This window comes from Alteribacillus bidgolensis, assembly GCF_002886255.1.
Classification (GTDB): Bacteria; Bacillota; Bacilli; order Bacillales; family Marinococcaceae; genus Alteribacillus; species Alteribacillus bidgolensis.
Window position 1 is genome coordinate 2,013,877 of record NZ_KZ614149.1, and the last position, 461,373, is coordinate 2,475,249.

Consider the following 461,373-nt stretch of genomic DNA (forward strand, 5'->3'; position numbering starts at 1 on the left):
TCATGGAAGCATAATCATCTGGACCATCTACGCTTTTCACTTTGTATTTACGGTAATCTTTTTTAAACGGCTTTCCATCCATAAAGCTGACCATAGCTGCCACCGGATCGGTACCTTGAATATTTGAATTATCAAAGGCTTCAATACGATGAGGGACATCTATTTGAAGCGTTCTGCCAAGGTCCTCTACCGCTTTGATTGTCCGTTCTTCATCTCTTTCTATCAACTCAAACCGTTCTTTTAGAGCTTGTACCGCATTTTTTTCGGCAAGCTGCAACAGTTCCCGCTTTTTGCCTTTTTTCGGCTGAACTACTTTAATTTCAAGTAATTGCTCTGCCATTTCTATATCCAATTGTTCAGGCAGCAGTACTTCTTTTGGTTTTAAATGCTCTTCTTTTAAATAAAATTGACCTAAAAATGTAAGAAAATCTTCTCCTGGAGCTTGATAAAAAGGAAAAATAGATACATCTCTTTCTATTAATTTGCCTTGCCGGACAAAAAATACTTGTACACACATCCAGCCCTTGTCGTAAGCGTACGCGAAAACATCCCTGTTTACCTGATCATTAATAGTCATTTTTTGTTTTTCCATGACTGCATCAATGTCCTGCATTTGATCTCGCATTTCTTTGGCTCGTTCAAAGTTTAATTCTTCTGCAGCTTTCTCCATTTTTTCCTGCAGCTCTTTTTTCACCTCTTGATGACCATTGTTTAGAAAGCGAACCATTTCACCTACGAGTTTTTGATTGGTTTCTTGTGTCACTTCAAATTCGCATGGAGCAAGACATTGTCCAATATGATAATAAAGACAGACACGATCTGGAAGCGTTCGGCACTTTCTAAGCGGGTACAGGCGGTCGAGAAGTTTTTTTGTTTCGTTTGCCGCCCCAGCATTCGGGTAAGGACCAAAATATTTTCCTCCATCTTTTTTCACTTTTCTCGTCGTTATGAGACGAGGGTGGGTTTCATTCGTTATTTTTAAATAAGGGTACGATTTATCATCTTTTAAAATGACGTTATACTTTGGCTCGTGCTTTTTAATAAGGTTCATCTCTAATATTAGAGCCTCTACGTTCGAAGAAGTAATAATATATTCAAAATCACGAATTTGACTGACAAGCTGCTGGGTTTTCCCATCGTGGGAGCCGGTGAAGTAAGAACGAACCCTGTTTTTTAACACTTTTGCTTTGCCGACATAAATAATCGTTCCGTGTTTATCTTTCATCAGATAACAACCAGGCTGTGCAGGCAGCACTGCCAGTTTTTCTTTTAGTTGGCTCAAACCTTACACACCTCACGTTTTCATTCCTATATTGCTTATATCTTCCTTTATCCAGTCTTTAAGCAAAACGGCATGGTTGTATTTTTCATTTTTCGCTGCATACAAAAGCGTGACTTTTTTAGAACTAGCTTGATGGACAAGTTCATCATAAGCTTCTTTCCTTTTTTTATTTGATTGTAATTCCTTTTTATATTTTTCTGCAAACAGTTTAAATTTTTCTTCCTTATGGTTAAACCATTTCCGCAACTCTGTACTTGGAGCCACGTCTTTTATCCATTCATCTAGTGCAGCTTGTGATTTGGAAACCCCGCGCGGCCAAATTCTGTCTACAAACACTCTTTTACCGTCATCATCCGCTTTATTTTCATAAATTCGTTTGATTTTTATCGTCACAAAGAACCTCCTTTTATTCCTTAAGCAACGTAAACATTCTATCCTGCACATTCATTTTTTCATTCTTATGTTGGCCTTAACGTATAAAAAAACTGCTGATCTCACATAGTCAGCAGTTTTTTTATCAGGTTTTAAAGATGCTTATTTAAAAGCTCAACCAATTGTTCTTTTGGCTGGAATCCTACCACTTGCTCTACTACGTCGCCGTCTTTAAAAACAAGCAGGGTAGGGATACTCATTACCCCATATTTTCCAGCTGTTTCTTGGTTTTCATCTACATCAAGCTTTGCAATCTTAATTTGTTCTCCCATTTCGGAGTCAATTTCCTCCAGTACAGGAGCAATCATTTTACAAGGTCCGCACCATGGCGCCCAAAAGTCAGCAAGTACGACACCTTGGGATGTTTCATCAGCAAAATTTTGGTCCGATACATTTACTATGGCCATTTTCAAAAAGTCCTCCTTTAAGCATACATTCAATCATTCATTGCCATTATAGCACTATGATTTATTCGTTGCGAATAAATTGCTTTGATTAATGTACCCTCCTCTGTCTAGGCATAAACATTTGGTATTGTTTTGATGAAAAAGCGTTCCTTTCCGTTATCATATATGTTAATTTCTTTTTGTGCTAATGATGCATATTAAGTATGGAGGGCGAAGAAAAGCGGGAAAGTGCGATCATAAAGAAGAGATAATGGTGAGAAAACGTGGAACAACGGCACATAAGCCCCGTAACACCCTAACATTATAAAAAGAGGGCTGCTTCCACCCTCTTATTAAAACAAAGATATAGAGTTTTTTGCGTTTAAATACCCAGCCCCATATATATTGGGGTTTCTGTCATTCCAATAATCGGCTCCTTCTTTTAATAATTCTTTCACGCGATCCGGTGTAAGTTGGGGTTCATATTCCAATAATAAAGCAACAACTCCTGCACAGATAGGCGCTGCCATAGATGTTCCGGAGAGTGTAAAGTAATTCTCCCCTTCTCTATTTACTTTTTGTGTTTTATCTATCAATGAATTTGGTGCTCGCAATGAAGTAATATGAACACCTGGTGCTAAAATATCCGGCTTTGTTTTTCCGTATATCGTAGGTCCTCTGCTTGAAAAATCAGCTACCTCATCGTCATCTCTTAATTCTGTTTCCTGATCATCCAGAGCTCCAACGGTTAAAATCGTCTCACTGATTCCGGGACTTGCAATTGTCTGCGGTTCAGGTCCTTCATTTCCTGCAGCAGCCACAACGACAATGCCATTTTCCCAAGCTTTATCTACCATTTTTACCATCGGATCCTCTTTTTCACTTTCATACCGCTGGGCGCTGCTTCCTAAAGACATACTAATAATATCAATCGCATTTTCTTGATTTGCATTATAATCAATGCACCATTGAACGCCTTGCATTATAGTTTCCAAGGTTCCCGATCCATTCTTATCAAGTACTTTTACTCCAACGACGTCCGCTTGCGGCGCAGGTCCCCTATATTGTCCAGAAGAAGCAGAGCCATCGCCTGCAACACATCCTGCACAGTGTGTTCCGTGCCCATTATCATCATACGGGTCGGTTTCGTTTCCAATAAAATCAGCAAAGCCTGCAATACGTCCTTCTAGATCAGAATGCGGATAAATTCCAGTATCCACTACTGCCACGGTTGTTCCATTCCCTGTCAGTTCTAAATCTTCTCCGTTTCTTTCTATATTTCTAGCATTAGCAGCTGACACAGCCGTATCTAATAGGGCAGTCACTTTACGATTTAAATAAACTTTTTTAATATGACCGCACGAATGGAGTATTTGCTCGATGACTGCAGGTGTTACATTAGCACTGCAGCAAGACACGATAGGAAATTGTTGTCTTACACCGCATTTTCTTTTTCCATTGATTAGGCGGCAAACTTCACCGTATCCTTTTTGATAATGATCATGGTTAAATTCGATAACGACAGACATTTGTTTTGATTTATTTATATAGAATTCGGCAGCTTTGTGCAGGAAACATGGAATTCGTTTAAATGGTTCGTAAAAATGCAAAATTTCTTCTTTTAACGGTTTATCTAATTGGTTACTGTAGGAGCGTACCATTTGTGTCATTTTATAACCAAACATGATAATCCTTCCTTTCTGCGTTTGGCATGTCATAGATTATGAGAAAGGAAGGGCATTAGAAACGGCAGTTTGTCTACCTTATAGGAAAAGCGCAAGCGCCCTGAAAAAAGGAAGTTCGGCTAAGGCTAAGGAACTTCTACTAAAAACGCACACGTCCTGTGTGCAACGTAGAAGTCACCACGTCCTGTGGAAGTACGTCCTGTGACAACGCCGAACTGACTCCCATCCTGGGAGCCCGCGACAAGTCAATGTTCTCCAGGCAAAAAAGTCGCTTTTTGACTTTTATGACTGGAGGTTATTGAACCTCGAGCGGATGGACGCTGAAGCTGGACATGGAAAACGCCAAACTTTTATACTTTCTTACCTTATTAGAAAAACTCAGCTTGCCGAGTCTTTATGGCAATATACTTTGATCCTTGAGCAAAGTTAAACTTTCCTAAAGTATAAAAAACTATTCGTGTTCAAGTTAGCAGAAAAGAAAAAGCTATCCCTGACTTCTTTTGGGATAGCTTTTATTCGGCAAATACAGTAATTATGTGGTTATTTTTTTAAATTCTTCGGTCAGTTTCGGGATTACATCAAAGAGATCGCCAACAATGCCATAGTCCGCTACTTCAAATATTGGAGCTTCTGGATCTTTATTGATCGCAACGATCACTTTCGAATTGGACATGCCGGCAAGATGCTGAATAGCCCCGGAGATACCAGCCGCAATATATAAATCCGGCGTAACCACTTTCCCTGTCTGGCCTATTTGTAAAGAATAATCGCAATATTCCGCATCACAAGCACCGCGGGAAGCCCCAACTGCAGCTCCTAATACTTCTGCTAGCTCTTCCAGCGGCTTAAATCCTTCTGCACTTTTTACTCCGCGTCCGCCTGCTACAATTATTTTCGCTTCTGACAAGTCGACACCGCCGCTTGTTTTCTTCACAACATCTTTAATCGTAGTGCGAAGATCTTTAATATCTACATTTATCGAAGAAATATCCCCGCTTCTAGAGGAATCCACATCAAGAGGAGTAATATTGTTTGGACGAACCGTTGCGAATACGATGCCTTCTTCTATGGCTTTTTTTTCAAAAGCTTTTCCGGAATAAATAGGGCGGGTAAATACAGCTTTTCCGTTTTCCATTACTACATCAACGGCGTCAGACACAAGACCTGCATCGAGCTTAGCAGCTGCACGAGGAGCAAGGTCTTTCCCGCTTGATGTATGACCGATAATAATACTTTCCGGGCTTTCTAGATCACAAACTTGCAGCAGTGCTTGGGTATAAGCATCGGTTGTATATTGAGCCAGTTCTGGTTTTTCTGCTGTTACCACACGGTCTGCCCCGTAATGAATCATTTTTTCAGCGTGAGATTTCAAGTTCTCCCCAAATAAAGCACCAACTACTTCTCCCCCATCAGCAATCTGCTTTCCAGCAGCAATAACTTCATACGAGACGTTTCGCAAATCACCATCTTTTACTTCCCCTAACACTAATACTTTTTTTGCCATGATAAATCCCCTCCGTTATATGACCTTTGCTTCGTTTTTTAACAAGCTGACAAGCTCATTCACTTGATCATCTACTTCTCCTTCAAGCACTTTTCCTGCTTGTTTTTCAGGCGGAAGGAAACGATCGAGCGTTTTTGTTTTTGCTTCTACGTCTTCTTCCTCCAGATCTAAATCGTCCAGATCGATGGTATCCAGCGGCTTCTTCTTCGCTTTCATAATACCAGGAAGAGACGGATAACGCGGTTCGTTTAAGCCTTGCTGACATGTCAAGAGAACCGGAAGAGTGGTTTCAATTTGTTCAACATCCCCTTCAACATCGCGTTCAATTTTTGCTGTTTGGCCGTCTATTTCTAGATTTGTAATCGTTGTAACCTGATTAATGCCAAGGCCTTCTGCCACCCGAGACGCTACTTGGCCGGCTCCGTCATCCACAGCGACGTTTCCGCCAAGAATAATATCGTATTCCTGGTCTTTCAAATAAGCTGTGAGCGCTTTACTAATAGAATAATGATCTACCTCTTCTTCGATATCTTCCACATCAATAAGGGCTGCTTTATCTGCGCCCATTGCAAGGGCTGTTCTTAATTCTTTTTCCGCTTCTTCATCACCAACTGTCACAACGGTTACTTCACCGCCGTGCTCGTCTCGAAGAACAATAGCTTCTTCAATTGCATATTCATCATATGGGTTAATAATAAATTCTGCGCCTTCTTCGTCAATCACTCCGTCATTAATGACGATTTTTTCTTCGGTATCAAACGTTCTTTTCATAATGACAAAAATATTCATTCCCTGGTCCCTCCTATAGCTTACGTTACTGATTTTTAAATGTCGGTTTTCTCTTCTCTAAAAAAGCATGAATTCCTTCTTTTCCATCATGGGAATCATATGCTTTTCCAAAAAGTTCCGCTTCTTTTTTAACTCCGTCCGAAAAACGAGTTCGTTTAGAATACTGGAGCAGCTCCATTATCATTTTTATAGTCACGCCGCTTTTAGATGCAGCCTTTTCAGCTAATGCGGTCGCTTTTTCTAATACTTCTTCGGCCGGGCATGCTTCATTAACTAATCCCCATTTTTCTGCTTCTGCACCTGTTATAGGTTCTCCAGTAAGAAGCATTTCTGCTGCTTTTGCTCTTCCAACCAAGTCAGGCAGCCTCTGACTGCCGGCAAACCCTGGGATCAATCCAAGATTAATCTCCGGCTGTCCTAACTTAGCATCCTCAGCAGCAATCCGAAGGTGACAAGCCATCGCAAGCTCTAAACCGCCGCCTAGAGCTGCTCCATGAATCGCACAGATCACTGGTTTTGTAAGGGCTTCCAAACGTTCGAACAAAAATTGGCCTTTTCTAGCCAGCTCAGAAAACTCTTCCCCATTTTCAACTTGAGTAAATTCTTTAATGTCAGCTCCTGCCGCAAAAAATTTGCCATCCCCGTGCAAAATGATTACTTTTACTTCGCCATCCGAATCTAACGTATCCAGAGCTTCTTTTAATTCCGTAATCACAGCACGGGACAAGGCGTTTGCTGGAGGGCGTTTAAACGTTAAAATGGCAATACTGCCTTCTTTTTTTATCTGGAAACATTCCATGAAAAGGTGACCTCCTTGTTTTGGCTTACGTTTTAACACCTGCCTTAAATCCGTGTAGAAGCATTTCATAAATAGGTTCTGAGAACGCTTCTAAATCATATTTACAATCTTTCATTACCCAATTTGTCGTTACTTCATCAAGTGTTCCAAAAATCATCTGACGAGCCAGCTTCTCATTAAGATGAGGGGAAAAAGCCTCTTTTTCCTTGCCTCTTATAATGATGCTTTCTATCAGCCATAAATAATCTTTCAGCACTTCATTAATGCGCTGGCGAAGAGCACTGCTGGATTGTCGAAGTTCAAGCTGTGTAACGACCGCATATTCTTGATTAGCAGCTAACTGCTTAAAATGCATAGTCACTAATGTTTTCAGCTGGTCTTCTATCGTTTCAGCTTCCTTAAGCTGCATACGAATTTTTTCAACAAAATAACTCATTTTTTCCTCAAATAAAGAAATAAGGATATCTTCTTTATTATTAAAGTATAAATAAATGGTTCCATCTGCTACCCCGGCATCTTTAGCAATTTTAGAAACTTGAGCATGATGGTAGCCGTTTCTGGCAATTACTCGGACAGCTGCTTCTATAATTTGTTCGTATTTCGGGCCCCTTTTTTTTCCCATCTTTAACTTCCTTTCCTCACACATCTTCAAATCGAATCGGCTCCAATATAGTGAATGACCATTCATTCATAAACTTTGTTCTATTGATTTTAGAAAAATTTTAACCAATTGTCAATAGGCCGAAACCTTTTCAAGATTTTCTAGGAAGGATGCCCAGATGTACGATGTTCTTTTTCCTCTTCTATTAACACTCTTTTTAATATTTTACCTACGCTCGTTTTTGGCAGCTGATTGCGAAATTCATATAAACGAGGTACTTTAAATGAAGCCAGCTGACTGCGGCAATAATCGTCCAGCTGTTTTTCGTTTACTTCTGCCCCTTCTTTTTTTACAATAAATGCTTTAATTGTCTCTCCGCGGTATGGGTCAGGTACGCCTATGACTACCGCTTCCTGTATGTTGTCATGTTCATAAAGCACTTCTTCAATTTCTCTTGGATAAATGTTAAAGCCCCCGGCAATGATCATATCTTTTTTACGATCAGCAATATAAAAATATCCTTCTTGATCCATATACCCCATATCACCAGTCAAAAGCCAGCCATCTTTAAAAGCTGCTGACGTTTCTTCAGGCCGGTTCCAATACCCTTTCATCACTTGCGGACCGCGTACAGCAATTTCCCCTATTTCTTTTTTCGGTGCAAATTGACCATGCTGTGTGAGAATAGCTGCCTCTGTATCCGGCCAAGGAAGTCCTATACTTCCTTCCTTTCGCTGCTCCCAAATTAAATTACAATGGGTTACGGGTGAAGCTTCTGTAAGACCATAACCTTCAACCAGCTTTCCGCCGGTTACTTCTTCAAATTGCTGCTGAATTTCAAGTGGAAGCGGAGCTGAACCGCTAATACAAGCTTCAATAGAAGAAAGATCAAAATCATGTATTTTTTCATTGTTTAAAAGCCCGATATACATAGTTGGCGCCCCTGGGAAAAGCGTAATTTTCTGCTTTTCGATCGTCTTTAATACCTCCTCTGGATCAAACTTAGGGAGGATGACTAATTCAGCAGCATGCATAATGGATAGATTCATAGAAACGGTCATACCATAAACGTGAAAGAAAGGAAGTACAGCAAGCGTCTTTTCTTTTCCTTGCCGCATTTTATACATCCAGCGCAAACATTGGGTTGTGTTTGCGACAAGATTGTAATGAGTCAGCATTACCCCTTTAGCAGGCCCGGTTGTTCCACCAGTGTATTGAAGTAAAGCAAGATCTGATTCTGGGGCTATATCTACTTCAGGAATTACAGACTCTCCATCTTCAATAAGTTTGTGAAAATGATGAGTGGTTTCGTTATAGTCAACTTGAACTTTCATTTCATTGTTTTTTCGCTGAGTAAGCGGATACAAAATATTTTTTGGAAAAGCGAGAGCATCTTTTATACCTGTCACAATAACATGCTCAAGGCTCGTATTTTCCATTGCTTTCATTACACGCGGGTAAAACATGTCAAGACAAACAATCGCTTTTGCTCCTGAGTCAATCAGTTGATGATTAAGCTCCCGTTCTACATACAATGGGTTTGTTTGCACAACAATAGCTCCAGCCATTAACACACCATAGTAACTAATTACAGATTGCGGTGTATTAGGAAGCATTATTGCAACCCGGTCTCCTTTTTCTATTCCTAACTTGATTAATTGATTAGCAAAGGAAGAAGCATCTGTTAATAATTGCTGATAAGACCATTGCTTCCCAAAAAAACTCATTGCATGGTGATCGGCATAATGTGCTGCTGATTCTTTTAGAAAAGCAGGCAAAGGTTTCTTTTCATACGAAATTTCCAAGGGGATCTCTTTTGGATATTGCTCATACCATATGCTTTCTTTGTCTGTTCGCAACTGTTGGACCTCCTCTTTTTCACCTCTCCTTTCTTCAAGTCATTGCTCCTCTCTCTTTCATTGTACTGAATAGTCGCTCATTTTGAAAGTATAAAATCTTCAAACAACTAGAACAAGCAGCCAAAATTCATCAGGAAGTCCTATCCTTTTCTTTTTTTCAACGTTTCTCTTTGCTGTATCAGCACTTCTCCTCTTACTTTAAAGAAGCAGACCACAAGGCTCTGCTTCTTTATGTGATTTACTGCTTTTTAATTTTTAAGCTTTTCTTTTCTTCTTCCACAAGCGTCCTTTTTAAAATTTTGCCAATCATTGTTTTTGGCAGTTCTTTTCGAAATTCATAAAGATGAGGTACTTTAAATGCTGCCAGGTAAGCACGGCAATGCTGTTCTAATTTTTCTGCTGTAACCTTTTTTCCTTCTTTTAACACAATAAAAGCTTTCACGGTTTCGCCTCGATAAGGATCCGGCACCCCAATAACTGCTGCTTCCTGAACAGCAGTATGTTCATACAGCACTTCTTCAATCTCACGAGGATATATATTAAATCCTCCGGCAATAATCATATCTTTTTTTCTGTCTACGATATAAAAATAACCGTCTTCATCCATATAGCCCATATCCCCGGTTAAAAACCAGTCATCTTTAAAAACAGCTGCTGTTTCTTCTGGGCGGTTCCAATAGCCTTTCATTACTTGGGGACCTTTCACTATGATTTCTCCAATCTCTCCTGCCTCAGCTATTTCCCCCGTTTCGGCTGATAAAATAGCAGCTTCCGTATCTGGCCATGGCACACCTATACTTCCCATTTTACGCTTTCCCCAAATCGGTGTAGATATTGCTACGGGGGAGGTTTCTGTCAGCCCATACCCCTCTACAAGCTTTCCATTCGTTAATTTTTCAAACCGTTCTTGTACTTCAAGCGGCAGCGGTGCCGACCCGCTTAAACAAACTTCGATAGAAGACAGGTCATATTTCTGAATACTAGGTTCATTGATCAGTCCGACATACATCGTCGGTGCACCGGGAAAAAGAGACACTTTATGCTTTTGTATCGTTTTTAATACTTGCGCTGGGTCAAATTTTGGCAAAATAATCATTTTAGAGTGATACATAACAGCAAGATTCATTACAACCGTCATGCCATAGACATGAAAAAATGGAAGAGCAGCAAGAACTGTTTCTTCTCCTTTTTTCATCTTGTACATCCACGTTCTGCATTGCAGAGTATTTGCAACTAGATTGTAATGCGTTAACATCACGCCTTTTGCAGGTCCTGTAGTCCCGCCTGTATATTGCAGCAAAGCCAGCTCTTTTTTAGGATAAATGGAATACTCCCAGATTTCACCTTTCTTATTAGCTAACAACTCTTTTAACGGATGAGTATTTTCGTTATAAATTATGTTTACTTTTATACCGGTATTTTTCTTTTGAATAAAAGGGTAAATAACATTTTTCGGAAAAGGAAGATAATCTTTTATGCTGGTAACAATCACATGTTCAAGAAATGTTTCTGAGCGTACTTTTTCAACCTTCGGAAATAGAATATCGAGACAAATCATTACTTTCGCGCCTGAATCATTCATTTGATGCTGGATTTCCCGCTCTACGTATAGAGGGTTCGTCTGAACAACTACTGCTCCTGCCATTAATGCCCCATAGTAGCAGATAACAGATTGCGGTGTATTGGCAAGCATAATGGCAACCCGGTCTCCTTTTTCCACTTCCAGCTGCTGCAGCTGATAAGCCAGCCTTTGAGCTTTTTCATACACTTCCTTATACGTCATATTCTTTCCCATGAAATGAAGAGCTTGTTTATCAGGCTCTGTTTCTGCTGCTTCTTTTAAATAGGATTGCAAAGACCTTTCCTCATATTCAATTGATGAAGGGATTTCGTTTGGATAATGTGAGAGCCATGCCTTTTCCTTTGTCATTGTTATTTCCCCCTTTTCTTTAGAAAAACCGGCTTACCGCCAAGTCCAAAGGCGGAAGTCATAGTTTTGCTTATACTTTAATCCTTTAACGAAGTTAAAAATTCTTAAAGTATAAGAAAACGTGACAGGAGAGAATTTACTTTACGATTTATTCCTATTCTACTTTATGAATCATTTAGCAGTATCATCCCTCTCCTTTTTATGCTTTTCTCCTTATAGCAAAGGTAATTTGCTTAACGTTAGAAAAATTCGGCTTATCGCCGGGTCCTTATGGCGAAAGCCGAAGTTTACTTATACTGTTTACCAATAAAAATTTTATAATTTCCTAACAGTGCAAAAAAAGAAGACGTGAGCCTTATTACAGCTCCGTCTCCTTTTTTGCTTTATTGAAAAAATAACAAATAAACGGCCCCTGAGAGTACAAACAATATACAGCACACAATTAATATTTTTGCTAACCTTTCCAAGCTTTTCTCTCCTTATGATAAAATCCCAGCTCCAATAACAAATGACAAACCAGTAGAAATAATAAAAGAAATTAATCCAACTGCCCTGTTATCGGCTGCAATTTCTTTATCTACTTTAAACATTGGTGTTAAAAACTCAAACATTAAATAACTAAAAACAAGCAGGAAAAAACCATAAGCCCCCCATGTAACCATGGTCAACACCGAATCATTATGTTCAATCGAAAATCGTAATATGTTGGCTACACCGAATAATTTTCCACCCGTAGCAAGAGCCACTGCTATATTGCCATTCTTAATTTCTTCCCAGTTTTTATATGGAGTAATTGTCTCAAAAATAGCCAAAAACAATATAAGAGACAAGACGGCAACACTAAAGTTTGCCGCTGCCTCTACAAACGTATTTTGCATAAATGCATCCATAACCCTCATCCCTTTCGCAGCCGTTTTACCGTGCTCGGGCTATTATTTTAATTGTACGACGGTGTTTCCAAGACCACCTTCATTCATACCGCCGTCTCTCGTTTGATTAACGCTCGGATGCTTTTTCAGCAGTTCCTTAACCCCTTTTCGCAAGGCACCGGTACCTTTTCCGTGTATAATGTGTACTTGAGGATATCCGGCAAGAACTGCATCATCAAGATACTTCTCGACTTGCCGCATAGCATCTTCATAACGCATCCCTCTTAAATCAAGCTCTGGTTTTACGTTCGTGTTTCTAGAAACTGAAGTAACTGGACGTGTCGGCTGCTTGACGGGTTCCGCTTTGACTTTTTCCATATCTTCTGCTTTTACATTCACTTTCATAATCCCAACCTGAACCTGGTATTCTTTATTATTTGCTTTCTCAAGAATTTGGCCTTTCTGCCCAAAGCTTAAAACGCGAACCTCATCCCCGGGCTTAAAGGACTGATCTTTTTTTGCCTGCTTTTTGATCTGTTTTTGCCGTTTCGTAAGTTCTGGTACCGCATCTTCCATCCGCTTTTTCGCATCAATTAATTGGTGTTCTTTGACACGGTGTCCTTCCTTTTGCAGCTCACGCAAATCACCAATTATTTCTTCTGCTTTCGAACGCGCTTTTTTCACTTCTACTTCTGCTTTTTCTTCCGCTTCTTTTAACAGAGCACTTTTCTGGTTATCTAATTCTTGCATGCTTTTATCAAGTTCTTGGTGAAGGGCTTCTGCTTCTGCACGGATTTGTTTGGCCTCTTTCATTTCTTCTTCAGCCTGACGCCGTTTTTCCTCTAAAGAAGTAATCATATTTTCTACTTGACGGTTTTCTGCATTAATCTCAGCTTCAGCTGCATGAATGATGGATTCATCAAGGCCGAGCCGCCGCGAAATAGCAAACGCATTACTACGGCCCGGAACACCGATTAACAAACGATACGTTGGGCTAAGTGTATCAACATTAAATTCAACACTTGCATTCATCACACCTTCTCGATTATAGGCGTAGCCTTTTAATTCGCTGTAGTGTGTCGTTGCCACTAATTTTGCTCCGGTTTGGTAGACATAATCAAGAATGGAAACAGCAAGAGCAGCACCTTCTGTTGGGTCTGTCCCAGCTCCAATTTCATCAAAAAGCACGAGACTTCGATGGTTTACCTTTTTTAATATATCTACAATATTAGTCATATGAGAAGAAAACGTACTTAAATTTTGTTCTATCGATTGTTCATCTCCGATATCTGCAAACACATCTGTGAAAACAGCTGCTTCAGAGTCCTCATCCACAGGCAGAAACAAACCAGACTGGGCCATGAGCGTTAAAAGTCCTGCTGTTTTTAAGGTAACTGTCTTCCCTCCAGTATTTGGACCGGTAATGACTAACGAAGAAAAACTTGTTCCAAGTTCCACATCAATAGGAACAACTTCCTCTTCTGAAAGAAGCGGGTGCCTTGCCTGTTTAAAATCTAAACGGCCCTCTTCATTTAAACGGGGCTGCACTGCTTTCATATCCTTTGCGTAATACGCTTTACAAAAGAGAAAATCCAGTTCTCCTAAATAAACAGAATTTTCGATAAGCTCCTCGGTATGTTCCTGCACGTGAGAAGAAAGCTCTTGTAAGATACGTTCTATTTCCTGGCGCTCTTTTACTCTCGCTTCACGAAGTTTATTGTTGATATTTACCACAGCCTGTGGTTCTATAAAAAGGGTTGCCCCAGAAGCAGACTGGTCATGGACAATACCGCCAAAAGAGGAACGGTACTCTTGTTTTACGGGTATAACGTAACGATCGTTTCGAATCGTTACAATCGAATCTGATAATTTTTTTTGCTGATCAGAAGAACGGGTCAACTGTTCGAGTTTTGAACGCACTTGTGATTCGCTGCTTCGTATTTGCTGGCGGATACTACGCAGTGCAGAACTAGCCGCGTCCATTACTTCTCCATGATCATCGATGCATTGTTTGACTGCTCGTTCTAAATCAGTTAAAGGAACAATATTTTCTACTAATTCCAAAAGCAGCGGCAATTCAATTTCCTCTTCTATCATTGATTCCACAAATGATTTCAGGCGCCGTCCAGCATATATGGTGTCGGCGATCTCCATTAGTTCACCTGCGTTTAACATGCCGCCTATTTGTGCACGTTTTACATGAGCATGGATGCTCTGGATCCCGCCTAGGGGAACTTGTCCTTTTAAACGCAGCACCTTTGTGCCTTCATACGTTCGCTGCTGCTCTTTTTTGGCCGTTTGAAGATCAGTATGAGGCTCTAGCTCCTCAATTTTTTTTCGACCTAAAGAAGAAGCTGCGTGTTCCTTTAACTGCTCTTTCATTTTGTTATATTCTAATACACGTTTTACTCGTGCATTCATTTCTTTCATCCTTTCAAAGAAAAAGCGCTGACGGCTCTACTGGATGATCATTATCATCCTCTTTCTTCCGCTGTATTCTTTCTTTTATTATTGAAAAAAGAAACAAGTGAATCATAGTTCCTTGTATTTATAATTTGATCTTTTGTTAAAAGAGCTTTTCTTGCGATACCTGTACCAATTTCCATATGATCAAGCATTTCAGGATGGTGGGCATCTGTATTAATAGAAACCATCGTATCGTACTCTTTTGCTTTTCTTAACCAATCGGAAGCAAGATCAAGCCGGTTTGGGTTAGCGTTCAACTCAATAGCTGTGTCTGTTTCTGCCGCACGCTTTAAAAGTTTTTCCACATTTACTTTATAACCTTTTCTCCGCCCGATCAATCTTCCGGTTGGATGAGCAATAATGTTAACATATGGACTGTTTAATGCTGCTTCTATGCGTTTCATAATTTTATCTTCTGTTTGAGAAAAAGAAGAATGAATAGAAGCAATCACCACGTCAAGCTTCTGAAGAACTTTTTCTTCTAAGTCGAGCATTGCATCAGGACGAATGTCCATTTCAATGCCAGCTAAAAGCTCGATATCATCAAATTTTGCGTTCACCCTTCTTATTTCATCTATTTGGCGAAGCACCCTTTCTTCATCAAGACCATGGGCTATTTGCAAAAATTTAGAGTGATCCGTAATAGCCATCCATTCATAACCACGCTTGCGCCCTTCTTCAGCCATTTCTTCAATAGATACGGCTCCGTCGCTCCAAGTTGTATGCATATGCAAATCACCGCGTATATCCGTTTTCAAAACCGTATCGTATGGTTGTTTAAAAATGTCGGTTTCATCTCTGCCAAGCCTTGCTTCAGGCGGAATATAGTTTAAGCCGAAATGGCGGTAAAAATCTTCTTCTGTTTCAAATGTAGAAAGCTCTCCTGTTTCTTGGTCTTCCACTCCATATTCACTTACTTTTTCTCCCTGCGCTTTCGCCAGCTGCCGCATCATAACATTGTGTTCCTTTGAGCCAGTAAAATGATGCAGTGTCGTCGCAAATGCTTTTTCTTCTACTAATCTAAAATCTGCTTGAATGGAATATTCAAAATTAAGCTCTACTGATACTTTTGATTGACCATCAGCCATCACTTCAGAGACGATCCCCATTTCGGTCAATTGTTTGCGAACAGCGTCAGAGTCCTCCACAGACAAAATGTAATCAAGGTCCTTTATTGTTTCTTCCATGCGTCGTAAACTACCAGCTCTTGCAAACCGTTTTACTTTACTCAAGCTATTCAGCTCAGCTTCTAGTTTTTTGGCCGCATCGAGCATAAAACTGATCGGCAGACGTTCCGGGCGAGCTCCCGCTTCATTTAATGCTTCTATTATTTTTTCCTCTGTTTTTGCCCCGAAACCAGCAAGCTTTTGTACTTGTTTTTCTTCACATGCTTTTTTTAAAGCAGCAGCATCGGTAACATTTAATTCCTGGTATAGTTTCGCTAGTTTCTTGCCTCCTAAACCTGGAAGTTTTAATAGAGGAACCAAACCAGCAGGCACTTCCTTTTTCAACGTTTCCAACACTTCTGCTTTTCCTGTTTCACGCAATTCTTTAATGATGGCAGCCGTACCTTTTCCAATGCCTGTTAGTTCGGCTGGGTCCCCAATCTCCTTTAAGGAGCGTTCATCCTGCTCTAGCGCTTGTGCTGCTTTGCGATATGCAGATACTTTAAAGGAATTTTCTCCTTTTATTTCCAAGTAAACGGCTATTCGTTCTAATTCTTTAATAAGCTCCTTTTTATTCACATTTCCTACTCCTTCCGTGCACTCCCTTTATTTAAGAGGAGGATATCCAAGAAAAGCGCAAGAACCCTTGTCAGCCTCAACAAGTAAATGTTCTCCAGGCAATAAAGGCGCTCTTACTTCCACAGGATGTGGTGACTTCTGCGTTGCACACAGGACGTGTGCGTTTTTAGCACATGCTAAAATTTTATATTTTCCTATCAGTGGTACGAAAAAACTTCTCCAACAGAGAAGTTTTCACTTACACCCCTTGGCCCCAAAGTTCTTTTAACCAATCGGACAAAAATGGGGTGTGATTTATCATCAAGTTTGCTATCCAGGAATCGCTGATTGCATTTTGTAAAGCCTCAATAGGCATTAATGCAGCGGTAATTAATAAAATAAACAAAATTAAATACGTCTCTACAAATCCAAGCAGGCCGCCAAGCCACCTGTTTATTGTTCTTAAAACCGGTAGATGTGATACAAAATCAAGCATGGAACCAACGATTTGGAGTAATATTTTTGCAGCAATAAACAGTAAGAAAAAGGAAATTCCAGCATAATATACCGTTTCCATATCAAAAGACTCTACCATCATATGAATAATACCGTCTCCATCATTCGACAACCTTGGATAAGGAAGCCACAGCCGCAAATATTCGGCTAGGTCACGATAGAAATAAAAAGCAATAAGTAGTGCTGCAAAAAAACTGATTAAATGTATTAATTGTAAAACAAAGCCTCTTCGAAGTCCTACGAAAAAGCTCCCGATTAAAATCAAAGCTAATAACAGACTAAGCATTTATCCCCGTTCCCCATCTTTTTCATTTCGTTCCTTTTTTTCGTACTGATCTATCTTTTCTTGAAGCTTCATATACTCATCCACAACGTTTAAAGCTGTTAAAACAGCAAGCCTGGTTGTATCCAAGTAAGGATTGTATTTTTTAAATTCCTTCATTTTTTGGTCAAGGTGTTCAGCAACACTTATGACGTGCTCTGGAGATTCATCCCCTTTTATGGTGTATTGCTGGCCATATATTGTAACGGTTGTTCGTTGTTTATCATTTTCTGCATCCACCAGATAAGCCCCTTTCCTCTCCAAAATACCTACCCATTATAATAACAGAATCAAATTAGAATGGAAAACTTTTTAAGACTTCTCTGTTCACATCAAAATCATATGCTTCTCCCTAAATATAATACGTTTTCTGCTTGTTTTCGCTGTTTTTTTACAGCTTCGAACTGACTTACCACATATAATAGGAAGGAGCCATCCCAAGAATATTAGGGTATGGCTCCATGGCATTCTTTCATATTGTTTTTCTCTTATTGACGCAGTACAGCTTGCACTTTTTCAGTGAGCTGGGATAACACTTGATCATGTGTTTTCGTTACTTCTTCATCCGTAAGTGTTCGTTCCGGATCCAAATAAACGAGCGAGAATGCTAAAGATTTTTTGCCAGCTTCTAAATTTTCTCCTTCGTATACGTCAAATAGTGTAACTTGTTTTAACAACGGACCACCGGCTTCTTCAATGACCCGCTGTACATCTCCTGCCGGCACATTTTGGTCGACAACTAGAGCAATATCTCTTGAGATGGAAGGATATCGTGGAAGAACGGCATATGACAATTCTTCTGTTTCGGCTGCCAGTATTGCATCTAAATCTAATTGAAAAATGTATGTTTCTTTAATGTCCCACTCTTTTTCGACTGACGGATGAACTTGCCCTGTAAATCCAACAGACCTGCCATTTAAGACAATATCAGCACTTCGGCCGGGATGAAGCTCTTTTCGAGAAGATGGCACAAATTGAATGTTGTCGAGCACTCCAAGCTCATCAAAAAGACCTTCGAGAATACCTTTCACAACAAAGAAATCTGTTTTTTTCTTCTCTCCCTGCCATAAGTGGATTTCCCACGTGCCTGTAACGGCAGCCGCAAGTACCTTTTTCTCCTCAGGCTGCTGCGTCAACTCTCCAGCTTCACCAATAAATACAGAACCAAGCTCAAACATAGAAGAGTCATTTATTTGCCGGTTTCGATTATACTGTACAGTATCAAGTAAATGAGGAATTAAGCTTGTGCGCATCGTGCTTCGTTCTTCACTCATGGGCATGGAAACCGTAACAGTCCCAGGTACCTCTTTAAGTAAAAATCGGCTTGCTTTTTCTGGACTCGTTAATGAATACGTGATTGCCTCATGCAGGCCGCTTGCTTCAAGATAACGACGGATTTTTCTTCGATTTTTTTGTTCTGGACTAAGAGAGCCTGGCGTGGTCACACCAGCAGGCAGGGTTGTCGGAATGTAATCATAGCCATACAGCCTTGCCACTTCTTCTGCCAGATCTTCTTCAATTTTTAGATCAGGCCGGCGTGTCGGTACTTCTACAGAAATTCGATTTCCTTTTGTTTGAACTGAAAACCGAAGACGGCGGAAAATCGAAAGGATATCTTCTTGGCTTAGATCCATCCCTAATAATTTGTTTAATTGTTCCGGCTCGGTTTCAATAACTCTTTTTTTATCGGATCTAAAATCATTTTCCACTGTACCTTCTAGCACTGTCCCGCCGGCATAACGTTCTAGCAGGTATGCTGCCCGTGCAGAAGCCTCTTCTACTCTTCTGGCATCAATTCCTTTTTCAAAGCGTGTACTCGATTCACTGCGCAGCCCCATGTCTTTTGATGCTTTGCGGACACGGGAAGAATTGAAATAAGCTGATTCAAGCAGAATCGTTGTTGTGTCTTCCTGTACTTCAGAAAAAGCACCACCCATTACGCCGGCCAAAGCTGTCGGTTCTTTTCCGTTTGTTATAACCATATGTTCTGCCGAAAGGGTGCGTATTTCTCCATCAAGCGTTGTAATGGTTTCCTCCTCGTTTGCCCGCCTTACTACCACTTTATTGGATCCAAATCGATCGAGATCAAAAGCGTGCAGCGGCTGTCCATATTCAAGCAGCACATAATTTGTAATATCGACAACATTATTTATGGGGCGTATTCCTGCAGCTGTAAGTCGATTTTGCATCCACAGGGGTGACGGTCCAATTGATATATTTTGAATAATCTTTGCCCCGTAGTACGGATTATCTTCTGGTACATCCACCTGAACAGATACAGCTTCTGCTGCAGATTGCTCAGCCACTGAAAATGTGCAGTCCGGCTGATGTACTTCCCGATCTAAAAGTGCAGCCATTTCATAAGCAATTCCTATCATGCTGAGACAATCTGCCCGGTTTGGGGTAAGGTCCAACTCTAATACGGTATCACGAAGACCAAGCTCTTTTACAGCATCCTCTCCTACTTCTGCACTTTCAGGAAAAACATATATGCCGTCTATAAATTCTTTGGCAACCAGTTTTTGCTCAATGCCCAGTTCTTGTAAAGAGCAAATCATTCCTTCTGAAGGTTCTCCTCTTAATTTTGTTTTTTTAATTTTCATGCCTCCAGGAAGGGCAGCCCCAGGTTTAGCTACTGCCACTTTTTGACCTGCTGCTACGTTTGGCGCACCGCAAATAATTTGAGCCGTTTCTTCTCCTGTATTGACCTGGCAGACATTCAATTTATCTGCATTAGGATGCTGTTCACACGCCTCAACATAACCAACTGACACTTGTTCTATTCCTTCACTTCTCGGATGAAGCACATCTACTTCTACCCCGCCGCGCGTTAATTTTTCTGCTGTTTCTTCCACTGTTAAATCATCTATATCAACGTAATCTTTTAACCACTGATATGAAACAAGCATATTAAATGCCTCCTTAAGCCCGTTTAAATTGTTCTAAAAATCGGATGTCATTAGTGTAGAAGTGACGGATGTCATCAATTCCGTATTTCAGCAGAGCAAAACGCTCTACTCCCATTCCAAACGCAAAGCCGCTGTATTCATTAGAATCAAATCCGCTGAATTCTAAAACGTTCGGATGGACCATGCCGGCGCCTAATACTTCAATCCAGCCGGAATTTTTACATACCCGGCAGCCCGCTCCTCCGCAAATACCACAGGATACATCGACTTCTACTGAAGGTTCCGTAAAAGGAAAAAAGCTTGGACGAAGGCGGATGCTTCGTTCCGGGCCAAAATATTTTTTTACAAATGCTTCGAGAGTTCCTTTTAAGTCACTCATCCGTACATTTTTATCTACATATAACCCTTCTATCTGCATAAATTGATGGGAGTGGGTCGCATCATCATCGTCGCGGCGGTACACTTTACCAGGACAAACAATCTTAACCGGCCCCTGTCCGTTATGTTTTTGCATGGTTCTTGCTTGTACAGGTGAGGTCTGTGTTCGAAGAAGCATATCATGTGTGACATAAAAAGAATCTTGCATATCACGGGCCGGATGATCAGGAGGAAGGTTCAGCGCTTCAAAATTGTAATAATCTGTTTCTACTTCAGGACCTTCAGTTACCTGAAATCCTAACCCAATAAAAATGTCTTCAATTTCTTCTACTACTGCTGTGAGAGGATGACGAGCCCCCCGCTTTATTTCTTTTCCAGGCAGAGTGACATCAATGCTTTCTTCTTTCAGCTTTTCCTCAAGAGCTATTTCTTCGAGCTCCGTTGTTTTAGCTTCTAGACTGCTCTGAATTTCTTCGCGAATTTCATTTGCTTTCTGCCCTACTTTCGGGCGCTCTTCAGCAGACAATTTACCCATTCCGCGCAGAACCTCTGTAATTGGGCCTTTTTTCCCTAAGTATTTCACACGGATATTGTCTAACGCTTTGACGGTGTCTGCATCTTTAATTTCCTGCAGCGCCTCTTTTCCTAGTTCTTGAAGCCGTTCTATCATATGAGTTCCTCCTTGGCTATTTATAACAATCATTTATTCAACTAATACAATTGGCCATGTCTATATAAGAAAAGCGCAAGCGCCCGTGGTTTAAATGACGTTCGGCTAAGTTCCTCACGTCCTGCGACAACGTCGAACTGGCTTGCACAGGATGTGCTGACTTTTGCGCCCGGAACACGATGTTCCCGGTTCTAACAAAAGTTCCTTAAATCTTCTGGGACCTTCGAAAGGCTGGGCGTTGAAGCTAGACATCGAACGCAAAATTTTATACTTTCCTATCTTACTTAGAAAAACTCGACTTGCCGCTAAGTCAAAATGGCAAGTCGTAGTATTGCTTATACTTTGACCCTTAACAAAGTTAAACCTTCCTAAAGTATAAAAAAAACCCCGTCCTCTTGTAAGGGACGAAGGTTCGCGGTACCACCCTTGTTAACTGCATAACGAAAACAGCAGTTCACTTAGTTTCAGATAACGGATTCTCCGGGGCACCTTAACAGTACATAATAAAGTTCTGCGTTCCAGTGCCGGCTCCAGAGTGAATTCGATCAGCCCTTCCATAGGAATGCTTTCAGTCAGCGGCATTCCATCCCTGCATGGCGGTCTCTGATTTACTACTCTCTTTCACAGCCTTTTTATTATGTTATATTTTTAGAAGTCTGAATTAGAAAACCCGGCTTGCCGACTTTTTAAAACGGGACCTCCTCGGCAACAGGGGCAATCGTAGTTTCTGTACGTTAAAAGCCGGCGATTTTTTGTTTATTCATTTCATACTATTTTACAGTTTAAAAAATTTTCGTTTCCTTTGCAAGGAAATTTCTTTGTCTTTTATGAAATCAATGAAAAAGTTTTAAATGATATAACAAGATACCTGCTGCCACAGAGACATTTAAAGACTCGGCATTTCCATAAATCGGAACATAAATATTTTGATCCGTCTGCTCCAGCCATTTTTCCTGCACTCCTGCTCCTTCGTTTCCTACAATAAGAGCGAAACCATTTTGTGCTTCTATTGCCGTATGGGTCGTTCCCTCATTTAAAGAAGTCCCGAAAACAGGAATATTTTTGGTTTGGCATGCTTCTATCCATTTTTCTATATCGCCTTTAATAACAGGGAGATGAAACAAAGAACCTTGTGTCGCTCGTATAACTTTATCATTATAAGGATCAACCGTTCCTTCTCCTAAAATAACAGCAGAAGTACCGACTGCATCTGCAGTTCGTATCATTGTTCCCAGATTCCCCGGATCCTGAACACCGTCAATAAACAAATAACTGCCTCTTTCTTTTATGCTCAAAGGCTTTTCTTGTCTTGGAAGGCTGCAAACTGCCAATATCCCTTGAGGGGTTTCTGTACTGCTCATTTCTTTCATAACTTGCTCTGTGACAAGTGATATTCCCGCTCCTGAATGATTGGAGGGAATATTTTTATTGTCCTCTGCTATGATTGCCTGTACTTCCACGTCATGACGAAGTGCTTCTTCCACAAGATGAAAACCTTCTATTACAAACAAACCTTCTTTTTCTCTTTGTTTTCTTTTTTGAAGCCGTTTTATTCGTTTTACTAAAGGATTTTTCACTGATTCAATTTTTTTCACAAGCTTTCCCTTCCCTTACATTGCTGCTCCTCAACCTGCCGCCAAAGCATATCCAAATTTCACACAGTAAGATACCGGAAAGTATATTTTTTTCCCAGTTTCTCATACTACAGATATCGACATATGTTGATATTTACTATTTTATCACAAATAGGAGGGAACAAGGTTGTCCTTTAATCTGCGCGCAGCCATTTTACAAAATGTTTCAGGTCATAATGAAGATCAGGTTGAAGCCACCATTCAAGATGCCGTTCAAAGCGGAGAAGAAAAAATGCTTCCCGGTCTTGGGGTTTTATTTGAAGTATTTTGGAATCATGCGGATGAACAGGAAAAAGAGCAGGTTATTTCCCAGATAGCAGAAGGATTGAAGTAATCCATCAGATGAAGAAAAGAGCCGTCCTAAGCCAAGGGACGGCTATTTTTTGGGCGTTGCTTTCCTCACTTGTTATTATAAAAAATTGGATCTTCTACGCAAAATCATTCCAAGAAACAGACATAGCAGGAATTTTGTCCAATTCCATGCTTCGAGAATTGGCGGAATAGGAGACTATCTAATCACAACTCTCATCCCTAAACGGTTATTATGAATCGAACGTAATGGATCGAACAGTGTCTGCATCAAGTTTTTTCGTAACTTCTACAATCAGCTGCACCGCATGTTCGAAATCATCACGATGTAAAATAGCAGCATGAGTGTGGATATAACGAGTTGGAACGGTCACAGCAAGGGAAGGCACCCCGTCACCGGATAGATGGATAGATCCAGCATCTGTTCCGCCGCCGCTCATCGCTTCATACTGAAATGGAATGTTATGTTCATCAGCAATGTCTGTTACAAAGTCACGCAGTCCTTTGTGAGACACCATAGACCGGTCAAATACTAATACTTGTGGTCCTTTGCCAATTTCAGCTGTAGCATCATTATCCGAAACTCCCGGAGTATCACCTGCAATACCTACGTCAACGGCAAATCCAATATCAGGAGTAATCTTGTGGGAAGCTGTTTTTGCGCCGCGAAGTCCTACTTCTTCTTGTACAGCTCCTACGCCAAACACTTCATTGGCATGATCTTCATCCTTGAGACGCTTCAATACTTCAATAGCAATTGCACAGCCAATTCGGTTATCCCATGCTTTTGCCATCATCAGCTTTTCATTATTCATAACCGTAAAATCACAAATCGGTACTACTGAATCCCCAGGGCGGACACCAAAACTTTCTGCTTCTTCCTTGCTTGAAGCACCAATATCGATAAACATATCTTTGATTTCAACTGCTTTTTTTCGTTGATCAGCTGGAAGAATATGCGGCGGCTTGGATCCAATCACACCGACAATATTTCCTTTTCTAGTCATTATGTTCACTCGTTGAGCAAGCATGACCTGGCTCCACCAGCCGCCCACTGTTTCGAATTTCAAGAAACCTTTATCATCTATATTGGTAATCATAAAACCAATTTCGTCCAGGTGACCTGCAATCATAATACGCGGTCCGTTAGCTTTTCCAGTCTTTTTCGCAATGAGACTGCCAAGGTGATCATACGTTATCTCATCTGCATAAGAAGAGATATGCTTTTTCATGACTTCGCGGGCTTCTTTTTCGTTACCAGGAATTCCATTTGCATCCGTTAATTCTTTTAACATCTGTACAGTTTGATCCATTTCCGCCACTATTTATTCCTCCTTGGTTTATGTAATTATTTCATTTTTTTTCCTTCTTTTAGTATATAAGTATCTTTTTTTATACTCAAATGTTTTGAATTAATTTTTGGTCTGGGTTAGTATCCTTCTGTTTGTCTTTTATGATTCATTTCATTTTTTTCTAAATAAGCTCGTTCCACTGCATCATTGGAAAATCCGAGCTGCATACCAAGCTGAAGGTATTCTTGAAATAATTCGATGTACGCTTGTTTTTCTGTTTTTTTTGTAAGAGCAGCAGCTGCTTGAAATACTGCCTGAAACTGCCCGCTTAACGATCGGTTATTTTTTTCTTTCTGAAACGGGAATTCTTCCCACCCTTTATCAATACCAATAGAAAGAATAAAATGAAGGCCATCTACATACTCTTCGAGAATCACTGCTTGACTGGAGGCTGGCTTGTGACTCCAATACTTAAAGCAGCGGGTTTCATTGGCTAGCTCGGCTGCTTCTACTTGAAAAGCAAGCACTTTATCCATAAAAATATCTTCTCTTTTCAAGTCATGCTCTTTTAATATTCTTTCATCCAATGTTCGCTGAATCGAAAATAATTGTTTCATTATATATCTTTTCCCTTCTAAGGTTTTTTCTATTAAAATGAAACTAACATAGTTTTTTTTCGTACTTTAGGAAGGTTTAACTTTGTTAAAGGATCAAAGTATAAGAAAAACTAAGTCTTTCGCCATTAAGGACTTGGCGATAAGCCAAGTTTTTCTAATAAATAATGACAGATATTAAGAAATTCGCCGGAATACACAAGGGGAGGAATTTATCGTGGCTCTTTTGATACGAGCACTTATCCTTATTGCATTAATCATATTAATTTATGCTGTTATTAAATACATTTTAAATCCAAAACGCAAGCTTGAATTAGCCCACGAAAAGAATAACTTTTACTTTTTAGATGAAATAAAAAATGTGCGCAAAAATTTTTTAATTACTTACAAAGGCGTCATGTTTGAAGGAGAAAAATATTTAGGAACAACTGAGCAGGCGTTTGATATTGTCTCTGTATCCGTATGGGTAAAAAACAAAGACAAGCTCCAAGGTCTCCAGCGCAAAGATTTTTCATTTCTAGAAAACGAAATCCGACAGCATTACCCCCATGCTTATATAGAATGGAAAAGTCCTATCAAAGAGTTTATCAAGCAAACAGAAAAAGATTAAGATTCGTTTTCAAAATAAACAAAAAGCCTTGCTCTTGAACGTGCTGACGCTAGAGAGACAACAAAAGGTTATATTTTATGAAGAAAAGAACCAGTATTCCATGTAAAAACAAAAGAAAAGGAATACCAATAAAGAAACGTTTATGTTTTGTTTTGTGCCGAAACATATACATGGCTGCAAACATTCCAGCGCTTCCGCCAATTGCCGCTAAACACAAAAGCCTGCGCTCGCTGATACGAAAAGCTCGACGGCGGGCTTTTCGTTTGTCGGCACTCATCGTGATAAAAGCCGCCAAGTTGATAGCTATCACATAATATAATACTATGATTTCCATGCCTCTCCCCTCTCATCATTTCTCTTTTCACCTATGGATAAAAACGAATTTACTGATTTATCTTATCTTGGCTTGCCGCCATTCTTAGGGCGGAAATTTTTCTTATTCTTTTTTACTTTAGCAAAGTGAGACTTTGCTAAAGTAAAAAAGGGTCCAGGAAAGTTGATAGATTCCCAGACCCTTTTATTCTTTATTTCAAGTTTGCTTTTGCTTTTTCAGCAAGCTCTGTGAAACCTTTTTCATCGTTCACGGCAAGATCAGCGAGCATTTTGCGGTTCACGTTAATATCAGCCTGCTTCAATCCGTACATAAGACGGCTGTAAGAAAGACCGTTCATACGAGCAGCCGCATTAATACGTGTAATCCAAAGTTTACGGAAGTCACGCTTACGTTGACGGCGATCCCGGTATGCATATTGCAGAGATTTCATAACTTGCTGACGTGCTGTCTTAAACAAGCTGTGCTTTGAACCCCGGTATCCCTTTGCTAGTTTTAATACTTTATTACGACGACGACGAGTCACATATCCGCCTTTTACTCTTGGCATCGTCTATCCCTCCTTCGATTTCATCAGTTGTTCTAGTTTTATTTGTCGTATGGCATTAAGTTCGCGATGCGTTTTTGATCGGATTTATCTACAATACCTTGTTTGCTGAGACGGCGCTTTTGCTTTTGGGACTTGTTACGGAACAAGTGGCTTGTGAATGCGTGGCTGCGCTTCAACTTGCCAGTACCTGTTTTTCTAAAACGTTTTGCTGCACCGCTATGAGTCTTCATTTTAGGCATAAGTAATTTCCTCCTTGTCACTAGTTAAATTCTATTTGTTGTCTTTCTCCGACTTTGGCGCCAGCATCAAAAACATGCTCCGCCCTTCCATCTTCGGCTTCGTTTCTACAGTAGCCACATCTTCACATTCTTCGGCCATGCGCTCTAGTACTTTTTTGCCGATATCAGAGTGTGTAATCATACGTCCGCGGAAACGAATAGCCGCTTTTACTTTATCACCCTTGTTCAAGAACTTACGAGCATTGCGAAGCTTCGTATTAAAATCATGTTCTTCGATATTAGGGCTTAGGCGCACTTCTTTCACGTTAATTACTTTTTGCTTCTTTCGAGCTTCTTTATCTTTCTTTTGCTGCTCGAAACGGTACTTTCCGTAATCCATAATACGGCAGACCGGCGGCTTCGCATTTGGAGCCACAAGTACTAAATCAAGGTTAGCTTTATCAGCCAAATCCAGCGCTTCGCTTTTCGATTTTACGCCAAGCTGGTCGCCGTTAGCATCGATCAGGCGTACCTCACGCGCACGGATTCCATCATTAACCTTCATATCATTACGAATAATGAGCCACCTCCAAAAATTTTACCAATAAAAGCAGTTAACTGCGCATTAGAAAAACTTGACTTGCCGCCGAGTCCAAATGGCGGAAGCCTTAGTCTTTTCTTATACTTTATACTTTAAGCAAAGTTACTTTTTTAAAGTATAAAAAAGCAGGCACACATACTGCGCCCACACGATGATCGTTTCTCACTATTCATGGAAATCACCATAACCTGCCAACAGCCCAGGGCGTCAGTCAGGTGAGAAGCGGGCGCTTCTGCTTGTTTTGGTTTCGTTTTTCATTACTCATTAACGTTACCATACGCATTAAGTGCTGTCAAACACTGAAAACAACACTTGATTATCGTAACGAAAATCATTAAAACATGCAACCTTTATTTCTGAAAAGCTCCTTGTATTTGCAGCATCCCCATATATCTCTTCCACTTGAAAGGGTGAGCGCTGAAATAGTATCCCTGCATAGAAAAATAAATGAAAAAACTGCCTGCCAGTTCCATACATGGCAAGCAGTTTCATCTATTAATCCAGGCTGCGTGTATCTATTTTTTCTTTTATTTCCTTTACAAAATCAGCTAATGCTGCGGATTTTGAATCATTTTGTCCATAACGGCGCACGTTGACAGCTTCTGCTTCGATTTCCTTGTCTCCGAGTACAAGCATATAAGGAACTTTTTTCATTTGTGCTTCCCGGATTTTATAGCCGATTTTTTCATCACGAGTATCGACTTCCACCCTTACACCCGCTTTACGCAGCTCATCTTCTACTTTACGAGCATAATCGAGATGGGCTTCAGCTGATACTGGAATCACTTTTGCTTGTACAGGAGCAAGCCAAGTCGGGAAAGCACCTTTGTATTCTTCTAGTAAAAATGCGATAAAACGCTCCATGGTCGATACAATACCGCGATGAATAACAACAGGACGGTGTTCCTGCCCATCTTCTCCGATATAAGTGAGATCGAACCGCTCTGGGAGATGGAAGTCTAATTGAACAGTAGATAACGTTTCGTCTTTTCCAAGGGCCGTTTTCACTTGCACGTCTAGCTTCGGACCATAAAAAGCGGCTTCGCCATCAGCTTCTACGTAATCGACTCCCATGTCATCCATTGCTTCTTTCAGCATTGCTTGTGCTTTTTCCCACATTTCATCGTTGTCCACATACTTTTCTTTATCTTCTGGATCACGGTAAGACAGACGGAAATAGTAATCGTCGAGTCCAAAATCTTGATATACATTTTTAATCAGCTCTACCACCCGAATAAATTCAGACTTCAGCTGATCCGGACGAGCAAAGATATGAGCATCATTTAACGTCATTGCACGTACACGTTGAAGTCCGGCAAGAGCACCTGACTTTTCATAACGATGCATCATCCCAAGCTCTGCAATCCGTACGGGGAGATTTCGATAACTATGCAGCTGGTTTTTATACACCATCATATGGTGGGGACAGTTCATCGGCCGAATAACCAATGTTTCATTATCCATTTCCATTGGCGGGAACATATCATCTTGATAATGATCCCAGTGACCGGACGTTTTATACAATTCAGAGCTTCCAAGTACTGGGGTATAGACATGATCATACCCGAGACGTTCTTCGATGTCTACGATATAGCGCTCAATAGTCCGGCGGATCGTAGCCCCTTTCGGAAGCCATAACGGCAGACCCTGTCCAACTTTTTGGTTCACAGAGAAAATCTCGAGCTCTTTGCCAAGTTTACGATGGTCACGTTCTTTTGCCTCTTCGAGCATTTTAAGATGCTCTTCTAGTTCCGATTGTTTAAAGAAGGCTGTTCCGTAAATACGCTGCAGCATTTTATTATTGCTGTCTCCGCGCCAGTAAGCACCGGAAATGCTCATTAATTTAAACTTTTTCAATTTAGAAGTGCTCGGTACATGAACGCCGCGGCATAAATCAAAAAACTCTCCTTGCTCATATATGGAGAGTGTCTCTCCTTCAGGAATGTCGTCAATTAATTCTATTTTCAAGTCGTCCCCGATTTCCTGGTAAATTTCTTTAGCCTTTTCACGGCTGACTTCTTTTCGAACGATTTCATGATTCTCATCGATGATTTTTTTCATTTCTTTTTCTATTTTCGGTAAGTCTTCTGGTGTTAATTGATGAGGCATATCAATATCATAATAAAAACCATGTTCGATAACGGGCCCTACGCCCAGTTTCACATCATCAAATACACGTTTTACTGCCTGTGCCATTAAATGCGCTGTGCTGTGACGCAGAATTTCAAGGCCTTCTTCATTTTTTGAGGTAATGATTTCAATGTTTCCGTCTTTATGAATAGGTGTCTTAAGATCAATCGGCTCACCGTTTAATCTTCCGGCTAAAGCTTGTTTTTTAAGCCCGGGGCTGATGGAGGATGCGATTTCTTCTGTCGTAACACCCTCTTTAAATGACTTGACATTTCCATCTGGAAAAGTGATATTTACGTTATTTGCCACACTAAGTCCCTCCTATTTTGTCGTTATGATGAACGCTTAAAGCCTAATCTAAATAAAAAACGCCCCTTCTCAAAGAAGGGGCGATGAAAGTCCGCGGTTCCACCCTTGTTACACATAAAGATAATCTTATACCTTACCTGTGATCTCAAGACCGGGATAACGACCGGCAGACGTCAGCGCTTAATTAGAAGGCTCCATTATGTATGACGATCTGTCATCACTTTTGAACGAAACTCACCTTTTGTGAGAATCTGTTCAGCACTGCTGCTCCAAGGCGGTAAGAAACAAGACCTTTACAGAAAGCTTTCAGCCAAGACTTTCTTCTCTGTTCTAAAGGAGAATTTGTTTCTCATGTCCTTTTCTAAGCATGTTTCATAACGATAACTTCTTCTGTAGTCATTATAGAGAGACTTTCAAGGAAAATCAACCTTTCAATAAGAAAAGTTCAAGCATTCTGAAAGAAAAAGGCCGGCTAAGATTAAGCAGTTTCTATTACTTCATACAAACAGCAACGGAATCACTGATGCCACCGCTTTTCATCACAAAAAGCTGTTTCAAAGACTGGCAGTTCTGTCAGTCTTTGAAACAGCTGGAGTAGAGTTATTCAAGAATCTTTATATTTACTTTTTTGTTTCCCCACTGCAAGGCTTCGCTGCGATCGGAGAAAAACACATCAATTTTATTTCCTTTTATTGCACCGCCTGTGTCCCCTGCAACCGCTGTACCGTAACCTTCAACGTGAACTTCTGTTCCAAGCGGAATAACGTCCGGGTCAACAGAAATTACTTTTTTATCCGGATTTGCTTTTAAATTAATACCTGTTGCTGTAATTCCAGAACACCCGCTGCAATTAGCTGTATACGCTGTAGAGGAAACCGTCATTTCACTAGCGGTTTTTTGTTCCGATTGCTTCTCTGACGTACTTTCAGAAGAACTAGCAGACACAGAACCGTCTCCTGTAACATCAAGTTCCTGGTTTGGATATATCAAATTTGAAGAAAGATCGTTCCAGCTTTTCAGTTCAGAAACTGAAATATCATGATTTAATGCTATCCGATATAAGGTGTCGCCGCTTTCGACTGTATATGTATTAGAAGCCTCAGCATCATCGATTGATACACCAATAAGTAATGCAACCGCCATTGTTGTTGCTGAAATTAATTTCTTCAAATAAATTCACTCCCTTTTTTATCCTGCATTAGTAAAATTATCATAGTCATATTACAATAGTGTCTCAACGAATTTCCGTTTCGATTACACTATGATTACCATAACGAAATATTTTACATGCACCAAGGTGTTACAATGGATAAATGACATTACCAAATGACGGAAGACGTAGTTTTGCTTATATTTTGATCCTAAGTACTGTCAATGAAGGAGGTTCATCATGGAATACATTGCAGTTTTTGACGTTGGTACATCAGCTATAAAAGGATTACTGATGCAAAAAGACGGCTGCGTTTTCGAAGAGCGTTCTGCAGCCATTCATACATACAAAGGAAAACACGGGGAAAAAGAACAAAACCCCGAAGAATGGTGGACTGGCATGAAGTCTATTACAAGAGGATGGTTCGAGGAAAAGAATATACCTCCTGAGTCGGTGAAAGCTGTCACATTCAGCGGTCAAATGGAAAATGTCATTTTAATTAGAGAAGGAGAAAACACAGAGCGAGCTATTTTATATTCTGATATGAGAGCTGAAGAAGAATCCAGCTGGATTCAGAAACAACGCCCAGATTTACCGGACATTACAGCTAATGCTGTATCGGCCTCGACTCCGCTGGCCAAATTGCTTTGGTTGAATAAAAGAGAAAAAAAACCCGCCGCTGTCGTTTTCAGTGCGAAAGATTATCTCATTTATAAACTTACCGGAGTTATCACAACAGACAGTGTAACCGGTGCAACGACAGGTATGATGGATATCCAAACGAGAACATGGCACCCTGGTATACTGGAATCTTTCGGGATTGATTATTTCACCCTTCCAGCATTATTGTCACCTAATGATCTGGCCGGAAACGTGTTGCCCAGCGGGAATAGCGGTTTTCACGGAAACACTCCCGTTCTTTGCGGAGCAGGGGATGCAGGAGCAAGCACCATGGGAGCAGGAGCGATTCATGATGGTGACAGCTATTTTTACATCGGTACAACGGGCTGGGCTGCAGCTCCAACAAAAAGTCATTCCCCAAAAACCGCTGGTGTTTTCACACTAGCCCATGTGATACATAATATGAATATCTCAATAGCTCCTCTTTTGAATGCAGGCAATGTCTACGAGTGGACGAAAAATACATTTATGCCGGAGAGCTCGTATGAAACATTTGAAAATACTATTTCACAGTCTAAACCAGGTGCGGGCGGTCTTGTCTTTCTGCCTTATATTCATGGAGAAAGGTTCCCGGTTCAAGATAGCAATGCGAAAGGAATATATTTCGGTATCCAAGCGCATACAAGTCAAGCTGATTTTATGAGAGCTTCATTAGAAGGAATCTGTTATTCTTTACGGCATATTGCTGAAACAATAATAGAGGCAAAGGAAGGAAAAATCATTTTAATCGGCGGTGGAGCAAAAAGTAAATCATGGTGCCAAATACTTGCTGACATAACAAATAAAACAGTGAGTGTACCAGAAAATAGTGAATACTTGCCGGCTGTAGGCATAGCATCTACTGCTTTTCTTTATCTTGGCTGGGTGAAAGACGCTGGACAATTTGTTGACAGCTACATAAGTTGCCTTCCAAAAAACATATACCGACCCAATCAAAAGATTAGAAGCGTATATGAAAAAGGTTATAAACAATATGTAAAACTCTACCCAAGTACAAAAGAGATTTAAGGGAAATCGGCTTATCAACAATCTCTAAGTGGCTGTTTTCTAAAAAATAATATCTACTTAACTGGAATAAAAAACAAGCTGATTTTCTTAATACCCGAAAGAAAAAACAGCTTGTTTTTTTCTATTGCAGTGAATTTAGCTTAAGATGAATGTTGACTAGCATTTTTTCTCATGATAATTTTCATCTATATGTTTCATAAGAACAGAAAGGTAATCCATTGCATGGGGATATTGCTTTTGAATATAAATGTTAGAAAATAAAAAGCCTGAACTCAAACAGTTCCAGGCTCACGTATGTATTTTACACACACTTCGCTCATCTCTTCTCTGCTAACTTAAGCGGTATTTCCATACTGTAACTCTGCAGGACTTTAATGCATATAAGAATTTTTCCGCAACTTCTTCTATACTTATCATATCCGTAAAGGCGTTTGTTCCACTTTTTTACTGGAGAATAAAAAACTCCAACGGTCCAGGGTTGGAGTTTTTATCATTTAAGGATTTTATATATAGCTATTTTTTAAATGGTTCTACACGTTTTTATCCGATATATTTTTCAGAGGCCATTCAGACTGAGGATGAATTATTAATTTTTCTTGAAAAATCATTTCAAATGTTTGTACGGTCCCTTCCTCTCCGTCAGCGTATACGTGAAGTTCTTTAGGGGCTAGGCTTACCGCTGGACTAACTGCCATATATTCAAAGGGCAGGCTTTTTTCAAATACTAGCGTAGGTTCTAAATGATGGAGTCTCGTCCATTGATCTACCGGTTTTAAATGCTTATCGAGAAATACAGGTTTTTCTTTCAATAATACATGAAGCACGGAACATAACGAAGCAGTATACTTCAAATAATGACGGCAAGCTTCAATCATCGTTTGGTATTCTTGCTCCCACTTGTATTCATCAATAGCTGCTGACGCCGCTTTCATGAGCAGGTGATGATAATTACCAAGCCGAAATGTCAGCATAGGGTCCCATTGTATGACATCATTGTTTTTTATTTCTTCAGTTAATTCATGATAAACAAAATGCTTTCGTTGTTGTAACAGATTGGTTTCTGGCACCTCCTCTCGTTCCCCTTCAAGAAGAGAGTGGGCAATTTCAGTGATTGCGGGTGCCTCTTCTCTATAAAAAAAGGTCCGTTCAATATGTTCTTTTACCCAATACAGTTCTTTCTCTTCAATCATATAATCACATAGTGAAGAAGCAAGGTAAGGTATTATGCTTTCCTGCCATTGATCTTCTGTACCATCAAACTCCCATAGAACCCTCTCTTTATGTTTGTAGAGTTCACCTGTATATATACCCTTACGCTCCCATTCCTCCTTTTCCTTACTAAACCAATTAAAGATTACTTCGCTATCTGTTTCACATGCAAAACCGATCGAGAACAATCCTTCATTCCCCCCTGCTCACAAGACATGTCTTAATCCGAATTTTCATATAGGAGAGCTCCAGCTTTTGTTAGGCTGGTCCAGTTATACCTTGTTTACAATTGCAATCGTCTGCTCTGTTTTTATACCTATGGAAGAAGGAAGATAAAAATGCCTAAAATCAACGCAGAAATAGGAAAACCTTCCAGATTTCTTTCTAGAAGGTTGTTTTAGATGACATTTTAAACTGTGTATTCGTACTTCAAATGGGCAAACGTTTAAAAGGGCTTTGGCTGGAATTCTGCATGTTTAATAAAGGCTCTTTCGTCTTCAATTAATCCGCAAGCGCCGCATTGAATTTTTCGGGATGGACCATTGTAGCTGATATGAAACGAATCCATATTATCATTAGTGTATTGTTGAACAACTTCACCAGACTGCGGATCCAATTTTACGGGTGTTGCCATTTGTTCAATAATGTTGAAACGTGAACGATTACTTTTACAGTTTGGGCAAAGGTAAGGTTTTGTCAATTAGGACACCTCCAATGGTTATATTGCCCATTTTATTTCTGCTTATTACCATTTTTTAATTAACCTTTATCTATACTCCATCGAAGAAATAAAATTCTAATATGGACTGCTCGTGTTTACAGGGCATCTTCCCCAAACTATCCTATAAAAATTAAGAAAACGCTTATCCTCATGAAACCCTCTAAAGAGAGTCTTCATTAGACAAGCGTTTTTTATTTTTCTTTTGTTTTTTATTAGTTTTGCATCACAAAATCTTTTTCTGCTTTAGATTGTCCGTCAAAGCGCCGCAGAATGTTATATTTTGTATCACGCTGTGCCGGTATCTTGCCAGCCTCACGGATAAGCTGCAATATTTGATTTGTATTGACTTTATGTGTCGTCCCTGCAGCAGATACAACATTTTCTTCCATCATCGTGCTGCCAAAGTCATTACAGCCAAATTCCAGGGAACGTTTACCGGTTTCTGGCCCCATCGTAACCCAAGATGATTGGAAATTAGGTATATTGTCAAGGAATAACCGGGAAATCGCTACATTTCTTAAGTATCCCTCAGGCGAAATAATTTCACCTTTCATGTTTGTATTATCTGGCTGAAAGGTCCAGGATATAAAGGCAAGGAAGCAATTGCTTTCATCCTGAGCATCACGAATTTTTTGTAAATGCAATGCCCGTTCTTCATTCGATTCCGTCAAACCGATTACCATGGTGGCTGTTCCATGCATACCGACCTTTTTCGCTGTTTTCATACAATCGATCCATTGTTCTCCCGTACATTTCAAGCGGCTTACTTTTTTACGTGTTTCTTCTGTTAGAATTTCAGCGCCGCCTCCAGGAAGAGAATCCAAGCCAGCTTCATGCAGCTCCCTTAATACCTCTTCTAAAGAAAGACCGGAAACTTCTACCATCTTGTAAATTTCTGCAGGTGAAAAAGAATGCATCGTCATTCCTGGAAAACGTTTTTTAATTTCTCGAAGCAAATCCGTATAATAGCTAAATGACAGATCAGGATTTGTGCCGCCTTGCATAAGTATTTCTGTTCCGTCTACGTCAGCCGTTTCCTGGATTTTCTCAAAAATTTCTTCGTTAGATAGAACATACCCTTCATCAGAGCCAGGTCGTCTATAAAAAGCACAAAAACGACAATACGTATCACAGAAATTCGTGTAATTAACATTACGGCCGATTACAAAAGTAGTTACGGGGTCTGGGTGCCATTTCTTTGTTATTTCATTTGCTGCTGCTCCCATTTTTTCGATTTCATCACTTTCATACAAACGAACAGCATCTTCCATTGTTAAACGTTCACCATTTAAAGCTTTGGTGAGAATCGGATCTATACTCATTACAAAACCCCCAATTAAAAAAGTGGGAACCCTTCTAAGATTCATCTTGTCTATTACCAGACTGTATCTTACACATGTACTTAATAGGCAAGAACTACGTTTATCCTATCATAATTTTCAAAAGTATTCCCAGTATTAAGTTCGATTTTTACATTTCTCGACGGTTTTTTCCATCGATAAAAATCGATGTCGTTAAGTGCTTAATTCTTTCCATAATACGTTTGGCTTTTAATTGTTCAATCCCGCCCTTTTGGGAATAAGACAAATGCGTTTCGAGCTCATCATAATCATAATTTGAAGAATACAAAGTAGGCAGTTTTTCCATAAGACGATATTGCAAAATAACACCTAAAACATCATCACGAACCCAGGCAGAAGTCGTCTCTGCCCCAATATCGTCCAGTATTAACACTTCTACGTTCTTTACGTTATCTATTTTTTCCTGCACCGAACCATCTGATAAAGCTTGCTTCATTTCTCTAAAAAAGTCAGGTACATATACGATCATAGAAGAAATATCGCGTTCTGCCAATTCATTAGCAATCGCCCCCATCATATAGGTTTTCCCTACGCCAAATTTACCGTAAAGATATAAGCCGTTTGCATCTTCTCCGGGCTCAGCCTGCAAAGCGAATTTCAAGCATTGATTACTGGCTGACAGGCGGCTTGCATGGTCTTGTTCGATATCATCAAAGGTTGCTTCCAATATTTCTTTTGGAATATAAAGGCTTTTAATAAGCGACTGCTGTCTTTTTCGTTCATCAGCCTGTTTTTTTAACCGGCACGGGTGATACGTAATAAGCGGCTGCCCTTTATCGGTTACTAGCTCAGGCTGATATCCCTGCATCATATTAGGACATTCTGCTAAACCAGGACAAGCATCGCAATTTTGTCTTTCCCTTTTATACTCAAAAAATGTCATCATATGCGTTTCCATTTCTTTTGTTGTCCATTCCGGGTGTTCTTTGAGAAATGTTTTAATTTGCGGATACGATAATACTTCTTGTTTTAATTTTTCGTACCTCTTCCGCCAATTATTGTTATCCATAAAACGTTCTAAAGACGACCGGATTGAGTCCATATTAGGTCACCTCATTTTTGCCGGCTGCTTTTACGCAGTCTCAGCATTTCCTCAAACTGCTGTTTTTGTTTTTTAAGACTGGAGTCATTTAATATTTCTTTTTCAGGCTTGTCTGCTTTTTGCGCCCCATTTTCGAGCCATTTTGGGAGCTTATCTTTTCGTACATACGGGCGGTAAGAGCGTGCTTGTCCTGCTGTATTCATTTCTCCGCCGCCTGCAGGCTGCCTCTGCTTTCTCGTCTGGTATTCTTTTTTAGCTAGATCCATGGCTTCTTTTACGGTTTGAATATGTTTACGTGACCAATGTCCGGCTATTTTTTGAACAAGATTTTGATTGAGCTTCATGTTATTCGTTTTTAAAACATAGTCAATTAATACATTTACTACACCAGGCTGAAGCTGATAATCAAAAATCAAAGACTCAACCAGCTTCACATCAGAAAGCGGCACCTTCGCTCCATCCGATATACTTTCTAAAAATGCTAACGGAGAAGTTTGTTCGTAAAAAAGAATCATTTTTTCCTTTTCCGTAACGGGTTCTTTTTCTGACATTGTCCGGTGTTGGGCTGGCTGTGTACGCAAACCTAACGCCGGCGGTTCACTGCCATATTCAAACCGATACCAGTCTTGAACTTTTCGGCGAAGCTCTGCTTCATCTATCAAGTCATCATTAGAAAGAGACTGCTGAACGATTCTGCTCATTTCTAAAGGGTCAAGCCTATATACAAAGGCTAGACGCCGGATAACTGATTTAATTGGTTCATTTAATAGTTTATCCCCTTTGATAAATACGGGAAGATCAGCTTTTAATAGATCAAAGTCGAAGGCACTTTCATTAAAATGGATGTTCTGCTCGTGATAGTCTCCTTCCAATTCTTTGTCTTCTTCGACATTTGATAGATTGTTGCGTGGATTAATTTCTGAGTATTGTAAAGATGAAAAAACATCGTTAAATGCAGCTGTTACTTCGGAATAGGCCCGCGTATCCACTGCTTCGATCAAAAACCGACTGCGCAGTTGAATGTATCGATCTTTTCCTAGTTTATTATACAAAAAAACACTCAGTACATCATTTTGAAAAAATTGGGCAGGAGTCATTGGAGGCTGTAATTCATATATAAAAAATGTCGACTTTTCTTCCTGCCGGCGAAACGTCCTCATTAAGCCGATCCCTTCCAAAATACGTCTTGCATCATAAATATCATCAAGCGGGAGGTTCAGCATTGCCATTAATTCGTGATGTGTTGCTTCCCCGCTCCAAAAACAATCTTTTTCCAGCTTGCTCCATAACATATTATACAAAGAAATAGCTGTTGCTCCTGTTAAAGGCTGATACAACAGCTGCAGGGTTTTATGTTCTCTGTTTCCGAGCTGATCTGCCGTTCGCACAGCATAACGATCAATTGGCAGCAGTTCGGTCCAATGAAGTGACATACCGCCCCCCCTTTCAAAAATAACCAAAAGCTTTTCTTATAGATAGTAAAAACGTGGAAAAAAGAGCTTAGGCCCTTTTCCATAAGCTCCTGTTACTTTTCATTATCTTTACTAATGAGTTCTTTTAATTCATTGATAAATACATTTATATCTTTAAATTGACGATATACAGAGGCAAATCGTACGTAAGCAACATCATCTACCGAAGCAAGCCGCTCCATCACCATTTCACCTATATCTTCGCTTTTTATTTCTGATTTTCCGTCACTGCGCAGTTGTTGTTCAACAGCGTTTACAATTTCTTCCAATTTCTCTAGTGGAACTGGCCTTTTTTCACATGCTCGAATTAAACCGCGCAATATTTTTTCTCTGCTGAACTCTTCTCTGGTTCCTTCTTTTTTTACGACAATCAGAGGAATTTCTTCTACGATCTCAAACGTAGTAAAACGATGGTGACAAGCATCACATTCCCGACGACGCCGAATAGATTTTCCTTCATTGCTTGGTCTTGAATCCAAAACTCTTGTTGCATCAGAGTGGCATGCAGGACAAAGCATTTTATATCATCTCCATTAAAAACTCGGCTTGTCGCCTTTTAAAGGCCCCCTGAAAACACCACGTATGGTGCAGCGGTGCATTCGTACGTCGTCCTGATTGTGAATACCATCATTTTTCTTATACTGTTTATCATAACTTTCGTAACAGTATTAGAAAAACTTGGCTTGCCGCCATGAATAAAGGAAAACACCTAGGCAAAGGTAAACTTTCTTAACGTACAAAAAACCGCGACTTAGAAGCCGGCTTTTACGCTCATATTATATATATTTTCTATCATACCATTTTGGATAACGTCTTGGAAAGGTGGATATTTCTCTCCTAAGAAAAGCATATGTATTAGCGGATTTTAAAGCGTCGACTTGAACGGGACATGCATGATTTATTTCTTTTCACTCGAGCCTCTCGGTACTGTAAAATCATATTTGCTGCCGATCCCTATGGCAGAAGACGTAGCTTTGCTTATACTTTTACCCTTTAACAAATTTAAACTTTCATGAAGCATAAGAAAAACCCGGCTTATGAACGGCCGGGTTGAAAAATATTACATCATTATATTCAATTATGCACTCACCATTGATTTTTTGTGTATTTGTTTCCCTACATAACGTACTAAATCAACTACTCGGCATGAGTAACCCCACTCATTATCATACCAAGCAAGAATTTTCGCTTGCCGGTCGTTCATTACCATGGTAGATAATCCATCAATAATAGAAGAATGTTCGTTGCCGTTAAAATCTACAGATACTAATGGATCATCTGTGTATGCCAAAATTCCTTTTAAATCTGTTTGAGCTGCATTTTTCAATGCTTGGTTAATGCTTTCTGCAGTAACTTCTTTTTCCGTGTCTATCACAAGGTCTACAAGTGATACATTTGGAGTAGGAACTCTTAAGGCCATGCCGTTCATTTTTCCATCGAGATTAGGAAGAACTTTAGAGATCGCCTTGGCCGCTCCAGTGGAAGTCGGGATAATAGATTGACCGCATGCTCTTGCCCTCCGTAAATCTTTATGAGGGTTATCAATATTTTTCTGATCGTTCGTGTAAGAATGAACCGTTGTCATCAAACCGCTTTCAATTCCAAACGAACGATCAAGTACTTTTACTACTGGAGCAAGACAGTTTGTTGTACATGAAGCGTTTGAAATAATATGGTGGTCAGCCGGGATATAATCTTCCTCGTTAACTCCCATAACAATTGTAACGTCTTCATCTTTTCCCGGGGCGGTAATGACTACTTTTTTGGCCCCTGCTTCTATATGAAAAGATGCTTTTTCTTTTGTTTTAAATTTTCCGGTTGCCTCGATAACTACATCCACATCCAAATCTTTCCAGGGAAGGTTTTTTGGATCACGCTCACTAAGCAGATGTATTTTTTTCCCGTCTACATAAAGGGCTTCATCTTTTCCTTCTACTTCTTTATCAAATACACCATGAATGGAATCATATTTTAAAAGATGAGCTAATGTTTCGGCAGGATAGCTGGCATTTACTGCCACAACATCCAAAGAATCATCCGTCAGCGCTTTTCGGAATACCATCCGGCCAATCCGCCCAAATCCGTTTACTGCTACTTTTGCTTTCATACAGAAGAGCCTCCCTGCAATTTATGATATACTAATTAATCCCTTTTATAAAATTAGTATATCACATTAAGGCTTTTTGGTACTATTTATTTTGAAATTTTTTTCGAAAACCTCAATTGCCCTAGTACATTTTTAATTAGAAAAACCGGAACCTTAGTTTTCTTATACTTTGATTCTTTAGTAAAGTTAAACTTTTCTAAGGAATAAAAAAGGCTCCAGACGGTATGTGCACCGAACCAGAGCCTCGTTTTCGTTTTTCATGTAATATTCCAATCTTGCAATATGTTTTCAAGCTGCGTAATGGACGATTCTCTTGTATCATTATTATCAATAATCGCGTCTGCGAATTGCTTTTTCTCCTTTAACGGCATTTGGGAATCGATCCGGTTGTTCGCATCTTCTTCTCCCTCTTGATCTCTTTCCATTAATCTTTTCTTTTGAGTCGTGTCATCTACATATACAAGCAGTACTTTATCGACCATGAATTGAAGATTATTTTCAATCAACAAAGGTAGATCAAACACAATGTTTTTACAGCCTTCTTCTTGAAATCTTTTTTTCTTTTCAATCATACGCTGCCTAATCGCTGGATGCATAATCTGGTTTAATATCTGGCGCTTGGAGTCATCACCAAAAATGGCTTGCCCTAATTTTTTTCTAGCAATCGTTCCATCATGCTCAAGGATTTTTGTTCCAAACTGTTCTAGCACCTTTTCATAGGCAGCTTCACCCGGTTCTACTACCTCTCTAGCAATTTCATCTGCATCTATGACAGGAATGCTGTGTTTTCGAAATTGATCGGCTATTAAACTTTTGCCACTGGCAATACCACCTGTTAAACCAATAATCATTGCCATCTCTCCTCTTTGCAGGGCTAATGAAGAAAGAAGAGCCTGGATCACAAGCTCTCTTCTATTCTCTCTAATGCAAGTTCCATAATCCGAGGCAAATAAGAAGCACGCCTGGTACAAACGATAATTTTTGTACTATTTCAAAGGCTGCTAGCTTCTTACCGCCTTTCATTCCGCCTGCTAAAAACAATGAACACATGAAAGCGACAGCTCCAGCCAATAAAAAAGGGGACAAACCAAGCAGTGATGCTCCGATTCCAGCGCCAAAGGCATCTAATGACAGCGCTGTCCCGAGAAACAGAGCTTCTCTTGGACTGATGCTTCCTGAATGGTCCATATCTGCTTGATCCGGCTGTTTTATAATACTCACTAATTGAGACAACATTCCCCTTTTTTTCCCCGCTTCATCAGATGGTTTTTCTTTCTCTAACGGAGAAGCTTTGTTATCCTTTATAACCTGAATCAGTGCCCAAACACCGATAAGAATTAAAATGCCGCCTCCAATCGTTTCTGTTACAGCCGGGGGCACATACGCTGAAAGCACTGATGCTGCTGTTCCTCCTATTAGTACGGACAGCCCCGAGCATAAACCAATAAATAAAAGAGATTTTACTGGCAGCTCTAAGCCGCGTAATCCATAAGCCAAGCCTGCTCCAAAACTATCTACACTAACTGCAAATGCCAACAAACTTAAAGAAATGAATTCTGTCATAGGAGATGGGCTCCTCCCTGTCTGCGTCTACGACAGTATATGGAAAGGGCCCATTCAGTGTTACTTTCCTTTTAGAGCAACAATTGCCGGCTGACAAGAAGAGCAATAATGCGTCCCCCTGCCGGCCACGACTGTTTTTATAATTTCACTTCCGCAAACCCTACACCCTTCTCCTTGACGGCCATATACATGTAACTCCAATTGAAACAATCCCATTTCTCCATTCCCGTTTACATAAGAACGAACAGAACTTCCACCTTTAAGAACAGCATTACTAATTGTTTCTTCTACTTTTTCGTGTAATGCTGCAATTTTGCTGTTAGATAAAAGAGCTGCTTTTGTATCAGGACGTATACCTGCTTTAAACAAAGCTTCATCCACATAAATATTCCCAAGCCCAGCAACCGCCCGCTGATCTAATAGGACCGTTTTCACATCCCGGCTCGTAGCTTGAAATGTTTCTTTTAAATAATCAGGCGTGAACGTTGGATCCTCAAAAGGCTCAGGACCTAATTGGCTTAATGGCTGAGTACTCATCTCTTCTCCTTTTGGAAATAAATGCATGGTGCCAAATTTCCTTACATCTTTATATCGTAATTCTGTTCCGTCTGAAAAGAAAAAACGGACATGGGTATGTTTATCAGGGGCACTTCCATCTCCCATCTCATACTTTCCTTCCATTCTCAAATGGGAAACTAACACATAATCATTAAGCTGAAATGTCAAAAATTTTCCTCGGCGCCCAATATGCTGAATTTCCTGTCCATGCAGCAGCATATCAAACGCTTCTATGTCATCAGGCTTTTTTATGATTTTAGGCCATGTTACATCTACTTGTTCTACTTTTTTCCCTTTAACTAGTTTTGTTAATGTTCGTCTGACAGTCTCCACTTCCGGAAGTTCCGGCATCGTCACTTTCTCTCCTTACTTTGCATCATACCAAGTTGGCCCGTAAGAAACCTCAGCTTTTAGAGGAACATCAAGCTGCATGGTTTGTTCCATCACTTTCGGTACGAGCTCTTTCATTTTATTTACTTCTTCTTCAGGCACTTCAAAAATTAATTCGTCATGAACTTGAAGCAGTAAACGACTGTGTAAGTTTTCCTTTTCTAATGTGCCGCTGACATCTACCATCGCCTGCTTAATAATATCAGCCGCTGTTCCCTGAATCGGAGTGTTCATTGCCGTACGTTCTGCAAATGAGCGGCGGTTAAAGTTTCTGCTTGTAATTTCCGGCAGATAGCGGCGGCGGTTTAACAAAGTCGTCACATAGCCTTTTTCCCGAGCTTCTTCTTTTATATCTTCCATATATTCTTTGACATTAGGATAACTAGAAAGATACCGGTCAATGAATTCTTGTGCTTCTTTTCTTGTTATACCAAGACTTTGCGATAACCCATAATCCGATATACCGTAAACGATTCCAAAATTTACCGCTTTGGCCGTTCGTCTCATATTGGCTGTAACGTCTTCTTGCTTCACATGAAAAACGTCCATTGCCGTTTTTGTGTGAACGTCCATGTTTTTCTGAAAGGCTTCTAGCAGCCCTTTGTCTCCAGCAATATGAGCTAAAACGCGAAGTTCAATTTGAGAATAATCGGCCGCTAAAATAGACCACCCTTTTTTCGACGGGACAAATGCTTTGCGAATGCGGCGTCCTTCTTCAAGCCGAATGGGGATATTCTGCAGATTCGGCTCGGTAGAACTGAGCCGGCCTGTTTGTGTTATCGCTTGATTAAATATTGTATGAATCTTGCTTGTATCAGGATGAATTACTTTCAAAAGTCCTTCAATGTAAGTGGATTTTAACTTTGCAACTTGCCGGTACAACAAGAGCTTTGGAATAATTTCATGCTGGTCTTCAAGTTTTTCGAGCACATCGGCTGAAGTAGAATAGCCTGTTTTTGTTTTTTTGATAACAGGCAGATTCAGCTTTTCAAACAGTATAGGACCAAGCTGTTTTGGAGAATTAATATTAAATTCCGTTCCTGCCAGCTCATGAATTTCTTTTTGTAATTCATCAAGCTTTGCATCCAATTCTTCTCCCATTTTCTGCAGTTGCTCTTTATCTACTAGTACACCAGACGTTTCCATTTTGCCAAGAATAAGTGAAAGCGGCATTTCTAATTTTGTAAAAAGGTCATATTGTTCATTTTTCTTCAACTCTTCTTCTAATGTGCTTTTTAAAGAAAAAATAGCCTCACCTTTTCGAACCAAGTGATCGGCAAGTGTAATTTCTTCTGGAATCGCTCGTTTTGCTCCTTTTCCATATACAGCATCATCCGAGTGAACGATATGTTTGTTTTTTCTGGCGGCAATATCTGCAACATTGTGAGAAGAGACAGAAGGATCAATTAAGTAAGAAGCAATCAGCATATCATGTGTCACACCAGCAAGTGTAATACCCTTCCAGCCTAAAGCTACAACGCCGCGTTTTGTATCAAACATGTATTTTTCTTTTGAGTCATCTGCTGCCCACTTATGAAAGCTTTCTGATGATAATGCCGTGTCAAGTGGAATATAATATCTGCCTGTTTTATTAACAACTGCAATTCCCCAAATATCGGCATGGTGGTAATTTTCACTTGGAACTTCCACTACTAAAGCAGAAGGACTAGCGAGTATTTCTTCGGTGACATTTTCAACCTTCTCGAAAGGCACATCTTCTAGCTCCTGCTTTTCTTCTTCTGCATCATCAAATTTGCTAAGAAGAGATTGAAACTCCAATTCTTTAAACAGATCTATTACTTTCTTTGTGTCTAAGTCTTGGCACTTTAACGTATCAATCTGCACATGTATAGGTGCGTTTCTAAAAATGACGGCTAATTCCTTACTCATTAAAGCTTGCTCTTTATTTTCTTCAAGCCGTTCTTTCATCTTTTTCCCTGAAATCTGGTCAATCGATTCTAATACGGCTTCTACCGATCCGTGTTCTTTTAATAATTTTAAAGCAGTCTTTTCTCCAATCCCAGGTACTCCAGGAATATTATCAGAGCTGTCACCCATTAGCCCTTTCATGTCCACTATTTGTTTAGGGTTTATTCCATATCTTTCATCTATAGCTTGAATATCATATGTTTCTACATTTGTTATCCCTTTTTTTGTAAGACTTACCTTGGTTTTATCTGAGACCAGCTGCAGTAAATCTTTATCACCTGAATATACTTTTACATCCCAAGCTTTTTCTTCTGCTTGTTTTGACAATGTTCCTATAATATCATCTGCTTCATAATTGGCTAATTCTGTATGGGAAATATTAAAAGCATCAAGCATTTCACGAATCAATGGAAGCTGTTCGGATAACTCAGAAGGGGTCTTCTGTCGTCCAGATTTATATTCATCATATGTTTCATGACGAAAAGTCGTTTTACCTGCATCAAACGCAACGAGCAAATGGGTTGGATCCTCTTCTTCAAGCACTTTTAATAACATTGTTGTAAACCCATATACAGCATTTGTGTAGACGCCTTTATCATTATTTAAAAGCGGCAGAGCAAAAAAAGCCCGATACGCAATACTATTACCATCAATTAAAACCAGCTTGCTCAATGAGAAAGCCCCTCTCTATCTAAATTAATTCGTCATGTTTTCATCCAAATATATTTTATCACAGACACGCATTTATTACTTCCAAAGGATCAACGGTGCTGCACAGGTTTGCCTCCAAATGCTTAGGCAAACGCCATATCCTTGTTTTGTTACCAATTATCCCCACCGGCATTAGAAGAATTTGGCTTATCGCCAAGTCCAAATGGGGGAAGTTGTAGATTTGCTTATAGTTTGATCCTTTAATAATGTTAAGCATTCCTAAAGTACCAAGAAAAAGCAGCCCTTGAATAAGGACTGCTTGCTGCTTTTTAGTCAACATACCCCATTAGGATACGGGCATATGGTGAATCAGATGGAAGAACAATGACAGTTTCATCATCGATTGTCTTTTCGTAGGTTTGCAGCGTCTTATAAAGCTCATAGAATTCTGGATCGCGACTGAATGCATCATTGTATATTTCAGCAGCTTCCCCTTCGCCTTCACCGATTATTTCTTCAGCGTCGGCTTCTGCGCTTGAGATCATTTCAGTTACTTCTTTGTCTGTATTAGCTCGAATACGATTTGCTTCTGCATCCCCTTCTGATAAGTATTCTTGTGCTGTCGATTCCCTTTCTGAAATCATGCGGCGGTAAACAGCTTTTTCATTATCTTCGGGCAGGTCGGTTCTTTTCATTCGAACATCGGTTAAAGCGATGCCGTAATTTCCTTCTTCAAGCAGTTCGTTCACACGGCTGCTTACCATTTCATTAACATCGCCTCTTGCTGAGTCATCTTCATTAATAATTTGTTCAAATTCTAATTGACCTAGCTCTGAGCGGATGACGGAATTAATATAATTGGCCATTATTGATTCGGCATTTTCGATCGTTTTGGCATTCGCAATCATAGCTTGAGGATTTTCTACTCTCCAAACTGCATAGTTATCAACGAGCACTCTTTTTTTATCGAGTGTATTAATTTCAGCGGAAGTGATATCGTAGTTCATTTGATATTTTGGCAGTGAGGCTACTTGTTGAATAAATGGGATCTTTGCACTTATTCCTGGTTGTTCTTCGATCCGGACTACTTCCCCAAATTGAGTGACTACTTTATATTCTCCTTGTTCTACAATGAATACATTCATTAATCCTACAATAAGGAGAAACAATAACACAATGATGATAACCGCTGTGCGAATCCACTTTGTCCAGGAGCCGCCGGACTGTCTTTCACTCATATCAAATACATTATTATCATCTGCCATCCGACTCGCCTCCTTGATCGGTGTTTTCTTCTCCAGATTGGTTATTTTGGCTGTTTTCATCTGCCACAGCTGCTTCTCCGCTATTTTTATCTAATGGGCGGATTGGAAGATAATTTACTGTATCTTGCTGGCTATCAATGATATACATCTCTGTATCAGGCAGAACATCTTCTATCGTTTCTAAAACCAGACGCTGTCTCGTAACTTCTGGATCATTAATGTACTCGTCATATAGAGCATTAAATCGGGCCGTTTCCCCGCGTGCTTGTTCTAAACGTTCCGCTTTTCTGCCTTCTGCTCTTGAAATGACGGCATCTTTTTCCCCTTCAGCTTCATTAATTTCCTGGTTGCGGTACTTTTGGGCTTCATTAATCTTAGTAAGCCGTTCTTCACGAGCGTCTGTGACGGCAGTAAAGGCCTGACGCACGTCTTCTGTCGGAAGTTCTACATCTTGCAGCTTCACATCCATGACAGTGATACCAATTTGGTATCTCTCTACTAATTCCGTTAAAGATTCTAACACGGTTCCTTCAATTTCTGCTCTTTGATCGGTGAGCACATCATCTACCTCGGAGCTTCCGATTACACCGCGCAAAGACGCAGAGGAAGCTTGATATAATATGTTTTCAGGCTCATTCGCATTAAATAAGTATTTTTCCGGCTCTGTAATTCGCCATTGTACAACGAGATCTACGAACAATATGTTTTCATCACCGGTTATCATCTTCGCTTCGTCATTATAATCAGTTACCTCTCCGTCATCGGATGCTTCATACCCAACTCTTAAACTATTAGTAGAAACAGACAGAATCTCTGCTTTTTGAATCGGCCACGGCAGTTTAAATTTAAGGCCTGGCTCAGTAACTGTTTCATCTACCCTTCCAAACGTAATAAGGGCCGCTTGTTCCGATTCATCTACCGTATACCAGCCTGTAAATAGAAATAAAGCTAATATCACAATTCCTATTAGTGAAATAAAGCCCAATATAATTTGTTTTATGTTTAACAAATACTTAACCCCCTTTTTCTTGTCTATCAATCTTTTACGAACGAAGCCCCCAATAGGTTTCGATGGATCAAAAGAAAGAATAAACTTCCTTGTTTATCCATCACCTTGTACTATCGATGCAGCAAGCGCTTTTTTCATTATATTACAAATGAAACGACTTTCCATCCTTTATTCGAAAAACATTGCATCAGAAATAACATAAACCCTCATTTTAAAAAGAACAGAGCTGTCCCACAAGTCAGTTCTTTGCAAACGCAAATGGATATACTCGCTTTCATCCTCAGGGCACAAGTCGACATCTACTTAAACTCTCTTTGGCTCATTCTCGTAGTGTCTTCTTTACACCCGGGGGCGTTGCTTTCCTTGTGAGCAAACCCTTCCCAGCAGGGTCTTTACACTGCCCTTTTTCCCGCAGGACTCTCACATATTCCATTTGCTAGATGATTTAATCTAACCTTTTGAGATAGCCTAGTTCTTTTGCTTTATTGCAGCTCTAATTATTTTCGGCAATAAAATTAAGACGAAAGCCAAGGGGAGGCTTTCGTCTTTCAAAGGGGATGTTTCAGTCTGTCAGCTGATTGAAGGGATGAATCAAAGATCAGCGAAACAGATAATGAAACCGTTCCCTTTAAATAATAATGCCATAACGTTAAGTAGTCATTTAGTTGTTGTTAAGGTTTTGTAAAGGTTGTTTTAATTTGTTCATTCTCTTTTTTGTGGAAACCTAATGATAAAAGTAGCTCCTTTATTTATCTCACTATACACGTTGATTGAAGCATGGTGAGCCTCTACCAGATGCTTTACAATTGCTAACCCAAGACCGGTGCCGCCAGAATTTCTGCTTCTGTCTTTATTTATACGGTAAAACCGCTCGAAAATCCGAGGCAGTTCTTCCTCACTAATACCAATGCCTGTGTCTTTAATGGACACGACGACAGACTCTTTTTCTTTTCTAACATCAACGTGGATACTTCCCTCTTCTGGAGTATAAACGATAGCATTCGTAACAAGGTTAATAATTATTTGTTTAAACCTTGAAGTATCTCCTTCCATATAGATATCATCTGGAACATCAACCAATAGATCCAGCTTTTTATTCTTTGCTTTGGGCCGTAATAATTCTACAACTTCTTCTACCGATTTCGTCACGTTCACCTTTTGCCAGTTTAATTCAAAGTATTCTTTTTCAATTTTGGAAAGCTCTAATAGATCACTGATAAGATCTTGCAGACGGTCGCTTTCCTTCCAGATAATATCTAGAAACTGTTTTCTAGCTCGTTCGTCTTCCATCGCTCCGTCAAGCAGCGTTTCCGTAAACCCTTTTAAAGAAGTCACAGGTGTTTTTAATTCATGAGAAACATTAGCAACAAAGTCTTTACGTATTTGCTCGAGTTTTTTTAATTCCGTGATGTCATGTAAAACGAGAACGATTCCTCGCAGCCTGTCTTTTTCTCCTACAATAGGAGCCCCATACACATCATAATGGCTTACATTTAAGCGTGTATTCAATTGTACTTGATTTTGGACTTTCGCTTCTGTCAAAAATATTTGCTGAATAAGCTGAATAAGCTTCTTGTCTTCAATAACTTGATAATACAATTGCTGCAGCCATTGATCTGTATCCGCATTAAATATATCTTTGCAATATTGGTTAATTAATGATATATCTCCACGATCATTAATGAATATGAGACCACTACCCATATGGTCAATTAATGCTTCTAATCTTTCCTGCTGTGTCTGATACTGTCTTGTAATTTGGTCAAGATTATAAGCAAGAATATTAATGGATCTGGTTAACTGACCCACTTCATCTTTTGTCCCTTCATAAGTTCTTGCTTTAAAGTTTCCTTTGGCTAATTGTTTGGCCACATCGGTAACCTGTCCGATTGGACGTGTCAGCTGGTTAGCAATACGATAGCTTAATGACAAAATAATAATAAAAGCTATCGAAAAACTAACTGCTAGAAACATCCATAGCTTCTGATTTACTTCACCTATTCGCTCCACTGGCATAGCAAGACGCACATATCCATTTTCCTCTTCTCCATATTGAAAAGGATAGGCATAATAAAGCAGCTCTTCTTCCGCTATAGAGCTGTAACGTATAGTTGTGCCTCCTTCTTCATCAGCCTGCTCGATTTCAGGCGATTCTAAATTATTTTCCGCAGCTTGTGATTCTTCTGCGGTTTCTCCAGCAACGTCCCCATCTTCTTGTATAATCGTTACCCTGACATCCAGCCTTTTGGCTAATTCTTCCGCATATTCCTGCCACTCTGATTCTTCTGTATCTTCCAATGTTAAAGCAGCCATAGATGCTTCTTTTCCAAGTCTTTCTTCTAATTGATCCACATAAAAACCTTTCAATAACTGGCCGAGAAGTATTCCTAAGGCAGCTAAAACAAATAATATGGCAATCATTAATCCAAAAACAAGTCTTGTCCGAAATTTCATCATGCAGAAGGCGGCTCCTCAAATTTGTAACCCAGTCCTCTTACCGTTTTAATGTATACCGGTTTTTTTGTATTAGGTTCTATTTTTTCACGCAGATGGCTAATATGTACATCAACTATCCTTGTATCCCCCACAAATTCATAATTCCATACCGCATTTAAAAGCTGGTCTCTTGTCATTACTCTTCCTTTATTATTCGATAAATATAAAAGCAATTCAAATTCTTTTGGCGTAAGTTCTAATTGCTTCTCTTTCACATACACTTCATAGTTATCTGGAAAAATGGTCAAATGTCCTATAACTATTTTTTTATCTGTGTTGATTTCTTCTTGTTGTACAGCAGGAACGTATTCAACTCGTCTTAGAATGGCTTTCACTCTTGCCACTAATTCCCTTGGGCTGAACGGTTTTGTCATATAGTCGTCGGCTCCAAGTTCAAGGCCCAGCACTTTATCAAATTCATCATCTTTTGCAGTCAGCATCAAAATAGGTATACTTAATCTTTCCTGCCGTATCTGTCTGCACACTTCAAGACCATCTTTTTCCGGAAGCATGAGATCAAGTACTACCAAATCATAAGCTGTACCCTTGACTTTTTCCATTGCTTCTTTCCCGTCCATGGCCGTATCTACTTGAAACCCTGACTGCTCCAGATTGTAGGAAAGGAGTGTAATAATCGATTCTTCGTCATCAACAACAAGCAATCTTTGCGGCATAATCTTCCTCCATCTGCCACTGTCCCCCTTCAGTCAGTGACTAAATTATTCAGGTTTCATTGGTATCCCCATGATCCTTTTTTCATCATACTATAACCTTCCATATTCCCTCAAATACAAAAGCAGTTTTTACCAATTTAACGGCTAGTATATTTATTGAATTACAGGATTCCCCTGCTATGGCTTAGAAATGGTATTTCACTCTGAGCAATGGAAGCAAAAAGGCCAGCTGTTTTTTACTATTACAGCTGACCTTTTTTGTTTATTCTTTTGGAAGAGCTTCCATTACACTGCGAACAGACTTTACTGATTTAGCAAATTCAGCTTTTTCCTCGTCAGTCAAATCCAGCTCGATGATTTTCTCTATACCATCTCCGCCTAACACAGTAGGAACACCGACATACAGATCTTCATAACCGTATTCCCCTTCTAAATAAGCAATTGTTGGAAGAACACGTTTTTTATCTTTAAGAATAGCTTCTACCATTTGTGTAAGAGAAGCAGCCGGAGCATAATAAGCGCTGCCGTTTCCTAGCAGACCTACGATTTCACCGCCGCCTTTTCTCGTGCGTTCGACAATCGAATCAATACGGTCTTGAGAGATAAGTTTTGTTAAAGGTACACCGCCTGCATTGGAATAACGGATAAGCGGTACCATATCATCACCATGACCGCCGAGTACAAATCCTTGAATATCTTCTACTGAAAAACCTAACTCCTGCGCAACAAACGTACGGAAACGTGCAGTATCTAGTACACCTGACTGCCCGATTACGCGGTTTTTAGGAAAACCGGATTCTTTATAAACCGTATAAGTCATCGCATCTGCAGGGTTAGTGAGTACGATAATGTAGCAATCCGGAGAATGTTTCACAATCTCATTTGTTACTGACTTCATGATTTTAGCGTTTGTATTAACGAGGTCATCACGGCTCATACCGGGCTTTCTTGCGATTCCAGCAGTAATAACAACGACATCAGAATCAGCAGTATCTTCGTAATTAGAAGTTCCTGTAACGTTCACATCTGCTCCTTCTACAGGAGTTGCTTCGAGCATATCGAGAGCTTTCCCTTTTGTTGGGTCTTCCATGTCAGGGATATCAACTAAAACAACATCGCCAAGTTCTTTTTGTGCGGTCATTAATGCTGTTGTGGCACCGGTAAAACCAGCTCCTATAACAGAGACTTTTCTACGTTTAATTGCCATGATAATTTTTCCTCCTCCGTTATGTTACATGTTTTTAATGAGCTCATCACCAAATTCAGAGCATTTTACTTCTCTTGCTCCATCCATTAAACGAGCAAAGTCATAAGTAACTACTTTGCTTCCAATCGTTTTATCCATGGATTGAAGAACAAGCTCAGCAGCTTCATTCCAGCCTAGGTGGCGAAGTAATAGTTCCCCGGAGAGGATGACAGAGGAAGGATTAACTTTATCCATTCCAGCATATTTTGGTGCTGTACCATGCGTAGCTTCAAAAATAGCGTGGCCGGATTCGTAGTTAATGTTTGCTCCCGGTGCAATACCGATTCCGCCAACTTGAGCGGCAAGCGCATCAGAAACATAGTCACCGTTCAGGTTCATAGTAGCTACCACATCAAACTCTTTCGGACGAGTAAGAATTTGCTGCAAGAAAATGTCTGCAATCGCATCTTTAATGATAATTTTGCCTTCATCTTCTGCTTTTTGCTGTGCTGCATTCGCTGCGTCTTTACCTTCTTTTTCTACGATTTCATCGTATTGGTTCCAAGTAAAGACTTTATCGCCGTATTCACGTTCTGCAAGCTCATAACCCCAAGCTTTAAAAGCACCTTCTGTAAACTTCATGATGTTTCCTTTATGAACCAATGTTACACTCTTACGGCCTTCTTGAAGGGCAAAATCGATAGCGGCACGCACAAGACGTTCTGTACCTTCTTTAGATACAGGCTTAATGCCGATACCGGAAGTTTCAGGGAAACGAATATTGGTTGCTCCCATTTCGTTTTGAAGGAATTCAATTACTTTTTTAGCTTCATCCGTTCCTTCTTTGTATTCTATCCCTGCATAAATGTCTTCTGTGTTTTCACGGAAAATAGCCATGTTAACATCTTCCGGACGTTTAACAGGGGAAGGTACGCCTGTAAAATGACGAACCGGACGAAGGCATGTAAATAAATCGAGTTTTTGACGAAGAGCAACATTCAAAGAACGAATACCTCCGCCAATTGGGGTAGTCAAAGGTCCTTTAATAGCGATTAAGTATTCACGAATTGTTTGAAGAGATTCTTCAGGAAGCCATTCTCCCGTATTGTTGTAGGCTTTTTCCCCTACGAGGATTTCTTTCCAATGAATTTTCTTTTTCCCGTTGTAGGCTTTCTCCACAGCAGCATCTAATACTTTATTCGCTGCAGCCCAAATGTCAGGGCCGATTCCATCTCCTTCAATATAAGGAATGACTGGTTCATCTGGTACATTTAATACTCCATTATTTGTTGTAATCTTTTCTCCATTAGCCATTTACAAAAACCTCCTGCTAAGTGATTTAAAAAGTGAATACGCCGTTTCTGGCTAGAGACGGATACTGCAAAGAACGAATACAAACTTGTCCCGGCAAACATATGCTGATTGGTTGATCGATTTATCTTTCATCCACCGGTATATATTTTTGCTTATCCGGTCCAACATATTCTGCCCGCGGACGAATCAAACGATTATCACTGTACTGCTCAAGAATGTGGGCGAGCCATCCTGATACACGGCTGGTAGCGAAAATAGGTGTGAAAAGATCATGATCAATGCCAAGACTGTGGTATACAGAAGCAGAATAAAAATCTACATTTGGCAGCAGCCCTTTTTCCCCAACTACCATCTCTTCTACTTTTATTGACATATCATACCATTTTGATTCACCAGTGATCTTCGTAAGTTTCTCCGACATGTCACGTAAATGTTTGGCGCGTGGATCACCTTGTTTGTATACCCGGTGACCGAATCCCATAATCTTTTCTTTATTGTCCAGAGCTTTTCTAATGTATCGTTCTACATTCTCGACTTCCCCGATATCAGACAAAGTTGCCATAACTCTTTCGTTTGCACCACCATGTAATGGACCTTTTAGAGCGCCAATCGCAGCGGTAATACCAGAATAAATATCAGATAACGTTGCTACACAGACGCGTGCCGTAAAAGTCGAGGCGTTGAGCTCATGGTCTGCGTGCAGAACGAGAGCTTTATTAAAAGCCGTTTCTGACGTTTCATCCGGTTCTTTTCCATTTAGCATGTACAAAAAGTTCGCAGCAAAACTTAATTCTTTTTTGGGAGCAACAGGTTCTTTTCCTTCACGAATTCGACTGAATCCTGTTACAATTGCAGGAACTTTAGCTTGCAGGCGAACTGCTTTTTGTTTGTTCACTTCTTCATTCATTTCCTCAGCTTGTTCATCGTACAATGCCAGCTGTGATACAGCAGTTCTGAGCGCTGCCATAGGGTGAACATTTTCAATTGGGTATGCTTTCATGTAATCAAAAATTTCTTTTGGCACTTCCATATTAGCTGCTAAATCTTTTGTTATTTCATCAAGTTCACTTCTGTTTGGCAGACGTCCATTCCACAGTAAATAAATGACTTCCTCAAACGATGCATTCTCGGCTAAATCGTCGATATTATAGCCTTGATACGTTAAAACGTCATCAATAATGGAACTCACACTAGAGGATGTTGCCACTACACCTTCAAGACCACGAGTTGTGCTCATACCAACCTCTCCTTTTACCAGAAAATATGATTTTCAAAATGTCCGAAAATCGAAAATGCTTACATTTTCGCGTCAAATCAGCCCGCATATAGAAAACTGCATGATAACCAAGTAGAACGCTCAGTCTGTTACATGCATACTTCTTTGCAGCATCAATCCTGTCAGAAGTGGGTGAAGCGGTACTGTTAACACGTATTTCTTCCGTAAGCTATGTAGGAAGGAATTTTGAAGCCCTTTTCATTATAAACACTTTTTACATTTTTGTGAACTTAGAAATATGATATTATACTTATTCACAAAAATTATATTACTTCTATTATTCAGATAAAACCCTATAGGCTGGAGGAAGAATATACTTTATTCCTCATCCGCCGGCGGATGAAAACATTTCAGCTGCTTTCATAGCCGCATAAGCAATACCCGCTCCAATTAAAGGTCCGACAGCAACTCCGTTAAACAGCGCTACTGCAAGAATGGTCCCAATAACAAGCGCAGCGGTAATATGCGGATCATTTTGAAGCAGCACTACACCGCCTTTTGCAATCAGAGCCACAAATATTCCCGAAGCAAGAGCAATCCAAGCATAATAAGATTTCACTGCTTCACCCAGTTGTTTGAAACCAATCTCACCTGTTACTATCGGCACTAATACAGATATAGTAAGAATCGTGACGGCAATTGGTATTCCTTTCATCTGCAAAAACGGAAATACTTTGTCGCCAAGTCCCACCCATTTAATGAATAATAGAATGAGAACTGCGATTACCAACGACTGGTTTTTACCAAGGACTCCGACCGCAAGCAAAATAAGCATAAAAATGGATGCTTGCGATATCAATTGTAGTCCATCCTTCCACATAGTCTTCGTTAACATCCTACCATAAATCAACACAGTCTGTCATGTAACAACAGACTTACCAGTTACTTCTTCTGAAAATAAATAATGCTGCCGTTTTGAATCAGTTTAGCAAAAATTCTTTCTAATAGTGCTTTTATGATCGCTCTCGTATAAGGGATGAGAAGAAAAAAACCAACAGCATCAGTGATAAATCCTGGTGTTAGTAAAACAGCCCCTCCAACCAGAATACAAATGCCGTCTAAAACAAGTTTGCCTGGAACTTCCCCGTTTTGCATTTGCAGCTGAGCAGTTCTAATTGTATTCAATCCTTCTTTCTTCGCCAGCCATGCTCCTAATATTCCCGTTAAAATAATAAGAAGTATGGTCGGCCAAACCCCTATTGCATTTCCAGAAAGCACCAACAAACCAATTTCTAAAGCAGGAACTATTATTAAAAGCAGCACAAACCATTTACCCACGAATTGTTCCTCCCTTTTGGATCGGTTAGACAAAAGCTGCTCCGATCAAATCGGAACAGCTCCTTTCGTCTTTTTATAGTACGCTTGCGTGTCCGCGGTAAAGATCGCCGCGAGAACCATCCACCGTTATTTCTTCTCCATCTTCAAACAAATCTATCGCTTCTTTCACTCCTACTATTACTGGTATCCCCAAATTCAACCCTACTACGGCAGCATGAGAGGTTAATCCACCTTCTTCTGTAATGACAGCAGCTGCTTTTTCAAAGGCTGGAATCATATCTTTATCCGTGCTGTAAGTAACTAAAATTTTGCCTTCTTCCATTTTTTCATTTGCTTCACTTGCAGAACGAGCAATAACCACTCTGCCGGAAGCTGTTTTGCGGCCGATTCCCTGCCCTTTACCAATGATTTCACCGAGGACGTGTACTTTCATAATGTTGGTGGTTCCTGTTTCACCAACAGGTACACCAGCAGTAATCACCACTAGATCGCCATGGCTGACCAGTCCTGCTTTTAATGATTCTCTAACCGTGCTGTCAAGCATCTCGTCAGTCGTCTTTGCTGGTTTCCCAAGAAGCGGAGTTACCCCCCAAACGAGAGAAAGCTTGCGCAATACCTTTTCGTCGCTCGTTACAGCAACAATTGGAGATTCGGGACGGTATTTAGATACAATTTTTGCAGTATACCCGCTTTCTGTTGCTGTTAGAATAGCTGCTGCATCTAAGTTATAAGCAGTATGAGAAACAGATTGACTAATAGAGTTCGTAATGGATCTGCTGCTTTCCTTTGTGCGCTGGCTTAAGATGTTTTCATATTTTAAGGCAGATTCAGCTTTCATAGCAATATTACTCATTGTCTGTACCGCTTCAACAGGATAATCCCCAGCAGCTGTTTCCCCTGAAAGCATAATGGCATCCGTACCATCAAAAATGGCATTAGCTACATCGCTTGCTTCTGCTCTTGTCGGACGCGGATTGCGCTGCATCGAATCAAGCATTTGTGTAGCTGTGATGACCGGTTTTGCTAATGTGTTGCATTTCTTTATCAAGTTTTTCTGGGCGAGTGGAACTTCTTCCGGCGGAATTTCCACCCCGAGATCTCCCCGTGCTACCATTAAGCCGTCCGATACTTCTAAAATTTCATCTATGTTCTCAATACCTTCCTGGTTTTCTATTTTTGGTATGATTTGAATGTCTTCTGCCTCATGTTTTTCAAGGAGCTCTCTAATTTCTAAAACATCAGAGGTACGCCTCACAAAAGAAGCCGCAATAAAGTCGACTTCCTGCTCAATACCAAACTCAATATCTGCAGCATCTTTTTCCGTAATACCTGGAAGATTTACTTTGACATTGGGCAAATTAACTCCTTTTTTATTTTTAAGTTCTCCGCTGTTCAATACCTTCGTTTTCACATCTTTACCAATAATCTCAAGAACTTCTAGTTCAATTAAACCATCATCTAAAAGAATTTTCTTTCCTGCTTCTAAATCATCGGCAAGACCGGGATACGTCACAGATATTTTTTCAGGGGTCCCTTCTACTTCTTCAGCAGCTATAATTAATTCCTGGCCTCTTTCAAGGTTAATTGCTCCGTTTTTCATCGTTTGAGTTCTTATTTCCGGGCCTTTTGTATCAAGAAGGATAGCAACGTTTTCCCCTAATTCTTTTGCCGTTTCTCGTATAGTATCAATACGTGCTTTGTGTTCATCAAAATCTCCATGCGAAAAATTAAGGCGAGCAACATTCATACCAGCTTGCATTAAACTCTTTAACATTGCAGGAGATTCACTCGCTGGTCCAATCGTACATACAATTTTTGTTTTTCTCATCATTGTCCTCCTCTTCAGTTTTCCCTAGATTATTGTATCATAACTTGTATTTCGTACTAGGATTATATAGAAAGTTCTTGAGAGAGACGATACATATCTCTATCAATTTCATGAGTTTCAGAAAGTGCCTCTGAAATGTTTTTATGAACCACTTTATTGTTTCTTATACCAACCATACAACCTTGCTCTCCATTTAATAAAAGTTCAACCGCATTTGCTCCAAGACGGCTTGCAAGTACGCGGTCATATGCAGTAGGAGATCCGCCGCGCTGAATATGACCTAGCACGGTGACGCGTGTTTCTAAATTGGTTTCTTCTTTAATTCTCTGACTAAACTCAGGGCCGCTGCCAACACCTTCTGCAACAATGATGATACTGTGCTTTTTCCCCCGTTCATGTCCTCTTCTTAACCTGCCGACAATATCTTCCATATGGTGTTCTTCTTCTGGAATAAGGATTGTTTCTGCTCCGTCTGCTAAACCTGACCAAAGTGCAATATCTCCGGCGTTTCTTCCCATGACTTCAATCACGTAAGTCCGCTCATGAGAGGTAGCAGTGTCACGTATTTTGTCAATTGCATCAATGACTGTATTAAGCGCCGTATCAAAACCTATAGTATAGTCCGTTCCTGGGATATCATTATCGATTGTTCCTGGAACACCAATGGTAGGATAACCAAGCTCTGTTAGTTTTTCTGCTCCTCGGAAAGATCCGTCTCCTCCTATTACTACTAGTCCTTGAATGCCTAATGCATTTAAATTTTCTATTGCTTTCTGCCTTCCTTCAGGGGTTTTAAACTCCTCACAGCGAGCTGTATATAATTTCGTGCCGCCCTTGTGAATAATATCACCAACATCTCCAATTTCCAGCTTATCAATTTCGTTATTGATTAAACCTGCATAGCCGTATTTCACACCATATACTTCCACTCCATGATAAATAGCTTTACGGACTACCGCCCGGATTGCTGCATTCATCCCTGGAGAGTCGCCCCCGCTTGTCAGTACTCCAATTTTTTTCATGTTATATTCACTCCTTATTTCATAGTAAAGATCTATTTTTAACTCATTACATTAAACCATTTTCAAAATTAGGTTTGCAAAAAATAATAAAAGCAATTAAGAAAAGCGAAAGCGCCCCTGTTTTAAATGACGTTCGGCTAAGTTCCTCACGTCCTGTGAGAACGCCGAACTGGCTTGTCCTGGATAGGCTGTCTTCTGCGCCCGGAACAGGACGTTCGCGATCTTAGCAGAAGATCCTTCATATTGCGAATCTAGCAAAAGTTCCTTAAACCATCTCGGGCCTCCGAGAGGCTGGGCGCTGAAGCTAGACATCAGAGCGCAAAATTTTATACATTCCTATATTATTAGATAAACTCGGCTTACCGCCGGGTCCTTATGGCGGAAGTCAGTTTCACTTATACTTTGTTCCTTTAACAAAGTTAAAATTTTGTAAAGTATATAAAACAGACCATATGTTAGAAAACTTCTTTATCTTATTTCCGTCCAATGTGAAATTTTCTTACAATTAAAAACACTATTATTAGAAAAACTCGGCTGGCCGCTGAATCCTTATGGCAATATACTTTGATCCTTTAGGAAAGTTAAACTTTCCTAAATTACAAAGAAAAAATGCTTTCCGACACACTCAGAAAGCACTAATTCTCTCGTTCACCAGTGACAACGCTTTCACCGGTTACTTCGCCGATCTGTTTGTATTTTTCGTAACGTTCTGCGATTAATTCGTCAGCAGTTCTTTGACAGAGATTATGTAAGGAACGCTCTAAAACGTCATCCATATAGGAAGCCTGTTTTTCCAAATTTTTATGAGCCCCGCCTTTTACCTCTTTTATCATTTCATCAATAATACCTAATTCTTTTAAGTCCGGGGCAGTGATGCGCATCGTTTGTGCTGCTTGTTTGGCATAGCTTGCATCTTTCCATAGCAAGGCAGCAGCACCTTCAGGGGATATAACAGAATAGGTTGAGTTTTCAAGCATATGGATTTGGTTGCCGACTCCTAGCGCTAAAGCACCTCCGCTTCCCCCTTCTCCGATCACAATGCTTATAATAGGCACACGCAGCCCTGCCATTTCTAACAAATTACGTGCAATTGCTTCGCTTTGTCCGCGTTCTTCTGCTGCTTTCCCAGGGTATGCTCCCTTTGTATCAATGAAACATATTACAGGCCTAGAAAATTTCTCAGCTTGTTTCATCAACCGCAATGCTTTTCTATACCCTTCTGGATGCGGCATGCCGAAATTGCGCCGGATGTTTTCCTTTGTATCTTTTCCGCGCTGGTGGCCGATCACGGTTACTGGTTGTCCTTTATATTTTGCAATTCCGCCGACAATCGCTTCGTCATCTCCGTAAAGCCGGTCCCCATGAAGTTCTAGAAAGTCGGTGAACAGTTGATTAATATAGTCAAATGTTGTGGGACGCTCCCCATGCCTGGCAATTTGAACACGCTGCCACGGCGTGAGATTCCCGTATATATCGTCTTCTAGCTGCTTGAGGCGATCTTCTAAATTAGTAATTTCACCGCTCAAGTCTATGTCTTTTTCTTCTGTAAAAGATTTTAATTCATTTATCTTTTCACGAAGTTCAATTACAGGCTTTTCAAAGGGTAAATAACTATGCAATGCTTGTCACCTCCTTACTTCTCTTTGTAACCATGTATATCTAAAATTGAGCTTAACGTTTCTTTCATCTCTTGTCTAGGTACAACCTTATCGAGTTGTCCATGCTTTAATAAAAACTCAGCTGTTTGAAAATCTTCCGGTAATTCTTGACGAATGGTTTGTTCGATAATTCTGCGTCCCGCAAAACCGATCAGTGCTGCCGGTTCGGCCAAATTGTAATCACCAAGAGAAGCAAAACTTGCTGATACTCCTCCTGTGGTAGGATGCGTCATAACGGATACAAATAATAAACCTGCTTCATCAAGCCTTTTTAGGGCAGCACTTGTTTTTGCCATTTGCATTAGGCTGAGTACACCCTCTTGCATACGCGCTCCTCCTGAAGCAGAAAACATAATAAAAGGACGTTGTTTTGATAACGCTTGTTCGATGGCACGGGTGATTTTTTCTCCTACAGCAGAACCCATGCTTCCCATGCGAAACCTTTGATCCATCACACCAATAACAACAGGACATCCTTCTATATATCCTTCACCTGTAACTACCGCCTCATTCAATTTCGTTTTTTGGCGGTCTTTTTCAAGTTTTTGTTCATACTCAGGAAACGATAAAGGATCTCTAGAAGTAATATCCGTATTGATTTCAACGAACGTCCCCTCTTCAACTAAGGAGTTGATTCGCTCATAAGCAGTCATAGGCAGATGATGACCGCAGCTGATGCAAACCATATCATGTTTTTTTAGTTCTTTCGTATAAACAATGGATTTGCATTCTGGACATTTTGTCATGACGCCATCATTCATTTTGACTGGCTGCTGGCGTTCTGATGGAATCTTCGCGTATTTTCTTTTTTTATTGAAAAAATCCTTTAACACGAGGACACCTTCTTTACTATCTGTACTATGTTAAATAAGAAAAGCGTTTTAAATGACGTTCGCGCTAACTTCCTTACGTCGTGTGAGAACGCCGAACTGGCTTGCCCTGGATGTGCTGACTTTTGCGCCCGGAACACGATGTTCGCGAATCTAGCAAAAGTTCCTTAAACCATCTTGGGCCTCCGAGAGGCTGGGCGCTGAAGCTAGACATCAAAAGCGCAAAATTTTTTATACTTTCTTATCTTATTAGAAAAACTCGGCTTGCCGCCGAGTCCTTATGGCGGAAGTGGTAGTTTCACTTATACTTTGTCAAAAGGCACTTTTTTCAAGGTAATGTTGTAAAGAAAAGCACAATCTCTTTGTAAGATAATCTTCTTTTGGCAGATTGCAATAGTCCTAAATGCAGTATTTCCTCTTTACTATTACGTATACAAGCAAGTGAACAGCTTCTGTACATATATTCATACTTGTTTGTGCAAATGATCCCGACTTTTTTTCTTTTAAAATACTTCTCTTAGAAAAAAAGAGCAGTGATTTTAACAAGCAGGCATTGCCTGCTTGTTAAATGAAATTGCCTTTCCAAATAAAACTGCTCTTACAACTTCTCGAACAGAGGAGTGACCGACTTAATGACGATCGCTCTAATCCGTCCAGACGACAGCTTGCTTCAACTACCAACCTGCCATATTTCTTTGCCCACTATTAGGCAGCGTTTTTTTTTACGTTTCACCGTGATTTTTCCTTGTTATGCTTTATCAATAATAGAAAGCCTTCTTGTCTTTTCCGCTACTTCCTCGGGATTGACCTCTTTACGTGCTACCCCGGTTTCCATGGCTGTGCGGGCTACGGCTGCGGCCACAGCCGGTGCAACTCGTCCATCAAACGGAGCCGGTATTACATAGTCTGGTGTTAGTTCTTTTTGGTCAATTAAATCCGCAATAGCATAAACTGCTGCTTTTTTCATTTCTTCATTAATAATTGTAGCATTAACATCTAATGCCCCGCGGAAGATTCCAGGAAAAGCAAGGACATTATTTACTTGATTCGGAAAGTCCGAGCGGCCTGTTCCTATTACTTTTGCTCCGGCTTCCTTTGCATCTTCAGGCATTATTTCCGGATCAGGATTTGCCATCGCAAAAATGATAGGATCATCATTCATCGTTTGTATCATTTCTTTCGTTAATGCACCTGCTACGGATACCCCAATAAACACATCAGTGTTTTTAATGACATCAGCAAGTTTACCTTCGGCTCTGTCTTTATTCGTAACTTTTGCAATCTCAGCCTTCACATCATTCATGCCGTATGTTCTACCGTCATAAATAGCACCTTTAGAGTCACATAAAATGACATCACGCACGCCTAGACGCTGCAATAACTTTATAATAGCAATTCCTGCAGAACCAGCCCCATTGACCACAATTCGAATTTCAGATAAAGATTTTCCGTTTACTTTTAATGCGTTAATTAAACCGGCAGCTGTTACGATAGCTGTACCGTGCTGATCATCATGGAAGACTGGAATATTTGTTTCTTTTTTTAATCTTTCTTCAATAATAAAGCAATTTGGAGCAGCAATATCTTCTAGGTTAACCCCGCCAAAAGTTGGCTGCATCAATTTTACTGTTTCCACGATTCGATCAACATCTGTAGTGTCTAAGCAAACAGGAAACGCATCCACTCCGGCAAAAGACTTAAATAAAACTGCTTTACCTTCCATGACAGGAAGCGCTGCTTCAGGGCCGATATTTCCTAGACCCAATACTGCTGTACCATCGGAAACAACAGCTACCATGTTTCCTTTCATTGTATACTCAAAAACATTCTGTTTGTCATCGAAAATAGCTTTACAAGGCTCAGCCACTCCCGGGGAATAAGCAAGGCTTAAGTCCTTAGCGTTTCTTACTGGAACTTTTGATTTGGATTCCAGCTTTCCTTGGTTCTCCCGGTGAATATGCAAAGCTTCTTCTCTTGTCGTTGACAAAATCTCCACTCTCCTTCTTCCATGATCCGTGCGGCCTTTTCTTATTGTATGGTTAAAACGAACTGACCACAGCAAAACTTATCTTATTATAACAGATGAGATAGACATGTTCACCCTCTATGCCTTTTTTAACACAACAAATTCTTCTCCCAATATTTGTTTTAATTCCTCTAAGCATGGAGTTGAGCCATCTGTACGAAATCTATCTGCTAATTTAATCACTTTGTTTTCTTGTTCATAAACAAGGCATACTTGTACACCGCCTGGATATTTGCCTAGTATCTGTTTTATTTTTTCTGCAGCTGTTTTCTCATTTTTTTGTTTTTCTATTTTTAAAAACAAAAGATCATCTGACTGTTTCAGTATATCTTCTAAATAAAGCACATGATCAGCGAGCAGTTTTTGTTTCTTGCTTTTTCTGTCCTGCCTGCCGCCAATTAAGATAGGAATCTGCTCTGTCAGCATCTTTCTTATTTTTCGGTAAATGTTTGGGAAAATGACAATCTCCATATCTCCGGTTCCATCTGTAATTGTAAGAAATGCCATACTCTGGCCATTTTTGGTCCTTACCTGTTTCATTTCTTCTACGATTCCTGCAGCCCATACTTTTCGTTGAGAAGCAGGAAGCCTGTCAAATAAAGATACCGGCTGAAATCGTGCAAGTATTTTTTGGTAACGGTCGAGCGGATGGCCGCTTAAATAAAATCCAGTAGCTTCTTTTTCTGCTTCAAAGCATTCATTTTCAGAGAATGGTTTTGTCTGTACGAAACGAAAGTCATATTCTCCTTCAGAAATGAGCCCGCCAAGATCTTTTTGAAATTCAGCAAATTCGATTGCTCTTTCAATAGATGCCAGCATAACTGCACGATTATTAGCAAAATCATCAAGGGCTCCAGCTTTTATTAAAGATTCCAGCGCTCTCCTATTTATCACTTTTGGGTCCATCCTAACAATAAAATCAATCATACCTTGAAAATCTCCATGCTTTCTCTCTTCCAAGATAGAACGTACGAAATGTATATTTACTTGTTTAATAGCAAGCAGCCCAAAATATATATGATTTCTTGCCGCATAAAACCCTGCTTCACTGCGGTGAATAGAAGGTGGATTAACAGTTAATCCCTTTTGTTTCGCTTCTCTTAAATAGGCAGCTGTTTTTGATGGATTGTTCATATTCATCGTTAATAAAGCAGCATAAAAATAAGCTGGATAGTGAGTCTTTAAATAAGCGAGCTGATAGGCAATAAAGCTGTATGCTACTGCATGAGAACGATTGAACCCATAATCGGCAAATCGCACGATCAAATCGTATACTTTAGAAGCTTCGGATGGCGTACATCCCGTCTTTTCTGCACCAGTTACAAATCGGTCACGCTCTGTTTCTAAAATCTTTCTATTTTTTTTACTAACAGCTCGGCGAAGTAAATCGGCTTCACCAAAAGAATACCCGGCCATTTCAGAAGCAATTTGCATGATCTGTTCTTGATACACAATTACTCCATATGTCGGAGCTAAGATGTGTTTTATTCTGTCATGAGGATAGTCCGGAGCAGAATGGCCATGTTTTCTTTTTGCATAGACAGGGATATTCTCCATTGGTCCCGGTCTGTAAAGGGCATTTACAGCAGCAATATCTTCAAATGCTGTTGGTTTAATCTGCTGAAGAGCCTGCCTCATGCCTGTGGACTCCAATTGAAATACGCCGGTCGTATCACCTTCTGCCAGCATAGCATACGTTTTAGAATCATCAGCAGGAAGATCTCGTAAATAAATGGTTGTCCCTTCCTGTTTTTTAATAGTCCGCGTAATTCGCTCAAGCAGACTTAAATTTTTTAAACCAAGAAAATCCATCTTTAACAATCCTATTTCTTCTAGATGATCCATTGGATATTGGGTGAGCAGAAAGTCATCGCCTTTATGCATAAGCGGCACATGCTCTGTTAAAAGGTCTTCACTCATCACTACACCAGCAGCATGAACCGATGTATGCCGAGGAAGGCCTTCGATTTTTGAAGCCAGCTTAAGTATCGAAGCAGCCTGCGGTTCCCTTTGAATTAATTCTTGTAACGATACATCTGCTTTGTACGCTTTTTTTAATGTCATCCCCGGCTCTTGAGGGATAAAAGAAGCCATACGGTCAATTAAGGCTTGAGGCGCTTCCATAATTCTCCCAGCATCTCTTATTGATGCACGCGCCCCAAAAGTACCGAATGTGACGATTTGAGCAACCCGCTGTTTTCCATACTTTTCTACTACATATTTAATGACTTCATCGCGCCGGTAATCTGGAAAATCAATGTCAATGTCAGGCATTGTTACCCGCTCAGGATTTAAAAAACGCTCAAATAATAAATCATGTTCTAAAGGATCTACATCCGTAATTTCCAGCACATAAGATACTAATGATCCTGCAGCAGACCCCCTTCCTGGCCCTACCAGCATTCCTTGATTACGGGCATATCTTACCAAATCAGCAACAATTAAAAAATAATCATTGAACCCCATACGGTCAATAACTTGCAGCTCATAATCCAAACGTTCTGTTATTTTGTCTGTGATTTCATTATAACGGTACGCTGCTCCTTCATCACAAAGCCTTCTTAATTCTTGTTTTGCCGAATGGCCTGTAGGAAGCGGGAATTTAGGCAGCAATGTTTGTTCAAAATCTATCTTCACATTGCATTTGGCTGCAATTTCAGCCGTTTTTAATAAAGAACCTTTTTCACCACCGAAGGCTTCTGTTATTTCATCCGTATATAGAAAATGGCCAGACAGATAGTCCGAACGGGCTTTTATGTTTTTTATTGCTGTCCCTTCTGCAATAGCTTTCAGCGCATAGAGCCCTTCTTTTTCTTCTTCGTCCGCCATGTGAATATTATTTCCCGCTGCAAACGGGACATTTGATTGTAAGGATAATTGCTCCCATACGTTCCATACATTACTTTCGCCATGCACAGGCTGTTTCTCCAAATATACTCGTCCTTTATCAAGAGCTTTGATGTAACGCTCTAACACCTCTGCTGCCTTATTTTGCTCGTCTTGACGAATCAACTCAGCGACTTCACTATCTGCGTACGGAAGCAGAATAAAACAGTCTTTTATCCGTTCTGCAGCCGTTTGGAAATGGATATAGCCCTCTGTTTGTTTGATGGTAGACAGCTTCAGCAAAGCGCGGTACCCTTCATTATTTTCAGCAAGGAGAATGATTGGATAATCCCCCTCTAATTCTAAACCAGTCATCCATAATTCCAGCCCGATAATCGGTTTTATTTCTTTTTCTATACATTGTTTATAAAAAGGAATGACACCGTGCATATTATTTTTATCTGTAATAGCAAGAGCAGACATGTTATCGTCAGCTGCTTTGTTAACAAGAGTACGAATTCTCGCTGTACTTTCAAGCAAGCTGTATTCCGTATGTGTATGTAAATGAACAAACTCCATAGCAGGATCTCCTTTTTGTACTTCTGCGTTCTTTATCCGGTTTTACGCCTTTCTTATAAGTATGAATAGCTTTTCCAAGGAAAACAAGCATATAACACCCCTTCTTTTCTTATATTTAATAAGAGAAAAAGTTGTCCTTGTTAAGAAATGATAAAGGGGGGAACCTCAGTGATAAGTCGAGAATTCGCAGGAACATTGATTATGGACTTTTTTGTAGCATTTGGTGTCATTATAGGCGGCTCCATTATAGGCGGCATGGGCGCTTTATTAATTGGAAAACCCCCGTTGTCTACCATCCACGACCTGGCTGCCAGCTTAAAAATTTGGGCGCTCGTTGCTGCTATTGGAGGAACCTTTGATGCCATCACTTCTCTTGAACGCGGTCTTTTGTCCGGTACTCATGCTGATATTTTTAAAACACTTGCTATGATTTGTGCTGCATTGGGAGGAGCCAATACAGGAACACTTCTTATACAATGGATCACCCAGGAGCAAATCACTCCATGAGAATACCGCCTTATTACCGACGTCCAGGCTGGCAGCGATTTTTTGCCGGCATAATGATGGGAGCACTCGGCGGCTGGGCTTTTTTTCTTTTTCAATTTGGTGCAGTCCATGAAGAACTTGTGATCGAAATCAATAAACAACGCATTCAAATTGAAAACCAGAAAGAGCAGATAGATATATTACGAAGCGAGGAAAAAAAACGAAATGAAGAAAATGAAAAAAAGCTAACCATTCAAGAAACTAATATCAATTTTACAAATGAACAAAAACTCCGCTTAAACGAATTAGCCCTATATGAACTAAAACAACAAGTAGATGATGAAGTAAAATTTCTTAAAAATAAAAACATTGAAAGCGTCGTAGAAGGAAAAGAACTTATTAAAAAAGCAATAGAAAATAAAACATATAAGGTTGGGGACAATGAATACCAGCTTCATATAGAAGAAATGTATATCTATACGAGCTTAGAGCTTCATATAAAAATCAACCTGAGAGGTTCTTAATCAAATAACTATTTTTTGAATTTTTTATAATCAAACAATACAAAGCAAAAAAAATCCGGTATAATATAAAAAAAGTATACCGCTTTTTATATTAAGGCAATCCTTCTTCATACAAGCCATTTACTTTTGAGGAGGTGCTCGTGATGGATTTGACAGGAAAAGAGATGGTAATGAACCGGAAAGAAATGGCTCTTCAAAAAGTAGAAAAAATTAAGGCAGGGTACTCTGCTTTCGCTGAGTCGCATGAAGTAACCGCTATGATTAGAAAAGAACTCGAAAAGCAGGACATTGATGTATATGAAGACAAGACAGACCTCGGTTCCTGGTTTATTCCAACAAACAAAAAAGAGTAGAGTAAGTAAGTCTCTCCAGTTGACCAAACAAGCTCCGGACTGTGTTTATGACATTCCGGAGCTTGTTGCACTGTTAAAAAGTATAGGTAATATTGGCGGCAAGCAAGCCGAATTTTACTAGTAACTTTCACAAAGGGCTTCAAGCTCCTCGATAATATCTTCTGTTTCTTTTTTATTTTGGGCTTTTGCTCCGGCTGCCATAGGATGACCACCGCCATTATGATTGGCGGCCACTTCATTAATCACTGGACCTTTTGAACGAAGTCTTACCCTGTAATTGTTATTTTCTTCATCTTCCACAAAAAATACCCAAGCTTTTAACCCTGCTGTGTCGGAAAAAGAATTAATCACAGCAGAAGATTCATTGACGGTAATCTCATATTCATCTAGCATCTTTTTCGTTATATACATAATGCCCAGTCCGTGTTCGGTCATCTCAAATTCTTGCAGCACGCTGCCCTTGAAACGAACAAGCTTTTCTTGATTCTCATAGAAACGGGTAAACAGTTCTGTTGTATTAAAATCATACTCCAATACTTCTGCAGCAAGCCGCAATGTCTGCGGTGTTGTATTAGAGAATTGAAATCGTCCTGTATCACCGATAATTCCGGCATACAAGAGTCTGGCTGCTTCTTTCGGCAGCTCCCAGTTATGAGATTTTTTCCCTTCTAATACTAATTCTATCATCATTTCACACGTAGAACTGGCCTCGGTTTTTACCCACATCAGATCCCCATACGATTCTACCTCTGGATGATGATCAATTTTAATTGTTGTTTTTCCTCGCTCCCAGCCTTCTCCGTCAATACGCTCGGTATTGGCTGTGTCACATATAATGACCAAACTGCTTTCTATATCGTTTTGCTGTTCCACATTTGCAGACATTTGGGCTAAAAAAGAAAGAGATTCCTCTTCTTCTCCCATTAATACTACTTTTTTATTTGGATAATTGGTTTGAATCAAAGCCCCAAGACCAGCTTGCGAACCAATCGCGTCAGGATCAGGCTTTTCATGACGGTATATATAAATGGTTTGAAAGGCTTCGATCGCTTCAATAATTTTTTGTTTCATCTTACCTTCCTTTCTAATATAGTTCATGAACTTAGATTTTTATAGTATTTGCTTCTATATTCTTTTCCAAGTACAATAAAATAAGCAATTTATTAATACACTTCCCAGGAGGAAAACATGACGCAAATTTTTATTATCATACTTGTTGTAGGACTTGCCATGTATGCTTTTTACAAAATAAAATCAATTCGTTCACAGGCTCCCGCTGAAAAAAGATGGATTCAAACAAAAGCTAACATAAGTCTCGGTGCTTTTATGGCAGGTTTTGGAGCTAACTTATTATATACAAGCCGTGGTACTGTAGATACGATTATAGGCTCTATTTTTTTAGTTCTTGGCGCAGCTAATATTATTCTTGGATACCGCGCTTACAAATTGTATTTGCCTTATGCCATAAAGGAAGCAGAAGAACAGCGTATAAACGCATAATATCCTAATTTAAGCCGTCCCAAAAACACAAGTAAAGGGATGGTTTTTTCTTTAAGTATAATGGAACGTTCCATTACTTTCCGGTTCATATATTAAACGGTCAAGTCTTCTTTTATTTAACGATCAAGCAGCTGGGCCATCAGTAATGCTTTTCCGACGATCTCTCCTTCATGATAGAGTTCCACGTCCACTTTTCCGTGCTTACGGCCGACTTCAAGCAGCTTTCCTTTCATGTCTATTGTACTTTCTATTTGAACTGGTTTTATGAAATAAAGCGTGATGTTTTCGACGACAAGGTCTCCTCGTTTGTATTGTTTCAACAACCTGCTTCCGGTTTCTGTTACTAACGTAGTGAGAACACCATATGAAATCATTCCAAGTTGATTTGTCATTTGAGGAGTCACTTCACATTGATAGTTGTACTCCGAACCTGCTCTCATTTCATGAAAACGACCTGTAACTAAATCATCAAGTGTTTCCCCGACATGGGGCTGGCGCTGTGTCATTTGCAATGCTTTTAACACATCCTGCCGACTGATTACACCGAGAAGATGGCGCTGCTCGTCTATAACAGGAAGTAATTCTATTCCTTCCCATACCATGACATGGGCTACCGAAGCAACCGATGTCCGTTCGTTCACAGTAATAGGGTTTTTAGTCATTACTTTTTCAATTGGTGTTTGCATTTGCGCTCCCAGAACGTCTTTTGCAGCTATCATTCCTTGCACTTTCATTTCCGGATCTATTACCGGATAGCGGCTGTGGCCCGTACGCTGATTCATTTGGTGCCACTTATTAACTGTATTATCTGTCGTCATAAAATACGTATCCTGCAGAGGAATTAAAATGTCATTAACGAGAACGATTTCCTTTTTAATCAGCTGGTCATAAATAGCTCTGTTAATCATAGTGGCTACCGTAAATGTGTCATAACTTGTCGTAATAACAGGAAGCTCCAGTTCATCCGCTAAAGCAATAACATTTTCGTTCGTATCAAAACCGCCAGTAATGAGAACCGCAGCCCCGGCTTCAAGTGCAAGCTTGTGTACTTGGTACCGGTTGCCGACGATTAATAGATTTCCTGCTTCTACATAACGCATCATTGCTTCTAGTTTCATTGCTCCGATAACAAAGCGGTTTAATGTTTTATGCAGGCCATTCCTGCCTCCAAGAACTTGTCCTTCTACGATGTTAACCACTTCAGCATATGTTAGCTTTTCAATGTTATCTTTTTGCTTCTTTTCTATACGAATCGTCCCTACACGTTCTATCGTACTAACTAGTCCCTGGTTTTCTGCTTCTTTTATGGCACGATAAGCTGTTCCTTCACTAACTTGCAGTGCTTTTGCAATTCGCCGTACCGAAATTTTTTCTCCAACTCCAAGTTCTGTAATGTATTGAAGAATTTGTTCATGTTTTGTTGCCATGCCTTTCACCTCACTGCATATGACCTGTACCATTACAATTAAATTTCTGTATTATATCCCATTATACTTTCCCGTTTTCACCATAGCAAGAATGAATGTTTGTTCAACTATATTTTTTCCTGTGAAATCAATGTTGTAAACGCTGTTACTTTGTGAACGGATACACTAGAAAAATAATAAAATAAAAAAGCTGTTCCAAGTCATATTAAATAACTTTGGAACAGCACTCCATTATCAATTTATTGTTATAAGTCGATGAATTCTCCTGCTTTCAGTGCTTTCCCTTTGATAGGCGATATTGCTTCTACAAACGCCTCTGCATCCTGCTTAATCGGCGGGAAAGTGTTGTAATGTATCGGTACGGTATAGCCCGGTTCAACCCACTGAACAGCTTGCTTGGCATCTTCTGGTCCCATTGTGAAGTTATCTCCAATAGGAACGAACAATAAGTCTACATTGTTGCGCTCGCCAATTAACTTCATATCTGAAAACAAACCAGTGTCACCCATGTGATATACTGTCTTGCCTTCTGCTTCGAAGATAATCCCTGCAGGCATTCCAGTATAGACAATTTTTTCATTCTCTTCTTCTGTGTAAGAAGAGCCGTGAAAAGCCTGCGTCAATTTCACACGGCCAAAATCAAAGGTATACCCTCCGCCAATATGCAGCGGATGGGTTTCTACACCTTTCCACCCTAAATAAGTAGCAAGTTCAAACGGTGCTACTACGAGCGAACGATTGCGTTTGGCAATTTCGACGGTATCTCCTACGTGGTCATTATGGCCGTGCGTCAATAAAATAACATCCGGCTTCACCTTGTCCGCGTCGAGGTCACATAATTCGTTACCTGTGATAAAAGGGTCAATTAAAATGTTTTTTCCATTAGTTTCAATGTTAACTACGGAATGTCCGTGATAACTTACTTTCATTCTGTGCCCTCCCTTTGTTTTTCTTAACGGGAATGTTTTTTACATCTGTCCCTCTACTACTTTTCGATCCATATCTTCTTTTTCCTTTTCTTACGTTATAATAAACTTAAAAATTTGTAGAACAACAACGCAAATAATTAAGATATCATATTTTGTAAGTTAGTATAAGGGATATCTTGGGCATCAGCTATGGCTTTATACACAAGGTGGCCGTGGATAGTGTTTACCCCCATAAATAAGGCGTTATCTTCTTTGCATGCTGTTTCAGCTCCTTTGCGGGCTAACGCAAGTGCATATGGTACAGTAACATTCGTTAAAGCTAAAGTGGAGGTGCGCGGAACAGCACCCGGCATGTTCGCAACGGCGTAATGAATAACATCATGTCTTGTATAAACAGGATTATCATGCGTGGTAATGTGATCGGTTGTTTCAAATATACCGCCCTGATCTATCGCCACATCTACAAGTACCGAGCCCGGATCCATGCTCTTTACCATTTCTTCTGTTACGAGCTTTGGTGCTTTTGCTCCTGGAATAAGGACTGCTCCTATGACAAGATCTGACTCCTTTACGGCCTCTGCAACCGTCACTGGATTTGAGATCATCGTATGAATATCTTTTCCGAATATATCATCCAGTTCTCTCAGCCGCGCTGGATTTACATCAAGAATCGTCACATCTGCTCCAAGTCCTGAAGCAATTTTAGCTGCATTCGTTCCAGCAGTTCCTCCTCCAATGACTGCAGTTTTTCCCCGTTTCACCCCCGGCACCCCTGATAATAGAATGCCTTTGCCGCCTTTCGTTTTTTCTAAAAACTGCGCTCCCATTTGAGCAGCCATTCTCCCGGCTACTTCACTCATGGGAGTTAACAAGGGCAGGGAACCATCTGGGAGCTGAACAGTTTCATAAGCAATCGCGGTCACCTTTTTATCCAAAAGGGCTTTTGTCAGATCTGGAAGAGGTGCAAGGTGCAAGTACGTAAACAATATCAACCCTTCCCTAAAATAAACATACTCCTCGGGCACGGGGTCCTTAACTTTAACCACCATATCTTGCGCCCATGCTTCCCGAGGTGTGTCAACCATTATCGCTCCCGCCGATTCAAATTCTATATCAGTAAAACCAGAGCCTGATCCTGCTCCTTTTTCAACATATACCTCATGATGTTGTTCTTTGAACTGCAGAACGCCTCCTGGTGTAAGTGCTACTCGGTTTTCGTTATTTTTAACCTCCTTTGGCACTCCAATCTTCATATCTCATTCTCCTTCCCTCTTCTATTGTTATTCCTTTTATACCCTTTCCTATCCATTTTCATGTAGATTTCACATAGAAAGAAAAAGCCCAGAAGTATTAGTACTCCTCGGCTTCATCATCTTGTTATTCTTTTTCCTCCTGCCATAACCATGTATATAAATCTCCGTTCTCATCCTGCCATCTTACATCTAAACGAGTTAGTCCTTCACATCCGCTGTTTTTAAATGCTTCAGCCAATTCCTTATCCGTAACATCTTTGTTTAAGTTTGCAGTCTGATAAACAGATTCCACTTTATCTTTTGCCTCTTCTCCGTGAAAAGCTCGCCCTTCCATATGGTATTCAAAATCATTTGGACTATTATATTCCCAATGATAAACACCGTCTTCTGTTTCGGCTGTAGCTTTAAAGAGAAAAATTTCACTTAGTGCTTGGGCTTCAGCCATCTGAACGGATAAAGGTAGGCTTAGCATTACAACGAAAAAAGTAAGAGATATCTTCACCGTCATCACCTCATATGTAAGGTGCCAATTATTAGGATATTTTATTCATGATTTATCGTCGTTTATGCAATACGTCTACACCGCCAGTAACTTCAATAACAGAGCCAGTAATCATATCGGAGTCTTCTTCACATAAAAAAGTAATCGTTCTTGCAATATCTTCTCCGGCTGCCGGACGTCCTACAGGTGTATTTTTATCCCGTACGGTCTTGGCAGCTTGGATAGAAGATTCTTTGTAGTCTTCTGTAATAACCCCCGGGCATACCATGTTAACGGTTATTCCATGTTCTGCTTCTTCAATGGAAACCGTTTTTGTTAAAGATACCAATCCTGTTTTAGCTGCAGCATAGGCTGATCGGTAAATCCATGCCGGAGCTTCCTGTGCGCCTTGAAAACCATATGTAACAATTCTGCCAAATTGCTGCGCTCTCATTAGTGGAATGACTTCCTGAAACAAGTAGAACATCGATGATAAATTGCCATTCACCATTTCATTCCATTCATTTGCGGTATAATCCATTAGCTTTTTTCTTTCAAAAATATAAGGGCCGGCATTATTAACAAGAATATCGATTCTCCCGAATGTGCTATGGGCTTTTGCTGTCAGTTTTTTTATATCTTCTGGCTTAGTGACATCTGCTTGCACAAATTGAATGCGATCTTCAGCATCCAGCCATTCTTCTTTCATTTTTTTCATTGCCGCAAGATCGTTTCGATAACTTACTGTTATGGAATATCCTTTATGTAAAAAACGTTCGGATACTTTTTTTCCTAATCCTTTTGTTCCTGCTGTAACAAGTGCATGACGCATGAAAGCTCCTCCTTCAACGATAAGAAAGAAATATACAGCTCTAATAATTTTCAAGTATAAAAAATAAAGTCGGTACAGTATGAACAAATTTCGATATTCATGTGTGTATTTAGTAGAAGTCCCTTTATCTTAAGTTGTTCAGGGCGCTTTCACTTTCTTAAGGCGGCCAGCCGAATTTTTCTGTTACTTCCATCTTACTACGAAAAGTTGCTCTCGTAAAAAATATTAAATGTTTGTCCAAGCACACATTAGGGAAAAATATTAAAAAGAACATGCCGCATTCGCTCATTTTTTACACCTATTTTGTGACGTACAATACATCTAATGTATACCTTTTCATGATATAATAATAATGGAAAGAGCAGTATTTTACAGGGGGGTATGGAAAATGCCAAAGTATCACAATATTCTTGTTGCAGTAGATGGATCGAATGAGGCAAAGCGTGCTTTCAAAAAAGCGGCCGACATTGCTGGTGAAAATAATGCCAAATTGGTAATTGCTCACATCATCGATACCCGTACATTTGCTACAATTGAACAATACGACAGAACGATCGTATCGCGAGCAGAAAAATACGGGCAAGAACTTCTCGATCAATACAAGGGGGAAGCTAATCAAGCTGGGGTTGAAGAAGTTACTACTGTTATAGATTTTGGTTCACCTAAAGTTAAAATTCCTAAAGATATTGCTAAGCGTTATGAAACGGATTTAATCATTACAGGGGCTACTGGGTTAAATGCAGTAGAACGTATGTTGATTGGAAGTGTTTCCGAAGCTATTGCAAGACAAGCTAAATGTGACGTTATGATTGTGCGTTCTTAACGACAAGACTAAGAAACATTAGAACTTTACGGCTGATGCTTATATTACTATTTCAAATAAAAAAGAGCAGACATGGAAGCGATAGCTCCTTACTGCTCTTTTTTTTATACTTTGTTAAACTTTGTTAAAGGATCAAAGATATAAGTAAAACTAACTTCTGCTATTCTAACTTGGAAGTTTTTCTAAAGTCTTACTTTTGTTTTACTTTTTCCTGTCCTAACTCAATGGCTTTTTTCACTTGTGCAAATCCTGTTCCGCCAGCACTGTTTCTTCTTTTCACTACCGTGGAAGGCTTAAGCACTTCATAGATATCTTCTTCAAAAAGATCGCTTGCTTGTTTGTAGTCTTTCATAGATAAATCAAGCAGATAAATATCCTTTTGTATACACAACAGTACCAACTTACCAACTACTTCATGCGCTTCTCTAAACGGCATACCTTTTGATGCTAAATAATCAGCAAGCTCTGTTGCATTGGAGAAATCGGAATGGGTTTCCTTTTCCATTACACCTTTATTCACTTTCATCGTTTCAATCATGCCGGTAAATATTTTCACAGACCCTTTTACGGTTGTGACGGTATCAAACATACCCTCTTTGTCTTCTTGCATATCTTTGTTGTAGGCTAAAGGCAGTCCTTTTAGCAATGTTAAAAGAGAAAACAAATTACCATAGACCCGTCCTATTTTTCCGCGAATTAATTCAGCCATATCAGGGTTTTTCTTTTGCGGCATGATACTGCTTCCGGTCGCAAATGTGTCGTCTAGCTCGATAAATTGAAATTCCTGACTCGACCATAGAATAAATTCTTCAGCAAGACGAGAAAGATGCATCATGATCATAGAAGATGCACTCATAAATTCTAGAATAAAATCACGGTCACTTACCGCATCAAGGCTGTTCTCATAAATGCCGTCAAATTCCAACAGCTCTGCTGTATAATGGCGGTCTATTGGAAAAGTTGTCCCAGCAAGTGCGCCGGCACCGAGCGGGGAAATATTCAGCCGTTTCAAACTATCTTCGAGCCTAGTATAATCACGTTCTAGCATCCAGAAATATGCCATTAAGTGATGAGCAAATGAAACAGGCTGAGCCCGCTGCAAGTGCGTATAACCAGGAATAATTGTTTCAACATGTTGTTCTGCTTGTCCAAGCAGCGCTTCTTGCATTTGTTTAACAAGTTCCATTATTTCATTCGTATGCTTCCTTAAATAAAGATGCATATCGGTAGCAACTTGATCATTTCTGCTGCGGCCTGTGTGCAGCTTTCCTCCAACCGGACCGATTTCATCCGTTAAAAACTTTTCGATATTTAAATGAATATCTTCATTTTGAACAGAGTATTCCAGTTCGTTCTTGTCTGCTTTTTCTAAAAGTGTTTTTAACCCTTGTGTAATTGTTTTTGCTTCTTCATCTGTAATAATATCGCAGGCAGCCAGCATTTTAACATGTGCCAGGCTTCCTGTAATGTCTTCTTCTACCAGCTCTTTATCAAAAGGGATGGATGCCCCAAAGGCATCCACCCATTCTTCCGCGCTTTTAGTAAATCTTCCGCCCCATAGCTTTGTCATACGTTTACACCTTTCTTGTTTACCATGCTGTGTACTTTTGTCGGCAGTCCCCATAGTTCGATAAAGCCAACTGCTGCATTTTGATTGAATTCATCCTCAGGTGTATACGTTGCAAGCTTTTCATTGTAGAGAGAAAGGTCTGATTTTCTTCCTTCTACGATTGCATTTCCTTTGAACAGTTTCACTCTGACAAGACCAGTTACATTTTGCTGTGTTTCTTGTAAAAACGCTTCGAGTGCATTTCTAATTTGGGAGAACCATAGCCCTTCATAGATCACTTCAGACAGCTTTTTCTCTACTACTGGTTTGAAATGAGCTACCTCTTTTGGAAGAGTGAGGTCTTCTAGTTCTTTATGTGCTTTAATTAATGTCATAGCACCCGGGCATTCGTATACCTCTCTTGATTTAATACCAACCATTCTATTTTCTACGTGATCGATTCTGCCAATTCCGTGCTTTCCGGCAACAGCATTAAGCTCCAAAATTAATTCGTCGAGTTCGTAAGCCGTACCATTTAATGCAACAGGTTTTCCTTGTTTAAATTCAATTTCAATAATATCTGCCGCGTCCGGTGTTTTTTCAATCGGATTAGTAAGCTCATATGCTCCTTCAGGAGGAGTAGCCCATGGATCTTCAAGAACACCGCACTCGTTACTTCTGCCCCAGAGGTTTTGGTCTACGGAGTAAGGATTGTCAAGATCGATCGGAATTGGAATCTCATGCTTTTTCGCATACTCAATTTCTTCATCTCTGGACCAGCCCCACTCTCTTACTGGTGCAAGTACTTCGAGATCAGGGTTTAAAGCTTGAATGGATACTTCAAAACGAACTTGGTCATTCCCTTTACCCGTGCAGCCATGTGCGACAGCATCCGCGTTTGTTTGTTCAGCAATTTCAACAAGTTTTTTCGAAATGAGCGGTCTTGAAAGAGCAGATACGAGCGGATATTTTTGTTCATAAAGAGTATGAGCCTGCATAGCCGGTAGAACAAACTCTTCTGCAAACTCTTTTTTAGCATCAATCGTATATGATTGAACTGCACCAACTTGCAGTGCTTTTTCTTTTACAAATTCAAGGTCTTTGCCTTCTCCTACGTCTAACCCTACAGCTACCACATCGTATCCATTATCGCTAAGCCACTGAATTGCAACGGAAGTATCAAGCCCTCCGGAATATGCAAGTACTACTTTTTTATTCGCCATTTATAAATTCCCTCCACCTTCATACATTGAATATTCATACTGAAGTTATTATTTTTATACATTGTTTTGCAAAAATATGAGAGGCCTTTGCCTCACCCTCTAAACAATAAGTAATGTATGTTTCGTTGTTATTAATTACTTTAACAAGGGTTATGACATTTTGCAATACTTATTCATAAAAAAGCATAAAAATTTATTTTTTGTCTTTAAAACAATCCCATATACAAACCGGTTTCTAACATTAATATAGACGTGTGAAATCACAGTGCCTCCCTGTAAAATACTGAAAACATAAGCCTTCAATGTTATACTATATTCATTCAACCAACAGAAATCGAGGATATTTTTAATATTATTATGGTATGAGTGAGGAAGGGGAGAGATGCATATGTCTTGCAAATTTTTAAAAGATCAGCGCCTTGGAATTGAACTTCCCATTCTAGAAAAAGAATGGGAAGCTTATGAATCAGAAATGCAAAACATCATTTTAGAAAAGTGGGAAGAAATCCGCGGCCAGATCCCTGAACGAATTGCTGAGATCGAAGAAGACATTCATTCCAAACAAGCATGTCTTGATATAGAAGAAAATTTTAAAAAATGCTGTCAACTCAATAATGAGATTGCAGAGCTAGCCTCCAAAATTAATGATCTCTGGCTTTGGTATCGAACGCATCCGACGGTATCACATGACATGTTCAGCTAAATAGCGTTTTTCATAGAAAAAACCAGCCCATTCGGAAACTTGCTTTGTTAATTGATAATTACAAGCTGCGCCTGTCACTATCCCAATGATAGGTACTCCGTACATCAGTTTTTTACGGAGAGCCTTTAATAGAAACAACTTGCATGTTTGACGAAGCGGCTGGTGCAGCCAGTCTGCAGCCACAATTTTTTCTTCTCCTTCATAAAACCAAGGAAATTCTTTTTCTTTTCCAGCTTCTTGTTCTAACTCTTGCCATGCTTGTTTCTGCAAGTTTTGCGGAAGAGAAGCTCCGTGAAATACTTTCAAAGCTATCATCATCTCAAATGGATTCCTCAGGTCATATCCGTAACAAAGGGCACTAAGCTGGACTGTTCTTAAGTTGATAAGAAAAACGGCAGGAAGATCACTCGCATTAAGAATAACCCCTCCCATTCCTGTCATTCCCCCTTGTCCGAGTGAGAAAAGGCGTTGTTTTGCCATAAACTGATAATGGATAAAATGAAGCTGGTTTATTGTCAACCTTTTTAAATCCTGAATATCTTTTACATCTTCATCAAAAATACGCGCCTCTAAAATAATGCGTTTTTCCGCTTCTTCATGAAACCGTGAATGAAGAATGAATGACTGAGCATAAAATAAAAAACGGTCTGTCATATTAAGCAAGTATTTTTTTTGTTTTTGTGGCAATGTATTAATTAATTTTTCCAAGGTTTTATCAAACAGGCGTTTATACATATTATGGCTGCTAGACAACTGGTTTTCCCAATGAATGATTTCTTTATATCGTTGTTCTGCCCTGCTTTCCTGGGGCAAAGTCGCCATCTTTATACGTTTCCTCCTTATCTTCTTGGGAATTATTTTCTAAAAATTTTTGTTGAGACAACGTATGAAGCATTTTCAATATTCTTCTTTGTACTGTACCGTATACAGTCTCTTCCGGATAGTTTCCATCCCCGTCTTTTTCGCCAGCTGGCATACCCGTTAAAATTTCAATTCCATCTTTAATCGTTGAGACCGCCCATATGTGAAAGAGATTATTTTCTATTGCTTCAATTACTTCATTTCTCAGCATCAAATGCTTTACATTCTGGTGGGGAATGATCACACCCTGTGTGCCAGTCAGACCTTTTTTACGGCAGACATAGAAAAAACCTTCTATCTTTTCATTCACTCCGCCAATAGACTGTACTTCTCCAAATTGATTTACCGAACCAGTGACTGCAATATCCTGGCGAAGTGGAATTTGACCTAGAGAAGATAATAATGCATAAAGCTCCGTGCTTGAAGCACTGTCGCCATCAACCATGAAATAAGATTGTTCAAACGTTATGCTAGCTGCTAATGGTAAAGGATAATCTTGAGCAAATTCAGCCTGTAAATAGCCGGATAATATATGAAGCCCTTTTGTATGTATGGACCCCGTTAATAATGATTCCCTATCAATATTTACGATCCCTTTCCGCCCCACATAGGTTCTTGCTGTTACTCTAGTAGGATGGCCAAATGAATACTCGCCGGTATGGGATACGACCAGGGCATTTAGCTGGCCAATTGCTCTGCCATCTGTTGAAATCATAATTGTTCCGTCATCTATAGCTTCATATAGCCGCTGTTCGCTGCGATTAGACCTAAAAAATCTTTCCTTTAATGCTTCGCTTATATGCCGATCTTTTATAAAGGATTCATTTTCTTTTTCCGCCCAATAGTTGGCCTCAATTAATATTTCGGTGACTTCATGAAAACGTGTAGACAGTTTCCTTCGATTATTAGCTAATCTTGTACTATAATCGATCACTTTTGCCAATGCTTCTTTTGTTAAGTGGTGCAGCTGTTCTTTTCTGCAAAAGGATGCTACAAATGAAGCGTAATCTAATTGATGTTTTATATTCCTTTCCATGTCTGTATCAAAATCAACTTTCACTTTAAACAGTTTTTTGAAGTCTTCATCTGCTCGATATAAAAGCTGGTATAACGAAGGAGTACCAATTAATATTACTTTTATTTTAAGTGGAATTGCTTCAGGTTTGATAACACTTTTCGTAAAAACTTCCGTGTCTTCATAGGAATTTTCCATACGCAGTTCGCCGGTTCTTAATACTTGCTTTAATGCTTTCCAAGAATAAGGATGGGATAAAACATCTGCAGCATTGAGAATAAGATATCCCCCGTTTGTCAAATGCAGACTCCCCGCTCTCATCATTGAAAAATCAGTTGAAACAGACCCGAACGTATTTTTATAGTCGACTTTCCCAAAGAGATTGGCATATGAAGGATGTATTTCATATATCACTGGCGCTCCTTTGGTTTGACTATGATCAACTAGAACATTTACTTTATATCTTTGCTTTACGTCCTGGGACACTTGAAGAATTGTGTTCAGTTCTTCTTCTTCGCTTTCCTTTTTCGGTAAAAATTGTTTCCAATGCTGGATGACATCCTGTTCTAATTCATTTAAATAATTAAGTACATTAGAAAATTCTTGATAATCTTCCTTCACAGAGGAAATGAAACCATGAATAGATTGATGAACTAATTGTTCTTCTGCTTCTCTTAACTGTTTACGAAGTTTTCTTTTTGCAATCTGCTGGTGACGCAGCACTTCATTTACGTTTCTCGTTAATTCCTTGCTTTTTTTCATAACTTTTTCTCTAATGTCATCTGGGAGCTGGTTAAATGACTCATCACTATGGGCTTCTCCATTTTCGTTTAAGGGAATAGCAACGACCCCTTGCTGACTTCTTTCAATGGTAAACTCCTGCTCCCTTGCCTGTTTTTCAAGATCGCTCCATTTTTTGTTCATCAATTCTTCATGCTGCTGTGCCATTTCCACTTTCTTGCGCTCGAACGGTTTCCCCGTTAGAACTTTTTCAATTTCATCCTCAATATCCTGCACAAGTTCTTCTACATCCTGAGCAAACACACTTCCTGTTCCTGCGGGCATAGAAATCGCTTTTGGTTTATCCGGATTTTGAAAATTGTATGTATAAACCCAATCCGGCGGTGTTTCTTTCGCCATTGCTGTTTCTTTTGTTTTTCTTTTTGCATATGTAGTTTTCCCTGTTCCACTCGGGCCAGTTAAAAACAGGTGATGGCCTTCGTTTCTTACATTCAGTCCAAAATCCATCGCTTTAACGGCACGATGCTGTCCAATGATTCCTTTGTTTTCTTGTTCAATTTCTGCCGTTGTTTCAAACGAAAACATCTCTGGATCACATCGTTCTGCAAGATTGTTTATATTAACTTTTAAATCGGTCCGCATTCCATACCTCCATTCATTATTATTTATGGTTGTTACTAAGTATTCGAGAATAAAGACTAATTTCCTTTTAAAGGAATCAGAAATCTTAACCTGTTCGATTAATTTGGTTATGCGAAAAACTTGGCTTGTGATAATATACATTTTTACATGTTTAGAAAGACTCGGTTTGTCGCCAAGTCCTTATTAGCGAAAGCCTTAGTTTTTCTTATCTTTAATCCTTTAATGAAGTTAAACTTTCTTAAAAAGTATAAAAAAGGCCTATCCTTCTAGCATATTAAGCGTTAGAAGAAAAGGCTTTTATTTATTTTACTAGCCGAGACGCAGGGTGTCCCTGGCAATCATTACTTCTTCATTTGTAGGGACGATAAGAACATTAACCGGAGAACCTTCTTTATTAATAAAAGCTTCTTCTCCCCGAATATCGTTTTTCTTTTCATCAAATTGTACACCCATAAATTCAAGGCCTTTGCATACTTTTTCCCGAATGGTCAAACTGTTTTCGCCTACCCCTGCAGTAAACACTATTGCGTCTAGGCCATTCATGCTTGCTGCATATGCACCTATATACTTATGAATCCTTGTTGTATAAATGTCTAGAGCCGTTTGAGCTTTTTCATCGCCCTCTTTTGCATGTTCTTCAATGTCACGAAGGTCACTTGAAAATTCACTTAATCCTAACATACCGCTTTCTTTATTGAATACAGAAATAATCTCTTCGGCAGTTTGTCCCGTTTTTTCCATTAAAAATGGAATCAGTGCCGGGTCTACATTTCCAGTACGCGTGCCCATCGTTACTCCTGCAAGCGGCGTAAAACCCATAGACGTATCGACAGATTTACCGCCGTCGATCGCTGTAATGCTAGCTCCGTTTCCTATGTGGCAGGAGATAATCTTTAGATCCTTTTGCGGCTGCTCCATTAGTTCTGCTGCACGCTGGCCGACATATTTATGAGAGGTACCATGAAAACCATATTTGCGAATGCCATATTTCTCATAATACTCATAAGGTACACTGTATAAGTATTTTTCTTTTGGCATCGTTTGATGAAATGCCGTGTCAAATACGGCTACAGATGGTACATTTGGAAGAATTTCTTTGAATGCTTTAATGCCGATAATATTGGCAGGGTTATGAAGCGGGGCAAGTTCACTTACTTCTTCAATCCCTTTTAAAACTTCTTCCTCTATTAAAACAGAATCAGAAAACTTTTCTCCCCCGTGAACCACGCGGTGTCCAATTCCGTTGATTTCGTCTAATGATTCGATAATACGGTGTGCAGTGAGACCTTCTAATAACTTTTTAACTGCTGCGGAGTGATCTGGAATCGGCGTTGTTTCACTTACTTTTTCCCCATCTACTTCTATCGTAATTTTAGGACCGTCAAGCCCGATTCTTTCTACGAGACCTTTGGTTATCACTTCTTCTTCAGGCATATTTAGCAGCTGAAATTTTAAAGACGAGCTGCCTGCATTAATAGCCATGATTTTCGCCATGAAAAAATGCTCCTTTTCTATAAATTAACGCTTTTCTCGTTATGTTTTGATTTACCTCCTCTATTTAAACACCCGGCCTTTCCAATTGCAAGCAGACCCTTGGTATATCAGTGAAATTCAATACATTCATTAAATTCAGATATGTAGGCGTTTCCTTCATTTATTGAGATGCAAAAAAACAGCGACCTTTTCTAAGGTACGCTGCTTTGCATACTAAGAAGTAAAACCTTGTTCTTGAAACCATTTATCCATTTGCTGCACCATGTCTAAAAGGGCGTCTTGTTTAGAAAAAGATGGGAGCTCAGCAAGTAAAGCCTGTCCTGGCTGAACGACGTTCGGTCCTTTTTTCTGAAGGAGCCAAATGCTTTTTCCGAATTGTTCCGTTTTAAACATTGAGGAAGGCAGCTGCAAAAGACCAAGTATAACAGCTTCATCTTTAATATACTGATGCAATACAGGTGCTTGTTCACTCTCAAACATAAAGTTAGGGATGAGAAGTACTAGAAATCCGCCTTCTTTTAAATGGGTTATGCTCTTTTCAATCAATAAATGATGAACATAGGAGTGGCCATCCTTGGCCTTTAACGTGAAAGACTCAGCCACTTCGTCTTTTGGATAATAGCCTGCCGGAAGATCGGATACGACCACATCGACTGGCGGAGATGCAAGCTGCTCAATGCTGTCTTGGTGGAAAAGTTCTACGTCATGCTCTTGTAAGTTAGAGAGAACATAAGCAATGTTCAGCAAGGTTTCATCTACTTCTGCACCATAAGCTAGACTTTCTTTTGAGAGTTGATTTAATACAGCACTCAAAAGGTTAGCAGTCCCGGCAGCAGGGTCTAGCAGTGCCAATGATTCTTTTTTAGAAGTTAATTTGTTAACGAGATACCCCATAAACATTGCAACCGCATCAGGCGTCATGGCATGGTGAGGCTGAACCGCTTCTTTCATTCCTTTTATGACTGCAAGCTGAAATGCTTTACGGATTTCTTCTTTTTTCATTTCTTTCGGCAGTTCTTCTGTTATTTTCTTTTCCAGCCGTTTTTTTTCTTCGTCAGGCAGAGATTGTATGACGGCCTGCTGAAAAATATTTTCTCCGCTCTCAGCTAACGCTTCTAAGTATGTCATCTCTGAATGACTTTGAATAGAAACAGCCATGTCATCAATCAAGGCATGCAGCTTTTCTACTTCGGTTACCGGTTGCATGATATATCGCCCTTTCCACGAAATTCTATCTCTTATATTGTTCGAGTTTTCATGTCTTTTCCCTTCGAAAGTATAGCAAAAATAAAAGGACAAGGACAATAAAAACCCCATTCCTATTAAATAAGGAACAGGGCTGACACGTCTTTTTTTATAAATCCTCGATTTATTTAGCCTCTTTCGCTGCATTTACAGCCGCTTCATAGTCCGGGTGATTGGTAGCCTCAGACACATATTCGGTATAGGTTACTTCATCATTGCTGTCTATAACAAAAATGGAGCGTGCTAACAAACGAAGCTCTTCGATTGCCACTCCGTAATTTTTACCGAAGGAAAGGTCGCGGTGGTCGGATAACACTTGAAGGTTATCGATACCTGCTGCTGCACACCATCTTTTTTGCGCAAATGGAAGGTCCACACTGATAGTAATGACTTCCACACCATCGAGGTTTGCTGCTTCTTCATTAAAACGGCGGGTCTGCTGGTCACATACACCAGTATCTACAGATGGCACTACACTGATCAGCCGTACTTTTCCTTTCGTGTCTGCTAACGTTACTTCTGATAAATCGTTAGCAAGTACTTTAAAATCCGGTGCTTTGTCTCCCGGTTTTACTTCCTCTCCTAACAACGTAACAGGGTTCTCTTTAAATGTAATTTCCGCCATGTTTCTTCCTCCTCATTTTTTAAGTATGTACACTTTCAATAGTACGCTTCTATTTCTCACTTTTCAAACAACTAACATTAGTTATTTCACTTACCCTTTTTAGACAAAAATAAAACCCGGCAGAAATACATGTTTTCTGCACGGGTAAATGACAAACATAGATACACCGCTGTATGACAGTATAGGCTCATCAGCTGCAAGGAATAGAAGTTTAACCAAACGAAATACGCTTGTACTAAATAGGAGGAGTTTGCCCTGGCGGATTTTGACCGTTGTTTTGATTATTTTGATTTCCGTTTCCTTTAAGCATATCTTGTATTTTTTCTACCACTTGCGGCGTAAATTCAAGCAATTTTTCGTAAAGATGTGTGCTTTCATCCATGTGTACCATTTTTACGCCTTTCGAATTAACGATAAGAAAAGCAATAGGAGTAATCGATACACCACCACCGCTTCCTCCTCCAAATGGGTGGTCCATCGCTGGATCACTGCTGCCGTTTTTCATAAATTCACTTCCGCCGGCGGCAAAACCGAAACCTACTCTGGTTACCGGCATAATCACACTGCCATCCGGTGTTTCTACCGGATCACCGACTATGGTGTTTACGTCCACCATTTCTTTCAAGTTTTCCATCGCTGTGCGCATCAAGCCCTCAATAGGATGGTCAGTCATCAAGACGCCTCCTTGTTTTTAGTTTCTTCTTTCGTTTTTTGCCATAACTTAAATACGTTACCATTCATATGCTTCATCACACGAATTCCGGCAATGATAGCATGCCCCAGCCGCATAAAAAACATACATGAGAACGTGGTATCGGCTGCCTTCTTTTGAAAATTTGGCTTAATATCCATTTCCGGAGAGCATTTCCACTTAAATACTGCTGAAGCAATGCCGGCTGCCATGCTTTTCACAGACCAAAGCATTCCTGTAAGAAACCCTGTCCAGGCAGCATCCCCTATACCGATTTCACTTTTCCAGTCAAATTCAATAATTTTTATTTTTCCTAGAAAAGAAGTTAATATAGAGCGGAGTCCGTCTATGTGTTTCAGCCATAATTGAAGTATTTCCATTTGATTTTTTAATTCTTCCGGCGTTTCTTTTATATCCTTTTCTTTGTTGTTTCCTGCAGTACTTTTTGATTTTTCTTTAAATACGACAGAAGACGTTTCTTCATCAAAAGACATCACCGGTATTTCAAAGTTTTTGTAAAAAAAATACCACACCGTAATTTTAACGCGAATATCTTGTTTCTTGCTTTTTTGCTCAAACTGAATTGATATTTCGATAGGTGTTACTACGATAAAAACAGCCAGCAATAGCAGCCCGCCTGCAATAATGAGAAACCAAAACATACATCATCCATCCGTCTATTATAATTTAATTACCATTATAACCAATAATTTACACTACCAAACAGAAAAATGCTCCCTTCTTCAGGGACCGTAAAAAATTGCAAGAGATCGTTATCTCCATAAATTTCTTTCCATTGATGCCTGTTGTCCGGCTCCGTTTAATACGATGCTTCCAAACTAAAAAAGCCTTCCCCATAACTTCCTTGTGGGGAAAGGCTCCTTTGGATTATTTTTCGACATGTATAACTCTCGTATCTCCAAACATATCATGAATACCTTGCTTTTCATTTGTAAATCCAACAACAATATAAATAATGTTAGTAATAACAAGGCTTCGATATATGAAACGGCCTACTACTTCACGAAACAATAGATCGGGCCAAGTTAGAGGTGCTGCGTTCTTACGCACTACTTTTAATCCGAAAATCATTTTTCCAAGCGTTTGACCTAACCATTTTGTCATCAATAGAAAATAAACATAAGAAGTGATAGCACTAAGAACTCCTTGCAGCGTTAAAAAGCCGAGTATATTTACCGGTTGACTTTCGAGAAACATTAATGGGCTTAGAAGCAGACCATTTATACTGAATACGATCAGTAAATCAAACAGATACGCCCAAAATCTCATCCAAAAACCGGCATATCGTCTAGGGGGAACAATATCTTTTTCTTCATCTGCTAAAGAAGGTGCCGGTTTCTGCCCATAATCCTCAGAAAGCTCCTCCCTCTGCTGCTCATTATATTCCATGTACTTCTTATCATTCTGATCTTCATTATGATTATTATTATCCATTCCGGGCACCTCCTTAGTCTGTGTATAAATACATGGCGCGCGGCGTTTCTGATTCCATAAGCAGTTCTTTTATTCCTAACAGCTCAGCATCATTTACAATCAAGCTGCGAGCGGAAGTTCCGAGGAATTGGTTCAACGCAAACGCTCCATGATATCGTACGACTTGCGGGTTATTAAGACCTTGGTCTTCTTCCATCAATGTTATAGTGTCTTCAAGCGAACCTAATTCATCGACTAAATCTAATTCCTCTGCCTGCTTACCGGAATACACACGGCCATCGCCTATCTCACGAACTTCTTCTTCAGACATCCCGCGTCCATTTGCAATTACATTTACAAAATCACTGTAAAAATCGTCAACCAGTGATTGAAGTATGTCTTCTTCTTCCTCTGTCATTTCACGATTTCCAGACATAATATCTTTAAACGGTCCGCTTTTAATGGTAGTAAATTCTATCCCTAACTCATCGGCTAATTCTGCATAATTAACGCTTTGCATAATAACGCCAATAGATCCGGTTACTGTCGCAGGGTGTGCAACAATTTTATCGGCCGGAGCTGCTACATAATATCCGCCAGATGCTGCAGTGTTTCCCATGGATACATAAACAGGTTTCCCATTTTCCTCTTGGATTTCCTTCACTTTGTCATGTATTTCCGCACTTTCAACTACACCGCCTCCAGGTGTATTTACGCGCAGGATAATTCCGTTTATATTAGGATTTTCCCCAGCGCTTTCAAGCATTTTCATAAACTGGCGGTGATTATACATACTTTGATTCATAAAAGAAGGAGTATTGCCTGTATCTTGAATGACTCCTTCAATATCAATTACTGCTATTTTTTCTTGCGGCTGTCCTTCTTGCATTATTTCTTCTTCAATTCCATCATTGCTTCCGCCAAACATGTTCTCAAAATTAGCAGATGCCATGTTCGTTACAAATTGGAACCCTATCGATACTGCGAGCAGCAGAGCCGCTATTCCAAGCGCAAGCCACCTTTTCCCGCTCATTTTGCAGTCCTCCTCTATTATTTGTTTTTATTCAAGTTATTGTATTGAAATTCGTCGTCAATCACTGTTCCTTTAACGTTGGTTTTAATAATATCATCTGCGCATATATTGAAAATGTCTTGATCTAAAATAGTAAAGTCGGCAGCATAACCCGGAGCTATTTTTCCCATTTCTTTTTCTTTCCCAATAGATTTCGCACTTCCTGTCGTATAAAGAGATACCGCTTCATAAGGACTTAACTTTTGTTCAGGAAGATAGCCGCTGTGGGTTTCGTTTTGATTTTTTCTAGTTATAGCTGCTTGAATTCCTTCTAACGGATCAACTGGTTCAATTGGAGCATCTGAACTTCCTGCACATTCTACTCCTCTCTCGAGCAGCGTCTTCCAAGCGAATGAATAAGACAATCTGGCTGAACCAAGTCTTTCTTGTACCCAAGGAAAGTCGGACAATACGAACCGCGGCTGTAAATCCAATACGACATCTAATGCTTTTAATCTGTCTATTAAATCAGGAGGAGTAATTTGGGCATGTATAATACGATCCTTTTTGCCTTTAGGAACTGGATGCGCTTCAAGAGCTTCTACAGCATATTCTAATGCTAAATCTCCTATCGTATGGATAGCAGCCGGCATGTTTATATCCCGTGCTTTTTTGACCAGTTCTTTTAAATGTTCCTTGGAATGGATAGCTACACCAGAAGTGTCTGGGGAATCATTATAGGGATGGCGTAAAAGCGCCGTCCTTCCACCAAGCGCCCCATCAGCGAAAATTTTCACTGCTCCAAATGATAGAAAGTCGTTTACAGGACCGTATTCATATCCCAGCTGCCTGAAGTCATCTAATACTTCATGATGGACAAGCAGATTGGCTCTAAATTTCCACTGTTTATCATTGATAACATCTTGAAAGGCTTGAAATGTTCTATGAAAACCGCCGTAATAATTTAAATCCTCCGTATGTCCGCCGGTTAGACCTTTTTCTACCATATGATAAACAGCCGAATCTAATGCTTTTTTCAACTCCTTATCACTTACGGGCGGCTGTACTGCTTTCACTAAATCTGCAGCTTGATCCAACAAGTATCCAGTTTCTTCACCATTGGTATCTCTGACGATAATACCCCCTGATGGGTCAGGTGTATCTTTATGAATCCCTGCTTCGTCCAATGCAATGGAATTCGCAAGAGCAGCATGCCGGCAAATTCTCGTCAGCAAAATAGGATTTTTCGGAGCAATTTCATCTAATTCTGCTTTGTGAAAAATTTTTCTATCTGCAAAATTATTTTCGTTCCACCCTTCTCCAATCAGCCATTGTCCTTCTTTTAGCATGCTGGCTTTTTCTGCTAAAGCGCTTTTCATGGCATCAGCGTCCTTGAATGCAGACAGATCTAATCGCAGCATGGTTTCCCCTAATCCAATCATATGTAAATGACTGTCGGTAAAACCAGGAAACATGACAGCATTTTTTAAGTCGATGCGGCGTTCGATAATGGAATAATTTCTTTCTAAACTCTCTTTTTCTCCTATGGCCACTATTTTCCCTTTTTCAGTATAGACAGCTTCGGTACTATCTTTTTCATGCTCCATCGTATATATTTTTCCGTTAAACCATAGCGTTCCCACCTGTTATAACACCAACTTTCCATAACTGTTTACGAGTAACATCCATAAAAGTTTCACCTTATTAACGTACAATATTTATATTGATGTGTCATCTGTTGCGAAAAATATAGAGATAGTCAACCAAAATAAAAAGAATATAATTTCCTAGATAATCAGAAAAACTCGACTTGCTGCCTAGTCCTTATGGCAGAAGAGTGAGTTTCCCTTATGCTATAATTCTTTAGCAAAGGAACAAAAGCGAAAGGCCCTGAATAGCCGCGACAGGTTCTGGACCTTTCGCGAAGGGTCGTCTGCGGACCGAGTCGAAAGGGAAGAAACCCCGAGCGGCTGGGCGCTTAAACTAGACGCGGCCAAAATGATATGGATGGAAATAGTTACCCACAATTGAAAAAAATATAATTTCTTAGACAGAAAAAAAGTCTCCCGCCATTTACATGATTGGGGGAGACAATGACGTATTATAAGAGATCATCCATTTGTTGATCGGCGCTTTCTTCTTCGCTTCCAATGTTCAAAGTTTCAACTTTTTTCACGGTCTCTTCAATAAACGGCTCAAAATCAAAGGCTTCCTCGAACCTGGCTGCTTTATCTCGACGCGGTTTTGTAACAGAATCAGAAGGCAGAAAGATCGTACAGCAATCTTCATATGGCAGAACGGATGTGGAATACGTGCCTATTTTTTCGGCAACTTCCACTACTTCTTGTTTGTCCATTGTTATTAAAGGTCTTAGAATGGGCATGTTGGTTACTTCATTAATCGTATGCATGCTCTCTAAGGTTTGCGAAGCAACTTGTCCGAGACTTTCACCATTCACAATTGCTTTAGCATTTTGTATATCTGCTATTTTTTCTGTGATACGAAGCATCATGCGCCGCATAATCGTCATAGCATAATTCGATGGAATGTTGGCATGAATAGCTTTTTGAAGTTCTGTGAATGGAACAACGTGCAACCTGATCCGCCCGCCAAAGCTTGTTAATATTTTTGTTAAATCTTCTACTTTTTTTCTTGCTCGTTCATTTGTATAAGGAGGGCTGTGAAAGTGTACTGCCTCTAATTCAGCTCCTCTTTTCATTGCTAAATATCCAGCGACCGGACTGTCAATTCCTCCGGAAAGCATAAGAGTTACTTTCCCGGCTGTACCAACTGGCAGCCCGCCTGAACCTGCCATTCTGCCGCAAGTAATATACGTGCCTTGTTCCCTCACTTCTACCACTACTTCTACATCAGGATGATGCACATCTACGGTTACTTCGTCTGTGTTACGAAGAATATGACCGCCGATATACTGGTTTAAATCTTGAGATCGAACCGGAAACGGTTTATAGGAACGGCGGGCACTAACTTTAAATGTTCCTTTTTTTCCTTCGTGCTGTAAAAAAGCTTGCAGTGCTGCTTCTTTAATTGCTTCTATTTCGTTTTCCGCTTTCATCGCTAAACTAAATGAAGAGATACCAAAAATGTGCCTTAGCTTTTCCATTACAGGATCTGGTTTTTCTTCATTCAATTCAATCATCATCCGTCCGTATGTGCGCCGCACTTTACAGCTGGGATGTTCACGAATAGTAAACTGTATATTTTCTTTCAATTTTTTTTCGAAATCGCTGCGGTTTCTTCCTTTCAAGGCCAGCTCGCCGTAACGAATTAAAATGTGGTCATATTTCATTAGCGTTCCGCTCCCATTACCTTTTTCATTTCTGGTATGATTTCATGAAAAATTTCTAAAAGCTCTGTTATTTCTTCTTCGGCAGTATCAAAAGAAAAACTAGCTCTAATAGCACTTTCAGCCCGTGCTGGACCTAAGCCAGCAGCTTCAACAACAGCACTTGGCTCTTTAAGCTTTGATGAACAGGCCGATTTAGTGGATAAGTGAAAATCTCGTTTCGTAAGTTCCTGGATAATCACTTCAGGTTTTAATCCTGGAAACGACACATTTACAATGTGAGGTGCTGCACCTTGATCAGGTGTATTCACTTCAGCCCCTTCCATCTCCTGTAAACGATGAATCAAATAATCTTTCAATTGACAAAGGCGTTGTTCTTCCGTTGCTAAACGCTGCCTGGATATACGGAGGGCTTTTGCCATAGCTGTAATACCGGGTACATTTTCCGTACCAGCCCGATATGTTTGTTCCTGCGTTCCTCCATGAAACAAAGGGGAAAGAACAGTACCCTCTTTCAAAAATAATACGCCCGTCCCTTTTACACCGTGGAATTTATGCCCGGAAATGGTGCACAAATCCACTTTTGCTGCATGCAGATCCAAAGGTACATGGGCTGCACCTTGAACATGGTCTGTATGAAAATACAGCTTCGGAAACTTTTTTAAGCGTTCCCCTATTTCTTGAATGGGTTGAATCGTTCCAATCTCATTATTCACATGAATAACCGAAACGAGCGTCGTATCATTTCGAACTTCTTTCTCTATGTCTTCTGGACGAACTCTTCCTTCTCGGTCGACTGACACATAAGTCACTTCGAACCCAAATGCCTCTAATTGCGAAAAAGCTTCTTTTACAGATGGATGCTCAACCGTCGTCGTAATTAAGTGTCTGCCCCTATTTCTATGCTCTAAAGCTGTTCCTTTAATGGCAAGATTATTCCCCTCTGTGCCACCGGAAGTAAACACAATCTCTTCTGCTTTTGTTTTTAATAAGGAGGCCACAGATTCTCTTGCTTTATTTAATAACATTTCCGCTTCTACACCTGGTTTGTGCAGCGAAGACGGATTGCCAAAATATGAGGAAGCCGCTTCTTGATAAGCGTGAAGTACTTCCTGCCATGGTTTTGTTGTGGCACTATTGTCTAAGTACACCATATTTCCTGCTCCTTTTCCTCACAGGTTTTTCTACTTTTTCTATTTATTTTGTACAAAAATAACGCATGCTGCTGCTCAAAACGGCCTCTCTTCAACCAAACCGTTCTGTTTAGAAAAACTTGGCTTACCGCCGAATCTAATGGCGGAAGTCGTAGTTTTACTTATACTTTGATCCTTTAGCAAAGTTAAGCTTTTCTAAAGGATAAAACAGGACCGTTCCTTCCCTTTATACCATTTCATTCTGTTCCTGATTTTAGGATGCGACACTATATATTAACACATAATCATATCTTTAGAAAAATCCTGTTTGCCGTGAAATTCCTTATCGAACATGACATCTTTCGCTTATTCTGCTGATCGATTTTCTTTATCCATTTTTAATTAGAAAAACTTCAAGTGTCTATGATTTCAGATTGTTAATATAAAATAGCTTACTTTGATGTTACTTTATTATATTTAACAGTTAAAAAAGCTGGCCTTTATAAAAGGTTCAGCTTTTCATTGTTCGGTTATTCATTTATTATTTCAAGCAGCTCGTCAACGGAAATCGTTCCTTCTTCCGAGGCAATGTGTATCGCCTCGGAGCTATAGTCGTTTCCATTTTGTAAAGCTAGTGAGGTAGAGGGAGAAGCATTGCTGTTCTCATCGGAAGCGCTGTTTTCGTTAACGGCACCTTCGTCCTCCCTATCATTTTCTTCGTGCTTGGATTCATCACTTGAAAAAGAATTATGCTCGGACGGAGTAATGCCCAATTCCTGATCAAGCTCTGCCGCAAGCTCTTCTGTTGATTTTTGTTCAACTGCTGTATCTTCTTTCTCCACATAAAACATAACCCCTGCTGCTCCTAAAATGGTAAAACAAAGAACGATTATAACAGCTACCTTATAGATAGGCTGCATCCATCCTTCCTCCTTCCTGATGCGGCTATTATATCATTTAATGTAGAAGAAGCGAAGGAAATATCGAACTTTCGTATGTAAACAAGAGTTATTTTTAGACAAAAAGACCTAAATAATGATAAAACACTCAGTACCTTCCGCTTATATTCTCTAATGCATTTGGTTCTTTTTGTTCAACTGCTCCTATAGCAGTATGAACGGCCTCGTCATAATATCCTTTTCGAAAATGGACCTCTGCTTGTAAAAGCTTCTCATCAATTGAAAGGGATTGGCTTCGATATTTATTGCCATATTGAATGGCACGTTCAGCAAGACGGGCTTGTTCTAAGGTTGTTCTTAATTCTTGATGGACTTTATTGACAAGATGTTCTGCATCTTCTGCTGCTGCATTAACTCTGCCCATTTCTACTGGTACTTCTTCAAGAGCAGATACGGCAGCTTCTAATCTTTCCTCTGCAGCGTCTACTTCATTTAAAAGAATGGAAGGAATTTTCGGCAGCAGTGAACGCTCTAATTTTATTCTGTCCTGCAGCAATTGACGACGCAATGTTTTCAATGTTTCTAGTGCTTTAAGTTCATCTTTTCGCAGTGTATACAACTGCTCTTTGGAACTTCGAATATCCTTATCTAACGTATATATATCTTGTTTTAACGATTCCAGATTCTCTTTTAATCCGGTAAATGATATCTTGCGATACTCATACATGTCTTTGAAAACCCGCCAATTTTTCAGGGTTCCTTCCATGCCGTTTTCTGCTTTCTTTTGGCGTTTATCTTCTTCATCAGGAATACGGTAACTCATTTTCACTTTTTCTCGTTCTTGCTGAAGTTCATTTAACTGGATTTCGAGACGGTCTATTTCCTCCCGTGCCTCTATTGCTTGAACCTCTACAAAACGGCGTGCTTCTACTTCTTTCTCCAGTGTTTGATAAATATAATCAAAGTAATGGCGAATGTCCTGAACCCGGTCTTGAACTCTCTCTAGTTCTAAATCAGCAACAGCTTTACTTAAGACTGGAAATTCGTTTCGAAATTCCTCTAATATACTATGAAAATCAAAATGATCAAGTTGATAGCCTTTGCTTTCCATTTCTTCCATGCCATATTGTACTTCCTTACATTCCTCAGGCAGTTCTGCTTCCACTTCGACTAACAGGGCAGGGACCGCATTCACTTGTTGTTCCATTTTACGAAGTTTTTCATTTAGATCGTTTAAAATATGATTGGCTTTCATGTAGTTTCCTGCTTCTGTTTCTTGATCAAACACAGCCACCATGTCTTTTAATTCGTTCATATGGTTTTCAAATATACGTGCTGTACTTCCTAAAGAGAGCCAGTTTTGCGAAATATACTGTTGTATGGAAGAAAATCTTTCTTTTATTTCCGTAATCCCGGTCCTATTTTCTTCTTCACTATGTATTAAATTTTCAACTTCATAAAAAATATTAAGAATATGAGAATCAATATTCTTCAACTGAACCCTTGCTGCGTCTAATAGCTCTTTTGATTTTCGGAAACGATATTTATTGGCCCATTCTTCAATATCAAACAGAGCTTCTTCAATATCAGGAAGGTGAGATCCGATAATGTCATCCCACTCCTTACGCCATTCTTCAAATTTTTCCTCGGTTTCCCCTGACATAGTAAGTCCTTTAACTTTAGCTATCTCATCTGCCACGGGCTGATTGGCGATTTTTGTCTTCCATTGTTCAAGACGATCAACTTCTTTATATATCTTTTTTCTAGAAACAGCTCCGTAAATAATTATTACAGCAATTATTAAAGCTGCCGTTAATATCACATATACCATCATGAGCCTTCACTCCAGTTTTACCGCCGCTATATCGCAAAATTTATTAGTAATGGTTTTTTTCGTCACATACATCTAAATTCCTGCTATTTCTGATATACTTTTTTTAAAACTTTTATTTGCAGATAAAGAAATTCAATTATATGATAACATGGAATGTTTTTTTATGTGAAAATTACAGGAAAATTTTTCATTCTTAATTTTAGAGAAAAGCTTGGCTTACCGCCAAGTCCAAATGGCGGAAGTCGTAGTTTTTCTTATACTTTGATCCTTTAACAAAGTTCAACATTTCTAAAGTATAAAAACATAAAGTACTATATGAGAAGGTGATTGTACATTGAAAATTACTAGAGACGGACATATTCATACTCCTTTCTGTCCGCATGGGTCTAAGGATTCATTTAAACAATATATCGAACACTGTATCTCAGAAGGTCTTCAAACGATTACGTTTGCAGAGCATGCTCCGCTTCCCCCTGGATTTGTTGACCCAGTTCCTGATAAAGACAGTGCTATGCCGCATATAAAGCTATCCTCATACCTAGAAAACATTGATAAATTGAAGAAGGAATACCACAATGAAATCGAAATATTCACCGGACTTGAAGTAGATTTTATTGAAGGATTTGAGCATGAAACGAAGGCATTTCTCGAAGAAACAGGTCCAATGCTTGACGATAGCATATTATCTGTTCACTTTCTCTTATATCAAGGAAGCTATACATGCTTAGATTACAGCCCGGAAAGTTTTGAACAATTAGTACGAAAAACAGGTTCTATTGAAAATACCGTCCAACTTTATTTCCAAACGCTGCATCAATCAATTAGAAGTGATTTAGGCCAATATAAACCTAAAAGACTTGGTCATATAACTCTTATTAAAAAATTTCATCAGCGTTTTAAAGGAATAGAAATTGAGAAAGACGCACTCTCTCTTTTGGATGAAGTTCAAAAAAACGGGATGGAACTTGATTATAACGGAGCAGGTACAGCTAAGCCGCTGTGCAGAGAACCTTATCCTCCACCTGCCATTGCTTTAGAAGCAAAAAAAAGAGGCATCCCCTTAATATATGGATCGGATGCACACCAGGAAAAAGAATTAATGCAGGGAATAGAAGCGCTTGCTGCTTTTGAAGATTAAATTATGGATGGACATAATCGGCCTGCTGCTCATTTGCAGCAAAAGCTGCCGGTTCCTGATTTTTCTTCTTTTCTCTTAACAATACTTTAGAGGCCCATTCTCTTAATTCTTTTCGATATACCGTAATAAAATGAGGCTGCTGCGGCTGAAGGTGAAACACTTCTCTGACATACTGGTGATGTAAGTAAGGCATGATCACCATTCCTCTAAATTGCATAATGGTCCAGCTGACAGGAATAGGGGCAAACGTCCCTTCCTGTATTCCTTTTTTCAACACAATAGAATATAAATGCTTTTCTTTCATGAGGTACGTACTAGTTATCTCACGAATCAGAGTGGAATCTAATGTCATTTCACGTAAAACAAAACGTGCACGCAAATGTCGCTGCTGCATATAAGTTAAGCTTCTCTCTGCCATGTACAGCATTTTTTCATAAGCATCTGTATGGGTGACTTTCACGGCTTGTTCCAATTCGCTCATATACCCTTCAAGAAAATCAGTCATTAATGCCTCAAGCAAGCCTTGTTTGCCTCCAAAGTAATAGGAAACAAGCGAAATGTTCACTCCTGTTTTTGCCGCTATTTCTCGAATCGATGTACCATGAAACCCTTTACTCGTAAAAAGAATCGTTGCAGCTTCTAACATTTTTTCCTTGGTGCTTTCGGTGGCGGACAATGCCATCGCCTCCTTTATATACAATGTAGAAACTATCAAGTCACACCATTTAACATAACTCTCTTAATGATATAATTCCTTCTTTCTTCCCGATAACCCTTCAAAAATATCTCGACACTTTCAATGCCTGTTCGGCAAAATGGCATAGCAGACGAAGCTATTTCTATATGATAAACTTGTATTATTCAGATTTATGTCAAAAAGGAGAGAAATCTATTGTTTCAACAGATTGAATATAAAGGTACGTTGCAAGAAGGATATGCTTTATTACTTAAGCAGCTTGAAGCTTTACTTGAAGGAGAAACTGATCAAACAGCTAATTTATCAAATGCGGCGGCTTTGTTAAATCAATTTCTCAGTGAAGTTAATTGGGTAGGTTTTTATTTATATCGTTCCGAAGAAGGGGAACTTGTACTCGGTCCTTTTCAAGGCCTTCCTGCATGTGTGAGAATTCCTATGAATAAGGGCGTATGCGGTACAGCAGCATTTGAGCGCAATACAGTCCGGGTAGCTGATGTGACTGCCTTTTCTGGCCATATTGCATGTGATGGAGCGACTCGGTCTGAAATAGTTGTTCCTCTTATAAAAAATGATCAATTGATTGGTGTATTAGATATTGACAGCCCTGTTCACAATAGATTTTTGGAAGAAGAACAACAGCACCTCGAACAATTTGCTGCTGTTTTAACAAAATATTTATAAGAAATTATTAACGAAGCAGCAACCCCTAAAAGGTTGTAAGGAACGTAGATCTTTTTTCAATATTTTACGAATGTTTAACTTTGTTAAAGGATCAAAGTATAAGTAAAACTTCGGCTTTCGCCATAAGGACTCGGCGATAAGCCGAGCTTTTCTAATATTTGGTGCCAGCTTTTCATTTTTAGCTCGAAAAGATAATCGAAAGGCATCATGTTTTTCAATGAATTGATTTTTCCCCCTCATATTTCAACTTATTATAGAAGCTCACTGGAATCGATATAATACTTTAGCAAAAATACGATTTCTTATGTTAAAATATGTGCGCTAACATTTGACTTTGAGCAATTAAAGTTATATAATGGCCTTTGTGTAAAAGACAGCCAGGACAAACTTGATATGTGCACCCTTTTCATTTTGTTCCTTAAATCTGCGGCTGAGTGATTGGTTTAAGGGGTATTGTGTAACCTCTAGCTGTCGAGGCGAAGATGCATAAAAACAAAATGAGCATGTCAGGGGATTGTCGATGTTGTTCTTTTTCCAATACTTTTATATATAGAGGAGGCTTCTTGTATGGCACGTTATACAGGACCAACTTGGAAAAAATCACGCCGTTTTGGCATTTCCCTTAGCGGTACAGGAAAAGAATTAGAAAAACGCCCTTATGCACCGGGTGAACATGGCCCTACTCAACGGAAAAAGCTTTCCGAGTACGGCTTGCAGCTTCAAGAAAAGCAAAAGCTTCGTTTTATGTACGGTTTGAACGAACGCCAATTCCGCAAGTTGTTCGAGCAAGCAGGTAAAATGTCTGGGGTACACGGCGAAAACTTCATGATTTTGCTTGAGTCCCGTCTTGACAACCTTGTTTACCGTCTCGGTCTTGCACGCACACGCCGTGCTGCTCGCCAGCTCGTAACACACGGTCACGTAACTGTAGATGGGGGTCGTGTTGACATTCCATCTTACCGCGTAAAACCGAACCAAACAATTGGTCTTCGTGAAAAATCCCGCAACCTTTCTGCGGTAAAAGAAGCAGTCGAAGTAAACAACTTCGTGCCTGAGTATTTGACATTCGACGAAGAGAAGCTCGAAGGAACATATAACCGTTTCCCTGAGCGCTCTGAACTGCCTTCTGAAATTACAGAAGCGCTTATCGTTGAGTACTATTCTCGTTAATCTATGCTGTTTGCAGGTTGACACACAAAAATCCCTTGAAATGTTGTTATATCAACGTTTCAGGGTTTTTTTATTTTTATCTAGTTTGCAAAACAATACAAGATAATGCACTAATTTGGGGCCAAAAAATTACTAGCATAAGGCCAAAACCCTTGATATGAATGATTCTTTTTTTAGAGATTGTGTGAACTAAGAAAGAAATCACTTTATATTACTGGATATAAACATTGACGCATCTTGATTCATAAAAATACGATTTCCATAATGGAATGTCTTCATTTCAATTGATTTAAATCCAACTTCGGATAATCTTTTTTTCAGTTCTTCATGCGAAAAACCGTTATGAACTTTCGGGTGATTTATTTTATCGTTTTTGTTAAAATCAATAATAATTAGCTTGCCACCATTATTTAAAATGTTGAACAATTTTTGTAAAATTTTTTTAGTATCCGGAATATGAAGAAGGACTAGTGACATTAAAACTATGTCTGCCTTAAGTTCAGGAGTTTCTTGAGTAAAATCTGAATAAAGTACTTTTGAGTTGGTAATTTCTCTGTGAGAAATTTTAGCTTTCGCAACCTCCAACATTTGTTTGGATGAATCTACCAACAAAATAGAATCTACTAAAATCTGATAATTCTAAACTAATTAGACCAGTACCACTCCCATAGTCTATTAAAGAATTATTTCGTAATTCTGATCTTACTTCCTTAACTAAAACTTTAGCTAATTCAATTCTTTCTTCTGTAACATATCTTTTTGCCATCTGTTCAAAAACGTTATTTTCCATAATCCACTCCCTATTTATTAAAAATTAAAGCTACATAGTTGTCATTATAGCAAAAATCAAAACCTAAAGGCACGCGATTCTCCCCCTCAAGTCCTTTCGTATAGACCCCGGCGGGCGCGGAAAGTCTACATAAACAACCTAGTATATTCCATTCTTATCGAATCAAACGTTAGATGGCCTATGTATAATATTCTCCTCTGCTTATGTCATTTGTTGACTACTTGCCCTTTAGCAACCTTATTGACAACCCCTTGTTCCACTTTGAATATGATTTATTGTATTCCATCCAGAAAATCATTGAGATTTTCTTCAGAAATTACTTTTAAATCATTTTTTCTAAGCAAAGCCGTTGTGACACCTATACCAGCGCTGGTGCTTCTCAGAAAACATAAATAATTCTAATTGCTTTCCTAACTACGATGTTCTCGCTTTGCAGCTTCTTCAAAAATACCTGTTTTTTATTTATCCATATGTCACGCGGACAAAGTATCCGCTATGCAAATCGAGCAATATCCATCCAGCCTTCCAAATCCGCTTATTAGGAGGTTCAGCAGAGGAAATCAACTGTTCGTCCCATCCTGCAAAAGCAATGACTGATCAAACTTTTCGAAGGTGATTTCTTTTCTTATTGGACAGAGAGTCAAAAAACCTGGAACCCAATGAAACGGTCCCAGGCTGTTTTTTTACTTGTATTGAATTAAGAAGTATTTCTTTTTCCCGCGGCGAATGATAGTAAAGGCATCGTCAATTTTGTCCTCTTGACTTATCACTTTGTCTAACTCTTGGCAGCGATCCCCATTAATGTAAACCGCTCCGTTTTTTATATCTTCTCTTGCCTGCCGTTTGGAAGAGGTTATTTTCGCTTCCACTAATAAATCGATTAGACCCTTCTCATCTTCTTCTACGACATGGGCAGGCACATCTTTAAATCCCTGTTTTACTTCTTCAGCAGATAATTCTTTTAAGTCCCCTCCGCCAAATAATGCTTGGGAAATATGCTGTGCCTGACGAAGTGCGTTTTCTCCATGCACAAAGCAGGTTACCTCTTCAGCAAGTCTGCGATGCGCTTTTCGTTCTTCTGGGTGTGTTTCCAGCTCTTTCTCTAACTCCTCTATTTCTGCATCATCTAGAAATGTAAAGTATTTTATAAATTTTATCACATCGCGGTCATCGGTGTTAATTAGAAATTGATAAAATTCGTACGGAGATGTTTTATCAGGATCCAGCCAGACTGCCCCACCTTCTGTCTTTCCAAATTTCGTACCATCTGCTTTTGTTACGAGTGGTATCGTAAATCCGTATGCATCAGGCTGTTCTCCTTCTTCTCCGCCTTTTATCCGGCGAATCAGCTCAAGCCCTGCGGTAATGTTTCCCCATTGGTCACTGCCGCCTATTTGAAGCTGACATCCTTTTTCTTTATTTAAATGATAAAAATCCAAAGACTGCAAAATTTGATAGCTGAATTCTGTAAATGAAATACCGGACTGAATCCGTGATTCCACCGATTCTTTGGCAAGCATATAATTTAAACCAAAATGTTTCCCTACATCTCTTAAAAAGGAAACGACACTCATGTTCCCAATCCAGTCATAGTTGTTTACTACCTCAGCTTTGTCCCCGCCTTCAAAATCAAGGTACTTTTGGAGCTGTCCTTTAATTCGGTCACTATACATCCGTACAACGTCTTCCTCATTTAATGTCCGTTCCGCTTTTTTCCCGCTTGGATCACCAATTAATCCAGTAGCTCCTCCAACAAGGGCAAGCGGCTTATGCCCAGCTAATTGAAAGCGGCGCAGCGTTATGATGGTAAGCAGATGCCCGATGTGAAGACTGTCCCCTGTTGGATCGAAACCGCAATACATTGTTATCTGTTTTTCATTCAACAAATTGTTTAGCCCATCTCTATCTGTTACTTGATTAATTAAGCCTCTGAATTCTAAGTCTTTTAAAATATCCACAATCTTTCTCTCCTTTTTTATGAAATAACAAATGCTAAGAAAAGTTTAGAAATCTAGTCCTAGCAGAAATCAAAAAAATAAAAAACGCCCCTTCCATCTTAAGAAGGGACGATTATATCGCGGTACCACCCTTGTTGAAAGCAAAATACTTTCCACTTGGTTAAAATAACGGAAGTATCCGTCTTTCTTATCATAAAACTTGCATTTATAATAAGAAAGAAGCTCGAGAACGTAATTCGCATAATTCCTATGTACCGGCTTCCAGCAGCCGCCGGCTCTCTGTATACAGGGAGGAATAACGCTACTTCAATCCTTCAACACTTATGTTTATTTAATTCTAGACTATATATCTTTTATCATATTTGCGTTATTGATGTCAACGATTAGGTAGAAAATAAGGAAAACGCATAGGAAGCTCGTTTCGCTTATGCTATAATATCGGTGAAGTTTAGGGGGAATTATACATGCGTGATTTTTTTGAAAAACTAAATATTAAGCTCGATAATGTGAAAAATCATTCCTTTGTAAAAGGAATTAATATCACATCCCAGGTTTTTTGGAATCTTTTATTAATAGCAGCAGTGTTGATGGTAATGCTTGCTCTATTCGTTGGAGGAGCAGGTGCAGGCTATTTCGTATCATTAGTGGAAGATCAAGAAGCATACAGCAAGGAAGAGTTTGAACAAAAAGTCTATAATTATGAAGAGGTCAGTGATATATATTTTGATGATGATCAATATCTCGGAAAAATACCATCTGATCTTGAACGGAAAGAACGATCACTTGATGAAATGTCAGAACACCTTATTCATGCAGTAATATCAACAGAAGATGAATATTTCTTTGAGCATCAAGGGATTGTGCCAAAAGCATTGTTACGTGCTACTTATCAAGAGGTCTCTGGAGCTAGCACACAAAGCGGCGGAAGTACACTCACACAGCAAATTATTAAAAATCAGTTATTAACCAATGAAGTTTCATTTGACCGAAAAGCAAAGGAAATTGCACTGGCTCTGCGAGTGGAAAATTACTTCGAAAAAGAAGAAATTCTAGAGGCCTACCTTAATATTGTCCCATTTGGACGTAATGCCGATGGCAGAAATATAGCAGGAGCACAGTCAGCAGCAGAAGGAATATTTGGAGTCGAGGCCTCGGAATTAAATGTTGCTCAATCTGCTTTTATCGCAGGACTCCCTAAAAATCCTTTTACCTACACACCATTCGAAAATGGCGGAGCGGTGAAAGAGGATTTTGAAGCTGGTATGAACCGTATGCACTTAGTGTTAGATAATATGCTTGAAAATGGCTTTATTTCAGAAGATGAATACAAAGAAGCACTCGAATATGACATTGAAGAAAATTTAACAGACCCTTCCGGAAGTCTTATTGAAGATTACCCATACCTTACGTATGAGGCACAAGACCGCGCAGCTCGTATTATACGAGAAGATCTGCTTGAAGAAGATGACATAGAGGTTGACGAATTAGATGGTGATGAGCGGCAGGAAACCCTTACGCAATACCTTGCTCAGGCTAAAACAGAACTAGCGCACGGCGGTTACAATGTCCATCTTACTATTAAGAAAGACATATATGACGCCATGCAGAAGTCCATTGCTGATTCACAATGGTTTGGACCGGACAGGCAGGGAGAAGACGGCGTAGAACCTGAAGAAGTTGGAGCTATTTTAATCGATAACCAAACCGGTGCGATTTTAAGTTTTGTCGGCGGCCGTGATTTTGAAAGAGAAAACTTAAACCATGCTACACAAGCTTACCGGCAAAACGGTTCAACAATGAAACCGTTATTAGCTTATGGGCCCGCTATAGACCAAGGGGTGGTACAGCCCGGCACCATACTACCTGATGTTCCTAGTACGTATAGCAACGGCAGGGAATACACCAACTATGGAGATCGTTATCAAGGTTTTGTGAGTGTTAGAGAAGCATTAAAGGAATCTAGAAATGTTCCAGCAGTTAAGACCTTTCAAAGGGTAGACCATGAAGCATCTAGACAAGCACTCCAAGACATGGGCTTTCGACGTCTTAAACCTGATGAACCCTACGAATCTGGATCAATTGGCGGTTTAACTTACGGTGCTACAGTTGAACAAAATACAAACGCCTTTACTACTTTTGGAAACGAAGGGAAATACCATGATTCATATTTAATTGAAAAGATTGAAACGAAAAATGGAGAAACCGTCTACCAGCATGAGCCTGATAGTAATAAAGTCTTTTCTCCACAGACTGCTTTTCTAACCATAGATATGCTGCGGGATGTGTTAAAACCAGGAGGAACAGCAGGTGCTCTTCCCGGCATGATGAACTTTGGGGGAGACTGGGCTGGAAAAACCGGTACTTCTAACGAGACAAAAGATTCGTGGTTTGTCGGATTAAATCCTAATGTAACGTTTGGCACCTGGATTGGTTATGACAATCCACAGACGATTGCATCACCATATAAAGGATTGAGTTACGGAGCAAGGACACAGCGAATATGGGCCGGCATGATGAATGCTGCTTTTGATGCAAATCCAGAGGTATTTGGAATTGATGATAATTTTGAACAGCCTGAAGGGATTGTTCGACAGACAATATGCGGTATATCTGGAAAACTTCCTAGTTCTCTTTGTTCAGAAGCAGGACTGACAACAACAGATTACTTTAATGAAAAATTTGTACCAACTGAAACGGACGACAGCTTGAATGGAACACGCTATGTCACGATTAACGGCAAGCGGTATAAAGCTTATGACTCTACTCCATCAGAATTTACACAAACTGGAGTTTCTATTAATGAAGATTACTTTGATGCAGACAATATGAGTGAATATCTGCCTGACGACTGGGACAACATTGTCGCAGATCAGGATGCTCCTAGTAACGGGCGCAATCCTTCTCAAGTTACCGGGCTTTCTTTCAGTAATGGCCAACTCAGTTGGAACCAGCACCCTGACAATGATATTGTAGGATACCGAATTTACTCAAGCGACGGATCAAAAATTAAGGCAGTGGAAGAAAATACCTCTACGTCTACAAGTGTAAACAGCAGCGGTTCGTTTTTCGTTACAGCCGTTGACTCTATGGGCAGGGAATCAACTGAATCTGCACCAGCTTCTGGCGGCGGTGAAGCTGATGATGATTCTAATGTTGATGAAAATGAAAACGAAGACGAGAACAATCAAAGCGAAGACAATGAAAATACTTCTGACAATGAAACTGAGGAAAATAGCGAGAACAATAATCAAAATGATAATAGCGAAGACAAGAATAACGATACTGAAAATGAGAATGGAAACAATGGCGGCGAAAATGAAAACAATAATGAAAATGATGAAAGTAATGGAAATGAGGAATCAGGAGAAGAGTCCGAAGAAAACAATAATAACGATGATGGTTCCGAAGACGATGATTAAAAACCTCGCTCTCTATACTCTTCATTAAAAAAATTGGCTTGCCGCAAAATCTAATTGCGGCAAGCTACTTTAGTATTAAAGGTACACTTTCCTAAATAAATAACCCTGCTTAATGTAATCAGCAGGGTTATCATTAATTATTAATCTTCCATTGTGGAAAGGTCTCCTGTCGGCAAGTCAAGTTCCCAGGCTTTTAGCACACGGCGCATAATCTTACCGCTTCGTGTCTTCGGCAGCTTATCACGGAATTCAATTTCCCGCGGTGCCGCATGAGCTGCCAAACCTTTCTTAACAAAGGTACGAATATCCTCTTTTAGATCTTCCGTAACATCATAGCCATCACGTACAGCTACAAATGCTTTAATAATTTCGCCTCGAACCGGATCTGGTTTTCCAATAACACCAGCTTCAGCTACAGCCGGATGCTCGATAATTTTGCTTTCAACCTCAAATGGCCCAACACGCTCACCAGCTGTCATAATCACGTCATCAATCCGGCCCTGGAACCAAAAATAACCGTCTTCATCCATATAAGCTGAGTCTCCTGACACATACCATCCATCTAATTCAAAATAACTGTTATACTTCTCTTCGTTATTCCAGATTGTTCTCATCATGGATGGCCAGCCTTTACCAATCGCAAGGTTGCCCATTCGGTTTGGAGGAAGTTCCTTCCCTTGATCATCGATAATAGCTGCTTTTACGCCAGGTATTGGTTTACCCATAGATCCAGCTTTAATCGCCATAGAAGGATAGTTACAGATCATCATTGCTCCAGTCTCTGTCATCCACCATGTGTCATGAATGCGTAAATTAAACACTTTTTCACCCCAGCGTACGACTTCCGGGTTAAGCGGCTCCCCTACACTTAAGATGTGACGTAAGCTTGACAAGTCATAGTTTTTCACTACCTCGTCTCCTGCGCTCATTAACATACGAAAAGCAGTAGGGGCACTGTACCAAACAGAAACGTTATAGTTTTGCAGTGTTTCATACCAATCTTGCGGGCTGAAACGTCCGCCTCGTACAACATTTGTGGCACCTGCAAGCCATGGTCCGAAAATACCGTAGGAAGTCCCAGTTACCCAGCCTGGGTCAGCTGTGCACCAATATACATCGTCTTCTTTCAGATCAAGTACCCACTTCGCTGTTTGATAGTGTTGAAGCATTGCATTATGCACATGCAAAACACCTTTAGGTTTACCAGTAGACCCAGAAGTATAATGAAGAATAAGCCCGTCTTCACGGTCTACCCACTCTGGTTCAAAGTCATCACTTGCCTGATCCAAGCGGGAATTAAAGTCTATATACGGACCTTCTTCTTTTACATCCTCTCCTCTAATGAAGACGGTATCTAAATTAGGAAGATCATCCACGGGAACACGCTCTAGTAATTCAGGCGTTGTTACAAGCGCTTTAGCATCACTATCTTCAAGCCTATCCCTGACGGCCCCTTCCATAAAAGCTTCAAATAGCGGGCCAACAATTGCACCTACTTTGATAGCCCCAAGTACAGCAAAATATAACTCAGGTGAACGCGGCATAAATATAAACACACGGTCCCCTTTTTGTATGCCGGATTCTTTCATAATATTAGCAGCTTTATTAGTAAACTTTTTCATTTCAGCAAATGTATATTTCTCATCTCTGTTTGCGTCTCTGTAATATAACGCAATTTGATCTTTTTTTTGAGGAGAGTCCGCATGGCGGTCTATAGCTTCGTGAGCCATATTCACTTTTCCAGTCTCATGCCAGCTGAATACCTTCTCTGTCTCAGACCAGTCAAAGCTTTTGGCCGCTTCTTCATAATTTTTTAAATTATAATCTCCATTTTTAGCTGGAAGCGTTTCCACTTTCATATACCATCTTCCTCTCTGCTATGTATTTTGTGTTCTAATACACATTATAATATATTATGAATTTTTCTTCAATTTTTAATTGCGAGATAGTGACCCTTTTCTCTTTAGGTAGCTATATATATATTTCACCACTGCATCCCTTTCAAACCTCAACCTGAAAATTTATTGGTTGTCCCCAACGATTCCGTTCAATACTGTATAATAGAATTAATTAACTTTAGGTAATATTCAATAAAAGGTGGTACATGGATGATCCATAAGAAGACGTATTATTCTAGGGAACTAAACTTCGAAGGGCGTACGCTCCATATGGAAGGCCCTATTTCAGGAAGAAAAATTCATGAATATGACTTTCATGAAGGGCTTGTCGCCTTCCGTCCCCCAGAAGAACAGAAAAAGGCGTTAATTGGCATTGCAGACCTCCCTGAGGGTCGTATAAACGCTGTTATTGATGAGAACACCATTGTCGGCTATGTTACATTTGTACATCCAGATCCTTTAGAACGGTGGTCCGAAGCAAATATGGAAAATTTGCTAGAACTTGGTGCCATTGAAGTTGCAGATGAATACCGTGGAGCAAAACTAGGTACAAATTTGCTCGAATTTTCCATGCTCGACAATGCTATGGAAGACTACCTCATTATTACAACTGAATATTATTGGCATTGGGATTTAAAGGGCAGCGGCTTGTCTGTCTGGGAGTATCGAAAAGTAATGGAAAAAATGATGAATGCCGGCGGACTTGAATGGATGGCTACTGATGACCCTGAAATTAGTTCTCATCCTGCTAATTGTTTAATGGTTAGGATAGGAGAACGGGTAGATAATGACTCTATCCAGCAATTTGATACCGTCCGTTTTTCAAATCGTTTTATGTATTAACACCTTCAACTTCGTGCACTTATGTACACGTGGATTTGAAAACGCTTAAAGGGGTGAAATACACAATATGCTTGTAGAAGAAATAATGAAACCAGATATTGTAACGATTACAAAACATACAACCATCAAAGAAGCTATGCAGCTGCTTCATAAAAAGAAGATCCGCCACATTCCTGTGGTAGAAGAAGACCGTACAATCGCTGGTATCGTTTCAGATCGGGATATTAGAGATGCCAGTCCTTCCATTTTTCACTTGAAAGAACACGAAGAAGATTTACAGCTTCCCGCTTCAAAAATTATGAAGTCTCCGGTCATTACGGTACAGCGATTGGATTTTGTAGAAGAGGCTGCCGTTATTTTATACGAAAATGATATTAGTGCTCTTCCGGTGGTCACCGAAGGTGAAAAAGTGATAGGAATCTTGACTGAAACAGACGTATTACATACGCTTGTGAAACTAACAGGTGCACACCAGCCTTCCTCCCGTATTGAGGTACAAGTACCCAACATATCCGGACAATTAGCCGATATATCTGCTATCTTTAAAGAAAACAAAGTGAATGTGATAAGCGTACTTGTTTATCCTGACCAAGGCCCTGAAACGAAAATTTTAACCTTCCGAGTGCAAACAATGGATCCTAGACATATCATTCAAAAAATCGAAGCTAAAGGCTATGAAATAATGTGGCCTCGTGTACCGGGGATAAATCAATGAAACAGGAAGCCGTTTTTATTTACTCGGAAGAACAATTAACTTATAAATTCAGTGAAGATCATCCATTTAATCATTTGCGTCTTAACTTAACACATGATCTGCTGCAATCGTCTGGAGCTCTTCAGCATGATGTTATCATTCCGCCGAGAATAGCAGCGGATGAGGAAATTGAACTCATTCATGATACAGCGTACGTTAACGCTATTAAAGCTGCCGGGGAAGGAAAGCTGAGCCGGGGAATTGCCAACAATTACGGGATCGGTACAGAAGACACACCCATTTTTCCGCACATGCACGAAGCAGCAGCATTACTGGTAGGGGGAACGCTTACTGCTGTGGATATGGTAATGGAAGGCAAAAGTAAACATGCTCTCAATCTGGGTGGAGGGCTGCATCATGGCTTCAGAGGAAAAGCATCGGGATTTTGTATTTATAATGACAGCTCGATTGCCATTGAATATATGCGCCGTAAATACGGGGCTCGTGTATTATATATTGATACGGATGCCCATCACGGCGACGGGGTGCAATGGGCTTTTTATGATGACCGGGATGTATGTACACTATCCATTCATGAAACAGGCCGATATTTGTTTCCTGGTACTGGCAACGTGAATGAAAAAGGACAAGGCCAAGGGTTTGGCTTCTCTATCAATATTCCTATCGACGCTTTTACCGAAGATGAATCCTTCCTCGAATGTTATGAAACTGCTTTTCGAGAAGTGATTGATTTTTTTAAGCCTGATGTTATTTTAACTCAAAATGGAGCTGATGCTCATTACTATGACCCTTTAACCCATTTATCTTCGTCTATTAAAACCTATCGGCACATTCCGAAATTAGCGCACCAATTAGCTCATGAATATTGCGATGGAAAATGGATTGCTGTAGGCGGCGGCGGTTATGATATGTGGAGAGTCGTTCCAAGAGCTTGGTCTATGATTTGGCTTGAAATGACAAACCAATCTCACCTTCTTGAAAACGGTATTCCAAAATACTGGCGTGATAAATGGCAAGCGAAGGCTCCTGTTGCATTGCCTGACTCGTGGACAGATCCTTTAGATATGTATCCATCTATTCCAAGACGTTCTGAAATTATGGACAAGAATCGCAAAACACTGGATAAGGCTTTATTTCATATCCGAAATGAAAAAAATTAGAAAAGCCCGGCTTGCCGCCGAGTCCTTATGGCGGAAGTCGAGTTTGACTATACTTTGATCCTTTAACAAAGTTAAACTTTTCTAACGTATAAATAAAACCCGCCTTTTTTGGCGAGTTTTAATTGTTTAAGCTGATATAAAATTTTTCTTATAAATCTCCAGCTGATTCTCTTAACTCCTGCTCAAAATCAGGATCTGAAATGACAATAACAACACGTCTGTTTTCTCGTAAATTTTCTTTTGAATTATTTGGGGCAATAGGCCGCGTTTCTCCATAACCAGTCGCTATAAAGCGATTTTGCTCGAGCGAATGATTATTTACTAAGAATCGAATGACGCTGCTTGCTCTAGCACCAGAGAGCTCCCAGTTAGAAGGATAGCGGTAGGTAGAAATTGGACGGTCATCTGTGTGCCCTTCTACCTTTACTAGGTTAGGAAGAGATTGCAGCAAAGTTCCTACTTTATTTAAAAAAGGCTCCGCTGAACTTAAAATCTGCGCTTCCCCAGATTCAAATAACAGCTGCTCCTGAAGAACTAAAACCACACCCCTGTCATCTCTTGTTGCTGAAATATGTTCGTTTAAATTATTGTCTTCTAAGTAGGATTCTACTTCATGTAAAAGCTGATCGAGGTCCATCTCTTTTTCTGATTGATTACTGTTCAATCCATTAAAAGAATCTGCATCATTTTGAGCTGGTTTTTGGTCCGGATTTTCAAATTCTACCATAGAGGGGAAAGCTTCAAGTAATTCTCTGCTTTGAAAGGATTCCGCAATAGCTTCAAATTTTTTTGCATCAATCACCGACATAGAAAACAACATTACAAAGAAAACAAGAATGAGCAAAATCATATCAGAAAATGTAACCATCCATTTCGGTGATCCTTTTTGAGGCTTTTTTTCTTTACGCCTCATTAGCCAGCTCCTCTGTTTCTTCTAGTTCTTCTTCTCTTCCGCTTTCCCGAACAAATGCACTTAACTTTTCTTCAAGAATTTTAGGGTTTTGACCTGATTGAACACCAATGACTCCCTCAATAACTATTTGTTTTACAAAAACTTCATCATCAGTTTTTTGTTCTAATTTACTAGAAATAGGGAGAAAAATAAGATTGGCTAATATCGTCCCATACAAGGTTGTAATAAGCGCCAAAGCCATATTTGGGCCTAGGGCTGGGTCTTCTAGTTCTTGCAGCATTAGAATAAGCCCTACTAGTGTCCCTACCATCCCCCAGGCTGGTGCATATTCTCCTGCCTTTTCAAATATAAGGCGGCCCTTTTTATGGCGTTCTTCCATGGCAACTATCTCTGCCATCATAATATCCTTAATAATATCCGGCTCAATTCCATCAACCGCCAGTAAAACACCTTTTCTAATAAACCGGTCTTCCACATCATCAAGACTTGCTTCAAGCGCAAGCAGTCCTTCCCGGCGGGCTTTAGTGGAAAGATTTACAAAGGTTTCAATTAATTGATTCAGATTGTGGTTTTCATAACGAAAAACTTCATGTGTCACTTTTGGCAGAGCCTTCATTTCCTGTGAAGAAAAGTTAATTAATAATGCAGCTGCAATCCCTCCAAAAACAATTAGAAAAGATGCAAGCTGGATAAAAAAGACAACCGATCCCATGCCCGCGTTGGTAAATACTGCAAACAGCAAAGTAGATATTCCTATTAGTATTCCTATGGGCGTCAATATATCAAATTTTTTCATACGCAAATCCCTGACTCCCTATATTCAAGATTTTCACATACCAAGCATGCAGGCACGAGCAGGCAATATTCACAGTCTCGGTTTCCATCAATCCAGAGAAAATCGTTTAAAATGAAGTGGAGTCTCTGTACTCCAAGCGATGCGGGAGTTCAACAACTTCATCTTGAACGTCCTCTTTATTCATATATTTTGTTAACAGACGCATGGAGACAGCACCGATATCATACATAGGCTGAACCACAGTGGTCAGAGTCGGACGTACCATAGTTGCAAGGCGTGTATTGTCAAAACCAATGACTTCTACTTCTTCTGGCACCTTAATGCCATCATCTTGCAATCCATGAATAACACCTAGTGCCATCTCATCTGTTCCCGCAAAAATGGCAGTAGGCGGGTTGTCCAGCTTTCTAAGCTCCTGTACAGCTTCAATGCCAGAATCATAAGTATAGTCCCCTACAGCAACCAGCCTTTCATCAAAGCCTTGTCCGTGTTCTTCACAAGCTTTTTTATACCCGCTGAATTTCTGATAGCCATTAACCGGGTCTTCCAATGAACCAGATACCATTCCTACTCTCTTATGACCAGCTTCAAATAACTCTGTTACAGCGTCAAAAGCTGCTTGGTGGTAATCAATGTTTACAGAAGGTATTTCTTTATTTTCATCTAAAGTAGCGGCTAATACAACAGGAACCGGTGAGCGTTTAAATTCTTCTACATGCTCAGAAGTTATCTCGCCTCCCATAAATAAAATGCCGTCCACTTGTTTTTCAAGCAGAGTGTTAATAAGATGAATTTCTTTTTCTTTATTCTGGTCAGAGTTGCTAAGGATAATATTGTACTTGTACATCGTGGCAATATCTTCAATTCCTCGTGCTAATTCTGCAAAAAAGATGCTTGAAATATCCGGGATTATTACTCCGACTGTGGTAGTCTTTTTGCTGGCAAGACCACGAGCCACTGCGTTAGGACGATAACCCAGCCTTTCAATCGCGTCTAGCACCTTTTTTCTGGTTGCTGGCTTAACATTAGGATTTCCGTTTACTACTCTAGAAACCGTAGCCATAGAAACGCCTGCTTCTCGTGCTACATCGTAAATGGTTGTATTCACTCCGAAAGCCTCCTCTTTCTTCCTTTCATTAATTTTCATAATGTAGTGTTATCATATTATAACTATAGGAGGTTCCGCAATTCCTTTCCCTAGTTATATCGGTATGTTCACCAAATTTTACACTATTTTATACTAAATACGACAATTTTTATAACTAATTCTTACGGAAAAAACGCCTTCCTTGTTTCAGGAAGACGCCCTTTCTTATTATAATTTGTATAAACCGGAGTCGCGCAATGACTGCATGAACTCACGGAATTGCGGGATATCCATTTGCTGAGCAGAGTCAGACAATGCTACAGCCGGGTCTGGGTGAACTTCTGCCATCACTGCATCTGCTCCAATGGCAAGCGCTGCTTTCGCTGCTGGAAGCAGCAAGTCACGTCTGCCGGTAGAATGCGTGACATCTGCCATTACTGGAAGATGTGTTTCTTTTTTCAATACTGGAACAGCGGAGATATCCAATGTGTTTCTTGTGGCTTTCTCGAATGTTCGAATACCGCGTTCGCATAACATTACATTTTCGTTACCTTTTGCAAGAATATACTCAGCAGCTTTAATAAATTCGTCAATGGTTGCAGACAAACCTCGTTTCAATAGAACTGGTTTTTTTGCACCACCTGCTTCTCTTAGCAAATCAAAGTTTTGCATATTACGTGCGCCGATTTGAATAACATCGAGATATTCAGACGCTTCTTCTATATCTGCTGGTGTCATTACTTCACTAATGACTACCATATCCAATTCATCTGCTACACGCTTCAAGATCTCTAATCCTTCGATTCCAAGACCTTGGAAATCATATGGAGAAGTACGAGGTTTAAATGCGCCGCCGCGAAGAAGTTTTAAACCTTGCTCTTTCATAGCTGAAGCTACTTCATACACTTGTTCGTAGCTTTCTACAGAACATGGTCCAGCAACTAATCTTTGGGTTCCATCGCCAATTTTTTCTCCTTTAAGGTCAACAATGGTATCTTCTGCTTTTTTCTTCCTAGATACAAGCAGTGCTTTTCGATTATCGTCTTCTTGGAGCTCTAAGCTTGCTTGAAAGATTTGTTTAAATAAATGCTGAAGCGTAGATGTTTCAAACGGCCCTTCGTTATTTTCAGCGATCATATCAAGCATGTTTCTTTCTCTTACCGGATCAAAACGTTTTTGGCCGCTTTTGCTTTTCACCTGACCTATATCCTGAACAAGACGAGCACGCTCGTTTATTAGATCTAATAGTTTCATATTTACATCGTCTAGCTGTTCTCTTAAAGCATCCAATTGTTCATTACTCATTTTCTCCACTCCTTAAGCTTAGTTTCCATTTTTTCTGTTATGTGTTACATTTCTTAGTGATTAGGGACTATTATATACGAAGAATCACTAGATGTCATCCCTTTTCACTTTATTAATTAAACGCTTTTAAGTGCTAAAGTAAAAATAGTTAGTATACCAACAGTTTTGCTGCTTTAGATATTTTATTTTTTTTTTGGAGGGCGATCCATTTTATGAAGGCTGGCGGTGAAAAATTATTCGCGTTGGATATCGGCACCCGTTCGATAACTGGTTTGATTTTAAAGCAGACAGATAAAGGCTATGAATTACTTGACATCGAAACGCGAGAACATAGAGAACGTTCTATGATGGGCGGACAAATACATAATATCGTTGCTGTTGCTAGTGTTATACAAGAAGTAAAAGAAAGCCTCGCAGAAAGACATGGAAAGCTGCAAAAAGTATGTGCCCCTGCAGCCGGCCGGTAATTAAAAACACAGCGAGCAAAAATGGAGATATTGCTTCACAAGCATCAATGGCAGAAAAAGAAATTGTTCCGCTTGAGCTCGGTGCAGTCCAAAAAGCACAACATATTCTAGCTTCTGAAACCCCGGAAGGTCAAAGCTTTCATTATCATTATGTTGGTTATTCATCGTCGCTTACTATCTAGATGACGAGGAAATCGGAAGCTTAATTGATCAGTCAGGGGAAACAGCTTCTGTCGATGTTATTGCAACGTTTCTGCCTAAAGTAGTAGTTGAATCACTATTAAATGCGCTGCAAAGAGCCGATCTTGTACTAGAAGCCTTAACGCTTGAGCCAATAGCTGCGATTAATGTATTGATCCCTCCTTCCATGAGAAGGCTTAATATTGCCTTAGTCGACATAGGTGCAGGCACTTCTGACATTGCCATTACCGATTTAGGCACTGTTACTGCTTATGGGATGGTTCCTGTTGCAGGAGTTGAAGTTACCGAGTCATTAAGTGATCATTTCCTGCTTGACTTTCCCGATGCGGAAATAGTTAAAAAAGAATTAACCACAGAAAAAGAAATTAACATTATCGATATTTTGGGGATGGAAACAACGAATTCTTATGAAGAAGTTTTGCAGCCTAACGCTAAATGGAAAGCCTCCCAAGGCAGTTATGCTTGTTAGGGGCGGCAGCATGACTCCAGAAATTGTTCAACATTTCAGCGAAGCTCTAGGCCTTCCTGAAAACCGTGTCGCTGTTAAAGGAATTGATGCTATTAAAAACCTTTTCTACCACCAAACGAAGCCTGGTCCAGAGCTTGTTACACCTGTGGGAATAGCAATAGCAGCCAAAGAACATCCAGTAGAATACATCCCTGTTAAAGTAAATGAAAAATCTTTAAGATTATTTGACGTTAAAACCTTATCGATTGGAGATGCCATATTAACATCAGGTCTTTCAATTCCAAAATTGCACGGTAAACCTGGGGCTGCCACGGTCGTTACATTAAACAATCAACTAGTCACTGTCCCTGGGACTCGCGGTGAACCACTGGTTTTATTAAAAAATGGAAAAGCAGCTGATTTTAATGACAGTATCTCCTCTAATGATGAAATTATGGCAGAAAAAGGAACAGACGGGGCACCAGTAAACGCAACATTTAAAGAGATGTAGATATAAGCAAGACACCGTTTCAGCAATAGACATTATTAAAAGATGGAGAACCTGCTGCTTTTTCCGACGAACTCGCAGGCGGAGAGCATGTTGAACTTAAACTTGTTTATGCATAAATGAACACTGTGATAAAGGAAATGCAGCTACACTCTAAAGGGACACCTCGGTGCAGCAGAAAAATGAAAATAGGTATCCGTCATTAAAAAATATAATTTCTGGATAATAAGAAAAGCGCAAGCTCCCTTGTCAGCCGACAGGTAAGTGTTCTACAGGCAATAAAGGTGATCTTACTTCCACAGGATGTGCTGACTTTTGTGTTGCGAGCACGATGTTCGCGATCCTAGCAAAAGTTCCTTAAACCGTCTTGGGCCTCCGAGATGCTGAGCGCTGAAGCTAGACATCAAAGCGCAAAATTTTATACTTTCCTATCTAATTAGAAAAACTCAGTTTACCGCCAAGTCGACATGGCAGAAGTCGTAGTTTTGCTTATACTTAAACATTCCTTAAGTACAAAATATTCCGCAGACGTGAATATCTGCGGAATTTTTATTATTTTTCTTATCGGTTGGCTTGCTGCTCTACGGATGTTTGCAATTCTGTGACGTCCTCTTTCACACTTTCAGACATTTCTTCTTCAGCTTCATCTAAATCATTTGAAAGCTCATCAGCTAACTCATCAGCCGTTTTCTCTTCGTTTCCATTTAAGGATTTCACATTAGAGGTTGCTTCTTTCACACGGTCATAGAGCTGAGTAGATTGATCCGAGACATTTCTTGCAAGATCTGAAGATTTTTCTCTAGCCAATGTAGCCCATTCTGACCCTTTTTCATACGCGTTTGTAGTAAATTCACTCGTTTTTTCACGGGCAGATTGGGCACCTTCTGTTAAATCGCCCCTTAGCTCTTTTCCTGATTTTGGAGCCAGCATTAATGCAGAACATGCTCCAATTATTCCGCCAATAAGAGTCCCTATTACAAAATCCTTCGTATTCATATCTGACATGAAACATCACCCTCCTGTAGAATAAGAATTTTCTTTTCGTTTTTCCTCTTTTTCCTGCTTTTTCGTTTGCCATTTTGCATAAAGGTCAATTGCTGCATTACCCCACTGAATGGCTTGAGCTACTTGTTCAGACTGCTGTTTAGATTGGCGGGATACTGTCTCAGACATATCACGAAAAGAGTGGTTAATAGAATCAAGCGAGTCTCCAACATTTTTAAGAGATGCAAACAAACCGTTCAATGATTCGGTTTTATGCTGTACATCTTCTGCTATAATATTGGTTTTTTGAACTAACTGTTCAGATTCTTTTGTAATTCCCTGCATTTGAGTTTCAAAGCGTTCTAGGGTTAATGATACTCTTTCCATGGTACCCGTTGCTGCTTTTAACGTTTTAATCACATAAACGGCAAGCGCTGCTATAGATAATGCTACAATAAATACACTTATGTAGATGATTTCCATTGAACGATTACACCTCCCTATTTGAGTTTACCACTTTTTCTTGATTCTGAAACGTCGATTATTTCCCCCAGCCATATCGCATCTATTTCATATATTTAGTTTTCGATAGGGAACTTCTTAAATCCTTCTTATCCGTTTAGAAAACTTGGTTGATACAGTTCATTACGCAGAAATCAGCAAACCAGAAAAGGCAGCAGCTTCCCTTTTCTATATTTCTCTAGACAGCTGCCGAGTCCTATCTGCGGAAGACGTAGTTTTACTTATACTTTGATCCTTTAACAAAGTTAAACATTCCTAAAGTGCAAAGAAAATCCGTTTCCTGCTTTTCAGATAACAGCAGAAACGGATTATTCAATGCTTTAATCGGTTTTACTTTTTTCGTATGCATCCTGAAACTTTTGTATATCGCCTGCACCCATAAATAGAAGAACTCCATTTTCATGAGAAGTGAGCTGATGAATATCTTCTTCTGAAATAATTGCAGATCCTGGAATTTTATCTTGTAAGTCTTCAATGGTAAGGGAACCTTTTTGTTCCCGAGCAGAACCAAATATATCACACAAATATACGTGATCAGCAGCTTTTAAACTTTCTGCAAACTCATCTAAAAATGTTTGCGTTCTTGAGAAAGTGTGCGGTTGAAACACAGCTACAATTTCCCGGCCGGGATACTTTTGCTGAGCTGATTCCAACGTGGCTCTTATTTCGGTAGGATGATGAGCATAATCATCTACAAGTATCTGCTGTCCAAATTTTTTCTCCGTAAACCTCCGTTTCACCCCTGGAAAGGAAGCGAGCTGTTCTTTCATTACAGAAGCTGGAACTTCTTCATAATGACAGAGTGCAATAACTCCTAAAGCATTTAACACATTGTGCCTTCCATATCCTGGAATAGTGAACGTCCCATACCGATCGCCACGGATCTGTACATCAAATGTTGTGCCGTTTTCATCGTATTGAATATTGTCTGCATTAAAATCATATTTCCCATCAATGCCATAATACATAATGGGAACGGGAGCATTCAAAGTTTGCAAATGTTCATCGTCTCCACAAGCCACAATTCCTTTTTTTACCTTTGTTGCCATTTTTTGAAACGCAGAGACAACATCATCGATATCTTTAAAGTAATCGGGGTGGTCAAAATCTATATTCGTCATGATCGCATAGTCAGGCTCATATTGAAGAAAGTGGCGTCTGTACTCACAAGCTTCAAACACAAAAAAACTGCTGTTTTCTTCACCTTTTCCCGTTCCATCTCCTATTAAGTAGGAGGTAGGTTTGTATGCACCCAAAACATGAGAAAGCAGTCCGGTGGTAGAAGTTTTTCCATGAGAACCTGCAACAGCTATAGATGTAAATTGTTCAAGAAACTGCCCTAGAAAATAAGGGTAGCGCTGTACTGGAATTCCAAGCTCTTGCGCCTCTTTAACTTCTACATTATCTTCACCATAGGCAGCTGAAGCAATTAATGTTTGATCTTTTTTTATGTTGTTTTTTTGAAAAGGATAAATAGGTATTCCTTTATTTTCCAAAGGGATCTGCGTAAAAAAACGCTTTTCCACATCGGAGCCCTGTACTGTCAAATTCATATCATGAAGGATTTGAGCAAGCGCACTCATTCCTGATCCTTTTATGCCTATAAAATGATAGGTTGTCATAATTATGGCCCTCCATCTCATCCTACTGCCCGTTTATTTAAACAGGCTCCAAACACATCGAAGTTTCCTTCTAGGTTTGTTATGTAACTGTGTTTTTTTGCGCTTTTCCTATTATATCAGAAACATTCATCCGCTCCAATAAACGAAATACAACAGCAAACAGTTTGTCATTCTTTTAATATTTCTCATCATCAGTATATGTCATAAGAGAAACTCCATTTTCTTTCATAAATCGCAGGCGCTGGTGTTCCTCTTCCTTTGCTTGAATGGTATCCCGCCAATGCAAGATTATGCTATTATCCTGAGGTAAACGCAATGGAATAACCGGGCTTATTAATCGATTTTCAAACCCGCAGCAAATAGATCGCGTTAGAAAATAAGGTGCAGATATATCCAATGATATACTTGAGTCCTTTAAAATAGTCAGCTTTTTCTTCTCATCTTTTAACCATGTTTTTGCTGTCAGCGCAGATTCTTCTTTCTTTACAAGTTGATAGGGCTCAAGTGAAGCGGTAAGCATGAGGCCGCTTAATTGGACTTTAGCAGAAGACAATTGGTCCGCTTTCTCCTTTACATACATATCGAACAGCCTTGTGCCTATAATCGTGATATAGTCAAAGACAAACCAATCTTCAAAATATTTCTTCCACGGCCAGCTTTCTATCTGCTCTATTGAACATCCTGTCTTTTTTGAAAAAAGATGTTTGGCTCTGACTTTTTCCCGTAAATTTGTGTGATAAGCAAGCCATTCATCATAAGAGTGGAGTAAGTCTTTTAAATCCCTATCAGCTCGTTGTTGTTTACTTTTACGATATTCTTTAAAATCAGGTAGTTCCGGAGCCATATTCAAGACCCCTTTCCGTGCTTTCTTATCATGTTGGTTTTCAAACTTTTTCCAAACGGGGATTTCCCCTGTATTTTCGTCCTGCTTTTGCTTCGTGACGACCGTTTAGTTTTACATTGTCACCAGTAAAACCAATATTTATTTTCAACAAGCTGCTTCCTACACCATACATATCAACAGGCACATTCTGCTCTTCATATTCCTTTATTCTATTCACTGTGAAGCCTCCGCTTGCCATGATTTTCACATGATCGAATCCTTCCTCATCAAGAGAACGCCTTAAAGCAAAAATCAATTCTGGGTTAACGCCACGAGGATCAAATGCTCCCATTACTTCTGGATGACGGCAGAAATAATGGTCGACAATGTTATTAGAAGTATCAAGCCGGACACCCTTTAAATGTTCTCCGAATTCACGGGCAACTTTTAAAGAATCATTAATCACATCATTGTTATAATCAACCAAAGCAATGAGATCATCTTCAGGGTATGTTTCGGTGTACGCTCTTGAGGAAGCAACAATGTCACCTTCAAACAATTGTATTAAAGCATGAGGCATCGTGCCCATACCTCTTTTTCCCCACCATTCACTCATAGCATGGGTTGCTTGGGCTTTGGAACCTCCTATATAAGCAGCATATCCATCTCCTGCCTGCTGTGTAAAATGATCATCTCTGTCACCCATAAAAATTACAGGTTTTTGCTTTCCTGATTGCCTTGCTGCTTTCACCACATTATATACATTTGTAGCGACAGATGTGCGGCGTGCAAAAATGCCATCTATGATCCCTTCTAAAAACCCAAAATCTTGATAAGGTCCCGTAATAGTCAGTACCGTTTCAAATGGCTTTACTTTATCTCCGTCTTCAAGCGAGTAAATTTCTAACTCATCTGGATTTTTTGAAAATGTTTTAATGAGCGCTATCACTTCATCCGTTCCACAAAGAACAGCATGCGACTTTTGAAAAAACTGCATCGTAACAATATCGTTTGATTTATATTTCTCGGCAATTTCTCTCGTTTTCAAAAAATAAACAGCAGAAAACCAGCCTGACCTTACCCGTTCATCAAATTTAAATGTTTTATTTGTTAGTCTTTTTATTTTTCCTTGCATTTTTAATTCGATTTCTTTCATGTCCCTACTCCTTGTTCTTCCTGTTATGTTTATATATTACTTGCCTGCATATCAGAAAAAGCTGCCTCAAAAGAAGGCATGCTTCAAAAGACTGCCTTCCCTAAAGGATGGGCCCTCTTTTCCACACGCGCTCTATACTTTTGAGACAGCCCCGGTGTTTTGCTGCTTTTGTTTCTGTGCGAAGAAGCTAAAATTAAACACATTTCCTAATTAATGGGGCACAGAACTCTTGCCGCGTTCCATAATAACAGCCTCTACGATTTCTTGTACATCTGTTTCGCTAACATCACGCAAACCATCCTGAAGAACAATTGGTACGTTTCGTTCTTCTTTTTTCAACAATGCTAAACCTTGCGGGTACATAAATTCCAATAATACTTCAAGCTGAATCTGTTCCATAAGAGCTCCTCCTTTATTTAAGAAGTCGACTTACGTAAAAATTCAGCCTTTACTGCATATCTTGCTGCATCGGAAGTTATATATATTAGATTGTCAAAAGGCTGGCTTGATGCAATAGATCTGTGTCACTTCCTATCATATAGAACCTTGAAGCGAATGACAAGAAAAAAAGGCTTAAAACTTTAGTCACTATGTTAGTATATTTTCTTCTATTTCGTGATATGACATTAGAACTCGGCGTGGTTTGCTTCCCATCGATTCCGAAATAATCCCTCTGTTTTCCATCATATCAATCAATTTGGCCGCACGATTATACCCTATAGAAAATCTCCGCTGCAAAGACGAAGAAGAAGCACTTCCCTGCTCTGCAATAAATTTACAAGCCTCTGGAAATAATTCATCACCGCTTTCTTCCTGATCGACTTTTTTCATTAAGTCATTTCGATTAAACATGTAAGAAGGTTTTCGTTGTTTTTTTATAAAATCAGTGACAGCGTCTATTTCTTCATCGGTCACAAACGTTCCTTGAACTCTGACCGGCTTTGGCGTGCCATTTTCATGGAAAAGCATATCCCCTTTTCCGATCAGTCTTTCCGCTCCTCCCATATCCAAAATAGTGCGAGAATCTGCCTGAGAAGATACAGCAAACGCTGTCCGGCTCGGGATATTAGCTTTAATTAACCCGGTTATAACGTCTACGGAAGGGCGCTGTGTTGCTAGGAGCAAGTGAATTCCGCAAGCTCTCGCTTTTTGAGCAATGCGGCAGACAGCATCCTCCACGTCCTGAGGTGAAACCATCATTAAATCAGCCAATTCATCGATAATAATAACAATATAAGGCATCTTTAGTTCTGGGCAGCCCTGCTGTACCATACGCTCATTGTATTTTTTAATATCTCTTACTCCTTCATGAGCAAGTTTTTCATACCTTCCTTCCATTTCTGAAACTGCCCATTTTAAACCAGCAGTTGCTTCTTTCGCATCGTTAATAACAGGCGTAACAAGATGAGGAACTTCTTTAAACGAAGCTAGTTCTACCATTTTAGGGTCTATCAGCATGAGCTTTAATTCCTCTGGAGAAGCCTTATAAAGTAAGCTGAGCAGGATGGAGTTAATACATACACTTTTCCCTGAACCCGTGGCACCAGCAATTAATCCATGAGGCATTTTTTGCAGGTCAGCTACAATAGGGGTTCCTGAAATATCAAGCCCCATTGCCACCGTTAAAGGTGATTCACTTCGGGTGAAAACGTCTCTTCGTAAAATTTCTCTTAAAAATACAGGCGTGCTTTCCGAGTTCGGGACTTCAATGCCAATTGCATTTTTTCCAGGAATAGGAGCTTCCATTCTCAAGTCCTTAGCAGCTAAAGCAAGTTTGATGTCATCCGTTAGATTGGTAATTTTATTAACCTTTACTCCAGGTGCAGGCTGTACTTCAAATCTAGTCACGGAAGGTCCTTTTGTTACATCAACTACTTTTGCATTCACATTAAAGTTATGAAGAGTTGCTTCTAATTGATCTCTTTGCGCCTGCAAAGCTTCCCCGCCGTTATCTTCCTTTTTCGGAGGGACATTTAATAAGTGCAGCCCGGGAAATTGGTATAAACCGTTATAGTTGTTCGTTTTTGCTCCTTTTTTATGCTTTTTATATTTATCACTAGGATACATCAAGACATTAAAAGGAATGCTTGGTTTTTGCTTTTTATTCATTTTTTTCTTATTTTCATCTTTTTTATCTGCTTTATCTCTCACGGAATGATTTTCAACACGAGTTTGTTTTGCAGTTTCAGGCTTGCCCTCTTCTTGACCCGGTACAGCCTTTTCATTCTCTTTTGAATATTGGTTAACACTAGAGGGTTTTTCATCTTCAAAAGCTTCACGGCCGCCTTTAATGGAAGACGTTTCCTCCGTGACTAGAACTGGTTCACTGCTGTTTTTTTCTTCCGCTTCCTGTTCTTCTATCCTTTTGTTCTCTATGTCTTCAAAAACCTCTTGTTCATTCTCTTTTGAATAATAGTTAACGTCAGAGGGTTTTTCATCTTCAAAAGCTTCACGGCCGCCTTTAATGGAAGACGTTTCCTCCGTGACTAGAACTGGTTTACTGCTGTTTTTTTCTTCCGCTTCCTGTTCTTCTATCCTTTTGTTCTTTGCGTCTTCAAAAACCTCTTGTTTATCATTATAAAAAGACAAAAAGGCCTCTTCAGAAACAATGACAGGCTCGCTTTTATCTTCATTGGGTTTAGGTTCTGGCTCTTTTCTAATTTGTTCAGATAAAGGCTCAATCGATTCATTTTTCTTTTTCAAATTTTCAGGATGAAGCGGGACTTTTTCAAACCCAAAAACGGGGGAGGGAATATCTTCTGGCGCAAAATCATTTCCTTGGAAATACGTCCGTTCTGTCTGTTGTTTTGTAAATGCTTCACTAGAAGATACTTCTTTTTCTTTTTCCGTATACTTTCTTTTTTCCTCGGTTTCCGTTTTATTATTTGTTTTTTCTGCCTGCCGGCCGAATGACCTGCTTTGATTAGAATGTTTCGTATCCGTTGTTGTAGCAGACACTTCTGATCTGGAAGTAGTCGTTCTTGATGGTCTTTTCTGCTCACGATAGTTTGTCAATTTTGTTTTTTTATCGTCCACATCCATTGGAAAACGAAACTTTCCTTGTTTAGGGTATTGGTGAAATATTTTTGCACCTGATTGTTGATCATGTAAAACGCGCGGTTTGGCTTCTAGTTTTTTTGAAGAATTAGAAGCCGTCGTTTGCTGAGAATAATGTGCTTCTTTTTCCTCGCCGAACATAAAATCTTGTAATCTTTTTATCATTCTTTGAAAGGAACCGGCCATTTTACCATCTCCTTTTTCCATAATTAACCATTATGTAGTTATATCTGTTAGCTGATCCTTATTTTAATTGTAAAGGAGCAGGAAAAAAACCACTAGCCCCTGCCAGTGGTTTTTGTAATATCCTACCTTTGCATCAGCCGGTTCAACGGTGATATTGAAGCAAAAAGTCGCTTCCAGTCTCATAATGATCGTCTAATACGAGAATGCCCTTTTCTTTTGGTGCGTCCGGCAGTACAAGTTCTTTAGCTGAACAAATCATTCCATTAGAAGCAACACCGCGCAGTTTGGATTTTTTTATTTTCATTCCTGTAGGCATTACTGCTCCTGGAAGTGCAACAACTACTTTTTGTCCTTTATCAACATTTGGAGCCCCGCAGACAATTTGATGTGTTTCCTGTCCAGTTTCCACTTGACATACACTTAATTTATCTGCATCAGGATGTTTTTTCTTGTCTTTTACCATCCCCACTACAAAAGAAGGATTTGCCGGAAGCTCTAATGTTTCTTCAAATCCGTTAACTTTCAAGGCTGTTTGTACTATATCAATCAGTTCTCCAGTGACAGGAAGCATCCCGGATTCTTTGATGTTTCCGTACTCTGATACGTTGAAAATATTATAGCCTGCGGTTTCCCTGCTATCTTTATGATAAAGTTTTGCTGCATCACCTTTTCGTTCCACTGCTCGTCTATCTTTATCAATTTCTTTAAGTGAAACGAGGAGTGTATCTCCAATTCCTTGCTTGTTATAAAATACATTCATCGTAGCTCTTATCTCCTTCATCTCATCATTTCCGTTTCATATTCTACCATAACCTCATATTTATTTCTGAGGTTTTTTGCGGGCGAGGATGAAAATCGGCTCTAATTTTTTATTTTCATACAAAAATGGGAGAGCTGTAATAGGAACCCGTCCATTGGAAAAAAAGCGAAAAGCGAGCTGACCGAGAATATCATACCCTTGTTTGTTGCGAATATCTGCAAAAATCAGTACGTCCTGATGCGGTACAGCAACCGCCGTGTCCCCTTCCATTTTTTTATTCATTTCTTCTACGAAATTTTCATTTAAAAGACGGCTCGCATCGTAACCATCGTTTGTGTTTACAAAGTAAAAGATATTGCCAGCAACTTCATCGGTCTTATAGGAAATTTCTACTGCACGAATATTAAAGAGCGCTGTTTCTTTTATCTGATCTATTGTGTATTCTTCTTGCTCGATTGTTTCCTTTTCAAGCATGGTATAGGCTTCGCCCATATCAAGAGCATAATAAATTCGTGTTTCCGCAGTATGTTCCGTGTATAAAAGCTCCTTGCCATCCTTTGTTTCTGTTGGAAAGGAGGTGGAACGAATAACGGGAAATATATTTTTTTCTTTTCCTTTAAGAACCACTGCTCTTTCCATCGCTTCAAACGATCCATTAATATAATGAACAGCATCCTCTAATGCCTGTTCTTTATTTTTCTCATGCTTTGCGAGCAGCTTATTTAAATCTAATTCCACCCCTTTTTTTAAGGCGGTATGATCTACACGTAACATACTTTTTTCTTTATCAAAGGTAAAAGAACGATTTTTACCGGCCAAGCGTTTTTCTAATTTATTTCGAAATTCAGTAATATCCACCGAGCATCCTCCTTCAACTTTCTTCCTGAAAAACGACCATATTAAGCTTGTTATAGTTTAACATGCCTTGAATATTCATAAAAACGTTCTGCCCATATTCGTTCATATCTAAAAATAGTTCATAAGTTTTAATTTTTAGGTTTGAAAGGGTACTATCAATGATGCGTAATTTTATGCCCTAGTCTTTTGTTTCATATGAATTAATACCAATAAAGGATGAGATTACATATGTCATTTTATAAGCGATTAACCTTTCGTTTCATTTTAGGCTCGCATTATTGTTTAACCAGAAAAACATTCGTACTGCCCTTAGTTTAAAGATGATTTCTCTGAAAATGAAACGTCTTCTGCTTCTTCATCAGAAGAACCATCTTTCGTGCCTGTTTCAAAAACAGCTTAAAAAACTCGCCGTCTGGCGAGTTTTTTGTATTTATTGATCTAAATGGATTTTCGTTTCATTTAGAAATTGCTGCACCTCATCGGGTGTTTTCTTCGTTTTACTTACAAAACGATGTATTTCTATTCCTCTATGAAAAGCAATAAAACTTGGGATTCCAAATACATCATATTCTTGACAGACATCTATGAGACGGTCTCTATCAGCATGATAAAATGCAAAATCATTATTTTCTTTTTCAATTTCCGGTAATACCGGCTCTATCACACGACAGTCAGGACACCAGTCAGCAGAAAACATCACAACAGTCCTATCTTGGCTTATTACATCCTCAAACTCTGTCCGTTCCTCAATATTTTCCAACAAGAGAACCTCCTATCCTTGGTCTAACTTCATATCTCCTAGTGTAATCCAATTTCGTTTTCTCATCCACTCAGACAAAAGAAGACTTACAATGGCAGGTCCGATAATATGTAATAGAATAATTCCCCATAAAACATGAGAAGTAAAACCCATTACCGAAAACGTCATAATCTGTCCAACTAACCCGCTCGTTCCCATCCCTGCTCCAGCTGCATTATTTTCTAATAAAAATACCATCGTGGAAAGCGGTGCAAATACAGCCCCAGCTGCTGTAGGCGGGATTAAAATAAGCGGATTCTTAATGATATTAGGAACTTGCAGCATAGATGTACCAATCCCGAGAGCCGCAAGACCTGCTATACCATTTTCTCTGTAGCTGCTCACAGCAAAACCAACCATTTGTGCAGAACAGCCAACTGCTGCAGCACCGGCTGCGATGCCTTCAAGTCCTATCATAATAGCAATGGCGGCACTTGAAATAGGAGCTGTTAATGCAAGCCCCATTAACACAGCTACTACAATGCCCATAATAAAAGGCTGTTGGTCTGTCGCCCACATAATAAGCTCCCCAAACCCAATTAATCCTGTATTAATAACCGGTCCTAGAAAATAAGCAATAGAAAACCCTGAGCCGATGGTGACAAAGGGAGTAACAATAATATCAAGCTTTGTTTCTTTAGAAATGAGTTTTCCAATCTCCACAGATAATAGAGCTGCAATAAATGCTCCTGCTGGTCCTCCGAGCTCAGCTCCCGCCGCGCCGCTTACGATTGCCGAGAAAAGTATAAGCGGAGGTGCTTGTAAACCATAGGCAACAGCTGCTCCAATAGCAGGGCCCATTAAATCCATAGCTAATGTTCCCATCTTCATAAAAAAAGACCATTGCAGCTGTTCTCCTATAGTATTAATAATTAATCCAATAATGAGCGATGAAAACAACCCAAGTGCCATATAGCTTAACGCTGTAACCGTATATGTCTTTACAGATAGCTTTACACCTTTACGTAAAAAAAAGGACTTCATCGTTTACCCCCTATGTAATCGCATGTGATGATTTTCACTTTCTTTCATCATCATACCTCGTTTGCATTTTCATAAGCAAGAATATTATGATTTAATTATTAGATTTTTTACATACAATGTAGAGGAGGAACTAAAATGGAATTAAATGTTTACTTAGCAGGACAAATTCATGATGATTGGCGAGAGGAGATTCGTCAAAAAGCAGAAGAAATGGAGCTGCCTCTTCATTTTACCGCTCCAATGGAAAACCATGATCGTTCCGATAACATCGGAGAAGAAGTTATCGGACAGCAGCCAGATAAGATATTAAAAGATGAAGCGGCTTCTAGTTTAAATAATCTTCGTACCCAAATATTAATGCAAAAAGCAGATGTTGTGATCGCTTTATTCGGAGAAAAATATAAACAATGGAATACAGCTGTGGATGCAGGTACAGCTGTCGCTTTGGGAAAACCGCTCATATTGATTCGTCCGCAGGAACTTCATCATCCCGTAAAAGAAATTGCTAATAAAGCTCAAGTTGTAGTAGAAACAAAAGAACAAGCATTGCAGGCATTATCATATGTATTTGAAACAAAATGATAAGAAAAGCGCAAGTGCCCTGGTCAGCCGCGACAGGTTCTGGAGCTTTCGCGCAGGGTCGCCTGCGGCCCGGAGTCGAAAGGGAAGAAACCCCGAGCGGCTGGGCGCTGAAGCTAGACATCAAAAACGCCAAAATGTATACTTTCTTACCCAATTAAAAAACTACGGTTTCCGCCAAGTCCAAATGGCGAAACCGTAGTTTTTCTTAGATTGCCGGTACCAGCATCCGATCACTTGACAAATAGATAGTTTATCGACTTTTAACTAAGGGACAGACTGCTTTTAAAAAGAGCTAATTCATAAGTCAGTTCTCGGCAAGCCGCAGCTGGAATATACTCGCTTTTACCCTCAGGTCACAAGTAGAGACATCTACTCCAGCTCACTTTGCTCGTTCTCATAGTGTCTTCTTTGCCGCTTACGGCGGTTCAGCTTCCTTGTGAGCAAAACCTTTACTGCGGGGTCTTCACACTGTCGCTTTCTCCGCGCAGGAGTCTCGCATATATTCCAGCTAGATAACCACCATATCCTAACTAACCTTTTGAGAAGCTCCCTTTTGTTAGGACTTATTTAGTTTTTGCGAAAATTTCCATTGTCCATACAATAACCATACAATGTGAGCAAACATATCCGCGCGCGATATGAAACCGTTAGAAAAAATGCCAACCGCACCTTCGTTATGGCTGACTCCTTTCTTATTGGTGTATGCCTCCATCATTGTTTTTAATTCTTCGCCCTTATAAAGACCTTCTGCGACCTCTTCCGGCAAAAGAATCTTAGCACCGGCTGCAGTAAATAGGCGGCCCTTTTCATCAGCAAGTGCTCCCCAGCTGCACAAATATAAACCATCTTCCATTGGCTCAACACCGCCTTCAAGCCCAATTCCAATGACTGCATCCATGGCAAGGGCTGCTTTTGATCTGTGGACTGCTCCTTTTTTAGTTTCTTCCTCAGAAAAAGGCTGATCAGACACAGCAGTGTCCACGCTGTACCCTTTTACAATATACTCTTCCCTTGGGAAAACATTTGCGGCAGCTTGTATTTTTGCGTTGTTTTTTGAGCCTATTGCTATTACTTTTTCCATATTTCTTGCCACTACTTTCTTTAAACACCTTTTCTAATTTGCTCGACCGTACTTGTGTCAGTCGTCTCTACCAGTTTCACGATTAACTCTTTGGCAGCTGCATAGTCATCAATGTGAAGAATGGAAGCCGACGTGTGAATGTACCTCGAACAAACTCCTATCACAGCGGACGGAACACCTGCATTAGCCATGTGAACACGCCCAGCATCGGTACCGCCTTTCGAAACGAAATACTGATAAGGTATATCATTTGTTTCTGCTGTATCAAGTACAAATTCACGCATTCCATGGTGTGTCACCATTGTTCTGTCAAAAATACGAAGCAAGGCTCCTTTACCAAGATGACCAAATGCATCCTTTCCTCCAGTGGCATCATTTGCCGGACTTGCGTCTAATGCATAAAAAATATCTGGATCAATCATTTGAGACGACGTAGCTGCTCCTCTTAACCCGACTTCTTCTTGAACAGTGGCACCAGAATATAAAATATTCGGGTGGTCTTTTCCGTACAGTTCTTTTAAAAGGTCAATAGAGAGACCGACCCCATAACGGTTATCCCATGATTTAGCTAGAATTTTTTTCTTATTTGCCATCGGTGTGAACGGACAAATAGGAACAATTTGCTGACCTGGTTTTATGCCTATATTCTCCGCATCTTTTTTATCATCTGCTCCAATATCTATGTACATTTTTTTTAACGGCATAGGTTTTTTTCGCTGCGCTTCTTCAAGTAAATGCGGTGGTGTGGAACCAATAACACCTACTACAGGTCCATTACCGGTCATAACCTGTACACGCTGAGCAAGCAGTACCTGACTCCACCAACCTCCAAGTGTTTCAAAACGAATAAGTCCTTTTTTATTTATAGACTTCACCATGAAACCAACTTCATCCATATGTCCGGCTACCATTACCTTTGGACCGCTTGATGTTCCCTTCTTGACACCAAAGATGCTGCCTAATTTGTCTTGAACTATGTTATCACTGTATTTTTCCAATTCACTTTTTAGATAGTTTCTGACGTCATGTTCAAATCCAGGGGCTCCCGGAAGCTCTGTTAACGTTTTAAACATTTCCTGGGTTTCTTGATTCATAACAGTCTCCTTTCTTATTCTATTACATATATTTTACCGAAAGCCCCTGTTTATTTCTACTATTTTAAAGATTGTCGTTTGGAAATTTGTTTGTTTTAGGCTATACTTGAGAGAAAGCAAATAGGAAAGGCAGGTATATGTATGAAGGTAAGAGATATCCTTATTGGAGCAGGTATTGGCTTTTTAGCAGGTTATGCACTTAAGGAATATGCTGGCGGAGAACAAATTTCTCCTGAAAAAGCACTAAAAACAGTTAAAGAAAACATTCAGGATCATATTCCTGTCAACGGTTCCTGGATTCATATGACAGCAGAAAATTATAAAAAAGACGACTTGGAGTACAAAGTCTACCGGGGCGGTATTTCAAGCACTAAAGAAGGCGAAACTAAGCAAATGGATTTTATTGTAGATGCAAAAACAGGCACTATCTTAGAACTTTCCTCATAATAACCAGCAAAAAAAGGGCGTGGTATGTTTAAACCTCGGCCCTTTTTAACACTGTTCAGTTTAACGTTGAAACAGTTGGAAAAACTCGGTTTGCCGCCAAGCCTTATGACGGAAGCTGTAGTTTTACTTATACTTTGACCCTTTAGCAAAATTAAATTTTCCTAATAAAAACAAGGCTCTCACCATTAAACGAGGTGAAAGCCTTGTTTTTTCTATCACTTATGAACGTATCGGCCTTTTTAAAAATCCTACTAATAAAGCTGTTACCACTGTACCAATCAAAATGGCAAGCACATACAGCCAAGGACTTCCTCCTTGTATAGCAGGAATAACAAATATCCCTCCGTGAGGTGCTGGCAATCCATTTCCAAATAACATCGCAAATGCTCCAGCAGTAGCAGAACCAGCTATAATCGACGGAATAACCCGGCCTGGATCTGCAGCTGCAAATGGAATAGCGCCTTCTGTTATAAAGAAAGCTCCAAGAAAATAACTTGAAAAACCTGCATCTCTTTCTTCTTTTGTAAATTTCTTTTTAAATAAAGTTGTAGCAAGGGCAATTCCAAGAGGAGGCACCATCCCGCCTGCCATAATAGCAGCGTGCGGAGCGTAATTCCCAGCATCAATCATAGCAATTCCAAAGGTAAAGGCTGCTTTGTTGATAGGACCTCCCATATCAACTGCCATCATACCGCCTAAAATGAGGCCTAAGATAACAATGTTTCCAGTTCCCATGCCATCAAGCCAGTTTTCTAAAAACGTATTAAAAATGCTGATTGGTTCAATAATGACAAAATGCATGAGCATCCCGACGATAAATATGCTCAACACGGGATAAAATAAAATCGTTTTAATGCCGTCTAATACTTTTGGCAGCCCTGCTAATGCTTTTTTAAGCAGGATCACTACATAACCAGCAAGAAAACCGGCGATCAAACCGCCTAAAAATCCTGCTCCCCCTGTCGTGGCCATCAAACCGCCAATCATACCAGGAGCAAAGCCTGGACGGTCTGCAATACTCATAGCGATAAAACCAGCAAGTACAGCTACCATTAAACCAAACGCATTTTCTCCGCCAATAACACTTAACGCTTCTGCAAACGGATGATAGCTTGGATCCTCTGGATTGGCCGCATTAATTCCAAAAAAGAAGGAGATAGCGATTAATACACCGCCGCCGACAACGAATGGCAGCATGTTAGAAACACCATTCATTAAATGTTTATAAAAGCCTTTTCTACCGCTGCTGTCCCCTGAACTTTCCTCTTGGCCTCCGCCAGAAGCTTTGTAAATAGGAGCTTCACCGTTTTTAGCCTGTGTTAACAATTCTTCCGGGCGGCGAATCCCGTCTGTCACCCCTTTTACTAACACTGGTCTACCATCAAAACGGTCCATTTCTACTTTTGTGTCAGAGGCAACAATAATAGCGTCCGCTTTTTCTATCTCTTCGGCGGAAAGACGATTTTTTACTCCGTCAGACCCATTGGTTTCGACTTTAATGGATAAGCCCATTTCTTTTGCTTTGTCTTTTAAAGAATCTGCTGCCATGTACGTATGAGCGATGCCTGTTGGGCAGCCAGTAACAGCAAGAATGCTTGGAGTATCTGTATCTTTTTCTTCCGCTCTGCTTTCTTCTGTTTCTTCTTCTCCTAATTTCTCTTTTTCTTTTTTGTCAATCAATGTAATAATTTCATCTTCTGATTCGGCATGAATCAGGTCACTGCGAAAAGACTCATCCATTAAAAGAGTAGACAGTCTTGACAGTGTCTGCAAATGATCTTCATTTGCACCTTCACTTGCAGCAATCATAAATACAAGATGTGCAGGCTGTCCATCAAGCGATTCATATTCTGCTCCATTTTTTGAACGCCCAAATGCAATCGCTGGTGTTTTTACGGCAGCTGTTTTTGCGTGCGGAATGGCAACCCCTTCCCCAATTCCAGTTGAACTCTGAGCTTCGCGTGCAAGAATAGCTTCTTTAAAATCAGCCTTGTCGTTTAGTCTGCCTGCTGTATCCAATTTTTGAACAAGTTCATCAATGACCCCGTCTTTTGTAGTAGATTCAAGATTTAATACCATCGTGTCTGTTTTTAACAGCTCGGTAATCTTCATCGATTTCACCTCTTAAAAAATATACTGAAAAACACTTATTACTCATTTAAAACTGCTGTTTTAATTTCTTTATTAATTTGTACTACCTCTTCTTTTGTACAAAATGTTTCTGAAAAAGCAGTGGCACTGCCGGCCGATACAGCAAATGCCAAAACTTCGTCTGGATTATTAGACAATAGATGTTTAGCGATAAAACCTGCTACTAAGGAATCTCCAGCGCCAACGGAATTTACAGCTGGACGTTCAGGAGGTTTTGCTTGATATGCTTCATCGCCATGTAAGTAAACAGCACCTTCGCCGGCCATCGAAATAACGGCATGAGAAATGTCAAAGTCATCAAGCAGCTTTTTCCCGTATTGAACTGCTTCTTCTACGCTTGAAATAGAAACGTCATACAGTTCTGCCAGCTCTAAATGATTCGGCTTCACAAAATAGGGGCTTGCTTCTAACGCTTTTGTTAAAGCTTCGCCGCTTGTATCCAGGTAAACCCGAATGCCCTTCTCTTTCAATCTGATCATAAGCCTCTTGTACGTATCAGGTGGAAGCATGGATGGCAGACTTCCTGCCACTACAAGCTGATCTTCATTATCAAGCAGTGCTAATCTGCTTTCTAAGGAGCGTATATCATCTTCAGATATAGAAGGGGAAGCCCCGTTTATTTCAGTCTCTTTTCCGCCTCTAATTTTTACGTTAATACGAGTATCTCCATTAACCCTCACAAAATCCGTATCAATGTTTTCTTGCTTGAGCACATTTTCAATGTAGTCACCGGTAAATCCACCTGTAAACCCTAACGCAGTACTTGAAACCCCTAATCTTTTCAAAACGCGGGACACGTTAATCCCTTTTCCACCCGGATATTTCAACTCATTTTTGGTGCGATTGATGCTGCCTTCTGTAAAATCAGCAACCTCCACTACGTAATCAAGAGCTGGATTCAATGTCAGTGTATAAATCATACATTCACAACCTTTACTTCTGTTTCTTGTTGTAATGTTCGCAGCTGATCAGCTTCTGCCTTACTTGATGTAATAATATAAGCTTTCTCAATAGGAGCGACGCTGGAAAAAGAAACTTCCCCTATCTTAGAATGATCTGCAAGAACATAAGATCTAGACGATAATGTAATAGCTGTTTTCTTTACTGCCGCTTCATCTGGATCGGGAGTCGTAAAACCCTGTTTGGCGTCAATCCCGTTCATTCCAAGAAAGCAGGCATCAAAACGAAACTCTTTCATCGATTCTACTGCTTTGCCGCCAGCTAAAGCCGCTGTATTAGGTTTTGCTTTTCCGCCTGTCACATACGTCTCAATTCCTCGCTCTAAAAGCAGAGGAACATGTTGAATCCCATTCGTTACAACTATTACTTGTTTGCCGGCTAAAAAAGGTATCATTTCTATGGTTGTCGTTCCTGCATCTATGAATAAACAATCTTTTTGTTCAATAAGAGCACTGGCAGCGGCTGCCATCGATTTTTTTTCCGCTTGGTTTACACTCTTTTTTTCAGACATACTTGGTTCTTCTGTTTTACGTTTAGAAAGGGAAGCCCCGCCGTGTAATCGTTTAATATAATTTTGTGATTCTAAATCAGTGAGGTCTCTTCTTATGGTAGATTCAGATGCTCCGGTTGCATTTACTAATTCCTGAACCGTGGCTATTTCCTGCTTTTCGAGAACAGATAGTATAGCTTCTTTCCTTTCTATATTGAGCAAGGATTATGACACCTCCTTCCTTCTTATGGAAAACGCTTACTCGTTTATATCTCTTTCTAGTATATAATCGTATCCGTTCAAAATCAATCACGAATAATCATAATTCCGTTGTATATGATTGGAAACAATCAAGTAATTCTTATGACAAGTGCTATAAAGTGGTAGAAAATTCGACTTGTCAACCATGTAAAGGCAAACACCTTAGAAAAACTCGGCTTGCCGCCGAGTCCTTATGGCGAAAGCCGTAGTTTTGCTTATACTTTGATCCTTTAAAAAAAATTAAACATTCCTAAAGTGTAAAAAAACTGTCCGCAAATGCAGACAGTTTTTGAATCACTATTTTATTATTATAGTGTTCGGTTATCCGTTTTATTTCCTCCTAATTTCAATACCTATACGTTCCTGGGACGTGAGAGTAGTCAACTTTGTTTTTCAACTGCTTTGATCTTTTCTCCTCGGCTGTCATATTTAATGGCACGATATTTATAATCATGGTAAAACGTAAACCAGGCTTCATTGTTATAGCCGATGTCCATATATTTTTGTTTCACTGCAATAGAATCCATTGGGTAGTCATCAAACGCCATCACCCACAGAACGTTTTGATGAGCGTGTGTTCCCATATTATCAGCCATATGAATAACCATGTCATCCCCTTGCTCAATCGTTACCACACTTAAACCGTTACTATGCCCGCCCACTCTAGTCAGCTTGATGCCAGGAGCAGGTTCAAGTTCTTTAGCATAGGTTTCTACTTTATGCTCAGCAGGTTTCCAATTTTGCTCCCAATATGTATTGCGCGACCTAATATTAGGGTGTTTTGTTTCTTCCCATTCTGTTTCAGAAACATAAATGACCGCTTTTTCATAAGCAGGAACTTCTTGGTCGTTTTCCCATTTAACTAACCCGGCCGCGTGGTCAAAATGCATATGAGTCATTAACACTGCGTCTATGTCAGAAGTCGTTAAGCCCAGCTTTTGAAGATCCTCTTCCACATAAGATTCCTCGGTTATTCCATAATTACGCTTTTGTTTATCAGAAAATCGGTTCTTGCCAAGTCCTGCTTCAATTAACATATTTTTTCCATTCCCTTGAATAAGAATGGGATCACTGCGCAATTCAATTTGATTTTTATCATTCACTGGATACTTTTTGGACCACAACGCTTTAGGAACTACCCCAAACATCGCTCCTCCATCAAGATGGGTCACACCGCCTCTAAGCCAAGTTAATGTGTATTCTCCAATTGTTAACTGTTCCATCCTACCCCTCCCATGAATCCGTTTTCACAGTTTCATTGTAGCATAACTGCCGTTGATGCTTAAAAATGTGTATTAAACATAGCAAAAAATCTTTCAACGTAAAAGGAAAGGCTGCTTTCAAAATCGTTTATTTTGCTCGAAAACATGCTTCTAGCCGGAAAATTCTCTGCCCTTTTTCTGAAAACTTTTCTTCATATTCGGTCATCACATTTTCTTCATCATCACTATTGTGAAGATCCAGCGAAATGTTTTTCAATTTCATCCCATATTGCGACATGCTTTCTAATGAATATTCAAAAAGACCTTGATTATCTGTTTTCATATGAATTTCCCCATGCGGATGCAATGCTTGTTCATAGAGTGATAAAAATGATTTGTACGTAAGCCGCCTTTTTTCATGGCGTTTTTTTGGCCAGGGATCTGTAAAGTTGATATATAGTCTATCTATTTCTTCGCTGTTGAAATATTCCAATAAGTCGTTTACATCACCATTAATAAATTTCAGATTTGTTGGCTTTGTTTGTAATACACGTTGAACTCCAGTAACCAAAACGCTCTCAAACTTCTCAATACCAACAAAATTTATATGAGGATATTTCACACTCATGTTATCCAAAAATTTCCCTTTACCTGTTCCAACTTCTACATAAAGAGGATTATCACTGTTAAACAGTTCCTTCCAAGATTTATCTTTTTTAGATGGAGAGGAAATCACATATTGTGGATGATTTGCGATATATTCTTTGGCCCATGGCTTGTGACGGAGTCTCATACCCATCCTCCTATGTATCTTTATTTTTTTCTATCTCTTTTAGTGTCGGCAGACTAGACATAGCTCCCTTTGCTGAAGCTGCCAGCCCTCCTGATAAACTTGCGAACGCTGCTGCCTCTTGCCATTGCTGCAAACTGATGTCTTCTATCTTATCATCATATTTATGCACATGATATAAGAGTCCGGACAAATATGCATCTCCGGCCCCAGTTGTATCCACTGCCTTCACGCTTTCAGCTTCGATATCGACCTGTCCATTTTTTGTTATTATCGTGCTTCCGTGTTCACCTTTAGTGATAACAAGAACAGGTATTTGATATTTATCAAGCGCAGCTGTTCCTTTAGCTTCCTCTGTTTCGCCTGTTAAGAACTCTAATTCGTCCTCTGATATTTTTACTACATCTGCATGACTTATCGTATGTAAGATAGTCTCGCGAGCCTGTTTTTCAGTAGGCCACAATGGAAGACGAACATTTGGATCAAATGTAATACGCAGGCTGTGTTTTTTGGCTAGTTTAATGGCTTTTAATGTTGCAGAACGCGCTGGTTCATTAATAAGAGTAATAGAACCAAAATGAAGAACTTTGGCTTGTTCAAATAACCGCTCATCAATTTCATCAGGATGAAGAAACTGATCAGCGCTTGGATTGATGTAAAAATTAAAACTTCTTTCTCCACTTTTATCGAGCGTAACAAAAACCGCACCGGTCCGAGCTTCGTCAGTTAAATAGAGATGATCCGTTTTCACTCCATACTGCTGAAGCGTTTCATACAAAAACGTGCCTAGTACATCTTCTCCTAATTTCCCTAAAAAGTATGTATTTATTCCAAGCCGTGATAAACCGACAGCTACATTGGCAGGTGCTCCTCCTGGACTCTTTTGATACAAAGTGTTCCATTCATCCATAGGAATAAAATCAATCAATGCTTCTCCTAAACTAATAACCCCATTCTTCATTCGTTTTCCCCCTTGTTCTATGTTTGATATGACATAAGCCCGGCTTACTAGCCGAGCTTGTAACGGAACTTAACATACGACTTTATTCGGCATTCTATGCCATTATTTCTCAAAAGAAGGCATTACCCGGGAAATATCTTGTTATGGAATGTTTTATGAATACGCTAATAATTGTTTTAGCTGATCTATCCATGATTTAATCTGGTCATGCTGCCCTTTTCTCATATGATAGAGAACGCTGTGTAAAGCATGAGAGATTACATACCAATGCATCCTTTTTTCTAAATCAGAAGTCAATGGCAGCCCATAATGATAAAGCCATTTTTCCCAATGTTCTCGGGGTATGTACTCGTACAATAAAAGACCAAGATCAAAAGCAGGGTCTGCCACAGTGGCCCCGTCCCAATCAATCAAATATAATTCGTTATTTGAATTAATCATCCAATTATTATGATTTATATCACAATGACATACAACCATACGAGGCGGAGTCACTTCATGACGGTTCAGCGACAAATAATCAACGGCCTCTTGTAATAAGGAATACGAGGTACCTGATGCTAACAATTGGTTTTGCAGACATTCTGTTATAGTAGTCGGAGTAAGAGGCTCATTACCAATCCTTTTAAACATATCAAGCAGTTCACTTGAACAATGGATCTTACTCAATAGTTGTGCAACGTCTGAACGATCCATATCAGAAGAACCAAGTTCCCGCCCGTGCACCCAACGCTGAGCGGTGATTACATCGCCATTTTCTAAACGTTTTGTCCATAAAAGCTTAGGAACAATCCCTTCTGCAGAAAGCACTGCAAGAAAAGGAGAGGAATTGCGCTTTAAGAACAGCTTTTTTTCTCCTGCCCTTGCAATATAAGCTTCACCCGTTGATCCTCCAGCGGGTTCAACCTTCCAGTCTTCTCCTAATAGCAATTCCAATAGTTTCACCCTCGTTTTTGTAGAATGTTCATAATAGTTCATGACGTAATCCTTTTCCGTTATATTGCCGCAATGGTTTTTTAGCATACTATCTATCTTTACAAAATTGCGGTTATGGTATGATGGATCGTACAGGCCAGCTAAATGGGCTGATATTGTAACGTAGAACTAAGCAGAGCCTGTCAAAAGCGACTCTGCTTTATTTATATAAAATCATGGCACTAATTGGCCTAACCTCTATCCTATTAGAGTGAACCGCTTTTAATGGTATCAAAGAAGCTCTTTCATCGTCAACGATTACTTGATAGATACCAACATCCGGTAATGGAACTGCTGCGGATTGTCTTGAAGCATTTAATATTACATACAAATTGTTTTCTTTTTTGTTTTTGTGGAGTTTAAAAAACAACGTATCTTTTGGGGCCTCAAGCCGCTCAAATCGTTTGCTGATTTCTGCTGCATTCTGAAGACGAAATGCTTCAAAACGTTTACGGATTTGTATTAAACCTTTCACATATTCTATGTTGGAATGAAAAAGTTCCCTTCTTTCCCAATCGATTTGGTTGATCCAGACCGGAGCATTATAACTATTTTCCACTCCAAATTTTGTTCTAAAAAATTCCTGACCCGCATGTAAAAATGGAATACCTTGAGCAGTAAGCACCATTGTTGTTGCTAATCGGTGCATCTTTATTCGTTCCTCTTTTGAGAAATCATCTCTTATCTTTAATTGATCCCAGAGAGTATAATTATCATGACATTCCACATAATTAATAGACTGGGAAGCATCCACGAAAATACCTTCTCTTTGTCTTGAAGACCAATCGATGGACCCTCTCATATAAAAAGCAATGTTATCTAAATTTTCGCAGTCTTGATTTGCATGGATAAATCCGTTACTACCTGACAAGTGACCTTTCACTGCATCTCTAAAGCGGTCATTGAAAAAACCTATCTTTCCACCTAATTGCGAAGCTTGTTCTATTGTGGCTTTTTGATTTTCCTCAAGAGGCGTATGCATATTCCATCCTTCTCCATATAATAAAAGAGATGGTTTTTTTTGATGGAGGACAAAAGCTGCTTCTTTCATTGTATGAACATCATGAATCCCCATTAAATCAAATCGAAAACCATCCACCTCATAATTGTTCAGCCAATGCAGCAAACAATCTATGATATATTTTTTCATCATTGTTCGTTCAGATGCTGTATCGTTTCCCACTCCTGTACCATCAGCTGGAAGATCATCATTTCCATAGCGAAAATAATAACCCGGAACAAGTTTTTCTAACGAAGCATTTTCTCTTACATAAAAATGATTAAATACTACATCCAAAACGACCCTTAATCCTTCACAATGAAGCGTATCTATTAATTGACGGAGTTCAATAATTCTCGATTCAGGCTGACTCTTATTTACTGCATAACTTCCTTCCGGTACAAAATGATGAATGGGATCATATCCCCAATTGTATGCAGGAGAATTCTTTAATTCATCTACACTGCCAAAATCTTGGACAGGAAGAAGCTGAATGTGAGTTACTCCCATTTCTTTTAAATAGGGAATTGTTGTCGAATATCCTTCAGGAGTCTTTCCTTTTTCCGTCCAACCTAAATATTTTCCCTTGTTTCTGACGCCGCTGTATAAATGAGCGGTAAAATCCCGCACATGCACTTCATAAATAATGGCGTCTGTTTTTTGGCCCATAGGAGGCGGTTGGACGGGATTCCTTGCTTTACCATCTAATTTCTCCCAATTTATAACCACTGAATGCTGGCCGTTTAGGGTGGAAGATGAAGCGTATGGATCCAACGACTCCTGCCACATTCCATTGACAAAAACTTTATAAGTGTAACGAAGTCCGTGTTGACAGCCAGTTAATTTTATCCGCCACACTCCTCTTTCCGATCGCTGCATGGGAATGGAATCTTTTGGATTGGTTTTGTCTCGTTCATAAATCATTAGCATTACTTCTTCTGCTGTCGGCGCCCAGACTGCAAAATGAGTTGCATTATTTGTACAAACAGCTCCTAAATCGGTTCCGCTGTAAGCATATAATTTATCAAACAAAGGCGTGCGAACAGCTTTCCCTGATAATAAATGAGCAGATTGTTTGGCAGGACCTCTCACTTCATACCGTTTTCCAGCTAAAAACGGTTCTTCTACTTGAAAGATTAATACCCCGTTAGAAAAAGTGGTGGTAGTGACAATGTCTGTTTCTTTGTCATTTTCTTTTTGGATGATTTTCCACTCGTTCATAGGCGTTGTAACAGGTCCTTTGACTTTAGCAGTATATAAATCTTCCATCCAAGCAACTAGTGTGTTTCCTTTTGGTTCCATCTCCAGCCTCCAGCATCCGAATATTTATGGGTGAACATCTTTTTTTTCTTGCCAAGGAGTGATATAGTTAATTCCGTTGTCCTCTGGGGTTAGAGGATTCCCCCTTACCTACAATACGCCGAGCAATCTCATGGAAGATGCAGCGTGCAATTATATGAAGACTATGTTAAGAAATCGGAGGAAACTAACAATGAAGCGTACAAAAACATTAAATCGGGCAAGACTGCTTATATCTTGTTCTGACCAACCGGGAATAGTCGCAGCCGTATCTGATTTTTTACACCAAAAAGGTGCTAATATCGTTCAATCGGATCAGTATAGTACGGACCCTGAAGGCGGTATGTTCTTTATGCGGATCGAATTTGACCTGTCTTCATTTAATGAACGTTTTTCAACGGTAGAAAAAGAGTTCCCCGCTATCGCAGAACGTTTTGGAATCAGCTGGCGGTTAGAGAGCGAACGAAAAACAAAAAAAATGGCTATGTTTGTATCAAAAGAAGATCATTGTTTACTTGAGCTGCTCTGGCGCTGGCGCTCCGGTGAATTAGATGTAGAAATTCCTGTGGTAATCAGCAACCATGAGGATTTAAGAGACATCGTTGAAAGTTATGGCATTTCATTTCATTATATTCCCGTCTCTAAAGAAACAAAACAAAAAGCAGAATCGGACGCCGCATCTTTGTTAAAAGACTATCATATAGATTTCATTGTGCTGGCACGTTATATGCAAATTCTCTCACCAGATTTTGTAAAATCATTTGAGCATCGAATTATTAATATTCATCACTCCTTTTTGCCTGCTTTTATTGGGGCCAATCCCTATAAAAAAGCATTTGAACGCGGCGTGAAATTAATTGGAGCTACTGCTCACTACGTGACGAATGATTTGGATGAAGGACCAATCATTGAACAAGAAGTTCTTCGTGTCAACCATCGTTACGACACAGACGACTTAAAAATAGCCGGCCGTAATGTAGAGAAAATAGCTTTGGCTAGAGCTGTAGAATGGCATATAAACGACAAAGTCCTCGTTTACAAAAACAAAACGATTGTATTTAACTAGAACCTGTCCAGCTTCAGTGATGAACAGCTTTCATATATTGGATAACAGCCCTGCCCTGCTATTTTGCTTGCAGGGCTATTTTTCTTCATCGTTATCAAACAAATCTTTGCGCCGAAAAGAAGTCGTTACCGTATGCTGCAACAGCAAATCAGCTGTCTCAAGCTGATTTTTTTTTACTGGCGACGGGTGCCTTTTCATTTTCACAAGCCATTCCTCATGGTTTCTTTTATCTACCATTTTTACTTTCATTCCAGTTGCACGGTGATCAATAATAGCTGCTGGAGTTAACACTACTCGATTCAGTTTCATGTTGAGTTTTTTATTTTGTAAAATGTCCCGGGCGATGGCAGTCATGCGGTTCAAAGATATCACGGGACTCACTCGTCTTTTTCGACTTCCGTCTACATACTCATTCCAAAATCTTCCCGAAGATGTTTCAAATACACTAGTTTGTTTTCCCTCTAAAGTGGTAATGAAATAAACCTCTGTCGGGCTGATTAAAATAATATCCATTTCCACAGGAGCTCTGCCAATGGAGAAAACAGGATAGTACAATACCAAATAGTTATCAGGAAATTCACGCAAAAAATAGCGCAGCTTCTGGTCGTATTTATATTTTGGATTCATCCTGGATTCTTCAAAAAGAGATGAGCTTGCCCACTGCAGCTGAGCCTGAAACAGATCCTCATAAAATATTTCTTTTAACTCTTCCATCGATTTTCCTTTATAAAAAGCAGCAAGGTCTTCTCTTTCTTCCTCTCCTATTTCCTCTGGCAATCGATTTTTTCCAGACAAATGCTTTAGCCGATGGAGGGCTGCTGCAAAAAAACCGTTATCAGCTTCCTCAAACCAATTATCGAACTCACCGTGTTCATTTCCTTTTTCTCGCCGATTCACTCGTATCCATTCTTTTTTAATATGGTTCCAGCGTTCTTTTTTTAAACGTGTAAACTGACTTGGATACCTCTGAATATCATGTTGATATCTTGACGTATAATCTTCCACTTTTAGTAAATGGGCCACTTCTTCACCCCTTTTCCAGTTCAAGAGTTTGCTAGAAAAATAGAAGTGCCAGCAATGGAATAATGATGGAGACTATCACTGCACTCAATGTCATTGCCACAGAACTGGCTGCACCTTCTTTTTCACTGTTTTCAAGAGCTTTGGCTGTGCCTATTGCATGAGAGGCACTTCCTATACCTATACCTTTAGCAAGAACATGATTGATTTTGCAGCATTTGAAAAGATAAGGCGCAATCACTACTCCCCCAATACCAGCTACCATTACAAAAACAGCGGCAAGCGGGGGCGGTCCTCCTATTGACGCGGCTACCTCCATAGCGACAGGAGTAGTAACAGATTTAGGCAGCACGGATGCGATAAGTGCTTGCTCAACCCCCGCGAGCCGGGATAAATAATATCCAGATAGCACCCCGGCAAATGCACCAACAGTTACACTAACAAGAAGAGGAAAAAAATATGTTTTTAGCATTTCTCTTTGTTTATATAATGGATAAGCAAGTGCAACCACTGCAGGTCCCAGCAAGTGCTCAATCCATCGGCCGCCCAGCATATATGTTTCATAAGAAATTCCAGTGCTAAGTAAAACCACAATAATAACAACCGTTCCAGTCACAATAGGGAGCGTAATGGGATAAGAAAAGCGCTGATAAAACTTACGTGCGCCAATATAAACCAATACTGTACCTGCTGCAGCCAACACAGCAGCAGCCCAATTAATCATGCTGTTCCCTCCTTCTTGCAAAAAACTGAGCTGTCATTCCAGTAACAGCCATCACAAGCAGCGTGCTGGTGAAAGCAATGGCTACGAGCCATAAACCAGAACCAGAAAATAATTCTAAGTACACAATCGTTCCTGCCGTAACTGGTAAAAATAATAACGGCATATGTGACAGCACCAAACTTGTCCCCATCGCTATCCATTTTGGTTTAATCAGTTTTGTATAAAACAGGCCCAATAACAAAAGCATGCCAATAATACTGCCTGGTATCACTAGATCAAACCATTTTTGAATCCAAACCCCTGCATAATAAAAAAAGTATAATATTATAATGTGCATAATCATTCGAATGAGATCCATTTCTTTGATTTCTCCACTCCTTAGGGAAACAACAGAAAACCTTATCTTTATTTATCGGCTCTCAATGTAAATGTTTCCACTCTTTCGTATTTTGGTAAGCGGTCTAAATGAGTTCTATATATAACAAACTCTTTAGCAGTCCACGAAACGGCTGGTATAGAAGACAACCGTTTTACAGCATGTTGAAATGATTCTTTGCTGTTCCACTTTCTTGCTACCGTAATATGGGGTTTGTATGTCCGTTTTTCTGCTGCAAAGCCAATCGTATCACAATCAATAGAAACGTCTCTTTGTAAGTGATATAATGCATGAGGACCCTCTGCTCCAACCAAAAAAATACGTGGTTCAGCAGGTTTACCAAACCAGCCGGCATTTGTAATATCCAAGGAAAAAGATGGATAGTTTAAGGAAAGGTGTTCCATGTTTTCAGACACTCTCTGAATCTGCCTGTTATTAGCACCACCTAAGAAAAAGAGGGTTATATGATAATCGGCAGGATAGACCCATTTTTTAAAAGGAAGCTTATGTTTGACTTCTTTTTTCCAGGTATCAATATGATCTTTAATCTCCTGCGGCAGAGGCAGTGCAATAAAATAATGAGGGTTAGGTGCCACATTATCCCTTCCTTTTTTGACTTATTATTTCCTTTTACACGTTTACCAATTCCATTTTATCTAATGTTGAAACACTTTGCTAAAAAATTGAATATGTTCTTCTGCCAGTCAAGAAGAGAACTCCAGAAAGAAAACCTCTTCAATGGCAGCATTCGTGCGTCCCGAGCGTTAGATGCAGCCGTTTTGCTTGTACTGTTTACGAATAAATTTTTATCCTTTGCTAACAGTCTAAAAATACGTGTGTTAAGATAAAATTTAAAAAGTGATTTAGGAATAAATAAAGGAAGTGACCATACATGCAAGTAGTAAACAATATGTCAGATCTTGTCGGACAAACGCCATTAGTAAAATTAAATCGTCTTCCTGATCCAAAAGGAGCAGCCGTTTATCTTAAATTAGAATTCCAAAACCCAAGCGGGAGTGTCAAAGATAGAGCAGCCAAGAATATGATTGTTCAAGCGGAAAAAGAAGGCCAGCTCACTCCAGACTCTATCATCATCGAACCAACCTCCGGAAACACGGGAATTGGCCTGGCTATGAACGCATCTGCTCGCGGCTACCGCTCCATCCTAGTCATGCCAGATTCCATGTCAAACGAAAGAATTAATTTACTTAAAGCGTACGGAGCAGAAGTAGAACTTACACCTGGACATAAAAAAATGCCTAGGGCAATTGAACGGGCTCATGAACTTGTAAAAGAAATTCCAAACAGTTTTATGCCGATGCAATTTGAAAATAAAGCAAATCCTGACGCGCACCGCAAGACAACAGCTTTAGAAATTAAAGAAGCAATGGATGAGGTCGGCAAACCGCTTGGTTCGTTTGTTGCAGCCTCAGGAACAGGCGGAACGGTTACCGGAACCGGGGAGGAACTTAAAAAGTATTATCCAAATCTTCCTGTATTTGTAGTAGAGCCATATGGATCTCCTGTACTTTCAGGCGGAAAGCCCGGCCCTCATAAATTGGTGGGCACAAGTCCAGGTTTTATTCCACCTGTATTAAACCAAGATGTCTACAATAAAATTTATAAAATTACAGATGAAGATGCTTATGAAGCAACACACGGCCTGGCAAGAGAAGAAGGGATATTGGTTGGCCCTTCATCTGGTGCAGCTTGCTTTGCGGCAATGGAAGCTGCCAAACACATGTCACAAAGCGAAGCCGTAGTGGCCATTGCTTGTGATACCGGCGAACGTTATTTATCGACCGACCTTTTTGACTTTGAAAGTGAACAATAGAACAAGCCAATACAGTTGTCTCAACAGGCATGGGACGGCTGTTTTAATATGACCAGCTAAGACATACTCTCCTTCATTATCTCATAGAAAAAGGTGAAAACAGTTACATTTCACGTAAAAAATAGCTGCTCCGCATTTGTGATTGTGGGAGATCAGCTTTACCATTTTATTTTTTACAAAAAATTTATTTTTTTTACAATATCAATAGATCATTTACGTTGTCCTTACCGATGGAAGGATCACAGCGCTACAGTCCCTTAAAAATCCTTTATTTTTGGGATAAAAAGAATGTTCTTTTATATATTTTTGTTAAGTTTATTTTCTTCTTTTCTCTTTTTCCTTAACTTTACTCCATTTCAAAATCCTGTGCTTTGCTAATTGTTTGAAATTATTGTACAATACGAATTAATAAATGGGGCCATTGATAGGTTAAAAATTATTATAAGTTGTATCATTTCCACTCTGGCTATTCATACTATTAAATACAGCACCATTCCTTTATACATTTTGAATTGTTTGCTGAATCGTGTACCTGTCAATGTTATTTCATGCAGTCTATACAGATTTAAGCCCCGGGAGTATCGTTTCATAACTATACTCACCTATCAATTATTGCTAAGGAGTGGTTTTTTGAGGACTTCAACCGACCGAATGATCACCCGTGTAAAATCCATTTACCTTTATATTAAAGAGAAAGGAACGGTGACAACAAGGGAACTGGTTGACGAATTCGGAATCACCCAGCGTACGATTCAGCGCGATCTGAACGTCCTGGAATACAATCACCTCGTGCATAGTCCGTCAAGGGGGAAATGGACAATAACTAGGAAAAAAGTAAAAGCATCTTAAAAGAATAATGAACAAAAGACAAAGAGCTGTTCCATATTTGGACAGCTCTTTGATATGTGCAGATTCTGCTATTAAGTAACCCCTTCGTTTTTTGTATATGCTTTTTGAAGCAGCTCTTTTACTTCCTTCTCGGTCATATCTCTATACTCACCAGGTTCAAGTGTTTCATCGAGTGTAAGACTTCCAATAGAAATCCTTTTTAAAAACAACACTTTCTTCCCAACTGCTTCAAACATTCTTTTCACTTGATGAAATTTACCTTCCGTAATCGTTAAAGAAATTTCAGTGGCTGCATGGTCTTTTACTTGTAGATCTGCCGGTTTCGTATGATACCCATCTTCAAGAACCACTCCGTTTGAGAAAGCCGAAATATCTTCTTCTGTCACTTCTTGATTGATAATAGCTTCATACGTTTTCGTAACTCCTTTTTTGGGGGATGTTAACGCATGTGCAAATTTACCGTCATTCGTTAGAAGCAGCAGTCCTTCTGTATCTTTATCTAAACGCCCCACAGGAAAAGGCTCCCGCACCGCATCTTCAAATTCCAAAATATCAAGTACGGTTTCATGCATCTCATCTACCGTTGCTGAAATAACGCCCTGCGGTTTATTCATTAAAAGATAGATAAATTCTCTATATTCCAGTACCTCACCTAAAACGATAACTTCTTCGGCATCTGGGTCTACTTGCGCTGCTCCGCTTTTAACTTTTTTACCGCCAATTTCTACTGCCCCTTGCTTCAAGAGCTTTTTCACTTCTTTTCGACTACCATATCCTGTATTGGCCAATAATTTATCTATTCTCATTTTCTTTGTCCCCTTTACGATGTTCCATTTGCTCGAGCACCTGCCTGGCAAACGCACCGTGTGTACCTTCTAAATGAGCATGAAGAACCCCTGCTGGTATTTGAGCAAATACTGCCTTTTGTATAGGTTTCGACACTCCTGCCTTTTCTAAACGTTCTTCTAGCTGCACCGCAAGCTTCATCGTTTCTTCAACAGCTATCTGGTTTGCTTTTTTCACCATATCCTCTGTACCAACTTCTACGTTAAAGGCATCTCCCAGCCACGACTCTAATGTGGTACGTTCTTTCTTAACGTTGTCAGGAACAACAAATGTCCCTCCGCTTTTATCCCGAACTGCCTGATTGGCATGTCCTGCAAACTTAGCCGGGATGATGTGATGATAAGGCGCTGTTTCTTTAAGTTTGTTTGCATGTAAGCTTGTTGCCGTGTGAAAAAAAACAGTGTTTGGGTGAAATAAATGGGCAAACTTTCTCAAAAAAGTAATACATCCCTCTGGCGGCAAAGCAAGAAATACATTGGTAAATCTATGAAAATGTTCAGGAGAACAGTATTGAATCCGTTCATCTCTCCCTGCAGCTGCATGGACTTTTTCAGCCGTTCGATTGTAAATGTTAAATACTTGCTGCTGCTGATTTAAAGTAATAATCATTTTAACAAGTTTTCCATAACCGGCTACTAGCATGTATTACTGCTCCTTCCAAACACAGCTCTAAAAACTCGGCTTGACGCCAAGTTCAAATGGTTTGAAGCCTTAGTCTTTTCTTATACTTTGATCCTTTAACAAAGTTAAAAATCACGAAGTATAAAAAGGGAAAAACGCTGCCCTTATGGAATGGGACAACGTTCCTTATTCATTAAGCTGCCTCTGTTTTTACTTTTGACCTTTTTTCCATTTTATTTACTCTAGATATATTTGCTAGAATACCAATAGCTGATAGAGATACGAGCAGCGAAGATCCTCCATAACTTACAAATGGGAATGGCAGACCTGTAATCGGCAGCAATCCTGTCGCGGCCCCGGCATTTACCACTGCTTGAGACACCAATTGAAACACGAGACCAAAAGCAAGCAATGTACCAAACGTATGTGTACTGCGTGCCCCGATAAGTACGCCGCGCCAGGCAATAACCGTTAAACAAATCAATACAAATCCAATCCCTATAAAACCAAGTTCTTCTGAGATAACTGCCAAAATAAAATCCGTATGCGGTTCCGGTAAAAAATGCATTTTCTGTACACTTTGTCCTAAACCTACACCTGTTAATCCCCCATGAGCAAAGGCAACATATGCTTGAATGAGCTGATAACCACCGCCAGCTGCTTCTGCCATTTCAAATGGATCTTGAAAAGCAGTTAAGCGTTGTATTCGATATGGTTCACTAATCGCAAAATAGCTGATAACAGCAAAAGAAAGTCCTGCAAGAACGGCAAGGTGCCTTATCTTTGCTCCGGATAGAAACACAATAATTCCCGAAGTCATCAGAATAGCCGCTGCTGTTCCGAGGTCCGGCTGAAGCATAATTAATGAAAATATGAAAACGACCGCAACGAGCGGTGGAATCACACCACTGATAAATTTATTAATATAGGCTTGTTTTTGAGAATATACTTGGGCTAAATAAATAATAACGGCAAGTTTTACAAATTCTGCGGGCTGAATGCTAAATGATCCAAATGCAATCCAGCTTTTTGCCCCATTTACTTCCCGCCCGACCACGAGTACTAACACAAGGATGAGGACGGAACCAAGAAGAAAGACTGGGGATAGTTTTTTCAAATAAGAATACCGAAAATGCATAAAGAATAAAAGCAATATGCTCCCTGTTCCAAACCATATAAGCTGTCTTACAAAAAAATAGGAAGGATTTTCATAAAGATCAATGGCAAGAGGAAAACTTGCACTATAAATCATAATGATTCCAAACATGCTTAGAAATATTGCTGCTCCAATCAACCACCAATCATAATCTTTGTATCGTTTACGTATCATGGTTCCTCCCGGTAAAAGGGGATAATTTCCTTTGTTTCATAGTTGTTACATTATACCATCATCCCCCTCTAGAAAAAAGAGGATATAGAAACGTTTCGTTAATTTGGTTTTTTCAATATAGAAAACCGTTCTCCAAGTACAATACCAGCAAGTCCGCTCTTTACGCTTAAAATGAAGTATAAGCCAGCCCCTGCAATAACACTAAATAACTCTACAAACAAAGCGTTTCTCCATGATGTCAGCGGAAACAACGTTAATGCTCCTTCTTTCACAACGAGTACGGCAGCCGTCATGCATACGGTAAAAAACATTATCAACGCTGTACGTTTCAGGATTTTTCCGTATTGAAAAGCAGCAAATTTTCCAATCGCCCAACCATTAAAAGCTGTAGCAGCGCCAAAACCTGCAATTGTACTAAAACTCCCGCCGATAGGCCCCATAGTATAGAGAAAAGTATAGGCTGTTACCCCCTTTATCGCTAACCCTATCACGAGCGAAAAAACAGCATAGCGCTGGCGGTTTATACCTTGCAAAATCGCAGCAGTAACCGAAAATAGTGAAAATAACACAGCCGCAGGAGCGTAATAACGAAGAACATACCCTCCTATTTTCACATCTTCCAATCCAAACAAAACAGCAAAAGTTGGGTAGGCCAGTATGAATAAGCCAGCGGCTGCAGGGATAGAAAGAAATAAAATCACTTGATACGTCTGGGTAATCTGACGTTGTAATAATGGCTTATCTTGATTAGTAAACGAATTTGTGATCGTCGGAATTAATGTAACAGACATTGCTGTCGCAACAGCTACCGGGATTAATATAAGTTTATGAGCAGATCCTGCAAACGCACCATAAGCTATTTCTGCTTCTCCCTGAGAATACTGGTCACTTGCCATTAAAGCATTGTTAAAAGTGAACAAATCCACCATTTGAAAAAGCGGTATAGCCAAACCAACAAAAGAAAGAGGCAGTGCATAGGAAATCAGTTCTTTGTACATGGAAGGCAGTGTAATATTATAGTCAGCAGTGCTTTCCTCTGCTTCCTTTTGGATCAAGGATTTTCGCTTTTTCCAGTAGAACAGCAGCACCGCTAATGCTCCTAGTCCTCCGATAAAGGCCCCGAATGTCGCAAAACCAATAGCTGTTCCAAGTTCGCCTTCCCATATGTATAAAATTGCAAAGGCCATCGTCAAAATAAAGATAATACGAACAATTTGTTCAACCACTTGGGAGACCGCAGTAGGCCCCATAGATTGAAACCCTTGAAAATAGCCGCGAAATACTGACATTGCCGGAATAAGAAGCAATGCTACACTGACCATCCGAATTGTAAACACTACATCTGTTATCGAGTTTCCATTTAGGTCGTCAGGGTTTGAAATAATCCATCCTGCTATCACTGGTGCGAGGAAAAACAATAGTAAAAACGCAATAAATCCTGTAATCGTCATAAAAAAGAGGCCGGAACGAAACAAACGCTGGCCTGTCCTGAAATCACCTAGCGCGTTATATTTTGACACGAATTTAGAAACCGCCATTGGAACGCCCAATGTGGCTAAACTTAATAAAATTGTGTATGGCTGGTATCCATATTGGTATAAAGCTAACCCTTGCTGTCCCACCATAGCTACAAAAGGGAAAATATATATCATTCCGAGAAATTTAGATAAAAACGTGGAAACCGATAATATCATCGTGCCCCGTAAAAACTTTGAATCAGACATACCTTCATCTCCAATAATCATTACGTCATTCATAAACAGTGATCTGCTTCTAAGAAATTTTACCATATTTCCTAGGATTTAATCTTCTCTTTAAAATCACAAAGAAAAAGAAGGGGCTGTCCTCGTCAAAATACAAACGGAATATACTCGCTTTTACCCTCAGGGCAAAAGTGCGCGCATTCATACCTTAAACAAACCTTTTGAGTCAGCCCCGTCAATTTTTATGCTTCTTTTACACCTTTTATATACATCGTGCGTTGTCTTGGACCATCAAACTCACAGAAATAAATGCCCTGCCATGTTCCGAGTACTATATTCCCATCTTCAATAATTAACGTTTGCTGGGTACCTACTGTACTTGCTTTTAAATGAGAAGCAGAATTACCTTCAGCATGTTTGTATTTGGGGTGTTCCCATGGGTACACTTCATCAAGTCTCATCAGCATATCATGTTTGACGTCTGGATCTGCATTTTCATTCACCGTTATACCTGCCGTTGTATGAGGACAATAAACGATGACAATGCCTTTGTTTATCTCTTTTTCTTTAATAAAAGATTTTACTTCTCTCGTTACATCAATCATTTCGTCTCTTTGATTCGTTTGAACAGTGCGTTTTTGAAGCAAGTTCATTCCTCCTTTATTTTCGGGTTTTATAAAGTTTGATATGATAATTTAAGTTTATCATGCATGATAATGTTTCGTTTTCCCTTAAAAGGAAAACATAAATCATAACGATCTAAAAGATCAATACGTAAGGCAGGGAACAGACGATGAACTATAATGTAATAATCGTAGGCGGGGGACCAGCCGGTCTTATGGCAGCGGTAGCTGCTGCCGAACACGGGGCTAGTGTCCTCATTGTGGATAAAGGAAAAAAACTTGGAAGAAAACTCGCTATTTCTGGAGGAGGGCGCTGCAACGTTACGAATCGAATGGATCAAAAAGAACTGATTGCCCACATTCCAGGGAATGGAAAATTTATGTACAGTCCTTTTTCTATTTTTAACAATGAAGACATTATCACTTTTTTTGAAGGGATGGGTATTGCTTTAAAAGAAGAAGACATGGGCAGAATGTTCCCGGTTAATGATAAAGCTGTTACCGTCGTAAAAACACTATTAAATAAAATGCAGGAATTAGGCGTAGAAACCCGCTTGAACACGAAAGTTTCTTCTCTCTTGTTTGAAGAAAATAAAGTAACGGGGATTATGGTGGAAGACGATGAAAAAATAAACGCCGACGCTGTTATTATCGCAACCGGAGGTAAATCGGTTCCCCATACCGGCAGTACAGGAGACGGATATCCGTGGGCGGAAGCGGCTGGACACAAAATTACAGAATTGTATCCAACAGAAGTGCCGATTACTTCTGCTGAACCTTTTATAAAAGAAAAACGGCTGCAAGGTCTCTCACTGTCTGATGCATCCCTAAGTGTGTATAACCCAAAAGGAAAAAAAATAATTACTCACAGAGGCGGAATGGTATTTACTCACTTTGGCATTTCTGGTCCTATCGTTTTAAGATGCAGTCAATTCGTTGTAAAGGCTATGAAAAAACATAAAACAACATCCATTACGATGGGCCTTCACTTATACCCAGACACTAATTCTGAAACTTTTTTCCAAGAACTGGTTCAGCATAAAAAGAAAGATGGAGCAAAAGCTTGTAAAAATGCATTAAAGCATTTAGCTGCTGAACGCCTTCTTCAGTTCTTTTTAGAAAAAGCAGAGATGGATCCATCCACCTCGCTTCAAGATATACCAAATGATAACCTTCGAAAATTAGCAGACTTATTCACAGATTTTCGGTTTGAAGCAAACGGTACGCTTTCCATTGAAGATGCGTTCGTTACAGGCGGAGGTATATCTGTTAAGGAAATTCACCCTAAAAGGATGGAATCCAAATTTAAATCAAGACTATATTTTTGCGGAGAAATTTTGGACATTCATGCTTATACAGGCGGTTTTAATATAACTTGCGCATTTTCCACGGGTTATACAGCAGGAAAATCAGCGGCAGAAACAGCAGCAGATTAATTTATCCACACTCTGTGCATAACCCACTTGCTTCGTTTGTGGATAACGAACGGCTTTTCCACAGTTATTTAAAACGCTTTCATATAGAATGTGAATAAACGGATGATTTACACACAAGTTTATTCACAAAACTTCGAGTTATCCACAAAATTATACACAAATACACACGTTCGTGTTTCATTGAAAAACAGCCCTTCCTTAAAAAAGGATAGGGCTGTTTGCATTAATTTGCCACTATATTAATCAGTTTGCCGGGAACGGCTATCACTTTTCGAATGGTTTTCCCTTCTATTTCTTCCTGTACTTTATCGTTTTCCTTAGCAATAGCTTCCATCTGCTCTTTATCAGCATCTTTTGGTATCACTGCTTTTGCTCGAACTTTCCCGTTCACTTGAAGTACAATTTCTATTTCATCTTCTATCAGCATGTTTTCATCATACTCTGGCCAAGCTTCATAGGCAATTGTTTCTGTGTGCCCTAAGAGCTCCCAGATTTCTTCTGCTAAATGTGGTGCTACAGGTGACAATAATTTCACAAATCCTTCCATGTATGCACGAGGAAGATTATCCTGCTTGTAGGCTTCGTTAACAAAAACCATCAATTGACTGATTCCTGTGTTAAAACGAAGGTTTGTAAAGTCATCTGTTACACGCTGAACCGTTTGGTGATAGGCACGGGCGAAATCTTTGTTTCCTTCTGAATCGGTAATCGCTGTTGTAAGTTCATTATCTTTAGTATATAAACGCCACACTCTATCTAAGAACCTGCGAGCACCATCCAGACCGTTTTCTGACCATGCTACCGAAGCATCAAGCGGTCCCATAAACATTTCATAAAGACGCAGCGTATCAGCACCATGTGTCTCTAAAATGTCGTCAGGGTTTACTACGTTCCCTTTGGATTTACTCATTTTCTCATTGTTTTCTCCAAGGATCATTCCTTGATTATACAAACGTTGAAATGGCTCTTTTGTTGGTACCACACCAATATCATATAATACTTTGTGCCAGAAACGTGCATACAATAAATGCAAGACAGCGTGTTCGGCACCGCCAATATAAATATCAACCGGAAGCCAGCGTTTAAGTTTTTCTTCATCTGCTAACGCTTCGTTATTATCTGGGTCGATAAAACGCAGGTAATACCAGCAGCTTCCCGCCCATTGCGGCATTGTGTTGGTTTCCCGGCGCCCTTTCATCCCGGTTTCAGGATCCGTCACTTCAAGCCACTCCGCCGCATTGGCAAGTGGAGATTCTCCTGTGCCGGACGGCTTAAATTCATCCATTTCCGGAAGCTCTAACGGCAATTCATTATCAGGTACCGCACTCATTGTCCCGTCTTCCCAATGAATAACAGGAATAGGCTCTCCCCAATAGCGCTGACGGCTGAACAGCCAATCACGAAGGCGGTAGGTAATCTGCTTTTTACCTTTCCCCTCTTTTTCTAATCTTTCAATCATTTTTGTAATAGCTTCTTCTGTGTAAAGACCATTCAAAAATTCAGAGTTTACATGGGGACCGTCTTCTGTATATGCTTCTTCGTTAAGATTTCCGCCTTCCACTACTTCCACAATCGGAAGGTCAAACTGTTTTGCAAATTCATAGTCACGTTCATCATGGCCCGGCACCGCCATAATTGCACCGCTTCCGTAATTTACTAACACATAATCAGCAATCCAAATCGGCAGTTTTTCACCGCTTACAGGATTTACAGCATATGCTCCAGTGAACACCCCTGTTTTTTCTTTTTGAAGCTCTGTCCGCTCGAGGTCACTTTTGGTACCGACTTCTTTTTTATAAGCTTCTACCGCTTCTTTTTGTTCTTTCGTCACAATTTTATCTACTAATTCATGCTCTGGGGCAAATACACAATATGTTGCACCAAACAATGTATCAGGACGGGTTGTAAACACCGTAAAGGTCTCATCTGTGCCTTCAATTCCAAAATGAACATCTGACCCCTCAGAACGGCCAATCCAGTTGCGCTGCATATCTTTTACGCTTTCTGGCCAATCTAGTTCCTCTAGGTCTTCTAGCAAACGGTCTGCATATTCGGTAATTTTTAACATCCATTGTTTCATTGGACGACGTTCAACCGGATGGCCGCCCCGTTCACTTACCCCGTCAATTACTTCTTCATTAGCAAGTACTGTACCAAGCGCAGGACACCAGTTTACAGCCACTTCATCCATATAAGCAAGGCCTTTTTTATACAACTGCAAAAAGATCCATTGCGTCCATTTATAATAGTTTGGATCGGTTGTGTTAATTTCGCGGTCCCAATCATAAGAAAAACCTAATGATTTAATTTGTCTCTTGAACGTTTCGATATTCGCTTGTGTAAATTCCCGGGGATGTTTCCCTGTATCAAGAGCAAATTGTTCGGCTGGCAGACCAAATGCGTCCCACCCCATTGGATGCATCACATTAAAGCCTTGCATACGTTTCATACGGGATAATATATCTGTGGCTGTATACCCTTCTGGGTGGCCGACGTGAAGCCCTGAACCAGAAGGATACGGAAACATGTCAAGTGCATAAAAATCCGGTCCTTCCCCCAGTTTATCTGACGTTTTAAACGTTTTATTCTTTTCCCAGTATTGCTGCCATTTTTTTTCTATGTCTTTATGAGAAAACGCCATTTTATGTTAACCTCCTTCAACTTTATACAAACTAAAAAGCTAGTATCACAAACGAGAAAAAAAACCTCCCATCCCTAGCATGTTTCATTAGGGACGAGAGGTTTTCGAATCCAAATTAGTTCCCGCGGTACCACCCTGATTGACATACTTTTTGAAAAGCATGCCCGCTCTTCATATCCATAACGCGGATGAACGGCAAAAGGTACTCTTTTTTCTCCTTTGCAACTAAAAGGGGAGTTCATGGCCGCCTTTGTCCAGCTTCCACCAACCGCCAGCTCTCTGATACCCAGCAGCACCATTACTAATCCTTCTCTATGTTTTTTACCTATTTATTTCACTAGTTCGAGTCTTTCTGTCAATACTTGATATTTTATGAATTTCCTATTTTTCTGTCAAGACTTTCACAGGCTTTCGCAATAAAAGTTTATTGTTATTTTAGCATTCTTTCCAACGATATGCTGTTCATATAACTCTTTTTTACAAACATTTTGAATCACTGCCATAAAACGGACACGTATGCTACACTCTCCGTTTGGGTTTTTAACGTGTAACATGCTAAAATACGAAGAGTTATTATGATCAAAGGAAGTTATTAAGGAGAGATAGATAATGCTTCAACCAAATCAGGAACCCGTCCCTCTCTTGTGGGGGGAAAAACGGTACCATACATGGAATTACCACCTTCGTGAACATTTCGGTGAAAAAATATTTAAAATTCCTCTTGATGCTGGTTTCGATTGTCCAAATCGTGACGGAAAAGTAGCATCAGGCGGCTGTACGTTTTGTTCGGAACGAGGATCTGGTGATTTTGCCGGTGATCGTAAAGATGATCTTATCACGCAATTTCATACGATTAAAAATAGAATGCATAAAAAATGGAAGAAAGGTAAATATATCGGTTATTTTCAAGCTTTCAGCAACACGTACGCGCCCGTCGAAGAGCTGAGAGAACTGTTTGAAGTCATTCTCGAACAGGAAGATGTTGTTGGGCTTGCGATTGCAACAAGACCGGACTGCCTTCCAGATGATGTCGTTGAATATCTTGCTGAGCTTAATGAGCGGACGTATTTGTGGGTAGAGCTTGGTTTGCAAACCGTGCATGAACGAACTGCCATGATCATTAACCGAGCTCACGATTACGAGTGCTATAAAGAAGGAGTAAACAAACTAAGAAAACACGGAATTCGGGTTTGTTCCCATATTATTAACGGGCTTCCGCTTGAGTCACACAACATGATGAAAGAAACAGCGCAGGAAGTGGCGAAATTGGATGTTCAAGGAATCAAAATTCACCTGTTACATCTGTTGAAACGTACACCAATGGTAAAACAGTATGAAAAAGGAATGGTCGATCTTATGAGCAAAGAAGACTATGTAAAGCTCGTTGTCGACCAGCTTGAAATGCTGCCTCCTGAAATGATTGTCCACCGTTTAACTGGAGACGGCCCTTCTGATTTAATGATCGGACCGATGTGGAGTTTAAATAAATGGGAAGTGCTTAATGCTATTGATGATGAATTGAAAAATAGAAACAGCTGGCAAGGAAAGCACTATGAACCCGTGCCAGCATCGGTAAAATGATCCTGCCAGGCATTCTCCCATTTGTCCGTGAGCTTGTGGACCGCTGCTTAAAAGAGGGTGACATTGCCATTGATGCTACCGCAGGAAATGGCATAGATACCCTCTACCTTGCAAATAAAGTTGGAACAAGCGGAAAAGTGTATAGTTTTGATATTCAAAAAGCAGCAATAGAAAATACGAGCGCTCGTCTTAAAGACCATCAGCTCGAAAACCGTGTTTCATTAATACTAGACAGCCATGAAAATGCTGCATCTTATATCATAGATGAAGAGCATTCCCTCCTGAAAGCAGCTGTTTTTAACCTTGGTTATCTTCCTAGTGGTGATAAAACGATTACTACAAAGGGGGATTCAACCGTCCAAGCCGTTTCTAACCTGATACAAATTATGCCTTCTCGTTCCATGATTATCCTTGTCATTTATCACGGGCATGAAGAAGGGAAAAAAGAAAAACAAACCATTGAAACGTTTGCGAAACAACTCAAACAAACATCCGTTCAAGTGCTGCGTTATGAATTTATAAATCAAATAAACAACCCGCCGTTTATTATAGCAATAGAGAAAAAATAAAAAGAAAAAGCGTCCCTGTAAGAAGCTGTATTCTATTTAACTTTAGAGGGCGGTTCTTTTTCTCTTTTATGACAATCATTCAGTCTTCGCTGCTTCCAATGACAGCATATTTCATATAGAAATAGTTTTTTCCTTGACTTTTTTGCAAACTTTTCAGAAACTATCTATATAAGAGAAAAGGAGTGTATTTAAATGTCTGTACTAGATTCTATTCTTGAATTTAATGAAAACTTTGTAGAAAAAAAAGATTATGAACAATACCAAACGAGCAAATTCCCGGACAAAAAACTTGTCATTTTAACATGTATGGACACCCGGCTTTTGGAGATGCTTCCAAGAGCATTAAACCTTTCCAATGGAGACGCAAAAATCATCAAAAATGCTGGTGCTATGATTTCACATCCATTCGGAAGCATTATGCGAAGCATTATTGTCGCTCTATATGAACTGCAAGCAGAAGAAGTGGCTGTTATAGGCCACTATGGATGCGGAATGACCGGGCTTGAATCCAATTCTATCTTAGATAAAGCAGAAGATAGAGGAATTGACCTTGCAAAAATAGAAGCAGCTTCTTATGCAGGCGTCGATGTAGACAAATGGCTTCATGGGTTTAACGATGTAGAAGATAGTGTAAAAAACAGTGTAGATATTATTAGACGCCACCCTTTATTACCAGCAAATACCCCTGTACACGGCCTTGCAATTTCTCCTGACACCGGAAAATTAACTGTCTTAGATAGAGCGGAATAAAATAGCTGTTTGAAAAACATAATCCATACAAAAGCCGGTTCCAGAATGAAAGTGGAACCGGCTTCATTGCGTTGTTAATTAGGTAAATATAAATTAGGATTCTCCATGCAGCGCTTTCGTTTTTCGTCGGTATACCCAGGAATTTATATAGAAAAAGGCAGTGGGAAGACCGCTGAATCGGATGAAACGATTGGCTGTTGATTTCATAGCAGCGTTCGTTTGAACTTTATCATCCGCTAGGTATATAGCAACAACCCCTTTGCTTATCATATAGTGGAATTTTGAATCAGGAAGAGTTGACACACTTTTAACTGCGTGCTGTTTAAAATGCCGCACTCTTTCCACGAGCTTTTCCTCATTAGGATAATAGGCACAGAAATTCAGTTCATCATCTCGCAGATCTTCTTCTTGATCAATAAAGTAATCCATTAAAATATGAAGACCTTGTGCATAAGGGAAATAAGCACTTTTTATAGATTGAGCCTGCACCTTTGCTATATGGCTTCTCGAAGCATATGCTCCCAGAGTGAAAATTCCGAGGGTAGAACCAGCACATGCACTAAACTCATACCAAGTCATGTCAGGCAGATTATCTTTGTATTTCTCAAACCAATCTTTGAGCAGCGGCTCCCTATCTTCTTTTACAACATGCTTATAGACTTGCAGGTCACGGTAATATCCTGATAATTCTTCCATCTCGGCTTGAGCATTTTCAAATCCTGGAAAAGTATTTAAAGTTTCTTGGCATGTCTCTACAAGTGACTGCAAATAGCCGCCGTCTTCTTTTGCCTGGTGGAATTTATAATAATCGTCTTTGTTCGCAGCTGGATCAAGCGCATGTTTCATTGCTATATGGAGCATACGAAAATTTTCAGGGTCCTGCGATTCACTCCAATCACACAAGCTGTCTAGATAATCACTAATGGTCTGGTATGCAATGATAAACCTAAGAAGCTCCGTGCGCACTTCTGCTCTAGTTAACAATACATACACTCCAGCACCTTCACAATGGAAAGCTTTTTTATTTATACTTCCAAGCGCATGCTCTCGCAGTTCTTTATTCGGTATCTCCTCTGCTCTTTTTTTCCACTCACCAAGTATTTGATGTACTTCAGGTATGACTTCTTTAAAAATTCGATACATAAGCGTCCATGTTTTTGTTGGTACGTTCAAAAGGATCCTCCTCCATTATCTGCAGCGTGCTATAGTCGTTGGTGTATGAAATTCATCATAAAACGAAAAATTTCTTCTCGTTCCGGTTCATTAAGGAGCTCATGATAAAGACCTTTCCATTCTTTCATCGCCCGATCCGATATTTCGAGCCTATTAAACCATCGGTGTGATGCATGCTTATCAACAATATAGTCTTCTCCTGCCTGCATAAGAAGCAGCGGAACATTTGGAAATCGTTCTGCTTCAAGCATACTTACTTTCATAGCTTTAATGGTTTCTTGGTACCATCTGGCTGTAACGACAGAGGTAATTAATTCGTCTTTTTCATATGCCGCACGTACATCCGGATCGCGGGTGATTCGTGCTGCTCGAAGACCTGATTTAGCTGTTAATGTTGGCGTAATTCTATGAAACATTTTAGTGGCGACATCTGCAAATTTATTGGGGTATTCGTATAAGCCTAGACAAGGTGAGGATAAGATAACCCCTTTAACCGGCATATATTTCTCCATTAACGTTCTTATAACGATAAGTCCTCCCAAACTATGGCCGAAAAGAAATACAGGCAGTTCATAAGACGCTGCTTCTTTATACCAGCCATAAACAGCATCTATGTATTGATCAAAGTGATCGATGTGTCCTCGTTTTCCTCTCGTTCTTCCATGTCCTGGTAAGTCACCGCTAATAACATGAAACCTTTGTTTGTTGAGGTACTGAATAACCCAGTCATAACGGCCGTGATGTTCTCCGGCCCCATGAATGATCATTAATGTCCCGCGCGCACGCTCACACATCCAATTTTTCATCATAATTCATAACCTGCCTTTCCCAATAACCAGCCGTCACCCTAAATCTCAAAGAGATTGCTCTATTCATTTTACTACTTTTTTTGCTAAACTTACATTAGGTAACAGGAATTTACTGAAAAATTGGGAGGATATGTCATGATTTATTCATATAAAGGAAAATCGCCAATCATCGCTGACTCCGCATACATCGCAGATTATGTCACAATTACTGGCGATGTGTCCATTGGAGAGGACTCCAGTGTATGGTTTAATTCAGTTATTCGAGGAGATGTCGCACCAACTGTAATAGGAAATCGAGTAAATATACAAGATAACTCTGTTCTTCATCAAAGTCCGAAAAACCCGCTTATACTTGAAGATGACGTCACCGTTGGCCATATGGTTCTTTTACATAGCGCTATTATTAGAAAAAACGCTCTAATCGGGATGGGGACTCACATTCTTGACGGCGCTGAAATAGGAGAAGAAGCATTCATTGGAGCCGGCAGCCTCGTGCCTCCTGGAAAAACAATTCCTCCAAGAACCCTGGCCCTCGGACGCCCCGCAAAAGTCGTCCGCGAACTTAACGAAGAAGACTTCCAAGAAATGCAAAGAGTCCGAAACTCTTACGTAGAAAAGGGAAAATACTATCAAGAAAACTCGTCGATTGGCAAGCCGTAGGGCGCAGGCAGAGACGTAGTTGAACTTATACTCTCTCCTTTTATTCTTTACCTTAAGAAAGTATCAAGAAAACTTACCGATTGGCGAGCCTGAAAGGCGATGACAGAGGTATAGTTGCACTTATACTTTCTTCCTTTATTCTTTATCTTTAGATAAGTATCAAGAAAACTCGTTTATTGGCAAGCCATAGTGCAGAATTTTGCCTTATTTTTTCATTTACAAATGAAATTGTTGAAAAAAAATAAAACCCGCCATTGGCGAGTCTGGAAAAACTCGGCTTGCCTCCTTTCAAAGGAAACCCGTAAATAAAGGAACTTCTGCTAAGTTCATGGACGTCCTGTTCCGGATGCAGAAATCAACACATCCCGTGTAAGTCAACGTAGAAGCCACTACGTCGTGAAAAAGTACGTCCGCCAGCGTTAGTATTTCCTTTACGTTGCATGCCGCAGTTTTGCTGATACACTTATTTTATCATTTCTTAACAGTGCGAAAGACTAGCTTGTCCTTAATGTTTATGCGGAAGATCAAAGACGACAAAATCATCATATGAAACGTCAAAGTTACCTCCAACCGTGCTAAACAAAATAGCCAATGTTAAGATAAAAGCATACAATACTTTTTTCATACTGCATGTCACCTCCCTAACGTTTAACTATGTCGTGGTTCTATTTGAGTATAAAATATGTTGAAAAAACGTGAATTTTGGCTAACACCGCTTTTTGTTTCATTTTTCCGAAACTTTCTACTTCCTTCTTTTGTTATCTTCGATTATGATAATTATAAGCATATACGGGGAGGGGATGAAAAATATGGATTTCTCCAGAGTTGGGAAAAAAATTCAGGAATTAAGAAGATATCATAGTATGACACAATCTGACCTTGCTAAAGGGATATGTACACAGGCTCAAGTCAGCAAGATTGAAAATGGAACGATCATACCTTACTCTAATACCCTTTTTCAAATTTCCGAGCGTCTTGGAGCAGACATGTATTATTTTTTTGAGGAAGCACGATCGGACAGGCCTGATTATGTAGAAGAAGTGTTTGAGCATTTGAAAGAATTAAGGTTCAATCATCAGTACGAAGAAATTCGTTCTATTCTTCAGCATGAAAAAAACAACCCCCTTTTCCAGCACAGTTACTACAAACAATATATGTTATGGCATAAAAGCATCTGCCTCTACCACCTAGATCGGAATACAGAGGAAGCCGTTCAAGTAATTAATGAAGCTTTGTCTGTTGATGATAATCCCTCTTTTACCGAACGTAAAGGGGAAATGATGAATACATTGGCTGTTTTTTATGACTTGGAAAAAGACTATGAAAAAGCTTCCGAAATATGTAAAAAAGCACTTTCTCATTTTCATTCATTAAAAAGAATAAAAAATATTTCTGTTGAACTCCGCTTAATTTACACATTGACAAAATCTTTGACAAATCAAGAGCACTTTGACAGTTCCGTTTTTTGGTGCGAAAAAGGGATAAAACGATGCATTGATACGAATAACATGTATGTATTTGGAGAATTGCTTTATCAAAAAGGGAGAAACTTAATTTTTCTTGGTAAACAAGACGAGGGCACCAAAAGCTGGAGCAAAGCGCTCGCCGTATTTGAAATTACCTCTCAAAAACACCTTGCTGACATCGTTAGAAAGGAATTACAGCAAATCAATGCCAAAGGAACGTTTGAAGATTTAATTTATGAATGAGCCAAGCGAAGTTGCAAAGGACACGAAAAAGAGCCTGCCATTACGCAATGCGCTGACAGGCTCTTTTTTTATTTTGCTTCAGCTGCCCTTTGTTTTAATGCTCCCGCTTTGTCCGTAGATTCCCAAGGAAGTTCAATATCTGTGCGGCCGAAATGACCATAAGCAGCTGTCTTTTTATATATCGGCCGGCGTAGATCGAGCATTTTAATAATGCCTGCCGGACGCAAATCAAAGTTTTCCCGTACTAATTCCGCGAGTACATCTTCACTGACTTTTCCTGTTTTAAACGTTTCAATCGAGATTGATACTGGTTCAGCAACTCCTATCGCATAGGCCAGCTGTACTTCACATTTTTCCGCCAGACCAGCTGCCACAATATTCTTCGCTACATAACGAGCTGCATAAGATGCGGAGCGGTCTACTTTTGTAGGATCTTTACCGGAAAAAGCGCCTCCGCCATGACGAGCGTACCCGCCATACGTATCAACAATAATTTTCCGTCCAGTTAAACCTGCATCTCCCTGTGGACCGCCAATAACAAAACGGCCAGTCGGATTAATAAAATACTTCGTTTCATTATCGAGTAGCTTTTCCGGTACAACCGGTTCAATCACATGTTCTTTCAAATCACGGTCGATTTGTTCTAACGTTACATCTGCATGATGCTGTGTTGAGATCACAATCGTTTCGACCCGTAAAGGCGTTCCATCTTCCCCATATTCCACTGTCACTTGCGTTTTTCCATCCGGGCGCAAGTAAGGAACGATCTCTTTTTTACGTACTTCTGTAAGTCTTCTAGATAGTTTATGAGACAATGAAATAGGTAGAGGCATTAACTCTTCTGTTTCATTATCGGCATAACCAAACATTAAACCTTGGTCGCCTGCCCCAATTGCTTCAATCTCTTCCTCCGTCATCTGCCCTTCTCTGGCTTCAAGAGCCTGATCTACACCTTGGGCAATGTCAGCAGATTGTTCATCAATGGAAGTCAATACGGCGCATGTTTCATAGTCGAAACCATATTTTGCACGAGTATAACCTATATTTTTCAATGTATCTCTTGCAATCCTTGGGATGTCGACATAAGTAGAGGTGGTAATTTCCCCAGCTACCAGCACCAACCCTGTGTTGACTGTGGTTTCGCAAGCCACACGAGCGTTAGGATCCTTTTCTATAATTTCATCTAAAATAGCATCTGATATTTGGTCGCAAATTTTATCAGGATGCCCTTCTGTAACTGACTCTGAGGTAAATAATCTCCGTCCTGCAGTTGCCACGTGTACTGCCTCCTTTACCAAATTTGGTATTACGGCACTCATACCCTGATACTTCTTATAAGACGAGAAGGAGAAAAATCTTGTTTAAAATACAAAAACCCTTTTCCATGGCGAGGAAAAGGGATAGTAAACGTTCACCTTTTTCGCCTCTTATCTTCCAAGACGATATCCGTCTTTCCAGGTTAGCACCTTTGCCCCTTATATTACGGGGATGGTTGCCGGGCTTCACAGGGCCTGTCCCTCCGCCAGCTCGGGATAAGAGTATCCGTTCGCGAAATATCATAACGCAGTTTACTGCTTCTGTCAAATAAATTACCTTTGTATTTTACAAGCTCCTGAAGCACAATCCCCTCCTAACAGCTGGTGGCGGCGCTTTGCTATTTGTTTATAAATAACCTTGCCTGCTCGGTCTGCACCAGGCAAATAGAAGAGAAAAGCGAATCTCTTTCCCGCAGGAAACAGCTGAAAGATTCGTTTTACCGCTGCAAATCCTGTGTATAAATAGGTATCTTCTTCAAGAAGGTGCATCTCCTGCTTCATTCTATCTTCCTTTAAAAACGAATATTCCTCAAATATAGAAGGATCCTCTATGGAACGCCAGGTTAACAATTTATGTTTATCCCATTTTTCTATCTCTTGTTTCGTTTTTTGGCACAAAGTGCATGTTCCATCATAAAAAACAACAAAAGACTTGTTTGTGTTTGTGATTGTCACTGGATCATCTCCTTTACGTTAGTCTCATTTTAACATTATAAAATTTCTATCATCTATCAATTATAATAAATACGGACCAACAAACATTTTGTATAAATCTTTTAACAAAAATCACGAATTAGTATAGACTAAATAAATAAATGTGTTATACTAATTCATAATTAAAATGATAATTATTTATTAATCAGAGAAAGGGTTTTGCCGCCATGACGACGATTAATTTTTCAAACGAGTTAAACGAGCTTCTTCATGGAGGAAATGTTCTTAACGATTTACCAGTATCTAGATTAATTGAAAAGTCCCTGCAGCGTAATGAGGGTGTATTGACTTCTAGCGGGGCTTTAAGCGTAGAAACTGGAAAATATACGGGGCGGTCTCCTAAAGATAAATATATAGTTGACGAACAATCTGTTACGAATTTAATTGATTGGGGTCCTGTAAATCAGCCGATTAGTAAAGAAATTTTTTCCTCCCTTTATAAAAAAGTAATCGAGCATCTTAAAAAGAACAATGAATTGTTTGTAACCCGCGGATTTGCCGGAGCAGATCCAGCGTACAGTCTGCCCATACAAGTTATTAATGAGTATGCTTGGCATAATATTTTCGCAAGACAATTATTCATCCGGCCTGAACAAGAAGAATTAGAAACTCATGATGCTGACTTTACAGTCATTGCTGCTCCAAATTTTAAAGCAGACCCTGCTGAAGACGGAACAAAATCAGAAACGTTTATCATTGTTTCTTTTGAAGAACGAGTCGTTTTGATTGGCGGTACGGAATACGCAGGAGAGATGAAAAAGTCTATTTTTTCAGTAATGAATTTTCTGCTTCCTGAACGGGATGTTCTCCCTATGCACTGCTCAGCAAACGTAGGTACAGAAGGTGATACAGCCCTCTTTTTCGGATTGTCCGGTACAGGGAAAACCACTTTGTCTGCAGATCCTAATCGTAATCTAATTGGTGATGATGAACACGGCTGGTCTAATAACGGGGTATTTAATATTGAAGGCGGCTGCTATGCAAAGTGTGTAAACTTATCTCAGAAAAAAGAACCCCAAATTTGGAACGCTATCCGGTTTGGATCTGTTTTAGAAAATGTATATGTTAATGAAACGACTGGTCATCCAGATTATGACAACACCGACTTAACAGAAAATACAAGAGCGGCTTATCCAATAGAAAACATTCCGAATACGGTGAAGCCTAGCATGGCCGGTCATCCGTCTGCTATCATCTTTTTAACAGCGGATGCATTTGGAGTACTTCCTCCTATCAGCAAATTAACAAAAGAACAAGCAATGTACCATTTTTTAAGCGGATACACAAGTAAACTAGCTGGTACAGAGAGAGGCATCACTCAGCCTGAAGCTACGTTCTCTACTTGCTTTGGTTCTCCGTTTCTGCCGCTTGAAGCATCCCGGTACGCAGAAATGCTTGGAGAGAAGATTCTTCAACATGATGTGAATGTATTTCTCGTTAATACAGGCTGGTCAGGCGGCCCTTACGGAATTGGTAAACGAATGAATCTGCCGTATACTAGAGCAATGATTCAAGCTGCACTGCTTGGAGAGTTAGACGGAGTGGAAACAACAGAGGATCCTATTTTTGGTGTTCATATTCCTCTACACTGCCCAGGAGTTCCAGACGAAGTACTTCAGCCAAAACAAACATGGGAAGATAAAGAGGCTTACCAGCAAAAAGCGAAAGAGTTAGCAGCTAAATTCCAACAAAACTTTCAAAAATTTAAGGAAGCACCAGAGCATATCAAAAAAGCCGGCCCTCGAATTCTTACACCAGAAACCGCTGAATGATATTTTAGAAACACTCGACCCTTATAGAGAATGCTATAACGATGAAAAGGTGTCCCCACATATTTAGGGGCACCTTTTTTATTGGCCAGAGATACGGTGGACTTCTTATGCGTTATTATGTCTCTTTATCCATTGTATCATTTCAGAGATAGCATGCTGCCTGGCTGATGAACTGAAATGGTGGGGCATGCCAGGATAAATATGCTTTTCTACGGGTTTTTTTGAGCCTTTCAAATAAGTCTCCAAAAGGCGGGCATGTTTAACAGAGACGTGCTTGTCTTCTTTTCCATGAATAATAAAGACAGGGGCTTTTATGTGGTGAATCTGGGTTAAGGGAGTACGCCGCTCATATTCACGCGGATGTGTTACCGGATCTCCTCCTGTAACTCGTTTTAACATTCTTCTTAAATCTGGTCTTTCGTTATACGTTAAAGTCATATCCGAAACTCCGCTCCAGCAGACGATAGACGATGCCTTTCTAACCATACCTGTAAACAACGCCATGACGGCTCCTCGTGAAAAACCAATTATATGCAGCGGCTCTCCTTTTGTTTCCTTTAGCTTTGCAAGTTCGTCGAAACCGTTAAATGCATCTTCACGATCATGACCGCAAAAATCTTCTTTCCCTTCTCCTCCTTCATTTCCGCGGTAATAAGGAGCCAAAACGACATATCCATGTTGCGCTAATTCGGCCACCCACTCTTTTTTCACCATTCCTACTTGCTTTAATCCTCCCCGCAAGTATAAGATCCCTGGATAAGTTCGGTCTTTGTCCGGAATTCCCAAACACCCTTTTACGAAATAATTTCCACTTTTATACGTTACTTCAAAAAGACTGATATTGTTGATTTGACTCTGTTTCTTTATTTCCATCGTACTTTTCTCCTTTTTTCTAGGAACGGGATACCTGCCCTGTTCATAAACTATAAAATCAGCCGCCACGTTAGGAGGAATATTATTATGAAGATGAAAGTGCTATCCGCGCTGTTGTGTTTCTTTATATTTATAGGACCATTAACGGCTTGCAGTTTTCAACAGGAGGATTCAGAAACAATTCGTCTTGCTGAAGTAACTCGCTCTATTTTCTACGCTCCGTTATACGTTGCCATGGAAGAAGGCTTTTTTGAAGAAGAAAACCTTAACATAGAGCTTACCACTACTTGGGGAGGGGACAAAACGATGACTTCTTTGTTATCTGATGGCAGTGATGTCGCCCTCGTAGGGGCCGAGACATCGATATACGTAAATTCGCAAGAGCCAGCTGAACCTATTATTAATTTTGCCATGCTCACACAAAGTGATGGAACCTTTTTAATGGCAAGAAACGAAACCGCTGAAACGTTTGATTGGGAAAATTTAAAAGGCAGCACATTTCTCGGGCAGCGTAAAGGCGGGATGCCTCAAATGGCAGGAGAATTCGTTTTAAAAAAGAATAACATTGACCCGCACCGTGACCTGGACCTTATTCAAAATATAGATTTCGCCAACATTGCTAACGCATATGCATCTGGAACTGGAGATTATGTACAATTGTTCGAACCACAAGCAACCATGTTTGAACAAAAAGGACTCGGCCACATTGTTGCTTCTTTCGGTGAAGAATCTGGTGCCGTTCCTTATACCGTATTTATGGCAAAGGAAGGGTATTTAGAGGAAAAAGGGGATACGCTAGAGAGCTTCACGCGTGCAATATATAAAGCACAGCAGTGGATTTATGAGTCTTCTCCAGAAGAAATAGCAGCCGCATTAACACCTTATTTTGATGACACATCAGAAGAAATTATTGCTGATTCAGCTGTTCGTTACCGCGACCAAGAATCTTATGCAACATCCCCTGTCTTAACAGAAGAAGCTTGGGATAACCTTCAAGATATCATGGAAGAGGCAGGTGAACTGCCTGAACGCTCTGATTATGAGAAGTTTGTTGATAACCAATGGGCTGAAAAAGTAATGAATGAGTAAAAAAGGAGCGTTTCCTTGTGCTTTCTTTAACAGATGTTGATAAAGTTTATCTAACAGAACATGAAGCTGTGCAAGCTGTTTCATCTATTAATCTTACAGTAGTAAATGGTGAATTTGTTTCTTTCATTGGACCAAGCGGCTGTGGAAAAACGACAGTACTTTCGATGATTGCCGGATTGTTTAAACCTACATCCGGCAAGATTTTAATGGATAATAAAGAAATCACTGGCCCTACAGAAAAAACTGGTTATATGCTCCAGGAAGACTATTTATTCCCATGGCTGACGATACAAAAAAACATTGAACTCGGACTTATTATTACTAATTTATATAATGAGCAGACAAAAAAAGATGCAATGACCCTTTTAAGCGATTTGGGGCTGGCTGATAAAGCCAATGCTTTTCCATCGGAACTTTCTGGGGGAATGAGACAACGTGCAGCACTTGTACGCATGCTCGCACCTAAACCCTCTCTGCTTTTATTAGACGAACCCTTTTCTGCTCTAGATTATCAAACCAAACTAAAGCTCGAAGATTTAGTTTTTTCCACCTTAAAACAACAAAATAAAACAGCCATTTTAGTCACACATGACCTTAGTGAAGCAATAGCGATGTCCGATCGGATTTTTCTGTTTAGCAGCCGGCCTGGTACAATTTATCGCGTCTTCGATGTTCCTGCTGAATTTAAAGATAAGCTGCCATTAGAAGTCAGAAACGATCCGAATTTTCATCTATTCTTCCAAACAGTATGGAAGGAGCTTGAGAGTTGAAAACCAAAATTCAAACACTTCATAGCCAGTACCTGCAAGAAAAAAGGAAAAACAAACGGCGGGTAATCAGCTGCCAGTTGATTGTCTTGGGACTGCTCTTTCTCAGCTGGGAATTTTTCAGCAGAATCCAATGGCTGGACCCACTTATTTTCAGTATGCCTTCGAAGGTTTGGAATTTAATGGCTGCTAAAATAGCTGACGGTACGTTGTTTACTCATGCTTCGGTTACGCTTTCTGAAACGATTATAGGCTTTATATTAGGTACAGCCGGAGGTACATTGATTGCAGCTGTTCTTTGGTGGTCCCCTTTTCTGTCTAAGGTTTTAGATCCTTACCTGGTTGTATTAAATTCCATGCCAAAAGTAGCTCTTGGTCCCATTATCATAGTTGCTTTTGGACCTGGGATGACTTCTATTATTGCAATGGGGGCACTGCTATCTATCGTTATCACTACACTTGTTGTGTACAATGCATTTCGTCAGGTAGACGAAAATTATAAAAAGGTGCTGCTTACATTTGGCGCTAGCAAAAGACAGCTCTTTCATTATGCTATTTTACCTGCTTGTTATCCAACTATCATATCCACTTTAAAAGTAAACGTAGGGCTTGCGTGGGTAGGAGTTATTGTAGGAGAATTTCTCGTGGCAAAACAGGGGCTTGGATATTTGATCATTTACGGATTTCAAGTCTTTCAATTTCAGCAAGTCATGATGAGTTTAATTGTTATTGCCATTTTAGCAACAGTGATGTATAAAATGATTGAATCGTTGGAAACGATTCTTATGAAACGAATCAGTAAATATTAACAATCATATGAACCCTCGCACCTTCTTTTTGCGAGGGTTAACTGTTTGTGACAAAACCTTCTTCCTCCAAGTACATCATCGTACGCGGCAGTACTTCGTCTTTCATAATAAAGCTATAATCTGTATTGCTTTTAAAATCTTTTGGTAAGGTTTGCAAAACAACAGGTCCTTTTGTTTCCATATAATTCGCTTTTTTTTTGATTTCTTTTATTTCGGCATAATATATATTTTTTATCACAGTTTCTGCTTTTCCGTGCACCTTATATTGACCGACTTGATACAACCGCGCAACCTTCCCTCCTGTCTCTTCCCAAACCTCTCTTATAGCTGCTCTATCTGCCATTTCTCCGGGTTCTACTTTCCCGCCCGGAAATTCTATACCACGGCGCGGGTGAAGCGTAAGAAGCCATTGATTCTGATAGCGGCATACCACCCAAACATGTCCTGGCGTTTCAGAAAAAGGATCTTTTTCAAAAGCAAGTTGAACTTCATTATGGTAATAATCGAGAAAGGTAAATTTCTTCATTACTAATCGTCCTCGTTTTCTTAGAATAACCGTATCATTTTCTACTGTATTGTTTCTTCCCGTTTCACCCGTTATTCAACCTTTTCTTGAAATGAGGATGTTAAAACGTTTAAATGATGAATAATCCAATATTATTTCATGTCTTTATAGATATTTTCTGCCAATTTTTTGGACCATGCCACTTGATCTCCTTTTCGATATATAAACTCATTCAGGAGCTCATCGCCTGAATAATCATCTTGTATAAGCCCGTCTAATATCAAATTGGAGACATCATCTTTGCCGGCAGCCATTTTAGCATCTATCATTAAACTATATGTGTCACTCAATTCTATAAAATCGCGTATTTCCCCGGTCATAAGTGCCGGATCATTATTGGATTCTGTTATTACTACTTCAAAAACTAGTGTTTTATTCCTTATTTGCTCGAGAAATTTTTTTTGATCAGTCGGAATGACTGCTTCTATTAACCAGGTACTTTGGCTTTCTTCACGGTTGATGATAAGCCCTTCTTGTACCGGTACAGGTCGGTGAACTACTTTTTCGTTTTCAAAAAGCAGTACTTGCAGCGATACTAATTGGAATGTCTTCATTATCTTCCCTCTTTTGTTATCATTCTTCTTAACAGGAAAGGCTGTCCCAAAGAAAACTCTTTTGTGACAGCCTTTTGACCTTAGTACATTTTCCTATATTAATGGACCAAAAACCAAGTTTTTACCGTTCTGCCTCTAATACAGCTCTGTTACCTGCCAGCCCTTCCATTTCTTCGCAGTGCCTTTCAGCCATCCATTCAATAAACAATGTTTCCTCCATCGTTAACGAGCGGCCAAGCTTACTTTCGCATTCTTCACGAAGGTCTTCCGTGTAACATCTTTGCATTATAAACAGGGCTCCTTTTTGTACGTACAGAATGTTTAGTTTTTACGAATATACCATTTTACTTACCGCGGCATGTCGTCTTCCAATTGGCTGCAAAACCCATAAACACTTGTACCATACTATTGATTTCTATTCGATATCCCTGCTAAAATTCCTTCTTTTTATTAAGAAATCCGTACTTATATATTATCATAAGCATTTTTTAAACGACGCAGGCCTTCATCAACATTTTCACGAGGACAGGCAACATTAATTCGTGCAAAACCTGCTCCCTCATCTCCAAAGATATGCCCGTCACTTAGCGCGAGCTTCCCTTCTTCTCTCAACCATGATTGCAGCTTAGAGGATTCCATGTTTAAATTTCTCATATCCACCCAGACCAAATATGTTCCTTCAGGTTTAATTACTTTCATTTCTGGAATGTTGGATTCTATATATTCTTTCACATATTGGACGTTTTCTCTAACATATTCCAGCAGCTTTTCAAGCCACGCTTCTCCTTCACGATAAGCTGCTTCGGCAGCCACTGTTGCAAATGGATTGTCTATTTCTACAAACTGCCGCTGCAAATGAGCTTCATATGCTTTTTGAGAAGCTTTCTTTTCAAAAACAACATAAGACAATTGCAATGCAGCAAGGTTAAATGTTTTACTTGGAGCCATGCACGTTATTGTTTCTACATTCCTGTCTGCTGCAACTTTAGCAAAAGGTATATGTTTTCCTTCTAAGACAAGGTCGGCATGAATTTCATCAGATACTACAAAAACGCTGTATTTCTCACACAGCTTGGCGATGCTGTCTAATTCTTCATAAGACCATACTCTTCCTATTGGATTGTGGGGACTGCATAACAATAACATTTTTGCGCCGTCCTGCATTTTTTTCTCTAAATCGTCCAAATCAACCGTAAATCCATTATCAGTTTCTTTCAATGGATTGCGCAATAATTTGCGTTCATTATTATTAATAAGAGCATAAAACGGATAATAAACAGGTGGTTGTATAATGACTCCATCATCTTTATTTGTAAAAGTTTGAATTAAGTGGCTGATCGCTGGTACTACTCCGGGAGTGAAGACCAGCTGGTCGTTGTCGCACTCCCAGTCAAAACGCTTTTGTAGCCAGGCTGTGGTGGCCTCTCTCAAGGATTTCGGTCTTCTATGATAACCGAATATGCCGTGATTGAGTACTTCCTGCATCGCATCTAATACGGGCTGCGGGGCTTGAAAATCCATATCAGCAACCCACATCGGCCATAAGTCGCTCGAACCGTAACGATCTGAAACAAAGTCCCACTTCATAGAATTTGTTTTATTTCTATCAATAACCTTTTCAAAATCCATAACTGCATCCTCCCTGCTGCTTTCAATATATCTTCTTCTATTATTGTAAAAACAATAAAAAGTCTTTTCGTATAAGTTTGCGCTTTTTTTGTGTATTTTTCAAGTTTTTCCTTCTAAGACGTAAAAATGCATCCCGCGTCTTTCATGTTTATCTGGTACACATCAAAATATATCTAATGGCTAAGCTAAATATGTAAAGACTTTATTTGATTTTGAATCAATAAGAGTGATGGCATCACTATTTTTTAACGGTTTCTCCGTTCAACCAAGTTTCACGAATAACAATTTGTATACAAGCTTTTTACAGAACTTTAAATTGGTAACATTTTACAGTTGGCAAAATAAGCTCTAATGTCATTAAAAATCCTTTATAAAAGAGGAGATCCAATAACTCCCCTCACCTCATACATTGTAAATAAGTGCTTATAGTCTAATGCTTTTATATCATCTGTTCATTTCACTAATAACAAAAAAATGTGCGCTAAAAACCACAATTATTCCTATAAGAATATTCTGACGCTGAGGTTGCCAATTAAAACTATTTCGTATACAATAAAAAATAGAAACCAGTAAATTCCTTTTTAACAGAGTCTTATGGCCCATATTAGTGTGTGAAATTAGTACTATTTACATGTATTTGACAAAGACAAAAGTTGAGTAAAGGAGAGCACCTATGCATTACATTAGTGACGGGGTGTTGATGGAAGCATATGAAAAAGCAGTAGAATTAAATTTGGATGGAGAATTTATTGAAATTCTTCGCTCTGAAATGATCCGCCGAGGACTTGCTTTACCATCTTCTGCCCAATATGATTATGTACAAGCAGGTAGATAATGTATTTAACAGTGAAAGCCATTTTTGAAATGTTACAAATAAAAGAAGATGTTCATCGCCTATCTATTCTCCGGACAGCACAGGAGCGTCTATTTAATATGTGAATAAACCCTTAGATGATGCAGCGAACAGACATGAGAAATTTTAGCGATGATTACAAATGGAACTTAGGGGACTCCTAAGTTCTTTTTTTCGTCAAAACATTTATTAACCTAATCTCCTTACAAAAAGGCTTACACCTTCCCCTTTTCGATTTCTCATACTCTCAAACGTATTAACTCCAATATTGATAAACCGAAAAGTCCAATTATCCTTTACAAACTCGACTCTAAAATCTTTTTCTTCTTTCTTTTTCTCTTCCCCTTTCCTGTAAGTCATCACTTAATTGTCTTATATAATATAGAAAAGAAATAATAAATCTAGTAACAAGCATCAATATTATAATTAATTTGGGATCCAAATGATGCTGTTCATTAAAACTCTCTCCCTATACCATAGAAATTGCCTTTTAGGACTCTACCGCTCTTTTTTCTGAATGAGACAAAAGTTAAGAAGAAATTAATCTAATACGATCTAAAACGATCTCAAGCATTATAACGCTTAAAATAATAAATACCTCTGTTTTCTCGAAAACAGTTTCTTTCACAACAATTGTGATAATTAAGTGACAAATTTTATTATAAAACTATCATACTACTAATTTTGATTTTTTTCGATATTTTTTCTCAATTATTTAAATAATTTTTTAAAACTTTATATCTGTTTAAATGGACTACTGAAAATTTAAGCTAAAATTATTGCCAGGCCGTTATATCATTTCTTCATCATCCATTCGTTTTTAAATTCTCCTTCGGCATGTTATAACCCTCAGTAAACATATTGGGTTTTAATGATATTTATATTAAAGGAGGTTTTTTCTTTAATATCCATATGCCGAGGCTGGGTAAAAAGTAAACACGAAATTCTTACAGGGAATTTTGGTCTTTACCTCATGAATAATAAATACAGCCAGGACTTTATCCAAATACATCTGCCAAATTTTAATACCTCCTAAAGGAGATGAAAGTAATCGCAAGAGATAAGTAACAGGATTTGTTAATGCTCCTCAGCATTTTGTATAAAATTTATTATCACCTGCTGCAATGGTTCCGGATCACCCATTAACTTTATTTCATAATTTCTGCGGTAAACTTGAATACCCTTTTCCTCCAGCTCCCAGTGAAATAACGTGATCGAGTAGCTCCGTTAGTTTTTTTTATTAATTATTTTTCTTTTTCTAAGAGTTCAATGATTCTATCAAGCTTTTCCTCAATTTTATTAGAGCTTTTATATTTTAGTTGAATTTATTATCATCCTCCTAATAAAAAGGGTATCAGAATGAACATTACAGCTGAAAAAATAATATCTCCATAATAAAAAGACATATACCCCCAAATCCAAAATGATATAAATTCCTTCACTTTTTTCCATTTTTCATTTTAACATTAATCCCCAAAAACATAAGAATCAAGAATATGGATCGATTGTAGATTAGCGTTGTTCGGTTTAAACCAAACTTTTTTTCTGTAAAAAAAGTACTCATCAATCATTTATTCTACTTGATGAGCACTTCCTCATATCTTGATATCATTTTTATACCAGCTATCTCGAATCCAAGAACAACTAGTTCATCTTACTTATATTAAATCTTTCTATTGTTTTAGCTTAAGTAGATTTATAACTGAGAGCTAACTCGTTTATTTTAAGCAATAACAGCATAATTATTGATTAACCAAAAGTAACGGTACTTTGAAAATCATGACAAACCCTTTTCCTATACTTCCGTTTTACACATCGGAGTTTTCTTTTCTTATATTAAGGGACTTATAAAACTAAAGCCATACTGTTTTGTCTTTAAAGGAAGTTCTTTTTTTCTCTTTTTTGTCTTTCAATTCCTTTTCATCTGGATAACCTAAACAAATCGTTCCAATCACCTTCTTACCTTCAGGGGCCCCTATAAACTCATACGACCGATTATCATGGACAAGTCCTACTCCTCTCGTTCTCCAAACAAATCCAAGGTCTAATTCCTGGGCGGCTAACCACATGGAGTGGATGGCACAGCTCACAGCGTATTCATTGTCCTTTGTATCAGCTTCTGTTGAGGCAATATCAGAAGTCACTATAATCATAACCGGAGTTTTTCTTACAGCTGCCAAAGAACTTTCTACTAATTTCGGTTTCGTCGGAAAACGCTCTTGTAAATACTCATAGGTTACTTCTTCATATCTTTTTTTTGCTTCCCCTTGTATAACAAAGAAACTCCAAGGCTCTCTCATACGATCATTGGGAGCAAGCGTCGCTGCTTTCAGCAATTGTTCTATCTTTTCTTGTTCGATTTCCCGAGGTTCGAAGCTTCGAATAGCTCTTCTAGCTTGCAATGCCTCTATGATACTCATTTCATACCTCTCCTTTTTTTGTACATTATAGATCATCATCTTCTTTTTTTAGCCGTAATGATTTATTCAAGTTTTTTTGAACATTAGAAAACGCGCTGTTTTTCGTAAGTTTATCTCCGTTTTATCGCAGCTGCGCTTTTAAATTGTTTAACTTTCTTGGGCTATTTTAATTTCTGTTTCCTCAGATGTTTCTAACAATAAGCGTGAGTATGGGTGCGTCAGCTGACTAATTTTCCATTCTTCAAAGATATCTATGATTTCCCCTTCATACATTACCGCAACCCGTTGACAAAATTCTTTCAATGTTTCTATATCATGAGTGATGAATAAATAAGCCACATTCTCTTGTGCTTGAATGTACTTTAACCGGTTAAGGATGGATTGCTGAGCCTCTTGATCGATACTTGCAATTGATTCATCGAAAATGATAACGTCGGGCTTGACGGCAAGAGCTCGAGCGATACAAACTCGCTGCTTTTGCCCGCCGCTCAGCTGATAGGGACGTCGATCTAACAGATTTTTATCTATACCGGCCATTTCCATTAGCTGCAAGCATGTTGCTTCCCGTTTTATGTTTTCACCGGGAAAAAAATTAAGAAGCGGCTCTTGGATAATTTCTCGAACGCTCATTTTAGGGTGAAGTGCTGAATGTGAGTCTTGCAGCACAAGCTGCATTCGTTTAAAAACTTCCAAGTCTTTCATTTGTCTAATTGAGCAGCCGTTTAGAAGAATATCACCTTTAGTAACAGGTACTAGGTTCATGATTAGTTTTGCCAGCGTGCTTTTCCCACTGCCGCTTTCCCCGACAACCCCAAGACACTCTCCTTGATTCAATTGAAGTGACACCTGCTTTACTGCCTGAAACCGCCCTGCTTTTTTCCACCATAAGTGCTTTCTTGGCCTAAATGGAAATTCCTTTGTCACTTGAACGAGTTCTAGCAGGCTCATGATGTCACCCCTTCTATACGCATTTCTAGTATACGGTCTGCATACTTCCTCACGCTCTTTTGATCATGAGAAATGAGCAAAACAGTCAGTGAATAGTCGTACTGAAGCTTCTTTATTAGCGACAATACCTTTTCTCTGTTAATAATATCAAGAGAGGTAGTTGGTTCGTCAGCAATAATGACTTTTGGTTCAAGACTCAGCATCATGGCCAGTAGTACCCGCTGTCTCATCCCACCGCTTAATTCAAACGGATAGGTCCGTAAAATATGGGCAGGATCGCTAAATCCCACTTCATGAAGAAAGGTATGGAGCCGTAATAGAATGTCTTTTCGGTTCCATTTTCGTTTTTGGCAGATCGTTTCTGCCATTTGCTTTTTAATTGTGCGGATCGGATTTAAGCCATTCAGCGAATCTTGAATTAAAAGCGCAATCTCATGACGACGAAGCCGTTTCCACTGTCTATCATTAAACGGAACTACGTTTTGCTGCTGATACATAATCTTCCCGCCCGTTACATCTAGCCTTTTTCCGAGCAGACCAACGATCGCCTGTGCTGTTAAGCTTTTTCCGCATCCGCTTGGTCCGGTGAGTGCGACCATCTCACCAGCCTGAATTTGAAATGAAACATCGCGCACCAGTGGTTGAAACTCACCATCTTTGTAATGAGAAATCTCGAGCTGATCTACTTGCAGTAGTGGATGGAGGTGGAACATATTTTAACTACCCCTCTTTCATAACCGGTTCATTAAATCGGTCGCTTATGAGCTGGCAGGCAAGCACAAACATAACGACAACCATTCCTGGAAAAATCATGACGTGAGGTGCTACTTGAAAGTATCCGGTCGCATCCTGCAGCATCACGCCCCACTCCGGAGTCGGCGGCTGCACACCTACGCCTAAAAAAGAAAGCCCTGCAATCAAGAGTACGATTCTGCCTAAATCAAGAGCTGCAAACACCAATACCCTCGACAAAATTTGCGGCAGTATGTACCGAGAAAGAATGCGAATATGAGAATTTCCCGTCATTCTCGCATACAAGATATAGTCTTCCTGTCTCTCTTTTATCACTAAGCTGCGAATAAACCGAACATAGTCTGCCCAGCGTACCATTACAATGGCAATAATCATGTTTATAAAACTAGGCCCAAGCATTCCGACAATCGCAATGGTCAATACAAAATCCGGTATTGCTAACATACCGTCGATCATTCGCATGATAATATGATCCGTATTTCCCCGAATGTATCCCGAAATAAGAGCAATGGGGATACTGATGGCCGCCGTGATAAGTAAGATACAAAAAGCAGATATGACTGTGACGCGGATCCCATATATGATTCGGGAGAGCACACAACGCCCGAGGTGATCGGTGCCAAACGGATAGGTAAGTCCAGGGGATGACAATCGGTTAGACGTATCCACGGCAAGCGGATCATGAGGGGCAATCCAAGGAGCAAACAGGCCTGTTAACAAAATGAAAAGAATCCCTAAAGCTCCTAGCCACAGGCTGCTGCCCTTCAGTTCTGAGATTTTTCGGTGAAACATCTCAAAATCCCCCTCACTACGTTCGCAAACGTGGATCAATAATAAAAAATATTAGATCAACCAGAATATGAATCGAAACAAACAAAATCGAGGCAAAAATCACGTATCCTTGAATAACAGGATAATCTCTGGCATTTATCGCTTCAATGATATAGCTTCCAAGACCCGGCCAGTTAAATATTGTCTCAACGATGATGCTTCCACCTAGCATGAAGGCAAAATTTGTACCGAGCATAGTCACAATCGGCATACTCGCGTGTTTAAACACTTGAAACATCAGAATATGACTTTTCGACAATCCGCGGGCCATTGAAGCTTTGACGAAGTTTTGATTAAACATTTCTAGCATGTTTTTCCGCAAAACCCGGGCGTAAACTGCTCCTATCCCTAGACCGAGCGTCAAAGACGGCAAGACGAGATGTTCCCACTCCCCTCGCCCCATTGTCGGAAACCATCCCTGCTTAACGGAAAAAAAATAAATCATCAATAAAGCAAGCCAGAATGAAGGGACAGCTGCCCCGATAATAGCTAGAACTCTTCCCGTTCGATCAATCCACCCGTTTGAAAAAACAGCTGTTAACACCCCGAGCCCCACTGTAACCGCCAGCATAACCAGCAGTCCCGCTGCCGCTAGTTCAACCGTGGCGGGAAACCTGCTGAGTAACTCTGTGATGACCGGTTCATTTGACACGTAAGAGTCACCCCATTGCCAAGTAAAAACGTTCATAAGCCACTGGCCGTATTGTACCCATAGTGGTGCTGTCAGCCCTAGATCTTCTCTAAGTGCATCTATTGCAGTTTCGGAAACGGGCATATCATTGGCATGGAGTAAAATATAAGCGGGATCACCAGGTGTGAGACGCAGCAAAAGAAACGTAAGCGTTGATACCGTAAACACCACAATTATAAGTTGTAAAAACCGATCTCCTAAAAAGTATATAAGTCTCATTGCACTCAGTCATTACTCCAAGTCAATCAAAGGATGAATGTAATAGTATTCAATAGGGTGTGGGGTAAATTCTTTCACTTCACTTCTAGCCGCAAAGACTGTATCTGGATAGACAATAAACGACTGTGGCAGATCCTCATTTAACTGCTCCTGCATTCTCACAGCCAATTCATTACGCTTATCAACGTCTGTCGTTCGGTTGATTTCCTCAATCATCCTATCCATATCCTCTGATTCGTAGCTGCTCACATTTGATGAGCTCGACGAATGGTAAAAGATATTCTGGAAATATTGGGGGTCACCAGTATGAGTAGTCAACATGCTGTACATGGCGATGTCCCACTTTTCTGAAGAAAGAGCCTCATCAATGTTCTCCACTTGCCTCAAATGGACAGATATACCTTGGTCCAATAGTTCATTTTGTATAATTTCCCCCATAACCGTCAGCTCTGGCCGCTGTGGAAAGGTAAGCATAGTCAATTCAACAGTCTCCCCTTCTTTTTCCCACAAGCCTGATTCGTTTTTATTCCAATCAGATTTTTTCATGATTTCTTCTATGGATTGTGTTTCTTCTTCTGCCACTTCTCCAAATGGCAGAACGTCAGCAAACGGGCTATTGGCCGCTGTTCCTTTCCCCATCATGACTGACTGCACAATATCCTCTTTTGGAATCGAAGCATTGACGGCCTTTCGATGAGACAAATCCTTAAAAAACGGTGACTTCAGGTTATACAGCATCATGTGAGTACGAAGCGATGGCGTGGTTAACACTTCTATATCATCGTCGTTTTCTAATACCGGGAGATTATCTATCGGAATATCGGTGGCTGCATGTACTTCGCCGGATTGCAAGGCCATTAACCGCGTTTCTCCCTCTGAAATAAAACGAATTTCAATTTCGGATAGCAGTGCCTGCTTTCCCCAGTATTCGTCAAATCGCTCGACAATCAGTGACTCATCCTGATGAAACTCTTTTACCTGGAAAGCACCAGTAAGCGACGGAGAGGTAGTATCGTCTTTCATCGTAGAAACATCAGCAATGATGGTGGAGGGGTCAGCTAGATGCGGGATTAAAGCAGCGTTCGGCTCTTTTGTCACCATCTTCAGCGTATTATCATCCACCACTTCGATCGTTTCTAACTGAAGCAAATCGACCGTTTTTTGGTTGATGTCTAACGAGCGTTCCAGGGAAGCCTTCACGTTTTCGGCGTTCATTTTCTTTCCGTTATGGAAGGTGACGTTTTCTTGCAATTCGAAAATCCACGTGTTTTCATCTTCCTGTTCCCAATCTTTTGCCAGCCACGGCGACGGCTCAAGATTTTCATCTAATCGTACAAGGGTTTCAGCAATACCAGCCCTCATGACTTCCCAGCTTTCCCTTCCGTGAGGGTCCAGGTTTGCCGGGCTCCATGTAAACGCCACAGTAAACCTCTCATCATTCGTTGCTGCCTTTTCATTAGAGCCGTTTTTTTCCTCAGAAACAGAATCGTTTTGGCAAGCCGTCATAAACAGAAGGCTAATCACAATAAAAATAAAATTCCATGCATTTTTCATAATTTGCTCCTTTTTAGACCAACAAAAAAAGCATTTCAACCGTCGATAAAGAGGTCAGAAATGCTTGTCATTAATATAGGCACAATTCCGTTGCGGATCACTCGTTTTCCAGCAAACTCAGTGCTTTCGCATCCTAACCACCTCCCTATTGTCCCGTAGGTCTAACAGTGATGTTAAAATAGGCAGGTCTCCTGACTTAGGGCATGTCCTTTCAAACCTTCCCAGGCAGCATACCCAGTGGTGTTTTGAAAGGAATCAGCAGCTGTAGCTGACACCCCATACAGTGGCGGGTCCGTGTCGGATTCTAACCGACTTCCCTTTTAAGTAGATTCAGCGAGTTTCGCTTTCTCCAGCACCTATTTTCTTTCACTATTCAGTTGAAAAACTATAAATCTGAAATTCACCTTAACATAAGAATAGCTTTTCACGTATTTAATGTCAATCTATTCCTCCAATAATCCAAAAGAGTTGTGACGTAAAAATATATAGACATCACCGGCTTTAGCGTCATTCTAATATAGACCCTTACATTCGGAAGTTAGTAGTTCCTATCTCAAAGAACGACTCTCACCTTATCTAGTTTTTCAGCCGTGCGGTATATCCGTTGGCATACCTTTTCTTGCCGAATGGCTTCAGCCTCCGTTCTGCCGGATCCATCTGTGCTTCATACCCTCAGCGCATGAAGGAGTATTGACGAGACGGTTTTAGAAAACAATGTATTCTGGTAAAATTCCTGCTTTTAACGCTAGAAAGTATTTATAAAAGAACTTGTCGCGCGCCCTATTCATGAATAATGGAAGGTTTACCTCATTTCATTCCATTCCTTTTTTTATTCTCCCATTACTGTTAGTATAAATGTAAAGAAAAGCAACAAGTCCAAATAAAATACCTCCTAACAAGAAAAACGGTTCAACAATAATTAATAGTAACGGAACTGGTTCTACTTGCAGCATGCTTTGAATAGCTCCTATACCCCCACGCAGGCCCAATACTACACACGCAATCCATGCTAAAGTGAGCAACAACCAAGATGGAAACTTTCTTCCCCATGCTTGAACAAGTGCAAGAGCAATAAAAGCAGCAATAAAACATAGCACTATTGTCATTAGATTAATCACAAATAACTCTTCACTCATCGTCCTCCCTTCAAATCCTGCAGTGCCCCCTGCAGCCCAGTAAATGTGAACTAATCCGAAAAGAGTCGACCAAGCAAACGCTGCAAATCCAGTAAAAAATAACCATTTTTTTGATTTACTTTGAGGACGACTATCATTATTCTTTTTAATTGTAATAACTCCTTTCATAAACAACATAAAATTTATCAAAAAATGGTATACCACAACTTTTGAAAGTTTCAGAACAATCACAACAGAAATTTCACTTCAATTTTTTATTATTAATCTCTTTTTTTAATCCAAACTTACTTTTAACAGCAAAAAAAGAAGGAGTCTCCTTTAAAAAAACAACAATTCGAAAGTTCCTTTTCCCAATTTATCTTATTCGGAATTCTGTACGCGGAGAATCTCATGGAATTTTTCCTATAACCTGCTTTAACGTCACTACTATAAGAAAGAAGCTAACAATCACTAAAAAGAGCCATGAACTCACCTTTTCTAGATGAACGAGACTCCATGCATCAGTTTGATTTGGATATTCCCAAGCTCCAAAGAATGTTGCTATATTTCCAGCTATCCATATTAGAAAAACTCGACTTACCGCCAAGTCCTTATGGTGGAAGTCGTAGTTTTGCTTATACTTTGATCCTTTAGCAAAATTAAATTTTCCTAAAGAATAAAAAATCCGATGAGCACAAAGGGGCGAGCGGCATACGGTAACGAGTTCCTTCAATTTCGTATGTGAGCCATGATTGCCAAAAGACGAGAATAACAAGTCCAGATAACCACTAACGAAAGTCAATCCAATAATGGTGGTAAAAAAATTCAAATGAATTGCAGCTCCAAGAGGTACAACCACCAAAGGCAAACATGATAGGGCCTGCTCCCAACCAAAACCAACGAGTTGTTTTAAGCTCTCATGATTTAAGCCTCCAAAGTTTTTCTTTATTAATTTTGGGTTTCTTCATCACTTCGGTATTCTAAAATATCACCGGGTTGACATTCTAAAGCTTGACAAATCGCCTCTAAAGTTGATAATCGAATCGCCTTTGCCTTTCCATTTTTCAATATAGACAGGTTAGCCATTGTTATTCCAACTCTCTCCGAAAGTTCTGTTACGCTCATTTTCCTTTTAGCTAACATCACATCAATATTGATTATAATCGCCATTGTTTTCACCTCAGACTATTAAGTCATTTTCTGATTTTATATCAATCGCTTCTTGTAAAAGCCTTTGAAGAACAGCAGCAAAGACAGCTATAACCACCGAAGCAAAAATTGGAATCATTCCGATTATCACAAGACCTGGGGCATCGTCTAACTGTGCAAAGATATAGAAGAAAGGCAAACCTGCCACATACAAACCGCTGATTATGATTGCACAGTATTTTATTTTCTTTAAAGCTCTTACAGAAATATTAGAGAACGCTTTGTTCTTATCAATATAGCTTAGAAGTCGGAACGCCTGATACAACGCAACGAAAAACGGTATCACTGATACATACATAATGATTAAAATGGGATATAGTATATGGGCATAATCTGGATTTATTGGGTTATTCGCTAACCAAGGTAAGCCAAATATACATAAAGCAAGAACTGGAGTTCCAATTAGAAAAACAGCCAATCTTAAAAAGAGTGTTGACCCTTGTTTCATAAAAAGCACCTCACTTAGAATATTTTCAACTTGATTTTATATTTAAATTTATCGTTTTGCAATAAAAAGTTATTGCATTTAATTATATTATTGTTGTAATAGAATTATCCTTTTAAGTTATAGAGCAGTTCTTTGAGGAATGCTTTTTTTCTACTTTAGGAATGTTTAACTTTGTTAAAGGTTCAAAGTATAAGCAAAATACGACTGAATTCTTGTGTGGTCAATGCTACATCTTTTCAGTTTATCTTTATTTGACGCGACAATTTGTTGATAGAAAATCTTTGGGTAGGTATTTTATACCATCCTGAAAAATATTTAAATATTACTTGACAGGAATATTCCTTACATGGAATAATTTATTCAACAACAAGGTGCGACATAGATTAAGTGAAAAACTCGGAGGTGATATTCTTAATATAACAACAAGAAAAATACACATGTTAGGAGAGAATTCACCATGAATGTACAAACATTTAGTGCACTAGCAGAACCCAATCGTCTTGCTATCGTCGATCTTCTTCTTGACGAACCGCTTCCAGTAGGGGAAATTGCGGAGAAGCTAAACCTAAACCAACCCCAAACTTCGAAGCACCTTCGCGTTTTAAGCGAAGCTGGTCTTGTCGAGGTTCAGCCGATAACTAATCGTCGAATATATAAGCTAAGACCAGAACCGTTTCAAGAGTTGGATAAGTGGCTTGACTCCTACCGTCGAGTGTGGGAAGCGCGGATGGATCGGTTGGACGATTATCTCAATGTATTACAAGGAAAAAAACCACTTAATTAATGATTAGATAGTGAAAACCTACGGAAATTTCGCAAAGTTGTTTCTATGAATTGTATGGCGGCTAATAAAAATAAAAACATCAAGTTCAGAGACATAATAGTCTCCTTCCTCTAAGAGTATTCAACTTTGACGATGGTGAAGATAACAACTTTGCTGTACTAGAAAAAATAAATGATAAACGGAGAAAGATTATACAATGGGATGGAGGAGTTAAAATGTCAATCAACGAATTAAAATCTAGAGTAGAGAACGATCAGGTGCTGGTACTGGAGCGTATTTTCGATGCACCGCGCGATCTCGTTTTCAAAATGTTTAAAGAACCTGAGCATCTCAAGCATTGGTGGGGACCTATTGGCTGGGAACTTCCAGTTTGCCACATTGATTTTCGACCGGGCGGTACATGGCATTTCTGTATGAAGTGTATGGACCGGAATCAAGGAGAATATTATGGTATGGAGTCTTGGGGGAAAGTCGTTTACAAGAATATTATCGAGCCAGAGAAGATTATTTACACCGATTACTTCTCGGATGCCGATGGTAATATAGACGAAAATATGCCATCATCTGAGATCACGTTGGAATTCATCGATCTGGGCGGCAAGACGAAACTAGTTAACCGTGCTGAATATGTGTCTGCGGAAGCTCTCAAGACAGTCATGGACATGGGCATGTTACAAGGCATCACCGAAACGTGGAATCGTCTGGAAGAACATTTGAACGAGGTCAAATAAGGTGTAATTCATAATTAAAAAGAGGGTGTTAATGATAGAACAAAAAATTGTCCCGCATCTATGGTTTAATCAGGAAGCAAAAGAAGCTGCACAATTTTATGCATCCATTTTTCCAGATTCAAAAGTCACCAATATCGCAACAATTCACGACACACCATCTGGAGATAGCAATGTCGTTTCTTTTAATCTCGCAGGATATTCATTTATGGCCATAAATGGAGGCCCGTATTTTCAGTTCAACCCCTCGATTTCTTTTTTTGTCAATTTTGATCCTTCTAGAGATGAGAATGCGAGGGAAAATTTAGATCAGCTCTGGGAAAAGCTGGCCCAAGGCGGTACACCACTTATGCTGCTTCAAGAATATCCATTCAGTAAGCGCTACGGATGGATACAGGATAAATATGGCCTGACATGGCAGCTGATCCTCACGAACCCCGATGGTGAAGAACAACCATTTATCATACCTTCATTGATGTATGTTCAAGATGTGTGCGGTAAGGCAGAAGAAGCCAGTGACTTTTATCTTTCTGTTTTCAATAAGTCAAGACGAGGGGAAATCGCACGCTATCCAGCAGACATGGAGCCAGACAAGGAAGGAACTTTGATGTTTACAGATTTTATGCTAGAGAAGCAATGGTTTGCTGCTATGGACAGTGCTCAGTCCCATAACTTCAAATTTAATGAAGCCATTTCACTTTTAGTTCAGTGTGAAAATCAAGCAGAGATTGATTACTACTGGGAAAAGCTTTCCTCAGATCCAAAAGCAGAACAATGTGGCTGGTTGAAAGATCAGTATGGTGTATCTTGGCAAATTTGGCCAAAGGTTATGGGAGAAATGATGGCAAACGGGACAAACGAACAAATGGATCGATTAACAAAAACATTTCTTCAAATGAAAAAATTTGACATAGAAAAATTAAAAGAAGCATATCAAGGTAAGTATTAATTATCTTGATCTGAATTAAAAATGATTGTTTTTAAAGCTGGTTATCGCCAGCATTTTTTATTACACATCATGGTTTAATTACGAAATTGCTTCATTCGTATTATAAGGTCAGCCAGATAAGAAAGATTTCTGGTTGACCATTTTTTATATAGTTTTATTATAACGGTAGCCGGGTAAAACGTAACTGCTCGTGGGGCTTAGATCCCGTCAACGAAACAGTTTGCCCCCTACTTGTAGAAACATAAAAAAATGCCTGACCCCTGCAGGCTAAAACGTTAGCAGATTTGAAGGTCAGGCACTAATGTCTATTCTTTGTTCACTGAAGCATCGTAAATTGTATCGACAGCCTGTTGTAACGTCTCATTGAACTCTTCGTCCGACTGATTGACATTCAAGTCAGCGGTGAGAGCGCGGGAGAAGCTAGCAATGAGGCCATCATTCTTTTTCAATTTTTCATTGGCTTTCTCCCGGGCATAGCCGCCGGATAGGGCGACAACACGAATGACGCGCGGATGTTCGATCAATTCTTTATACAAATTAGCTTTCGTTGGAATAGTCAGTTTGAGCATCACATTTTCTTCCTCAGATAGATCATCCAGATGCTTAAGGATTTCCTCCTTCAGCATTTCTTCTGATTGTTCTTTGCTTTCACTATGAATGTTCACTTCTGGTTCAATGATCGGAATTAGATCGGCAGCAATGATGCGTTTTCCGAAGTCAAATTGCTGATCAACGACAGCCTTGATGCCTTCTTGGTTCAATTCATGGATGACTGAGCGCATTTTGGTACCGAAAATGTTCCGTTCGTTAGCACGGCGCAAGGTTTCATCCAGATCATTGATCGGTTTCATGAGCTGGACGCCATTTTTCTGTTCGGCGAGTCCTTTATCGACCTTCAGAAATGGTACAATTCCTTTATCGGCAAGGTAGTCAGCAGTGTATTGGCCTTCGATATCGCGATCCATTGTCTGTTCGAACAGAATGGCGCCGAGAATGGAGTCGGAACGGAAGGCAGGGGACGTGATAATTCTTGTTCTCATCTCATGGACCAGGTCAAACATTTCATCTTTCCCGGCGTAGGAATCTTCCGGTACACCGTATGCGGCCAATGCTTTCGGCGTACTTCCCCCGCTTTGGTCAAGTGCTGCGATAAATCCTTTTCCGTTTTTCATTTTGTCAAAATGGTTATTGTTCATATATTCCACCCTCTCCTTTTTCTCTTAATCTCTTTATAACAATTATTCCAAACTTCGACCATCTTAACAATACGTTACTCCAAAGTATGAACATTAAATGGACAAAAGGGAACTACTTTCAGGAAAGCGCCCTCGTATGATAAGGTCAACCAGTTTTCTGGTTGACCTACCATGTATGCAAATTCTTTTCGTTTTTACAATTTGTTCTTGTCGTCTTGCGGATATTATTCAGTTTGAATAATGGACGCTTCTTTTTTTATTCTGTTACTCGCCTTCCTTCTAGTAATCGCTCAATCCACTATTGATCTGTGTTCATATCAGTAATAATCACTTTTCTATCTATGACGGCTGCGAATCTGCCTTCTCCAAGGTAAATGGCAGCAAACTCCGCAGTTTCTCCGCCGCCTTCCCCGGCAAAGAACATTAGGTCTCCTCGCTCGAGCTCTTCAACATGAATCTCCTCGCCGCTTTGGCGAAGTGTTTCCATTGTTGCCGGCAGGGTAATACCAGATCCTTCTTCAAAGAGTTGCTGAATAAATTCAGCTGAGGTTCCCTCATAGGCATCGCCATTGTATGCTTCAGCAAGCTGTGCTTCTCTATTTTCTTTTTTTTGAGGCCGTTCATAAGTCCTGGCTTCCTACATATCGCGGTATCCAATATGAGCTTGTGGTAAGATCTATAACGGCTACGCCATAGGACTGAGTGGCAACAATCATTTGATTGTTACCGATATATACAGCAGGGATTAAACTTGACCCTTGAAAAAACATCAAGTCTCCTCTTTCTATTTCATCCCTGGATATTTCGGTACCTTCCTGCCATTGATCCTGTCCATAGCGTGGTAAATCGATATTCAAACCTTCTTTGTATACATATTGAATGAGACTCCCGTGTCAAAACCTTCTTCTGGCGAAGCGCCTCCTAGCTCATACTCCGTACCAAGAAGCTGAGAGGCTTCAAATACCACTTCATTATCATATGAAATGGTTAAATCATCAAAGCGTTTTGCTCCAGTAAAGTGCTCCTTCCAATACTCATTCATATACGAAATCGTTGTTTTTCCTTCTTCTCCTGTGGCATGGATGACGTGGCCATCACCAAGGAAATGGCGGTATGGGAGATTCCTTCCTGACATATTCCGGGAAAATAGAGAACATCTCCGGGTTTGATATGATTATCGAGTTCAATAGAATTTATATCTGTTCCGGCACTTTATCCAATTAAAGGTTAAAAAAATGCAAAAATAAAACGACACAGCTTCTCGATTATACGAAAAACCGCGTCGTTAGACGTGATATGTATGGTGTACCCTTAGAGCACTACCATGTTCGCTTGCTACGTGTCAATTCAACGTAGTATTGCGATGACTTAATTTTGGTGGAGCATAGCGGGCTCGAATCGAAACAGTAAAATTTTCAATTAAAAACTCCCTTATATATCCACAAGACTATATAACATAGTTTTTTATGACCCTATTATATAATCGTATATGCATCACTATACATATCAGTGGGAGGACACCAAAATGGAAACCAAAGAAATTTACTATGATAAACACGAGGGTGGATATTATGTTGTTAAAGAGGATATTTACAGAAAAGAGATAATGACCCTGAAAAAATTTTACCCTTCTCCACCTCATCTCAAATTTGAAGAGGTGGAAGAGATGTTTATTGAACAATTGAATAAAGAACTGTTACCCTCGTTGGAAAGAGAATACCTTCATCAAGTTCTGAAAGATTAAATGAACAGGATAAATACTACTCTGATTAATTAAGTAAGTAGCAGTACAAAGAGAAATACGATAATTCTATTCTAATGGTCGCATCGGTAGCGAAATGACAAAAACGACTTGTTGAATTGGCAAAATCACAATTACAATAAATTTATTAATATTCAATTAAATCATTATTTAATTTATTTGTAAACACTTTTTAAAACCCTCCTGAGAATTATCTCAGAAGGGTTTTTCTTTATATCATATATATTATTTTTCTGTTTTAGATTCTTCACTTTTACTATCGAAGCCCATTAACCAATTAAACAGGCGCATTACAATAACCAAAAACAAGGCATGCACTGTATTTGATAGCAGATCTAATGAATTATGATCTATATAATCAAAGAAAATAAGCACTGCAAGAATAGCTAAAAACATAACAATAAACCATTTGCCGTTTCTTGGTATCAAAATAATCCCTCCCGATTTCCATCATTCCAAGGGTCATCTCCTGCTATATACAGGCAATTCGTATAAATAAAAGCTAACTGCGCGGCAATACTGCCCGTATTACCCTTTACACCAACCTCTATTAATTTTTTAGCGGCAGATTTGTACTTTCCCTTCAAAATATAATTAATTGCAGTAGAGAGAGCTGTAACAGCAGTAATCTCTTTCCAGTTACTTATTATTTTATCTTCTATACACTTCTAACAGCCTCATTACCGGCAGGCCCATAAGGAGTATCTGTACTTGCTGTTTGAAAGCCCATTGTAAGGTTTTTACTTACTTCACAATCACATGCTGTTGAACTTTCTTCCGATTCCTCTATCTCAGCTTTCATATCTTCAATCTCGTCATCCGTAACATCAAGCTCTTCTTGTATTTTATCATAGTCCATACCAATAGGTTCTCCTGATTCGTCTTTTATAACGGCCTCTTCAAACATAAGCTCTAATGCTTCGGCTGATTCTTCGACTTCCTCTTCTTCTACCTGAGCGCTCACACTACTCGAAAAGGAAAATGAAGCTGAAAATACCGTTACAAAAGCTAATACACTACTGATTCACTTTTGCATATAAACTCCCCCAATTATGTATTATTTTCCCCGATAAGAAATAAAGATAAAATAACTTACCCCCTATGTACTGCCAAGCGTTTATTCAATTCACCCCTTTCAATGTTTTGGCTTCTTAAACGCACCAAAATTTTACTCTCCTTAAATGAGTAAAAAATAATAAAAGCGCACCTAAAATTAAATTAGGGACGCTACAATTGAACTAACACTTGTATAAAAATGTGTTGTATATATTTTTAATACACAAAGGACAGCTTGTACACCTGTTCTGTATATTCTTTTGGCAGTACATTAAGCATACTCGCTACATAAAAGTGAAAACCAAAGAAATTTACTATGGAGGCGAACATTACGTTATTAGAAGATATTTACAGGACAGAAGTAATGACACTGAAAGTATTTTATCCTTCTCCACCTCATCTCAAATTTGAAGAGGTCATTGTATTTATTATTTTGTAGTATAGTGCTGGCTTTTCGTTAATTAACAGCTTATTATCTTCAATCACAGACTGCCAGAGATTAATCTCGTCATCAACAGACACATTAGAAACAAAGTGACACTTTTCACACTCTTCATCAAAGCTTAAAAAATTGTAGAACAAGAACCCAATAAAAAAACCTTTGCTGCTTTTATTCTTAGCAGTATTCGACAAACGACTTAATGTCCAATTACTGAATTTGGAGGTGGTTTTAACTTCAAAAAAATTCATATAATTTAGATTTTTTTGATAATACCATTTTTACCAAGTCATCATGAAACTCACAAAAGATATAAAACTGTTTATCTTCCGCAAATTTCTTAATCATATAATAAACTATCTTCAAATCGGTTATAGCTATCAGTGCCAGCTTGTTCTCGTAGTTCTGCTTCTATTAATTTCTTTACCATAAAAACATCCTTTGTTAGTAGATGGGAATAACTAGTGAGTGTTTTCCTTTTATGAAAATAAAAAACGACACTGCTCCTTGTTTAACAAAAAGCAATGTCGTTGGTTATATGTATGGTGGAGCTAGGGGGATTTGAACCCCCGACCTCTACACTGCCAGTGTAGCATTCTCCCGCTGAACTATAGCCCCATCAAAATTGTATGATATATCGATTCTCTAGGATGGGCAGTGCAATCAGCATAGTGGCTCTCCCAGCTGAGCTAATGTCCCGCTTCTCCTAAAAACGACAATTTTTATTATAAGCCTGTTTGTTTATTCTGTCAATATTAAAAAACTAATTCTAAGAGAAGCCAGCCTACAGCTCCTGCTGCCCCTGCTGAAAATGATTCTAATATGTTCACCTTCCGCCACTTTTTTTCTTTTGAATAATCTAATATAATCCACCCTGCAAATACAGCTGCACCAAAAATAATGGCTTCTCCCATTTTTGCATCCCCCTGAACGACATCTATTCTTTCACGTTACCAGAGGAATTTGATTATGACAATAAAACTTCTTCTAATTCTGTATTTAACCGCTCAGCCATGTCGATGGAAGACTGCGGCACTTCCGCATCATGATCAACAGGTTCTGAAAATTGATTAAGTACAGCATTATAAGGTTCCGTTACATTGTCTATATGCTCCTGGTATTTGTGTGTTAATACAAAAGGAGTGCCAACCTGCACAACTACTCCTTTTTGTTCTAACTCCCCGTCAACGGCTGTGAATGGCACACGAAAAAATTGGTATCCATCCTCATTAGAAATTTTATAATCAAAACTTCCATGGTCGTAATCCCAATTTCCCCCAATTTCATATCCAATTGGCTTTAATTTTTTTTCTAGGTCATATAGTACAAATTTATGGTTTTCAATCTTAGAGGGCACCTCAATCATTTTCCCGACTCCTTTTAAAAAAATTTTCTGTTAGTATGTTTCCACTCCTTTTTTATTTCATGCTTCTTCGTAGAAAAATTAGAAAAACCCGGCTTGTGAAAAACACAAAAAAACCCTCAGCATGTTTACTGAGGGTCATTCCTGTTAGGATTGGTTTAATCTGTTTTGCAATGCTTCTTTTCTTTCTTCAAAGCCAGGCTTACCAAGAAGTGCAAACATATTTTTCTTATATGCTTCTACACCAGGCTGATCAAACGGATTAACTCCTAGTAAATATCCGCTGATAGCACAAGCTTTCTCAAAGAAATAGACAAGATAGCCAAAATAATATTCATTTAATTCAGGGATTTGTAAAACTAGATTCGGTACATCTCCATCTGTATGCGCAAGAAGTGTTCCTTCGAATGCTTTCTTATTGACAAAGTCCATTGATTCCCCAGCGAGATAGTTTAAGCCGTCGAGATCGTCTTCCGTTTCTTCAATGGTTACATTCTTACCTGTTTCTTCAATTTGAAGAACGGTTTCAAATAGATGGCGGCGGCCTTCTTGGACATATTGTCCCATGGAGTGTAGATCTGTAGAAAAGTCTACAGAAGCTGGGAACAGCCCTTTTCCATCTTTGCCTTCACTTTCTCCAAATAACTGCTTCCACCACTCGGAAACATAATGAAGCTGAGGCTCATAATTAACCAATAATTCAATGGCTTTTCCTTTTTGATAAAAAATATGACGAAGCGCAGCATATTGATAAGCATGATTTTTATGCAAGTCCTCTTCAAAGAGGTCCTTTCGTGCATCATTTGCTCCTGTCATCATACTAGTTATATCAAGTCCAGCAGCTGCGATCGGCAAAAGTCCCACTGCAGTTAAAACCGAATAGCGGCCGCCTACATCATCCGGGACGACAAATGTTTCATAACCTTGTTCCCCTGCCAGTGTTTTTAAGGCACCTTTTTCTTTATCTGTCGTAGCATAAATACGTTTTGCTGCCTCTTCTTTTCCATATTTTTTTTCTAAATAATTACGGAAAATCCGAAATGCAATCGCAGGTTCTGTCGTCGTACCAGATTTAGAAATAACATTAATCGACACATCTTTGCCCTCTAACATGTCTAATAAATCTTGAATATAGGATTGACTGATTTGGTGTCCGGCAAAATATATTTCAGGTCCGCTGCGACCTTTGCTCCCAAGCTGATTGCGGAAAGAATGACTTAAACTTTCAATTGCTGCCTTCGCCCCTAGATAAGAGCCGCCAATTCCAATAACTAACAAAACATCACTGTCTTTTTGGATTTTTTCTGCAGCTTGTTGAATACGAGAAAACTCATCCTTATCATAGTTTTCCGGAAGATCAACCCAGCCCAAAAAATCATTTCCGGCTCCCGTTTTCTCATGTACTGCTTGATGAGCATTAGCAACAGCACCTTTTAAATGCTCCATCTCCTCTTCTTTTACAAAAGACAATACATTACTGTAATCTAAGGTGATTCCTTTCGCCATTAAAAATCCCCTCCATTTTTAAACGTATATTCTCAATGTAAAGAAGCTGGTATTGCAAATCAAGCACTTTTCTATTTGTAAACGGATACATGAGAAAAATTTTGGTTTCATGCATAATCTTACACAATCTATATCATCATAATGAATACAAACGAGAACAATTGCTGAAAAGCAAATGGTGAAGGGGGGTGAATAGGATGAGCGGATTGCAGCGTACTGCTCTCGTACTGGCTATCATCGGAGCAATTAACTGGGGATTGATTGGCTTTTTTGGCTTTGACTTGATTGCATCTATTTTTGGAAGCCAGGCAGCCGCCTTATCTCGTGTCATTTACTCGTTAGTGGGAATTGCTGGACTCTATTGTATTTCTCTGCTTTTAAAGCCCGACGAAGAATTAGAAAAAAGTCCCGAACCGCAGCGGTAATCAAGCAAGACGAGCAACAGAGAAACTGCCGGAATAAATTTAACTTCTGCCTTCATTTAAAAACATTTACCAAATTAGAAAAACTAGGCTTTCCGCCAAGTCCAAATGGCGGAAGCCGTAGTTTTACTTATACTTTATTACTAAATTAAACTTTCCTAAAATATAATAAAAAGAAGGGGTTATAATGGAAAGTATATTCCATTTATAATCCCTTCTATCTACATGAATTATTTGCGCATTCTTTTGTTTAAATCAGCTTGTATTTCATTGGATTGTTTCAGCCAATCTTTTAGTTTATCTTCAAGCGTATTAAAGCCTTGATTTTTTTGGCTGTTATTTTTGCTGCCGCCTTTAGGGCCGCTTCGCTGGCTGCGCGTTTCATTTCCTTTTCCTTCAGGAGCTGGCTCGGTATCACGAATGGAAAGTGAAATTTTCCCAGACTCTTCATCAATGGACTTAATTTTAACCTTCACTTGATCACCAACAGATAATGCTTCGTTAATATCTTTAACATATCCGTGGGCTACCTCTGATATATGCACAAGTCCTTGTTTGTTGTCATCAAGTGCTACAAATGCTCCGAAGGGCTTAATACCTGTAACTTTACCTTCCACAATACTACCAACTTCATACTGCTTAACCGACATGCAAACATCTCCTAACAATTTATTAGCCAACAAATTGTAACATAAATTTCAGCATTCAGCAATTTCAATACATACGAACGACTTAAAAAAATTACTGTAAACTTGACAATGATGGGATTTATCAGCTAATGTGATTAAATGTCAAATTACAATGGAGAGAGGAGACACCTATGAGTAACACACGAGATCAATGGAAGTCGAAAATAGGTTTTATATTAGCAGCAGCCGGGTCTGCAATTGGGCTTGGAGCTGTATGGAAACTTCCATACGTAGCAGGAACAAGTGGAGGCGGTGCCTTTTTTATTATATTTTTAGCTTTTACATTAATATTAGGGACTTCCCTTTTACTTGCAGAGTTTGTCATTGGAAGAAAAACACAAAAATCGCCCATTCAAGCATATAAAGAGCTGGCCCCTGGGACGCCATGGTACTGGGTCGGAATTCTTGGTATTATTTCTTCTTGCTTAATTTTATCTTTTTATGCTGTGGTCGGCGGGTGGATTCTTACTTATTTTGTTCGCAGCTTAACTGGCGGCATGACAAATCCACCCACCGGTGACTACGGTATGCTGTTTGGTTCCATTATTTCGAACCATTGGGAAGTCGGGATTGCTCACCTTGCCTTTATCATTATAACGATTCTCGTCGTACAAGGAGGCATTCAAAAAGGAATTGAACGAGCCAGCAGTATTATGATGCCTGCACTTTTTGTCATTTTTATTATTTTAGTAATACGTTCTCTTACCCTTGACGGCGCAATGCAAGGTGTCAGATTTTTCTTGCAGCCAGATTTTAGCAAAGTTGGCGGTGACACTATTCTTTTCGCTCTCGGGCAAGCTTTCTTTTCCCTTAGCCTTGGCGTTTCCATTATGGTGACCTACAGCTCTTATCTCGATAAGAAAGAGAGCCTTGTCCGCTCAGCTTCTTCCATTGTCGGTTTAAGCATATTAATTGCCTTTTTATCAGGCTTAGCCATCTTTCCAGGAGTATTTGCTTTTGGCTTAGAACCTAACGAAGGACCTAGTTTAATATTTACCGTTTTACCTGCCGTCTTTAGTGAAATGGCATTTGGCGGTGTGTTCTTATCATTATTTTTGCTTTTATTGTTATTTGCTACCTTAACATCCGCTTTTTCTTTACTTGAGATTGTTGTATCTTCTGCAGCTAGAAATCAGCCAGAGCGCAGAAAGGCAGCGGCATGGATTGGCGGTCTTGGCATTTTTGTACTTGGTATTCCGTCCAACCTGTCTTATGGGGTACTTTCAGAGTGGTTTGTTTTTGGCAACACCTTTTTCGATAATATAGATTTTCTTGTTAGTAATATTTTACTGCCATTGGGTGCTCTTCTTATTTCCTTTTTCGTTCCATTAAAAATGAAGCATCAAGACTTGAAGGAAGAACTGCTTCGCGGATCTGGCCTAGGAGAAGGGTTTTTCCGCAGCTGGATGATTATGATTCGTTATATCACACCTATCGCTATTTTATTTGCATTTCTAGATGTTTTAGGCGTTTGGTAAAAAATTTCAAATTCAGGGATTAAAAAGTAAAAATGTGGGAAAATAATAATATATTCCCCCTCTTTAAAGGCAAAGCATCCATCGCTTTGTCTTTTTTTATTAAAATTATCCTGGGCCCAGAACAGGAAGTTCGCATGTTTTAGCAAAGATCTTTATTATCGTGTGCACTCGAGCGGCTAAGCGCTGAAGCTAGACGTTAATCAATTAAAATGGAGATAGTTATCAAAATTGAAAAATATATAATTTCTTAGAAAACAAAAAACCCGTACCTTATTAGGCACAGGTTATATATCAAAATCTTTATCCATGTTTTTTAAGGAAACGCCCTATCCGTTCTATAGCTGTTTGCAAGGAATCCATCGATGTCGCGTAAGAACAACGTATATGGCCTTCCCCGCCTTCTCCAAAGACATCACCTGGTACAACTGCTACTTTTTCTTCTTTTAAAAGGGCCTCTGCAAATGTTTCTGAACTCATCCCTGTTTGTTCTATGGAAGGAAACGCATAAAAGGCTCCGCCAGGCAAATGACATGGCAGACCAATTTCAGAAAAAGCTTTTACAATAAAATTACGGCGCTGCCTGTAGCTTGTTACCATACGTTCTACTTGTTCTCTTCCGTTCTGCAGTGCTTCTAACGCTCCATACTGAGCAAGAGAAGAAGCACACATCATAGTATATTGATGAATTTTCAACATCGCTTGAGCGAGATCTTGCGGAGCACATACAAAACCTATGCGCCATCCCGTCATCGCAAACGCTTTAGAAAAACCTGAAATGAGAATGGTACGATCTCGCATGGCAGGCAGTTTTGCAAAACTGTAATGTTGGTTGTCGTAACTGAGTTCTGCATAAATTTCATCGGATAACACAAGCAGATTATGTTTTTCAATAACCTCTGCAATCGGCAGCAAATCCTCTTTTGTCATTACAGCTCCCGTTGGATTATTTGGAAAACTCAACATAACAGCTTTTGTATTCGGTGTAATAGCGGCTTCTAATTCTTCTTTCGTGATTTTAAACTTATTCTCTTTTTTTGTTCCAATTGGCACCGGGACACCGCCTGCCAAAGAAACAATCGGTGCATATGCAACAAAACCAGGCTCTATTACGATTACTTCTTCTCCTGGGTTAACCGTTGCCCTTATTGCAATGTCAATCGCTTCACTCGCTCCAACTGTTACAATAATTTCCGATTCAGGGTCGTATGAAGTAGAGAATTGTTTATCTAAATAAGAAGCAATTTCTTCTCTTAATTCTATTACTCCAGAATTCGCTGTATAAGCTGTAAAGCCTCTTTCCATTGATGCAATGCTTGCTTCTCTCACATTCCAAGGCGTAACAAAATCAGGTTCCCCAACGCCAAGTGATATGACATCTTCCATGGTAGAGGCCATATCAAAAAACCGGCGAATCCCTGAAGGACGTATATTTTGAACGGCCTGAGACAATCTTTCTGTTTGTTTGATAGAAGAAATCGTCATGGTGACACCACAATCCTTTTATCATCATCGTCTTCATCACCAAACACAACACCATCATGTTTATATGTTTTTAGCCTAAAATGAGTGGTGGTTGAGATGACCGAATCTAATGCTGAAAGTTTTTCGGATACAAAGCTAGCTATTTCCGACATCGTATTGCCGTCAATGACGACGGATAAATCATAAGCTCCAGAAACTAAATACAGAGCTTTTACTTCCGGAAAACGATAAATTCTTTCCGCCACTTCATCAAAACCGACACCGCGTTGAGGAGTCACCTTCACATCAATCATTGCTGTCACGCCCTCTCGGTCGTTAACCTTGCTCCAATCAACTACCGCTGCGTAGCTTAGTATTATTTTTTCTTTTTCTAATTTATTTATGATTGCCTGGACGTCTTCTTCGGATTTATCTACCATTTTAGCAAGGGTGTGAACATCCATGCGTCCATTTTCTTCTAGTAAACGTAAAATCTCCAGTTTATCTTCCACCTTGATGACTCCTTTCCATTGAAAAACCATTACTCTTCTTTTCATTAAAATAACAAAGTATATATATTTAACGTCTATCTTATCATATTACACTTTACTCTAGGAGTTGTATGGTCAGATTTATAAAAATTTAGAAAAACTCGGCTTGCCGCCGAATTTATGGTGAAAGCCGATGTCAGCTTATTTTTCATTTTGAACAGTGTAAAAAAAGGGAAGAGTATAATGGACAGGAGGGATTAGCTTTGGCAGAAGATCTTCCGCACATTGAAGAAAAAGCAAGTGTCGCGTTGCTAATTATCGATATGATTAACGATATGGAATTTGAGGATAGTGAAAAAATATTTCCACAAGCACTTCGGGCAGCAGAAAATATAGCCAATTTAAAAAAAAGGGCTAAACAGCATGACATCCCCGTTATCTATGTCAATGACAACTATGGCCGCTGGCAGAGTGATTTCAAAGAACTAGTAAACCATTGCAAACAAGATAACGTGAAAGGAAAACCGATAACAGAACTCGTTGAACCTGAGGATGATGATTATTTTGTATTAAAACCCCAATTCTCTGCATTTTTTGCAACACCGCTGGATTTGCTGCTTGATTATTTAGAAGTAAAAACGTTAATCATCACCGGTGTAGCAGGTAATATGTGTATTCAGTTCACAGCTAATGACGCTTACATGAGACACTACAGATTACTAATTCCATCCGACGGTACAGCTTCTAATCAAAAAAAAGATAATGATCAAGCGCTGGATTTGATGAGCAATGTGTTGAAAGCGGATGTATCTTCTTCTTCCACCTATGACTTTATTAAAATAATTAAAGAAGCAAGCAATTATTATTCACAAAAAAGAGGCTGACATATATCAGCCTCGGGGCTGTCCCATAAGTCAGTTCTCAGCAAACGCAACTGGAATACACTCGCTTTCACCCTCAGGGTACAAGTGCGACATCTACTCAAACTCTCTTTGATCGTTCTCGTAGTGTCTTCTTTGCCGCGGGCGACGGCTCAGCCTCCTCGCGATCAAAAAACGCTCACTGCGGGGCCTTTACACTGTCCCTTTTCCCGCAGGAGTCTTGCATATTCTAGTTGCTTAGTTGATTTTCATACCCTAAACTAACCTTTTGGGACAGCCTCGTGTTTTTTATACTTTAGTAAAATTTGTATTTGCTAAAGGATCAAAGAATATTGCCATGTGGATTTGGCGGCAAGCTATTTTAAAAAACTTCTTTTAACGCATTTTTATCTTGTTCTAACCAGTATTTCATCCATTTCTTCGCGCCTTCAAGGTTATGAAGTTTCGCTTGCCCGCACTGTTCTTCATTTGCAGCCGGTACTTCTTCTAGGTCTAAAGAATAATTCATGGTTTTTTCAAGAACATCAATTAATTCTTCAATTTTAGGCTCTCCGTTCATGATTAAATAAAATCCGGTTTGACAACCCATAGGCGAAAGATCAATCACTTCAAAATGGTCGTATTCTTCAGCGAACCGGCGGATATTTAATGCTAACAAGTGCTCTAAAGTATGAATTACCGGAGGTTGAAGATTTTGTTTATTTGGCTGGCAAAAACGAATATCAAATTTATTAACGACACCGTCAGATCCAACTCTTTGAACTCCTGCGTGCCGAACATACGGGGCTTTCACAATGGTATGGTCTAACTCAAAACTTTCTACGCGAGCCATTTTAACACTCCTTTTTTTATAACTCTTAGTATGATCATACAACGAGCGTGCTTCATTTGGCAATGAAGATGTATTTTTATAACTGTTTTTGTGCTAATACCACATTGTCTGTAAAAATGCCATCCACCCTTGCTCCTTGTATTTTCTTAATTTTTTCAGCACTGTTTACAGTCCACACGTTCACTTCGTATCCATGTTTATGCATACGATCGACAAAGGATTTGTTCGCCAAGCGATAATGAGGGCAAATGGCATCTGCTTTCGCTTGTTTTAAACGATTCTCGGGATAAAAGTCTTTCCAGTAAGAAAACTTTTTAGAGGACGAGCTAAATAAGGATTTACCAACAATTAAAGCCGTTTGAAATGTTTCATTCATACTTTTTATTTTTTTAATGACTTCATCTTCAAAAGAAGAAAACAATATATCATGTATCGGATATGAAGCAGGCAGTCTAGATATAACCCGCTCTTCTAATCCATGCTCCTTTAGTTCAAGATTTAGCGGAATGACTCCTTCGCAAAGATGCAGGACTTCTGTTAATAGCGGCGGGCGCCATCCTTCTTTTGCTTCTGTATTCTTTTTCCAGTTTTCATAAGTTATCTCTTTTAGCATGATCCCATTCCAATCTGGGTTATGCGCACATACCAATTTTCCATCCTTTGTTTGTCTTACATCTGTTTCAATCATATCAGCTTGCATGTCAATAGCGTGTTGAAATGCATCTATTGTATTTTCTTTAATACTTTCAGTCGTTGCTCCGCGGTGAGAAATAATTTGTAAACGCGTTGATGATGATAAGCTCATTGCTCCTGCATGCCTCCGTTTGCCGTTCTTTTCTCTTTTTATGTCTTCGTATTCATTATACGTTTCCCTTTTAGGTATTCCAAATTAAGAACATAAAAGTTTCCTCCTTCTAATAGGCCTTTTCAGCGTTCCCTAATTATTTTATACTATTTAGAATATCGAAACATTTAGGATGATGACTTATTTCTACTGAAAACAGAAATTTGCTGATTATGTGGATTGCTAACTTTCTAGTAGCAGCAAGCGCAACCATGGTACTTCCATTTATCTCCTTATATATTGAAACGTTTGGTAATTTCTCCGATGCATACGTCCAGCGCTGGGCTGGCTATATTTTTGGGATCACCTTTTTAGTAGCCTTTTTTGCAGCGCCTTTATGGGGAAAAATTGGGGACCGTTATGGTCGTAAAATCATTTTAATTCTGACTGGGTACGGAATCGCAGTATGTATTTTATGTATGGGATTTGCTCAATCTGTTGAAGGTTTATTTGTCATAAGATTGCTGATGGGTATCGTAACAGGGTTTATTCCTACTGCAACGGCTCTTATTTCTGCTCAAAGTGCCAAAAAAAATGCAGGAGACAAACTCGGAACATTGCAGACAGGTACTGTTTCCGGTGGATTACTTGGTCCAGTTCTTGGGGGTCTGCTTGCAGATACAACCGGTTATTTTCTTACGTTTATCATAACGTCAGGCGTAATTACTGCAGCTGCTACACTTGTATGGATCGGATTAAAAGAAGTCGTTTACACTGATAAAAACGAAACTACTCAAACTTTTTCAAGTAAAGAAATAATATTATTTATCTGTAAACGTCCAGTACTCCTATTGGTTATTGGAATGTCCATGATTATTCAAACAGCCAATTTCAGTATTCAACCTTTACTTGCTCTGTATGTTAACAACCTGCATCATTCTGAAAATATTGCTTTTCTGGCAGGGGTGGCTTTTTCCGTTACAGGGCTTGGAAATTTGGTCGCGACAAGAAAATGGGGTCGTTTCGGCGATCGGGTTGGTCATGAAAAAATAATAGTAGTACTTCTGGTTCTTTCAGCATGTTTCTTTATTCCTCAAGCATTTGTTACTAGTATTTGGCAATTAATTATTCTTCGTTTTTTATTTGGTATGCAGATTGGTGGATTAATTCCTTGTATGACCGCCTATATACGGCAGATCTGTCCGATTTCGATGCAAGGAGAAGTTTTAGGTTATCACATCAGTTTTCGCTTTCTTGGAAATGTCTTTGGTCCCATCATAGGTGGTATAATAGCAGGAATGCTTAATATATCATTTGTTTTTGTCCTTTCGGGAAGCCTTTTTATCATAAGCGCATGTATTTTATGGATTGTACTTCAAAGAGAACGACAATCTTCGCACCACCTAACGAAAGAAGATAACGTAAAACACCATACTACTTTGGATTAAATCTTTACGTTAACCTTAATTAAAAATAAGTTGACATAATTACCCTTTTCCTTTAATATGGTTAGAAAAACCCGACTTGCCGCCAAGTCCTTATGGCGGAAGTCGTAGTTTTACTTATACTTTGATCCAAAGTTAAACTTTTCTAAAGGTATAAAAAAGTATATCCACATAAAAAGGCAGGGATGTTTGTGAAGTTAAAACCTCTTGATATAGTTTCCGCTGCTCTGTTTGCTGCTTTAATGGGAATAGGAGCTAACATTACCGCTTATTTAGTGATTGGCGGCGTGCCCATTACTCTGCAGCCCATTATTGCGATGATAGCAGGTGCTCTTCTTGGCAGCAGATTAGGAGCTTTATCCATGATCATTTACATGCTGATCGGCTTAGTAGGAATACCTGTATTCGCTGAATTTTCAGGAGGATTTCGAGCACTCGTCAGTCCAACATTCGGCTTTATTTTATCTTTTATTTTAACCGCATTTGTAACAGGAAAAATAATAGAAAGAAAGCAGAACCCTTCTATGGCAGTGTTTTTTATAGCTGCATTTACTGGATTAGTTATTAATTATTTGTTAGGTACAAATTATATGTACTATGCGTATCTTTGGATTGCTGAAGCTCCAGATGGCTTTTCCTACTCGATGGTTTGGGCATGGATGATTCTCCCTCTTATCAAAGACATCATTTTCACTGCGTTAGCAGCAGCTTCTGTGCCGAAGCTTCAACGGTTACTAAACAAAAGGTTAAAACCCTTTCAGCGAACTGCTTAAATATTTAGCAAAGTGGAAAAAACTCCGAACAGCAGCGCCTGGTGAGTTCAAAAACGCAATAACTTTACTTTCTTGCCTATTGAAAAAGGAACCCCATTTATCGGGGTTCCTTTTGCACGTTTATTCTCCTTCTAGTTCTTCAATTTCAGATTCTAATTTATCCAGAATCTCTCCTGCTTGATCTCCAGCATTTTCTTTGTAGAAATCACGTTGTGGAATCGCAAGTTCACGGAATGCATCACGCTGTTCTTCCGTTAGTTTAGTAACTTCTGTTGGATTTTCTTCGTTCTCTTCAATTTCAGATAACAATTCGTTGTTAAGGTCATCCTGTAGTTCAAAACCAACATCACGCATTTCTTCTACTGTTTCATCGATGATTTCTTTAATGTCATCTGGCAGATCATTATAGAAAGATGGATTAACTGTTGTCATCGCCACATAAGTATTGTGGTTGGAAATCGTCATATAATCCTGCACTTCATGGAAAGATGCATCAGCAATAAAGAAAATTGGATTTTCTTGCCCATCTACCGTGCCAGTCTGAAGTCCAGAGTAAAGCTCTCCCCAGCTCATTACGGAAGGGTCCGCACCATAAGCTTTATAGGATTTCTGGATCAAAGGAGAATCCTGCGTTCTCATTTTGAAACCTTCAAAATCTGCAGGTTCAGTCAACTCTCTATTACCTGTCCATTGCATCGCACCTTCTGTCCAGAAAGAAAGCGGCTTAATATTGTTTTCTTCATAAAGAGCAGCCAAATCTTCGTTTAGTGCTTCACTTGTATTTAATAATTCATGAGTTACTTCTTGGTCATCTGGCAGCAAAAACTGCAGTGCAAAAATTTGGCCTTCTTCAACCATCGTACCTGTAAAACCTGGGGAAACGATCGCAAATTCAACAGCACCGCTCTGCAGCTGCTCTACTTGGTCTACCTCACTTCCAAGTCCGCCAAATTCATACACATCCATTGTAATCTGCCCGTCTGATTTTTCTTCAAGGCGCTTTGCAAATTCTTCTGCATATTCATATTGAACTTGTCCATCATTTTCTTCCGTTACAAAACGCCATTGGTATGTTTCTCCATTTCCTTCTGCAGATTCCCCGTTATCGGTGTCTCCGCCTCCGTCATCAGATTCTCCTCCGCCGCAAGCAGCCAGCATTAATGATGATAGAAGAGCTGTGCTGACCAGCCATCTAAATTTGTTTTTTTTCATTGTTACATTACCCCCTTAAATTTTCTTAAATCTATCTCAATCCTGCTTAAAGCTGTTTTTTAATTTATAGCAGGAAAAGAGAAATCTGTGGAAACATAATAAGCAGTACACATACTATAATCATCATGACAATAAATGGCGGTGTCCCTCGTATCGTGTCCAAGTATGATCGGTTGAACACCGCACTGGCTGTAAATATATCTACACCAAAAGGCGGTGTCGCTGATCCTAGAGCAGCTTGGAACGTCACAATAACGCCAAGATGAACAGGGTCAATACCAGCCTGCTGTGCTGCAGGTGCAAATATTGGTGTTAAAATTAATATAACAACGATTGGATCTACAAACATGCACCCTATAAAAAAGAATATAGAAACAATAATCAATACATAAATTGGCCCCGGATCTCCCGATAAAAATACTTCTGAGATCATTTGGGGAATCCTTGCAAATTGAATAATATAAGCAAATGCCTGGCCTCCAGCTACGAGAATAAAGACAGCTGAAGTGACAAGACCAGTTGAAAGTGCTATCTTTGGTATTTTTTTAATGCTGAATGATCTGAAAATTACTAGTTCGAGCAATAACGCGTATAAAACGGAAATCCCTGCAGCTTCTGTCGGAGTAAAAAATCCTGTATAAATCCCTCCGATAATAATGACCGGAAACATAAGAGGAAATAGTGCTTTCCATGTAAAACGAAACCGTTCCGACCATGTTGCCTTCTCCGCTAATGGGATGTTAAACAACCGCGCATGTATATATGCGTACACAGCAAAAAACAAAAATATTAATACACCAGGACCGATTCCTGCGATAAACAAGTCTCCAATAGAAGTATTGGATATAATACCGTAAATAATCATCCCGATACTTGGTGGAACTAAAAGCGCCACATCACTTGAATTAATAATAAAAGCGATAGCCGTAGAATCTTTATAACCAACTTTTAAAAGTCTTTCCCGCATTGGCTTCCCGATAGCTACAACTGTACCTTGTGTCGAACCGGAAATAGACCCAAACAATGTACAAGCTGCAGCGGTAGTGATCGCATACCCTCCGCGCAGGTGTCCTACAAATGAACCTACAAAATCAAGCAGCCGATTGGAAGTTCTGCCCACGGACATAATATCTGCTGCAAAAATAAACAGCGGTACAGCTAACAGCGCATAATTTGATATTCCTTCGAGCATCTGCTGTACCATAAAAAATGGTTCTAGATTTGGAAAGTAAATAAGTACAACGACCAATGGCGCCAGAGTTAATGGAATCATCATTGGAAAACCTAAAAGTAAAAAGACAACCATAATAAGTAAGAGCGTTGTCACCATTTGCTTTTCCCCGCCATTCTACAATAGAAATTTTATATTGAACCAGATTGTTCTATATCTTCTTCGTTATCGTAATCTTTTCTTTCAGCTGCAAGATAAACATCTTTATTTTTCACGTTCACCCAGAAATTTCGGAAAAATTGCATCGCTCCTAATACAAATCCTATCGGCGCCCACATGATCATCAAATAATATGGTAAGCGTAATGCCGATGTTACACGATTTGCATCAATGACCGATTGTACATATCCATAAGAATAATAAGCAAAAACAAGCATGATTAACCCTGTTGTTAAGGGTATGAGAAGAGCAAGTGTTTTCCGCAGCTTAAAAGGCACATTATCAAATATGGCTGACATACTAATATGCCGGCCTTTCCGTGCAACGTAACTAATCCCCATGAATGTTGCCATAAATAGTGCCAGCTGGCTGATCTCTTCTGCAAAAGCCCAGCTTCTTCCTGCAAAATTCCGGCTGATGGCATTTCCTGCAACCATTACAGTAATCGTAATAATAGAAAAACTCAAAATAAATTCTTCAAGTCTTCTTAATAGGTTATCTAACCACTTTACCATTTTCATGTTAATCAGCATCCATTCTAACGTTTAGGTGGTTTTTTCATTATACTTATTTTTCGAAAAATATTTAGGAAAGCTCGGCATAGCGCCGTGTTAAGGAAACAGCCTGAAAACGCCGTATCCTTCGGCAGCGGAGGCATTAATACGTCCAGTACACTGACTGCCGTTTCTTATAACATTACATTTTTTTAACATACAGCAACATTTTTCATCATAACCGAAAGGACTTTTACTGTTCAAATTGCATAAACAATCATATCTGTTTAAATTTCACTGATAATGAACTTGAGCATGGAAGAGAACACTATATCTGTAGCATATCTGTAACAATACACCCCCTTGGTAATTATTTCTTTTAGTTCTATTGTACTTCTTTCCAATAAACACATAGTTCTAAAAGAGTAATACAGTAATACATCAAGGAAGGTGTACAGTTTGTCAGCGAAATCGGAAAACGGTAGCTTGTTTTTCTGTGATATAATTAGATTAAAATAAAAAAACAACAATATAGTAATTGTCTAAAATATCCGAAAACTCAGGGTATATATCAGTATAACAGCAGTTGGAAAATTATAAAAGAGGCAGTTCTTCAAAACTAGTATTTGAAATAATAAATAATGAAAAATTTTCTTACTTATATAAAGTATATATATCGAAAGGACGTTCTAATAAATGGAACTATTGAATAATTTCCCTTTGTGGATTGCTCTTATTTCTATCTTATTTGCTCAAGGGATAAAAATTCCTCTTGCCTACATTGCATCAAAAAAATGGGATATCACTCTAGTTACTAGTACAGGTGGTATGCCTAGTTCTCATTCAGCAGCTGTCACTTCCGTTTCAACTGCTATTGGTTTGGACCACGGTTTTGATACTGCACTTTTTGCGATATGTACTGTTTTTGGGGTTATCGTCATGTTTGATGCAACCGGAGTTAGACGTCACGCTGGTTATCACGCTACCGTTTTAAACCAGCTTGTTGTAGATTTTAATAAGTTTGTTACAGAAGCAAAATCATGGCAGCAGAAAGAAGAAACGGAGAAAAGAGAAGAACTGAAGGAACTTCTTGGTCATCAGCCAATCGAAGTATTCTTCGGGGCTCTCTTTGGAATTCTTATTGCTGTTATTGGTCATTTTGTGATGTTTGGATAATGGAGGGAGAAGATTTATGCGGATTGTTTCACTATGTCCAAGTAATACCGAAATCGCTGCTTACCTTGGTCTAACAGAGCAATTGATCGGCGTTGATAACTATTCAGATTGGCCTAACGCTGTAAATGCTTTGCCTCGGCTTGGCCCTGACCTTTCCATTGACATGGATAAAGTAGCAGATCTGCACCCTGATCTGGTCCTTGCCTCATTAAGTGTGCCAGGTATGGAAAAGAATATAGAGAAATTAAAGGAAAAAAATTTACCGTACATTGTATCAAAGCCAAATTCTCTTGATGATGTCCGGCGCGATCTTCTTCTTATTGGAGAAGCTGCCGGAACTTATAAAAAAGCTCAAACAATGGTAAGCAAAATGGATCATATACTTGCTGATTATGAAAGAAAAGCATCAAAGTGCAATCCAGTTAGTCTATATTGGGAGTGGTGGCCTAAACCGGCTTTCAGCCCTGGAGGAGGGAATTGGCTGTCTTCGATAAGCAGATTAGCCGGTGCAAGAAATATATTGGAAGACAGAACGGAAGCAAGCTGCCAAGTAAGCTGGGAAGAGATTAAAAATTTAGAACCTGATCATATTTGTATGGCATGGGTCGGGGTGCAAACGGAAAAAGTCAAACCTGAAATATTGTATAAAAGAGAAGGCTGGTCCTCTATGAAAGCACTAAAAACAAACAATGTACATGTTTTAGAAGAACCTTTGTACTGCCGGCCATCTCCAAGACTGTTGATAGGTTTAAAAAAACTTGCCCACCTCTTACACCCGGGAGTATTTCAAAACCCTAAGAACTTAGATCCCCTTTTAGAAGAAGTGTAATTTTAGAAATCGGCTTGCCGCTAAGTCTAAATGGCGATATACTTAAATCCTTTAATAAAGTTAAACATTCCTAAAGTAAAAAAAGTTGGGCTTTGCTGAACTACCGGTAAAGCTCCTTCTTCGTTTAAAGCCATTAATTCTTCTTCTCGCAGCGTACCATCTCCTTTTTTCAGTACATACACTTTTACGTTGCGTTTCCCCCATTCAGCGTATACGTCTTCTACGGAATCATAATATAAGTCGAGTTTTTTTCCTTTAATTGCTGAGCCGGTATCTGCTACAATGCCATAGCCGTACTCAGGAATATATAATACCGTTCCTATGGGAAAATATGCAGGATCAGCTGCAATAGTAGAGACCTGATCACGTCTTACTTTAACCCCCGAATACGTAATTCCGTAGGCGGGATCTTCTTTTGTTTTTCCCGTAGACTCATAGCCTGCTGTATATCCTGTTGCAGTTACCATTTCTGTCGGTCCTTCAGCTTCAAATAATATTTCTGCTTCTTCATTAAAAGCAGGTTCCGGCCACTCTTCATCTATACCGCGCTTATAGTTGTTCGTTCCTCGCTTCTCAGGGACATCCGAAATCTTTTTATCCTCTATATATTCAGTTTTAATATAATCATAAAAATACCCTGGCAGCTCTTCTGCTTTTACATTTGTTACATAAGATAAGGTGGTGGTCACTGCGACGACGAAAAATAAAGTCATTGACAACCTTCTGTAAAATATTATTTTTTTATCCATTAAAAATCACTCCTCTCACAGAAACAGCATCTCCAAAAAAAGAGAATTTATTCCTGTAAAGAAAAGCGTCCCGTTTTTTCATGGTAGAAAAACTCAGCTTACCGACAAGTCCAAATGGCGGATGTCGTAGTTTTGCTTATACTTTGATCCTTTAACAAAGTTAGACATCCTAAAGTAAAAAAAAGAGCTGCTCTACTACAGAACAACCCTTAAAACATTTGATAGCCGCGTACGCGAAGCATCCTTATTGCAATACCTGCTATTATCGCTCCAACCAAACCGCTTGATAAAATGAGTATATCTACGAGTTTTAACGAGATTAGATCATTACCTAAAGCACTAAAAGATGCTCCCGGCGATAAAATATAATCAAAAAAACGCACATTATCTATTATGGCAATAACAATAAGCGGATAAACAACCGCCATTATCCACGTAGACCGTAATATCATATTTAAAAGAAATCCAATACCGAAAAATAAAAGTAAAAACAACATCATTGAAATAATCAATTGAGGAAGGCTTCCTATGCCGCTCATTCTCTTTCACCCCCAAAACATTGTAAGTGTACAGAAAGATGATTCCATCGTCAACTTTTCACCCTTTTTCATTATACACAATAGATATGGCTAAACTGTGAAGCAACTTTAATTGTATCGAAAATACTTGGTTCATTGCTTTTTCTAATTTTTTTGATAGTATGAAGCAATTTTATAATGCTATTTTGATTATCAAAAACGAACATTATATCGATTGTAGCGGAAGGCGGCGTCTCCTGCGGGATAAGCTTGAGCCGAAGACCCCGCAGGCAGCTTGCTGCCGAGGAGGCATAAGCCAAGCCTGCGGCAAAGAAGACACTACGAGAACGAGTTGGAGTAGATCGCGCTTGTGCCCCGAAGGTGAAAGCGTCCGCCTGAAGCGAAAATCGTACGAAAACGAGGGGTTTTATATAATGTTCGTTTATAATGATGTAGAAATGAATGATGAAATTGATTTATAACAAAAATTTGTCGAAAAACGAAGCGCAAGGTCATTTGTACTTCCTTACGTGGAAATTACATAAATCTTATATTTTAATAACAAGATAATAACGTTAGAAAAACTTGGCTTGCCGCCAAGTCCTTAATGGCGGGAGTCGTAGTTTTGCTTATACTTTTATCCTTTAACAAAGTTAAATATTCCTAAACTACAAAAAAAGGCTCTGCAACATCCAATCATTTGCAGAGCCATGTTCCTTTTTTAAAATGGGTTTTTCCCTTTTTTTAGCGTTAGACCGACTCCGCCCAAAATCCAAAGGTAGCGGTTGTCAATCATTTTCTTCATAAAGTTAGCGGATGTTCCAAAGAGTTTTTTATTACCGACAACGCCGATTGCTTCTTTGCCACCTAGAGAAGCAACAGTCCCTTTAATGTCCGGTTTAAATTCTTTTAACTTATCCTCTTTTATGAGGGCTTTCAAGTTAGCTGCTACAGTTTCAGCTTGCTGCATGGCAATCTGAGCTGTAGGCGGGAAAGGCCGCTCTGTTTCTTCATTAATCATTAAGGAGCAGTCTCCGATAATAAAAATGTTTTCATGTCCTGGAGCGCGCAGATCAGGATCTACTTTCACTCGACCTCTCATGTTCTCAAATCCAGACTTTTCAATAACTGGATTACCTCGAACACCAGTTGCCCAAACTACAGTGGAAGATTTTATTTCTTCGCCGTCTTTTAATATGACGCCGTTTTCTTTCACTTCACTGATAGGAGTATTAATTTTAAATTCTACCCCACGATTTTCAAGAAGGTTCATGGCGTATTCTACCAATTCAGGATCAAACCCTGGTAAAGCAGTAGGAGCAGCTTCGATAACATACATTTTCACCTTGCTTTTTGGAATGTCATATTCCTTACAAAGCTCAGGAACACGTTCACTCAATTCCCCGATAAACTCGATACCAGTAAAGCCGGCACCTGCGACGACAAATGTTAACAGCTCGTCTTTTGGTTCAGGCTCATTATTATATTTTGCGAACATATATTCAATATGGTCCTTCATTTCACGAGCGCCATTTACCGTCCACTTATTAAAGGAATAATCAAACACACCCTCTACGCCGAACGTTTCTGGAACTGCACCAAGAGCAGTGACAAGGTAGTCAAATTCTACTTGTCCGCTGTTTTTCAATGATACTTTGTTCTCTTCTCTGTGGATTTCAACCACTTCATCCTGAATGAAATTAATTTTATTGATATCAATCACATCATCAATTTTCATTCGTGTACGATCATGATGCATTGTTCCTGCTGCTGGTTCATGAAGCCAAGTTGTTTGGTAATGATAATCATGTTTACTAACTAAAGTTACGTTTGCCTCATTGTGTCCTAGCTCTTTCGTAATTTTGGTAGCGGTTACCATCCCACCGTAACCAGCACCTAAAATTAAAATATTTGGTTTAGTAGCCATTGAGATCACATCCATTTTAAAGTATTTATTCACTAATATTTTCCCCGGAACTTTAACGATTACGACAAATTAAATTCACATGTGATTAATTTCACGTATATGAACGTAAGAAAAATCCCTCTCTACGGGATAGTAAAAATGAAAACAGCAAATAAAACATTATAAGATATGAACATGCTGTTTTCCGTTTAATGAATTATACATTTACATTGCAAAAATAGTCACAAATCACATATATTATGATATTTCTTTTTTTTACGTTTTTCAACCTTTTTTTCAAAACTTCTTACATAACATGTTATCTATTTGAAACAATTACTTCTAATTCTCTTCCTTTTAAAAAATGAAGCCATATGCTTATAATAAGGAGGTAGCGTTTTATAAGTTCATATGGAGGTGGACGTGTTGACCCTAAAAAATGAGATATATGATATTACCATTATTGGGGGAGGTCCGACTGGTTTATTTACTGCTTTTTATGGAGGTATGCGGCAGGCGAAAGTGAAAATTATTGAAAGCATGCCTCAACTCGGCGGCCAGCTTTCGGCCCTTTACCCTGAAAAGTATATATACGATGTGGCTGGTTTTCCAAAAGTACGAGCACAAGAACTAGTGGATAACCTCATTGAACAAATGCACACGTTTGAGTCGGACGTCGTACTCGACCAGTCGGTTAATAATGTCATCAAAACAGATGACGACGTCTTTGAACTGCATACAGATAAAGAAATCCACTATTCAAAAACCATTATAATCACAGCAGGCGTAGGTGCATTTCAACCGCGTAAACTGAAAGTAGAAGATGCCGAACCTTATGAAAACACCAACCTTCATTACTTTGTCAATGACTTAAAAGAATTTGCAGGCCAAAAAGTTATGATATGCGGAGGCGGTGATTCAGCTGTAGATTGGGCCAATATGCTTGATCCGATTGCTGATGTAGCGCTAGTGCACCGCCGTGATAAATTTCGGGCTCACGAGCACAGTGTAGAGCAGCTTAAACAATCGAATGTTGATATTATCACTCCTTTCCAAGTAAAAGAACTTATTGGTGACGGAGAAAAAATTAAACAGGTAGCGATTGAAGAAGTCAAAGGAGACGCAGTTAAGACAATAGATGTTGACTCTCTAATCGTTAACTATGGTTTTATTTCCTCTCTTGGTCCAATTAAGGAATGGGGCCTTGATATTGAAAAAAATATGATCCGTGTAAATTCGAAAATGGAAACAAACATTAAGGGGATTTACGCTGCAGGAGATGTTGCAACGTATGATGGAAAAGTTAAGCTCATAGCTACTGGCTTTGGTGAAGCTCCTACAGCAGTTAACAATGCGAAGTCTTATATTGATCCAAGTGCCCGTCTCCAGCCAGGCCACAGCTCCCATATGTTTTAATATTAGAAAAGCAAAACATAAAGGAAAAGAATTTCTTATAAAAATGTCCGCGGACATGCGATGTTCTAATGCCGCCAAGTCCTTTTGGCAATATACTTTAATCCTTTAACAAATTTAAACTTTACTAATGTACAAAAACCCCCTTACCGTTCAACTTTGAACGGTAAGGGGGTTATAATTAACAATCCTCCGGTGTACCAGTGTTTGTCGCCGTCTTGAACGAGCTACCGCATCCGCAAGAAGCGATAGCGTTTGGATTGTCGATCGTAAAGCCGCCGCCCATCATATTTTCTTTGTAATCAATAACCACCCCGTCTAACAGCGGGACACTTTCTTTGTCTACAAGTATTTGCAAACCATTTTTTTCTTGTACATTATCTGTATCTTCTATTTCTGCATCAAAACCCATTCCATAAGATAAACCGCTGCAGCCGCCGCCTTTAACACCGACTCTTAGTTTCAGGTTATCATCGTCTTCTTCTTTCATCATATGCTTCACACGCTCAATAGCAGCGTCTGTAATGTTAATCATTGAAAAACCTCCTTTAAAGTTTATCAATTCGGAGATTGATTTCTTTATGGTAGTATATCGTTTTTCAAAGTACCTTTCAAATGATCTGGTATTTTCTTTGACTTAGGGAATTTACAGAAGGGAAAGATTTCGTGTTCATTCTAAGCATTCTATTGTGTTCCTGATCCACTTTTTTGCTGTAATGCAAGACTAAAGGGTGCTCTAAACCATGGAGTTCAGCAGCTTCCACCATCTTTTGCCGTAACGTTTCTAACTCTTTTTTCTCCATGACAGGGAATACACGTTTTTCCATTCCCTTCCCTCCCCTTTTTAGAGTAAATGGATAAACGATATAATTTTATTTTACCTTATTTACCCTACAAGAAACAATTTTAATCCAATCAATTGAACATTCTTTCATTTATATTTAGGTTTCTTTGGAGAGGTTATTCAGCCAAAATGGATATTAGAACAATCTGCTTGTGGTTTAGTCTCTATGCATATCCCATCGTGTATGCTATTTACCAATAAAACCTTTATTTTCTCTGCTCTTTCCTTATATACACTCCTTCACATATTATCTCGGCCGGCCCTGTCATCCATATGTTCCCGTCCTCTTCCCACCTAATACGAAGATCTCCTCCAAGGAGATGAACGGTTACATCAATATCTTTTTGGGCCCGGCCTGTCAATATAGCTGCTGCCACAGCAGCACAAGCTCCGGTACCGCATGCTTGTGTCACCCCTGAACCTCTCTCCCATACACGAAAATGCATGTTGCCTTCAGCTGCCATTTCTACAAATTCAATGTTTGCTGATTCTGGAAACATGTTGTGCTTTTCAAGAATCGGGCCCACTCTTTCCACCGGAGCAGTTTCGATCTCATCTACAAAAAACACTGCATGAGGGTTTCCCATTGAAAGAGCTGTCATATAATAAGTGGTCCCAGACACCTCTACTGCTTCTTCGATTGTTTTACTATCTGGTTTCCCCTCCATAGGCACGTCTTTTTTTAGTAACCTTGGAGGTCCCATATCTACAGAGATCAGCTTCACTTGTTGTCCATCTTCACTTAACTCTACACTTGCTTTCACTGGGCCGCCAAGCGTTTCTACAGTGAACTCTTTTTTTATCACGAGGTTCTTTTCAAAAGCCAGCTTTGCTACACAGCGCAGGCCGTTGCCGCAATTTTTTGCTTCGGAACCGTCTGCGTTAAAAACCCGCATCTGAATATCTTGATTATTAGATGGTCCTATTAATATCATTCCATCTGAACCAATGCCTGTATTTTTATCTGAAAGCTCTATTGCCAGTTCAGATAAGTCTTCTTCTTTCAATGATTCTTCAAAAAGATTTATATAAATATAACTGTTGCCAAGACCGTGCATTTTAGTGAATTTCATCATTTACTCCCTCGTTTCCTTAACGGCTCTGTTGTCCAAAAATAATCATTATCGGCTTGAACGATTGTCATTTTTGTATGACAACAAGGCATTACAAGCGGCGTTTTTATTTCATCCATCGCATTTTCTAAATCAGCAGGTTTCATATACGTAAGGACATTATCAGCATCACAATAGGGACAGTCTTCAATGTAAATATCATCACCCATTTTTTCATACGGCCATGTATTTTCAAAAGGAATTAATTTCATTATACCCGCTCCCCTTTAGTTATATATTTAAAGCTCCCGCTTGTCTCTATGTAAAGTATTAGAAAAACTCAGCTTGCCACCGAGTCCTATGGTGGAAGGCGTAGTTTCATTATACTTTGATCCTTTAACAAAGTTAAAATCCCTCATTAAAGTAAAAAAAAAGAAAGCTGTTTCCAAAGCGGAGCTTCCAGCTCCATGCTAAAGAAACGGCTCCTTATTTCTAAAACATTGGATTTTCATCCAAATATTTATAAATATTGGAAAGCAGCTCTTCTGAAGATTCCCCTTCTACGACTTCTCCGTTCACTAGGGCGTACATGCTGACAGCACACTGTCCGCAGTTACCGAGACAGCCGTATTCAATAATATCAAGGTTGGGGTCTTTTTCTAATTCTTCTTTTACTTTTTGAGTGCCGCTCGCCAGATTACTTAAGCAAAATTCTATAATCGGCCTCATTATTCTCACCTCTTTAAGGGTCTGCAATTATCCTATCGCTGCAGATACAATAAGTCAACACGTTTTACTCAAGAGGATTTTGACTGCTATTTGCTAGAAAGAATAAACCGTTATTCATGGCAGCAATTCATAATAATTAGATTTTTCTTCAGATTGTTGTAAATTTGCCATAAAATCGTTATAATCTTAAGTGACCGAGGTCATTTTTTACATATTCTTAGCACATTAAATTTTCTCTGTTCTATTGGAGAGATTAAAAGATGAAAAGATCTGAAAAAAAACAGCAAACCAGGGGAAAAATATTAAATGCTGCCGTTTCCCTTTTTCGAGAAAAAGGGTTTGAATCAACCACAGTTCAGGAAATTACAGAAACAGCAGAGGTAGCTAAAGGAACCTTTTTTAATTATTTCCCTACAAAAGAGTCCATTATGGAAACATTAGCGGAAGATCGGCTTCATGAAGTAGATGAATATTTAAGAACATATGGACTCCAAACGATAACATTTATTTCAAAACTTCGAGCGCACTTTAGTTTTTTTCTGGGTGAATATCATTTTAATCCGGAATTAACCCGGCGCATCTGGCAGCATATGGTTGAAAATGACTTCCTTCTTCTTGAAAAGTGGAGAGAACTGCTGGAAATCGGCATACGACGTGAAGAAGTAAAAGCCGATACAGATGCCTCATTATGGGCTAACGTCATTAACAGCCACTTTTATTACACATTAGCTGCTTGCAAGGAAGATACCCGTGAAGCGTTTTTAGATGAGCTTATGTTATTATTGCATACCAGCTTAAAAGGAATTCTTACTAAAAGGGGTAATCGTGCTATGAAAAGATTAGTAATTTTAGGAGGAGGTTATGGAGGCATGCGGATTTTGCAACGGCTGCTTCCTAACGATCTTCCAGATGATATAGAATTAGTGCTTGTTGACAAACTTCCATATCATTGTTTTAAAACGGAGTATTATGCATTAGCTGCAGGAACGGAATCTGATCATGATGTAAGAGTGCCTTTTCCTAAGCATGACCGCCTTTCCCTGCATTTTGGCACCGTGGATTCTATAGACAAAGATAACAAACTTATTCATATGAGAGGAGAAGAACCTCTTTCTTATGACATATTAATCATTGGACTTGGGGCTGAAGATAAATATCATGGTGTACCCGGTGCAGGGGAAAACACGTACAGTATTCAAAGCATGGAAAAAACGAGAAGAACATATGAAACGCTTAATAACCTGCCGGCTCAATCTGTTGTTTCCATTGTCGGCGCTGGGTTAAGTGGTGTTGAAGTGGCAAGTGAACTTAGAGAAAGCCGTTCCGACCTGCATATAAAACTTTTTGACCGCGGCGAAACAATTCTGCCTATGTTTCCAAAACGTCTTAGCAATTATGTACAAAATTGGTTTGTTAAGCATGAAGTAGAAGTAATCAGCAATTCAAACATTACAAAAGTCGAAAAAAATGGATTGTATAACCATGACGATTTTATAGATTCTGATGCGATTATTTGGACGGCAGGTGTACAGCCAAACAAAGTAGTACGCGATCTTGACGTAGAAAAAGATGAAAAAGGACGGGTAGTGTTGACCCCCCATCACCATCTGCCAGATGAGGAGAACACCTTTGTTGTCGGAGATTGTGCCAGCCTCCCTCACGCACCAAGCGCACAGCTTGCCGAAGGGCAGGCGGAGCAAATTGCGATGGTTCTAAAAAAACGCTGGAATAATGAAGCTGTGCCGGAAAAACTTCCAAAAATCAAATTAAAAGGGGTTCTTGGCTCCTTAGGAAAAAAACATGGTTTTGGCGTGATGGGAGATACAGCTGTAACAGGAAGAGTAGCACGGCTGCTTAAAAGCGGCGTGTTATGGATGTATAAACATCACTCTGGTGTTTAAAGAAAGCGTGACTATCTGTTAGTCCCTAACGTGAAAAAAGGCTGCTATCGGTAAATTATTGCTGATGCAGCCCTTCTATTTTTTGATACAGTTTTTTTAAACGAGGATTCCCTTCCGCAGCAATTTCTCCTTCAATCGTCACGAGAGGATACATTAAATCACCAGTAGAAATCTCTTTTGCGATTTGTAGATCTTTGCCTTCTAAATGGGATTTTTCTATATCCACATACATAAAATGAAACGTTTTACTTGGATATTTCCGAGCAAGTGCTGCTTCTAGCCATTCCTTTGTCTCAAGGCTCGAAGGGGCATTAACACAACTAGGACATTTCTTTTCGGCTCCATATATTTTCACTTTAATTGGTTTTTTTTCTCGCATAACCGCTCTCCCCCTTTTTTTCTATCTTACTATTTGATATTCTATAAAAGCAATGACGTTTTCAAATAATACGACCTCTTTGGTTGTCATTAATAAGCGTTTCATAGTAGAATATGGATTAAGCCCTAATGATTATGGAACATATCCGAAAAGGATAATATAATAAGGGGAAAGAAAGAAAGGAGAGATGAAAAGCATGCCAAACACAACAGAAGACATGCACGCTCAAGTTCAGGAAGTTCTCGAAAAGCTGCGTCCGTTTTTGCTGCGTGACGGCGGAGACGTTGAATTAGTTGATGTTGAAGACGGTATTGTTAAAGTTCGTCTTATGGGAGCATGCGGCTCTTGCCCATCTTCCACAATTACATTGAAAGCAGGAATCGAGCGCGCTCTGCTTGAAGAAGTTCCTGGTGTAGTGGAGTTAGAACAAGTATTTTAATGACCATTTACCGTCATTTAAAAAGGGTGCCCCCAGTGTGGGACACCCTTTTTGTTATGACAAAAGTTTATGATGAATAGTGGATACACGAATTTGATTTGCAGCTAGCCCATGACTAGCTGGTTTTTGCGGTAAGTTTTTTATATCGTACGTTGGATCCAAATGGAGCAGGTTTAGCGGTTTGCACTTGAAACTGTGGATAATCCTTTTGAAGTTTTTCGCATACCTCTTCCCCTTTTCCCCTTGGTACAATGCACATAACGGTAGGACCTGCGCCGCTTAAAGCAGCTCCATATGCTCCGTAATCCTGTATGTTCTCCATGATCTCTGCCAATCCTGGTACAAGTTTTTCCCTGTATGGGTGATGGAAAACATCACGCACCATCATTTTCCCTACCAATTCCCAGTTTTCTTTTAAAAGAGCAGCTATCAGGACATTGCTTACAGAACTGCCTTGAACAGCCTTATGATACGGCAAGGACTCCGGCAATATTCCTCTTGCTTTCTTTGTCATTAATTCAGAAGAAGGAACCGCCATCACTAAATCAATATCCGGTACGCCGCAATGAACCATGTCTGTTTCTTCTTCATTGTGTGAGCCGACAATTAAACCGCCGTATAAACAAGGTCCTACATTGTCAGGATGGCCCTCCCACGTGCTGGCAAATCTCATTTTTTCTTCTTTTAGAAGGGAAGCATTGGTTAACTGGTCGGTAAGCTCAATTGCAGCAATTATGGCTGCTGCACTGCTCCCTAGTCCTCTAGCAAGCGGTATATCACTAGTCATTTTGACTTTACAAGCAGGAAGTTCTTTGCCGAGCTGTCTGGCTAATTCCTCTGCAACTTGATATACCAAATTATCTTTTCCTTCAGGGATATCAGCCAGCTCAGGAGAGTCAGAATAAAATCTCCACTCAAAAGCGCGTTCTGCTTCTAATGTTAAATAGCGATTAACCGCAAGACCAATAGAATCAAATCCTGGGCCTAAATTAGCGGAGCTTGCTGGAACCGTAATAACCATTTTTTCATCTCCCACTTGTCACCCCTCCTTTGAGCTGTTCAAGAAAGGCTTCTTCTTCGTTTGGTATGACTGTTGGTTTTACGGTTACCGTATCAATAGCTGTGCTTGGGTCCTTTAATCCGTTACCGGTTAATACACATACAACCTTGGAACCTTTTGGAACTGCTCCGCTTTCTATTTGTTTTTTCAATCCTGCAATAGAAGCGCAAGAAGCTGGTTCGGCAAAAACACCTTCTTTTTGAGCTAGAAACTGATAGGCTTCTAAAATTTCTTCGTCTGTGACCATGCCGATTTGCCCGTTTGACTCATCAGCTGCTTCTACTGCTTTTGACCAGCTGGCTGGATTTCCTATTCGAATAGCTGTAGCCACAGTTTCTGGCTCTTCTATTACTTTATCTTTCACAATAGCAGCGGCACCTTCTGCTTCAAATCCATGCATTTGCGGAAGCCCGGTGCTTTTTTTATCGTTGTACTCTTTAAACCCTTTCCAATAAGCTGTTATATTCCCTGCATTTCCGACCGGTATGGAAAGAACATCCGGAGCTTCTCCGAGGACATCACAAATTTCAAAAGCAGACGTCTTCTGCCCCTCAATTCGATAAGGATTTACGGAGTTAACAAGTGTAATGTTTTCTTTTTTGCTCACAGAGCGGACAATGTCAAGCGCGTTATCAAAATTGCCCTGAATCTCAAACACTTCTGCTCCGTACATCACAGCCTGTGCAAGTTTCCCCAGTGCAATTTTCCCTTCTGGTATAACAACAATACAACGAAGACCTGCTCTAGCTCCATATGCTGCAGCTGCAGCGGAAGTATTACCGGTGGAAGCGCATATGATGGCTTTGCTTCCTTCTTCTTTTGCTTTTGCAACAGCCATTACCATGCCGCGGTCCTTAAAGGAGCCGGTAGGATTTGCGCCTTCTGTTTTCACATAAATTTCTGCTCCCCACTCTTCTGATAAACGCTCAAGCGGTATGAGCGGGGTATTCCCTTCATTTAAAGTCAAAAGCGGTGTCTTATCGTTTACCGGTAAATATTCTTTATAGGTGTGAAGCAATCCCTTCCAGCTGCTCATTACACTTGTCCTCCCTCAACGCGGTAACTGCTTTTAACATCCAGTACTACATCCATATTTTCTAACTCTTTATAAATTCTTTCATACGCAGCTCTATTGGTAGTATGAGTAATAATAACCACTTCAGCCACAGGTTCTTCTTCATCTAACGGCCATTGCAGCAGCTTTTCAAAACTGACATCCTCTTTTGCAAACAAAGATGTCAACGCATCAAATGTGCCTGTTTCATCTCTTACTTGCAAACGCAGAAAGTATTTTGAATCTACTTCTTCATCTGTTTTAAGCTCTTTTATATGGAGCGGAGAATGAATGGTTCTGCCGCTTACTCCTAAACGCAAGTTTTTCACAACGGTGACTAAATCAGATACTACAGCTGTAGCAGTTGGCAGCGAACCTGCACCAGGTCCGTAGAACATCGTTTCTCCTACTGCTTCTCCGTATACATAAACAGCGTTATATTCGTCTTGCACAGCTGCAAGCGGATGACTGTTTGGCAAGAGCATCGGCTGAACCGTCAACTCAACTCGTCCTTCTGTCCGTTTTGCAAGACCAATTAGTTTTAAAGTATAGCCGAGTTGTTTGCAATATTCCATGTCCTCAGTCGTAACTGTTGTAATACCTCGAACAATAACGTCTTCAAGGTCAACATTCATGGAAAAACCAAGCGTAGCCAATATCGCCATCTTACGTGCTGCATCCAGGCCTTCTACATCTGATGTAGGATCACTTTCGGCAAAACCGAGCTCTTGAGCTTCCTTTAGAACCTCTTCATAATCTCTGCCATCTTGTTCCATTTTAGTCAAAATATAATTTGTTGTTCCATTTACAATACCCATCATTTGTGTAATACGGTCAGCAGATAAGCCTTCGCTCACTCCTCGAATAACGGGAATGCCCCCAGCTACACTTGCTTCATAAAACAAGTCACAGCCGTTATCTGCTGCAACTTTCAGCAATTCTGCTCCATATAAAGCCATTAAATCTTTATTGGCTGTCACTACATGTTTTTTATTATTAAGAGCCTGGAGAATATACTCGCGAGCTTGCTGTACGCCCCCCATTACTTCAATAACTACATCAATATCCGGATCATTTAAAACTTCTTCAGCATAAACGGTTAATTGATCCTGGTCAATTTGAGATTCCCGGTATTTATCTTTATCTCTAACAAGCACCTTGCCAATAGTAATACCACATCCGACTTGGTGCTTTAGTTCTTGTTGATGCTCATTCACGATCTGGATAACTCCGCTTCCTACAGTACCCAGACCGAGTAGTCCAATAACCACTCCATGTTCCATACTCTCCACCCCTTGCTGCCTGTTCCGAACTTTTATTGAATAGTACATATCATGGCATAAAAGCCTATAATATGTCAATTGGCATATAGTCTTTGTTTTCATAGAGTAAACAAATGTCTCTGTATAATGGACATTATATAAGGAAATCGACATTATGACAAGAGGATTTCTATAAAGATTTAGAAAAACTCGGCTTGGGTGCCGAGTTTTTAAGTGCCAAAATTTCTAGAGCTTTTGAAAAGAAGATCCATTCAGCCATTCTGGTATTTCTCTGTCTTTTGGCAGCAGTGATGGATTAAAGGAAGATAATTGTTCCATTCTTTTAGCTTCATTTGCCCATAATTGCTGGAGTTTACTTAATGCTTCTTCCGTTTCTCCTGTGTTTTCTCGCAAATAGGTTTGCTCTAATTGTTCCATATAATAATACGGAAATAACAATCGGCCAAATACGAGCTGGCGGCCAAGATGAGTTATTTGATTGGCTTCCTCGTATTCTTTTATAAAATGGCGAATCTCACTTTCACTCCTGTCATTTTCCATTGCATTTCTTATCCATTCAGATACATCTCGTGAAGGATGATCATATAACCAGTCGGACGGCAGTTTAACAGGCGCCCTCTCTTGGTCCAGTGTGATCCACGTAGTTGGTGTAAAACAAAAATGAGCTACACACCCCGGCTCTTCTATACCTTCTGCATTCCAAGACGTTTCTTTCAGCCATTGAATCGCATTTTCTGTACGTCCTATATAATAAGGAAAAGTTTGTAAAAACCATTTATCCATTTGGGAATAGTTTGTTTTTTTTCGTACGTAAGTGTACCAGTTTTCAAGCTGCTCTAATCTCGTTTCCCACCATTCGCACCATCTTTCTAAAAAAGGCTGGGGTATAGAGCGGGGAAATAAATTCATCCCTTTCTTATGAAATTCTGCCAGCGCTTTTCCTTCCTTGTCGGCATTTCTTTTGTTAACCGATGATGGAGCGGGAATATGAAACAACAGCTGTTTCTCACCATCTACAGGAACGGAATAACCTCTCGTATAAGGGGAAACAAATACTGCAATCGTTTCATCTCCGAGCCACCTTAATTGTTCTGCCCATTCTAATTTTTCTTTCCAATCGTCTTGCTGCTGCGCAATATCTGGAACAAGCAAATACAACGAATTTCCGGCACTAAAACCAGTATAGACTCCCGCTTTAAATGATTGATCCATGTATAATCCGTAATGGTCATATACATTGCGTTCCATCATTATTATAACCCCCTGCCATTCTGCTTACCATGATTGTATGAACAATAGCTTCCAGTTAACCCTTTTTCATCGGATAGATTGCCTTCAAACGGATAAACTAAATAACGGAAAAATAGAAAATGAAAGTAGGAAATCAAAGATGGTTTACAAGTATCATCCATTAGAAGAAACGACAAAAACAATGCTGAAAGAACGCGGGGTTAATATAGAAGACATCGCCAAGCTTGTGTACTTTTTGCAAGAAGATTATTTTGATGGACTTAGTCTGGAAACGTGTGCTGAACATGTCTCTGGGGTATTATCTAAACGAGAAGTGCAAAATGCAGTTATTACAGGAATTGAATTAGACAAACTTGCTGAAGCAGGTCAATTATCAGAGCCGCTGCTTGAAATTGTTCAAAATGATGAAGGACTTTACGGGGTCGATGAAATCATTGCTCTATCCATCGTGAATGTCTATGGAAGCATCGGGTTTACCAATTATGGATACGTTGATAAACAAAAACCAGGCATTTTAGAGAAGTTAAATGATAAATTCAGCGGGGAATGTCATACGTTTCTAGATGATATTGTCGGGGCCATTGCTGCTTCTGCTTCAAGCCGGCTCGCACACCGGCTTGACCACAGACAGTGATATAGCAATGACTTTTATATGTTCCACTCTGACAAGGAAGAAATACTGTATGTAGCCGGGATAGATTTTAATGCCGCTTCTTTTGAAGAAGTGACTCCCGTTTCTACATGAATCGTATCCAGGCCGGCTTGAATACCTGCCAGTATATCAGTATCATAATTATCACCAATTAATACTGTATTTTCAGGTGATACACCAAGCATGTTAACCGCTTGATCAATCATAATACGTTCAGGTTTGCCTATAAAAGTTGGCTCTACACCCGTCGATACTGTAATAATAGAAGTAATTGCTCCGTTGCCGGGCATCAAACCTTTTTCTGTAGGTAACGCATTATCTGCATTGGTTGAAACAAAGTGCGCTCCATTTCTTACAGCTAAACATGCCTTTGCAAGCTTATCATAGGTCACTTGACGATCGAGTCCAACAACTACAAAGCCTGGTTCTTCATCGTCTTCCTGAATACCTGCAGAACGTATTTGTTCTTTTAAACCGTCTTCTCCGATAATATAAGCAGTTTGTTTATAGGGGTTAGTCGTTATGTAAGAAGCTGCTGCCATACTGGTGGTTAATACATACTTTTCTTCACATGGAATCCCCATATCCCTTATTCGAACAGCCACTTTTTCCGGAGAGGTTGTGGAATTGTTGGTTACAAATAAATATGGAATCTGTTGGTCGTGCAGTTTTTGGATAAATGCAACTGCTTCAGGTATCGGCTCTTTCCCTTTGTAAATCGTACCATCTAAATCTAACAAATAACCGTTGTATTTTTTCATGCTTGTTATTCCCCCATCTATTTCTCTTCTGGTAAAAATGCAGAAACAGGACCTAGTTCTTTTTCTAAATACGTTCGAATTCTATCCGGAAAATTTTTGACCGCTGCTTCTTGCGCAGAAATCTTATCTCGAAAAACATCATGTTTTATATTTGTATAATGCTGGACTAGGTCTTTACGCAATGTCAATACTTCCTTTAGTCCCTTCGTTTCTTCAGAAGGCACCACTTGTTCATCCTCCAAGATGTCAAGAATATCTTCATAGCTGCCTGGGTCCCGCATAATAAAACCGTCAATCATTTGATTGCCAACATCAATCATTCCTTCAATCCATCCCTGGGCCATTCGCTCTAACGCTAATTGCTCCACTGTCGATGAAGCTTGTTTGGCTTCTGGAAAAGCACTGTATAAATGATCCATATATGTTAATATTTCTTCTATTTTTTTTCGGTCTACAAAATACATTACCGTTATCTCCTTTCATTACTGATTATTGCCCAGTATACCATATGATTCTTTTCTCTCTTCAAGTCGATTATCCATTTACATCAGAAATGTGATAGTATAAATACGGAATTATACATCATATTGTCAAGGATCTATTTTATCTGGAGGGATAAATCAGTGGATAGAGAACTAGCGTTAGAAATTGTACGAGTAACAGAGGCAGCTGGCATCGCCTCCGCTCAATGGCTGGGGCGGGGACAGAAAATAGAAGCGGATGATGCTGCTACAACAGCAATGCGGACCATGTTTGATTCCGTCAGCTGTAAAGGAAAAGTTGTTATAGGAGAAGGAGAAAAAGACGAAGCTCCTATGCTTTATATTGGTGAAGAAGTTGGAAGCGGCAACGGACCTGAAGTAGATATTGCGGTCGATCCACTTGAAGGTACAAATATCGTTGCAAATGGACGAGCAAACGCGATGGCTGTCATTGCCGTTGCTGATCGCGGAACATTGCTTCATGCTCCGGATATGTACATGGAAAAGCTGGCGGTCGGGCCAAAAGCTGCAGGGTTAGTACGGCTTGATGATCCAATTGAAAAAACAATTGATATTGTTGCTAAAATGAATAATAAACGCGTACGCGATCTTACTGTGATTATTCAGGATAGAGAGCGTCACATGGAGCTTGTAGAACGAATTCGTGCAAAAGGCGCCAGAGTAAAATTATTTGGTGACGGAGATGTTGGCGCATCTATCGCTACTGCTCTTCCACAGACAGGTATTGATTTATTTGTCGGTAAAGGCGGTGCTCCTGAAGGTGTCATTTCTGCAGCGGCATTGAAAGCACTTGGCGGAGATATGCAGGCACGTCTTGTACCGCACACAGACGAAGAAGCAGCCCGCTGTAAAGAGATGGGGCTTGAAGATCCTTCTCAAATATTGGCATTGGATGATATGGTAAAAGGGGACGATGCCATCTTTGCTGCTACAGGAGTATCTTCTGGCGAACTTTTAGAAGGCGTTCGTTTTCTTGGCGGTGATTTAACGGAGACAGATTCGATCGTGATGCGTGCAAAAACAAAAACGGTTCGTTATATCACAGCTCACCATCACCTTGATCATAAACCTCACCTTGTCATAGATGAAGAATAAGGAGGCTAATCGTGGAGGAAGAGCGTTTTTATCTTTATGATGATATAGAAGAAACGAAAACACGCTTTGTCAGCTTTATGGGAGAAGAAGAACGGTTTGACCTTGCAATAACAACTACAACCCGGCATTACGGAAAACACTTAGTGCTTGATATGCAATCAAACCGATTTGCTATTATTGGAACCGATGACTTAAAAGAACCAGGAAATTTAGAACAAGCATTTCATCTAACAGAAAACAACGCTGACGAATTACGCGACTTTTTATACGAAGTCATTTAACCTTCAATGCTGTATGATTACCTTGGGAAAGGGAAACATATGACCGAGGGGTGATACTATGGAAGATAAATATAAAAAGCACCGGCAGGCTCACGAGTCATCCAACTCTTATACCGATTTTGCCAACGTTGAAACGAGCAGAAGGTATTTGACTTCAGAGACTCTCCCTGAAGGACCTTATGGATCTCCAGTCAACCGGGAGCTTGGAAAAAATACACCTTGGAAGGAAGGACAACGTCATTACAGTCCATTCAACTATGAATATAAGGCCTTCCACCAAAACATTCCTAGACAATTTCCCGGAGCACACCCGGTGCATGATGATCCAAAAAAACAAGAAGAATATCTTGATACTTCCAAATAAATCGTCTCCCCAATTTATTAAAAAACAAACAGGCATTGTGTTGAAATCATGCCAAAAAATTTAGGTACTTCAAATGGAAAACTCCCTCTGCTGCAGAGGGAGTTTTTTTAAAAGGCAAGGCAGGAACGTATAAAAGCTGGGTGTTTTTCGTGACTAGCTTCATCGCCCAGCCACTCAGGCGCACAAACTAAAATTAACTGAGCCGATTTTCCGCTTTCAAGGAGTTAGCGCTTTTCTTATACAGACTGTCTTACTTTTTTTAACACAAAATATGCACATCCAAAATTGCAATACTCATAAATATAATCTTCCAGTGTTCCAATTTTTGTATCAAAGGATACTTTTTTTCTTGAATCTTCATAAAATCCTCGCAGTCTCAGCTGGTTGTGGCCCCAGTCTCCTACTACGAAATCATATTTATTTAAGACATCGCTATAGCGTTCTTTAAATGTTTCTTCATCCCAGCCATCTCGAACATCTGTGATCAGTTCAAAATGCTGTCCCTGTACTACAATCAAAAGCTGACACCTCACTTTTTCCAAACTCATTGTATCACAAACAGTCCAAACATTGATATCTTTTAGTATTTCCGCGATTTCCCACCATTTTTTCTATGGAAAAACGCCATACTAATCGTACAGCGGACTTTTTATGGAAGGGGGAAAGATAGATGAAAAAATCATTTATGTTTATAACAGTGACAATTCTTGTGCTGCAAGGTTGTGCAGGAATACCAAACGGTGATAATGAAGATCTCGGCGCAGAGTACGGACCTGAGCATCCACTTGATTATGTTTCTGATACAGATAACACAAATCCGGATGCGAATACTAAAGGTAACAATTTCGGCTACAGTAGAAATCAAGCAAATGAACCAAATCTAGATGATAAAATGACGATGCACGACGTTATTGACCGTCAGCGCATTGCAAATGGGATTAGTAACCTGCTCGTCCAGTCACCTGAAGTAGCAGAAGCTGGTGTATTAATTACAAATGAATATGCTCTGGTTGCTTTCCGACCTAATAATGAAGAAGATGAAGACGCCGTAAAGCACGTAAAAATGATGACTGAATCGATGGTGCCTTATTATTATATAACGGTTGTTACCGATAATCCTAACATGATTGAAGATATTGAAGCGTTTAAAGGGATGGATGCTCGATCAGGAGATGGACATACAGCCTTAGAGAAAACAGTTGAGGATATGAGAGAAATGACAAAGCAGCCGAAAACGTCAAAACGAAGGGCAGATAATAATCATATGTAATGTAGTTTGATTATCAAAAATTCCTTGATTGTAAAAATCAAGGAATTTTTGCTGCTTCGATTAAGCTTGTTTATATTTTTTAGCTTCTTCATGTACTTGTGCCTCATTTACTTGTTCATCTGCGTGATAAGAAGAACGAACAAGCGGTCCTGATTCACAATGACTAAACCCTTTTTTCATCGCAATATCTTTTAACTCGGCAAATTCATCCGGCGTATAATACTTCTGGACTTTAAGATGTTTTTTTGTCGGTTGAAGGTATTGGCCAATAGTCATAATGTCTACGTCATGAGTTCTTAAATCATCCATTGTTTCAATAATTTCTTCTTTTGTTTCTCCTAAGCCGATCATAAGGCTTGACTTAGTAGGGATGTCCGGATGCATTTCTTTGGAACGCTGCAAAAAGGTGAGAGTTCTTTCGTATGTAGCTCTTGCTCTAACACGAGGTGTAAGCCTTTTTACTGTTTCAATGTTATGATTTAAAATATTTGGCCGAGCCTCCATTAACGTCTCAAGGTTAGCAGCTATTCCCATCATATCGGACGGAAGCACTTCGATTGTACAATAAGGGTTGCGGCGCCTTACAGCTCTGACAGTTTCGGCAAAAACCGCAGATCCGCCGTCTTTTAAATCGTCTCGTGCAACAGCCGTAATAACCACGTGTTTTAGACCCATCTGCTCTACAGATTCTGCTACACGCTCTGGTTCCTGCCAATCTAATTCATTAGGAAGACCTGTCTTCACCGCACAAAACCGGCATGCACGTGTACAAACATCACCCAAAATCATAAAAGTAGCCGTTTTTCGTTCCGCCCAGCACTCATGAATATTTGGACACTTTGCTTCTTCACATACGGTGTGAAGATTTTTCTCCCGCATCATTTTTTTTAAACCTTTATACGATTCATTGGTGTTCAGCTTAATTTTTAACCATTCTGGTTTTCGAAGGTATTCTTCTGTTTTGGCCAACCCAATCACTCCAATTCATGAATATAAATATATAAGTATGCTTCTTTAACATTTATTTTCCCATATTCTCTATTACTTTAACATGACAGCAGCGTGCGCGCCAAATGTCTTGTTTGTTTCCAATCATTGGCTTAATTAAATATTCCATGCTTAGACAGACTAAAGGGTAGAAATAAACAACAAAGGATCGGGTTGAAATGAAAAAATCGTTATTGCTTTTTTACAGTTTGATCATTTGTTTTTCGTTTTTTCCTTTTCCAGACGAAGGAATTGCAGCGGAAAAATCAGCAGAAGATATCTATAAAGATCGACTTGCATTATATAAAGAAATGGAAGCTGTTACCCAGGTACCCTGGTATTGGCTGGCTGGTGTAGATACTTATGAAAAAGGATTGCGCCGAGCTAGAAATGACCGAGATAAAGCAGATGGGGTCATCAATATTTATTTTTCTCCTAAAGAATGGGCCGGACCGTTAAACCCTAATTTAGAGGCGGAGACCCCTTCTGAAATTGCACTTTTTGATGGTATTGGTTTAGATGGGAATGGCAACGGCAAAGCATCACTTCATGAAGATGCAGATGTATTGTTTACGTTTGCCAATTATCTTTCAGACTATGGGTATGATGATGACAATATTCAAATTGGTCTCTGGGAATATTACCATCGTGATCAGGCTGTCAATATTATTACTGGTCATGCAAGAATATATAAAAAATATAACAGACTCGATTTAGATGATGAACATGCTTTTCCTGTTCCGTTAAACTATAATTACAGCTACCGAAGTACTTGGGGAGATACACGCGGTTGGGGAGGACGCCGTATTCATGAAGGGACAGATATTTTTGCCGGCCACCGTACACCTGTCCGCGCAACCTCTTATGGCATTGTTGAATTGAAAGGCTGGAATAAATTCGGCGGCTGGAGGCTTGGCATCCGTGATTTGTCAAACACGTATCATTATTACGCTCATTTAAGCGGGTTTGAAGATGGAATAAACAAAGGAGATATTGTAGCACCAGGAGATGTCATCGGATATGTAGGAAGTTCAGGTTATGGAAAACCAGGTACACAAGGGAAATTTCCTCCACATTTACATTACGGTATGTATAGAGATAATGGGTACAGCGAATGGTCCTTTGACCCTTATCCTTCTTTAAAATCATGGGAAAAACGAGATCGAAGATAAAGAAAACTAGCGCCAAGCCTTTAGGCGAAGATGATTGCCTAGTTGACGACGTCGATGATTCATCCACGCTAAAATTTTTTCTTTCCTATCAGTGAAATAGAAAACAGCCGGCTTAAATCTACAACTAGAGCCGGCTGCCTTGGTTTTAATTATTATTGTTTTTCGAAACTTTTCTGGCATGCATGATACTTGCTGCCATCCCCCCCCAAATAATGATCATTCCTAAGAGCATCATAAAAATAGCACTTCCTGTCATAATCAGCTCGCCTCCTCTGTATCGTCTCGTTCCTCTTTATTTTTCCAGCGAATAAGCATGAAAATAATTCCCGCAATGAGAGCAAACACGGCAACGGCCCAGCCGCTGTAGTTGATAAAGGCATCTGAATACCCTTCATAGTTTCCTGTTTCCGAGTCAAACTGACGCAATAAATTTTGTTTGAATAAATCAAACATCATATAACCAAGAACGAGTGGTGTAATAACTCCAAGACATACTTTCCACCAGCCGCCTATCCTTATGTCTGAAATACTGTTTGCATGATTTTGGAAATCTCCAAGCTTACGCATAAACCATGCGATAGCAACAACTTCTACCAGACCGATAAGAGCAACCCCGAACTGATTAATAAAGTAGTCTGCTGCATCTAGGAAATATAAGCCGCCGTCTGTTGCGTAAATCAATGAAATAAGCGCAGCTAATCCCCCGCCGATACTAACAGCAGCAGTTCTAGAAATCCCAAATTTTTCTGATATCCCTTTTACATACGTTTCTGAAATAGAAATAAGGGAAGACAACCCGGCTAGTACTAGCGAAGCAAAGAATAAAAATCCAAATAATCCGCTTAACGCTGGAAATTCATTGATAATCTGCGGGAAAACCACGAAGGCAAGTCCAACCCCGCCTGCAACAACTTCCTCTACTCCAACGCCAGCCTGTGAAGCCATAAACCCAAGCGCGGCGAACACTCCAATACCTGCAAGCAATTCAAAGCTGGAGTTACTAAACCCTGTAATAAAAGCATTATTTGTAATATCAGATTTCTTTGGTAAATAACTAGAATACGTAATCATAATCGCAAAAGCGATAGACAAACTGAAGAAAATCTGGCCGTAAGCAGCAACCCATACACCGCCAGAAGTAATCGCCTCAAAATTTGGCTCGAAAAACGATGTGAGACCTTCTGCTGCTCCTGGCAGCGTAATCGCACGAATAACAATAATCAAGAAAATAACAACAAGTGTCGGGATAAAAATACGGTTTGCCAACTCAATACCTTTTTTAACCCCTTTAAATAGTACGCCTAACGTAATAGCCCACACAATAATTAATGGAATAAATACAGAAGGTACGATCGCTCCTATTTGTCCGGGAACGTCTGGGAGCTGTAAATACTCACCGAAAAGAAAAGCTTCGGTATCCGTTCCCCATGTCTGATTAAAAGAAAAAATGCTGTACGATATTGCCCAGGCAATAATGACAGAATAGTAGGTAGAAATAACAAAGGAAACGAATACAGCCCACCATCCGATCCACTCTGCCTTTTTATTCATTCTTGAAAAGCTCAACGGTGCCGATCCTCGATATTTATGACCTATGGTAAATTCTAATATCAAAAGCGGTATCCCGGCTGTGAGCAGGGCGAATAAATATGGAATAAAAAACGCGCCGCCTCCGTTTTCATAAGCTGTGGCAGGAAAACGCCAAATGTTCCCTAGGCCAATTGCGGAACCAACGGCCGCCATGATAAAACCAGCGCGCGTGCCCCATTGTTCTCTCATACTCATGGGTTTATCTCCTTTCGACTACAAAATTAAAAGTGAAAATTCAGAAAATAAATACCTTATTTTAATTATAACAGATATGCTTTTCAAATAATAAAAATCTACTTTTATTTATTCTAAAAATACATCTGTACGCATCTTTCGGCCTCCTTTCCTAAACTATTGTCTGATAATTAATTATTTTATTATAATTATTACTGCCTATTTTGTCAAAATAAAACGTGAAAGGGTCATTCTGTAATAGGTATTTCTTCTGATTCTTGTAGTTCTTCTTCTACTTCTGTCTCTTCATTACCTTCTTCCATAGTATCTTTTAATTCCTGTTCTTGAATAATTGCTGGCGACGGCATATCTCCATCTCCTGCATTGTAGAATTGCGGTACTTCTCCAGATATAAATACCATACCAACCGGGATGGAAGTGGAAACCACAGCGGTATCCGTTGCAAATGGAATAACTACTCTTACATCCACTTCAATGTCAACAGAAATACGCATATAAGTATTATTAATCCCGGATTCAAAAATCGACTCACTCATGGATGATTTCACATCGCCAATTGCGGAAAATTGGACAGGAACTCTAGGTCCAAGCTGTGCCAGCAATGCATTATTTGTTGCCTGCCCAAGAGGGATCACATGTATAATCCCTTGATCTGTAAAGTTTTCCGTTTCCAGCTCCTGTTCGATTTCCTCAGGCAGCCCTAAATCTTCAATCGTTCCTTCTTCGACCATCTTTAGATACTTTTGGGTTCGTAATGTGGCTTCAGATAACACGCGATTATACATTTCTGAATTAAAATTTACGGATGTTACTTGGCCATTGCTGTCTGTTTCAATTTCAATCATATCTTCAATATCAATGGATTCAACAATTTTATTAGAGATTGCATCATTTATAGCCTGCGTTGCAATTTTTTGTGTTTCGGTGTGGGCGATAGCCATTAACGTAGGCCGTATTCCTTTTTCAACCAGCCAAAGTCCTTGAACGGTAAATAACGTAAATAACAGAAGCGAAATGATAAACACATAGCGAAAGGGGAGCGGCCCTTTTGGACGGCTTTTGATTTTGAAGAATCTTCGGTGTTTTTTCATACGAAACCCGTCCTCCTTTGCTTGTTTATATATATGCAAAAAAGAACGGGTTAAGCCCATATATTAATGTTTTCTTTCTAGTGTAATAAACGTATGAGGATAAAGATTTTTTTCATTTGTTTTACCTTGTTTCTTTTCTGTCGTTACCCAATCTTCTCTCCGCCATTCAGGAAAATACGTATCACCTGGAAACGTATCATGAATGATGGTTAAATACATTCGATCAGCAGCAGGCAGAAATTGTTCAAACAACGTTTCCCCGCCAATAACAAAAATTTCTTGTTTGGTAGCTGCAATCCGTTTTGCTTCATCTAACGAATGAACGACTTCACAACCTTCTGCAGTGAAATCTTTCTTGTTCGTTACGATAATATTTTGACGCCTTGGAAGCGGCCTCCCTATGGCTTCATATGTTTTTCTTCCCATAATAATGGGGTGACCGTTCGTTACCTCTTTAAAATGCTTTAAATCAGCAGGCAGATGCCAGGGCATTTTATTTTCATGGCCGATGACCCGATTTTCATCCATAGCTGCAATAAAAGAAATCATACCGACACTTCTCCTTTAATATGAGGATGAGGATCATAATCTTGAAGCTCAAAATCGTCAATCGTGAAATCAAATATAGATTGAACCTCCGGATTGAGTTTCATTTCTGGAAGCTTTCTAGGTGTTCTTGTTAATTGTTTTTGTACTTGTTCGATATGGTTCAAATAAATATGAGCATCCCCAAATGTATGGACAAATTCATGTGCTTTTAGCCCGCACACTTGCGCGACCATTTTCGTTAAAAGCGCATACGATGCAATATTAAACGGCACACCAAGGAATACATCGGCACTGCGCTGGTACAGCTGACAAGAAAGTTTTCCATCATTAACATAAAACTGAAAAAGACAATGACAAGGAGCAAGCGACATATCTTCTATCTCAGCTGCATTCCATGCACTGACAATGAGACGACGGGAATCCGGGTTTGTCTTTATTTCATTAATAACATCACTAATTTGATCCACTGTTTTGCCTGATGCTCCTTCCCAAGAGCGCCACTGCTTCCCGTAAATTGGTCCTAAATCGCCGTCTTTATCAGCCCATTCATTCCAAATTCTTACCTTGTTTTCCTGGAGGTATTGTACGTTTGTGTCGCCTTTCAAGAACCACAGCAGTTCGTGAATAATGGAACGTAAATGTAATTTTTTTGTTGTAAGGACCGGAAACCCTTCTTCTAAATTAAAGCGCATTTGCCAGCCAAACGTGCTGATTGTTCCTGTGCCTGTCCGATCACTTTTCTCTGTACCGTTATTCAATATATGTCTACATAAATTTAAGTATTGTTCCATTCTTTAAGCCGCCTTTCCCGGAATAAATCACAACTTTTATTATATCAGACAACGGTATAGAGAAACACTATTCCTTTCTGCCAAGTCCAAATGACGGAAGTCGTAAGTAAAGTTTTAGAAAGACTCGGCTTGTCCCCAAGTCTTTAATAGCGAAAGCCTTAGTTTTTCTTATACTTTAATCCTATAATGGAGTTAAACTCTTAAAGTATAAAAAAATAAACAGCGGCTGGTTTCTCTTAAACCAACTGCTGCTTATTCAATACACATTTCATTTTACATAAAATATAAAGCTTCTTTACCAGTCATGCCTGCTTTGACGCCTAATGCTTCTGCAGCTTTTGTAACAGATTCCATCGGAGCTTCAAGTAATTCATCAATAGTACGTACTCCCAAAGCTCTTCCAGCTGCTATTTTTCTTTTTGGCCACTTACTGTTTAAGACATCAATATCTAAAGCACCGCACATGATATACCCTTTTTCACCAGATACAATTAAAAGGGTCGTATCAGGCAGCTCGACAATCATAGAAGTATAAAACTGATCATGAAGTACTACCGGTTCCATTTTCATCATTTCCGGTTCCCTCTCTTTCTGTCAGCTTATTACTACTTTATGAAAAAAGAGAGGAAATGGAAGCTTGTTTTACAGTCAAGCATAACGATTTTTTAATATATCTGATAAAACGTCTCTCATCATTTCAGGCATGAAGTATTTTTTCTTGCTGCATTGAGCAAGTCCTGGATAAAGTGGACCAAATGTAAACATATCTACAGTCGCTAATTTATAAATTTTCGTCGCTTCTAATGACTCACCCTGGATCAAAATATTTTTAATGTACGGGGTCGTTTTTGATTCATCAAGTTCTACGGTCATCCCAGCAAAAGCCATTCTTCCCAGTTTTTCCCCTCTAAATCCTAAACCTTTTAAAGGCAGATGAATCATTTTTTCCGTAAAAGCTGCAGCTATCGTTTCCTTTAATACGGAGCCCTTCACGTGAACAAGACAAGGATTAATGGGGTGAGGACAAAGCCGGTGCAAATCCTTACGAGTGACATTGCCAGATTCTAAAGATCCTAACAATAGACCAGAGTTTAACATAGAAATCTCCGCCCCGCACCACTCTTTCAGCCCTTCAGCGAGCAAATCAGCAAATGGGGAGGGCAGTGTCCAGGAGATGGACAGGGGTTCTGGTATAGCTGCAATAGGTTCTTCTAAAATCTTGTCTGCCTTTTCTTCAAGGCGCCCTAACAATCCCTCGGTTTCTTGGGCTGGCTCTTCCTTACTGACATCCTCTGCAGCTCCCTCTTTTTTTATCACTTTCCTCGTATTTTTATCAAATAAAAGTTGCACCTGGCCGACATAATAACTGTTCTTTCCGCACTGAGCAACCAGTGTATCATTTATTAAAATGGACGATTTTAGCAAATGATGTGTATGTGCACCTAAAATGACATCGATTTCTTGAAATTGTTTTGCTATTTCTTCATCTTTCGGATAACCCAAATGCGATAAAAACACGACAATATCAGCGTTCGGTTTCACTTCTGCAAGTAAAGCTGGCAGGATTTCCAGTGGATCTTTTATAACCCATCCGAGCTCTTTATATAATGGGTAGAAAGGAATTGTCATACCGATCAACCCAATTCGAATGCCTTCTTTTGTTTCTATAATGTCAAATGGCTCTGCCCATTCGGGACGGAGGTTTTCTTTATCATAAAATAAATTAGCAAGCAAAACCTTAAACTGAGCATGTTCATACAAAGAATCTAACTCACCTTTGGAAAGAGTAATTCCCTCATTATTTCCAATTGTCACATGGTGGATTCCAGCTTCATTCAACAGTTCTACATTTCCTTTTCCGCGTGTTGCTTCGGTTATAGGATGAACGCGATCAGCGTGATCTCCAATATCTAGAAACAATGCTGTTTCATCTTTCTTTTTATGAAATTGCCTCCGTGTATTTATGTAAGAAACAGCGGACGGCCACTGCTGCAAGTTGCTATGAAGATCATTCGTGTGGTAAATATAAATAGGTATCAATGAAGACAATGATTGCACCGCCTTTTAAAATTCTATCATGTGTTCGTATTACAACCCGGTAAAACCTTGCCACATTAACCTTAAACCAATCACAATTAAAAAAATTCTTAGAATCGTTACAAGGGTATCACTTTTTAATTTACGGTTAATTTCTGCACCAATTTTAGCACCAATCCATGCGCCTGGTATAAGTGCTAATGCATAAAGCCATTCCACATTTCCAAGGGCAATATGTGATATTGAACTGACCAATGCAGATAATAACACCATAAACATGGAAGTAGCTACGGCTATATGGGGAGGAAAACCAAATAACAAAATCATAACCGGCACCATTAATGATCCTCCTCCGATGCCGAACAATCCGGAAAACATACCAACACAAAAAGATATAACAATAGCTACAAAAGGAGTGAATCCATATTCAATTTCCAATCCGGCTTCGGTCTGGTATGTTCTCCTAATCCCTTTTCCTTTTATGGATAATGGCTTTAATTTATTTCGAATAAGCAGAATAAAAGAAACCAAAATAACAAACATACCAAAAAAAATAAGAAAAGGACCTACTTCTAAATCTTTATTTAACCATACGCCAAATAGCGCTCCTGGACCACTCCCAATAAAAAAGATACCTCCAGCCATATAGTCCACTGTTTTTTGTTTCATATATGAAAGCGTAGAAGATAATCCGGTAAAAATCATAATTAAAAGCGAGGTTCCGACTGCCGTCTGCGGTGTAACGTCTGCAAAGAATGGACTTAGTACACTAAATATCATTAAAGCGGGTACAACGATAATTCCTCCGCCTAACCCCATTAAACTCCCAAGCGCACCAGCAGCAAGACCGGTTAAAAACAACACTGCCCAAACCATACTAACCCTCTTTCCCAATGCTTACAACATCCGCTTAAAACTTATTTACAGTTTTTGTTAATATCTATTTTGCGGCTATCTTTCTATTCTACTATGATTCCGTATCATCAAACAACGACAATTGCTGTGGGGCCAGACCTTCATAGGTGATGTCAGCTGCATGTAAAAACGTTTTTGCATTCGATGCGGCATGTCCTCCAGAATTGTTATTGAAAATAAAATATATATTGTTCGTTTCTTTTTCTAAAACTCGCACATGATTTACCCATTCTTCTATTTCGGCTCTTGAATAGTCATATAGATAACGAACACTTCTCCAATTTTGTCCTTGTACTGGTCGTTTCCATGCTTCTTTATTTCTGCCATGAAGCCTAACCAGTGTTTTTTGATGATCTGTTGCCCGTAAAATGACAGGGACTGATCCCTCTTCTACTTGAGGCTCATCACATATGCTGTGAATCCACTGTTCTTTCTCCATAAATTCCAATGTTTTTTCTTTATAGTTGTCTGAGAACCAGGATTGGTGGCGAAATTCTAGTGCACAGGGAAAATCGGCCAGCTTTTCTCTAACATAACGAAGATAATCTACGTTTTCTTTATTACACTCAAACCAGGGTGGAAACTGACACAATATCAAACCTAATTTTCCTGACTCTGTAACCGGTTTTAAAGAAGCTGTGTACGCTGCAAACATCTCTTCTTTTGAAGAAAAAGGAATCTCTCCTCTTTGATGGCCAGTAATGCCTTGGTACGCTTTCACGATAAAAGAAAATCGTTCCGGGGTTTGGGTTACCCATTTTTCATAATTTTTTACAGGCTGCACTGCATAAAAGGCGGAATCCACTTCTACCGTAGGAAAATGACTGCTGTATGTTTCTAATTTTTCCGTCTGGCGAGTTCCAGGAGGGTACAATAACTCATGGTCCCGCCAGCCTGTTAAACCAACGTAAATCATCGGCTGCTCCTCCTTTACGTGAAAAAGCGAACCCAGCTGAGGGGTTCGCTTTAAAGGTAACAATATTGGAGTTTCTGGAAAATTAACCGATCGAACCTTCCATTTCAAAACGGATCAAACGGTTCATTTCCACCGCATATTCCATTGGAAGCTCTTTCGTGAATGGTTCAATAAAGCCCATTACGATCATTTCAGTCGCTTCTTCTTCTGAAACACCGCGGCTCATCAAATAGAAGAGCTGTTCCTCAGAAACTTTAGATACGGTAGCCTCGTGCTCCAGTGTAATGTTATTGTTCATGATTTCGTTGTACGGAATCGTATCAGACGTAGATTCATTATCCATAATCAATGTGTCACATTCGACTTTTGAATAAGAACCTTCTGCTTTACGCCCAAAATGAGAAATACCACGGTACGTTACTTTACCACCATGTTTTGAAATGGATTTAGAAACAATGGTAGATGAGCAGTTTGGCGCAAGATGCATCACTTTTGCCCCGGCATCCTGATGCTGATTTTTCCCTGCGATTGCAATGGAAAGAATAGTACCTTTAGCGCCAGGTCCACGCATAATAACAGAAGGGTATTTCATCGTAAGTTTTGAACCAATGTTGCCGTCTACCCATTCCATCGTTGCACCTTCATCTGCTACTGCACGTTTAGTAACAAGGTTATAAATGTTAGGCGCCCAGTTCTGAATGGTGGTGTAACGGCAGTATGCGTTTTTCTTAACGATAATTTCGACTACCGCACTGTGAAGAGAGTCTGTTGAATAAACCGGTGCAGTACATCCTTCCACATAGTGAACGGAACTATCTTCATCTGCAATGATAAGCGTACGCTCAAATTGTCCCATGTTCTCTGAGTTAATACGGAAATATGCTTGCAGCGGCGTGTCCGTTTTCACACCTTTTGGCACATAGATAAACGAACCGCCAGACCAAACAGCAGAGTTTAATGCAGAGAACTTATTATCAGATGGCGGAATCACTTTTCCAAAATGCTCACGGAAAATGTCTTCATTCTCTTTTAACGCTGTGTCTGTGTCTTTAAACACAATGCCTTGTTTCTCAAGGTCTTCTTGCATGTTGTGATAAACAACTTCAGATTCATACTGAGCAGAAACACCAGCAAGATATTTTTGTTCCGCTTCTGGAATACCTAGTTTATCGAAGGTATTCTTAATTTCTTCCGGTACTTCATCCCAAGATTTCTCAGAACGTTCGGAAGGTTTTACATAGTAAGTGATATCATCAAAAATGAGTCCTGTCAGATCCCCGCCCCACTGCGGCATTGGCATCTTATAAAATTGTTCCAATGACTTGAGACGGAAGTTTAACATCCATTCTGGTTCTTCTTTCATGTTAGAAATTTCTCTAACAACGTTTTCCGTCAAACCACGCTCCGAACGAAAAATAGAAACGTCTTTATCATGAAACCCGTATTGGTATTCACCGATTTCCGGCATTTTCTTAGCCATGCGGGTAACCTCCTTTTAGGAAAATAGAGAGAACGTCTTGAAGATCTCCTTCAAGAATTGTTTCTCTTTTTATTATAGGGCCTCCTTTCTCTAAAAAGAAAGGGGGGTAAGGAACATTTCTTTGGCAGATTATTTATTCCTCTTCGTTGAGTCCTTTTTCCATTGCCTTCCATGCCAGTGTAGCACATTTAATTCGGGCTGGAAACTTTGTTACTCCTTGAAGGGCTTCAATGTCACCTAGGTCGTATTTCTCTTCATACTCTTGACCTTGCATCATACTCGAAAAAATCCCGGCCATTTCCAGGGCTTCCTCAACCGTACGGCCTTTCACAGCATCGGTCATCATGGAAGCGGAAGACAAGCTGATTGAGCAGCCTTCCCCGACAAATTTTGCCTCAGAAATTTTATTGTCTTCTACTTTTAATTGCAATTGAATTCTGTCGCCGCAAGTTGGATTATTCATATTTACATGCAGCGTCTCACCTTCAAGCTCTCCTCGGTTTCTTGGATTTTTATAATGATCCATGATTACTTGACGGTAAAGAGTATCTAGATTGCTATGCAAAGACATCACCAAAATACTCCTTTGTTTTTATTAAGCCTTCTGTTAGGGCATCAATATCTTCGGTTGTATTGTAAATATAAAAACTAGCCCGGGCTGTTGCTGCCACGTTCAGCCATTTCATTAAAGGCTGTGCACAATGGTGGCCGGCCCGCACAGCAATACCTTCTGCATCCAGTACAGTCGCCACATCATGCGGGTGGACATCATCTATATTGAAAGTGATAAGACCAGCTCGTTTCTCCGGTCCATAAATATGAAAACCATCCACTTCTTTTAATTTATTGACTGCATATTCAGCTAGCTTTGTTTCATGGGCTTCAATATTGTCCATTCCTACATCTTCAAGGAAGTCTATGGCAGCGCCAAGGCCAATTGCGCCTGCAATAATCGGCGTTCCGCCTTCAAACTTCCATGGCAGCTCTTTCCACGTAGAATCATACAGGTCGACAAAATCGATCATTTCTCCGCCGAATTCAACAGGCTCCATCTTTTCTAATAGATGTTTTTTTCCATAAAGCACACCTATTCCTGTAGGTCCTCCCATTTTATGGCCGGAGAATGTGTAAAAGTCACAATCGAGTTCTTGCACATCTACTTTCATATGGGGTGCGCCTTGTGCTCCATCTACAAGGACTACAGCACCGTTTTCATGAGCCAGCCGGGTAATATCTTTGATTGGGTTTATTGTCCCCATTACATTAGAAACATGAGTAACTGCTACAATTTTAGTGTTTGATGTAATGGTGTTTTTTATATCTGCTATAGATAAAGATCCGTCTTCTTGCAATGGGATATATTTCAACTCTGCACCGGTGGCTTTAGCCATTTGCTGCCAAGGGATGAGATTACTATGATGTTCCATTGGTGTTATAACAATCTCATCACCTTCTTGCAAGTTGCTTCTTCCATAGCTTTGCGCTACTGTGTTGATTGCCGTTGTTGTTCCTCTTGTAAACACCACTTCCTGCATACTTGAAGCATGAATAAAGGAGCGGACTTTTTCTCGTGCTCCTTCATATTCATCTGTCGCCAAACTGCCAAGTGTATGCACACCTCGGTGTACATTGGAATTATAACGCCGATAATAGTCATCAAGCTTTTCAATAACTTTTGCAGGCTTTTGAGAAGTAGCGGCGCTGTCTAAATAGACGAGCGGGTGGCCATTGACTTCTTGGTGCAAAATAGGAAACTGTTTGCGAATTTCCTGTACATCCATTAATATACTTTCCTTTCAATAACTTCTGACAGACGGTCTTTAACAGCCTGGATAGGAAGTTGATTTACAACAGGGGCTAAAAAGCCATGAATAACCAAACGTTCCGCTTCTGTCTTTGAAAGACCGCGACTCATAAGGTAGAACATTTGCATTGGATCTATACGCCCAACAGAAGCTGCATGCCCAGCTGTTACATCATCTTCATCAATCAAAAGAATGGGGTTGGCGTCGCCGCGTGCTTTTTCGCTCAGCATAAGAACACGTTCTGTTTGTTCACCATTTGCTTTTGTAGCACCATGTTCAATTTTTGTAACACCATTGAATATGGAAGAAGCTTTATCTTTCATTACACCGTGAGTAAGGATCTGTCCATCTGAATGTTTTCCATGATGAATAATGTGCGTCCAGAAATTTTGGCTTTGATTATCGCGGCCAATGGAAACGGATTTGGAGTCAGCATATGAACCATCCCCAGCTAGCACAGTCGTATTGTCAGAAACAGTGTTTCCTTCATTCATCTGCCCAAGAGCCCAATCAATACGACCGTCTTTTTCTATATAACCCCGGCGGTTTACATAGGTAGTCATTCCTTTTTCAAAATGGTCAACTCCGCCGTAGGAAATTTTGGCACCGTTTCCGGCATACACTTCAGATACAATGTTCGCAACTGAACTTTTTTCTTCATCAAAAGAAACGTAGTTCTCAAGATATGTCACTTCACTGTTATCCTCGGCAGCAACGATAACATGGTTAAAAAGAGCCGTTTCTGGGTCTTCCTGCCAATAAATGACTTGTAAAGGTGCTTCCACCTGAACATTTTTCGGCACATACACAAAAGTGCCTCCATTTATTAATGCAACGTGTAAAGCAGTTAATTTATGCTCATCAACATTCACTGCTTTCCCCATGAAATATTGTTTCAATAATTCGCTGTGCTCTTTTGCAGCTGTTTCTATATCACAAAACAGCACGCCTTGTTCTTCTAAACGTTTGCTTACCGAACGATAAACGGGATAGCCGTCACGAAAAACGATTAAGTTTTGCTCTTCTGTGCTTCGATCAATTAATTTTTGAACATCTTCGTGAAGGCTTTCTACATCACTGATGCTTTCTGATGGAGCAGCAGCATGTTTAAACTCTGTAAAGTTCCATGTTTTAATATTTGTCTTTTCCGGCTTTGGAAGCTCGAGCTTATCCGCCAGACGGACAGCAGCAAGTCGTTCCTCTGTAAGCCACTCTGGTTCTCCGCGATTTTGGGAGTACTCTTTTACATATTCTTCATCGTATGTCCACTTTGTATCCACTGACATCATATAACCTCCCTGCTATTACACTTCCTGCTCTTGATCGCCGACTTTTTCGTTTTCAATTCCAAGTTCTTCTTTAATCCAGTCGTAGCCTTCTTCTTCTAATTGCTGTGCCAGCTCTGCTCCACCGGATTTCACGATACGTCCTTGCATCATAACGTGAACTTTGTCGGGTTTGATATAATTCAGCAAACGTTGATAGTGAGTAATAATTAAGCAGCCAAAGTCAGGGTTTCTCATGTCATTAACCCCTTTAGAAACTACTTTAAGTGCGTCAATATCAAGACCGGAGTCTATTTCATCAAGGATAGCAAATTTTGGTTCGAGCATTAACAGCTGCAAAATTTCATTTCTTTTCTTTTCCCCGCCTGAAAACCCTTCGTTAAGATAACGTTGAGAAAAGGATTGATCCATTTCTAACGTGTCCATTTTTTCATCCATTTTTCGAATGAATTTCATTAAAGAAATTTCATCGCCTTCTTCACGTCTTGCATTAATAGCAGAACGCATGAAGTCGGCATTGGTTACTCCGCTGATTTCGCTTGGGTATTGCATTGCAAGAAACATTCCTGCTTTAGCGCGCTCATCTACTTCCATTTCAAGGACATTTTCCCCGTCGAGGTGCACCGAACCTTGTGTGATTTCATATTTCGGGTGGCCCATAATAGCAGATGCCAATGTGGATTTACCAGTACCGTTAGGCCCCATGATGGCGTGGATCTCTCCTGTATTTATTTCTAAATTAAAGTCTTTAATAATTTCTGACCCTTCTATTTCTACGTGAAGATTCTCGATCTTAAGAGTTGAAGCTGCCATGTGAAAATACCTCCATTATCTAATATTAAGGGATTCTATGTAGAATCCTCATGATTCTCAATTTATTCTCATTATTATTTTAAAACAAATCCAATTAAACTTCAAGAAAAGGACCTTTCCTCGAATAGCATGTAATGCCATTATTTTTTCCTATTTCCTCTATAATAATAGTGAAAAAGTAAAAAGAATAAAAGGGGGGACTGCCTAAAGCATTTATCTCTTCAGGTCAGCCCCCCATTATTTTTATCATCACTTTTCGTATTATAGCAGAATTCCATTCATCTTAAAAGAAAAAGAAAACCTGTGAATTTATCTAACAGGTTTTCTTTTCACCTTATTTAATATCTGTTGTGAAATTCAGCAGCAATCTGACAACTGATTTTGTATTCCATTTCTCTTGACTGTTCAACTTCCAATCGTTTTTGCAGGCTGCGGTTATATTCAGCATAACCGAAACCATGGGATTGATGCATAGCTTTTTCCATTTCACCCGTATGAGTGTTATTTAGTGTGTGGATAATAAATCCATCCTTTCTGTGTTTTTAACACATTTATAACTATAGCAAGTAAATTTTCTGACTACAAAATTCTATTGTTGTTATATTTTCTGACAATTAATACTGAGAAAGGATGGACTTTAATACCTTCTTTCATTGATAAAATTTCTCTTAAATTCTCTTCATTCCTCATTAATAGAAATTGTTTTTAATAATAAAGTGATGTCAGCCCGCAGAACACTAAATTGCTTAATCTATGCAGCGAATTAATGGGTCTGTTGTGATCCCTCGAGTTCTTGAATGGCCTCCTGTACCAGCGTTACGGCCTGGCTCATTACAGCACCTCCCCCAAAGGCAGCTGTCACCCCAATGATTTCTAGGATTTCTTTTTCCGTGCACCCTTGGTCTAAACATCCTTTCGTATGATAAATAATACAATATTCATCTTGGGAAAATACACTGACACCAAGAGCAATCATTTGTTTTTCTTTCTGAGAAACGGCTCCTTTAGCAAAACATGCTTCCGTAAACGCATTATACTTGCGAGCTATGTTAGGGATTTTTTCTGTGAAATGTCCAAGCCCCTCTTTATATTCCTGAAGAGCCTGCTGAATCATCGATGATTGCTGATTATCTTGTTGTTCCTGACTCATTTGATTCCCTCCTTTTTATTACTTTTTTAGTATGCAGCAGAAAAAAACTGTCATTCAAAAAGAATTAGAAAAACTCGGCTTGCCGCAAAGTCCAAATGTAAAACTGTCCTCCTATTGTATAAAAAGAAAAAGCCTGAAGATATTAAGTCTCCAGGCTTGTTTACTATTACTCTTCGTTATTTTCTTCATCTTCTTCCGCAGAAGTGTCCTCTTCTGCCGGAACTTCAGCACCTTCTCCTGTTGCAGGTACTACTGCACCGTCATACTCTTCTTCGATAAACTCTGTAACTTCCTTAGAATGAAGCACATCAAGGAGAGTCTCAATTTCTTCTTTATCTTCATCTTCGCTGCGGACAGCAATAATATTAACATAAGGATTATTTTCTTCATCTTCAATAGCAATGGTATCTTCGCGAGGACTTAACCCTGCATCTAAAGCATAGTTTGAGTTAATCAGCACAGCATCTCCTTCTCCGTTTTGGTACGCTTGAGGTAATGTAGCAGCCTCTACATCATCACGGAATTGAAGATCTTTTGGATTTTCCTCAACGTCTTCAATCGTGGCATTAATACCTGCACCTTCTTTAAGGGTAATAAGTCCTTCGTCTTCTAGCATCATAAGAATTCTGCCGTGGTCTGCGACCGAACTGCTCATGATTATTTCTGCTCCTTCAGGAAGATCATCGAGGCTGTCATACTCTTGAGAATAAACACCAATCGGTTCGATATGAACCCCGCCTGCATTTACAAAATCGTAATCATTTTCTTCTACTTGACCCTCAAAATAAGGTATATGCTGGAAATAGTTAGCATCTAATTCTCCCTCAGCGAGCGCTTGATTCGGTACGATGTAATCGTTAAATGTTTCGATTTCTAGATCTATACCTTCTTCGGCTAGCTTGTCCGATGCGAACTCTAAAATTTCTGCATGAGGTACATTTGAAGCTCCAACAACTAATTCAGCATTTTCTTCTTCTGGTGCTGCTTCTTCCTCATTGTTTCCAGTATCACCTGATTCTTGTTCTTCTGAATCTTCCCCGGCGCCGCATGCAGCAAGCAGCAAAATCAGGATAAGTGCAGCTAATAATTGCAGCCAATGTTTCATTGACATTTCCTCCTTTAATTTAACGTTTATCTAATTTATAGGTAATCCAGTCGCCAATCCATTGCAAAATAAATACAATGATAAGAATGGCGATGGTTGCCATAAAAGTTACATCCGGATTACTTCGTTGATATCCTTCTCTAAAAGCCAGGTCTCCAAGACCGCCTGCACCGATCACCCCAGCCATTGCAGTGTAGCTTACTAACGCAATGGAGGTTACTGTTATTCCAGAAATTAAGGCAGGCATTGATTCAGGAAGCAGGACTTTAAAAATAATATGCCATTGATTTGCTCCCATCGATTGAGCTGCTTCAATTACTCCCTTGTCTACTTCACGCAGCCCAATTTCAACCATGCGAGCATAAAAAGGAGCTGCTCCTATAACTAAAGCCGGCAGCGCCGCACTTGGCCCAAGCATTGTTCCAACAATAAAAGTAGTAAAAGGAACCAGTAAAATAATCAGTATAATAAATGGAATAGAACGAAATATATTGACAAGCGCAGCAGCTATTGCATGGATCGTTTTATTCTGCCATAGGTTCCCTTTATCCGTAAGGTAGAGAATTAAACCTAAAAATATACCAATTATAAATGTAGCGGCTACAGCAAGAGCACTCATATAAGCAGTTTCTAATGTAGCTTCCCACATATTTTCCCAATTAACATTAGGAAGCAGCTCTTCCTGGAGGTTATTTATCATGGTTCAGCACCTCCGCTTCTATACGATGGTCTTCTAAAAACAATAGAGCTTTATCAAGGTTCTTCTTTTCTCCTTGCAGCTGCACAAATAAGGTTCCGTAACTGCCATCTCTCGTTTTAGAAACTTTCCCCTGCAATATATTCACGCTGACACCGCACGTTTGGATCAGTTCTGTCATGACGGGCTGCTCTGCATCTTCACCAAGAAACATTAATTTGACTACAGGCCCTATATTTCTATCTTCTAGTAATCCTTCAATTGCTTCCATCGTTTCTTCCGGCTCCGTCACTTGTTTGACAAACTCTTTGGTCATGTCTTGCTTCGGGTGGCGGAAAACATCAAGCACCATCCCTTGTTCAACTACTTTTCCGCCATCCATCACTGCTACGCGATGACAAATTTTACGAATGACATGCATTTCATGTGTAATAAGTACTATTGTAAGTCCTAGTTTTTTATTTATATCCGTTAAAAGATCAAGAATGGAATCTGTCGTTTTTGGATCAAGAGCTGAGGTCGCTTCATCGCACAACAAAACTTTAGGGTTGTTTGCAAGCGCTCTTGCAATGCCTACCCGTTGTTTTTGACCTCCGCTTAACTGAGAAGGATAAGCATCTCCACGCCCATGGAGTCCTACTAGTTCTATAAGTTCCTGTACTCTTTCTATTCTTTTTTTCTTTGGGACGCCTGCTATTTCCAAAGGAAAAGCTATATTTTCCTCTACCGTCCTGGACCAAAGCAGATTAAAATGCTGAAATATCATACTGATTTCTTGTCTTGCTTCTCTTAAAGAGCGTCCGGAAAGCTTTGACATGTTCCAATCAGCCACCGAAACCTGCCCTTGGCTTGGCCGCTCTAGCATATTTAACATGCGGATCAAGGTACTTTTTCCAGCACCGCTGTATCCAATAACCCCAAAGATCTCGCCTTTATTTATCGATAAATTTACGTCATCGACAGCTGTTATGTTTCCGCTTTTTGCTTGAAACACTTTCGATAAACGATTTAAAGTTATCATGCTGTTATCCCTCGTTCCTTTAATTCCGACTAAACTTATCAGAAAACTTCATAAAACGCCCTAGAAAAATCCGCCTTGTCAGCACGGATAGACAACCTTTTATTATTCTCATTAAAACTTTACAGGTCCTTACAAAGCTCGTCAACTGCTGTGCTATTGGTAAAAACTGCACATTGGTCAGTGATATTTTGTTTTTTCCCTTTTTTCATTGAGCGGAAACAAAAAACCTTTCTGCCGATGCACAGAAAGGTGTATATAAGTAATCATCCTTCCTCTCATCACTCAAAGCATATTACACTTTGCAGGATTTGGCACCGTTTTCCATTGTTTAATAAAATACATGGATGGTTGCCGGGTTTCAAAGGGCCAGTCCCTCCACCTCTCATGATAAGAGATTTATTGTATTGTCAGCCAAATGGAATAATAGCATGTGGGACAGGAAGTGTCAATTATTAACTTTGGATTTGAAAAATTTGGCTCACCGCCAAGTCCTATAGCGGAAGACGTAGTATATACTTATACTTTGATCCTTTTTAACAAAGTTAAGGCATTCCTAAGTACTAAAGAGTATCAAAATGAAGGGGGCTGTCCCATAAGTCTGTTCGGCGAAATTTTTTAATTAACTTCAGCTGAAATACACGTAGACTCCCTCCGGAAAAGCAAAGATAAAGGAACTTCTACTAAAACCGCACACGTCCTGTGTGCAACGTAGAAGCCACCACTTCCTGTGGAAGTAAGATCCCGCACTTGTGCCCTAAGGGTGAAAGCGAAGTGTATTTCAGCTGAAAAAACCTTTTGGGACAGCCCCGTTTAACATATTAATAGCATGTAAAATCAGTAATAACATAACATCAATCCACTACGTTTCACTCAACCAGCATCAAGTACATTAAACTGAGCACGAACAAGCCGGTAATATTCCCCGCCTTGCTTCATTAATTCATGGTGGCTGCCTTGTTCCATAATCCGTCCGTGATCTAATACAACAATCTCATCAGCTTCTCTAATCGTAGATAATCGATGGGCAATCATAATTGCTGTCCGCCCTTCTAACAGCTTTTTCAAAGCCGATTGAATGATCTGCTCAGTTTCTGTATCTATAGATGCGGTCGCTTCATCTAAGATTAATATACGAGGATCAGCCAGCAGAGCTCTTGCAAATGAAATAAGCTGCCTCTCCCCAACCGATAAAACATTTCCGCGTTCTTCCACTTCTGTTTCATATCCATTCTTCAATGCCCGTATAAACCCGTCCGCTCCTACATGGTAAGCTGCTTTTTTTACTTCTTCATCAATTGCATTCGGGTGCCCGAAACGTATATTTTCCATAATCGTTCCTGAAAAAATAAACGTATCTTGCAGCACCATGCTTACTTGGGAACGCAAGCTGTCGAGCGTCACGTTACGCAAATCATCACCATCGACTAATACCCTGCCTTTTGTTGGATCATAAAAACGACTGATCAAATTAACAATGGTTGTTTTTCCAGACCCTGTATGGCCTACAAGCGCAAAGGTCTGCCCCGGCTTCATATGCAGATCTATTTTGTGAAGAGCAGTACGTTTTTCATCGTAGCTAAATGCCACACTCTCTAATCGAATATCTCCTTTTATTGCTTTTAACTCTTTAGCATTAGGTTTTTCAGGTACGGAAGGTTTTTCATCCATATATTCAAAGATCCGCTCTGAAGAAGCCATCGCCATTAACAACTGATTATAAATCTGGCCTAGACGAGAAATCGGTTCCCAAAACATGCCTAAAAATGTAGCGAATGCTACAAACTCTCCTATTGTGATGGACTCGGCATTTATAAGATAAATACCATACCATATGAGAATAGCAGTCCCCGCGGCATTGGATAATTCAACGAGCGGGCGAAACATCGCACTCTTTCGCGTCGCCTGCTCCCATGCTTCATAGTTATCCGTATTCAAATCAGTAAAGTAATCCATATTTTCTTTTTCCTGCGTGTAAGACTGTGTTACTCTAATTCCTTGAATGCTTTCGTTTAAATGAGAATTTAACGTGGATTGTTTAAGCCTTACTGTCTGCCAAGACCGTCTTATTTTGCGGCGTAAGTTAGTAGAAATGTAAAACATGATAGGAAGTACAATCATAATCGCAATTGTTAATTCAGGGCTTAGTACAAATAAGATAGAAATAATACCGACAAGCATAACGATATCCATTAATAAGTTAATCACACCGTTTGTAAACAGCTCTTGCAGCGAATTGATATCGTTTGTCACTCTTACGAGAATAGACCCTGCCGACCTTTGATCAAAAAAACGGTGGGAGAGCTTTTGCAAATGATTAAACAAATCCCTCCGCAAGTCATAAATGACATACTGTCCCATTTGATTAATCCATTTGATACGAAACGTATTAGCTACCCAGGCTAAAGCATACATAGAAGCGATAAATATAGTAATGCCCATTAGCAAATTCCAGTCTCCAGGCTGAATCGCTTCATCGATCGTATACCCGATGAGTACAGGAGCAGCGAGCCTTACTGAAGTTGCAGCCAGCATAGCAATCACGGCCATTGGCAGCAGTTTTTTTGAGTAAGGCTTCATATAATGAAGCAGACGTCGGATTTGCTCCCAGTTAAATGCCTTATCAATGATTTGGTCCTGTGAATAGCGAAACCGCCCTTTATCTGCCCGATTAGGAACCGCATTCTTATTTTTCATACTTTTCCTCCTGTTTTAAACCTGCTGCTGCATGACTGTCTCCTTATCTTGAAACTGAATGTCATAAATGGTTTTATAAATACCTTCTTTTTCTAACAGCTCTTCATGTCTTCCTCTTTCTGCAATTTTTCCATTTTCAAGTACTAAAATTTGATCGGCGTGCTTCAAGGACGAAATCCTATGTGCGATAATAAACGTCGTTTTTTCTTTCATCACTTCCTGGAATGCCGCTTGAATTCGATGTTCCGTTTCCATATCAACAGCACTTGTAGCATCATCAAGTACTAAAATGGCGGGATTAATTAATATAGCTCTGGCAATAGATATTCTTTGTTTCTGTCCTCCTGAAAGGCCCACCCCTCTTTCTCCTAATACCGTTTCGTACCCATCTTGAAGCTCCATAATAAACTCATGAGCATGGGCGCGTTTTGCTGCATCAATCACCTCTTCTAAGGAGGCGTCAGGTCTTCCATACGCGATATTGTCGTGGATGGTCGATGAAAATATAAAAGATTCCTGCAGCACAAATCCAACATGAGCTCGCAAATCTTCAAGCTTGTATTGATTTATTGCTCTACCATCAATTAATACCTCTCCCTCGTCCGGTTCATAAAACCTTGATATTAACTGAGTAATGGTTGTTTTCCCAGCCCCTGTCGCTCCAATCAAACCAATCGTTTCACCTGGAGCTGCATGAAAAGTAATATCCTCAAGCGCTTTTTGTGTTTCTCCAGAATAAGTGTGAGTAACGTGATTAAATACTATCTCTCCATAAAGGCAATCCACTGGTTCAGAAAAGGCTGTATTCGTAATATCTTCCTTTTCCTCTAAAACTTCTACTATCCTTTCTCCAGAAGCTTTCGATTGAGAGAAAGTATTAATGATAAACCCAAGATTTATAAGAGGACCGATAATATACCAAATCAAGCTAAAGGACGCAGCCAGCTGACCAAGCTGAAGCTGTCCCTGTATAACAAGATAGCCGCCAAATCCTAATAAAACCACAACGCACACGTTACCGATAAGCTCCATAAACGGAAAAAATTTTGCCCATATCGTAGATGTATATAACGATTTATTTTTATAGTCGGCATTTCTTCCATCAAACCGTCCCATTTCAAAATCTTCTCTTGAGAGGGATTTTACCGTGCTCATGCCGCTGACATTTTCCTGCACCTTCGTGGTAAGAGACGCAAATGATAACCGAATGTTTTTAAAGGCTGGATGGACTTTTTTGTCAAAACGATACACAGCTACGGCTAAAAACGGCATTGCTGCCAACGATACTAACGCAAGCGGCACACTATAATACATCATGACCGCAAAACTGACCGTCACCAAGAGAACAAGATTTAAAAGTTGAGCGCATCCAAAAGAAAGAAAAAAGCGAAAACCTTCTACATCTGCGGTAAGCCGTGACATTAAATCACCGGTTTTAGCATTATCATAAAATCGGAAAGGTAAATATTGAAGTTTCTTATATAATCGACTGCGCAATCGATAGACAGCCCTTATCCCAAATAAATCTCCATAATACTGATGAATATAAGTGGCAGCTGCTTTTAACACAGTAATAACGACAAAACCTCCTGCTAAGTATGGAAGCAGCCCCCAATTTGCAGATAATACTACTTCATCAATCGCAAATTGAAGCACGATTGGGTAAGCCATCGTTAAAATTGTCATAATAATTAAAAAAAAGATTGACCAAATAAATAATCTTTTATCAGGCCAATAAAATTCTTTTAAACTCTTAAACGTATTCAAACGGAACCCTCCCTTACAAATAATTAGTTGATATAATGCAGCAGGCCCCCTTTGAGTGAGTAAGATTACTATAGGTTACAAGCGGCTTACCTGGATAAAAGGGCTGCTAAATATTGGAAAAAAGAGATACAGGAAGGCAGTCACACGAGAATGCTCATTTTGCTAAACATTCAAAAAATTGTAATGTTAGATAGAGGAATAACGCTAAATCATTTCGCTGATAGGCTTGCTCATTTGCTGGCTCGGGATTCCAGGAACTCTTGAATTTATTTCGTTTTCCTAAGTATAATATAATTCAAAAATGAAAAAAAGAAGTCCTTTTTATGTGAATGAATTTCATCATTTATTTCTATATCATTATAAACGAACATTATATAACATTCCCTCGTTATCGTTCGATTTTAGCTTCAGGCGGACGCTTTCACCCTCGGGCAAAGCGCGACATCTCCTCCAACTCACTTTGTTCGTTCTCGATAGTGTCTTCTTTGCCGCTTGCTTGGCTTCAGCCTCCTTGGCAGCAAGCTGCCTGCGGGGTCTTTATCCCGCAAGAGTTGCTGCCTTCCGCTACAATCGATATAATGTTCGTTTTTGATAATCAAAATAGCACTTATGATATTGATTCATGTATATGCGTAATACTAAAGATTTAGAAAAACTCGGTTTTTCGCCGTGTCCTTATGGCGTGAACCGAGTTTCCCTTATATGTTTACCTATTTTTCTAACAGTGCCAAAAAGAACCCGCTTCAAGGGCGGGTTCTATGTAAGTAAATTAATCTTCGCTAACCATTTCTTCATATTCTTCTGCTGACATTAATTCATCTAACTCTTCTTGATCTGTTGGTTCTACAACGATCATCCAAGCTTTTTCATATGGTGACTCGTTAACGAATTCCGGTGAATCATCCAGTTCCTCATTCACTTCAACTACTTTTCCGCTGACAGGAGCATAAAGTTCAGAAACGGTTTTAACGGATTCCACACTGCCAAACGGTTCGTCCGCTTTAACTTCATCGCCTTCTTCTGGCAATTCTACGAATACGATGTCTCCAAGTTCAGACTGAGCAAAATCAGTAATCCCAATTCGTACTTTTTCGCCTTCTTGTTTTACCCATTCATGTTCTTCTGAATACTTAAAGTCCTTCGGTAAATTCATCATATCAGCCTCCATTTTCAAAGTTCATGTTAAATGAGAAAGACAAAACTTTTACTTATTCCATACTTCCTCAAATTGTTCTTCCTTAAACCCGACCGTAACTTTTTCGCCATCTGTAACAATCGGTCTTTTTAACAGCATACCATCAGAAGCAAGGATGTCGAGCAATTCTGATTCATCTGCTGATTTTACTTTGTCTTTCAAACCGAGCTCCCGATACTTTTTACCGCTTGTGTTAAAAAATTTTTTCAATTCAAGCCCGCTTTTATTGTACAGATAAGCTAGTTGTTCTCGGTCTGGCGGGTTTTGGACAATGTCATGTTCATTATAAGGGATATCCTTTTCGTCAAGCCAATTTTTTGCTTTGCGGCATGTTCCGCAGCGAGAATACCCATAATACGTCACTGCCATAGTTTCCTTTCTCCTTTCCTACTCTGCATTCCTTCTCTATTATATCCAAATCTGCCATTTTTCTCGATAAAATTTTGATCCTGCATGCGAAAAAGCTCCGATAAACGGAGCTTTTTCAAATCACTTAGCAGAGAGGAGAATGCCTTTCCGAAGAAAGGGAATATATATTTTTGGAGCTTAGAACGCTCCAAATTGTATAACAATTTTAAACGACATAACGCTCTGCATCCAGTACGCTGCCGGCAATTTGGCGCTTCAATGCAACGATGTTAGTCGGGGTGTGGCGGGTAAGCTTTCGAAGCATAGAGAGCATAGTACGCAGATTATCTCCTTCTTCCATATGCACAAGCGACTCTTTTGCATTAGCTTCCAGCCGGTTCAGTGCTTCTTGACAGAAAACACGAGTCAGTAAAATTTTCATTTCTTCTTTGTCTGCCCCATTTTTATTGATAGCTTTTTCTGTTCGCAGAATGGCAGATTCCATCGAATAAATATCGCTTACGATATCTGCCACGTTCATCAACAGCTCTTGCTCTTCTTCCAGAGATTTTCCATATTTTTGTGCACCGTTTCCAGCCACCATAAGAAATACTTTTTTAGCATTTTTTAATAGATATTTTTCTTTTTCCAGTGGAGCATCTCCAGGCTCTGCGGGCATCATCATCATCAGTTCTTCTTGAAGCCTTTGTGCTTTCTCTAGAAGCGGAAGGTCACCTTTCATCGCTTTTCGCATAATCGTCCCCGGAACGAGCAGGCGGTTAATTTCGTTTGTTCCTTCAAAAATACGATTAATACGAGAATCTCTATAAATGGTTTCTACTTCATATTCAGACATAAATCCGTAGCCGCCGTGAATTTGAACGGCTTCATCTGCTGCGAAATCTAAAGTTTCTGAACCTGCAAATTTATTTAAAGAACATTCAATCGCGTATTCTGCAATAGAAGTAGCTACTTTTCCGCCGTCTTCCTGTTCTTCGTCAGAGAGCTTGCCGAGCTGCTCTTCAAAAAGTCCGCCCGTACGGTAAATGGAGCTTTCTAAAGCATAGGTTTCAGATGCCATCGTTCCTAATTTCTCTTGGATCACTCTAAATTGACCGATTGGCGTTTTAAACTGCTTTCTCTCGTTTGCATAAGCAGAAGCTAACTCAATTGCACGTTTCGCCCCGCCGACACAGCCTACCCCAAGCTTATAACGTCCGACATTTAAAATATTAAAGGCGATCACATGGCCGCGCCCTGCTTCTCCAAGCAGATTTTCTTTTGGAACTTTTACATCCTCTAGAAGCAATGTCCGCGTAGACGACCCTTTAATCCCCATTTTCTTTTCTTCTGGACCAGTTGATACGCCTTCAAATTCACGTTCAACGATAAAGGCTGTAAAATGCTCCCCGTCAATCTTTGCGTATACAATGAAAATGTCAGCAAAAGCAGAGTTTGTAATCCATTGCTTTTCCCCATTTAGAATATAATGAGTACCTTCTTCATTTAAGACAGCCGTAGTTTTAGCTCCTAAAGCATCTGACCCTGAGCTTGGCTCTGTTAACGCGTATGCTGCAATTTTCTCCCCCGTTGCCAGTGCTGGCAAGTATTGTTTCTTCTGTTCTTCGTTTCCGAAAAAGACGATCGGCAGCGACCCAATACCGACATGTGCGCCGTAACTTAATGAAAAAGCGCCAGCACGAGAAAACTTCTCCGTAATAAGCGAGGAGCTGATTTTATCAAGACCAAGACCACTGTACTTTTCGGGAACGTCTGCTCCAAGAAGCCCGAGTTCGCCTGCTTTTTCTAACAGACGCCGTGAAATGTCAAATTGATGATTTTCTATTTTTTCCGCCTCTGGAACGACCTCGCCCACGACAAAGTCTTCGGTTGTTTTTGCAATCATTTTGTGTTCTTCGCTAAAATCTTCCGGCGTAAATACTTGTTTTGGCTTTACTTCCTCTACTAAAAATCCTCCGCCTTTTAAACCAAGATCAACTGTACTGCTCATGTTTTCTACCTCCAATAGTTTATAATATTGGGAGGCTGGGAGGAAAAAGGTGCTGTCCTCCCGGTTCCCCATTTTTCCGAATTTCTTTACAATAATTCAAAAACCCCGGCAGCTCCCATTCCTCCGCCAATACACATCGTTACTACGCCAAATTGTTCATTTCTTCTTTTCATTTCATTCATCAAACTGAGTGTGAGTTTTGTTCCCGTACATCCAAGCGGGTGACCGAGGGCAATCGCTCCGCCGTTCACATTTACTTTGTCATGGTCAAGGTTTAATTCTCTTATAACTTGAAGTGATTGCGACGCAAATGCTTCATTTAACTCAAATAGTCCTATATCCTCTATTTCCAAACCGGCTATCTTCACTGCTTTTGGTATCGCTTCAACTGGGCCGATCCCCATCACTTCGGGTCTGACGCCAGCTACTGCAAAAGAGTGAAATTTTAAAATAGGGGTAAGTCCTTCCGCTTGTGCTTTTTCTTTTTCCATTAACAAGACAGAGGCAGCGCCGTCACTCATTTGTGAAGCATTTCCGGCCGTAACGGATCCTTTTGGGTGAAAAGCAGGTTTTAACTGACTAAGTGTCTCTGTTGTCGTTCCCGGGCGCACCCCTTCATCACAAGTAAATCTCACCTGCTCTTCGTTTACTTTGTTATTATCTCCGACAGAACGCAAGGTCACATTTACAGGGACAATTTCTTCATCAAACTTACCTACTTCCATTGCTTTGGCAGCCCGCCGATGACTTTCTGCTGCAAAAGCATCTTGATCTTCTCTAGAAACACCGAATTCGTTCGCTACTTGTTCAGCCGTATAGCCCATTCCCATATAATATTCTGGTGCTTCGTCTACAAGCGTTGGGTTTGGGGCGATAACATGGCCTCCCATTGGAATAAGACTCATCGACTCTGCCCCGCCAGAAATAATTGCATTGGAATGCCCCAGCATTATACGTTCCGCTCCATACGCAATGCTTTGTAACCCTGAAGAGCAATATCTATTAATGGTGATCGCAGGTACGGTATGAGGCAGACCTGCAAGGGCCGAAATATTTCTCGCCAGATTCATTCCTTGTTCTGCTTCCGGCATGGCACACCCTATAATGACATCTTCGACGATCGTCGGATCTGTATCTCCTGCACGTTTTAATGTCTCTTTCACTGTAAGCGCACCATAATCATCAGGCCTGGCGTTTGCGAGTGTTCCTCTTTTTGCTTTTCCTACCGGTGTTCTTGCTCCGGATACGATAACCGCTTCTTTCACCAGCTATCCCCTCCATTTCTATTTCTGTTAGATTAATTGCGTAATGGTTTGCCTTTCGTTAACATATGCTGCATCCGCTGCTGGGATTTTGGCTCACCAACAAGGCTTAAGAAAGCTTCTCTTTCAAGGTCTAATAAATACTGTTCGTCAACAAGTGTTCCTTTTGGCACCCTGCCGCCTGCAAGCACAAATGCAAGTTTTTCAGCAATTTTCACGTCATGTTCAGAGACCATTCCTCCAAACTGGAGGGTTTTTGCCCCAAGCTTCATTGCTGCATAGCCCGTTTCACCTACTACTGGCACCTTTTTACGCTGCGGTGGAACGTATCCTTTTTCGTATAAATGAATAGCTTGTTGTTTGGCGTAATAAATCGTATGATCTCCATTAACAATAACGTCGTCTCTGTCACTTAAAAATCCGTTATCGCGTGCTTCATCTGCAGAAGTGGAGACTTTAGCCATTGCGATTTTTTCAAACACTTTATTTGCAGCAGCCAATAGTTTTGCACTTTCGTCCTGAGGGAGATTTTCGATATGGCGAAGATACAGTTCTTTATTTCCTCCCCCGCCAGGAATTAAGCCAACTCCAGTTTCGACAAGACCCATATACGTTTCTGATGCAGCCTGAACGCTTGCTGAAGGAAGACAAATTTCAGCTCCTCCGCCAAGAGACATACCATGTGGTGCCGCCACCACAGGACGTTTTGCGTATTTAATATTTGACATAGCTATTTGGAACTGACGGACAACCATGTCGATTTCGATAAAGTTATCATCTTGTGCTTCCATTAAAATCATCATTAAATTGGCGCCAACACAAAAGTTTTTGCCATGGTTTCCGATTACAAGTCCTTTAAAATTTTTCTCTACTTCCTCAATAGACTGGTTAATCATTTGCAAGATATCTAATCCAATTGAATTGTTAGGAGAATGAAACTCAAGGCAAGCTATATCATCACCGATATCGATTAAACTTGCTCCTGCATTTTTTCTTATAACAGCATTATTATTTTTTAACTTTTGCAAGTTAATCTCTTTTTTATTTATATCTTTTTTCCGGTATTCTCCGTTGTGATAATATTCGTCGGGATTTTTATAAAACGTGTGAACACCTTTTTCCAGTATTCCTTTTACCCATGAAGGTACTTTTTCACCTTCTGCTTCCATACGCTCTACCGATGTTTCTACTCCAATGGCATCCCATGTTTCAAATGGCCCCATTTCCCAGCCAAATCCCCACTTAATTGCTTCATCAATAGCTGCAATGTTATTTGCAATCTCACTGCTTTTTTCGGCAGAATACAACAGCACCGGTTTCATAATATTCCAAACAAGCTTTCCTGCTTCGTCGTCTGTATATACAAGCGCTTTCAGTTTATCACTTAACGTTTTTTCTTGTTTTGCCTGCTCTGTAGAGGCTGTTTTTATTCTTTTTCTCGTTTCATATTCAAAGGTCTCAAGATTCAGTTCTAGTATTTCCGTTCCTTTTTCTCCTTTTTGTTTCTTATAAAATCCCTGTCCTGCTTTACTCCCAATCCAGCCTTTGTCTGCCATTTCTTTCATAAAAGCAGGCGGATCAAATACTTCCTTTTCTTCTCCTTCTACTTGGTCATACACATTTTTGGCCACATGAAGGAATGTATCGAGCCCTACGACATCCAGGGTTCGAAAAGTAGCGCTTTTTGGCCGTCCTATAACAGAACCCGTAACAGAATCAATCTCCCCTATGGACCAGCCGCCTTCCATCATCTCGCGTACTGTTACTAATAAACCGTATGTGCCGATTCGGTTTCCAATAAAATTAGGAGTGTCTTTCGCCTCTACCACGCCTTTTCCAAGTGTATCCTCAGAAAACTTTTTCATAAATTCCAGTATTTCTGGATCTGTTTTTTCGTTTGGTATGATTTCAAGCAATTTTAAGTAACGCGGCGGGTTAAAAAAATGAGTTCCTAAAAAGTGGGAGCGAAACTCTTCGGATCGCCCTTGTGCCATAGTATTGATGGAAATGCCGGAAGTATTTGAACTAACAATAGCATGAGGTTGTCGGTACGCTTCCACCTTTTCTAATACTTGCTTTTTCACTTCTACATTTTCCACTACTGCTTCAATAATCCAATCTGCTTCCTGTAATCGATGTAAATCGTCTTCCAAATTTCCCGCTTCAATACGAGAGAGATTAGTTTTCGTTGTTAACGGAGCCGGTTTCTGCTTCTTTAATTGTTTTAAACTCTGCCCGCTTAAGCGGTTGCGCACCTTTTTATCTTCTATGGTAAGGCCTTTTGCTTTTTCTTCATCCGTCCGTTCTTTAGGCACAATATCCAATAGAAGAACCGAAATACCTACATTAGCAAGATGAGCGGCAATACTTGCTCCCATTACCCCGGAACCAAGGACCGCAGCTGTATTTATGCTGCCTTTCATCGTTTTCCTCCTTCTTTAATTTGAATGAATACTCATTCAAATTTGTCTTAAAAAATATAATGAATAATCGTTCAGTTCTATTAATACTATAAAAGATTTTCTCTATTTTGACAATAGAAAAGACAGAAAATTTAAATGAGAAAACTTCGCTTGCCGCCAAATCTTTATGCCTAAGTCGAGTTTTGCTTATACTTTGATCCCTAAAGGAAAATAATCAGTTTCGACTTCTCTCTTATGATATGCATATTGTCTGTTAGAGGTTTACATACTAACTATCGTATATTAAAAAGGAGGAATGTATAAATGGATCAACAGCAGCAGCAAAACCAAAACCAGCAGCAAGTCATGCCTCAGCCCCCCCAGCATGTTACTGTAAAAGACCACTTGTACCTTTCTGACATGCTTAGTTGGAATTTAAATGCAGCAAAAAAAGCTGCTTTTTTTGCCAAACAGTGTACAGATATGGATATTAAGCAGGAGTTAGAAAAAACAGCTCAGATGCATGAACGGCATTATCAGCAGTTAATAACACATCTTCAATCAGGCAACCAGCCCATACAGCCAAATACCAATTAAAGAGGAGGTTTAAAAGATGCCTGGATCAAACAAAATTCAAAACCCCAAAACAGAAGTACCGCAAACTCCCGAAATGAATGATCATGATTTCTTAAATGATATGTTAACAACCGAAAAGTACATGACAGATTCATACAGCACCGCTATGAATGAAGCTAGTCACCAAGATCTTTATAACGATATTTCCATATTTTTTAACGAGACTCAAAATGTCCAGCGTGATTTATTTAATCTAATGTTTGAAAAAGGGTGGTACAGCTTTGAAGCTGCCGATCAGCAAACCATGGATCAAACCTTTCAGCAGTTCAGTGGATATAACAGCCAGCTTCCGACTGGAGGAATGACACAATAATCTACAATTGAATGGAGCTGTCCCAAGCGGGCAGCTCCTTTTTTTTCGATTGAATAAACAAACCCTTGTTCCTTAGGCACAAGAACAAGATGGCGAACGACGTATGTTTCCTATCTAACGAATCCATTTCATAAGTGCTATTTTGATTATCAAAAACGAAATGATATCGATTGTAGCGGAAGGCGCGACTCCTGCGAGATAAGCTTGAGCTGAGGACCCCGCAGGCAGCTTGCTGCCGAGGAGGCTGAAGCCAAGTCCGCGCAAAGAAAATACGAGTACGAACAAAGTGAATTGGAGTAGATGTCGCGCTTTGCCCGAGGGTGAAAGAGTCCGCCTGAAGCGAAAATCGAATGATAACGAGGGGATGTTATATAATGTTCGTTTATAATGATATAGAAATGAATGATGAAATTCATTCTTACAGAATAAAAATTTTTTTAATTCTTTTTCCTCTCTTTTTATGTTTTTAAACCTTTTTTCGAAAGTTTTTTTGAAAAATTTTTTAGGCTTCTATCACTTGTCTTATCTGACTTACAGCATTTATTGGATATTGAAGCTTAAATTTTTTTATTTGTAGAGGTTTATTTAAAATTTTACTTGGGTATCAGACCTAACGACTCGCCATTTTCATTAAAATCTATTTAGTGGAAAAGGAGTGATGGTGTAATGGCAGTCGATAGATACCCTTCCAGACAAGGTCAACAGGCAAAAATTATGGAAAGACAAGACCCTGTAATTCACCGTAACCCCGAATTCGCAGATGGTCCTTTAACGGAACAGGACTTAAAAGGTTTTGAAGAAAATGGCTACTTAATGTTTGAAAAACTTTTTAACGATGACGAAGTAGCTATTATGAAAAGCGAGTTGCGGCGCACGATGGACCTCAATCAAGAAAGAAATGCAGACGACGTGATTAAAGAACCCGGAAGTAATGAAATTCGGTCCGTGTTTGAAATTCACAAAGACAGCGGTTTCTTTCAGGCGTTATCCAAAAACCATCGTATTGTGAAAGCAGCCCAGCAGCTGTTAGGCAGCCAAGTTTATATCACACAGTCCCGAATAAATTTTAAACCAGGCTTTAAAGGTAAGGAGTTTTACTGGCATTCGGACTTTGAGACTTGGCACATAGAAGATGGCATGCCTAATATGCGAGCGGTAAGCTGCTCGATCATTCTAACGGATAACTATGAGTATAATGGCCCGCTCATGTTAATTCCTGGTTCCCAAAAATGGTACGTATCCTGCCCTGGTGAAACACCTGAAGATAATTACAAATCTTCGCTGCAAAAACAAGAAACTGGGGTACCGGATAATGAAAGCATGAAATGGCTTGTGGATCAAGCAAATGGAAGAATTGACCGGGCAACTGGACCTGCCGGCTCTGTATTGTTCTTTGAATGCAATACAATGCACGGATCTGCCGGCAATATTTCACCGTATCCGCGCAGTAACGTTTTCTTTGTATTTAATTCGATTGAAAACAAACTCACTAACCCATATTCCGGCCAGTCTCCGCGTCCAGAATTCCTTGCAAACCGGGAAGATATTAAGCCTATTACACCGAACAAAGACCGTTTACAAACCTTTACTAGTCGAATTGCTAGAAGATAAGTTAGAACAGAGGCTGCCCTTCACATGTCAAGGGCAGCTTTTTTTCGTACCAAATGGCCATTATTAGGTTTTATACGTTCATTGACCGGAAAGAAATGTGAAGACTTAACATTATACGGAAAAACGGCAGCAGTTAAGAAAGGAATAACGACCTATGAGACTTAAAAATTTTTTACCTAGACCTATTCGTAAGTTGTCGAGTATGTCCTACCGGCAAATTTGGTATGAACTTCGTTCTAACCTATGGTTCAGCTCACTCATATATGCAGTTTTTGCTGTAGTTCTTATATTTTTCTCCTATTGGCTCGATTTTACTGCCCAGATAAAACAGTATATGCCGGATATGTTTTTAACGACTTATGAGCTCACCTATATATTAGTAAGCACTTTGATTGCTGGTATCCTTACCTTGAACGCTTTTACATTTAACTCTATTCTAGTTGTCTTAACTAGTTTCTCTGGCCAATTTTCTCCACGAATGCTGTCAAGCTTTATTTCAGACCGCCGCACACAGCATGTAATCGGCATTTTTAATGCTTGTTTTCTTTATGTTCTTATAGCATTCTTTTTAATAAACGAAGAAGAAAACGGTATGTATGTTGCCATTCCGATTTTCACAGTTATTTCAGCCTTTTTAGCTTTATCAAACTTTGTATTTTTCATCAATCATGCTGTTAAATGGATGCAGGTACCTAACCTGACTAACAACATGAAATACGAATCACAGCAAACGATTTTGCGTACCTTATTAAAAGATTTAGAGCCTTACCGAACGAAGGAACCTAATCATACGGAAAAAGAATTAAATGAAAGAGAAGGACATGTTATTGCGGCAAATGCAGCCGGTTTTATTCAAATATTTGATTACAAACATTTAATTAAAGAAGCCAAGAGAGATAAAATCATTTTACGGCTCGAACGCCGGATCGGGGATTTTGTAACAGAAGGTATGCCTATCATCACATATTGGAAAATAGATGATACCGCTGTTAATGAATTTAAGTACAGAAGACTTATATACTTGGGTCCGAAAAAAACAGAAGTACAAGATTTGGAATTTGGCGTAAATAAGCTAACAGAAATCGCAATTAAAGCCATAGGGAATAGTGACCCAAACACAGCGAATAACGTGATATATCAACTAGCAGACTTACTGGTCTCGATTTCGAAAGTTACCCGGTTCACTCCCTATTTAACTGATATAGATAATAAACTCCGGCTTATTATTAAAGAAGAGTCGTTTGATTATTACTTGTACTCTGCCTTTTCCCAAATAAGTGTATATGCTAAAAATGACCCTTTTCTAACGACAAATATATTGGAAGCCATAACGATTCTTTCGCATTCTGTACCTCCAGAGAATCATCTTTGCTGCTGGGAATTTGCAAAAACAGTTGCAAGAGGATATAAGGAAGGCTTCACCTATGCCTACAATGAACAAAGGTTTTATAATAGTTTAAGGGGTATTGCACAAAAAACGGGACACTTGAATAGATATAAAGAGTTTGAACAGGAAATCAAATCAAACATGGTTATAGAAAAATAATAGGCTGCCTCCGCAGTATACAGTGCGGAAGGCAGCCTGTTTTATTCTTCTTGTTTTTCTTGATTCCTGTTGGAAGAATGCTGCGATAATAGCAACCCATAAAGCATCGCAAAAACCATACCGCCAAATCCGATCATTTGAAAAGCTGCACTTTGTGAATTTTGAAATTGAACCGTACCAATAAAAAATAGAAGTACAAAGACAGTCATCATAATAAAAGTCCATAACATCGGCTGTTTCATAAACTCACTCCCATTTTCATGTTATCTTTCCATGATATGTGCGCGCGTCTGAAATAATGCAGAGATTTTTTTGATGTTATGTTGTTTTTCCGTATTTTACTTTTTTAAAACCTGTTTTTATATACTTTTTGTAAATAACCTTCCAGAGAAATTCCATAAATGAACAGCATACCTATGAAAAGGCATGCTGTTAGGTTTTATTCCTTAATATAAAGATTCCCGCTTACCGATTCCAAATGGATGAGCACATCACCTGCTCCTTTTTTTCCTTTCAAGCTTCTATTTCCGCTTTGTTCTATTGTATCTAAGGCTACGTTATTTCTAATATCGCCGCTTACGACAGAAACATCTAAACGAACATCCTCTTCTCCCACTTGAAGATCGACATCACCAGAAGTAACATTCATACGAACTTCGTTTTTTATTTCTTTCCATTGTACATTTATATTGCCTGACGTTACATTGGCTTTAAGTGGTCCGGAATAATCATTCATGTTAATATTTCCAGAGATTGTTTCCACTGCTGCCTTGTCGGTTTGTACATCATTTAGAGTGAGATCACCTGATTTTGCTGAGAGGTCTATTTCTTCTGTTTTCATATTCGCAATATACGTATCACCAGAAGCGATATTTGTCTGTATGGATTTATATCTTTTTTCTTGTTCATTTTCCAAGCGGAAATCACCCGATCCCGCTTTAATGGAAAGGCGGCCTTTAAACGTTTCTGGAATGGTTACAACCCAATTAGAATTTTTACCTAAGGTGAAAAAAGAAAACCAATGTTGTTTTGGCTGAGTAATGGTTAACGCATTATTATCTTGAGAGATTTCCACATCACTGTCTTTATTACGTGCAGAAGTCTCAATGCTTACCGTATCTTTATCATGCGTTTTTATAGTAACATCACTCGATAATGCATGGATCTGTATACTGTCTGCTTCTTGGAGTGTTTCTTCTAAATGTTTAGTAGAACTGCCTAATCCAGGGGCATACTGGTTGACATTTGCAAATAACGATCCGGTTAATATAACAAGCCCTATCAAAACAAGAATCAAACCGGCTAGCCTGCGCATGATTTTTCCCTCTTTTTCATTTCATATTATGAACTTATCACCGTCGAATCAGCTTTTTTTCGTCTTAAATAATTCCTAACTACATACAGCACGATGACAAAACCAGTTATTGTTATAAAAACGGGCAGACCCCCTGTTAAAATAAATGCTCCCGCTAGAATGAAACCTAATCCAGTTCCTATCATCATTTTCGATTGTTCTTTTTTAAGAAGCTTTGCTCCGGCATAAAAACTAATCCCTGCTAAGCAAAGGGTAAGAATAGGAAAAACACGGTCTTCTAGTAGTATAAATAAAACCAGCAGTATCACAGCCCCTGCTGCTATTTTATTCCGCTTCTTATCAAGCATGAGTATTCCTCCTGTTTTCTATCTGATAATCTTATTTTAATGCAGGAGCTTTTGCCACGCACCATAATATGGGAGGATTTTCGATCAGTCTGTAGACGGATAATGTTTTCCAATTTTCCATATTTGATTGAAAGAGATTATCCTAGTATTATTGTATATAGTAGATGTTACACTATTTTTCTGAACATACACATTATTTTTACAAGGCAATTAATCGGAGAGAGGAAGGAAGACAATGGAAAAAAGCAAAAAAGATTTGCGTATACGAAGCAAGGTAATAAGTGAAGGAGTCAACCGCGTTCCGAACCGTTCCATGCTTCGTGCTGTCGGCTTTGAAGACGAAGACTTTAAAAAACCTATGGTGGGAGTAGCAAGTACCTGGAGTGAAGTCACGCCATGTAACATACATATTGATAAGCTTGCTCGTGAAGCAAAAACCGGAGCAGCAGAAAATGGCGGGGCCCCTCTTATTTTTAACACGATCACTGTTTCTGACGGAATTGCAATGGGACACGAAGGAATGAGCTATTCACTTCCGAGCCGTGAAATTATTGCAGACTCCATTGAAACTGTTGTAGGAGCTGAGCGCCTTGACGGATATGTGGCGATTGGCGGCTGTGACAAAACAACACCTGGATGCTTGATGGCAATCGGCCGCATGAATCTGCCCTCTGTCTATATTTATGGCGGAACGATTCAACCGGGAAAACTAAACGGCAACGATATTGATATTGTTTCTTCCTTTGAAGCAGTCGGCCAGCATCAGCAAGGAATGATAGATGATGAAGAACTGCATCAAGTGGAGTGCAATGCGTGTCCGGGAGCAGGTGCATGCGGAGGTATGTACACAGCCAATACGATGGCAGCTGCTGTAGAAGCAATGGGTATGAGTATTCCTGGTTCCTCTTCTACTCCGGCAGTTTATGATTATAAAGAAATAGAAGCAAAAGAAGCAGGAGCTTTAGTAACAGAATTGCTTGAAAAAGAAATCTACCCTCGGGATATTATGACAAAAGAAGCGTTCGAAAACGCTATTACCGTTGTGATGGCTCTCGGCGGCTCGACAAACGCCTTTTTGCATCTTCTTGCTATCGCTCATTCAGCAGACATAGACTTGAGTTATGACGATTTTGAAAGAATTCGCAAAAACGTTCCTCATATTGCTGATTTAAAACCAAGCGGAAAATATGTCATGCAAGACCTTTACTTGGCAGGCGGTGTGCCGGCTGTAATGAAACTATTGCTTGAAGAAGGACTTCTTCACGGAGACTGCCTCACAGTTACCGGGAAAACACTGGCAGAAAACTTAAAAGAAGCACCTAGCCTTAAAGAAGGACAAGACATTATTTATCCGCTCAGCAATCCAATTAAGCCTAACGGGCCTCTTGTTGTACTCAAAGGCAACCTTGCCCCAGAGGGTGCCGTAGCAAAAATGTCCGGCCAAAAAATCAGCAGGTTTGAAGGAACTGCTAAAGTGTATGACAGTGAAGCCACTGCAACAGAAGCGATTACAAACAACGAAATCAAAGAAGGCGACGTACTCGTTATACGCAATGTCGGTCCTAAAGGCGGACCAGGCATGCCGGAAATGCTTTCCGTTACGGCTATGATTGTCGGAAAAGGACTTGGCGGCAAAGTCGCTCTTATTACAGACGGCCGTTTCTCCGGCGGTTCTCACGGCTTTGTTATCGGACACGTAGCGCCTGAAGCTGCTGCAGGCGGACCAATCGGATTGCTTGCAAACGGAGACAAAGTTACGATCGACAGCGAAACGCAGGAAATTAATTTTGAGGTTTCCGATGAAGAACTTGATAAGCGTGCGCGTGAATGGAAAGCTCCTGAACCTAGATACAAAACAGGATCCCTTGCCAAATATGCTAAATTAGTTGCTTCAAGTGCTCGTGGAGCTGTGACAGATCATAATTTAGATTAACAGAGGATGCCCTAATGAATAAAAGCAGCTTAAGCGTTAACCACACGCTAAGCTGCTTTTTTGTTTATAGTTAATGAGAGATGGCTTTTGTCATTTCCGAAACGGACACTAATCCCCCGCCCGAGATTAACGGAAAATTCTTCACCCATACCTGCTACCGTAAATTTGTCAGCGAATAAATAAGCTAGAATCAATGCAGGCAAACTTATGTAAATGAGTTCATACTGCCCTTCTACAATCATGGAAAAATCACCATGCAGCCAAGATGACATATTTTGAATTAAATCATTTTTATAAGCAAAAAATGTCGTGATGGAACTGATATATTTCCAAACATGAGGCCGAACAGCGGTATAAAGATTGTCTAAAATTTTCATAAAAACCAGTGTTCCAAGTAAAGCAAAGACAAAAGAAATGGCAGCTTTTTGCAGCGGCGACGCGCTGGTAAAGATCATTAATGACACAAGAATACCAATCCTTGCTGCATCTAATGTTCCTGCTGTCGTAGGAGACACGAATTTATTGCGGCTTAGCTGCTGCATAATCATACCGCAGATACTCATGCTCATCCCGGCTATTAATATGCTGACAAGCCGGGGAATTCTGCTTGCCCATAATATATGAGCCTGCTCTTCTGTTAGTTTAAACAGATCCATTGGTGATACGTTCTGCACTCCAATAAACAGTGATGCGAAAGATAAAACGAGGAGTACTGCTAAAAGATACCTTTTTCCCATAACTTACCTTTCTTAATCTGTAAAGGAAACAATAAAATTAATTATCATTTTCATTGATAACAATTCTCTTTCTACCACTTTTTATTTATTTGTCAATTATTTCTATACCTCAATACACCCTCCTATATAACCAGCTCTACTCTTCACAGTGAAATTCACGTAACAGCCGGCTCTTTTTTTTCTTCTGAAGAAGGCCGAATGGCTGCAAAGGTAAGTAAAACAGCCGCCACGCTGATTCCTGCCAAAATATAATAAATTAAACCCGGACCATGTTTCATTAATACCGCAATGATAGGAGGACCAGCGGCAACACCTACAAAACGCATACTGCTGTAAAAAGACGTGATCGAACCCCGTTCTTCTTTTTTGATCCCTTCTGTAATCAGGGCATCCAAGCAAGGCAGTGATAACCCTATTCCTATACCAGCTATGGTCAAAAGCAGTGTAAACATAAATAAGCCCATTTCTTCTCTCACAAAAAACAAGGACACCGCCGCCGTTCCATTTCCTACTAAAATAAACCATTTCATTCGAATTTTATCTTCTCCTATCATTTTTCCGCTCGAAAAAGAAGCAATGCATAAAAATAACAATGGAATGGCTAATACGAAACCTTTTACATACCCTTCAATACTGTATTTTTCTTCAAGTAATGAGGAGAAATGAAATAAAATGCCAAACAATACTAACATTAAAATACACCCGATAAAAAACACCGCAAACAACCAGCGACCGTTATGGTGAAACGTTTCTTTGACCCCTTGTACAAACTCTTGAAAGGATGGATTGCTGCGCTCCTCTTCTTTTTCCTTTTTTGGTGTTTTTACTAAAAAAAATACTAAAAGGACTGCTATAAAAGACAATACCGGAATCGCTATAAAAGGCATATACCAAATCACGACTGCCAGCAATGCTCCTAAAATGGGACTTAGCACTTTTCCAAGCGTATTAGCTGTTTCAATAATGCCCAATCCCTGACTCACTTGTTCTTCTTCTTTAAACATATCGCCTACGGTCGGAAGCACCACTGGAAAAGCTCCGGCAGCTCCCACACCTTGTAAAAATCTCCCCATCATAATAACGGCATATGGATTTTCCATCTGCCATGCTGCGTAGGCCGATACAGCTCCGCCCAATGCAACAATGATAAGGCTCGGTATGATCACTTTTTTTCTTCCAATTCTGTCGGACAAATACCCTGAAACGGGAATAAGAACGATAGCTATTAATGAATAAATAGAAATTATTAAGCTTGATTGAAAAGATGTGATGTTAATTTCTTTTTCAATTAATGGCAGCACTGGGATCAACATTGAATTTCCTAATGTCATCATTAATGGAATCGATGCTAATGCGAATAAGTCCCATCTCTTTTTTTCCATTTGGCTCCTCCGATTACTCGCTAGTGTTTTAACTCAAAATGTAAAGGTAGTGTTCGTCTTCTAATATTTTGACTTTGTGTATAGTTATTTACAGAAAACAATCTTTATATTAAGAAAAACTTCGTTAACGATTTTTAACTGATTAACTTATATTATTTTGCTAAGGAAAGAGCTAATGCTTCTACCATTTGGACTTAGCAGCAAATCAAATTTTTCAATCCTGTTCAAAGAAGCCTGAGAAGATTATTCCCAGGCTTTGTTCTTTCTTAAATTGGATCGGAGCGATGCGGCAGCCACTCAGCAAGAAAGTCCGGCAATTCTCCATTAGCTGCCAACGTGGCATGTCCCCCGTTCACCAGCTTAATATTTCACTGTGTTCTTGAAGAGAACGCAAAAAGCGTGCATGTTTTTTTGCTGCGATACCCACGGCTTTTACTATTTTGTGCACAAATTAATAGATTTGCCTCGTTCCTTTTATATGAGGGGTTTTTCACAGGAACGGAAGTATATTTTTGACCGTTTTCTAGCAGACTGATGTATAACAGCCGTTTCTATTAAATGATTTTATGAGTAGCATACAAGCATTCCTTAGAAATACTCGGCTTGTTGCCAAGTAAAGGAAAAAGCCGGCTCCTTTTAAATAGGAACTGGGGCTAAGGAGGGATAAAATGACAGAACAACAACTGGAATATACGTTTGATCTCTTTGGCTATTCAGATTTATACCAAAAGCTTCGTTATCCGATAAAAGTGTCAGGGGAATTTGACAACGTTGATATCGAAGTATTGGAATCCTTTTTAGACTGGTATGTTTTCGATAACACCGATAAGGTATTATTTGATGATTTCATCTATCATTTTCGCGTGTTTAGAAAGATTTATAAAAACAATAATCTTCCTTACAGGCCGTGGTAAAGAATAAAAATGCAAGCCACAAAATGCCTCATTACAAAAAGCTGGAATTCAGAGAACATTTAATGCCTTGAGAATGAAAGAGCTTGGTCGTCCAAGCTCTTTTAATAACCAATTTTAAGAAGTGCCAGCTTCATTTTCTTCATATGCAATTAGAATAATATCTTGTTTTGTCGTTTCTCGCAGTTCGTTTTCTAGCGATCTTAGCCGCTCTAATTGTCCTGGCTCCAAATCAGCTGCTGAATAACCTTCAAATTTTTCATTTTGTGACATATAGCTTCCTCCTTTTAAGCTTTAAGGTACACGTAAATATATGTATTTATTCCTTTCCGAATCACGATTTAAAATTCGCTTTATATGTGCCGCTTCCGCAAATGAAAAAAAGAGTGCCGGTTGTGGCACTCTTTTGCTGGTCCATTATACTTTCTCGACGACATAAGCTTTCTTTTCCCTAAAATATTTTTCTCCGTCTTCGGAGGAATGTTCAAAAAATCCTTCGAATTCATGCGTCACTAAATAATGGCGCTCTGGATCGGTAAATAGTTGGTTATCATTTGTGGATAGGAGTACAGCGTCTGTTGTTGTAACGTAACTGTCGAGATCTTTTGCCTTGTACTGCGTTCCCGGTTTTAACGTATTCAGCCCTGGTTTAGACATCGTATCTCCTCCCTATATGCAATGTTTGTTATGATCATTCCCATATGTATTTTCTGCAAAACCTTCAGATATAAAAAAGAAGGCCAGCTCCGGCTCAGGAATTGCCTCCTATCGTTACAATTGGCAAATTAGATTTTCCTTTTCTTTTCCAATACTATCCGAATTTACTGATTCACTCGCCGTTTGTAACGAAATACTATCCACAAAAGTCTTTTTACTCGCTGCTGATCGTCATATACTCGCCAATGCAGCAGTATGCCGAAAAAAAGAAACCGTCACTCAGACGGTTTTCTTTCATTTAATTGCTGTTCGGCCATTTTTACTAGTTCCCTGACCATTTTCCCACCGATATTGCCGCCGATTTTCCCTGCATCTTTCGCTTTTATTTCCCCATTATAGCCGTGGTTTATTGTAACACCGTGTTCCTCAGCTGTTTCAAACTTCGCATTCTCTGCATTATTGGCATTAGAGACTTTTGCTTTTAGTTGATCTAATTGATTTCTCGATTCAGGAACGAGAATCTTGTTTCTTCTCCCCATATAACATTCCTTCTCTCTTTCAATTGGTTATTTTCGTTTTAGTTTTCTTCCTTCATGTGAGACTAAATTGCCGTTTTCATCTACTTCATCTATTGAACCATCAATCGTGCCTTCCGTGTACGTATCAGATACTTGTTCGTGGGTAGATGCCAATCCCTTTGATGATTGGTCAGTACTTGTATAATCTGAAGGATGATAGGTTTTATCTGCATCTATTTTCGAATGCTGCTGATTATTATTCATTGCAAAAAACTCCTCTTCCTCATTTACGTTTAATATGTGAATCCTGCACTTTTTTTATTCTTTTTTCCCATACGAAAAGCGGCCATAATTCCGGGGCCCTTTTCCATTTAATATTGATCAGAAGGATGGGCGATTTCTTCGGCTTGTCTTACTGCTTCAGCTGAATCCTCCGTTCCAATCGGTCCTTTGCTGCCCATTTTATCCTTTTGCTTCAACCCTTCTTCTACACGATTTCCATAATTTTCATCACATTTGTAAAATAATTCCACCATCTCATCTTGAATATCTTTCCGGCAAGGTTTTAATGTATTGACCAAGTTGGATATTAAATCTTCTCTTTCCCACTCACTTAAGCGCCGGTATGTTTCGCCTGCCTGCTCAAAGTTGTTTGTACGGTCAATCGGTTCCCGTTTTAAATGCCCTTCCACATAAGGTTCGTGTTCTTTGCCTGGATTCTCAGCTTCTTTCAGTCCAGCAATCAACGAAGGTTCGTAATTCACATGCGGATTGTCATGTTCTCCATAATCCGTTCTAAAATCCATTTGTCCACCATGCTGGTTGGTTGCAGGCTTATGTTTAGGTTTATTAATGGGAAGCTGTAAATAGTTACTGCCCACCCGGTATCTTTGTGTATCCGAATAGGAAAAGGTCCGGCCTTGCAGCAGTTTATCATCTGAAAAGTCAAGTCCGTCTACAAGGACACCGGTACCAAATGCGGCTTGTTCTACTTCAGCATGAAAATCATCCGGATTTTTATTTAACACCATTTTTCCAACAGGATGCCATGGAAAGTCGTCTTTGTACCACAGCTTCGTAGGGTCTAACGGATCAAATTCAAGTTCTGGATGTTCATCGTCAGTCATGATTTGTACATACAGTTCCCATTCCGGGTAATCTCCTTTTTCAATCGCTTCAAATAAATCCTGCGTAGCGTGGTTGAAATTTTTGCCCTGTATTTCTTCGGCTTCCTTTTGCGTTAAATTTTTAATGCCCTGTTTGGGTTCCCAATGGTATTTCACGAGAACCGATTCCCCTTGTTCATTAATCCATTTATACGTATTTACGCCAGAACCTTGCATTTCACGATAGTTAGCTGGAATACCCCACGGGGAAAATAAAAAAGTAATCATGTGCATCGCTTCTGGAGATTGAGAAATAAAATCAAAAATACGCTCTCCGTCTTGTATGTTTGTCACCGGATCTGGCTGAAAGGCATGAACAAAATCAGGGAATTTAATAGGATCACGGATAAAAAATATTTTTAAATTGTTTCCCACTAAATCCCAGTTGCCATCTTCTGTGTAAAATTTCACAGCAAATCCTCTTGGATCGCGCAGTGTTTCGGGTGAATGTTTTCCGTGATTCACTGTAGAAAAACGAACAAACACCGGCGTTTGCTTTCCTTTTTCTTGAAAAAGTTTAGCTCTCGTATATTTGGAGATCGGTTCATCTCCCACTTTCCCATATGCTTCAAAATAACCATGCGCTCCTGCTCCGCGTGCGTGAACAATACGTTCCGGTACTTTTTCCCGGTCAAAATGACTGATTTTTTCAAGGAAATCATAGTTTTCCAAAGTAGTTGGGCCGCGGTTGCCTACTGTTCGCGTATTTTGATTATCCGTCACTGGATGCCCCTGCTGGTTCGTTAACGTTTCTTCTTTTTGGTCATACTTGTGTAAACTTTTTTTATTTTTTTGTTCATCCATTATTTTGTCCCCCTTTCTCTATCCATTCTTTCCAATAAAAACTAATATATGTAATTCTTACAAATCCCGATCTTGCTCCTTTTCTGGTTAAATCAGCTACGAGCTAGGAATGTCGCGGTTCATTATATGGAATTTTTTCAAATACTCGCCGATTTTGAGATTTACTCGCCGTTCGTGGACGAATACTAGCCGAAAGTTGCCAAATACTATCCTAACAACAGAAAATACTCGCCAATACAAGCGGAAAAGCCTTCCCGAATGAGATGATGGAAAAATGGAAGATGATAAAGAGCCCATGGTTAGAATTTGTTTGACTGGGAAGACGGATGAGGTCCGTCTTTTTAGAAAGAGAAGATAAATAGTAGTCAATAGACTGTATGTCTCGATATCCCGCACAACTTTTTGCAAATTTGTTCTATAACTTGCTTCTGAAAGCTTTTATTTTATGTATTTTAGTGGTCATTGCGGTTCTTTTTTAATCGATGCACTCGCTTCCTTTATATAATTTCCATTTAATATCCAATACTATCCGAATTTGCTGATTTACTCGCCGATCAGAGCAAAATACTATCCGAAAATATTCATTTACTCGCCGATAATCACCAAATACTCGCCAAACGTTAAACAAAGAATTAGAGCCTCTGCTCCAACCTTTAACAAAGATAAAAGACAATTCACCTACACCGGCAAATTGTCTTTCACGGACAGCATTTAAATTGAATGTATTGCATCCTTAATAGGCTTCGTTCCAGTCACTACCTGAAATTCCTTTCCGATCGTTGTCTCATTTTCAAGACTGGCCACGATGACTTCAGCCACGTCCTCTCTAGGAACTTCACCTCGCTCCACTTCGGACGCTGCCTCCACTTGACCGGTTCCTTTATCATTTGTCAGCCGGCCAGGATGTATAATCGTATAATCCAAGTCCGTCTGCTTCAACCACTCATCCGCATAATGCTTTGCTGCAACGTACGGTGCAAAGGACGAAGAAGCAGCCTGGATGGCTTCACGTCTCGTGTCAAACGAACTAATCATGATAAACCGTTTCACGCCAGCAGCTTTAGCTGCTTCAATGGTTTTTACAGCACCATCCAAATCAATTAAAATGGTTTTGTCTTTCCCTGTGTGCGGCCCTGAACCTGCTGTGAATATAATGGCGTCGACTCCCTCAGCAGCTTTTGCAATGGTTTCGATGTCCTCTTCCAGATCTACCACTACAGTTTCCGCTCCCAGCTTTTCAAAAAAAGAGGCTTGCTCCTGGTTACGAATCATTGCTTTTGCTTTCAGACTGTTACTATCCTGAATAAATGAAACAAGATGTTTTCCAATTTGGCCATTTGCTCCAACAACAAGAACTTTCAATGCCTTCACCCTTTCTAAGTAAACTAAATCAGACTTTAATTATCGTTAACTTTATTGTAAATTGAAAAAAAGAAGATGTCTAAAATTACGGCCGCTTATCCGAATTATTTTTTAAAACCTCTCAATCAGCTAAGAAGAAAATCATCATCAAAGCCAAATACTCCTAATTCATTAACCTCATTCTTTGCATTTTTTTATAATTTGCCATGCAAAAGTGAGAGAATCCGGCGGGAAGTCCTCTATTATGAGTATAACCAGGTGGAGTAACAGCTGTACCAAGTAATTCTTCTAATTCTGAACATTTCATTGTTTTGCTTGGAGAAATGCCTAGATTTATTTTTTATAGAAGGGTCATTTCCAGTCTATTTTTTAAATTATCTCCAGCTCATGTGCTTCTACAGATTTCTTCTCCGTTCTTTTTCTTTTAACAAACTTCTCGTAGAGCTCTTCCTTTTTGTTTTTTTCTAAATTGCTTTGATAAAAATCAATCTTTGTATTCAGCAGGTCTAAGTTTTTGATACGTTTCCAGTTTTTTCATTACATTAACCCTATGGTCAATAAAAATGCCTATTAATTCAACAGTGCCTTCATCACCTAATTCCCATAGCTCTTTATACCTTTTCAAATCTATTAAAGACATTCCCGTTTCTTTTATGTTCAATAAAAATTCTTCCCACAGCTTATTTTCTTCTGTATATTGCCGGATATTATTTTTATCCCGCTTTGGTGTCACTAATTCTTCTTTTTCGTAAAATCTCAGCGTATGCTAGCTTATCCCTATCGTTTTTACCAGCTCCCCTATACGGTATGTCACTCTTTTATACCTCGCTTTATACGATTAATAAGTTTCTTTGTAAGTCTTATCAGCTTACATTTAAACCATACTACTTAGAGTTAACTCTAAGTCAATCAAAACTAGGCAGCTTTCACAGGTATGTAGACGTGGGCGCGGGCAGAACATGTGCACCGCTTTTTCTCTCGGTTCAATGCTGGAGCTGTTTGTTCTTTTAATCAACTGTTGACGTGTTCGAAGGTATACGTTCTTTATGTGAATGTAATAATGTATTTGATAAAAGTCATGTAAAAACAAATAAACTTCCATAATCAGAAGTTTATTTCCTTTTTAGGTCGAATATGTTAGATAGATTGAGTTTATATCGGTGGTTATTAAGAAAACGGAAATGAATGAAAATAAACCTGTTACAGGAAAACACCTTTTATTCTAGAATGTGAATCCCTTATTTATATCTATTATTATGAATTGTAACAACGTCGTGCCGTTACGGCTCTATAAATAGTAAACTGATTATTTGCAGCTTATAATCAATGTGGAGGTAATGTATAAACCTCCTACTTCAATAACTTTGTAAGAAAAAATCGTATATAACCACTATAATTTTTCCAGACAAAGTAGACTGTCAATCACTTCCTGTAATAATCAAATCATCAAAAACGATTCCAATTATTTGCTCTGAAGACACTTCCGTCCCCTTTTTAACGTAGAGAGTTTGGATGGTCCCACTGACCCCTATATTAACTACTTCGGTTTTTCCACACTTATTTCGAATCTTGGCTATTTCTTCCCATTCATATACGTAGTCGTCTGGCTTCACGCACACACTTTCCACTTTCCCATCACATGGACTATGTATGGAAGCACAAGGTCTCGTTTTTTCCATCAATATCCCTCCTTAGAAACCTTTAGTCACGGTGGGATTTCTCTCCTCAAGAGTAGATACTCTTTTAAGTGACTTTAGTACTGAGTAACCGTTGAGCAGCAATAATATTGTAAAAGGTGGTGCTGCCACGATCGCTACTATTTTTTACTTCATCCAGTCCTCCTGCGAGTAAAAAACAATAGTATAACCTTCAAGTATAGCTACCCAGGAAATCTTTAGTTGTTTAGTAGGATTTAGTTTTCTCCATTACTTAACCTGCATAAGACGTTCCTGTCTCTTCTCAAACGCCTGCGTATTAGTATACATCGCGCTGATAACGTTTTTCTTTTTTCATGTTGTTAAGGTATTCTTCTGCTTGTTCAGCACTTATTCCGCCCTCTTTTTCGATAATCTCAAGGAGTGCATTGTGAACGTCTTTGGCCATTTTATTCTTATCACCACAGACGTAAAAATATGCACCGTTTTCCAGCCATTCGAATAATTCTTTGCTGTTTTCAAGCATGCGGTGCTGCACGTACACTTTTTGGCCGATATCACGTGAAAAGGCGAGATCTAATTTTGTGAGCACCCCATCATTTAACCATTGATTCCATTCATTTTTATAAAGGAAATCTGTTTCATAATGCTGCTCACCGAAAAACATCCATGCTTTTCCTCCAGCTTGTTTTACTTCTAGCTCTTGCATAAAGGAACGGAATGGCGCGACACCAGTTCCCGGACCGACCATGATGATCGGTGTTTCACGATCTTCTGGAAGGAAAAAGTGTTTGTTTGGCTGCACGTAAAGGGACACTTTATCCCCTGGCTTCACCCGCTCGGCACAATAAACAGAGCAAACCCCTTTTCGTTCACGTCCGTTTGCTTTATAACGAACCGCACCGATTGTTAAATGAACTTCACCCGGTACCGCGGCAAGACTGCTCGCAATCGAATAAAGACGCGGCCCCTTTTTACGGAGAATGGAAACGACATCTTGCACGGGAACATCTTGTAAATTGTACTCCCGAATCAAATCGAGCAAGTCTCGGCCTACCATATATTCTTTTAATTCCGCTTTATTTTCAGATCCTAAAAGCTCATCAATTTTCTCGCTCTCTACGAGTCTTCCTAACTTTTTCAAAATCGCTTTCGTCACATCGGTAATATCCAATTGTGTTAAAAGCGCTTTCTTAAGAGGATACGTTTCTTCCTCTCTTCCCGCTTTAACCGTCACTTGTTCTTCTGGATCCCAATTCGTTTCTTCCAAAATCATATCGACAAGTTCTGGATCATTTTCTGGATAAATCGCAATCGTGTCCCCTGGTTCATAAGAAAGCCCAGAATCTTCTAAGGTAAGTTCAAGGTGACGGGTTTCTTTGTTTGAACCTGGTCCATTCAAATTAATATTTTCAAGCACTTCTGCTGGAAACGGATTTTGCCTTGAGTACACTGTTTGCCTTTTTTCAGTTTGCAATACTATTCACCTCACAAAAGAAAATGTATACTAGTTTTGTATGATTGCAAATCTAATATCTTCCCTCGATTCGCGCACCGACAGAAGTCGATTAGTTTCATTATATAAGCATGGTCCCTTCACTCAAAAATCCTCTATTGCTTCATCATCTGTAGCTGTATTTTCGAAGCCATTATTTCTTCATTATTAACTAAAATATCTTCTACAATCTTGTCTTTGAAAGCATTTCAGAGATCTTGATATTTTAATGATCGCGATTTCTTAATCACAGTATAATCCATTTCATAGTTTTTGTAAATATCAAATTTTTCGATTATTTACTGAGATTACCTTTTCAATGTATTATCTACATTATCAAAGAAACTCCTAATGTCGATATCAACCACAGAGTGGAGTTGCGCCTAACAACTCCCATCCAAAACGCGAAGTATAGGCCTCTGTCATTAAAGGCGTGAATATTAATGGATAACTATCAAGGTCAAGGGCGGTATATAGCTAGCGTTTTCAACTTGTTCAGTTTTAAAAATTGTGTTATTATCATAATAAAGTTTGAGATCGTGATCATAAATTTTATTGTGATAATATTACTTACGAAATTAACTCGAATAATTAATATATTACACGTTTTATGTTAAATGCGTAATATATAATTTGATTTATCTTTTACTATTGGACGCACAGTCCATTAATGACTTTTTTGGTTTAAACAGGGAGGAAAACTTAATGGCAAGAAGTGAAATACAAATTGAACGAATGTTAAATTATTTTATTGATGCAACAGCCAAACTAATAAATGAAGAAGGAATCAAAAATATCAGTATAAGAAAAATTGCGAAGGAAGCAGGATACACAAGTTCTACTATCTATAATTATTTTTCGGAAGTTTCCCATCTCATATTTTTTGCAGGAATGCGCTTCGTAGAGAGCTACATTGAGGATTTACCTAAATATAGTGCAAGAGCAAAAGATCCATTAGAAAAATATTTATTAGGGTGGGAATGTTTTTGTGACCATTCATTTAGAAAACCTGACTTATATCATGCAATATTTATTGCTGATCTAGGAGAACCTCCGGAGGAACTCTTAAAATATTACTATTCCATGTATCAGTTTGATACTCTTCATCTTCCAGAAGAGTTAGAGGGGATTCTTGCTGAGCAAAATTTAGATGAAAGAAGTAGAGAAGTTCTAGAAAAATATGCAGAAAAAGGTGTATTTAAAAAAGAAGATGTTGAAAAACTTAGTGAAATTACAATCTTCATATGGCAAGGAATGATCACATCTCTACTTAACAATCGAGTAACTTATACACCTGAAGAAGCTTCAAGAAAGACGATGGAATATATACGAGATATAACCTTAAATACGGCAAATATAATAGAGAGTAAGTAATTAATCTTATTGTTATAGAGGTAGAAAACAGTTTTGTTTTTCTACCTCTTTTTAGTACAAAGAGGTAAGGGTAATACTAAAACTAGAATGCGTGTATTTTAATAAAAGAAGCTTTAGTTATGTGCAGGACCTTCCCCTTACAGCGAATAACATAATCAATAGAAGTGCTCATCAACACTGATATCATTATAACGTGAATGACAAGCAAAGCAGCAAAATCGTTTTTAGACTTTGTTAATCCATTTTTCATCTTATAACTCTACTAAATTCCATATAATCAAGGGTCAAATAAATATCCCTTAATAGGATTTTTTCTCCTATTAAGGGATAAATAAATAATATTAACCTTTTACAAATACTGTTTTAATATTTGTGAAAAATTCGATGGCTGCTTGGCCTTGTTCGCGTGAAAGAGAACTAGATTTTTTCATACCACCAAATGGCGCCTGTAATTCTACACCAGCACTTTCTGCATTGATACGAACAAGTCCAGCTTCCATATCGTCAACGAAATCTAGCATGTTTTGAATATTTGATGTAAAGATGGAGGCACTAAGTCCAAATTCAACATCATTGGCAAGATCAATCGCCTGTTCCATGTTATCTACTTTCATGAGGGCAAGAACCGGGCCAAAGATTTCTTCTTGTGCGATCGTCATATCTGTCGTCACACCGTCAAATACAGTTGGCTCCACAAAGCATCCCTTATCAAGACCTTCTGCTGTGATACGATTTCCACCGACGAGAAGCTCTGCCCCTTCATTTTTTCCTTTTTCAATATAGGAAAGGACGGTATTTAGTTGGTTTTCACTAGAACATGGCCCCATCCAAATGCCTTCTTCCAAGCCGTCACCAACTTTGATTTCTTTTACTTTAGCAACTAACTTTTCTTTAAATTCATCATAAACCGTACTGTCTACAATCACACGGCTTGTGGCTGTACATTTTTGCCCTGTTGAACGAAGACCACCGCTAATGGTTGCATCAACAGCAAGGTCAAGGTCAGCATCTTTTGCAACAATAACAGGGTTTTTACCGCCCATTTCTAACTGATATTTAGCACCGCGTGCAAGCGCTCCTTGACCAACTTGCTTTCCTACATTATCTGAACCAGTAAATGTGATACCATTAATATCAGGATGATCTATAATGCCTTGTCCAATAACGCCTCCTGAGCCTGTAACCATATTAATAACACCAGTTGGCAATCCTGCTTTATGGAAGCATTCAATTACTTTTGCTGCTGTAACGGCTGTTTCGGTTGCAGGCTTTAATACAACTGTATTACCATATATAAGCGCCGGGGCCATCTTCCAAATTGGAATCGCAACTGGAAAATTCCACGGTGTAATCACTCCCACAACTCCTAAAGGTGTTCTACTTGTGAACATAAATGCTTCATTATCGGTAGAAGGAATTACATCTCCTGTTTTACGCATCCCTTCTCCAGCATAATATCGAAGAATGGCCACCCCGCGAGCGGTTTCGCCTTTCGCTTCTTGGAAGGTTTTCCCCATTTCTCTTGTCATCGTTTCTGCCACTTCTTCTATTCGTGATTCTAACACATTTGCCACTTTATAAAGGTACTTACCTCTTGCAGGAGCTGATAATTTTCTCCAAGCTGCTTGTGCGTTTTTTGCAGAGGTAACCGCATCATCTAAATCTTCTTTCGTTGATTTTGGCGTATAACCTACGATTTCATTTTTCTGAGCTGGATTAATACTAGCTTGAACTTCATTAGTTGAGGAAGACTGCCATTTCCCGTTTATATAATTCATATATGTTTTGATTTCTGTGTTAACTGTCATTCAAATCAACCCTTTCTGTAATTCCGTTTTAAAACAATATTACATTATTAAAAAAATTTACTTCCTAAGAAAACAATAAAAGGAACAGTCCATATTGCACAAATCGTTGACACAACTGCCGCTTTTACCCCGATTTCTTCATCTTGTGCATAACGTGCTAATAACACTGGCGCGATTGTCATTGTCGGCATTGCAACTTGGATAATAATTACTTGCTTCATCAACAAGGAAAAATTGGTCAACGAAATAAGCACAATGGTTAAAGCTGGGAAGAATATTAATTTAAATAGTATAGGCAATGTTAATTGACGTATTGACATTGCTCCCTTTTGTTCAAGCATCACCTTTATAAGAATTCCAATGTAAAGCATGCCAAGAGGGGTAGCTAAGCTGGCTAACATCCCATTCAATTGTACAAATAATTCTGGAAGTTGAATGTCAAATATGATAACCAATAAAGCCATAACTATTGAAATCGTTGGTGGATTTATTAATTGTTTAAGAGATGCAAGCGAAAACTTATAATCTTTTTGTATTATAGCAATAGCTACTGTAAACAAAATTATACCTAACCCTGTATCAAATGCTGCTGCAAGCAAAGCTCCTTTCGGACCAAATAGGGCTGCACATAAGGGAATCCCAATAAAGCCCGTATTTCCTAACCCAGAAATAAAAGCTATTTTCTTTGCATTACTAGAAGAGTAGTTAAACATTCTTGCAAAAAACAACCCTAATATTAATCCTAATAAACTAATGATGACAGCGAATATAAAAATAATCACCAGCTGAGAAAGCAGCCCATTCTCCACAGTCGTATTAAAAGCACCATCTAAAATAATGCATGGAATCGCTACATTAAGCATAATACTTATAAGCAGCTGCTTTGATTCATCTGTAATTTCATTGGTTTTTGCAATAATATATCCAATTACAGAAATAACCGCCATAATAAACATAGGACCTAAAATAGATAGAAATATCAAGTGAAGCTCTCCTCTTAAGAAGCAAAAGTCACGTTCTTTCTTTACAATTTTTATAAGAACTATCTATAGATCCTAATTAGTTTTTTGTGAATGTAACTTTCACTTCTCCTAAATGTTCAAATACAGCTGTAAATTCATCGCCTGGTACAACATCAATAGTAGTAGCAAGGGCTCCAGAAAGAATTACTTCTCCAGCTTGTAATGATACATCAAACTCTGCTAATTTATTAGCTAGCCATGCAACACCAGCTGCAGGATGCTCCATAGCGTTTTTTCCTATACCTTCTTTCATTAATTGACCATTTTGATATACTTTCATAGAGATATCAGGAAGATTAACTTCATCCACTGAAACAGGTTTATCTCCGAGAACATAAAGACCAGAAGATGCATTATCTGCAACGGTATCTTGCAATTTCACATTCCAATCTTTTATTCTGCTGTCAATTATTTCAAAAGAAGGAAGAACATAATCTGTTGCTTGAAGAACATCTTCAACGGTAACATTCGGACCCTGTAAATCTTTTTTTAACACAAATGCAATTTCAGATTCGACCTTAGGCTGAATGACATCATTAAAGGACACCTCATGGTTATTTTCAACAATCATATTTTCAAATAAATGACCACAATCTGGCGTATCAATACCATACATGACTTGCATGTCACGAGAAGTTAAACCAATTTTTTTACCAACAATTTTAACTCCTTGAGATTGTTTTTCCTGAACCACTTGCAGCTGAACTTCATAAGCTTCGTCTAACGTTAAATCTGGATTCACGTCAGTTAATGGGTTAATCGGTTTTTGACTCTTCTCAGCTTCAATTAAATAATTGGCAAGATCTTTAACTTTTTTAGACACTACTCTAGTCAATAGAGAACCCTCCTCTTATGAATTAATCCTTCGGCTTATTTTGCAATATGACTTTCCCGAATTTTTCTGACCTTTTAAAGTATTCCTGAGCGTCTCGCGCTTTTTCTAATGGAAAAACCTTATCAATAAGAGGTTTAATTTTCTCTTCACGAATTACATCTAACATTTGATCGAATTCTTTCCGAGTACCTAACGTGCACCCTATGATTGAAAGATGTTTTAAATAAACTGTACGAATATCAAGCTGTGTAACCGCCCCACTAGCAGCACCAGATGTTGCTAACCGTCCCCCATTTCTTAATACCTTCAAACAAGTTGAGAATAAAGGATCCCCCACAACATCCAGTACAACATCAACCTTGCCATCCGCAGCCTTTATAACATCATCTGGTAAAGTTGTTGATTTGTAGGATAAAACCTCACTTGCTCCCAGTTCTATCATTTTTTCTTTTAAAGATAAATCTCTTACTAGTGCAATGACATCTGCACCAAATACTTTTGATGCAATTTGAACTGCATAGGAACCAACACCACCAGTAGCCCCTGTAATAAGAATTTTTTCTCCAGGAACAACGTTACTTTTTTCAAGCATATGCCATGCAGTAAAACAACTAACAATAAAAGAAGAGCTTTCAACATAACTAGACAGCGGCATTGCTCTGCACAATTCTTTTGGCCATGTAATATATTCGGCGTAACCACCATCACACTCAGAACTCATTAACGTTATATCATCTGCCATATGTTCTACACCATCAGGGGCTGAAGAAATAAATGGAAATAACACTACTTTTTCTCCCACACATGCTGGATTGATATTTGCACCTACATCTACGATTTGCCCCGCAACATCTGTTCCAGGAATACGAGGAAAAGAAATAGCCTCTCGCTTCCAACCCGCTTTTTCGCTTGATTTCGTATCAGTACCGTAACCACCTTCACGCAATAAAATATCTGAATTATTTAAAGCACAGGCATATATTTTTACTAGTACCTCATTTTCCTTAGGAATGGGTACAGGTACTTTCCGTTCCTCAAGCTTTTCTACTCCTCCATATTCCGTTACAGCTACAGCTTTCATTTTTGATGGAATTGATTGCAACAAACCATTTCTTCCCAATTTTTTCTCTCCTTACTATTTCACTGCTTTGATTCTTCATTTTTTACCCAGATTGTTACCCTATTCATTTGTAAAAAACTTTAGAAAAACTCGGCTTACCGCTAAGTCCAAATGGCAATATACTTTGATCCTTTAACAAGGTTAAACTTTCCTAGAGTATAAAATATTGTCTATAACACTATTGAGTTCTTTTAACACTTTTTAATAGAAATCTAGAACGAGTACGGATGTCCTTACTTAAACATACCTAGAGAGTTATTCTTCCCTGTCAGGATTACCATCAAAAGGTACTGAAGCTACTTTAATAGAGTCGGTTGGACATCCTTCAAAAGCATCCATCATATCTTCCTCGAATTCATCAGGTATGCTGGCTGTTCCTTCATTATTATCTAATATTACAAACGCAAGACCTTCTTCATCGTAATCATAAATATCAGGAGCTGAAGCACCACAAGCACCACAAGCAATACAAGTTTCTTTATCTACGATAGTATATTGAGCCATCTGAGCTCGCTCCTCTCTATTTTCTGTTTTATCCCAGGCCTTTGGAAATAAGATTTAAAAACCTAAGATATTTTTTCTAGAATCGCCGCATATTAATCCATTCGTCACATGAATTCACTCATCAATTTATCAAAATGGTTCGGATGAAGTTCAATGTCTGAATGGGCCAGCGGCTGTTCAGCATATCCATTTGCGAGATCTTGATACGACGGACGTTCTTTGTCTTGATAAATAATACCTTTTACAAGACTTTCATGTTCGATTATTGTTTCCATAGCCATTTCACGGCTGGAAGGATCGTACTCTTCTATTTCATTCAGACTGATTAAATGTTCTTTAAACCAGTCATAGGTGTTTACCTTATTATAGGTAACGCAAGGACTGAACACATTTATAAAAGAGAACCCTTTATGTTTAATTCCTGCTTCAATAATGGCAGTCAAATCTTTTAAATCTTTTGAAAAGCTTTGAGCTACAAATGTTGCTCCACTTGAAACAGCCAATTCCATTGGCGACAGTGTTTTTTCAATTGCTCCGTGCGGTGTCGATTTTGTTACAAATCCAGCAGCAGAACGTGGAGAAGTCTGCCCTTTTGTCAGTCCATAAATCTGATTATCCATTACAATATAAGTGAGATCGATATTACGGCGCATCGCATGGACTGTGTGGCCCATCCCAATTGCGTAGCCGTCACCGTCGCCGCCAGAAGCAATAACAGTCAAATCTCGATTCGCCATCTTGACACCTTGGGCAATTGGCAGTGAACGCCCATGAATACCATGAAGACCATATGATTTAATATAACCTGAAATCCTCCCTGAACAGCCAATTCCAGAAATAACAGCCATATTTTCCGGTGTAAGTCCTGCACTAGCTGCAGCACGTTGGATCGCTGCCTGAACAGAAAAATCACCACATCCAGGACACCAATTAGGCTTTACATCGTTTCTAAAATCTTTAAACGTAATGGTAGACATGTTTCAACAGCTCCTTGCTTGCATTGTAAAGATGAATTGGCTGAAATGGATTACCGTCATATTTTAATAAACTCTTCATTTTATCTGTATATCCAACATTCATCTTTATTAATTTTTCTAGCTGACCAGTGGCATTGTTTTCTACAACAAGCACATTTTCAGCAGCTTCGATAAATGGCAGTACAGCTGTGGCAGGAAACGGATGGATAAGTCTAATGTGCATATGGTTGACTTTTATACCTTCTTCTTCAAGACGACTCATTGCTTCTCCAATTGCTCCAAGTGTTGAATTGAATCCAACTAGCAAAAGTTCAGGTTTTTCATGAGGCGCATATACTGTAATAGGATTTGGAAAACGTTCTGTTAGTTTGTCTAGCTTACGCATACGCTTATCCATTTGCAGCTTCCGATTAGCTGACGCTTCCGAAGGCTTTCCTGTTTCATCATGCTCTACACCTGTCACATGATGAATGCCATTTTTTGTTCCCGGTATTACTCGTGGAGACACTCCATCCTCCGTCAATTCATATCGTTTAAAATACGCTATTTCATCTTCTAGTACAATTTCATCTGTTTTCAGTTTTCCACGGCGAATTTCTATATTATTGAAATCGAATGGCTCAACTGTTTGCTTTCCTAATGAAAGCTGCAAATCAGACAGTAAAATTACTGGGCATTGATACTCTTCAGCGATGTTAAATGCTTCAATTGTATCGTAGAAGGCTTCTTCAGCTGTACTCGGTGCTATCACCACTTTAGGAATCTCACCATGGGTTCCATAAATCATCGCCATTAAATCTGATTGCTCCTGTTTCGTCGGCAAACCAGTAGAAGGACCTCCTCGTTGTGTATCCACAACCACAAGCGGAGTTTCAGTCATTCCTGATAATCCGATTGATTCCATCATTAGAGAAAGTCCGGGACCAGCTGAGGCGGTAAACGAACGGGTACCGGCGTAGTTGGAACCTATTGCCATGGTAGCCGCTGCCATTTCATCCTCTGTTTGAATGACGGTTCCGCCCAATTCCGGCAGCTTATCAATGAGATATTCCATGATCTCAGAAGCCGGTGTTATTGGATAGGCTGCCATAATACGGACTCCTGCTGCGAGCGCTCCGAATGCAATTGCATCATTGCCGATCATAAATAGACGCTGCTGTCCATCTGCCTGAGCTAGTGCTAGTGGAGTCGGAGCATCCCCTAAATGTTCTTCCATAAAAGTATAACCTTGATTGATTGCTTCCATGTTTTTTTGAACGACCGTTTCGCCTTTTTTACCGAACATTTCTTTAACAACATCAGCAAAAACGGCTGGATTGAGATTAATAATGGCACATGTTGCTCCAATAGCGACCATATTTTTCATAAGTGGTGTACCAAGTTCAGCTGCCATTTCAGTGAATGGCACAGAGTAAAATTTCGCTTCTGTATCTTCCGGTTTAACCGGTTTAAATTTTGAATCAGCAATAATAATGCCATCACTATGAAGTTCATAATAATTCAGATCAATTGTTTCCTGATCAAATGCTAATAATATATCAAGGTCATCAGCAATTGTATTAACTCTACTGGTACTCACTCGAACCTTATTGTTTGTATGGCCGCCTTTAATACGAGATGAAAAGTGGCGGTATGCATATAAAAAATAGCATAATCGGTTTAAAGCTTTGGAGAAGATTTCTCCCGTACTCTCAATACCTTCTCCCTGCTGGCCCCCGACTTTCCATGAAAGTTGATGTTTCATCAATTTCACTCCTCATTATATAAGGCCAACTGAAGCCCTAGTAAAAATGTAAATACTTTTGTAAAAAGATCGTGATATAAAAATGATCACGATCTTTTTATATCAATAAAAAAACCTTTTATTTTTATGATACAATACAATTGGTAGTTTCAATTAACGAAACTGTTTTCGGCTCTTTATTAAGATACAAAACAATAGAATTCCCCTCTTGACGTACATCATAAGTCTTTATTTTACACTTTTCTGCATCAAACATAGATTCACCTGTTTTAATATCAAATCCCCATCCATGTAAAGGACAGCGTAAAACCTCATTGTGTTTTCCATATTGATACGTATGAGGATCACTTGGCAGCATCGTTCCATCTACCGAACCATATACCATTGATGCTCCCTGGTGTGGACATTTATTTCGAACAGCATATAACTGACCATTTATATTAAAAATAGCAATTTCTGATCTATCAACTTTTACTAACTGTCGTTCTCCAGGTTTTAAATCCTCTGCTGAACACACATTTACTCTTTTTAATTCATTCACTTTTCTCTCTCCTTTCTACCGATTGAAATCGTAAGTGTTTAAAGCGTTTTCATAGAAAATTTTATGTTTCAACTCTTTCGGAAGAGTACTGAATACCCGGTCTGCTTCATCTCCATCCCAGTGAGGATAATCACTACTGTAAAGAAGCATGTCCTCGGCTCCAGCCATTTGAATAACTTCTAATAAATCTTTAGGACGGAATGGTTCTTCAATGGGCTGCGTAGCTAAACGTACATTGCTTCTAATATATTCGCTTGGTCTATTTTTCAACCATGGTACCTCATCGCGCAGCGCCTTCCAATTCTTATCTAGTCTCCACATTAGACCTGGGAGCCAACCCATTCCATACTCTGCAAAAACGAACTTAAGCTTTGGAAATCTTTCAAATACTCCTTCGCAAACTAAGCTAGCGATATTTCTTTGAGCCATTAACCCTAGGCAAGTATGCCATTCCATATAAGTTGAAGCTGGTCCTACTGCTTGAGAAGGGCTGTTTTCTCCTGATTGCTCTGAATCTGGATGAACTAGCATTGGCAGTCCATATTCTTGTGCAATTTCATAAATAGGATATAAATTTCTTTTACCGAATGGAATACTCGTTGTTTGCAGGTTCACGGCTACAACTCCAGGTTTTTTCCCTATTCTTTCAATTTCCTTTACTGCTGCTACAGGATCAAGTGGGGATACAAGCATAGACATCTTGTACCGGCTATCTTTCTCACACCAATTTTCATACTGCCAATCATTATAAGCAGAGTTAAATCCATTCGCGACGTCTACATTATGGAAAGCTCCCATTGTAGCATTAGCAGAATTTAAAATGGCATATTGTGTATTAGTACGATCAAGTAAATCTTTTGCTACAAATTCTGGATCAGCCCCAGGGATAGAACCATTTGGTGCAAATGCATCCAAACGTAATACGGATAATGGATTAATATATCGGCACTCAGGAAAACGAAACTCTGCAGAAGAAACAACTTTTCCATTAAATGCTTTTTTCTTGAATGGCCCAATATTCAAACGTTTTTGTAAAGACTCGTCACAATAAGGAACAAGTTCTTCAATAGAATCAAAATATGCATGCACATCAGAATCAATAACCAACTGTTTTTCCTTAGTAGAACCTGTAAGATTTTTTTCCATCATTGCCATTTTAAATACACCTCTCTTAATAATCGTTTTTTAATTTTCACTGATCACTAAATTATCTTCTACAATCCCATCTTTGAAAACGCTTTTAAGATCTTGATATTTTAATGATCGCGATTTCTTAACCACAGTGTAATCCATTTTATAGCTTTTGTAAATATCAATAAAAGAAATTTTTCGATTATTTATTTGGGGTACCTTAAAAACTTTAAAATGCCAAACATCTCGTTATATAATTGAAATAAAAGATGTTTGGCATTTTTATCAAGTAAGAATATCTACTTATTTTGCTTGTTTATTCGTGTTCATATTTTTTTCAGTTGAATGGATTGAATAGGATTGAAGCGATTGATTTGCGAGTTTATTCTTTTTTATATCTTTCATAATGGCATAGCTCATAAATACCATAAGAATATAAAAAGGGAATGTAATAGCAATAATGACGTTTTGCATAGCCTCAAGACCGCCACTCATTAGTAAAACTGCAGCTCCGCCAGCAAAAGTAATTCCCCATATCATTTTAATTTCATTAGGCGGATCAGTATCACCATTTGTACTATACATACCTAATGTAAAGGTTACTGAATCTGCAGAGGTAATGAAAAAAGTTGTAATTAATACTACAGCTATAATATTTAATAGAAAACTAGCAGGGAAATAATCCAACAAGGCAAATATAGCTACTGATGTATCGTTATTAACTGCATCCATTAATGAAGTTAATCCTAAGTTATGAATTAGGTGAAGAGCATTTCCTCCAAAGACAGAAAACCAGACGATCCCTATTGCTGTTGGAACAACGAGAACTCCGATGACAAACTCTCTAATGGTTCTGCCTTTCGATATTCTAGCAATAAAGCTTCCAACAAATGGTGTCCAAGCACACATCCATGCCCAATAAAACACAGTCCATGTTTCAGTCCATGTATTTTGAGCAAACGTTTCTAAATGAAGACTTGCAGGAATAATGGTCCCTATATAACTTGCTGTAGAATTGATAAGTTTATTAATAATCTGAACAGATGGTCCTAAAAGAAAGAGTATAGACAATAATAAACAACCAAGAAGCATATTTACATTCGACAAATATTTAATTCCACGATTTAATCCTGTTGATGCTGAAATTAAAAATAGAGCGGTTAAAATTCCTATTAGTGTGATTTGAGTAGAAAAAGTATTAGGAACATCCCATATAAAGTTAAGACCACTGGTCAACTGCATTGATATCATTCCTAAAACAACAGCTGTTCAAGAGCAACCATGAACACTGCATAACTGTCAATGCTCTTACCTAGGGGTCCATAAATTCTGTCTCCTATAATTGGATATAAGATAGAGCTCGGTAATAATGGTAATTTTTTTCTATACAGGAAATATGCAAGACACAATGCGACAATACCATAGATAGCCCAAGCACCTAATCCCCAATGAAAAAAGGAATATTGAATCGCAGCGTCAGCGGATTCGGCCGTTAAACCTTCACCAAAAGGAGGATTTTGGTAATGAGAAACTGGTTCAGCTACGCCCCAGAACACTAAACCGACTCCAATGCCAGCACTAAATAACATCGCAATCCAAGACAGTGTGCTAAATTCTGGTTTATCCGCGTCATCTCCTAATCTGATACCCCCATGCTTTGAGAAAGCTAGGTAAAAGCAGACGACAAGGAATAAGAAGCCGCCTAGAATGAAAACCCAACCAAAATAACTTACGATGCCGCTAACGATATATGAAAATGATTCATTTACAAAATCATTAAAAAAAACTCCAAGTATAATAAATAACAAAGTAGAGGTCATAGAAGTAATAAATACTGCATTTTTTTTCAACAAATAAAATCACTCCATAATAAAAATCAGAAACATCCAAAAAATGAAAAAAATGATCGATTGTACTTCGTTCACTCATTTGTTTGGGACATTTTAAGTAAGGATTGCCGCTTTACTCTTTTCTTTTTTCTCCCATAATACTTTTTACTTTGCAGCGGTGGAACACAGGCATTTAGATCAATGAAAGGTTTTGCATTATTAACGGCTGGTGGTACATCGCAAAAACCAGCTGCAATTAACTTCCCTTTTCCGGAATATGTGGCAATATCACCTACTGCATAAAGGCCTTTGATGTTTTTTGAATGGAGGACAATTGTATTTTCTCTATTTCTAATCCCCACTCTTTAATTGGACCAAATGAGGAAACAAATCCATACTTTACGGTTAGATGGTCAAGATCGATTATTTTTTTGCTTTTCCTTTTTCAAGAACATTGGATTCCATTTTCTCACCATTTCTAATAACTTCTTTTTGTTATATGGTGTTTTTACTTTTACAATGGAATTCATCAATTTTTTAAAACTATGTTCATGAGCTCGACTTTCGGAATTCCCCAATATCAAAGATATATTTTTCTGGATACAATGCTGTCTATTGTCCGCCGAGCTGGGCATAATAATTTTTACTTTCATTTGGATCATTCCACCATAATAACTGTAAATAACCCAACAGGTCCCCACCAATAATGGTGATATAAACTTCTTTATTTGTTTAATGCCTCCTTCATATGGTTATAGATTTTATTATTAAAAATTAAACCAATATAACAGTTGGGCAAAAAAACAATTAAGGTATTATCATAAACTTTTAACCTCCAATTTCGTTTTATTTTTCTGTCAGCGCTTTCAAATTTGAATGGATATATCGAAGTACATATCCATTCATGTTAAAGTTTTAAGTTTAATGAATCACGATTTTATTAAGATCGCGATCATGATAATTGAATAAATTTATATTATCATAGTTGAATATAGTAAACAACTTTTAATTTATGAATTTTTTTAAAAATTTAATTTGTTTAAACAAGTGTATATGTAACAATAGGATAAAACTTTATTAATACAATTTTTTTGATCGACATAACTAGGTTTGTTTTCTTTACGTTGTAAATTGTCAAAACCCTGACGCTACCCCTTTTTATAAAATAGACTTTTATTAAGTAATTACCTTAGCATCCGGGAAAACGTGGATATAACACATTAAGATAATGCAAATAAAGCCTAATTTCTCCTTTAAAATGTCGAGAAATAAGGCTTTTTATATTTCATAATATGATAAGAGCATGTGTTCAAAGAAGAACGGCTCGCCTTTTTTATTAGTTATTCTTATTATTAGCATTAATATTTTTCGATGATAAATCTTCACTTTTTTCCTGCTTTTTCCACGGCGGATCCCCATAGTTGTGTATTTTTTGGTTTAGCTTATGGATTACCATAGGAAGTAACAAAGATAATAAAGCAGAAAAGAAAGCCATGTTGGAGGGTAATCGATCGATTATTTTTTCCCACATCGTCTTCCCTTCTTTCTATTGTTTTTCACTTTTAATAACTGATCCGGAATCCCGAATGTTTGCTTCTGCTTGGACTTTAATTGTACTATTGGAAAAATAGTTTTTTCCATAATCCCAGTCTTGTTTGACCTTTTCCCATGTCCGATAATCCTCTCTTTCAAGATAGCTGCCTAATCCAAGAGCATCAACTTTTAAATCTTCTTGAAAGGTTTTAATCGTTTCAGTTACTTTTCGTTCAATTTCTTTTTCTACAGCGTCTTCCGCTTCGGATTCAATCTTAGGGTTCGAATAATCAAGACGGCTAAAAGACTCTCCTATTTTTCCTTCTGTCTTAATTTTAATTTCAAATTGAATGTTTTCTTTATTCTTCACATCGACTTTTACGGCACTTTTTTCCTCTTTGATTTCATAAACAATTAGGTCATCCTTTACCTTTGTTTTTAAAACCCCTCCTTCATATTTACCGGTTATAAAGTTTAGACCTTCTGTTATATCACTATTAATAAAGTCTACCATTTGATTGTTATGACCATGAAATACGGCTGCCCCTGTCATGTTAATCTTTTGACCTTCTTTCTTTATTTTTGGAACGACAAAACTTGCTTTCTTTACCAAATGCTCATGAATATCACCTAACCGTTTTTCCGGGATCATTTTTGGATTTTGATACATATTTTTATTAACGGAACCAATATACATGATTGGGAGATTTTCAGGTACTGGTTCAAAATCCAACACAGGACCTGCCTCATCTTCTGCAATTATGACGGTTACCCCTCTTCGTACCATACCCTCTCTTATGTAAGGATCGAGAACATTACCGAATGCTTGAGGGGCCTTTGCAACATTTTCTGAAATAATAATTGATTGCAAATGGTTATAGAATGGTATTCGACTTAGTTCTAATGCCAAATTGAGTTCTTGCTCCACCATACTAACGCCTTTGAATGACATATTTTTATACGCTTTCTCTTTTCCACCACCGCTTTGGTCAGAACTTCCTTGAGACATGAAGGCAGGAACTACGATTTGATACGTTCCTTTATACCGGTATTCCCCTCCCATTTCTTCCGATTCCTCATCTGTTTCATCTTTTAAATCAATGGCCACCCCAACTAAAAAACCGCGATCTTCAATTTCCACTCGGTCCCAACAGCCGGCTAAGAAAAGAGGAAGTACTCCAAAAAAAATGAGGTAGAACAAAACTTTACCCATTACCTTTGATCCCCCTTACTTTTGCTAGTAACAATAAAGAGGTTGGAAGTAAAATCCCCACTAGGAAAAAAGAGTACGACATGAATCTTTCCATTGTGGATATTTCTATAAGGTCTTTAGGAAACATAGCTATCAGGTAAACAATAGGCGTTAGAATGAAAATAAACGTTATTTTTTTCACCTGTTTAAACAGCGAACCAGCGGCTATTAACGCCGCATCATACGCTAAGGATGCCGTATTAAAAATGGCCATACTCCAAATCGTAAAAAATAAAGATTCAAAACGTCCTAAAAAGCCTCCTGGCACCTCTGCTGCTTTCGCTAATTCGATTGTAGGATAAATGATTGTTCCCGTAGTTTCTGCTGAGAAAACACCAATGGCCACCGTATAGATGACTAAGTATAACCCTAACGGTATGCATGCACCAATCATCGCATATTTCTGCACCTTTTTTGGTCTGTCCACGAGTGCAATATAAAAGAAAAGAATCTCAAAACCACTTAAAGCAAACAAGCTATCCTCGGCCCCTGATAAATACCCTTTCCAACTGGTGGTAAAAAAAGGAGATAGATTTTTGAAATCAAAATTAACCAAATTCATCCCAGTCACTAGTAAAGCAATGAAAACTATAATGGGTAAAAACAACAAATTTAACCGGATGACACCCACTCGAGAACCTGAAACAGCATAGACTACTACTAGTAGAAATAGTAACGAAATGATCTCTCCCGGAGTCCGTTCAAGCAAATACTGTCTAGCAATGACCGAAACATATCTTACTTCATAGGCTGCCAATAGGAGAAAGTGAACACCCAACAATATCGTGAGCACTACGGCAACAGGTTTTGAACAAATCTTAGAGGCGTATGTAAAAAACGTCTCTTTTGGAAAACGGGCAGCGAGTTTGGCAATGACCGCGGTAAAAAAAACTATACACATGCCCGCCATTATCAGAGAAACCCAGCCGTCAACAAAATTCGTTACTTTTGCCAATGTATTAGGTATGGTAAGGATCACGATTGCAATGGTAAAGGAAGGAATAATGTATATAAAGTCTTTTTCTCCAATTTCCTGATCTCCATATTCAAAAGGTTTCATGATGATGGCCGACCTTTCTTCATCCCGATTCGCTTTTGATCATTTGTCTGCATATATGCAGGGCGTGTTTTCAACATAGTGATCGGACTGCGGAGCACTAGGTCTTTCCAGTCACGAGAAAAACCCGGGGCAAACGGTGTCGTATAAGGAACCCCTATACTTGTTAAATTTACCAGGTGTATATTAATAACTATGTAAACCAAAATCATCCCATAGAGTCCAAAAAGAGCAGCTGCCCCCATTAAAGTAAATCGAAGCATGCGAAAAGCAAGGCCGATACTGTAAAAGGGCAGCGAAAATGAGGAAACAGCTGTAATCGCTACGATAATTACCATAATGGGGCTTACAATACCAGCTGCTACTGCAGCTTCACCAATTACAATACCTCCTACAATGCCAATCGTTTGCCCAATCGGTTTAGGTAAACGAATACCTGCTTCACGAAGCAATTCCATCGTTGTTTCCATTAATAACGCCTCCACAAAAGCAGGGAAAGGAACACCCTCCCTAGATGCAGCAATAGAAAATGCTAATTCAGAGGGAATCATCCCTGGATGATATGTCACAAGGGCAATGTATAGAGCAGGTAAAAAAACGGAAATAAAAGCTCCAAGATATCGCAACATACGAATTAATGAAGCGACCGCCCACCTTGAGTAATAGTCTTCTGGGGACTGTAGTGTCTCTCCAAAGGTCTCGGGGGCGATTAAAGCGAAGGGGGTCCCATCTAATAAGATGGCCACTTTTCCTCGTAAAACATCTTGAACTACTTTATCCGGCCTTTCCGTAGATGCTACTTGGGGAAACGGTGATAAAAAATTATCCTCAATCCATTGCTCAATATAGGCTGTATCTGGGGCATCATCCAAATCAATCGATGCTAGTCTTCGGTTTACTTCCTGAACAATAGCAGGATTTACAATGCCATCGATATAGATTAGCACAAGCTCTCTTTTTGAACGTCTTCCTATTTTATATGATTTAAACCGTAAGTTCGGATCTTTAATATATCGACGAATCCGCACTGTATTGGTCCGCAGATTCTCAATAAATCCTTCCCTCGGTCCCCGAACTAGCACCTCTGTAGACGGCTCTTCAATACTTCGGTTTTCCCATCCTTTACTCCCAATAATCAATACTTGGTCGGTTCCATCTATATATAATGCAGTATCTCCGGAAAGAATGGAATTTGAAACTTCATCTAATGTGAAGACTTTTTTCACTTCACCGACGGAAAGGATTTTGTTATAAAATTGATCGACAATATGAACGGAATTGACTGTTAATTTTTTTTCACTTTCTACGGATTCTATTTGAATATTCTTCATAATTTGTTCATTCAGGACCATTTTGTCAGCTAACCCTTCTATATACACGATGGCACATCGATGGTCCGTATTTCCAATCGTAAATTCCCTAACTATTAAATCACTAGGGCTCTCTAACATCGCTTTAAGGTTATGAAGATTTTTATCAAGATTGGAGAACAATTGAAGAGAAAAATTTTCTTGTTCCTCTGATGCTGACTGTACTGATTGCTTTCTGAGCTTTTTTCGTTTTAAAAAAAAATTAGAAACCAATGTCTTAGCCTCCCCGTTCACTCTTTAAATGGATGGTTCCGGCTGTATCCATATGACTGAATGACCATGCCCTTACTCTGAAAATTTGTGTTCATCATAGAATGTGTCAATTTTAACAGCATTATTCTCAGATTCCGGCCATAATGGAAATTTCTAGGGTTCATATTTTTTACTCTTCTGTCAAAGAAAATCAAGCATGAAAGTCCATCGAGAGTCAATAGAACGGGCAAAAGAATGTTTTCAACATAAATTGTTTACTCTAAGTGGTAGCATCAGGTGGATTTAAAATTTAAGAGTCACTAAATACAATAAAGCCTAATTTCTCTTTTAAAATGTTGAGAAATTAGGCTTTTGTTACTTCTAAAGAGCGTCTTCCGTATTATAAGGTCAGCCAGTTAATTTATATTTTCTGGTTATAGGCTTTATTCTGTAGGTAGCCGGGATAGGACGCTTGCACCCTTGGCTGTCCCTCCTACTTGTAGAAACAGGTTTGAGGCTGGTTGAGACCTAGATCTCGTATAACAAGCGAAACTATGACACTACAAGATAGGGTTAGGGGTTACCGTTGAATTTTAATTTCGGAGAGGTGATTATCCCGCTGATCATGGGACGAAAGTAGATGTGATCCAGAACAACCGTCACAAATACTCGGTATCAGCAATGTGCGACATCCTGCGAATTCCAAGAAGTACTATTATGAAGCTAAAATCCGTGATGACCAGCATGAAGAACTGACTACCCTTATCAGAGATATTTTTAAAGACAGCAGCTTGGACCGATCTAATGATCCCAATCGGTGAGTAAAGAGGTATTTATGGACTAGGATGTCTGCAGGGTCAAAATAAATTATATATTTAATGATAGTTATAATGCAGTTAGAGAATAAATTTAACCCCCCTATTCTGTAAAGATTGGGGGGCCTAGGGGTTTTATCCTAAATGTTTTGCTCGAAATGTTCATGCTCACTCGTTTAATTAATTTCCGTCAGCGATTAGTGGACGGAGATTTTTTAATTGTTCACTTAAATCATCATCCCGATATATAGGAAAATGTTTAACGTGGTCTTTGATGTAAATGTAAATATGAATATCTTTTTCGTTTCCAACAAAATAAATCTTAGTCCCCTGATCATTTACTAAATTGAAAGTCTGTAAACAATGGGTCGGATTGTTGCCTTCATTTATTTTGTGCCTGCAAACACCGCTTATCATATTATGTGTATAACCGTGATCATTTAAATGCCTTAAAATTTCATCGAGCCATGGATCGCATACGATGAAATCATGGGTTTCTACAGGGTGATTGATAAAATTAATATCTAATTCTGTTTGAATGGACACTTTTTGTTTTCCAAATGTAACCGGTGTATAATATGGCAAAATTAAGGAAAATGGAATCACTTTCTCTTCATAGGGGTTAACTGTTACAGCATTTGTAATTTCGATTTCTACAATCGGTTCAGTGACATTACGAAAATCTGTTGTATCATCATCTTCTTTATCAAATTCTGAATCAATATGAATATATATTTTTGATATTTTTTGTTCTGTGTTCCCTCCGAATATATGAACCTCGCCTTTGGTTTCTTTGCCACGCTCAATACTGCTATCTAAAAGCACTGTATTTACTTTTGCAGAGCCAATGCCAATACTCGATAATATTTTTTTAAACATATTTCCTCTCTCCCAATTAACGTCTATGATATCTGGTGTAAAATCCCCTTAATGATTCTATTTTCTATTGTATTTTTATCTTTATTAAATCGTTCTGATTTTTTGGATTTTTTATATTGTACAACAATTTATAGCAAGTATAAAATAAAATATTTCACAAAATGAATGAATCTCATCATTCATTTCTATATCATTTTAAACGAGCATTATATAAAATCCCCTCGTCATCGTTCGATTTTTGCTTCAACTTCATTTTTCTTCCTAGGACAATTTGATAATAATTGGACCAACCGTATGTATATTAGATAATTTTTCATCAACACTCTTATCATATTTCAAGCATCTTCCAAAAGACAGCTTCAGAGTATCCCCGCCTGACCCAAAGTATACACTATGGGTGAAAGATTGGACCGTGTTTTATTGGGCTTGGTTTATAGCTTTGGTGCTTTCATCGCGAGAGTTTCTAAAGGTCGTACTATTCGAGAATTCGTTTTTGGCGTCATTTTGCACCTACTATATTTTGTATTTTATGGTTTACTGTATTTGGAGGAGGAAGTCTGTTTCAAGAAATTGAAGGTATAAACACAGGTTTGAATGAGTTAGCGGCGGAGGAAGCTATGTTTGGAATGTTCTCCTCGCTTCCGTTCGGTACCGTGGCTACAATCCTGGCAGTATTGCTAATTAGCACTTTTTTATTACGTCAGCTGATTCAGCCACCTTCGTTTTGGGAATGCAGACTACAAACGGTAACCTCAATCCCCCCAATGCGGTAAAACTAAGTTGGGATGTTATCTAGCGGCTACAGCCTCTGTCCTTCTCGCATCTGGAGGTCTTGGAGCTTTGCAGACTGCACCTATTGCATCGGCATTCCCTTTCATATTTATTTTATTAATTATGATTGTTTCACTAAGTAAAGCTTTGAGAGAAGATTTCCAAAAGCATAACTATTAATATAAAAAAAGGAGGGATGCTTTTGATTAACATTCCTCCTAACTAGAAAATACCGATTGAATAATGGTCAATATAACTCCTGTTGATCAAAAAACTTATGACAACCACTTCACTCAGAGCACATCGAAAGAGTGGGGTTATAGTATCCATCTTTAATCTTCATTATTAATTTTAGCATCAATTCCATCTATATGTTCAGTATGACTGTTAGAATATTTTGATTTAATTTGTTGTAAGGAAACTCTATATATAGTGAACTGATTGTTTGCAGCTTATAATCAATGTAATGTAATGTATAAACCCTTCTCATTCACTAGTTTTGTAAGCAATAATCGTATATAACCAGAAAGTACAATTCAATCACTTCCTGAAATAATCAGATCATCAAAAACGGTTCCAATTATTTGCTCTGAAAACACCTCTGACCCCTTTTTAACATGGAGATCTTGGATAGTTCCACTGACTCCTATATTAACTACTTCGATTTTTCCATAATAATTTCGAATCTTGGCTATTTCTTCCCATTCATATACGTAGTCGTCTGGCTTCACGCACACACTTTCCACTTTTCCATCACATGGACTAAGTATAGAAGCACAGGGTTTCATTTTTTCCATTACTATCCCTCCTTAGAAACCTTTGAATGATCTTCTTGCTTACTAGTAATATTATGCTTATTGGCTATATTATATCGGCTATGATGAAATCTTTTCTCCTCTAGGGTGAATTCTCTTTTAAGTGACTTTAGAACTGAATAACCGATGAGCAATAATAATATTGTAAAGGGTGCTGCCACCACGATCGATATTGTTCGTACTGCTTCCAATCCTCCTGTGAGTAAAAAGACAATGGCAGAACCCGCAATGATAACTCCCCAGGAAGCCTTTAATAAATTAGTAGGATTCAGCTGCCCGCCATTGCTTAACATGCATAAGACGTAAGTTGCGGAGTCCGCTGATGTAATAAAAAAGACTAAAATGAGGGTAAATGAAATAATGCTAAGTATCGTTCCCATTTGATAAAAATCAAGAAAAGAGAAAAGAGCAATTGTGACATCCTCGTTTATTGCTTGGCTAAGCCCGCTGTTCCCAAGTGTATGAACCTGACTAATGGCTGCCACCCCAATGATAGAAAACCAAATAAAGGTGATCAGTGATGGTACGATTAAGACTCCTGTCATGTACTCTTTAATGGTGCGCCCTCGAGAAATTCTCGCAAAGAATGATCCAACAAAAGGACCCCACGTCATCCACCACGCCCAATAAAAAACCGTCCAATCACTTATCCATTCATTTCCAGACGGATTAAAACTATCAAGTCGAAAGCTTAGATTTACAAGATCACCTAGATAACTTCCGGTAGAACCTATAAATACTTGAAGAATCTGTTTGGAAGGTCCTATAAAAAAGAGGACAAGCATTAAGACCCCTGCGAGAACCATATTTACATTTGATAATATTTTTATACCTTTGTGTAATCCGGATAAAGCAGATATTAAGAATAATAGAGTTGCTGCCACGATAATTCCAATTTGTGAGACAAAGGTATTAGGAATTCCATACATATAGTTCAGGCCGCCTGTGATTTGTAAGGCGCTAAGCCCGAGAGTGCTGGCCACCCCAATTGCTGTAATAAAGACAGCGAGTACATCAATGATCTTCCCTATTGGTGAATAGATCTTGTCTCCTAAAAGTGGATAAAAGATGGAACTAATCGTTGCAGGAAGATCTTTTCTATATTGAAAATAGCCAAGACCTAAGCCAAGAAGAGCGAAGATCGCCCATGGATGAAGGCCCCAATGAAAAAATATATACTTCATAGAAAGCGCAGCGCTTTCTGCACTAGAAGCCTCTCCATATGGTGGATTCGTGTAATGCATAACAGGTTCGGCTACACTCCAAAATAATATCCCTACACCCATGCCGCCACTAAATAACATGGCTATCCAAGAGCGTGTACTGAATTCTGGGCGCTCCGAATCTTTTCCCAGGCGTATTTTTCCATACTTTGAAAACATGAAGTAAAGACAAAACCCTACAAAGGCCGAAGCTGCTAGAAGGTAAAACCAATCAAAATAGGTTAATGCGAGGTTTAAAAGCATATTGGCCGTATTTGAGAGCCATTCCGTCCACAGTACGCCAATGACGATAAACAAGCCACATATAAGTAAAGAAACTCTTAATACATCTTGTTTTTTCAACATTCCTCCTCCTTTATGTGTATGATTCAAATCTTTTGAAGTGGCTGCACCTTCTTCAAAAGAATGGTTGGATCGCTTATTTGCTGCAAATCCATCGCTTGTTGTTTTTGAATGAATTTGCGAGCAGGAATAACATTTTTGGGCTGATTGACCATTAAAGCGCCGTGAATAACCTGGTTGTTATCTGCATAAAAGCAAGAAAATTCACCGTCCTCTGGACTTCCTCTGAAAACGATCGTTGCATCTTGCAGTGGGAGCCCTACAAATTGGAATTGCTGATCGTATTGATTAGACCAAAAGAAGGGAACTGCACGATATGGTTCTGAATGATTGTGAACAATGTTTTTTGCTATGGATTTCCCTTGGTTCATTGCATGGTCCCAATGCGCCACAACAATGGATTTATTTTGGTATGTCCATTCTGCGCAGTCACCTGCTGCGTAGACATGAGGGAGGGTTGTCCTCCCATATTCATCAGTGATATATCCCTTGTTCACCTGTAAGTCCGGGTGAGTAATCGAAGTATTAGGCATTACACCGATCCCAATGACAACGGCGTCACAAGGGACCACTTTTCCTTTTTTGGTTCTAATCTTTTCCACTTTTCTTTCGCCTTCAAAATGGGAGACTGAATCATTGGTCAAAAAAGTTACGTCTTTTCGATCGTGGATATCGTAAAAATATTGTCCTGCCTCTTTTCCGAACAAATGGGACATCGGTAAGTCTCCCATTTCAATGACCGATACCTCTATGCCCTTCTCCCGACAAACGGCTGCTACTTCAAGTCCGATAAAACCCGCCCCAATAATAGCTATACGTTTGATTTTCGTTAAAGAATTTTTTAGCTTTCGTGCATCTGATAGAGACTTTAAATAGTGGATTCCATCTAGGTGATCTCCGTCAACAGAAAGTTTTCGCAGCGATGAACCCGTTGCTAAAATAAGGTTTGAGTATGGAAAAAATCTTCCATCATCCGTTTCTACCTTGCATTCTTCAGCATGAATTTTTTTGGCTTTTACGCCAGACAATAAATTTACAGAAAGTTCCGTATATTCTTCTTTTGAGAATAGAGTAAAATCCTTTTCTTCCTGTGCTCCTGATAAATATTCTTTGGAGAGGGGCGGGCGGTCGTATGGAACCTCCGCCTCGCCTTCTACTAATGTGATGTTTCCCTCAAACCCTTCTTTTCGCAATGATTTTGCTGCATGATGGCCTGCGATTCCTCCACCGATTATTAAGGTTGAATTGTAGTCTAGCATGAAGATGCTCCTTTCATGTTAATCCATACTTGATCATCTTTCACAATAACTTCATATGTTGAAAGAGGTTGGTCTGTTGGTCCTTCAATTACTGTTCCATCTCGAATATCAAAAGAAGCAAAATGAAGGGGGCAATATAAACAGTGGCCATCAAGATCTCCATTCGCAAGCTCTGCATATGCATGAGTGCAAATTCCATCTACTGCATACACTTTCCCATCGACTTTTCCTACGACAATTGTTTTATTTCCTGCATATATTTCTCTAGGTTCATCCTCTTCAATCGAGGATAGCTCATCAACAAAAATGTATTGTGAACTTTCCATCATACAATCAACCTCTTTCATCTAGGAATTAAAAAGGTTCTTCCAACTTTTTGTGTACATAGTGTTTAAACTTAGCTACACGCCAATCTATGGGGGTTAGTATGCCTCCGCTTTCATAAACACGGGATTCGTTCCCTTGCTGGGCCCATTCACATGCTTCCCAATCTTCTTTACTTGTAATATCCCAAATATCTATGGCATCCTGGATTGGTTCCTTATTTTCTAACACCTCAGGCGTAAACAACCAGTACCCCTTAACGATAGTCTTATCCACATCAATTGGCCACATGGCAGCAACAAACACATAGTCAGAAGCCATGCAAATATAAGAATGTGGGAAAAAGTGAAGATAATAAATCTTTGATACATCTTCTTCTTTCAGATTTGGAAAAGGCGGACGGTAGGCCTTGCCATCTAGATTCACCCGCTCAAGTCCAGGTTTGAGCTCCATGGCTCCTACATGCTTTAAGACTTCCGTATCTGGTATGTTTTTATCAATCCATTGCCTAGGACGGTTTGGAGGGGTTACACGACTTAACTCTGGATGAATGTTACCGCAGTGGTAACACTCGGATGCATTTTCCATCAAAAGCTTCCAATTTGCATGAACGGTATACGTTTTCTGGGATCCAATTCTTAGGTTTTTCATGTCATATTTCTCATATATCGACCATGATTCTGGAAGTCGGAAACTTTCTTCTAACGAGGGTGCGTTAGGATCCATGTTAATCCAGATGTACCCATCCCAAATTTCGGTTCTTACAGAATGCAGTTGGACTTTTTCACAAGAGAATTCTTCCGTTTCCCTTGGAATATTAGGAGCACTAAGAAGCTTTCCTGTTTCACCGTCATACATCCAGCTGTGATATGGGCATGTAATGTATCCTTTAGACATATTTCCTGTACCTTCCTCACAAAGACGTGAGCCTCTGTGCATACAAACATTGTAATAGGTTTGGATACTTCCCTCTTGTGTTCTCATACAGATAAGGCTTTCTTTTTCTAATTGGATGGTGAAATAATCTCCTACATTCGGAACCTCTTCTATTCTCCCTGCTAACAACCAGGTTTTCATCCATATTTGTTCAACTTCTTTACGAAAACTATCTTGGTCTGTATACTCATAACCGAGGAATGTCGGTTCAAATTTCGCTTCCTTGGGCCAGCCTCCCTCAATTGTCTTCATGTTAATTCTCCTTTCTCCATCCCACTATAATATTTCAGAAATAGTTTTTGACTGCACAAAGTGTTTGAGATAATCAAGGGAACCTGTCTTTGCTCCCGTTCCAGACATATAGTACCCTCCAAAAGGTTGAACTCCTACGACTGCTCCCGTACATTTGCCATTAAAGAATAAATTTCCGCATACCATATGTCTCCGTGCGTATTCCATATGATCGCGATTTTGTGTGAATAAAGATCCAGTCAGCCCATATTCTGTGTTGTTAAAAACCTCGATTCCTTCTTTAACAGAAGATACCTTACTTATAGCGAGAACAGGATCAAATATTTCCTCCTTCATAATAAGGGAGTCAGCTGGAGCATCGATAAAAATGGTTGGTTCGATAAAATAACCATAACTATCATCAGTGCCTCCTCCGCATGCAAGAACAGACTCTTTCTTTCCGCTCTCTATATACTGGCTAATGTTAGTGAAGGAACTGCGGTCGATCACTGGACCCATATCATTATTATCAACGGGGGATCCTTGCGTTAGTTGTTTCGTTCGAGAGACTATTTTATCAATCAAAGGCTCGTAGATATTTTCATGAATGATGGCACGTGATCCAGCCGAGCATTTTTGCCCCTGAAAGCGAAAAGCAGAAACCACAATCGCTTCAGCTGCTGCTTCAAGGTCGGCTGACTCATCAACCACAATGCCGTCTTTCCCGCCCATTTCAGATATTACCCGCTTAATCCACCGCTGTTCCTGAACTTTTTTATGAGCTGTTTCATCAATATGAACTCCAGCTTCCTTAGATCCTGTAAAGGAGATAAAGTTAACATCACGATGTCCAACCATGAAATCCCCAATCTCTCTAGATGAGCCAGGTACAAAATTTACCACACCATCGGGAAGGTTGATTTCATCCAAAATTTCCATAAATTTTGATCCAATTACCGAAGTAAGAGAAGAAGGTTTTACTAAAACAGTGTTGCCTGTGACAATCGCTGCAGCCGTCATTCCAGTCAAAATGGCAAAGGGAAAATTCCATGGAGGAATAATCACGCCTACCCCGAGCGGTAGATACTCAAGGTTATTATCGATGCCAGGTTGTCTAATTAGATCCCCATCTCTCTCCATCTGCATCGCTTTTCTCCCATAAATCTCTAAGAAATCTATAGCCTCGTTGATATCTCCATCCGATTCTGTCCAATTTTTCCCCGCTTCCATTACGTGCCATGCGATTAATTCAGCCTTACGTTTTCGAAAAACCTCAGCTGCCTTAAACAGGTAATTCGCTCTCTCTCGAAAGGTCTTTGATCTCCAGGATTCAAAGGTATTCCATGCCACTCCTATAGCTTTCTCAATATCCTGTTGAGTAGCTTGACTGGTATAACCCACTACTTGTTCATGATTCGAAGGGTTATAAGATGGAATCTTTTTTTCTGAATAAATTCGATCCTCCCCGATAATGAGCGGGTAATGTTCTGAAAATTGACTCTGAATTTCATAGATTTTTTCCCTTAATAACTTCTCATTTTCAGGCTGTGTCCATTCCACTGTTTGTTCATTTTTAAATTCTGCAACAGCCATATCCTCACCCCTTTAGTGTTTTTTATATAGGAGGAAAGAGGATAAGATGACCTATCCCCTTCATCCATTTTTAAAACATTGCTGGTTTAGACCAAAGTTTTACATTCGTTCCTAGTTCTTTTTCTTTTGCATTCTTATAAACTCGGTAACTATTGGCGGTATCCGTTGCACAAATACCCAACGTTACAAAAAATACTGAATCATCTTCATTCTCACGACAAACTTGATTGTTCAACATTACTTGTCCTAGCTCCGTAATTTCCTCTGGATTCAATCGGCCAGCTTTTGTTAATTCAGAAAGGGGATACTTATCGTCCTTTAAACGCAGCTTATAATCCATACAATATTTATTAAATCCTTCTAGAATGGCTTCGTCCTTGTGATCCCACATAGAAACCCCTGAATGAAACGACCCTTTCTTAATCCATTCTTTTGGAATGTATTCATTCCCAAGATTAACGTTGGTGGCGGTATAAACAATATCCGAAGGCGCAACAGCTTGTTCAATATCATCACAGATCTCAAAATTACAGCCAAGATGCTCCCATTTTGAAGCAAACTGTTGGGCTTTATCTTTATTAATGTCATAAAGCCTAACGGTCTTTATGTTTTTCATTACCTTACTTGTGGCTTCGATATGAGCATTTTGGATAACTCCACAACCGACGAGTCCGATAGATTCAGAGTCAGGACGTGCACAATATTTTGCGCCTAGGGCACTGGAAGCACCTGTCCTTAAAGCGCTTACAATTGTGTCATCCATAACAGCAAAAGGATAGCCAGTATCCTCGTTATACAAAATAATCATTCCATTAGAACGAGGAGTCTGATGATTAATCGGATTCATTGGGTTACTTGGAATACCTTTGACTGCCGCAACTTTCATTTCTTCTGATTGAATAAGAGAGGCATGGACTCCAATCCGCTTTCCTGAATAGTTTCCTTCTTCCCATAAAAGGTGCAAAAGTTCAGGCTCGACTACTTTTCCTTCTGCCATCCACTTATTTACTTTCTCCACGTATTCTAAAATCATATCCATGTCCTTCGCACCAGCTTGAATACATTCTTCTTGGGATAACCATCGGACCAAGACTTCTTGATTTACAGCAGCTTCAGTTGACATCGTTTTGTTTCCTCCTAATTTTATTAAAATTTTCTACAAATTCATAATAATACTAAAAAGGAATAAAATAAACCATAAAAAATAAAAAAGGAGAAATTACTCCTTTTTGTCTAAAAGAAAACGTTATTTGTTATAATAGAGCTAAAGTATTAAAGTAATTTACATTCTAGTATAGAAGGGATGATTTATTTGGGACAGGATTCCGGAAAAACAAATGATTCTATAGACAAGATTCCTTCTTTCTCAGAAGTGCAAGAAGGTTCTCAGCATATTCTTAGGCAATTAATTGATATTCGAAATACTTTACCAAAAAAACAAAAGAAACTGTGTGAGTTTTTAGTCGATAATTATCAATTAATTGGAATACTCACTCTGGAGGATTTAGCCAAAAAGGCTGGAGTTGGGACTACTACTGTGCTGAGATTGATTCGACATATAGGATATGACAGCTATTCAGCTATCAAGAAGGAAATCCAAAACGAGTCTGTCGCTACCCCATCTGCATGGTGGTATTTACAAGAGTCTTTTACCAACAAAGAGCAAAATAAACATAGTTTATCCCAAGTTGGAGAAGAATCGGTGAGGGCTTTAAATAGTACTGTCACGTCTTCCTTCAAGAAAGATTTTGATAAAGCCATCCATCTTTTATTAAATTCTGAAAAAGTTTATATTTTAGGATTGCGGTCAAGCAAGGGATTAGGGGAATATTTTGGCCACCTTCTTGAAGAGTTTTTCCCACGCGTGGTACAACTCAGTCATGATATAGAATTTGTTTTCGACAGAATAGTACGAGCAACTAAAAAAGAGACTTTGATTCTTATTGATAATGCTCCCTTTACAACCATTGGCCTTGAGACCGTAAAACTCTGTCATGAACGTGGGATACCTGTTATTTTAATTACAGATCACTTATCTTCTCCTGCGGCATCTTTTTCTTCTATTACTTTAAAAACTCAGGCCAGCCAAAAACAATACACCGTCGTACCTACTATTTTTCTACTTGAAACCATTATTGTTGAACTAGGGAGAAAAACGTCCAATGAATCTATTGCAAACTTGCGGAGGGTTAGTGAAATATTAGAAGAAAAAAATATTACCCAGCCTTTTACCTTCTATCCATCAGATTAGATAGAAGGTATTTTTTCGGTTTTAAAACGTAAATATGAAACGTTTTTCTGTGAAAATTGTTTAGGAAGGAGCTTTGCTTTTCTTCTTGCCTGGCCCATGATCCAAATAAATAGACAAGAACCTTTTCTGAGGATAATTAGCAACGACTATCTCCCTTAGTTGAGAAAGGATATGGTCTCGAAGGGTTGAATGATCCGGCATAGATATTTCTCCTCTTTTGTTTTTGTTCATTGTGTCATATAGACTAATTGATTTTCCCGCAATCTTTTTCGTATCCTTCTCTTAAAAATATTTGCTTTGAAGTGAAAAAGTTGACTTCATCCTTGTTCCGATAAAAATTGTTATTGTTACTATTACTATGGGCTCTTATTTATTCATAAGTTTCTTAGATGAATTAAATGGCTTGATCGTTTTATGCTGATTGGATGATACATGGGTTTTAATATCTATAATGAAGAAGAAAAAACACAAGCAAGGTTGGGGATGGGAAATAAAATATTCCCTTTTGGAAGACATGAAATAGACAATCTTCCTTATTATGGAATAGTCCCTATTATTGTTTAATAATATCAACTAATTTTTTTAGTCATATCGGTACCGGATCGGTGTTATTCCCTTCTCTTTGAAACTACTTATAAAATAAAATATAATGATCCTCCCATTAATGCTACACCTATAATCCGGTCCATGCTGATAGGATTAACCTTAGCTCCAAACAACCCAAAATGATCTAAAACCATCCCCATAATAACTTGCCCCATTATAGCAGCTACTAAAGCTGTTCCTGTCCCAACCCTGGGAACAGATAAAACCATAATGAAGATATATAAGGCTCCCAATACTCCAATAAACATTTCCCACTTAGGAAGTGTCCATACTACCGAATAATTCCCTTTTCCTAATAGTATGGAAAAGATAAATAAAGCTGCTGCTCCCATGGCATAGGCTAGAAAAGAAGTTTCTATTGTTCCTACCCGTTTTCCGATCTCTCCATTTACCCCTGCCTGAAAAGCCAAGGCAGAACCACCTAGCATACTTAATAAGATGAACAACCATTTCATAATGTTTCCTCCTGAATATAAAAAATCAATCGTGATACAAACGAACATCGCGTATAACATGGTAATATAGATTTGATATCATTAATAATGAATCTTTTAGATGATAGTAATTAATTAAATTGATGAGGAAAAGAGGAGAGGTTTTCGTTGGATCTTAGCGATTTAGAGGTTTTTAAAGCTATTGTCGAAGAAAATAATTTCACAAAAGCAGCAAAAAAGATGAATTACGTTCAATCCAATATAACGACAAGAATAAAACGATTAGAAACTGAACTAAATACGAAATTATTTTATCGCCACTCCCATGGCGTCACGTTAACTCCTTCAGGTGTTACCTTATTAAAATACACAGATCAACTATTCGCGTTAGTTGCAGAAACAAAAAAATCTGTTTCCAACCAGGAGACTGCTTGCGGACCACTATCTATTGGGTCTATTGAATCTACTGCAGCCGTGAGGTTACCTCCGTTGCTGAATAACTTTATGAACCAATTCACGGAAGTCGATTTGTCTTTAAAGACCAGTACTACTGAAAAACTGATCAACGACATATTGGATTACCAACTGGATGGTGCTTTTGTAGCTGGTCCTGTCAACCATCCTGCCCTGTGTGCACAACCGTTTGTCGAAGAAGAGGTGATTTTAGTTTCCGATTCAAATCATGCTGTTTTAGAAACCTTTCAAGATATCAATCAAAGAACACTCCTCACGTTAAAACCAGGTTGCATTTATCGAAAACAGTTAGAAACATGGCTTGAAGCAGAAGGAATTTTCCCTAAAAAAATCATGGAATTTTCTACGCTGGAAGGCCTTTTTGGCTGTTTAAAAGCCGGTTTGGGTGTTTCGCTGTTATCTAAATACTATGTCGACAACCTTCACTATAAAGACAATCTCCAATTCTACTCGATGCCTAAGCAATATGCCAGAGTATCAACTATCTTTATTCATCGAAAAGATGTTTTACGAACTGAAGCTTTCCAAGCATTTTTAAAAGAGTTCAACTTAATATAAATACAAAGAATAAATTAAGGAAAGGGCGCAATCTTTTATTATAGAAATGCGTTAAATTATATTTAAGAACCTGTGGATTTACTACGTTAAAATCCGAGTATAAAAAAGCCTAATTTTTCGATTATAACCCTGATAAATTAGATAATTTTCTTATTCATCTTAAGCAGCAGTAACAAGCGTACCAATTGATTTTTTCGTGGATTGACATCCCATGCCGCCACTTAACCAACAACATCGACATTTCTATAAAGTTAATTTCCAATTCTGATGTATGCAACAGACAACGAAAAACGAAAAACGAAAATCGACGATATTCGACGATATTAATAGTAATAGTTCGGTATTTTAAACAGGTTATATATATACTTGTGTAAAGACACTTAACTTTTAAAATATACATAAATTAAAAGTTGTTTACTATATTCAACTATGATACTATACATTCATTCAATCATTATGATCACGATCTTCATAAAATCGTGATTTATTTCGCTTAAAATTTATGAATTGATATGTATTCCGGGCATATCCATTCATATTTGAAAGCGCTAACAATAAATTGTTTTATTTAAAATAAACAATTTATTCTATTTATCCTTAACCCATCTAGTTAAACATTAAAGCTCAACTGCACCAGTAGATCGAAAGTATGCCCCAGCTCGGTGGACAATTGGCTGCACTGTATCCAGAAAAATATATCTATGATATTGCAGGGTTTCCGAAAGTAAAAGCACAGGATTTAGTAGACAATTTAAAAGAACAAGCTTTTCAATTTAACCCGGAAGTTGTGCTCAAACAATCTGTTATTTAATTTGAAGGAGTGAATTTATTTGTTTAAAAATAATAGCGTTTTCATAACGTCTGTTTCTTTAACGTTTATCTTTATCATGCTTGGTATTTTCTTTACTGATTTGTTAAATAAGGTATTTTCAGCTTCTTTAACTTTTATTCTTAGTTATTTTGGGTGGTTTATTATTTTAGTATGTTTCTTTTTTTTAGCATTTTGTATTTATTTGGCATTTTCAAAATTTGGTGCAATTCGATTAGGTGATGATAATGACAGACCATCTTATAGTACAGTAACTTGGCTTGCTATGCTATTTAGTGCAGGTATTGGTGTTGGTTTGATTTTTTATGGTGTAGCAGAGCCTGTGATGCATTTTGTAGATCCACCACTTGGTCAAGAAACCTCTGCACCTGTTGATGTTGCAATGAAATATACGTTTTTACATTGGGGACTTGGCGCATGGGCCATTTTCGGTTTCGTTGCATTATGCGTAGCATATTTTCAATTTCGAAAAAAGCTTCCTGGCTTAATAAGCTCAACTTTTTATCCTATATTAGGAGACAAAATTTATGGACCTATCGGGAAGAGTATTGATGGTTATTCTGCATTTATGACAGCTTTAAATACTTCTGTTGTTTTAGGAATGACGGCTCTACAGGTAACAAGTGGTCTTAACTTTTTATGGGGAATCCCAAATACGCTAACCACTCAAATTTTAACAATTGGAATCGCGACTGGATTATTTTTAATCTCAGCCTCTACAGGGTTGGACCGTGGAATCAAATATTTATCAAACGTAAACTTTACTTTCTTTTTTTTATTGATGGCCTTGGTACTTTTAATTGGTCCAACGATTAAAATTCTTAATATCTTTATAAACACAACAGGAATGTATATATCAGATCTTATCCCAATGAGTTTGCGCTTAGGAACATCTAACGAAGAGGCAACAAGCTGGATTGAATCATGGACAATCTTTTATTGGGCATGGTGGGTTGCGTGGACTCCTTTTGTTGGAGGATTTATTGCTCGTATTTCAAAAGGAAGAACAATCAAAGAATTTGTTATTGGTGTCTTTATCGTTCCATCTGTTTTAAGCTTTTTATGGTTCTCCATTTTTGGAGGCGGTGCTCTACACATGATTCAAGAATTAAATCATACTGGTTTAGCTGACACCGTTTCTCAAGATGTTACGTTTGCTATGTATGCATTTTTAGATTATTTACCTGGTGGTTCATTACTAAGTGTAATAGCAGCTCTTTTACTAATAACTTTCTTTGTTACATCTGCAGATTCAGCAACTTTTACATTAAGTATGTATTGTAAAAATGGTGTTTTAAATCCTTCTAACAAAATTAAGATGGTTTGGGGAGTTTTAATAGCTATTGGAGCAGTTGCTTTACTTGTAAGTGGAGGGCTTTCCACTGTACAAAGTGTTGCTATTGTAACTACTTTCCCGTTTATCTTCTTTATGGTATTAATGAATGTAACAATTATTAAAGATTTAAAAGGTGAGATAAAGAAACAAGAAGTTAATGATATGAAAACTAAAGCAAGCTAGATTTATAGTCCTGCTAATGAGCGGCGGTCCTGAGGCTATGCAAAATGTAATTATTGCTGTTACATTCCCATTCTATATTCTTATGGTATTTATGAGCTATGCCATTATTAAAGAAAAAAAGATAATAAGTTATCAAATCAAACACTTTACCCCTTAGAAACAACTAAAAAAATTATAAATAAGGATAAGAAAGCAAAATAAGAAAATATTCTTTGATAAAAATGCCAGTCATCTTATATGGAAATAACGAGATGATTGGCATTTTTTGATAACTCAAGTAAATTCTTTCATAAATATACCCTATCTTCTCAACTTCCACTTTATAAAACCTGGTTATTTACACGATGTCTTAATTATATTAACCCGTGGTGCTGCCCTGATGTGGACATTTATTTCGAACAGCATATAACTGACCATTTATATTTAAAATAGCAGTTTCTGATCTATCAGCTTTTACTAACTGTCGTTGTCCAGGTTTTAAATCCTCTGCTGAACACACGTTTACTCTTTTTAATTCACTCACTTTTTCTCTCTCCTTTCTACCGATTGAAATCATAAGTTTTCAAAGCGTTTTCATAGAAAATTTTATGTTTCAACTCTTTCGAAAGAGTACTGAATACCCGATCCGAAAAGTCCATTAGAAAAAGCCTTCTCATCAAGGAAGAAAGACTTTTTCTGTGCACGTAAAGAAAACTTGATTTTCATATGGAGGTCTCGGAACAGGAAAAACATATTTGGCAACGTTACTTTCCTTATATACCATACATATCTTTTTGTTTCTAAAAACTAGAGGTTATCCGATACCATGTTAAATATTAGAATAGATCTAGACCATTATCTTAATTGATTAATTATATAATCTGCCGTACGAATGGCTAATGAAATTGTTGTTAATGTAGGATTAGCGGCTCCGCTAAATGGTAAAACACTATTGTCTGCCACATATAAATTAGGTATTCTATGTATTTGACCATAACGGTTGGTTACAGATGTTAAAGGATCATTCCCCATACGGCAAGTCCCCATTTCATGGTAATCGTCTCCGGGTACCCATAAACATAGGTCAGATTTTTCATTTTTTATAGTCATTGATTCTCCTATACCGGATATCACGTGATTTACCCCGTTCATCATTTTTATTATAATCTCCATATCCTTTTCACTATAGGAAAAATGAACTTTTATTTCTGGTACCCCATATGCATCCACTCTATTTGGATCGAGAGAAATATGGTTTTCAAAACGAGGTTCTACAATACCTAAGGCTTCAATGCCAATTTTAAAATCTTTTAATACAGGTTTCTCTTCATAAGCCGAATACCACATATACCTTTCAAGTTCAGGGCCGTAAACAGTTATTTGATAGGGACGCTTTTTCTTGCGGGGGATAAGAGTAGCGAGTGTTCCTAGCATCTCTGGAAAATCATCTCTGTTAACTTTTGGTGTTGCTACAACTTTTGAATGATTCATTAAATAATGACCGATAGATCTTTCTTTAATACCAGAATTCAAAAGAAGACGAGGAGTTTCCCATGTACTAGCCGATAGGACAATATTCTTTGCTTTTATAACATAAGATTTTTTTTCAGGAGACATCACTCGAATACCTGTTGCTCTTTCATTTTCCCTATAGATTTCGACGGCGCGTGCTCTAACAGCTAAGTCAAATGGCCTTTGATTTAAGGCCATCGCAAGAAACGAAATCGCACTAAAAAACGCGTCAGAATGAACCTGGCCAAATTTTGTTCCTGAAAGATCGACAGCCATCGGCATTTCCATTGCATCAGGGAAACCACTGCTTCTCAGGATTTCGAGCATCTTTGTAGTAATCATTGAATCTTTCGTATACTCTTTCGTAACGTTCATAACTCGTTCAGCAATATTGTAATATGGGAGTAATTCTTTGTAAGTGACAGGGCCCTTTGCCATGTCGATAGGATGTAAACGAGGAGAATTGCCCGACCAGAACAAAGTTCTTCCTCCTAGAGCAAAAACTTCCGTTGCCCCTGGAAAATGGGTAAAGTACTTTCCAAGCGAGTATCCTATGTTTTTGTATAAATCAGTTTTTCTTGTTGCATTCATCGTTGGAACATTAAGTGCATGAGTGGATGTCAGTAGATCTCCTCTTTCAATTATACCTATTCGCTTTTCTTCCCTTTTCCACTGTTCACACAGTCTCCACAAAGTGGCTGGCCCTCCTGCTCCGGTCCCTACTATAATCACGTCATATTCGTTTTTCGCCATTTTTTCTAAAGACGTTAAGGGAATCCAGTGTTTTTGATCAGTTGACGGGGCCAAGGGTTTACAGATAGGAATATTTATCGGTGGCCTTAATTTTACTTTTTGTCCGGTAATGTCATGATCGGGATTTAAAATTTGAGGATTGGCAGCCATAAGTAGGTCTAGATCTAAACGCAGTTTTTTAGCGATACTTCTTAATGTATCACTGTCTTTAGCAATATAACTGTTCATATTATTATCACTTCCATGAGAATAAATGTCTATATATTTTATTCTAGAGTTTTTTTACTTAGTACTGTGGAAGGATTTATGATGACATAAAATCATTAAAGCAAATAACGAGTAACCTTTTTGATATTGGACTGGTTTAAGTGTGCTAACGAAACATTGAAGAGGGAAGACCCAAGAATCACTTTTGAAGTACTTTTGCAGTCACGTTTCCTTCTCCGTAATCTTGGATGAATTATCAGAATTCATCGATCAGTCGATTTGATTATCGTATCCAAAAAATCCAACATCTTAAGATGTTCGAACCAACCACTTATTTGTTTTTATCGAAAGCGTCGTTATGTTTGTTCTTGTGGTAAACAATTTCCCGAATCAAGTCGTGTTGTAGAGCGTTATCAGCGGCATTCGGTGGAGTGGAATCAAGCGATTGGGCTTCGTGTTATTGATGGAAAAAATTTCAAAGATACAGCTCGACAGTTTCATACTTCTTCGAGTTGGATTCTATTTCTACTCCTATGCCCAAAAAAGTAAAAGAATTACCCGAAGTGATCGCCATTGATATAAAGGGGGACACGAATAAGGGGAAATATCAAGTCATCATTGCCAATGGAAAGACCGAAGAACCACACTAGATATTCTTCGAGACCGTTCAGTCAAAACGGTGAAAAACTATCTACAGAAAAGAGGCACCAACGTGGAAAGCGTCGTCATGGATATGAGCTATGCGTTTAAGTCTGCTGTTTTCAGCTCAAAGAAGCCTTTTGATCCTGGTTTGTAGAGGCCAAAAGGTGATGGATCAAAAGATGGGAAGAGTGAAGCAAGGACTCTATGACTTTTATCAGTTGGTGGAAGAGTCGGGGATCAAAGAATTTATAAAAGCGATTGAAACCTTGAAGACCTGGCAGACTGAAATGGATGAATAGCTTTACCTTTGGATATACCAATGACCCTATTGTGATCAAACGCAATGTAACGATATGATCGATTAAGAAAGCGTGTATTATTACATCATCAGATGAAAGTACAACTCATTCAAGTAGGATAAAGCGGCAGGAGCTAATAGCTCCCCACCCCCAATATTTGATTTAGAACAAATATTATTAAACCTAAACATATATAATTGAGCCGAAAAAACGCATTGGTTCTTAGTTGTGAAAACCAATGCGTTTAGCTCGTAAAATTATTGTTTGCACTTTTAATGAAAATTACTATTTATTAATCTTATCTTAAAGTCACATTTTGACGTATATTCAATATCCAGATTATGTATGGTGGAGACGGTGGGAATCGAACCCACGTCCAGAGACATCGCCACTTAAGCTTCTACGAGTGTAGTCACTATATTATGATTCGCCGTTGCATTGGCCTAGTGACGGGCCGCTGCAAGGCTAGTCTGATTGGTCTCTTCTGCCGGCCTCAGACGGCGGCCGGACAGCGTAGCCCACTGATTAGTGAGACCCCGGTCACTCCACATGGGCGATGGAGAGCGGGATCCGCAGGTAACTACTTACGCAGCTACTGCGAGGTTTTCGTTAGATTTGCCAGTTATTATTGGCGCAGGCCTTTTACGAGACTGCCTAGCTCGACTCGCTACTTAAGCTCGACCTATCCCTGTCGAAGCCGTGTCGTCCCCATTTGGAATAGGAAGAGAAATATTCTTTTTTCCCTTTGGACATTTTATTATAACACATTCTCTTCCCTATGCAAACATTTTTTATTCGCCTTTCATTTCACGCCGGATCGCGCGCTCCATATCGCGTTTTGCATCTTTTTGTTTCAGTGCTTCACGCTTGTCATATTTCTTTTTACCTTTAGCAAGCCCGATCAGCACTTTCGCTACACCATTTTTAATGTACACTTTGAGCGGTACAATCGAGTAGCCGGCTTGCTGGCTTTTCCCGATCAATTTATTGATCTCGCGGCGGTGAAGCAGTAGTTTTCGTGTGCGCAAAGGATCATGGTTAAACTGATTGCCTTGCTCATAGTGGCTTATATGCGCATTATGCAAAAACAATTCCCCATGTTCTATTCTTGCAAAACTATCCTTTATATTAACTCGTCCGGCACGGATTGCCTTGATTTCGGTCCCTTTTAGTACGATTCCCGCTTCATGCGTTTCCTCGATAAAATAATCGTGGCGGGCTTTTTTGTTTTGTGCTAGAACTCTTCCTTCCGTTTTTACTGCCATCTCCCGAACACCTTTCTTCCTATGACAGATGACAGAGAATTCTCTCTGTGCTCTGTGAAAAGTCGCTATCATCCTCTTATAGTAGCAAAAGAAGTGAAACAGCGTCAATACACAGCGACTGTCTCGAGGAGAGGACTGCTTGCTTCCTTGTCATTCATATAAGCAGCCGCTCTCCCCATATTACTATTTTTTCTTGCTTTTTTTCTTAGAGACATTTTCATAAAAGGGCTTATTCTTGCGATTTTTATTTTTTCCTTTTTGCCGGCCTTTTTTCGCTTTTGGTCCATTTTCACTCTGTTTACTTCCTTTTTTACCATTGGAGCGTTTTCCGCCTTCGATTACTTTAGGACGGTCTTTTCGGGTACGTTTTTTAGAGCCTTTCATGCCGACAATTTCAAAGTCGATATCATGCTCTTCTACGTTCACGTTGATTACACGGACCTCTACTTCATCACCGATTCTGAAAATATTAGCTGTTCGCTCCCCGATTAATGCATACTGTTTTTCATCGAAATGGTAATAATCATCGGTGAGATAACTAATGTGCACCATGCCTTCAATCGTATTTTCGAGTTCTACGAATAAACCAAAATTGGCTGCTCCGCTTATAAATCCGGTGAATTCTTCTCCGACCTTGTCTTCCATATACTGTGCTTTCTTCAAATCATCTACTTCACGTTCTGCATCTACCGCGCGGCGCTCCATTTCTGAGGCGTGCCGGGTAATGTCTGGAAGCTTTTCTTTCCATTCAGACTGTGTTTTTCCATCCATATTTTTCTTAACTAAATACTCTCGAATCAATCGGTGGACGATTAAATCGGGATAGCGCCGAATGGGGGACGTAAAATGAGTATAAAACTCAGAAGCAAGACCAAAGTGACCGACGTTTTCCGGGTCATATTTTGCTTGCTGCATGGAGCGAAGCAATACCGTATTAATAACTGCTTCTTCCGGCTCGCCTTTTACTTCATCGAGCACTTTTTGCAGAGCGCTTGGATGAACGGTATTGGCGCTTCCTTTCACCACATACCCGAAGTTCGTAACAAATTCTAAAAACCGTTCCAGCTTTTCAGAATCCGGATCTTCGTGAATTCTGTACACAAATGGAACTTTCATCCAGTGAAAATGCTCGGCAACTGTTTCATTTGCTGCAAGCATAAATTCTTCAATAAGCCGCTCCGCTACCGAACGATCAAGCAGTACAATGTCGATCGGATTACCATCTTCATCCACTTTTACGCTGGCTTCTTTAAAGTCAAAATCAATGGCTCCACGGCTGAAGCGTTTCTTTCTTAAGATAGCTGCAAGCTCTTCCATCAGCTCAAAAAATGGAACGAGTTCTTTGTATTTTTCTCGTGTTTCTTCATCGTTTTCTTCTAAAATCAGTCGTACATCCGTATACGTCATTCGTTCATTCGTTCGAATGACGCTTTGGAATATATCGTGGTTCACGACTTCCCCTTTTTCGTTAATTTCCATTTCACAAGAAAGGGTTAAACGATCGACCTTAGGATTCAAGCTGCAAATCCCATTTGAAAGACGGTGAGGAATCATTGGAATAACTCTATCCACTAAATATACACTGGTGCCTCGTTCAAACGCTTCTTCATCAATCGGTGAACCTTCTTCCACATAATAGCTGACATCGGCGATATGAACACCGAGAAGATAATTGCCATTATCGAGTTTTTTCACTTGGACCGCGTCGTCAAGGTCCTTAGCATCGGCCCCGTCAATGGTTACAATGGTTTCTTCACGCAAGTCCCGGCGGTTAGCGATTTCTTCGGGATTAATTTGATCTGGCACACTGTGAGCATGATTGATGGCTTCTTCAGGAAAATCGCCTGGAAGTCCGTGTTTATGAATAATGGATAAAATATCAACACCAGGGTCATTTTTGTGTCCGAGGATATTGACCACTTTTCCTTCTGCACTAAAACGCCCTTCTGGATACTTGGTGATTTCCACGACCACTTTATGGCCGTCGACGGCACCATTTTCTGCATCCTGCGGAATAAAAATGTCATTGGTAATATGTTTATCATCGACTTCAACAAAACCGTAAGAACGATTATCTACATAGGTACCAACAATTTTCGAAGTGCCCCGTTCTAAGATGCGGACGATGGCTCCTTCTGGTTTGGACCCTGATGACTTTCGGTGAACACGGACAAGAACTGTGTCTCGATTCATTGCTCCATTTAAATCACCAGCTGGAACGAATACATCGTCTTCGTCTTTATTTTCGGGCAGTATAAAAGCAAAACCGCGCTGGTGGCTTTGCACCTTCCCTTTTAATAAATTCATTTTTTCCGGAATCCCGTAACGGTTGCTGCGCGTGCGGACAATGTCTCCCTCTTCCTCCAACTCATTAAGGACCTTCATTAATGCTTTTGTTTCTTCTGAACCATTCATGTCCATTTCTTCTTGTATCTCACTAACAGACATAGGTTTTACTGCTTCTTCTTTCATATACTGCAATAATTGCTGCCTTTTTTCTTGGTCCAACTTTTTCATCTCCTTTCACTGCTATATATACTAAATCTTACTTATCTGTTTCCCAATCAAGCTGTTCTAAAAACTGGTAGATATCTTCTTGAAGCTGTTCTCTTTCTTTATCCATCGTAATAACATGACCAGATTCTTCATACCATTTTAATTCTTTCTTATCAGAAGAAATTTCCTCATGAATAATTTCAGCGCTTTTTGGCTGCACCATGTCATCCTGCTCTGCTTGGACAACAAACGCAGGGGCATAAATCATGTCGAGCGAGTCACGCACCTCTTCGATCAAATCATTAACAGACGTGAGTGTATCCAGCGGGAGCTGTCTAAATACTTCCATCTCTTTTTCTATTTGTTCATCATCTTTTTTTTCAAGCTGCTTATACTCTTTTGCGTATTGTAAGACTCCCTTATACAAACGTTCTTTGTTGTCTGATGTGATCATAGGGGCGCACATAGGAACAATCCCCTTTACTTGATAAGTGTAAGCGACTTTTAACGTCATTAAACCACCTAAAGACAAACCAGCAACGGCGATTTCTTCATAGCCGTCATTTTTTAGTTTTTGCCAGGCTCGTTCGACATCCTGCCACCAGTCAAAATGCTCTGTTTCCATCAATTCTTCCGGAGGAACGCCATGACCTTGATAAATAGGGGCATGACACGTATATCCTCTTTTTTGTAAATAGCGCCCTAACATGCGTACATCCGCGGATGAGCCGGTAAATGCATGCAATAACAATACCGCACGTTTTCCTCCCTCAAATGTAAATGGTTTTGGCGGTACAATTTTCATGATACACTTTCCCCTTTCTCTCTCTTCCTATCCATTTATTATTATTTTCAATCAGCACTTTTCCATACTACTTGCTGTGCAGGTGATGCAGAAAGTAAAAATGTCTCCACGTCTTCAATTACTTGCGCGCTGTTTTCTCCATGGCAGAGAAAATGTTTGGATTGTTCATAAAAATGAAGCTGTTTCAAGGGTGTCTCGATTTTTTCATGTAAAAATTCGGCGCTTCTTCTAGGCACTAAACCATCCTGTACTCCTTGGCCAATAAACACAGGCACTTTGATGTCTTTTAAAAACGGGGTCACTGCTTTAACGGCTTTTCGGAATTCTACCACTGCCTGGATCGGTGTGTGAATTTTGTCATTAAAAATCGGATACCATGGATGCTTTTTCATTTCTCCTTTCACGCCTGTTTCAAGCATCACACCCATATCTTTCACGAGCTGTCCAGCTCCAATGTATTGAGCAGCAGCACTTAATAATACTACCCTTGATACAGGGTAACGTGCAGCTATGTAACTGGCGAGCATTCCACCCATTGAAAAACCAATGACAAAGACTTTTTCACAATGGACAAATAATTCGCTTGCTGCAAGATCAGCTTTATATATCCACGTTTTATAAGAAGCTTCCTTTAAATTTTCATGTTGATCATGGCCTGGCAGCACCGGAGTATACACCAGCCACTTATACTCTTGCCTTAGCCGATCTGCCAATGGCTCTAACTCCCAGGGTGATCCTGTAAAACCGTGTAAACATAGACAACCAATCATAGGTCTCCTCTGCCTCTTTTTTCACTGCCTTTTTGTGTCAGTGTTTTTATATTCTTTACCAATATACCCTAAATGCTTGAAAAGAAGCCCAAAAATAATCATATCAAAACACCTTTGGATTTGCTTTTAATAAGAAAAGAAAATCTCGTCAAAATTAAAACTCCCTGCCATTTTGGCAAGGGAGTTGATTATAATGGATTTTGTATGTGAAAATTTAATATCACACACCAGAATAAGCCATAAATCCACCGTCTACTGGAATCGTAACACCATTAACAAACCCGGACATGTTATCATCTACAAGCCATAGTAATGTTCCTAATAGATCTTCTGGTTTCCCAAATCGTTCCATTGGTGTGTGGCTTATAATCTTGTTAGAACGTTCTGTCAACGAACCATCTTCATTTAATAGCAAATTATGATTTTGTGATGTCAAAAAGAAACCGGGCGCAATCGCATTGCATCGAATATTTTCCTTTGCCATATGAACAGCAAGCCATTGGGTGAAGTTATCAATTCCCGCTTTGGCTGAACTGTACGACAATACTTTCGTCATCGGGCTTGGTGCACTCATCGAAGAAATATTAATTACCGAAGCACTGTCTTTATTCAGCATTCCTTTCATAAATACTTGAGTAGAAAGAACGGCACCAATATAGTTTAAATGGAAAACATGCTTCAATCCTTCTTCTGTTAAGTCAAAAAATGTTTTTACATCATCATTTTCAAGATGTTCTTTAAGGAAATACTCCTCTGTTGTCGCTGCGTCAGGGTGATTGCCTCCAGCTCCATTAATTAATATATCATAGGATTCGTAATGTTTTCGTACATACGCTTCTGCCTCTTTAATGCTTTCTTTATCCAACACATCACAAGAAACAGCTAACGCTTCGCCTCCGTCTTTTTCAATTTCATCTGTTACTTTTTGAGCATTTTCAAGCTTTCTGCTGAGTACCGCGACTTTCACTCCTTGTCTTGCTAGCTCTTTCGCCATATCACCGCACAAAACTCCGCCTCCGCCAGTAACAATGGCAACTTTCCCTTTTAAGTTAGAATGAAATGGAAACATTTAAGAACCGCCTTTCTCCATAGTATCCCAAATTCCGTGCATATACATAATACCAAGTGCTCTGTCATACAACCCATATCCTGGACGACATTCTTCACCCCAAAGGTGCCGGCCGTGGTCCGGGCGGATATAGCCTTTATAACCAATATCGTGATAAGCTTGTATCACTTTTACAATATCAACGGACCCATCCTCTGCACGATGAGAGGTTTCAATAAAGTCTCCATTGTCATAACGCCTTACATTTCGAACATGCGCAAAATGAATTCTATCTTTAAAATCATAAATCATCTTAGGAATATCATTATCAGGATGGGCTCCGAGCGCACCGCTGCAAAGCGTCAATCCATTACATTCACTGTCCACCAACGAAACCAGCTTTTGAAGATCATCTTGAGTAGAAACGATTCTTGGCAGGTTAAAAACAGACCAAGGTGGATCGTCCGGGTGAATGGCCATACGAACATCGCATTCCTTACATACAGGTATTACTCGTTCTAGGAAGTAACGTAAATTTTCACGTAAATCTTCCGCTGTCACACCTTTATATTGATTAATTAATGATTGAATGTGCTCCAGCCTCTCTGGCTCCCAACCGGGCATTGTAAATTCTGGGTTTTCCGTAACTTTTCTAATGAGTTCTTCTGGTGTTATATTGTTTATCTTATCGTTTTCATAAAATAAAGCAGTAGAACCATCTTCCATTTCTTTTCTTAAGTCGGTTCTGATCCAGTCAAACACAGGCATGAAGTTGTAGCAAATCACTTTCACTCCTGCTTCTGCCAGATTACGAATAGTTTCCTTATAATTATCTATATATTGATCTCTAGTTGGTAACCCTAGCTTAATATCTTCGTGAATGTTCACACTTTCAACAACATCAATATTTAGTCCTTTTGATTCTATATGCTCCTTTTCTTTCAGAATCTCTGATAGTCCCCATTTTTCTCCAGGCTGTTTATGGTGAAATGCCCAAACAACGCCGGAAACTCCTGGAATTTGGTTAATATGGTTCAATGATACACTATCATTGTTTTCCCCATACCATCTAAAAACCATTTGCATAGTGTTCACCCCAGTGTAAACTATATTTTTATAACAACTTTTCTCACTTTTTCTGGATGATCCTCCATTAATTGAAAAGCCTTTTCTGCATCTTTTAATTCAAATTCATGGCTAACAAGCTCTTTAACATCGAAGCTCTTGGTGTTAAAAAGATCAATAACAACAGGAAAGCGATACGTTTGCAGTCTAGAACCACAAACCGTCAGCTCTTTTTTAGTAATTTCTACTTGTGGAATGGAAGAAGGTGTTCCATCGAACCCAAGTAAAACAACGCAGCCAGCAGTGGACGCTATTTTTACAGATTGTTCAAACGTTTGCGGCGTTCCGACTGCATCAAGGACCACATTGGCTCCCATTCCATTCGTCCAATCTTGAATGGTTTGCTCAACATCTTGTTCTCCTGGGTGAATCCGTACATCCGCTCCCCATTTTTCAGCAAACTGCAAACGTTCCTTATTAAAATCAGAAATAATGACCTTGGCGCCTGCTTCTTTCGCCATTTTTAAGCAGCATAAACCAATTGGACCTGCTCCAATGATAAAAACGATATCATCTTTTTGTACTTGTCCTCGGTATATGGCTTGCGCACCTATGGTAAATGGCTCTATTAACACAATTTCCGACCAGTCCAGATCCGGATTCACCCGATGAAGAGCTTCTTCAGGTACATTTATATATTCCTGGCTGCCGCCATCAAGGTGAACACCATAGACTTTAATACTTTCACACACGTTAGGTCTTCTATTCCGGCAAGCATAACATTCACCACAGTAAGCGATTGGTTCCAAAACTACTTTATCTCCCGCAGCAACGGAAGAAACATCACTTCCTATTTCTTCGACTTCGCCCGCTACTTCATGGCCAATAATACGAGGATACGTAGCAAATGGGTTCTCGCCATGAAGAATATGCATATCTGATCCGCAGATCCCCATTCTTTTTACTTTCACTCTGACTTCTTTACCTTCAGGTTTTTTTGGCTCATTGGTCTCGGTAATGTGTAATTGACCAGGTTCGAGTACTTGGATCGCTTTCATATCATCACTCCTATGAGTCTAATAAATTAGGTAAAAACAGGGTAATCTCAGGTATAAAGCTGACCAATAACAAAACGATTAAACTTACAGCTAAAAATGGCAAAAGGGCAATAGACGCTCGAACCAAAGATACTCTCCCTATATTGGAAGCAACAAATAAACATACCCCTACAGGTGGTGTGGAAAGACCAATCATAAGGTTAAGGACCATCATGACCCCAAACTGAATGGGATCCATTCCTATCTGCGTGGCGACAGGCAGCAATACAGGGAATAAAATGACTAAAGCTGCAATGGTTTCCATGAATGTTCCAATAAATAACAACAGCAAGTTCAACAGCAGTATAACAACGATTGCATTTCCTGAAATAGAAAGAATCGTGTCAGCAACTAACTGTGGAATTTGTTCACTTACAAGGATCCAGCCATATAAGTTTGCAAATCCTACAAGCAGCATTATTCCTGCGGTGCTGACCATTGAATCCACCATAATTTTAGGAATGAGCGTTATTTTCAAATCCCGGTAAATGAACAATCCTACTATTAGAGCATAAACCACTGCAATAATCGCAGCTTCTGTCGGAGTAAAAATGCCGCTTAATATCCCCACTAAAATAACAACGGTCATCATTAGTGCCCAAAAGGCTCCAGGAAATGCTTTTATAATGACAGATAATTTTTGCCGTTCTCCTTTAGGATAGCCTTTTATGACAGATATGATATAGGTGAGAAGCATTAAGCTCAGCCCTAATAAAATGCCTGGAACGGCCCCTGCTAAAAATAAATCACCAATCGATACAGTTGCTAACGTACCAACAATAATCATCGGTAATGAAGGCGGTATGATTGGACCGACCGTAGACGAAGAAGAAGTAACGGCAACAGCAAATGGACCATCATAGCCTTCTCTTTTCATCGCTGGAATCATGACCGACCCGATACTCGCTGTATCCGCCAGAGCCGTACCGGAAATACCAGCAAACCCCATCGAAGAACCGACGTTGGCCAGCCCTAAACCTCCACGAATATGACCAACAATTTTATTCGTAAAGTCGATAATACGGCTCGTAATCCCGCCTGCATTCATCAGATTTCCAGCCAAAATAAATCCCGGGATACATAAGAGAACAAATGAGTTGATACCTTCAAACATTTTTTGAACCATTATATTTAACGGAATATCCATTATAAGAATATAAATTAACGATGAAAGCCCTAAGCTAAAAGCAATTGGCACACCTAAAAATATGAACACAATAAATGAAATAAATAGCATGAAAGCCATCATTGCTCCACCCCTCCTTCCTCTGTCTCCCTACCAGTCATCAGCTTATATACATTCAACAAGCTGTAAATCCCTATAAACGCAAAACTAATGATCATAACTCCATATATATAAGACATCTGTACAGCCAATGTTGCGGAAGTTTTCATGTTTCCAATTAGAGCAAACTCATAAGCATAATAGATTAAGAATATACTAAACGCTCCTAACAAAAGGTAAACGGCACCATCATAATATTTTTTCACTTTGGAAGGCAGAAGATTAACGAATATATCAACTCGCACAAATTCTCGTCTTTCCATTGCCACCGGCGCACCAAAAGCAATGGCAAAAATAAATAAAAACCTTGACAGTTCTTCTGTCCACATAAATGAAATGGGTGTGAATCTTGACGTAATTTGCAGAAGCACAACAACAATCAAGGCTGTGAAAAAAAGCAATGTGAACACTTTATTAAGTTTAGTTAAGAGATTAAAAATCAGCATACCTATTCCCCTCTTGATTTGTCATGTTTTCCTATTAGAAATCTTTCCGTGTCAAAGGTAAGACATTGATTCAATTACGGATTTTTCACGGTGTCCCTGTAGTAAAAGATCAAATTTTCAAGAACCACTTCTCCCTGATCTTTCCAGGGGGGCATCCTGAAAAATCTGCAATGGATATAAACAGAGGGGGAAGGGAAAGTGCGCGTATTCCCACCTTTCCCTCCCAACCTGTACAGCTAAAATCATTCTCCAGCTTCTACAATTCTTTCATATAGATCAAGCTGTTCTTCTGATAAGTTTTCCTCAATTGCAGGTCTCATAGCTTCTGCAAATGCTTCTTGATCAACTTCATCATTAAATGTCATGCCTTCATCTTTCAACAATTGCGTATATTCCTCAGTGTCTTCTTCATAAAGCTCTTGTGCGTAGCTTTGTACTTCTTCTGCTGCTTCCATTACCGCATCCTGCATATCTTCATCTAAAGCATTGAATTGCTCATTACCGACAACAACATATACCCAGCCATAAACGTGTTCGGTTTCATTCACATATTCTTGTACCTCATAAAATCCAGCACTATGAATAAGGTCGACAGGGTTTTCCTGGCCGTCAATTACTCCTTGCTGCAGCCCTGTAAATACCTCACTGAATGCCATAGTTTGCGGGCTTGCACCAGCTTCTGACCATGCATCCATAAAGATTGGAACGTTTGGTACTCGCATTTTGAACCCATTCAAATCTTCCGGAGAGTTAATTGGTTCATTAGAAGTTAAGTTCCGTGGTGCTCTGACATGATAATACAAAGGAGTAAGTCCTACATCATTTTTTACAATGCCCTCAATTTCTTCACCAATTTCTCCTTCAACTACTGTTTGTAGATGGTCTTCACTTGTAATACCATAAGGAATACCCATCATAGCGGTTTCAGGAGCCCAGTTTGCCATGGACTCACCTGTCATCGTCATATCTGCAGTACCTGCTTGAATACTGTCGATAACATCTGTTTCACTACCGAGCTGCTCATTAGGATAGATTTCAATTTGCAACTGACCGTCTGTTTTTTCATCTACTAATTCGGCAAATTTCACCGCCGTTTGATGCCAAGAATGTTCCTCATTTGATAAGTGACCTAGTTTCCAAGTTATTTGCTCACCTGAATCACTTTCTGCATCCTCATTTGATCCTTCAGCTGATTGATCTGTTTCTTCCTCTGAAGTATCTTCTCCACATGCACTCATAACCATTAAAAACATAGCTAACAATGCAAACCAAAGAATCTTTTTCATTGGTCAACATCCCCCTTTTTATTATTTATTGTATTAACGACCAGTCTTAAAGCCGTTACTACCGATGTTGTGTCATAAATAAGTGGTTTATATTTTATTGATTTAAAAAATTAAAAATACTTTGTTCAACGGGTATTCCATTTTTCAAGTATTCTTCTTCTTTTAATTGTTCAGGCTCTCCTGGAACAAGAACCTTATTAAAATTCTTAGCTGGTTCTAACTCGTGCAGCTCATCTATCATGCTATCTATGCCGGTTAAAAACTCGTCTGTATTAATAAACAAACCTGGATCAATAGTGATGATCATATGCCCGAGCTTGCGGTATTTATTGTAATCTCCATACATTGTAGTAATAGATGGCCCAAAAGCTGACCCCGTCAGGACACCTGATAACACATCAACCATAAGAGCGAGACCATATCCTTTTGGTCCTCCAACAGGCAAAAGACTTTTTACTTGCGAAGGGTCTGTAACAGGAACTCCTTCTTGGTCTACTCCCCAATTTTCTGGTATGGATTGGCCTTTCTCCCTGGCATGAAGAACTTTACCAAGGGCTACATTACTTGTAGCCATGTCCAATATAATGGGGCGATGTTTCTTTGCAGGAAATCCATAAGCCAATGGATTAGTACCAAAATAAGATTCAGCGCCGCCGAATGGAACAACTGCTCGATCTGTTTGGGTAACAATCATACTCACCGTATTTTGATTTGCTGCATGTTCTGCAAAATACGAAAGGGCTCCGCAATGGCTGCTGTTAATGATACCCACCATTCCAATTCCATTTTCCTTAGAAAGAGAAATTGCATGGTCCATCGCTTCTTTTGTAATAACATGTCCCATACCATGATCACCGTCAAACAGCGCCCCGGCTCTACCCTTTGATTCAACCTTAAAAGAATTATTAGGCTTTATCCCCCCTTCACTTAATCGTTTAATGTAATGCTCTGTTCTTAAAACTCCATGAGAATGAACACCACGCAAATCTGCATGAACTAAAACATCAGCCACCACTTTTGCGTGGTCTTCTTGAAGGTTTGCAGCGGTTAGTTTATGAATTACGAGTTCTTTCAACTCTTCTGCTTGTACAACCACTTGCGCCATCAAATACCCCTTTCCAGAAGTTTAAGCTACTTCAGTAGTAACCGATTACAAAAAGCGTTTACATTTTAAGTCGAATGACATTCATTTATTGGTTATTTAAGCGGCCAACTCTAAACCGCTTACAAATTTATTTAAAGTAACTGGGAAACTTTTTTATGAGTTCTTTGTAATCTATCGTTACTAAGCTCAAATGCTTTCTAACTACTTTTTCTGCTTGTACCACGTCACGTTCTTTTATAGCTTGTACGATTTCTTCGTGTTGAGAAATAATTGTATCTGTGTTTAGTTTTTCAGATAAACTAAGCAAGCGGACTCTGCTGAAATTGATACTCATCATATTTTGAACAATATTCCAGGTTCTTGACTTATTACATTCTTTAAAAATAATAGAATGAAATTGATCATCTAATCCGTAAAAGTCTTTCATTCTGTTTTCTTCAATACATTCCTTTTGAAGTTTTATCGTGTTATTCAGTTTTTCAATTTCTGCATCAGAAAACAATTCACAGGCTAATTTTGTTACCGCAACCTCTAAGTGTTCCCGCATAAACCTGGTTTCTTCTAAATGATCGAGGTCGATTAATGAAACGGTTGATGTTTTTTGAGGATAAACAGTAATTAAATCTTCTTGGGAAAGCCTCAAAAAAGCTTCTCTAACAGGTGTTCGACTGACTTGTAACAGTTTTGATATTTCATTTTCACTAATAGCCCTGCCAGGTTCAAATTTCAACCCCGTAATTTCTTGTCTGAGTTTTGCGTACACTTCTGTTCGAATAGATTTATTATTTTTATTTGTTAATGTACTAATATTCATGTATGCGCCTCCAAAACTTCTCGCTTTACTTGTATACTAGTATAAAAGAATACAAGTATGTTGACAAGTATTTTTCAAAATTAAATAAAAAAATACTTAAAACCTTTATATAACAGGGGTTCTTTTAGCTTATTGCTTATTAAAGTTAGAAAAACTTGGCTTACCGCTTAGTCCTTATGGTGGAAGTCTTAGCTTTTTCTTATAAGGTCAACCGTCAAAAATTCTATACTTCCTGACGTCACAGAAAAACACAGTACTCCTTTTAAGAATACTGTGCTTTTTTTCATATCATAACCGTTACTTTTCTTATCTCAATCCAGAGAAAAGGGTCTTTGCATTTTGGGTCAGCTTCTCCAAATTTCCTTCTTCTATTGCTTGCTTGTCCATTAAAGAGCCGCCCACGCCAACAGCTACTGCACCGTTATCAATAAATTCCTGGATGTTGCTCGCATTTACTCCGCCGGTCGGGATCATTGGTATGTGCGGGAGCGGTCCTTTTAATTCTTTTAAATAACCAGGTCCGAGCGTGGCAGCAGGAAAGATTTTCACAACATCGGCGCCGGCTTCATACGCAGAAACTACTTCTGTCGGCGTCATGACTCCGGGTATCGAAGTCACACCATAACGTTTGGCTGCTCTTACTACATCACAATTCAAATTCGGAGAAAATATAAAGTCTGCTCCTGTATGAATCGCACGAACAGCAGATGGTTCATCCAGCACGGTTCCGGCCCCTACTAAAGCTCGATCACCGAATTCCTCTTTGACTTGCTGAATTAAATCAGCAGATTCTGGCTTTTCCATCGTAATTTCCATATGTTTGACGCCACCTGCCAGCAAGGCTTCAGCGATATCAAGCATTTTATCCTGTGGCGGACGGCGGATCACAGCGATCACCGGAGAGTTTTGCAAAGATTCTATCGTGTTTCTCATTATCGGTTAACCTCCTCTTGATTAGGGTTTTCAAATGCTTGAAGCATACCTTGTAATTCTTTTTCGCGTGGATACCCTTCTACATCCCCGCCAGCTTGAACAGTAATGGCCCCGACAAGATTGGCGATTTTTAGAGATTCCAGTAGGGAGATCCCTTTGACGAGTCCGCTTACAAAACCTGCAGCAAAGCCATCACCTGCTCCAACAGGATCGACTACCTTTTCTGCTTTGTACCCTTTCACGAACCCGTTTTCTTCTTTTGCTGCATAATAACAGCCCTTTTCGCCAAGCTTTACAATCACAACAGCATTAGGATTTTGCTCCAAATAAAATGCGGCTATTTTTTCTGGATCATCGGTTCCGATTAAAGCTTTACCTTCTTCTTGACCTGGAAGAATATAATCGGCATCTGCTGCGAGTTTATTTAGCACATCGCGCATCTCTTCTTCACTATTCCAGAGCTTTTTACGAATATTCGTATCAAAAATAATAGGCATTTGATTTTTTTTAGCGATTCTGACCGCTTCAAAAGTTAACTCCTTGCATGATTTACTTATTGCTGGTGTGATTCCTGAGAAAAATAAGTATCTGGCAGATGTTAGGTAGTCTTCATCCAAATTGTCTTTTGACATATAGCTTGCTGCAGAATGATGGCGATAATAATACACATTCATTTTATCACCATAGCGTCTTTCTTTGAAAAATAGTCCCGTAGGAGCTGCATCTGTGAAAGAAACGCCGGTAGTATCAACGCCTTCTCCTCTAACGGTACGCTGTATATAATAACCAAATGGGTCATCGCCCAGTTGACTAATCCATCCGCATCGATGACCGAGACGGCTTAACGCAACAGAAAAATTTGATTCCGCTCCACCAATCTGTTTTTGAAACGATGTCGCATAATCAAGGGGCAGAGCTTGATCAGGGTTCATCAAAACCATCGTTTCACCAAATGTGACGACATCTAAACGTTTGGTACTCACACGCCTTCCCTCCATTTTAATTATGATGATATCCAAGGAAACTCGAAATGTCTTTTCCAGCTTTGACAACCAATTCAGCGTAATCTTTCAATTTTTCATCTGAAAGTCTCATTTCTGGCCCGGACATACTGATGCCTGCTACCGGTCTGCCGTTATGATCAAAAATAGGTGCCGCTGCACAGCGAATTCCCTTTTCATGTTCTTCATCGTCGATAGAGTAGCCTTGCTGCTTGATTGTCTTTAATTGCTCTTTCAACTTACCGACCGAATTAACAGTGTGTTCGGTATATGTAGTTAAGTTCATGCTAGCTAATAATGTTTCTGTTTCTTCCTCGGGTAAAAATGCTAGGATTGCTTTTCCAACCCCGGTGCAATGAAGAGGAGCAACTTTTCCGATACTAGAATACATCCGTATCGTTTTCGGGCTTTCCACTTTGTCAATATAAGCAACGTGATCTTGTTCAAATAGAACAAGATGAGCTGTTTCACCTGTACTATCGACAAGTTCTTGTAAAAAAGGGGAGGCCACCTGGCGAATGTCAAGTGAATCTAACACATGCTGTCCTACGTCTATAAATTTAAGGCCTAATGTATACACCCCCGTTATTGGATCCTGCTTCACATATCCTTCTTGCATAAGTGTCGATAGTATGCGGTGAACGGTGCTTTTGGCCACTTCGAGCTGTCTGGAAAGTTCTGAAACACCAAGACCTTGCTTTCTGTTTTTTAAAAGTTCAATACACTGTAACGTCCGCTCTACCGATTGAATGGTTTTATAATTAGAAATCGTCCTCCCCCCTTTTTCTCATGTTCCTAATTAAGGAACATCGTTCCTCATATTGTTATACCTACTATACCTTTTTCACAAAGACAATGTCAATTTTCTTTTAGCAAAATTAGACTCCATTAGTTGGAACTAATACCTTACCATCAACTCATTTGACTGGGCAACATCTTCCCTTGGATACTGATGACTCGGGGTTTCTCGCTTCGCAGGCTCCACAACACTCTCCATTGGTTCCCACAACTCGAGGTTTCCTCCTCCGTGGGTTTTAACAAAAGATCCTCTTTATCGTGTCGCCCGAGCGGCTCGGAGCTGAAGCTAGACACGGGCCAAATAATATGGCAATAGTTTTCACCTCTGAAAAATAAAAAACACAGCAGGAATCTCTCCCGCTGCATTTATAAAAAGTAAGCAAGTAATAACGTAAGAACAAAAAAGATGACAGCAAGTACGACGGTTGCTCGGCTAAGAAAGGCCTCGACACCGCGTGCTTTTTGTTTCCCCATTAATTGCTCGGCTCCGCCGGAAATAGCACCAGACAATCCAGCACTGCGCCCGGATTGTAATAACACGACAGTAATTAAAGCTACCGAGACAATAATTAACAAGACATACAGCAAGGTTTCCAAACATTACACCTCCACGACCGTTTCACATATTGTAAATCTAACACACCCCATACAAATTGGCAATATGAAAAGAAAGGCACTTTAGTAATGGAATAGAAAAAGATATGCATATCCAATTCCAGCTTTTTTAAAGGGCTGTAGCATTCACAGCCTCCATCGTAAAAATCCGCAGCGTACTCTTCTTATAGAGAACGCTGCGGGCTTTTTTTGTTGTGTTGACTCATTCGGCAATAAGCCGAAGTTTTGTTGTTATTTGTTCACATTGTAAAAAGCTTGTTTACCTGGATATACAGAAGTACTGCCAAGTTCATCAGCTATACGGATAAGCTGATTATACTTTGCTACGCGGTCTGTACGCGATGGTGCACCTGTTTTAATCTGCCCGGCGTTAACTGCTACAGCAATGTCTGCAATGGTTGCATCTTCCGTCTCGCCAGAGCGGTGAGAAATAACTGCTGTGTAGCCAGCTCGTTTTGCCATTTCAATCGCATCAAAAGTTTCTGTCAACGTACCGATCTGGTTTACTTTGACGAGAATGGAATTTCCAACGCCTTGTTCAATCCCTTGAGAAAGTTTGTTGGTGTTTGTAACAAAAAGGTCATCCCCTACGAGCTGAACTTTATCACCAATTGTTTCGGTCAGCTTCTTCCAGCCGTCCCAATCGTTTTCATCTAAACCGTCTTCAATAGAAATAATTGGGTATTTTTCACAAAGGTCTTTATAGAAATCAATCATTTCGTCAGCTGTTTTTACAACCCCTTCGCCTTTAAGGTTGTATTTACCGTCTTCATATACTTCAGAAGAAGCGGCGTCCATAGCGAGCTGTACTTCTTCTCCAGGCTTGTATCCTGCTTTTTCAATAGCTTCCACGATGGTTTGGAGTGCTTCTTCATTGGAGCCAAGGTTTGGAGCAAAACCGCCTTCATCGCCTACTGCAGTGTTGTAACCTTTGTCTTTCAATACCTTTTTAAGGTTATGGAATATTTCTGCACCAATGCGGATAGCTTGCGGGAAGTCTTCTGCTCCTACCGGCATAATCATAAATTCTTGAATGTCTACATTGTTATCTGCATGCTCTCCACCGTTTAAAATGTTCATCATTGGAACAGGAAGCGTTTTTGCATTGAAACCGCCTAAGTATTCATAAAGCGGTACACCAAGATCATTTGCTGCTGCGTGGGCTGCTGCCATGGAAACACCTAAAATTGCATTAGCGCCTAGCTTTTCTTTATTATCTGTGCCATCAAGGTCAAGAAGCAGCTCATCAATTCCTGTTTGATCTGTTACATCCATTCCAACTACTTCTGGAGCAATATCTTCATTAATGTGATCAACAGCCTTCAAAACACCTTTCCCCATAAAACGATCGCCGCCATCACGAAGTTCAACTGCTTCGTATTCACCAGTGGAAGCACCACTTGGAACGAGAGCGCGTCCGAAAGCTCCTGTTTCTGTAAATACTTCTACTTCTACTGTTGGATTACCGCGAGAATCCAGGACTTCACGTGCATAAATATCTGTAATCATACTCATAGGTAATAAGCTCCTTTTCTATTTAATTAATGTTTTTCCTGTCATTTCAGCTGGTTTTTTAATTTGAAGAAGATCCACCGCTGTTGGCGAAAGATCAGCAAGAATGCCGCCTTCGCGGAGAGCTGCTCCTTCTTTTGTCACGATAACGGGAACCGGATTAGTCGTATGTGCCGTCATCGGTTCATCCTCAACTGTAACGACCTCGTCTGCATTACCGTGATCGGCTGTAATAATGGCATGTCCGCCTTTTACATGGAGAGTGTCCACCACTTTCCCTAAACATGTATCGACTGCTTCAACCGCTTGAATCGTTGCGTCGAGTTTTCCGGAGTGACCCACCATATCAGGATTAGCAAAATTTAAAACGATAAAATCATGATTTTCTGCCTCAATTTCTTTGACCAGTGCATCGGTTACTTCGTAAGCACTCATTTCAGGCTGTAAATCATAGGTAGCTACTTTTGGAGAATCAATCAAAATCCGTTGTTCTCCTTCAAATTCGTGTTCCTGTCCGCCGCTGAAGAAAAACGTCACATGGGGATATTTTTCAGTTTCTGCTATTCGCAGCTGTTTAAGGCCAGCTTTAGAAACGCTCTCTCCCATTGTGTTTGCTAAATTCTGCGGCGGGTAAGCAACTTCCGCCTGCACCGTATCACTGTACGCTGTCATTGTCACGTAATGAAGGTTTTCAGGGAAACGATCTCCCACTTTAAAACCGTTGAATTCTTTATTAGTAAAAACTTCAGAAAGCTGGATGGCACGATCCGGACGGAAATTAAAGAATACGACTGCATCATTATCTTTAATTGTCGCAACCGGTTCGCCCTCTTCGTCTTTTAATACAGCTGGAATTAAAAACTCATCCCATACTTCTTCGTTATACGAATGCTCAATCGCTTCTTCTGGACTGTTAAATGAGGGGCCTTCTCCATAGACCATCGCCCGGTATGATTTTTCTAACCGTTCCCAGCGGCGGTCGCGATCCATAGAATAATAACGACCATGTAAAGTAGCCAGACGACCTGTACCGCTTTCGTTCATTTTATTTTCCAAATCTTCAATGTACGTTTTTGCAGTAGTAGGCCCTACATCTCTTCCATCTAAAAAGGCATGCACATACACTTTCTCGATTCCTTTTTCTTTCGCTAAATCAAGCAGTGCAAATAAATGCTTAATATGACTGTGTACGCCTCCATCGGAAAGAAGTCCATAAATATGCAGGTTGCTGTCATTTTCCTTTGCGTGTTCGCACGCCCCGGCAAGTGCTTTATTTTCTCGGAAGGTTCCTTCTTCAATTCCTTTATTAATGCGCGTCAAACTTTGATAGACGACGCGGCCGGCACCAATGTTTAAATGGCCTACTTCTGAATTTCCCATTTGGCCTTCTGGAAGCCCGACCGCTTCTCCGCATGCTTGCAGCGTTGTATGGGGATATTTTTCCCAATAACGGTCGAAATTGGGGGTGTTAGCTTGTGTAACGGCATTTCCCTTTTGTTCGTCTCGAAGTGCGTAGCCGTCCAGAATAATTAACGCGACAGGCGATTTACTCATTTTTCCCAGCCTCCGCTAGCTGCAGAAAAGCATCCGGCTTTAAGCTCGCTCCGCCGACAAGCGCACCGTCAATATGTTCTTGCGACATGTATCCATCAATATTTTCAGGCTTCACACTGCCGCCGTATTGAATACGAACCGCTTCAGCTGTTTCTTCATCATACAGTTCTGCTAACACTTTACGTACCGTACCGCATGTTTCGTTTGCGTCTTCTGCCGAAGAAGACTTACCCGTTCCAATCGCCCAAATTGGCTCATAAGCCACAACCACTTGCTTAGCCTGCTCAAAACTTAAACCTTGAAATCCTTTTTCAACCTGCGTACGAACGACTTGCTCTGTTTTGTTGCTTTCTCTTTCTTCTAAGGTTTCGCCGCAGCACATAATTGGCGTGATGCCATGAGTAAACGCAGCATGAAGCTTTTGATTGACTGTCTCGTCTGTTTCATTGAACATTTCCCGACGTTCAGAGTGACCGATAATAGAGTACTTGATGCCCAAGTCTGCAAGAGCAGCTGGACTGATTTCTCCGGTAAACGCCCCGTTTTCTTCAAAGTGCATTGTTTGAGCACCAACTTCTACGTCACTGCCTTCTGCTTTGTCGTTCATTTCTTTTAAAAATAAAGCAGGAGCACAAACTACTGTTTCTACTTCGCTTTTAGCGGGAGTATTCCCTTTAATTTCTTCCATAAAAGAAACTGCTTCACTATGTGTTTTATTCATTTTCCAGTTCCCTGCAATAATTGGTTTTCTCATAACAATTCCCACCTCAATCTTTTATATGCTTAGATACAGATCTTATTTATCATCTAATGTGGCAACTCCAGGAAGAACTTTTCCTTCCATAAATTCAAGAGAAGCGCCGCCTCCTGTAGAAATATGGCTCATTTGTTCAGCAAAGCCGAATTTTTCAACAGCTGCAGCAGAATCTCCTCCACCTATAACGGAATATGTTTCAGAAGCATTAGCAAGTGCTTCTCCAATAGCTTTCGTACCGTTAGCAAAAGCCTCGAGTTCAAATACACCCATTGGCCCGTTCCAAATAACTAGTTTCGACGCGTTAATTACATCTTTACATGCATCCATTGTTTTTGGCCCAATATCAAGCGCTTCCCAATCGGCTGGGATGTTATCAATATTTACAATTTTAGTGTTGGCGTCGCTGCCAAAGTCATCTGCCACTTTAACATCAAGCGGCATGTAAAAATTAACACCCTTGTCTTCCGCTTTTCTCATAAAATCTTTAGCTAAATCTATTTTGTCTTCTTCTAAAAGGGATTTTCCTATTTCATATCCTTTTGCTTTTACGAACGTATAAGCTAGTCCGCCGCCGATAATCAAATTATCTACTTTATCAAGCAGATTATCAATAACACCAATCTTATCTTTTACTTTAGCTCCGCCTATGATAGCAGTGAATGGACGTTCTGGATCGGATAAAGCATTCCCTAATACTTCAAGCTCTTTTTCCATAAGTAATCCGGCAGCAGATGGAAGGTGGCGGGCCACACCTTCTGTAGAAGCGTGAGCACGGTGAGCGGCACCAAACGCATCGTTCACATAAAAGTCTGCCAGGGAAGCGATATTTTCAGATAATTGTGTGTCGTTTTTTTCTTCTCCTGGTTCAAAGCGAAGGTTCTCGAGCAATACTACTTCCCCTTCTGCTAAGTGTGCAGCTTCATGTTTTGCTTCTTCTCCAAATACTTCATCTACTTTTTTGACGTCTTTATGAAGGAGCTCCCCAAGACGAACAGCTACAGGTCCTAGTCGAAGTTCATCCGATACTTTTCCTTTTGGCCGGCCTAGATGGCTTCCAAGGATGATTTTAGCTCCTTGTTCGATTAAATACTCGATTGTAGGAAGGGCTGCACGAATCCGTGTGTCGTCTGTTACTTTTCCTTCACTCATAGGAACGTTAAAATCAACCCGGCAAAATACAGTTTTTCCGTTCAAATTGACGTCGCGAATAGACTTTTTATTCATTAGGATGAACCTCCCTTTTCTTTTCCAATACCTCATTATCCTTTTTAGCAGCACAATATTTCAAGGCTTTTTCTAAAAACGAAGCACATGCATCCGTTGTTTCATTAAAAAGGGGAGTAAGAAATATTACTTCCTTCTCCCCCTGTATTTGTCATCCCCAGGTTTGGTTTTTATTGTTGTTTTGCCATATAAGCAGCAAGGTCTACAACACGATTAGAATATCCAAACTCGTTGTCATACCAGGAAATAACTTTAACCATATTGTCTTCCATTACCATTGTAGAAAGGGCATCAATAGTGGAAGAGTTAGAATTGCCGTTGTAGTCGCCGGAAACGAGAGGTTCTTCGCTGTAACCAAGAATGCCTTTCAATTCGCCTTCCGCCGCTTCTTTTAATGCATTGTTCACATCATCAACGGTTACATTTTCTTCAAGCTCAGCAACTAGGTCTACAAGTGAAACGTTTGGAGTCGGCACGCGCATTGCTCCGCCGTTCAATTTACCTTCAAGTTCAGGAAGTACAAGTGCTACTGCTTTTGCTGCTCCTGTAGAGGTTGGAATAATATTTTCTGCTGCAGCACGAGCACGGCGATAGTCTTTATGCGGCAGGTCAAGAATCTGCTGGTCATTGGTATAGGAGTGTACGGTAGTCATCATTCCACGCTTCAAGCCAAATTTGTCGTTCAATACTTTGGCATAAGGAGCCAGGCAGTTTGTCGTACAAGACGCATTAGAAACAATATCGTGCTTAGACGGATCATACGTATTTTCGTTAACACCCATAACAAATGTTGCGTCTACTTCTTTACCTGGTGCAGAAATAATAACTTTCTTCGCTCCAGCTTCCAAGTGTTTTGCAGCATCGTCACGCTCTACAAAACGACCGGTAGATTCAATTACGAGTTCAACACCAGCATCTCCCCAGCCAATATCGGCAGGATTTCTTTCAGCTGTTACACGAATTTCTTTACCACCGACAACTAAGTTCTCGCCGTTAACAGAAACTTCCTCTTCAAGTTTGCCATGTACAGAATCATACTTCAACAGGTGAGCCAGCATTTCAGCATCTGTTAAGTCGTTAATAGCTACAACCTCTACGTCATCATTTTTCAAAGCTGCACGAAATACGACACGACCGATTCTTCCAAATCCATTAATACCAATTTTAGTTGCCATCACAAAATTCCTCCTAATTATAAAATACTGCTTTTATATATTCCGGCAGAGGTGCCTTTCTTTTAGGTAACGGCCTCTACTGCAGGGTCTTGCTTATTTTTTCATCCAGGGCATTTTTATAGGTCCAATATGGCTTGTGCCGCCCCTTCATCTGTAATGAGAACATCGCTTGGCCGGTGCTTCATGTAAGCGGTAATGGCTTCAGCTTTGGAAGCACCTCCAGCAACAGTTATTACGAACTGCTCATTAGTGAGATCATCAAGCTGAAGACCAACTGTATTTTCTTTGTGAACAATTTGGCCTGCTCGATCAAAATAGTAGCCAAACGCTTCAGCTGCCGCTTCTTTATCTTTTAGCGACCCTAACGTTTCTGCTTTTGTTTTCCGCCTTGCCGCCATCGTCTCTGCTTCCCCGACACCGTGGACGACCATTTTGGCCTGACGTATTATAGAAAGCAGTTCTTTAATTCCTGGTTCTAAAATTAATGACTCTCTTGTTTCATCACTCAATTGATCTGGTACATGTAATAATCTGTATTTCCCATGTGCTTTCTGCGCCATCGTAGAACTAATCGTATTGGATTGAATTTCCACTTTTTCACCAAGACCGCCTCTAGCAGGGACAAAAGATACTTCCTCTAAGTTCGAATCTGGTGACATCATTTCAGCCACAGCAGCTAAGGTCGTTCCTCCTGCGACCGCAACAATATCTTTAGGAGCAAGCTTTTCTTTCATTTGTTGAACGCAAGCTCTCCCCATCTCTTTTTTTACCCATGAATAACGATCACTATTCCCGGATACAATAATTGCTTGATTGACATGAAGCGCTCGGGCAAGACGTTCTTCCAAGTCTTGCAGCCCTGAAACAGATTTCATCACTCCTTCGAGCCCTTCCAGAAGGTCTTCTCCTTCTTCGGTTAACGTCATTCCGCCGCTTCCTACATGAACAAGGCCTTGTTCTTTTAAAAACATAACTTCACTGCGCAAAATACGTTCAGAAACATCTAGACTGGCAGCGAGAGTACGTCTTCCGACAGGCTGCTTTAAGCGAAGGTATTGTAAAATCTGATAACGCTTTTCCATCACTTCAAGAACGTCCGGCTGTAATTTTTTTTGTAATTCAATCAAGTTCCTCATATGTATCCATCACCAGATTTTCTCTTGCGGACATTTTTTGTCCCGCTAAGACATTTTACGTCCCACTTACGGTATAAAAAAAGAAATATTTCTTTTTTCTGTTTTATCATATCAATAAATGATGAGATTAGCAATAATCTGTTCATAATTATTCCCCCTGCATTTATCTTTTAAACATTAGTGAAAAAAATGAGTAGATGTCGCACTTGTGCCCTGATGGTGAAAGCGAAGTGTATTTCAGCTGAAAAAACCTTTGGACAGTCCCTTTCTAATATTTCCAATCAATGCTTGCCGACCAGCCTAAAAACGCTGCGTTCTGTAACAACACGATGTCTATACGTTGAACAGCAGAACACGCAAAAACGCCGGCCGTAAAATCCATCATTTAACGACCGCCGTTTTTCATTTAATGGCTTTAATATCGTTTTCGTTTAGAAGAAGAAGGAATATTAAGCACTCTTCTATACTTTGCGATGGCCCTTCGTGATATAGAAATGTCATGTTCTTCTTTTATATATTCTGCTATTTTTTGATCAGATAAAGGTTTTTGTTTATTTTCTTGTGCTATTAAGTCTTTTATCATCGACTTTATAACAAACGTAGAAGTTTGTTCTCCAGTACTGTTATTCATTCCTGCACTGAAAAAGTATTTTAACTCAAATAAACCGTGCGGTGTCTGTACGTATTTTTGATTTGTTGTTCTTGAAACGGTAGATTCGTGTACGTCCGCTTCTTCTGCTACATCTTTTAATGTGAGCGGCTTAATCGCTGAAGGTCCTTTTTCAAAAAAATCATGCTGAAAGTGAACGATCGCTTCGGTTATATTTCGTATCGTTTGCTGTCGCTGATCAATGCTTTTTAACAGCCATACGAGCTGTTTGTATTTTTTCTTTGCGTATTCTGTGGCTTCTCCTTCTTCCTTGGTTTCTAATAAGTGTCGGTACTGACGGTTCATTCTAATTTTGGGGAGCCCGTCATTATTTAAGCGAACAACGAAACGATCTCCGTCCCGTTCTACATACACATCAGGATACAAATGTCCGGGATGATCTCCTCCGCCAAAGCTTGAACCTGGGTATGGATCGAGCTTCTGTACATCATCATACACCTGTTGGATCTCTTCTAAAGAAGTGTCAAGATTTTTTGCAATTTGTTTCCACTTCCTGGCAGCAAGATCTTCAAGGTGATCTTTAATCAGCATCTCAGCAAAATGATTTCTTGGAGATTGCCTCTCTAGCTGGAGCAATAAACATTCTTTTAACGACCGTGCTCCAATTCCAGCAGGCTCTAAGCTTTGCAGCTTTGAGACATATGCTTCATAGTATTCTTCGGTAATAGGAAACAATGCGGCGGTTTCTTCATAGGTCCCTTCAAGATATCCGCTGTCACTAACATTTCTCGCCATATGTGTTAATACTCGTTTATCATCTTCTGAACCTGGCAAAAATCGAATTTGTTGAATTAAATAATCTGAAATCCTTTCTCTGTCATCTTTGATTCGATCAAAAGGTGAAGATTGCTCTTCTTCTTTTTCTTGTACCTCGGAAGGCTCGTCATGCCACATGACAGGCATATTATAAACAGGTTCATCTTTTAAGGCAGTATTTCGCTCTTCTATTTCCATCATTGGGTTTTCAAGGGCTTGCTCTTCTAAAAATTCCGATAGTTCCAAGGCTGAAAATTGCAATAAGGAGATGGCCTGGCGCAATTCTTGTGTCATGACGAGCTTCATCGTTTGCTGTTGATACAATCCCATTTCTAGATTCACGCCGCTTCCTCCTCTCATTTGTAAGCGTTTACTACATATATTATACCATATGTTAAAGAGCACGTACTTTTTCCTAATACATTTATATAAGAGTAGAAAAAATTTTAATCATGCCATTCCAAATAAAATCCAGTTTTATGGTGTTTTCCTTTTTTCACATAATCAAATAGCATATTAACTTCCCGGGAAGGAGAGATCGTAATTTGTTCATTTTCATTTTTTTCTGTAAATTTTCCTTGTGTTCGTAACGCAGAAGCGATCTCTTCTATTTTGACTGCCACTTCTTCTAAAGAGGTTTTTTCTTCTTTTTCAAACCGCTTATCTTCTCCGAGACGATCCTGGCCAAACATAATACCTGCCTCCTCTATTCATAGAGTCTTCCTTCTATTATATCTTACTTTCGTTATTAATGAAAAAAGGAATTTGGTTTGAAACACGAAAAAAAAGGATAAGATACATGCAGGGTTTATCGGATAGCTTATCGAATTACAGGACAAGGTCAGTTTCATAGGAACACACTGACCTTTTCTGTATAATATGGATCAGCACAAATAAATTAGCTGCTTTTCATTTGATCATTATTGACCATTAAGTTATGATGGAATCAACAGCAAAGATAAGCGCTGGATTCACTATATGATAGGAGGATGTATAAACATGAATCTAATACCTACAGTAATTGAACAGACAAATCGCGGGGAACGCGCCTATGACATTTATTCCCGTCTTTTAAAAGACCGCATTATCATGCTGGGTTCAGGCATTGACGATAATATTGCCAATTCCGTTGTGGCACAGCTTCTTTTCCTGGCTGCTGATGATCCTGAAAAAGACATATCATTGTACATTAACAGTCCTGGCGGCTCCATTACTGCCGGTATGGCTATTTACGATACGATGCAGCATATCAAACCGCAGGTATCTACGATTTGTGTAGGAATGGCAGCTTCTATGGGATCATTCTTACTTACAGCAGGAGAACCTGGGAAACGTTTTGCCCTTCCAAATAGTGAAGTCATGATTCACCAACCGCTTGGCGGAACCCAAGGTCAAGCTTCTGATATTGAAATTCATGCCCGCCGTATTATAGAAATGCGCGAAAAGCTGAACAAAATTCTTTCAGAACGTACAGGTCAGCCGCTTGAAGTTATTGAAAGAGATACAGACCGCGACAACTTCATGTCCGCTGAAGAAGCTAAAAAATACGGCATGGTCGACGAAGTTCTTTATAAGTAACAAATAAGAAAAAGCTCCGGTCCATCAAAAGGAACCGGAGCTTTTCTTATTCTTCTTTTTCTACATAGTCAGTTAAAGCCTGCATGGCCTCTTCTTCATCCGTACCTTCCGTTATAATCTGCAGCGTTCCGCCGTTGCGAACAGCCAGACTCATAACTCCCATAATACTTTTTGCATTTACTTTTTTATCGTCTTTTTGAAGATAAATATTTGACTGGAATCGGTTTGCTTCCTGTACGAATAATGCTGCCGGCCTTGCTTGTAACCCTGTTTTTAATTTTACTTCAACTGTGTTTTCTATCACTCACATCTCCTCCATTTTAGTTTATCAATACTTACGTTTTTTCTAGTTGTACGGTCTCGCCTTTTCGAATTTTTTCTGCTAATTGATCAATTTTTCGAAGGCGGTGATTGACCCCTGATTTACTTACTGGACCATTTGGCACCATTTCTCCAAGCTCTTTTAGGGTAACGTCTTGATGTTTGACACGAAGCTCTGCGATTTCTCTAACTTTATCTGGTAAATGCTGCAGGCCTATTTCATTGTCAACGAGCTGAATATTTTCCACTTGTCTCAATGCTGCACCGACTGTTTTGTTTAAGTTAGCGGTTTCGCAATTGACAAGACGGTTTACCGAATTTCTCATATCCTTCATAATACGGACATCTTCAAAATAAAGTAGAGCCTGATGGGCACCTATGACATTTAGAAATTCTGTTATTTTTTCACTTTCTTTAATGTATAAGATAAACCCTTTTTTTCTTTCTAAACTTTTTGAAGGAAGGTAAAATTCATGTAATAAGTCACGTAATGCTTTATTATGTTCCTCATATAAAGAAAATATTTCTAAATGATAAGACGAGGTTTCTGGATGATTGACCGATCCCCCCGCTAAAAAAGCTCCTCGTAAATACGCACGTTTACAGCAGTTGCTTTTAATAATATCAGGAGAAATCGAACGAATAAAACGATACCCGTCTTTCATAATGCTTAAATCACTTAAAAGCTCCCGTGCTTCTTCTGAGATACGCACTAAGTATACGTTATTTTTTTTTAAACGCATCTTTTTTCTTACCATCAATTCAACAACCGTTCCTCGGTATACCTTTTTTATTAACTTGTATATACGCCGCGCTATTGCTGCATTTTCAGTAGAAACATCTAAAAGCATCTCTTTATTTCCAAAAGATATAGAACCATTCATTCTTATTAATGCAGCCAGTTCAGCTTTCGCACAACAATCATCTGTCTCAAATTGAGTTAACTCTTTTTTTGTCATAGCCGCAAAGGATGACATGGTTGAATCACCGCCCTTTTACTCTTTAGGGCCGTATCTTTTCAGAAGCGGCCTTTCCTGCCTTTTCTTTATAGTTCGGTTAATAAAGACTGAGAAACTTTTACTGCATCGTGGCGTAAAAGATTATCTTTAAATTGCATAAACTCATCTTTAATGACTCTCAAGCCAAGATTGTCTATTTTGTTATCATCACAGTGAACCGGTGCAGCATTCTCCTCTTGGTAACGCTTAATAATAGTTTCCGGGATGCTGCCATTATTAACAAGTACTGTATCAATCAAGCCATTACCCGTGTGCTTGTAAATAGCTTCAACGTGATGAGAAGCGGAGAAATGATCTGTCTCTCCTGCTTGTGTCATTCCGTTGCAGATATAAACTTTTCTTGCTGGCGCTTCACGTATTGCTTTTGTGATACCAGGAACGAGCAAATTGGGGATGACACTCGTATAAAGACTTCCAGGCCCTAAGACAATTAAATCAGCTTTTTGGATCGCTTCTAGACTTTCTGGCAGCGGCTGAATAGTAGAAGGAGATAAAAATACTCTTTTAATATGTTTGCCTGATTTCGGTATACTTGATTCCCCTTTTACAAAGGAACCATCTGTCATTTCAGCATGCAATTCAATGCTTTGATTTGCTGCCGGGAACACTTTTCCTCTAACATTTAACACGGTGCTAAGTTCACTTATCCCTCTAGCAAAATCACCGGTAATCGAAGTCATACCAGCAAGAAGCAAGTTTCCCAAGGAATGTCCGGAAAGGCCATTTCCATTTTCAAAACGGTGCTGAAATAATTGTTCAATCATTGGTTCTACTTCAGCAAGTGCAACTAGAACGTTGCGGACATCCCCAGGAGGAGGAATATTTAATTCTTTACGAAGTATTCCTGAACTGCCGCCATCATCAGCAACTGTTACAATAGCTGTAATATTAACCGGGAAGGTTTTAAGCCCCTTAAGCAGTACAGAAAGTCCTGTCCCTCCGCCGATGACGACAATATTCGGCTTATCCACGATTATATTTCTTTCCTTTCTCTACATCCCGGTGACTTTTATGGGTGGCGTAGTCTCCGGCAAAATAATCTGCAATATACTCAGCCAGGGTTACTGAACGATGCTTGCCGCCTGTACAGCCAATAGCAATAATGAGCTGGCTTTTGCCTTCGCGTTTATATTGAGGAAGCATATACTCTAACATATCAATTAATTTTTTCATAAATTCTTTTGTCTCCGACCATTTTAACACATACGAAGAGACTTCTTCTTCTAATCCTGTTTTTGGCTGAAGGTAGTCAATGTAATGGGGGTTTGGCAAAAAACGGACATCAAAGACAAGATCGGCATCGATCGGCAGACCATATTTAAATCCAAAGGACATAACATTAACAGAAAAAGCATCTTTTTCCGGACCGGTAAAAGATTGAATGATGCGTTCGCGCAGCTGCTTAGGCTTTAAATCGCTCGTATCAATAATCTGCCGGGCTCTGCCTTTTAAATCCTCTAGAATTTCTCGTTCGTGTTGAATCCCTTCAAGCGGTGCTTCTTCCGCAGCAAGCGGATGAGAACGGCGCGTTTCTTTATATCGCCGGACAAGAACATTATCTTTAGCATCTAAAAATAATATATGAGTCCGTAAATTCGTTTTCAATCTTAATTGATCAACCGCTTCAAATAAATGATCAAAAAACTCTCTGCCCCGTAAATCAATAACTAAAGCTACTTTATTCATTTTACCGCCGGAGCTTTCTATTAAATCGATAAACGTGGGAATTAATGCTGGCGGGAGATTGTCAACACAATAATATCCTAAATCTTCAAAGCTTTGCATAGCAACTGTTTTGCCTGCCCCAGACATTCCGGTAATGATCACTACCTGGATATCCTCATTTGGCTGCCCCATCACTGTATCCTCCGTCCCTTCTCTCTATCTTATTCAAATGTTTCGTCATTTTGCAATTCACTTGATATTAATTGATAGGTTGGGCTGTAGCGGAACGTCCCGTATAACACACCGCTGTCTTCTAAAATATGCTGCCAAATCTTCCGGTCTCCTTCTGCCATGGAAAGAGCCTTTACTTGTTGTTTTGGCTGCCAGGAAAGAATTCCTTCGGGTGACTTTTTTAACAAATTTCCTTCCCATTTGTTGGCACCAAAGGTAAACATCATCCATTCGGAAATAACTTTTTCATCTTCTATGATTAAAAAAGTGAAAATCCCTCTAATAACAGGATTTTTCACCGTAATACCTGTTTCTTCCCAAAATTCACGGACAACAGAATCACGTACAGATTCCCCTGCCTCCATTTTACCACCCGGTGCGACCCACCAGTTACGGCTCGGTTTTTGAAGCATAAGAACGTGATCATGATCGGTTAATACACAATTTGTCACACGCTGCATGTTCATCACCTCACATTTACTCTTACTAGTATACTAAAAGAGCGGGGTATTGCTCAATTTTTTACACCTTTACTGATAAAAATATTTAAAAAAGCACTAATGTAAATGTCAAAATATCGCAATTTAAGGCATTAGAAAAACTTGGCTTACCGCCAAGTCCAAAATGGCAATATACTTTGATCCTTTAACAAAGTTAAACATTTATAAATTAAAAAAAAGAGCACAGGCATTTGCCTATGCTGCACCAGGATATATAAAAAGGGGGTCAATTACTGTTTTCATTCTACTCTATATTTATTTCATATTTGTTACAGTAGCGTTAAAATCGATTTAAAATTGTAAGCATCATTTTTTGTTATGCTTCGACTGTATTTTTCAATTCTTCTACATAATGCTGTGCAGTCTGTGCTGCTAGCGATCCGTCACCAGTAGCTGTCACAATTTGACGAAGAGATTTTTCACGGAGGTCTCCGGCTGCAAAAATGCCGGGAATTTTTGTTTCCATTTCTTCGTTTGTAACAATGTACCCTTCTTCATTTAAAATATCCAAGCCTTTAACAGCGTCGTTTAAAGGAAGCATCCCGATATAAATAAATGCACCCTCTGTTTCAAATTCATAATCCTCTCCAGACTTCAAGTCAGTGAGTGTGACACTGCCAACTTTTCCATTGTTTTCGTTGATTTCTTTCACAACTGTGTCCCATTTAAAATCAATTTTATCATTGACGAACGCGCGCTGCTGCAGAATCTTTTGGGCACGGAGCTGATCACGGCGGTGAACTACTGTTACTTTAGAAGCAAAACGCGTCAAGTAAACAGCCTCTTCAACAGCTGAATCTCCGCCGCCGACAACTACAATTTCTTTATTGCGGAAAAATGCGCCGTCACATACCGCACAATAAGATACACCGCGTCCGCCCAATTCTTTTTCGCCTGGTACACCGAGCTGTTTATATTCTGCACCTGTTGCAACGATAACCGAGCGTGTTTTATACTCTTTTCCGCCTGCTCTTACCGTTTTGTACTCTTTTCCGTCTATAATTTCTTTTACATCACCATAAGCGTACTCAGCACCAAATTTTCTCGCATGTTCAAACATTTTATTAGAAAGGTCCGGACCGAGAATATGATCAAATCCCGGATAATTTTCCACATCTTCTGTATTAGCCATTTGTCCGCCTGGTACACCGCGTTCAAGCATAAGTGTATCCATTTCAGCGCGGGACGTATATACAGCAGCTGTCATACCTGCCGGGCCGGCACCTGCTATGATGACATCATAAATTTTTTCTTCTGACATGATGATTCACTCCTCTTTCATATCCATAATATCCCCTGTAAAGCTTTAGCAAATACATTGTGATTTGTCTTATTCATGCCTTATCGTAAATAAGTCGAGCGAATAAGTCCAATATTCTGCTTGGGGAAATAATATTGCAGAAAAACAGCTACAGTTGATGGTACTGATAAGATTCATGGTTCACGTCGCTGGCTGTCAAAAGTCCATGCTGCATCTTTTCTAATAAGACAGAGGCTCCGTGATGATTTCTTATCTGTGCTTGTCTCCACCACTTTTCTGCTTGGCTGTAACGCTTTGTTTGATATGCAGCTACACCGTATTGAAAGAAGAAATTTTCGTCTTCTGGACCAAAGCGCTGTGCAAGCATCCGGAAAAAATAATACGCTTCGTCATATTCTCTTAACCTGCATAATGTTGAAGCAATCCTTTGTAAATGGTCTTTATCTAAAGGCACCGTTCTTTTTAACATCTCTGCTATTTCAGAAGCTTCTTTTTCTCTTCCCATTTCTTTATATAAAACAGCTAACTGACATACTGCTGGTAAATATGCGTTTTCCTTTAACAAGTCTTTCGTGTAAGCTAATGCCTCTTCTGTCTGGCCTTTTAAATGAAGTACGCGGGCGAGCTGACTTTGAGCAGGCCAATAGGACGGATAATCAGTAATAATATTTTCAAGCAGCGTTTCCGCTTCATAATATCTTTCTTCTTCTATCATACGTACGGCTTTTTCATACGTTATAATTAGTTCGTCTCCCGTTTTTGTAAGATCGTCTTCAGAGTCTTCCTCGACGTCTTCTAGCTTTAAAAGCTGAAGCAAATCTTCGGCATCAGCTGCAAAGTCCCCTTCTGGAACAAACCGCAAGTAAAGCTTTGCCGTTTCTCTTGCACGGTCGAACAATCCTTGATAAGCATAATTGTTGGCCAAGAAAAAATAACACTCATACATCGATTCATCTAACTCATCAAGAACATAAAGAAGTAATTCATTTGACTTTTCGTATTCTGCCATGTCCGCGTATATAGCGGCCAGCTGACAATGAAAAACTCCTTGTTCTGGATTTAATTCAACCGCTCGTCGTAAATATTTAACGGCGCGTGTCAGCTCTTTTTTTTGATAAGCCGTGACGCCCCGTTTAAAAAAATATTCACCGTTTTGTATAAAAGGAATCACTTGTCCTTGTTTTTGTTCATTTTGAGTTTTCATAAACTTCCTTCCCCTCCATTAGGAGCACCGTTGCAATATGCCTAGTATATCATCAGACAGAAAGGAAAAAAAGCTGTTCATTTAGGGAATTTCCCCCTTTTTGAACAGCTAAAACAGGCATTATCTTTTACACTCGTAAGTATTTATTAAGGAACAGGAAAGCGAAAGCGGCCGGCATTCAACGTACAGGATGCAGGAAAACCGCCGCTTCCATAAACAACGAGGTGTTTTACACGATTTCCTTTTCCTTTATTTACCGTGGCGTTCTTCAAGGACACCTAATACATGATCAAGCGGTAATTTTTGTTCGCGAAGCAGGACAAAAAGGTGATACAAAAGGTCCGCACTTTCCCATTTCAGCTCCTCAGCATCACGATTTTTAGAAGCAATGATTACTTCACTCGCTTCTTCTCCAACTTTCTTCAAAATTTTATCCACACCTTCGGTAAACAGGTATGTCGTATAAGCCCCTTCCGGCATTTCTGCTTCTCTTGCCGCAATCGTTTGCTCTAATTGGTTTAAAATATCGAAGCGGCCGGCGTTGGCATCTGTTTTTTCATCTTCTAAAAGGGATTGACTAAAACAGCTGTACGTGCCTTTATGACAGGCTGGCCCAAGAGGGGTCACTTTTACCACCAGCGCGTCTTGGTCACAATCGTAGCGGATATCTGTTACTTGCTGCGTGTTCCCAGATGTTTCTCCTTTATGCCAAAGTTCCTGTCTTGAACGGCTGTAAAACCAGGTCTCTTTTGTTTCTATTGTTTTTGTAAGGGATTCTTTGTTCATATAAGCGAGTGTCAGCACTTCTTTATTTACAGCATCTTGAACAATCGCAGGAATAAGCCCTTTTTCATCAAATGAAAGCTCTTCTATATTCATCGCACCAGCACCCCATTCTCTCTTAAATACGTCTTCACTTCTTCAACAGATGTTTCTTTATAATGAAAAATGGAAGCAGCTAATGCAGCATCCGCTTGTGCGTCTTCAAATACATCTACAAAATGTTCTTTAGCTCCTGCTCCTCCTGACGCAATAACAGGAACCGACACGGCTTCATTCACTTTTTCCGTCAAAGCTTGATCAAACCCCGTTTTGGCACCGTCCTGATCCATGCTTGTTAATAGAATTTCCCCGGCACCGAGGCGGACGACTTCTTTGGCCCAGTCGGATACTTCCCAATCGGTCGGGGTGCGCCCGCCGTGTGTATAAATTCTCCAGGATCCGAGCTCTTCTTCATATTTTGCATCAATTGCAACCACAATACATTGTGAACCGAAATAATCCGCGCCTTCCGTAATTAATTCAGGCCGTTTTACCGCAGCTGTATTCAGCGATACTTTATCTGCCCCTGCCCGCAGGATAGTACGCATGTCATCCAAAGAATTGATGCCGCCTCCTACAGTAAATGGAATAGCAAGGGTTCCAGCCACTTCTTTTACAACTTCGACCATTGTTTTCCGTCCTTCATGAGACGCAGAAATATCAAGAAATACTAGTTCATCGGCTCCCTGTTCATCATAAAAAGCAGCCAGTTCTACTGGATCACCAGCGTCGCGAAGGTCAACAAACTGAACCCCTTTGACAACGCGTCCTTCTTTTACATCCAAGCATGGAATAATTCGCTTTGTCAGCATTTATTGATCCACCTCCGTAAGCACCTGTTTGAGGTCGACTTTATCTGTATAAATTGCTTTGCCTACAATAGCACCTGCAACACCTTCATTTCGGTAGTTGGCCAGCTCTTTTAAATCGTCCAGATCACTGACTCCTCCCGATGCAATTACTTTTTTCCCCGTCGCTTTTGCCAGCTCTGCAATGGCTTCAACATTGGGGCCGGATAACATGCCATCTTTTGCAATATCGGTAAAAATAAACGTTTCTGCTCCGTATTCGGCCATTTTCTGCCCAAGTGCAACAGCTGTCACTTCAGATGTTTCCAGCCAGCCGTTCACCGCTACGTAACCATCTCTTGCATCAAGGCCGATTGCAATTTTTTCTTTGTATTTTGCTAGCATTTCTTTTGCAAAGTCAGGGTGCTGTACCGCTACACTTCCTAAAATGACGCGTTCTACCCCATTCTCGAGATAATACGCCACATCTTCTGCCGTTCGGATGCCGCCGCCTACCTGAACGTTAGCAGAAAGTTCTTTAGCTGCTTTTACGACAAACTCATCGTTCACACGTTTTTTTTCTTTGGCTCCGTCTAAATCAACCATATGTATCCAGGAAGCCCCGGCTTTTTCAAAACGCGCGGCCATATCTACTGGAGAATCTCCGTAAACCGTTTCTTTATCATAATCGCCTTGCAAAAGACGAACACATTTTCCGCCGCGGATATCAATGGCTGGGTATATTTTAAATTCACTCATAGTGTCCGGCTCCCTTCTGCGACTACTTTTCCGAAGTTATCTAGCATTTTCATGCCAAGCCGGCTGCTTTTCTCAGGGTGAAATTGGGTTCCCATCACGCGTCCGCGCCCAACAACGGCAGGCACTTCTTGATAGTAATCGCTTGCCGCTACCAAAACATCTTTGTCTGGCGTTTCGATCACGTAGGAATGAACGAAATATACGTGGCCTTCTTCTGTATCTTGCAGCAAGTCATGTTCCGGCTGTTGGAATTCTAGTTTATTCCATCCCATGTGCGGTACTTTATACGCTTCCCCGGTTTCGCTCTTTCCTTTGAAAAGTCTCGCATAGCCAGGCAAAAACCCAAGTCCTTCTGTATCTCCGTTTTCTTCACTGCCTTCAAACAATAACTGCATGCCAAGACAAATGCCAAGAAGCGGTTTTCCATCAGCTGCCCACGTTTTAATAAACTCTTCCTGCTGCTTTTCTTTGAGCAGGGTCATGGCATCTCGAAAAGAACCAACTCCTGGTAAAATCAATCCATCCGCTTTCTCAAGTTCTTCTGGGTCTTCGGATAAGAAATAAGAAAGGTCGAGTCGTTCTAGTGCTTTGCTGACACTGTGCAGATTTCCCATACCGTAGTCAATAATTCCGATCATGCCAACTCATTCCTTTCTTTATTGTTTTTTCTGGTTTTATTTTTGGTTTGGCGGTGCACTGCTGAGATTTGGTAAGGTGCTGTGCTTTGATGTATGCTGTGATGGTTTCAGCACTCTACCTGTTATTTTTTTCAGAACAACCCTGGGTAATTCAGCGCTTAGCTCTGCCCTTGATTCTTTCAGCGCTTCGAAACATTGGAGCGGTACTTCTTCCTAATTTTATCTAAGCTCGCAGTACCCTGCTTAAAGCATTCCCTTCGTAGACGGCACACCTTTTACGCGCTCATCTAATTGCGTTGCCTCATCTAGAGCACGAGCCATTGCTTTAAAGATGGCTTCAATAATATGATGTGTATTGCGGCCATAATGAACAATCACATGAAGGTTCATCCGGGCTTCTAGCGCAAACTTCCATAAAAATTCATGCACCAGTTCCGTGTCAAATGTGCCGACTTTTTGACTTGGAAACTCCGCAATACATTCTAGATGCGGACGATTGCTTAAGTCTACAACCACTTGCGCCAATGTTTCATCCATTGGAACAAATGCGTTGCCGTAGCGGCGGATCCCTTTTTTATCACCGAGTGCATCTTTAAAAACCTGACCTAGGCAAATGCCGATATCCTCGGTCGTATGATGATCATCTACTTCGGTATCTCCTTTGGCGTCAATCGTTACATCAAAATGCCCGTGTTTCGTAAATAAATCGAGCATATGTGTCATAAATGGGACACCGGTGGAAATATTGCTTTGGCCTTCTCCATCAATATTCATACCTAAACGAATCTGCGTTTCTCCCGTATTTCTTTCTATGGAGCTGATACGTTCTGCCATTAGTTCTCCCCCTTTTTTCGAACCTCTATTGAGCGAGCGTGAGCTTCTAATCCTTCTAATCTTGCAATGGCTGCTATGTCTTCAGCATCCCGCTCAAATGCTGTTTGGCTGTAAGAGATGATGCTTGATTTTTTCGTAAAATCATCCACATTTAATGGGCTTGAAAAACGGGCCGTTCCATTGGTTGGCAGGACATGGTTCGGACCGGCAAAATAATCCCCAACCGGTTCGGCGCTTAATGGACCGAGAAAGATAGCTCCGGCATGACGAATTTTACCTAACAATTCGTATGGGTTTTTGGTCATGATTTCTAAGTGTTCAGGGGCGAGCTGGTTTACTGCCTCCACCGCTTCATCAAGTTCAGCCGCAGTATAAATTGCACCATGATCATTAATGGATGCAGAAGCAATTTCTTTTCTTGGCAGTTCAGCAATCTGTTTTTCTACTTCTGTTTGTACGTTTTCTGCGAGCGTTTTAGAGGTAGTAACTAATACAGGAGATGACATTTCATCATGTTCGGCCTGAGACAGAAGATCTGCCGCTACATAATCAGGACGGGCTGTGTTATCCGCTAACACTACAATTTCACTTGGACCGGCAATCATATCAATATCGACCTGCCCAAATACTTCACGTTTTGCAAGAGCGACAAAAATATTGCCCGGACCCGTAATTTTATCGACAGACGGAACGGTTTCTGTGCCATAAGCAAGGGCCGCAACCGCTTGAGCTCCTCCGGCTTTTAAAATGTGAGTAACTCCAAGCTCAGCAGCAGTCACAAGTACAGCAGGAGCAAGCTTGCCTTCGCGATCGGGCGGGGAAGTCATTATAATGTTTCTCACCCCGGCTACCTGTGCTGGAATCACATTCATCATAATCGTAGAAGGGTAGGCAGCCTTGCCTCCTGGAACATAAACGCCGGCAGAATCAAGCGCTGTAATTTTTTGTCCGAGCATCGTACCGTCTTCATTTGTTGTCACCCAGGACTGACGAGTTTGGCGTTCGTGAAAAGATTGAATATTTTTGCTGGCCCGGCGCAGAGATTCAAGCGTTTGCTGATTGATATGGTTATACGCTTCTTTTATCTCTTCTTCAGTAACAAAAAGATTTTCTAAACGGACACCGTCATACATTTCCGTAAGATCTTTCAGGGCTTTATCACCGTTTTGACGAACTTGGTTAATAATAGCGCCTACGGATTCTCTTTGCTTTTCTGTGCTGGTTTCAATGTCTCGAGTGAGACTAACATCCTCTGTTAGTTCTATAATTTTCACGCTTCATCCTCCTCTACCACTCTGGCAAGACGTTCTACTAAATCATCAACACGAGCATCTTTCATACGGTAGCTCACCGGGTTCACAATCAACCTGGAGGTGATGGGTACGATTGTTTCTAATTCTACCAGACCATTTTCTCTTAATGTGCGGCCGGTAGATACAATATCAACGATTCGATCAGCAAGTCCAACGAGAGGAGCAAGTTCAATCGACCCGTTCAGTTTAATAATTTCTACTTGTTCGCCTTGTTCTTTAAAATACTGGGTGGCAAGGTTAGGGTATTTCGATGCTACTTTTGGATTGATATCCGTTTTTTCATAGCCAGGCAGTCCGGCGACAGCAAGGTAGCACTCACTGATATTCAAATCAAGCACTTCATATACGTCGCGCTCCTCTTCAATCATCGTATCTTTCCCCGCCACTCCGAGGTCTGCAACGCCGTGCTCCACATAGGTCGGTACATCCATTGGTTTGGCTAAAATAAAACGAAGATCAGCTTCCGGCGCATCCACAATTAATTTACGAGAATCATCAAATTCCGGCGGAAGCGGAAAATCAGCTTCTCGAAGAAGCTCTGCTGCTTCTTCAAAAATTCGTCCCTTTGGCATTGCTACGGTCAACGGTTCACTCATTGCTGGCGCCTCCTTGCTTCTTTCCAATAAAATAATACACTTCTGCAAAGGCTTCGCTTAGTTCATCTACGTTTTCAACACCTTGTAAGTCTTGCAGTACGACCCTTTTGCCGCTTTCGCGAAGTTTTCCTGCTTCTTCGATTGCTTCTTTCCGGCGTTCTTTACTAAAAAGGATACACGTTTGTTCAGGTAGTTCTTCTGTATCCCCAAGCGCCTCTACGAGTAAATCCAAACGAATGCCAAACCCTGTTGCTTGAGCCGGGCGGTTGAAGTTTTGCAGCAATTCATCATAACGGCCTCCGCTTGATAATGGAAAGCCTAACTTACTTCCATACCCTTCAAACACCACACCTGTGTAATAGCTCATATGCATAACCAGGTTCAAATCAAGCTTAATATGCTCGCTTACCCCATAACTTTCTAGAACATCCCAAAGCTGGTGCAAGTCATTCAATGCTTTTGCCGCTTTTCCATTTTGAACGAGTTCTTCGGCATCCTTTAATTTTTCCTGTCCGCCTCTCAGCTTTAATAAAGAAAGGAGACGTTTTTCATCAATAGAAGAAAGGGGAAGACTCTTTACATGTTGTTTAAAGCCTACATAATTTTTCTCATATAAGTAACGGCGGAGTGTATTTGCTCTTTCTTCGCTTCCTACGACATCAAGAAGCAGAGCATTCACATAGCCGATATGGCCAATCGCTATTTGAAAATTTTGCAGTCCTGCTTTTTTTAATGCTGCTGCCATTAGTGCGATAACTTCTCCGTCTGCACTTGCCGTCCCGTCTCCGACAAGCTCCACTCCCATTTGTTCAAACTCAGCAGGGCGTCCTCCATCTCTTTGCTGGGCACGAAACAGCGGGCTGTGATAAGAGAGACGGAGCGGGAAAGCTTGGTCCTTTAAGCTCGAAGCTGCGACCCGTGCAATAGGTGCTGTCATATCCGGACGGAGCACGAGTGTGTTCCCTTGCTGGTCAAGCAGTTTAAAAAGCTGCTGATCCAATATGGCCGAAGCAGTGCCGACAGTGTCGTAATATTCTAAAGCAGGAGTCTCAATAGGCAGATAACCCCAGCTGTCTGTTTCTTTTTCCATCCGTTCTCTTACTTTATTTTTTGTTTGATAGTAAGCCGGCAGAGTATCTCTCATTCCGACCGGCTTTTCAAACATAAAAGGTTTGCTCATGATTAGAATGCTCCTTCCGTCTGCTTTCCATATAGCTTTTATCATTTATGTATATTTTAAATATTGTTACCGTCACTTTAGTATGCTAATGTACTAATGGGATAAAGAATATATCGTGTAGTTTACATTGCTTTCCATTATCCGTCAATAGGAAGATGAAGGCACTTTGTTGAATCTATGATTTGGTTCATTGAATAGCTTTAAAAAATAGCTGATAAATCAAAGTTACGGCTGAATTTAGAGGATGGTGGTGAAAGTCTGAATCCATTGACTAAATCAACTTCCCGAAAAAAACGGCCGCCATATTCTTCGTGTACTCGGTAGTTCAGCTAGGAACAGCTGCTTGTTGTTTTAAGAAAAGCAGCTGATCTACACGTATAAGAAAAGCGCAAGCGTCCTTGTTTTACATGACGTTCGGACTAAGTTCCTCACGTCATGTAAAGAACGCCGAACTGGCTTGTACTGGATGGGCTTACTTTTGTGCCCGGAACACGATGTTCGCGATTTTAGCAAACGTTCCTTCAACCGCCGCGGGCCTCCGTGAGGCTGGGCGCTGAAGATAGACATCAAAGCGTAACATTTTATACTTTCCTATCTTATTATAAAAACTCGGATTGCCGCCGAGTCCTTATGTTCCTATACTTTAATCCTTTAATAAAATTAAACATTCTTAAAGTATAAATAAAGAAACTTCCCGCAAAAGAGAATTCTCTATGTCGGGAAGGAATCATCTTTATTTTCTTTTTCTCGGATAAGACGAAGCGGATTGCCGCCGACAAAACTTCCCGGCGCCACATCTTTATGTACGACAGAACCAGCAGCCACCACGGCTCCGCTTCCTATCGTGACTCCGGGTAAAATCGTGGCGTTCGCTCCAATTAATACATCATCCCCTATTTCAACGTTTCCGATGCGATACTCTTTGATTAAATATTCGTGAGCTAGTATCGTCGTATTGTAGCCAATCACACTGTTTCGACCGACGCTGATTTTTTCAGGGAACATTATATCGGGCATAACCATCAACGCAAATGCAGTCGTTTCTCCAACCTTCATGTTTAAAAACGTTCGGTACAGCCAATTTTTTATCGGCAAAAATGGAGTGTAACGTGCAGCTTGGATTACAATAAAATTTTTTACCACTTTCCAGAACGGTACCGTTTTGTAAATGTGCCAGAGCGAATTGGCTGATTCTACCGGAAAACGGTCCGTCTGTCTCATGTCGTCTTCACTCCAACGTAGTCAAGCAGATCTGGCATTTTCTTTAACATAATATCTGGGTCAAACGAGCACAGGTAATCTTCTCCTTTTATCGTCCAGGCCACTCCTGCTGTTTTCACGCCAGCGTTTTTTCCGCCAAGAATGTCATATTGACTGTCGCCAACCATCATCGTCTCTTCCGGGCGGGCTCCTAATTCTTTCATCGCTTTATCGAGTGGTTCTGCATCCGGTTTGACTTTATCTACATCATTAAACGTAATAACTGAGGAAAAATACGGCATTAAACCAGAAACCTCAAGTCCCAGGCGCGCTGTATGTTTTCGTTTCGTCGTAACAACCCCGAGATTAACCCCCTGCTCATGCAGTTTTTGGATGGTTTCTGCCACTCCTTCGTATTCTTCAATTAGCTCATCATGGTGGGCCAGATTATGTTTTTGATACATATCAATAAGCTCCTCAGCACGGTCAGGATCAATTTTTCGAAAGCTTTCTGTCAGTGGAAGGCCGATATAGCCGACAATATCTTCTCTCGTATACCGTCCTGGTGCATAGCTGTCCAACGCATGCTGAAAGGAAGCGATAATCAATTCATTCGTATTTACTAGTGTTCCATCAAAATCAAATAATACAGTTTTAATAGTCATACGTTGCCTCCTTACGGGCAAATTCTCTTTTTTCTGATTTGTTCCAAATATAAGCAATCAGTATCGTTAACAGTACAGCCGTTACAAGTCTAATTAGTAATAAAGGAAGAACCGGAATACCTAGCGGAATAAAGATGAGTGTATCTTCTATAACAGCGTGACAGGCAACCAGAAAAATAAAGACAAGATATAAATCCTTTTTCTTCACATTATCTTCTTTTATCGCTTGAATCATAACCCCTGCTCCGAAAGCGAGACCAAAAATAATCCCTGAAGCAAGTGTAGTCGATGTATTTTCACGGATTCCCAGCATCTTTGTAAACGGCGACATCCATTTTGAAAAGACCTGCAGCCAGTTTAAATCTTTCATCACTTGAATAAATACCATAATCGGAATAACGACTAATGCTAATTGCACCACACCCATAATCGCACTCGTTAACCCTTCCCAAACGGCACCTTCCCAACCGTTTACAGTAGACTGTCCTTCTTGAGAAACGAAGCCGTACTGGGCCTGATTCGCCCCGCCCTGCCAGATCCAATGAATCATCAAGGCAGAAAATAAAGCAAGACCAAGCCGCACGGCAAGCACAACAGACATGCGTATGCCTACTTTTACAGCAACCGCAGATTCTACGAATAAATTATGAGAAAAAGACAGCATAACGGCTAAAATAAATACCTCTTTTACTGTTAAATCCATAGATAATATCGCACCGATGGCCGCATATAAATTCAACACGTTCCCTAGAACCAGCGGAATGGCAGCCTCTCCTGGAAGACCAATCCAGCCCATCAGCGGTGCAAGCATGCTCGCCAGCCAATCTAAAAATGGAGTAAACCCGAGTATGGTGATAATTAATGTAATTGGAAAAATAATTTTCCCCAGCGTCCACGTTGTTTTAAGGCCTACTTTCAGTCCTTTTTTCAGCATCTCCATCTCATCTCAAACCTCCATACGCTTTAGAAAAACTCGTCTTGCCGCCGGGTCCTATGCAGAAGACGTAGTCTCACTTATACTTTGGTCCTTTAACAAAGTAAAACATTCCTAAAGTATAAAAAATAGTTCTATCGGTGTAAGACCTTAAAAATATTAGTTTTTAGGGACACAGCCTAAAAAGCGACCCGTTTTGTAGAGCTGCGCATTAGTCCTGGAGGCGTTTTTTTCAAAAGCTGTCTTTTTGTAAATGCGGCGCGATTTTCGTGCACGTGGAAATCCTTAGGGCCACATGTGAACTTGTTTCATCTAAGAACGACAAAGAAAGGTTGTCGCAGGAATGCTTTTATTTCTTTTTTTTGTGTGATTTCCGTTTTTTGTTTTGCCGAATTCCAGAGCCGTCTTCATCTAAATAATGAGCATGAGCAAGCCCTGTTTTTCTGCGGTAAAGCCACAAAGCAATCGAACCAGCAATCAGCAGTAAAGACAACACTTGCGCAGCACGCAGCATGTCTCCTATCATCAAGCTGTCTGTGCGCATTCCTTCTATGAAAAAACGGCCGATAGAATACCAAATAATATAGCTTAAAAACAATTCACCACGACGTAAATTGACACGGCGCAAAAACATCAAAATTACAAAGCCAGCAATATTCCATAACGATTCATATAAAAAGGTAGGGTGGTAATAGACCCCATCAATGTACATTTGATTAATAATGAATTCAGGCAGCTGCAATCCTTCGAGGAAATCCCGTGATACCGGTCCCCCATGCGCTTCCTGATTCATAAAGTTTCCCCAGCGTCCAATCGCTTGACCGAGGATAATACTTGGTGCAGCAATATCAAGAAGTTTCCAAAAAGACATACCTTTTTTTCGTGCAAAGATGACAGTTGTTAATACAGCTCCAATCAATCCTCCATGGATAGCAAGGCCGCCTTCCCAAATAGCTAGAATCTGCCCTGGGTTTTGTGAATAATACTCCCATCTAAAAATCACGTAATAAAGTCTAGCGCAGATAATAGAAATTGGAAGGGCAAAAATGAGCAAATCTGCAAAAGTATCTTTTGGCATGCCGCGTTTTAAGGCTTCTCTGTTTGCAATTATAAAACCTAAGAACGCCCCTAAACCAATAATGATTCCGTACCAATAGACAGTGAGCGGCCCCAGTTCAAAGGCAATCCGATCCATAGGCTGTATTGAATGTATCATGACCGTTTTCTCTCCAATCTAATCTTAAACTTAAAACTCTTCCCGGTCTCCATCTTCAATGACATCAGTAAGACGATCAGAAAACTGCTGAGCGGTATTAATCCCCATACGTTTTAAACGGAAGTTCATAGCTGCTACTTCTACAATAACAGCTAGGTTTCGCCCCGGACGTACAGGAATGGTGTATTTCGGAATTTCCGTATCAATAATTTGCATTTTCGCTTCTTCTATCCCTAAACGATCATACGCTTTATTCTCATCCCATAGTTCCAAATGTATTGTCAATGCTATTCGCTTAAAAGGCCGAACAGCACCTGCACCAAATAGAGTCATTACATCAATGATGCCAAGACCGCGAATTTCAAGGAGGTGCTGAATCAATTCAGGAGGCCGGCCTACTAGAGTATCTCCATGCTGCTGGCGGATTTCAACAGAATCATCTGCAACCAGCCGATGGCCGCGGCGCACCAAATCAAGTGCTGTCTCACTTTTACCAACACCGCTTGCGCCAGTCAAAAGGACTCCTATCCCGTAAATATCAACAAGAACCCCATGGACAGCAGTTGCCTTAGCTAGCTGAGCTTCCAGAAAATTTGTCAGCTGACTGCTTAAACGGGTTGTCGTAACGTCGGCACGCATGATAGGCACTCCCGTTTTTTCTGCACTTTCAATAAGTTCTGGTGGTGCGGTCAACCCACGGGAAATAATTATGCCCGGCGTATCATATGTACATAACTTTTCCATTCGTTCACTTTTTTCCTCATCACTTAACTGCTGAAAAAAAGAAAGTTCCGTGCGTCCGAACAACTGTAAACGTTTTGCTGGATAATAGGTAAAAAACCCGGCCATTTCTATACCCGGACGGGAAATGTCACTTGTTGTAATCGCACGATACACACCATCTTCTCCTGCCAATACTTCTAGATTAAAACGTTCCACTAAATCATTTGCTGTTACTTTTGGCATTCGTTCTACCCTCCAACCATTTCCACAATCAGGCCTTTGCCCGGTTGGAACATCAATATTTTTTACACTTTCACTATTGTAGCATGATTTCTAAAAAATGTGGAAATTTGAGAAAGGAGGCTGCTGGAAAGCATTAGAGAAATAGGCTTATTTTCCTTTTAAATATGAAGAATGCTGCCTCTTGGAAAAGGGCAGCACTCGATTTCATCATTTCCTGCGCAGAGGATCAACAATAAAGTTATTAATAAATATATTTAATATAGCTATGATAATTGCAGCCAGTAATGCCATGCCAAATCCTGAAATATAAAAGGAGTCTCCCATTAATTCAGAGGTGAGCATTAACAAAGCTGCATTAATGATAAAAATGAAAAGTCCGAGGGTAAACACGGTTATCGGCAGTGTAAGAACAACGAGAAGCGGCCGGACCAGCATATTAATAATCGTTAAAATTATGCTTGCCATAACGGCTGCACCAACTCCTTGCAGCTCAAATCCTTGAAAAAAACCTGCCACCACCATAAGCATTACCGCGTTTACGATAAACGGAACAATACAGCCCATTATTCGACGATATCTCCTTCATTTGGCATGATAATAGCTAAGACAATGTAAGCAATGGGCACAGGCAGTCCCCAAGTTATAATAGCTAATAGTACGGTTACGATACGGATTAAAGTTGGATCAACGTTAAAATAATTAGCAATTCCCCCGCACACTCCTGCAAGCATGCGGTTATGCTGGCTGCGTTTTAATTTTTTCATTCTTTTTCCTCCTTAGACATGTTTCGGTTTTATGGAAATAGACCCCGTTTTCGTGCTGGCGTCTAATCGTAAGCGCGGGGAAGCTGCATGATTAGAAGTAAACTGTAATGATTTTTGAATAAAATCTTTTTTCTCTTCTGTAATTTCCATATCGCTTAATGAATAATTGTAATTCCCTACATTGGTCCTTAGCTGTCCGTCAGTACGAATGTGTTCTGGAATCGTAATAAAAATACTTCCGGTGGTGGCAGAAAGGCTGGCTCGTGCATCTTGACTGATAGAGAGCTTACTATCAATCGTGCCGTTAACCGATTCTGCTTCTAAGTCTAGAATGTCAGTATCTAATTCAATCGTTCCATTCATTGTTTTAATATCAGCAATATCAAGCTTTCCGCCGTTTAATTTAATGGGACCATTTACCGTTTCTCCACTGAACCTCATATGATCGGGGTGATCTATGGTCAAACTGCCGTTTACGGCCTTTCCGGAAAAGCTGTCCGCCTTTATTAATTCCCCTTTCAAATGCCCATTAAACGTGTAGAGCTGAACACGTTCATACGTCTTACGAGGTAAATACATCACTGCATTCACTTTCATGGACTTGGTTTTCGTGTAAAAGTTCAGCTGGTTCCCTTCCACCTCAAAAACCGTTTCTTTTAAAAATTCCCGTCGTGCCTCTTCTTGGTTATTTCCTTTATATACTTTGACCTCGCAATTTATTTTTACATCGCTCTCATTCCACGGCTTTAATTCAATCGAACCATTTTCAAGAGATATATCGAGCACTGTTTGTTCCATATTTTTGTGCTGAAAAATATGGTGTACATTTTGGTACGTGCCAAAATTAAAGTCCAGGTCCAATTCTTTTATTTTTTGGATAGCGCTGTCGATGAAATCCGTAAAACTTGTGGTGGCATCTGACTTTTTCTTTTTTTCTCGTTCCCATTCATCAAAGCGCTTGTTGCCTTCATCCCAATTCACATTAGTCGAAAGGCTGTTTGATGTTTCTGGCCCGGAGACAGCCCTGTTCTTTTCTTCAGCTTCAAAAGGCGATTTTCTTTGCTTTTCTAAAGCCTTTTTATCTCCCTGCTCTGACTTCTCTGAGCTATTATCTTGGTTTAAAGCTTTTAATAATTTCGCTCCATCTTCTGGTGATATTTTTTCTTCTTCTACCATTTTTAAAATGAGTTTGCGCTCTTCTTCCATGGTCGATCCCTTCCTTTTTTTAAAACTTAGGGCACATTTATCCATACCGCTGTTCAAAATCGGTATTTTACTAACTATTACGTTAAAGATATCGTTTTCGTTTCAAAAATTCTTCCGACTGAAGACGGATTTGCCCTCCCCCTTCTGTCTGTTTTTCTTCTCCTGCCCGTAAACTTAGTTTGCCGTCATGAATAAAGGAAGCATTTCTAATGTAAAAAAGCTGCCTCACTGCACAGGAGAAATTGCTGGTTTTTCGAGACATTAAACCTACATTTCTTGCGCTTGGAGACAGCTTATGGTTAAGAAGACGTAGTCTCTGCTACTTGCTCAGCTTTTGAAAGCTTCTCTTCCATTCGTTTTCGTTCTCTTTCTATAATCGGGTCTAAATAGTACCCTGTATAAGATTCATTTACTTTTACTATTTCTTCAGGTGCTCCGCTTGCCACAAGTTTCCCGCCTTTGTCACCGCCTTCTGGACCTAAGTCAATGATATAGTCTACCGTTTTAATAACATCCAGATTATGCTCAATAACAAGAACGGTATCGCCATTTTCGACAAGTCTTTGTAAGACCGTCAGCAATCTGTCAATGTCATCTACATGCAATCCAGTTGTCGGCTCATCCAATATATATAACGATTTCCCAGTCGAGCGCCGGTGGAGCTGGCTTGCTAATTTCACCCTCTGTGCTTCTCCTCCAGAAAGGGTAGTCGCCGGCTGGCCAAGCTTAATATAACCCAGTCCTACGTCAAAGAGCGTTTGAATTTTCCGTTTGATTTTCGGGATATTTTCAAAAAATGCAAGAGCTTCTTCTACCGTCATGGCAAGTACTTCGGCAATATTCTTTCCTTTGTACCGTATGTCTAGAGTATCACGATTATACCTTTTTCCATCGCATTCTTCACATGGCACGTATACATCAGGAAGGAAATGCATTTCAATTTTTATAATACCGTCTCCCTTACATGCTTCACAACGTCCGCCTCTCACATTAAAACTGAAACGTCCCTTTTGATAGCCGCGAATTTTTGCTTCATTTGTCATGGCGAATACTTCGCGGATATTATCAAATACCCCGGTATATGTTGCCGGGTTAGAACGCGGTGTCCGTCCGATAGGAGATTGGTCAATATCGATTACTTTTTCAAGCTGGTCAATTCCTTCTATTTTTCTGTGATTCCCTGGCTTTTCTTTTCCACGGTGCAATTTTTGCGACAATGATTTGTATAAAATGTCATTGATTAACGTACTTTTTCCAGAACCTGACACACCTGTAATCGCTGTGAATAGACCGAGCGGAATATCTACATTCGTGTTTTGCAGATTGTTTTCCTTAGCCCCTTTTATTTTAAGCCAGCGATTTTGCGGTTTTCGACGTTCCACAGGAAGGGGGATAAACTTTTTGCCGGATAAATACCGACCGGTTAGAGACTCCTCATCTTCTTTAATTTCATCTGGTGTGCCTTCAGAAGTAATATACCCTCCGTGTACACCTGCCCCCGGGCCAATATCTATAATATGGTCAGCAGCAAGCATCGTATCTTCATCATGTTCTACCACAATCAACGTATTTCCAAGGTCTCTCATTCGTTCAAGTGTACGGATTAAGCGGTTATTATCTCTTTGGTGAAGTCCTATTGACGGCTCATCCAAAATGTATAGAACGCCCATTAATGACGAGCCAATTTGAGTGGCAAGCCTGATCCGCTGTGCCTCTCCGCCGGACAATGTACCAGCTGAGCGGCTCAATGTTAAATAATCAAGTCCAACATTCACTAGAAAGCCGAGCCTCTCTTCAATTTCCCGCAGAATTAAGCGAGCGATGGCGAGTTCCTTTTCAGTCAGCTCCAGGTTTTCAAAAAAAGTTTTTGCATCTTTTACAGATAACTCTGTCGTTTGTCCTATATGAGTACCGGCTATTTTTACAGACAAGCTTTCCTTACGGAGACGGTATCCTTTGCAAGTCGGGCAGGCATTCCGGGCCATATATTGTTCCATTTGTTCGCGAATATAATCAGAAGCTGTTTCGTGGTAACGCCTGGATATATTGCGTAAAACTCCTTCAAAATAAATCTTTCGTTCTTTTACCGTCCCGCGGTCGTTTACGTACCGGAAAGTAACCCTTTCTCTGCCGCTCCCATGCAAAATAATATCCATTTGCTCCTTTGGAAGATCTCTTACTGGCACTTCCATGTCGATTCCAAAATGATGACAAACAGACTGTAAGAGCTGCGGATAATATTGAGAACTGGTCGGCTCCCAGGCGGCAATCGCATGATTTTTCAAGGTTCGGTCCCAATCTGGAATCACAAGCTCTTCGTCTACTTCGAGTTTGCTGCCAAGACCATCGCACGTTGGACAAGCACCGTACGGACTGTTAAACGAAAATAAACGCGGTTCGAGTTCTCCTATAGAAAAACCGCAATATGGACAAGCATGATGCTGGTTAAAGAGAAGTTCTTCTTCCCCAACAACGTCAATTAGTGCTTTTCCGCCGCTTAATTCAAGAGCGGTTTCCAATGAATCGGCCAAACGGGTTTCTACACCATCTTTTATGACGATACGGTCCACGACGGCTTCAATATCATGTTTTTTATTTTTATCCAGGTTAAATTCTTCACTAACCTCCCGCATTTCTCCATCGACACGGACTCGTACAAACCCTCTTTGTTTTAAGTCCTCAAGTACTTTCACATGCTCGCCTTTTCTGCCCGAAACAAGAGGAGAAAGGATCTGCATTTTTGTACGCTCCGGGTAAGAGGTCATACGGTCAACCATTTGTTGAACAGTTTGCGATGATATCTCGACGTTATGCTTCGGACAAATCGGCCGTCCTATTCTTGCAAACAGAAGCCGTAAATAATCATAAATCTCTGTTACCGTACCCACGGTGGAACGCGGATTACGACTGGTTGTCTTTTGGTCGATAGAAATAGCTGGAGAGAGCCCTTCAATCGAATCAACATCTGGTTTATCCATTTGCCCGAGAAACTGCCGGGCATAGGCAGAGAGGGATTCAACATAGCGCCGCTGGCCTTCCGCGTAAATCGTATCAAACGCAAGCGATGATTTACCCGAACCGGACAGACCTGTAAAAACGACCAGCTTATCACGCGGAATCGTTACATCAATATTTTTTAAATTGTGGGAACGAGCACCTTTTATTTGTAAGTTTTCAAGAGCCATAGAGGTCATCCTTCCGCTTTTAATTCAAGTACCATGTCACGAAGCTCTGCAGCCCGTTCAAATTGAAGATCTCTGGCTGCTTGTTTCATTTCTGCTTCTAATTCGTCGATTACTTTTTGACGTTCTTTCTTACTCATTTTCTCAAGCGCAGGCTTGTCGAAGTCCTCCTGTTCCTCTGAAGCAATCGTCGCCTGAATTAAGTCAGGAATGTCTTTTTGGATCGTTTTTGGAGTAATACCGTGTTTCTCATTATAAGCTTTCTGAATTTCGCGGCGGCGGTTGGTTTCACTGATGGCGACATTCATGGAATCTGTTAATTTATCAGCATACATAATGACGTGCCCGTTGGCATTTCTTGCCGCGCGTCCCATCGTCTGAATGAGGGAGCGTTCGGCACGGAGAAAACCTTCTTTATCAGCATCGAGAATAGCAACGAGCGAAACTTCCGGGATATCCAGCCCTTCCCGGAGCAGGTTGATTCCTACGAGTACGTCAAATTCACCGAGTCGAAGCTGGCGTACAATATCAATCCGCTCTAATGTTTTTATATCAGAGTGTAAATATTTTACACGAATCCCCACTTCTTTTAAATAATCTGTTAAATCCTCTGCCATCTTTTTCGTTAATGTGGTGATAAGTATCCGCTCTTTGTTTTCTTTTCTTTCATTTATTTCTCCGATTAAATCATCAATCTGACCTTCAATCGGCCGAACATCAATCGTTGGATCAAGGAGCCCCGTCGGCCGGATGATTTGTTCAACCATTTCAGGTGAATGCTCGAGCTCGTATGGACCAGGGGTTGCTGATACATACACGGCTTGACGGACGTGCTTTTCAAACTCTTCAAATTGCAAAGGCCTGTTGTCCATGGCTGATGGCAGGCGGAAACCATGATCTACAAGCACCCCTTTTCGAGCCCGGTCCCCGTTGTACATGCCCCGCACTTGCGGCAGTGTCACATGAGATTCATCGACAACAATCAAGAAATCTTCCGGAAAGAAATCAAGCAATGTATAAGGAGATTCCCCTGGTTTTCGAAACGTCAGATGCCGGGAATAGTTTTCAATACCCGAACAAAAACCCATTTCTTTCATCATTTCAATGTCATAATTGGTACGCTGTTCGAGACGCTGGGCTTCAAGTTCTCTCCCTTTTTCCCGAAAATGAGCAAGCTGTTCTTCTAATTCTTTTTCAATATTTTTAATCGCCCGGGTCATCTTTTCTTCTCTGGTGACAAAGTGAGAAGCAGGGAAAATAGCTACGTGATTGCGTTCGCCGAGAATTTCACCAGTGAGAGCATCCACTTCCGTTATACGGTCTATCTCATCACCGAAAAACTCCACTCGAATGCAGTGTTCATCTCGAGAAGCCGGAAATATTTCTACGACATCCCCTCGTACGCGGAACGTTCCACGCACAAAATTAATATCATTGCGTTCATATTGGATATCGACGAGCTCACGCAAAACATCGTCTCTTTCCATTTCCATGCCTGACCGAAGAGAAAGAACAAGATCGCGGTACTCTTCTGGCGAACCTAAACCATAAATACAGGAAACACTGGCAACGATAATAACATCGTTACGTTCAAATAAGGAACTCGTCGCAGAGTGGCGCAATTTATCAATTTCATCATTTATACTTGCATCTTTTTCTATATACATATCTGTCTGCGGGATATATGCTTCCGGCTGATAATAGTCATAATAACTGACAAAATATTCAACCGCATTATTAGGAAACAGCTCTTTAAATTCGCTGTAAAGCTGTCCTGCCAATGTTTTATTATGTGCGATGACAAGGGTTGGCTTATTAACTTCTTTTATAACGTTGGACACTGTAAATGTTTTACCTGTTCCTGTGGCACCAAGCAAGGTCTGGTGTTTCTTCCCTTCCTTTATTCCTTGCGTTAATGCTTTAATGGCCTCAGGCTGATCCCCTTCTGGATCATATTTGGAGACTAAATCAAAGGTTTCATTCATGCCCGATCCCTCGCTTCATTTAAATCACTACTCACATCTTTTCAATACCGCTTATACATTATACCACATAACACGTCAATTCAAACGGTTTATTCGAATATATGTTCGTATTTATTTTTTTTAAAAAACGACGGTGCTATTTCCGTCGTTTTAAGGTCCCGTTTTCTGATGTTTCTCTATTCGCCACCCAACAGGAATGGCTGCAGCAAGAGAAGCAGCTGCTATCAGCATTATTCCCAGCCCCATTTCCCACGGCTGAAAAGCTACTGTAATCATAAGAGCAACCAAGACACCGCCAATAAAACTATGGGTAAGACGTACTCCTGCCAGCGTAAGAAAAAACGGGAGTATTACGGCTCCGACTACTGTCACCACAAATATCAGTCCTTTTTTCTGAAACAGAGGCATTTGGTTATGCAGTTTTTCCTCTGTTACGCTTCTTTTGTTATTACTTCTTGTAAATCCCGTTCTTTTACAAGCAGCACCCCAAGTTCATGATGCTCATTATCATAAACAGTGGACTGAGCATGTCTAATCTCGCCTTGGTAATCACATACTTCTACTTTGCAGTAAGCTGAATTTTTTTGCAGAGCGTTATAAAACTCACTTTCATTGTTTACAGCCTGTCCGTTTACTTTCATTATCACTTCACCGGGTTTCAGTCCCATTTTTTCTGCTGGAGATTCAGGGAGCACCCCAAGTATTCTAATGCCTCGCTGCCGCAGTTTGAACAAAGGTGTTTTTGCCCGTTCTTTTCGTTTTATCCAAAAGGTGATCACCTCTCGGGCTGCAACAGCAGCGACAGCCGTATACATAATAAAACCAGGATAATAAAAAGCAGAAACAGCCCCTGCTCCAATTAACAATGCTAATATAACTACAATAAGTCCAGTCTGTTTAACTGCGTTTGACGGCAGCGTGTGATATATAGTGTATTTGGCCCCTATCGCAAACGGTATAAGAAAAAGTGCCAGCCCGCTTTCTCCTATCGATAAAACAGGCCACCATTGGAAAGCTTCTACTGCTCCGCCTGGTACAAATATAAAAGCTGGTATCAACCAAATACGCTGAAGCCGGTGAGCTCCAATCCATTTACCGCGTGAACTTTTTACCACAATAGGAGAGGTATGGTGCTTGCCATTTCTCCATATGAGAAGCCCTTCTGCGATCATAAGTACAGTTAGGAGAACGAGCGCCGGACGGTAGTCCCCTTGTCCTAGTTCCATGAAAAAACTGTCTACCCAGCCATAGCCGCTTTCCAAGCCAGGTAAGAAGAGCGCTAAAACAATAGCCAACCCTATTGTATAGGAAGGAGAGAGCCAGCGTATTCTTCCTAGCAGGATAAACAGAAACATAATCATACCGACAAGCATTAAAAAAGCAAAAGGTATCGTTAAACCTGTTGCAAAAACGAGAACAGATAAGAGAAATCCAGTCAGCAAACCGGGCAAAAGTGGAGCTGTCACATCGAACAAGGCGCTGTACACTCGTGTATGAAACGTAGCCCGCTCTCTTTTCACGCGGAAATAGCCGATCATAAACATCGCAAATGGAATAATATATGTAAGCGGATGAGCAAAAAAACGTCCCAGTCCTTTTATTAATTCCAAGCCAAAAAATTCCATTGGCGGCATCTCCTTTTTAATAGACGGTTCATTTTTTTACAATCTAACAGAGAAATCTGCCCCATGAAAAATGTTATTCCAATGGGGCAAAAGCGCACTGATTACTCCTTAAATTTAAGAGCTTTGGTCACTCACTAATTCCAGTGCTTTTTCTAACTGTTTATCATTCTCGGGATCACGAATCAGTTCAAGAAGTTTCTGATTTAAACGGCTGACGGTTTCTTCATCAATCACACCTGTTTCCTCGATGTCTTCTTGCGCTGCCTGAAAGGATGCAGCGGCTTCTGCTGTTTGCTCATCAAAATAGCCATCCGTACGCCCGGGGTCATGCCCAAGTCCTTTTAGCATCTGCTGTGCAATCTTCACTTGCTCGCCGAAAGATTCTTGCTTTAATTCTTCTTCTGGTGCCAGTACAGCAGAATAGAAGTAATCGGGCTGCTTCACTTCTACTGTCGGTTCCACTCCTTCTTCATTAATCCAGTTGCCGTCAGAAGTGAGCCACTTGAACATAGACAGTTTTAATTCACTGCCGTCTCCAAGCTGCATGGATTGCTGCACTGTGCCTTTTCCATATGTTGTTTCTCCGACCAGCTCATAACCGCCTGCTTCCTTAAGAGCCGCAGCTAATATCTCTGAGGCAGATACACTTCCTTCATCAATAAGACCGACAATAGGATAATCTTTCGTTTCATCTAGTTTGGAAATAGAGCGAACCGTTTCTCCATTTGGATCTTCAATTTGAACAACCGGTTCACCACCAGGGATAATTAAATCCCCTATATCTTCCACACTGTTTAAAAAGCCTCCTGGATTTCCGCGCACATCAATAATTAACCCATCTATACCGTCTTCTTCCAGTTTGGTTAAATGCTCTTCAAATTCTGAGGCAGTATTCTCAGAGAAAGAAGTGAGTTCTAAATGACCAATCGTTTTCCCATTTTGTTCTTTTGTATCAGAACGAACCGTTTCCACAGGAATTTCGTCTCGTTCTACTTCTACCTCAAACGGATCGGAGGACCCTCGCTGAACGGTGAGCGTAACGTTAGAACCTTTTTCTCCGCGGATTTTAAGTACTGTTTCATTAAGAGATGCGCCTTCTGTACTCTCCCCATCGACTTTAAGAATTTGGTCGTTTGGCTGTAAACCAGCTTCTTCGGCCGGAGAATCACGAAACGGCGATACAATCGTAACTCTATCATCTACCATGCTAACCTCTGCTCCAATACCTTCAAAGGAAGACTCGAGCGACTGACTGAACTCTGATGCTGTTTCTTGATCCATGTAGGCTGAGTGAGGATCATCCAGCTCTTTTACCATTCCTTCTAGAGCTCCCTCAAGCAGTTGTTTTTCGTCTACATCTTCTACGTACTGCTCATTAATCATTTGATAGACTTGTTCAATTTTTTCCATACCAGCTTCTGACGCTTCCGATGATTCTTGTGGAATATGTTCGGCTTGATTATCGGCATTCGATGCGGAACGCGGCGTATCTTCTACGGTATCATTGATCGACATTCCCGCAAACACGCCGCCGGCTCCTGCTAGCAGCACAGCACTGGTGACTGCAGCTACCGCTTTTGTTTTCCATTTCATTTTATTTATTCACCCCTGCTCTATTTCTAAGGCACATCTTAGCAGTTTATCATTATATGCAAGAATAGGGGCAGGTAGAATGACTGCTCCGTTATTCATACATTCCGCTTCCTTTTATTCTAGCATGAAAAAAGCACGCAACAAATATAATAATAGATAAAAAGATTTTTAATGGAGCTGTCTTAAAATATCTGCTAAGGAGCTATTCATCTTTTTTTCGATCTGTTCTTTTCTTGATTCATCTCTTTCATTCTCTGTTTCAGCACTTCTCTCTTTCTATTCAGCTCTTCCTGCCGAAATTTCAGTGTTTCTCTTGTTCACGCGCTTTCAACACGAGACGGTACTTTTTTACACTCTGACGTTCTTAAAAAGGGAACTTCCAAATATCAGTAGAAAAAGCTGGAAAAAAGATGCTTCATCCCAATGAACATTGCGAGTAAGAGAATGATTAAGGTAAAGTAAACAGAGAGGAGGAGTGTATAAGCAATGGAAAACATCTATATGGATTACAATGCGAGCACGCCGCTTGCTCCGGAAGTAAAAGAAACAATAACCCGTTTGCTTGATGAAGCCTATGGCAACCCCTCAGCTTCTCACTGGGCTGGCTCACCTGCTAAAACAGCAGTCGAGAAAGCACGTAGACAGGTCGCGAGCTTAATAGGTGCTGCCTCAGAAGAAGTAATTTTTACAAGCGGAGGCACTGAATCTAATAACCACGTACTAAAAGGAATCGTGGAAGCGAACCGCGGGAAAGACTGCCATATCGTTACAACCAAAGCAGAACACCCTGCCATCCTTAAACCATGCCGCTATCTAGAACAGTATGATGTTTCGGTAACGTACGTAGATACCGATACATATGGAAAAATAAACCCTGCTGATATTGACGAAGCCATAACAGAGAAAACAGTGCTTGTTTCTGTTATGCATGCCAATAATGAAACCGGTACTGTTCAGCCGCTTGAACAGATCTCAGCCATTACGAAAAGACACGGCATTCCTTTTCACACAGATGCCTCTCAATCACTTGGAAAAATTCCAGTAAATGTCGACAAGCTAAGTGTTGATTTTCTAACGATTGCTGGTCATAAATTATATGCTCCAAAAGGTATTGGCGCCTTGTATATACGAAACGGCAAGGCGCTCCCTTCCTTTATGCATGGAGCAGGCCATGAACAAGGCAGACGAGCCGGCACCGAAAATGTCATTCTTGCCGGGGCGCTCGGACAAGCTTGTCAGACTGCGCAATACGACAAAAGGATTGAAACCATTCAAGCACTGCGAGACGATTTTTGGGAAAGGCTGCAGGAATCATTTGGGGCTAGAGTACACCTCAACGGACATCCAGAAGAACGTCTGCCTAATACATTAAATGTTAGTTTCATTGGATATACCGGCCAGGAGATCCTTGCCCGAATCCCAGAAGTTGCCGCTTCTACCGGCGCTGCCTGTCACTCGGATACCGTCGAACTTTCCAATGTGCTCCAAGCCATGGGAGTCGATGAGGAAACCGGAAAGGGAGCGATTCGTTTCAGTCTTGGACGTTATTCTGAAGCAAAAGATACACGCACCGTTGTTGAAATGCTAAAAGAAGTTTTAGGATAATGTTGAAAAACAGAAACTGAATGACCCTTAAACCAGGACCTCCGTAAAACCTTACTTTAAGTTCATTACGCGGGACGTCCTGTAACGTGTTTGTTTCGCTCAGGCCGCGTATGGGATCTTTGTACAAATTTATTTTAGGAAATTCATTCCCTATCTAGAAGTACTGGACTTAAACACAATAAAGCCAACCTTTCATGTACTGCTGGGTTGGCTCTTTATTATTATCATTATGTTTTTAAAAAACATTGAAGGTTCATATCGTTGGTACCGCTGGCCATGTTTTTATTTATAACGCCCATTTTCTATCTTTTGTGAAAGAAAGAGTAAACCAATTCGTATGTCCTTCCATTTGAAGTTTCTGATATAACTCCTCTCGAACCCTATCAAATTCATCCACCGTCTGTATGCTTGTATGTTCGCCTAAAACAAAGTCAATCTCAATAAAAATGGTTTTTCCTACCTTAGTCACTCTAGTGAAATCTTCAAAGATATTATATTTTTCTTTTGTCTCTTGCACTGCTTGTGTAATTTGGAGCTGAATTTGAGCTGATGGTGCCATCCACAACAATTCCTTAGCATTTTTTATCAGCATTTGAAAAGGAACTTTCAAAAAATACAATGAAATAATTAACACCATAATGGGATCAACATAGGGGGTTAGAAACGCAAATGTTGTCTGTTTTAATAACAGCGCTATAACAAAACCTATAAGTACAGCTCCGCTTAATATAGTATCCATCAACCATTGAGCAGCCTCTGCTTTTACAAACTCAGAGTTTCCCTGTTTGTTTTTCATAAAGCTGTAAATGACAGCACATAAAACAGTAGCAATCAGTGCATATAAAGCAGCAGAGCCAATGACAACTTCCCGTCCTCCTTTAAAAAGGTCAATAATCGAAGTAGAAAAAGCAAAGAGACACATGGCTATAATTGCACTTGCTTTAAAGATAATAACCAGGGGTTTAATGACATCTTTACCGTATTGAAAACGTTCTTGATCTTCTTTCTTTATAAATGAATAAGCGAAGAGAGACATCAAAGAAAGGCCTAAGCTAATAAAGGAATATAATCCATCAAAGATGATCATTTGTGAATTGGCGGCAATTCCCCACGTAATCCCCATGATAGTAAATAAAAGTCCGCCAAAGACGGATATTTTTAAGATTTTAGAATCGTTATTGTTGTTTGATTGCATAGCTAATCCTTAATTATCAATGTGAATTTATTAAAACTAATCATATCAAACGATGAGAACCCTTTCAAATCAACGTATATTAGAAAAACTCGGCTTGCCGCCGAGTCCTTATGGTGGAAGTCGTAGTTTTCACTTATACTTTAATCCTTTAGCAAAGTTAAAATTTCTTAATGTATTAAAAAAGCACATCCCTTTAAGAACTTGAACAAGGATGTGCTAAAATATTTTATTGTTAAATTTCGTAGGGATTCATAGATTTTTTGTAACTAAAACAATTATTTACTTACCATAAAACATGTAAATAAAAGAAATCCCTGTAAAATCAAGAGAATAACATGGTACCCCTATGCAAATGCCGTTTTTCTGTCCAGTGTGAATCGGTACCTAAAAGAACAATTCCAGCTAAATATGGTCCGATATCGCACAAAACAATAGGCAAAAATCCCACATTGATATGGTGACGTTTTATTACAAAATTATGAAGATGGCTGGCTTTGTTTAGTGGATTAAAACAATTGACTTAATTATTCGCGAGCCATTCCACTAATTGTTTCCAAAAAGTATTATAATGTTTCCATTCTACAAATTCCGGCGGGCCCCAGTGTGGAGCAAAATCGCTGGAAAAAGAAGCTGTACGTCCCTTGCCATAAGAACCCGTCACAAGAAAAGGATTGTTATCTTTTCCGATAGTCATTACTAAATCACTTTCATTCTTGACTGTCACTCGGTTATATCCTAAGAATCCAGGCCATTCTTCCGGAACATCCTTTAATACCAAATGATTGTTATGCACAACTGGTGCTGCTCCTTCAGGAATTTCGACCCGGTCATCTCCGCTTTCTAATTGAACAGGCAATATTTCTTCAATAACTGTTCCTTTGAATTTCGCCTTAGCTTCAATTCCTTGAAAGGAAAGGTAGCCGCCAATCATAGCAAAGCCTCCGCCATCGTTTACATAGTCTTTAACTAGCTGCAAACGGTTTGGTGTACGTTTAGAGTGATTAAACGTTTGAGCGGGCAGCAAAAACGAATTGCTTCCGATATCACTAAAGAGAACCACATCAAATTCCTTTAATGACCCTAAGTCTAAAGGAAACTTTTCATCAATTTCATGAGCGCGTATATAGGTTAAGTCCATACCTGCTTCTTTCATCGCCGACCGAAACCAATGGGCCCCTTCTTCATATTCTGAAGTCGTAAAAGAGTCAAAACCTTTCACATGAATAGTATGTTTTGTCCACGATTCTCCTACTAATAATACGTTCATGTTCATAACGTCTCCTTTTATTTATAATTTTCTAAAATAAATTTTACGTATTTTACTACTTTTTTCATATTTTCAAAGATATTCGTGTCCGGTTCATCTTTAAAAGTATGAATAATCTCTTGATCATTAACGGTAAGCATGAGTGCTTCACAGCCTGCTTTTACAAAGGGATGATGATCGGATCCTGGCGGAGGCGGAATGACTACAGATGAATTCGGAAAAAGTTTTCTTTTTTCCAGATCTGCATAAGCAAGTTTCCGTTCTATGTTAGAAGTAGACCAGCTTTCTAAAACTTCCCCGCGCCCAATTCCATCAATGTTTAACATGCAGCGAGGCATTTCTCTTTTCTCCTTCATGGATTGGACATATGCTTTACTTCCTGATAATAGTAATTCTTCCGAACCAAAAAAGACGATGTTCACATGTACAGGCAGCTGTTCTGGTTTTATCGTTCGAATCAGTTCGAGTAGAACGGCTGTTCCAGAAGCATTATCATAAGCTCCTCTTGTATTGTACATACTATCGTAATGCGCGCCGACCACCACTGCGTCCTTATTTTCACGATTGGATAGAGAAACACTGATGTTTTCCCCATCAAACCTTGGTTCCATTTTCGTTTCCAATGAAAAGGAGACAACAACTTTTTCTCCTTTTCGGAAAGATTCTTCCCATTTCGAATACGTGGATGTTCCTATAATCAAATGCGGGAAAGCCCACTCTTCTAATAAAGTTTGACTGAGTACTTCACCATCCGGCCTCGCCGTAATATATGCTAAAACACTTCCTTCTTTATCTACTACCGCATATCTCGGCCATTTATACATGTCCCATATGTTGGTATAACCGATACGCTGGACGTAACCATGTATATTTTCAGCGGAAGTGCTTCCAACAGCAGGAAAAGATTCTATCGTATCCTTTACGGGATGCAGCTGCTTTAAGCCTGAGAAATAAGTGAGCTGCCAGCTTGTATAAGGAAATTTTTGAGAAGAAGCTTCATATCCTTCCTCGGCAATTGCTGCCTTCAGCCAATTTTTTATCGTTTGTTCATTTTTACTGCCTGCTGGTCTCGGGCTGTGATGTAGGATTTTCAGCCATTGTTCATACATTTTTTCTTTTTTATGCATTAACCTTCAGCTCTTTTAAAAACTTGTTTGGGGTTTTCTATTAACAACTGGTCTATTTCTGTATCAGAAACGCCTAGACGCTTCAACCTCGGTACAAAGTGCTGTAAAATATGAGCAAATCCTCCGCCCCCATAATGTTTTAACAGACTTTTCAGAAAGACATCCTGAGAGAGCAAAATAGAAGACTCATAGCCTTTTTCTAACAGTTTTACAATGGCTTCTGCACTTTGTTGGTCAGATGGTGATTGCCCTTCTGGAAACAAAAGTTCAATTCCAATCATGTCGTACTCTAAAAAGGCTCCCCGATCTGCCAGGGATGTTTGATATTCAATATCGTTTAAGCTTGGATTCATATGATCTAAGATGACTTGTTCAGGATTTGCCCCTTCCTTTTCAATAATATCAAGCACAGAATGGCCATAGCGCTCCCATCCAGGCAGATGAACGGTTAATATTTTCCCCGTTTGTTTTTGAGCTTTTGCTGCACCTCGAAGTACTTTTACCTCTTGATCTGTCATATTGGGCCCTATGCCAATTTCTCCAATAATACCTGCTTTAATGTTTGTTTCCCCTGCACCCTCAAATAGATCTTGATATATACATTCGGCAATTTCTTCTGCTGAGCTTGATGAAATGAAGGAAGGATGGGTATTTTCTAAATAATATCCACATCCCATAATGATAGGAGAATTGGTTTTTACAGCTATATCTTTTAAGCTTTCAGGGTTTCTCCCTATACCTACCGGAGTTACATCTACAATGGATCGGCCCCCGACTTTTTGAAAAACTTTTACTTCTTCTGCTGCAAGGTCCGTATCCAAATAATAGTTATTATCAAAATTGGAATACGGTTCATGCCTTAGTTCGTTTAATATGGTCATGGAGACGTCTGCATAAGCAAAATTATCCGAAATATGCGCTGGTTTTTTCCAAAGGTGGCGCCTATCTACCAAAAGATGCTCATGCATTAAAGTAATTCCTAATTCATCAATATCAACTTCTCCAAGTACCGTTTGAACTGTTTGCATAGTAAAAGCTCCTTACATTCTTTTTTTGCCAAACACCCGAACGTTAATTATAACGGCCATTAGTAAAACGAGCCCTTCCATGATTTGAATAATATATGGTGAAACTTGCATTAAAGTAAGTCCGTTATTGATAACCCCTATCATGGTGACCCCGATAAGAGAACCTAAAATAGTACCGGCTCCGCCAAACAATGCAGTGCCGCCAAGTACAACAGCAGCAATAATATCTAATTCAAACATCATGCCAATGTTAGATGACCCTGATCCTAATCGTGAAGCCAGAATAAGGCCGGCCAGCGCTGCTGCTCCTCCACTAAACATATAGGTTATTAATTTTACGTATTTTGTATTAACACCTGCGCGTCTCACTGCTTCTTCATTTGCGCCAATACCTGTTACATACGTACCATACCGGCTGTTCCTTAAAGCAATCACACCAAAAACCATAATGATGACAGCTAAAATTGCTGGAACAGGAACCCCTAGAAAGGACCCAATACCTATTTTCGTGAGTCCTGCATCACTAGAAATGGCTATAGAATAACCGCCAGTGATGAGAAGTGCCAGCCCTCGTACGTATAACATGGCTGCTAAGGTAACAATTAAAGGAGGAATATTATGATAGGCCACAACGTAACCGTTGATGCATCCCATTGCTATCCCTGCTATTATTACAATCAGTAAAACAAGGGGACTGGCTGTTCCAGCGCTTAATAATACAGCTGTTAAGGCACTGGCCAATGCAAGAATAGAGCCTACAGAAAGATCAATACCCCCGGTCGTAATAACGAAAGTCATCGCTACAGCAACAATTAAATTAGGTGCCAGCTGCATGACTAAGTTCATCATATTGCTATAGCTTAGAAAGGAACCAGTCACAATCGAAAAAAATGCGCAGATCAAAAATAATATTCCGAATATGCTTAATACTTGTTTGTGATCTATCATCCATTGTTTCCATGAATGGGACAATTCCAAGTTTCGAACGTCCGTGGTTATCTGTGCTTTTTCTTCCCTCATACCATACTCACCTCTTGCGGATTACCCATGATTGATTGAACAACAGATTCTAATGTAAATTGGTCAATGCCGCGGTCATCAATACATTTACCTTCATGCAGAACCATCAGCCGGTCGCATACTTCAAAAAGATCTTGTAAACGGTGAGTAATTAAAATGACACTGACCCCTTGTGCTTTTACGGTATTAATTAAATCCAAAACCATTTTTACTTCTTTTACACCTAATGCCGCTGTTGGTTCATCCATAATTAAAACTTTCGGCTGAAAAATCATAGCTCTTGCAATAGCAACAGCCTGCCGCTGTCCGCCCGACATATTCTGAACTTGAAGCTTTGTTGAAGCAATATTTATCCCTAATTTATCTAGTTCATTTCTAGCTTGCTGGTGCAGTTTTTTTTGATCTATTAATCTTCCAGATTTTAAAGGTTCTCTTCCCAAAAACATATTACTGGCTACACTTAGCGTGTCGCATAAAGCTAAATCCTGAAAGACTGTTTCTATTTTTATATTTTTCGCTTCTCGCGGGTTACTAATTCTAGTTGCTTCCCCTTCAAAATAAAACGTTCCTTTATCAGGCATAATAACACCGCTTAAAATTTTCATTAAGGTCGACTTTCCTGCACCGTTGTCCCCTAAAAGGCCTAAGCACTCCCCTTTTTCCAGTTTTAAGTCAACACCTTGGAGGGGCTTAACAGCCCCAAACGATTTTTCGATATCCCGCATTTCTATTTGATAGTCAAAGTCTTTCATTGGAACAGCTCCTTTATTTCAGAAGAATGATTGTGCTTTTTATTCAAAGAGAGAACGGAATTCATCAACATTGTCTTCTGTTACAACGGTTGCAGGAACGTCAATTTGTTCTTCTACTTCTTCCCCTTCCACCAGGGCCAGAGCTGCTTTTATGGCTTCCGATCCATATTCGTCCGGATGTTGTTGTAAAGCTGCTTCTACATATCCATCGTCAATACCCTCAACAACCTGCTCACTCAAATCCCATCCAAATAATTTAAGATTGTCTTGAGCCTGTTGGGAGCGCACCCCAGACACCATTCCTATAAATGCCGGCTCTCCTGTTGCAAAAGCTGCTTGCATATCTGGATTTGCAGTAAATAAGTCTTCCGAAGCAGAAAGAGCTTTCTCTTGAACATTTTCTCCATCTACTGTATTCACCAGTTCTACATTTTCATTTTCAAGAATAGTATCCATGAAACCGTCTTGTCGGTTTATTTGAATAGGAGAGTTTAAAGCAGAAATAGCACCAATTTTCACTTCTTCATCTCCCCATTGTTCTTCTGCATATTCATTAAAGTATTCACCTAATTCAACACTAGACTCGTAATTGTCCACTCCTATCTGCACGTCTACTCCTTCATGCTCAATAACTGAATCAATCGAAATAACAGGGATATCTTCTTCTTCCGCTTTATCTACAATCGGTTTCATCGCTTCTACATCGATGGCATTTATAACTAAGGCATCAACCCCAGCACTAATATAATCTTCCGCTCCATTGTATTGTTCTACTGAATCATTATTTGCGTTAAACACGGTTAAATTAACATCCATTTCTTCCGCTTGACTTTCTGCTCCTTTTACCATTTCAGTAAAAAATAAAGCTTCCTGATTAATTACTGTCATGCCAATAGTGGGAGCTTCTTCATCATCTGTTTCAACAGCCGTTTCTACATCTGGCTGCTCACCGTTTGCTTCTTCTCCGCCATCCCTTTCTCCAGTGTTTTCCACTTCCCCGCAAGCTGTTAGCAAAAATAACATAGAACCAATTAACCCAGCAGAATATTTCCAATGACGTTTCATTATATTGCCCCCTATTCGTTTAATGGAAAAAACTGGTATTTACATTTTAACGATATAAATCTTGAGATTGTCTTTACTTCCGAAAAAGGTTTTACATTTAATGAATCTTAATAATGTAAATAAAATGAATATTCAAATAAATATGATAGTAATTCAGCTTTACCAAATATCTTGTAAACGTGGTTTCACATACTGGCATTGAGGTTAGGCGCTAATGTTTGCCTTTAAATCCGGCCATTTCTTTTTCAAACGGCAGAGATGTTGTTGCCCCGTAACGGGTAACTGATAATGAAGCAGCATACACAGCCTTTTCAACTGCTTTTAACATATTTTTCTCTTGTAGCCAATAGGCGGTTAACGCCCCGCAAAAACAATCTCCAGCTGCTGTTGTATCTACCGCTTTAACTAATGGTGCTTTGAAAAAATAGAATTGCTTTTCACTATAAACAAGTACACCTGCAGCTCCCATAGTGACTACAATTGTCTGCTCGCTGTCTTCTTTAATGATAAGAACAGCTTGCTTAGCTGTTTCTTTATCAAATACGTTGATATCGGCTAATTGAGACGCTTCAATTTCATTAATAATGAGGACATCTACCAATTTACGAATCTCTGCTGAAAATGAAATGACTGGTGCAAGGTTCATAAAAATAGGGACATTTTTTTCTTTTAATAATGTTATAATAGTGGCGATAACATCTGGAGGTACTTCTAATTGTAAGAGCGCTGCATCTGCATTCCCCAATGCTAAAAGTGCATGCTTTGCTTCTTCTTTAGATACCTCCGAATTTGCCAGCAAATTTGTGACTACCATATTTTCGCCTGCTTCATTGATGGTTATCATTGATGTCCCAGTAGATAATGTTTCAGCCACCCTTAATTGGTCAATATCAAGCCCTTCGTTTTTTAATTGTTTTGACAATTTATTGCCGAACGAATCACCCCCTAATTTTCCTATAAAGGAGACTTCTGCTCCCATTCGTTTTGCAGCAATGGCCTGGTTCGCCGCTTTCCCTCCCAAACTTTCTATATATTTTGTGGATGCAATTGTTTCCCCAACTACCGGAAAACGCGGAACTTTAGCTATAAGGTCCATATTAATGGTTCCCATCACTACTAAACGATTACCCATCTAAGGCCGTTTCTCCTTCTCTAGCTTTCTCTACTTCGTCCATAAACAACTTAACTTTATCTTTTGAAACAGGCTCCCACCATTTATTTTCTTTTTTCAATGAACTTCCAACAATACAGCCATCTGCAATGGAGAGGAGCCGATGGGCGTTCTTTATATCCATCCCGCTTCCAATAATGACCGGTAGTTCTGTATGATCTTTTATTCCCAGAATCTCTTCCGATTGGGTTTCGCTTCCTGTTCTTGTTCCCGTGGCAATTAGAACATCACTATCAAAGAAAATAGCATCATGAGTTTGATCGGATAAACTTCTATCCGCTACAATCGAATGACTTCCATGTTTTACATGAACATCCGTGAAAAGCTTAATATTTTCTCCTTTAATAGTGGAACGATAACGCATAGCCTTAGCAGACGCCCCTTCTACAAAGCCTTCATTGGCAATGTAAGCATTCACCCATTGATTAACACGGACAAATGGCAGATCTGCGGCACAAGCAACGGAGAGTCCCTGCACAGCACCATTAGCTAAGCAGTTAATTCCTATGGGCAGTGAAGTATATTGTTTCAGTTTCTCTGCTACTGCTGTCATAGATGTGACCGTTTCATACCCTATATCTTCCGGTTTAGAAAATGGCAGGTCCCATGCATTCTCTATAATAAAACCATCTGCCCCGCCAGCCTCTAATGCTTCTGCATCTTTTACAGCCCATTCATAAACTTCTTTCAGCCCTCCTCCCTTATAATGTGGAGCTCCTGGAAGTGGTTTTAGATGAATCATGCCGATAACAGGCTTGTTTTTCTGGAAAATACTTGTGATATAATTTGGTTTTTTCGGAAAAATTTTATCGCTCAATTCATTTCCTCCCTTTATGGATTATCGTTTTTCTTAAACGGCTCAAATAAGAATTTTAATTCACTAACAGTGCAAAATAGTTTTATATTTGTATTTATCTGCTCGATAAATCATATCCGCCGCTTCAAACAACCGTCCATCCTGAAGCTTTGTAAAACGTTGTAATTTCAAGACCAATGTGTCTGGTTCAACATTTAAATCATTTGCATGTTCCAAAGAAGCAGTGCTTGCTTCCACTGATTCATGAGCTTCTCCTAGAGGAATGTTATATTTTCTCAGCGTTTCGTATAATGATTCTGCTTCAAAGTTATGTTTTTCAAGATTGATCTCTGGATACAAATTCATATTTAAAATCGTCCGGTGGATTCCAATGACGACTCCATTTACTCTTCGCAGCCGGTTAAGGCGATATACTTTTTTTCCTTCATTTAAGGAAAAGGGATTCCATTCTTTTCCCTTTACTGTTTCCCACCCTTCCTTTAAAATCAGTGAGTCTACTACATGCCCTTCATCCTCCATATCCTCTTTAAAACCCGTCAATTTCGGGCGAATCGGCTCTAATTTCGGTTCAGCAACAAAAGTTCCCCGCCCTTGTATTTTATATAAAATACCTTCTGATACGAGTTCGCTTAAAGCTTGCCTTACAGTTGTGCGGCTCACTACATATGTTTGAATGAGACTCATTTCTGTCGGAATTAGATCTCCCGCTGTCCAAATGTTTCTATCGATATTTGTCTTTATAATTTCTTTTAATTGGGCGTAAAGAGGTACAGCATTTTGCCGGTCTATGAATTGATCCCTAATAAAAACCCTCCTCCCATTTTTGAATTTATTTGTAATGTCATTATGATGTTATGACAAATCTTATATTCAAATTTAGACTTTTTTTAATAATCCGTCAATATAAAATAGAGAAATATTCTGTTAGATTAATTCACGCGACTTGGGTAAAACATTACTTATCTAGTATTTGCATGATAATATTCTTATAGTAATTAATTGATTGCAAGTATGCATCAATGGACACAAACTCATTTGGCTGATGTGCCATTTCCACCAGGCCAGGCCCAAACATGATCATTGGGATACGAGAGTCCTGATTAAACACAGAGCCGTCAGTATAATAAGGAACAGTTCTAGTATTCGTGGAATCTGTCCAATTGCAAATATCTTGAACAAATTCATTGTCTGTTGGAGTAAACACAGGCGGACGGTCCAATAAAACGGTCAATGTGACACCTTTCCATTCTTCTACTTGTGTTTGCAGGGCTTTGAATAATGTTTCATGGTCTTCCGGCGGAACGGTTCTTATATCAATTACAGCTTCACAGTAATCAGGTACAACATTGGGCTGATTTCCCCCAGCCATTTGATTAAGAGAATACGTACTCGCTCCTAGAATGTCATGAACCTTTTTTCTTTCTTCCAAGGTTTTATATATGTCACGTAATGCACTATGGAGACGATCAATAGCATTGATTCCGTGTTCTGGCATGGATCCATGCGACGTTTTTCCGAAAGATTCAACCTTTATCCATAACGCACCTTTATGACCAACAGCTATTTCATTATTGGTTGGTTCCCCTATCATGATTCTTTTAACCAATGACCAGTTTAAATCTCCAAGAAGCTTTTTTGCTCCTAAGCAATCAACTTCTTCTCCTGTAGTTAATGCAAGTGCTATTTTCTTATCAGTATGTTGTACCTCTTCTAATACTTGTAATAACGCTAAGTACATAGCTGCTAAGCCACTTTTCATATCAGCAGTACCTCTGCCATACATGTTGCCGTTTATTATCTCTCCATCAAACGGGGGCGTATCCCACATGTCTAAAGAGCCGGTCTGGACCGTATCCATATGCGCGGACAACAGCAAGTCCACTTCTTTTCCTTCCCCCCATTCCAAAAGTAAGTTAGAACGGTTCTCTAATAGCGGTGTTTTTTGTATTTGAAGATTACTATCTAATGCATGGTTTTCTATAAACTCTGCTACCTTGTTCTCGTTGCCTGGTGGATTGGTAGTATCGATTTCTATTAGTTTTTTTAAAAAGTGAACTGTTTCATCCATTTTTACACCTCCACAATATCTCACAACTGACTTTCTTTAACATTTCATTTAATCTTTGATCCCCTTCTTTTGTCTGTTTGATAAGATAAAATGTTGAACAGCTTTCATATTTGGCATGCCTGCCTGTGCCCCCAACTTTTGTACAGATAAAGCAGCAGCAGCGTTAGCAAACGTACAAGCTTTACTGATTGATTTCCCCTTGGATATCGCGACAGCTAAAGCTCCGTTAAAAGTATCTCCTGCCCCTGTTGTGTCCACAACAGGGACTTTATAGCCTTCAATGGTCTTTTCTTCATCATTGACCGTAAACACAACTCCATCTTTTCCCTTTGTGATAACGCATTGTGATTTTCTGCTCTGCTTTTGTGTTTTTGTAAATAGTTGGTCAAATTCATGTTTATTGGGGGTTAATACATCAATATAATTTAATAGAGTTTCGGGTAAAAAGTGAACAGGAGCTGGATTTAAAATCACTTTTGTATTATTTTTCTTGGCAAGTTCTGCAGCTTTTTGGACGCTTTCTAGCGGAATTTCGAGCTGTAACAAAATTATTTCTGATTCTGCAATGACCTTTTCATGCATTTCTACAACAGCAGGTGTTACAGCCTGATTTGCTCCCTGTACAACGATAATTCGATTGTCTTGTTCTGAAAGCAATACAATAGCAATGCCTGTCGGAAAACCTGTAACCGGTTCCAGATTGTCTATAGAAACACCTTGTTGATGCATATGCTCCATTAATTGACGGCCGTACAAATCATTGCCAACACGGCCGATAAAATGCACATCTCCTCCCAATTTAGCGGCAGCTACAGCTTGATTTGCTCCTTTTCCACCTGGTACCATAGTAAAATCTTCCCCAAGTACCGTTTCTCCTTGTTGAGGAACTGTACCTACTTTTGTCATAAGATCCATATTAATGCTTCCTATTACCGTTATACGTGGCCCCATCGACTTCTCTCCCCTTCAAACTTGCAATGTCGAGCTTCTTTTTTTAAGAGTTGCTTTAAAAGGTTTTGGGAATTCTACAGATGCATTTCCTTTTATTAAAGAGAGCAGCAGTTCAGATGCTTTTTTTCCCATTTCATCTATTGGCTGACTTATGGTCGTTAAGGACGGGTGCATCATTTCACTCATGAAAATGTTGTCAAATCCGATTAATTGCAAATCTTCTGGAATTTTTCTTCCTGTCTTAATAGCTGCTTTTATAACTCCAAAAGCCATCACATCGTTTCCTGCAAATATTCCATCTACGTATGGATGATTTTTTAATAAAGAAATAGCTGCTGCTTCTGCTGTTTGCCATTGGTATTCCCCAGGTACAACAAGGTCTTCTTGAAATGAGTCATTCTTTTCTATTTCCTGTTTATATCCTTGATAACGCTGCTTTGCATTAGCAATTGTAAGCGGGCCTTGTATGTGAGCAATATGATGACAGCCAATTTCCTTCAAGTGTGACACAGCTAAACATGCACCGTGAATATTGTCGGAATAAACAGATGGCACTGTATGCTCGAGAGGACGATCCAGCCCGACAAGCGGCAGTTCCCATTCTTTAATATGATCCTGCTCAAGGGTGTTGGTAACAATCATGACACCATCAACATATTTTCTCTTTAATATATCTAAATAATGTGCTTCTTTTTCTGGATTTGCATCACTATTACAAAGGATGACGGTGTAGCCTCGCTTGTTCATAACGTCCTCTACCACACGTGCTAATTCTGGGAAAAACGGATTCATAATATCTGGAATAATTAAACCTATTGTTTTTGATTCTTTTTTAAACAAGCTTCTTGCAACTGCATTTGGTTTATAATTTAATTCTTTAATAGAACGTACTACTTTTTTTTTCGTATCTTCGTTCACATAGCCATTATTATTTAACACCCTTGATACGGTCGCAACCGAAACCTGTGCATGTTTTGCTACATCTTTTATCGTTGTCATACCTAACCTTCCCTGTTACCATCTTAATAATATGCCGCCGAGTCCTTATGGCGAATAAAGTTAAACTAATGTATAAAATGATGTGTAACCCGTTACATGTCATCAATTTAAATTAAATTATAGGACTCATTTTAGTTACTGTCAATAATATTTTGAAAATTTATAAATTTCTATGTAATGTTACCTTTCATACCCCAACAAATATAATAGAGCCAAAAAATGAAAAAAACTGCCCCATAAGCCATTTGATAAACGACTTATAGGACAGTCTGTTTTTTCTAAAAATCTACATATTTACGAGGGTTCACAGAATTTGATTTTGCTCCATTCCAAGGTCCTTCGTGTACTTCGAAGTGAAGGTGAGGTCCTTGAGATGCTCCGGTATTTCCCATGATTCCGATGGTATCTCCTTTAGAAACACTTTCTCCAGAAGAGACACTTGTTGAAGACATATGAGCATACAGGGTTGTAATTTGTTTGCCGTCTATACGGTGAGAAATTAGGACGGTATTACCGTAGCCGTTCATATATTTGGCCTGAACAACGGTTCCATCGGCAGCAGCCACAATCGGAACGTTTGAGCGGCCGCCTTGTCCGATATCCGTACCATGATGCATTCTGCCCCAGCGCGGTCCATACTCGGAAGTGACAGAACCAGTAGCAGGTCTCATCAATTCTCCACTGGCGTTGACTGACGGTACATCATCGCTTGGGCTGGCATTTGAGCTTCCACCGCTTGAGCCGGAAGATGATTTTTGTTGTTCTTTTTGACGTTTTTCATAAGCTTCTAGTTCTTGTTTAGCAGCTTCTTCTTGCTTTTTAAGCAGTGCTTCTTCATCTTCAAGGGAAAGAAGTGCTTCTTCTAACAGTTCCTCTTCTTCTTCAAGGTCGCCTAGAATATCATTTTTATCTTCTCTTTGCCCTTCCAGTTTTTCTTTTAAGTCCTCTAATTCTTCCAAACTATCTTCTAGAGATGCAAGCTCCTTTTCTACTTCTTCTTTTGCTTCTTCTAACTCTTCTTGATCCTTAATGTGCGCTTCTAAAATTTCTCTATCCTGTTCAGCAATAGTATTTAGCGCAGAAACACGGTCAATAAAATCTCCGAAGCTTTTTGCACCCATAAGTACTTCTAAGTAATCAACAGAACCGCCATTTTGGTACATTGCACGAACTCGATCTTTTAATAGTTCATCCCGTTCCGCAATCCGTTTTTCTAGCTCTTTAATGCGCTCCCGAAGCTCATCGATTCGCTCTTCCGTTTCTTCTATTTCCCCTTCTTTTTCCGAGATTTTTTCATTTGTCTCGGTCATTTCCCCATCAAGCTCTCTAATTTCCTTTTCTACTTCTTTTATATCATCCTCAAGTTCTTCCATTTCTTTTTTCGTTTCTCCGGATTCTGCTTCATTGCTGTTTCTTTTTTCTTCTAAATCGCTTAGTTTCTGACGCAGTTCTGAACTGGCATTCGCTGTATTTTCTGCATTGATATATGTAAAGCCTGCAGCAATAATAGCAAATGCTAGTAAACTCCTAACTAATTGTTTCCTCATCCCCAGGTGTCCTCCTCTATATGTTTCCCCTTCCAATACATTTAAACTTTTAAAAATTTACGAACGGAAGTAAGACTTCCCCAAACGCCGACGAGCGCTCCGATCCCAAGTAGAACAAGCGTCACCTGCAAGGTCAGAGGATAAACCGGCAAAAGCTCTGCAAAATTTAACCGCAAACGACCGGCGAAATTATCATAAAGGTAGTGATAGCCTGCCATTACAGCCGCAACTGGCACAATGGCTCCCAGCACACCGAGCAACAGACCTTCAAGAAAGAAAGGCCAGCGGATAAATCCATTCGTGGCGCCTACTAGTTTCATAATCTGAATTTCTTTCTGTCTAGCTACAATTGTAAGCTTAATAGTGTTCGATATCAAGAACATAGCTGTGAACATAAGCCCTAAGACGAGGACAATCCCTATCGTCCTCAATACGTTCGTGACATTAAACAACTGCTCCACAACTTGTTCTCCGTAATCAACCCTGTCTATATGAGGCAGTTTCTCCGCTTCTGAAGCAACTTGCTCAGTTAGCTGCGGTTCATCCGCTTGTATAATAAAGGCATCATTTAAGGGGTTTTCATCACGCAAAGACTCAAAAGCTGCTCTATCTTCTTCGCCAAGACTTTCTATTAACTCATCAAGACCTTCATCTTTTCCTAAGTATGTAATACTTTCTACGTGATCTATTTGGCTAAGCCCTTCTTCTAATTCCTTTTGTTCCTCTTCGGATGCGGTTAAATCAACATACACTCGAACTTCAACATCTTCTTCTACAGTCGACATAAAATGGTTCATGTTTAGAATAAGAATCAAAAAAACACCAACAACCATTAACATAATGGTCACTGCACTAATCGATGCAAAACTCATCCAGCCATTCCGCCCGAGATTTTTCATGCCTTCTTTTCCGTGACGTACAAGAGTTCTACCTTTCATAACCGTAGTCCCCCCTCATCTCATCACGAACAATGCGGCCGGATTCTATCGCGATCACCCGTTTTTTTATCGTGTTTACAATTTCGCGATTATGGGTAGCCATAAGTACAGTTGTCCCTCTGCGATTAATGTTTTCGAGAATATCCATGATCTCCCATGACGTATCTGGATCGAGGTTGCCAGTTGGCTCGTCCGCTATTACTACCCGCGGATTATTTACAATGGCCCGAGCAATGGAAACTCTTTGCTGTTCGCCCCCTGATAATTCATCGGGCAAAAAACGAGCTTTATTTTTAAGCTTAACGATATCAAGCACTTCCATCACACGTTTTCGTAATACATCGCGCTGTTCTTCAATAACTTCAAGCGCAAATGCTACATTTTCAAAAACGGATAGTTTGGGAAGCAGTTTGAAATCCTGAAAAACAACGCCTATATTGCGGCGTAAATACGGAACATGCTTCTCTTTAAGAGTAGTAAGGTCAGCGCCGTTGATTACAATGCTGCCTTGAGATGGCTTTTCTTCCCTGTATATCATCCTTATAAAAGTAGATTTCCCTGCTCCACTAGGGCCTACAACGTAAACGAATTCTCCTTTTTCAATAAAAATGTCGATATTATTCAAAGCGTTCACACCATTTGAATAGGTTTTCGACACATCTATCATTTCTATCATACTCATCACTTCCTGAAGCAAACAATTTCTAAGGGGCAGATGAACAGAGCTGCTTGTCCGCTGCTTGCTGAGTTTTTACATACGAAAAGAGACTTGACAGAATCAAGCATGTTATAAGTCTTGCTGTCATTTAAACAAAATTTGTAGAAAAAAGGAAAGAAACATATTTTTATGTCATCTTCCACCAACACATTATATCATCTTTCAAACTGAAAAAATGCCAAAAAAGTATTACATTTTTATTTCAAAATGAACGAGAAAAAAATAGATTAGGGAAAAATCCTTTGAAATAAGGGGGGTGAGAATAGAAAAGATCTGTAATATGAATAGTGGGAAAGGGAAAATAACTAGGTAAAAAGACTCATTTTAAGATTGATACAGGACCGAGGTAACCCGGCCCCTTCTTCATTATTGCTCTGCAACCCAAGCTGCAACGTTTTCAGCTTCTTCGCCTTCAATAATGTTGGACGGCATACCACCTCCGCCATTTTCAATCATTTCGAGCACTTCTTCCTGAGAATGGCCTCCTGGAAGTTCTGGACCGTTCATGCCTTCTAGATTTTCACCATGGCATTGGGCACAGTTTGCTTGATAGCTTTCTTCAGCAGCTGCTTCATCAAACGTTTCGCCGCCGCCTTCATCCCCGCCAGATTCACCAGTGTCTTCTTCACCGCCGCCACAGGCGCCGAGGATAAGTACAGCACTTCCCGCGACCGCCATCAGAAATTTTTTCATGGTGTCACCCTCCTACAATAAATATAATGATGAACATTCTTCCAATTTCGCTTACTTATTATACCCTACTGCTTCTTTTTTAAAACCCTCACCAAGAACTTCTGCAGCATTGGTAACAACGACGAAAGCTTCGGTATCAACGGATTGAACTAATTGTTTCAATTTAGTGACTTCGTTTCGATTTACTACACACATTAATACCTGCCGCGGATTACTTGTGTATCCTCCGCGCCCATCTAATTTCGTCACTCCGCGATCTATTTTCGTTAAAATTAAATCAAGCACTTCTTTTTCTTGGTCCGTAATGATTAAAGCAATTTTTGCATAACCTACACCCGTTTGAATAATATCAATCGTTTTTCCCGTTACAAATAGACCGATCAAAGCGTATAGAGCGAACTCGAGACTAAATACAAACGCAGACGTTGCGACAATTAGTCCATCCATAACAACCACACAAGCTCCAAGAGAAATGCCTGAATATTTATTTATAATTTGAGCGGCAAGGTCTGTCCCTCCGGTAGAGGCATGAGCGCGAAAAACGAGCCCGAGTCCAATTCCTACACCGATCCCTCCAAATAGAGCACCAAGCAGAGGGTCTTCTACTGCAGGCTGGACGTTTCTTGTTAAGTAAACGATAAACGGAAGAAATAATGTGCCTACTAATGTTTTTCCGCCATATTTCCAGCCGCCTAAAAGAAAAATACCAGTGGCAAACAGAGGAATATTTAACGACCAGAGGGTAACAGCAGGTTCAATGCCAGTTACCTCAAAGATAATAGTTGCAAAGCCGCTTAACCCTCCTGACGCTATACGATTTGGCAGTAAAAATAAATTATAAGATACAGCTACAATGGCAGACCCTAAGAAGATAAGTATTGTATTGATTGCAACCTGAAGGTTTCGCGGCATTGGCTGCCGCCGTCTATCCCATTTCCACAACCCGCATACCTCCTGCTGTCAGAAACATGATGCGTTTATTATAGAAGCTCCTGTTTCAGCAGTTAAAACCGCTGCTTCCCGTAATAGTTTGTACTCCTTAATAAGCTTTTACTAAACCGCCTTCGACAAGCAATGTCTGTCCGGTAACATATGTATTTGCCCCAGAACCAAGAAACACCACCTGCTTTGCAAATTCTTCCGGTGTACCATAACGTCCAGCAGGAATAGATGCTTCTAGTTCTGTTCTTATTTCTTTAAATGATTTGCCAGTACGCTCTGCTTTTTTTTCATCCAGCTTCTTTGTCCGGTCGGTTGCGATTCTTCCAGGTCCTACTGTATTAATCAGCACCCTATCCGGCGCAAGCTCTCTCGCTAAACTTTTAGATAAACCCGCGATTCCCATGCGAAAGGTATTAGAAAGGATTAAATGATCGATCGGCTCTTTTAAAGAGGCTGATGCAATATTCACGATACGCCCTTCGTTCTTTTTCAATTCAGGAAGCGCTCCACGGATAGCACGAATAAAACTAAACAACGTCAACTCAAAGGCTTGCTGCCAATCACTGTCTTTCATATCAATAAATGTCCCAGCAGGAGGACCGCCGGCATTATTTACGAGCACGTCAATACGTCCCATTTTATCTTTTGCTTCTTCCATCAATGCTTCAATATCTTCTGCTTTTGAAACATCGCATGTTTTCCAATAAACCGGACTGTCGCTTTCGGTATGAATTTCTTTTGCCGCTTTTTCTAACGTGTCTTCACTGCGTCCAGAAAGCATTACTTTTGCACCTTCTAATGCAAACTGCCGGGCCGCTGCTTTGCCAAGACCTTTACTAGAAGCTAATACAACAACTGCTTTTCCTCTTAACTCAAGATCCATACGTTAAACCTCCTCCAGTTAGTGAAAGCATTTACAGCTCTATGTAAAAATGGAGCCGGCCCGGTTATGCAGGCCAGACTCTATCGTTCCCCTTTATGCCTTCATACTTGAACGCAAATATTCATCAATAAACGGATCTATATTACCGTCCATCACCGCAGACGTATTACCAATTTCATGATTGGTGCGGTGATCTTTAACCATATTATAAGGATGGAAAACGTAAGAACGGATTTGACTGCCCCAGCCAATCTCTTTTTGTTCTCCTCTAATTTCATTTATTTCTTTTTGCTGTTCTTCTATTTTCATTTGATATAGTTTAGCACTGAGCATTTTCATGGCCCGTTCTCTGTTTTTAATCTGAGAACGCTCGTTTTGGCATGTGACGACAGTATTAGTGGGAAGATGTGTAATCCGAACAGCTGAATCCGTTGTGTTTACGTGCTGCCCGCCGGCACCGCTTGAACGGTACGTATCAATCTTAAGATCTTCTGTGTTTATTTCGACTTCTACATCATCATCCATCTCAGGCATGACTTCGCAAGACACAAATGACGTATGACGGCGCCCGGAAGAGTCAAATGGTGAAATTCTGACAAGTCGGTGAACCCCTTTTTCTGCTTTTAAGTAACCATACGCATTGTGCCCTTTGATAAGAAGGGTCACACTTTTTACGCCCGCTTCATCTCCTGGCAAATAGTCTAATGTTTCGATGGAAAAACCTTTTTGGTCTGCCCAGCGTTTATACATACGCAATAGCATTTCCGCCCAGTCCTGTGATTCGGTACCGCCAGCACCTGGGTGAAGCTCTAAAATAGCGTTGTTTTTGTCATATGGTTCACTTAAGAGCATCTGCAGTTCAAATTCATTTAATTTTTGGTTCAACTCATTCACGCCGTCTTCGAGCTCTTTTTTTAATTCTTCGTCGTCTTCTTCTTTTACGAGCTCATATGAAACTTCTAAGTCGTCATACATAGTTGAGAGCTTTTTAAACCCATTTACACTCTCTTTCAAACCATTTGATTCATCGATGACTTTTTTTGAAAGCTCCGGATTATCCCAAAATCCAGGCTCCGTCATTTTTTCTTCGAGTTCAGCAATGCGTTCTTCTTTTTCAGAAAGGTCAAAGAGACCCCCTAAAGTCTGCTAAGCGCTTAGCCATATTAGAAAGTTCATTCCGTATCTCTGCCATATCCATAGTAGCTCACCTCGTGTAAAGTTAGAGTTTCTTACAGGTATTCGCAAAATGGTTCTGCAAACACCTCGGCCTGCAGATTAACGTCCGTCGTTTTTCTTAAAATACCAGCAGTATTGTGAAAAAAAGAGGAGGGGGCGCTATCCCCCTCGCATTTACGTTTTCTATTGTGCCGCTTCCTGCCGACCGTGGCAATGTTTATATTTTTTGCCGCTTCCGCACGGACAAGGCTGATTTCTTCCTACGTTTTCTGTTTTTCGAATCGGACGTTTTTTTGTGTTCTGACGTTCTGTATTGTTGCCGTGCACGGCTTTTCCTTCTGCTACTTCCTTACGCTCGAGGTTACTTCGCACTTGCGCTTTCATAACATACGTAGCAACTTCTTCTTCGATGGACTCAATCATTGCTTCAAACATATTAAATCCTTCGAATTTGTATTCACGGAGCGGATCATTTTGACCATATGCTCTTAAATGAATGCCCTGCCGGAGCTGGTCCATCTGATCAATATGATTCATCCACTTGCGGTCAACGGCGCGTAGCATAATTACTTTTTCAAATTCGCGCATCATTTCCGGTGTCATTTCTTCTTCTTTTTCATCATACCGAGCGTTGACTTTTTCTAAAACAAACTCTGTTATTTCTTCTGGTTCAAGTCCTGTGATTTCTTTTTCCGTAATGTCTTCTACTGTTAGCACTGTACCTTTCAAGTAATTCACAAGTGCTTCAAGGTCCCAGTCTTCCGGCACTGTATTTTCCGGAGTGTGCAAGGCGACCGCTCGTTCGATTACGGACTTAATCATGTTTTTCACAATTTTGCTGAGGTTATCAGACTCAAGCACTTCCATACGCTGTGCGTAAATGATATCACGCTGTTCACGCATCACATCGTCATACTGAAGGATTTGTTTACGGGCGTCAAAGTTGTGGCCTTCCACCCGTTTTTGAGCTTGCTCTACCGCGCGGCTGACGAGTTTGCTTTCGATCGGCTGATCTTCTTCCATCCCTAAACGCTCCATCATGCCGCGCATATTGTCGGAGCCAAACCGGCGCATCAGTTCATCTTCCATCGACAGATAAAACTGAGAAGCACCTGGGTCGCCCTGACGACCGGAACGACCACGAAGCTGGTTATCAATCCGGCGGCTTTCATGACGCTCTGTCCCGATCACATAAAGACCGCCAAGCTCTGTTACACCATCACCAAGTTTAATGTCGGTTCCACGGCCGGCCATATTGGTGGCAATGGTAACCGCACCTTTTTGCCCGGCATCCTCAATAATTTTTGCTTCGTTTTCATGGTTTTTTGCATTTAATACGTTATGAGGCACCTTCCGTTTTTTCAACATTCTAGAGACAAGTTCCGAGGTGTCCACGCTCACCGTACCAACAAGTACCGGCTGTCCTGACTTGTACAATTCTTCAATTTTTTCAGCTACCGCTTTGAATTTACCTTCTCGGGATTTATAAATCATATCCGGCTTGTCATCACGAATAATCGGTTTATTCGTTGGGATGGCTGTTACGTTCATTCCATAAATATTGCGGAATTCCTCTTCTTCCGTTTTGGCTGTACCTGTCATCCCGGCTAGCTTTTGATACATACGGAAATAGTTCTGGAACGTGATGGATGCAAGTGTCATGCTTTCTTTTTGCACCTGCAAGCCTTCTTTTGCTTCTATTGCCTGGTGCAGACCGTCGCTGTAACGGCGGCCTTTCATCAAACGGCCGGTAAACTGGTCAACGATGACCACTTGTCCTTCATCTATAACATAATCACTGTCTCGATGCATGGTAATGTGAGCTTTTAACGCCTGATTGATATGGTGAATCAACTGTACATGTTTTTGGTCAAACAAGTTTTCGATTTGAAAGGCCTGCTCTGCTTTGTTGACACCTTCTTCTGTAAGCTGTACATTTTTCGTTCTCTCATCATAAGTATAATCCTCGTCCAGCTTAAGGCGGCGAACAAAGGCATCCGCAGCCATATATAATTTGGTAGACTGTTCTACCGACCCTGAAATAATAAGCGGAGTTCGCGCTTCGTCAACTAAAATGGAGTCCACTTCATCGACAACCGCAAAATGAAGCGGGCGCTGTACCATTTTTTCTTTATACAACACCATGTTGTCGCGCAAATAATCAAATCCAAACTCATTATTCGTACCGTACGTAATGTCTGCCAAATAAGCCTCGTGTTTTTCTTCTTTCGTCATTCCTTTTTGGTTCAATCCGACGGTAAGACCTAGAAAACGGTAAAGTTCCCCCATCGTTTCACTGTCACGTCCAGCAAGGTAATCATTCACGGTTACAACGTGAACCCCTTTTCCAGTTATGGCATTGAGATATACTGGCATGGTTGCAACTAAGGTTTTCCCTTCCCCTGTTTTCATCTCGGCAATGTCGCCATCATGAAGAACAATCGCACCCAACAGCTGAACACGGAACGGTGTTAAACCGAGCACACGGGTGGATGCTTCCCGTACAACAGCAAACGCTTCTGGGAGCATTTTTTCTAAAGACTCTCCGTTGGCATAACGTTCTTTAAATTCTTCGGTTTTTGCTTGCAGCCCATCATCGGAAAGTTTTTTCATATCATCAGCGTAATTTTCGATCTCATCTACGGTTTTTTGAAGTTTTTTTACGCTTCGCTGATTCGTATCACCGATTACTTTTTTTAGTAAACCGATCATGACGCTATCATCGTCCTCTCTTTTCCTTCTAACGGAATATATCATCGAAAAGCACAGTTGCTCTCATGCATGATTCATATAGCACTTTTCATAATAGGAAGGTTCTACAATCTAGAGTTTGTCCCTTCCCAGTATATGGAGAATCTTTTCACACTTATTCATCATTTTATCAGTTTCCGTGTATCCTTACAACGGGGAGGAAAGCCGGACAAACGGAAGAGGCTGCCTCTAAAAGAGACAGCCTCGTTCTTTATCTAGATGGCAAATGCCATTCTTATATTCTTTATTCAGGACAGCTTTTATATTGCTGTCAGCATGTACGTGTTAAACGTTTATTATTCCGGCTCAATTAAACCGTAACGTCCATCTCTTCTTCGATAAACTACGTTTGTATCACCATTCACAGCATTGGAAAATACGAAAAAAGTATGTCCTAACATATCCATCTGTAAAATAGCTTCTTCTGTATCCATCGGTTTTAAATTAAAACGCTTTGTACGTACGATTTCATAATCATCGACTTCGCTTTCCGGGAATTCTTGGTTAGAAAATTCTCCGTTAACGAGTTCTTGATTTAAATCTTCAATATTATCTTTAAACATGTATTTTACACTGCCGTCCTGACGGAACTTGCGGTTCACTTTTGTTTTATGCTTGCGGATCTGCCGTTCAAGTTTTTCAACGACAAGATCGATGGCGGCATACATATCTGCGTGTGTTTCTTCTGCTCGAAGTAAGAGCTGAGGCATCGGAACAGTAACCTCAATAATGTGTTCGCTGTTTTGGACCTGCATTTTCACATGCACTTCAGCCACCGGCGTGGTATCAAAATAACGTTCTAGCTTGCTCACTTTCTTTTCCACGTAATTCTTAAGTGCCGGAGTTACCTCTAGGTTTTCACCTCGAATATTGTAATTCATCAAGTAAACTCCTCCTTTCGATTACTACTACATATTCTATATTCACTTTAAGACTCCTTCTTCAAACTGAAAAATCGTCTAAAAAAATCGAAAAAATGAAAAGAAAATGAAAAATTTGTCGAATTAACATTACTTTTGACATGAAAAAGCCCGCTTCATAGCTGAAAACGGACCTTCTTTTATAGAGGGGCCTGCTCCCTGGATGAAGCAGGTTAATATTTTATAGTTTGTTTACATTTGCAGCCTGTGGGCCGCGCGCACCTTCCACAATATCAAACTCAACATCCTGACCTTCTTCAAGCGATTTGAAGCCTTCTGCGTTAATGGCGGAGTAATGAACAAATACATCATCTCCATCTTCTCGCTCGATAAAACCAAAACCTTTTTCATTATTAAACCATTTTACTTTTCCTTGCATGTTCCACATTCCTTTCGAAAGTTATGCGCGGGTATTCCCACTTTTTTACTATAGCAGATGAACAAGTAAGCAGTCAATAAAATTTCAAACTATTTGCACACTTTTATGTGCTAAAAATAATATTACTCCGTAATGAGGTACGGCACCTGAATGTTGTTGTGGTGCTGGGTTTCAGAGCGGTTTTTTTATTGACAAAATGGTCTATCTTTTCTTAGGTAATCGTTCAGACAGTTTCCTTATTCCAGGCCTATGAATCCTTTCTTGGTTACCATTCTTCTCAACAACATTTTCGGGCTCGTACAATCCATAGCAAATTTATGCAGATTGCCTAAATATAAAAATAATGGAGCTGTCCCATACATCAGATTCAGGCATTCGCAACTGGAATAGATTCGCTTTTTGCGGACGGCGGTGCAGCCCCCTCGTGAGCATAAACCGCTCACTGCAGGGGATTTACACTACCCTCTTTCCCGCAAGAGTCTCGCATATTCCAGCTGCTGGATGACCATCATACCCTTAACTAACTTTTGAGACATCTCCATTGTTTTTACTTTAAACGCCCATAGAAATATATTTTGTTTCAAGAAATGGTTCAATTCCTTCACTGCCGCCTTCTCGCCCGATACCGCTTTGCTTCCAGCCTCCAAACGGTGCTTGAGGGGCAGATGGGACGCCGTCATTCCAGCCGACAATACCATATTCCAGTCCTTCCGCTACTTTCATTCCGCGGCTCAAGTTTTCTGTGAAGAAGTAAGACGCTAGACCATACGGAGAAGAATTCGCAAGACGTACGCCTTCTTCGTCACTAGAAATTTTCTGTACTGGTGCAACCGGACCGAACGTTTCTTCTTCCATAATCACCATTTCATGTGTGATGTTTTTCAGCACTGTTGGTTTATAGAAGTAAGCACCGTTTTCTTCAAAGCCTTCCCCGCCGCAGACAAGCTCAGCTCCTTTGTCGAGCGCATCTTTTACGTGACGGTCCACTTTTTCATAGCCGCCCTGGTTAATAAGCGGCCCGATATCGACGCTGTCTTCAAAGCCATCACCGACATTCAGTTGTTCTGCTTCTGTCTTAAATTTCTCGATGAATTCGTCATAAATGCCTTCCTGTACATATATACGGTTGCCGCATACGCACGTTTGCCCGGCATTTCGGAACTTCGAAGCGATCGAACCTTGAACAGCTTTATCTACGTCCGCGTCATCTAATACGATAACTGGGGCATGTCCGCCTAATTCAAGGGACAGCTTTTTAATTTGTTCGGAACCTTGTTTCATTAATAAGCGGCCAACTTCCGTGGACCCTGTGAAGGTAATTTTCCGAACCGCTTCATTTTCCATCAACTCTCCGCCGATTTCAGAAGCTTCCTGCCCGGATACTAAGTTGAATACCCCTTTCGGAAGACCTGCTTCTTCACAGATTTCTGCAAATTTGACTGCCGAAAACGGGGTGTCTTCTCCCGGCTTTAATACGACCGTACATCCAGAAGCAAGAGCCGGTGCTACTTTTCGGGTTATCATGGCTTGCGGAAAGTTCCACGGAGTGATCGCGCCAACAACACCAACAGGCTGCTGAATCACCATCATCCGTTTTTCCGCAGAGCTGGCTGGAACTGTTTTTCCATAGACACGTTTTCCTTCTTCTGCGAACCATTCCAGAAACGAAGCGGCATATTGTACTTCCCCTTTCGCCTCTTGAAGCGGTTTCCCCATTTCTTCGGTAATTAATTCACCGAGCTCATCTTTTTTCTCCATCATTAAACGATACATTTCTTTTAAATAACCTGCGCGTTCCTGAGCAGTCAATGCTGACCAGCTTTTAAAGGCGTCTTCTGCTGCTTCGACTGCCTCTTTCGTCTCTTTTTTCCCACCGTCAGCGGCCGTTCCTATTTTTTCCCCATTTGCAGGGTTAATGACAGGAAAGGTACCTTTTTCTGCTGTTTTCCATTCTCCATTTATATACAATCTAGTGTCCATATTGCTATCTCTCCTTTTTTATACGATTAGAAAAATTCAGTTTGCCACCGATTCCTTATGGCGGAAGTCGTAGTTTTGCTTATACTTTGAGCCTTTAACAAAGTTAAATACTCCTAAAGTATAAGAAAGGCTAAAGCTTCAACGTGCAGGACGAACTTCCACATGACGTGGTAACTTCTACTTTGCACTCTCGTCGTCAAAAACGCTACGTCCTGTGCGTTGACGTGTGCGTTTTTAGTGGAAGTTCCTTTACCCAGGAAGTTTCCTTTATTCATAGCGGTAAGCCAAGTTTTTCTAAAACCTAGGTACACATTTTCATTTTCCTATACCCGAAATGCACGTTATGTATGCTTTAAATTTTTTTATTTATTACAGTAATTCAATGTTTGGCACCTTTATCCCTACAAAAATTTAATTTTCTGTCTGCAAAAATTCAATTTCTGTAAACATATAGACCCCAAAATTAAATTTTCTACACTTTAAATTATTTCAGCTTTATGTACAATGAAAGTAGGACAAAAAAGAAATACATATTTGCTTCATTAACAACGTCCCAGTTCCTTCCTTATTACTTAATCCCCTATACTTCAACAGCGTTCCAGCTCTCCGCTTTCCGCTGCTTGAACCGCCCGCTTCCTTAAAAAGCCGGTTCAAAAACTTTCAGGATCTGATCTTGTTTATCAGATCCTGCTTTCTTATTGTTTCTGCTCATTTCCCGTATATCCTTTTCCCTGCTCTACCCAAGCTACCATACATGTGATACTATTTTAATGATAGCCTTCACACAGAGGAGGATGAACCCATGGCTCAAATCCGTAAGGGACTGCTTCTTATTATGCTGACTGTATTTACCTCAGCGTGTATGTCAGAAGCAGAAACGGATGAAAACGGCAACGTTACCGAACCTCCGGAACCAGAAGAACCGCCAGAGCAAGAAGAATCCATCGATTCTGCTGAAGTCCTCGATAATGCCATAGATAGTATGGAAGATTTAGAGAATTATGCGATAGATACAAATATGAATCAAGACATCCAGTTTAATAAAGAAGGATACTTAAAAAATAAATATCGTTCCCACACCATTGTTAACCTTGACCCTATAGGCTACCATGAATCCTCTACGATTAAAACAACCGAAGAAAATGGTGAAAGTGACACGTCAACCGATGTTGTCGCATTAGAACGTTTTTTTACAGAGGAAGGATATTATATTTTTGATTCAAATGACGGGCGTTGGGTAAAATTCCCTGATGAATTCACCGAAGACATTCAATCCTATGATGAATCCTTTGAAAAACCCGCCCACACCCTTGAATTAATAGAAGCGTATACGGATGAAATTCATATTAGCGAAGGTGATCAGCATTATAGACTCACTTTTTCCGGAGAAAATGAGCAGCTTCAGCAGATTGCTTTGGAAATGATGCGAATGGTCAATACCGACTTTTCCGAAATGATGGAAGATATGATGTATATGACTGAAATGGAAGATCTTGAGTTTGAATTGTTGATCGACAAGGAAACATATTATGCTAAAACACTGCGAATGGATATGAATATGAATATGAACAGTGAAGAAGGAAAGTCTTATAACTCTACTCATACTGTTGTCGCAAGGTATAGTGAGTTTAATGAAGCAAAAGAAGTCTCCATTCCGGACGATGTTCTTGATAATGCGGAAGAAATGGAGCTTGAAGAATTCAGCGGTTTTAATGAAATGGAAGAATTTGATACAATCGAAGGCATAAAAATTGAAGAATTTTATGAGGACGAAGATGAGGAAAATGAAGAGGAAGACGGGGAAGAAATTGAAATTGATTTAAACGAATTTCTTAGTAATGAGGACGCCGAGGACGAATCATAAGGGAAAGCTAGAAATCTAAGAAAATACCACTAACTATTAGAAAAACTGGCTTACAGCCAAATCCCAATGGCGGAAGTCGTAGGTTTACTTATAGTTAGATCCTTCAATCATAAACTCTCCTAAATTATTGGAAAAATGGAGCTTGGGATAATCCCGGCTCTTTTTTCGTTTTATCAAAGAAATAAGGCACATTAAATGGTTGTTATTATTGCCGGTCCTGCCTTTCTGATTCACCTCCCACACTTTGCACTAGCAGCTTCCACCGCTGAAACGCAGGCATTAGATCAGAAGCCACAAAACGAAGACGTTCATTAGAAGTGTCACATGATGATATGGATTTGGCATTCTTCACCTTTTCGTGAAAATGCTGCATTTCCTCTGCCATTTCTACTTTTTCAGCAAACAAATAGCGCATCGTTATATTATCCGAAGAAAAAGGAGCAAATCCTTCCATCATTTGCACGAGCAGCCGATCACCATTTTCGACATGCTCTTCCCGGTAAAAATACGCCACAGAAGAAAGGCCTTCTTCAACTGTATGTAACCATTCTTTGTATCTCTCTAAAAAAACACGTTCCGCTTCGCGTAAGCGCTGAGACATCGTAACTTCTCCTTTCATCACAATGGCAGGTGGTTTGATCTTAGCATGTTTGTGCTTTTTTTGTATAGAAGCTGGACAAGGTCTTTTTGGAGGGTCTGGCACGGGGGCATGAGGCATGCTGTGTTCTTTTTTTTATGAGCTGTTTGTATGATTTATGATCGTATTGGTTCGGGTTTATGGTCGACTTTGTCTTGGATTTGCATATCTTTTTGATTATTGTGTGTTGATTGGAGATAGTTTTGCTCCAATTCCAGTTTTACTGCTGTTTCATTATGGAGGGCTTGGCCCTCGATTGGATGGCGCTGCTTTCTTTGATTTTTGAGCAGCTGCTCCCTATTTATAGCCACTTTGTCCTGAGCTTTGCTGATCTTCTCGGTTTATGTGCTCTCGTTTAAGTTGGATTTGCTCCAGTCCGACTTTTATCACTTACTCCATTATCGACGTTGACCCCAAGGCTGTTTTCTATGATTTATGAGCAGCTTCTCTCTACTTATGATCCACTTTGCCTGAGATTTGCTGACCTTTCCGGTTTATGTGCTCTCATTTAAGATGGATTTTCTCCTGCTTTACTTTTAGCGCTGCTTCCTTTAGCGGATTGACTCTGACCCTCATACTTGATTACTTTCTGAACTCCTCCCATTTATAATTTGCGCTTCTTTTTGCTATGGATTCATTCTTCGTCTATTTTTTATAGGGAACTGACATCAAACATAGAACGAGCGATTTTCTTGCTTTATGAGCAACTTCTTCAAATAAATGCTCCACTTACTTTGAATATGCTTCCCTTTCCGATTTTTGTGATCCATTTTGAGCGTTAATTGTTCCAGCCCTGCCTTTACCGCTCTCTTTGTCAGGACAGGTATTATGATCATCATCTTTTTCATGTAACCATTCACTTCCTTTATTGAGCCAACAAAAAAGCAGCCTAGTTTAAGGCTGCTTTGATTCAATTCTTTTTATCAAAAAACACACCGTCTACGGTAGGGCCGTTGTATGGTCTTTCATAGAGCTTGCTGGATTCCTTCTTTTTCTTTAATTGCTGCATATCTAAGCGCATTGCTCCTTTGGATGCTTCCATCTTCTGCTGGATGTCTGCATTCATCTTAACCATGGCACGGCCTAGTTTTTGTTCGGCCTCATTAAAGTCTGTTTTCTGCGTCATTTCATCCAAAAGCTTCGCGCGCTTTTGCAAATAGTTTTCCAGTTCTTCTACGTAACGATCACGGTCGTCGAGTTCTGTGGGGAGGTCATTGGAAACATGTTCGTGCAAGGCCTTGGTTACAAGAAAAAGTTCTTTGACCAAAGCCATGTTATGCTTGATCTCCTTCCCCAAAGCGCTGCTGCCGATCTAATTTTATCGTTTCTTTCCACGTATCACGAAACTCCTTAACCAACCCGCGTGCTTCCGTAAGCGCCTCTTTATCATTATTAATATTAGCGTCCACTAATCGGCGGTGGATAAAATCGTACAACCGAAACATATTTTGTCCGATTTCGGAATCAGTCTTTAACGTTACCATTAATTCACGGATAATGTCCTGCGCTCGGATAATAAATTTATTTTTGCTTTCCATATCTTTTGCATCCATTGATTTGCCAGCTTTATCGATAAATTTAAGGCATCCGTTATAAAGTAAGAGAGTCAAATCACCACGCGAAACGGTTTGAATAGCATTTTGTTGATAGGCATTGGTCGATGCCGGTTTGGTGTTTTGCGTTTGCAAACCTGAGCTGGCAGGAGCTGCTGTGCCTTCAGCGCTAACTGACGGCGTATACGTCTGTTCTTTATTGGCTGAAGCTGTTTTTTTATAGGCTTCGGCTTGTTTCATATTTTTTTGATAAACAGCTTGCGCATTTTGAAATGCCATAAATATTCAATCCTCCTGTTAATCTGCATTCCATGTTACAGTTTAAAAACGACCTGCGCTTCCGAACACCTGTGTGTAAAAATAACTGGATTGTTCGTTTGCGCGTGCGATTGCTTGTTCCATAGCAGTAAATTGACACCAGTAGCGATCTTCTGTCTCGAAAAGGCGCCGTTCAAAATTAGTAATTTGGTCGTCGATGTTGTTTATATTTCTTCCGAGGGTAAATTGATGGTTTTGTATTTTGCCTTTTAACCCGCCCGCTCGTTCAGCCAATGATTCTATTGCACTGTAAAGCGTGCCGCAAAGTCTTCTAGCTATCCCCTGCTCCCACGAGTGTCCCCATCAGCTGCAAACAGTTCATAGACACTTTCTGCATCGTTTTCAGTCGCTTCACGCAGCTTCGTTTCATCTATCTCCAGTCCCCCCGGAAAGCTGGAAATTGTGCGATCGTTTTTAATTAACCCGCTTTTTGTTTTTCTTCCCAGAGTTCAATTTCCCGGTTCGTCATTGCTTGTTTTTGTTCATCGGTAAGTGGCGGATAATCGCGGTGGCATTCTTCCCCTAATTTTTCGTTAATGGTATCCAGCATATCGTTTTATTCATCGACAAATCCTGTAATAGTATCATAAATAGAATCTGTGTCGACAGAGGAACGAATAGAAACCGTTCCTTCTGATGCTGTAAAGGTCCCTTCAAGGTCATGGTCATACCGTTTACGGTAAATGAATTACTCGTTCGCTCAGTTTCTAAACCATTTAGGGTAAACTTGTCATTTTGTCCGACTTGAAATCCAAGGTATGTAAAATTGCCGTTTTCATCGGTCTGACCGACTACTTTTCCATCTACGGTAATCGATTCATTGGCTGGATTACACCTGTGGTATCCTTTAGTATTCCCTCTTCTAATGTCCAATTAAATTCCGTCTCGTCTCCATTCGGATCCGTAATAAGTAGATTTCCATCTGCATTAGTGCCAGCGCTAGAATGAGTTATTCCTAAGGCACCGGTAAATAATGAACCTTCGAAAACCATCTCTTCTCCATCGGTATTAAAATTTCCGGCTTCTGTGCGGTTGAAAGAAAGTTTACCGGAAAAGTCATCGTAAAAAGCACTAACTTCAATCGAAGAGCGGTTAATGTCCTGCATGAGCTTGTCCATCTATTGGCTGCTTTGAACAAAAAAACGATCTTTTATGGCTTCTCCCTGTTCGTCAAAGGTCGTCAAGCCGCCGCTCATATACTGCTGAGTGTACGTCACCTTAACCGGTCCTTCTGTTTCTGCACCTAATCGAATTTTTCCAGTTTCCGTGTCGACATAAGCCTGATCCGCTGTCAATTCCGCACCGGAATCCGTTATAATATCGAGCGGATGGCCTCCATCTATAGTAATCGTCATTGCATTAGCGTCAATTGCTCCTTTTTTCAGTTGAAAGCTATCTTTCGCTTCCGAGGGCGTAAACGTTTCAGAAGCGTCTTTTGTAAAATATTGAACAGAAATGTCTGAATCAGCGGCGAGCGCTTCGAAAAATACAAAGTCGATTTTGTCATTTTCTGTAGAAAAACTGACGTGTACTTTATTATCTTCTACAGGTGTGTCATCAGTTACTACGTCATACAGCTTGCCATTTACTTTGACCACCATATCTTCTGCAGCCGTATCCAGCAGATTTTCTTTTTCAATAGAAAATGTCTGCTGCCGTTCATCTAACGTGATCGTTTCCTTCTCCACTATCCCTGCTTTCCAGTTATCTGCGCCTTCCCACTCTTGTGATGCCAGACTTTTCGAAGAATCAAAGTCAGAAGAGCCAATGCGGCTGCTGCTCGTTTGTGAAGCGGCTTGAGCAAGCTGCTTCACTTCTTAAATTTGGCAGGAAGCATTTCCAGCTGTGGAAGACGTCTCTGCTGTAATTCGGCTTTCATCAGTGGAGGAAGCAGAACGCGCTCCCATATTCGCCCGACGCATGACCGTGTCAAAAATATTATTTCGAAACTCGTCAAACAAACGGTTTATGCTGCGGTATTCTTCCATTTGCCACTCTAATGTAAGACGTTTCTGCACCATTTTATCCACGGGAACGCGCTCAGCCCTCACCAAATCTTTCACCATTTGATCAATATCCATACCAGACGCCATACCCGAAATCCTCATCGAATGTACGCCTCTTCCCTCTATATTTAATTGTCATTTTTTAATCAAGAAACTTCTTGTAGTTTATATCGGCTTATCAGCGGTTTTATTTAGAAAATAGTTGGAAGATAGACAAGAAAAGCGAAGTGCCCTTGTCAGCCTCGACAGGTAAATGTTCTCCAGGCAATAAAGGCGCTCTTACTTCCACAGGATGTGGTGACTTCTGCGTTGCACACAGGACGTGTGCGTTTTAGCAGAAGGTTCCTAAGGATGTTCGACTAAAAACGCCACGTCCTGTGACAACGTCGAACTGGCTTGCACAGGATGTGCTGACTTTTGCGGTGCGAACACGATGTTCGCGATTTTAGCAAAAGTTCCTTAAACCGCCACGGGCCTCCGAGAGGCTGGGCGCTGAAGCTGAACATGGAAAACGTCCAACTTTCTTTTCTAACTTCTAAGAAAAACTTGGCTTACCGCCAAGTCCAAATGGCGGGCTTATACTTTGATCCGTAAACATTTCTAAAATAAAACAAAAAACTTCTCTCAAGTGAATTCACTCGAGAGAAGCGAAGAGAAGGTATATATTTTATTTTAAAAGGTTTTGAAAATGGGAGGTCGTTTCTTTCACGGCTTCGTCAAGCTGCGGTGTCGTTTCGGTTAAAGGATGTCCAGCGTTAAACGTGTGATTGGCACCCTGAATAAGAGCTAGAGAATGCCTGGAAGACGTTTTCTCCATTTTGTCCGCTCCTTTAACGAGCCACTCGCCATCAGCGTCCCCTTGTACGATACGAACGGGAGCTTTTAACGCTTCTAAATGGGTCAATAAGTGAAAACGATCTTTATTCGTTTCCATATCATCTAAAATATCTGCCTTTAACGGCATGTTTTGATTGGTGCGCTGGTTTGCAATATAACCGACGCCGTTTTCGCGTATATCTTTTTTGAGATCGTCCCCAAAAAAGTCAACATCTGAGACACCATTCCACGTTACCACGGCTTTTGCTTCTTCAGGATGCTCGGCTGCAAACAGAATCGCATTAGCCCCGCCGCGGCTGTGGCCAAGCACTCCGATTTGGTTAAGGTCAAACTGTTTTGAAAAAGGCAGCTTTTCCTCTTTCATGTGCTCAAACAAAACAGCCAAATCTGCTTGTTCTCGCGAATATGTATTCACCGCGAATTTATCAAGCTCATCAAAATCTTTCTCGTTCACTCCGCTATGCGAGAAATTAAAACGAACCGCATAAAAACCAGCGTTCGCTAATTCATCCGCGAGATAAGGAAAGAAATTCCAGTCTTTAAATCCTTTAAAACCGTGGCAGATAATGACCACAGGCTTTTTCGAACGTTCCTTCGGTGCATGAACGTTTCCTCGAAGATGTAAATCATTTTCCATGGAAATAGTGAATGGTTGATTTTCTATGGTACCAGAAGACATACTTATCCCCTCCTAGTCTGCATGTTATCATAAATTTTCTGAATAATGAAATCAGAAGCAGATAAGTGTTTTTTTGAAAAACCATTTTGTGCTTACTTCATAAAAAACCAGGGGTATCCCCCTGGTTTTTTAGGCGTGATATTTTTTTATTGGTCTTGCCGATAAGATATTTTTAGGGAACGAAAACCGTGTTGGGCGTGGCACCATACCAACACTTCTTTTTTATTCATTCGATGTACTGTCACCGTGCGCTGGCTGAGCCTGCCGTCTTTTGCTTCATATATTGATTCGATTGGTCTCCCACTTTCTAATGCTCTTTTTAACACACCTTCCATGGGATCCCTCCATTCTTTACACGAACGTTTGTTCTTTATCAAATGAAGTTGAATTTGATAAAAAACAGGGCACACTCTTATTTAAGAAGCGCACCCTGCTGCAGCCATATTCACTTTTTGTTCTAATCTGTCTTTTGGCGCTGTTTTATATCTTTTTTGCGGCGTAACAGCTGTTGAAATTCTTGTTCTAATACTTCCGAAGGCGTGATACTTAATCGGCTTAATACATCAGCAATCTTCATTTCTACCTTAAGTAATTCATCTTCCAGCGGGTCTTGGTCTTTTATTAGCTCATCATTTAGATAAGCTCGATAAGAACCATCAAATGAAACGATACGATTGCTATTAATGGCAAAAATCCTTGTAGCTGTATTTTCTAGAAAGCGCCTGTCATGCGATACAAACAAAACCGTTCCGGAATAATCGTTAAGAAGAGACTCCAATGCTTCTATTGCCTCGATATCCAAATAATTAGTTGGTTCATCCAGAATAAGTACATTTGCATTGCTGACAAATAACGCAGCAAACGCTGCTTTTACCCGCTCGCCGCCGCTAAGGACACGAACAGGTTTAAACACATCGTCCCGAAAAAAACCTAGGCGGGCAAGTACTGTTCGTATCATCGTTTGATCTTGAACAGAATGACGGCGTACGTTTTCTAAAATGGAATCGTCTCCTTCTAATACATCAAGCATTTGACTGAAATAGCCAAAAGAGACGGACGGAGAAATATGAATTCCATCCGCTTCCTCCAAAATAATGCGTAAAAACGTGGTCTTTCCGCTGCCATTTGGACCAATGAGAGCTACTTTATCGCCAGCGGTAACAGTGAAGTCTGCCCCTTCCCATAACAATTGATTCCCTGCAGTTCCGGATACCTTCTCCCCGCGTATAATAGTGCGATTCTTAAGTGACTCTTCTTGTGCTACTTGCATTTTGATGGACGGAAGTTCTTTTATTTTTTCGACCTTATCCAGCTGTTTGATCCGGGTTTGAATGGATTTGACACCCTGGTTTAACTTCTTCTGTTTTTTCGCAAAATACGGTTTAGCCCCGGTGATTTTCGCCTCAGAACTTGAAGTGTTCATCGGCTTCTTTACCGCTCGCTGTGCCTTCTGTTCTTTCTGCTGCATTGCTTCCTCAAGCTGTTTTTTCTTGTGAATATATTTCTCGTATTCTTTTTCACGATGTTTACGGGCAGCTTGTTTTCGCTGCTCATAATCTGTGTAATTCCCTGAATATACACGAACCTGCCCGTTGTCTATTTCCCATATTTGATTACAAAGAGCATCCAAAAAAGCACGATCATGAGATACCACTACCATAGCTTCCTGGTGCCGCTGTAATCGATGCTCCAATTTTTCCATGTTCTCCATATCCAGATGAGTAGTGGGTTCATCAGCAAGCAGTACCTCAGGCTCTTGTAACAGGGTTTCTCGGTTTATAATTTGGGAAATCTCCCCTCCGCTTTTCTGCCCTATTTGAGGTTTCAGCTGCGGAAGAAGTGCCACAGAAACGTGCTTTGAAACGGTGCCCGAAGCCGCTTCTTTTTCTCCAGCAATTATCTCAAGCAGCGATGTTTTCCCCGAACCGTTACGGCCCACTAGTCCAATGCAGTCTCCTTGGTGAATGCTTATATTACTTATTTCAAATAACGTTCGATCTTTCACATCAATCCGGATGTCTTGCAAGTCGATCAATACCAATTCAATCATCCCCATTTCTTTTTAAGGATGGAGACTATTTGATTGTCCTTTAGCAAAGTTAAACTTTCCCAAAAAATAAAAATAGCCTCCTATTCATAGACATACGTTCAGAATAGGAGGCACACCTATACAATAGGGGTGAATGTGCTTGTTACACCAATCCTATTCCGAACGTTGATGAATGCCATGCATAAGAAACCATTAAATAGAAGGTTTTTGTCATGAGTCATTCATTTGTTCTAAAAAAATAGGATTAGTACTTCATGAGCCTACAATTCACCCTCTTTCATTTTGCTGTATATGGAAGTGCTGGCTGACAAGTCATTAAAATTGACCCCATTCCATATTTTCCAAACCGTTAACCTGTACCTTATTATATGAGATCATTAACGATTTTTTGTTTAACTGCGTACATAAGTAAAAATGAACTGTTTCTCCCGTAAAAAAAGATATGATCCCTAATATTAAAAAATATAAACTATACAACTAATTATTCATTATTACTCCAGCTCTCCTTACGATTCGTTTAGCATACAAACTCCAATCACAATACCAATTATTTAAAATCCCCCTAACTTTTACAATTAATTATTACTAGAGACGAATCAAAGCATATTTGAGAGTTGTCTCTTTTTGACATGAAAATAATATCTAACATGTCAACAGAAAAACACTCGACGATTCCCCTTCTAAATGAATCGGCTGAAGATCATGAACCGTAATGAAGCACATAAAATGTAATGAAACCAGCGGGAGGTGCTTGCATTGATTCATACGGTTAAACCCGGTGAAACACTGACTCAGATATCAAGGGATTACCGCACGCCATTAACTGCAATCATTAGTGCGAACCCAATGATTAATCCAAATGTCATATATCCTGGTCAATCTATTATGATCCCAGGGTTTCCCGACCCCCACACCCTTCCATATCAGATTGAAGTATCCATCAATAATCGCTGGCTGCGGTTACTAAGAGATGGTGTCCTGCAAAAACAGTATCCCATCGCGGTGGGAAGAATACTGTTTGAAACACCTATAGGGAATTTTATCGTCATTAACAAAGCCCCTGATCCTGGAGGACCTTTTGGTACAATGTGGATGAGTTTATCAAAACAGCATTACGGAATCCACGGAACAAATGACCCAAGTTCCATTGGTCAAGCGGTATCAAGAGGATGTATTCGAATGTATAATCAAGACGTGGAGGAACTAGCAAGTATTATACCAATAGGAACACCGGTTTCTATACATCCATAATATTAATAGCTGCATGTGTCGAACAGTTACATGTTAGACTGTCGGGTTTAGAAGTGTATGGAATACTAACGCTGCTTTTGTTTGCCTTTGTAAATAAGGATCAACGCTAAAACAACGATGAATCCAACAAGACAAACGAAAATAAGAATTGTTAAATATCCATCATAGATCCCCTTTTTTGTTTTCGCCACTCTTCAAAACTATAAGTTTAAAAATATTATAATAAATAATATAGAACATCTTACTCCAAACTTAATCTTTCTCTCAAAGCCAAATAGAAGTTGACACGTAATAAATAACCAGGAAGTATAAACTTCATCTTCCGTCTAGTATTTAAATTTCACCTCTTATAAAAGGAGAGAAGCTGTGCAAGCAGATCAAATAAAAACGATCCAAAACATCAGGAAAGTGCTGCATTCGTTTAGGATCGCGTTCTTTTTTGGCAGGTTAAAAAAATGAAAACAAGGAATAAAGACAAAACAGGAAAAAACATAATCCAAACCAAACAACATCACCCACATATACAATACCAGCGCTCTCATAAAGGTTACGTAATAGTTTTTCAGCTAAGAAAATCAGTATTTCCACAAAAGTGATAGCATACATTTTCCAAGTAACCATTTTATTTACGTCCTTATAGGGCTCGTTTTATGACTGAAGAGGATACTATATCCAAAACATATCCGAATAAAAGAAAAATACAAGGTTTGGTAATAAAAAATATAAGAGAAAGTATTACGCCCTGCTCTTTATACATGTTCCCTTCTTACATCATGCCGCCCATACCTGCCATTTGCTGCTGCATTTGCCGAGCCTGCGCGTTGGCTTCTGCCATCGCTTGCTCCATTCGGGTAAATTGATCCCAGTAACGCTCTTCGGTTTTCTGCATCCGGCGTTCGAAGTTACTCATCCGATCATCAAGATTATTCATTTCACGCCCGATTGTAAATTGATCAGGAGAAGGCATAGCGGGACCACCAGCTCGTTCAGATATACTATCCATCGTATGATCAAGAGATTCCCGAACGCGTCGTGCCACCCCTTTTTCTTCATAGGACTCTCCATCTGCTGAAAATAACTGATACACCGCTTCAGAATCTTCCTGAATCGCTTGTTCTAATTCGGTTTCATCTACTTCCAGCTTTCCCCGGTCCATATAATTACTGGATGTCGTAATACCGATTTCGGTTAATTGCGAAAATGCTGCTCCCTCGCCAGTATCTACCTCATCGTACATATTCCGGCGCATCGTATCCAGCCCATTTGTCAATAGGTCATCACGGCGAAGATAGCCGCTTTGTGACCTCTCTTCCCATTGTTCTATTTCGGTTAAATTTTCATTAGAACTTATTGCCTGTTTCGCAGTTGTATTAGAACGGCGGATAATCCCATCAAAAATAGAATCACTAAAAGACTGATACTCCCGATTCATTTCACGGTATCCTTCCATTTCGTACTGCAATCTCAATGCATCTTGTTCCATTTTTACAAGCGGCTGCCGTTCTACCTGCATTAAATCCCGCACCTGCTGATTAATATCCATCCCAGAAGCAAACCCTGTTATTCTATTATCTATTTGCATGTCCGTACCTCCTGTAATAGAAAAAAGAGAGCCACCACTGTCTCTCTTTCTAGTTATCTATTTTTTATATCGGAAGCTTTCTACTACATTTAAAGTAAAAAAGAAAAAACAGCTCCTAAAAGGAACTGCTTGAGGACACTTATACTTTTTCATCGACTAAAATACCTACCTGCTCTAGCATTGACGCGACCATATCTAAAAACTTTTCAGGCGGAATCTCTCTGACCACTTCTTCGGTTTCACGTTCGAGCACCTGAACATAAATACGGTCCAAATCTTCATGCACATTAAATTTCAAATCCGTGTAGCTTGCTTCGAGCATTTTATTCATGCCGTCTGCCTGTTCCTGAAGTTCTTTTGGATCAAGCATGGCGGGCCGGTGATCTTTGGCGGCATGCTTAATTTCCTCTGTCATCGAACGCTCTAATGGCTTACCTTCGTTGACAGAACGAACAGTTTGGATACTGTCCCCATTAGAACCTGATATGGAAAAACCCATTTATCCTATCCTCCATTCCCTATAGGTTTTTACTTATATCGGTTAAACGAGAGAAATATTTAGATTATTATGTATTTTTAATGGAAATCGCCCGTTCCCGTACCATTTTACGAATACGGTTAATCGATACCCCGGTGGCATGACTTGTTTCGATCATTGTCGCCTCATGGGTTCCTTTTACATACTGCCTCACCTTGATATAATCCTCCCGATAGCTCGGAAAACAATCCGCACATAAGCCCGCCCCCATATTAGGCGTCAGTTTTCCGCAATTATCACACCAAACTTTATGATTTCCCTTCATGATCCTAACTCCTTCAAAAGCCTTCCCCGAAACGGAGAAGTGGAGTGCTTCTTAAACAGAAAAATCGACAGAACTGCCTTTGTGCGGTTCAGCCGCTTGTTGAACAGCTTTCGCACCAGAAGAGTCCAGCATTTTGTCCACAAATTCTCCTTGCTTTTCCCCTGTTTCCATCGCTTGCTTCATCACAGACATACTAGTGCTGCTTGACCTGGCCCTGGCTCGAGATTCTGTGCCAGACTAGGCGTTCCTTCTAAGCTAGAGCCTCTATATTGATTACTACTATTATCCGAGCAATTGTAGTACAGATTGTGGTTGTTGGTTTGCTTGAGCAAGCATGGACTGAGAAGCTTGGGAAAGAATGTTTGAACGAGTCATTTCCATCATTTCCGCAGCCATGTCAACGTCACGGATACGAGATTCCGCAGCTGATAAGTTCTCAGAAGAGTTGTCTAAGTTAGAGATCGTGTGTTCTAAACGGTTTTGAGTAGCACCAAGACTGGAACGTTGTGCAGAAACAGTTTCAATTGCATCATTTATTTTAGTGGTAGCAGCGTCAGCAGCTTTTTGAGATGAAATATCAATACCCCCAACATCAAATTCATCACCATCTGTTAAAGATACAGAGAATGTCACAAGAGTGTCTGTACCGTCTAACGATGTAAAGGTTGTACCATTACCCTTAGCAATGGTATTACCACTATCGTCCTTTAACGCACTATCTGCTGAATCATACGTATAAGCCCCAGCTTCTAAACCATCATTAGTGACTGTACCCTCTGCAGTAGCCGTACCAGAATCAATTTTTACAGTACCTGAATTAACGTCTTCATTAAATGTTAATGTATCATCACCAGTTGAAGCTACGAAATTTTTACCAACACCGTCATCACTAGTTGCTACTGTAACACCATCCTTATTAACAAGATCAAATTCGCCTGCAGTATCACTCTCTTGAACTGAATACGTCCCATCAGCAATGTCAGTATTAGTATCACCATTATCTGTTACAGCTGCTGTTTGCTCAATTTTTACATCGCCAGCCATTTCTAAGCTATACCCACGCATATCATCAATAGATAGGCTTAAGTTCTGACCTTCATTAGCACCAATTTGGAATTTTCCTTCAAAACCACCATCTAATAGATTTTGAGTGTTGAATTCTGTATTATCTCCAATTCGGCTTAACTCTTGAGACAACTGGTCCACTTCTTTTTGTAGTTCTTCACGGTCGACAGCTACATTTGTGTCATTGGCAGACTGAACGGAAAGTTCACGCATACGTTGAAGAATAGAGTGTGATTCATCAAGTGCACCTTCTGCAGTTTGAATCATGGAAATACCATCTTGTGCGTTACGGCTTGCTTGATCTAAACCATTAATTTGTGCACGCATCTTCTCAGAGATTGCAAGACCGGCTGCATCGTCCCCAGCTTTGTTAATACGCATACCTGAAGATAGTTTCTCCATTGAAGATTGCATGTTGTTTTGGTTAATACCCATTTGACGATGGGTGTTCAACGCCGGGATATTATTGTTAATAATCATACTAAAAATTCCTCCTTGAATGTATGTTTTACGTTCCGGTCCACGTCCTTGTGGGTGAAACGTTCGTATGTTTTTGGATATACCTGCAATCCTGTCGGCCGCCAGGGTGGTTTATCCTTTACATTTCTAATATCGGAGGATGGAGATGATTTGTTAAGTCTTTTTGCGTATTTCTTTTGGTAGATTTATAGATTTTTCTTTTTTCCTTTGCTTATTAGCTCAGTGGGGACTTTTTTTGAGTTCAGGCGTTCTTTTTTGGTTTCGGGAATCTTTTTGTTTGTCTGTTCCTTTTTGTCTTTTGTTAAAATTGTTGTCTTATCTTTTCAATCTTTTTACATATTTTTACAAAACATTTACTATTCTTTGTTTTTTTCTTGTGTATAATGAGGTCGATGAGTCTTTCTTACTTTTTTCACGAAAAATAAAAAGTGTTCACGGGTACATTTGCGCAGTTCTTCTGCACTTTTGATAAGGAAGGCTTTAAGGTAAGTTAATATTCTTAATGAGGGGGCTTTTTTGTGACAAGTTTTGCTTTTAGCGATAATTACTTGATTTCACCTAATACGATGGCCGTTTCTCCGTTTTTTGAAGAAGGGGGACAAAGCAGAATCTATGAGCGGAATAGAGACATTATGGTTGTTGGGGAGTCGGCGATGAACATTATATCAGAAGGATGTTTGCTTGGGGGAGCAAGTTATGATGGGCGAAGAGATGCAGTGAAATATCGAACGGACTTAAAATGTAAACTTCCTGTTCCCATGAACGTATTAAAGAGAATAGGGGCGATGCCGACCCATTCCCCGCGCACCGAGGAATGTCACTGGCTCTTTCCTTATCACATCAAGTCTATCAACCCTGATCATGATACAAAATTTCACTCGGAAGTTGTATTTCTGGACGGACAAACCTTGCGTGTTAATGTTTCTCCGTATAGTTTAAAGCTGCAGAAAATGAGAGCAACAGAAGCTTTTTCGATCTTTTTTTATGAAGATGCCCGGTAATGGTAAAGCTGATCTGTGTTTTATGTTTACAGATCAGCTTCCAGCTTTTCACTATGAAATCTTAACCCATCCTTCTTCAATCGCTCGTTTTATCGTGTGGGTGCGGTCATTTGCTTTCATTTTTTTCGTCAGATGGCTGACATGGTTGTTTACTGTAGCCACTGCGAGAAAGCATTCTTCTGCGATTTTGCGGTTGCTTTTTCCTTCGAGAATTTTTTCTAATATGCGTACTTCAGCGTCGGACAAAGTATTTCTTGCTTTTTCCATATCCAATTCAAGTTCCTTTGCTGGTTCGAGTACTTCCTGTTTATGAAGGGATCGGTATCTCTGAATCAAGTGAGGCTGGAACATCGGATCAATATAGACAAGAAAGGACTGTGAGCGCTGAAAATGATCCAGCCATTTTTTCCGCTCGCGATCGGCCGCTAGAATAATAGATACTTCTTTATGAATGAGTTCATCTAAAAGGTCCGCTTCCCCGCTTGGCAAATTGATCCCTAAGCGGAAGTAGCAATTGATGTTTTGCAGCTGATCGACCTTGTCGTATACCGTTTCTTTATCACACTGTGCATAATAAATGGTATCTTTTTTTAAACCATCTTCAAACAGTGTGAAAACCTGGGAGGGTTCTGCTGCGATGACCGTTTTGCCAATCGCCTCTCCCGCTTCTTCTAATAGACCATTTCCTTCCATATCCAAAAAAAGCGTGGGAAGTCTGTTCCCTGCATCCTTATGATGAGTTTTTGGCATTATGTATTCCTCCTGAAGTGACCTGAAAGTGTAGTTCTCGTCATAAGCGTTTTCTTCTCTTTACACTTTCACCACGCTACCCTTTATCTCTTTTTCTCTCTATTTATCTCCATAGGGCTACCCTTTATAATTTTAGTTATCTTTCTAAATCTTACCTGTAACTGAAAAAATAGGCAAGGAACAAGAGTACCTCTTGAATATAGTGAATTTTCCGTTCATTTTAATAGACTTAATTCTATAGTCCTAATTATAGAAATTTTGCCCACCAAAGAATTTATTTATTTAGAATATTTTATACTTTTTATAGGTCTTAAGACCAAAAAATAATCATTTGTTTCTTTTTTAATTTTTTTTCATTTGCTGGGACAATTTTTCTAATATGTCCAGGCTACCTGCTCCTACCGCTGCATTATTTTCCTTTTGGATATCGAGATAGATTTCTTTTCGGTGAATATCAATGTGCTTCGGTGCTTCGATCCCAATTTTCACTTGTTCGCCGTCTACTGCGATGATCTTCATTTCAATATCATCGCCGATTTGGATCGATTCATTGGTTTTCCGGGTTAGTACTAACATTAGCGGCCTCCCTTCTCGTTCTCGGCAGTTTGGGCTTGCTGCGGGAAAAGAGAGTGTTTCGTTTGATAGTCCGACTCGGTTAAAACAAATTGCTTGCCCTTGTTCTTGGACGCATTCAGAACGATTGGCGCCTGCAGGTTGGCGGTCGTTTTGTTAAACGGCTCTTCTAGTGTTAATACGGAAAAAATCGCCACATCCTCTTCTTTTTCAATGGCCAGCTGTTCAAGTACGCTATCTGATAATTTGACCTGGTAATCATTGAAAAAATGAAAAGGATTGGCGACCACAAATGCTAATTCCGGATTATTTACGGATTGAAGGATAAAAAAGATGTTGTCATTGCTAAAAGGAAGCAGCACAAATGCTGTTTCTTCTTCAAAAGCTGGCAGTCCTTGCTCAAATTGATAAATCTCTTCTTGCTGTATGTCGACTTCGCCAAGGTGTTTTGTTTGCAGTTTCACAGGTGGTGGCTCCTCCTTTATGTATAGTTATAACGTACGGTTCACTTGTTCTCCGCTCACATGAAATTGAATGCTGGGTTTTTGTTTTAAATAATGCTTAATCTCCCAGCGCGGAATGTTTATTTCCGGGTCATTTTTTTGTACGTTAATCTCTGTTTCTGCTCGTTCGACTTGAAACGAGAGATCGCCTGGTGCTACGTCAAACTTTACTTTGAAAGCATTTTCTGGTGTAAAGCCGAATTCGGTTTGTTTTTCTATCAGCTTGCCGTTTTCTTTTGCAATCGCAGCTTGGCTTTTCCGCCTCCGCCATTGTTTTCTATCGCCTTAAGCTGTTCGCCTTCTCGTGCTTTTTTGGCCGTATATTCCGTTGCGGTTTGGTTTGCTTTTTGCGCAAATTGCTTCGTTTTCTGCAGAGGAGAAATCAAATTCGCATCTGCAAAGGCTTCGGATTGATCAATATTCACTTTCGCCGCTTTCGTAGAAATTTCAACGGTGTCGGTGAGATTTTGGTTTATCTCGGTATCTGCCGGGGGCTGGCTGATTTCGAACGGCGGTCTTGATGATTTTATTCCAAGTTCTGCGTTAGTTGTTGTAATTTCTACGATTGGCATGTTCATTAGCAGCCCCCCTTAGGCAGTTTTGTTTAAGGTTGAAGTATTTTTCATTTGTTTTTATCGTAAAAAGTCCATTAATGTTGGCTGTATAATACGAGCTCCAGCACCCAGTGCAGCACGGTGTACATTTTCCTGGCTCATGAGATCAATCATTACTTTTTCCATATCCGCGTCTTCATTATCAGAAAGAATGCGTTCTGCGATCACTTCCTGATTACTTAAGCGGTCATCAATCATTTCGACCCGGTTTAAACGCGCTCCTATTTCTGCACGCTCGTTGACCATGCTGTCAATGTGAGTGTCGATCATATCAATAAATTCCGTGAGCACTTTTCCATCAGAATCCGGATCTTCTAATGCTTGTTCGAGCCGTTTCATGTCACCAAACAGCGCACTGTTAAAAACGTTTTGCGGCTTGGAGTTTACGGGAATATTAACCCCTTTTAACAGCTCAATTTCCACGTCGCCTGTATTAGTCGATACGGCGTCATTTCTGGAAAGGACGATATCATTTTTTTCCAGATTGTCCTCTACTTCTTCCGTATTGGAATGAGTAATACTTTCTATTTGACTATCCTCATTTGTTCCATCATACGTGAGTCCCATTGTTTCTCCGTTTCCATTTTCAAATACAGCAGTATTTCCATCTGTTTCAGAAAATTGATAAACGCTGCCCTCATACGCAATTTGGTGCTTTAACAGCTCTTGTTCGTCCAATGTTGATAAACCGTCTGGGTCAAGCTGAAAATAATCATCATTTACTGGGACTCTGGTTGTATTGGAGCCGTTAAAAATATATTTGTTATTTGATTTCGTGTTCGCCATAGATACGAGGTGCTCAAATAGCTGGGATACCTCTTTAGCAATATTGGAGCGCTGGCCTTCTTCATACGAATCATTCGCCGCTTGTGTGGTTAATTCGCGCACACGCTGCAAAGCCTGGGTTGATTTATCGAGAGCTTCATCGGTTGACTCCATCCAATTAAAGACTTCGCTTGAATTCCGCTGAAACTGTTCGACCTCGACCGTCTGCGTACGGTAGCGCATCCCGTTCATCGCCACCACCGGGGCCTCGGAAGCACGTGAAATTTTTTTCCCGGTAGATAGCTGATCCTGCAGTTTTCCTAAATGATCATAGCTTTGACTTAAGTGGCGGAGCGAGTTATGGGCCAGCATCGATTGGGTTACCCGCATCATTTTTCACCTTCCATTCCGATATATTCTATCTACCTTCCAACAACACCCATGTTGTTAATAATACGATCCAGCATTTCATCAATCATTGTAATGTTTCGTGCGGAGGCATTGTACGCATGCTGAAACTGGATCATGTTGGTCATTTCTTCATCGAGAGAAACACTGCTTACTTCTTGACGGCGGTTATTCACGTTTTCACGCAAGTTATCGGTATTGTGCATTTTCTGCTGGGCTTCATCGGTGTCCACCGCCATTTCCCCAATTACTCCCTGGTAGTAGCTTTGCACATTGGTTGTGCTTTCGCCGTCAAAATCGAGGTTCGCATCTTTTACATTAGCGAGATTCAGGGCATTGGAGCCGTCTCCCGCAAACGCTTGTGGTCCGGTTCCATTGATAATCGGTTCGTCATAAGACCAAACTGTTCCGTCTTCTGGATCGTCGAGGCCTTCCACATTGATGGTCAAACCATCTACTGTTTCTGAACCTTCTTCTATATCTTCCCATTGTTCTGCTTCGTCTGTCCCCACTAAAGAATATTGCCAGCCATCCTCATCAGTATATCGGACCTGCAGTTCTTTTGGTCCATCTTCCTCATACTTGCCAGAAAGCGTCGGGCCTGCCTGGTCTTGACTTCCTTCTTTCACCGTCAGTGTCAATTCAGTTGGAGAGGAAGCGGCTATGTTGTCTAAGTCCTCTTCTATGTCTTCATGTACTTGAAGAGCGCTGGCATATCCTTTTTGTTCTTCTGTTCCATCGAAAGCGAAAAATGGAATCGAGCTGCCTTTTTCTCCGCTGTTTATGTCACGTAAATTCCAGCCGCTCTCATGGACCTCATTAAATTTATCTGTAAACGTTTTGACCATGTTATCGAGGTCGTCAATTAATCCTGGATAGGTTCCTTTCGTTGTGTCATCTTCTTCTGTTTGATATCCAAAAGATTCTACGAGCGCTTTTAACTTCCCTGGAGACTGCAGGAAGGAGACATCAGGTGAATCGTCTTCTTCTACCAGCTCCTCGCCGTTATCGGCATACCAATCAAATGATGCGCTCGAAATATACGTGTGCTGGCCGTCCTCTTCATCTTCTAAGCTGAGCTCTTTGAAGTCTTTATTTTCGCCGTCTACTAGGGTTGTGAGGCGGTTGCCTTCTTCATCGGTCATGAATACATTGACCGTGCCTTCTGCCGCATCAAGGGCGTGGCCTTTTGTTTCATTTCGCTGTACGTCAATGTTTACTAAACTGGAAATTTCATCCAGGAGACGGCCGCGTTCATCATACATATCATTTGGCATTTGTTTGTGCGGCTCGACACGGCCGATCTCTTTGTTTACATCATTAATTTGGCTTAGGATCGAATTGATTTGGCTTGCGGTTGTTTTCAGCTCTTCTCCTACATCTTTTTTATTCGATTGCAGAGAGTCTGACACGTAATTAAATGTTTCCGCTAGAGCCATGCCGCGCTGGCGCACAACAGAGCGGGCCCCGGAATCTTCTGGGTTCACCGATAAATCCTGCAGCGCATTCCAAAATTCATCCATCGTCGTCGCAATGCCTTCCTTTGATGGCTCGTTCATCAAGTCTTCTATTCTTTCTAACGAATCGTAACGTGTTTCCCAGTAACTGGCCTGCGCATTTTCGCCGCGGTATTGAATATCAAGATAGTTTTCCCGTACGCGTTGAATAAAGTCCGCTTCTACCCCGGTCCCGATTTGTCCGGGCGTCCGCGGAGCGTTCCTTGCTGCATTCGGATATGGCTCTGTCTGCGCAAAGTTCACGCGCTGGCGGGTGTAGCCTTCTGTATTAGCGTTTGAAATATTGTGACCGGTTGTATGCAATGCGGCTTGCTGCGTATTCATGCCGCGCCGCGCTGTTTCTAGTCCATGAAAAGTAGAAGACATGGCTTCTCCTCCTGTTTCGTATTTTTAAGCTTTCGAATCAAAAATAGAGTATCTTTGATGCTGGTCGTTTTCTGAGCTGTCTGGATGGGTATAATGAACGGCTTCTGGGTCGGGCTGAATCATGTCCATCGTCATTTGTACAAAATGAAGCGAATCTTCGACTAATGTACGATTGAGTGCTTCTTTTTTGCGCAAATTACCCATCTCCTGCAGCAGGCTTTCCTGCAATTTGATTAAAGGTTCATGATAGCTTACGGGCAAATGTTTTAACAGGACACTGACAGTGCCTTCTGCTTTCGTTTCGCCTTTACTGTTTAAATATTGATGCACCGCATCCTGCCTGTCTTTTTCCTTTTTTTCTATCGTTCGTATATGTTTGCTTTCTTTTTTTAAAAGAATGGCCAGTTTTTTTGTATCGTTTGCTTTAATTAACTCTGTTTTTTCAGCAGATATTACATTTAATTCTTTATGCTGCCTAACGAGCAGGGCCATGGCTTCAAAAATGGTTTTGACGGACATAACGTTCCCCGCTTTCTTTTTTCCATAGAAGATGGCTGCTCCCCGAAGAATCTTCTTCCTGATTCTTTTTGGAGCATCCTGCTTCTGTCTTTATTTTCCGGACCAAAAATCAATAAATTTTTTCGCCGCTTCTTTTGGATCGACCTGATAGGTGCCCGATTCTACTTTCTGTTTCAAAGCGTCTATTTTCTCCTGACGAGCTGTGTCGATTTCCCCTTGCTGCATTTGTTTTGCCGTGCTGGAAATTTCTACTTTATCACGCTCGTTTTTAGGTGATTCCGTTTTATCTGCGTGCTGCGGTGCTGTTTGTTTGTTATATGGATTGTTCATTGGTCCGAGAGGATTTATTTTCAACACATTCACCTCCCAAAATTGTCGCTTTCTTTCTATTATATCGGAAAGATAATGCTCCATTTAACTCGTGCTAAGGTCTCATTTTAGACGGTCATTTAAAGAATGATAGGCAGTGTAACGTGATCGTTCTTCTTCTTTAACACGCTCTTCCCGTTCTTTTTCCCTCTTCTCCGCTTGTATGCCGCTTTCTATGCTGCCTTTACAGCTTTTGCAAATGCGGCCTTCACTAATGTCTTTTCCGCATGATTCACATGGATATTCGAGATTTGGAAATTGATTCAAGTGAAGGCGGCCTTCTTTAATAAACCGGGTAATGTCTTCGCGCTCAACCCTGGTGCCTTTCACAACTTCCATCATGGTGGCGGAACGATTTTCTCGTTTTCGGATAAAAGTATATACGGTTTGAAATTTTTCTTCAATCGCACGATGACAATCGTTGCATACCGGTCGTAGTGATTTCACAAACAATGTACCGCAGCGGGGGCAATTTTCTAAATTTTGCATACCATGTCCCTCCATTATCCTCTTGCTAATGTGATAGCGCAAACGCTTTTTGCGCCGTGCTCTTTTAAAAGCTTGGACGCTTTACGTAACGTAGTCCCTGTAGTATAAATATCGTCCAAAAGAATAATATTTTTACTGTTTACAGAAAGTTCTAAGTCAGAAGATAGTTGAAATGGGTTTTCTTTGGATGAAAGACGTTCTCGGCGCGACTTTTTGCTTTGTTTTTCTTCATGGATGGTTCGTTCTAATATAGGTGAAACGGCAGGAACGTGTGAGGATTTTCGTGTAAAAAGCTGCCACTTTTCATAGAAAGCAAGCGGCTCGTTGGTAAAATCAGCGAGCAGCTCTGACTGATTAAACCCCCGTTCTTGCAAGCGTTTGGAACTTAGCGGAATAGGGACAGGAATATAATCCGTATAATGGTGAAGATAAAACTTCCGGATATTTTCGCGAAAAATAAGAGCCAAAACCGCATCGCCGCGATATTTCCACTGTGCAATGATTTCTTGCATGATGTCATTGTAACGGTAAAGCGAACGATTATGATCAAGGATGCCCTGCCAATCCGGGTCACTTTCCCATCGCTTGCAATCCTCACATACTTCATTTACTGGTTGGGGACGGCTGCATATGTTACAGCTCGGTCCAGCTAGCTTCAAGCTGATTTTCACAGCTTTCACACAACAAGGAAGGAGGAAAAAGCGGTAAAAGAGTGCTCCAGCTTGGCAGTTCATCTTTTGGCTCTCCGCAGAAAATACAATCCGCACCGCTGTCAGCGATGCTTGCTTTTAACATAAGTATTCTCCTCCCCATTAGCTGGAGCTTTATTCATGGTTAAAATATGACGGCGGGCTGCCAGCATAGCGTTTGTTTTGCCAACATGAAAAAATACGACATCTCCATCGGGCTGATCTTTACTTCGCCCCACCCGTCCTGCAATCTGAACGAGCGCACTTTCTGTAAAAATATCTTCTTCTGCACCAAACACCGCTGCTTCTGCTCCAGGGACCGTCACTCCGCGCTCTAAAATCGTCGTTGTCACAAGCAGCGGACATGTGCCTTTTCGAAAAGCTGCCACTTTTGAAAGCCGGTCTTCATCGGCACTATGTACGCCTTCAACAGAAGAATGATATTTTTTTAGAATAGCAGTGATAGTTTCTAACACTTGGACAGACGGAACAAATAAAAAAGCTGGCGTTTGGCTTAAGATATGTTTTTCACACCACGCTTGCACCGGCTTAGGAAGATGGCCTTTTTGGAGTCGTTTTTTCCACGGCCCGTACCACTGAAAACGCGGAACTGGCAGCGGATAACCGTGATAACGACGAGGAATTTTCGTTACGGGAAGGGTGTGTTTTTGTACACGCTTTTGCAGCGTATTGGTTGGCGTCGCGGTGAGATAAATCGTGGCGGCATCTTTCTTTTTCCTTTTTGGACAGCTTGCACAAGTGATGTCTCTGCCGTATACGGAAACGCATCAACTTCATCAATAATGACGGTGTCAAAAGCATCCGCAAAGCGCATCGTTTGATGGGTAGTCGCAATGACAAGCTGTGCGAGAATCTGTTTTTCTTCACTTTTGCCGTAAAGTCCAGCGATGATGGCTTCGGGGAAAACATGTCTGAATCGGGGAAGCAGTTCTAAGACGACATCGGTGCGCGGAGTGGCAAGCAATACACGCTGGCCGCTTTGAAGCGCTGTTTCGATTCCGGGAAATAAAATCTCTGTTTTACCTGCGCCGCACACCGCCCAAACAAGCAGCTCGTCTTTCTCCTTTATCGTTTGTATGATCGTCTCTGTGGCCCGTTTTTGACCTTTTGAAAAAATGCCGTCCCAATGAAGTGAGATGTGCGGCGAAAAGGAGGACGGCGGTCCATTCCAGCGAAAAAGAGCCGAACACGTACTGATTCTTCCCATCATGATGCAATGCCTGCAGTAAGCGCAGTCTTTCTGGCAGCGCGCACAGAAAAATACGCCGAACCGTGCTGGGTCAGAGTTGTGACAGCGCCGGCATTTGTATCCGTTTTTTGTAGGATGCAATCCTGCGCGGACCGTAACTAATCCTGCTCGTAAAAATGGATTCAGCTCCTCCCAGGTGCATTGGATTTCTTCTAACAGCAGTTCTTTTCCATATAAAATGCTTTGTAAGGATGGGGTATTTTCTGATTCAAGGGCAGGCTGCGGAGGATGAGGTAAGTCAGGAAGGCTGATGATGACATCTGGACCGTGCTGAATGACGTCCTTTTCTTCAACACAGATCTCCGGAAGGCATACCGGCTCGGTTTTATCCGGTAAAAGAACATGACAATAACGCATAGGCAACGCTCCTGTCTACTATATCGTTTTGAATTAAAGGGGAAAATCAGCTGGCCGGGCAGAAGGAAGGATAAACCCGGCCAGATTTATTAGAAGGGAATTACATTTTGCACCAGCCAATACCAAGGCTGCCTTCGCCAAGATGCGTACCGATGACGGCTCCAAAATAACTGACATCGATCACCGCATGAGGATATTTTTCCGAAAGCTGCTCTTTTATGGCTTCCGCTTTGTCCGGGCGGTTAGCATGTATTACCGTTGCCCTTATTGACGATTCCTTTTTCGCATCTTCATCGAACAGTTGGAACACCCGGTTTAATGCTTTTTTCTCCGTACGAACTTTTTCAAACGGCACGATTTGTTTGTTTTCAAAATGAAGAATCGGTTTAATTTGCAGCAAACTTCCGACCAAAGCCTGTGCTCCGGTTAAACGGCCGCCGCGATGAAGATGGTTAAGGTTGTCCACCATAAAATACGCACGTGTACTTTGTTTCATGTCCTCGAGCCGGTCTAAAATCGTATCCACCGTTTCTCCATCTCTCGCCATCCGGGCGGCTTCAATCACATAATACCCCTGCGGCATACAGCTGATTTCTGAATCAAAACCGTACACTTGTACACCTTCGATTTGTTCTCCAGCTGTCAGCGCTGTTTGATACGTACCGCTGATGCTGCTTGATAAATGAATCGTAATGATTTCTTCATAGTCTTTCGCCAGTTTCTCAAAGGTATCCACAAACTTCCCTAAAGGCGGCTGGGACGTCGTCGGCAGCTCCTCTGTCTGTTTTAATTTATCGTAAAAATCGGCCGCCGACAATTCCGTCTCTTCTTCATATGCCTCATTTCCAAAAACGACGCTAAGCGGTACCACGGTAATATTTTCTTTTTCCGTTACCTCCGCTGGAAGATAAGCAGTGCTGTCTGTGACAATCACGATTTTCGCCATAGCTGTATCCTCTCTTCTATCTCTATTAATAGATATTCTTCTTTAATCATAAGTGGTGGAACAAGCTTCTGCAAGAGAATTATGAGAAGAAATACAGTGTGATGCGGCGTGTATGAATTGGGTTTTGGTTATGGGCAAAGTTTGGGCGGTTATGAGCGAAGTGCAGCAGGTATGAGCCGGTTTTTCGAACATATGAGCCAGTTTCTGGTGTTTATGCAAATGTAGGAGGTTTTGGTGAGATTATGTGCTGTTTGGATGAAGATTTGAGCAGCGTTCTGTTTGGAATGCGTGCATGAATGGATTTATGAGTTTTTTTGATCGGTTTAGGAACCACGGTTACTCTGGATAGTTGAGTAGGGAATGAATTAATTTCTCTGATATATGGAGTGCTTTTCATCATTTATGCTCTGCTTTATTGAACTTATTTGTCCAACGCAGCTCTTATTTTATCGTTGTTGGGGTCTGGCCTTCCATTCTATGGGTGTGTATATTGTTATGAGCCACTTTTTAGATTATTGATGTTTTTTCTTTCAAATATGCTGCATTATTCTTTTTATATGTCCCCATTTTTTACTTTATTCGTAAAACTTTACTCCTCGGATTTATGTAGCACTTCCCCTTCTTTATGTGCCGCTTTTTTATACTTATCTACCATATTCCATCATTTATGAACCGCTTCTACGACTTCTCGATCTGCAGCTCCCGGACCCTCTAAGTATGCTGATTTATGCTGCTCTTTTTTCCCTTTATGTACTGCTTCCTTTTACTTATGAGCCAAACCAGACCTGTTGTGAGCCACTTCTTCAACTGCTCGATCTGCAGCTCTCGGGCCTGGCACTCCATACTTTTGATAACAGTACGATCCACTTTTTGCTTTTATGACGCTCTTTCTCCTAAATATAATGCGCGTTCCTACTTATTTGAACACGTTGCATTAACTTATATGCCAGACTCTCTTCCTTTGCTAATTTATGTAGTACTTTCTCCCTTTTATGGACCGCTTTCTTTCACTTATGTGCCAAACGAAACCATTTTTTAGCCACTTCCCGAACTGCTCGATCTGTACTGACCCGGGCCTGGCACTCCATAATTTTTGATAACATTTATGACGTTTTTCTCCCCAATCTTAGGTGTCTTCCTTCTTACTTTGCTTCTCTCCCACTTCCAAAGGGGCCTGCCCCCACATAGTACTTAATATCAAAAAAGGCGGCCGCCATCGAGTTTGGCGTGCCGCTTTTTGTTATCTTACTTTGACCCATCCTTTTTTAATGGACTCTACGACGGCTTGGGTTCGGTCATTGACATTCATTTTTTGCAATATGTTGCTTACGTGGTTTTTAACGGTTTTTTCACTGATATATAACGTTTCGCCGATCATGCGATTGCTGTAGCCGTCGGTCATCAGCTGGAGCACTTCGCATTCGCGGCGGGTCAGAATATGGAGAGGTTTCCGATATTCGACTTCTTTAAATCCGATTTCGGCTGCATCTTCTGCTCCTTCATCACCAGAGGCAAGACGGCGGTATTCGTTAATTAAGTTATGCGTCACTTTTGGATGAATGTATGCTCCGCCTCGTCCGACGACTTTTACTGCTTCAATTAAAGCGTCCGCATCCATCTCTTTTAGCAGATAACCGGATGCTCCGGTTTTCAGCACGTGTGTGACGTATGTCTCATCATCGTGAATTGAGAGGATTAATACTTTGGTTTCTGGGAATGTTTCAATTAAGTTTCGGGTTGCTTCTACACCATTTGTGCCTGGCATGTTAATATCCATGAGAACCACATCAGGGTCATTTTCTTCTACAAGCTTAATGGCTTCATCTCCGTCATCGCCTTCTGCAACTACTTCAAAGTTGGGTTCCATATCTAAAATACGTTTAACCCCTTCTCTGAAAAGCTGATGATCATCTATGAGGATTAGTCTAATGTTATTATCTATTGATTCCTGCATGCTTCTCACCCTTTCGAATACATTGTACTTCATTTTGTTATAATCAATCATTTCTGGTATTTAGTGTGTTTATTTCTTTTTTTATTAGAAAAACTCGGCTTACCGCCGAATCCTTATGACGGAAGCCGTATTTTTCTTATACTTTGAGGCTGTCCTTTCCTAAAGTATAAAAATTAACGGCTATTCCCTTTTTTTCCACATACAAAACAATTGTAAGCCCCTTTTGCAAAATTTACGTTTTTGCTCCCTCTGCCGGAACTTGTATCATGACGACGGTTCCTTTATTCAGAGCGGAATCAATCGTCAGCTCCCCTTTTAAGGCATTAATTCTTTCTCTCATGCCCATCAGCCCAAATGATTTTTCCTTGCTGGTTTTGGCTGTATCAAAACCTTTACCGTCATCCTTTATGACGATAACAACGCGTGTAGGTTTCAACTCAACTTTCACCTGGACTTCATGAGGGTCTGCATGTTTGTACGCATTTTGGACTGCTTCCTGTACCAGCCGAAAAAGTCCTACCTCTAAATTGGGCGAGAGCCGGAGGTCCCGTCCCATATGAGTGAAACGGATATTTAATCCGGTATGCTCTTCGACGTTTTTCAAGTACTTGTTCAATGTAGGGATGAGTCCTAGATCATCAAGAGCCATTGGACGGAGGTCGTAAATGATACGCCTTACTTCGGCTAAACTTGAGCGGATCAAAACACGTAAGTCACGGATTTCCTCTACTGCAGCATCCATACCTTTTTCGTTTCGAACTCGTTCTACCAGCTCGGAGCGAAGAAGTACATTGGCAAGCATCTGAGCGGGACCGTCGTGAATTTCCCGCGCGACGCGTTTTCTCTCTTCTTCCTGCACTTCAATAATTTTCAAACCAAATTGCTGCTTTTCTTTGGCATCTTCAACCATTTCACCGACTTCTTTTAAATCTCCGGCTAAAAAGTTATATACAACGGAAACTTGACTGACGAGCGTTTCTGCTCTATCAATGGTTCCTTCTAATTGAATAAGACGCCGTTCGACTTGATCCCGCCGTTCGCGAAGCTGTTTTTCTTCCTGCTGCAATATCGCAAGCTCCACTTGCAGCTCATTTGCCTGCTCATAGGCCTTCTTTACTTCTTCGTTGCTAAAGCTTTTAAAATGGCGGCTTACTTGGGCAAGGCGGTTTCTCGCAAAACGAGCGTGCATATCTGTTTTCTCAGATTTATCAATAACAGCGGCAACTTTCTCCCGTATATCTTTTAGCTCCTGCTTAAGTGATTCATATTCTTCCCGGGAGTTTTCGCTGATTTCAAAGATTTGTTCTTTGCTGTAGTCTACTGTATTCAACATTTTGTCGATGATTTCATCAAGTGTCAGCTTTATTGACAAAAAGGTCACCACGCTTTGTCGGATTCATTGGTTTGACAGACAGCCACGATCCGTTATGATTATTTTAGCACATTCTTAATGACCCACACCGCAGAACCTATAAAAAATCAAGAAATTACATAGTTATACGCTATCATGTCATTTTTAAGCCGTCTCTTATAGGATACCATGACTTTCTGTTTTCAAGTTTTACAATATTATTATAGTATAATTACATCATTAGGAGGAGTTATTCTGTCATGCTTGCATCATACTATACTATGAAAACCAGTGGAACAAACGAAATTGTCATAAATAAGTCCCGATTTATTGCACATGTCAAACGTGTTACAAATGAAGCAGAAGCGCAAGAATTTATCCAATCGATAAAAAAAGAACATTGGAATGCCACCCACAACTGTTCTGCATATATGATTGGTGAAAAAGATGAAATACAAAAAGCAAATGATGACGGAGAACCAAGCGGAACGGCTGGAGTCCCAATGCTTGAAGTCTTAAAAAAACGACACCTTAAAGATACTTGTGTAGTCGTCACACGTTACTTTGGCGGTATAAAACTTGGAGCCGGCGGACTGATTAGAGCTTATGGATCTGCGGTGACAGAAGGCATTAATGCTGCAGGCGTTGTCGAAAGAACACTCATGAAAGTCTTGTCAGTCCGTGTTGACTATACGTGGCTGGGAAAAGTAGAAAACGAACTAAGGCAGTCTTCTTATATAATGAAAAATATTGAATACGAAGAAAAAGTTTCCCTTTTTGCTTATGTTCCTGTTGAATCGGTCCAGTCCTTTCATAAATGGATAACGAACATAACGAACGGCCAGGGCCAGATTGATGAACAAGAAGAAACATATCTTGAAACAGACGTGCCTTTATAAATATAGCAAATTATTCCTGTAGTTATAATACACTTTATTATTGTTTCGACTTTTCTTTTCGCAATCCTTTTTTTTTATCAATTTCTTCTTTTTTTCTGTAATATTTCCGAGGAAATAAAACTTTTCCCGGTTAATTTGTCTATACGTGTAACGAAAACTAATTTTTCAACGTCTCATTAATAAGCGTCATATACCAGTCTGCCTTTTTTAACTTGCCATTTACGAACACGTGCATTTTATGTAAAATAATTTAGTACAAAAATGCAGGAAAACTGAAAACAAGGAGAATTTTTTATGGGGAAAGAAGTGCCTAATACAAGGCTGCGGCGTCACAGACGCAGAAGACGGCGTTTTTTAAAAATATTTATGCTCATCGGCCTTGTTTCGTTTTTAATACTAGGAGGCGGTTTAGGCTATTTTGCCTGGAAACTTAGTGATGTAGCGGCTGACACCCAAGAGACCCTTGACCGCGGTCAAAAATCAGAGAAAAGAGAAGAAGCTGTTGATCCTAAACAGGATAACATTTCTGTTTTGTTCCTCGGAGTGGATGATAGAAGCGGTGAATTGGAAGGACGAACCGATGCAATGGTTTTGGCCACGTTTAACAAAGACGAAGAATCGGTTAAAATGACCAGCTTTCCGCGCGACTCGCTTGTAACCATCCCGCAGCATGGGGAAGATAAAATTACTCATGCTCATGCTTTTGGGGGAACGGACCTGGCCATTCAAACCGTGGAAGAATTATTAGATATTCCTGTCGATTACTATGTAAAATTAAATTTTGATGCTTTTATTGAAATTATTAACGCTTTAGATGGTATAGAAGTGGACGTACCTTTTTCGTTTACAGAGCAAGATAGCGAAGGCAATCACGATGCGATTTCTATTCAAGAGGGAAGACAGCACCTTAACGGAGAAGAAGCATTAGCTTATGCGAGGATGAGAAAACAAGATCCTCGCGGAGACCTTGGCCGCGGCGAGCGTCAGCAAGAAATTATTGCAGCATTAATTCGTCGAAGCGCTTCTATTTCTTCTATTCGTAATTATGATGAAGTACTCACCAGCCTTGAAAAGCATATGAAAATGAATTTTTCGTTTGGCAATTTAATATCTTTACATCGCTATGCTGATTCCATCAGTGACATTGAACGCCTTCAAATACAGGGACAAGATCTCAATTTAGATGCAGGATATTATTATCAGCTAAACGACCAATCGACACAAGAAATTTCCCAGGAATTAAAAGCTCATCTAGAAATCGATGTTCCTGAAAATCAAGATAATTTCCAGTCAAACGAAGAAGAAAGTTCAAACCAGCAAGCTCAATCAAATGAATGGTAAAACAACAGCCTGCTCCTAAAAGAAGGGGCAGGCTTTTTAATGCAGAAAACTTTTCCAATATTATATTTTGACGAACGAGCTAACGTTTAAACGTGTTGATGGATTTTTGCAGATCGTCAGCCATTTCTGCAAGAGTAGCTGAAACAGAGATGATTGTTCTTCAGCCGATGCTGCTGCATTTTCGGTGCAGCCTGCGGAATCCTCTTCTATAGGCGCAATCTCTTCAATGGGTCCCACCAATGTGTCTGTAATGGCTGTAATTTGTTGAACGGCTACTGACGCTTCTTCCACATCTTTAATTAAAAACGCTATCATTTATTCTTCCACTTACGTTCCCATACAGGTCTACTGAGAACAAATAAAAAAGCGCTCTTTCTTATATAGAAATGCGCTCGATAGTGGAAGAATAATATGTTCCTTTAGCGACAGTATTTAGGTTTGAAAAATGCGTATTAAAATTCCCTCTTCTTCTACGTTCGGCATGTAATAGGTTACTCCGTAGCTTGAAGCAACTGCAGTGATAACTGTCCATAATAATAAGCTAGTAAGCATCCAACTTGTTACCATTTTTCTTTTGGAACTAAAGCTCATACCCATAAAAGCAGAAATATGGGAACCAACGAAAAAGGGACCAATGATAGCTAATCCGGGCAAACCATATTTATCAAAAAGCATCCTCGCTCGTTTTCCCTTTTTTGAACGTTCCATTTCTTCATGATTCTCTAATGTTTCTCCTTCTTGTCCGCTTTCTTCTTTACGATTCTGTTTCCTCGTTCGCAGCCATTGCCTTACTTTATCAATAAAAATGATCACTAATACGACTGTAACGGCGTTTCCTAAAAAACCCAGTATCGCCGATGGAACCGGAGACAGCCCTCCAATGATCGCCAACGGAATAACCGCAATCAGTTCAAATAACGGGATGGCGGCTAATACGAATACTAATAAATACGATAAAAACATAAATGTCTCCCCTCTCCCTGCCTTTTAATGATGTAATTTTTTAATTTCAGACCAGAAAATACAATATTGTCCCAGGCCTAACACAGTTAACAAAAATACGGGAAATAGATGATTACCGTTAAAAATGACGAGAAAAATAATGGCTGCAGGGATAGCAAAATAATAATAAATATATACTTTTCTGCAAGCACGGTACGTTATATATTGATGTCCCTCGTCTTCCTCCTTTAGTTCGTAAGGAATGAGGGTAAAGATGCGAATTTTCCGGTGAGGAGTTTTGTAATTATAATAAATCATCAAACCAAAATAAGTGATGACAAAAACAGCATAGGAAATGTAAAGAAATAAAAATAGGTCATCTCGTTGTTCCAATAACATATTAGTGGTATATATCAACGCCAGCCCGATTAAAAAAATGCACATCGTAAACGGCGAGCGTAAAAAACGTTCTATCATCCCTATTCTCCTCCTTCAATCCAAAATACTTCCTCTAATTTCGTATCAAAAGCCTGTGCAATTCTAAGAGCTAATAAAACAGAGGGTGCGTAGTCGCCCTTTTCAATCATGCCAATTGTTTGGCGAGTGGCTCCGACTGCTTTACCTAAATCAGACTGGGTATAATTATGTCTCGCTCTCAATTCTTTCACTCTATTCTGCAGCATATAAGCCACCCCCTCGTTACCAATACCTATTATATAATGTAAACAATCATTAACATAATGTAAATATTATTTGTCATTATGTTGATAATCATTTACACATTAGCGAAGACAATTAGAAAAAGCGCAATGCTTAGCTCAGGATTGCGCACGTAACTTGAAGTAGCCAGATGTTGTTTTTTCTGGATCTGAAAAATCAATACTCTATATCAATTAAATCTTCGAATTTCTCCAAAATGCTATTGATAGTCAACCCATACAGCTCCGTTGTCAGCAGAGCGCACACAGTTTTCGACCCATCTCACTCCTTTCACACCGGCTTCAATTCCTGGATACCAGAAATGGTTAGATTCTCCGCCATGATCGGCAGCATCCATTGCAATGGCAAAACGAGTATACAAATTAGACCAGGCTTCAAATAATCCCTCAGGATGGCCGCCGCTAATACGGTCATCAGCCAATGCTTCTGGATAAAGATAATCCATTCCACGCTCTAAAATCTGTACTGGTTTCCCCTGTATCTCATAACGAAGCTGATTCGGCTGTTCATCCCACCATTCAATACTAGCTTTCGATCCAATCACACGGATTTTCTGCCCATGCATGGAGCCAGCGTTTACTGCAGAAGACCATACCGTTCCCACTGCACCGTTATCGTATTCCATGATCGTATACGCATTGTCTTCCAAAGGCGCTCGGCTTTTGACAAAGCTTTGGCGTGTGCACATTAGTTTTTCTATTTTCATGTCTGGCAGCATAACCTCTGATAAATAAAGAGGATGTGTTCCTAAATCACCTAATACATAACTCGGGCCAACGATTTTTGGATCAACTCGCCATTTCGTACTTGCATTTTCTGCCTCAACCGCTTCAGAATGAAACCCATGTGCAAACTGCATGTTAACTATGCGAATATCACCTAAATCCCCATTTGCAATCATCTGTCGAGCTTGTTCAATCGCCTGATGGCCTGCATACCCGTATGTAACGCCAACAACACGGTTTTTCTTCTTTCCAAGCGTCTCTAATTCTTTCGCTTCTTCTGTCGTAAAACAGAGCGGTTTTTCACAGACCACATGTAAATCAGCATGTAAGGCCGCCTTACATATCTCATAATGTGTACCATTTGGCGTGGCAATGGAAACAGCTTGGATGCCGTCTTCACGCTTTGCTTCTTCTTCAAACAATTTTTTATAGTCTGGGTAGCAGCGATCTGGCTCAACGTGTAAATGAATGCCAAAACCCTTCCCGCGTTCTGGATTAATATCAAACGCACCAGCAGCCAATTGGAAATTATGGTCCCGTAAAGCGGCGGAACGATGAATATAGCCAATCTGGCTCCCGCGTCCTCCGCCTACCATCGCCCAGCGGATAGGTTTCTGAATGTTTTTTTCCCCATTAATCATGATTTTTTCCTCCTTTTAATACCCTACACTCTTTAAGTAAGCAACACTCTGGCTGACATCTTGCAAACTAGTATCAGCGTTTCTAGGGTCACGCTCTTGTTCTATTGTAATGTAGCCGTGATAGTTGATTTCCTTTAGCAACTGATGAATGGAATCATAGTCAATAATTCCTTGACCAATTGGGCACATGACCCCTTTTCCACAAGCATCGAAAAAGCGGATATGCTCTCCCATCACTTCTTCATACATCTTTTTATCAATATCTTTAAAATGAATATAGTCGACTCGATCTGCATAGTCTCTAAGCCACTGTACAGGATCCATTTTTGAGTAATATAAATGCCCTGTATCAAGACATAGCCCCGCAGTTTCATAGGGTATGTCTTCTAAAAGTTTTTTAATTTCATCTTCAAACTCTATATAACTGCCTGCATGGGGATGAATAACCGGACGAACGCCATATGTCCAGGCTTTCTTAGAAATTGCTCTGATGTGATCCATCATCTTATTCCAATCCTTTTTTGACAGACGTTTGGCTGTATCTGGATGCCCCGCTTTGTAATCTCTTTTGTCATGTCCCCAATCTATGATTACTAGGTAAGGTGTAGGAAAGTTCTGTCCTTCTTCCTGCGGCACGGATGGAAGTTTGGTAATGAGAGAACTAATATCGTCCACCTGTTTTAGTAAATTTTCAAGATTAGATTCAGAGACCAAATCATCAAAAATCGTTCCTGCGATGATCGTTAAATCATTTTTTGAAAGTTCTTCCTGCACGCGGTCAATGTCCATCGGAATATAGCCATAAGGCCCGAGCTCAATACCTTTATAGCCTGCTTGAGAAGCTTCTTGCAGCACCTGCTCCCATGGTGGAAGATATGGATTTGCCGGGTCATCTACTCCCCAGCAGCAGGGAGCGCCTGAAATTTTAATACTCATCTACATCACCTCTATCTATTAATTAAAAATAAGGTTGAATCAATTTCATAAGTTGCGGGATAAGCTTGAGCTGAAGATCCCGCAGAAAACTTCCTGCCGAGGAGGCTGAAGCCAAGCCCGCGGCAAGAAGACACTACGATAACGAACAAAGTGAGATGGAGTAGATGTCGCGCTTGTGCCTCGAGGGTGAAAGCGTCCGCCTAAAGCGAAAATCGAACGATATCGAGGGTATTTTAAATAATGTTCGTTTATAATGATATTAAAATGAATGATGAAATTCATTCGGTTATAAAATTATTACAGTGCTTTCAATGTCTTAAGAATACAAGATATGATTTGTTATTGTATTTATCTGAAACTGCCTTCTTTTTTATAAATAAAGGACATGAAATCTGAGCTAAAACTAAAAAAAGCCAGAAAACGCACAAGACGTCATCCAGCTCATCTCATTATGTTCCATTTTTTAAGATTACCGCCCTATGTTTGCCGCGTCATCACTAGCAATCCTTTTCCTATTCCCTGATCCTGCTAAGTTTCCTATATTGTCCTGGTGTTATATTGGTTTCTTCAGAAAAGACCCGTGTGAAATGATGGACAGATGAAAAGCTGTAAAGATCCGATATGTCTTTGATCGAAAGGTTTGTTTCCCGCAGTTTTACAGATGCAGCCCTCACCCTTTCCTTACGTAAAAAAGCTGTATACGTGATTTTCAAATGACTGCTAAACAAACGAGAGAGATGCCGTTTCGATACATGTAAATATTGAGCCACATCTTCTAAAGAAAGAGGCATGGTCAAGTTATCTTTAATAAACAATTGCGCTCGATTGATCAAAAACTGACTGCTTGAATCATCATTATGTATCTCTTCGCTTTCATCTAACCCACAGAATAATGTTTGAAGCGAGATCAATAAAGAGTGGCCAAGAGAACTCAATAACTCTGAAGAATAGGAGCGGCCTGCATGTTCCATTAATACATTCCATAATTGTGCAGTCGGAGAAGCCTCCGCATGATAAATGAGTATTTTTGGCGTGTACGCTAATTGTTTAAACAAATGAATGCCTTCTTTTGTGGAAGAGGATTGATTAACTTCGAAACCAACCCAGAAAAGAGAAAGGTTTTCCCCATTGTGAATTCTGTGAAGCTTTCCAGGACGCGAACAAAGAAAAGTCCCTTTTTTCAGTTCATAATTCTGTTCATCCTCATAGTAAAGTCCAGTCCCGCTGTTCACGTAACAAAATTCAAAAAAAGAATGTTTATGTAAGGGGTTATCTTGATGGTTTGGCTGTGCCCCCCAAAAATAGATATGAAAAGACACATTTTCTCCAGGCAGGTTAATACAGCGCTTTTGTAAATGGCGGACAGATGCAGCCACGTTCAACAGTAATCCCTCCCCTTTCCATGTTACTTCTTTATCGTTTTAGGCGAGAAGACTCCCTCTTCCATTTTGTACAGGGCGCAGCCCAAAAATAAGGGGGAGATGAACCGCCTTTTTCCGTAGCAAAACATATGTTTGCACGGTATACTATTCTGGTTCAGATTGCTCTTTGAAAACGGAAGATATGGGGTTCTGACAGGAAATTCGTCGGTCAGGTAAAATCTTCAACGTTCAACCGCCCCTCTCTGCTGAAAAGCGAAAACCAAGCAGTAGGCAGGAAGGATGAGTTCAACGTACAAGCTATAAGTCTTAACCGCAGGGACTGCGGGGATAGCCTGCTAAAATAACTTTCGGTTACGAAAGTGTTCGCAGGAATCCACCACTTCAAGCGTTAGCTAAGTGGTGGTAGTTCAAGTAACTCATAACACAAAGATATTACAATTAAAATGATACAATTAAAAAACTGTCACTTAACAAGAATAAGTATACCAAGCCGAGACTGTTTACTAAATCCATAATACCTTCGTTAGCTGCTTTCAGGATTTCTTCTTCATTTCTCTTTGTCTCCTTCGCACTACTTCCTCTTTTTTTCAGCTCTTATCATTATGCTTTATTTCAGTCATTTCATGTTCCAATTGAACAATTAGGGCTTCTAAATCCTCTACCTTTTTCTTGTTAGGACGTATCAGATTTTTTATGAATGCAATGAGGGCTAAGAACAACACAACGTAGAACATGAAACCCATAACAATTACTTCCACTACGGTCACTCCTCATGCTTTTTTCTGTTAAAACCCTATATTTTCAAGGTCATGGTCATGTAATACTCCTTAATGATTGTTCTTTAGAGCATCGCAACATCTTTTCTTAAAAACGTACATTTACTGGGACATCTAACTACTTTCCCCTTTCTTAATCTTATCAACAATTACACTTAATTGATCGCTTATGCGTACTAATATGCCAGCTGATACCCCAATTAAAGCACCTAGTGGACCATAAGATACAAAACCTATAACGCCGCCAATTATTACCCAAACAAATAATATAATATTCATAAAGCACCCCCGTACAGAAAGTAAAACGTATTGATTTAAGAGCCCCTCTATCTCTTTACCTTAGCTCAGCTGACTGTTTTCCTCTTTTATTCATTCACATATTGGACTTGATACGGATCCATGTTCACATCCAGGTCTTTTGGAACACGCAAATAAATCAGGGTACTTCCAAGGGAAAGGGATGAATTTTCAAATACATTTATTTTTTCCGCACCTTGATTAAACGGAAACTCTTCCTTAAAAGCCGAATATTCCAGACGGTCCTCTTCTGGTTTTCTTATAATTAGAGCAGTTTCTGTTTGTTGAATGGAAGGGTTCCTTGCAGGTTCTGCCATTTTCCCCTCGATACTCGAAGGGGTTTGATAATAGTCAGCTTCGATGACATGATCATTTTCCTCTTTTCTTTCTATAAGGATATCCGTCCCGTTCACATTATTATCGGGAGTTTCTATCGAAAGTTGACTCTCGTCGTATTCAAAGGTCCACTGTTTTTTTATGTAATTCTTGTTTATACTCTTGTCCTTGCCTTCACGTGCTGCTGCCTGCAGCTTTTGTGCTTCCTGTTCTGCGATTTCAGCACTTATTTCTTCCTCCGTTCCATTTTCTTCTCCTGCGATAAGAAAAAACAGAGCACTTGAAAAAAGTAAAACTGCTGCATACCCGCCAAAAAGCCATAAATCTCCTTTTCCATATAGCGGCCTTTTTTTAAAACGAACCGTGACAAGAACTAAAACTAAAACAATCGGAAAAAACGTGAGAAAAATACTCATTTTTTCACCTCCAACTGATTGGACAAAAAAATAGCTGCAGCAAAAATGATGCATACGGCTCCTATCATTTTACTGAAAAAGAGAGGAGTCGAAGCTTCATCAAAAAAGAATGTATAGAATACCTGCAAAATCGTGCCCTCACCAGCCCCTTGGACAATTAAAAGACCCATTAAGGCAGCAGGCAGAAAAAACGCGAACCATCTATACCATTGCGCCATCATTCCAACTAAATAACCGAACGAGCTGATAAAGAAAATGATTAAAACAGCTTTCGCAATGCCCTGTGCAAAGGTCATAGGATCCGCAGCCGCACCAGTACCGAGTATTTCATCTGCCAAGATGTAATAAATCAGTACTTTCAATAAAAATCCAGAAAAAACAGCGGTTATCCCGCCTGCGAGGCTGGCCGTAAATAGAAAAGCAACCGATGAAAGATTACTGCTTATTCTGTTGGCGACAAAATGAAAGCCATCCTCTCTATAAGCTGTCGTCGTTAAAAGCAGGGCACAAATAAACCCCCAAATCGCTGTGAAGACAATCACCATATCTGCTGAATAATATGTTATGTTTACGTTCATTCCATACGCTGACGTTCCCCTAGATGCCGTACCGGAAAAAGATAACAATATACCAAGCAGCTGTATAATAACGAGTGAGCTGAACACACTAATGTAAGCTTTCATTTTAAATAAATACTGCTGCCATGTAACTCTGACAGCACTATTCTCTGTTAAATACATCATCTATGCTCCCTTTCTCCTCAGACGTCATATATATGCACGCATCATTTGCAGAAACAGGTGAAATACAAACACCTGAAAGCTTCATTTTTTCTTGTTCATTCACAGTGAAGTTATTCTTCAAAGCAAGATATACCTCTTCTTGACCTATTTTTCTCGTATGTAAAATGTCTCGATTTATAATCCATGGATAAACGATGTCTATTTTTCCGGTCAGCCCAACCAGTCGTTCCTTCAAATTATCCATTGGCAGGTGAAGGTATTTTTCGCCTTCTTTTATGAGCAGTACTTCTTCTAAAATGTCTTCGGCTTCTTCTAGATGATGCGTGGATAGAATGATCGTCCGCGGATGAGTGATATAGTCTTTTAACAGCGCTCTGTAAAAGTCTTTACGGACAGACGCATCCATTCCTGTCGTCGGTTCATCAAATATAGTAAGTGGACACCTGGCCGCTAAGCCTACAATTATGTTAAACGTACTTTTCTTCCCCTTAGAAAGATTTCCATGAGAGCGTCTAGACTCTAAATTAAAATAGGCAAACAAACGATGTGCTAGTTCTTTATCCCAGTTTTCATAAAAGCGTTCCCCTTGCTGTAAAATATCGATAAGAGTAAAACTAGAAGGAAAATTGATTTGATCATCTATAAAAATGGTGTTTGCAGAAACAACAAGGTTATTAAATGGACGCTTCGAAAATACTTTGACCTCACCCGAGGATTCTTTTAAAAAACCCGCCAGTATCTTTAGCAATGTCGTTTTCCCTGCTCCATTTCTTCCGATAAGGCCGACCATTTTATTTTCTTCAATAGAAAACGAGAGAGGATGTATCGCCTTTTTCCGCTTATATTTTTTCGTTACTTCCCGGCACTCAATCACGTTCATTTCGTTTCCCCCTTGCTGTTTGCTATCGATTTTCTTAACATTTCCACCAATTCATCGTCTGGAAGTATTCTGCTTCCTGAACGATATCTTCCAACATTCTTTTTAATATATGATTAAAACTACGACTTCCGCCAAAAGCTCGGCGGCAAGCCGAGTTTTTCTAAAAAGCAATATACTACATTACACGACTAATGCACTAAGCTAGAAGAAAGGGGAAACTGTGATCCTAAAACCGGATAGCACAAAACCTATTTACATACAAATTGCCGAATGGATAGAAAGTGAAATTTTTAAAAGGGCATCTTAAGAAAGATGAAAAAGTATATTCTCAATATAAACTGGCTGATATGTTTACGATAAACCCGGCAACAGCAGCCAAAGGACTTTACCATATTAGCGGATGAAGATATTTTATACGATAAAAGAGGGCTAGGTAAGTTCGTCTCTCATAACGCGGGCCATATTATTCGAAACACTGAAAAGAATTAAAATAATCATTGTTGTAAACCTCTTTTGTTAACATTTGAAATAAGAAAAAACTTGAACAGTTTCTTGCTTTTTCACTTTATAAATTATTTTACGGAGATAAATTTATTTGGTTTCAAATCGTTTAAAGGAACTATAAATCAGAAAGGAATGATGCAGCATGTCCTTCTAAATCGCTGTTGCCGCTGGAGGGACAAGAGGCGCTGGACAGGCTGCCGTCATTAAATTAGGAGAGGCATTACCGGCAGAACCACAAGAGAAGCCTCTTCCCCCGTGCAAAGAAAAGAGACAATAGAAGAAACAGCTGAATTAGTAAATAAAGCAGGCGGAGTTGGAATTCCTGTAAAAGTCGACCATACAGATGAGGTTCAAGTAAGTATGTAAAGTAGGGGAAAATTGGAATATAAAAAAGTACAATCTTCAGCTGAGGTTAAGGAACTTCTGTTTCGTCCGCGAAAATAACGGAAGTCCTTACCTCCTTTATTGTGTTTAAGTGCGTTGCGAATAATTGCGTGCATTCGGACGCCCTACACATTGAAAACAGCTCCCCCGGGAAAAAGAGAGCTGTTTTTATTAAGGCCGTTTTGGTGTATTTGAAAATTTATTTACAAGCTTTAACATCGGGCGGTAACTATGGCTAACCAATCCGATGCGTTCTGCCATCAGCTCAATTCCAATAAGGAGCATCATCATAATAACAAGAGATACCCACAAAGTAGAAATGGTGAAAATAACAGCAGATAAACCGAAAAATGCGCTTAAAGCGTATATTATCAAAACGGTTTGGCGATGAGAATAACCAAGACGCAGCAGACAATGGTGCAAGTGTGACTTATCAGGTGCTGCGAGCGGCTGCTTGTTTACGACACGGCGGATAATCGCAAAAAATGTGTCGGAAATGGGAACCGCAAGAATAATGACCGGTACAACGAGAGAAAATATGGTTACGTTCTTAAAACCCAGCAGGGATATAACCCCGATCATAAACCCTAAGAACAGGGCACCGGTGTCTCCCATGAATATTTTTGCCGGATTAAAGTTGTGCACCAAAAATCCTAACGTTCCACCTAAGAGTGCAATTCCAAGGGCAACAATAAATATGTCTCCCTGGATAATGGCAAGCACAGAAATCGTTGCCAAGACAATCGAAGAAACACCAGCTGCAAGACCGTCCAAACCATCTATAAGGTTGATGGCATTGGTAATTCCAATAATCCATAACAAGGTGATCGGTATGCTGAACCAGCCAAGCTCCAGCCTTCCATCAAACGGAAGGTTAATAAACTCGACCTGCACGCCCCCTGCTACTACTATAACGGCTGCAGCAATCTGGCCGAGAAGCTTCCATTTTGCTGATAACTCGGTAAGATCATCGAGAAAACCTGTCAAAATGATAATGGTCCCCGCCACCAGAATGTATGGCATATACGCATTTTCCGGCTGTAAAATCAACAGCCCGGCCAAAAAAGCAGCGTATACAGAAACTCCTCCTATTCTGGCCATAGCACCTTTATGCACTTTTCGATGATTTGGCTGATCTGTTGCTCCAATTTTAAATGCTAATTTTTTTACGAGTGGAGTTAAAAACAATGATATTAAAAAACATGAAATTAGTGCTAATGCGGTCGTCATTTTGACCCTCCTTCATTACCGTTTCCTAAACTTTGATCTTTTATAATACATTTTTGCATTTTTTTATGGTAAAAAAATAAGACGATTTGGTTTACAAATTATCTATAAATCTAGTCGAATTTTACATATTGGTTTAATCCACTTCCGAATTATATCATAAAATGTTCCAACTCGGAGTTGTTCACACAAATTTACAAGGATTTTTCACTTCTTTTCACCCTGTTATGTTAGACGATACCTTGAAGGGAAAGGTCACAATTAATCTACATATATTTATGATTTTTTTTCCTTTCTATACCATTATTTAGTGGTGATGTATCTTTTATACTACCAATAGAGGTGGTATAATGCACTAGAAATAACATTCTATTAATCTTTTATATTCTCTTTCCTTTTGTAAAAACAAACACTAATTTTTTCGAAAAAAGGAGGTACGTATATTATGAAAAAATGGTTTTTCGCCGGAGCAGCAAGTTCCATTATCGCGCTTGGTCTAGTTGTAAAAACACCAGCTGTTGCTCAATCAGAACCTGTTCTTGCCAGCGTCGATTGGGTAATCTCTCAAATTGAACCGTTAGAAGAACGTATTGAAGGCCTTGAAGACCGCATTGAAGAGCTTGAAGGTAAAGTTGAAGACCTAAAAAATGAACAGGAAATTGACTAAGTTCCACCCTATACATAGAAGAAAGGATTAATAATAATGTATAAAAACATGATCGGAGCTCTTCTTTCTGTTCCTCTGCTCGCTTGGAGTGCTGGCGGGGCTGATGCAGCCCAACCAGAAAACTTATACGACGAGCCGATGACGATCAAACTCATTCCATCTCATAATTTTAATGTGAATATTCACGGTTCTTATGAATTAATTGATTTAGAAGATGGCGAATCTGTGGAGATCGATAATGACCTGCAATTTCGTTACGGAACCGAAAAGGTTACTATTAAACTATCCGACGATGTAAGCGAAACCTCTTCAGAAGGTTATGTACTGCAGGAGGACGGGCCTTCTAGCAGCAACTATGTTGCAATTTCTTCGGTAGAACGGGCAGGTACTTCCTTTCAGGAAACGAACTACCGAGGATCGTTTATCATAGAGCCGGAAAAAAAACGGGATCCGGGCGGAGCAGATGATGCGGAAGAGCAAAACAAAGACAATGATGATGAAGAGAAAACAGTAGACCGGCTGCAGCTTTATAACATACTTGACTTAGAAGATTACTTAAAAGGCGTGGTGCCTTATGAAATGTCAGCTTCTTGGCCCAGCGAAGCATTAAAAGCACAAGCTATTGCTGCTAGAAATTACGCAAAAGTAAATATGGATGCCAATGATTTTCTCTATGATACTGTGACTCATCAGGTTTATCACGGTCTTTCTGGAGAAGCAAGTGCTAGTAATGCTGCCATTAGAGACACAGAAGGTTTGTATGCTGTACATAACGGCTCGTTAATCTACACATATTTTCATGCCAGCTCCGGCGGTTATACGGAGAATAGCGAAAACGTATGGAGTAATGAAGTTCCATATATTAGAGCGGTCGATGACCCTTATGACACTCACAGTGCAAACTCTAATACGAGCTGGACAGTCGATCTATCAAGAGAAGATGCAGACGATGCGATTTTTCCAAGCAGCAATTGGGAGCTTACCGAGCTGGTAATTATCGAAAAAAGTAATGCTGGCCGTGTGCAAAAAATGAGAGCAACTGGCAGTAACCGAGAGACAGGAGAAGAGCAAGTCAAAACCTTGCCAGAGAACTCATCTCCAGATTCACTGCGCTGGTCGCTTGGCACTACGCTGAAAAGTACAATGTTTGATCTTAGTGAAAAAGAAAGCAGCGGTGTAACAGTAAAAACAGCCGATGGAACAGAAGAATCCTATGACAGTGCCATAGGAATGGAAATGCGCCTAGGCGACGGTTCTGATGAGGTCGTTTCTTATGCAAATCTAGCTGTCCGCACATCTGGCGGGGTGGAATATGTAGGAACCGCTCCATCTTCTTATACAATAGAAGGAAAAGGATACGGACACGGCCTTGGCATGAGTCAGTGGGGTGCGTATAAAATGGCTCAAGACGGTCACAGTTTCCGAGAAATTTTAAAGCATTATTATACAGATATCGATATCTTAGAGAGATAGATTCATAGAAAAAGAGCTGGCGCGTATTTATTACGTGATCAGCTCTTTTTGCAGGTATTGAAAAGGTTTCGATATGATAGGCAAGTGCTGTTTTTAATTTTTGGTGGCGTTGTTTGTTGTATGTTTGGGCAGATTTGTGCCTGTTTTTTCGAGATACACTCCTTTTTTCGTGTTTTATGAATAGGTTTGTTGATTTTATGTATTCAGCAAAAGAGGATATGATTTTTGGGTCTCGCCCCGCATATTTACTTCAGCAAGTGGTAGATTGCTTTATTGAGTTATACACATGTTAGTAATTTATATTTTACTGGCCTGAAGTTATGCACAACGATGTGTTTTGGTCTTATGTTGGAATAATTAGCAGCTGCCTTTATTCACAGAATTTTCTAAGTTATGCACATGGTTTCTTTTTTTATGTTCTGCTTTATCGGATTTATGCACCATTCTCTTTCTTCTATGTATTAGACTCCCAACTACTGCCTGGGGTCTGATGCCCTGTAGAGAGAATCCGGCTCTCTTCTCTTTTTTTCCACCGTCCTCTTTGACTTATGCACATCCTTCCCTTTTTTATGTGCCACTTTCCAAGATTTATCCACCATTCTCTTTCTTTTATGTGCCAATTACCTCTTTCCCTGCACAGGGGTCTGGCCCCACATATTTTACAGAGAGTACACTATAGACGGATGCGCTTTCTACGACTTATGCACGTGCTTCCCCTTTTTTATGTATAAATACTCAACAGCGGATATAAAGAAAACCGCCCTTTTTAGGACGGTTTTCCATTTATTCTTTAAAATAATCATCCATCGTTCTTGACATAAACAGCGAGAATTGAGCGCGGGTTGTGGTTTCGTTTGGGCGGAATGCTTCTCCTGCTTCCGATGTAATTTGTTGGTCGGCTATGATGTTGATTTGTTCAAAGTTCGGATAAGTTTGATCTATATCTGTGAAACTATGTACAGCTTGAGCGTCTGGTAAGTCATACGCACTTACTAATAGTGCTGCCATTTGCGAACGTTTTAAGCCTTCTCCTGGCATCATCTGGCCGTCGTTTCCTTTCATAATTCCGTGGTACTCCAATGCTGCCAGCTGGTCATAGGCATGATTTTCTTTACTTACATCTTCTGCTTGTATTTCATAATCGTCCGGTGCATCTAAATCCAAAGCGGATGTTAGCATTTTGGCTGTTTGGGCACGGGTGATGGTCTCGGATGGACGAAAGTAGCCATCACTAAATCCACTAATAATTCCTTCGGATGCTAAAAACTGGATTTCTTCAAAAGCATGGTAATCTCCTGCGACATCCGGGAAAATAGGTTCATCGCTAAATGATGGCTCTCCTCCAAGCGACTGTAAATCTTTTTCTAAATCATTTAAGCGCTGTTCGGTGTCATCTATATCGCCTTCTACTTCCGCTACCTGTTCTTCTGTCCAATCTGCACTTGCTGCTTCCTCTGACTGATCAGCTTCTGCCTCGGAACAACCGGCGAGAATTGCCGCTCCAAGCAGGCTTCCCCCAAGCAGCACACTTTTCAAACGAAAATACATGTCTCCCCATCCCCTTTCATGAAAAAATAGATTATCACTTGCGGCCAATGCCGTGATAAATAATGCCTTCTGCTTTTAAGCTTTCTTTATCAAGCGCATTTCTTCCGTCCACTACGACCGGCTGCTTTAAAGATTCTTTCCATTGTTTCGGAGTTAAGGACTTGCATTCGTCCCATTCTGTTACTAAAAATGCGGCGTCTGCTCCATTGATAGCGGCCAGTGCACTGTCTACATATTCGACCTCGTCTGGCAGCATTTTTTTTGCATTTTCTATTGCGATCGGATCAAACGCACGGACAGCGGCTCCTTGCTTGATTAAATCTTGAATAATTTTTACCGAAGGAGCTTCGCGCATGTCGTCTGTATTTGGTTTAAATGCGAGACCTAATATAGCAATGGTTCTTCCGCTGATATCTCCATCAAAAATACGGTCTAGATGCTCTACCATTCTGCGGCTTTGTATTTCGTTTACATCATTTACAGCCTGTAATATATTAGGCTGATACCCTTTATCTTCAGCTAAGTATTTTAATGCTTTCACGTCTTTTGGAAAGCAGGATCCCCCGTAGCCGATACCGGCATGCAAAAATTTTGGTCCAATTCGATGATCAAGGCCCATTCCTTTTGCGACTGCATGAACATCGGCTTCATATAAATCGCAAATATTTGCTATTTCATTAATAAATGAAATTTTTGTTGCTAAAAAAGCATTTGATGCGTATTTAATCATTTCTGAACTGCGCGAATCGGTTACCACAATATTTTCTGTAAGCGGAAGATGCAGCTCTTTTAACATGCTGGCTGCTTTTTCTGAAGACGTGCCAATTACGACGCGGTCTGGATGAAAAGTATCATGTACCGCAGAGCCTTCACGCAAAAATTCAGGTACGGAACTAACATTAATATTAACTTCCCGTTTTTTCCGACGTACTATTTCTTCTACTTCCTCCGCTGTTCCAACGGGTACGGTGGATTTATTCACAATCACTTTAAACGTGTCATCCAATGCTTCTCCAATTTCCTCCGCCACGGCGTACACGTAGGACAAGTTCGCTGCACCTGTTTCCGTTTCCGGTGTTCCAACCGCAATTAATATGATATCCGCTTCTTTTACTGCTTGCGTGAGGTTCGTCGTAAAAGCGAGCCTGCCTGCGTCTTTATTTTTTCGTACCAGCTCTTCTAGTCCTGGTTCGTATATTGGAATTTCGTTTAGGTTCAGTTGATCTACTTTTTGTTCGAGCTTGTCTACACAAATGACATGATTGCCAAGTTCTGCAAAACAAGTACCAGATACAAGTCCAACATATCCTGTCCCCACAACGGCTAAATTCATCTCTTCACAACCTTCTCTTTCACTTTTTCCGTAATATCTTCTATTTCCTGAAATCTAAGTACTTTCATTAATATGATAAGTATAATCGCTGCTGCCGCTGCCCCTGCTAAAAGGGAGATATAAGAGCCTCCAGCTGTCATAATGGACTTCCAGCCAAATAAAACTGCTCCAAATAGTATAAGGAGAGTAAGGAGTTTCCCTATGTCTTTTCCCCATTTGACATCGGGTGCCTTCCGCAATTTTAACATAAATTGGGTGCCTAAAAGGAGAAGACCAAAGTTGCAAATGGATGCAATCGATGTTCCCCAAGCTACACCAGCTGCACCGTAGGAATCTATCAGTAAAAAATTGATGCCGACATTAATGCCTAACACCGACACTAAACTCACAATAACCGGAAAAACCGATCGTTCATATGCGTAAAAAAACCGGGTGACATATAAATTGGCTGAATGAAAAAACATGCCAATAACAAGGATCTGCAGCAATGGTGCTGCCATATTTGTAGATTGCTCAGTAAAATTTCCATATTGAAAAATGACACGGATAATCTCTTCTGCGTACAGAATAACAAATACAGCAACAGGTAAAATAGACAGCCCCATCATCCGCAATCCTTTAAAATAAAGCGTACTGATTCCGGCTTCCTCTTTTGCAGCTACTTTTCTTGAAAGGAGCGGATAAATAACTGTAGTGACCGCCATCATTAATACACTTTGCGGAAGCTGAACAATTTTTGACGTGTAATTTAAGGCTGCAATATAGCCGTCTTCAAGCCATGAAGCAAACATACGATGAATAAGAAAATACAGCTGCAAGGTTGCCCCGCCAAGGAGGATCGGTCCTGCCATTTTCATCGTCCGCCACGTTTCTGGACTTTTATTAAGACGTAAACGGAACGTAAAGAACTTTTCGCGGCGGATCAAATAAATAAGAAACACACACATAAGCACTGCACTTATTAACGCTCCCCACGCATGCGCAAATGCGCCAATCCACGGATAGAAGATGACGGCAATACCAAGAAAAGAACCATTTAATAACAGTGTTCCCGCTGCTGCCCAAGAAAAACGATTATTCACATTCAAAATACCAGTAAACCACATAGAAAGAATTAAAAAGAACGTCGCAGGCGCCATGACGCTGAATAAATCCGTCGTTAACTGAAACGTTTCTGCTTTCATTCCAGAAAACAGCAAGGCAATGACTTGCTCTGAGAAAAGTACAAGGCCGCCGCTGAACAAAATTAATACGAGGGAAAGCCAGCCAAATACCCGCTCGAGATACTGTTTTTGATCAAGAGGGGCGTCTATTTTGGTGTATACAGATATAAATGCTGTCGTAATGGCTCCGCCGACGACAACATAGAAAAGGTTCGGCAGCGTATACGCTGCGACAACACTGTCAGCAGCCTCCTCTGTACCAAATTGATAACCGATAACAACCTCACGGAAAAATCCTATTAACCGTGAGAGCATGTTAATCACAGCTACGGCCCCGATCACTTGTAATAATTTTTTTCCTTTCATTGCAAACACGTTCCTTTCGGAGGACAAGCCCCCGCCCCTACACTCGGTCGATAAAGTCTTCAAGCATGTGAAGAATTTTTTCTTTTCCGCTTTGAAACGGGACCGGTTCAAATGTTTCCGCTCGTTTCAGGGCCTGTTCTACCTCTGCTGGACTTTCTGTACCGATAATATGACCGGCTGAATCGAATTGCTCGACTATTTCTATCTGATGATCGTCATTATGCTCTCCATGCTCTGCCAGCCGCGGGACCGCAATAACAGATTTTCCTTTTTTCACTCCCGTGATAATCGATCCTGTACCGCCATGAGCAATGATAATCCGTGCTTTATCAAACGTTTGGTCCATTTCTTCAAAACTCATAAACGGCACCAAATTCAATGTTTCCGATTCATATTTCGTGTGGCCGTTTTGTACGAGCACGTCTTCTGTAATGGTTCCATCTTTAACGAGATACTCGATTTCATCTAATAAGCGCGTGAAAGGAAGCTCATGCGTTCCTAATACTACAAAGATCAATAGATGGACCCCCCATGTATTGCTTTCGGGTAATGTTCAAGCATCGTTTCCCATTGGACAATAAATAAATCAGCAATAGGATAAACAAGCTTTCCTGAAAGTGTTGGTGACGATGTTTTAGCAAAACTTTCAATAAAAACGACTTTTTTACGGAAAAGCTTCGCAATATAACACATTGGTACGGCGGTATGGACCCCTGTGGTGACTACCACATCCGGCCGCTCCTTCAAAAATATGCCGAGTGATTTAAAACAGTTAAACGAAAATTTAAATAGATAGCTGATCGGATAGTTGCGAGCTCCATACACGAGAAATGACATCGGATGCTTTTTTTTCATAGCAGCAGTTACTTCTGTTTTTTCCGTCACTAAGTAGTAATCATATTTTTCAAACAAAGGCTTTAGCTGCATTAATTGTGTTAAATGGCCGCCAACCGATGAAATAAACAACACTTTTTTACGTTTTTTGCTCATGTTATTCACCCTGCCTCTGTTGTGCATTCTGATAGATGGTTAAAACGTTTGCTGTAATGTTCTCCGCATCATTTGCTTCAGCTTGCTGCTTGCCGTTATTCACGAGGATTCTTCTATAACTCTCGTCTCGGAGCACTTTCTGTATGGTTTCTGCAAGCGAACGCGGATTTTGCGGCTCTGCCACCGCTCCGGCGTCACCAGCCAGCAAGTGCATCAAGCCGCCTGTATCCGTTCCAGCTACCGGTGTCGCACAAGCCATGGCTTCCACTGCTACTAATCCAAAACCTTCCATGTGCGAAGGCAGCACGAACACATCGGCCGCGCTCATCCAGTCTGCTACTTCGGTTTGGGATTTTGAGCCTTGAAATTTGACGTGTTCTGTCAGGTTTAAAGCTTGAATCCGCTGCTTCAGCTTTTCAAAGTATTCTTCTTGTTTCGGCTGCCCGACCACATGCAGTACTGTTTCTGGCATATTTTCCCTCAAAAGCGCAAGAGCTTCAATTAAGTCGCCAATCCCTTTTTCTTCAATAATGTTTCCAACATACAGAAGGTGTTTTTGATCAGGAGAAAGTTTCAGCATTTCCCGCATTTCCTCTTGCGGGCGCGGATAAAACACTTTGCGGTTCACTCCCATACTAAAAACCGATACCTTTTCTTCTGGCACGTGAAAATGGTGAAGCACCTGCTCCTCTAAATCACGCCCGACAACAATCACATGTGCGGCGTCACGTAAAATGCGTTCTGTCTGCTTTTGAAAAAATGCTCCTTTTTTTGCCATCTTATTAAGGTCGCCGCCGTGACAGGTTACCACATATGGGATGCCGTAACGTCGGTGGAACCATCGTGCAATCATACCGGATGGAAATGCATAATGAGCGTGGACTACGTCATATGATTTTCCGCCAAAAGCAAGACGCTTTGCTGCTCCTAGCAGCCATGAACTATATTTTTTCAAGACATTTTTTTTGCCCATTTTTGGATTGTTTATTGCTGCAACGTCTACTTCATTTCCTTGTTTGGACAACGCTTCTACTTGATTTTTTACAAAGATGCCAAACGTCGGGGCAGCATGTGAAGGATACATATTGCTAATAACTAGAATTCGCATTTCATTATTCCTCCGTATGTGTACGTTTGAACCAATTCACTGAAATACCAAGGAAAAGCCAGAAAAATAATGCAATCTGATGATTTTCCCAAGCCGTCGACAAGAGCCCCATAAAAAACCAGGCAACACTAAATGTAATGATGAAAAGACCGAGCCAGCGTTGTTTCGAGTCATCAGAGACTGCCATTTTCCCGCATGTTTTCAAAATCGCTGTGATGATCAATGCGAGTAAAATAATCCCGATTACTCCGTATTCCACCAGGACATACAATGCGTTATTATCGACGGTTGTCATCGTCGTTGGAAGGTCTTCGTGCATAAACTGATGAAACTTCGAATCAAAAAAGAAGGCTGCGTTGCTGCCAAACATTCCAGGTCCCACACCAAAAACAGGGCTGAATGTAAACACAAGCAGGCCGCTTAACACAATTAAGTAGCGGTAGTTTTTCGATAAATCCAGTGTATATAAGTTGCGTTGGGCAAATCCTTCGAAAAAAGTAAGAGCTAGTCCGTACCCCGCTGCAAAAACAACAAACAGTCCAATCGAGGCAAACAGCATGATCCGAAATGCTTTGTTTTTTCTAAAAATCAATCCTATTAAACCAAAGCAGGCGATTAAAGCAAGAAATGCCTGACGGGAAAATGTCAATCCCATACCAGCCAGTAAGACAAGCCCGATCAATCCGTAAATCATTAATTGTTTTTTACTAAGCTGCTGGCGGAATACAAAGATATACATCGCAAGCAGAAGCAGAATAGCAACTAAATATCCCCCGAGCGTATTACTCGAATCCATCAGTCCAAACGCTCTAATTTCTTCTCCGATAGAGATGCTGCGACGCTCTTCTGTGTTTCTAAGCGGTAGTGGAATGCCCAGGATAATTTGAAATATCCCAATTACCGCCTGCATAACGCCGAGCCCAAGAATGATATGAAAAAGCCGTTTCACCCAACGCTCTGGTATATCCATGGCCAGCAAAATGAAAAACAGGATTAAAAACTGAAATAAAGCGCGCACCCCAAATACACCTTGCGCAAACGGTACATTATTAACAAACAAACTAAATAACACAAAACCAAAAAAGATAAACAGACTTTTGTTTAAAGGATTTTTCATTTTTTCTATTAAATGTTTTCGCCCTATTTCAGGATGAAAAAGAACGACAGCTGCCATTAAAAGCAAAAGCCCTTCACTGGCGTATCCTAGTAAACTCGGCACGATAGGCAGCCAATTATTCCAAATGCGTGTAAAAAGCAATTCAAATGAAGTCCAAATTACCAATAGTACCGTTCCCATTAATAGAAATTGATTTGCTCTCTCTACTGGCAGATACCGATTAAACATACGTTGTCACACCATTCGTTTCTATATTTTCACGAGAAACAGCTGCTATTTTCAGCCGTTTTGACTCTCACCTTTTTACAAAAATGGTGAGAGTTTTTTCATTTTAAAGTCTATCCATATACGTAATCTTTCTGACGCTAGAATCCTAGCAGTTTCATGCCTTCTGCTGCTTTTTGTTTCAGCTTGTTTGAAACTGCTGTTGTGTTTTCTTGTAATTCCAGCCATTTGTTTTCTGCCTGCTCAAAAGCATGGAAGATACCGTGTTCTTTATTCTGCAGCTTGTCTATCGAGACAGAATATGGCTCTTTTTCTATTTCACTCATGAAGTCTTTTACTTTTTTATGGTATTCCACGCCAATAACGGGTGTTTCAGCGTTAACTGATAAAATGAGCGAATGCAGGCGCGTACCTATAATCAAATCCTGTGCAGAGGCTATGTTCACTATACCTTCCGGCGGCAGGTTGTCTTCTACTATGCGGCAATGTTTCTGCTGTTTCATTTTCGCAGCGATATCTTTTGTCACCTGCACATCTTCTGGATATTTTGTTGAAAAAAAAGTCACTTTGACCCCTTTTTCGGTAATGAGACGATCAAGAGAAGCAGCCATCCCGTTTAAATATCCTTCATATTTTTCTATATCAGGCGTCGGCCAATACTGCTGGCTAAAATAAGGAACAGCGGTTACCCCCACCTTCTGAATGGAGCTTGTACGGTGATGCGGCTCTTGAACGGGAACGGAAAAAGCTGGATCATAAATAACTTCCACATTCTTTTGGACGCCAATTTTTTTTAAAAGTTGCTTTGATTTTTCATCACGGACCGCCACCGAGGAAGAGGCCTGAAGCAGTTTTTTAATAAAAAATTTCCCTGGAGCTGTTGTGATCGGTCCTGCCCCTACCCCATGTACAGCGACGCGGCACCCGCTGAACTTCCCCGTTAAACCAAGAACACTGTATAAAGGAGCATCGCGCTTATACATATCCATTAACAAGCCTCCTCCGCCGATGATAAGCAGATCGAGCTGTTTCATGACTTTCCGGCTTTCTTTTATCGTTTTCACACCAGATTTTAATACATTTCCTTCCTTATACAACAGGGGAAAAGAAGCGATACCATGTCTTGCTTTTGTGTTTGATGGATCATTACTAAACACGACGATATCTTCTTTTTCTACTTGACCAGTATTTGTTAATTGATGAAGCAATCCAGAAAGAATCGCTTCATCCCCATTGTTGTTATGGCCGTAGTTTCCTATAATTCCAACCTTCATAAGTGTACGTACCTAACCTTTTCTTTTAATTTATGTATAGAAAATAAGCTTTTCATTCACTCAAGACAATGCTGCGTGCCTCCTCGGATAAGACACGCAGCATACGTATATTACCATCTTCTCTATTATACACCCCCGCAGCCAGCTAGACTAGTTTCGATTTCTTGTCAAAAGAGATGGAAGGAACATTTGAAGGAGAATGTGAGAATAGCACGATTTTCAAGTTTAACGAGTAAATTATTGGGGTATGTAAACCGCTTACTATTTTTCTTTTTTGATTCAATACTTTTTGTACTTCTATTCAGCACTTCTCTTACTTTATTCAGATCTTCTTCCCTTTCTTTTTGTGCTGCTAACTTTCGATTCAGGGCTAGAAAAGCTTGGCTTACCGCCATGTAAAGGAAACCGCCTAAGTTAAAGGAACTTCTACTAAAAACGCACACGTCCTATGTGCAACGTAGAAGTCACCACATCCTGTGGAAGTACGTCCTGTGGCAACGGCTTCATTAGTACGTCCTGTACGTTGAAAGTCGTGGTTTTTCTTATACTTTGATCTTTTAACAAAGTTAAACATTCCTATAGTACAAAAAGAACCGCCCCTGACTTTTAGGACGGTTCCTCGTCACACCTATCGCGGTGTGTAGTAGTTTTGCGTGTAATATGGCTGCTTTCTTGATTCATCAAAAGCTACCCCGACTCCTAAACGTTCATAGTTGCCGAGCAGTGAATCACGGTGGCTTTTAGAATTCATCCAGCCTTGGTGGGCAAAAATCGGGCTGACCTGACCGTATGCGATGTTTTCAGCAGCATTGTAAAAGGTAATGCCGTCCTCTACCATTCGATCAAATGGATCTTCTCCATCCGGATTGGTATGTTCAAAGAAATGATTTCTTGCCATATTTGCACTGTGAGCACGGGCGGTAGCTGCTGCTGTGTCATCCCATTCTAAAATGCCTCTGCCGTAGCGCTTTCTTTGCGCATTGGCTAAATGAAATACTTGACGTTCATAGCTTTCTTTTAAGTTCTTTGTTGGTTCTGCATAATATTGGCTGAACTCTTCTTCTACTTCACTGCTGACAAGAAGTACAGCTGTTATCCGCTTATCTCTATGTTTGTCATAGAAGAAAGTAGTATAGCGGCCATCCGTTTTGTACGTGCCAGATTCTTCGGTCTCTGTACTGAAGTTTGAACCACCTTTTTGAATATATTGAAGCGGATCACCATATGCCTCCAGCACATCTTTTTTACGATCATCTAAACGCAGGCCATTTTCGTCTCTCCATGTATCTTGATTGGAGTATATTGCTACAACTTCTTCCTTTTCTACGCCATATTGAACATAATTACTATATCCATCGTGGTAAATTTTCCATTCAAAACCATAACGGCTTTCTTCTTCAGCTTCCGCTTCTCCTAATGTACTCTCAAGCTGCTCTGTGGAATCTCCTACGGTGATGCCGTTAAAATGCCAAGCTTTCTCTTCGCTGTTCACATCAGAAGGCGGCAAGTTTACTTCTTCTACTCGAAACTCTTCTTCCATTGCCCGGGCAAGAAAAACAGCAAATTGAGCTCTTGTCGTTTTCTCCCCTGGTCCAAAGCTGCCATCTGAATGACCGCTCGTAATCCTATTTGCTGCCAACCTTTGAATTGAGGAAGCTGCCCAGTACTCCTCTGAGATATCCGAAAAAGAAACATCTTCTTTTGTTTTCAAATGAAATGCCCGGGAAAGAACAACAGCCATTTGAGCCCGGCTTAACGATTCATTCGGACGAAAGTTCCCATTGCTGCCATTCATGATTCCGTTTTCAGCCACAGCAGCTATTTCCGGATAAAAAGAATGATCTTTTTCAACATCGTTAAATTCAATGTCTTGCTGGTTGCCTGCCTCTAAATCCAGTGCTTTTGAAATCATTTTCGCTGTTTGGGCGCGGCTTACGTTTTCTTTAGGCCGAAATGTATTATCCTTATACCCTCCTGCTACGTCTTGGTCAGCAATAAATTGAATTTCTTCGGCTGCCCAAAACGAGCTCTCTACATCTTCAAAAGAAACCTCTGCTTCAAGCGATAATGGAAAAGCAAATATTAATAAAAGCAGAAAAAAAGGTAGAGCTAATTTTTTCAACATCCATTCGCCCCCTGTCCAGTGTCTGCGGAAGAAAAATCTAGTAATCTATTCCTCTTTTTGCCTAGATTAAAACAGCTTCTTTATATATTTTACCATTTCGCGCTCCAAAATAGAGAGCTATCTTTCAATAAAACCTACAATTAAGAAAAAAATCCCACTTGAAGGTTTATATGCCTCTTCAAGTGGGAATACGTTTCATAGATTACCAATCATAATAATCTTTTATGCCATTATAGACTGCCTTTGCTGCTTTGTCGTTGTAACCTGCTTTTTTCATGCGGCTGGCATCTTTAGAGTTAGTAAGAAACCCTAATTCAATCAACGTGCTAGGCATGGTTGTATTTTTAATAACGTAAAAGCCTGCGTTTGCTACACGACGGTAGCTCATACCCGTGTCACGGACAAGGCGGTCTTGAATAGCTTCTGCTAATTCACGGCTTTCTCTTGCCTTGCTGCTGTTGTTGTAAAAGGTTTCTGCCCCTTCAGCTGCCGCACTGGCAGCATTTGCGTGAATACTAACAAAGGAATCAGCATTTGCTCGTTCCGCGATGTTCACCCGTCCGCTCAGTGAAATAAATGTGTCATTTCGGCGTGTCATCACCACATCTACGCCGTCATCTTCTAACAGATCTTCTACTTTAAGTGCGACAGAGAGCACGACATTTTTTTCTACTAAGCCATTACCTTGAGCTCCAGGATCATGTCCTCCGTGTCCTGCATCGATCACGATCGTTTTATCGGCAGTTTTGTCGTTCAAGTAGCCGCTGTGAGTATATGCCCAATCCCCATTAAATTTAATTAAAACCCAATCGCCGCTTGTTTCTTCATAAATGTCAACAACGTCTCCTTGACTTAAGCTTCCTACACTGTTATAGCTCGCACTTGGGCCAGAGCGGACCAATAACGTTGAGGCGGTAACTTTCGCTTTTGCAATAGGTTCTGCTGGTTTGCTGCTATCATCTGAACCTACTCCATCCGCTTCGTCTATGTAATTTTGATGCACATATCCTTTTTGATTATTTACATAGATTACAAGCCAGCTGCCTTCAATACCGTAAACGTCTACTTTTGTGCCATCACGTAATGTTTCGATAACACCATGGTTCATACCTGGTCCTTTTCTGACGTTTAATGGCGTGCTTGCATCTACAATTCCTTCAAACAAAACTTCCTTCTCAGAAGGTTCCTTGTCAGTTCCGTCTTCTTCCTCTTTTTCATCATTCTCTTCAGAAATACGAAGATTTTCATTCATGGCTCTTGCTAAGAATACTGCAAATTCAGCGCGGGTTGCTGGCTGGTTTGGTTCATAATTTCCTTTATCTTCTATAATACTGTTATCTACGAGAGTTGCTATGTAACCATGAGCCCAAAAACTATTTGAGATATCACCGTAATTTAAACTGCTGTCATTGTTCTGCGATTCTTGTCCAAAAAAGGCCCGTGCCACCACTGCGGCTACTTGAGCTTTTTCAATGCTGTCATTCGGACTGAACTTTCCATTATTCCCCTGGAAAATCCCCATTTCTGCTGCCCGCTCAATGCGAGTGTATGCCCAAAAGTTTCGGTTTACATCTGAAAAAGAAGCGGCTGATCGATTTAGGCCACTTGCCCCAAGAGCGTTTGTCATTATTACAGATGCCTGTGCACGTGTTAGGGGTTCTGTTGTTCTAAACCTTCCTGTATCATCACCAGTAGCAACTTTTTCATCCGCTAAATACATAATTTCGTCCAACGCCCAATGATTACTGCCTACGTCAGAATACCTGTCACTTGCTTTCGCTTTTTCTAACCCGAGCGTCGGAAAGATGGAAAGCAGGAGAGACAGAGCAAGCAGCACATATGAAATTTTCTTAAACAAAGACTTGTTCCTCCTCTTTGGTGTTGATCCCCTTCTCTGCTCTCTCAGGGTGTTGTCTTTTTGAAAGTGAAATAATTTAGAAATAAATCTGACATCTTTTTTCTCATGTCTTTTTTCATAGCAGATGCAGACAGATTTCACCAATCTTTTCCTTCTGCACATAAGAATAGCATGGAAAAGAAAGATAAACTAGATTTATGTATAAAATTATCAAAAATAGTAAAATAATAATGATTATATTAAAATTGTGTTACAAGACTTAGAGATTGAATACCTCTGTATCTTACAAGCCCAGCTGGTATTTCTTTTCTTTTCATTTTCGTTTAAAATAGAGAAGTTATTGCTTTTAAGAAGAGTTTAAAGAACAGGTGATAGAATGATAAAAAAACAAACTGCAGCAGGGCTTCTTTCCTTTTTATTGATTTCTTCGGGTTGTTCCTCGTACGGAATGAACCGCCACCTTGCAGAAGAAGAAGCGATAGATACCGATAAATACGCTTATCAAGATGAAAATTTTACTTACAATGAAGAAACACTACAGGAACTTGCTGATCGTTTTCGGCTCGAAGACCTTTCTACAAGCAACATAAACAGCATTATGGAAGATGAAATAAAACGCGGTAATTATAACGAAATCATTATTTATTTACGTGAACTGCAGGCAGAGGAAGAAGAGGAAGCTGCTCCTTTTTCCCGCCGGTACACCGAGGCGCTGCAAGCTCATGTTCAGCGTTCCAACGAACCTTCCCAGGCTTTAGTGGAAGATGCTGTTGCCATGATGGAAGAGCAGTACCAGCTTGACCCGGAAAGTGAAGAAAATACGATTGCTTATGCCAAGCTTCTAATAGACTCTGAATATGATGTCGAAAAAGGAGCGGAGCTGCTGTTCGATTTGGAAGAAAAGAAAGAAAATAACGGTGAACAGCCAGGGCGGGATTTGTTGTTAGCCTTAGCACAAGCTTATTTTGCTGTTGGAGAGTATAATAATAGTTTGGAACGTTACGATACCCTTACAGCGCTTGATGCCGAAGATCCCACTCATTTTTATCGAATGAGCGAAGTGTACGCGGCAATGGACAACACAGAGGGTGAAAAAGATGCGCTTACACAAGCGTTTGAACCGACGTCCGACTTTTTAAACCGTTACGGAGATGAAAGCTATAATCTCTATAAAGACTACTTAAATGCTTCGATGGAAGAATAACGCACCACCACTTTGTGTAAGACTCCGTTCACTCATAGTAAATAGAAAAGCGGCCTGCCGTAACCGGCGGCCGCTTTTTGTAAATTCGTTTACTCTTCCATCATCATCGCTCTTTGCAGAAACAAAGCAAATTGAGAACGTGTTACATCTTCCCCGGGACGATATGGATCCTGATTGGTTAAACCGCTTTGATACAATATATTGATCGCATTATAATTCCAAAAATCTAAAGGTACATCTTCAAATTGATGGGCTTTTGGATCAGCCGGGAGTTTGGCTTCAAAAGCAGCAGCCAGTACAGAAGCCATTTGTGCTCTTGTCATATTTTCATTCGGACGGATGTTTTCTCCGCTTCCTGTCATAAAGCCATGGTATTCGACGGTTTTCATTGCTTTATAACCTAAATCATCCTTATTCATATCCGCTGCTTTCAACTCATAATCCTCTGGAACTTCAAGACCGAGTGCTTTAGACAACATCGAAGCAGCATGCCTTCTATAAATAGGTTCATTTGGCCGGAACGTTCCATCAGGATACCCGCTGATTATGTCTTGAACCTCTAAAAACCCCACAGCTTCTGTAAGCTCTTGTCTACGAACATCAGAAAATACAGTCACCGTTCCTTCACGTACATAGGTACTTGCCATATAGCCGTGAATATCAGCATAATAAAGTGGATAAAAGCCAAAATGATTGGCAATGTTATTGTCATGTTCAAGCGGCCCTTCTACAGTTAGAGGTGTATAGAGTGCAACCTCCCCTACTTCTCGTGAAGACACAGCTGGCTCTTCCCGGAAACGAATGGCAGAAACATCTTTGCTATAACTGTAAACCTTGTCCCCTTCTTCAAACATTTGCAGAGAACGAGTTGTTTGTTCGGTTGTTATGTTCAATTGATCCTCCGAAAACCACATTCTATTTCCATCATCCCGGTATTGAGCTTCAAATTCCGGCAAGTCAAAATCTGTCTCAAACAAATTGTTATCTGCCAACGATTCATACAGATCATCTTGGTATGTATGGTCATTCTCGTTTGGATCGTTCCGGCGGTCTAATCCATTATATGCAAGAACGGCAAAATACCAGTTTTCAAGGACTTCTCTGTCACCGTCATTTACTTGAGGAATAACACTGCCGGACCATTCAAATTTTTCGTTAAGGAGATCGGCACCGACTTCAATGTTATACGCCGTGTCTGTTTCAAGTCTTTCTCGATCTACCTGTCGATTTTCCAAGTCGTCTTCATTCAACGTCACCTGCATCATGCCAATACCGCCGTCATCATTTTCGTTTCGAATCGGATTTCCTTCGTCATCAAATTGGCGCATACCGGTTTCCTCAAACGCTATTGCTTTTAAAATTTCCGGCGGGATATCATGCTCTAAAGCCGTTTCTGTCAATAAGTCTTTCTTTTCTTTAAAAGACAATTCTTCTTCCCCTGGTGTTTTTGCCTCATCATCTGCGGCAAATCCCGGCGTGCTAAATAATACTGCTGCTCCTGCAATTGCTGCAGCTGCCAGCCATTTATTCATTCTTTTGGCCCCCTTCTATGAAACTACTAATATTATAGTTGATTATCCAGCCTCTTCCAATCGTCATTTCGGAAAATAGCCTATGGAGTAATGAAATAATAGAGGAATTAATGATATACTGAAATAAGTTATGGATAGAATGATCGAATGAATAAGGAGAGAACAACATGATTGGTTCACTGAAAAAAATAATCGGAGACGAGCAGCAGCGCCGATTGAAAAAATATAATAAAATCGTAGATCGGATTAATAAACTTGAACCGGAAATAGAAAAACTGTCTGATGAAGGTTTGCAAAAGAAAACCGAAGAATTCAAAGAACGGATTCAAAATGGAGAAAGCGTACAAAGGTTAAGAGAAGAAGCTTTTGCCGTCGTTCGGGAAGCTTCCCGACGCGTGATCGGCCTTCGTCATTATGACGTTCAGCTTCTCGGCGGATTGACATTAAACGACGGAGATATTGCCGAAATGGTAACAGGGGAGGGCAAGACATTAGTTGCATCCCTTCCGAGCTATCTGCGCGCATTAGAAGGAAAAGGCGTCCATGTTATCACGGTAAATGAATACTTAGCCCGTCGTGACCGTGAACTTATTGGACAAGTACACGAATTTCTCGGACTAAGCGTCGGATTAAATGTCCCCCGGCTTGCTAAAGAAGAGAAAAAGAAAGCTTATCAAGCAGATATTACATACGGAGTCGGAAACGAGTTCGGTTTTGATTACTTAAAAGACAATATGGTGTACAACTCCTTTGAAAAAGTGCAAAGACCATATAACTTTACAATTATTGATGAAATTGACAGCGTCCTCGTGGATGAAGCAAAAACACCGCTTATCATTGCTGGAAAAACACAGGTAAACCCAAGCCTCTATCAAATTTGTGCAAAAATGTCGCGCAGCTTTGATGCACAGAAAGACTACTTATATGACCCCATTTCAAAGTCTGTTAGTTTAACAGATGCCGGCATTACGAAAGTCGAAAGAGCATTTGGCATTGATAACCTGTATGACTTAGAACACCATACTCTGTACCATTTTGTTCTGCAAGCTCTTCGTGCACGTGTAATGTTTAAACGCGATGTGGATTACATCGTAAAAGAAGGAGAAATTAAGCTAGTTGATATGTTTACGGGACGCATTATGGATGGGCGCAGTTTCAGTGATGGCCTCCACCAAGCCTTAGAAGCAAAGGAAGCTCTTGAAATTACAGAAGAAAACAAGACACAGGCCCAAATCACCGTGCAAAACTACTTTAGAATGTATCCGACAATATGCGGAATGACTGGAACAGCGAAAACAGAAGAACAAGAATTCAGAAACTTGTACGGGATGGATGTCATCCAAATTCCAACAAACAAACCACGCATTCGAGAAGATAGAGAGGATATTATCTTTGCAACAGCAGAAGAAAAATACCATGCTGTCGCAAGGGAAGTGAAACAACGCTATCAAAAAGGCCAGCCTGTTTTAATTGGAACATCCTCTATTATTCAGTCCGAAACGATGGCACGCTACTTGGATGAACAAAAAGTTCCTTATGAATTGTTAAATGCGAAAAGTGTAGAAAAAGAAGTACAATTAATATCTCTTGCTGGTCAAAAAGGTCAGATAACGATCGCTACAAATATGGCTGGACGAGGTACA

At 39.8% G+C, this 461,373-nt stretch carries 443 protein-coding genes, 1 tRNA gene, 1 other RNA gene, 10 pseudogenes, 3 riboswitches and 4 other annotated features (2 of these 462 cut by a window edge); of the genes and pseudogenes, 84 read left to right on the plus strand and 371 right to left on the minus strand.

Annotated features, from left to right (window positions below):
• From uvrC to CEF16_RS10200, 18 genes are all read right to left on the minus strand, one after another.
• Positions 1–1,225: the 5' portion of an excinuclease ABC subunit UvrC gene (uvrC, locus tag CEF16_RS10105; protein WP_245917985.1), read on the minus strand. Its footprint begins 494 nt before the window's first position; the window shows 1,225 of its 1,719 coding nt (coding positions 1–1,225); its start codon is at positions 1,223–1,225; its stop codon lies beyond the left edge, outside the window.
• A 69-nt stretch (positions 1,226–1,294) separates the two neighbouring features.
• Positions 1,295–1,675, minus strand: a complete 381-nt coding sequence (locus tag CEF16_RS10110; RefSeq protein ID WP_091581924.1) for a DUF488 domain-containing protein — start codon at positions 1,673–1,675, stop codon at positions 1,295–1,297.
• 131 nt (positions 1,676–1,806) lie between these two features.
• Positions 1,807–2,121 carry a thioredoxin gene (trxA, locus tag CEF16_RS10115; RefSeq protein ID WP_091581922.1) on the minus strand — a complete coding sequence of 105 codons (315 nt, stop codon included), beginning with the start codon at positions 2,119–2,121 and terminating at the stop codon, positions 1,807–1,809.
• 332 nt (positions 2,122–2,453) lie between these two features.
• A complete protein-coding gene (locus tag CEF16_RS10120) occupies positions 2,454–3,785 on the minus strand; it encodes a S8 family peptidase (protein ID WP_091581918.1) in 1,332 nt (443 codons plus the stop codon).
• A gap of 532 nt (positions 3,786–4,317) precedes the next feature.
• Entirely contained in the window at positions 4,318–5,289 is a 972-nt protein-coding gene (locus CEF16_RS10130; RefSeq protein WP_091581913.1) for an electron transfer flavoprotein subunit alpha/FixB family protein, read from the minus strand.
• 15 nt (positions 5,290–5,304) lie between these two features.
• Positions 5,305–6,078 (minus strand): electron transfer flavoprotein subunit beta/FixA family protein, encoded by a 774-nt coding sequence (locus tag CEF16_RS10135; protein ID WP_091581909.1) that lies wholly within the window; start codon positions 6,076–6,078, stop codon positions 5,305–5,307.
• A 25-nt stretch (positions 6,079–6,103) separates the two neighbouring features.
• A complete protein-coding gene (locus tag CEF16_RS10140) occupies positions 6,104–6,877 on the minus strand; it encodes an enoyl-CoA hydratase (RefSeq protein ID WP_091581906.1) in 774 nt (257 codons plus the stop codon).
• A gap of 25 nt (positions 6,878–6,902) precedes the next feature.
• On the minus strand, positions 6,903–7,499 hold the full coding sequence (locus tag CEF16_RS10145; RefSeq protein WP_091581904.1) for a fatty acid metabolism transcriptional regulator FadR: 597 nt from the start codon (positions 7,497–7,499) through the stop codon (positions 6,903–6,905).
• Positions 7,500–7,639: 140 nt separating this feature from the next.
• Positions 7,640–9,337, minus strand: coding sequence for a long-chain-fatty-acid--CoA ligase (locus CEF16_RS10150; protein ID WP_091581901.1), 1,698 nt, complete (start codon positions 9,335–9,337; stop codon positions 7,640–7,642).
• 238 nt (positions 9,338–9,575) lie between these two features.
• Complete coding sequence (locus tag CEF16_RS10155; protein WP_091581898.1) at positions 9,576–11,267, minus strand: long-chain-fatty-acid--CoA ligase; 1,692 nt, start codon at positions 11,265–11,267, stop codon at positions 9,576–9,578.
• A 479-nt stretch (positions 11,268–11,746) separates the two neighbouring features.
• A complete protein-coding gene (locus CEF16_RS10160) occupies positions 11,747–12,157 on the minus strand; it encodes a DUF350 domain-containing protein (protein ID WP_091581896.1) in 411 nt (136 codons plus the stop codon).
• 42 nt (positions 12,158–12,199) lie between these two features.
• On the minus strand, positions 12,200–14,557 hold the full coding sequence (locus CEF16_RS10165) for an endonuclease MutS2 (protein ID WP_091581893.1): 2,358 nt from the start codon (positions 14,555–14,557) through the stop codon (positions 12,200–12,202).
• Between the two features lie 53 nt (positions 14,558–14,610).
• Positions 14,611–16,347, minus strand: a complete 1,737-nt coding sequence (polX, locus tag CEF16_RS10170; RefSeq protein ID WP_091581890.1) for a DNA polymerase/3'-5' exonuclease PolX — start codon at positions 16,345–16,347, stop codon at positions 14,611–14,613.
• A gap of 238 nt (positions 16,348–16,585) precedes the next feature.
• Entirely contained in the window at positions 16,586–17,128 is a 543-nt protein-coding gene (locus CEF16_RS10175) for a CvpA family protein (protein WP_091581887.1), read from the minus strand.
• On the minus strand, positions 17,129–17,404 hold the full coding sequence (gene zapA, locus CEF16_RS10180; protein ID WP_425427978.1) for a cell division protein ZapA: 276 nt from the start codon (positions 17,402–17,404) through the stop codon (positions 17,129–17,131).
• A 248-nt stretch (positions 17,405–17,652) separates the two neighbouring features.
• Entirely contained in the window at positions 17,653–20,073 is a 2,421-nt protein-coding gene (gene pheT, locus CEF16_RS10185; protein WP_091581884.1) for a phenylalanine--tRNA ligase subunit beta, read from the minus strand.
• A gap of 13 nt (positions 20,074–20,086) precedes the next feature.
• Entirely contained in the window at positions 20,087–21,121 is a 1,035-nt protein-coding gene (gene pheS / locus CEF16_RS10190; protein ID WP_091581881.1) for a phenylalanine--tRNA ligase subunit alpha, read from the minus strand.
• A gap of 397 nt (positions 21,122–21,518) precedes the next feature.
• Positions 21,519–21,755 (minus strand) — a binding site (T-box leader).
• 199 nt (positions 21,756–21,954) lie between these two features.
• Positions 21,955–22,716 (minus strand): TrmH family RNA methyltransferase, encoded by a 762-nt coding sequence (locus CEF16_RS10200; RefSeq protein ID WP_091581876.1) that lies wholly within the window; start codon positions 22,714–22,716, stop codon positions 21,955–21,957.
• Between the two features lie 166 nt (positions 22,717–22,882).
• On the opposite strand from CEF16_RS10200, the gene sspI reads away from it, so the two are divergent.
• Positions 22,883–23,089 (plus strand): small acid-soluble spore protein SspI, encoded by a 207-nt coding sequence (sspI, locus tag CEF16_RS10205; RefSeq protein ID WP_091581874.1) that lies wholly within the window; start codon positions 22,883–22,885, stop codon positions 23,087–23,089.
• Between the two features lie 208 nt (positions 23,090–23,297).
• Here the strand turns inward: sspI and CEF16_RS10210 are convergent, their stop codons facing one another.
• Entirely contained in the window at positions 23,298–24,386 is a 1,089-nt protein-coding gene (locus tag CEF16_RS10210) for a M42 family metallopeptidase (protein ID WP_091581871.1), read from the minus strand.
• 107 nt (positions 24,387–24,493) lie between these two features.
• Complete coding sequence (locus CEF16_RS10215; RefSeq protein WP_091581868.1) at positions 24,494–24,973, minus strand: dUTP diphosphatase; 480 nt, start codon at positions 24,971–24,973, stop codon at positions 24,494–24,496.
• Positions 24,974–25,187: 214 nt separating this feature from the next.
• On the opposite strand from CEF16_RS10215, the gene CEF16_RS10220 reads away from it, so the two are divergent.
• Positions 25,188–25,580 carry a sigma-w pathway protein ysdB gene (locus tag CEF16_RS10220; RefSeq protein ID WP_091581866.1) on the plus strand — a complete coding sequence of 131 codons (393 nt, stop codon included), beginning with the start codon at positions 25,188–25,190 and terminating at the stop codon, positions 25,578–25,580.
• Positions 25,581–25,629: 49 nt separating this feature from the next.
• On the opposite strand, the gene CEF16_RS10225 is transcribed toward CEF16_RS10220, so the two are convergent.
• The 6 genes from CEF16_RS10225 to CEF16_RS10255 form a co-directional block, all read right to left on the minus strand.
• On the minus strand, positions 25,630–25,914 hold the full coding sequence (locus CEF16_RS10225) for a DUF1294 domain-containing protein (protein WP_091581863.1): 285 nt from the start codon (positions 25,912–25,914) through the stop codon (positions 25,630–25,632).
• A 190-nt stretch (positions 25,915–26,104) separates the two neighbouring features.
• On the minus strand, positions 26,105–26,461 hold the full coding sequence (rplT, locus tag CEF16_RS10230; RefSeq protein WP_091581860.1) for a 50S ribosomal protein L20: 357 nt from the start codon (positions 26,459–26,461) through the stop codon (positions 26,105–26,107).
• 38 nt (positions 26,462–26,499) lie between these two features.
• Complete coding sequence (gene rpmI, locus CEF16_RS10235; protein WP_091581858.1) at positions 26,500–26,700, minus strand: 50S ribosomal protein L35; 201 nt, start codon at positions 26,698–26,700, stop codon at positions 26,500–26,502.
• A gap of 31 nt (positions 26,701–26,731) precedes the next feature.
• Entirely contained in the window at positions 26,732–27,244 is a 513-nt protein-coding gene (gene infC / locus CEF16_RS10240) for a translation initiation factor IF-3 (RefSeq protein ID WP_091581855.1), read from the minus strand.
• A gap of 147 nt (positions 27,245–27,391) precedes the next feature.
• Positions 27,392–27,524, minus strand: a sequence feature (ribosomal protein L20 leader region).
• Positions 27,525–27,775: 251 nt separating this feature from the next.
• Positions 27,776–29,719, minus strand: coding sequence for a threonine--tRNA ligase (gene thrS / locus CEF16_RS10245; protein ID WP_091581852.1), 1,944 nt, complete (start codon positions 29,717–29,719; stop codon positions 27,776–27,778).
• A gap of 600 nt (positions 29,720–30,319) precedes the next feature.
• The gene (locus tag CEF16_RS10255) at positions 30,320–30,889 is read right to left on the minus strand and encodes a 3D domain-containing protein (RefSeq protein WP_170031806.1); all 570 of its coding nucleotides are present in this window, start codon (positions 30,887–30,889) and stop codon (positions 30,320–30,322) included.
• Positions 30,890–31,109: 220 nt separating this feature from the next.
• On the opposite strand from CEF16_RS10255, the gene CEF16_RS10260 reads away from it, so the two are divergent.
• Positions 31,110–32,558 (plus strand): xylulokinase, encoded by a 1,449-nt coding sequence (locus CEF16_RS10260; RefSeq protein ID WP_091581850.1) that lies wholly within the window; start codon positions 31,110–31,112, stop codon positions 32,556–32,558.
• Between the two features lie 530 nt (positions 32,559–33,088).
• Here the strand turns inward: CEF16_RS10260 and ytxC are convergent.
• From ytxC to dnaE, 26 genes are all read right to left on the minus strand, one after another.
• Positions 33,089–33,955: a sporulation protein YtxC gene (gene ytxC / locus CEF16_RS10265; RefSeq protein ID WP_091581847.1), complete on the minus strand. Its 867-nt coding sequence runs from the start codon at positions 33,953–33,955 to the stop codon at positions 33,089–33,091.
• A gap of 257 nt (positions 33,956–34,212) precedes the next feature.
• On the minus strand, positions 34,213–34,467 hold the full coding sequence (locus CEF16_RS10270; protein WP_091581844.1) for a DNA alkylation repair protein: 255 nt from the start codon (positions 34,465–34,467) through the stop codon (positions 34,213–34,215).
• 233 nt (positions 34,468–34,700) lie between these two features.
• Positions 34,701–35,810, minus strand: coding sequence for a cyclic dehypoxanthinyl futalosine synthase (gene mqnC / locus CEF16_RS10275; RefSeq protein ID WP_091581842.1), 1,110 nt, complete (start codon positions 35,808–35,810; stop codon positions 34,701–34,703).
• Positions 35,811–35,958: 148 nt separating this feature from the next.
• Positions 35,959–36,891, minus strand: a complete 933-nt coding sequence (gene dnaI / locus CEF16_RS10280) for a primosomal protein DnaI (RefSeq protein WP_091581839.1) — start codon at positions 36,889–36,891, stop codon at positions 35,959–35,961.
• Between the two features lie 11 nt (positions 36,892–36,902).
• Positions 36,903–38,324 (minus strand): replication initiation and membrane attachment family protein, encoded by a 1,422-nt coding sequence (locus CEF16_RS10285; RefSeq protein ID WP_091581836.1) that lies wholly within the window; start codon positions 38,322–38,324, stop codon positions 36,903–36,905.
• Positions 38,325–38,416: 92 nt separating this feature from the next.
• A complete protein-coding gene (gene nrdR, locus CEF16_RS10290; RefSeq protein WP_091581834.1) occupies positions 38,417–38,881 on the minus strand; it encodes a transcriptional regulator NrdR in 465 nt (154 codons plus the stop codon).
• A gap of 560 nt (positions 38,882–39,441) precedes the next feature.
• Positions 39,442–40,470, minus strand: coding sequence for a glyceraldehyde-3-phosphate dehydrogenase (locus CEF16_RS10295; protein WP_091581831.1), 1,029 nt, complete (start codon positions 40,468–40,470; stop codon positions 39,442–39,444).
• Between the two features lie 257 nt (positions 40,471–40,727).
• A complete protein-coding gene (coaE, locus tag CEF16_RS10300; protein WP_091581829.1) occupies positions 40,728–41,321 on the minus strand; it encodes a dephospho-CoA kinase in 594 nt (197 codons plus the stop codon).
• A 70-nt stretch (positions 41,322–41,391) separates the two neighbouring features.
• Complete coding sequence (ytaF, locus tag CEF16_RS10305; protein ID WP_091581826.1) at positions 41,392–42,033, minus strand: sporulation membrane protein YtaF; 642 nt, start codon at positions 42,031–42,033, stop codon at positions 41,392–41,394.
• A 60-nt stretch (positions 42,034–42,093) separates the two neighbouring features.
• On the minus strand, positions 42,094–42,942 hold the full coding sequence (gene mutM, locus CEF16_RS10310) for a DNA-formamidopyrimidine glycosylase (RefSeq protein ID WP_091581824.1): 849 nt from the start codon (positions 42,940–42,942) through the stop codon (positions 42,094–42,096).
• A gap of 15 nt (positions 42,943–42,957) precedes the next feature.
• Positions 42,958–45,582, minus strand: a complete 2,625-nt coding sequence (gene polA, locus CEF16_RS10315) for a DNA polymerase I (RefSeq protein WP_091581821.1) — start codon at positions 45,580–45,582, stop codon at positions 42,958–42,960.
• A gap of 308 nt (positions 45,583–45,890) precedes the next feature.
• A complete protein-coding gene (gene hflC / locus CEF16_RS10325) occupies positions 45,891–46,826 on the minus strand; it encodes a protease modulator HflC (protein WP_091581816.1) in 936 nt (311 codons plus the stop codon).
• Entirely contained in the window at positions 46,816–47,835 is a 1,020-nt protein-coding gene (gene hflK, locus CEF16_RS10330) for an FtsH protease activity modulator HflK (protein ID WP_091581813.1), read from the minus strand. The genes hflC and hflK overlap by 11 nt, the downstream gene beginning before the upstream one ends.
• A 702-nt stretch (positions 47,836–48,537) precedes the next feature.
• Positions 48,538–50,292, minus strand: a complete 1,755-nt coding sequence (gene pnpS, locus CEF16_RS10335; RefSeq protein WP_091581811.1) for a two-component system histidine kinase PnpS — start codon at positions 50,290–50,292, stop codon at positions 48,538–48,540.
• Positions 50,289–51,005, minus strand: coding sequence for a response regulator transcription factor (locus tag CEF16_RS10340; RefSeq protein ID WP_091581808.1), 717 nt, complete (start codon positions 51,003–51,005; stop codon positions 50,289–50,291). Before CEF16_RS10340 ends, pnpS begins: the two co-directional genes overlap by 4 nt.
• A 262-nt stretch (positions 51,006–51,267) precedes the next feature.
• Positions 51,268–52,212 carry a malate dehydrogenase gene (mdh, locus tag CEF16_RS10345; protein WP_091581805.1) on the minus strand — a complete coding sequence of 315 codons (945 nt, stop codon included), beginning with the start codon at positions 52,210–52,212 and terminating at the stop codon, positions 51,268–51,270.
• A 24-nt stretch (positions 52,213–52,236) separates the two neighbouring features.
• The gene (icd, locus tag CEF16_RS10350) at positions 52,237–53,505 is read right to left on the minus strand and encodes an NADP-dependent isocitrate dehydrogenase (protein ID WP_091581802.1); all 1,269 of its coding nucleotides are present in this window, start codon (positions 53,503–53,505) and stop codon (positions 52,237–52,239) included.
• 121 nt (positions 53,506–53,626) lie between these two features.
• Positions 53,627–54,742 carry a citrate synthase gene (gene citZ / locus CEF16_RS10355; protein ID WP_091581799.1) on the minus strand — a complete coding sequence of 372 codons (1,116 nt, stop codon included), beginning with the start codon at positions 54,740–54,742 and terminating at the stop codon, positions 53,627–53,629.
• 364 nt (positions 54,743–55,106) lie between these two features.
• On the minus strand, positions 55,107–55,580 hold the full coding sequence (locus CEF16_RS10360; RefSeq protein WP_091582119.1) for a DUF441 domain-containing protein: 474 nt from the start codon (positions 55,578–55,580) through the stop codon (positions 55,107–55,109).
• A gap of 83 nt (positions 55,581–55,663) precedes the next feature.
• Entirely contained in the window at positions 55,664–56,059 is a 396-nt protein-coding gene (locus CEF16_RS10365; RefSeq protein ID WP_091581796.1) for an FxsA family protein, read from the minus strand.
• Positions 56,060–56,132: 73 nt separating this feature from the next.
• Complete coding sequence (gene pyk, locus CEF16_RS10370) at positions 56,133–57,887, minus strand: pyruvate kinase (protein WP_091581793.1); 1,755 nt, start codon at positions 57,885–57,887, stop codon at positions 56,133–56,135.
• Positions 57,888–57,949: 62 nt separating this feature from the next.
• Positions 57,950–58,909 (minus strand): 6-phosphofructokinase, encoded by a 960-nt coding sequence (pfkA, locus tag CEF16_RS10375; RefSeq protein ID WP_091581790.1) that lies wholly within the window; start codon positions 58,907–58,909, stop codon positions 57,950–57,952.
• A gap of 635 nt (positions 58,910–59,544) precedes the next feature.
• Positions 59,545–60,528: an acetyl-CoA carboxylase carboxyl transferase subunit alpha gene (gene accA / locus CEF16_RS10380; protein WP_091581786.1), complete on the minus strand. Its 984-nt coding sequence runs from the start codon at positions 60,526–60,528 to the stop codon at positions 59,545–59,547.
• A gap of 14 nt (positions 60,529–60,542) precedes the next feature.
• Positions 60,543–61,400 (minus strand): acetyl-CoA carboxylase, carboxyltransferase subunit beta, encoded by an 858-nt coding sequence (gene accD, locus CEF16_RS10385; protein WP_091581783.1) that lies wholly within the window; start codon positions 61,398–61,400, stop codon positions 60,543–60,545.
• A 745-nt stretch (positions 61,401–62,145) separates the two neighbouring features.
• The gene (gene ystJ, locus CEF16_RS10390; protein ID WP_091581780.1) at positions 62,146–63,384 is read right to left on the minus strand and encodes an NADP-dependent malic enzyme; all 1,239 of its coding nucleotides are present in this window, start codon (positions 63,382–63,384) and stop codon (positions 62,146–62,148) included.
• A gap of 117 nt (positions 63,385–63,501) precedes the next feature.
• Entirely contained in the window at positions 63,502–66,828 is a 3,327-nt protein-coding gene (gene dnaE, locus CEF16_RS10395; RefSeq protein ID WP_091581777.1) for a DNA polymerase III subunit alpha, read from the minus strand.
• 147 nt (positions 66,829–66,975) lie between these two features.
• Here dnaE and ytrH point away from each other — a divergent pair, with 147 nt between their 5' ends.
• The 3 genes from ytrH to CEF16_RS10410 all read left to right on the plus strand — a co-directional run bounded on the left by ytrH (position 66,976) and on the right by CEF16_RS10410 (position 68,191).
• The gene (gene ytrH, locus CEF16_RS10400) at positions 66,976–67,335 is read left to right on the plus strand and encodes a sporulation membrane protein YtrH (RefSeq protein ID WP_091581774.1); all 360 of its coding nucleotides are present in this window, start codon (positions 66,976–66,978) and stop codon (positions 67,333–67,335) included.
• Positions 67,332–67,838, plus strand: a complete 507-nt coding sequence (gene ytrI, locus CEF16_RS10405; RefSeq protein WP_091581771.1) for a sporulation membrane protein YtrI — start codon at positions 67,332–67,334, stop codon at positions 67,836–67,838. The genes ytrH and ytrI overlap by 4 nt, the downstream gene beginning before the upstream one ends.
• Positions 67,839–67,981: 143 nt before the next feature.
• Complete coding sequence (locus CEF16_RS10410; RefSeq protein ID WP_091581769.1) at positions 67,982–68,191, plus strand: YtzJ family protein; 210 nt, start codon at positions 67,982–67,984, stop codon at positions 68,189–68,191.
• A gap of 117 nt (positions 68,192–68,308) precedes the next feature.
• Here CEF16_RS10410 and CEF16_RS10415 read toward each other — a convergent pair whose 3' ends face one another.
• Positions 68,309–69,262, minus strand: coding sequence for a DHH family phosphoesterase (locus tag CEF16_RS10415; RefSeq protein ID WP_091581767.1), 954 nt, complete (start codon positions 69,260–69,262; stop codon positions 68,309–68,311).
• Between the two features lie 117 nt (positions 69,263–69,379).
• On the opposite strand from CEF16_RS10415, the gene CEF16_RS10420 reads away from it, so the two are divergent.
• Entirely contained in the window at positions 69,380–69,691 is a 312-nt protein-coding gene (locus tag CEF16_RS10420; protein ID WP_091581764.1) for a YtpI family protein, read from the plus strand.
• A gap of 116 nt (positions 69,692–69,807) precedes the next feature.
• Here the strand turns inward: CEF16_RS10420 and CEF16_RS10425 are convergent, their stop codons facing one another.
• The 5 genes from CEF16_RS10425 to CEF16_RS10445 all read right to left on the minus strand — a co-directional run bounded on the left by CEF16_RS10425 (position 69,808) and on the right by CEF16_RS10445 (position 74,613).
• Complete coding sequence (locus tag CEF16_RS10425; protein WP_091581761.1) at positions 69,808–71,118, minus strand: CBS domain-containing protein; 1,311 nt, start codon at positions 71,116–71,118, stop codon at positions 69,808–69,810.
• A 245-nt stretch (positions 71,119–71,363) separates the two neighbouring features.
• Positions 71,364–72,047 (minus strand): metal-dependent hydrolase, encoded by a 684-nt coding sequence (locus tag CEF16_RS10430; protein WP_091581758.1) that lies wholly within the window; start codon positions 72,045–72,047, stop codon positions 71,364–71,366.
• A 137-nt stretch (positions 72,048–72,184) separates the two neighbouring features.
• Positions 72,185–73,300 carry an alanine dehydrogenase gene (ald, locus tag CEF16_RS10435; RefSeq protein ID WP_091581755.1) on the minus strand — a complete coding sequence of 372 codons (1,116 nt, stop codon included), beginning with the start codon at positions 73,298–73,300 and terminating at the stop codon, positions 72,185–72,187.
• Between the two features lie 124 nt (positions 73,301–73,424).
• Positions 73,425–73,802 carry a hypothetical protein gene (locus CEF16_RS10440; protein WP_091581752.1) on the minus strand — a complete coding sequence of 126 codons (378 nt, stop codon included), beginning with the start codon at positions 73,800–73,802 and terminating at the stop codon, positions 73,425–73,427.
• A 52-nt stretch (positions 73,803–73,854) separates the two neighbouring features.
• Positions 73,855–74,613 carry an SDR family oxidoreductase gene (locus tag CEF16_RS10445; protein WP_091581750.1) on the minus strand — a complete coding sequence of 253 codons (759 nt, stop codon included), beginning with the start codon at positions 74,611–74,613 and terminating at the stop codon, positions 73,855–73,857.
• Between the two features lie 388 nt (positions 74,614–75,001).
• Here CEF16_RS10445 and CEF16_RS10450 point away from each other — a divergent pair, with 388 nt between their 5' ends.
• Positions 75,002–75,436, plus strand: a complete 435-nt coding sequence (locus CEF16_RS10450; RefSeq protein ID WP_091581747.1) for a universal stress protein — start codon at positions 75,002–75,004, stop codon at positions 75,434–75,436.
• Between the two features lie 190 nt (positions 75,437–75,626).
• Here the strand turns inward: CEF16_RS10450 and argH are convergent, their stop codons facing one another.
• A complete protein-coding gene (gene argH, locus CEF16_RS10455; RefSeq protein ID WP_091581745.1) occupies positions 75,627–77,006 on the minus strand; it encodes an argininosuccinate lyase in 1,380 nt (459 codons plus the stop codon).
• Positions 77,003–78,208, minus strand: a complete 1,206-nt coding sequence (locus CEF16_RS10460) for an argininosuccinate synthase (RefSeq protein ID WP_091581743.1) — start codon at positions 78,206–78,208, stop codon at positions 77,003–77,005. Before CEF16_RS10460 ends, argH begins: the two co-directional genes overlap by 4 nt.
• A gap of 388 nt (positions 78,209–78,596) precedes the next feature.
• Between CEF16_RS10460 and CEF16_RS10465 the strand changes: the two genes are divergently transcribed.
• Positions 78,597–78,911, plus strand: a complete 315-nt coding sequence (locus CEF16_RS10465; protein WP_091582116.1) for a hypothetical protein — start codon at positions 78,597–78,599, stop codon at positions 78,909–78,911.
• On the opposite strand, the gene CEF16_RS10470 is transcribed toward CEF16_RS10465, so the two are convergent.
• The 14 genes from CEF16_RS10470 to CEF16_RS10535 all read right to left on the minus strand — a co-directional run bounded on the left by CEF16_RS10470 (position 78,891) and on the right by CEF16_RS10535 (position 95,844).
• Positions 78,891–79,733 (minus strand): EcsC family protein, encoded by an 843-nt coding sequence (locus CEF16_RS10470; RefSeq protein ID WP_091581740.1) that lies wholly within the window; start codon positions 79,731–79,733, stop codon positions 78,891–78,893. The genes CEF16_RS10465 and CEF16_RS10470 overlap by 21 nt on opposite strands.
• On the minus strand, positions 79,690–82,170 hold the full coding sequence (locus CEF16_RS10475; RefSeq protein WP_170031809.1) for a Lon protease family protein: 2,481 nt from the start codon (positions 82,168–82,170) through the stop codon (positions 79,690–79,692). Before CEF16_RS10475 ends, CEF16_RS10470 begins: the two co-directional genes overlap by 44 nt.
• Before the next feature lie 309 nt (positions 82,171–82,479).
• Positions 82,480–83,664: an acetate/propionate family kinase gene (locus CEF16_RS10480; protein ID WP_091581735.1), complete on the minus strand. Its 1,185-nt coding sequence runs from the start codon at positions 83,662–83,664 to the stop codon at positions 82,480–82,482.
• Between the two features lie 213 nt (positions 83,665–83,877).
• Entirely contained in the window at positions 83,878–84,870 is a 993-nt protein-coding gene (locus tag CEF16_RS10485; protein ID WP_091581733.1) for a class I SAM-dependent methyltransferase, read from the minus strand.
• Between the two features lie 163 nt (positions 84,871–85,033).
• Positions 85,034–85,534 (minus strand): thiol peroxidase, encoded by a 501-nt coding sequence (tpx, locus tag CEF16_RS10490; protein WP_091581730.1) that lies wholly within the window; start codon positions 85,532–85,534, stop codon positions 85,034–85,036.
• A 235-nt stretch (positions 85,535–85,769) separates the two neighbouring features.
• Positions 85,770–86,207 carry a GerW family sporulation protein gene (gene ytfJ / locus CEF16_RS10495; protein ID WP_091581727.1) on the minus strand — a complete coding sequence of 146 codons (438 nt, stop codon included), beginning with the start codon at positions 86,205–86,207 and terminating at the stop codon, positions 85,770–85,772.
• Positions 86,207–86,887 carry a DUF2953 domain-containing protein gene (locus tag CEF16_RS10500; RefSeq protein WP_091581724.1) on the minus strand — a complete coding sequence of 227 codons (681 nt, stop codon included), beginning with the start codon at positions 86,885–86,887 and terminating at the stop codon, positions 86,207–86,209. Before CEF16_RS10500 ends, ytfJ begins: the two co-directional genes overlap by 1 nt.
• 226 nt (positions 86,888–87,113) lie before the next feature.
• Positions 87,114–87,680 carry an RDD family protein gene (locus CEF16_RS10505; protein WP_245917827.1) on the minus strand — a complete coding sequence of 189 codons (567 nt, stop codon included), beginning with the start codon at positions 87,678–87,680 and terminating at the stop codon, positions 87,114–87,116.
• A gap of 13 nt (positions 87,681–87,693) precedes the next feature.
• Positions 87,694–88,692, minus strand: a complete 999-nt coding sequence (sppA, locus tag CEF16_RS10510) for a signal peptide peptidase SppA (protein ID WP_091581722.1) — start codon at positions 88,690–88,692, stop codon at positions 87,694–87,696.
• Between the two features lie 17 nt (positions 88,693–88,709).
• Positions 88,710–90,314: an amidohydrolase gene (locus CEF16_RS10515; RefSeq protein WP_091581719.1), complete on the minus strand. Its 1,605-nt coding sequence runs from the start codon at positions 90,312–90,314 to the stop codon at positions 88,710–88,712.
• 458 nt (positions 90,315–90,772) lie between these two features.
• Entirely contained in the window at positions 90,773–91,981 is a 1,209-nt protein-coding gene (gene thiI, locus CEF16_RS10520) for a tRNA uracil 4-sulfurtransferase ThiI (protein ID WP_091581716.1), read from the minus strand.
• Positions 91,981–93,132, minus strand: coding sequence for a cysteine desulfurase family protein (locus CEF16_RS10525; RefSeq protein ID WP_091581714.1), 1,152 nt, complete (start codon positions 93,130–93,132; stop codon positions 91,981–91,983). Before CEF16_RS10525 ends, thiI begins: the two co-directional genes overlap by 1 nt.
• A gap of 509 nt (positions 93,133–93,641) precedes the next feature.
• Entirely contained in the window at positions 93,642–94,031 is a 390-nt protein-coding gene (locus CEF16_RS10530; RefSeq protein ID WP_091581711.1) for a hypothetical protein, read from the minus strand.
• 127 nt (positions 94,032–94,158) lie between these two features.
• Positions 94,159–95,844, minus strand: a complete 1,686-nt coding sequence (locus CEF16_RS10535; RefSeq protein ID WP_091581708.1) for a septation ring formation regulator EzrA — start codon at positions 95,842–95,844, stop codon at positions 94,159–94,161.
• A 340-nt stretch (positions 95,845–96,184) separates the two neighbouring features.
• On the opposite strand from CEF16_RS10535, the gene hisJ reads away from it, so the two are divergent.
• Positions 96,185–96,982 carry a histidinol-phosphatase HisJ gene (hisJ, locus tag CEF16_RS10540; RefSeq protein WP_091582111.1) on the plus strand — a complete coding sequence of 266 codons (798 nt, stop codon included), beginning with the start codon at positions 96,185–96,187 and terminating at the stop codon, positions 96,980–96,982.
• A gap of 1 nt (position 96,983) precedes the next feature.
• Here the strand turns inward: hisJ and refZ are convergent, their stop codons facing one another.
• Positions 96,984–97,658 carry a forespore capture DNA-binding protein RefZ gene (gene refZ, locus CEF16_RS10545; RefSeq protein WP_170031812.1) on the minus strand — a complete coding sequence of 225 codons (675 nt, stop codon included), beginning with the start codon at positions 97,656–97,658 and terminating at the stop codon, positions 96,984–96,986.
• Between the two features lie 216 nt (positions 97,659–97,874).
• Between refZ and CEF16_RS10550 the strand changes: the two genes are divergently transcribed.
• The gene (locus CEF16_RS10550; protein ID WP_091581702.1) at positions 97,875–98,360 is read left to right on the plus strand and encodes a GAF domain-containing protein; all 486 of its coding nucleotides are present in this window, start codon (positions 97,875–97,877) and stop codon (positions 98,358–98,360) included.
• Positions 98,361–98,927: 567 nt separating this feature from the next.
• Positions 98,928–99,530, plus strand: a complete 603-nt coding sequence (rpsD, locus tag CEF16_RS10555; RefSeq protein WP_091581700.1) for a 30S ribosomal protein S4 — start codon at positions 98,928–98,930, stop codon at positions 99,528–99,530.
• Positions 99,531–99,731: 201 nt separating this feature from the next.
• On the opposite strand, the pseudogene CEF16_RS10560 reads toward rpsD, so the two are convergent.
• Positions 99,732–100,320: pseudogene (locus CEF16_RS10560) on the minus strand (class I SAM-dependent methyltransferase).
• A gap of 683 nt (positions 100,321–101,003) precedes the next feature.
• Positions 101,004–102,278 carry a tyrosine--tRNA ligase gene (gene tyrS / locus CEF16_RS10565; protein WP_091581697.1) on the minus strand — a complete coding sequence of 425 codons (1,275 nt, stop codon included), beginning with the start codon at positions 102,276–102,278 and terminating at the stop codon, positions 101,004–101,006.
• Positions 102,279–102,379: 101 nt separating this feature from the next.
• Positions 102,380–102,605, minus strand: a binding site (T-box leader).
• 137 nt (positions 102,606–102,742) lie between these two features.
• Between tyrS and CEF16_RS10570 the strand changes: the two genes are divergently transcribed.
• Positions 102,743–105,697, plus strand: coding sequence for a transglycosylase domain-containing protein (locus CEF16_RS10570; protein WP_091581694.1), 2,955 nt, complete (start codon positions 102,743–102,745; stop codon positions 105,695–105,697).
• Positions 105,698–105,837: 140 nt separating this feature from the next.
• Here the strand turns inward: CEF16_RS10570 and acsA are convergent, their stop codons facing one another.
• Positions 105,838–107,556, minus strand: coding sequence for an acetate--CoA ligase (gene acsA / locus CEF16_RS10575; RefSeq protein WP_091581692.1), 1,719 nt, complete (start codon positions 107,554–107,556; stop codon positions 105,838–105,840).
• A gap of 249 nt (positions 107,557–107,805) precedes the next feature.
• On the opposite strand from acsA, the gene CEF16_RS10580 reads away from it, so the two are divergent.
• From CEF16_RS10580 to CEF16_RS10590, 3 genes are all read left to right on the plus strand, one after another.
• A complete protein-coding gene (locus CEF16_RS10580; protein WP_091581690.1) occupies positions 107,806–108,438 on the plus strand; it encodes a GNAT family N-acetyltransferase in 633 nt (210 codons plus the stop codon).
• Positions 108,439–108,505: 67 nt separating this feature from the next.
• Positions 108,506–109,153: an acetoin utilization AcuB family protein gene (locus tag CEF16_RS10585; protein ID WP_091581688.1), complete on the plus strand. Its 648-nt coding sequence runs from the start codon at positions 108,506–108,508 to the stop codon at positions 109,151–109,153.
• A complete protein-coding gene (locus CEF16_RS10590) occupies positions 109,150–110,313 on the plus strand; it encodes an acetoin utilization protein AcuC (RefSeq protein WP_091581685.1) in 1,164 nt (387 codons plus the stop codon). Before CEF16_RS10585 ends, CEF16_RS10590 begins: the two co-directional genes overlap by 4 nt.
• Positions 110,314–110,461: 148 nt before the next feature.
• Here the strand turns inward: CEF16_RS10590 and motS are convergent, their stop codons facing one another.
• From motS to CEF16_RS10610, 4 genes are all read right to left on the minus strand, one after another.
• A complete protein-coding gene (gene motS / locus CEF16_RS10595) occupies positions 110,462–111,226 on the minus strand; it encodes a flagellar motor protein MotS (protein WP_091581683.1) in 765 nt (254 codons plus the stop codon).
• Complete coding sequence (gene motP, locus CEF16_RS10600; RefSeq protein WP_091582108.1) at positions 111,216–112,022, minus strand: flagellar motor protein MotP; 807 nt, start codon at positions 112,020–112,022, stop codon at positions 111,216–111,218. The genes motS and motP overlap by 11 nt, the downstream gene beginning before the upstream one ends.
• Positions 112,023–112,128: 106 nt before the next feature.
• A complete protein-coding gene (gene ccpA / locus CEF16_RS10605) occupies positions 112,129–113,130 on the minus strand; it encodes a catabolite control protein A (RefSeq protein ID WP_091581680.1) in 1,002 nt (333 codons plus the stop codon).
• A gap of 207 nt (positions 113,131–113,337) precedes the next feature.
• Positions 113,338–114,414: a bifunctional 3-deoxy-7-phosphoheptulonate synthase/chorismate mutase gene (locus CEF16_RS10610; protein ID WP_091581678.1), complete on the minus strand. Its 1,077-nt coding sequence runs from the start codon at positions 114,412–114,414 to the stop codon at positions 113,338–113,340.
• A 212-nt stretch (positions 114,415–114,626) separates the two neighbouring features.
• On the opposite strand from CEF16_RS10610, the gene CEF16_RS24390 reads away from it, so the two are divergent.
• The 4 genes from CEF16_RS24390 to CEF16_RS24405 all read left to right on the plus strand — a co-directional run bounded on the left by CEF16_RS24390 (position 114,627) and on the right by CEF16_RS24405 (position 116,041).
• Positions 114,627–114,881 (plus strand): acetate and sugar kinases/Hsc70/actin family protein, encoded by a 255-nt coding sequence (locus tag CEF16_RS24390; protein WP_091581676.1) that lies wholly within the window; start codon positions 114,627–114,629, stop codon positions 114,879–114,881.
• Complete coding sequence (locus CEF16_RS24395; RefSeq protein ID WP_245917828.1) at positions 114,857–115,063, plus strand: hypothetical protein; 207 nt, start codon at positions 114,857–114,859, stop codon at positions 115,061–115,063. Before CEF16_RS24390 ends, CEF16_RS24395 begins: the two co-directional genes overlap by 25 nt.
• 185 nt (positions 115,064–115,248) lie before the next feature.
• On the plus strand, positions 115,249–115,551 hold the full coding sequence (locus tag CEF16_RS24400; protein ID WP_245917829.1) for a cell division FtsA domain-containing protein: 303 nt from the start codon (positions 115,249–115,251) through the stop codon (positions 115,549–115,551).
• Positions 115,552–115,561: 10 nt separating this feature from the next.
• Positions 115,562–116,041 carry a hypothetical protein gene (locus CEF16_RS24405; protein ID WP_091581671.1) on the plus strand — a complete coding sequence of 160 codons (480 nt, stop codon included), beginning with the start codon at positions 115,562–115,564 and terminating at the stop codon, positions 116,039–116,041.
• Between the two features lie 558 nt (positions 116,042–116,599).
• On the opposite strand, the gene CEF16_RS10630 is transcribed toward CEF16_RS24405, so the two are convergent.
• The 11 genes from CEF16_RS10630 to CEF16_RS10680 all read right to left on the minus strand — a co-directional run bounded on the left by CEF16_RS10630 (position 116,600) and on the right by CEF16_RS10680 (position 127,789).
• Positions 116,600–117,043 (minus strand): YtxH domain-containing protein, encoded by a 444-nt coding sequence (locus CEF16_RS10630; RefSeq protein ID WP_091581667.1) that lies wholly within the window; start codon positions 117,041–117,043, stop codon positions 116,600–116,602.
• Positions 117,044–117,049: 6 nt separating this feature from the next.
• Positions 117,050–117,505 (minus strand): DUF948 domain-containing protein, encoded by a 456-nt coding sequence (locus tag CEF16_RS10635; protein ID WP_091581665.1) that lies wholly within the window; start codon positions 117,503–117,505, stop codon positions 117,050–117,052.
• A gap of 359 nt (positions 117,506–117,864) precedes the next feature.
• Positions 117,865–119,166, minus strand: coding sequence for a UDP-N-acetylmuramate--L-alanine ligase (gene murC, locus CEF16_RS10640; RefSeq protein WP_091581662.1), 1,302 nt, complete (start codon positions 119,164–119,166; stop codon positions 117,865–117,867).
• Positions 119,167–119,341: 175 nt separating this feature from the next.
• Positions 119,342–120,010, minus strand: coding sequence for a hypothetical protein (locus CEF16_RS10645; protein WP_091581660.1), 669 nt, complete (start codon positions 120,008–120,010; stop codon positions 119,342–119,344).
• A 40-nt stretch (positions 120,011–120,050) separates the two neighbouring features.
• Positions 120,051–121,145 carry a nicotinate phosphoribosyltransferase gene (locus tag CEF16_RS10650; RefSeq protein ID WP_091581657.1) on the minus strand — a complete coding sequence of 365 codons (1,095 nt, stop codon included), beginning with the start codon at positions 121,143–121,145 and terminating at the stop codon, positions 120,051–120,053.
• Positions 121,146–121,355: 210 nt separating this feature from the next.
• On the minus strand, positions 121,356–121,544 hold the full coding sequence (locus tag CEF16_RS10655) for a hypothetical protein (protein ID WP_091581654.1): 189 nt from the start codon (positions 121,542–121,544) through the stop codon (positions 121,356–121,358).
• Between the two features lie 189 nt (positions 121,545–121,733).
• A complete protein-coding gene (locus CEF16_RS24860) occupies positions 121,734–124,388 on the minus strand; it encodes a DNA translocase FtsK (protein ID WP_281259166.1) in 2,655 nt (884 codons plus the stop codon).
• Positions 124,389–124,530: 142 nt separating this feature from the next.
• The gene (gene ytpR, locus CEF16_RS10665; protein ID WP_091581649.1) at positions 124,531–125,148 is read right to left on the minus strand and encodes a YtpR family tRNA-binding protein; all 618 of its coding nucleotides are present in this window, start codon (positions 125,146–125,148) and stop codon (positions 124,531–124,533) included.
• A gap of 60 nt (positions 125,149–125,208) precedes the next feature.
• Positions 125,209–126,006, minus strand: coding sequence for a DUF1444 family protein (locus CEF16_RS10670; protein ID WP_091581647.1), 798 nt, complete (start codon positions 126,004–126,006; stop codon positions 125,209–125,211).
• 430 nt (positions 126,007–126,436) lie between these two features.
• Positions 126,437–126,766 (minus strand): thioredoxin family protein, encoded by a 330-nt coding sequence (locus CEF16_RS10675; protein ID WP_091581644.1) that lies wholly within the window; start codon positions 126,764–126,766, stop codon positions 126,437–126,439.
• Between the two features lie 12 nt (positions 126,767–126,778).
• Positions 126,779–127,789, minus strand: coding sequence for a PTS sugar transporter subunit IIC (locus CEF16_RS10680; protein ID WP_091581641.1), 1,011 nt, complete (start codon positions 127,787–127,789; stop codon positions 126,779–126,781).
• A 135-nt stretch (positions 127,790–127,924) separates the two neighbouring features.
• Here CEF16_RS10680 and CEF16_RS10685 point away from each other — a divergent pair, with 135 nt between their 5' ends.
• A complete protein-coding gene (locus tag CEF16_RS10685; protein ID WP_091581638.1) occupies positions 127,925–128,371 on the plus strand; it encodes a YtoQ family protein in 447 nt (148 codons plus the stop codon).
• Positions 128,372–128,927: 556 nt separating this feature from the next.
• Here the strand turns inward: CEF16_RS10685 and CEF16_RS10695 are convergent.
• Complete coding sequence (locus CEF16_RS10695) at positions 128,928–129,464, minus strand: DUF84 family protein (protein ID WP_245917830.1); 537 nt, start codon at positions 129,462–129,464, stop codon at positions 128,928–128,930.
• A gap of 8 nt (positions 129,465–129,472) precedes the next feature.
• Positions 129,473–130,546, minus strand: a complete 1,074-nt coding sequence (locus tag CEF16_RS10700) for a M42 family metallopeptidase (protein ID WP_091581633.1) — start codon at positions 130,544–130,546, stop codon at positions 129,473–129,475.
• A gap of 141 nt (positions 130,547–130,687) precedes the next feature.
• Between CEF16_RS10700 and CEF16_RS10705 the strand changes: the two genes are divergently transcribed.
• The gene (locus CEF16_RS10705) at positions 130,688–130,993 is read left to right on the plus strand and encodes a PepSY domain-containing protein (RefSeq protein WP_091581631.1); all 306 of its coding nucleotides are present in this window, start codon (positions 130,688–130,690) and stop codon (positions 130,991–130,993) included.
• Positions 130,994–131,212: 219 nt separating this feature from the next.
• Here CEF16_RS10705 and CEF16_RS10710 read toward each other — a convergent pair whose 3' ends face one another.
• From CEF16_RS10710 to pulA, 8 genes are all read right to left on the minus strand, one after another.
• On the minus strand, positions 131,213–133,105 hold the full coding sequence (locus CEF16_RS10710) for a PTS fructose transporter subunit IIABC (protein ID WP_091581629.1): 1,893 nt from the start codon (positions 133,103–133,105) through the stop codon (positions 131,213–131,215).
• 38 nt (positions 133,106–133,143) lie between these two features.
• Positions 133,144–134,064 carry a 1-phosphofructokinase gene (pfkB, locus tag CEF16_RS10715; RefSeq protein WP_091581627.1) on the minus strand — a complete coding sequence of 307 codons (921 nt, stop codon included), beginning with the start codon at positions 134,062–134,064 and terminating at the stop codon, positions 133,144–133,146.
• A complete protein-coding gene (locus CEF16_RS10720) occupies positions 134,061–134,816 on the minus strand; it encodes a DeoR/GlpR family DNA-binding transcription regulator (RefSeq protein WP_091581624.1) in 756 nt (251 codons plus the stop codon). The genes pfkB and CEF16_RS10720 overlap by 4 nt, the downstream gene beginning before the upstream one ends.
• A gap of 419 nt (positions 134,817–135,235) precedes the next feature.
• Positions 135,236–136,078: a YtnP family quorum-quenching lactonase gene (locus CEF16_RS10725; protein WP_091581621.1), complete on the minus strand. Its 843-nt coding sequence runs from the start codon at positions 136,076–136,078 to the stop codon at positions 135,236–135,238.
• Positions 136,079–136,205: 127 nt separating this feature from the next.
• Positions 136,206–136,850, minus strand: coding sequence for a tRNA (guanosine(46)-N7)-methyltransferase TrmB (trmB, locus tag CEF16_RS10730; RefSeq protein WP_091581619.1), 645 nt, complete (start codon positions 136,848–136,850; stop codon positions 136,206–136,208).
• 10 nt (positions 136,851–136,860) lie between these two features.
• Positions 136,861–137,808 carry an aminoimidazole riboside kinase gene (locus tag CEF16_RS10735; protein WP_091581616.1) on the minus strand — a complete coding sequence of 316 codons (948 nt, stop codon included), beginning with the start codon at positions 137,806–137,808 and terminating at the stop codon, positions 136,861–136,863.
• A 153-nt stretch (positions 137,809–137,961) separates the two neighbouring features.
• Positions 137,962–138,786: a phosphotransferase family protein gene (locus CEF16_RS10740; RefSeq protein ID WP_245917831.1), complete on the minus strand. Its 825-nt coding sequence runs from the start codon at positions 138,784–138,786 to the stop codon at positions 137,962–137,964.
• 157 nt (positions 138,787–138,943) lie between these two features.
• The gene (gene pulA, locus CEF16_RS10745) at positions 138,944–141,085 is read right to left on the minus strand and encodes a type I pullulanase (RefSeq protein ID WP_091581610.1); all 2,142 of its coding nucleotides are present in this window, start codon (positions 141,083–141,085) and stop codon (positions 138,944–138,946) included.
• Positions 141,086–141,275: 190 nt separating this feature from the next.
• Between pulA and purU the strand changes: the two genes are divergently transcribed.
• Complete coding sequence (purU, locus tag CEF16_RS10750; RefSeq protein ID WP_091581607.1) at positions 141,276–142,148, plus strand: formyltetrahydrofolate deformylase; 873 nt, start codon at positions 141,276–141,278, stop codon at positions 142,146–142,148.
• Between the two features lie 75 nt (positions 142,149–142,223).
• Here purU and CEF16_RS10755 read toward each other — a convergent pair whose 3' ends face one another.
• From CEF16_RS10755 to thpR, 4 genes are read right to left on the minus strand one after another with little or no spacing between them, the layout of a single operon-like run.
• Positions 142,224–143,171 (minus strand): nuclease-related domain-containing protein, encoded by a 948-nt coding sequence (locus tag CEF16_RS10755; RefSeq protein ID WP_091581604.1) that lies wholly within the window; start codon positions 143,169–143,171, stop codon positions 142,224–142,226.
• A gap of 31 nt (positions 143,172–143,202) precedes the next feature.
• Positions 143,203–143,892: an LrgB family protein gene (locus CEF16_RS10760; RefSeq protein ID WP_091581601.1), complete on the minus strand. Its 690-nt coding sequence runs from the start codon at positions 143,890–143,892 to the stop codon at positions 143,203–143,205.
• The gene (locus tag CEF16_RS10765) at positions 143,885–144,250 is read right to left on the minus strand and encodes a CidA/LrgA family protein (RefSeq protein WP_091581599.1); all 366 of its coding nucleotides are present in this window, start codon (positions 144,248–144,250) and stop codon (positions 143,885–143,887) included. Before CEF16_RS10765 ends, CEF16_RS10760 begins: the two co-directional genes overlap by 8 nt.
• A 47-nt stretch (positions 144,251–144,297) precedes the next feature.
• A complete protein-coding gene (gene thpR / locus CEF16_RS10770; protein ID WP_091581596.1) occupies positions 144,298–144,864 on the minus strand; it encodes an RNA 2',3'-cyclic phosphodiesterase in 567 nt (188 codons plus the stop codon).
• A gap of 296 nt (positions 144,865–145,160) precedes the next feature.
• Here thpR and cysK point away from each other — a divergent pair, with 296 nt between their 5' ends.
• Together cysK and CEF16_RS10780 are read left to right on the plus strand one after the other, a co-directional pair.
• On the plus strand, positions 145,161–146,102 hold the full coding sequence (gene cysK, locus CEF16_RS10775; protein ID WP_091581594.1) for a cysteine synthase A: 942 nt from the start codon (positions 145,161–145,163) through the stop codon (positions 146,100–146,102).
• Between the two features lie 630 nt (positions 146,103–146,732).
• Complete coding sequence (locus tag CEF16_RS10780) at positions 146,733–146,951, plus strand: DeoR family transcriptional regulator (RefSeq protein ID WP_091581591.1); 219 nt, start codon at positions 146,733–146,735, stop codon at positions 146,949–146,951.
• A 71-nt stretch (positions 146,952–147,022) separates the two neighbouring features.
• Here CEF16_RS10780 and CEF16_RS10785 read toward each other — a convergent pair whose 3' ends face one another.
• From CEF16_RS10785 to CEF16_RS10805, 5 genes are all read right to left on the minus strand, one after another.
• Positions 147,023–147,757, minus strand: coding sequence for a pseudouridine synthase (locus CEF16_RS10785; RefSeq protein WP_091581588.1), 735 nt, complete (start codon positions 147,755–147,757; stop codon positions 147,023–147,025).
• Complete coding sequence (locus CEF16_RS10790; RefSeq protein WP_091581586.1) at positions 147,744–148,439, minus strand: hypothetical protein; 696 nt, start codon at positions 148,437–148,439, stop codon at positions 147,744–147,746. The genes CEF16_RS10785 and CEF16_RS10790 overlap by 14 nt, the downstream gene beginning before the upstream one ends.
• Before the next feature lie 172 nt (positions 148,440–148,611).
• On the minus strand, positions 148,612–149,748 hold the full coding sequence (gene ftsW / locus CEF16_RS10795; RefSeq protein ID WP_091581584.1) for a putative lipid II flippase FtsW: 1,137 nt from the start codon (positions 149,746–149,748) through the stop codon (positions 148,612–148,614).
• Positions 149,749–149,846: 98 nt separating this feature from the next.
• On the minus strand, positions 149,847–151,505 hold the full coding sequence (locus CEF16_RS10800; RefSeq protein WP_245917832.1) for a putative polysaccharide biosynthesis protein: 1,659 nt from the start codon (positions 151,503–151,505) through the stop codon (positions 149,847–149,849).
• 188 nt (positions 151,506–151,693) lie between these two features.
• Positions 151,694–152,104, minus strand: a complete 411-nt coding sequence (locus CEF16_RS10805) for a secondary thiamine-phosphate synthase enzyme YjbQ (protein WP_091581582.1) — start codon at positions 152,102–152,104, stop codon at positions 151,694–151,696.
• Positions 152,105–152,244: 140 nt separating this feature from the next.
• On the opposite strand from CEF16_RS10805, the gene CEF16_RS10810 reads away from it, so the two are divergent.
• The gene (locus CEF16_RS10810; RefSeq protein ID WP_091581578.1) at positions 152,245–153,510 is read left to right on the plus strand and encodes a BaiN/RdsA family NAD(P)/FAD-dependent oxidoreductase; all 1,266 of its coding nucleotides are present in this window, start codon (positions 152,245–152,247) and stop codon (positions 153,508–153,510) included.
• A gap of 223 nt (positions 153,511–153,733) precedes the next feature.
• On the opposite strand, the gene leuS is transcribed toward CEF16_RS10810, so the two are convergent.
• Positions 153,734–156,151 (minus strand): leucine--tRNA ligase, encoded by a 2,418-nt coding sequence (gene leuS, locus CEF16_RS10815; protein WP_091581575.1) that lies wholly within the window; start codon positions 156,149–156,151, stop codon positions 153,734–153,736.
• Between the two features lie 86 nt (positions 156,152–156,237).
• Positions 156,238–156,475, minus strand: a binding site (T-box leader).
• Between the two features lie 285 nt (positions 156,476–156,760).
• Here leuS and mnmL point away from each other — a divergent pair.
• The 3 genes from mnmL to CEF16_RS10835 all read left to right on the plus strand — a co-directional run bounded on the left by mnmL (position 156,761) and on the right by CEF16_RS10835 (position 159,051).
• On the plus strand, positions 156,761–157,732 hold the full coding sequence (gene mnmL, locus CEF16_RS10825) for a tRNA modification radical SAM protein MnmL/YtqA (RefSeq protein WP_091581570.1): 972 nt from the start codon (positions 156,761–156,763) through the stop codon (positions 157,730–157,732).
• Complete coding sequence (mnmM, locus tag CEF16_RS10830; RefSeq protein ID WP_091581567.1) at positions 157,729–158,301, plus strand: tRNA 5-(aminomethyl)-2-thiouridylate-methyltransferase MnmM; 573 nt, start codon at positions 157,729–157,731, stop codon at positions 158,299–158,301. Before mnmL ends, mnmM begins: the two co-directional genes overlap by 4 nt.
• Before the next feature lie 192 nt (positions 158,302–158,493).
• Entirely contained in the window at positions 158,494–159,051 is a 558-nt protein-coding gene (locus CEF16_RS10835) for a beta-class carbonic anhydrase (RefSeq protein WP_091581564.1), read from the plus strand.
• A gap of 93 nt (positions 159,052–159,144) precedes the next feature.
• On the opposite strand, the gene CEF16_RS10840 is transcribed toward CEF16_RS10835, so the two are convergent.
• Positions 159,145–160,224 carry a tetraprenyl-beta-curcumene synthase family protein gene (locus CEF16_RS10840; protein ID WP_091581562.1) on the minus strand — a complete coding sequence of 360 codons (1,080 nt, stop codon included), beginning with the start codon at positions 160,222–160,224 and terminating at the stop codon, positions 159,145–159,147.
• Positions 160,225–160,253: 29 nt separating this feature from the next.
• Positions 160,254–161,033 (minus strand): alpha/beta hydrolase, encoded by a 780-nt coding sequence (locus tag CEF16_RS10845; protein WP_342750470.1) that lies wholly within the window; start codon positions 161,031–161,033, stop codon positions 160,254–160,256.
• Positions 161,034–161,168: 135 nt separating this feature from the next.
• Between CEF16_RS10845 and CEF16_RS10850 the strand changes: the two genes are divergently transcribed.
• Both CEF16_RS10850 and CEF16_RS10855 read left to right on the plus strand, forming a co-directional pair.
• On the plus strand, positions 161,169–161,693 hold the full coding sequence (locus CEF16_RS10850) for a gamma carbonic anhydrase (RefSeq protein ID WP_091581559.1): 525 nt from the start codon (positions 161,169–161,171) through the stop codon (positions 161,691–161,693).
• Positions 161,694–162,493: 800 nt separating this feature from the next.
• A complete protein-coding gene (locus CEF16_RS10855) occupies positions 162,494–163,402 on the plus strand; it encodes a helix-turn-helix domain-containing protein (RefSeq protein WP_170031818.1) in 909 nt (302 codons plus the stop codon).
• Between the two features lie 68 nt (positions 163,403–163,470).
• On the opposite strand, the gene metK is transcribed toward CEF16_RS10855, so the two are convergent.
• Together metK and CEF16_RS10865 are read right to left on the minus strand one after the other, a co-directional pair.
• On the minus strand, positions 163,471–164,679 hold the full coding sequence (gene metK / locus CEF16_RS10860) for a methionine adenosyltransferase (RefSeq protein ID WP_245917834.1): 1,209 nt from the start codon (positions 164,677–164,679) through the stop codon (positions 163,471–163,473).
• 147 nt (positions 164,680–164,826) lie between these two features.
• Positions 164,827–164,941, minus strand: a riboswitch (SAM riboswitch).
• Between the two features lie 50 nt (positions 164,942–164,991).
• On the minus strand, positions 164,992–165,393 hold the full coding sequence (locus CEF16_RS10865) for a thiol-disulfide oxidoreductase DCC family protein (protein ID WP_091581551.1): 402 nt from the start codon (positions 165,391–165,393) through the stop codon (positions 164,992–164,994).
• A 206-nt stretch (positions 165,394–165,599) separates the two neighbouring features.
• Here CEF16_RS10865 and pckA point away from each other — a divergent pair, with 206 nt between their 5' ends.
• On the plus strand, positions 165,600–167,204 hold the full coding sequence (pckA, locus tag CEF16_RS10870) for a phosphoenolpyruvate carboxykinase (ATP) (RefSeq protein ID WP_091581548.1): 1,605 nt from the start codon (positions 165,600–165,602) through the stop codon (positions 167,202–167,204).
• Positions 167,205–167,309: 105 nt separating this feature from the next.
• Here the strand turns inward: pckA and CEF16_RS10875 are convergent, their stop codons facing one another.
• A complete protein-coding gene (locus CEF16_RS10875) occupies positions 167,310–168,077 on the minus strand; it encodes an alpha/beta hydrolase family protein (protein ID WP_091581546.1) in 768 nt (255 codons plus the stop codon).
• A gap of 93 nt (positions 168,078–168,170) precedes the next feature.
• Here CEF16_RS10875 and CEF16_RS10880 point away from each other — a divergent pair, with 93 nt between their 5' ends.
• Genes CEF16_RS10880 through CEF16_RS10890 form a run of 3 tightly spaced genes read left to right on the plus strand, consistent with a single transcriptional unit; the run spans position 168,171 to position 170,742 of the window.
• Positions 168,171–169,166, plus strand: a complete 996-nt coding sequence (locus CEF16_RS10880; protein WP_091582096.1) for an ABC transporter substrate-binding protein — start codon at positions 168,171–168,173, stop codon at positions 169,164–169,166.
• 17 nt (positions 169,167–169,183) lie between these two features.
• Positions 169,184–169,936 carry an ABC transporter ATP-binding protein gene (locus CEF16_RS10885; RefSeq protein WP_091581543.1) on the plus strand — a complete coding sequence of 251 codons (753 nt, stop codon included), beginning with the start codon at positions 169,184–169,186 and terminating at the stop codon, positions 169,934–169,936.
• Positions 169,933–170,742, plus strand: a complete 810-nt coding sequence (locus tag CEF16_RS10890) for an ABC transporter permease (protein WP_091581540.1) — start codon at positions 169,933–169,935, stop codon at positions 170,740–170,742. The genes CEF16_RS10885 and CEF16_RS10890 overlap by 4 nt, the downstream gene beginning before the upstream one ends.
• Before the next feature lie 37 nt (positions 170,743–170,779).
• Here the strand turns inward: CEF16_RS10890 and ytkD are convergent, their stop codons facing one another.
• The 4 genes from ytkD to CEF16_RS10905 all read right to left on the minus strand — a co-directional run bounded on the left by ytkD (position 170,780) and on the right by CEF16_RS10905 (position 173,490).
• Entirely contained in the window at positions 170,780–171,268 is a 489-nt protein-coding gene (ytkD, locus tag CEF16_RS10895; protein WP_091581538.1) for an RNA deprotection pyrophosphohydrolase, read from the minus strand.
• Positions 171,269–171,399: 131 nt separating this feature from the next.
• A complete protein-coding gene (locus CEF16_RS10900; RefSeq protein ID WP_091581535.1) occupies positions 171,400–171,861 on the minus strand; it encodes a YwpF family protein in 462 nt (153 codons plus the stop codon).
• 121 nt (positions 171,862–171,982) lie between these two features.
• Positions 171,983–172,147, minus strand: coding sequence for a hypothetical protein (locus tag CEF16_RS23755; RefSeq protein WP_170031821.1), 165 nt, complete (start codon positions 172,145–172,147; stop codon positions 171,983–171,985).
• A gap of 179 nt (positions 172,148–172,326) precedes the next feature.
• Entirely contained in the window at positions 172,327–173,490 is a 1,164-nt protein-coding gene (locus CEF16_RS10905; protein ID WP_091581527.1) for a MalY/PatB family protein, read from the minus strand.
• 673 nt (positions 173,491–174,163) lie between these two features.
• Here CEF16_RS10905 and CEF16_RS10910 point away from each other — a divergent pair.
• Entirely contained in the window at positions 174,164–174,325 is a 162-nt protein-coding gene (locus tag CEF16_RS10910) for a sporulation histidine kinase inhibitor Sda (protein ID WP_091581522.1), read from the plus strand.
• A gap of 1,262 nt (positions 174,326–175,587) precedes the next feature.
• Here the strand turns inward: CEF16_RS10910 and CEF16_RS25295 are convergent.
• From CEF16_RS25295 to CEF16_RS10970, 11 genes and pseudogenes are all read right to left on the minus strand, one after another.
• Positions 175,588–175,668, minus strand: coding sequence for a DUF4083 family protein (locus CEF16_RS25295; RefSeq protein WP_091582093.1), 81 nt, complete (start codon positions 175,666–175,668; stop codon positions 175,588–175,590).
• 528 nt (positions 175,669–176,196) lie between these two features.
• Complete coding sequence (locus CEF16_RS10920) at positions 176,197–176,763, minus strand: nitroreductase family protein (RefSeq protein WP_091581519.1); 567 nt, start codon at positions 176,761–176,763, stop codon at positions 176,197–176,199.
• 147 nt (positions 176,764–176,910) lie between these two features.
• The gene (locus CEF16_RS10925) at positions 176,911–177,711 is read right to left on the minus strand and encodes an ABC transporter ATP-binding protein (RefSeq protein ID WP_091581516.1); all 801 of its coding nucleotides are present in this window, start codon (positions 177,709–177,711) and stop codon (positions 176,911–176,913) included.
• Positions 177,708–178,424 carry an ATP-binding cassette domain-containing protein gene (locus CEF16_RS10930; protein WP_091581513.1) on the minus strand — a complete coding sequence of 239 codons (717 nt, stop codon included), beginning with the start codon at positions 178,422–178,424 and terminating at the stop codon, positions 177,708–177,710. Before CEF16_RS10930 ends, CEF16_RS10925 begins: the two co-directional genes overlap by 4 nt.
• A gap of 7 nt (positions 178,425–178,431) precedes the next feature.
• On the minus strand, positions 178,432–179,256 hold the full coding sequence (gene nikC, locus CEF16_RS10935) for a nickel transporter permease (protein WP_091581510.1): 825 nt from the start codon (positions 179,254–179,256) through the stop codon (positions 178,432–178,434).
• 16 nt (positions 179,257–179,272) lie between these two features.
• Complete coding sequence (gene nikB / locus CEF16_RS10940; RefSeq protein WP_091581507.1) at positions 179,273–180,205, minus strand: nickel ABC transporter permease; 933 nt, start codon at positions 180,203–180,205, stop codon at positions 179,273–179,275.
• Positions 180,206–180,217: 12 nt separating this feature from the next.
• Entirely contained in the window at positions 180,218–181,759 is a 1,542-nt protein-coding gene (locus tag CEF16_RS10945; RefSeq protein WP_091581504.1) for an ABC transporter substrate-binding protein, read from the minus strand.
• Positions 181,760–181,923: 164 nt separating this feature from the next.
• Positions 181,924–182,134: riboswitch (cobalamin riboswitch) on the minus strand.
• A gap of 437 nt (positions 182,135–182,571) precedes the next feature.
• Positions 182,572–183,084: a DUF3995 domain-containing protein gene (locus CEF16_RS10950; RefSeq protein WP_139185902.1), complete on the minus strand. Its 513-nt coding sequence runs from the start codon at positions 183,082–183,084 to the stop codon at positions 182,572–182,574.
• 199 nt (positions 183,085–183,283) lie between these two features.
• Positions 183,284–183,736, minus strand: a pseudogene (locus tag CEF16_RS23270) (DUF817 family protein); the annotation flags it as partial.
• A gap of 86 nt (positions 183,737–183,822) precedes the next feature.
• Entirely contained in the window at positions 183,823–184,044 is a 222-nt protein-coding gene (locus CEF16_RS10965) for a helix-turn-helix domain-containing protein (protein ID WP_091581494.1), read from the minus strand.
• A 10-nt stretch (positions 184,045–184,054) separates the two neighbouring features.
• The gene (locus tag CEF16_RS10970; RefSeq protein ID WP_091581492.1) at positions 184,055–184,531 is read right to left on the minus strand and encodes a DUF2975 domain-containing protein; all 477 of its coding nucleotides are present in this window, start codon (positions 184,529–184,531) and stop codon (positions 184,055–184,057) included.
• A 457-nt stretch (positions 184,532–184,988) separates the two neighbouring features.
• Between CEF16_RS10970 and CEF16_RS10975 the strand changes: the two genes are divergently transcribed.
• The 3 genes from CEF16_RS10975 to CEF16_RS10985 all read left to right on the plus strand — a co-directional run bounded on the left by CEF16_RS10975 (position 184,989) and on the right by CEF16_RS10985 (position 186,992).
• Positions 184,989–185,315: an ArsR/SmtB family transcription factor gene (locus CEF16_RS10975; protein WP_091581488.1), complete on the plus strand. Its 327-nt coding sequence runs from the start codon at positions 184,989–184,991 to the stop codon at positions 185,313–185,315.
• A gap of 215 nt (positions 185,316–185,530) precedes the next feature.
• The gene (locus tag CEF16_RS10980) at positions 185,531–186,046 is read left to right on the plus strand and encodes an SRPBCC domain-containing protein (protein WP_091581485.1); all 516 of its coding nucleotides are present in this window, start codon (positions 185,531–185,533) and stop codon (positions 186,044–186,046) included.
• A 31-nt stretch (positions 186,047–186,077) separates the two neighbouring features.
• Positions 186,078–186,992, plus strand: coding sequence for a VOC family protein (locus CEF16_RS10985; protein ID WP_091581482.1), 915 nt, complete (start codon positions 186,078–186,080; stop codon positions 186,990–186,992).
• A 305-nt stretch (positions 186,993–187,297) separates the two neighbouring features.
• On the opposite strand, the gene CEF16_RS10990 is transcribed toward CEF16_RS10985, so the two are convergent.
• From CEF16_RS10990 to CEF16_RS11005, 4 genes are all read right to left on the minus strand, one after another.
• Entirely contained in the window at positions 187,298–188,188 is an 891-nt protein-coding gene (locus CEF16_RS10990; protein ID WP_091581480.1) for a fructose bisphosphate aldolase, read from the minus strand.
• Between the two features lie 298 nt (positions 188,189–188,486).
• Complete coding sequence (locus CEF16_RS10995; RefSeq protein ID WP_091581478.1) at positions 188,487–188,723, minus strand: NlpC/P60 family protein; 237 nt, start codon at positions 188,721–188,723, stop codon at positions 188,487–188,489.
• Between the two features lie 85 nt (positions 188,724–188,808).
• Complete coding sequence (locus CEF16_RS11000) at positions 188,809–189,045, minus strand: C40 family peptidase (RefSeq protein WP_170031824.1); 237 nt, start codon at positions 189,043–189,045, stop codon at positions 188,809–188,811.
• Positions 189,042–189,323, minus strand: a complete 282-nt coding sequence (locus tag CEF16_RS11005; protein ID WP_091581473.1) for a C40 family peptidase — start codon at positions 189,321–189,323, stop codon at positions 189,042–189,044. Before CEF16_RS11005 ends, CEF16_RS11000 begins: the two co-directional genes overlap by 4 nt.
• Positions 189,324–189,713: 390 nt before the next feature.
• On the opposite strand from CEF16_RS11005, the gene CEF16_RS11010 reads away from it, so the two are divergent.
• Entirely contained in the window at positions 189,714–189,932 is a 219-nt protein-coding gene (locus CEF16_RS11010; protein WP_091581470.1) for a hypothetical protein, read from the plus strand.
• Positions 189,933–190,175: 243 nt separating this feature from the next.
• Here CEF16_RS11010 and CEF16_RS11015 read toward each other — a convergent pair whose 3' ends face one another.
• The 6 genes from CEF16_RS11015 to CEF16_RS11035 form a co-directional block, all read right to left on the minus strand.
• On the minus strand, positions 190,176–190,379 hold the full coding sequence (locus CEF16_RS11015) for a hypothetical protein (RefSeq protein WP_091581467.1): 204 nt from the start codon (positions 190,377–190,379) through the stop codon (positions 190,176–190,178).
• A 229-nt stretch (positions 190,380–190,608) separates the two neighbouring features.
• Positions 190,609–190,914, minus strand: coding sequence for a hypothetical protein (locus CEF16_RS11020; protein ID WP_091581465.1), 306 nt, complete (start codon positions 190,912–190,914; stop codon positions 190,609–190,611).
• 1,074 nt (positions 190,915–191,988) lie between these two features.
• A tRNA-Ala gene (locus tag CEF16_RS11025) sits at positions 191,989–192,063 on the minus strand.
• Positions 192,064–192,200: 137 nt separating this feature from the next.
• Positions 192,201–192,359 carry a hypothetical protein gene (locus CEF16_RS23760; RefSeq protein WP_170031827.1) on the minus strand — a complete coding sequence of 53 codons (159 nt, stop codon included), beginning with the start codon at positions 192,357–192,359 and terminating at the stop codon, positions 192,201–192,203.
• 53 nt (positions 192,360–192,412) lie between these two features.
• Positions 192,413–192,811 carry a YugN-like family protein gene (locus tag CEF16_RS11030; RefSeq protein WP_091581462.1) on the minus strand — a complete coding sequence of 133 codons (399 nt, stop codon included), beginning with the start codon at positions 192,809–192,811 and terminating at the stop codon, positions 192,413–192,415.
• 144 nt (positions 192,812–192,955) lie between these two features.
• Complete coding sequence (locus CEF16_RS11035; RefSeq protein WP_091581460.1) at positions 192,956–194,314, minus strand: glucose-6-phosphate isomerase; 1,359 nt, start codon at positions 194,312–194,314, stop codon at positions 192,956–192,958.
• 197 nt (positions 194,315–194,511) lie between these two features.
• Here CEF16_RS11035 and CEF16_RS11040 point away from each other — a divergent pair, with 197 nt between their 5' ends.
• Positions 194,512–194,739 carry a DUF378 domain-containing protein gene (locus CEF16_RS11040; protein WP_091581457.1) on the plus strand — a complete coding sequence of 76 codons (228 nt, stop codon included), beginning with the start codon at positions 194,512–194,514 and terminating at the stop codon, positions 194,737–194,739.
• Between the two features lie 227 nt (positions 194,740–194,966).
• On the opposite strand, the gene yugI is transcribed toward CEF16_RS11040, so the two are convergent.
• On the minus strand, positions 194,967–195,386 hold the full coding sequence (yugI, locus tag CEF16_RS11045; protein WP_091581454.1) for a S1 domain-containing post-transcriptional regulator GSP13: 420 nt from the start codon (positions 195,384–195,386) through the stop codon (positions 194,967–194,969).
• Positions 195,387–195,556: 170 nt separating this feature from the next.
• Here yugI and CEF16_RS11050 point away from each other — a divergent pair, with 170 nt between their 5' ends.
• On the plus strand, positions 195,557–196,903 hold the full coding sequence (locus CEF16_RS11050; RefSeq protein ID WP_091581452.1) for a sodium-dependent transporter: 1,347 nt from the start codon (positions 195,557–195,559) through the stop codon (positions 196,901–196,903).
• Between the two features lie 300 nt (positions 196,904–197,203).
• On the opposite strand, the gene CEF16_RS11055 is transcribed toward CEF16_RS11050, so the two are convergent.
• Positions 197,204–198,385, minus strand: coding sequence for an aminotransferase (locus CEF16_RS11055; RefSeq protein ID WP_091581449.1), 1,182 nt, complete (start codon positions 198,383–198,385; stop codon positions 197,204–197,206).
• Positions 198,382–198,906, minus strand: coding sequence for an Lrp/AsnC family transcriptional regulator (locus CEF16_RS11060; RefSeq protein WP_170031830.1), 525 nt, complete (start codon positions 198,904–198,906; stop codon positions 198,382–198,384). The genes CEF16_RS11055 and CEF16_RS11060 overlap by 4 nt, the downstream gene beginning before the upstream one ends.
• A gap of 212 nt (positions 198,907–199,118) precedes the next feature.
• Between CEF16_RS11060 and CEF16_RS11065 the strand changes: the two genes are divergently transcribed.
• Positions 199,119–199,739 carry a cysteine hydrolase family protein gene (locus tag CEF16_RS11065; RefSeq protein ID WP_245917836.1) on the plus strand — a complete coding sequence of 207 codons (621 nt, stop codon included), beginning with the start codon at positions 199,119–199,121 and terminating at the stop codon, positions 199,737–199,739.
• Between the two features lie 358 nt (positions 199,740–200,097).
• On the opposite strand, the gene CEF16_RS11070 is transcribed toward CEF16_RS11065, so the two are convergent.
• Together CEF16_RS11070 and CEF16_RS11075 are read right to left on the minus strand one after the other, a co-directional pair.
• Positions 200,098–200,568 (minus strand): S-ribosylhomocysteine lyase, encoded by a 471-nt coding sequence (locus tag CEF16_RS11070; RefSeq protein WP_091581443.1) that lies wholly within the window; start codon positions 200,566–200,568, stop codon positions 200,098–200,100.
• Positions 200,569–200,644: 76 nt separating this feature from the next.
• Positions 200,645–201,373, minus strand: coding sequence for a glycerophosphodiester phosphodiesterase (locus CEF16_RS11075; protein WP_091581440.1), 729 nt, complete (start codon positions 201,371–201,373; stop codon positions 200,645–200,647).
• A 212-nt stretch (positions 201,374–201,585) separates the two neighbouring features.
• Between CEF16_RS11075 and CEF16_RS11080 the strand changes: the two genes are divergently transcribed.
• Positions 201,586–202,800 (plus strand): MFS transporter, encoded by a 1,215-nt coding sequence (locus CEF16_RS11080; protein ID WP_091582085.1) that lies wholly within the window; start codon positions 201,586–201,588, stop codon positions 202,798–202,800.
• Positions 202,801–203,039: 239 nt separating this feature from the next.
• On the plus strand, positions 203,040–203,570 hold the full coding sequence (locus CEF16_RS11085; RefSeq protein ID WP_425428020.1) for a biotin transporter BioY: 531 nt from the start codon (positions 203,040–203,042) through the stop codon (positions 203,568–203,570).
• 120 nt (positions 203,571–203,690) lie between these two features.
• Here the strand turns inward: CEF16_RS11085 and CEF16_RS11090 are convergent, their stop codons facing one another.
• The 3 genes from CEF16_RS11090 to CEF16_RS11100 all read right to left on the minus strand — a co-directional run bounded on the left by CEF16_RS11090 (position 203,691) and on the right by CEF16_RS11100 (position 206,693).
• The gene (locus CEF16_RS11090; protein WP_091581435.1) at positions 203,691–204,782 is read right to left on the minus strand and encodes a TRAP transporter substrate-binding protein; all 1,092 of its coding nucleotides are present in this window, start codon (positions 204,780–204,782) and stop codon (positions 203,691–203,693) included.
• Between the two features lie 64 nt (positions 204,783–204,846).
• On the minus strand, positions 204,847–206,112 hold the full coding sequence (locus tag CEF16_RS11095) for a TRAP transporter large permease (protein WP_091581432.1): 1,266 nt from the start codon (positions 206,110–206,112) through the stop codon (positions 204,847–204,849).
• A 32-nt stretch (positions 206,113–206,144) separates the two neighbouring features.
• The gene (locus tag CEF16_RS11100; RefSeq protein WP_091581430.1) at positions 206,145–206,693 is read right to left on the minus strand and encodes a TRAP transporter small permease; all 549 of its coding nucleotides are present in this window, start codon (positions 206,691–206,693) and stop codon (positions 206,145–206,147) included.
• 669 nt (positions 206,694–207,362) lie between these two features.
• Between CEF16_RS11100 and CEF16_RS11105 the strand changes: the two genes are divergently transcribed.
• Together CEF16_RS11105 and CEF16_RS11110 are read left to right on the plus strand one after the other, a co-directional pair.
• A complete protein-coding gene (locus CEF16_RS11105; RefSeq protein WP_091581427.1) occupies positions 207,363–207,842 on the plus strand; it encodes a divergent PAP2 family protein in 480 nt (159 codons plus the stop codon).
• Positions 207,843–207,858: 16 nt separating this feature from the next.
• Positions 207,859–208,671, plus strand: a complete 813-nt coding sequence (locus CEF16_RS11110) for a cobalamin-binding protein (protein ID WP_091581425.1) — start codon at positions 207,859–207,861, stop codon at positions 208,669–208,671.
• 26 nt (positions 208,672–208,697) lie between these two features.
• Here the strand turns inward: CEF16_RS11110 and CEF16_RS11115 are convergent, their stop codons facing one another.
• The 3 genes from CEF16_RS11115 to CEF16_RS11125 all read right to left on the minus strand — a co-directional run bounded on the left by CEF16_RS11115 (position 208,698) and on the right by CEF16_RS11125 (position 211,865).
• The gene (locus CEF16_RS11115; RefSeq protein ID WP_091581422.1) at positions 208,698–209,420 is read right to left on the minus strand and encodes a 3D domain-containing protein; all 723 of its coding nucleotides are present in this window, start codon (positions 209,418–209,420) and stop codon (positions 208,698–208,700) included.
• Positions 209,421–209,629: 209 nt separating this feature from the next.
• On the minus strand, positions 209,630–209,959 hold the full coding sequence (locus CEF16_RS11120; protein WP_091581420.1) for a YuiB family protein: 330 nt from the start codon (positions 209,957–209,959) through the stop codon (positions 209,630–209,632).
• Positions 209,960–210,659: 700 nt separating this feature from the next.
• A complete protein-coding gene (locus CEF16_RS11125; protein WP_245917837.1) occupies positions 210,660–211,865 on the minus strand; it encodes an NAD(P)/FAD-dependent oxidoreductase in 1,206 nt (401 codons plus the stop codon).
• Positions 211,866–212,270: 405 nt separating this feature from the next.
• Here CEF16_RS11125 and CEF16_RS11130 point away from each other — a divergent pair, with 405 nt between their 5' ends.
• Positions 212,271–213,260: an NAD(P)/FAD-dependent oxidoreductase gene (locus CEF16_RS11130; RefSeq protein ID WP_245917987.1), complete on the plus strand. Its 990-nt coding sequence runs from the start codon at positions 212,271–212,273 to the stop codon at positions 213,258–213,260.
• A gap of 178 nt (positions 213,261–213,438) precedes the next feature.
• On the opposite strand, the gene erpA is transcribed toward CEF16_RS11130, so the two are convergent.
• From erpA to CEF16_RS11155, 5 genes are all read right to left on the minus strand, one after another.
• Positions 213,439–213,792, minus strand: coding sequence for an iron-sulfur cluster insertion protein ErpA (erpA, locus tag CEF16_RS11135; RefSeq protein ID WP_091581414.1), 354 nt, complete (start codon positions 213,790–213,792; stop codon positions 213,439–213,441).
• A gap of 76 nt (positions 213,793–213,868) precedes the next feature.
• Positions 213,869–214,084: a Spo0E family sporulation regulatory protein-aspartic acid phosphatase gene (locus tag CEF16_RS11140; RefSeq protein ID WP_091581411.1), complete on the minus strand. Its 216-nt coding sequence runs from the start codon at positions 214,082–214,084 to the stop codon at positions 213,869–213,871.
• A 223-nt stretch (positions 214,085–214,307) separates the two neighbouring features.
• A complete protein-coding gene (gene dapF, locus CEF16_RS11145) occupies positions 214,308–215,174 on the minus strand; it encodes a diaminopimelate epimerase (protein WP_091581408.1) in 867 nt (288 codons plus the stop codon).
• On the minus strand, positions 215,174–215,425 hold the full coding sequence (locus CEF16_RS11150) for a hypothetical protein (protein WP_091581405.1): 252 nt from the start codon (positions 215,423–215,425) through the stop codon (positions 215,174–215,176). The genes dapF and CEF16_RS11150 overlap by 1 nt, the downstream gene beginning before the upstream one ends.
• Before the next feature lie 220 nt (positions 215,426–215,645).
• Positions 215,646–215,882 (minus strand): YuzB family protein, encoded by a 237-nt coding sequence (locus CEF16_RS11155; RefSeq protein ID WP_091581403.1) that lies wholly within the window; start codon positions 215,880–215,882, stop codon positions 215,646–215,648.
• A gap of 260 nt (positions 215,883–216,142) precedes the next feature.
• Here CEF16_RS11155 and CEF16_RS25300 point away from each other — a divergent pair.
• Together CEF16_RS25300 and CEF16_RS11160 are read left to right on the plus strand one after the other, a co-directional pair.
• Positions 216,143–216,256 (plus strand): annotated as a pseudogene (locus CEF16_RS25300) (TetR/AcrR family transcriptional regulator); the annotation flags it as partial.
• 456 nt (positions 216,257–216,712) lie between these two features.
• Positions 216,713–217,783, plus strand: coding sequence for an NAD(P)/FAD-dependent oxidoreductase (locus CEF16_RS11160; RefSeq protein WP_425428021.1), 1,071 nt, complete (start codon positions 216,713–216,715; stop codon positions 217,781–217,783).
• A 55-nt stretch (positions 217,784–217,838) separates the two neighbouring features.
• Here the strand turns inward: CEF16_RS11160 and CEF16_RS11165 are convergent, their stop codons facing one another.
• Complete coding sequence (locus CEF16_RS11165) at positions 217,839–218,162, minus strand: DUF1462 family protein (RefSeq protein ID WP_091581398.1); 324 nt, start codon at positions 218,160–218,162, stop codon at positions 217,839–217,841.
• A 196-nt stretch (positions 218,163–218,358) separates the two neighbouring features.
• Between CEF16_RS11165 and CEF16_RS11170 the strand changes: the two genes are divergently transcribed.
• Positions 218,359–218,601: a NifU family protein gene (locus tag CEF16_RS11170; RefSeq protein ID WP_091581395.1), complete on the plus strand. Its 243-nt coding sequence runs from the start codon at positions 218,359–218,361 to the stop codon at positions 218,599–218,601.
• Between the two features lie 115 nt (positions 218,602–218,716).
• Here the strand turns inward: CEF16_RS11170 and thrB are convergent, their stop codons facing one another.
• The 4 genes from thrB to yutH all read right to left on the minus strand — a co-directional run bounded on the left by thrB (position 218,717) and on the right by yutH (position 223,249).
• Positions 218,717–219,637 carry a homoserine kinase gene (gene thrB, locus CEF16_RS11175; RefSeq protein WP_245917838.1) on the minus strand — a complete coding sequence of 307 codons (921 nt, stop codon included), beginning with the start codon at positions 219,635–219,637 and terminating at the stop codon, positions 218,717–218,719.
• Positions 219,627–220,697, minus strand: a complete 1,071-nt coding sequence (gene thrC, locus CEF16_RS11180; protein WP_091581393.1) for a threonine synthase — start codon at positions 220,695–220,697, stop codon at positions 219,627–219,629. The genes thrB and thrC overlap by 11 nt, the downstream gene beginning before the upstream one ends.
• A complete protein-coding gene (locus tag CEF16_RS11185; protein ID WP_091581390.1) occupies positions 220,697–221,998 on the minus strand; it encodes a homoserine dehydrogenase in 1,302 nt (433 codons plus the stop codon). Before CEF16_RS11185 ends, thrC begins: the two co-directional genes overlap by 1 nt.
• A gap of 225 nt (positions 221,999–222,223) precedes the next feature.
• On the minus strand, positions 222,224–223,249 hold the full coding sequence (yutH, locus tag CEF16_RS11190) for a spore coat putative kinase YutH (RefSeq protein ID WP_091581387.1): 1,026 nt from the start codon (positions 223,247–223,249) through the stop codon (positions 222,224–222,226).
• A gap of 139 nt (positions 223,250–223,388) precedes the next feature.
• Between yutH and CEF16_RS11195 the strand changes: the two genes are divergently transcribed.
• Positions 223,389–223,883, plus strand: a complete 495-nt coding sequence (locus CEF16_RS11195) for a phosphatidylglycerophosphatase A family protein (protein ID WP_091581385.1) — start codon at positions 223,389–223,391, stop codon at positions 223,881–223,883.
• A 14-nt stretch (positions 223,884–223,897) separates the two neighbouring features.
• Here CEF16_RS11195 and CEF16_RS11200 read toward each other — a convergent pair whose 3' ends face one another.
• Together CEF16_RS11200 and CEF16_RS11205 are read right to left on the minus strand one after the other, a co-directional pair.
• The gene (locus tag CEF16_RS11200; protein ID WP_091581382.1) at positions 223,898–224,662 is read right to left on the minus strand and encodes a TIGR01457 family HAD-type hydrolase; all 765 of its coding nucleotides are present in this window, start codon (positions 224,660–224,662) and stop codon (positions 223,898–223,900) included.
• Positions 224,663–224,679: 17 nt separating this feature from the next.
• Positions 224,680–225,126, minus strand: a complete 447-nt coding sequence (locus CEF16_RS11205; RefSeq protein WP_091581380.1) for a DUF86 domain-containing protein — start codon at positions 225,124–225,126, stop codon at positions 224,680–224,682.
• Positions 225,127–225,285: 159 nt separating this feature from the next.
• On the opposite strand from CEF16_RS11205, the gene glpX reads away from it, so the two are divergent.
• Genes glpX through CEF16_RS11220 form a run of 3 tightly spaced genes read left to right on the plus strand, consistent with a single transcriptional unit; the run spans position 225,286 to position 226,905 of the window.
• The gene (glpX, locus tag CEF16_RS11210; RefSeq protein ID WP_091581377.1) at positions 225,286–226,260 is read left to right on the plus strand and encodes a class II fructose-bisphosphatase; all 975 of its coding nucleotides are present in this window, start codon (positions 225,286–225,288) and stop codon (positions 226,258–226,260) included.
• An 11-nt stretch (positions 226,261–226,271) separates the two neighbouring features.
• The gene (locus CEF16_RS11215; RefSeq protein WP_245917839.1) at positions 226,272–226,541 is read left to right on the plus strand and encodes a DUF3055 domain-containing protein; all 270 of its coding nucleotides are present in this window, start codon (positions 226,272–226,274) and stop codon (positions 226,539–226,541) included.
• Between the two features lie 58 nt (positions 226,542–226,599).
• Positions 226,600–226,905: a cytosolic protein gene (locus CEF16_RS11220; RefSeq protein ID WP_091581374.1), complete on the plus strand. Its 306-nt coding sequence runs from the start codon at positions 226,600–226,602 to the stop codon at positions 226,903–226,905.
• Between the two features lie 236 nt (positions 226,906–227,141).
• Here the strand turns inward: CEF16_RS11220 and CEF16_RS11225 are convergent, their stop codons facing one another.
• On the minus strand, positions 227,142–227,423 hold the full coding sequence (locus CEF16_RS11225) for a YutD family protein (RefSeq protein ID WP_091581371.1): 282 nt from the start codon (positions 227,421–227,423) through the stop codon (positions 227,142–227,144).
• A gap of 152 nt (positions 227,424–227,575) precedes the next feature.
• Between CEF16_RS11225 and CEF16_RS11230 the strand changes: the two genes are divergently transcribed.
• Complete coding sequence (locus CEF16_RS11230; RefSeq protein ID WP_091581369.1) at positions 227,576–228,175, plus strand: YhcN/YlaJ family sporulation lipoprotein; 600 nt, start codon at positions 227,576–227,578, stop codon at positions 228,173–228,175.
• Between the two features lie 60 nt (positions 228,176–228,235).
• Here CEF16_RS11230 and lipA read toward each other — a convergent pair whose 3' ends face one another.
• Entirely contained in the window at positions 228,236–229,144 is a 909-nt protein-coding gene (lipA, locus tag CEF16_RS11235) for a lipoyl synthase (protein ID WP_091581366.1), read from the minus strand.
• 197 nt (positions 229,145–229,341) lie between these two features.
• On the opposite strand from lipA, the gene CEF16_RS11240 reads away from it, so the two are divergent.
• Entirely contained in the window at positions 229,342–230,334 is a 993-nt protein-coding gene (locus CEF16_RS11240) for a M23 family metallopeptidase (protein ID WP_091581363.1), read from the plus strand.
• Positions 230,335–230,479: 145 nt separating this feature from the next.
• Here the strand turns inward: CEF16_RS11240 and CEF16_RS11245 are convergent, their stop codons facing one another.
• The 21 genes from CEF16_RS11245 to CEF16_RS11345 all read right to left on the minus strand — a co-directional run bounded on the left by CEF16_RS11245 (position 230,480) and on the right by CEF16_RS11345 (position 252,236).
• Entirely contained in the window at positions 230,480–230,590 is a 111-nt protein-coding gene (locus CEF16_RS11245) for a methionine/alanine import family NSS transporter small subunit (protein WP_091581361.1), read from the minus strand.
• Positions 230,591–230,592: 2 nt separating this feature from the next.
• Positions 230,593–232,119, minus strand: coding sequence for a sodium-dependent transporter (locus CEF16_RS11250; RefSeq protein ID WP_091581358.1), 1,527 nt, complete (start codon positions 232,117–232,119; stop codon positions 230,593–230,595).
• 227 nt (positions 232,120–232,346) lie between these two features.
• On the minus strand, positions 232,347–233,210 hold the full coding sequence (yunB, locus tag CEF16_RS11255; RefSeq protein WP_091581355.1) for a sporulation protein YunB: 864 nt from the start codon (positions 233,208–233,210) through the stop codon (positions 232,347–232,349).
• 63 nt (positions 233,211–233,273) lie between these two features.
• Positions 233,274–233,759: a dihydrofolate reductase gene (locus CEF16_RS11260; RefSeq protein WP_091581353.1), complete on the minus strand. Its 486-nt coding sequence runs from the start codon at positions 233,757–233,759 to the stop codon at positions 233,274–233,276.
• Entirely contained in the window at positions 233,756–234,550 is a 795-nt protein-coding gene (locus CEF16_RS11265; RefSeq protein ID WP_091581349.1) for a thymidylate synthase, read from the minus strand. The genes CEF16_RS11260 and CEF16_RS11265 overlap by 4 nt, the downstream gene beginning before the upstream one ends.
• 273 nt (positions 234,551–234,823) lie before the next feature.
• Positions 234,824–235,123, minus strand: a complete 300-nt coding sequence (locus CEF16_RS11270; protein ID WP_091581346.1) for a YunC family protein — start codon at positions 235,121–235,123, stop codon at positions 234,824–234,826.
• A gap of 75 nt (positions 235,124–235,198) precedes the next feature.
• Positions 235,199–236,599 (minus strand): bifunctional metallophosphatase/5'-nucleotidase, encoded by a 1,401-nt coding sequence (locus CEF16_RS11275; protein ID WP_170031833.1) that lies wholly within the window; start codon positions 236,597–236,599, stop codon positions 235,199–235,201.
• A 39-nt stretch (positions 236,600–236,638) separates the two neighbouring features.
• A complete protein-coding gene (locus CEF16_RS11280) occupies positions 236,639–237,463 on the minus strand; it encodes a sulfite exporter TauE/SafE family protein (RefSeq protein WP_091581341.1) in 825 nt (274 codons plus the stop codon).
• Positions 237,464–237,554: 91 nt separating this feature from the next.
• Positions 237,555–238,418, minus strand: coding sequence for a DUF72 domain-containing protein (locus CEF16_RS11285; protein ID WP_091581338.1), 864 nt, complete (start codon positions 238,416–238,418; stop codon positions 237,555–237,557).
• A gap of 82 nt (positions 238,419–238,500) precedes the next feature.
• Complete coding sequence (gene sufB, locus CEF16_RS11290) at positions 238,501–239,898, minus strand: Fe-S cluster assembly protein SufB (RefSeq protein WP_091581335.1); 1,398 nt, start codon at positions 239,896–239,898, stop codon at positions 238,501–238,503.
• A gap of 133 nt (positions 239,899–240,031) precedes the next feature.
• Positions 240,032–240,469: a Fe-S cluster assembly sulfur transfer protein SufU gene (sufU, locus tag CEF16_RS11295; RefSeq protein ID WP_091581333.1), complete on the minus strand. Its 438-nt coding sequence runs from the start codon at positions 240,467–240,469 to the stop codon at positions 240,032–240,034.
• On the minus strand, positions 240,456–241,679 hold the full coding sequence (locus CEF16_RS11300) for a cysteine desulfurase (protein ID WP_091581330.1): 1,224 nt from the start codon (positions 241,677–241,679) through the stop codon (positions 240,456–240,458). Before CEF16_RS11300 ends, sufU begins: the two co-directional genes overlap by 14 nt.
• The gene (gene sufD, locus CEF16_RS11305; RefSeq protein WP_091581327.1) at positions 241,679–242,989 is read right to left on the minus strand and encodes a Fe-S cluster assembly protein SufD; all 1,311 of its coding nucleotides are present in this window, start codon (positions 242,987–242,989) and stop codon (positions 241,679–241,681) included. Before sufD ends, CEF16_RS11300 begins: the two co-directional genes overlap by 1 nt.
• An 18-nt stretch (positions 242,990–243,007) precedes the next feature.
• On the minus strand, positions 243,008–243,802 hold the full coding sequence (gene sufC / locus CEF16_RS11310; protein WP_091581325.1) for a Fe-S cluster assembly ATPase SufC: 795 nt from the start codon (positions 243,800–243,802) through the stop codon (positions 243,008–243,010).
• A gap of 338 nt (positions 243,803–244,140) precedes the next feature.
• The gene (locus CEF16_RS23765; protein ID WP_170031836.1) at positions 244,141–244,287 is read right to left on the minus strand and encodes a YuzK family famiily protein; all 147 of its coding nucleotides are present in this window, start codon (positions 244,285–244,287) and stop codon (positions 244,141–244,143) included.
• A 278-nt stretch (positions 244,288–244,565) separates the two neighbouring features.
• Entirely contained in the window at positions 244,566–244,952 is a 387-nt protein-coding gene (locus tag CEF16_RS11315; RefSeq protein WP_091581322.1) for a carboxymuconolactone decarboxylase family protein, read from the minus strand.
• A 166-nt stretch (positions 244,953–245,118) separates the two neighbouring features.
• Positions 245,119–246,057 carry a MetQ/NlpA family ABC transporter substrate-binding protein gene (locus CEF16_RS11320; RefSeq protein ID WP_091581319.1) on the minus strand — a complete coding sequence of 313 codons (939 nt, stop codon included), beginning with the start codon at positions 246,055–246,057 and terminating at the stop codon, positions 245,119–245,121.
• A gap of 19 nt (positions 246,058–246,076) precedes the next feature.
• Positions 246,077–246,757 (minus strand): methionine ABC transporter permease, encoded by a 681-nt coding sequence (locus CEF16_RS11325; protein WP_091581317.1) that lies wholly within the window; start codon positions 246,755–246,757, stop codon positions 246,077–246,079.
• Positions 246,747–247,775 carry a methionine ABC transporter ATP-binding protein gene (locus tag CEF16_RS11330; RefSeq protein WP_091581314.1) on the minus strand — a complete coding sequence of 343 codons (1,029 nt, stop codon included), beginning with the start codon at positions 247,773–247,775 and terminating at the stop codon, positions 246,747–246,749. The genes CEF16_RS11325 and CEF16_RS11330 overlap by 11 nt, the downstream gene beginning before the upstream one ends.
• 272 nt (positions 247,776–248,047) lie before the next feature.
• Positions 248,048–248,169, minus strand: a riboswitch (SAM riboswitch).
• Between the two features lie 476 nt (positions 248,170–248,645).
• On the minus strand, positions 248,646–250,469 hold the full coding sequence (locus tag CEF16_RS11340) for an ABC transporter ATP-binding protein (RefSeq protein ID WP_091581309.1): 1,824 nt from the start codon (positions 250,467–250,469) through the stop codon (positions 248,646–248,648).
• A gap of 15 nt (positions 250,470–250,484) precedes the next feature.
• The gene (locus CEF16_RS11345; protein WP_091581306.1) at positions 250,485–252,236 is read right to left on the minus strand and encodes an ABC transporter ATP-binding protein; all 1,752 of its coding nucleotides are present in this window, start codon (positions 252,234–252,236) and stop codon (positions 250,485–250,487) included.
• Positions 252,237–252,565: 329 nt separating this feature from the next.
• Between CEF16_RS11345 and CEF16_RS23275 the strand changes: the two genes are divergently transcribed.
• Positions 252,566–252,886, plus strand: a complete 321-nt coding sequence (locus tag CEF16_RS23275; RefSeq protein WP_139185901.1) for a hypothetical protein — start codon at positions 252,566–252,568, stop codon at positions 252,884–252,886.
• A gap of 119 nt (positions 252,887–253,005) precedes the next feature.
• On the opposite strand, the gene gcvH is transcribed toward CEF16_RS23275, so the two are convergent.
• The 5 genes from gcvH to CEF16_RS11370 all read right to left on the minus strand — a co-directional run bounded on the left by gcvH (position 253,006) and on the right by CEF16_RS11370 (position 259,475).
• Positions 253,006–253,389, minus strand: coding sequence for a glycine cleavage system protein GcvH (gene gcvH / locus CEF16_RS11350; RefSeq protein ID WP_091581304.1), 384 nt, complete (start codon positions 253,387–253,389; stop codon positions 253,006–253,008).
• A gap of 51 nt (positions 253,390–253,440) precedes the next feature.
• Positions 253,441–253,800: an arsenate reductase family protein gene (locus tag CEF16_RS11355; RefSeq protein WP_091581301.1), complete on the minus strand. Its 360-nt coding sequence runs from the start codon at positions 253,798–253,800 to the stop codon at positions 253,441–253,443.
• A gap of 205 nt (positions 253,801–254,005) precedes the next feature.
• The gene (locus tag CEF16_RS11360; protein ID WP_091581298.1) at positions 254,006–255,790 is read right to left on the minus strand and encodes an acyl-CoA dehydrogenase family protein; all 1,785 of its coding nucleotides are present in this window, start codon (positions 255,788–255,790) and stop codon (positions 254,006–254,008) included.
• Positions 255,791–255,876: 86 nt separating this feature from the next.
• Complete coding sequence (locus CEF16_RS11365) at positions 255,877–257,055, minus strand: acetyl-CoA C-acetyltransferase (RefSeq protein WP_091581294.1); 1,179 nt, start codon at positions 257,053–257,055, stop codon at positions 255,877–255,879.
• A gap of 32 nt (positions 257,056–257,087) precedes the next feature.
• Positions 257,088–259,475: a 3-hydroxyacyl-CoA dehydrogenase/enoyl-CoA hydratase family protein gene (locus CEF16_RS11370; protein ID WP_091581291.1), complete on the minus strand. Its 2,388-nt coding sequence runs from the start codon at positions 259,473–259,475 to the stop codon at positions 257,088–257,090.
• Between the two features lie 303 nt (positions 259,476–259,778).
• On the opposite strand from CEF16_RS11370, the gene CEF16_RS11375 reads away from it, so the two are divergent.
• From CEF16_RS11375 to CEF16_RS11390, 4 genes are all read left to right on the plus strand, one after another.
• Positions 259,779–260,051 (plus strand): hypothetical protein, encoded by a 273-nt coding sequence (locus CEF16_RS11375; RefSeq protein ID WP_091581289.1) that lies wholly within the window; start codon positions 259,779–259,781, stop codon positions 260,049–260,051.
• A gap of 16 nt (positions 260,052–260,067) precedes the next feature.
• Positions 260,068–260,403 (plus strand): spore coat protein, encoded by a 336-nt coding sequence (locus CEF16_RS11380; protein ID WP_091581286.1) that lies wholly within the window; start codon positions 260,068–260,070, stop codon positions 260,401–260,403.
• Positions 260,404–261,069: 666 nt separating this feature from the next.
• Complete coding sequence (gene thpD / locus CEF16_RS11385) at positions 261,070–262,014, plus strand: ectoine hydroxylase (protein ID WP_091581283.1); 945 nt, start codon at positions 261,070–261,072, stop codon at positions 262,012–262,014.
• 154 nt (positions 262,015–262,168) lie between these two features.
• Entirely contained in the window at positions 262,169–263,560 is a 1,392-nt protein-coding gene (locus CEF16_RS11390) for a DUF2254 domain-containing protein (RefSeq protein WP_091581280.1), read from the plus strand.
• Between the two features lie 41 nt (positions 263,561–263,601).
• Here CEF16_RS11390 and CEF16_RS11395 read toward each other — a convergent pair whose 3' ends face one another.
• The 3 genes from CEF16_RS11395 to CEF16_RS11405 all read right to left on the minus strand — a co-directional run bounded on the left by CEF16_RS11395 (position 263,602) and on the right by CEF16_RS11405 (position 265,222).
• Positions 263,602–263,802 carry a hypothetical protein gene (locus CEF16_RS11395; protein ID WP_091581278.1) on the minus strand — a complete coding sequence of 67 codons (201 nt, stop codon included), beginning with the start codon at positions 263,800–263,802 and terminating at the stop codon, positions 263,602–263,604.
• Between the two features lie 197 nt (positions 263,803–263,999).
• Positions 264,000–264,875: a DUF4097 family beta strand repeat-containing protein gene (locus CEF16_RS11400; protein WP_091581275.1), complete on the minus strand. Its 876-nt coding sequence runs from the start codon at positions 264,873–264,875 to the stop codon at positions 264,000–264,002.
• Positions 264,876–264,901: 26 nt separating this feature from the next.
• The gene (locus CEF16_RS11405) at positions 264,902–265,222 is read right to left on the minus strand and encodes a hypothetical protein (protein ID WP_091581272.1); all 321 of its coding nucleotides are present in this window, start codon (positions 265,220–265,222) and stop codon (positions 264,902–264,904) included.
• A gap of 235 nt (positions 265,223–265,457) precedes the next feature.
• On the opposite strand from CEF16_RS11405, the gene ilvD reads away from it, so the two are divergent.
• Positions 265,458–267,155, plus strand: a complete 1,698-nt coding sequence (gene ilvD / locus CEF16_RS11410; RefSeq protein ID WP_091581270.1) for a dihydroxy-acid dehydratase — start codon at positions 265,458–265,460, stop codon at positions 267,153–267,155.
• A gap of 47 nt (positions 267,156–267,202) precedes the next feature.
• On the opposite strand, the gene CEF16_RS11415 is transcribed toward ilvD, so the two are convergent.
• Together CEF16_RS11415 and bcbE are read right to left on the minus strand one after the other, a co-directional pair.
• Positions 267,203–267,892, minus strand: coding sequence for an iron chelate uptake ABC transporter family permease subunit (locus tag CEF16_RS11415; RefSeq protein ID WP_091581266.1), 690 nt, complete (start codon positions 267,890–267,892; stop codon positions 267,203–267,205).
• Between the two features lie 155 nt (positions 267,893–268,047).
• Entirely contained in the window at positions 268,048–269,274 is a 1,227-nt protein-coding gene (gene bcbE / locus CEF16_RS11420) for a bacillibactin exporter BcbE (protein WP_091581263.1), read from the minus strand.
• A gap of 668 nt (positions 269,275–269,942) precedes the next feature.
• Here bcbE and CEF16_RS11425 point away from each other — a divergent pair.
• Entirely contained in the window at positions 269,943–270,188 is a 246-nt protein-coding gene (locus CEF16_RS11425) for a hypothetical protein (RefSeq protein WP_091581261.1), read from the plus strand.
• 114 nt (positions 270,189–270,302) lie between these two features.
• Here CEF16_RS11425 and CEF16_RS23770 read toward each other — a convergent pair whose 3' ends face one another.
• The 9 genes and pseudogenes from CEF16_RS23770 to CEF16_RS11465 form a co-directional block, all read right to left on the minus strand.
• Positions 270,303–270,458, minus strand: a complete 156-nt coding sequence (locus CEF16_RS23770; protein ID WP_170031839.1) for a hypothetical protein — start codon at positions 270,456–270,458, stop codon at positions 270,303–270,305.
• Positions 270,459–270,602: 144 nt separating this feature from the next.
• On the minus strand, positions 270,603–270,842 hold the full coding sequence (locus CEF16_RS11430; RefSeq protein WP_091581258.1) for a hypothetical protein: 240 nt from the start codon (positions 270,840–270,842) through the stop codon (positions 270,603–270,605).
• 275 nt (positions 270,843–271,117) lie between these two features.
• Complete coding sequence (locus tag CEF16_RS11435; RefSeq protein ID WP_091581255.1) at positions 271,118–271,381, minus strand: small, acid-soluble spore protein, alpha/beta type; 264 nt, start codon at positions 271,379–271,381, stop codon at positions 271,118–271,120.
• Positions 271,382–271,408: 27 nt separating this feature from the next.
• Positions 271,409–271,624 (minus strand): YozQ family protein, encoded by a 216-nt coding sequence (locus tag CEF16_RS11440; RefSeq protein WP_091581253.1) that lies wholly within the window; start codon positions 271,622–271,624, stop codon positions 271,409–271,411.
• 107 nt (positions 271,625–271,731) lie between these two features.
• The gene (locus tag CEF16_RS11445) at positions 271,732–273,330 is read right to left on the minus strand and encodes a catalase (RefSeq protein ID WP_091581250.1); all 1,599 of its coding nucleotides are present in this window, start codon (positions 273,328–273,330) and stop codon (positions 271,732–271,734) included.
• A 711-nt stretch (positions 273,331–274,041) separates the two neighbouring features.
• Positions 274,042–274,692, minus strand: coding sequence for an SDR family oxidoreductase (locus tag CEF16_RS11450; RefSeq protein WP_091581248.1), 651 nt, complete (start codon positions 274,690–274,692; stop codon positions 274,042–274,044).
• 484 nt (positions 274,693–275,176) lie between these two features.
• Positions 275,177–275,452, minus strand: a complete 276-nt coding sequence (locus CEF16_RS11455; protein ID WP_091581245.1) for a MerR family transcriptional regulator — start codon at positions 275,450–275,452, stop codon at positions 275,177–275,179.
• A 658-nt stretch (positions 275,453–276,110) separates the two neighbouring features.
• Positions 276,111–276,371, minus strand: coding sequence for a biotin/lipoyl attachment domain-containing protein (locus CEF16_RS11460; RefSeq protein ID WP_091581242.1), 261 nt, complete (start codon positions 276,369–276,371; stop codon positions 276,111–276,113).
• A 295-nt stretch (positions 276,372–276,666) separates the two neighbouring features.
• Positions 276,667–277,803 (minus strand): annotated as a pseudogene (locus CEF16_RS11465) (diflavin oxidoreductase); the annotation flags it as partial.
• Between the two features lie 744 nt (positions 277,804–278,547).
• On the opposite strand from CEF16_RS11465, the gene CEF16_RS11470 reads away from it, so the two are divergent.
• Positions 278,548–279,216: a TetR/AcrR family transcriptional regulator gene (locus CEF16_RS11470; RefSeq protein ID WP_091581237.1), complete on the plus strand. Its 669-nt coding sequence runs from the start codon at positions 278,548–278,550 to the stop codon at positions 279,214–279,216.
• A gap of 341 nt (positions 279,217–279,557) precedes the next feature.
• Here CEF16_RS11470 and gucD read toward each other — a convergent pair whose 3' ends face one another.
• The 16 genes and pseudogenes from gucD to CEF16_RS11555 form a co-directional block, all read right to left on the minus strand.
• Positions 279,558–281,024, minus strand: coding sequence for an alpha-ketoglutaric semialdehyde dehydrogenase GucD (gene gucD, locus CEF16_RS11475; protein WP_091581234.1), 1,467 nt, complete (start codon positions 281,022–281,024; stop codon positions 279,558–279,560).
• Between the two features lie 47 nt (positions 281,025–281,071).
• Positions 281,072–282,007 carry an AEC family transporter gene (locus tag CEF16_RS11480; RefSeq protein ID WP_091581231.1) on the minus strand — a complete coding sequence of 312 codons (936 nt, stop codon included), beginning with the start codon at positions 282,005–282,007 and terminating at the stop codon, positions 281,072–281,074.
• A 76-nt stretch (positions 282,008–282,083) separates the two neighbouring features.
• Positions 282,084–282,881 (minus strand): 2-keto-4-pentenoate hydratase, encoded by a 798-nt coding sequence (locus CEF16_RS11485; protein WP_245917840.1) that lies wholly within the window; start codon positions 282,879–282,881, stop codon positions 282,084–282,086.
• 22 nt (positions 282,882–282,903) lie between these two features.
• Positions 282,904–284,001 (minus strand): zinc-binding dehydrogenase, encoded by a 1,098-nt coding sequence (locus CEF16_RS11490; protein ID WP_342750471.1) that lies wholly within the window; start codon positions 283,999–284,001, stop codon positions 282,904–282,906.
• A 255-nt stretch (positions 284,002–284,256) separates the two neighbouring features.
• On the minus strand, positions 284,257–284,505 hold the full coding sequence (locus tag CEF16_RS11495; protein WP_091581228.1) for a ferredoxin: 249 nt from the start codon (positions 284,503–284,505) through the stop codon (positions 284,257–284,259).
• Positions 284,506–284,609: 104 nt separating this feature from the next.
• The gene (locus tag CEF16_RS11500) at positions 284,610–285,482 is read right to left on the minus strand and encodes a 2-oxoacid:ferredoxin oxidoreductase subunit beta (RefSeq protein ID WP_091581226.1); all 873 of its coding nucleotides are present in this window, start codon (positions 285,480–285,482) and stop codon (positions 284,610–284,612) included.
• On the minus strand, positions 285,463–287,226 hold the full coding sequence (locus tag CEF16_RS11505; RefSeq protein ID WP_091581223.1) for a 2-oxoacid:acceptor oxidoreductase subunit alpha: 1,764 nt from the start codon (positions 287,224–287,226) through the stop codon (positions 285,463–285,465). The genes CEF16_RS11500 and CEF16_RS11505 overlap by 20 nt, the downstream gene beginning before the upstream one ends.
• Positions 287,227–287,350: 124 nt before the next feature.
• Positions 287,351–287,767, minus strand: a complete 417-nt coding sequence (locus tag CEF16_RS11510) for a Rieske (2Fe-2S) protein (protein ID WP_245917841.1) — start codon at positions 287,765–287,767, stop codon at positions 287,351–287,353.
• Between the two features lie 15 nt (positions 287,768–287,782).
• On the minus strand, positions 287,783–288,922 hold the full coding sequence (locus CEF16_RS11515) for an amidohydrolase family protein (protein WP_091581219.1): 1,140 nt from the start codon (positions 288,920–288,922) through the stop codon (positions 287,783–287,785).
• A 279-nt stretch (positions 288,923–289,201) separates the two neighbouring features.
• Positions 289,202–290,140: a BCCT family transporter gene (locus tag CEF16_RS24865; RefSeq protein ID WP_170031845.1), complete on the minus strand. Its 939-nt coding sequence runs from the start codon at positions 290,138–290,140 to the stop codon at positions 289,202–289,204.
• Between the two features lie 11 nt (positions 290,141–290,151).
• Positions 290,152–290,751: a BCCT family transporter gene (locus CEF16_RS24870; RefSeq protein ID WP_091581214.1), complete on the minus strand. Its 600-nt coding sequence runs from the start codon at positions 290,749–290,751 to the stop codon at positions 290,152–290,154.
• 68 nt (positions 290,752–290,819) lie between these two features.
• Positions 290,820–291,424 (minus strand): annotated as a pseudogene (locus tag CEF16_RS25305) (NAD(P)/FAD-dependent oxidoreductase); the annotation flags it as partial.
• A gap of 639 nt (positions 291,425–292,063) precedes the next feature.
• Positions 292,064–292,258 carry a hypothetical protein gene (locus CEF16_RS11540; RefSeq protein ID WP_091581206.1) on the minus strand — a complete coding sequence of 65 codons (195 nt, stop codon included), beginning with the start codon at positions 292,256–292,258 and terminating at the stop codon, positions 292,064–292,066.
• A 15-nt stretch (positions 292,259–292,273) separates the two neighbouring features.
• Positions 292,274–293,473 carry a Ger(x)C family spore germination protein gene (locus CEF16_RS11545; protein WP_091581203.1) on the minus strand — a complete coding sequence of 400 codons (1,200 nt, stop codon included), beginning with the start codon at positions 293,471–293,473 and terminating at the stop codon, positions 292,274–292,276.
• Positions 293,466–294,572, minus strand: a complete 1,107-nt coding sequence (locus CEF16_RS11550; protein ID WP_091581200.1) for a GerAB/ArcD/ProY family transporter — start codon at positions 294,570–294,572, stop codon at positions 293,466–293,468. The genes CEF16_RS11545 and CEF16_RS11550 overlap by 8 nt, the downstream gene beginning before the upstream one ends.
• A complete protein-coding gene (locus tag CEF16_RS11555) occupies positions 294,569–296,152 on the minus strand; it encodes a spore germination protein (protein ID WP_091581197.1) in 1,584 nt (527 codons plus the stop codon). The genes CEF16_RS11550 and CEF16_RS11555 overlap by 4 nt, the downstream gene beginning before the upstream one ends.
• Positions 296,153–296,749: 597 nt before the next feature.
• Here CEF16_RS11555 and CEF16_RS11560 point away from each other — a divergent pair.
• Positions 296,750–296,919, plus strand: a pseudogene (locus CEF16_RS11560) (IS3-like element IS655 family transposase); the annotation flags it as partial.
• A 207-nt stretch (positions 296,920–297,126) separates the two neighbouring features.
• On the opposite strand, the gene CEF16_RS11565 reads toward CEF16_RS11560, so the two are convergent.
• Positions 297,127–297,825 (minus strand): sporulation protein, encoded by a 699-nt coding sequence (locus CEF16_RS11565; protein ID WP_091581195.1) that lies wholly within the window; start codon positions 297,823–297,825, stop codon positions 297,127–297,129.
• Between the two features lie 271 nt (positions 297,826–298,096).
• Here CEF16_RS11565 and CEF16_RS25310 point away from each other — a divergent pair.
• Positions 298,097–298,776: pseudogene (locus CEF16_RS25310) on the plus strand (BCCT family transporter).
• A 356-nt stretch (positions 298,777–299,132) separates the two neighbouring features.
• Here the strand turns inward: CEF16_RS25310 and CEF16_RS11580 are convergent.
• From CEF16_RS11580 to CEF16_RS11610, 7 genes are all read right to left on the minus strand, one after another.
• Positions 299,133–299,393, minus strand: coding sequence for a biotin/lipoyl attachment domain-containing protein (locus CEF16_RS11580; RefSeq protein WP_091581185.1), 261 nt, complete (start codon positions 299,391–299,393; stop codon positions 299,133–299,135).
• Positions 299,394–299,395: 2 nt separating this feature from the next.
• A complete protein-coding gene (locus CEF16_RS11585; protein ID WP_091581182.1) occupies positions 299,396–300,979 on the minus strand; it encodes a BCCT family transporter in 1,584 nt (527 codons plus the stop codon).
• A 23-nt stretch (positions 300,980–301,002) separates the two neighbouring features.
• Complete coding sequence (locus tag CEF16_RS11590; RefSeq protein WP_091581180.1) at positions 301,003–302,235, minus strand: NAD(P)/FAD-dependent oxidoreductase; 1,233 nt, start codon at positions 302,233–302,235, stop codon at positions 301,003–301,005.
• On the minus strand, positions 302,229–302,564 hold the full coding sequence (locus tag CEF16_RS11595; RefSeq protein ID WP_245917842.1) for a Rieske (2Fe-2S) protein: 336 nt from the start codon (positions 302,562–302,564) through the stop codon (positions 302,229–302,231). Before CEF16_RS11595 ends, CEF16_RS11590 begins: the two co-directional genes overlap by 7 nt.
• 25 nt (positions 302,565–302,589) lie before the next feature.
• Entirely contained in the window at positions 302,590–303,747 is a 1,158-nt protein-coding gene (locus tag CEF16_RS11600) for an aromatic ring-hydroxylating oxygenase subunit alpha (protein WP_091581175.1), read from the minus strand.
• A gap of 24 nt (positions 303,748–303,771) precedes the next feature.
• Positions 303,772–305,319 carry an L-glutamate gamma-semialdehyde dehydrogenase gene (locus tag CEF16_RS11605; RefSeq protein WP_091581172.1) on the minus strand — a complete coding sequence of 516 codons (1,548 nt, stop codon included), beginning with the start codon at positions 305,317–305,319 and terminating at the stop codon, positions 303,772–303,774.
• A 70-nt stretch (positions 305,320–305,389) separates the two neighbouring features.
• Complete coding sequence (locus CEF16_RS11610) at positions 305,390–306,442, minus strand: ornithine cyclodeaminase family protein (RefSeq protein ID WP_091581169.1); 1,053 nt, start codon at positions 306,440–306,442, stop codon at positions 305,390–305,392.
• Between the two features lie 189 nt (positions 306,443–306,631).
• On the opposite strand from CEF16_RS11610, the gene CEF16_RS11615 reads away from it, so the two are divergent.
• Complete coding sequence (locus tag CEF16_RS11615) at positions 306,632–307,570, plus strand: MurR/RpiR family transcriptional regulator (RefSeq protein ID WP_170031847.1); 939 nt, start codon at positions 306,632–306,634, stop codon at positions 307,568–307,570.
• A gap of 632 nt (positions 307,571–308,202) precedes the next feature.
• Here CEF16_RS11615 and CEF16_RS11620 read toward each other — a convergent pair.
• Entirely contained in the window at positions 308,203–308,631 is a 429-nt protein-coding gene (locus tag CEF16_RS11620; protein ID WP_170031850.1) for a DMT family transporter, read from the minus strand.
• A 147-nt stretch (positions 308,632–308,778) separates the two neighbouring features.
• Here CEF16_RS11620 and CEF16_RS11625 point away from each other — a divergent pair, with 147 nt between their 5' ends.
• The 3 genes and pseudogenes from CEF16_RS11625 (at position 308,779) to CEF16_RS11635 (ending at position 311,990) form a co-directional block, all read left to right on the plus strand.
• Complete coding sequence (locus CEF16_RS11625; protein ID WP_091581161.1) at positions 308,779–309,642, plus strand: LysR family transcriptional regulator; 864 nt, start codon at positions 308,779–308,781, stop codon at positions 309,640–309,642.
• A 640-nt stretch (positions 309,643–310,282) separates the two neighbouring features.
• Positions 310,283–310,447: pseudogene (locus CEF16_RS11630) on the plus strand (ferredoxin--NADP(+) reductase); the annotation flags it as partial.
• A 25-nt stretch (positions 310,448–310,472) separates the two neighbouring features.
• The gene (locus CEF16_RS11635) at positions 310,473–311,990 is read left to right on the plus strand and encodes a BCCT family transporter (protein ID WP_245917843.1); all 1,518 of its coding nucleotides are present in this window, start codon (positions 310,473–310,475) and stop codon (positions 311,988–311,990) included.
• Between the two features lie 358 nt (positions 311,991–312,348).
• Here the strand turns inward: CEF16_RS11635 and CEF16_RS11640 are convergent, their stop codons facing one another.
• Together CEF16_RS11640 and CEF16_RS11645 are read right to left on the minus strand one after the other, a co-directional pair.
• Positions 312,349–312,513: a Rieske (2Fe-2S) protein gene (locus CEF16_RS11640; protein ID WP_170031869.1), complete on the minus strand. Its 165-nt coding sequence runs from the start codon at positions 312,511–312,513 to the stop codon at positions 312,349–312,351.
• A 311-nt stretch (positions 312,514–312,824) separates the two neighbouring features.
• Positions 312,825–314,462 (minus strand): GMC oxidoreductase, encoded by a 1,638-nt coding sequence (locus tag CEF16_RS11645; RefSeq protein ID WP_245917844.1) that lies wholly within the window; start codon positions 314,460–314,462, stop codon positions 312,825–312,827.
• Between the two features lie 260 nt (positions 314,463–314,722).
• Between CEF16_RS11645 and CEF16_RS23775 the strand changes: the two are divergent.
• A pseudogene (locus tag CEF16_RS23775) lies at positions 314,723–315,504 on the plus strand (transposase); the annotation flags it as partial.
• Positions 315,505–315,728: 224 nt separating this feature from the next.
• On the opposite strand, the gene ssrA reads toward CEF16_RS23775, so the two are convergent.
• From ssrA to CEF16_RS11775, 26 genes are all read right to left on the minus strand, one after another.
• Positions 315,729–316,092, minus strand: a transfer-messenger RNA (tmRNA) gene (ssrA, locus tag CEF16_RS11655).
• An 81-nt stretch (positions 316,093–316,173) separates the two neighbouring features.
• Positions 316,174–316,647, minus strand: a complete 474-nt coding sequence (gene smpB / locus CEF16_RS11660; protein ID WP_091581153.1) for an SsrA-binding protein SmpB — start codon at positions 316,645–316,647, stop codon at positions 316,174–316,176.
• Positions 316,648–316,830: 183 nt separating this feature from the next.
• Positions 316,831–319,164 (minus strand): ribonuclease R, encoded by a 2,334-nt coding sequence (gene rnr, locus CEF16_RS11665; RefSeq protein ID WP_091581152.1) that lies wholly within the window; start codon positions 319,162–319,164, stop codon positions 316,831–316,833.
• A gap of 28 nt (positions 319,165–319,192) precedes the next feature.
• Positions 319,193–319,948 carry an alpha/beta hydrolase gene (locus tag CEF16_RS11670; protein WP_091581149.1) on the minus strand — a complete coding sequence of 252 codons (756 nt, stop codon included), beginning with the start codon at positions 319,946–319,948 and terminating at the stop codon, positions 319,193–319,195.
• Positions 319,949–319,995: 47 nt separating this feature from the next.
• Positions 319,996–320,718 (minus strand): alpha/beta hydrolase, encoded by a 723-nt coding sequence (locus CEF16_RS11675; RefSeq protein WP_091581147.1) that lies wholly within the window; start codon positions 320,716–320,718, stop codon positions 319,996–319,998.
• A 220-nt stretch (positions 320,719–320,938) separates the two neighbouring features.
• A complete protein-coding gene (locus tag CEF16_RS11680; protein WP_091581144.1) occupies positions 320,939–321,787 on the minus strand; it encodes an SDR family oxidoreductase in 849 nt (282 codons plus the stop codon).
• Positions 321,788–322,852 carry a mannonate dehydratase gene (gene uxuA / locus CEF16_RS11685; protein WP_091581142.1) on the minus strand — a complete coding sequence of 355 codons (1,065 nt, stop codon included), beginning with the start codon at positions 322,850–322,852 and terminating at the stop codon, positions 321,788–321,790.
• A gap of 20 nt (positions 322,853–322,872) precedes the next feature.
• Entirely contained in the window at positions 322,873–323,889 is a 1,017-nt protein-coding gene (locus CEF16_RS11690; protein WP_091581139.1) for a zinc-binding alcohol dehydrogenase family protein, read from the minus strand.
• Positions 323,890–323,899: 10 nt separating this feature from the next.
• Positions 323,900–325,177 (minus strand): TRAP transporter large permease, encoded by a 1,278-nt coding sequence (locus CEF16_RS11695; RefSeq protein WP_091581135.1) that lies wholly within the window; start codon positions 325,175–325,177, stop codon positions 323,900–323,902.
• A complete protein-coding gene (locus tag CEF16_RS11700; RefSeq protein WP_091581132.1) occupies positions 325,174–325,659 on the minus strand; it encodes a TRAP transporter small permease in 486 nt (161 codons plus the stop codon). The genes CEF16_RS11695 and CEF16_RS11700 overlap by 4 nt, the downstream gene beginning before the upstream one ends.
• A gap of 242 nt (positions 325,660–325,901) precedes the next feature.
• Entirely contained in the window at positions 325,902–326,945 is a 1,044-nt protein-coding gene (locus CEF16_RS11705) for a TRAP transporter substrate-binding protein (RefSeq protein WP_091581130.1), read from the minus strand.
• A 94-nt stretch (positions 326,946–327,039) separates the two neighbouring features.
• A complete protein-coding gene (gene allD, locus CEF16_RS11710) occupies positions 327,040–328,050 on the minus strand; it encodes an ureidoglycolate dehydrogenase (RefSeq protein WP_091581127.1) in 1,011 nt (336 codons plus the stop codon).
• Positions 328,051–328,177: 127 nt separating this feature from the next.
• On the minus strand, positions 328,178–328,864 hold the full coding sequence (locus CEF16_RS11715; protein WP_091581124.1) for a GntR family transcriptional regulator: 687 nt from the start codon (positions 328,862–328,864) through the stop codon (positions 328,178–328,180).
• Positions 328,865–329,170: 306 nt separating this feature from the next.
• Complete coding sequence (locus tag CEF16_RS11720) at positions 329,171–329,797, minus strand: bifunctional 4-hydroxy-2-oxoglutarate aldolase/2-dehydro-3-deoxy-phosphogluconate aldolase (protein WP_091581122.1); 627 nt, start codon at positions 329,795–329,797, stop codon at positions 329,171–329,173.
• On the minus strand, positions 329,797–330,780 hold the full coding sequence (locus CEF16_RS11725; protein WP_245917846.1) for a sugar kinase: 984 nt from the start codon (positions 330,778–330,780) through the stop codon (positions 329,797–329,799). Before CEF16_RS11725 ends, CEF16_RS11720 begins: the two co-directional genes overlap by 1 nt.
• 16 nt (positions 330,781–330,796) lie before the next feature.
• Entirely contained in the window at positions 330,797–331,567 is a 771-nt protein-coding gene (locus CEF16_RS11730; RefSeq protein WP_342750499.1) for an IclR family transcriptional regulator, read from the minus strand.
• Between the two features lie 395 nt (positions 331,568–331,962).
• On the minus strand, positions 331,963–332,193 hold the full coding sequence (secG, locus tag CEF16_RS11735) for a preprotein translocase subunit SecG (RefSeq protein WP_091581114.1): 231 nt from the start codon (positions 332,191–332,193) through the stop codon (positions 331,963–331,965).
• A gap of 249 nt (positions 332,194–332,442) precedes the next feature.
• Positions 332,443–333,726 carry a phosphopyruvate hydratase gene (eno, locus tag CEF16_RS11740; protein ID WP_091581112.1) on the minus strand — a complete coding sequence of 428 codons (1,284 nt, stop codon included), beginning with the start codon at positions 333,724–333,726 and terminating at the stop codon, positions 332,443–332,445.
• Positions 333,727–333,744: 18 nt separating this feature from the next.
• The gene (gpmI, locus tag CEF16_RS11745; RefSeq protein WP_091581109.1) at positions 333,745–335,277 is read right to left on the minus strand and encodes a 2,3-bisphosphoglycerate-independent phosphoglycerate mutase; all 1,533 of its coding nucleotides are present in this window, start codon (positions 335,275–335,277) and stop codon (positions 333,745–333,747) included.
• A complete protein-coding gene (gene tpiA / locus CEF16_RS11750; RefSeq protein ID WP_091581107.1) occupies positions 335,270–336,031 on the minus strand; it encodes a triose-phosphate isomerase in 762 nt (253 codons plus the stop codon). The genes gpmI and tpiA overlap by 8 nt, the downstream gene beginning before the upstream one ends.
• 42 nt (positions 336,032–336,073) lie before the next feature.
• The gene (locus CEF16_RS11755) at positions 336,074–337,258 is read right to left on the minus strand and encodes a phosphoglycerate kinase (RefSeq protein WP_091581104.1); all 1,185 of its coding nucleotides are present in this window, start codon (positions 337,256–337,258) and stop codon (positions 336,074–336,076) included.
• 170 nt (positions 337,259–337,428) lie between these two features.
• The gene (gene gap / locus CEF16_RS11760) at positions 337,429–338,433 is read right to left on the minus strand and encodes a type I glyceraldehyde-3-phosphate dehydrogenase (RefSeq protein WP_091581102.1); all 1,005 of its coding nucleotides are present in this window, start codon (positions 338,431–338,433) and stop codon (positions 337,429–337,431) included.
• A gap of 116 nt (positions 338,434–338,549) precedes the next feature.
• On the minus strand, positions 338,550–339,569 hold the full coding sequence (locus CEF16_RS11765) for a sugar-binding transcriptional regulator (RefSeq protein ID WP_091581100.1): 1,020 nt from the start codon (positions 339,567–339,569) through the stop codon (positions 338,550–338,552).
• Positions 339,566–339,715 (minus strand): hypothetical protein, encoded by a 150-nt coding sequence (locus tag CEF16_RS23780; RefSeq protein ID WP_170031872.1) that lies wholly within the window; start codon positions 339,713–339,715, stop codon positions 339,566–339,568. Before CEF16_RS23780 ends, CEF16_RS11765 begins: the two co-directional genes overlap by 4 nt.
• Before the next feature lie 269 nt (positions 339,716–339,984).
• Complete coding sequence (rpoN, locus tag CEF16_RS11770) at positions 339,985–341,337, minus strand: RNA polymerase factor sigma-54 (protein WP_245917847.1); 1,353 nt, start codon at positions 341,335–341,337, stop codon at positions 339,985–339,987.
• Between the two features lie 104 nt (positions 341,338–341,441).
• Complete coding sequence (locus CEF16_RS11775; protein WP_091581098.1) at positions 341,442–341,687, minus strand: amphi-Trp domain-containing protein; 246 nt, start codon at positions 341,685–341,687, stop codon at positions 341,442–341,444.
• Between the two features lie 307 nt (positions 341,688–341,994).
• On the opposite strand from CEF16_RS11775, the gene clpP reads away from it, so the two are divergent.
• Complete coding sequence (clpP, locus tag CEF16_RS11780; protein ID WP_091581095.1) at positions 341,995–342,573, plus strand: ATP-dependent Clp endopeptidase proteolytic subunit ClpP; 579 nt, start codon at positions 341,995–341,997, stop codon at positions 342,571–342,573.
• Between the two features lie 46 nt (positions 342,574–342,619).
• Here the strand turns inward: clpP and CEF16_RS11785 are convergent, their stop codons facing one another.
• The 28 genes from CEF16_RS11785 to CEF16_RS11925 form a co-directional block, all read right to left on the minus strand.
• A complete protein-coding gene (locus CEF16_RS11785; protein ID WP_091581092.1) occupies positions 342,620–342,877 on the minus strand; it encodes an HPr family phosphocarrier protein in 258 nt (85 codons plus the stop codon).
• A gap of 31 nt (positions 342,878–342,908) precedes the next feature.
• Positions 342,909–343,871, minus strand: coding sequence for a DNA-binding protein WhiA (gene whiA / locus CEF16_RS11790; RefSeq protein ID WP_091581090.1), 963 nt, complete (start codon positions 343,869–343,871; stop codon positions 342,909–342,911).
• 68 nt (positions 343,872–343,939) lie between these two features.
• Positions 343,940–344,884, minus strand: coding sequence for a gluconeogenesis factor YvcK family protein (locus CEF16_RS11795; protein WP_091581087.1), 945 nt, complete (start codon positions 344,882–344,884; stop codon positions 343,940–343,942).
• Positions 344,877–345,770, minus strand: a complete 894-nt coding sequence (gene rapZ / locus CEF16_RS11800) for an RNase adapter RapZ (protein ID WP_091581085.1) — start codon at positions 345,768–345,770, stop codon at positions 344,877–344,879. Before rapZ ends, CEF16_RS11795 begins: the two co-directional genes overlap by 8 nt.
• A 29-nt stretch (positions 345,771–345,799) precedes the next feature.
• The gene (locus CEF16_RS11805; protein ID WP_091581082.1) at positions 345,800–346,270 is read right to left on the minus strand and encodes an 8-oxo-dGTP diphosphatase; all 471 of its coding nucleotides are present in this window, start codon (positions 346,268–346,270) and stop codon (positions 345,800–345,802) included.
• A gap of 355 nt (positions 346,271–346,625) precedes the next feature.
• Positions 346,626–347,570 carry a thioredoxin-disulfide reductase gene (gene trxB, locus CEF16_RS11810; protein WP_091581079.1) on the minus strand — a complete coding sequence of 315 codons (945 nt, stop codon included), beginning with the start codon at positions 347,568–347,570 and terminating at the stop codon, positions 346,626–346,628.
• Between the two features lie 148 nt (positions 347,571–347,718).
• Positions 347,719–348,774 (minus strand): tetratricopeptide repeat protein, encoded by a 1,056-nt coding sequence (locus tag CEF16_RS11815; protein ID WP_091581077.1) that lies wholly within the window; start codon positions 348,772–348,774, stop codon positions 347,719–347,721.
• Positions 348,775–349,023: 249 nt separating this feature from the next.
• Positions 349,024–349,653 carry a bifunctional phosphoribosyl-AMP cyclohydrolase/phosphoribosyl-ATP diphosphatase HisIE gene (hisIE, locus tag CEF16_RS11820; protein WP_091581074.1) on the minus strand — a complete coding sequence of 210 codons (630 nt, stop codon included), beginning with the start codon at positions 349,651–349,653 and terminating at the stop codon, positions 349,024–349,026.
• Positions 349,650–350,408 carry an imidazole glycerol phosphate synthase subunit HisF gene (gene hisF, locus CEF16_RS11825; RefSeq protein ID WP_091581072.1) on the minus strand — a complete coding sequence of 253 codons (759 nt, stop codon included), beginning with the start codon at positions 350,406–350,408 and terminating at the stop codon, positions 349,650–349,652. Before hisF ends, hisIE begins: the two co-directional genes overlap by 4 nt.
• On the minus strand, positions 350,409–351,143 hold the full coding sequence (hisA, locus tag CEF16_RS11830) for a 1-(5-phosphoribosyl)-5-[(5-phosphoribosylamino)methylideneamino]imidazole-4-carboxamide isomerase (RefSeq protein ID WP_091581067.1): 735 nt from the start codon (positions 351,141–351,143) through the stop codon (positions 350,409–350,411).
• Entirely contained in the window at positions 351,140–351,781 is a 642-nt protein-coding gene (gene hisH / locus CEF16_RS11835; protein WP_091581065.1) for an imidazole glycerol phosphate synthase subunit HisH, read from the minus strand. The genes hisA and hisH overlap by 4 nt, the downstream gene beginning before the upstream one ends.
• 243 nt (positions 351,782–352,024) lie before the next feature.
• Positions 352,025–352,615, minus strand: coding sequence for an imidazoleglycerol-phosphate dehydratase HisB (hisB, locus tag CEF16_RS11840; RefSeq protein ID WP_091581062.1), 591 nt, complete (start codon positions 352,613–352,615; stop codon positions 352,025–352,027).
• Complete coding sequence (gene hisD / locus CEF16_RS11845) at positions 352,615–353,889, minus strand: histidinol dehydrogenase (protein ID WP_091581060.1); 1,275 nt, start codon at positions 353,887–353,889, stop codon at positions 352,615–352,617. The genes hisB and hisD overlap by 1 nt, the downstream gene beginning before the upstream one ends.
• Positions 353,886–354,524, minus strand: coding sequence for an ATP phosphoribosyltransferase (gene hisG / locus CEF16_RS11850; RefSeq protein ID WP_091581057.1), 639 nt, complete (start codon positions 354,522–354,524; stop codon positions 353,886–353,888). The genes hisD and hisG overlap by 4 nt, the downstream gene beginning before the upstream one ends.
• Positions 354,517–355,704, minus strand: a complete 1,188-nt coding sequence (locus CEF16_RS11855) for an ATP phosphoribosyltransferase regulatory subunit (protein WP_091581054.1) — start codon at positions 355,702–355,704, stop codon at positions 354,517–354,519. Before CEF16_RS11855 ends, hisG begins: the two co-directional genes overlap by 8 nt.
• 711 nt (positions 355,705–356,415) lie before the next feature.
• On the minus strand, positions 356,416–356,925 hold the full coding sequence (locus CEF16_RS11860; protein WP_091581051.1) for an acyltransferase: 510 nt from the start codon (positions 356,923–356,925) through the stop codon (positions 356,416–356,418).
• A complete protein-coding gene (gene ppaX, locus CEF16_RS11865) occupies positions 356,922–357,569 on the minus strand; it encodes a pyrophosphatase PpaX (protein WP_091581048.1) in 648 nt (215 codons plus the stop codon). The genes CEF16_RS11860 and ppaX overlap by 4 nt, the downstream gene beginning before the upstream one ends.
• The gene (locus tag CEF16_RS11870; RefSeq protein ID WP_091581045.1) at positions 357,559–358,509 is read right to left on the minus strand and encodes a nucleoside recognition domain-containing protein; all 951 of its coding nucleotides are present in this window, start codon (positions 358,507–358,509) and stop codon (positions 357,559–357,561) included. The genes ppaX and CEF16_RS11870 overlap by 11 nt, the downstream gene beginning before the upstream one ends.
• A 343-nt stretch (positions 358,510–358,852) precedes the next feature.
• Positions 358,853–359,719, minus strand: a complete 867-nt coding sequence (gene lgt, locus CEF16_RS11875) for a prolipoprotein diacylglyceryl transferase (protein ID WP_091581042.1) — start codon at positions 359,717–359,719, stop codon at positions 358,853–358,855.
• 30 nt (positions 359,720–359,749) lie between these two features.
• Positions 359,750–360,685, minus strand: coding sequence for an HPr(Ser) kinase/phosphatase (gene hprK, locus CEF16_RS11880; protein WP_091581038.1), 936 nt, complete (start codon positions 360,683–360,685; stop codon positions 359,750–359,752).
• Positions 360,686–360,892: 207 nt separating this feature from the next.
• Entirely contained in the window at positions 360,893–361,249 is a 357-nt protein-coding gene (locus tag CEF16_RS11885) for a phage holin family protein (RefSeq protein WP_091581033.1), read from the minus strand.
• Entirely contained in the window at positions 361,249–361,449 is a 201-nt protein-coding gene (locus CEF16_RS11890; RefSeq protein WP_091581026.1) for a PspC domain-containing protein, read from the minus strand. The genes CEF16_RS11885 and CEF16_RS11890 overlap by 1 nt, the downstream gene beginning before the upstream one ends.
• Positions 361,450–361,461: 12 nt before the next feature.
• On the minus strand, positions 361,462–362,655 hold the full coding sequence (locus CEF16_RS11895; RefSeq protein ID WP_170031875.1) for a DUF4097 family beta strand repeat-containing protein: 1,194 nt from the start codon (positions 362,653–362,655) through the stop codon (positions 361,462–361,464).
• Positions 362,656–362,954: 299 nt separating this feature from the next.
• Positions 362,955–365,840: an excinuclease ABC subunit UvrA gene (gene uvrA, locus CEF16_RS11905; RefSeq protein WP_091581019.1), complete on the minus strand. Its 2,886-nt coding sequence runs from the start codon at positions 365,838–365,840 to the stop codon at positions 362,955–362,957.
• Positions 365,841–365,845: 5 nt separating this feature from the next.
• Positions 365,846–367,822 carry an excinuclease ABC subunit UvrB gene (uvrB, locus tag CEF16_RS11910; protein ID WP_091581016.1) on the minus strand — a complete coding sequence of 659 codons (1,977 nt, stop codon included), beginning with the start codon at positions 367,820–367,822 and terminating at the stop codon, positions 365,846–365,848.
• Positions 367,823–367,972: 150 nt separating this feature from the next.
• Positions 367,973–368,197 carry a hypothetical protein gene (locus CEF16_RS11915; protein WP_139185898.1) on the minus strand — a complete coding sequence of 75 codons (225 nt, stop codon included), beginning with the start codon at positions 368,195–368,197 and terminating at the stop codon, positions 367,973–367,975.
• Positions 368,198–368,253: 56 nt separating this feature from the next.
• The gene (locus tag CEF16_RS11920) at positions 368,254–369,447 is read right to left on the minus strand and encodes a PDZ domain-containing protein (RefSeq protein ID WP_170031878.1); all 1,194 of its coding nucleotides are present in this window, start codon (positions 369,445–369,447) and stop codon (positions 368,254–368,256) included.
• Positions 369,448–369,561: 114 nt separating this feature from the next.
• Positions 369,562–371,040, minus strand: coding sequence for a S41 family peptidase (locus CEF16_RS11925; RefSeq protein WP_091581008.1), 1,479 nt, complete (start codon positions 371,038–371,040; stop codon positions 369,562–369,564).
• Positions 371,041–371,526: 486 nt separating this feature from the next.
• Between CEF16_RS11925 and CEF16_RS11930 the strand changes: the two genes are divergently transcribed.
• Positions 371,527–372,645, plus strand: coding sequence for a cysteine desulfurase family protein (locus tag CEF16_RS11930; RefSeq protein ID WP_091581006.1), 1,119 nt, complete (start codon positions 371,527–371,529; stop codon positions 372,643–372,645).
• A gap of 286 nt (positions 372,646–372,931) precedes the next feature.
• Here CEF16_RS11930 and CEF16_RS11935 read toward each other — a convergent pair whose 3' ends face one another.
• From CEF16_RS11935 to CEF16_RS12050, 24 genes are all read right to left on the minus strand, one after another.
• Positions 372,932–373,840, minus strand: a complete 909-nt coding sequence (locus CEF16_RS11935; RefSeq protein ID WP_091581004.1) for a cation diffusion facilitator family transporter — start codon at positions 373,838–373,840, stop codon at positions 372,932–372,934.
• A 520-nt stretch (positions 373,841–374,360) separates the two neighbouring features.
• Entirely contained in the window at positions 374,361–375,107 is a 747-nt protein-coding gene (locus tag CEF16_RS11940; protein WP_091581001.1) for a glutamine amidotransferase, read from the minus strand.
• Between the two features lie 17 nt (positions 375,108–375,124).
• Complete coding sequence (locus CEF16_RS11945; protein WP_091580999.1) at positions 375,125–376,234, minus strand: M28 family metallopeptidase; 1,110 nt, start codon at positions 376,232–376,234, stop codon at positions 375,125–375,127.
• Entirely contained in the window at positions 376,234–377,262 is a 1,029-nt protein-coding gene (locus CEF16_RS11950) for a phosphotriesterase family protein (protein WP_091580996.1), read from the minus strand. Before CEF16_RS11950 ends, CEF16_RS11945 begins: the two co-directional genes overlap by 1 nt.
• Positions 377,263–377,274: 12 nt before the next feature.
• The gene (locus CEF16_RS11955) at positions 377,275–378,282 is read right to left on the minus strand and encodes an ABC transporter permease (protein ID WP_175488333.1); all 1,008 of its coding nucleotides are present in this window, start codon (positions 378,280–378,282) and stop codon (positions 377,275–377,277) included.
• Positions 378,279–379,034 (minus strand): ATP-binding cassette domain-containing protein, encoded by a 756-nt coding sequence (locus CEF16_RS11960; protein WP_211295852.1) that lies wholly within the window; start codon positions 379,032–379,034, stop codon positions 378,279–378,281. The genes CEF16_RS11955 and CEF16_RS11960 overlap by 4 nt, the downstream gene beginning before the upstream one ends.
• Before the next feature lie 39 nt (positions 379,035–379,073).
• Positions 379,074–380,099 carry a substrate-binding domain-containing protein gene (locus tag CEF16_RS11965; RefSeq protein ID WP_245917848.1) on the minus strand — a complete coding sequence of 342 codons (1,026 nt, stop codon included), beginning with the start codon at positions 380,097–380,099 and terminating at the stop codon, positions 379,074–379,076.
• Between the two features lie 211 nt (positions 380,100–380,310).
• Positions 380,311–381,231, minus strand: a complete 921-nt coding sequence (locus tag CEF16_RS11970; protein ID WP_091580994.1) for a ribokinase — start codon at positions 381,229–381,231, stop codon at positions 380,311–380,313.
• Complete coding sequence (locus tag CEF16_RS11975) at positions 381,224–382,087, minus strand: BtpA/SgcQ family protein (RefSeq protein WP_091580991.1); 864 nt, start codon at positions 382,085–382,087, stop codon at positions 381,224–381,226. Before CEF16_RS11975 ends, CEF16_RS11970 begins: the two co-directional genes overlap by 8 nt.
• A 63-nt stretch (positions 382,088–382,150) precedes the next feature.
• Positions 382,151–382,927, minus strand: a complete 777-nt coding sequence (locus CEF16_RS11980; protein ID WP_342750500.1) for a GntR family transcriptional regulator — start codon at positions 382,925–382,927, stop codon at positions 382,151–382,153.
• A gap of 115 nt (positions 382,928–383,042) precedes the next feature.
• Positions 383,043–384,155, minus strand: a complete 1,113-nt coding sequence (locus CEF16_RS11985; protein WP_091580988.1) for a M20 family metallopeptidase — start codon at positions 384,153–384,155, stop codon at positions 383,043–383,045.
• A gap of 48 nt (positions 384,156–384,203) precedes the next feature.
• Complete coding sequence (rbsK, locus tag CEF16_RS11990; protein WP_091580986.1) at positions 384,204–385,106, minus strand: ribokinase; 903 nt, start codon at positions 385,104–385,106, stop codon at positions 384,204–384,206.
• A 15-nt stretch (positions 385,107–385,121) separates the two neighbouring features.
• On the minus strand, positions 385,122–386,105 hold the full coding sequence (locus CEF16_RS11995; protein WP_091580983.1) for a LacI family DNA-binding transcriptional regulator: 984 nt from the start codon (positions 386,103–386,105) through the stop codon (positions 385,122–385,124).
• Positions 386,106–386,383: 278 nt separating this feature from the next.
• Positions 386,384–387,652: a murein hydrolase activator EnvC family protein gene (locus tag CEF16_RS12000; RefSeq protein WP_091580980.1), complete on the minus strand. Its 1,269-nt coding sequence runs from the start codon at positions 387,650–387,652 to the stop codon at positions 386,384–386,386.
• Positions 387,653–387,693: 41 nt separating this feature from the next.
• Positions 387,694–388,590, minus strand: a complete 897-nt coding sequence (gene ftsX, locus CEF16_RS12005; protein ID WP_091580977.1) for a permease-like cell division protein FtsX — start codon at positions 388,588–388,590, stop codon at positions 387,694–387,696.
• Positions 388,580–389,266, minus strand: a complete 687-nt coding sequence (ftsE, locus tag CEF16_RS12010) for a cell division ATP-binding protein FtsE (protein ID WP_091580975.1) — start codon at positions 389,264–389,266, stop codon at positions 388,580–388,582. The genes ftsX and ftsE overlap by 11 nt, the downstream gene beginning before the upstream one ends.
• Positions 389,267–389,674: 408 nt before the next feature.
• A complete protein-coding gene (locus tag CEF16_RS12015; protein ID WP_091580972.1) occupies positions 389,675–390,001 on the minus strand; it encodes a c-type cytochrome in 327 nt (108 codons plus the stop codon).
• Positions 390,002–390,052: 51 nt separating this feature from the next.
• A complete protein-coding gene (locus tag CEF16_RS12020) occupies positions 390,053–390,913 on the minus strand; it encodes a YitT family protein (RefSeq protein WP_091582049.1) in 861 nt (286 codons plus the stop codon).
• A 127-nt stretch (positions 390,914–391,040) separates the two neighbouring features.
• Entirely contained in the window at positions 391,041–391,826 is a 786-nt protein-coding gene (locus tag CEF16_RS12025; protein WP_091580970.1) for an SDR family oxidoreductase, read from the minus strand.
• Positions 391,827–391,919: 93 nt separating this feature from the next.
• A protein-coding gene (prfB, locus tag CEF16_RS12030) for a peptide chain release factor 2 (RefSeq protein ID WP_096241747.1) occupies positions 391,920–393,024 on the minus strand; the annotation gives its coding sequence in 2 pieces (ribosomal slippage) (positions 391,920–392,951 and positions 392,953–393,024; 1,104 coding nt in all).
• Positions 393,025–393,185: 161 nt separating this feature from the next.
• Entirely contained in the window at positions 393,186–395,714 is a 2,529-nt protein-coding gene (gene secA, locus CEF16_RS12035) for a preprotein translocase subunit SecA (RefSeq protein ID WP_091580964.1), read from the minus strand.
• Positions 395,715–396,049: 335 nt separating this feature from the next.
• Positions 396,050–396,634 (minus strand): ribosome hibernation-promoting factor, HPF/YfiA family, encoded by a 585-nt coding sequence (gene hpf / locus CEF16_RS12040; protein ID WP_091580961.1) that lies wholly within the window; start codon positions 396,632–396,634, stop codon positions 396,050–396,052.
• A 220-nt stretch (positions 396,635–396,854) separates the two neighbouring features.
• On the minus strand, positions 396,855–397,052 hold the full coding sequence (locus tag CEF16_RS12045; protein ID WP_091580959.1) for a cold shock domain-containing protein: 198 nt from the start codon (positions 397,050–397,052) through the stop codon (positions 396,855–396,857).
• A 552-nt stretch (positions 397,053–397,604) separates the two neighbouring features.
• On the minus strand, positions 397,605–399,032 hold the full coding sequence (locus CEF16_RS12050; protein ID WP_091580956.1) for an NAD-dependent succinate-semialdehyde dehydrogenase: 1,428 nt from the start codon (positions 399,030–399,032) through the stop codon (positions 397,605–397,607).
• A gap of 802 nt (positions 399,033–399,834) precedes the next feature.
• Here CEF16_RS12050 and CEF16_RS12060 point away from each other — a divergent pair.
• The gene (locus tag CEF16_RS12060) at positions 399,835–400,896 is read left to right on the plus strand and encodes a DUF6612 family protein (protein WP_091580952.1); all 1,062 of its coding nucleotides are present in this window, start codon (positions 399,835–399,837) and stop codon (positions 400,894–400,896) included.
• A 205-nt stretch (positions 400,897–401,101) separates the two neighbouring features.
• Here the strand turns inward: CEF16_RS12060 and CEF16_RS12065 are convergent, their stop codons facing one another.
• The 12 genes from CEF16_RS12065 to abc-f form a co-directional block, all read right to left on the minus strand.
• On the minus strand, positions 401,102–401,497 hold the full coding sequence (locus CEF16_RS12065) for a DUF8042 domain-containing protein (protein WP_139185897.1): 396 nt from the start codon (positions 401,495–401,497) through the stop codon (positions 401,102–401,104).
• Positions 401,498–401,649: 152 nt separating this feature from the next.
• Positions 401,650–401,844, minus strand: coding sequence for a hypothetical protein (locus tag CEF16_RS12070; protein ID WP_091580946.1), 195 nt, complete (start codon positions 401,842–401,844; stop codon positions 401,650–401,652).
• A gap of 599 nt (positions 401,845–402,443) precedes the next feature.
• Complete coding sequence (gene fliT, locus CEF16_RS12080; protein ID WP_091580941.1) at positions 402,444–402,806, minus strand: flagellar protein FliT; 363 nt, start codon at positions 402,804–402,806, stop codon at positions 402,444–402,446.
• Between the two features lies 1 nt (position 402,807).
• Positions 402,808–403,365, minus strand: a complete 558-nt coding sequence (gene fliS, locus CEF16_RS12085; protein WP_342750472.1) for a flagellar export chaperone FliS — start codon at positions 403,363–403,365, stop codon at positions 402,808–402,810.
• A 42-nt stretch (positions 403,366–403,407) separates the two neighbouring features.
• Positions 403,408–403,683 carry a flagellar filament capping protein FliD gene (gene fliD, locus CEF16_RS12090; RefSeq protein ID WP_091580937.1) on the minus strand — a complete coding sequence of 92 codons (276 nt, stop codon included), beginning with the start codon at positions 403,681–403,683 and terminating at the stop codon, positions 403,408–403,410.
• 139 nt (positions 403,684–403,822) lie between these two features.
• The gene (locus tag CEF16_RS24875; RefSeq protein WP_281259169.1) at positions 403,823–403,954 is read right to left on the minus strand and encodes a hypothetical protein; all 132 of its coding nucleotides are present in this window, start codon (positions 403,952–403,954) and stop codon (positions 403,823–403,825) included.
• Positions 403,955–404,207: 253 nt separating this feature from the next.
• Positions 404,208–404,510, minus strand: coding sequence for a hypothetical protein (locus CEF16_RS12095; protein ID WP_141395265.1), 303 nt, complete (start codon positions 404,508–404,510; stop codon positions 404,208–404,210).
• A 12-nt stretch (positions 404,511–404,522) separates the two neighbouring features.
• The gene (locus tag CEF16_RS12100; protein WP_091580932.1) at positions 404,523–405,218 is read right to left on the minus strand and encodes a hypothetical protein; all 696 of its coding nucleotides are present in this window, start codon (positions 405,216–405,218) and stop codon (positions 404,523–404,525) included.
• A gap of 3 nt (positions 405,219–405,221) precedes the next feature.
• The gene (locus tag CEF16_RS12105; protein WP_091580929.1) at positions 405,222–405,512 is read right to left on the minus strand and encodes a flagellar cap protein FliD N-terminal domain-containing protein; all 291 of its coding nucleotides are present in this window, start codon (positions 405,510–405,512) and stop codon (positions 405,222–405,224) included.
• 565 nt (positions 405,513–406,077) lie between these two features.
• A complete protein-coding gene (locus CEF16_RS12110; RefSeq protein WP_091580926.1) occupies positions 406,078–406,926 on the minus strand; it encodes an alpha/beta hydrolase family protein in 849 nt (282 codons plus the stop codon).
• Positions 406,927–407,072: 146 nt separating this feature from the next.
• A complete protein-coding gene (locus CEF16_RS12115; RefSeq protein WP_091580924.1) occupies positions 407,073–407,261 on the minus strand; it encodes a hypothetical protein in 189 nt (62 codons plus the stop codon).
• A gap of 122 nt (positions 407,262–407,383) precedes the next feature.
• A complete protein-coding gene (gene abc-f, locus CEF16_RS12120; protein ID WP_091580921.1) occupies positions 407,384–408,976 on the minus strand; it encodes a ribosomal protection-like ABC-F family protein in 1,593 nt (530 codons plus the stop codon).
• 756 nt (positions 408,977–409,732) lie between these two features.
• Here abc-f and CEF16_RS12125 point away from each other — a divergent pair.
• Complete coding sequence (locus tag CEF16_RS12125; protein WP_091580919.1) at positions 409,733–410,227, plus strand: L,D-transpeptidase family protein; 495 nt, start codon at positions 409,733–409,735, stop codon at positions 410,225–410,227.
• 766 nt (positions 410,228–410,993) lie between these two features.
• Here CEF16_RS12125 and fliD (CEF16_RS12135) read toward each other — a convergent pair.
• The 5 genes from fliD (CEF16_RS12135) to CEF16_RS12155 all read right to left on the minus strand — a co-directional run bounded on the left by fliD (CEF16_RS12135) (position 410,994) and on the right by CEF16_RS12155 (position 414,157).
• Positions 410,994–411,809, minus strand: a complete 816-nt coding sequence (fliD, locus tag CEF16_RS12135) for a flagellar filament capping protein FliD (RefSeq protein ID WP_091580916.1) — start codon at positions 411,807–411,809, stop codon at positions 410,994–410,996.
• A gap of 139 nt (positions 411,810–411,948) precedes the next feature.
• Positions 411,949–412,308 carry a flagellar protein FlaG gene (locus CEF16_RS12140; protein ID WP_091580913.1) on the minus strand — a complete coding sequence of 120 codons (360 nt, stop codon included), beginning with the start codon at positions 412,306–412,308 and terminating at the stop codon, positions 411,949–411,951.
• A 67-nt stretch (positions 412,309–412,375) separates the two neighbouring features.
• Complete coding sequence (locus CEF16_RS24880; protein ID WP_281259170.1) at positions 412,376–412,501, minus strand: hypothetical protein; 126 nt, start codon at positions 412,499–412,501, stop codon at positions 412,376–412,378.
• 162 nt (positions 412,502–412,663) lie between these two features.
• Positions 412,664–412,804: a putative motility protein gene (locus CEF16_RS12150; RefSeq protein WP_091580908.1), complete on the minus strand. Its 141-nt coding sequence runs from the start codon at positions 412,802–412,804 to the stop codon at positions 412,664–412,666.
• 90 nt (positions 412,805–412,894) lie between these two features.
• Positions 412,895–414,157 carry a flagellin N-terminal helical domain-containing protein gene (locus tag CEF16_RS12155; RefSeq protein WP_091580905.1) on the minus strand — a complete coding sequence of 421 codons (1,263 nt, stop codon included), beginning with the start codon at positions 414,155–414,157 and terminating at the stop codon, positions 412,895–412,897.
• Between the two features lie 518 nt (positions 414,158–414,675).
• On the opposite strand from CEF16_RS12155, the gene CEF16_RS12160 reads away from it, so the two are divergent.
• Positions 414,676–415,158, plus strand: coding sequence for a competence protein ComK (locus CEF16_RS12160; protein ID WP_091580903.1), 483 nt, complete (start codon positions 414,676–414,678; stop codon positions 415,156–415,158).
• Positions 415,159–415,209: 51 nt separating this feature from the next.
• On the opposite strand, the gene CEF16_RS12165 is transcribed toward CEF16_RS12160, so the two are convergent.
• The 16 genes from CEF16_RS12165 to CEF16_RS12235 all read right to left on the minus strand — a co-directional run bounded on the left by CEF16_RS12165 (position 415,210) and on the right by CEF16_RS12235 (position 428,619).
• Positions 415,210–415,908 carry a LuxR C-terminal-related transcriptional regulator gene (locus tag CEF16_RS12165; protein ID WP_096241748.1) on the minus strand — a complete coding sequence of 233 codons (699 nt, stop codon included), beginning with the start codon at positions 415,906–415,908 and terminating at the stop codon, positions 415,210–415,212.
• 342 nt (positions 415,909–416,250) lie between these two features.
• Positions 416,251–416,484 carry a carbon storage regulator CsrA gene (gene csrA, locus CEF16_RS12170; protein ID WP_091580898.1) on the minus strand — a complete coding sequence of 78 codons (234 nt, stop codon included), beginning with the start codon at positions 416,482–416,484 and terminating at the stop codon, positions 416,251–416,253.
• Complete coding sequence (gene fliW, locus CEF16_RS12175) at positions 416,484–416,945, minus strand: flagellar assembly protein FliW (protein WP_091580895.1); 462 nt, start codon at positions 416,943–416,945, stop codon at positions 416,484–416,486. The genes csrA and fliW overlap by 1 nt, the downstream gene beginning before the upstream one ends.
• Positions 416,946–416,972: 27 nt before the next feature.
• Positions 416,973–417,227 carry a DUF6470 family protein gene (locus CEF16_RS25315; protein WP_425428023.1) on the minus strand — a complete coding sequence of 85 codons (255 nt, stop codon included), beginning with the start codon at positions 417,225–417,227 and terminating at the stop codon, positions 416,973–416,975.
• Positions 417,203–417,562, minus strand: a complete 360-nt coding sequence (locus tag CEF16_RS12180) for a DUF6470 family protein (RefSeq protein ID WP_091580893.1) — start codon at positions 417,560–417,562, stop codon at positions 417,203–417,205. Before CEF16_RS12180 ends, CEF16_RS25315 begins: the two co-directional genes overlap by 25 nt.
• Positions 417,563–417,616: 54 nt before the next feature.
• Complete coding sequence (gene flgL / locus CEF16_RS12185; protein WP_245917850.1) at positions 417,617–418,756, minus strand: flagellar hook-associated protein FlgL; 1,140 nt, start codon at positions 418,754–418,756, stop codon at positions 417,617–417,619.
• A 29-nt stretch (positions 418,757–418,785) separates the two neighbouring features.
• Entirely contained in the window at positions 418,786–420,654 is a 1,869-nt protein-coding gene (gene flgK, locus CEF16_RS12190; protein WP_091580890.1) for a flagellar hook-associated protein FlgK, read from the minus strand.
• A 24-nt stretch (positions 420,655–420,678) separates the two neighbouring features.
• Positions 420,679–421,173, minus strand: coding sequence for a flagellar protein FlgN (locus CEF16_RS12195; RefSeq protein ID WP_091580887.1), 495 nt, complete (start codon positions 421,171–421,173; stop codon positions 420,679–420,681).
• A gap of 90 nt (positions 421,174–421,263) precedes the next feature.
• Complete coding sequence (flgM, locus tag CEF16_RS12200; RefSeq protein ID WP_281259171.1) at positions 421,264–421,527, minus strand: flagellar biosynthesis anti-sigma factor FlgM; 264 nt, start codon at positions 421,525–421,527, stop codon at positions 421,264–421,266.
• A gap of 78 nt (positions 421,528–421,605) precedes the next feature.
• Positions 421,606–422,031 (minus strand): TIGR03826 family flagellar region protein, encoded by a 426-nt coding sequence (locus CEF16_RS12205; RefSeq protein ID WP_091580885.1) that lies wholly within the window; start codon positions 422,029–422,031, stop codon positions 421,606–421,608.
• A gap of 14 nt (positions 422,032–422,045) precedes the next feature.
• Positions 422,046–422,765: a ComF family protein gene (locus CEF16_RS12210; RefSeq protein WP_091580883.1), complete on the minus strand. Its 720-nt coding sequence runs from the start codon at positions 422,763–422,765 to the stop codon at positions 422,046–422,048.
• A gap of 38 nt (positions 422,766–422,803) precedes the next feature.
• The gene (locus CEF16_RS12215; protein ID WP_170031881.1) at positions 422,804–423,265 is read right to left on the minus strand and encodes a helicase-related protein; all 462 of its coding nucleotides are present in this window, start codon (positions 423,263–423,265) and stop codon (positions 422,804–422,806) included.
• 104 nt (positions 423,266–423,369) lie between these two features.
• The gene (locus CEF16_RS12220) at positions 423,370–424,347 is read right to left on the minus strand and encodes a DEAD/DEAH box helicase family protein (RefSeq protein ID WP_091580878.1); all 978 of its coding nucleotides are present in this window, start codon (positions 424,345–424,347) and stop codon (positions 423,370–423,372) included.
• 100 nt (positions 424,348–424,447) lie between these two features.
• Entirely contained in the window at positions 424,448–425,293 is an 846-nt protein-coding gene (locus CEF16_RS12225) for a DegV family protein (protein ID WP_091580875.1), read from the minus strand.
• Between the two features lie 1,240 nt (positions 425,294–426,533).
• Positions 426,534–427,247, minus strand: coding sequence for a response regulator (locus CEF16_RS12230; RefSeq protein WP_091580873.1), 714 nt, complete (start codon positions 427,245–427,247; stop codon positions 426,534–426,536).
• A gap of 232 nt (positions 427,248–427,479) precedes the next feature.
• On the minus strand, positions 427,480–428,619 hold the full coding sequence (locus CEF16_RS12235; RefSeq protein ID WP_091580870.1) for a sensor histidine kinase: 1,140 nt from the start codon (positions 428,617–428,619) through the stop codon (positions 427,480–427,482).
• Between the two features lie 239 nt (positions 428,620–428,858).
• On the opposite strand from CEF16_RS12235, the gene CEF16_RS12240 reads away from it, so the two are divergent.
• Positions 428,859–429,497 carry a YigZ family protein gene (locus tag CEF16_RS12240; protein ID WP_091580868.1) on the plus strand — a complete coding sequence of 213 codons (639 nt, stop codon included), beginning with the start codon at positions 428,859–428,861 and terminating at the stop codon, positions 429,495–429,497.
• Positions 429,498–429,791: 294 nt separating this feature from the next.
• The gene (locus tag CEF16_RS12245) at positions 429,792–430,838 is read left to right on the plus strand and encodes an LCP family protein (RefSeq protein WP_091580865.1); all 1,047 of its coding nucleotides are present in this window, start codon (positions 429,792–429,794) and stop codon (positions 430,836–430,838) included.
• A gap of 60 nt (positions 430,839–430,898) precedes the next feature.
• Here CEF16_RS12245 and CEF16_RS12250 read toward each other — a convergent pair whose 3' ends face one another.
• From CEF16_RS12250 to CEF16_RS12295, 12 genes are all read right to left on the minus strand, one after another.
• Positions 430,899–431,153 carry a hypothetical protein gene (locus tag CEF16_RS12250; RefSeq protein ID WP_091580863.1) on the minus strand — a complete coding sequence of 85 codons (255 nt, stop codon included), beginning with the start codon at positions 431,151–431,153 and terminating at the stop codon, positions 430,899–430,901.
• Between the two features lie 117 nt (positions 431,154–431,270).
• Complete coding sequence (locus tag CEF16_RS12255; protein ID WP_091580860.1) at positions 431,271–431,801, minus strand: small multi-drug export protein; 531 nt, start codon at positions 431,799–431,801, stop codon at positions 431,271–431,273.
• A 24-nt stretch (positions 431,802–431,825) separates the two neighbouring features.
• Positions 431,826–432,257 (minus strand): hypothetical protein, encoded by a 432-nt coding sequence (locus CEF16_RS12260; protein ID WP_091580856.1) that lies wholly within the window; start codon positions 432,255–432,257, stop codon positions 431,826–431,828.
• 2 nt (positions 432,258–432,259) lie between these two features.
• Positions 432,260–432,463, minus strand: a complete 204-nt coding sequence (locus tag CEF16_RS12265) for a helix-turn-helix transcriptional regulator (RefSeq protein ID WP_091580853.1) — start codon at positions 432,461–432,463, stop codon at positions 432,260–432,262.
• Between the two features lie 236 nt (positions 432,464–432,699).
• Positions 432,700–433,866: a Gfo/Idh/MocA family protein gene (locus CEF16_RS12270; RefSeq protein ID WP_091580851.1), complete on the minus strand. Its 1,167-nt coding sequence runs from the start codon at positions 433,864–433,866 to the stop codon at positions 432,700–432,702.
• Positions 433,867–433,881: 15 nt separating this feature from the next.
• Entirely contained in the window at positions 433,882–434,802 is a 921-nt protein-coding gene (locus CEF16_RS12275; RefSeq protein ID WP_091580848.1) for a sugar phosphate isomerase/epimerase family protein, read from the minus strand.
• A gap of 512 nt (positions 434,803–435,314) precedes the next feature.
• Positions 435,315–436,178 carry an AraC family transcriptional regulator gene (locus CEF16_RS12280; protein WP_245917993.1) on the minus strand — a complete coding sequence of 288 codons (864 nt, stop codon included), beginning with the start codon at positions 436,176–436,178 and terminating at the stop codon, positions 435,315–435,317.
• Positions 436,179–436,771: 593 nt separating this feature from the next.
• The gene (locus CEF16_RS23785; protein WP_170031884.1) at positions 436,772–436,942 is read right to left on the minus strand and encodes a hypothetical protein; all 171 of its coding nucleotides are present in this window, start codon (positions 436,940–436,942) and stop codon (positions 436,772–436,774) included.
• Positions 436,943–437,074: 132 nt separating this feature from the next.
• Entirely contained in the window at positions 437,075–437,239 is a 165-nt protein-coding gene (locus CEF16_RS23790; RefSeq protein ID WP_170031887.1) for a hypothetical protein, read from the minus strand.
• A gap of 86 nt (positions 437,240–437,325) precedes the next feature.
• Positions 437,326–438,009 carry a hypothetical protein gene (locus CEF16_RS12285; RefSeq protein WP_091580842.1) on the minus strand — a complete coding sequence of 228 codons (684 nt, stop codon included), beginning with the start codon at positions 438,007–438,009 and terminating at the stop codon, positions 437,326–437,328.
• Positions 438,006–438,752 (minus strand): hypothetical protein, encoded by a 747-nt coding sequence (locus CEF16_RS12290; RefSeq protein WP_091580841.1) that lies wholly within the window; start codon positions 438,750–438,752, stop codon positions 438,006–438,008. The genes CEF16_RS12285 and CEF16_RS12290 overlap by 4 nt, the downstream gene beginning before the upstream one ends.
• The gene (locus CEF16_RS12295; RefSeq protein ID WP_091580838.1) at positions 438,730–439,632 is read right to left on the minus strand and encodes an ABC transporter ATP-binding protein; all 903 of its coding nucleotides are present in this window, start codon (positions 439,630–439,632) and stop codon (positions 438,730–438,732) included. The genes CEF16_RS12290 and CEF16_RS12295 overlap by 23 nt, the downstream gene beginning before the upstream one ends.
• A 220-nt stretch (positions 439,633–439,852) precedes the next feature.
• Between CEF16_RS12295 and CEF16_RS24420 the strand changes: the two are divergent.
• Positions 439,853–440,118, plus strand: a pseudogene (locus CEF16_RS24420) (GntR family transcriptional regulator); the annotation flags it as partial.
• Between the two features lie 573 nt (positions 440,119–440,691).
• Here CEF16_RS24420 and CEF16_RS12310 read toward each other — a convergent pair.
• Entirely contained in the window at positions 440,692–441,750 is a 1,059-nt protein-coding gene (locus CEF16_RS12310; RefSeq protein WP_091580836.1) for a glycosyltransferase family 4 protein, read from the minus strand.
• A gap of 442 nt (positions 441,751–442,192) precedes the next feature.
• On the opposite strand from CEF16_RS12310, the gene CEF16_RS12315 reads away from it, so the two are divergent.
• Together CEF16_RS12315 and CEF16_RS12320 are read left to right on the plus strand one after the other, a co-directional pair.
• On the plus strand, positions 442,193–442,414 hold the full coding sequence (locus tag CEF16_RS12315; protein WP_245917852.1) for a hypothetical protein: 222 nt from the start codon (positions 442,193–442,195) through the stop codon (positions 442,412–442,414).
• A gap of 36 nt (positions 442,415–442,450) precedes the next feature.
• The gene (locus CEF16_RS12320) at positions 442,451–443,887 is read left to right on the plus strand and encodes a SpoIID/LytB domain-containing protein (protein ID WP_091580833.1); all 1,437 of its coding nucleotides are present in this window, start codon (positions 442,451–442,453) and stop codon (positions 443,885–443,887) included.
• Between the two features lie 783 nt (positions 443,888–444,670).
• Here the strand turns inward: CEF16_RS12320 and CEF16_RS12325 are convergent.
• The 11 genes from CEF16_RS12325 to CEF16_RS12375 form a co-directional block, all read right to left on the minus strand.
• Entirely contained in the window at positions 444,671–445,435 is a 765-nt protein-coding gene (locus tag CEF16_RS12325; RefSeq protein WP_091580830.1) for an S-layer homology domain-containing protein, read from the minus strand.
• A gap of 34 nt (positions 445,436–445,469) precedes the next feature.
• On the minus strand, positions 445,470–446,768 hold the full coding sequence (locus CEF16_RS12330) for a UDP-glucose dehydrogenase family protein (RefSeq protein WP_091580827.1): 1,299 nt from the start codon (positions 446,766–446,768) through the stop codon (positions 445,470–445,472).
• Positions 446,765–448,297, minus strand: coding sequence for a murein biosynthesis integral membrane protein MurJ (murJ, locus tag CEF16_RS12335; protein ID WP_091582036.1), 1,533 nt, complete (start codon positions 448,295–448,297; stop codon positions 446,765–446,767). Before murJ ends, CEF16_RS12330 begins: the two co-directional genes overlap by 4 nt.
• A 37-nt stretch (positions 448,298–448,334) precedes the next feature.
• The gene (gene pssE / locus CEF16_RS12340; RefSeq protein WP_091580824.1) at positions 448,335–448,814 is read right to left on the minus strand and encodes a PssE/Cps14G family polysaccharide biosynthesis glycosyltransferase; all 480 of its coding nucleotides are present in this window, start codon (positions 448,812–448,814) and stop codon (positions 448,335–448,337) included.
• Positions 448,811–449,287 carry a PssD/Cps14F family polysaccharide biosynthesis glycosyltransferase gene (gene pssD / locus CEF16_RS12345; protein WP_091580821.1) on the minus strand — a complete coding sequence of 159 codons (477 nt, stop codon included), beginning with the start codon at positions 449,285–449,287 and terminating at the stop codon, positions 448,811–448,813. Before pssD ends, pssE begins: the two co-directional genes overlap by 4 nt.
• 1 nt (position 449,288) lies before the next feature.
• A complete protein-coding gene (locus CEF16_RS12350) occupies positions 449,289–450,395 on the minus strand; it encodes a glycosyltransferase family 4 protein (RefSeq protein WP_091580818.1) in 1,107 nt (368 codons plus the stop codon).
• A 4-nt stretch (positions 450,396–450,399) separates the two neighbouring features.
• Positions 450,400–451,740, minus strand: coding sequence for an O-antigen ligase family protein (locus CEF16_RS12355; protein WP_091580815.1), 1,341 nt, complete (start codon positions 451,738–451,740; stop codon positions 450,400–450,402).
• A gap of 137 nt (positions 451,741–451,877) precedes the next feature.
• A complete protein-coding gene (locus tag CEF16_RS12360) occupies positions 451,878–453,011 on the minus strand; it encodes a polysaccharide pyruvyl transferase family protein (RefSeq protein ID WP_091580813.1) in 1,134 nt (377 codons plus the stop codon).
• Positions 453,012–453,178: 167 nt separating this feature from the next.
• Positions 453,179–453,406: a hypothetical protein gene (locus CEF16_RS12365; protein ID WP_091580810.1), complete on the minus strand. Its 228-nt coding sequence runs from the start codon at positions 453,404–453,406 to the stop codon at positions 453,179–453,181.
• Between the two features lie 233 nt (positions 453,407–453,639).
• Positions 453,640–455,136, minus strand: coding sequence for an S-layer homology domain-containing protein (locus CEF16_RS12370; RefSeq protein WP_091580807.1), 1,497 nt, complete (start codon positions 455,134–455,136; stop codon positions 453,640–453,642).
• A 202-nt stretch (positions 455,137–455,338) separates the two neighbouring features.
• Entirely contained in the window at positions 455,339–456,994 is a 1,656-nt protein-coding gene (locus tag CEF16_RS12375) for an N-acetylmuramoyl-L-alanine amidase (RefSeq protein WP_170031890.1), read from the minus strand.
• A 376-nt stretch (positions 456,995–457,370) separates the two neighbouring features.
• Here CEF16_RS12375 and CEF16_RS12380 point away from each other — a divergent pair, with 376 nt between their 5' ends.
• The gene (locus CEF16_RS12380; protein ID WP_091580803.1) at positions 457,371–458,198 is read left to right on the plus strand and encodes a tetratricopeptide repeat protein; all 828 of its coding nucleotides are present in this window, start codon (positions 457,371–457,373) and stop codon (positions 458,196–458,198) included.
• Between the two features lie 89 nt (positions 458,199–458,287).
• Here CEF16_RS12380 and CEF16_RS12385 read toward each other — a convergent pair whose 3' ends face one another.
• Entirely contained in the window at positions 458,288–459,730 is a 1,443-nt protein-coding gene (locus CEF16_RS12385; protein ID WP_091580801.1) for an S-layer homology domain-containing protein, read from the minus strand.
• 167 nt (positions 459,731–459,897) lie between these two features.
• On the opposite strand from CEF16_RS12385, the gene secA2 reads away from it, so the two are divergent.
• On the plus strand, positions 459,898–461,373 hold the 5' portion of the coding sequence (gene secA2 / locus CEF16_RS12390) for an accessory Sec system translocase SecA2 (protein ID WP_091580797.1). It continues 894 nt past the right edge of the window; only the first 1,476 of its 2,370 coding nucleotides appear in the window; its start codon is at positions 459,898–459,900; its stop codon lies beyond the right edge, outside the window.

What these genes read in the sequence shown, in the direction of transcription:
- trxA (WP_091581922.1), bottom strand. Translation starts at nt 2,121, where the DNA reads ATGGCCATAGTAAATGTATCGGACCAAAATTTTGCTGATGAAACATCC.
- CEF16_RS10120 (WP_091581918.1), bottom strand. Translation starts at nt 3,785, where the DNA reads ATGTTTGGTTATAAAATGACACAAATGGTACGCTCCTACAGTAACCAA.
- CEF16_RS10130 (WP_091581913.1), bottom strand. Translation starts at nt 5,289, where the DNA reads ATGGCAAAAAAAGTATTAGTGTTAGGGGAAGTAAAAGATGGTGATTTG.
- CEF16_RS10135 (WP_091581909.1), bottom strand. Translation starts at nt 6,078, where the DNA reads ATGAATATTTTTGTCATTATGAAAAGAACGTTTGATACCGAAGAAAAA.
- CEF16_RS10140 (WP_091581906.1), bottom strand. Translation starts at nt 6,877, where the DNA reads ATGGAATGTTTCCAGATAAAAAAAGAAGGCAGTATTGCCATTTTAACG.
- CEF16_RS10145 (WP_091581904.1), bottom strand. Translation starts at nt 7,499, where the DNA reads ATGGGAAAAAAAAGGGGCCCGAAATACGAACAAATTATAGAAGCAGCT.
- CEF16_RS10155 (WP_091581898.1), bottom strand. Translation starts at nt 11,267, where the DNA reads ATGACAAAGGAAAAGGCATGGCTCTCACATTATCCAAACGAAATCCCT.
- CEF16_RS10160 (WP_091581896.1), bottom strand. Translation starts at nt 12,157, where the DNA reads ATGGATGCATTTATGCAAAATACGTTTGTAGAGGCAGCGGCAAACTTT.
- CEF16_RS10165 (WP_091581893.1), bottom strand. Translation starts at nt 14,557, where the DNA reads ATGAATGCACGAGTAAAACGTGTATTAGAATATAACAAAATGAAAGAG.
- CEF16_RS10175 (WP_091581887.1), bottom strand. Translation starts at nt 17,128, where the DNA reads ATGCTTAGTCTGTTATTAGCTTTGATTTTAATCGGGAGCTTTTTCGTA.
- pheT (WP_091581884.1), bottom strand. Translation starts at nt 20,073, where the DNA reads ATGCTTGTTTCATATCAGTGGTTAAAAGATTACGTTGATATAGATGAT.
- pheS (WP_091581881.1), bottom strand. Translation starts at nt 21,121, where the DNA reads ATGATAGAACGGCTTCAAGAACTAGGAAAAGAGGCGCTGCAGGAAATT.
- CEF16_RS10215 (WP_091581868.1), bottom strand. Translation starts at nt 24,973, where the DNA reads ATGAAACAATTATTTTCGATTCAGCGAACATTGGATGAAAGAATATTA.
- CEF16_RS10225 (WP_091581863.1), bottom strand. Translation starts at nt 25,914, where the DNA reads ATGGAAATCATAGTATTATATTATGTGATAGCTATCAACTTGGCGGCT.
- rplT (WP_091581860.1), bottom strand. Translation starts at nt 26,461, where the DNA reads ATGCCAAGAGTAAAAGGCGGATATGTGACTCGTCGTCGTCGTAATAAA.
- rpmI (WP_091581858.1), bottom strand. Translation starts at nt 26,700, where the DNA reads ATGCCTAAAATGAAGACTCATAGCGGTGCAGCAAAACGTTTTAGAAAA.
- infC (WP_091581855.1), bottom strand. Translation starts at nt 27,244, where the DNA reads ATGAAGGTTAATGATGGAATCCGTGCGCGTGAGGTACGCCTGATCGAT.
- CEF16_RS10260 (WP_091581850.1), top strand. Translation starts at nt 31,110, where the DNA reads ATGGAATACATTGCAGTTTTTGACGTTGGTACATCAGCTATAAAAGGA.
- mqnC (WP_091581842.1), bottom strand. Translation starts at nt 35,810, where the DNA reads ATGAGTATAGATCCGATTCTCACCAAAGCTTTAAATGGTGAACGTTTA.
- dnaI (WP_091581839.1), bottom strand. Translation starts at nt 36,891, where the DNA reads ATGGACTCAATCCGGTCGTCTTTAGAACGTTTTATGGATAACAATAAT.
- CEF16_RS10285 (WP_091581836.1), bottom strand. Translation starts at nt 38,324, where the DNA reads ATGTCACTTCATTGGACCGAACTGCTGCCAATTGATCGTTATGCTGTG.
- nrdR (WP_091581834.1), bottom strand. Translation starts at nt 38,881, where the DNA reads ATGCTTTGTCCTGCATGCCACTCTGATGCAACAAGAGTTTTGGATTCA.
- CEF16_RS10295 (WP_091581831.1), bottom strand. Translation starts at nt 40,470, where the DNA reads ATGAAAGCAAAAGTAGCAGTAAACGGATTTGGGCGGATTGGCCGGATG.
- coaE (WP_091581829.1), bottom strand. Translation starts at nt 41,321, where the DNA reads ATGATTATTGGTTTAACAGGTGGTATTGCCAGTGGCAAAAGTTTAATA.
- ytaF (WP_091581826.1), bottom strand. Translation starts at nt 42,033, where the DNA reads ATGACAGAATTCATTTCTTTAAGTTTGTTGGCATTTGCAGTTAGTGTA.
- mutM (WP_091581824.1), bottom strand. Translation starts at nt 42,942, where the DNA reads ATGCCGGAACTTCCGGAAGTGGAGACTGTCAGACGAACATTAACAAAA.
- hflC (WP_091581816.1), bottom strand. Translation starts at nt 46,826, where the DNA reads ATGGCAGATGATAATAATGTATTTGATATGAGTGAAAGACAGTCCGGC.
- pnpS (WP_091581811.1), bottom strand. Translation starts at nt 50,292, where the DNA reads ATGATGAAATTTCGGACAAGACTTGTTTTTGGATTAATGATTGCCATA.
- CEF16_RS10340 (WP_091581808.1), bottom strand. Translation starts at nt 51,005, where the DNA reads ATGCCGCAAAGATTGCTTGTTGTTGATGACGAAGAATCGATTATTACA.
- mdh (WP_091581805.1), bottom strand. Translation starts at nt 52,212, where the DNA reads ATGGCAATTAAACGTAGAAAAGTCTCTGTTATAGGAGCTGGTTTTACC.
- icd (WP_091581802.1), bottom strand. Translation starts at nt 53,505, where the DNA reads ATGGCTAATGGAGAAAAGATTACAACAAATAATGGAGTATTAAATGTA.
- citZ (WP_091581799.1), bottom strand. Translation starts at nt 54,742, where the DNA reads ATGAGCACAACTCGTGGTCTTGAAGGTGTAGTGGCAACATCCTCTAGT.
- pyk (WP_091581793.1), bottom strand. Translation starts at nt 57,887, where the DNA reads ATGAGAAAAACAAAAATTGTATGTACGATTGGACCAGCGAGTGAATCT.
- pfkA (WP_091581790.1), bottom strand. Translation starts at nt 58,909, where the DNA reads ATGAAAAAAATTGGAGTACTGACAAGCGGGGGCGACTCTCCAGGGATG.
- dnaE (WP_091581777.1), bottom strand. Translation starts at nt 66,828, where the DNA reads ATGGAGTTTGTTCATTTACATACACATACGGAATACAGCTTGCTTGAA.
- ytrH (WP_091581774.1), top strand. Translation starts at nt 66,976, where the DNA reads ATGATAAAGGGGGGAACCTCAGTGATAAGTCGAGAATTCGCAGGAACA.
- ytrI (WP_091581771.1), top strand. Translation starts at nt 67,332, where the DNA reads ATGAGAATACCGCCTTATTACCGACGTCCAGGCTGGCAGCGATTTTTT.
- CEF16_RS10410 (WP_091581769.1), top strand. Translation starts at nt 67,982, where the DNA reads ATGGATTTGACAGGAAAAGAGATGGTAATGAACCGGAAAGAAATGGCT.
- CEF16_RS10415 (WP_091581767.1), bottom strand. Translation starts at nt 69,262, where the DNA reads ATGAAACAAAAAATTATTGAAGCGATCGAAGCCTTTCAAACCATTTAT.
- CEF16_RS10420 (WP_091581764.1), top strand. Translation starts at nt 69,380, where the DNA reads ATGACGCAAATTTTTATTATCATACTTGTTGTAGGACTTGCCATGTAT.
- CEF16_RS10425 (WP_091581761.1), bottom strand. Translation starts at nt 71,118, where the DNA reads ATGGCAACAAAACATGAACAAATTCTTCAATACATTACAGAACTTGGA.
- CEF16_RS10430 (WP_091581758.1), bottom strand. Translation starts at nt 72,047, where the DNA reads ATGAAAGTAAGTTATCACGGACATTCCGTAGTTAACATTGAAACTAAT.
- ald (WP_091581755.1), bottom strand. Translation starts at nt 73,300, where the DNA reads ATGAAGATTGGAGTGCCAAAGGAGGTTAAAAATAACGAAAACCGAGTA.
- CEF16_RS10445 (WP_091581750.1), bottom strand. Translation starts at nt 74,613, where the DNA reads ATGCGTCATGCACTTGTTACAGCAGGAACAAAAGGATTAGGAAAAAAA.
- CEF16_RS10450 (WP_091581747.1), top strand. Translation starts at nt 75,002, where the DNA reads ATGCCAAAGTATCACAATATTCTTGTTGCAGTAGATGGATCGAATGAG.
- argH (WP_091581745.1), bottom strand. Translation starts at nt 77,006, where the DNA reads ATGACAAAGCTATGGGGCGGAAGATTTACTAAAAGCGCGGAAGAATGG.
- CEF16_RS10460 (WP_091581743.1), bottom strand. Translation starts at nt 78,208, where the DNA reads ATGGCGAATAAAAAAGTAGTACTTGCATATTCCGGAGGGCTTGATACT.
- CEF16_RS10465 (WP_091582116.1), top strand. Translation starts at nt 78,597, where the DNA reads ATGTCTTGCAAATTTTTAAAAGATCAGCGCCTTGGAATTGAACTTCCC.
- CEF16_RS10470 (WP_091581740.1), bottom strand. Translation starts at nt 79,733, where the DNA reads ATGGCGACTTTGCCCCAGGAAAGCAGGGCAGAACAACGATATAAAGAA.
- CEF16_RS10475 (WP_170031809.1), bottom strand. Translation starts at nt 82,170, where the DNA reads ATGCGGACCGATTTAAAAGTTAATATAAACAATCTTGCAGAACGATGT.
- CEF16_RS10480 (WP_091581735.1), bottom strand. Translation starts at nt 83,664, where the DNA reads ATGGCGAAAATCATGGCTATTAATGCAGGCAGCTCGTCTTTAAAATTT.
- CEF16_RS10485 (WP_091581733.1), bottom strand. Translation starts at nt 84,870, where the DNA reads ATGCAACCGGTAACCGAAGTAGAAAAGCTGCATGCCTTGATTGATGAC.
- tpx (WP_091581730.1), bottom strand. Translation starts at nt 85,534, where the DNA reads ATGGCGGAAATTACATTTAAAGAGAACCCTGTTACGTTGTTAGGAGAG.
- ytfJ (WP_091581727.1), bottom strand. Translation starts at nt 86,207, where the DNA reads ATGACTGACCATCCTATTGAGGGCTTGATGCGCACAGCGATGGAAAAC.
- CEF16_RS10500 (WP_091581724.1), bottom strand. Translation starts at nt 86,887, where the DNA reads ATGTTTTGGTTTCTCATTATTGCAGGCGGGCTGCTATTGCTGGCTGTT.
- CEF16_RS10505 (WP_245917827.1), bottom strand. Translation starts at nt 87,680, where the DNA reads ATGGATAATAATAATCATAATGAAGATCAGAATGATAAGAAGTACATG.
- sppA (WP_091581722.1), bottom strand. Translation starts at nt 88,692, where the DNA reads ATGAGCGGGAAAAGGTGGCTTGCGCTTGGAATAGCGGCTCTGCTGCTC.
- thiI (WP_091581716.1), bottom strand. Translation starts at nt 91,981, where the DNA reads ATGAAATATGACCACATTTTAATTCGTTACGGCGAGCTGGCCTTGAAA.
- CEF16_RS10525 (WP_091581714.1), bottom strand. Translation starts at nt 93,132, where the DNA reads ATGGTGTACTTAGACAATAGTGCCACAACAAAACCATGGCAGGAAGTA.
- CEF16_RS10530 (WP_091581711.1), bottom strand. Translation starts at nt 94,031, where the DNA reads ATGCAGCCTATCTATAAGGTAGCTGTTATAATCGTTCTTTGTTTTACC.
- CEF16_RS10535 (WP_091581708.1), bottom strand. Translation starts at nt 95,844, where the DNA reads ATGATGGTATATGTGATATTAACGGCAGCTTTAATAATTGCTGTAATA.
- rpsD (WP_091581700.1), top strand. Translation starts at nt 98,928, where the DNA reads ATGGCACGTTATACAGGACCAACTTGGAAAAAATCACGCCGTTTTGGC.
- CEF16_RS10570 (WP_091581694.1), top strand. Translation starts at nt 102,743, where the DNA reads ATGCGTGATTTTTTTGAAAAACTAAATATTAAGCTCGATAATGTGAAA.
- acsA (WP_091581692.1), bottom strand. Translation starts at nt 107,556, where the DNA reads ATGAAAGTGGAAACGCTTCCAGCTAAAAATGGAGATTATAATTTAAAA.
- CEF16_RS10580 (WP_091581690.1), top strand. Translation starts at nt 107,806, where the DNA reads ATGATCCATAAGAAGACGTATTATTCTAGGGAACTAAACTTCGAAGGG.
- CEF16_RS10585 (WP_091581688.1), top strand. Translation starts at nt 108,506, where the DNA reads ATGCTTGTAGAAGAAATAATGAAACCAGATATTGTAACGATTACAAAA.
- CEF16_RS10590 (WP_091581685.1), top strand. Translation starts at nt 109,150, where the DNA reads ATGAAACAGGAAGCCGTTTTTATTTACTCGGAAGAACAATTAACTTAT.
- motS (WP_091581683.1), bottom strand. Translation starts at nt 111,226, where the DNA reads ATGAGGCGTAAAGAAAAAAAGCCTCAAAAAGGATCACCGAAATGGATG.
- motP (WP_091582108.1), bottom strand. Translation starts at nt 112,022, where the DNA reads ATGAAAAAATTTGATATATTGACGCCCATAGGAATACTAATAGGAATA.
- CEF16_RS10610 (WP_091581678.1), bottom strand. Translation starts at nt 114,414, where the DNA reads ATGAGTAATGAACAATTGGATGCTTTAAGAGAACAGCTAGACGATGTA.
- CEF16_RS24390 (WP_091581676.1), top strand. Translation starts at nt 114,627, where the DNA reads ATGAAGGCTGGCGGTGAAAAATTATTCGCGTTGGATATCGGCACCCGT.
- CEF16_RS24395 (WP_245917828.1), top strand. Translation starts at nt 114,857, where the DNA reads ATGTGCCCCTGCAGCCGGCCGGTAATTAAAAACACAGCGAGCAAAAAT.
- CEF16_RS24400 (WP_245917829.1), top strand. Translation starts at nt 115,249, where the DNA reads ATGAGAAGGCTTAATATTGCCTTAGTCGACATAGGTGCAGGCACTTCT.
- CEF16_RS24405 (WP_091581671.1), top strand. Translation starts at nt 115,562, where the DNA reads ATGACTCCAGAAATTGTTCAACATTTCAGCGAAGCTCTAGGCCTTCCT.
- CEF16_RS10630 (WP_091581667.1), bottom strand. Translation starts at nt 117,043, where the DNA reads ATGTCAGATATGAATACGAAGGATTTTGTAATAGGGACTCTTATTGGC.
- CEF16_RS10635 (WP_091581665.1), bottom strand. Translation starts at nt 117,505, where the DNA reads ATGGAAATCATCTACATAAGTGTATTTATTGTAGCATTATCTATAGCA.
- murC (WP_091581662.1), bottom strand. Translation starts at nt 119,166, where the DNA reads ATGACAACCTATCATTTTATAGGCATAAAAGGATCAGGAATGAGTGCG.
- CEF16_RS10645 (WP_091581660.1), bottom strand. Translation starts at nt 120,010, where the DNA reads ATGGCTCCGGAACTACCTGATTTTAAAGAATATCGTAAAAGTAAACAA.
- CEF16_RS10650 (WP_091581657.1), bottom strand. Translation starts at nt 121,145, where the DNA reads ATGAAAGAAATCGAATTAAAAATGCAAGGAAAAATAAAAAGACTAACA.
- CEF16_RS10655 (WP_091581654.1), bottom strand. Translation starts at nt 121,544, where the DNA reads ATGGAACAGATTCAGCTTGAAGTATTATTGGAATTTATGTACCCGCAA.
- CEF16_RS24860 (WP_281259166.1), bottom strand. Translation starts at nt 124,388, where the DNA reads ATGGCCGGTTCCTTTCAAAGAATGATAAAAAGATTACAAGATTTTATG.
- ytpR (WP_091581649.1), bottom strand. Translation starts at nt 125,148, where the DNA reads ATGAATGTATTTTATAACAAGCAAGGAATTGGAGATACACTCCTCGTT.
- CEF16_RS10680 (WP_091581641.1), bottom strand. Translation starts at nt 127,789, where the DNA reads ATGAAGTCCTTTTTTTTACGTAAAGGTGTAAAGCTATCTGTAAAGACA.
- CEF16_RS10685 (WP_091581638.1), top strand. Translation starts at nt 127,925, where the DNA reads ATGGAATTAAATGTTTACTTAGCAGGACAAATTCATGATGATTGGCGA.
- CEF16_RS10700 (WP_091581633.1), bottom strand. Translation starts at nt 130,546, where the DNA reads ATGAATCAAGAAACCCAGGAAATGTTTAAAACGTTAACAGAGCTTCCG.
- CEF16_RS10705 (WP_091581631.1), top strand. Translation starts at nt 130,688, where the DNA reads ATGAAGGTAAGAGATATCCTTATTGGAGCAGGTATTGGCTTTTTAGCA.
- CEF16_RS10710 (WP_091581629.1), bottom strand. Translation starts at nt 133,105, where the DNA reads ATGAAGATTACCGAGCTGTTAAAAACAGACACGATGGTATTAAATCTT.
- pfkB (WP_091581627.1), bottom strand. Translation starts at nt 134,064, where the DNA reads ATGATTTATACACTGACATTGAATCCAGCTCTTGATTACGTAGTGGAG.
- CEF16_RS10725 (WP_091581621.1), bottom strand. Translation starts at nt 136,078, where the DNA reads ATGGAACAGTTAACAATTGGAGAATACACATTAACTTGGCTTAGAGGC.
- trmB (WP_091581619.1), bottom strand. Translation starts at nt 136,850, where the DNA reads ATGAGACTCCGTCACAAGCCATGGGCCAAAGAATATATCGCAAATCAT.
- CEF16_RS10735 (WP_091581616.1), bottom strand. Translation starts at nt 137,808, where the DNA reads ATGAAGAATGGGGTTATTAGTTTAGGAGAAGCATTGATTGATTTTATT.
- CEF16_RS10740 (WP_245917831.1), bottom strand. Translation starts at nt 138,786, where the DNA reads ATGAACTATTATGAACATTCTACAAAAACGAGGGTGAAACTATTGGAA.
- pulA (WP_091581610.1), bottom strand. Translation starts at nt 141,085, where the DNA reads ATGGAACCAAAAGGAAACACACTAGTTGCTTGGATGGAAGATTTATAT.
- purU (WP_091581607.1), top strand. Translation starts at nt 141,276, where the DNA reads ATGAAGCGTACAAAAACATTAAATCGGGCAAGACTGCTTATATCTTGT.
- CEF16_RS10760 (WP_091581601.1), bottom strand. Translation starts at nt 143,892, where the DNA reads ATGATTAATTGGGCTGCTGCTGTGTTGGCTGCAGCAGGTACAGTATTG.
- CEF16_RS10765 (WP_091581599.1), bottom strand. Translation starts at nt 144,250, where the DNA reads ATGGATCTCATTCGAATGATTATGCACATTATAATATTATACTTTTTT.
- cysK (WP_091581594.1), top strand. Translation starts at nt 145,161, where the DNA reads ATGCAAGTAGTAAACAATATGTCAGATCTTGTCGGACAAACGCCATTA.
- CEF16_RS10785 (WP_091581588.1), bottom strand. Translation starts at nt 147,757, where the DNA reads ATGAGAATAGATAAATTATTGGCCAATACAGGATATGGTAGTCGAAAA.
- CEF16_RS10790 (WP_091581586.1), bottom strand. Translation starts at nt 148,439, where the DNA reads ATGCTAGTAGCCGGTTATGGAAAACTTGTTAAAATGATTATTACTTTA.
- ftsW (WP_091581584.1), bottom strand. Translation starts at nt 149,748, where the DNA reads ATGATACGTAAACGATACAAAGATTATGATTGGTGGTTGATTGGAGCA.
- CEF16_RS10800 (WP_245917832.1), bottom strand. Translation starts at nt 151,505, where the DNA reads ATGAATGACGTAATGATTATTGGAGATGAAGGTATGTCTGATTCAAAG.
- CEF16_RS10805 (WP_091581582.1), bottom strand. Translation starts at nt 152,104, where the DNA reads ATGAACTTGCTTCAAAAACGCACTGTTCAAACGAATCAAAGAGACGAA.
- CEF16_RS10810 (WP_091581578.1), top strand. Translation starts at nt 152,245, where the DNA reads ATGAACTATAATGTAATAATCGTAGGCGGGGGACCAGCCGGTCTTATG.
- leuS (WP_091581575.1), bottom strand. Translation starts at nt 156,151, where the DNA reads ATGGCGTTTTCTCATAAAGACATAGAAAAAAAATGGCAGCAATACTGG.
- mnmL (WP_091581570.1), top strand. Translation starts at nt 156,761, where the DNA reads ATGCTTCAACCAAATCAGGAACCCGTCCCTCTCTTGTGGGGGGAAAAA.
- mnmM (WP_091581567.1), top strand. Translation starts at nt 157,729, where the DNA reads ATGATCCTGCCAGGCATTCTCCCATTTGTCCGTGAGCTTGTGGACCGC.
- CEF16_RS10835 (WP_091581564.1), top strand. Translation starts at nt 158,494, where the DNA reads ATGTCTGTACTAGATTCTATTCTTGAATTTAATGAAAACTTTGTAGAA.
- CEF16_RS10845 (WP_342750470.1), bottom strand. Translation starts at nt 161,033, where the DNA reads ATGATGAAAAATTGGATGTGTGAGCGTGCGCGCGGGACATTAATGATC.
- CEF16_RS10850 (WP_091581559.1), top strand. Translation starts at nt 161,169, where the DNA reads ATGATTTATTCATATAAAGGAAAATCGCCAATCATCGCTGACTCCGCA.
- CEF16_RS10855 (WP_170031818.1), top strand. Translation starts at nt 162,494, where the DNA reads ATGAAAAATATGGATTTCTCCAGAGTTGGGAAAAAAATTCAGGAATTA.
- pckA (WP_091581548.1), top strand. Translation starts at nt 165,600, where the DNA reads ATGACGACGATTAATTTTTCAAACGAGTTAAACGAGCTTCTTCATGGA.
- CEF16_RS10875 (WP_091581546.1), bottom strand. Translation starts at nt 168,077, where the DNA reads ATGGAAATAAAGAAACAGAGTCAAATCAACAATATCAGTCTTTTTGAA.
- CEF16_RS10880 (WP_091582096.1), top strand. Translation starts at nt 168,171, where the DNA reads ATGAAAGTGCTATCCGCGCTGTTGTGTTTCTTTATATTTATAGGACCA.
- ytkD (WP_091581538.1), bottom strand. Translation starts at nt 171,268, where the DNA reads ATGAAGAAATTTACCTTTCTCGATTATTACCATAATGAAGTTCAACTT.
- CEF16_RS10900 (WP_091581535.1), bottom strand. Translation starts at nt 171,861, where the DNA reads ATGAAGACATTCCAATTAGTATCGCTGCAAGTACTGCTTTTTGAAAAC.
- CEF16_RS23755 (WP_170031821.1), bottom strand. Translation starts at nt 172,147, where the DNA reads ATGCAAAGATGTTACACGGAAGACCTTCGTGAAGAATGCGAAAGTAAG.
- CEF16_RS10905 (WP_091581527.1), bottom strand. Translation starts at nt 173,490, where the DNA reads ATGGATTTTGAAAAGGTTATTGATAGAAATAAAACAAATTCTATGAAG.
- CEF16_RS10910 (WP_091581522.1), top strand. Translation starts at nt 174,164, where the DNA reads ATGCATTACATTAGTGACGGGGTGTTGATGGAAGCATATGAAAAAGCA.
- CEF16_RS10920 (WP_091581519.1), bottom strand. Translation starts at nt 176,763, where the DNA reads ATGAGTATCATAGAGGCATTGCAAGCTAGAAGAGCTATTCGAAGCTTC.
- CEF16_RS10925 (WP_091581516.1), bottom strand. Translation starts at nt 177,711, where the DNA reads ATGAGCCTGCTAGAACTCGTTCAAGTGACAAAGGAATTTCCATTTAGG.
- CEF16_RS10930 (WP_091581513.1), bottom strand. Translation starts at nt 178,424, where the DNA reads ATGTTCCACCTCCATCCACTACTGCAAGTAGATCAGCTCGAGATTTCT.
- nikC (WP_091581510.1), bottom strand. Translation starts at nt 179,256, where the DNA reads ATGTTTCACCGAAAAATCTCAGAACTGAAGGGCAGCAGCCTGTGGCTA.
- nikB (WP_091581507.1), bottom strand. Translation starts at nt 180,205, where the DNA reads ATGAGACTTATATACTTTTTAGGAGATCGGTTTTTACAACTTATAATT.
- CEF16_RS10945 (WP_091581504.1), bottom strand. Translation starts at nt 181,759, where the DNA reads ATGAAAAATGCATGGAATTTTATTTTTATTGTGATTAGCCTTCTGTTT.
- CEF16_RS10965 (WP_091581494.1), bottom strand. Translation starts at nt 184,044, where the DNA reads ATGGCGATTATAATCAATATTGATGTGATGTTAGCTAAAAGGAAAATG.
- CEF16_RS10970 (WP_091581492.1), bottom strand. Translation starts at nt 184,531, where the DNA reads ATGAAACAAGGGTCAACACTCTTTTTAAGATTGGCTGTTTTTCTAATT.
- CEF16_RS10975 (WP_091581488.1), top strand. Translation starts at nt 184,989, where the DNA reads ATGAATGTACAAACATTTAGTGCACTAGCAGAACCCAATCGTCTTGCT.
- CEF16_RS10980 (WP_091581485.1), top strand. Translation starts at nt 185,531, where the DNA reads ATGTCAATCAACGAATTAAAATCTAGAGTAGAGAACGATCAGGTGCTG.
- CEF16_RS10985 (WP_091581482.1), top strand. Translation starts at nt 186,078, where the DNA reads ATGATAGAACAAAAAATTGTCCCGCATCTATGGTTTAATCAGGAAGCA.
- CEF16_RS10990 (WP_091581480.1), bottom strand. Translation starts at nt 188,188, where the DNA reads ATGAACAATAACCATTTTGACAAAATGAAAAACGGAAAAGGATTTATC.
- CEF16_RS11005 (WP_091581473.1), bottom strand. Translation starts at nt 189,323, where the DNA reads ATGTCAGGAAGGAATCTCCCATACCGCCATTTCCTTGGTGATGGCCAC.
- CEF16_RS11010 (WP_091581470.1), top strand. Translation starts at nt 189,714, where the DNA reads ATGGAAACCAAAGAAATTTACTATGATAAACACGAGGGTGGATATTAT.
- CEF16_RS23760 (WP_170031827.1), bottom strand. Translation starts at nt 192,359, where the DNA reads ATGGGAGAAGCCATTATTTTTGGTGCAGCTGTATTTGCAGGGTGGATT.
- CEF16_RS11030 (WP_091581462.1), bottom strand. Translation starts at nt 192,811, where the DNA reads ATGATTGAGGTGCCCTCTAAGATTGAAAACCATAAATTTGTACTATAT.
- CEF16_RS11035 (WP_091581460.1), bottom strand. Translation starts at nt 194,314, where the DNA reads ATGGCGAAAGGAATCACCTTAGATTACAGTAATGTATTGTCTTTTGTA.
- CEF16_RS11040 (WP_091581457.1), top strand. Translation starts at nt 194,512, where the DNA reads ATGAGCGGATTGCAGCGTACTGCTCTCGTACTGGCTATCATCGGAGCA.
- yugI (WP_091581454.1), bottom strand. Translation starts at nt 195,386, where the DNA reads ATGTCGGTTAAGCAGTATGAAGTTGGTAGTATTGTGGAAGGTAAAGTT.
- CEF16_RS11050 (WP_091581452.1), top strand. Translation starts at nt 195,557, where the DNA reads ATGAGTAACACACGAGATCAATGGAAGTCGAAAATAGGTTTTATATTA.
- CEF16_RS11055 (WP_091581449.1), bottom strand. Translation starts at nt 198,385, where the DNA reads ATGACGATTTCTTCTATCAAACAAACAGAAAGATTGTCTCAGGCCGTT.
- CEF16_RS11060 (WP_170031830.1), bottom strand. Translation starts at nt 198,906, where the DNA reads ATGGTTTTTCAATGGAAAGGAGTCATCAAGGTGGAAGATAAACTGGAG.
- CEF16_RS11070 (WP_091581443.1), bottom strand. Translation starts at nt 200,568, where the DNA reads ATGGCTCGCGTAGAAAGTTTTGAGTTAGACCATACCATTGTGAAAGCC.
- CEF16_RS11075 (WP_091581440.1), bottom strand. Translation starts at nt 201,373, where the DNA reads ATGAGCTTATCATCATCAACGCGTTTACAAATTATTTCTCACCGCGGA.
- CEF16_RS11080 (WP_091582085.1), top strand. Translation starts at nt 201,586, where the DNA reads ATGTGGATTGCTAACTTTCTAGTAGCAGCAAGCGCAACCATGGTACTT.
- CEF16_RS11085 (WP_425428020.1), top strand. Translation starts at nt 203,040, where the DNA reads ATGGGAATAGGAGCTAACATTACCGCTTATTTAGTGATTGGCGGCGTG.
- CEF16_RS11090 (WP_091581435.1), bottom strand. Translation starts at nt 204,782, where the DNA reads ATGAAAAAAAACAAATTTAGATGGCTGGTCAGCACAGCTCTTCTATCA.
- CEF16_RS11095 (WP_091581432.1), bottom strand. Translation starts at nt 206,112, where the DNA reads ATGGTGACAACGCTCTTACTTATTATGGTTGTCTTTTTACTTTTAGGT.
- CEF16_RS11100 (WP_091581430.1), bottom strand. Translation starts at nt 206,693, where the DNA reads ATGAAAATGGTAAAGTGGTTAGATAACCTATTAAGAAGACTTGAAGAA.
- CEF16_RS11105 (WP_091581427.1), top strand. Translation starts at nt 207,363, where the DNA reads ATGGAACTATTGAATAATTTCCCTTTGTGGATTGCTCTTATTTCTATC.
- CEF16_RS11110 (WP_091581425.1), top strand. Translation starts at nt 207,859, where the DNA reads ATGCGGATTGTTTCACTATGTCCAAGTAATACCGAAATCGCTGCTTAC.
- CEF16_RS11115 (WP_091581422.1), bottom strand. Translation starts at nt 209,420, where the DNA reads ATGGATAAAAAAATAATATTTTACAGAAGGTTGTCAATGACTTTATTT.
- CEF16_RS11120 (WP_091581420.1), bottom strand. Translation starts at nt 209,959, where the DNA reads ATGAGCGGCATAGGAAGCCTTCCTCAATTGATTATTTCAATGATGTTG.
- CEF16_RS11125 (WP_245917837.1), bottom strand. Translation starts at nt 211,865, where the DNA reads ATGGCTACTAAACCAAATATTTTAATTTTAGGTGCTGGTTACGGTGGG.
- erpA (WP_091581414.1), bottom strand. Translation starts at nt 213,792, where the DNA reads ATGATTAACATTACAGACGCTGCTATTGAGCGTGTGAAGCATATGATG.
- CEF16_RS11140 (WP_091581411.1), bottom strand. Translation starts at nt 214,084, where the DNA reads ATGGAAAAACGTGTATTCCCTGTCATGGAGAAAAAAGAGTTAGAAACG.
- dapF (WP_091581408.1), bottom strand. Translation starts at nt 215,174, where the DNA reads ATGAAATTCACTAAAATGCACGGTCTTGGCAACAGTTATATTTATATA.
- CEF16_RS11150 (WP_091581405.1), bottom strand. Translation starts at nt 215,425, where the DNA reads ATGAAATTAATTCCTTTTGAAAATACATGGCCGTATGAAAAAATGGGT.
- CEF16_RS11155 (WP_091581403.1), bottom strand. Translation starts at nt 215,882, where the DNA reads ATGAGGCCGATTATAGAATTTTGCTTAAGTAATCTGGCGAGCGGCACT.
- CEF16_RS11160 (WP_425428021.1), top strand. Translation starts at nt 216,713, where the DNA reads ATGAAAAGATTAGTAATTTTAGGAGGAGGTTATGGAGGCATGCGGATT.
- CEF16_RS11165 (WP_091581398.1), bottom strand. Translation starts at nt 218,162, where the DNA reads ATGCGAGAAAAAAAACCAATTAAAGTGAAAATATATGGAGCCGAAAAG.
- CEF16_RS11170 (WP_091581395.1), top strand. Translation starts at nt 218,359, where the DNA reads ATGCCAAACACAACAGAAGACATGCACGCTCAAGTTCAGGAAGTTCTC.
- thrC (WP_091581393.1), bottom strand. Translation starts at nt 220,697, where the DNA reads ATGAGCAGCTGGAAGGGATTGCTTCACACCTATAAAGAATATTTACCG.
- CEF16_RS11185 (WP_091581390.1), bottom strand. Translation starts at nt 221,998, where the DNA reads ATGGAACATGGAGTGGTTATTGGACTACTCGGTCTGGGTACTGTAGGA.
- yutH (WP_091581387.1), bottom strand. Translation starts at nt 223,249, where the DNA reads ATGATGGAACGCAATGTATATGACCATTACGGATTATACATGGATCAA.
- CEF16_RS11195 (WP_091581385.1), top strand. Translation starts at nt 223,389, where the DNA reads ATGGTTTACAAGTATCATCCATTAGAAGAAACGACAAAAACAATGCTG.
- CEF16_RS11200 (WP_091581382.1), bottom strand. Translation starts at nt 224,662, where the DNA reads ATGAAAAAATACAACGGTTATTTGTTAGATTTAGATGGTACGATTTAC.
- CEF16_RS11205 (WP_091581380.1), bottom strand. Translation starts at nt 225,126, where the DNA reads ATGTATTTTGTAGACCGAAAAAAAATAGAAGAAATATTAACATATATG.
- CEF16_RS11220 (WP_091581374.1), top strand. Translation starts at nt 226,600, where the DNA reads ATGGAAGATAAATATAAAAAGCACCGGCAGGCTCACGAGTCATCCAAC.
- CEF16_RS11230 (WP_091581369.1), top strand. Translation starts at nt 227,576, where the DNA reads ATGAAAAAATCATTTATGTTTATAACAGTGACAATTCTTGTGCTGCAA.
- CEF16_RS11240 (WP_091581363.1), top strand. Translation starts at nt 229,342, where the DNA reads ATGAAAAAATCGTTATTGCTTTTTTACAGTTTGATCATTTGTTTTTCG.
- CEF16_RS11245 (WP_091581361.1), bottom strand. Translation starts at nt 230,590, where the DNA reads ATGACAGGAAGTGCTATTTTTATGATGCTCTTAGGAATGATCATTATT.
- CEF16_RS11250 (WP_091581358.1), bottom strand. Translation starts at nt 232,119, where the DNA reads ATGAGTATGAGAGAACAATGGGGCACGCGCGCTGGTTTTATCATGGCG.
- yunB (WP_091581355.1), bottom strand. Translation starts at nt 233,210, where the DNA reads ATGAAAAAACACCGAAGATTCTTCAAAATCAAAAGCCGTCCAAAAGGG.
- CEF16_RS11260 (WP_091581353.1), bottom strand. Translation starts at nt 233,759, where the DNA reads ATGATTTCTTTTATTGCAGCTATGGATGAAAATCGGGTCATCGGCCAT.
- CEF16_RS11265 (WP_091581349.1), bottom strand. Translation starts at nt 234,550, where the DNA reads ATGGAACAATACTTAAATTTATGTAGACATATATTGAATAACGGTACA.
- CEF16_RS11270 (WP_091581346.1), bottom strand. Translation starts at nt 235,123, where the DNA reads ATGATGAAAATGGAACCGGTAGTACTTCATGATCAGTTTTATACTTCT.
- CEF16_RS11280 (WP_091581341.1), bottom strand. Translation starts at nt 237,463, where the DNA reads ATGGTTTGGGCAGTGTTGTTTTTAACCGGTCTTGCTGCTGGTGCGCTT.
- CEF16_RS11285 (WP_091581338.1), bottom strand. Translation starts at nt 238,418, where the DNA reads ATGATTTACGTTGGTTTAACAGGCTGGCGGGACCATGAGTTATTGTAC.
- sufB (WP_091581335.1), bottom strand. Translation starts at nt 239,898, where the DNA reads ATGGCTAAGAAAATGCCGGAAATCGGTGAATACCAATACGGGTTTCAT.
- sufU (WP_091581333.1), bottom strand. Translation starts at nt 240,469, where the DNA reads ATGTCTTTGCATAGCAATCTAGATACTCTTTACCGTCAAGTAATCATG.
- CEF16_RS11300 (WP_091581330.1), bottom strand. Translation starts at nt 241,679, where the DNA reads ATGGATGTACAGGAAATTCGCAAACAGTTTCCTATTTTGCACCAAGAA.
- sufD (WP_091581327.1), bottom strand. Translation starts at nt 242,989, where the DNA reads ATGTCAGTGGATACAAAGTGGACATACGATGAAGAATATGTAAAAGAG.
- sufC (WP_091581325.1), bottom strand. Translation starts at nt 243,802, where the DNA reads ATGGCAGCTTCAACTCTTAAGATCGAGAATCTTCACGTAGAAATAGAA.
- CEF16_RS23765 (WP_170031836.1), bottom strand. Translation starts at nt 244,287, where the DNA reads ATGGAAAAAGCTATGCATCAATCCCATGGTTTCGGTTATGCTGAATAT.
- CEF16_RS11315 (WP_091581322.1), bottom strand. Translation starts at nt 244,952, where the DNA reads ATGAGTCAGGAACAACAAGATAATCAGCAATCATCGATGATTCAGCAG.
- CEF16_RS11320 (WP_091581319.1), bottom strand. Translation starts at nt 246,057, where the DNA reads ATGAAACATTGGCTGCAATTATTAGCTGCACTTATCCTGATTTTGCTG.
- CEF16_RS11325 (WP_091581317.1), bottom strand. Translation starts at nt 246,757, where the DNA reads ATGATAAATAACCTCCAGGAAGAGCTGCTTCCTAATGTTAATTGGGAA.
- CEF16_RS11330 (WP_091581314.1), bottom strand. Translation starts at nt 247,775, where the DNA reads ATGATAACTTTAAATCGTTTATCGAAAGTGTTTCAAGCAAAAAGCGGA.
- CEF16_RS11340 (WP_091581309.1), bottom strand. Translation starts at nt 250,469, where the DNA reads ATGAAAAATAAGAATGCGGTTCCTAATCGGGCAGATAAAGGGCGGTTT.
- CEF16_RS23275 (WP_139185901.1), top strand. Translation starts at nt 252,566, where the DNA reads ATGAATTTCATCATTTATTTCTATATCATTATAAACGAACATTATATA.
- gcvH (WP_091581304.1), bottom strand. Translation starts at nt 253,389, where the DNA reads ATGAATTTACCGAAGGACTTTAAGTATTCAGAAGAACATGAATGGGTA.
- CEF16_RS11355 (WP_091581301.1), bottom strand. Translation starts at nt 253,800, where the DNA reads ATGGCAGTGACGTATTATGGGTATTCTCGCTGCGGAACATGCCGCAAA.
- CEF16_RS11360 (WP_091581298.1), bottom strand. Translation starts at nt 255,790, where the DNA reads ATGAGCAGTACAGTTGATCTTGGTTTAAAAGGCGGAGGATTTTTAGTA.
- CEF16_RS11370 (WP_091581291.1), bottom strand. Translation starts at nt 259,475, where the DNA reads ATGAAAGGCAGCATAAATACAGCTGCGGTCCTTGGTTCCGGGGTAATG.
- CEF16_RS11375 (WP_091581289.1), top strand. Translation starts at nt 259,779, where the DNA reads ATGGATCAACAGCAGCAGCAAAACCAAAACCAGCAGCAAGTCATGCCT.
- CEF16_RS11380 (WP_091581286.1), top strand. Translation starts at nt 260,068, where the DNA reads ATGCCTGGATCAAACAAAATTCAAAACCCCAAAACAGAAGTACCGCAA.
- thpD (WP_091581283.1), top strand. Translation starts at nt 261,070, where the DNA reads ATGGCAGTCGATAGATACCCTTCCAGACAAGGTCAACAGGCAAAAATT.
- CEF16_RS11390 (WP_091581280.1), top strand. Translation starts at nt 262,169, where the DNA reads ATGAGACTTAAAAATTTTTTACCTAGACCTATTCGTAAGTTGTCGAGT.
- CEF16_RS11395 (WP_091581278.1), bottom strand. Translation starts at nt 263,802, where the DNA reads ATGAAACAGCCGATGTTATGGACTTTTATTATGATGACTGTCTTTGTA.
- CEF16_RS11400 (WP_091581275.1), bottom strand. Translation starts at nt 264,875, where the DNA reads ATGCGCAGGCTAGCCGGTTTGATTCTTGTTTTGATAGGGCTTGTTATA.
- CEF16_RS11405 (WP_091581272.1), bottom strand. Translation starts at nt 265,222, where the DNA reads ATGCTTGATAAGAAGCGGAATAAAATAGCAGCAGGGGCTGTGATACTG.
- ilvD (WP_091581270.1), top strand. Translation starts at nt 265,458, where the DNA reads ATGGAAAAAAGCAAAAAAGATTTGCGTATACGAAGCAAGGTAATAAGT.
- CEF16_RS11415 (WP_091581266.1), bottom strand. Translation starts at nt 267,892, where the DNA reads ATGGGAAAAAGGTATCTTTTAGCAGTACTCCTCGTTTTATCTTTCGCA.
- bcbE (WP_091581263.1), bottom strand. Translation starts at nt 269,274, where the DNA reads ATGGAAAAAAAGAGATGGGACTTATTCGCATTAGCATCGATTCCATTA.
- CEF16_RS11425 (WP_091581261.1), top strand. Translation starts at nt 269,943, where the DNA reads ATGACAGAACAACAACTGGAATATACGTTTGATCTCTTTGGCTATTCA.
- CEF16_RS23770 (WP_170031839.1), bottom strand. Translation starts at nt 270,458, where the DNA reads ATGTCACAAAATGAAAAATTTGAAGGTTATTCAGCAGCTGATTTGGAG.
- CEF16_RS11430 (WP_091581258.1), bottom strand. Translation starts at nt 270,842, where the DNA reads ATGTCTAAACCAGGGCTGAATACGTTAAAACCGGGAACGCAGTACAAG.
- CEF16_RS11435 (WP_091581255.1), bottom strand. Translation starts at nt 271,381, where the DNA reads ATGGGGAGAAGAAACAAGATTCTCGTTCCTGAATCGAGAAATCAATTA.
- CEF16_RS11440 (WP_091581253.1), bottom strand. Translation starts at nt 271,624, where the DNA reads ATGAATAATAATCAGCAGCATTCGAAAATAGATGCAGATAAAACCTAT.
- CEF16_RS11445 (WP_091581250.1), bottom strand. Translation starts at nt 273,330, where the DNA reads ATGGATGAACAAAAAAATAAAAAAAGTTTACACAAGTATGACCAAAAA.
- CEF16_RS11460 (WP_091581242.1), bottom strand. Translation starts at nt 276,371, where the DNA reads ATGGAAAAAACGAGACCTTGTGCTTCCATACATAGTCCATGTGATGGG.
- CEF16_RS11470 (WP_091581237.1), top strand. Translation starts at nt 278,548, where the DNA reads ATGGCAAGAAGTGAAATACAAATTGAACGAATGTTAAATTATTTTATT.
- gucD (WP_091581234.1), bottom strand. Translation starts at nt 281,024, where the DNA reads ATGACAGTTAACACAGAAATCAAAACATATATGAATTATATAAACGGG.
- CEF16_RS11495 (WP_091581228.1), bottom strand. Translation starts at nt 284,505, where the DNA reads ATGGCTCAATATACTATCGTAGATAAAGAAACTTGTATTGCTTGTGGT.
- CEF16_RS11500 (WP_091581226.1), bottom strand. Translation starts at nt 285,482, where the DNA reads ATGTCTACCATTACGTTTAAAGATTTTAGAAACGATGTAAAGCCTAAT.
- CEF16_RS11505 (WP_091581223.1), bottom strand. Translation starts at nt 287,226, where the DNA reads ATGAAACATCAACTTTCATGGAAAGTCGGGGGCCAGCAGGGAGAAGGT.
- CEF16_RS11515 (WP_091581219.1), bottom strand. Translation starts at nt 288,922, where the DNA reads ATGGCAATGATGGAAAAAAATCTTACAGGTTCTACTAAGGAAAAACAG.
- CEF16_RS24865 (WP_170031845.1), bottom strand. Translation starts at nt 290,140, where the DNA reads ATGCAGTTGACCAGTGGTCTTAACTTTATATGGGATGTTCCTAATACT.
- CEF16_RS11540 (WP_091581206.1), bottom strand. Translation starts at nt 292,258, where the DNA reads ATGTGGGAAAAAATAATCGATCGATTACCCTCCAACATGGCTTTCTTT.
- CEF16_RS11545 (WP_091581203.1), bottom strand. Translation starts at nt 293,473, where the DNA reads ATGGGTAAAGTTTTGTTCTACCTCATTTTTTTTGGAGTACTTCCTCTT.
- CEF16_RS11550 (WP_091581200.1), bottom strand. Translation starts at nt 294,572, where the DNA reads ATGAAACCTTTTGAATATGGAGATCAGGAAATTGGAGAAAAAGACTTT.
- CEF16_RS11565 (WP_091581195.1), bottom strand. Translation starts at nt 297,825, where the DNA reads ATGTTTAAAAAAATATTATCGAGTATTGGCATTGGCTCTGCAAAAGTA.
- CEF16_RS11580 (WP_091581185.1), bottom strand. Translation starts at nt 299,393, where the DNA reads ATGGAAAAAATGAAACCCTGTGCTTCTATACTTAGTCCATGTGATGGA.
- CEF16_RS11585 (WP_091581182.1), bottom strand. Translation starts at nt 300,979, where the DNA reads ATGTTGAAAAAACAAGATGTATTAAGAGTTTCTTTACTTATATGTGGC.
- CEF16_RS11590 (WP_091581180.1), bottom strand. Translation starts at nt 302,235, where the DNA reads ATGCTAGACTACAATTCAACCTTAATAATCGGTGGAGGAATCGCAGGC.
- CEF16_RS11595 (WP_245917842.1), bottom strand. Translation starts at nt 302,564, where the DNA reads ATGATGGAAAGTTCACAATACATTTTTGTTGATGAGCTATCCTCGATT.
- CEF16_RS11600 (WP_091581175.1), bottom strand. Translation starts at nt 303,747, where the DNA reads ATGAAGACAATTGAGGGAGGCTGGCCCAAGGAAGCGAAATTTGAACCG.
- CEF16_RS11605 (WP_091581172.1), bottom strand. Translation starts at nt 305,319, where the DNA reads ATGGCTGTTGCAGAATTTAAAAATGAACAAACAGTGGAATGGACACAG.
- CEF16_RS11610 (WP_091581169.1), bottom strand. Translation starts at nt 306,442, where the DNA reads ATGTCAACTGAAGCTGCTGTAAATCAAGAAGTCTTGGTCCGATGGTTA.
- CEF16_RS11620 (WP_170031850.1), bottom strand. Translation starts at nt 308,631, where the DNA reads ATGAAATGGTTGTTCATCTTATTAAGTATGCTAGGTGGTTCTGCCTTG.
- CEF16_RS11645 (WP_245917844.1), bottom strand. Translation starts at nt 314,462, where the DNA reads ATGAACAGTTATATTGCTAAAGACAGTGATACATTAAGAAGTATCGCT.
- smpB (WP_091581153.1), bottom strand. Translation starts at nt 316,647, where the DNA reads ATGGCAGTAAAAACGGAAGGAAGAGTTCTAGCACAAAACAAAAAAGCC.
- rnr (WP_091581152.1), bottom strand. Translation starts at nt 319,164, where the DNA reads ATGAAAAAGTTGGACCAAGAAAAAAGGCAGCAATTATTGCAGTATATG.
- CEF16_RS11670 (WP_091581149.1), bottom strand. Translation starts at nt 319,948, where the DNA reads ATGAAAATTGTACCGCCAAAACCATTTACATTTGAGGGAGGAAAACGT.
- CEF16_RS11675 (WP_091581147.1), bottom strand. Translation starts at nt 320,718, where the DNA reads ATGATTGGTTGTCTATGTTTACACGGTTTTACAGGATCACCCTGGGAG.
- CEF16_RS11680 (WP_091581144.1), bottom strand. Translation starts at nt 321,787, where the DNA reads ATGTTTCCATTTCATTCTAACTTAAAAGGGAAAGTTGCCATTGTTACT.
- uxuA (WP_091581142.1), bottom strand. Translation starts at nt 322,852, where the DNA reads ATGCAAATGGTTTTTAGATGGTATGGGGAAAACAATGATAGTGTATCA.
- CEF16_RS11690 (WP_091581139.1), bottom strand. Translation starts at nt 323,889, where the DNA reads ATGAAAGCGATCCAAGTACTCGAACCTGGTCAATTACACATTACCGAG.
- CEF16_RS11695 (WP_091581135.1), bottom strand. Translation starts at nt 325,177, where the DNA reads ATGATGGCTTTCATGCTATTTATTTCATTTATTGTGTTCATATTTTTA.
- CEF16_RS11700 (WP_091581132.1), bottom strand. Translation starts at nt 325,659, where the DNA reads ATGCTGATTTTTAATCTCTTAACTAAACTTAATAAAGTGTTCACATTG.
- CEF16_RS11705 (WP_091581130.1), bottom strand. Translation starts at nt 326,945, where the DNA reads ATGAAAAAGATTCTTTGGTTTGCATTGTTAGCTATGTTTTTAATGGTT.
- allD (WP_091581127.1), bottom strand. Translation starts at nt 328,050, where the DNA reads ATGGCGCAAGTGGTTGTACAAGCAGAAGAGTTGAAAGAACTCGTAATT.
- CEF16_RS11715 (WP_091581124.1), bottom strand. Translation starts at nt 328,864, where the DNA reads ATGAATATTAGTACATTAACAAATAAAAATAATAAATCTATTCGAACA.
- CEF16_RS11720 (WP_091581122.1), bottom strand. Translation starts at nt 329,797, where the DNA reads ATGAGAAACACGATAGAATCTTTGCAAAACTCTCCGGTGATCGCTGTG.
- eno (WP_091581112.1), bottom strand. Translation starts at nt 333,726, where the DNA reads ATGAGTATGATTACAGATATTTATGCACGTGAAGTCCTGGATTCTCGC.
- gpmI (WP_091581109.1), bottom strand. Translation starts at nt 335,277, where the DNA reads ATGAGTAAATCGCCTGTCGCGTTAATTATTCTGGACGGCTACGCACTT.
- tpiA (WP_091581107.1), bottom strand. Translation starts at nt 336,031, where the DNA reads ATGAGAAAACCAATTATTGCAGGGAACTGGAAAATGAATAAAACACAT.
- CEF16_RS11755 (WP_091581104.1), bottom strand. Translation starts at nt 337,258, where the DNA reads ATGAATAAAAAGTCTATTCGCGACGTCAATTTGAACGGAAAAACTGTA.
- gap (WP_091581102.1), bottom strand. Translation starts at nt 338,433, where the DNA reads ATGGCAACTAAAATTGGTATTAATGGATTTGGAAGAATCGGTCGTGTC.
- CEF16_RS11765 (WP_091581100.1), bottom strand. Translation starts at nt 339,569, where the DNA reads ATGAGGAACTTGATTGAATTACAAAAAAAATTACAGCCGGACGTTCTT.
- CEF16_RS23780 (WP_170031872.1), bottom strand. Translation starts at nt 339,715, where the DNA reads ATGAACAGATTATTGCTAATCTCATCATTTATTGATATGATAAAACAG.
- CEF16_RS11775 (WP_091581098.1), bottom strand. Translation starts at nt 341,687, where the DNA reads ATGTTTGGCCAGGATCGTCTCGGAGAAGATAAGCGGTTTGAAAAAGAA.
- clpP (WP_091581095.1), top strand. Translation starts at nt 341,995, where the DNA reads ATGAATCTAATACCTACAGTAATTGAACAGACAAATCGCGGGGAACGC.
- whiA (WP_091581090.1), bottom strand. Translation starts at nt 343,871, where the DNA reads ATGTCATCCTTTGCGGCTATGACAAAAAAAGAGTTAACTCAATTTGAG.
- rapZ (WP_091581085.1), bottom strand. Translation starts at nt 345,770, where the DNA reads ATGGGGCAGCCAAATGAGGATATCCAGGTAGTGATCATTACCGGAATG.
- CEF16_RS11805 (WP_091581082.1), bottom strand. Translation starts at nt 346,270, where the DNA reads ATGCAGCGTGTGACAAATTGTGTATTAACCGATCATGATCACGTTCTT.
- trxB (WP_091581079.1), bottom strand. Translation starts at nt 347,570, where the DNA reads ATGTCAGAAGAAAAAATTTATGATGTCATCATAGCAGGTGCCGGCCCG.
- CEF16_RS11815 (WP_091581077.1), bottom strand. Translation starts at nt 348,774, where the DNA reads ATGAAAACTCAAAATGAACAAAAACAAGGACAAGTGATTCCTTTTATA.
- hisIE (WP_091581074.1), bottom strand. Translation starts at nt 349,653, where the DNA reads ATGAATATAGAAGAGCTTTCATTTGATGAAAAAGGGCTTATTCCTGCG.
- hisF (WP_091581072.1), bottom strand. Translation starts at nt 350,408, where the DNA reads ATGCTGACAAAGCGAATTATTCCATGCTTGGATGTAAAAGAAGGACGC.
- hisA (WP_091581067.1), bottom strand. Translation starts at nt 351,143, where the DNA reads ATGAGTGAATTTAAAATATACCCAGCCATTGATATCCGCGGCGGAAAA.
- hisH (WP_091581065.1), bottom strand. Translation starts at nt 351,781, where the DNA reads ATGATCGGAATTATTGACTACGGTATGGGAAATCTGCACAGTGTCAGC.
- hisB (WP_091581062.1), bottom strand. Translation starts at nt 352,615, where the DNA reads ATGGCAGAACGTATCAGCTCCATAGAAAGAAATACGGGAGAAACGCAG.
- hisG (WP_091581057.1), bottom strand. Translation starts at nt 354,524, where the DNA reads ATGAGTGAACCGTTGACCGTAGCAATGCCAAAGGGACGAATTTTTGAA.
- CEF16_RS11855 (WP_091581054.1), bottom strand. Translation starts at nt 355,704, where the DNA reads ATGAGCAAACCTTTTATGTTTGAAAAGCCGGTCGGAATGAGAGATACT.
- CEF16_RS11860 (WP_091581051.1), bottom strand. Translation starts at nt 356,925, where the DNA reads ATGAGACAGACGGACCGTTTTCCGGTAGAATCAGCCAATTCGCTCTGG.
- ppaX (WP_091581048.1), bottom strand. Translation starts at nt 357,569, where the DNA reads ATGACTATTAAAACTGTATTATTTGATTTTGATGGAACACTAGTAAAT.
- CEF16_RS11870 (WP_091581045.1), bottom strand. Translation starts at nt 358,509, where the DNA reads ATGGAGATGCTGAAAAAAGGACTGAAAGTAGGCCTTAAAACAACGTGG.
- lgt (WP_091581042.1), bottom strand. Translation starts at nt 359,719, where the DNA reads ATGATACATTCAATACAGCCTATGGATCGGATTGCCTTTGAACTGGGG.
- hprK (WP_091581038.1), bottom strand. Translation starts at nt 360,685, where the DNA reads ATGCCAAAAGTAACAGCAAATGATTTAGTGGAACGTTTTAATCTAGAA.
- CEF16_RS11885 (WP_091581033.1), bottom strand. Translation starts at nt 361,249, where the DNA reads ATGGGCTGTATTGTTCCGTTTATCGTAAACGCGGTAATGCTTATGGTG.
- CEF16_RS11890 (WP_091581026.1), bottom strand. Translation starts at nt 361,449, where the DNA reads ATGAAAAAATTAAAACGCAGCCAGCATAACCGCATGCTTGCAGGAGTG.
- CEF16_RS11895 (WP_170031875.1), bottom strand. Translation starts at nt 362,655, where the DNA reads ATGGAAGAAGAGCGCAAACTCATTTTAAAAATGGTAGAAGAAGAAAAA.
- uvrA (WP_091581019.1), bottom strand. Translation starts at nt 365,840, where the DNA reads ATGGCTCTTGAAAACTTACAAATAAAAGGTGCTCGTTCCCACAATTTA.
- uvrB (WP_091581016.1), bottom strand. Translation starts at nt 367,822, where the DNA reads ATGAATGAAACCTTTGATTTAGTCTCCAAATATGATCCAGAAGGGGAT.
- CEF16_RS11920 (WP_170031878.1), bottom strand. Translation starts at nt 369,447, where the DNA reads ATGGAATTTTTTGGCTTGGAATTAATAAAAGGACTGGGACGTTTTTTT.
- CEF16_RS11925 (WP_091581008.1), bottom strand. Translation starts at nt 371,040, where the DNA reads ATGAAATGGAAAACAAAAGCGGTAGCTGCAGTCACCAGTGCTGTGCTG.
- CEF16_RS11930 (WP_091581006.1), top strand. Translation starts at nt 371,527, where the DNA reads ATGGAAAACATCTATATGGATTACAATGCGAGCACGCCGCTTGCTCCG.
- CEF16_RS11935 (WP_091581004.1), bottom strand. Translation starts at nt 373,840, where the DNA reads ATGCAATCAAACAACAATAACGATTCTAAAATCTTAAAAATATCCGTC.
- CEF16_RS11940 (WP_091581001.1), bottom strand. Translation starts at nt 375,107, where the DNA reads ATGAACGTATTATTAGTAGGAGAATCGTGGACAAAACATACTATTCAT.
- CEF16_RS11945 (WP_091580999.1), bottom strand. Translation starts at nt 376,234, where the DNA reads ATGCATAAAAAAGAAAAAATGTATGAACAATGGCTGAAAATCCTACAT.
- CEF16_RS11950 (WP_091580996.1), bottom strand. Translation starts at nt 377,262, where the DNA reads ATGCAAACAGTTCAAACGGTACTTGGAGAAGTTGATATTGATGAATTA.
- CEF16_RS11955 (WP_175488333.1), bottom strand. Translation starts at nt 378,282, where the DNA reads ATGAGGGAAGAAAAAGCACAGATAACCACGGACGTTCGAAACTTGGAA.
- CEF16_RS11960 (WP_211295852.1), bottom strand. Translation starts at nt 379,034, where the DNA reads ATGAAAGACTTTGACTATCAAATAGAAATGCGGGATATCGAAAAATCG.
- CEF16_RS11965 (WP_245917848.1), bottom strand. Translation starts at nt 380,099, where the DNA reads ATGAAACGTCATTGGAAATATTCTGCTGGGTTAATTGGTTCTATGTTA.
- CEF16_RS11970 (WP_091580994.1), bottom strand. Translation starts at nt 381,231, where the DNA reads ATGGGTAATCGTTTAGTAGTGATGGGAACCATTAATATGGACCTTATA.
- CEF16_RS11985 (WP_091580988.1), bottom strand. Translation starts at nt 384,155, where the DNA reads ATGGATGAAACAGTTCACTTTTTAAAAAAACTAATAGAAATCGATACT.
- rbsK (WP_091580986.1), bottom strand. Translation starts at nt 385,106, where the DNA reads ATGGGGCCACGTATAACGGTAATAGGAAGCATTAATATGGATCTTATG.
- CEF16_RS11995 (WP_091580983.1), bottom strand. Translation starts at nt 386,105, where the DNA reads ATGACAACGATAAAAGATGTAGCAAAACATGCACAGGTTTCGGTTGCG.
- CEF16_RS12000 (WP_091580980.1), bottom strand. Translation starts at nt 387,652, where the DNA reads ATGAGGAAACAATTAGTTAGGAGTTTACTAGCATTTGCTATTATTGCT.
- ftsX (WP_091580977.1), bottom strand. Translation starts at nt 388,590, where the DNA reads ATGAAAGGTAGAACTCTTGTACGTCACGGAAAAGAAGGCATGAAAAAT.
- ftsE (WP_091580975.1), bottom strand. Translation starts at nt 389,266, where the DNA reads ATGATAGAAATGATAGATGTGTCGAAAACCTATTCAAATGGTGTGAAC.
- CEF16_RS12015 (WP_091580972.1), bottom strand. Translation starts at nt 390,001, where the DNA reads ATGAAAAAATTTCTGATGGCGGTCGCGGGAAGTGCTGTACTTATCCTC.
- CEF16_RS12020 (WP_091582049.1), bottom strand. Translation starts at nt 390,913, where the DNA reads ATGCCGCGAAACCTTCAGGTTGCAATCAATACAATACTTATCTTCTTA.
- CEF16_RS12025 (WP_091580970.1), bottom strand. Translation starts at nt 391,826, where the DNA reads ATGGATCTTGAGTTAAGAGGAAAAGCAGTTGTTGTATTAGCTTCTAGT.
- secA (WP_091580964.1), bottom strand. Translation starts at nt 395,714, where the DNA reads ATGATCGGTTTACTAAAAAAAGTAATCGGTGATACGAATCAGCGAAGC.
- hpf (WP_091580961.1), bottom strand. Translation starts at nt 396,634, where the DNA reads ATGAATTACAATATTCGAGGTGAAAACCTAGAGGTAACTCCGGCACTT.
- CEF16_RS12045 (WP_091580959.1), bottom strand. Translation starts at nt 397,052, where the DNA reads ATGCAAGGAAAAGTAAAATGGTTTAATAATGAAAAAGGTTTTGGTTTT.
- CEF16_RS12050 (WP_091580956.1), bottom strand. Translation starts at nt 399,032, where the DNA reads ATGGACACTAGATTGTATATAAATGGAGAATGGAAAACAGCAGAAAAA.
- CEF16_RS12060 (WP_091580952.1), top strand. Translation starts at nt 399,835, where the DNA reads ATGGCTCAAATCCGTAAGGGACTGCTTCTTATTATGCTGACTGTATTT.
- CEF16_RS12065 (WP_139185897.1), bottom strand. Translation starts at nt 401,497, where the DNA reads ATGTCTCAGCGCTTACGCGAAGCGGAACGTGTTTTTTTAGAGAGATAC.
- fliT (WP_091580941.1), bottom strand. Translation starts at nt 402,806, where the DNA reads ATGGCTTTGGTCAAAGAACTTTTTCTTGTAACCAAGGCCTTGCACGAA.
- fliS (WP_342750472.1), bottom strand. Translation starts at nt 403,365, where the DNA reads ATGGCATTTCAAAATGCGCAAGCTGTTTATCAAAAAAATATGAAACAA.
- CEF16_RS24875 (WP_281259169.1), bottom strand. Translation starts at nt 403,954, where the DNA reads ATGCTGGATACCATTAACGAAAAATTAGGGGAAGAATGCCACCGCGAT.
- CEF16_RS12095 (WP_141395265.1), bottom strand. Translation starts at nt 404,510, where the DNA reads ATGCAGGACATTAACCGCTCTTCGATTGAAGTTAGTGCTTTTTACGAT.
- CEF16_RS12105 (WP_091580929.1), bottom strand. Translation starts at nt 405,512, where the DNA reads ATGAGGATTTCGGGTATGGCGTCTGGTATGGATATTGATCAAATGGTG.
- CEF16_RS12110 (WP_091580926.1), bottom strand. Translation starts at nt 406,926, where the DNA reads ATGTCTTCTGGTACCATAGAAAATCAACCATTCACTATTTCCATGGAA.
- CEF16_RS12115 (WP_091580924.1), bottom strand. Translation starts at nt 407,261, where the DNA reads ATGGAAGGTGTGTTAAAAAGAGCATTAGAAAGTGGGAGACCAATCGAA.
- abc-f (WP_091580921.1), bottom strand. Translation starts at nt 408,976, where the DNA reads ATGATTGAATTGGTATTGATCGACTTGCAAGACATCCGGATTGATGTG.
- fliD (WP_091580916.1), bottom strand. Translation starts at nt 411,809, where the DNA reads ATGCAAATAGATAATAGAATAACAGGGTTTGCTTCTGGGATGGATATT.
- CEF16_RS12140 (WP_091580913.1), bottom strand. Translation starts at nt 412,308, where the DNA reads ATGGGTTTTTCCATATCAGGTTCTAATGGGGACAGTATCCAAACTGTT.
- CEF16_RS12150 (WP_091580908.1), bottom strand. Translation starts at nt 412,804, where the DNA reads ATGTCTGTGATGAAGCAAGCGATGGAAACAGGGGAAAAGCAAGGAGAA.
- CEF16_RS12155 (WP_091580905.1), bottom strand. Translation starts at nt 414,157, where the DNA reads ATGATTATTAACAATAATATCCCGGCGTTGAACACCCATCGTCAAATG.
- CEF16_RS12165 (WP_096241748.1), bottom strand. Translation starts at nt 415,908, where the DNA reads ATGCCAAAAACTCATCATAAGGATGCAGGGAACAGACTTCCCACGCTT.
- csrA (WP_091580898.1), bottom strand. Translation starts at nt 416,484, where the DNA reads ATGTTAGTACTAACCCGGAAAACCAATGAATCGATCCAAATCGGCGAT.
- CEF16_RS12180 (WP_091580893.1), bottom strand. Translation starts at nt 417,562, where the DNA reads ATGAACATGCCAATCGTAGAAATTACAACAACTAACGCAGAACTTGGA.
- flgL (WP_245917850.1), bottom strand. Translation starts at nt 418,756, where the DNA reads ATGATGCGGGTAACCCAATCGATGCTGGCCCATAACTCGCTCCGCCAC.
- flgK (WP_091580890.1), bottom strand. Translation starts at nt 420,654, where the DNA reads ATGTCTTCTACTTTTCATGGACTAGAAACAGCGCGGCGCGGCATGAAT.
- CEF16_RS12195 (WP_091580887.1), bottom strand. Translation starts at nt 421,173, where the DNA reads ATGTCCGTCAAAACCATTTTTGAAGCCATGGCCCTGCTCGTTAGGCAG.
- CEF16_RS12205 (WP_091580885.1), bottom strand. Translation starts at nt 422,031, where the DNA reads ATGCAAAATTTAGAAAATTGCCCCCGCTGCGGTACATTGTTTGTGAAA.
- CEF16_RS12210 (WP_091580883.1), bottom strand. Translation starts at nt 422,765, where the DNA reads ATGAACTGCCAAGCTGGAGCACTCTTTTACCGCTTTTTCCTCCTTCCT.
- CEF16_RS12220 (WP_091580878.1), bottom strand. Translation starts at nt 424,347, where the DNA reads ATGCGTTATTGTCATGTTCTTTTACCGGATAAAACCGAGCCGGTATGC.
- CEF16_RS12225 (WP_091580875.1), bottom strand. Translation starts at nt 425,293, where the DNA reads ATGGCGAAAATCGTGATTGTCACAGACAGCACTGCTTATCTTCCAGCG.
- CEF16_RS12230 (WP_091580873.1), bottom strand. Translation starts at nt 427,247, where the DNA reads ATGCAGGAATCAATAGATAATAACATTAGACTAATCCTCATAGATGAT.
- CEF16_RS12240 (WP_091580868.1), top strand. Translation starts at nt 428,859, where the DNA reads ATGCTTGCATCATACTATACTATGAAAACCAGTGGAACAAACGAAATT.
- CEF16_RS12245 (WP_091580865.1), top strand. Translation starts at nt 429,792, where the DNA reads ATGGGGAAAGAAGTGCCTAATACAAGGCTGCGGCGTCACAGACGCAGA.
- CEF16_RS12250 (WP_091580863.1), bottom strand. Translation starts at nt 431,153, where the DNA reads ATGATAGCGTTTTTAATTAAAGATGTGGAAGAAGCGTCAGTAGCCGTT.
- CEF16_RS12255 (WP_091580860.1), bottom strand. Translation starts at nt 431,801, where the DNA reads ATGTTTTTATCGTATTTATTAGTATTCGTATTAGCCGCCATCCCGTTA.
- CEF16_RS12260 (WP_091580856.1), bottom strand. Translation starts at nt 432,257, where the DNA reads ATGATAGAACGTTTTTTACGCTCGCCGTTTACGATGTGCATTTTTTTA.
- CEF16_RS12265 (WP_091580853.1), bottom strand. Translation starts at nt 432,463, where the DNA reads ATGCTGCAGAATAGAGTGAAAGAATTGAGAGCGAGACATAATTATACC.
- CEF16_RS12270 (WP_091580851.1), bottom strand. Translation starts at nt 433,866, where the DNA reads ATGATTAATGGGGAAAAAAACATTCAGAAACCTATCCGCTGGGCGATG.
- CEF16_RS12275 (WP_091580848.1), bottom strand. Translation starts at nt 434,802, where the DNA reads ATGAGTATTAAAATTTCAGGCGCTCCCTGCTGCTGGGGAGTAGATGAC.
- CEF16_RS23790 (WP_170031887.1), bottom strand. Translation starts at nt 437,239, where the DNA reads ATGAATATTATATTATTTGTTTGGGTAATAATTGGCGGCGTTATAGGT.
- CEF16_RS12285 (WP_091580842.1), bottom strand. Translation starts at nt 438,009, where the DNA reads ATGAGTATTTTTCTCACGTTTTTTCCGATTGTTTTAGTTTTAGTTCTT.
- CEF16_RS12290 (WP_091580841.1), bottom strand. Translation starts at nt 438,752, where the DNA reads ATGATGTATTTAACAGAGAATAGTGCTGTCAGAGTTACATGGCAGCAG.
- CEF16_RS12295 (WP_091580838.1), bottom strand. Translation starts at nt 439,632, where the DNA reads ATGAACGTGATTGAGTGCCGGGAAGTAACGAAAAAATATAAGCGGAAA.
- CEF16_RS12310 (WP_091580836.1), bottom strand. Translation starts at nt 441,750, where the DNA reads ATGACGACCGCATTAGCACTAATTTCATGTTTTTTAATATCATTGTTT.
- CEF16_RS12315 (WP_245917852.1), top strand. Translation starts at nt 442,193, where the DNA reads ATGAAAAAATGGTTTTTCGCCGGAGCAGCAAGTTCCATTATCGCGCTT.
- CEF16_RS12320 (WP_091580833.1), top strand. Translation starts at nt 442,451, where the DNA reads ATGTATAAAAACATGATCGGAGCTCTTCTTTCTGTTCCTCTGCTCGCT.
- CEF16_RS12325 (WP_091580830.1), bottom strand. Translation starts at nt 445,435, where the DNA reads ATGTATTTTCGTTTGAAAAGTGTGCTGCTTGGGGGAAGCCTGCTTGGA.
- CEF16_RS12330 (WP_091580827.1), bottom strand. Translation starts at nt 446,768, where the DNA reads ATGAATTTAGCCGTTGTGGGGACAGGATATGTTGGACTTGTATCTGGT.
- murJ (WP_091582036.1), bottom strand. Translation starts at nt 448,297, where the DNA reads ATGAAAGGAAAAAAATTATTACAAGTGATCGGGGCCGTAGCTGTGATT.
- pssD (WP_091580821.1), bottom strand. Translation starts at nt 449,287, where the DNA reads ATGAGCAAAAAACGTAAAAAAGTGTTGTTTATTTCATCGGTTGGCGGC.
- CEF16_RS12350 (WP_091580818.1), bottom strand. Translation starts at nt 450,395, where the DNA reads ATGCGAATTCTAGTTATTAGCAATATGTATCCTTCACATGCTGCCCCG.
- CEF16_RS12355 (WP_091580815.1), bottom strand. Translation starts at nt 451,740, where the DNA reads ATGTTTAATCGGTATCTGCCAGTAGAGAGAGCAAATCAATTTCTATTA.
- CEF16_RS12360 (WP_091580813.1), bottom strand. Translation starts at nt 453,011, where the DNA reads ATGAAGGTTGGAATTATAGGAAACTACGGCCATAACAACAATGGGGAT.
- CEF16_RS12365 (WP_091580810.1), bottom strand. Translation starts at nt 453,406, where the DNA reads ATGGCGGTAAGCCAAGCTTTTCTAGCCCTGAATCGAAAGTTAGCAGCA.
- CEF16_RS12370 (WP_091580807.1), bottom strand. Translation starts at nt 455,136, where the DNA reads ATGTTGAAAAAATTAGCTCTACCTTTTTTTCTGCTTTTATTAATATTT.
- CEF16_RS12380 (WP_091580803.1), top strand. Translation starts at nt 457,371, where the DNA reads ATGATAAAAAAACAAACTGCAGCAGGGCTTCTTTCCTTTTTATTGATT.
- CEF16_RS12385 (WP_091580801.1), bottom strand. Translation starts at nt 459,730, where the DNA reads ATGAATAAATGGCTGGCAGCTGCAGCAATTGCAGGAGCAGCAGTATTA.